Origin of the sequence: Pelagibius sp. (assembly GCF_965249265.1) — a bacterium.
In the GTDB taxonomy this organism is placed as follows: domain Bacteria; phylum Pseudomonadota; class Alphaproteobacteria; order Kiloniellales; family Kiloniellaceae; genus Pelagibius.
Genome location: NZ_OZ252224.1, coordinates 112871 through 556164 on the forward strand (window position 1 = coordinate 112871; position 443294 = coordinate 556164).

Below are 443294 nucleotides of genomic sequence, written 5' to 3' on the forward strand. Positions count from 1 at the left end.
AGCAGGGCCAGGCCGACCAGCAGAATGGCGATCAGGGCCGATCCCAGGGTGAGAAGGGTGTCGTAAAAAATAGCGATCGGAAAGTCCATGGCGAGCATCGCCACGAAATGCATGGACCAGATGCCGCCGCCCAGCACGAAGGCGGACATGACAACCAGAGTCTTGCGCGCATTGATCGGAAGCTGCGATATCCCCTTGGTCAGGGCCAGCCCGGTGAAGGCCGCCATGAAAGAGACGAAGACCGCAGCCACAACCAGCGAGAAGTCATAGGTATAGGCCACCATGCGGCAGTTTTACCGCTAATCACGGCACCTGCGCAATTGCCGGCCTTTCACGTGTTCGACAGCCCGGCCGGTCATCGCCTCCGGGCTGGTTCTGGTGCTTCCTCTTTTTGGGGAGATGGCCTGAACACCGGCCCCTGACCGGCCGCCCGCGCCAGGGCTGTTTGGGCGGCGCGGGCGGTGACCGGGTGAGGCTTATCCATCGGGTTGCCGGATCATCCGACGAAGAGAATGATGAAGGCGACGATCAACGCGAAGAGCGCGATCGCTTCGGTGAGGGCGAAGCCGAGCAGCCCCACCGGCTGGACCACTTCGCCGGCGCCCGGATTGCGGGCGACGGAAGAAATCCAGTCGGAGAAGATCTTGCCGAGAGCCAGGGCGACACCGAGCAGCGGGATCAGCGCGATGGCCGCCGCCAGGAGTCTGATGCCATCATCAGTCATGTCATGTTTTCCTTTTGTTACAGAAGAGATGCAGGGATGGGTTTGTCAGTGACCGTGTAAGGCGTCACGGATGTAGAGCGAGGTGATCAGCATGAAGATGTAGGCCTGGACCAGGAAGATCATGACCTCAAAGCCATAGAGGACGACCATCATGACGATCGGGAGGATGGAAACGCCGTACCCGGTTACTCCAAGCGCGTCGATCAGCATCACGCAGAAGTCGGCGAAGAGCTTGATCATGATGTGACCGGCCAGAATGTTGGCGAAGATCCGCACCCCCAGGGTGATGGGCCGGAACAGGTAGGAGATGAACTCGATAACGACCAGAAGCGGCGCCAGGTAAAGCGGCGTGCCGGCGGGTAAAAAGATCTGGAAGAAGCCGAGGCCGCTTTTGCGCAGCGCCAGGGTGTTGACGTAGGCGAACACCAGCAGGGCCAGGGCCAGCGTCACGATCAGATGGCTGGTCAGGGTGAATTTCACCGGCGTCAGGCCCAGGAGGCTGCCGAACAGAATGAAGATGAAGAGCGTGAAGACGAAAGGGATGGCGTCGCGCGCTTCCTGCCCCGCGGTCTTCACCACGGTGCGTGCGACGAAGGTATAAACCGTCTCCACAAAGGACTGCAGCCGGCCAGGCACCATTGCGCCCTTGCGCATGCCGAAGATCAGAATGAAGCTGACCAGGATGGTGGTGGTCAGCATCGCCTGCGCCGAGGTCGTGAAAGACACGTCGACGCCGAAGAGTTCGATCGGAATCAGAACGTCGAATTCAAACTGTCGTATTGCGTAAGGCGCTTGCGGCTCATAGGCCATGCTGTTCTCTCCCCCGCCGATGTCATCAGCCGCCGCGGTTGTTCGCGAGACATGTGTCGCCAGGGGAGGGTAAATACAACAAGCGCCGTGATCGGCTTTGCCTATATTAGCGGCCTGTCGTTATTGGCTCTGGATTCTGCGGCGGGATAACGATGCAGTCCGTTGGGACAACGCTTGGAAAGTTTCGGAGTCACAGCAAAGCACTGTCATAGGTTAGACCGGAGGTTGCTCCTTTTTTGACCGCCTTCACCGCTCTCGGTTGCCGGCTTGGCCAAAACGATTCTCCATCTCGTTCTCGCTGCAATGAAGCAATACAGACTTGGAGATGCCGGTGCGAGACAGTGCTCTTCCAACGCCTACGAATAAGCGCTTTCGGCCTCTGATGCCCGGTCTTTCCGGGGCAACGCTTTGATAGAAATGCGCAATCGTTTTCGGCAGTGTCCCAAACGCAGAGACAAGACTTGAAAAACTTTCCTGCCCGCGACGCCGATCTCGGCGCGCTATTGCATGACGGTGATTTCGGGCAGGCGGGTCTTGAGGATGCCGCGCACCATTTCCGCGAGGGCGACGAATTCATGCTGGCGCGCGGACTTTCGGCGCCAGATCATGCCGATCATGCGATAGGGTGCGCGGCTGCGCAGAGGGCGGGCCACGACCTGGTCGTCCTGCTGAACTTCGGAACGGATGTAGAGGGCCGGAAGAAGCGACAGCCCCATGCCCATGCCGACCATCAGGCGAAGTGTGTCGAGGCTGGTGCCTTCGTAGTCCAGCGACATATGGGCGCCGTACTGCTCGCAGATTTCGTGCACCTGATCATGCAGGCGATAGCCGCGTTCGAGGGTGAGAACCGTTTCATCCTTCAGGTCGTCGCGATCGATCTTTTCCTTCGAGGCCAGGCGATGATCACTCGGCACCACCACGCTGAGCGGTTCACGGAACAGCCGCGCGGTCTGCAGGTCGGCCCCTTTGACCGGCAAGGGAAAGAACAGCAGATCCAGGTTGCCTTCGTCGATGCCCGACAGCAGCGCCTGGGGCATCGCCTCACGGACATAGAGTTTCAGGGCCGGGAAGCTGCGGTGCAGTTCCGGCAGAATGTGGGGCAGCAGGTAAGGACCCAGGGTATGGAGCACGCCGACCCGGATGGTGCCGCCGAGCAGGCTCTGCCCTTGTTTGGCCAGTTCGATGATATCCTGCACGTCGCGCAGCACCGCCCGGGCCCGGGTGACGACCTCCTGCCCGATGGGGGTCAGGATGACCTTCGCGCGGCTGCGCTCGACAAGCTGAACGCCGAGTTTTTCCTCCAGCTCCCGCAGTTGTCCGCTCAAGGTGGGCTGGGTCACGTGCGTCATCTCCGCGGCGCGGCGGAAATGCAGGGTCTCGCCGACGGCGACGAGATAGCGAAGCTGTTGGAGGGTCGGCACGCGGTGGTCCCTTTCCTTGAAGGCTAGGTTTTCGAAAGGAAATAACTATCGAAGCGCTCTTTAACTTCGATTGGCCCTAACGGCTTTTCAAGGTCATTTTTGATCCAGGCCCACTGAATTGGCTGCTGCGACCGCTCTGCGAAGAGCGGCCTTTCTGCATGGGATGGGAGGACTGCCGGGATGCAGAGATTCAAGAACATCCTGCTGGTTTGTGACGAGGAGAGCCTGCATGAGTCGTTGATCGGAAGGGCGATCTGGCTTGCCAAGACCAATGCGGCCCGTATCACCCTTGTGGACGTCATCGAGGCGACGCCGGGCGAACTTGCCAGCCTCTATGGCGCTCTTCCCGGGGATTCCGCCGCCGGTGAGTCCGGTTCCAGTGATTCTGGTCCCAGTGGTTCCGGATACGACATAGAGCAGGAGGTTCTGGCGTTCCACAAAGCCCGCCTCGCGCAGATCGGCGGACCGATAAAATCCGAGGGTATCGAAACCAGCGAGGTGGTGCTGCAGGGCATTCCCTTCATCGAGATTGTCCGCAGGGTGCTGCGTCACGGTCATGATCTGGTGATGAAGGGCGTGACGGAGGAGAGCGGCGGCAAGGGTCTGTTCTTTGCCGGTGACGATCTGCACATACTGCGCAAGTGCCCCTGTCCGGTCTGGATGATGAAACAGGGTAGCCAACCCAAGTATGCGCGGGTCTTGGCGGCTGTCGATCCGGACCCCATGGATGAGCAGCGCTCCGCGCTCGACTCCCTTGTGATGGATCTCGCGACCTCCCTCTCAGCGGCTGAGGGCAGTGAGTTGCATGTCGTAAACGTCTGGCATTTGGACGGCGAGAACGCGCTGCGTCACAGCGCATTCACCCGGGTTTCCAAAGAGACCATCGAAAAGATGATCGAGGAGAAGAGAAGGCAGAGTCACCAAAAGCTGAAGAGCCTGCTGTTCGACTATCCTGAAATTGACGGCCCTGAAATTGACGGCCCGGAAACCGACGGCCCGGAAACCGGCGGCCGCGAGCGCCAGGTTCACCTGTTGAAAGGCGAGGCGCGCGATGTGATCCCGGCGTTTGCCAAAAGCAACAACGTCGATCTGATCGTGATGGGAACGGTGGGGCGCACCGGGATCCGCGGCTTCTTTGTCGGCAACACGGCGGAGTCGATCCTGAACCAGGTTGAGTGCTCGGTTCTGGCGGTAAAACCGCCGGGCTTCAAGACACCGGTGCAACTGGATGCGGATCCCGAAACCGTCGTCGAGAAACTGGAGCGCAGGCAGGCCGGGAACGGCTGACGCCAAACCCAAAACTCCCTGATAGATGAAAACTATCAAAAACGGTTGATTCGGCGATTGGGACAGAGCGTAATGCTCCCAATATCGAGGATCAGTCGCGTAGATCTGCGTGATCTTCAGCAGGGAGGGGACAGACGTGATTCGGCGCTTCTTCGGACAGTGCAAAGGACCAGATTCGGTGCTTGGCCTGGGCTCGGTGCGAAAAGACCGGCCTGAGCGCCGCCTTGGCGGAGCGCCGGATTTCCGTTAGGCCGAGACGCTTGAGATCAGTTATGGTCCAGCCGTCCCGCAGCGCTGGTTACCACGCCTTATTCCCCTTCACCTTTCCCGTCACCCGTTAAGTTCCGCGAGAAGCCGTAACCGGTATGAACAGCCCCAACCTGCACCCGGATCGGCGGGAATCCGCTCCTGGCGGGAAGCCACCGGCTTCTTCCGGCGTTCTGGGCTGGCTTTCGGTTCTGCCGCCGGCGGCGCTGACCATCGCTTTTCTGTTTTACCTGCCGGCGATCTCCGCTGGTGAGGTGCTGCGGGTGGCTTACGACTGGGTGCCCAGCCTCGACATCAGGCTTTCGTTCCTTCTGGATGGCCTGAGCCTGACCTTTGCCCTGCTGATCAGCGGTATCGGGGCCTTCATCGCTCTTTACTCCAGCGTCTATCTCGCCGGTCATGCGCACTTCGGCCGCTTCGTCTTCTATCTGCTGTTCTTCATGGTAGCGATGCTGGGGTTGGTGCTGGCCGACAACCTGATCACCTTGTTCGTGTTCTGGGAACTCACTACCGTCGCTTCCTATCTGCTGATCGGTTTCGACCATGCCGGCGCCAAGGCACGGCGGTCGGCACTGCAGGCGCTGTTGTTGACCGGTGCGGGCGGGCTCGCCTTGCTGGCCGGTCTCATCCTCTTGGGCTTCGCGGCCGGCAGCTTCGAATTGTCGGAGATCCTGACCCAGGGCGATGCGATCCGCGCCCATACGCTCTATCTGCCGATTCTTATCCTCATTCTGCTGGGGGCCTTCACCAAGTCGGCCCAGGTGCCCTTCCACTTCTGGCTGCCCAACGCTATGGCGGCGCCGACACCGGTCAGCGCCTACCTCCACTCGGCGACCATGGTGAAGGCGGGTATCTATCTGCTCGCCAGGATGCATCCGGCGCTGAGCGGGACCGAGGTCTGGATCTGGACCTTGACCATCTTCGGCGCTGTGACGGCGGTGACGGCTTCGGTGATCGCGCTGCGGCAAACCGATCTGAAACTGTCGCTGGCCTATACGACGGTGATGGCGCTGGGCACGCTCACCATGTTCCTGGGCGCCGAAGCGACCGTTGCCGTCGCCGCGGCGCTTACGTTCCTGGTCGTTCACTCGTTCTATAAAGCGTCCCTGTTCATGGTGATCGGGATCATCGACTATCGCACCGGTACCCGTGAGGCGGAGAAACTGGGCGGCCTTGCCAAAGCGATGCCGATAACCGCTGCCGCTGCGGCGGCGGCGGCCCTGTCGATGGCCGGGTTCCCGCCCTTCCTCGGCTTCATCGGCAAGGAACTGAAGTATGAGGGCGCACTCGCCATCGCTTCGGAACCGCTGTTCGTCGCCTCCGCCGCTGTGCTGGCCAATGCCCTGATGGTCGCCGTCGCCGGTATCGTCGCGTTGCGCCCCTTCTACGGCCGGCGGCTCGAGACGCCGAAAGCCCCCAGGGAAGCACCCTTGCGCATGTGGATCGGCCCGGTGACCCTCGCGGCCCTGGGGCTGACCTTCGGCCTGATGCCCGGGCTGATCGCCGACAGCCTCGTGCAGCCTGCGGTCACGGCGATCCTTGGGCGTCCGGAAGAAGTGAAACTGGCGCTCTGGCACGGCATCAACGTGCCGCTGATGCTCAGCCTGCTTACCTTTGCCCTGGGCGTGACGTTCTACTTCTTTCACCTGCGGCTTCGGGGCATGCTCTCCTGGGTCGAGGCGCGCCTGCCGACCACAGGCGACCGTTCCTGGGATGCCATTCTGGAGGGGCTGAAGTCCTTGGCCGCGGTCCAGACGCGGCTGCTGCAGGGCGGTGTTCTCAGGCGCTATCTCTTCGTCACCTTCGCCAGCATGGCCCTGGTCCTCGCCGCGACCTTCGTTGTCACCGATGCGCTTCGCCTGTCTTTCGATTGGTCGCAGCCTTTGTTGAAGCACTGGGCCGTCGTTGTGCTGATTGGTGCCGGGGCCTTAATGACGGCGGTGGTCACGTCACGCCTGGCGGCAATCTGCGCCCTCGGCGTGGTGGGCGTCGGGGTGGCCATGCTCTTCGTCATGTTCGGGGCGCCGGACGTCGCGATCACCCAGCTCCTGGTGGAGACCCTTGTGGTGGTTCTGGTGGCCGTGGTGATGCTGCGCCTGCCGAGTCTGCAGCAGGAGACGGGGCCGCGGTTCCGACGCCTGGATGCGGTGCTGGCGCTTGGCGTCGGTGGTGTCGTCTCCGCCATCCTGCTCTCCGTCGTCTCCGGACCGATGGACCGGCGCATTACGGGCTACTTCGAGGACACCAGCGTTCCCGAGGCCTTCGGCCGCAACATCGTGAACGTGATCCTGGTCGACTTCCGCGCGCTCGACACCTTCGGTGAAGTCGCGGTGGTGGTGGTGGCCGCGCTGGGCGCCTACGCCCTGATCCGCGGCACCAAGCGGTCCCGTCCGCAGCCGGAGGAGCGGTCATGAATTCCCTGATCCTCGGCGTGGCGACCCGGTTGCTGGTCGCCTTGATGCTGGTCTTCTCAGTCTACATGCTGCTGCGCGGGCACAACGAACCCGGCGGCGGCTTTATCGGCGGGCTGCTCGCGGGGGTCGGTTTCGTGCTCTACACCATTGCCCAGGGACCCACCGCAGCGCGCAAGGCCTTGCGGGTCGATCCCGGGACCATCGCCATGACCGGCCTTGGCATCGCCTTGCTGGCGGGTGTTCTGGCGGCGCTGGACGGCGACCCCTTTTTCACCGGTCAGTGGTTGTTCCTCGGCGCCAGCGAGGGGGACAAGGGCCTGCCGATCAGTACCGTCCTGCTGTTCGACATCGGGGTGTATCTCGTGGTCGTCGGTTCCGTTCTGACGCTGGTCCTGGCTTTGGAAGAGGAGGTCTGATCATGGAATCGGTTCTGGCCTTGCTCATCGGCCTGATGGTGGCCGCCAGCGTCTATCTGATGTTGGCCCGCAACGTCCTCAGATTCCTCTTCGGCCTGGTTCTCCTCAGCAACGCAGCAAACCTGACGATCTTCGTTTCCGGGCGCCTGACCGCGGCGATGCCGCCGCTGGTGCCCAAGGGCATGACAGAGCCCGTCGGCGTGGTGGCCAATGCCCTGCCGCAGGCCCTGGTGCTGACGGCGATCGTCATCGGCTTCGGGCTCTTTGCTTTTGCCCTGGTGCTGGTTTATCGCGGCTATCTCGCCCTCGGCACCCTGGACAGCGATGCCATGCGCCATGCGGAGCCCGCGCCTGAATCGGGCGGCCAAAAAGCACAGGCGAAAACCGAAGGGGAGGCGTCGTGAGCTGGCTGCTGGCCCTGCCGATCGTCCTGCCCTTCGCAACGGCGGTTCTGGCTTTCCTGCTGCGCGACCGCGGCGCCCTCGGCCGCCGGCTGAGCGTTGTCGGCTGTCTGCTGTTGCTGGCCGCTTCCGCCGCGCTGATGGCGGCGGTCCTCGACGAAGGCGTGGTCGCCGCGCAGATGGGCACCTGGCCGGCGCCCTTCGGCATCACCCTGGTCGCCGATCTCCTGTCCGCCGTGATGGTGGTCATCACCGCCATCACCGGTCTTGCCGTCGCTGTCTATGCCCTGGCCGACATCGATGCCCGGCGAGAAGCCCTGGGCTATCACGCCCTGTTCCAGGTTCTGCTCGCCGGTGTCTGCGGTGCCTTCCTCACCGGCGACATCTTCAATCTCTATGTTTGGTTCGAGGTGATGCTGATCGCCTCTTTCGGCCTTTTGGTCCTCGGCGGCGACAAGGCGCAGATCGACGGCGGCATCAAGTACGTCACCCTCAACCTGGTCTCCACCGTCATGTTCCTCACCGGCATCGGCCTGCTCTACGGCATGACCGGCACGCTGAACATGGCCGACCTCTTCTTTGCCGTGCGCGAGGTCGAGAATCAGAGCCTGCTGACCGTGGTCGCCATCCTTTTCATGGTCGCCTTCGGAGTGAAGGCGGCGGTCTTCCCGCTGTTCTTCTGGCTGCCGGCCTCCTACCACACGCCGCCGGTGGCGGTCTCCGCGGTCTTTGCCGGCCTGCTGACCAAGGTCGGTGTCTATGCGCTGATTCGCATGTTCACGCTGGTGTTCACAAACGACACCGACTACACCCACGGCCTGCTGCTGGTGGTGGCGGTGCTGACCATGGTCACGGGGGTGTTGGGGGCCGCCGCGCAGAGCGACTTCCGCAAGATCCTCTCATTTCACATCGTCAGCCAGATCGGCTACATGGTTCTGGGCTTGGCGCTCTATACACCGCTGGCCCTGGTCGGGGCGGTCTTCTATCTCGTCCACCACATCATCGTGAAAGCGAACCTCTTTCTCGTCAGCGGCGTCGCCCGCCGCCTCACCGGCTCCTTCGAACTTTCCGCCATCGGCGGCCTCTACAAGTCGAGCCCGCTGCTCGCCGTGCTGTTCCTGATACCGGCCTTTTCGCTCGCCGGCTTCCCGCCGCTCTCCGGCTTCTGGGCGAAGTACGTACTGGTGAAAGCGAGCCTGGAGGTCGAGGCTTACATCGTTGCGGCCGCCGCGCTGGTCGTCGGCCTGCTGACGATCTTTTCGATGACCAAGATCTGGGCCGAGGCTTTCTGGAAACCCCATCCCGACGGCACCACGCCGGCCCTGACGAATCTTGCGCGCTCGGAGCGGCGCATGCTGTTGCTGCCGGTCTTTGCCCTGGCCGGGCTGACGGTTGTCATCGGCCTGTTTCCGCAGCCTTTCGTCGACTTTGCCGAGCGATCGGCTGGACAGTTGCTTAACCCGACGGCTTACGTCGAGGCGGTCCTCGGGGTTGAAACCGTGATCGGGAGACTGCCGTGAACGTCTTCGCGCTGAACGTCTTTCTGGCCGTGAGCTGGGCGGCCCTGGTCGGCAGTTTTACCCTGGCCAATCTCCTGATCGGCTACGGCATCGGTTATGTCGCGCTCTGGATCGCCAGTCCCCTCTTCGGACGCAACGCCTACTTCGTCCGGGTCTGGCGCGTGCTGCGCCTGATTGTGCTGTTCATCTACGAACTGGTGGTTTCCAGCCTGCAGGTGGTCTGGGACGTGATCACGCCGACCCATCTCAGCCGCCCTGGGATCATCGCGCTGCCGCTGGATGCCGAAAAGGATCTGGAGATCCTGCTGGTCGCAAATCTGATCTCCCTGACCCCGGGCTCCCTCAGTCTGGATCTCTCGCCGGACCGCAAGACGCTCTATGTCCATGCCATGTTCGTCGACGATGCCGAGGTGCTGCGCAAGGCGCTTAAGTCCGGCATCGAACGCAGCGTTCTGGAGGCTTTGGAATGATCCCTGAAGACGGTTCGATTCTCGGCCTGGCGGTGGACATCAGCTTTATCCTGATTATGGCGGCCATGGTGCTTGCCTTTGTGCGGCTGGCCCGCGGGCCGAGCCTGCCGGATCGTGTGGTGGCGCTCGATCTCATCACCGTTCTGGCGGTTGCCTTCTGTGCGCTCTTTGCCATTGGCTCCGGGCAGGAAGCTTTCCTCGATGTTGCCATCGCTCTGGCCCTGGTCGCCTTTCTTGCCACCATCGCTTTTGCCCGCTTTGCCGAGCGCCGCAGGGCGCGCAGCCTTTCCCAGGACGATGGTGATCCGAGCAGTGACGGGGGCGCGCCGTGACCGAGATCGTCACCGCCTTCTTCGTGCTTGCCGGCGGGCTCTTCGCCCTCGCGGCGGCGCTCGGCGTTCTGCGCCTTCCGGATGTCCTGATCCGCATGCATGCCTCGACCAAAGCCGGCACTCTCGGCTGTGGTCTCATTCTGGTCGCGGTGGCGGTTCACTTCGGCGATGTCGGCACTATCGCCCGCGCCATCGCCGCCATCGTGTTCCTGCTGCTGACCGCTCCGGTCGCCGCCCACATGATCGGCCGCGCTGCCTATCGCACCGGCGTGCGTCTGTGGCAGGGAACGGTGATCGACGATCTGGCGGAGACGGGAAAACCCGGTAGTAGAGATCTGGGCAGCAGAGATCCAGACAGTAGAGATAATGCCGAGTAGACGGCTTCAGGCCGGTGTGACCAGGGCCGGGTTCACTTTGATGATCTTTGGTGCGGCTGAATCGGCGATCAGCGGCTCACTGGTCAGAAGCTGGAAAGCCTCGCGGATCAGTCCCTCGACGTCCTGGCGCACCATGACCACCGGGAACCGCAGATAGCGGACAAAGGGGTCGTAGTCGTAGCAGCCGACCACCAGGCTCTCGACTGTCTCGGGCGGCAGAGAGCCGAGAAAGCTGAGACCGCCTTCAAAGGCGATGGTGGAGTTCACCAGCAGCGCACGGGGCGCCGTCTCCGGATTCTGAAACAGCACCTGCGCCTGGCGGGCGACGGTTTCCGGATTGTACCCGGTGGCGACGATTTGTTCCTCGGCACAGTGACCGCTGCGCCGTGTCACCACTTCGCGGAAACCGGCGATGCGTTCGCTGGTGGCGAAGTCCTTCTCCCGCCCGCCAAGGAAATAGATCCGGCCTTTCAACCGCTCGTCCGCATGGTCCTGGCCTTTGGGCCTTGCGTCGAACATCGCCTCGGTCAGAGCCACCGCGCCGGCATGGTTGTCGGAGATCACCGAGGGCGCGAGGCTGCCGGGCAGATCGACATTCACATGGCGCAGGCCGGCGTCGCGGCAGAGACGGCTGATGGCGTCCGGGTCGGTGGCGCCGGCGACGAAGAGGGAGTCGACGGCATAGGAAATCAAGGTCTCCGCCGTGCGTTGCTCTTCTTCCGGGTCGCGGTGGGTGCTGACGGTGATCGGACAGAGTCCGCGGCGCCGTGCCTCCACCTCGAAAGACTGGGCGAGGGAGGCGAAGAAGCGGTTGTCGTACATCGGCATGATGAGGCCGGCGAGGCCGGAGCGCGACTGGCGCAGGCCGCGGGCCTGCAGATTGGTCCGGTAGCCCTGCTGCGCGGCGATGCTCTGAATCTGCCGGACCGTGCTTTCCTTGATCCGGCGCTGGCGCCAGGTGCCGTTCAGCGCAGCGCTGACCGTCGACGGTGAGGCGCCGGTCAACTGCGCCAGGTCGTAGATCGTCGTCTTTTTCACCGTATCCAAGGTTTGCTGTCCTGGTTTTGCCTGATTTGGCCACGTTCGGCCCAAACCTGCTCTATGAACGCTCTTGACTCAAAACGCCAGTCCAATAACCTTGCACTATCGATTGTGCAAAGCAACCTGCCCGGAGAGCGGGGGCACAGACGGTCACCGGTAGGAAAGACAGGGCCCAAGACAGGGCCGGAAAAACATAGGGAGGATAGGATGTTCGCGAAATTCATCAGGGCGGCGACCTTTGCGCTCGCCATGGCCGGATTTGCCGGTGGCGCCGTGGCGGCGGACCCGCCGAAGATGGGTGTCGTCGTCAAAATCGGCGGTATCCCCTGGTTCAACGCCATGGAAGTGGGCATCAAGCAGCGTGGCGAGGAACTGGGGATCGATGCCTTCATGATTGGTCCGACCAGCGCCGACCCCGCGCTTCAGGTGCGCGCCATCGAAGATCTCATCGCCCAGGGCGTGGATGCCATCGGCGTGGTGCCCAACGATGCCGAGGTTTTGGAGCCGGTGCTCGCCAAGGCGCGCGCCCAGGGCATCAAGGTCGTCACCCATGAAAGCCCCGATCAGAAAAACGTCGACTGGAACTTCGAGTTGGCCTCGGCCAACGGTTTCGGCGAGGCTCATGCGGACCTCCTGGCCGAGAAGATGGGCGGCCAGGGTGAGTATGCGGTTTTCGTCGGCTCCCTCACCGTGCCGCTGCACAACGCCTGGGCCGATGCCGCCATCGCCCATCTGGCGGCGAAGTATCCGGACATGAAGCTGATCGGCGAGCGCCACGGTGTCGCCGAGTCCGCAGACGACAGCCGCAAGACGGCGCTCGATCTCATTTCCGCCAATCCGGACCTGAAGGGTTTCCTCGCCTTCGGCAGCCAGGGTCCGATCGGCGCCGGCCGTGCCATCGAAGAACGCCGCAAGGTCGGCGACATTCATGTGCTCGGCCCCTTCTCCCCCGGCCAGGGGCAGAAGCTCATCAAGTCCGACGCGATTTCCGGCGGCTTCATGTGGAATCCCATGGAAGCCGGGCGCGTCTTCGTCACCATGGCCGATCTTCTGATCAAGGGTGAAGACATCAAACCGGGCATGGAAATCGAGGGGCTGGGTACGGTCAACCCGCAAGCGGGATCGACCAACATCATCGTCGACCAGTTGGTGACCATCAACAAGGACACGGTTGACGAACTGGCTGCAATGGGTCTCTGACTGCTGTGACCTGCGGGGCGGTACCTGATGGTGCCGCCCCGATTTTTTTGCGGCGGGCCGGCTTTTCTTGAGAGGTTCAAGGGCTATGGCGGAGCAGGCTGCGCCAGCGGCAGTGCTGGCGATGCGCGCAGTCAGCAAGACCTTCGGCGGCGTCCGGGCGCTGCGCGACGTGTCCTTTGCGGTGCGGGCGGGTGAGGTACATTGCCTTGCCGGTGAGAACGGCTCAGGCAAGTCCACGCTGATCAAGATTGCGACCGGCGTCTACAGCGCCGATGCCGGTGCGGAAATCGACATTGCAGGACGACCCGTCGCGGCGCCCACGCCGGGGCTGGCGCGGCGGCTCGGCGTCGCCGTGATCTGGCAGGACCTGGCCCTCTTCCCGGAAATGACGGTGGCCGAGAATATCGCTTTCGAGGCGCTTTTGGGCGCCCGCCCGCGCCTTGCCTCCCAAAGGCAACTGCGCGAGACCGCAGAGCGGGCTCTGGATCGGCTCGGCGTCACGCTTGATCTGAGCGCGCCGCTGCGATCCCTGCCCATCGCCAAGCGCCAGATCGTCGCCATCGCCCGCGCCCTGGTGGGCGAGACCAAACTGATTTTCATGGACGAGCCTACCGCCTCCCTGACCCGGAACGAGACCGACCATCTGCTGCAGATCGTGCGCAACCTTTCGGCCAGCGGCGTTGCCGTGGTTTTCGTCAGCCATCGCCTGGCTGAGGTTCTGGAGATTGCCGAGGCGGTGACGGTGCTGCGCGACGGCGGCCTTGTCGGCGTCTTTCCGGCCGAAGGTATGACCCAGTCGCGGCTGACCGAACTGATGACGGGGCAGACCTTCGACAGTGCCGTCTCGGCGCGGGATCGCGGAACGGCGCCGGCGGTTCTGGAACTCCGGGGCCTGACCCGGAGCGGCGAGTACCAGGATATCGACCTGACCATCCGTGCCGGCGAGACCGTCGGCATCACCGGGCTGATCGGTGCCGGACGCACCGAACTTGGCCACACGCTTTTCGGGATGAACCGGCCCGGGCGCGGCGAGATTCGTCTCCACGGCAAGCCGGTTTCCTTTCGCTCGAACAAGGACGCGATTCGTGCCGGCATCGCCTATGTTTCCGAGGACCGCCTGTCGCTGGGCCTGATCCAGCCGCAGTCGATTGCCGACAACCTGGCTTTGCCGGTGCTCGACCGCCTGCTGTCGCTCGGGCTCATTTCGCCGCGCCGCAAGACGGCGCTGGTTGACGGTTGGATCCGCGATCTGGCGGTAAAGATCGGCAAACCGGAGGATCCGGTCTCGACCCTTTCCGGCGGCAATCAGCAACGCATCGTGCTGGCGAAGTGGTTGGCCACGGAACCGCGCCTGCTGATTCTGGATGCCCCGACCGTCGGTGTCGACGTCGGGGCCCGGGCGGGAATCTTCGCGATTATCCGCCGGCTCGCGGAGCAGGGTTTGGCGATCCTGCTGATTTCCGACGAGGCGCCGGAGGTGCACTTCAATGCTGACCGGGTCCTGCACATGGCGGGTGGGCGGATCGTCGAGGAATTCGATCCGCGGGAGACCAGCCTCGCGGCGCTGGAGCTTGCTGTCTATGCGTAATCTCGTCCGCGCCAATGCAACGGAAACCTGGCTGATCCTGGTGACGCTGGTCCTCTGCCTGTTTCTCTCGCTGGCGACGGAGCAGTTCTTCAGCTTGGTGAACTTCACCGACCTGCTGAACACCTCCGCCGTGAACCTGATCTTCGCCATGGGCCTGGTGGTCGTGTTGATCGCCGGCGGGATCGACATCTCCTTCGCCGTGGCCGCCTCGGTGGTGCAGTACGTGACAGCCCTGGCCCTGATGTCTCTCGGCGGCGGCAACTGGGCGCTGGGCTTCATCGTCGCCGGCCTCTGCGGCATTGCCCTGGGGGCGGTGAATGCGGCGTTGATCCATCACTTCCGCATCATCTCCATCGTCGTGACCATTGCCACCTTCAATGCGTTCTTCGGCCTCTTGATGTTCTTCACCCGGGGTGTGTCGATCTACAACCTGCCGGACTGGTGGAGCGACCGCATCATTCTTTGGGAACATGAAACCGCCGGCGGCGCCTGGGCGGAACTGACCTTGCCGGTGCTGGTCATGTCCATCTGCGTGTTTCTGACCTGGCTCTTGATCGGGCACAGTTCGACTGGACGTCAGCTCTATGCCTATGGCGACAATCCGGAAGCGGCTCGGCGTGTCGGCATCAACGAGGCGGCCATGCAATACATCGCCTTCGGCTGGCTCGGCCTGATGCTGGGGATTGCCGGGCTGATGCAGGTGAACTATGCGCAGGAGGTTGTGCCCAACGCCCTTTTCGGCCGCGAGCTCGACGTGCTGGCCGCGGTGGTCCTGGGTGGCGCGCGGCTCGGTGGCGGGCGCGGGACGGTACTGGGCTGCGTGCTCGGGGTCCTGTTGATCGCCATCACGGAGAACGGCCTGAACCTGCTGGGGGTCTCGCCCTATGCCTTCAAGATGGTGGTCGGCGCGATCATCCTGGTGGCGATCACGCTTTCCAACATCTCTCTTGAAACCCTGGTCCGGCGGCGCGTGTGATGGGCCCTTTGCAATCCTTCCTGAAGGCAAGGCCCTTTCTAAAGGCACGGTTGGGCACAGAGGTCATCGGGCTGGGCCTGTTCCTGCTGCTGGTCGTCGTAGTCTTCTCGCTGCTCAGCGATCGTTTCCTTACCGCCGCCAACTTCGGCTCCGTCGCCGTGCAACTGCCGGAACTGGGACTCCTGACCCTGGCGATGCTGCTGCCGATCCTCTCCGGCGGTCTGAACCTGGCGGTCACCTACACCGCCAACATCTCAGCCCTGACCCTGGCCTGGGTGCTGCAGGCCAACGGCGGACCGGAAGCCGGCTTCGGTGCTTTCTTCCTCGGTTCTGTCCTGGCTTTGGCGGTCGGCGGGGCCTCAGGCTTTGTGATGGGTGCGGTGGTCGCCTATTCCCGTGCCCATCCGATCCTGGTCAGCCTGGCGATGATGATCTTCCTGCGCGGACTCGGCGAATATCTCACCCGCGGCGGCGACATCTCCGGCTTTCCCGACTTCGTCGCCGCCATCGGTCACGGCAGTGTCCTGGGTGTGCCGGCGCCGCTGATCGTTTTCCTGGTTTGCGTGCTGCTCTGGCAGATCCTGCTCGGCCGCAGCCGCCTGGGCTTCTTCACCTACATGGTCGGCTCCAACATCGAGGCGACACGCTATTCCGGGGTGAACACCAAACGGGCCCTGACCCTGATCTACACCCTCTCGGGCATCATGTGCGCGGTGGCGGGCATCGTTATGATGGCGCGCTTCAACTCGGTGCGTGTCGGCCACGGCGAGGCTTATCTGCTGATCACCGTGCTCGCCTGTTTCCTGGGCGGCGTCGATCCCTTCGGCGGTTTCGGGCGTGTAACCTCCGTGCTGCTGGCGCTGGTAATTCTGCAGCTGCTGTCCTCGGGGCTCAATCTTCTGGGGGCGAATCAACATCTCAGCACCGCGGTCTGGGGGCTCTTCCTCATTGCCGTCATGGTGCTGCGCTTTGCTTGGAAAAGATGGATTGAAATGAGGAGGAACGGGACATGAAGGGTTTGGGTGTGCACACCAGCCTCTGGGCGATGAACTGGACCCGCGAGGGGGCTGAGATTTCCGTGGCCGAGGCGCAGCGTTACGGCGTCGACTTCATCGAGATCGCGCTGCTCGATCCGCCCTCGGTGGATACCGCCCATACCCGCGGCCTGCTGGAGGAGGCGGAGATGAAGGCGGTCTGCTCGCTCGGCCTGCCGGCGGAATGCTATGCCTCGCGGGATCCGGAAAAGGCCGTTGAATTCCTCTCCCTTGCCATCGACAAGACGGTGGAGATCGGCGGTCTTGCTCTCTCCGGCGTGACCTATGGCGGTATCGGGGAGCGCACCGGTGTGCCGCCGACCCAGGACGAGATCGACAACGTCGCGCGGGCACTGGCAGGCGCTGCCAAGTACGCCAAGTCCAAGGGCATCGATCTGGGTATCGAGCCGGTGAATCGCTATGAGAATCATATCATCAACACCGGGCGGCAGGCGGCGGAGATGATCGACAAGGTGGGCGCCGACAACATGTTCATCCACCTCGACACCTATCACACCAATATCGAGGAACACGGCGTTGCCAACGGCATCCTGGCCGCGCGCGAACACCTGCGCTACATGCATATGTCGGAAAGCCATCGCGGCGTGCCCGGCAGCGGAACCTGCGACTGGAACGAGATTTACGGAACCCTCGCGGCCATCGGCTTCGATGGCGGTCTGGCGCTGGAAAGTTTCATCAACCTGCCGCCGCAGATTGCCTCGGCGCTCTCGGTCTGGCGTCCGGTCGCCGACAGTGCGGACCAGGTGATGCTGGAAGGCCTGCCCTTCCTCAGCAATATGGCGAAGCAGTACGGCTTGATTTGATGGGACCGGAGGTTCAGAGGCTCGACACGGCGTCTTTCATCGCTCGCCTACATTCCTTGGCGCAAGCTGCCGCCGAGGGCTCGCGCCAGATCGTCGCGCTGGCCGGCGCGCCCGCATCAGGCAAGTCGACCCTGGCCGAGACGGCCGAGCGCAGTCTGAACGATGCTATGCCGGGTATCTGTGCCGTTCTGCCCATGGACGGGTTTCACTACGACGATGCGGTGCTGGAGGCGCGCGGCTGGCGCGCCCGCAAAGGGGCGCCCCATACCTTCGATGTCGGCGGCCTGATTGCCATGCTGCAACGGCTGCGGGCCAATGCGGAGCCGGCTGTCGCCGTGCCGCGCTTCGACCGTGGCCTGGAAATTGCCCGGGCTGGTGCGGTGCTGATTGAACCCTCGGTGCGGCTGATCCTGGTGGAGGGAAACTATTTGCTCCTGAAGGAAGCGCCCTGGGACGGCCTGGCGCCGCTTTTCGATCTGACGGTCATGATCGAAAGCGATGAGGAAACCCGCGCCGTCCGCCTGCGGCAGCGCTGGCTGAATCACAATCTGAGCGCACCGGAAGTCGCCGCCAAACTGGAAGAGAACGACCTGCCCAACGGCCGCTACGTCTACGCCAACAGCCGCGAAGCCGAGCTTGTCGTAACCTGCTGACTTCGGACAAGATGCCTCCGCTGCATCGGCGGCCCGTTTCGACAGCCTCTCTTTGAGATCGGCGGAGGCAAACCCGCAAGAGAAAAGGCCACGACTTAAATGGATACTCGTTATGCCTTCGCCCAGGAACTGGCGCGCGAAGCGGGGCTTCTGGCCTATGACTACTACAAGCGGCGCAGCGCGCTGGCGGTCGAGAGCAAGGGTTTGCAGGATGTGGTGTCCATCGCCGACCGGGCCGTCGAGGACCTGATCCGCAAGCGCCTGGCCGAGCGCTTTCCCGAAGACGCCTTCCTGGGCGAGGAGAGCGGCGCCAGCGAGTCGCTTGAAGACGGGCGATCCATCTGGGTCGTCGATCCGATCGACGGCACCGCCTGCTTTCTCAACGGCATGCCGAGCTGGTGCGTTTCCATCGCCCTGGTGCACGAGGGTGCCATTGAACTCGGGGCGATCTACGACCCCAACGTCGACGAGCTTTATGCCGCCCGGCGCGGCGGGGGCACTTACCTGAATGGGGAGCGCCAGCCGGACCTCTCGGCGACCGCTTTTGCAGACGGCGCCTTTGGTATTGGGTTCTCCCAGCGCTCGACCTCCGGCGAGATTGTCCCTCTTATTCAAGGCCTGGTGGATGACGGCGGCATGTTTCTGCGCAACGGATCGGGCGCCTTGATGCTGGCCTATGTGTCAGTGGGCCGCCTGATCGGCTACTTCGAGCCGCACATCAATTCCTGGGACTGCCTGGCCGGCCTGCTGCTGGTGCGGGAATCGGGCGGCTGGACCAACGACTTCCTCGCCGACGGCGGCCTGCTGCGCGGCAACGTCTGCGCCGCCGCGGCAGCGGGTCTCGCCCCGAAACTGCAGGCCCTGATCGCCCGGACTGTGCCCAACCCGACGCGGCCCTGAGAGTCTAAATCGTTTTCGACTTATGTCCGATCGGTTCCGGCCCGCTCCCGCTCCCGGCCACCCACCAGGATAATCGCATTGGGTGGCCGGGAGGGGGAGTGGGCAGGCGCCGACTAAACATGAAAGACTCTAAAGCAGGGCTTCGGCCGTCGCCTCGTCGGTGATGAGGGCGGAGGCGAGGCGGCCCTTCAAGGCCGCCTTCAGCGCCGGTACTTTCTGCGGCCCGCCGCCGACAATGACGGTCAGCCGCTCCGGCGGGGATTCCAGCGGCAGGCTGGCGACCCTTTCGTTGACCGGACTCTCCAGCGGGCGCCCCTCGGCATCGAACGACCAGCCGGTGATTTCGCCGACGGCCTCCGCCTCGATCAGGGCTGAGATGTCGTTGTCGGTCATGAAGCCATCGCGGTGGAGCGGTGCCTGCCAGCCGATCTCGCTGATTCCGACGAAGCTGGCGCGCGCTTGGTCGCGCAGTTCGCGCAGCACCGCAAAGGCGCGTTGGCCCTGCAGTGCCTCGCGATCGGCCACCGTTTCCGTCAGCACCGGCGCGGGCATGGGATAGCGTTGGGCGCCAACCTTGTCGGCCAGGCGCATGACCACGTCGTAGGGGCTGGCCTGGCCGCCGGCGGACATGGCGCCGACCAGCGAGACCACCTTGTGCTGCGGCCGGTCGAGACTGTCCAGTTCCTCCACCGCCGCCCGCAGCGTTCGCCCGGTGCCGACACAGATGACCATGGGCGCTTTCGCTGCGAGCAGGCGCTGCAGGCGCACCGCAGCGGCGACGGCGATGCCGCCGGCCGAATCCGGTGCATCAGGATCGCTGGGGTGACGTCGCAGAACTCAAGCCCATAGCGCTCGGTCAGGCCGGCGGCCAGTTCGGTGCAGGAAGCGATGGGATGATCGAGCCGGAACTTGATCAATTTCTCGCTGACCGCCAGGGCGACGAGCCGCTGCACCGCCTGGCGTGAGAGGTCGAGCTGGGTCGCGATTTCGTCCTGGGTCCGCCCCCCGATGAAGTAGAGCCAGGCCGCCCGCGCCGCATCGTCGCGCCGTTTGTCGCTGGGTCTGTCTGAAGGGGAAGGCGAAGATCCGCGCATCGGGCCTCTGCAGCCGGGGTTATGGACAGGCAACGGGTGTCGCCGGGCAATTGTGCAGTGCGACAGAGAAAGCCCGCTGACGATCACGCCTTCGGGCAAAGCTCTTTAAGGCACTGAAAAGCTTCTAAACCAATTCACTTACCATGGGAAGCAAGCAGCCACCGCCGGGCGGCTTTGCACGGTCTCCGCGCAAGCCCCCTTGACTCTCGTGCGTATAAGGTCGATCATATGCTCAATAACAGAGCATATGCTCATAAACCTAGGGAGGAAGGCTAAAGATGGTCCTCACACGATTGGCGCTTACCGCAGGTGTTCTGCTTGCATCCACCGCGCTTGCCTCGGCGGAGACGTTGACGATCGCCACGGTCAACAACGGCGACATGATCCGCATGCAGGGGTATACCGACGACTTCACCGCCAAGACCGGCCATGAGGTCGAGTGGGTCACACTGGAAGAAAACGTTCTGCGTCAGCGCGTGACCACCGACATCTCCACCAAGGGCGGCGCTTTCGACCTCATGACCATCGGCATGTACGAAACCCCGATCTGGGGTTCGAACGGCTGGCTGATTCCGCTCGACGATCTGAGCGCGGAATACGATGTTGACGACATCCTGCCCGCGATGCGGGACGGGTTGAGCCACGACGGCACGCTCTTCGCTGCGCCGTTCTATGGTGAAAGCTCGATGGTGATGTACCGCACCGACCTCGTCGAAGCGGCCGGCATGACCATGCCCGACGCCCCGACCTGGGACCAGATTGCCGAGCTGGCCCGCGCGATGACCGATCGCGAGAAAGAAATCAACGGCATCTGCCTGCGCGGCAAGGCCGGTTGGGGTGAAGGCGGCGCCTTCATCACGGTTACCGCCAACTCCTTCGGCGCGCGCTGGTTCGATGAAAACTGGAAGGCCCAGTTCGATCAGCCCGAATGGGCCAATGCCCTCAACTTCTTCGTGAACCTGATGGCCGATGCGGGCCCTCCGGGCTACGCCACCAACGGCTTCAACGAGAACCTGTCGCTGTTCCAGCAGGGCAAGTGCGGCATGTGGATCGACGCGACCGTTGCGGCATCCTTCGTGACCAACCCCAACGACTCAACCGTCGCAGACAAGGTTGGCTTTGCCCTGGCGCCGGACACCGGCCTCGGCAAGCGTTCCAACTGGCTCTGGGCCTGGGCGCTGGCTATTCCCGCCGGAACCCAAAAGGCTGACGCCGCCAAGCAGTTCATCGAGTGGGCGACCTCGAAAGAGTACATCGAACTGGTTGCCGCGAACGAAGGCTGGGCCAACGTGCCGCCGGGTGCCCGCACCTCGCTCTACGAGAACCCCGAGTATCAGAAGGTGCCTTTCGCGCAGAAGACGCTCGATTCCATCAAGGCGGCCGACCCGACGAACCCGACCGTCAAGCCGGTGCCTTATGTCGGTATCCAGTTTGTCGCCATTCCGGAGTTCGCCGGTATCGCCACTGAGGTGAGCCAGGAGTTCTCGGCTGTCTATGCCGGCCAGCAAACTGTGGACGAGGCGCTTGCCAAGGCGCAGGCCCTGACCACCGACGCTATGGAAGCGGCAGGCTACTAGAGCTTCCTCCCGGCCGGGGGGCGGCTGCGCCCGCCCTCCGGTCCTCCACCTCTTGAGATCACAACCCCCGAGTCTCCGAGGCTTCGGGCGTTGACAGAGGAGGTCTGTCCAATGGCCACCCAGCATTCCCGCTCCGCAGCCCGCTTTATGTTGGCACCGGCAGTGATCCTGCTTCTGGGCTGGATGCTCGTGCCGCTGACGATGACGCTTTTCTTCTCCTTCAAGAAGTATCTGCCGATGCGCGGCGACTCGATGGCCGGTGGCCTGGATTGGGTCGGCTTCGCCAACTACACCCGCTTCGTGACCTCCAGCGCTTTCTGGCCCAGCGTGCAGACGACCCTGGTTATCGTCGGCGGTGTCCTGGCCATTACCGTAGTCCTGGGCGTGCTGTTGGCGATCCTGCTGGACCAACCGATGTGGGGCCAGGGCATGGTTCGCATCTTCGTCATCGCGCCCTTCTTTGTGATGCCCACGGTGTCGGCGCTGGTCTGGAAGAACATGTTCATGGATCCGGTGAACGGCCTTCTGGCACATCTTTGGAAGTTCTTTGGCGCTGCGCCCGTGGAATGGCTTAGCCAGGCGTCGATGCCCTCACTGATCATGATCGTCAGTTGGCAATGGCTGCCCTTCGCCACCCTGATCCTCTTGACGGCGATTCAGTCACTCGACAGCGAACAACTGGAGGCGGCCGAGATGGACGGCGCCCCGGTCCTGAAGCGGTTTTGGTTCATCGTGCTGCCGCATCTGAGTCGCGCGATCACCATCGTGGTCCTGATTCAGACGATCTTTCTCCTGGCGATCTTCGCGGAGATCTTTGTCACCACCGGCGGCGCGTTCGGCACCAAGACGCTCAGCTACCTGATCTTCCAGCGTGTGCTGGAAAGTCAGAACGTGGGCCTTGGTTCCGCCGGCGGCGTCTATGCCATCATCCTTGCCAACATCGTCGCGCTCTTCCTGATGCGCATCGTCGGCAAGAACCTGGACAGGTGAGGAGGAACGGATAATGGCCCGCGCTGTCACGACGCAACGCAAGACGATCAACACGGCCGCCGCCTGGGCGATCGGCCTTCTGATCTTTTTCCCGATCCTCTGGACGATCCTGACCAGCTTCAAGACCGAGGCCCAGGCGATCAGCGACCCGCCGATCTTCCTGTTCTTCGACTGGACGCTGGAAAACTACTCGATCGTACAGGAGCGCTCGGACTACATGCGCTTCCTCTGGAACTCGGTCATCCTGGCGGGCGGCTCGACCCTTCTGGGCATCATCATCGCCGTGCCCGCCGCCTGGTCCATGGCCTTTGTGCCCTCGCGCCGCACCAAGGACATCCTGCTTTGGATGCTCTCGACCAAGATGCTGCCGGCGGTGGGGGTGCTCTACCCGATCTACCTGCTGTTCATCCAGTTTCGGCTTCTCGACACGCAGCTGGGCCTGACTCTCGTCCTGATGTTGATCAACCTGCCGATCATCGTCTGGATGCTCTACACCTACTTCAAGGAAATCCCCGTTGAGATCCTTGAGGCCTCACGGATGGACGGTGCCGGCCTGCGTGAAGAGATCCTCTACGTCCTGACGCCGATGGCCTTGCCCGGCATCGCCTCGACCGTTCTGTTGAACTTCATCCTCGCCTGGAACGAGGCGTTCTGGACCCTCAACCTGACCGCCGCCAAGGCCGCACCGCTGACCGCGTTCATCGCCAGCTATTCCAGCCCCGAGGGCCTGTTTTTCGCCAAGCTCAGCGCGGCCTCGACCATGGCGATCGCGCCGATTCTCATCCTTGGCTGGTTCAGCCAGAAACAACTCGTCCGCGGCCTGACCTTCGGCGCGGTGAAATAGGGAAGACGGAGATGGGACAGATTACGCTCAACCAGGTAACCAAGACCTTCGGCGACGTGAATGTCATTCCGCCGCTGGACCTGGAAATCAACGACGGCGAGTTCGTGGTCTTCGTCGGGCCCTCGGGCTGCGGCAAATCCACGCTGCTCCGGCTGATTGCCGGGCTGGAGGATGTAACCAGCGGGATGATCCAGATCGACGGCAGCGACGCCACGGCTGTGCCCCCGGCCAAGCGCGGGCTGGCGATGGTGTTTCAGTCCTATGCGCTCTACCCGCATATGTCGGTGCGCAAGAACATCGCCTTCCCGCTTAAAATGGCCAAGATGGATCAGGCCGAGATCGACAAGCGCGTGAACAATGCCGCCAGCGTGCTGAACCTGGCCGACTATATCGACCGCCGCCCCGGGCAACTCTCCGGCGGCCAGCGCCAGCGGGTCGCCATCGGCCGCGCCATCGTGCGTGAACCGGCCGCTTTCCTGTTCGATGAGCCGCTCTCGAACCTCGACGCCGCGCTGCGCGTGGGTATGCGGCTGGAGATTTCCGAACTGCACAAGCGCCTCGATACCACGATGATCTACGTGACCCACGATCAGGTCGAGGCGATGACCATGGCCGACAAGATTGTCGTGCTGCAGTCCGGCGTGATCGAACAGGTGGGCAGCCCGCTTGAGCTTTACATGACACCGCGCAACAAGTTCGTCGCGGGTTTCATCGGCTCGCCCAAAATGAATTTCATCGAGGGTGCCGAGGCCCAGAAATATGGTGCGCACAGCATCGGTATCCGGCCTGAGCATATCGAGGTTTCCGACAGCGAAGGCCCCTGGACCGGCGTCGTCGGCGTCGCCGAGCACTTGGGCTCCGATACGTTTTTCCACATCCACGAAACCGGCCTGGCCGACCCCATAACCGTCCGCGCCAGCGGCGAGGTCAGCTTCAGTCATGGCGACAGGATCCATATGAAGCCTCGCGAAGATCAGATCCACAGGTTCGACGCGGAGGGACTGCGAATCGCATGAGCCGTTTGCAGGGAAAGGTTGCGCTCGTCACAGGCGGCGCGCGTGGAATCGGAGATGCCATTTGTCGCGCCTATGCAGCCGAGGGCGCGAAAGTCGCCGTTGCCGACCGTCTGATCGAAGACGCGCAGGAGACAGCGTCGGCGCTGGGCGAGAACGCGATGGCAGTGGCGATGGACGTCACAGACCTGGATGCGATTGCCGAGGGTGTCGCCGCGGTGGAGGAGAAATGGGGCGGTGTCGATGTCCTGGTGAACAATGCCGGCATCTTCAACATGGCCCCGATTGAGGAAGTGACTGTTGATGACTATCGCCGTCAGTACGACGTGAATGTCGCGGGCACGATCTTCGCCATACAGGCTGTGGTTCCGGGCATGAAGAAGCGCGGCGGCGGCGCCATCATCAATCTCTCCTCGCAGGCAGGCCGTCGCGGCGAGCCCAATATCACCCTCTACTGCTCGACCAAGGCGGCGGTGATCTCGATAACCCAGTCCCTGGCGCTGGAACTGGCCAAGGACAAGATCCGCGTCAACGCCATTGCCCCGGGCGTCATCGACACGCCGATGTGGGCCCATGTGGACGCGCTTTTTGCCAAGTATGAGAACAAGGCGGTTGGGCAGAAAAGGCGTGAGGTGGGCGAGGCCGTGCCGCTTGGCTATATGGGTGCTCCTGACGATGTCGCTGAGCCCGCAGTGTTCCTCGCTTCTGAGGGGGCGAGGTATATCACCGCACAGACGCTCAACGTCGACGGCGGCAACTGGATGAGTTGAAGGGCCTGGTGTCATGTATCTCGAAAAGCTGAAACTGGATGGAAGGGTTGCCGTGGTCACCGGTGGCGGCCAGGGGATCGGCGCCGCCTGCGCCCGTGCTCTGGCGGAAGCCGGCGCAAAGGTGGTGATTGCCGAACTGCAACCCGAACGTGCCGATGCCTGCGCCGCCGAACTGGCGAAACTCGGGCTCACGGTGGAGTCGGTGCCCTTGGATGTAACAAAATCCGAGGATGTCGACCGCGTAGCGGCGGAGGTTATCGCCAAGCATGGTCGCGTCGATATCCTGGTGAACAATGCCGGTGTCGCCAAGAGCGACGTGAAGGCCGAAGACACCAGCGACGAACACTGGCGCTTTCACATGGACGTCAATCTCGACGGGCTGTTCTGGTGCTGCCGCGCCTTTGGCCGGCAGATGCTGAAGCAGGGCAGCGGCTCCATCGTCAATATCGGTTCGATGTCCGGCTTCATTGTGAACAAGCCGCAGCCGCAGTCTTTCTACAATGCCTCCAAGGCCGCAGCCCACCACCTGACCAAGTCGCTGGCGGCAGAGTGGGGCGCCAAGGGCGTGCGGGTAAACGCCGTCGCGCCGACCTATATCGAAACGCCCCTCACGGCCTTCGGCATGAATGAAAGCCCGGACATGTACCGGACCTGGCTGGAGATGACGCCGATGGCGCGGGTCGGCCAGCCTGACGAGATCGCTTCGGTGGTGCATTTTCTTGCTTCCGACGCCGCCAGTCTGGTGACCGGGTCTGTGGTGCTTGCCGACGGTGGCTATACCTGCTGGTGAGGGGCGGTTATCCTGTATCCAACCTTTGGGGGTTGGTGTGGCGCCGCTTGGACTGATCATTTTCGACTGCGACGGCGTGCTGGTGGACAGCGAGCCGCTTTCCATGCGCGTCCTGCTGCAGACCATCGCCGAAGCCGGGGCGGAGATCGATGTTGCCGAGGGTTACGAGGCCTTTCTCGGCAAGTCGCTGGCCACGGTCTGCGATCAGCTGCGCCGGGACTATGGCATCGATCTGGATGCGGCCGTGCTTGAGCGCATGCGCCGTCACCTCTATCGCGCCATCCGCCGGGAACTGCAGCCGATCCCCGGCATTGCCGAAGCCCTGGCAGGGTTTTCGCAGCCGCTCTGCGTCGCTTCTTCCAGTCAGCTTGAGCGGATCGCCCTCTCCCTCGAGGTCACCGGTCTGGCGCCCTATTTCAAAGGCAACCTTTTCAGCGCTTCCATGGTGACGCGCGGCAAGCCGGCGCCGGACCTTTTCCTGCATGCCGCGGAGCGGATGTCGGTGGCGCCGTCGAACTGTATCGTGATCGAGGACAGCCCCGCCGGTATCACCGCCGCTCTGGAGGCGGGCATGGCTGTGTTCGGCTTTACCGGCGGCAGTCATGCCCGGACCGAGGCGCATCACGGGAAGCTGGCGGCCCTCGATCCCCTGGCTGTTTTCGATGACATGCGTGACCTGCCGGTCCTGATCCAGGACCTGCAGCACCGCCAAAGGGTGTCGTAGCGCATCGTTCCCGCCTCAGTCCGGGCTGGACTTCGGCAGCCGCCTCCAAGACTCTGCCTTCCGTGAACACGCCCACTCACCTCCTGATCGGTGCCGCGGTTCTGGCCCGGCCGGCGGAAGATGCCGCCGACCGTCACCGCAATGCGGCCATCCTGATCGGCGCCTTGCTGGCTGACTCGGCGATTTTCGTGCTCTTCGTCTGGGCCCGGCTCTACCAGGGCATTTCCGAGCAGGCCCTGTGGGGAGAGGTTTACTGGCAGGAACCCTGGCAGACCCTGGTCGCCATCGGCAACTCTCTGCCGCTCTATCTGGCGCTCCTCGTTTGCGGCCTGTTGGCTCGCAGTCAGGTCGCGGTGGCTTTTTCCGCGGCGGCGCTTCTGCATCTCGCCTTTGATTTACCGTTCCACCACGACGATGCACATCCGCATTTCTGGCCCTTCAGCGATTGGCGTTTTCGATCGCCCCTCTCGTACTGGGATGTCGCACACTACGGAAACCTGGTCGCCCTGGCCGAGGTCGGCCTGGCGGCCCTTCTGATCGCCTTGCTTTGGCGCCGCTTTCGCACCCCGGCGGTACGCGGGGTTCTGCTGCTGGCCTTCGCCAGCTACATCGCCGTGCCTGCGTACTTCACGCTGATGTTGGGATAACTATCGTCCCGGGGGCGGTCAGAAGCCGAAGGCGCCGGTTGTGGTGTTCAGGCGTTCGACCGTATCGCGGCGCCACTCGACCGCTTCGGTGACCTCGTCCAGGGTCAGGGTCTCGCCTGTTCCCTCATTGATCATGTGTTCGCCCGTAATTGCCGTGCCGGCTGTCGTGCGGAAGACAGGCTGCGAAGGGGCGGAACCGTTTGCAGCCGTCTCGGGCAGCAGCAGGGGCAGGGACGACGGCAAGGCCACCGGCATTGTGGGCTGTGGGATTGCCGGTTGCCGGGCGGCAGGCATGACCACAGTGCCGAGGACCGTCGGCTTCAGGGGACTGAGGCGCTGCGCCGGGGGCGCGACCGCGACGGGCCGGTCTGCCGGAATGACGACAGGTGCAACAGGCCGCGCCGCAGCGGGGCCGGCCTTCTTCGGGACTTCCAGCTTGTAGACGACGAGCGGACCATGCTCGCCCTGTTGAACCGAGAACACCATGGCCAAAGCCGTTACGGCACAGGCGGCAATGGATTTTCCTGCACGCAATGGATGTCCCCCCGACCGTTTGCGCTGCTGGACCCGCTCAAGACGAGTTCGCGATAAGCCTTTGATCAAAATAGAGGTATGGCGATTCGTCGCCTGAGTCTTTTTTGTGACCGGCGTAGGGGGAAGATGAATTCGGGAAGCGGATGAAGGGGAGTCAGGCAGCCGGCGAAGAGTGTTGGCTGCTTTTCAGAACCCTTTCGCCGGGCAGGCGCAGCACAGCGGTGGTGCCGTTGCCCTCTTCACTCTCCAGGTGCAGCGAGCCGCCGTGCATCTCCACAAATGAGCGGGCGATGGGCAGCCCCAGGCCGGTTCCCTCCCGCACACCGGCCTCGGTGGCGGACTGTTCGTAGGGATGGAAGACGAGGTCCAGTTTGCCCGCGGCTATTCCTCTGCCCTGATCGCTGATGTGAATTTCGAGGTCGCCGCCGGCCTCCCGGAAGGAGATCGCGATGACCCCCTGTTCCGGGCTGAACTTGGCAGCGTTGGTCAAGAGGTTGAGCAGCACTTGCTTCAGCAGGCGCGGATCGGCGATCAGGAGCAGCGACTCCTGCTCGCAGTCCACCAGGATTTCCTTGGAGCGGCCGTGGCTCGTCGCGCTGATCATCTGCGCTGCCGATTGCAGGAGCTGCAGCACGTCGATTTCGCTCTCCTGCAGGATCAGTTTGCCTGACTCGATTTTCGCCAGGTCGAGCAGGCCGTCGATCAGGCTCAGCAGATGACGCGCCGAGTGGTTGATGTCGTTTACGTAGTCCTGATAGCGGCTGTTGATCGGTCCGAAAACGCCCATATGGATGGTCTCGGAGAAGCCCAGGATGGCGTTCAGCGGTGTGCGCAGTTCATGGCTCATATTGGCCAGAAACTCGGACTTCGTGCGATTGGCCTGTTCGGCCTGATCGCGGGCGGCAACCGCCTCCGAAGAGATGCGCTCCAGATCCACCGTGCGTTCGCGGACACGTTTTTCCAGTTCGATGTTCAGGGTTGCCAGGCGCGCCTCCGCCTCGACCCGGTCGGTGATGTCGGTTTCCGTCATGACGATGACCCACTCGCCGCTTCGTGGGTCGCGGCCGCGTTGGCAATGCACCTGGTGCCAGCGCCGCCCCGCAATCGTCGGGACCGGCAGGTCCTTGTGAAAGGCGGCACCCGACAGCACCGTTGCGCGCAGCTTGGCAGCCAGCTTCGGGTCTTCGAAGTGCCGGTTGAGGTCGCGGTGCTCCTCGCCCGCGGATTTCGAACCGAAAGCCTCTACGGCGGCCGGATTGCGCGACAACAGCTGTCCTTCCGAGGAGAAGATGCTGACCATCAGCGAGGTGTAGCGTGTCGCCTCCAGAAGCCGCAGCGCTTCCTCGTTTCCCTGCACCTCCAGAGGACCGGAACTCTCGATCAGGAGCGCGTCATGACCGTCTTCAATGGCGATCGGCGTAAGCGCAAGCAAAACCGTGACCGGGTTGCTGTCGGGGTAGAGGGTCCAGGCCTCCAGCGCGACCTCACCGGGCGGTGTTTTCTCCACCACCTGGGCCAGGCGTTGGCGCACCGTCTCGCTGTCGGAGCTGTAGTCCCGAGCCAGCAGGGTGATCAAAGAATCCGCCTGCCAGAACGCCACGGCCCGCTTGTTGGCCCACCACATGCGGTGGTGATGGATATCAAAAATCCATATCGGAGTATGCAGAAGATTAAGGGGCGTTAACGCATCGCAGGACTTGAAATGCGGCTTGTCTCTCTGACCCATGGAAACGCTTTTCAATCTATTCGTCGCTCTACTTGCAGCTTCACTATCGAAGCCGATTGAGCTTGTGAAAACAACAGCCTATCAGCAGTTTGTTTACAAAATCTGTGCTGACAGCGATGAAAATAAACTGCAGGGAGAATTCCGTCCGGCTTCCCTAAATTCTCACGCGGCCTGTACGTTTTTCCGGAACTTATGACCAGGAAATCTGCCGCGGAGCTGGCAACCATAGGGCGATTCCCCAGCAGGTCAAGGAAATGCCATGGGCCTGCCACCCCGCTGTCATGAAACCGGTGTAAGAGGGGCCGGTTAGCATCATGACCTTCCTGGCTTCAGCATCTCACTTCACCTACGCCTCGCCCGAGGATGCGCCGTGGCGTCGCGCATTGATCCATGCGATCGAGCAGGTGACCGGCAAGCCGCGGCTCTGGCGTCTCTATGCCGACTACTGCCGGGGGCCGGCGGCGGAGAACTTTTTTACCGAAGCGGTAGACAGGCTGGCGCTCGACGTCGGCGTCGATGATCGCGACCTTGCCCGCATTCCGCGCGAGGGGCCGCTGGTGGTCGTGGCCAACCATCCCTTTGGTGTCGTTGACGGGATCGTTCTGGGTTATCTCGTCTCCCGCGTCCGGCGCGACTTCCGCATCCTGGTGAACTCCGTTCTCTATCGTTTGCCGGAGCTGCACCCCTACCTCTTGCCCATTGATTTTTCCGATACGCGCACCGCGCTGAAAACCAACATCAACACCCGGCGGCAGGCTCTTGGCGACCTTGCCGCCGGCAAATGCATCGCGATTTTCCCGGGCGGGACCGTGTCCACCGCCAAGACGCCGAACGGTGTCGCTGTCGATCCGGAATGGAAGCCCTTTGTCGGCCGTTTGATTCAGGAAAGCAGGGCCACGGTGGTGCCGTTGTTTTTTGAGGGCCAGAACAGCCGTCTGTTCCAGTGGGCCAGCCTGATTTCCATGACCCTGCGTCTGTCGCTGCTGTTCCGTGAGGTGGTGAACAAGATCGACAGCGAGGTCCCGGTACAGATCGCTGAGCCGATCGATTATGCCGCCCTCTCCAGCTTTGCGGACCGCCGGCAGCTCACCGACTATCTGCGGGCGTTGACCTATGCGCCCCAGGGTCAGTCATAGCGCGCCGGCGCAGAGGCGGGTTAAGCCGCCAGGCCCTTCAGGAAGTTCCGGATCAGCAACTCCGCCATGTCGGCGGCGCTGGAACCCTCGGGCTGGCCCAGGCGGCCGGTGACGTTCAGCAGCGAGATTCCATGCACGCCGGACCACAGGACGCGGCCGGCGGCGGCGCGCAGGTCGCTCTGATCTGCGGAAAAGAAGGGCGCGAGACAGTCGTCGACGGTGGCAAAGAGCAGAGCGACGGCCTGCTCGAAACCGGCCGGGGTGCCGCCGCCGGACGGCCGGAAATCGAAGACCGCCAGCCAGAGCTGCGGGTGCGTCTCGGCGAAATCGACGTAGGTCCGGCCCAGGGCTATGGCGCGTTCCAGCGGTTCCGGCTGCCGCTCCAGCGCCGTCATGGCTGTCATGGCCAGGTCGCGCAGCGTCGCGGCGTTCACCTGATAGACGATGGCATCGATGTTGTCGAAGAGGTTGTAGAGCGTGCCGGGTGAGTAGCCGATGCGCTTGGCGATCGCGCGGGCCGAGACCTGGGCGACGCCTTCTTCGATCATGATCGCCCGCGCCGCATCCACCGCCAACTCTGTCAGTTCTTCGCGCGAATGATCGGACCTGCGTCCCACGTCTGCTCCTGCTTCCATCAATGTCGTCGCCCTTCGTTAGCATGTTCCGTGAACGCTGTTCAAACAGGCTTTGACGGCCCTCGACCGCCCGGCGGACCATAACGATGAGTGTGAGTTTGGAACGACCCCGGTGTGCTTTCCTTGACTTCTGCGCCGCGAACGATCATAAACGGCGTCGGAATTCGCGGCCCGAATCACGCCGTTACAGAGACATTTCGAGCAACGACGAAACAGAAAACGATGAAACCGGTCCACACTACACAACAGTTTGCTGCGCAGAGCGCCCCGGCCTGGATGGCCTACGGCGATCGCGTCGTCATTCTGTGCCGCATGGGGGAGGGCCGTCCGGAGAGGCTGTGAGAGCAGCAACACCGGTCTAGAGAACAAAGACCCTCCCGCGGCAGCAGCCACGGGAGGGTTTTTCTTTGCGCTGACGGCGGCTCGGAAAGCCGCTCCGCAAAGAAGAGAGAATTAGGAGCAGAACAATGTCGGGTCATGAAGAGTTCCAGACCGGGCGGGCCCCGGTGAAGGCCTGGGTCAAAGGTGTCCCGGTGGAGGAGGCCGCGCGGCGTCAGCTTGAGAACATCGCACGGCTGCCGTTCATCCACTCCCACGTCGCCGCCATGGCCGCCCAGCGCGACCTGGTGGCGGTGGAACACACCCTGAAGCAGGTGGTCTGCGTGAAAGGGTGATACCCGGATCGGCGGCGAGGCGTCGGCCCGGAACGGGGCCGGCGGTTCTCTACCCGCCGCCGGTCTCTGGAACAGAATTGTGTTGGTAGCAGGAAGGTTTGAAAGAGGGGAAAGAAGTTATGACGGCCCTTGCCTGTGTCGCCCGCGAACCGCGGGCCCTGATCGCCGAACGGCTGGACGCGATCGAGCGCGAACACGACGTGCGCCTGCTCTTTGCCGTTGAGTCCGGCAGCCGTGCCTGGGGTTTCGCCTCGCCGGACAGCGACTATGATGTCCGCTTTGTCTATGCCCATCCGGCGGAGTGGTATCTCTCGGTGGACACCCAACGCGATGTGATCGAGTTGCCCATCGAGGATGAGATGGACATCAACGGCTGGGAGCTGCGCAAGGCGCTCAACCTGCTGATCAGGCCCAATCCGGTGCTGCTGGAGTGGCTGCGTTCGCCTATCGTCTACCGCGCAGACGGCGAAGCCATGGTGAAGCTGCTCGACCTGGCCGAGAAGACGGCGCACCAGCGCCCCTGCGGCCATCACTATCTGCAGCTCTGCCGCAACCAGTACCGGCGTTTCATCGACGGGCAGGAGAAGGTGAAGCTGAAGAAGTACTTCTATGCTTTGCGGCCGGCCCTGGCGCTCATGTGGTTGCGCAGCAATCCCGACCGCGCCTTGCCGATGAACCTGGCCGAGTTGCGGGCTGGGCTTGACCTGCCGTCCGGGCTATCGACCTTCCTGGATGAAATGGTCACCCGCAAGGCCATGACCCATGAACTGGGCGATGGCCCGCGCCTGGTGCTGCTCGATGCGCTGATCGAGGAGGAGATTGCCCGGGCCGAACAGGTTCTGCCGGAAGCAACAGCACCCTCTGCAGACCTGAGGCAGGAAGCCAACGGCCTGTTCCGCGATCTGGTCCTGGGGCGGTAGAGTCTTTCATATTTTGACGGCACCGGCCCGCTCCCCCTCCCGGCCACCCAATGCGATTATCCTATGGGTGGCCGGGAGGGGGAGCGGGCCGGAACCGCTTCGACATAAGTCGAAAACGCTCTAAGCCCCGGGACCTCCCGGTTGCGGTCGCTTCACCGGCGGGGCAGACTTGGCGGCGTGGTCGATCGCGGGAGCAGGGCAGGGTGACAATTGCCGGGGCGGAACTGGAGGCCTTGAAGGCGCGGGTGCGCGGGCTGCCGCTTTGGTCCGGCCTGGTCGACCCGCAGCCGCTTGAGGGCGGCATCACCAATGTAAATTTTCGTGTAACGGAGCCGTCCGGGGATGGCTACGTGGTGCGCCTGGGCGATGACATCCCGGTGCATCACGTCATGCGCTTCAACGAGGCCGCGGCGAGCCGCGCGGCGGCGGAAGCGGGCGTTTCGCCGGAGGTCGTCTATGCCGAGCGCGGCGTTCTGGTGGTGCGCTTTGTCGAGGGGCGCACCCTGGGCGAGGCGGACCTGCGCTCGCCCGCCATGATCGATCGCTTCCTGCCTTTGCTGAAAAAGGTTCACCGCGATGTCGCTGCCGCCTTTCGCGGCCCGGCGCTCACCTTCTGGCCCTTTCATGTGCTGCGCGACTACGGACGCAGCCTGGAGGAGGGCGGCAGCCGCCACCACGGCGATCTTCCGGCCCTGCTGGCCGTTGCCGCGGAACTGGAAGCGGCTGTCGGTGACATCACCCTGGTCTTCGGCCACAACGATCTGCTGCCCGGCAACATTCTGGACGACGGCAAGCGGCTCTGGCTGATCGATTGGGACTACGCCGGCTTCGGGTCGCCGCTTTTCGACCTGGCCAACCTGGCGACCAACTGTGGGCTCGACGAGACTCTGGAGCGCCATCTTTTGAGGGGTTATTTCGGCAGAGAGGCCGACGAGGCTTTGTACCGACGTTTCTCCGCCATGAAGTGCGCCTCGCTTCTGCGCGAGACGATGTGGTCGATGGTGTCGGAAATTCACTCGACGCTGGATTTCGACTATGCCGCTTATACCGCCGAGAACCGGGCGCGCTTCGATGCCGCCCACGACGCCTTTCTGAACCTTCAGGGATCCTGATGAGCGCACAACCCGCCTCCGCCAAGGTCGTCATCATCGGCGGCGGCATCATCGGCTGTTCCACCGCCTATCATCTGGGCCGGCTGGGCATTCCCGACTGCCTGCTGCTGGAACGCAAGAAGCTGACCTCCGGCACGACTTTTCACGCCGCCGGGCTGGTGGGACAACTGCGCAGCTCGGCCAACATCACCCAGCTGCTCGGCTACTCGGTGGAACTCTACGACCGCCTGGAGGCGGAGACCGGACAGGCAACGGGCTGGAAGCGCAACGGCGGCCTGCGGCTTGCCTGCAATCCCGAGCGCTGGGTCGAGGTGAAGCGCCAGGCCACCACGGCGCAGTCCTTCGGCCTGGAGATGGACCTGCTGACGCCGAAGGAGGCGCAGGATCTCTGGCCGCTGATGGCGGTGGACGACGTGGTCGGGGCGGCTTTCCTGCCCAGCGACGGGCAGGCTAACCCCTCCGACATCACCCTGGCTCTGGCCAAGGGCGCCAGACAGGCGGGCGTCACCTTGCTGGAGGATACGCCCGTCACCCGCATTCTGCTGGACGATCACGGCGGGCTGCGGGGCGTCGAAACGCCCGAGGGCATCATTGCCTGCGAGAAGGTTGTCTGCTGCGCCGGCCAGTGGTCCCGCGTCCTCGCCGCCTCGGTCGGGGTGACGGTGCCGCTGGTCTCCGTCCAGCATCAGTACATGGTGACCGAAGCCATCGAGGGCGTGGCCCGCGATCTGCCGACCCTGCGCGATCCCGACCGTCTGACCTATTATAAGGAGGAGGTCGGCGGCCTCGTTATGGGCGGCTACGAGCCCAACCCGCTGCCCTGGGCGCTGGATGGCATTCCGGCGGACTTTCACTACAGCCTGCTGGATTCGAACTTCGATCATTTCGAGCAGCTGATGGAACTGGCCCTGGGCCGGGTGCCGGCGCTGGAGACCGCCGGTGTGAAGCAACTGATCAACGGGCCGGAGTCCTTCACGCCCGACGGCAACTTCATTCTCGGCGAGGCGCCGGAACTGTCGAACTTCTACGTCGGGGCCGGTTTCAACGCCTTCGGCATCGCCTCCGGCGGCGGCGCCGGGATGGCTTTGGCCGAGTGGGTCGCCGAGGGCGAACAGCCCTTCGATCTCTGGCCCGTCGACATCAGGCGTTTCGGGCGTCCGCATGCCGATCCCGACTGGGTGCGCCGCCGCACCATGGAAGCCTACGGCAAGCACTACACCATGGCCTGGCCCCACGAAGAGCATGTCTCCGGCCGCCCCTGCCGCCGCTCGCCGCTCTACCGGGTTCTGAAAGACCGGGGCGCCTGCTTCGGTGAGAAGCTGGGCTGGGAGCGCCCGAACTGGTTCGCCGACCTCGCGGCGGGGGAAGCTCCCGAAGACGTCTACAGCTTCGGCCGGCAGAACTGGTTCGATGCCGTTGCCCGCGAACACCGGGCGGCGCGCGAGGCGGTCACGGTCTTCGATCAAAGCTCCTTCGCCAAGTTCCTGTTGCAGGGCCCGGATGCCGAGGCGGCGCTGACCTGGATCTGCGCCAACGACATCGCCCGGCCGGTCGGGACGGTGATCTACACGCAGATGCTGAACGACCGCGGCGGGATCGAGTGTGACCTCACGGTCACGCGGCTGGCCGCCGACCGTTATTACATCGTAACCGGCACCGGCTTTGCGACCCACGACTTCGACTGGATCCGGCGCAACACTCCGGCGGGTCTGCGTGCCGAACTGGTCGACATGACCTCGGCCTACGGCGTGCTGTCGCTGATGGGACCACGCGCAAGGGAGGTGTTGCAGGCCGTCACCGCTGCGGATGTCTCCAATGCGGCTTTTCCCTTTGCGACGGCGCAGGCGCTGCCGCTTGCCGGGGCGACGGTTCAGGCCCTGAGGCTCACCTACGTCGGGGAGTTGGGATGGGAGCTGCACGTTCCCACGGAATCGATGATCGCCGTCTATGAGGCGCTGATGGCGGCAGGGGCCGGCGCGGGCATTGCCGATGCCGGCTACCGCGCCATCGAATCCCTCAGACTGGAAAAGGGCTACCGCGCCTGGGGCAGCGACATCGGCCCGGACCATACGCCCTTGGAGGCAGGCCTCGGCTGGGCCGTGAAACTGGGCAAGGGGGTCGACTTCAAAGGCCGCGCCGCGCTGGAGGCCCAGGAGGACAGCGGCGTAAAGAAGCGCTTCGCCGGTTTCACCCTGGAAGACCCGGACATCGTGCTTCTGGGGCGCGAGACGATTTACCGCGATAACGAGCGGGTCGGCTGGCTCTCCAGCGGCGGGTTCGGTCATTCCCTCGGCAAGCCCGTCGGCTACGGCTACGTCCGCGCCGAGACGCCGATCGACCGCGCTTTTCTGGAGGCCGGAAACTACACCCTGGATGTGGCCGGCGAACGGTCGCCCTGCCGGCTGCATCTGGCGCCGTTGGTCGATCCGGGGATGAGCAGAGTCAAAAGCTAGAGGAGAGGAGATAATCGTTTCAATTAAAACTATAGATTGTTAATTAATAGATCTCTAATATATCTCGTTCAGGTTTCCGAGCTTGGCGGCCGGAAAAATGAATTGGGTGTAACAGAATGGCCGAGCAGCAAGCGCTCGATCTGGCGCGCTGGATCCTGGCGTTGTTTTTTCCAGGGGTGGCGCTCTTCTATATCGTCAGACTGACGATCCGTCGGCGCCGTCTGGGGTACTCAGCGGTCTCCCATGGCGGCAGGGGCAGTCTTCATTGGTGGCTTGCCAAGACCTTCGTCCTTTTTCGCAGCCTCATTACGCTGACCATGCTGGCCCGGGCTTTCTGGCCGGCGCTGGACGGTTATCTTCTGGCCATCGGCTTTCTGATGACCCCGGCGGTGGTTTTCACCGGACTGTCCCTATTGGCTGTCGGCTTTTCGCTTGTGATCGCCCTGCACTTCGTCATGGGGGCTGTCTGGCGTTCCGGCCTGCCGTCGCTTGGTGACGTCCCGCCGCTGATCACAAGCGGGCCCTTTGCCTGGACCCGGAACCCGATGTTTCTGGCCATTCACATGGCGCAGCTTGGGCTCTTCCTGGCTTTCCCGAGCGGGTTCACCGCTATCTGTCTTCTGGCCGGTGTGACGGTGCTGCAGCTTCAGGTCCGTCTGGAGGAGGTCCACCTTCTGGCGGCGCATGGCCGCGCCTATCGCGACTATTGCAAGGCTACGCCCCGCTGGTTTCGCCCGCTCGGATGGTTGCTGCCGCGCAAGGCCGCTGTCTCCTCAACGGCTGACACGGCGGTCCGCTAGACCGGCTGCCGGGTCGCGCAGACAGTCCCGCCCATTGTAAATCATGGTTAACCCGCAGATAAAAAGGGGTTTTCTGACTCTTTTTTGTCACGGAGCGGCTTGTGAGGGGCGCTATATTGGGGCGAATTGTTGGCGGTGCTAATAAATTGCCTCAGTAAAGCCAATCCGATAGGTTTTGTATAACATAGCGATTTCGATTATCCGATCGCCGGATTTGCTCAGGTAGGGGAGCAGCGCCGCCGCGGAGAAGGATCGCAGATCTAAAACAGGGGGAAAGCATGGCAGCAGTAGCAGGTGAACTTCAGGCCCTACCCTTCGGGTCGCTGATCGGCGGTCCCTTGGATGCCGCCATCGAGGCGCAGGCCAAGGCGGCTGTGTCCTCGGTGAAATTCATCAAGGCCATCGGTTTCAACGACGACGGCTCGGTGCAGAACGTCACCTTCACGGCCAAGAAAGGTGATCAGGAGACGGAGATCACCGTGCCTCTGCTGACCATCGTGCCGATCCCCTTCATCCGCATCGACGAGATGACCATCGATTTCAAGGCCAACATCTCTTCGAGCAACGAAAGCGAAGACAAGACGGCGCAGTCAACCGCGAAGAACGCAAAGGTCAGCGCCAGTGCGCGCTACCTCTTCTTCAAGGCGAACCTGGAAGCCTCGGTCTCCTCCAAGAAGGATTCCGAATCGACCAAGAAATCCAAGTACTCGGTCGAAACCACCATCGACGTACACGTCCATGCGGTGCAGGACGAACTGCCGGCCGGACTCTCGAAGATGCTGAACATCCTGGCCGATACCATCCAGGCGCCGCCGGCGGTTACCGAACAACCGGGCAGCGGCGGTGGTGGTGCCGGGGGTGGCGGCGGCAAAGCGGGAAACTGATCGGGCTGGGACCGCAGCAAGCCGTGGTGCTGCCCAGCCGTCCCGGCGCTCTCGCCCGCTTTCGGCAGGTTCAGACCCGTGTCTGGCGCGGCATCATGGATTGGCTGGTCGGACGACGTCAGCCGGCGTGAAAGGCTGGATTATAGGTCTGCAGAGTTAAGGTCGCCCGGTGAAGGGCGATGAGTGCCAAGGGGGAGGCAGAGTAAAGACGGATGGCCGATCTTCAACAGATCGTCGGGGCGATCCTGCGGGATCTGGCGAAAGCGCGTTTCAGCGCCGATCTCTACTCGCGCTCGATCGCGCGCTATTATGAAAACGACTACCTGCTGCGTAAGTTTCCGGTGCCGCGCGCCGATGTGGAGGAGGTCGAGATCGACCTCAAGTTCTCCATCGCCGGCGCACCGGAAAGCGAGGTGAACAACGAGAGCCAGGAGGCCAATGCTGCCGTGCTCTTCGAGCGCTCCGTCGAACGGCTGGTCGCTACCTTCCTCGATATCGCCAGGGCACGCAACGAAGCCGAAGACGATTTTCGCGAGACCTGGTGGAAGTACCTGACCAAGGGATTCAATTCCACGGCCCTGCGCATCGACATGCGCCAGAAGGTGCTGCGCTATTTCATCGAGTCCTACACCCACATGATCGATGACGCGGGCAACTTCGATGCGGCTTTGGCGCTGGCCGAGCTGGAACGGCCCTTCCGCTGGGCCATGGAGCAATACGCCAAGGAGATCTATAGCCAGAGCGAAGAGGCGGAGAGCGAGATGAAGCGCGCACTGCGCGACCTGATCCAGCCCATCGTTTCCGACGCGGCGATCAAGAAGGCCATGGAATCGATGGCCAAGCCGATCAAGACGATCTGGCACGGCAACAGTGACACCCGCCTGGAAATCCTGGTTGAAGGCAGTCAGCTGTCGCAGCTGAGCGAGGCGGCGATCTCCAGCGTGAAGGTGAAGGCGGTGGTCCGCAACATGATCTGGACCGAGGTCAAGGTGGGCGAGCGCACCACGCGCCATGTCCTCACCTCGGAATAGACAGAGAGAGAAGGAGGCGCGGCGATGTCGGATGACTCATCCGAAGATGGGGTTGCCGAAAATGCGGTTGCCGAGAATGGGATTGCGGGGGGCAACGGGGGTGACGGCAATGGCGGCGACGGAACCACGACCGCGCCGACACCGCGCGACCTGCCGGACCCGCAGGCTTCCGTGCTTTCCCTGGCGCAGTTGATCGGCGCGCCGATCCATGCCCTGGTCGATGCCGAGGCGCAGTCGGCCATGGCGACGGCCCGCTTTATCCGTTCCGTCGGTTTCACCGGCAACGGCGACGGTATGGGGGATCTGGGCGAACTGCAGATGGCGCGCTTCAAGCGGCGTCAACGCCATGCCGATGGCCGCGAGGACGATGTCGAAGTGCAGATCCCGCTGCTCTCCATGCTTCCGATCCCGGCCTTGCAGATCAAGGATGCGGAACTCGACTACACCGTAAAGATCGTTCAGACCGAGGCGTTGCCGCAGCGCCAAGCCGAGGTCAATCAGTTGATGGCCACGAAAGACCTGGGGGTTTTGGGGGGACCGACGGGCGAACCGCCGGCGACGCTGCGCGCCACCTTCGCCCGGGAGCAGGGCTCCAACGGCCGGCGCTCTGTCGACATGTTGGTGAAGATGAAGCTGCGTATCGAACAGGCCGACATGCCGGGCGGTCTGGCGCAGCTTCTGGCCCTGGCATCGGAGTCCAGCAGCCAGGACGTGTTGCCGGAAGGCGAAGAAGAGGCGCGCGACGGTTAGACCATGACAGCGACCCAGCCCGGCATGATTCCCTGCCCCTCCTGCAGCCTGCCGCTGGCCTTGCCGATCGAATCGGTGCTGACTGGCCGGGCGATCCTCTGCGCGGGTTGCGGTCTGGAACTGACGGCGCAGCGCGAAGCCTCCCGCGATGCCATGGATGCGCTCGGCAACTGGTACGAGGAAACCGCCCCGGCGCGGAAGGCGGCGGCCTCGGCCCAAGCACCTGATACGAACCCGCCTGTTGCGACCCCGCCTGCCCCGAAGCCGCGCCGCCGGCCGCGGCGCTGAGGATTTGACGCCGTTGGGAAACGGGTACTGAGAATGCCGCGCTACGAAAGCTGGTTCCGGCCCTGGCTTGACGACCCCGGCCCCTGGCCGGTCTGGCAGATGACCCCGGAGGAGGAAACCGCCGCCGCCGGCCTGTTGCGCGAGGCGGTGGAGCCGACCTGCGGCCAACTGAAAAAGACCTACGGCTGTGAAGCCGATACCTTCGGCGCGCGGGATCTGGTGCGACAGCTTGCCGACACGGCGGGCGCGACGGAGAGGCTTTTTCGGACCGCGCTGGCTATCGCTGCCGTCGATCATTATCGGGCAAGGGTCACACCGCGGCCTCCGGAGCCCGGCGGCGAGACCAACCCGGTGAACCGCGCCCGCTGGTCCAGGCTGCAGCCCTTCCTGATGACCCGCCTCACCGATTGCCTGCGGACCAATGCGGAGCCCGCCCTAGCCTGCTGCGCTATTTCCGGCCGGGTCGCGGAGCAATGGATATCGGAAGCACAACTGCGCCACCAGTTGAAACAACAACTGCTCGACAGCGACCTTTTTGATTCTGTCGAGGTATCCCTCGACCTGAAGCTGCCGGTGCCGGGCGGGGATGCCTGGCTGCATGGCGAGACGGCGAAGACTCTCGCAACGCTCAGAGAGTCTTTGGCCCGGCGCCAGCCTGGCGTGATCGAGGTTCTGCGCGACCCCGCGACAACACCGGCGGCCGTGCAGGTGCTGGTGGTCTATCGCCTGGAGGCGGCGGAAGACGGCTGGACGACCCTGGCCTGCTACGACCCCGCGGCGGAAGACGGCCGTTGCAGGCTGCGCCTGCGGCAACGGGGCAAACGCTTCGTGATTCGCACGCAGCCGGCCAGCGAAACGCTTTCGGCGGTATCGGGCCTGCGCCTGATGGATTTGACGCCGGCGCGTCCGCCGCTTTTCGGTCTCCGGCGCTGGCTGCGCTGGGTTCTGCCCTGGGGAGCCCTGTGGTACGTGAAACGCCGCTGCCTCATCTGGCTCCACCGCAAGCGAAGTGAAAAGCTTGTTCACGAGGCCAAATAGCGTGCTGCGACCGCTAGCCCATAGTTGGAGATTCTTTAATCTTCTTCCACTTTGATTTCATAAAATCAAGAGCATCTTGGAGTATTTGACTAGCCTCGACATCATACTCGTCAATCATCTGACGGAGATTGATTCTAGGAAAACTCGTGCTTTGTGTGCTCGAATCCCAGACTTCAAATTGAATCCTATCGTAGCTTCCAAACATCCGCCCAAGAAACGCTCGTTGTACTCCCGAGACACCATGCGATCGATTTGCAGGGTGTCCCGCACACTGGTTTCTTAGGTTTCGGAGTTCCTTCCAAGACTTGAGAGACGAGGTATCTGCCCGCCTTCCGGTTATAGAGAGATTGAGTTCCAAGATCGCATCTTGGTGGATTACACAGGCTTGCAATACTCCCCAAAACTCAATGTACGCTAGCATTGGGTCAGTCGAGAAGCCACGTCGCATGTGTGACCAAATAGCTTCCCCTGTATCTTGAACTAAGTACTTTGATGTGTAGTGCGCTGCATATGCATCGGCGTTCTCCGAGCGCCCAAAATGTGCGCCCAACGCATTTGAAGCGTCAAAATACTCATTGATCTGATCACGGATACTGCATGTACGCTCCATCTTTGGCTCATCAAAGCCGCGGTTCATTCATAATTACAGTGTCCCCTCAGCAGTTTGTAATCATGTGTAGAAACGATTATAAATATTGAATGTGATCGCCTCAAGGTGGTAGTCAACTTCGTTGAAGCGAACCAAGCCTGTTCATGGACTGTCTAATAAATCGCAGCTTAAGAGTTTGAGCTTTGCGGTCGTAACTCGTTGCCACTGAGAATCTTTAAATGACTGTTTGTTGGTGATGATCTCTTCTTGATTGCTAGCGTGGTTAGGGAAAATGGCAAGTTCAGCAGACACTGCTCGGGCGCGTGAGCTAGCGTACAAAATATCTAGAGCGTCTTCAGACGAAGAGCGCGTAACAGCAGTGAATGAATTCTTCGAGTCCCCCGACAGTATTCCAGATCACGTCAAAGATGAAATTAAGGAAGACTTAGTTGACGATATAAAGAGCGGATTCGAGTTTGATGCGTACGACGAAATTCGTGACGATTTGATCGAGGAAGTGAAGGCTGAGGTCTCAGAGACAATCGAACAGCAAGCTGCTTGGGTCTTCGTTCGTGACAAAGCTATTGAGCATGCAGTTCAGAGCACTATTGATGCGTTGAGTTTGCTGTTTGAGATTGTTCGAAAAGACAATTCGATTGCCTCTGTTGAAGGTGTTCTGACTCCAATTCAAAAGGAGCAGTTGCTGGCAATTCTTAGGGCGACTATTGCGGAGTTGGAAGCCCCTTATGTGGACAAAGGTCGGATTGCAAAGTTAACAGAGTGGATTGTTGATCTTGGAAAGAGAGCTGTCGAAAAGAAGATCTCAGGAGAGGTCGCGGAGGGGCTCGATAGCGCTCAAGGTCACCTTAATGATCTACTTGATAAAACAAGCGGGATCGATCCAAGCTCCCCATTTTAAGGTGATTTGGTGAAGGGCTGTCACCTCTGGTCTTTATTGTATTGCTCAATAAGCAATCGTTGTACGCGAGACAACAGGTGCGCAAGGAAGTGGTTACATCTTCTGGTATGAAACGACGGTTTTACCGATTGACCTTTGGGTGGCTCTCCCTGATCACCAGAATGCGGAAGCTGCCGCTTTCCTTTTCGATTTCGGCCAGCAGCGCCTGAAACTCCGGCGTCTCCTCCAAATCGGCATAGACGCAGATCGCGTTTTCGGCGCGGCGGATACCCAGACCGTGAACGCCGGCGCGCCCGAGAAACCGGCCCTTCAGGCGTTCCTTGGTCTCTTCCAGGCTGTCGCTCATCCGCGGGTTCCTAGATCGGTTCGATGTCGAGGGCGTCCATGACATCATTCATCTGGTTGGCGATGCCGTAAACCCCACTCTCGGGTCCGGCGAAGAACAGCCCTACAGCCCGCGGGGCTGCCAGGCTCACGATAAGCGAGCCGCTGTCGCCGCCGAGACCGATGGCGGCGAAGGGCGGCGTCACCTCGATGCGCAATTGGTCGTCGAACAGGGCAACGGCAGAAGGGTCGGCCGGGTCCATACCAACCAGCGCGTCATAGGCCTCGTCGGTGATCACCCCCTCCGTATAGCCGGTGGTACGGCCGTGCTTGCGCACCGCCATGCCTTCCACGCCGCGCTCCATGCCTTCCAGGGCGCCGATGGTGCAGATCTCGGGCCGGCTCTCGATCTCCGGCAGCAGCAGGCCGACGGCGGCATCCACCCGGTTCGGCGTCTGCCCGTCGGCGATGATTTCCTGAAAGCGCAGCAGGGTTGCGATGCGGTCGACAGGCGTGCCGCCGTCGGCGGGGCCGGGCTGGTAGAGGTCGTCGCCGAGCTGCGCCCTGTTGGTATCGGCAAGGACATGGTTGTTGCTGAGGGCGAGGACCTGATCCGGGTCGGCATCGGCCAGGGTCGAGCGGCAGAAGCAAGCGAGGGTGCCGGCCGTGACGTCTTCATGGGCGATGCTGATACCGGCCACGACCGGGCGCTGCGCGGCCTGGCGGTTGTCGCTGCAGGCTTCCTGCGCCGTGCCGATGTTCTTGCGGGCTGCTCTCTTGGTGGCTTTTGGCGGCGCTTTCTGGGTGACGGTCTGGCCCAGGGCGAAGGCCGGGGCGGACTCGATCACGTCGGTCGCAACGCCGTCGATGCGATCGGGCAGGCGGTCGCGCTCCGACAGCATGGCGGCGGGCAGTTTCTGCACCACATAGATCCTGACGCAGGTCTCTTTGGTTGCGACGCCGCCGGTGATCTTCTTGCCGATGCCGACCGCATGCACATTGCCGCCGGCACGGGCCATCGCCGTGGAAATGCGCAGGCAGCGTCTTGCCGCGACGGCGCCGCCGCGCAGGCCCGCGCGCAGCAGTCTCGTGCTGATCGTCTGTTTGGCTTGCAGAAGGTCGGTGGAAATCGGCATGGCGCGGCTCCTGGGGTTTGTTCATCCGGGTGGTCGGCGCTCTCTCCAAGCTGATAGGTGGGGATCGTTCGCTGCCGCCGAAAGGCCGGATTGTGTCAATCCTGTTGGATTGCAATCCCTTGGGATCGAATACCTTTTTGACGCCACGGATTTGACGCTATAGGGCGCTGCCGCTTGCATCGCCTTGCCGCTCTATGGCTATCTGTTGGGGCTATGCAAGACAGCCTCTTCCGACGCATCGAAGACAAACAGGACGATCTGGTCGCACTGACTTGCGACCTCATCCGCTTTCCCACCGTGAATCCGCCGGGCGAGGCCTACGGGCCCTGTGCCGAGTTCCTGGGGGAACGGCTGCGCAAACGCGGTTTCGAGGTTTCCTATCACCGCGCCGAGGGCGTGGTCGGCGACTCGGATAAATATCCGCGCACCAATGTGGTGGCGCGCATCGAAGGCGGGCGGCCCGGGCCCTGTATTCATTTCAACGGCCACATCGACGTGGTGGCGGCGGGGCTGGGCTGGACGGTCGATCCTTTCGATCCCCAGGTGCGCGACGGCAAGGTCTATGGCCGCGGCGCCTGCGATATGAAGGGCGGCATCGCCGCTTCGGTGATTGCCGTCGAGGCCTTGTTGGAAGAGGCGGAGGGTTTTGCCGGTGCTCTTGAAATTTCCGGCACGGTGGATGAGGAGTCCGGCGGCTACGGCGGGGTCGGCTATCTGGCGCAGAAGGGTTTCTTCTCCCGGCCCCGGGTTGATCATGTGATTATCCCCGAACCCCTGAATGTCGACCGGGTCTGCATCGGTCACCGCGGTGTCTGGTGGGCGGAGGTCGAAACCGCCGGACGCATCGCCCATGGCTCCATGCCCTTCCTGGGCGATTGCGCCGTGCGCCATATGGGCGCTTTCCTGCAGCGTCTGGAAAGCGAGCTTTTTCCGGCGCTGGCGGCCAAACGCACCACCATGCCGGTGGTGCCGGAGGGCGCGAAACAGTCGACCCTCAACATCAACGCCATCCATGGCGGCCTCAGCGAGGACTTCGAGGGTCTGCCCGCGCCCATGGTGCCCGATTCCTGCCGCATGGTGCTCGACCGGCGCTACCTGATCGAGGAAGATCCGGCGCAGGTGAAGAATGAGATCGTCTCGATCCTCGAAAGCCTGAAGCACGACCGGGAAGGTTTCGACTATGCCCTGCGCGAGGTGCTGGCCTTTCAACCGACCATGACCGATGCCGATGCGCCGGTGGTGCGGGCGGTTTCCGCGGCAATCCAGGAGGTGCTGGGGAAACCCGCCGAACAGGTGGTCTCGCCCGGGACCTACGACCAGAAGCATATCGTGCGGGTCGGCCATCTGGAGGACTGCATCGCCTACGGACCGGGTATCCTGGATCTCGCCCATCAACCGGATGAGTACGTCGGTATCGACGATATGATTGCTTCAGCCAAGGTCATGGCCTCGGCCACTTTGGCGCTTTTGGACGGCGCCCGGGCTGGCTAAACTCCCTCTCCCGGCCTCTCGGGGCCGGCGAAAAGAACCGCAGCGGAACGATTTCCAGCGTAACCGCCGTCAATTGGAGGCAGAGCAGAACCATGAAGAAGCTTGTCGCGTCCCCCCTGGCCAGCGTCGCTTTGGCGGCGGGACTGGCCTTCGGCCTCGCAACGCCCGCCCTGATCACCCCCGCTTTGGCGGCCAAGGACAGCCTCACCCTCGGTATGGTTCTGGAGCCGCCGCATCTTGACCCCACCGCCGGGGCTGCAGCGGCCATCGACGAGGTGGTCTACGCCAACATCTTTGAGGGCCTGACCCGTATCGACAGCAGCGGCGCGGTGAAACCTGCTCTGGCGGAAAGCTGGACGGTCTCCGACGACGGCCTGACTTACACTTTCACGTTGCGCTCGGGTGTCACCTTCCATGACGGCAGCAGCTTCGACTCTGCCGATGTGAAATTCTCTCTCGACCGCGCCATGGCCGAGGACAGTGTCAACGCGCAGAAAGCGCTTTTCGATTCCATCGCCGCTGTCGAGACGCCGGATGCGGGCACCGTCGTCATCGCCCTGAAGCAGCCGGCAGGGAACCTGCTGTTCAATCTCGGCTGGGGCGATGCGGTGATGGTGGCGCCGGAGACGGCGGCGGAGAACAAGAGCAATCCGGTCGGAACCGGTCCCTTCACTTTCGGGCGCTGGGTAAAGGGCGACCGGGTCGAACTGGTCCGCAATGAAAACTACTGGGGGACGCCGGCCAGGCTGGCCAAGGCGACGATCAAGATCATTCCCGATCCCGCCGCCGCAACCGCGGCGATGCTGGCCGGCGACGTCGATGCCTTCGCGAACTTTCCGGCCCCCGAGGCCATGGCGCAGTTCGAAGCCGATCCGCGTTTCAAGGTGGTGATCGGTAGCACCGAGGGTGAGACCATCCTGGCCATCAACAACACCCGCGGTCCCCTGAGCGATGTTCGCGTGCGCCGCGCGCTGGCCCATGCCGTTGACCGTCAGGCGGTGATCGACGGCGCCATGTTCGGCTACGGCACGCCGATCGGCACCCACTTCGCCCCGCACCATCCGGCCTACGTCGACCTGACGGCCAGCTATGCCTACGACCCGGAAAAGGCCAAAGCTCTGCTGGCCGAGGCCGGTTACGAGTCCGGCCTGAAGCTCAGCCTGAAACTGCCGCCGCCGAGCTATGCCCGCCGCGGCGGTGAGATCATCGCCGCCCAGCTTGCGGAGGTTGGTGTGGAGACCGAGATCAGCCAGGTCGAATGGGCCGGCTGGCTGGAACAGGTCTTCAAGGGCACCGACTACGACCTCACCATCGTCTCCCACACCGAACCGATGGATATCGGCATCTACGCGCGCGACACCTACTACTTCAATTACCAGGATGCCGACTTCAAGGGGCTGATGGCCAAGCTGAACGCCACCGTCGACGAGGAGGCGCGTTATGGTCTGCTCGCCGATGCACAGAAGAAGCTGTCCGCCGATTCCGTGAACGTCTTCCTGTTTCAGCTCGCCAAGCACGGCGTCTGGAACAAGGACGTCGTCGGTCTCTGGGAGAACAGCCCGGTACAGGCCAACGACCTGACCGCGGTCTATTGGAATTGACGGCATAGACAAAGGCGCGGCGGCCGGCTGTGTTGCAGCACTACCCTGCGTCCTTCGAGACGCGCGTCCGAGCTGATGCCCGGCCGCGCTCCTCAGGATGAGGGAGTCCGCGCATGGCACGAAGAATGACCCTCATGCTGAGGAGCCCGCCCCAGCGGGCGTCTCGAAGCACGCGCAACAGTAGTCCAGTGCCGCAGAACCCATTCGCCGGGTTTGCGGGCTAGGCCATGGCGCTCTTTCTCCTGCAGCGTCTCGGCACGCTTCTCATCACGCTTCTGGTAGCCAGCCTGCTGGTCTTCCTGGTGATGGAGGTGCTGCCCGGCGATCCGGCTTCGATCATTCTGGGGGTCAACGCCCGCGCCGACACACTGGCGGCGTTGCGGGCGGAGATGGGGCTCGACCGGCCGGCTTGGGAGCGCTACTTGCTTTGGCTTGGCGGGCTCGTCACCGGCGACCTTGGGCGGAGCTATACCTACGGCGTGACGGTTTGGGAACTGGTGGCCGAGCGTATCGGTCTCAGCCTGCCTCTGGCGCTGATGGCCATCGTGCTGTCCACGGTGCTGGCCATTCCGCTCGGCGTCCTGGCGGCGGCGCGGCGCAACAAGGCGGCGGATGTCGGCGTCATGGGATTCACCCAGTTGGGTATCGCGATCCCGAACTTCTGGTTTGCCATCCTTCTCATCCTGCTCTTCGCGGTGCACTGGCAGATCCTGCCCGCCGGTGGTTTTGCCGGTTGGGATGCCGGTTTCTGGCCGGCCTTGAAGACGCTGCTGCTGCCGGCGGTGGCGCTGGCCCTGCCGCAGGCGGCGATCCTCGCGCGGGTCACCCGATCCTCGGTGCTGGAAACCCTGGGCGAGGACTATGTGCGCACCGCCCGCGCCAAGGGCCTCAGCCGCCGGGCGGCGCTTTGGCGTCATGCGGTGCGCAACGCCCTCATTCCCGTGGTCACCATCATGGGGTTGCAGTTCTCCTTCCTGCTGGCCGGCACCATCATCATCGAGAATGTTTTCTACCTGCCGGGTCTGGGGCGCCTCATCTTCCAGGCCATTGCCCAGCGCGACCTTATCGTGGTGAAGGATCTGGTGATCCTGCTGGCCGCCAGCGTGGTGGTGGTGAACTTCCTGGTCGATCTGCTCTATGCGGTTCTCGACCCGCGTCTGCGCGGAGGTGGCCATGTCCTCTGAGACGCGGGTGGTCTCCCTGCGGGAATTCTGGCAGCGCGGGCGCGGCCAGGCGAACCTGATGATCGGTTTGCTGGTGACCTTGCTGCTCGTCGCCCTTGCGGCCGTTTCGCTTTTCTGGACGCCCTATCCGGTTAACGCCATAGACATCCCGGCGAAGCTGCAGCCGCCTTCGGCAGCGCACTGGCTGGGTACCGATCAGTTCGGCCGCGATGTGCTGTCGCGCATCATGGCGGGTGCGCGCAACTCTATCGCCGTTTCCCTGGTGGCCGTTGGCATCGGCGCCGGCATCGGCGTGCCGCTGGGCGCGCTTGCCGCCGCCCGGCGCGGCTGGGTGGAGGAGGTGGTGATGCGCTTCAACGACTTCACCTTCGCCTTTCCCGCCCTGCTGTCGGCAGTGATGATCACGGCGCTGCTGGGCCCCGGTGCCGTCAACTCCATCATCGCCATCGGCATCTTCAACATTCCGGTTTTCGCCCGCCTCACGCGTGGTGCGGCGCTGTCTCTGTGGCAGCGCGACTTCGTGTTGGCGGCGCGGGTTGCCGGGCGGGGGCGCACGCGGATCACCCTCGATCATATCCTGCCCAATATCGCCAGCCTGTTGATCGTGCAGATGACCATCCAGTTTGCTCTGGCGATCCTGGCGGAGGCGGGCCTGAGCTACCTTGGCCTCGGCACCCAGCCGCCGGACCCAAGCTGGGGCAAGATGCTGAACGAGGCTCAGACCCTGATGTTCCTGGCCCCGCAGCTGGCGATCTTCCCGGGCCTCGCCATCATGGTGACGGTCTTGGGTCTGAATCTGCTGGGTGACGGCCTGCGCGATCTGCTCGACCCGCGTCTGCGGCGACTGCGCTGAGGGGGATGTCATGAGCCTTCTCAGCCTGCAGGACCTGACCGTCACCCTCGATACGCCGGAGGGCCCGGCGACGGTGTTGGACCGGGTGAGTTTCGATCTCGCGCCGGGGGAGAGCCTGGGCATCGTCGGCGAGTCCGGCTGCGGCAAGTCGATGACCGCCCTTGCGGTGATGGGCCTGTTGCCGGCGGCGGCGCGCTGCCGCGGTCGCATCGACTTCGAGGGCCAGGATCTGCTGACCCTGGATGAACGGGCGCTCTGTGCCCTGCGCGGGCGGCGTATCGCCATGGTCTTTCAGGAGCCGATGACGGCGCTGAACCCTGTGAAGACCATCGGCTTTCAGGTGGTCGAGGGCCTGCGCTGGCACTTCGGCCTCGGGCGGGGTGAGGCCGAAGCGCGGGCGCTGAAGCTGCTCGACCGGGTCGGCCTGCCGCAACCGCGTTTCTCCCCCGATCTCTATCCGCACCAGCTCTCCGGCGGGCAGCGCCAGCGGGTGGTGATCGCCATGGCCTTGGCCTGCGATCCGGCGCTGCTGATTGCCGATGAACCGACGACGGCTCTGGACGTAACCAGCCAGGCGGAGATCCTGGCCCTCATTGCCGAAGTGACGGCGGGTTCGAAGATGGCGCTGATGCTGATCACCCACGATCTGGCGGTGGTCTGGCAGAACACGGCGGCCATGCTGGTCATGTATGCCGGCACGGTGGCCGAGCGCGGGGCGACGGCGGAGGTCTTCGCCCGCATGGCCCATCCCTACACCCGTGGTCTGCTCGCGGCTTCCCCCGGTGCTCTGGAAGACATTCTGCCGGCGGGGCGGCGCCTGGCGACCATTCCCGGTCAGGTGCCCGATGCCCATGACCGTCCTGAAGGCTGCGTCTTTGCCGGGCGCTGTCCGCGTGCTGCCGATGTCTGCCTGCCGTGCCCGCCGGGCGAAAGACTGCTGGTGCCGGGCCATGCCGTCGCCTGTCTTCATCCTCATGAAGGAGAGACTCCGTCGTGACCGGCAATCCGAAGGGGGTGGAGACTTTGCTGCGCGTCGAGGGTCTGGTTCTGGACTATCCTCTGCCGCGCCAACGCCTCCTCGCCCCGGCGCCGCGCCACCGCGCGCTGGATGGTGTCAACCTGCAGATTGCCCGTGGTGAGAGCCTCGCCGTGGTCGGCGAATCCGGCAGCGGCAAATCAAGCTTGGCCCGTGCTGTCCTGGCCCTGGAACGTCCCGCTGCCGGGCGGGTCGAACTGATGGAGCAGGATGTTTTTTCGCTGTCGCCCAAGGCACTGCGCAGCCTGCGCCGCCATGCCCAGATGGTGTTCCAGGATCCTTACGGCTCGCTCGATCCGCGCCGCAAGGTCGGTTGGATCGTGGCCGAGCCGCTGGACGCGCTGGAGAGCAGCGTCGATGCTGCGGCGCGCCGGGCGCGCATTGCCGAGGTGCTGGAATCGGTCGGCCTGAAGGCGCGTGATGCCGAGAAGTTTCCTCACGAGTTTTCCGGCGGCCAGCGCCAGCGCATCGCCATCGCCCGGGCGCTGATCACCCATCCGGCCTTGATCGTCGCCGACGAGCCGGTCTCCGCCTTGGATGTCTCTGTTCAGGCTCAGGTATTGAACCTCTTCATGGACCTGCGCGAGCGGCTCGGTTTGGGCTATCTCTTCATTTCCCACGACCTGGCGGTGGTGCGTCATGTCGCCGACCGGGTGGCCGTGATGCGTCTGGGCGAGATCGTCGAAGAAGGGCCGGTCGAACAGGTGTTCGGCGAACCCCGCCACCCCTACACGCAAAAACTGCTGGCGGCGGTGCCGCGGATCGGACATCCGCGGCACCGGCCCGAAACGAGCACCAGTTAAGCGGCTTTCTTCGGCCGTCCTTCGATAACGGCGACTGTATGACCGATGGTCTTGCCCTGGCGATGCAGCGTCAGGGCCGTTGCGGCATCGATCTGCTTCGGGCGAAGCTGTTTCTCCAGCACCTCGGCCCCAGCATTGCCGGTGATCTCCGGCTGTTTGGCAAAGAAGGCCGCGAGGTCCTCGGCCAGATAGAAATGGAAGGGACCGTGGCCCGCCTGCTGCGCTTCCGCGTAACCGGTGATTACCTCATCCGGTTCGCTCTGGATTTTCCAGCTATAGAGAATGATCTCGGCGTCGTAGCCGGCGGCGGCGAAGGTCTGAAGCATGGCCTGCAGCGGCAGCCTGCCGCCGATCGAACAGAGCACTGCGCCATCGGGATTGAGGAAACGATGGGCCTGGAGCAAAAAGGCGTAATGCAGATCCATGAGATAGCTTTGCGCCAGGGCTGGAACGCTTTCACCGCGGGCGGCGATGAAGCTGGAACTGGCCTGACCGTCATCGAGCGAGACACCGTCGGGCAGGGGAATGTTCGGCAGGTTCTCGTAAATCAGATCGAAACGGAGCTGGCTGTTTTGAAACGGTGCCAAAAGATCGCCGACGCCGCTGCGCAGGATCAGGCGTTCCGGCGTCTCGAGGTTGGCGAGGATGTTGCTCATGGCTTGGTCGACGACGTCGCGGTGCAGGTCGGTGACGGCGATCAATCCCGGCCGCAGAATCTCGGCGGCAACCAGGGCGTCGAGCCCGGCCCCGGTGCCGATGGTGCAGAAGCGCTCGAGGCGTTCTGCCGCCAGGGGGCGGCGGCGGCGATAGTTCTGAAAGGCCGGGCAGGCGACCCTTGCAATCCAGTCTTTTAGAGGATCACTGGCTTTGGGCAGATAGCACTGTTCGGTAAGTCTGAGCCGCAGCGTTTCCGCGAGCTGTGTCGGCGGCGCAATCTGAAAGAACGTCTGCGCGGGGATCTCGACGCTTGCCAGATCCAGGTCCGGCAAGCTGCCCGGCCTTCGATCTGCGGGACTTCGCTCTGTGGTGCTTCGGTCTATGACGTCTGACACGGTTCTACCTCCTTGGCTTGGACAATTGTGACAAGCGATCGATTACTGTTCGCAATTAGGAAGGGCGATGAAGCGGTTCTACTTCCAAGGCCTTTGGTCAGGCGGTTTCAGATGATTTGAAAAGGTTCTAGGCGCCGGCTGCCAGATCGGCGACGGCCAGGCGAATTCCCAAGACGATAAAGACGAGGCCGGCAGTGGCATCGATCCAATGCTGGGCCTTGCTATAGGCTTGCTGGATCTGCGGCCACGACAGGGTTGCGACCACCAGCGAGTACCAGGTGAAGGAAGTGACGCCCATGATGGCCACGGCGGCGAGGCCGACCCAGAGGGGGGTCGGCGCGGGCAGTGTTGCGACGAAGAGGCTGCCGACGAAGGCAACCGTCTTGGGATTGGAGAGATTGGTGAAGAGACCGCGCCGCCAGGCCGATGTCTCGCTCGGAATGTCCTCGTGCAGGGATGCGCCCATGCCCGAGGAGCCGAGCGACCCGTAGATAAGCCGCAGGCCGAGGTAGATCAGATAGGCGCCGCCGCCGATGCTGAGCAGGACAAAGGCGGCGGGTGCGGCTGCCATCACGGCGGAGAGCCCGAAATACCCGGCCAGTCCCCAGATCACCGTTCCGCAAACGATGCCCAGGACCGTCGCAAAGCCTTTGCGGCGGCCGAGCAAGAGGGTGGCCTGTGCCGAAATCAGAAAGTTCGGGCCCGGCGACATCGCGGCGAGGGCCCAAACCCCGGCAACGCTGAGCAGGCCGAAATGGATATCCATCAGGCGGCCGCTCCGGGTTTCAGGGCTATTTGAACCAGGCGCAGGGTGGAGAGGGTCTGGAACCCGTTGGCTCTGTTGATGGCTTGAGCCTGATAGGGCAACAGGGCTGCCGCTGCCGTGGGCCGGTAGATCAGTTGGCGCAACCCCTCTGTGGTGCGGCAGATCACCCGGGCCTCCGGCGCGGCGGTGGCGGCGAGCCTTGCGAAGATCGCCGCCTTGGGTTCCGCCAGCACGCCGACCAGGATCACGGAGTATGTCGAGAAGTCGATGGTGCTGCCGTCGGCATTGATCATGGTCAGCCGGTCGGCGAAGCCCAGGCGCTCGATGACCGCCTCGGCTGCTGCGGCCCGCTCGCCCAGGATCTCGATGCCGTCGACATGACAGCCTGTGGTGCGGATGTACTCCAGCGCCGTGATCGGCAGCGCACCGGCGCCGACAAAGGCCACCCGGTCCGCCGGTCCCACCCTGGCCAGGGCCACCTCTGCGGCGGCGAGGCCGCGGTAGCGGGCCAGGTAGTTGCGGGTGACGGAGTCGCAGTCGCTCAGATAGCGCTGTGGCACCTTGACGCGGGCGATGTCGGCGACAAAGGCATCCTCCAGCCGCGACTCGAAGGCTGCGAAGATCCGCTGGCTGGTCTTGATGGCCGATTGCATCTCCGGCCTGCTGACGAAGTCCGACGCCTCCTGTTCATTCAGGAGATCACTCAGCAGCACGGACTCAAGCGCCAGCAAGGCCGCAAACTGGCCTTCCGGATTTCCGTTCGCCGCTGCCCGATCAGCGGCCCCGATCAATGACTGTACTTGGTTGCTGAATCGCTCCAGCAGTTCTGAACTGGCGTAGAAACCGCCCAGTTCAAGCGGCCCCCCATCCTGGATCCGCTCTTCCATTGTTCCTGCCTTCCTGACGGCGCCTTGGACGACGCCTGGGCAATATGATTGTCTTATCCACAACCTGATGTCACATTCGGATTTCTGATACCTGCTATGGAGGTTTCCGATGGATGTATCCGCTACCGGGCACTATCCCCGACCCCAGTTAGACCTTGAATTGCTGAGGACTTTCGTGGCCGCCGTCGATACCGGAAGTCTCACAAATGCCGGGCATCTGATCGGCCGTTCCCAGTCGACGATCAGCGGTCAGATTTCGAAGCTGGAACTGCTCACCAAGGTCCGATTGCTGATGCGCTCGAAGCAGGGTGTCTCGGTGACGCCGGAGGGCGATGTGCTGCTGAACTATGCCCGTGACCTGCTGAAAATCGAAAGCGATGCCCTGGCGGCGCTGCGTCTGCCGGCGGGTTCCGGCAAGGTGCGCCTGGGCACTCAGGAAAGCTTTGCCGTGAAGCAACTGCCGCCGATCCTCAACCGCTTCATGAAGCAGCATCCGAGCTTCGAGATAGAGGTCGTGGCGGGCCTTGCCGTCGATCTCGCAAACCAGTTGCGCTCTGAACAACTCGATCTGGTGTTGATGCGCCAGATCCGCCGGGAGCCACGCCAGAGCGGTGTCTTGTGGCGGGAGCCGATCGTCTGGGTCGGGCGCGAGAAGCTGTTGGCGCGCCGGGACGAGCCCCTGCCTCTGGTGATCTATCCGCAGGGCTGCTTCTATCGGGACGCCATCCTGCAGGACCTAGCCGACAAGGGTCTCGACTACCGTCTGGTCTATACCAGTTCCTGTTCGGCAAGCCTGCAGTCTGCCGTCAAGGCGGGCTTGGGGATCTCGGCCTTTGCCGCCGGAACCATCGGTCCGGAGGTGCCGGTCCTGGATGCCGGCGCCGGTCTGCCGCGGCTGGGCGATGTCGTTGTCCGGCTGCACCGCAGCAGCAAGAAAAAGAATGCCGCCGCGGAAGCCCTGGGCGAATACCTGGAGCAACATCTACGGTCGACGGTGGCAGAGAACGCTTAGGTAAGCTGCCAAGAAAGAGACGATGAAGCCTTTGGCATCCTTCGAGACAGCCCCTGGCGGGGCTTCCTCAGGATAAGGTTGGTTTTGACTTCAGAGATACGACCTCATGCTGAGGAGGCGCCCTCCATTTTGGTGGGCGCCGTCTCGAAGCATGTTTGCGCTGAAAGCTCGGCTTTCCAGCAGCCCGCTAGAGCAGGGCGCTGACGATCTCGGCCCATTCCTCGTCCAGGCTGTTCCGCGCATGGGGTTTGCCGGCGCGGCGGTACCAGTAGCCCGCGTTGCTCTCGTCGCCTTCGACGCGATGCAGATAGGCGTGCACCCAGGCCCCTTCGGCGGAAGAGTCGCTTTGGGCTGTTTGGTGTGCGGTGTCCCAGTCGTCCTTGGCGGCCTGCCACAGCGCGGTCAGAGCGGGGCTCAACTCCGCCGGCGGCCTGTCCGTAGTCAGGCTGTTGCGAAAGCTATCGAGATCCATCTTGTGTTGTCTCAATCCTTGAAGATCCGCTCACCCTGTTCGTCGATGATCTGACGCCCCTTCATCAGGGCGAAGTCGTCGGCGTCTTTTTGCGATCCATGGGTGTCGGCGCGCAGGAAACTGTGCTCCTTCATTTCGCCGCCGATCTCCTTGCGGATGAATCCGGCGGTCAGCCATTGGCCGCCCTGGCGGCGTGCCGCCGGCTGAATCTGAAAGCCGTTGTATTCGACCGCTTCTGCCGAGGGGGCATCATTCTCGCCGCCACCGCCGAAAAGTTTGCTGAAGAATCCCATGGTCCGCTCTTTCTCCTGACTGCTCCGCCGCTCACGGATGGATAAGGATACTCCGGCAAAGGCTTTCTTCCTAGAGCGGGTTCTGGTCTATCTTGCGCAGGCAAAAGCGGAGACCAAACAAGCGCATGACCCGTCTCTACCACGATGCCCTCTATGACCGCGATGCGGCGGTCGGCAGCTATTGGGAGGCCTCGGCGCGGCCTCTCGGCCGGGCGACACCGCCTTTGACGGAAGACGCTGCTTGCGACATCGCGGTCATCGGCGCCGGTTTCACCGGGCTCACCGTCGCCCTGACCCTGGCGGAAGAAGAAGGCGCCGATGTAGCGGTGCTGGAAGCCGGAACACCCGGCTGGGGGGCTTCCGGGCGTAACGGCGGTTTCTGTTGCCTCGGCGGCGCGAAGCTCGACTATGCCGCCATGGCGAAGCGCTACGGTCTGGAGGAGACACGCCGCTTTTTCCAGATCCAGGTCGAGGCCGTGGATCTCGTCAGGTCCTTCTGCAAAGCGCGCGGGATCGATGCCGACCTGACCGGGGAGGGTGAGATCCTGCTGGCCCACAAGCCGGGCCGGCTTGCCGAACTGCGCGCCGAGCAGGCCCAGTTTCGCGACCTCTTTGGTCTCGACTGCCCGCTGCTGGAGCCTGCGGCCTTGGCTGAACGCGGCCTCGCGGCGGCGGACTTTCACGGCGGCCTGCTGGTGCCGCCCGGCGTCGGGCTGCACCCACTGAAGTACCTGCGGGGATTGGCGCGGGCGGCCATCGACGCCGGGGTGCGGGTCTACGGCAACTCGGCGGTCCTGGCACTGCAGCGCCAGGGCGGCGGTTTCAGTCTGACCACACCGCAGGGCCGCATGACGGCCCGCAAGGTGATTATCGCGACCAACGGCTACAGCGAGGAAGCGCGCTTGCCCGATCTTGCCGGGCGGTTGCTGCCGGTCATTTCGGACATCATCGTCACCCGGCCTTTGAGTCACAATGAGCAGGCCGCCCAGGGCTGGACCGACACCACCATGTGTGCCGACAGCCGCCACCTGCTGCACTACTTTCGCCTGCTGCCTGACGGACGGTTTCTTTTCGGCGGGCGGGGCGGCGTCTCCGGTTCGCCGGCGGCGGGCGAGCGGGGAAGGCGGCGCCTGCGCCGCGATTTCGAGCATCACTTTCCGGCTTGGCGGGACGTTGAAACCGAGTTTTCCTGGCGCGGACTGGTCTGTCTGTCCAAGCCGCTGGTGCCCTTCGTCGGCGCGCTGGAGGAGAAGGGGCTCTACGCTGCCTTGGCCTATCACGGCAACGGCGTTTCCTTTACCGCCTATGCCGGACGGGCCCTGGCGGCCCTGGTTGCCGGACGCCAGGGCGCAGCGGACCTGCCCGCCGTTCTGCGGGCGCCCTTGCCGCGCTTTCCCCTGCCGTTTCTGCGCCGGCTCTATCTGGCCGGCGCCTACGGTCTCTACGGTATCCGGGACGCTCTGGGTTGAGTGGCAGGCTTCAGTCCCTGACGATCTGCACCGAGCAGGCGGCATGGCGGGCCACCCGCGCCGTGTTGGGGCCGAGCAGATAGTCTTTCAGTGAAGGACGGTGCGCCGCCATCACGATGAGCTCGGCGCCGATCTCTTCGGCAGCTTCGACGATCTTCTCATAGATCGTGCCGTGGGCGGCGATGATGCCGCCGAAGTAGTCTTCGGGAATGTGCTCCTTGGCCAGTTCCCGCATCCGTTCTTCGGCCTGTTTGACGAAGTCCTTCACATCGTAGTCGATCGAGCCATGCTCTTCGCCGCGAATGGCATAACGCCAGTCAATGCCGGAGGGAATATGCGGGACCACCGTCATCAGCCAGACCTCGCCGTCCAGGATGCGGGCCTGGTTGACCCCGTTGGGCAGGGCCTTCAGCCAGGACGATTGATGTTCCAGATCGATGGGAACCAGAATCTTTTTGGACATTATTGTTTCCTTCTCGGCTACTGGCCCGGCTGCTGATCTGTTTCGCCGGCCGACTTGGCCGGAATGATGTGCATATCGCTGGGCTGGTCGGGGCGGCGCGGCTGTTTGGCGACCAGCAGGTAGACCATCCAGACGAGGAACAGGATCGCCACGATGTTGACCAGCGACGTCAAGGGATCGGCGATCAGGGGCTGCGGTCCCTCGTCGAGCGCCGGCCGCAGCGCGGCCGCTACCGGGGCCGCCGGATCGACGGCTTCGGCGGTACCCAGGGCCTTGGACAGTTCCAGGATGGTGGCGTCGGGGATCGGCTGGGTGGCGGCGGTACCCGTCGTGCCCGGTCCTTGTGCGCCGAAGGCCTCGCGTCCGCCCGAAGGACCGGCCAGCACCATCTGGACACCGAGCGACTCGACGGCGCCATCCTGGCCGGCATAGCTGCCGGCGGGGATCTGGGCCTGGCGCAGGAAGGAGAAACGCAGCGGCGCGGAGCCGTCGTTCCAGCCCTCGATCGCCAGCAACCGGTAGTCGCCGCCTTCAAGCAGTTCCAGAACCGTTGTATCGCCCAGCGGGGCCATGATGAAGACGGCGTCCACCAGGCCCTTGGCCATGGCTTCGAACTGGATGCCCAGTTCGCCGGCTTCGCCGGAGACCACCGCGACCCCGTCGAGACCGAGCCCGGCAAGCGCCATGCGGGCCACCCGGTCGGAGGAGGAACCGGCCTCGCCGACACCCAGTTTCGTCACCTCGGGCAAGCTGGCGGGACCGCTGCTGCGGGTGACGATATGGGCCACCTGGAAGCCGACGACGCCGAGGGCCTCGGCCTGGCTCGCGAGAACCGCGCCGTCGCCTTCGACCTCGTAGAAGGAATCGACCCCGGCCACCGCTAGGCGGGCCGCGCCGCTGGTCACCAGATCAAGCGGGTTGGCGGCCCGTTCAACGGCGACTGATCGTTTTGGAAAAACGCTGCGCGCCGCGCGCACCGCCTTGCCGGCGGGTCCGGCCAAGGAATCCAGTTCCCCCATGGCGACGATCAGCGGTTCGGCCCCGGAGGCGCCGCCGGTTTCCGACGTGGCTTCGAGCAGGCCCGCCGCCACCATGTAGTCCAGCACCACCGCGCCGACGCTGCGTCCCTCCAGTTCGACATCGGTGATCATTTCCCGCATGGCATCGGCGGTGACCTTGTTCTGCAGCTTGGCCAGGGCGGGGGCCAGATCGGGGAAGCGGGCCAGCGCCTCGCGGCGGACCAGAGGCGAGGGCTCGTAGACCGGAAAGAAGGAAAGGTCGTCTTCCAGCACCACCAGATCGAAACTGGCGATCTGCTGGTCGGTGCGGAACAGCTCGCCGACGATGGCTGTCCCGTCGAGCACGGCCTGGGCGATCTTGTCTTTGCCACTGTCGTCGAGATCGAAGGCCAGAACCTGCCCGGGCTTCAGGCCGTAGCGGCGCACCAGGGGATTGAGGCCGTCGAGGGGCCGTTCCACGAAGGTGTCGTCCGCGGCGATGTCGACGCTGTCCAGGCGTGCGAGATCGCTGATCTTGGTGATGTTCTGTCCCTGAGAGACTTCAGGGCGCACCACCAGAACGTAGTCGCTGGAAAAGCCGAGCCGCTCGCGCCAATCCAGCTCCAGCGCACCGTAAAGCTCGCGCACCCGCGCCAGGGCAGCATCGCCGTCGGTCATCGGCGGCTGGCCCAGATAGACCAGGCCGGTGCCGTTGTATTCCGGGTAGAGGTCGATCTTGTCCTGCTTCAGGGCCTCGAAAGTCTCCGCAGAGGAGCCGTAGGGAATGGCACGCTGTACCGTCAGGCCGTCTTCTTCTGCCATGCGCGCCATCATTTCGGCCAACAGCATGTTCTCGGTGAAGTTTTTGGACGCGACGCGCACGACCTTCGCCTCCTCCTCACCGCAGGCCGAAAGCATCAGGGAACCGCAAAGCAGCAACACAAGGGTGGCGGCTTTTCTGGATATCGTCATGCTTCTTCTCCCCCTCTACTCTGCCGGCGTCCGGCTGCCGCCGGCCTGGCCTGCTGACTGATCGGCGGCCTGGGCCCGCGCCATCCTGCGGGCCAGGCGGAGATCGCGAATCTCCGGAGACTCGTCCTCCCGCAACGCGCGGAAGAACCCGACGAGTTGGAAGAACACGATGAAGGTGAAGGGAATCGCCCCGGTGATGGCCATCGCCTTGGCCACGGTGACACTGCCCGAAACCAGAACGCCGAAGGTGATGGCGGACATGATGATGCCCCACAGCAACTTGGTCTTGGTGTCCGGATTGAGGTTGCCGTTGGTGGTCATCATCGAGACCACGAAGGTGCCGGAATCGGCGCTGGTCACCAGGAAGATGAAGATCAGGATGATCGCCAGGATGTTCAGGATGCCGGTGCCCGGCAGGTAGCTGAAGAAGGTGAAGAGCGCCTTGGTGACGTCTTCGAAGACCACCTCGGCCAGGCCGCCGCCGCCGTTCATCTCGATGTACATCGACGCACCGCCGAAGACGGCGAACCACAGCATCGAGAAGACCGTCGGGATCACCACGACGCCGATGCAGAACTCGCGGATGGTGCGGCCGCGGCTGATGCGGGCAATGAAGATGCCGACGAAGGGGCCCCAGGCGATCCACCAGATGAGGTAGGTCAGGGTCCAGCCGTGGGTCCAGCCGCGCAGGGAATCGTCATAGGAGAAAATCCTGAATGAGAGAAGAACGAATTGGCTCAGGTAGTCGCCGATGGAATTCACGAAGGCATCGAGGATAAAGGTCGTCGGTCCGGCAAAGAGCACCACCAGCATGATGACGATGGCGATGACCATGTTGACGTTGGAGAGGATTTTGATGCCCTTGTCGACGCCGGTGCAGGCGGAGAGCAGAAAACAGACGGTCATCACCACCAGAATGCCGATGGCGATGGTCAGGGAGCCGGGATCTGTCCCGAAGACTTCCGCCAGACCGGAGCGCACCAGCAGCGTCCCCATCCCGAGCGAACCGGCGAGGCCGAAGACCACGGCCATGACGGCCAGGACATCGGAGGCGACGGAGACGCCATGGGTCAGTTTGTCGCCGAGCAGGGGGCGCAGGGCGTATTCGATGGGCGTCGAGACCATCGAGGGGGCGTTCTTGCGAAACACGAAATAGGCGATCACCAGGGCGCAGACGCCGTAGATCGCCCAGGCGTGGAATCCCCAGTGCAGATTGGTGATGACGAAGGCCATGCGGGCAGCCTCGGCAGTCTGGCCCTCCATGCCCGGCGGCGAATAGAAGTGGTACATGGGCTCGGCCACGCCCCAGAACAGCAGGCCCGAACCCATACCGCCGGCAAACAGCATGGCGATCCAGGAAGCGGTGGAAAACTCCGGCTCCTCTTCGTCCCGGCCGAGCTTGATCTCGCCGTAGCGGCTCACCGCCAGAAAGACCACGAGGAAGACGAACATCGTGCAGGTCAGCATGAACAGCCAGTCGAGATACGCCAGCGCACCGGAGGTCAGCGCCACCGCAGCGCCGGTCACGTCGTCCGGAGAGACCACGCTCCAGATGCCGATGATGGCGCTGAGGCCGACTGAAATGATGAGAACGATGTTCTTGATGGGCATCCCCACGACTCCCTGTTTCGGTAACGCCCCGTTTCGGTGCTTTTTCATCACCGTGAAATTTTATGGCGTTTTTGTTCTTGTACTTAATCGAAAGTTACCACGGGTGGTATGAACTGTCATCCGGTTGAATGTCGGGGAAAAACTCGCCTGCAGATTCACGCTACTGATTGGCCACGGCAAAAGGCCGCTCGCGAAGGCTTTCGCGAACGGCCTAGTGGTTGTGCCGCGTTCGGCCGGCGGGAACTCAGGCCTGGGTCGGCGGGGCGAAGTTGCGGCGCAGATAGACCGGCTGGAATCCGGCCTTCAGAATGTTCTTGAAGGAATGCTGGGGGTCGCCCTCTACCTCTTCACCCGTGGCGGTCACCATTGTCCGGCAACCTGCCGCCAGCGCTTCCGCGATGCGGCGGCTGAGCAGGGCCGACTGTCCGCCGCGCTGGCGGTACTGCGGGTCGGTCGCGCCCCAGTCGAGCCAGGCCATGCCCTGGTCAATGAAAAGCGCGCCGGTGCCGGCCGGCGTCTGGCCGTCGAAGGTCATGTAGAGCTGCCAGCGTGGGCGGTGAACCAATCCGGCGAGCCAGGCGCAGCCTTCTTCGCTGAGGCCGAAATTGGTGCCGGCGATGCGGCCGAAGTCCTCGGCATGTTCGGGTCCGATCCTTCTGACCTCCAGATCGCTGCTTGCCTTTGGCGCCGGCTCGGCCCCGCGCCGGAACTTGATCCAGCCGCGCGCCTGGACCAGACCGCTTTGGTCCATGACATCGCCCAGGCTCGCCGGCTGCGCGTCAGGGTGCAGGTGAAAAAAGAAGCGCCGGACCCCGGCGTTCTCGTAGACGTCGCGCACCTGTTCGATGGTGGCGGGCTCGTCGGCGGCCTCGATACCCAGGCCGATGGTGCGGTTGACGACAATACTGGGGTCCTTGGCGGAGACCGAGGCCAGGGCGGTGCCGATGGTCTTCAGTTCCAGTCCCAGACGGTGACGCAGGTCCTCGGGCGCGGCGGCGTGAAGGTCTGACAAGGCGGCGCGTTCCAAACACTCGGCCTGCAGGGAAAAGTCTTCCACTGTTCTGCTCCAGATCGGAATGCGGCTGATGGATGGGCGGGTCGCAATTCCCGCTTACCTGAACAGATACGTGGGGAGGGATTTTCGGTTTCAAACAACGCCGATTATCCGGCTTGTGGGTTTTCCCACAGTGTCGGAAAGAAATCGCCGACCAGGGCGTCGCCTTCGTGGTGGCCGGCGGCCTCCATGATCGCCCGCTCCTGCTTCGCCCAGTCGCCGCGGTAGCGGATGTGACCGTCTTCCTTGGCCATGCGCAGCGTATAGCGGCGTACGGTGGCTTTCGGCGTGCTGGCGCCGAGGGCGCCGTGCAGGCAACGCATGTCGAAAAACACGCAATCCCCCGGACTGGTGTCGAAGGAGACGAGATCGTAATCGTCCGGCGCGGCATCGATGTCCGGCGGCATCTCGTAGCGCAGGCCGTTGATCACGCCGGGTGCCGCGGCGGCGCGGTGATCGGCAAAGAAAGTTCGCATGAACAGGCGATTCCACAGATGCGATCCCCGCACGAAGGCGATGCTGTCCTCTTTGGCGGTGGCATCCAGCGGCAGCCAGAGAACGCACATGCTGCCCTCAAAGTCGAAGTAGGAGATGTCGTGATGCCACGGCGGCCGGGCCGTGGCGCCGGCCTCGCGCAGAAACCAGTTGTCCATCACCAGATTGATGCGCCGGGCGTCCAGCAGTTGCGCGGCCAGGGCCGCAGCCGGCGATTGCCGCACGAAAGTTTCAAAAGCGGGAAACTCGGACCAGACCCAGAAGTCCTCGATGTAGCGGGGGCCGCTGCCGCCGTCGCCGTGGCGAATCTCCTGCTTCGGACTGGGCCGCTCCAGGTTTTCCGCGATTCCGCTGCCCAGCAGGTCGAGCCACTGCGGATCAAAGGCCTGGCGCAGGCAGACCACGCCGTCACGCCGAAAGGCGGCGCGCGTTTCCTCAGGGATAACGGCCAGATTCTGCTCTGCTTTGCCTGACTTCGGCATCTTTGCGGCCCCTCATGAGAACCAACTTTCTTTGCGATAGCGAAAGCATGCCATCACCGCCCCGGCTCCTGTCAACGCCATGCTGGACAGGGGGGGCTGTCGTTCCGCATACTTCTCGCAACGAAAAAATACAAAAGTTCAAACAGTGGAGGGCGCAGGTCATCGAGCGCCGGGACGACAGGTCCCAATGAACTCCACCTTGTCCTGGGGAGGTCAGACCCATGTGCCAGGTTTTTGCCGGGCAGGATCCCGCAACCTATCGTTTCGTCACCCGCTCCATTCGGATCAATGGCCACAGCACCTCGGTGCGCCTTGAGGCCCGGTTTTGGGACATCCTCGAAACCATGGCGGCGTCGCAGGAGATGTCGGTGCCGCAGTTCGTGTCCGAACTCTATGAAGAGGTTCTGGAACTGCAGGGCGAGATCAGCAACTTCGCCTCGCTGCTGCGCTGTGCCTGCCTCGTTTTCCTGACCGATGATCGCTTCCCGCCCTCGCTGCGCCCGCCGGTGAAGCTCGCGGTTGAGGAGCCGGTCGCGGTTTAGAGCGTTTTCGGCCTGCGTCGACACGGACTGGTGCCGTGAAACCCTGAAACGCGCAAGTGTTTCGGCGCGCCCACGGTTGGGCGGTGGCGCTGTAGTAGCGGCATAACACCACCCCCGCGCCGAGCGGCGCTAAACTTGCTCCGAAAAAGAAAGCCGTCGCGAACGGCAAAAAAAAGATCTGGGAGAGTCGCCGGGACTTCGCCTGCCGGCTTGCGCCGTTGCCGTCACCTTTGCCGTCCGTCGGTGGCGTGGCCGCCGGCGCCGAGCAAGTCGGCAAGGAACTCTTTCTCAAATCTGACCGGAACAACTGAACGGAGAGGTATGCCGTGGCCAAAGTCATCCACACCATGATCCGCGTGATGGACGAAAAAAGCTCTACAGCGTTCTACGAGAAAGCCTTCGGTCTGGGTGTGGCCGACCGCTTCGATTTCGACGACTTCACGCTGATCTATCTGCGCAATCCGGAAAACGATTTCGAGGTCGAACTGACCGTGAACAAAAGCCAGGAAGAGCCCTACACCCATGGCTCGGGATACGGGCATCTGGCCGTCGCCGTCGACGACCTGAAAGCCGAACACGCGCGCTTCGAGGAACTGGGTCTCAGCCCCCAGCCGATGAAGGAGTTTCATCGCGACGGCGCCTTGATGGCCGCCTTCTTCTTCGTGCAGGACCCTGACGGCTACAAGATCGAAGTGCTGCAGCAGCACGGCCGCTATCGCTGACGCGAAAACCCACAGCACAACGAAAGAGAAAAGACCAAGAAAAGGCCAAAAAAGAGGATTGAGGAGGAAAGCCATGAGGACCTTGGACAAGCGGACAAAAGTCACCCGGCGGGGGTTTTTGAAAACCGCCGGGGCCGGCACCGCCGGGATTATCGCCGTGGTCAACGGCGGCATCGTGATGGGTGCCGGCGGGGCCTGGGCTATGGAGGTGAAACATCTGCGGCCCGGCAGTATGGCGACCCTGGTGCAGATGGCGCGGGACATCTATCCGCACGATCACCTGGCCGACAAATACTACGCGCAGGCGATGATCGGCTATGACGCCTCGGCGGGCGACGATGCCGACCTGAAGGCCATGCTGGAGGCCGGTGTCGACTTTGTCGATGCGACGGCAAGCGCACGCCACGGCGGCGGTTATCTCTCCGTCGCCTGGGAGGAGGATCGCGTGGCGATCCTCAAGTCGATGGAGGACAGCCACTTCTTCCAGAAGATCCGCGGCGGCCTGGTGACCGGACTCTACAACCAGCCGGAGGTCTGGGCGAAGTTCGGCTATGAGGGCGCTTCGGCGGAGCAGGGCGGCTATATCAGCCGCGGTTTCGATGACATCGACTGGCTGGAAGCCTGAGGGAGGGAGACGAGACATGGCACAATCATTCGACATGAACGACGACAGCGTCGTTGTCGTCATCGGCTCCGGCGCCGGCGGCGGAACCCTCGGCACGCAGTTGGCCCTGAAGGGCATTCGCACCGTGATCCTGGAAGCCGGGGGGCGCCACGAGATCGACGATTTCGAAAACGACGAGTGGGGGATGTTCGGCAAGATCTCCTGGCTCGACGCGCGCACCACCTCCGGCGACTGGCGCGTGGCCAAGGACTTTCCCGGCCTGCCGGCCTGGATCGTCAAGGCGGTCGGCGGCTCGACGGTGCACTGGGCCGGCGCTTCCCTGCGCTTCCAGGAACATGAGTTCAAGGCGCAGAGCACTTACGGCAACGTTGCCGGCGCGAACCTGCTGGACTGGCCGATCACCCTGCAGGAGATGGAACCCTATTACGCCCAGGCCGAGGACCGCATGGGTGTCACTCGGACCAACGGCATCGACGGCCTGCCGGGCAACAACAACTTCAAGGTCATGAAGGCCGGTGCCGACAAGTTGGGCTACAAGAACTGTCACACCGGGCGCATGGCCATCAACTCTGCGGACCGGGACGGCCGCGGTGCCTGCCAGCAGATCGGCTTCTGTTTCCAGGGCTGCAAGACCGGCGCCAAGTGGTCGACCCTCTACGCCGAAATTCCCAAGGGCGAGGAAACGGGCAAACTGGAGGTGCGGCCCAAAGCCCAGGTGCTGCAGATCGAACACGACGCCTCGGGCAAGGTGACCGGCGTCATCTATGCCGATGCGGAGGGCAAGCAGCATCGCCAGAAGGCGCGGGCCGTCGCGGTTGCCGGCAACTCCATCGAGTCGCCGCGGCTGCTTTTGAACTCGGCCTCGTCGATGTTCCCGGACGGTCTCGCCAATTCATCCGGTCAGGTCGGGCGCAACTACATGCGTCACATGACCGGCAGCGTCTATGCCACCTTCGACCGGCCGGTGCACATGTACCGCGGCACCACCATGGCGGGGATCATCACCGATGAGTCGATCAACGATCCCTCGCGCGGTTTCGTCGGTGGCTATGAGATGGAAACCCTCTCGCTCGGCCTGCCCTTCATGGCCGCTTTCCTCAATCCCGGCGGCTGGGGGCGCAGCTTCACCTCGGCCATGGACATGTACGATCACATGGCCGGCATGTGGCTGGTTGGCGAGGACATGCCGCAGGAATCGAACCGCATCACCCTGCATGCCTCGATGAAGGATCAGCATGGTCTGCCGATCCCCGATGTCCACTTCGACGATCATCCCAACGACATCGCCATGCGCGACCACGCCTATCAGCAGGGTGCGGCGGTCTATGACGCGGTGGGCGCGGTGCGGACCTTCCCGACGCCGCCCTATCCCTCGACCCACAATCTCGGCACCAACCGGATGAGCGAAAAGGCGCGCGACGGCGTTGTGAACAAGTGGGGCCAGACCCACGACATCGCCAACCTCTTCGTTTCCGACGGCAGCCAGTTCACCACCGGCGCGTCGGAAAACCCGACCCTGACCATCGTCGCCCTCGCCTTGCGCCAGGCCGACTATATCGCCGAACAGATGGGCAAGAATGCGATCTGACCGCGCGTTTCCCGTCTGATCACCGGCCCGCCTGCCTGTCGCTTTTCAGCCGGGCGGCGCCCAACTTGCCACTTGCGGCGGTTCCTTTTCGGAGCCGCCGCTTTTTTTGTAGCGCGACGGCAGCGGCCGCGCCCATATCGTTGTTCATGGGCAGATCAAAAACACTGCGGCAAAAGCTTCTCGGCGGCCTGCTGGCCTTGCTGGGCGTTTTCCCGGTCTTGGAAAAGGCATCTGCCGCGCCGGCCGATCTGCCCGGCTGGGAAGCGGCGCGCTGGGGCATGACCGCGTCGGAGCTGACGGCTGCGCTGGGTGATGCCGTGGCGCCGCTGCCGGGGCGCTGGCTCTACGGCAACGCCTATGCGGAACTGGGATTGCCTGCCGTTGAGATCGGCGACCTCGTCTTCACCGGTTACCTGCAGATGGATGCGCAGACGCACCGCCTGCGTCAGGTTCTTTTGGAGCGCCGCCGGGTCGGTGCCACGCCGGCGGTTTTCGAGAGTCTGGTCGAAACCCTGGAGGCCACCTACGGCGAGCCAAGCCTCGTCTGTGCCCGGGCCAAACGCGGCGGCGTACCGCTGGACTATGAGATGATCTGGCGCTTTCCGACGACGACGCTGCACGCCAAGTTTCTCGACTTCTCCACCACGGCGGTTTTCAGCCGCGATCCCCAGGCCGGCATCGACCCGCTGACGCCGGAGCGCGAGGTCCGCCGCAACCTCCGCCGCACGATGCCCCGGCGCATCCTGCTGCGCTTCCACGACAGCCGTGAAGCGGCCCTCGACCGCGGCTGTCTTTAGGGCTTATCGGATATTTCTTCCTGAAGGGCTTCCGCCAGAAAGTCGAAGACCAGGCGGATGCGGCGGCTGGTGTGCAGCTCGCGATGGGTGACCAGCCAGACCGGGACCGGAATGGGATCGAGCTCCGGCACCACGCATTCGATGCCGGGTGTCAGCGCCGCGATCTCCCTGGTCATCACGCCGATGCCGAGCCCCTGCTTCACCATCTCCCAGACCACGACGCCGTTCGCCGAGACGATCTTGAAATTGCGCCTGGTCAGAGAGAGGCCGAGCGCGTTCAAAACCGGCAGCATGCGTTCGGGATCTTCGAAGCCGATGAAGTCGGCTTCCGAAAGCGCGCGTGCCGAAGCGGGCCGGCCGTGCTTTTCGATGTAGGCGGCCGAAGCATAGAACCGTGCCGAGGTTTCCTGCACGAGCTTTGCGATCAGGTCCGGTTGCTCCGGGCGCACATGGCGTATGGCGATATCGGCCTCGCGCCGCCGCAGGTCACGCACGGCATTGGAGGCAACCACCTCGACTTCGATGCCGGGGGCGACTTTGCGCAAGCGTTCGAGGATGGGTGGCAGCCGCAAAGCCGATGCCAGATCGCTGGCCGTGATGCAGACCTGCCCCTCGATCGTCTGGGACTGGCCGGAGGCGGCAAGGGAAAGCTGCCCGGCAGCATCGCCCATGGCGCGCACGTGGTCGAGCAGCTCCAGGCCTGGCTCGGTGAGAGACAGGGAGCGGCCGAGGCGTTCGAAAAGGACGACGCCGAGGTTTTCCTCCAGTGCCGCGACCTGACGGCCCAGCGTGGGCTGGGTCAGGCCGAGAGCCCGGGCGGCAGCGGAAAGCGAGCCCTCCTCTGCCGTGGCGAGGAAGGCCCGGGCCTGATTCCAATCGAAGGAGACAGCCTGCCAATTCATGCAAATTTGTATATCAGATCGACAAATTTCCGCAATTTATCTTTTTTATTTGCATGAGTAGACAACATCGAAAGGAGCCGGAAAATGATCGGCTGGATGGTTTAGGAAAAAACATGCAAAGCAGCGAGAAGTTTTGGGACACGAGGGCGGAAGACTACGCGCAGTCGCCGATCAAGAATCTCCCCGCCTACCACGAGGCCCTGGCGCGGACCAAGTCGTACCTCTCGGCCGAGGACAGGGTGCTGGAGGTCGGCTGCGGCACCGGCTCGACCGCCTTGTTGCTGGCCGGCTTGGTGAAACACATCACCGCGACGGACTTTTCATCGAACATGATCGCCATCGGCCGGCGCAAGGCGCAGGAGCAGGGGATCACCAACGTCACCTTTGAGCAGGCAACCCCCTTTGACGACATCGGGGCGCAAGAGCCCTTCGATGTCGTTATGGCCTACAATCTTCTTCATCTTCTGGAAGATATGCCGAAGGCCCTCGGCCATTTGCACGGCCTTTTGAAGCCCGGCGGTCTGTTCATTTCCAAGACTGTCTGCCTGGCGGAGGAAAGCCGCCTCTGGCGGGTGCTGATCTTCCTGATGCAAAGGATCGGCTTTGCGCCCTTCGTGAACAGCCTGAAGGTCTCGGAGCTTGAGGACGGTATCACTGCCCAAGGCTTCGAGATCATCGAAACCGGCAGCTATCCCTCCTATTCACGCGGCCGGTACATTGTCGCCCGGAAAACCTAGCCGGGATTTGCTCCCAAATGCGGACTTGCGCCGGTGATGCCTATGCGCGATGGCTAGGCCGATGCAAACTCAAGCAAAAGGATAGCGGCTCATGGCCTTGACGATTGTCGCGCATATTACGGCTGCCCCCGGCAAGGAAGTTCTCGTTCGCGAAGAGCTGAAAAAGCTCATCGACACCACGCGCGCCGAAGAGGGCTGCCTGCAGTACGACCTTCACGAGGACAACGCGGCGCCCGGCTACTTTGTGTTCTTTGAAAACTGGGAAACCCGCGAACTCTGGCGGCAGCACATGGAGGCGCCGCATCTCGCCGCCTATGGGAAGGCCACCGAGGGCGCGGTATCCAAATTCGTTCTCAATGAAATGACCAAGATCGCCTAGAGATTTTCGTGGCTTGACTTGAGAACTCGTTGCTACGGCGTTCTAGAGATAGGTTCCCGCCAGGGTGAAGACGTCGCCGCCGAGGCCGAGTTTGAAGCGGGCGATGCCGGGCTGGCTTTCGGTGTTTACCCCGCCGAGGTCGAGCCAGTCGATACCGCCCGCCTTCAGCATTGTGATGCCGTGCCAGAGCAGCAGGTTGTGGGCCTGGCCGACGCGCCCGGCATCGCTGGTCCAGGAGGCGAGGTAGGTGGCCGCCTTGCCGTGGCGGATCAGGATCACCCCGGCGACCAGGTCGTCGTTCTGGCGTGCGGTGAGGGCAACCACCGCCGCGCGGTCGTCGCGCGCCAGGGCGGCGATGAAGTCGCCGTTGGGCCCGACGAAACGTTTCTTTCGGCGGAAGCGGTCGTAGAGCAGCAGCGATTGGTTGAGGCGGCGCGGATGGGTGACCGCCTCGATTTCGAAGCCCGCTTTCTCCGCCTGCTGCAGGGCGTTGCGCCACTTGCCATGCAGCCCGGCCCGCAGCGCCTCCGGCGGCGGTCGCAGGTCGAGCCAGATCGAGCTGTAGCCCGTCACCACCGGGCGCAGCCCCTGGGCGCGCAGCATGGCGGTACTCTTCGGGCTCTCCGGCAGTTCCGGCAGCCAGAAAAGAAAGTCGCCGAAGCGGCGGCGACGGAACTGCCGCGCGATCGCTTCGCAAACCTGATGCGCGCGGGGGTCTTCAAGCGGGTCGATCAGCCAGACGGGGCCGCGCAGCACCCGGGCGATGCGGGTGAAGAGACGGTCCCGGCAAAAGGCCTGCGCCAGCGCCAGCGGCTCGCCACCCTGGCTGATCAGGCCGCGCTCGGCCCGCAGGCCGTGTGCGCTCTCGATCGCCGTGCCATAGGCCCAGGCCTGTTCCAGGCTGCTCTGCCCGGCCTGAAGGGTGAGGGCTTCCCAGGTCTCGCGGGGGCAGGGCTCCCAGGAGACCCCGGCTTTGGATTCCGGGTCGGGTTGGATGGCGGCGACCATGGCCGCATAGTCCCGGTTTTCACCGGGCCCGGCAATCTTTAGTCTGGCGCCCTATGACCCAGAAGGCGACCCAGTCGGCCGACAACGCGGCATCCCGGCCGGAGACCGTGGCGGCGATCCGGGGATACCGGATTCCCAAGCGGCGTTTCACGCGCTGGGCGCTCTATTACTTCCTGCTTTACGTCGTGCTGCCGGTGCTGGCCGTCAGTCTGTTGTTCGATGCCGTGCTCTACTTCGTTTTCACCCGCTTCACCGATCACTGCTGGGCCCTCTTCTGTCTGTTCGGCTGAGGCCGGGCTGCTTAACCGAAGCGTCATTTGACCGGGCCGGGGCGGCGGTCTAAGCCAACGGCTCGAAAGAATCTGGGTTCGAATATGGTTGGATTGACCCTTACATCGGTTTCGAAGCGCTTCGGCGAGACCTGCGCGGTGGAGGCGGTCGATCTGTCCGTGGCCGACGGCGAGTTCCTGGCCGTGCTGGGGCCTTCGGGCTGCGGCAAGACCACGCTGCTGCGGCTCATTGCCGGCTTCGAGCGCCTCGATCAGGGAACCATCCATCTGGGCGATCTCCTGGCCTCCGCGCCCGAACGGCATCTGCCGACCGAAGACCGCCGTATCGGCATCGTTTTTCAGTCCTACGCCCTCTGGCCTCATATGACCGTCGCCGGCAATGTCGGCTATCCCCTGCGGGTGCAGAAGGTCCGGGGCAGCGACTATGACCGGCGGGTGGCCGCCGCGCTCCAGACCGTCGGCCTGACCGGCCTGGAGGAACGGCGTCCGGCGGAGCTTTCCGGCGGGCAGCGCCAGCGCGTGGCCCTGGCGCGCTGCATGGTGATGGAGCCGCGCATCGTGCTGCTGGACGAACCGCTGGCCAATCTGGACGTCCATCTGCGCGCCGCCATGGAGGACGAGTTCGCCGAATTCCATGCCAAGACCGGTGCGACCATGGTCTACATCACCCACGATCAGGCCGAGGCCATGACCCTGGCCGACCGCATCGCGGTGATGGATGGCGGGCGTCTCGCCCAGGTGGCACAGCCCCGCGATCTCTACCGCAAGCCGGAGAACGACATGGTCGCCGGTTTCATCGGCCAGGGCGCCATCGTTCCCGGCCGTGTCTCCTCGCTGCTGCGCGACGGGCGCTGTGCAGCGACGGTGCTGGGCCGCGACTTCGTCCTGCGTTGTGCGCCCGGACAGCAACCCGGCGCCGTTCGGGTCTGCCTGCGGCCGGAAGATCTTTCCCTGGCGCCGGAGGGCAGCATTCCGGGCCGCGCCGTTCGCCTGACCTATAAAGGCGGCGTTACTGCCGTCGACATTGCCCCGGAAGCGGACCCCGAGGCCCGGCTGCAGCTCACCCTGCTCGACAAGCGTGCGCCGGCCAAGGGCGAGGCGGTGCGCCTGACATTGCAGGACGGCTGGGTTATCCCGGCGGCTTGATTGTTTTGGTTTTCGGCTGGAACCGCCGCTCGACGCAAGTTGAGAAACAACTAAGCTTCCCAGGGCAGCACACCGCGCGGCAGCCGTTTCGACAGGCCGCTGGCCAGCAGCATCAAGGCCATCACCACGGCAACCACCATCACTGCGACGGCGGAGGCCATGGAGGACGAGCCGCTCTCGTCGAGGAAAAAGATGATGACGCCGATGGTCTCCGCGCCCGACGAGGTCAGCAGGGCCGAAACCTGGATCTCGTTGAAGGCGGTGAGGAAGACCAGCAGCCCGCCGGCCGCGGCGACCGGTGCGGTGAGCGGCAGGATGATGGTGAGAAGACGGCGGAAGAAACCGGCGCCGGCCATCTGCGCGGCCTCTTCCAGACTGCGGTCGAGCTGATAGAAGCCGCTGATGACGGGACGCAAACCCAAGGTCAGGAAGCGCGCCAGATAGGCCGCGAAGATAATCCAGAGCGTGCCGTAGATCGAAAAGCCGAGCAGCGGCAGCGGTTTCAGGAAAACCAGGATGGCGGCGATGGCCAGCACCGCGCCGGGCAGGGCGTAGGGCAGCTCGGCCAGGGCGTTCAGGACGCGCAGCAGGGCGGTGCGGCGCCAGACCACGAAGTAGGCGAGGGGGACGGCGAGCGCGATGAGCAGAACAGCGGTGCCGCTTGCCAGCGCCAGGCTGTTGAAGAAGCCGCGGGCGGTCGCGTCATGGCGGAAGATGGCGTCGGTGTAGTGCTGCAGGGTGAAACTCTCGGCCGAGAGGGAGAGGCCGTAGGCCTTCACCAGGGAAGCTGCCGACAAGGCCGCCAGCGGCAGCACCAGGATGAACAGGATCACCAGCCAGCAGAACGCCTCGACCCAGCCGCGGCGCTTGCCGAGGTGATAGCTCAAGGCCTGGGAGGGGGCGCCGATGGTGCGGTAGTCGCGGCGCTTCAGCAGCCAGGCCTGCAGGGCGAAACCGCCGGCGGCTATCACGCTGACCAGCACCGAGAGCACGGCGACCTGGCTGATGATGTCCGGGCCGAAGTCGGAGAGGCGCTGATAGATCAGGGTCGGCAGAACCGTATAGCGCGCGGGAATGCCCAGCATCGCCGGGATGCCGAAATTGCCGATGGCGGAGACGAAGGCCAGGGCCGTGCCCGCCACCAGCGAGGGCACCATCAGCGGCAGCAGGATGGTTTGGAAGACCTGGACGCCGGAGGCGCCACTGGCTCGCGCGGCCTCGACCATTTCCTTGGGTAAAGCGCGCAGCCCGGCGCGCAGGGCGAGGAACACCAGCGGTGCGTGCTGGATGCCGAGCAGCAGGATGATTCCTTCGCGCGAATAGAGCGGATGGGGTGTACCCAGGGGCGGCGCCAGGCCTAGCAGGTTCAAGAGGCTGCCACTGGGGCCGAAGACCTGTATCCATGAGAGGGCTGTAACCTGGGGTGGGATCATCATCGGCAGCATGAAGCAAAAGACCAGGGCGGCCTTGGCACGGATGTCGGTAAGGGCGACGATGAAGGCGAAGAAACTGCCGAGCAGCAGGCTGATCACGGTGCCGCCGAGGGAGACTTCCAGGCTGTGCAGGGTTGCCCGCCAGGTGGAGCGACGGGTCAGGACTTCCTCTGCGGTGGCCAGCGACGGCTGGCCGCCGGGTGCCAGCGCTTCCCACAGCAGGCGCGCCAGCGGCAGGACGGCGACCAGGGCGACGAAGAGAACGAGAAAGGCGAACAGAGCCTGTTCGCCCGTCCCGCGCCAAAATTGGGAAGAGGCCGCTTCGTTCCGGTCCGGGCCCTTTCTGTCGGTCAGGGCGCCGGCGGCGGACTCCGTCACTTACTCGCCGAAGAGCTCGGTGAACTTCATGCGGGCCGCCTTGTCGCCGCTGATCGCCTGATCGGCATCGAAGCTCATCAGCTTGATGTCGGCTTGTTTGGGAAAGCCCGGCGGCGGCGCGACGGCCGGATGGGCGGGCAGGAAGCCCTGGGCCGCCGCCAGCTTCTGGCCTTCTTCGGAGAGGACGAAATCGACGAAGGCCTGTGACGCCGGCACGTTCTTCGACGTGGCGAGGATCGCCACCGGTTCGGTTACCGCGCTGACGCCCTCCTCAGGGAAGACGAACTCCACCGGCGAGCCTTCGAGCTTGTTGCGGATCGCCAGGAAGTCGATGACGATGCCATAGAGCTTCTCACCGCTGGCGACCGCCTTGAAGGTGCCGCCGTTGCCGCCCTTGGGCGTGATGCCGTTGCCGGCCAGACCTTCGTAATAACCCCAGCCGAGATCGGGCGCGTTCACCAGGCTGTGCATGTGGTTCAGCGCGGCGCCGGAATAGAGCGGGCTCGGCATGGCAACCAGCCCTTTTGCGTCGGCGGCCAGCAGGTCCTTCCAGGACGAGGGCTGCATCGGAGCGGCGGTGTTGTAGATGATCCCGGTGGTGATCAGCTTGCTGCCGAAATAGGTCATGTCGGCATCGTAGAGCGCCTTGTCATAGGCACCCACTGCCGCGTCCTCATAGGCCATCAACCGGCCTTCTTTCTTCAACTGTCCCATGTTGATGACATCGGCGATCAGCAGCACGTCGGGCTTGATCTGGCCGGCGGCGATTTCGGCGCGCAGGATGTTCATCAGCTTGCTGGTGCCGTTGCGGGTCCATTCGACCTCGACATCGGGATGCTTCGCCTTGAACGCATCGACGGTCTGCTGGGCGTCTTTCTCGAGCTGGGAGGTATAGATCACCAGCTTGCCGGAAGCGGCAGAGGCCGGTCCGGCGGGAGAAACGGCGGCGAGGGTTGTGATTGCCAGGGCGGCAACGGCGAGACGAAGCAACGGCATCGGAAGAGCCTCCGGAAGACTGGGGGAGAAAAGCACGCATAGTATGCCCCGGAATCGATCGGAACCGAAGTCTGGGGGGCATCCAAGGCTGAGGAAGGCCGGAGGTTAGTGGCTGAGGGTGATTGTCCGATGACGGTCCGGTGACCGATTTATGAAGCGCTGCAGCCCCTCGGTCCGTCTTGGTCGGTTGCCTCTACTGCTCTGAGACGGCCGCAATGGTGCGGCGGCCGAGCGCTGTCAGCATGACCGAGTGAACCCCGCTGCTCACCTGCGTCACGGTCAGCCAGCCCTTGGCCTCGCATTCGTTCAGAGTGCGCCAGAGGATCGTCTCGACAGGCTGCTCGGTGACGGCGATGTCGCCGGACATGCGCAGCAGTTCGAGCACAAGTTGTTGCTGGGGAAGAATTGAAGCCAAGAGTGGGACAGTCTTAGGGAAAAAGTGTTAGGTGAACGGCTCGGCGCCATGCACAGCGCAGCTTTTTGGAAGCCCAAGGTACCCGGAAATGCGCTGAACGCTCAACAGCGCGTCGTCGGGCAGAAGTTTCTATCTGACGCTGATCTGACGGCCTTTTCGGACCGGCATTCAGGCCGCAAGAAGTCTCCGGGCTGCCGCTGGTCTATACGATACGACAGCCGGAGCTTCTGCCCGACGGGCGGCTCTAGTGCGTGCGGCCGTCCGCCAGAACGCGGCAAAGCTGGCTGACAGCTTCCTGATGGCGGTCGTTTGAAATGCGCGTAAAGTTCCGGGCCAGATCGAGACACATTCTCTGACGCTCGTTCAAACGGCCGTCGTCGCTGTTCAGGCCTTCGTAGAAAAACCCGATGTCGACGCCGAGAACCTTGGCGATTTCAAACAAACGACCGGCTGACACCCTGTTGATGCCACGTTCGTATTTGTGGGCCTGCTGATAAGTAACGCCGATCATCTCCGCAAGCTGCTGCTGGGTCAGACCCAGCATGGTGCGGCGTTCGCGAATGCGCTGACCAACGAACTTTTCAACGCTCTGAATATTAGCAGATACAGTTTCCACTAGGTTCCACCATTCCAGTTACGATTCTTTCTCAACCACAAGTAAGAATCTAATCAATATGACCAGAAAATATAATCACTTCATCGGGTAAATATGGCAAGAGGTTTTTCGCGAAACGCGAACACGCCGGATTTCTGCGATTTTTGGACGATGGCTACGGTCAAACTGAGAGCATCGACCACCGGCAGGATAAACGGCTGTTATTTCAGCAGCCTATCCATTTCCTCGCACCCTTTCCCAGGAGGCTTCGCGACCCTCCAGGGTTTCATGGATCAATCAAGAGGCTGATCAATCCCTATCAAATCAACTTAAGGCAGCGAGCCGGAGCCGCAACCCCCTTCACTGGTATTTTACCAGAACCAAATGGGTTCTGATGCTGATTCCGGGGCCGGCGACTGTCTGTCTGGGTGCCTAACCTCCCGCTCAGGCTGAATCTATTGCCGTCTTATCCCCCTTCATGCCAGGGGCAAATAAGAGACGCGTCCGGTCGGGCGGATCGGGGATAAGGGCCCGGTTCGTCAGGACTTGTCTTCCCGCGGAGGTATGACGGATCCGCGTGACTTCTATTCCTGCTGTGGGGTTTTTTCGATCCGGTTGGCCGGCGGCGGAAGGGCGCCACGGCCCGCCTCTGCGGAACAGGATGACTATCTTTTCGACGCCGGGCGATGTTAGGGAGATGATGGGAGACACTACAGCGAGGAATCGAAGGGGGAGGAAGCAGGACGCCATGCAAGGCGATGGGAAAAGCGGCCGGCTTCACGGCGTGGAACAGCAAGGAGAACAAGAGGCGCAGCAGAGCTTTGCATTTCTACTGCTGCCGGACTTCGCCATGCTCTGTTTCAGCTCGGCGATCGAGCCTTTGCGTGTTGCCAACCGAATTGCCGGCCGGCGGCTCTATGACTGGCGCCTGGTCACGACCGACGGCGCGCCGGCATTGTCTTCGGGCGGCACCGGCATCCTGGCGGACGACTCTCTCGAGGCCTGCGGCCGCCCGGATTACTTCATCGTGGTTGCCGGGATGAACGCCCAGCGTTTCACCGATGCGCATCTCATCGGCGCCTTGCGCCGGCTTGACCGCAGCGGCTGCCGCGTCGGGGCGCTTTCGACAGGCAGCTATCTTCTGGCCAGGGCCGGGCTGTTGAGCGGCCATCGCTGCACCGTTCACTGGGAGAACCTGGATTCCTTTCGCGAAGACTTTCCCGACCTCGACGTCACCGGGGAGCTGTTTGAGATCGACGGATCGCGTCTGACCTCCTCCGGCGGTACTGCCTCTCTGGATATGATGCTGAGCCTGATCGGGGAACAGCACGGCCGCGATCTGGCGACGCAGGTTGCCGAACAATTCATCCACGAGCGCATTCGCGAGACCCACGACCATCAACGCATGAGCCTGCAATGGCGCCTCGGCATCAACCATCCCAAGCTGCTGCAGGTCATCGAGATGATGGAGGCCAATCTGGAAGAGCCGATGGCGCGATCGGAACTGGCCAGTCAGGCCGGCCTCTCCACCCGCCAGCTTGAACGCCTGTTCCGCAAGTACCTGGGGCGCTCGCCGACCCGCTACTACCTCGAACTCCGCCTGCATCGGGCCCGCGCCCTATTGCAGCAGACCACGATGTCGATCCTGAACGTCGCCCTGGCCTGCGGGTTCGTTTCGGCTTCGCACTTCTCGAAGTGCTATCGCGAATTCTTTGACATGATGCCGCGCGAGGAACGCCAGGGTAAGGGCCGTCAGACCGAAGAAGCCCTGGGCGCCGACGTCGGCGAGCGCAGTGCGAAAGCCGTGAAACGGCTGTAGGGGTTGAGGGGTGTAAAGCGCTCTAGGGTCGGTACTCAATTAGGGATTCCCCTACGTCTGCAGTTGTGATTCTTTGATCCAGGTTTCCCAAGGCAGGGAGGATTGGATGGCACGGCTTTACTGGCTTTCGGACGAGGAATGGGCTCGGATCGAGCCTTATCTGCCGCGCGGTCGGCGCGGGGCTCATCGGGTGGATGACCGTCGGGTGATTTCCGGTATCGTCCATATGCTCAAGGTCGGAGCGCGCTGGCGCGACTGTCCGTCGGAATACGGCCCCTACACGACGATCTACAACCGCTTCAATCGCTGGAGCAAGCAAGGGGTTTGGGAGGATATTTTCTACGCCCTGACGGGTAAAAGTGTTGTCGTATCGACCACAGCGGTCGATTCCACCCACATCAAGGCGCACCGCTCGGCGGCGGGGGCAAAAGGGGGGACTTCGAGCACGCAATCGGTCGATCGCGCGGCGGACGGACGACTAAAATTCATGCCATAACCGATGCACTGGGGCGCCCTATTGCCCTCTCGATCACGCCCGGACAGACCCATGATCTGGTCGGCGCGGCCATGCTTCTCGAGCGCATACCAACCCCTAAACGGCTCCTGGCCGATCGCGCCTATGACGCCGCAAAGCTGCGGGACTGGTTGATCGAACGAGGCTGCCAGCCGGTCATCCCTCCAAACCCAACCCGCAAGCATCCTCAATCGTACGACAAAGTCGCCTACCGAGACCGCAACCGCGTGGAGCGGATGTTCTGTCGGCTCAAGGATTTCAGAAGGATAGCAACCCGCTACGACAAGCGCGCCGATATCTTCCTCGCCGCCATCTGTCTGGCCGCATCTATCACTTGGTGGCTCAATTGAGTCTCGACCCTAGACCGCGAAGCGCACGAAGGTCGCGTCTTCCGGCAGCAGTTCCGGCTCGCCGCCGGCTTTGCGGTAAATCTCGCTGCCCATCAGGGCGCCGTCGCGATGCTGTGATAGCGAGGTGCTCTGGGGTGCCGGTTGCAGGCCTTTTGAGGCCAGCGCCTGCTGGCCGAGAACCTGGACCATGAAGGGCATGGAGGACAGGCGCGAAAAGCTGACCTGCCTTCCCTTGGCCGGGCCCTGAGCAGCATGATCCCGGGCGGCATCTTCCCGTGCTACCCGGCCGGGCCGCCGTTCGGCGGCTGCCGCTTCCTGATCTTCCCAGCGGCGCTGCAGGTTGCCCTGATCGTCCCTGGCCCGCAGGGGCGGGGTCTTGGCGACCGCCTCGACACCCTGCTTGGTCGCCGCCGCCGGGCTTGCAGCATCCGACGACGCCATCGGCTTGGTGCCGGGCGCGGGCAGAAGCGGCAATTTTTGAACACCGGTCACGGGTTCTGGGTCCAATCGCAGGGTTTCACGGTCTTATACAATAGATGCACCTTATGAAAAATTTATCAAGCATTGAATCTAATATGGTTTATAAATTAACCAATAAAATTAGCCGTAAGACTAAGTGTTATTGTTAATGCGATTTGATTAGTTCTGTATTTTCTGTAGTTAATGAAATTATTACAAGAGCTTTGAAGAAGTGCTTCACCTTTCTTTAAGGGGTGGCTGCCAAATTCGAGGATTATCTGGCGCCAGAGGGTGCCTTAATCAGCCGGGGGTCCTTACCCGCAAATTCTGTGGGGGATCAGCTTCAGGTAGGAGAGCGGCGGCGTGATCGATGCGATTGCAAAGGACGACTGTCTCTTGGAACTGGAGCGCCTGAACAGGGCGGTCGGGGCTTCCGGCGATGTCGCTTACGATTGGGATCTGGCGACCGATCAACTCACCTTTGTCGGCGGTGTGGCGCCGCTTTTCGAAGCCGGCGGACAGTCGGTTCCGAAAAGCGGCGAAGATCTGCAACTGCGCATCAGTCCGGAAGACCTGCCCCGTCGGCGCAGGATGCTGTCGGATCACTTTGCCGGATCCGCGACTTTCGACTGCGAGTATCGCATCCGTGCCGGGAACGGCGAGTTCCACTGGCTGCACGACCGCGGAAAGGTGGAGCTTTCACCGGCCGGCACGCCGGTTCGCATGACCGGCGTCATCCGTCTGGTGACCCAGCGCAAGAAGCAGGAAGAGCAGCTTCAGTATCTGGCCAATTTCGATGACCTGACGGGGCATTACAACAAGCTGCGCCTGCGCGAAGCCCTTGAGCACGCGCTCACCCAGTCGCAGCGCTTTGGCCAGCCCGGCGTCTATATGGTCATCGGCATTGATCACCTGGACCGCATCAACACCGGTTACGGCTATGAGGTCGGCGATGCCATCCTGGTCGAAATCGGCCAGCGGCTCGATCACTGGCTGCGCGCCGCCGATGTGATCGGCCGTCCGAACGGCGACTGCTTCGGCGCTCTGCTGTCGGTTTGCAGCGAGGAAAAGGCGCGGGTTGCCGCCGAACGCATTATTCAGTCGATGCGCGAACAGCCGATCGTCGTCGGCAAGGAAAAGATCCATGTGACGGTTTCGATCGGCGCCGTTGCCTTCTCCAGCCAGAGCAAGACCGCCGTCGACTCGATGACCAAGGCAGAGAGCGCCCTGCACCACGCCAAGACCGCCGGCCGCGACTGCCTGCGGTTTTTCACCCTGACCGAGGCCCAGCGCCAGGATTACCGCGCCTCCATGGACATCGGTGAAGAGGTGCAGCAGGCGCTGAAGGACAACCGCATTGTGCTGGCCTATCAGCCGGTGGTCGATGCGCGCAGTCACGACATCCGGTACTTCGAGTGCCTGGCGCGGATGTACGACAGAGAAGGCACGCTGATCCCGGCAGCGAAGTTCATTCCGGCGATCGAGCAGCTCGGCCTCATGCGGTCGATCGACAATCGGGTTCGCGATCTGGCGATCGGCGCTCTGGAGCAGTTCCCGGATGTCAGTCTTGCCATCAATATCTCAGGCCTGACGGCGACGGAACGCTCCTGGCAGCGGGGGCTGGTGGCCCGCCTGAAGGGCCGCCGCGACCTGGCATCGCGGCTGATCGTCGAAATCACCGAGACGACCGCGCTGATGGATATCGAGGAAACCTCGCGCTTCGTGTTCTCCCTGCGCGCGCTCGGCTGTGAAGTGGCACTGGACGACTTCGGCGCCGGCTTCACCACCTTCCATCATCTGCGCGCTCTGACCGTGGACGTGGTGAAGATCGACGGTTCTTTCATCCGCGACATCGCCGGCGACAAACAGAACCAGATCTTTATCCGCAACCTGCTTGCCCTGGCCGGCAGCCTCAACGTCGCCACGGTCGCCGAGTGTGTCGAAACCAAGGAAGACGCCGACTACCTGGCGACAGAGGGTGTCGATCTGCTGCAGGGATACTATTTCGGCCGGCCCGACGTCGACGATCACCTGCTGGGCTTTGGCCAGGGCGCGCGGCCGCCGATGAAATCCGCCGCCGGCGACTAGAGCAGATCCGCTCTCAGCCGGCGCTTACTTGTCGTCTTTGGTCCCTACTTGTCGTCTTTGGTCAGAGTATTGATCTGCTTTTGCAGCTGATCGATCTGCGCCTTCAACACTTCCAGAGACTCTGAGGAGGATGCAGGCTCGCTGCCTGCTTCTCCCTCTGCCTTGCCGCTGCCCTCGGCGCCGGGGGTCCCGGTTTTGGCGGCGCCCGTCTTGGTGGTCCCGGGCTTGTTGGCTTCGTCGCCCGGCTCAGGGGGAAAGGGCGAGAACATGCGCATGGCGCTTTCAAAGAGCGCCATGTTCTGTTTGCCGACTTCCTCCAGATTGCCGAAGGGGAACATGTTGCCGAAGGTTTCCTGCATGGACTGCCGCATGCGGTCCTGGTTCTGGGAGAAGCCCTCCATCATGTGTTCCAGGTAGCGCGGCACCATCCACTGCATCGAATCGCCGTAGAAGGAGATCAACTGCCTGAGGAAGTTGATCGGCAGCAGGTTCTGGCCTTTGGATTCTTCCTCGACGATGATCTGGGTGAGCACCGCCCGGGTGATGTCTTCCCCGCTTTTGGCGTCATAGACGACGAAGTCGACGTCTTCCTGAACCATCGTACAGAGATGGTCCAGGGTCACGTAGCTGCTGGTGGCCGTGTTGTAGAGGCGGCGGTTTGCGTATTTCTTGATTGTGATGGGGCCGTCGGACCCACCCTGTTTCTTCGCGTCTTTGCTGGTGCCAGCCAAGTTCCCTTGCCTTTCCGCCACTATGCCCCTGTTTTTGTTGCTTTTGGGGGTGGGCGTTCCTGTTTGTTCGCCGAATTGCAGCCTGTGGTCGCTCCGTCGAGGATTTCGTGAAGCCCCTCCACCTTATGCCTGCCCTTCCGCATCGGCTAATGGATATTGCTGCGCCGCATCACGGCCTGTCAACGTCCGTCTCCCGGCGCCGGATGCCGGTCCTGGGGGGCAGGCCGCCGCCGGGGGCCGTCTGGTCAGGCGCCCATGGCGGGGGCTATACTGGCGGGAGATGAGCCAGTCCGACGAACTTGACGAGCTGGCGCGGCGTTATGTGGACCTGTGGCAGGACCAGATGACCGCGCTGGCGGCAGATCCCGACTTTGCCGAGGCAATGCAGCGGGTCATGGCCTCGCTCGGGGTGACGGCGGCGGGCCTGCCGGCCGCCTGGTCGGCCTGGCCGGCCGCCATGGCGAGCATGATGGCCGCGGCGCAGCCGGATCGCGGCTCGGGAGTGCAGGGCTCTGCTGAAGGACGGGAAACAGATGTCGACAGGTCAGGGTCATCGCAGGGGCAGAGGCCCAACAAATCAGGCGGGCGGAGCAACGGTGCCGGGCCGCCTGGGGCCGCGTCCTCTGCCTCTGCATCTGATGGCGGCGGGTCTGACCTGGACATCCTCACGCAACGCCTTGCCGCTCTGGAACAACGGATCGCTGCCCTGGAAGGGGGATCTGGCCGAGCGCGCGGAAAATCTGCGGCAAAGCCTAAATCAAAACCTCGGGCAAAAGCCGCAAAAGCCGCAAAAGCCGCAAAAGCCAGGGACTGACGCTGAGCCGGCGTCCTCTGCTGCGGAAGACTTTGCGGCCGCAGTCGAAAAAGAAGTTGCGCGCCGCATGGGCGTTCTGCTTCAGGGGATAGAGGCCTATCGCCGGCATCCTTACCGGCGGAATCTTGTCGAGCCGCCGGTGATCTGGTCCGAAGGATCGACCCGCGTTCTCGACTACGGCGCCCTGGCCGGCGTTGCGGAAGACGCCGTGCCGCTGCTGGTGGTGCCTTCGCTCATCAACCGGGCCTACGTCCTGGACCTGACGGCCGAACGCTCTTTCCTGCGCTGGCTGGCGGACCAGGGGCTGCGCCCGCTGCTGGTCGACTGGGGTCGCCCGGCAGCGGCGGAACGTGCCTTCACCCTGACCGACTACATCGTCGGCCGGCTTGAGCGGGCGCTGGATTTCGTGCTGCAGGAACACCGCCCCCCGCCCCTGGCCATGGGCTACTGCATGGGCGGTCTGCTGGCCTTGGGGCTGGCGGCGCGGCGTCAGGCTGACCTCCAAGGTCTGGTGCTGCTGGCGACGCCCTGGGACTTCCATGCCGAAAACGCTCCGCACAGCCGGCTCGCCGCTTCGACCCTGCCGCTGGCCGCGCCGCTGCTGGAGGTGATGGGCGAGATGCCCGTCGACCTGCTGCAGGCGCTTTTCGCCAGCCTCGATCCGCATCTGGTGGTGCGAAAGTTCCTCGCTTTTGCGAAGCTCGATCCCGCGAGCAGCAAGGCCGACAACTTCGTGGCGCTGGAGGACTGGCTGAACGACGGGGTGCCGCTGGCGGCCCCGGTGGCCCGGGAATGCCTGGGCCGTTGGTATGGCGACAACGCGGCAGCCAAGGGCCAATGGCTGCTGGCCGGAACGCCTGTCGATCCGGGCAAGGTCACCCTGCCGTCGCTTTGCGTGATCCCGGCGCAGGATCGCATCGTGCCCCCGGCCTCGGCGCTTGCCCTGGCCGAGGCCCTGCCGAACGTGGAGACCGCCAGCCCCAGCGTCGGCCATATCGGCATGGTGGTCAGCGGTCAGGCGCGCGGCACCGTCTGGGAACCGATGCTGGGTTGGATCAACGCGCAAGCGGCCGGCAATCGCGCCGACAAAGCGTGACCATTCCTGCGCGCGGCTTGCACCGGGCGCTCGTCTGTCCTTATATCAAGGGAGAGGTTAACCAAGGAGGGCACCGCGACGGCAGCGGGAGCCCGGTTTGCGGATCGCAGCTTCGGCCACCGGAGACAGGCGCCGCCCAAAAAAGGGAGAATTCCGAACATGACCGAAGTCGTAATCGCCGGTGCCGCCCGCACCCCCGTCGGCAGCTTCAGTGGCGGCCTGTCTTCCGTCGCGGCCTCCACCCTCGGGGCGGTTGCCGTCAAAGAAGCCATGAAGCGGGCCAAGGTCGAGGCTGAAGAGGTCGACGAAGCCGTTCTCGGCCAGATCCTGACCGCCGGCGCCGGCCAGAACCCGGCCCGCCAGGCCGCCGTCGAAGCCGGTATTCCGGTCGAAAAGACGGCTTATCAGATCAATCAGCTCTGCGGTTCCGGTCTGCGGGCCGTGGCCATCGGCTCGCAGGCGATCCAGACCGGCGATTCCCGCATCGTCGTGGCCGGCGGTCAGGAAAGCATGAGCCAGGCACCCCATGTCGCCCACCTGCGCAACGGCCAGAAGATGGGTGACCTCAAGATGATCGACTCGATGATCAAGGACGGTCTCTGGGATGCCTTCAACGGCTACCACATGGGTAACACGGCGGAGAATGTCGCCAAGCAGTGGCAGATCACCCGCGAAGAACAGGACGCTTTCGCCGCCGCCTCGCAGAACAAGGCCGAAGCCGCACAGAAGGCCGGCCGCTTCAACGAGGAAATCGTGCCGGTCACCATCAAGACCCGCAAAGGCGAGACCATCGTCGAGGCCGACGAGTATCCGCGCCACGGTGTCACGGCGGAATCGCTTTCGGGTCTGCGTCCGGCCTTCGATAAGGAAGGCTCCGTGACCGCCGGCAATGCCAGCGGCATCAACGACGGCGCCGCCGCTGTGGTGCTGATGTCGGCGGAGGATGCTTCCGCCCGTGGCGTGGCGCCGCTGGCGCGCATCGTTTCCTGGGCGACCTGCGGCGTCGATCCGGCGATCATGGGCACCGGCCCGATCCCCTCCAGCCGCAAGGCGCTGGAGAAAGCCGGCTGGTCGGCCGGCGATCTCGATCTGGTCGAAGCCAACGAGGCTTTTGCCGCCCAGGCCCTGGCCGTGAACAAGGACATGGGCTGGGATACCGACAAGGTGAACGTGAACGGCGGCGCCATCGCCCTCGGCCACCCGATCGGTGCCTCCGGCGCCCGTGTGCTGGTGACTCTGCTGCACGAGATGGCCAAGCGCGATGCGAAGAAGGGCCTCGCCACGCTTTGCATCGGCGGCGGCATGGGCATCGCCATGTGCCTCGAACGGGACTGACCGCGCCGTAGCGCCTGACCAGTACGGAACCGGCCCGCCATCGCGCGCGGGCCGGTTTTTCGTTGCCTTTACTTGCCGGCGGGCAGCTACGCAGCACCGTCATCCTCGGACTTGTTCCGAGGATCCATGTTTCGGCAAATGTTGACCCTTTGCCGCGACGCTCTTGGTCTCGGTGCAATGGACCCTCGGAACAAGCCCGAGGGTGACAGTTGGGAGTCACGGCAGACGCCGTCCGATCTCCCGGAATTTCCACGGCTTCAGGCTGCGCAGCGGTTGGCGCTCCCGGCGATCCGTGGTTTGATGGGGACGACCGCAGGTTACGGGGCTCAAGCGAAGGTCCGGGCGACGGTCGGTGCGACGGCCTGAACGGCCGCAGGGAACTGTAAACGGGGAGGTTCGGTGATGGCGCGTGTGGCTTTGGTGACGGGGGGGACCCGTGGCATTGGTGCGGCGATTTCCATTGGCTTGAAAGAGGCTGGTTACACGGTGGCGGCGAGCTATGGCGGCAACGACGAGGCGGCCAACAAGTTCAAGGATGCCAACGGCATCGCCGTCTACAAGTGGGACGTCGGCGACTTCGAGGCCTGCAAGGCCGGCATCGCCCAGGTCGAAAGCGATCTCGGGCCGGTCGATGTGCTGGTGAACAACGCCGGTATCACCCGTGACGGCACCCTGCACCGCATGAGCCTGGAGAACTGGCGGGCCGTGATGTCCACCAATCTCGATTCCCTCTTCAACATGACCCGCAATGTCATCGAAGGCATGCGCAGCCGCGGCTACGGGCGGATCATTTCGATCTCCTCCATCAACGGGCAGAAGGGCCAGCTCGGTCAGGCCAACTACTCCGCCGCCAAGGCCGGCGTTTTCGGCTTCACCAAAGCGGTGGCCCAGGAGAATGCCTTCAAAGGCATCACCGTGAACGCAGTCGCGCCGGGCTACATCGGCACCGAGATGGTGCGCGCCGTACCCGAAGAGATCCTCAATACCAAGATCCTGCCGCTGATCCCCGCCGGCCGCCTCGGCGAACCGGAAGAGATTGCGCGCTGCGTGGTCTTCCTGGCGGCTGAGGAGTCCGGGTTCATCACCGGCGCGACGCTCAGCGCCAACGGCGGCCAGTACATGGCCTGACCGGCCCGGTTCGAGGGCGGGGCGGAGACGGGCATTGGCGGGGTTGGATGATGAAGCCCCGCTTACGCAAAACGCTCTGCCGTCCAAACTGATTCTCTTCGATGGAGTCTGTGTGCTTTGCAACGGCTCCATGCGTTTCGTGATGAAGCACGAGCGTGCAGCGGTTTTTCATTTCGCCGCCATTCAATCCGACGCCGGCCAAAAGGTTCTGGCCGATCATGGTCAGGAAACAGAGGACTGGGATTCCGTGGTGGTGATCGAAGAGGGCAGGGTCTACCGCAAGTCCGATGCCGCGGTGCGGATCGCCCGCTATCTGAGGGCGCCCTGGCGCTGGCTCGGCATCATCCGCATCCTGCCGCGCGGCCTGCGCGACTGGCTCTACGACCGGGTGGCGCGCAGCCGCTACCGCCTCTTCGGGCGCTATGAGGTCTGCATGGTGCCGACTCCGGAACAGCGCGGGCGTTTTCTGGCATGACCACGGCTGAAAGCGCCCTGCCGCTCTACCGCCGCGTATTGGGTGACGACTTCGAGCGGCTGCCCGGCGCGGTCAAGCGCCTGCATGATCACTCCGGGCAGCTTTGCGCCAACGGCCTTTGCCGGGTCAGCCGCGGCAGTGGGGTCGTCAGCCGGGTGATTGCCCGCCTCTTCGCCCTGCCGCCAAGCGGCGAGTCTCTGCCGGTTCGGGTCTGCTTCATTGCAGAGGGTGAGGCGGAGCTATGGGAGCGCGACTTCGCCGGCCACCGCCTGAAGACCCGGCAGGGCGGTCTGGCCGGGCGCCCCGGTCTGATCTATGAGACCTTCGGTCCCGGCCGCTTCATCGTCCGGCCCCGTGTGATGCCCCACGGTTTGGATCTTGAGCTTCTTGGCGTAAGGCTGCTGGGGCTGCCGCTGCCGAGGCTGTTCTGGCCGCGTATCCGCGGCCACGAAGGCGAGGATGCCGGGCGCTTCACTTTTGATGTTGCGATCATGCTGCCGCTGGTTGGCCTGCTGGTCGCCTACAGTGGATTCCTGGAACCGCAGGAAGAGACGCCCGCTTCAAGAGACGCGAGAGAATGGCCGTGAACGACTATCCCAATCGGCCGCTGATCGGTGTCGGCGTGGTGGTTTTCAAAGAGGATCGGGTTCTGTTGGTCCGCCGCGGCAAGCCGCCGCGGGAGGGCCAGTGGTCGCTGCCCGGCGGCCGCCAGCGCCTCGGCGAGCGCATCGAGGAAGCCGCCGCCCGCGAAGTGCGCGAGGAAGCGGGTCTGGAGATCGTCGTCGGCGGCTTGGTCGACGTGGTGGACTCGATCACCCGCGATGCCGGGGGAGCGGTCCAGTACCACTACACCCTCGTTGACCTGATGGCGGAGTGGCGAAGCGGCGAAGCTCGCGCCGGTCAAGATGCGGCTGATGTGATCTGGGCTGATCCGGCGGATCTTTCGGATTACGGGCTTTGGGATGAAACTCGGCGTATCATTGGATTGGCGGCGGCCAAACGGCAAGTTGCCGGCGGTTAGAACGATATCTTTACCCAGGGGTGGGCGCGGTTCTCCCAAACAGCCTTTTCGGGCCTTGGAAAGAAGGGGTCGGCGAAGGCGCCGACGGCAACCGCGATAGCATCCGGCCAGACTTCGGGTTCCCAGAATACGGTGCTGCCGCAGTCGGGACAGAAGTGGAAGGTGATCACGTGGCCGCTTTCTGCCGTGCGCCGAAAGGTGATGTCGCGCCCTTCGGGGTTCACTGCGCCGCGCGCGAAGAAGGCGGAGATGCCGAAAGCACTGCCCGTTCGCCGCTGGCAATCCAGACAGTGGCAGACTGCGACTTTCAGCGGGGCGCCTTCGCAGGTGATGCGAAGCTGCCCGCAGGCGCAGGCGGCTGTACGTTTGCTCATCGTTTCTGCTCCTGAGTTGTTTTTTGAAACACCGTTGAATCCTGTGGCAGCTTGCCAGCGCCAGCCCAGGCCGCTATCAGCCCTGTCATGATTGGTTCACTCCCTAATCCCGCTCCAGACAAGGGCCGCCGCCTGCGCGCCACCCTGGTCGGTGGCATCGCGGTGCTGCTCTGGTCGCTGCTGGCCCTTTTCACGACGGGCGCTGCGGGCATCCCGCCCTTTCAATTGCTGGCCATGACCTTCGCCGTGGCTTTTGCGGTCAGTCTCGTCATCATCGCGCTGCGCGGGGGCGGTGGTTTCGCGGCCTGGCGTCAGCGTCCGGCGGTCTGGCTGCTGGGGGTCTGCGGTCTCTTCGGCTATCACTTCTTTTACTTCGTGGCCCTCGGCAACGCGCCGGCGGTGGAGGCCAGCCTCATCGCCTATCTTTGGCCGTTGCTGATCGTCGTGTTCTCGGCTTTGCTACCGGGGGAACGGCTGCGCTGGTTTCATCTCAGCGGCGCGCTGCTGGGGCTGGCCGGGGCGGCCCTGCTGGTGACCAAGGGGGGGCAGGTCGCCTTTCGCGGCGAATTCGCGCTGGGCTATCTGGCCGCTGTCGCCTGCGCCCTGACCTGGTCGAGCTACTCCGTCTTGAACAGGCGCTTCGGCGCCGTGCCCACCGAAGTGGTGGGTGGTTTCTGCGGCGCCGTCGCCCTGCTGGGATCGCTCTGCCACCTGTTCCTGGAAACCACCGTGGTGCCGCAGGGCCTTCAGTGGCTGGCGATCCTTGGCCTCGGCCTGGGGCCGGTCGGCGCCGCCTTCTTCGTTTGGGATTATGGCACCAAGCACGGCAACATCCAGGTGCTCGGCGCGCTGTCCTATGGGGCGCCCTTGCTGTCGACGCTGGTGCTGATCGCCTTCGGTCAGGCGGAGGCGACCAAGGTCGTGGCCGTCGCCTGTCTGCTGATCGTCGCCGGTGCGGTGCTGGCCTCGAAAGATTTTCTGCGCAAGACCTGACCGGAGCCTAGACTCTTTCACATCTTGACGGCGCCGGGAGGGTGAGCGGGCTGGAACCGCTTCGACGGAAGTCGAAAACGCTCTAACCGTTGTTCCGGGGCAGGGGCCGCCAGTCCGGCGGGGCCATCTCGAATCCCTCGAAGTCGAAACCCGGCGCGACGGTGCAGCCGACCAGCGTCCAGGCACCGAGCGATTCGGCCGTCTGCCAGACCTTGGCCGGTACGACGATCTGCGGGCGCTGGCGGGCACCGAGATCGGTTCCCAGCACCTGGGCCTCGGCATCGTGCCCATTGGCCGAAAGGGTGAGCACCAGCGGCGACCCGGCATACCAATGCCAGACCTCTGCCGCGTCGACCCGGTGCCAGTGCGAGTGTTCGCCGGCCGCCAGCAGATAATAGATCGCGGTCGAGGCGGCGCGGCCGCCCTCTGGTGCGGGGTCGCGATAGGTTTCGCGGTAATGGCCGCCCTCGGGGTGCGGCTGCAGATCGAGCTGACGAATGATGTCGGCAGCGTTCATGGGCGGGGCCTTTCGCAGATTCGCCTGTTGCTGTCTTGGTTAACCATAGCAGACCGGGTGGTCGCAAGCGGCGCGGCTTTATGCTAGCTTGCCGCCGTCATGTGGCATGATGTCGTTGATTTGCGAGAGTTTTACGAGACCCGCCGGGGCCAGGTGGCGCGCCATATGGTGCGCCGCGCGGTGCGTTCCGTCTGGCCGGACCTGACCGGCCAGTCGCTTCTCGGCCTGGGCTTTGCCACCCCCTATCTACGCCAGTTCAAGGGCGAGGCCGAACGGACGCTCGCTTTCATGCCGGCCTCCCAGGGGGTCCTCCATTGGCCGCCGGAGGGGCCGGGCGTCGTTTCCCTGGTCGAGGAGACCGAGCTGCCGCTGCCCGACTATTCCATCGACCGGGTGATGCTGGTGCACGGGCTGGAAAACAGCGAGTCCCTGCGCGGCCTGCTGCGGGAGATCTGGCGGGTCCTGACCGGCGACGGGCGTCTGCTGGTGGTGGTGCCGAACCGGCGGGGAATCTGGGCGCGCTCCGACCGTACGCCGCTGGGCTGGGGCCATCCCTACACGGCGGCGCAGCTCTCTCGGGTGCTGCGCGACAACATGTTCATTCCGGCGCGCACCGAACGGGCTCTCTATGTGCCGCCGACCCGCTCCCACACGCTGTTGCGCTCGGCGCCGGCTTTCGAACGCATGGGTGCCCGTTTCTTCCCAACCTTTGCCGGTGTCGTGATGATCGAATCCGGCAAGCAGCTCTACGCCGGCACCATGCAGCGTGCTCCGCGCCGCCTCGGCCGTCCGGTCGTCGTGCAGTTGCCCCAGGCGGCGGGACGGGTGCAGCGCGAGAAGACGCCGAGCTGATCGATGTGAGGGGCCCTTGGCGCATGGACGCTTTGTTGCCGATGATACGGCGCGGCGCGTCGCTGCTGGTGGTCCCTCTTTGTGTTCTCCTGATACCCGGCAAGGCCGGCGCGACGAAGTGCTGGCAGCCGACCCCGGCCGAGCATGTCGACCATGCCGGCATGATATTCTATGGCAGAGTGAAAGCCGGGTACGACGGGGCGCAGGACGACCGGGACCGGGTTGTCGAGTTCGAAGTGCTGCGCGCCTACAAGGGCGTCCATGAGGACATCGTCCGCATCAGTTACTTCAACGACCACGGCAGCCTGACGGGTTGGGGTTTTCAGGGCGGTGAATCGACGCTGGTTTTCGCCGCCCTTTTGCCGCGTGTGGGCGCCGGGGGCGAAAGCGGACACGCCCACTACTGTTCGATGGTGCCCTACCACGCAAGGCCGGAACTGCACCCGGAATACTGGGACGCCTTGGCGGGGATGAAGTGATCCGCTGTTGGTTCCACACCCACTTGATCCGCTCTAGCGCAGGGCGAAGGCAAGCGATGCCGCCAAGACAGCGAGGCTGACGCCCCAGAAAGCCCACAAGAGAAGTCGATTGCGCATAGGAGATCCTGTTCAATCGTAGCTGAACTTTTCAGAGATGGTTTGGCGCATTGGCACGCCAAGCTTCTCGAGTGTTTCTTCGACGCTGTCGATCATCGCTGCCGGGCCGCAGACGATATGGAGCCAGCCGGCGGTCTCTTCGGTGTCGAGCAGTTGCGCCAGGACTGCTTCGTCCAGTTGGCCTTTTGGCCCCTCCCACAAGCCAGGCAGTTCCGAGAGGACCAGATGGACCTCAAGTCGCAGGCGCTCTGCCAGGCCGTCAAGCTCGGCGCGATAGAGGATCTGCTCGGCCAGACGGTTGCCGTAGATCAGTTTCACCGGCCGCGCGTCCCGCTCGGCATCCAGTTGGCGCAGAATGCTCATGATGGGCGCGATGCCGACACCGCCGGCAATAAGGATCAGCCCGTCCGCTGTCCTGCCGGAAAGGGTTAGATTGCCGTACGGTCCGTCGACATAGGCGCGGGCGCCCGGCCGCAGAGCGCCGATGGTATCGGTGAAATCGCCGGCCTCCTTGATCGTGAAGCCCAGTCTTGGCCGCTCGGCCGGGCAGGAACTGATCGAAAAGGGGTGCTCGGTGATCGCGAAGGACGGGCGGTCCAAGGTCAACCAGACGAACTGTCCGGCCTGGAAGTCGACGGCCTGACCGCGCAGCGGCTCAATCACGAGAGTCCAGGTTTTGAGGGCGGCTTTCTCCACCGAAGCGACCCGATAGGGATGGCGCAGTTGTTGAAGCGGCGTCACCAGGTAGACCACAAGCAGCGTCACCAGGGCGATGCCGACCATGACCAGCCAAAAGGCTTCCAGCGTCGGATGCCCGCTGTAGCGCCCGGCGTGGATGGCATGATGTGCGCCGGCAATGGCGATGGCGGCAGCCCCAAGACCATGCGAGAGGCGCCAGACTTCGTATCGGTACGGCAGTTTGTCGCGGCCTATCGCGAAGAGGATCAACAGGCCCAGCAATATCCAGGCGATGACTCCGGTGGTGACCGAAGCCGCATCGAGACCCAACGTGTACTGGCCGCTTGGGTCCCAAGGTAAGGCGTGTTTGAGGGGCGTTGCATAGAGAAAGGGGTGGATGAGCAAAAAGACAGCAAGGGAGCGCGCGATCAACTGATGGAAGCGCATGGTCAGATCGATTCCGATTCGGCCCGATACCGCCCGGAACCGGCCGGAGAGCACGAATTCCATCAGCAGCATGGCGAAGGCCACCATGGCGAGCGCCGAGGAAAGTTCATCCCGGAACCGCCGCGGCTCCAGGCCCTGGGCGTAGGCAAAAGCCAGGGGCGCCAGGGCGACGCCGATATAGCCGGCCAGCAGCCATATGGGGTGGAGGCGATAAAGGATCGGCAGTTTTCGGTCCTGGTGCACCCGTCAATCCCCTTCAAGTTCCGGCGTGGGTCGCGTTCGCCCTGCCCCCTTGCGCTCAGGAAAAGGAGGCAGCGGGCGGAAAAATTTTGAACCCTTCTCTAAGAGCTGACGACTAAAGAATGACACAACAATCGGTCTTGTGGGACCGCCGCCAGATCAGGAGAGCAATCATGTACCAGACATCCAAGGTCGCGCTTTCGGCGTTCGCTGCCGTGGCGCTGCTTGCGACCGCCTCTGTCGATGATGCCGTCGGCCAAACCCGGCAGAAGCAGATCGAAATGAAGCGGATGGATCCGCAACTGCAGAAAAAACCAGCCCGGCCGTCCGGCGGTCCGGTGAAGCCCAGCGGGCCCGGTGGCCTGAAAGCTAAGGACCCGGTGGCTTTGCCGGACTTTATCCTGCATGCCGGGCTTCCGGGCAACGTCAACTCGGGTCTGCCGAACAGCGGTTTCTGCAAGCGCAAGGGCGCTTTCGGCCCGGCGGATACCATCGCCTTCAAGGTTCAGTTCGCGACCCAGGGCACGACCGCCCCGGCAGGCGGCTGGGGGGCAAGCAGTGTTCGCGTGAAGTTTACGGGCGGCGGCAGCACCTCCGTACCCCTGGTCAGTCCAATGTGGGATGGGACTATGCCGGTCGAGGTCGACATTCCCGCGGGATGTTATGGGGCCGGTGGATGCCAGTTCTCAATCGTGATCGATCCGACCAACGTCGTGCCGGAGACCAGCAACGCCAACAACTCCACCACCAAGATCTGCGCCGCGCCGGCCGGCTGACGACCGCAGTTCCGAAGCGTTACGGTGTCACGAGGCGCCCCAGAGGAATGATCTCTGGGGCGCTCGGCCTTGAGGAGCCGCCTTCCCAGTCGCCGAACCACTCGTCCACCGTCAGGCCGGCCTCGGCCAGCAGCGGCGCCAGCATCTCGCGCGGCGTAAAGCGGATCCGTGACTCGGCGGAGAGGGTCTCGCCGCTGGCCATTACGCGGTAGTGCGTCTGATAGGTGACGATGCCGCTGGCGGCGTCGTGCGCCGCGTCGTTCCAGGCCTCCACCGCACCGAGCCGTGGATGCTGCAACCGTCGGCGTGAGCGTTCCGGGGTCCAGTCCCGCCAGGCCTCGGCGGCCGGGTTGCGCGTGTCGAAGATGAAGCGGCCTTCCGGATTCAGATGCAGGGCGATGGTGTTCAACACCGCGCGTTGATCTGCCTCGGTCAGGAAAACCTGAAAGGCATGGCCGGTGAGAACGATCAGGTCGAAACGCCGGTCGAGGCGGAGGCTCTGGGCATCCGAGAGATGCCAGGTGACCTTACTGCCGCCCGGCTGACCGCGGGCGACATCGAGCATAGCCGCGGCGGGCTCGACCCCGACGATGGTTCTGTCTTCGGCGGTTCTGTCTTCGGCGGTTCTGTCTTCGGCGGTTCTGTCTTCGGCCAGAGCAAGAGCCAGTTCTCCCGTACCGCAGCCGAGATCGAGAACCGAGCGGGCGTCCTTTGCCAAGGCCTGACAAAACGAGAAGTCTGCCGCCCAGCCGTTTTCCAGATCGTAGAACTGCGCCAGGGCCGGGTCCTGATAGAGCCTGTCGCTATCCGCCTTGGGATCGGACATTGCCCGCAGTGCGCTGCTAGTTCTGCTTCAGGCGGAAGATCGCCTTTTCGCCGAACAGGTTGGCGCGGCGTCCGGCGCCGAGACCGCTGCGCAGGCGGTCGCCGCCCATCACCAGGGTTTCCTCGATCTCCATGCCGCAGGTGCGGCAGAGGTCGGTGAAGTCGCTGATGGTGCAGAAGTGGATGTTGGGGGTCTCGTACCAGGGCTCCGGCAGGGACTCGGTCACTGGCATGCGGCCGCGGAACAGCAGATGGGCGCGGACCCGCCAGTGCCCGAAGTTGGGGAAGGAAACGATGGCATGGCGGCCGATGCGGACCATCTGCTCCAGCACCTTGCGCGGATCGCGGGTCGCCTGAAGAGTCAGGCTCAGGATCGCATAGTCGAAGGCATCGCTGGGGTATTCCACCAGATCCGTGTCGGCGTCGCCTTGGATGACCGAGAGACCGCGGGCGACGCAGGCGTTCACGTTGCGCTGGGAGAGTTCCATGCCGCGCCCCACGACCTGACGTTCGCGGGCCAGATGGTCCAGCAGGGCACCGTCGCTGCAGCCGATATCGAGCACCCGCGCGCCGGGTTCCACCATGCCGGCGATCAGCGCCAGGTCGCTGCGCAGCGGAGGCGCGTTGCGGACGGCGGGGTTGTCGAGCGGGCTCACGAGAAGTCCAGTCCGCGGTGTTCGGCGCAGCCGTTGAGGAAGCCGCAGAGGGTATCGCGGAACTCCGGCTCGTCCAGCAGAAAGGCGTCGTGGCCGGCGTCGCTTTCGATCTCGACGAAGCTGACGTCGGCGGCGACGGCATTCAGGGCGTGGACGATGTCGCGGTTCTCCGCCGTGGGAAACAGCCAGTCGCTGGAGAAGGAGATGACGCAGAAGCGCACCGGCGTATCGTGGAAGGCATTGGCCAGTTTGCCGCCGTGTTCCTCGGCCAGGTCGAAGTAGTCCATCGCCCGGGTGATGTAGAGGTAGGAGTTGGCGTCGAAGCGCTGGACGAAGCTGGCCCCCTGGTGGCGCAGGTAGCTTTCGACCTGAAAATCGGCGTCGAAGCCGAAGGTGAGGCTCTTGCGGTCCTGCAGGCGGCGGCCGAATTTGCGGTGCAGCGCCGGTTCGGAGAGATAGGTGATGTGCGCGGTCATGCGCGCCACCGCCAGGCCGCGGTCCGGGTTGCGGCCCTCGGCGAGGTAGCGCCCGCCGCACCAATCCAGATCGGCCATGATGGCCTGGCGGCCGACCTCGTGAAAGGCGATGTTCTGTGCCGTGTGGCGCGCTGCGGTGGCGATCGGGATGGCGGCGAAAACCTTTTCCGGGAACTTGGCCGCCCACTCCAGCACCTGCATGCCGCCCATGGAGCCGCCGGTCACGCAGAACAGCTTGTCGATGCCCAGATGATCGATCAGCAGCTTTTGCGCCCGCACCATATCGGCGAGGGTGATGACCGGCAGATCGAGCGCCCAGGGTTCGCCGCTGGTCGGGTTGATGGATTTCGGCCCCGTGGTGCCCATGCAGCCGCCCAGCACGTTGGTGCAGATGACGAAATAGCGGTTGGTATCGAGCGCCAGGCCCGGGCCGACCATCAGGCTCCACCAGCCCGGCTTGCCGGTAACCGGATGGGTGCCGGCGGCGAACTGGTCGCCGGTCAGGGCGTGGCAGACCAGAATGGCGTTGGACTTGTCGGCATTCAGCCGCCCGTAGGTCTGGTAGGCGAGGGTGAAAGGCCCCAGTTCGACCCCGCAATCCAGCATAAAGGGGGTGTCGTGGCCGAAGTCGGCCGTCAGCCCCGCTTGCGGTGCGTCAACCGGCCTCACAGGCTCCGCGATGTCCCCTCGGTCGCTCAAGGCCCATCCAATCCGTTTTCTCTGCCAATCCGTGTTCTCTAAAGGTCCCGCTGCGGCGGGCCTTCCGGGCCGCCGGGCGGACACACCCAAGGGTCCGATGTTACCCCGCCGGTTTCGGGACCCCATAGCTAGGGAGCCGGGGCGGCCCCTGTCAACCTTTCTCCGGTAAGGCTACGGAGCGGAAACCTGTAAGGTTTTCTTTGATTTTAGCCGATCCAGCGACTATCAGTAGCTCCGCCTTGGCTGCAGGTATCGGGCCCTTATGTCGGAAAAACCGCCTTCTTTGGACGATTTGCGTCGCAAGATCGACGAGATCGACGATTCAATCCACGACTCGCTCATGCGCCGCACCGAGCTTGCCCGCCAGATTGCCCTGGCCAAGGGCAGCAATGCGGTGATCATGCGGCCGGGCCGCGAGGCGCGGGTGCTGCGCCGGCTGGTCGGGCGCCACGAGGGGGCCTTTCCGAAGCCCATCGTCTGCCGCATCTGGCGCGAGGTCATCTCCGTCTTCACCCGCCTGCAGGGACCCTTCGCCGCTGCCGCCTTCGCCCCGGAGGACGGCAGCGATCTGTCTCTGCTGGCCCGCGACCACTTCGGCTCCCTCACACCGATCACCGGCTTCGGCTCGGAGATGGGGGTCTTGAGGGCGGTCAGCGACGGCAAGGCCAACATCGGCATTCTGCCGCTGCCGGAATCGGACCGGGGCACGCCCTGGTGGCCCAAGCTGGCCCGCAGCGGCAAGGCCTCGCCGAAGATCATCGCCCGCTTGCCCTTTGCTCCTCTGGACGGCGGCCGGCGGATCGGCCCGGAGGCGGTGGTTGTCTCCCTGGCCGAGCCCGAGGAAAGCGGCGACGACCGCGGGTACCTGATCGTCGAACTGGATCAGGCGGTATCGCGCGGCGCGCTGAAGGTCCTGCTGTCCGATGCGGGCTTCGAGGTGCGCAACACCCAGGCCTGGGTCGACGCGCCGGACCGCACCCTGCATCTGGTCGAGGTCGAGGGATTCCTGGCCAGCGACGACAGCCGGGTCGCCGCCCTGGTGACGGAAACCGAGCCGGTCAGCCATGCCTGGGCCGTGGGCAGCTTTGCCGTGCCCCTGTTGGCGGAGGAGCTGGCCAACAATCCCATCCTGAGCGCCGGATCCGAAGGCGGCGGCGACGGCGATGCGGCCAACGCTGGCGCGTCATGAGCCAGCCTTCCCCCCTGAAACCCCAGCCGCGCCCGGGTATTCTCGACGTCGCCCCCTATGTCGGCGGCGAGTCCAAGGCCGAAGGAGCCAACCGGGTCATCCGGCTGGCTTCCAACGAAAATCCCCTGGGCCCCAGCGCCAAGGCCATTGCCGCCTATGAGGCGGAAAAAGGCAATCTGCACCGCTATCCCGACGGCGGCGCGCTGGCGCTGCGCCGGGCCCTGGCCGAGGCTGAGGGCCTGGATGCGGAGCGCATCGTTTGCGGCGCCGGCTCCGACGAACTGATTGCCCTGCTGGTCCGGGCCTATGCCGGGCCCGGGGACGAGGTGCTTTACAGCGAGCACGGATTCCTGATGTACGGCATCTCGGCCAGGACCGCCGGTGCGACGGCGGTGAGCGCCCCCGAGGTGGCTTTGACCGCCGATGTCGACGGCCTGCTGTCCCGGGTGACCGACAAGACGCGGCTGCTGTTTTTGGCCAACCCGAACAATCCGACGGGCAGCTATATCTCTGAAGCAGCACTCAGGCGTCTGCATGCCGGACTGCCTTCCTCGGTGCTGCTGGTGATCGATGCGGCCTATGCCGAATACGTGACGGCGGCGGACTATCCGCGCCCGGCGGCTTTGGTGGAAGAGGCCGGGAACGTCGTCATGCTGCGCACTTTCTCCAAGATCTACGGGCTGGCGGCGCTGCGACTCGGTTGGGCCTATGCCCCGGCCGCGGTCGTCGATGTGCTGAACCGGGTGCGCGGCCCCTTCAACGTCAGCCAGGCGGCACAGGCCGCAGGCCTCGCCGCCATTGCCGACAAGGACCACGTGGCCCAGTCGGTCGCCCATAACGCCAAGTGGCGCAGCTGGTTCTCGGAGGTTGCGGCGAAAGCCGGCGTCGAACCGCTGCCTTCCGCCGGCAACTTCATTCTGCTGCGCTTTCCCGGCGGGCAGGCCGAAGCCGAGGGCGTGCTGGCCGATTTGAAAGCCCGGGGCATCCTGGTGCGCGGAGTGGGGGCCTATGGTCTCGCCAACTGTCTCAGGGTGACCATCGGCACGGAAGACGAGATGCGGGCGACGGCCGAGGCGCTGCAGGCGGTGCTCGGATGAATCTGCCCGCAGCCTCCGGCGGCGCGCCGCTGTTTCAGCGTGTCGCTTTGCTGGGCGCGGGACTGATCGGGTCGTCGCTGGCCTGGGCGATCCGCGCGCGGGGCCTGGCCGAGCACGTCTCTGCCTATTCGCGGCGCGAGGAAACCCGCCGCGTAATCGCCGAGCTGGGGTTTGCCGATTCCCTGCACGCCGAACCCGGCGATGCCGTGGATGGCGCGGACCTGGTGATCTTCTGCGTGCCCGTCGGCGCCAATGCCGCGGTTGCCGAGGCCATTACCGGGCAGCTTGCCCCCGGGGCCATCGTCACCGACGTCGGCTCGGTGAAGCAGGCGGTGATCCGCGACATCGGCCCCTTTCTGCCGGGCGGCGTTCACTTCGTGCCCGGGCATCCCATTGCCGGTACGGAGAATTCCGGGCCGGAAGCCGGCTTTGCCGATCTCTTCGAACAGCGCTGGTGCATTCTCACCCCGCCGCCGGGCACGCCCGAAGCAGCGACGGAGAAACTCGTCGCTTTCTGGCAGGGCCTCGGCTCGACCATCGAGATCATGGACGCTGCGCACCACGACAAGGTGCTGGCCATCACCTCCCACCTGCCGCACCTGATCGCCTACACCATCGTCGGCACGGCGACCGATCTGGAGGAAAGCGAAAGGGCCGAGGTGGTGAAGTTCTCCGCCGGCGGCTTTCGCGACTTCACCCGCATCGCCGGGTCCGATCCGGTCATGTGGCGCGATGTCTTCCTGCACAATCGCGAGTCGGTGCTGGAGATGCTGCAGCGCTTCTCCGAAGACCTGACGGCCCTGCAGCGGGCGATCCGCTGGGGCGAGGGGGAAACCCTGGAGGGGCTCTTCCGCCGCACCCGGGAAATCCGTGCCGGCGTCGTCGACGCCCATCAGGCCGGCTCCTTCGATCCTAGAGAACCGGAGCGATCGGGAACAGCGGGACCGGTCCAAGATAAAGCAGACCATCCCGCAGAGTAATCGGCGCTTCCAGCACCGTCGCATCGGAGGTCGCATCGCGGCGGCCCAGGGCGGCCACCGCCAGCCGCGCGGCAAAGGCGGCCTCCGGCTTTATGTCACCGCTTTCGATCAGTCTGTCGATGATCGCCTCGGCGCCTTTCAAGCGGGTGTCGAACTGGCCTGCCGGGCGCAGCACCCTGTCCAGAGCCAGGCGCCCCGTCGCCTGCAGGTCCAGCGGCCCCCAGTTTGCCGCCAGGCGGCGGAAGCGCCAGAGCCCGCCGGCGTCGCGCCACAGCGGCAGGGCGACCGCCGGCTTGCCGCGCGGAATGCCGCCGATCACGGTTGAATCGAAGGACAGTCTGGCAAGCGAGTTGCCCAAGGGGCCGCCATGGCCCGCCGGCAGTTGCAGCGCGAGCGCTTCGCCGACCAGCTCCAGGGTTTCCGGATCGTCGCCATTGGCTTCCTGCAGCGGCCCGAGGCGCGCCGTCAGGCGCTCGGCGGAGACGGGATCGAGACCGGGTCCTTCCATACGCAGGGCGCCGAGGTCGACCATGGCGCGGTCGACCTGGCCGTCAAAGGCCAGCACGACCCGTCCCTGGGCCTCCGCCGCGACGATTTCGGCTTCCTTGCGCTCGCCGCCTTCAGCCAGGCGCAGGCGGTGATTGCCGGAAACTGCAGATCGATGGTGAAGGGGTCCCAGAGTTTGGCCTTCCCCGAAATGGTCGGACCTTCCCAGGTCAGGTCCTGAGGGCTGGTTACCTTCGGCTGATCGAAGGTCACGGTCAGCGCGAAGGGGAAGCCGGACATCTGCGGGCCGTCGTAGGCAATGGCGTAGCCGCGCTCGATCTGCTGGCCGCGCCAGCGCTCGATACCCTCGGCCAGGGCCTCGGAAGCCCAGAACCAATATCCCGTCAGCCCCATGAAGAGCAGGCAGAGCGTCGCGGCGAGGGCTATGGAAAGGCGCTTTCGGCGGCGCATGGAGGCTCGTTACTCCCGGTCGTTGGGAATGCAAAGGCATGATAGAAGCTGCTGCCTGCGCCCGCAGCCCCAAATCGGAGTCGTCTTTGTGTTCCGGCTTGAGGGCGGGCCCCGGATTTGTTGGTATAGCGCTGCTGCATAGCATGACTGGGATCGGATGTGACGGAGAGCGAGTGGCCGGACCTTGAGGGGCCGGGCGATCTTACTGCAGAAGAACTGGCTGCCAGGCGTCTGGCCCTGCCTCCGAAACAGGACTTCTGGGTCTTCGGTTACGGCTCCCTGATGTGGCATCCGGGTTTCCCCCACGTGGAGGTCCGCCTTGCCAGGGTCAACGGGCTGCATCGCAGCTTCTGCGTCTTTTCACATCGCTACCGCGGCACCGCGCGGCGTCCCGGCCTCGTCCTCGGCCTCGACCGCGGCGGCTCCTGCCGCGGTCTGGCGTTCCGGGTTCCCTGGGGCGAGGGCGAGGAGGTGCTGGACTACCTCTATGCGCGGGAGATGATTACCGGTGTCTATCTGCCTTCCTGGCGCGAAGCCAAGACCGACCAGGGCGCCGTCTCGGCCATCACCTTCGTCGTCGACCGTGAACACCGGCAATACGCAGGCGGGCTGAACCACGACCGGATCGTCGAATTGATCCTGCAGGGCAAGGGCAGCCGAGGCCTCTGCATCGAATACCTGGAAAACACCGTGCATCATCTTCAGGCTCTCGGCCTGCGCGACCGCGGCCTGGAGCGGCTCTTGAGCGATACCCGGCGCCGGAGCGGCTGACGGCAGCGCCCTACAGCTTCACCATCAGATTGATCCACTCGTTCTTGTCGCTGCGCCCGAAAGGGGCGACCTTGGGAATGCGTTTGCCGGTGCGCTGATACCCGAAGAGCCTGAGGTACCACTCCACCACCCGCTCGTCGTCGGCGTTGGTGTAAAGCTCCTTGATGCCCTGGTTGCGCAGGTAGTCCTGGCGGGTGCGTTGCAGAGCGGCGCCGACGTTGTGCCCGCGGTAGTTGGAATCGACGGCCAGCAGCGTCGTCTTGGCCGTGGTCTCGTCCAGTATCCGATAGCCGCCGACGCCGACGATCAGGCCGTCCAGCTCGGCAACAAAGCAATCGCTGAGAGGAAACGCCGGCATTTCCGGACCGCCGATGCGATGGAAATTGGCGGTTTCCAGCACTTCCAGCATGCGGGGCCAGTCGGCCTCCTCTGGGCGGCGAATCGTAAGGGTTGATTCTGTCATTGGGTGATTCTCTGGCGGCGCGGCCTGATCGCATGGCCTTTCCCCTGATAGTATAGGCCGGGTGTTTCGACAATCTGAATCGCCGCCGATCTGCCGGCGGGCCTAGGAATTCCGCCGTTCGCCGGAGTTTCGGTCGGCTCGATCCCACCGTTTCCGGCGACGTCACATTTTAGTGACGGCTCGTGATTTGATCACCGGCCCAGGGGGCAAATATCACTATCTAGTCAGGCACCCGCCTGCTTTTTCCAACCTGGAGATGCGAGGTCCTCCCCATGATGCGCAAACTTCTTCTGGCATCGGCTTTTTCGATGCTGGCAACTGGTGCGGCCCAGGCCGGCGAGCAGTATGTCGATGAGTCCGGTTTCGCCATTAGCGGTTATGACGCGGTGGCTTACTTTGACCTAAAGCAGAACGCTGTCGGTACCCGCCAGCCGGAAGCGATTCCGGGCAAGGCTTTCATCACGGCGGAATACAACGGCGCCACCTGGGCGTTTTCCACCGAGGCCAACCGTGACAAGTTCGTGGCCGATCCCGCCAAGTATGCGCCGGCCTATGACGGGCACTGCGCCTATGGCCTGGCCCAGGGCGGAAAAGTTCCCGCCAACCCCAATCTTTGGCGTATCGTCGACGGCAAGCTCTATCTGAACATCACGCCGAACGTGGTGGGGTTCTGGGAGAGCGATATCCCCGGCAACCTGACGAAAGCCGATGAAAACTGGTCCAGCAAAGAAGCAACCCCGGCATCTTCGCGAAGCTGGAAGTCCATCGACGACAACAAGGGTACCTACAGCGTGACGGCGCCCATCGAGGGATAGCACGAGATTTCTCGCCACCGATCTTCCCGGCTTTGTTCCGGGAAAACAGTTACACAAGCAAAGCAGAGGAGATGAAAGAGAATGGCTGAAAAAACGAAGATCGCTTCCGCAGCGATGATTGCCGGGGCCGTGGCCCTCGCCGTGTCGGCGACGGCGCATGTAACCCCGGCCGCCGCGCAGGCGAAGGAAAAGTGCTACGGCATCTCACTGGCCGGGCAGAATGACTGCGCCGCCGGTCCCGGCACCACCTGTGCCGGCACCTCGACGATTGATTATCAGGGCAATGCCTGGACCTTGGTCCCGGCCGGCGATTGCGTGAAGTACGGCGTTGAAGAGGCAAATGCCGACTTCGAACTGCCGGGCGACCGCACCGGGTCGCTGGAAGCCCTCGACCGCGACCTGCCGGCTTAAGGCTTGGCAGGCCTGGATACAGATTGATTGAAAGGCCGGTCCGGTTTCGCAGAGCAGGAACCGGACCGGCCTTTCGTCCCTCTGATCGGGCGCTCAGCATCATGACAGAAAGTACCGCCATACCGAACCGTGCCGGGCTTGGCCTGAAGGCCGAGCACTACGAGGCGATCCTGGGCAGCAGGCCGGATGTCGGGTGGTTTGAGGTGCATGCCGAAAACTACATGGGGGCGGGCGGCCCGCCGCATCATTATCTGATGAAGATCCGCCGCGACTACCCGCTGTCGCTGCACGGCGTAGGGCTTTCCATCGGCGGCGCCGCGCCGCTCGACGAAGCACACCTCGCCCGTCTTAACGACCTTGCCGAGCGTTATGAGCCGGGGCTGGTCAGCGAGCATCTCGCCTGGTCGAGCCATGACGAGGTCTATCTGAACGACCTGCTGCCGCTGCCCTATACCGAAGAGACGGTGACGCGGGTCAGCGACCATCTGGAGCGGATGCAGGAGGTGTTGTGCCGCCAGGTGCTGTTGGAGAATCCCTCCACCTATGTCGCCTTTGAGAACAGCACCATGGATGAGATCGAGTTTCTCCGGGCCGTGGTGAAGCGCAGCGGTTGCGGCCTGCTGCTCGATGTGAACAACGTGCTTGTCTCAACCAACAACCAGGGCGTCTCGGCTGAAGCCTATATCGATGCCTTTCCCCTGGAGCATGTCGGCGAGATTCATTTGGGTGGTCATGCCAGCGAGGAAGAAGCCGGCGGCACGACCCTGCTCATCGATGCTCATGACCGTGCCGTGGACGACAGGGTCTGGGCACTCTATGCCCGGACTTTGGCGCGTGGCGGGACCAAGCCCAGCCTTATCGAGTGGGACAACAGCCTGCCGGCCTGGGAGGTTCTCTATAACGAGGCCCGCAGGGCGGAAACCGTTATCGCGGCCGAGGCAGGCGCAGCGCCGCAACCCGCAGCCTCTATGCAGCAGACCCGTCATGCCGCAGCACGCTGACACCCAGAACGACTTCGCGGCGGCGCTCTGCAATGCCGCTTTGCCGGTCCCCGATGCGGTGGTGACGCCGCCGGTTGCCGGACAGGACCGCCGCTTCGACGTCTACCGCAACAACCGGATGGTCAGTCTGATCGAGGCCTTGGAAGCCACCTTCCCGGCGGTTCTGCGTCTGGTCGGCGAAGCGTTCTTCAAGGCGGCGGCGCGGGCCTACATCGACCGGGAGCCGCCCCGGTCGCCGGTGCTCTTGCTCTATGGGCGCGGCTTCGGCGATTTCCTCGACGGCTTTGCGCCGGCGGCGAACGTGCCTTACCTGGGCGACGTCGCGCGTCTGGAATGGGCAAGGCTCAATGCCTTCCATGCCGCCGATGCCGAGCCGCTGGCAATCGACTGTCTGTCGGCCCTGCCGCCGGAGAACCTGGGCGATCTGCAGTTCGGTCTGCACCCGTCCCTGCAATTGCTGCGCTCGCGCTGGCCGGTCGTGTCGCTCTGGGCCGTCAGCAGCGGCAGCGATCCCGCGGCGGCGGTGGATATGAACTGCAACCAGGACGCCCTGGTGACCCGTCCGGCGCTGTCTGTGGACACGCGTGTGCTGCCGGGCGGCGGCTTTGACTTCATCGGCGCGCTTCTGTCCGGCGCGTCTCTGGCGGAGGCGGCGGAACAGGCGGCGTCGAACGATCCGGCTTTTGATCTTGCAGTCCATCTGCAAGGCATGTTCGAGGTCGGCGCCGTGACCGCCGTTATTCCCGGCAGTCCTGAACCCAAGCAAGAATAGGCTGAAGACAATGACCCGATTGATAGACCTCTACAGCCGGATTACCGGCACGATTGAGACAAAACTCGACGGCTGGTTCCTTGGGTTCCTTGCCCGCCTCGCTTTCGCTGCTGTCCTGGCGGTGTACTATCTCCACTCCGCCAGCCTGAAGGTCGGCGACGGCTTTACCGGCTTCTTCAGCATCGGCGACAACGCTTACTTCCAGATCCTGCCTTCGGTCGTCGAGGCCTACGGCTATGACGCCTCCCAGGTGCCGTTCTTTCCCTACGACATCATCGTCTTTGCCGGCACCTATGCGGAGTTCGTGCTGCCGCTGCTCATCATTTTTGGACTGTTCACCCGCCTCGCCGCGCTGGGCATGATCGGTTTCATCCTGGTGCAGAGCTATGTCGATATCGCCTTTCACGGCGTCGATGCGGCAACCATCGGCGCCTGGTTCGACCGCTTGCCGAACGCCGCCATTCTCGACCAGCGGGCCTTGTGGGTTTTCCTGCTGGTTACGCTGGCGGTGAAAGGGGCGGGGGCGCTGTCGCTGGATCACCTCCTCCGGCGCAGGCTGCTCCTCCAGGGAACTGCCCGGCCGGCCGCCGCCTGACGGATCTCACGCCAGACCGACCCGGCGGCGCCCTTCCTCGGTCTTGAGGGAGAAGTCGGTGCCGGCAAACTCGGCGGCCTCTGCCGTGCACAGCCAGGCGATGGCCTTGGCGGGCCAGTCGGCGGGAATATGGACCGAGGGGTCGAGCTGACTGACCGGGTTGATGCCCGAGGCCTTGATGGACACCTGCATGTCCGTTGCAACGGTGCCCGGGCTGAGACCCACCACGCGGATGCCCTTGTCGCCGTACTCCTTGTCGGCGCAGCGGGTCAGCGACAGCACGGCGGCTTTCGTCGAGCAGTAATGGCTCCAGCCTTCCAGGGCGCCGGTGGCGGCGCCGGAGCTGATGTTGACGATGACACCGCTGCCCTGGGCTTCCATGACCGGAAGGGCCGCGCGCAGGCCGTGGTAGACGCCCTTCAGGTTGATGTCGACCGCCAGGTCCCAGGCTGCCGGGTCGGACTCCGCCAGCCGCGCAATGGGGTCGATGACCCCGGCGTTGTTCACCAGGATATCCAGCCCGCCGAAGGTGGTCTGGCAGTGTGCGACGGCGGCGGCGACCTCATCGTAGCGGCTGACATCACAGGCAAGGGCACTCGCCTTGCCGCCGGCCGCGCCGATCTTTGCGGCCAGCGCCTCGATCTCGCCCAGGCTGCGCGCGGCCAGGACGACCGAGACTCCCAGCCGTGCCAGTTCCTCGGCGGCGGCGGCGCCGATTCCGCGGCTGGCCCCGGTAATGATGGCGGTCTTGCCTTTTAGCTCCTGCATCTTGTGTTCTCCCTGATACTAGAATTGCGGATGTCCCTGACCGGAAGGCGTTGCGGAAGCCTTGCCTTTTGGGAGCGGGTCCAGTCCCGCGCGTAGAGTTTGGTTTGGACGCTGCTATTCGCCCGATGGAAATTTGTCGTTCACCCGCACTTGGAGTAGCCGCAGGCGGTGCAGAGGTCGCAGCCTTCCTGACGGATCAGACTGGCGCTGCCGCACTTCGGGCATTGGGCGAAGCGGGTGTCGCCGGCGGGGTTGCCGAGGTTGACCACCGCCTTCTGCGTGCTGTTCTTGGCGACGCCTTCGGGCTGCAGAAAACCGATCTCGATCATATGCTCTTCGATCACTCCGCCGATGGCGGCCAGCAGCGAGGGCACGTAGCGCCCCTCCATCCAGGCGCCGCCGCGCGGATCGAAAACCGCCTTCAGTTCCTCGACGACAAAGGAGACATCGCCGCCGCGTCGGAAGACCGCTGAGATCATCCGGGTCAACGCCAGGGTCCAGGCGTAGTGCTCCATGTTCTTGGAGTTGATGAAAATCTCGAAGGGTCGCCGCCGCGGTTCTTTGGCGGTTCCCTCCTGCAGGATGTCGTTCAGGGTGATGTAGATCGCATGATCGCTGTCCGGCCAGCGCAGCTTGTAGGTGCAGCCGGGCAGCACCTCCGGCCTTGCCAGGGGGTCGGTCATGTAGACGACGGCGCCGTCCGGGGCCTCTTCCGGGGCATCACCGTTCGTCGGTGCTGGCGGAGCGGAGAGGGTTGCCGTCGGTGCCGCGCCGCTGTCCGGCGTCACTGTCAGTACCGCGCCGGTGATGTCGTTCGGCCGATAGGTGGTGCAGCCCTTGCAGCCGAGGTCATAGGCCTGGCTGTAGACATCCTTGAAGGCCTCGAAGGAGATATCGACGGGCAGATTGATGGTCTTGGAGACCGAGCTGTCGATATAGCGCTGTACTGCGGCCTGCATCACCACATGGGCGCCGGGCTCCAGGGTTTGCGCATCGACGAAGGCGGCGGTCAAGGGCGCGTCCTCTCCCTTCAATCGCCGGAACAGACGGTAAGCGTAGTCGCTCACCTCTTCTTCGCGGCGGCTGCCGTCGGGCTGCAGGATGCGCCGGACATAGTTGAAGCTGAACACCGGCTCCAGGCCGGAGGAGATGTTGCCGGCCAGCAGCGAGATGGTGCCGGTCGGCGCGACGGAGGTCACCAGGGCATTGCGGATGCCGTGGCGGGCGATGCCTTCGCGGATCTCCGCGTCCAGCTCGCGGATCGTCTCGCCGGCCAGATAGGCCTCGCGGTCGAAGAGCGGGAAGGGGCCTTTCTCCTCCGCCAGTCTGACGGAGGCAAGATAGGCGGCCCGGCGGAAGGCCGCCATCCAGCGCTCCGTGGTGCGCACCGCCTCCGCGGAGCCATAGCGCAGGCCGCAGCAGATCAGCGCATCGGCAAGGCCGGTAATGCCCAGACCGATACGCCGCTTGGCCCGGGCCTCCTGGCGTTGCGCCTCCAGCGGGAAACGGGAGACGTCGATGGCGTTGTCGAGCATGCGCACCGCCGTCGGCACCAGGGCCTCCAGCGCGTCGATGTCCAGGGCGGCATCGTCCTCGAAGGGCCGGACCACCAGGGCCGCAAGATTGATCGAGCCCAGCAGGCAGGCGCCATAGGGCGGCAGGGGCTGTTCGCCGCAGGGGTTGGTGGCGCTGATGGTCTCGCAGTAATGCAGGTTGTTGCGCTGGTTGATGCGGTCGATGAAGATCACGCCCGGCTCGGCGGCGGCGTGGGTGGCGCGCATGATGCCGTCCCAGAGGGCGCGGGCCTGAACCACCTTGTAGACCGTACCCTCGAAGCTCAGGGGCCAGGGCTGGTCTTCGCGAACCGCCTGCATGAAGGCATCGCTCACCAGCACCGAGAGATTGAACATCGAAAGCCGCCCGGGCTCCTGCTTGGCTTCGATGAAGGCTTCGATGTCCGGGTGGTCGCAGGCCAGGGTGGCCATCATGGCGCCGCGGCGCGAGCCGGCGCTCATGATGGTCCGGCACATGGCGTCCCAGACGTCCATGAAGGACAGCGGGCCGGAGGCATCGGCGCCGATGCCGTGGACCGGCGCCCCTTTGGGCCGCAAGGTGGAAAAGTCGTAGCCGATGCCGCCGCCCTGCTGCATCGTCAGGGCGGCTTCCTTCAGGTGTTCGAAGATGCCGGCCATGTCGTCTGGGATGCGGCCCATAACGAAGCAGTTGAAAAGGGTGACATTGCGCTCGCTGCCGGCGCCGGCCTGGATGCGCCCGGCCGGCAAAAACCGAAAATCGCGCAGAGCGTCATAGAATTCGGTTTCGACAGGCTTTTTGGTTGAATGTTTTCCTTCAGCGGCCGCTAAAGCACCGGCGATGCGCCGCCAGCTGTCGGCGATGGTTTTGTCCACAGGCTCGCCCGACGCCGACTTGAGCCGGTATTTCATGTCCCAGATTTCTTGCGACAAGGCCGAGAATTCAGACATGGCCAAACCTTTTTGGGATCCTAAGATCCTGCGTTTGTGCGATTTTCGGCGGAATTGCTCCTTCGACGATAGGTCCCGCCGCGGGGTGGGTCAAGCAACGGAGGGCCGGGACGGCGATGTCCGATTCGCGGCCCGCCGCGATCTTGGCAAGAGTATTGTTTTCCGTATTCGTCTCAGGGACTTCAGCTGTCCACAGTTTTGCACACATGCTAATCAGATCAATGAGGGAACCTTTTCAGTTGTGATGTTGAAGATTATTGCCCTTTTGATTGTGCAAGTGTCCGACTTCTTTCCTCGATTGCCGATTCCAGCCGCTGCAGAAAGACCTTTCGATTCAACCCGGGCTCGATTGGCGGCAGAAACTCTAGAATGATGGTGCCCGGTTGCTTGGCGAAACGGCGGCGGCCCCAGAACAGGCCGGAGTTCAGGGCGACCGGCACCACGCTGACGCCGAGCTGGCTGTAGAGGGCGGCGACCCCGGGCTGATAGGGCCGGTGCTGGCCCGGGGCGACCCGGGTGCCCTCGGGGAAGATCACGATGGGTCGGCCCTCGGCGACGGCTTCCTTGGCCCTGGCGACCATCTTGCGCAGCGCCTTGCTGCCGCCCTTGCGGTCCACCGGCACCAGCCCGGCGCGGATCAGGTAAAGCCCGAAAACCGGTATCCAGGTCAATTCCTGCTTCAGGACGAAGCTGTGATCCCAGAGCAGCAGGGAGAAAATCAGCGTGTCCCAGGCGGACTGGTGCTTGGCGGCGACCAGAAAGGCGCCCTGGGGCAGATGTTCGAGCCCGCGGATTTCGTAGCGCAGGCCGCAGAAAAGGCCGAGCGCGGCCATGATCCCGCGCACCCAGAAGCGGCCCAGATGGTAAAGCCAGCTGCGCGGCCCCAGCATCAGCGGCAGGCCGAACAGCAGGATCAGGGTGGTCCAGCCGTAGAAGAAGATGTTGAAGAGGAGGGATCGGATCAAAGCCATGGCATCTTCGCGAAGAGGTCGTCCAGCCAGCCGTGAACGACGGCGACCAGATACTTGCTGTATTCCGTCACCAGCAGCGAACTGCTGCCGGGCCAAAGCCACCAGTCCTCCCGCTTGAAGGGTTCGGGAAAGACCGGATGGGGCACGATGGTGACCTCCGGCATGCGCCGGTGGAACTCCAGCAACGAGCGCGGCATGTGGTAGGTCGCGGTGACGAGGCGGAGGGAGCGGACGTTCTGATCCGCGATCCAGTCTGCGGTTTCCAGCGCATTGCCGCGGGTGTTGTCGGCTTCGTAACCCAGAAAGACGCAGCAGGACAGCTCCTCGGGGGCCTGCTCGAACAAGGCCAGCAACTGGCGGACATCGACGCCCCGGTAGACCCCGGAGACGAAGAGCTTGTCCGCCTTTTCATTGGTCAGCAGATCCAGGGCGGTGTCCAGGCGGCTGCTGCCGCCGGTCAGCACGACGATGGCGTCGGTGCGGCTGTCGCTGTCCGCCACCTGGGTCGGTACCTGATTGGCAAACCACAGCAGGCCGGCGGCCCAGGCCAGGCCGCAGAGCAGCAGCAGCACGGCAAAGCCGCGCAAGCGGCGCAGATTGCGCCGCCTCAGGCTTGCACGGTCTGTTTTCAACGAGCGCGGCCGCATGCGCTAAGGCATTCTGGCCAGGGTGCGGAGCACCGTGACCCGCGCCGTGAACATGGTGACCAGGGCGGAGGCGACCGGCAGCAGGATCAGCAGCGACCATTCATGGGGCCTCAGGGCCAACTCCGGCAGCAACCCGGATTCGATCCGCTCCAGCAGGCTGCGGCCCAGATAAAGGGTCGGCAGGGCGCAGGCCAGACCGATCAGGCCGCCGCGCAGGCCCAGGCTGAGGGCGTGGCTCTGAAACTGTTTGGCGACATAGGAATCCTGCGCCCCGATCAGATGCAGCAACTCGATTGCCTGATCGTGGGCGGCCAGGCCCATGCGGGTGACGAAAGCAACCATGATCGCGGCCGCCAAGAGCACCATGGCGACCACCACGATGGCCATGATCTCCACCGCCCAGGCAAGGTCCAGGAGATGGGCGAGCCAGCGCTGATGGTCGTCGACGATGCTGCCCGGGGCGGCGGCAAGGACGGCCCGGCGCAAGACGGTCAGATCCGGCGGTTGGTCCGGGTCGATGGTGACGGCGATCAGCCGCGGCAGGGGCAGGTCGTCGATCAGCAGCGCTTCGCCCAGCCAGGGTTCCAGAAGGGCCGAGATTTCCCCGCTCTGCAGGACCTCCGTGGTGACGACCCCCGGGGTTTGTTCCAGGAGATCGACCACCGCCTGCAGCGCCGGGTCCTGTTGTCCCGCGGCTTCCGACTCCGCTCCGGGGGGCGCAGCCGGCAATTGCACGGTCAGCGAGCCCGCCAGGCCGCTGTCCCAGCGCGCGGCGAGCTTGTTGGCCGCCATGGCGCCGGCCAGCGCCAGGGCGGCCAGGTAGACCATGATCGCCACCAACAGCGGCAGATAGCGGCCCGAGGCATCGCGGTCCAGAGGGACCGCCTGACGCTTGCGCCGCCGGCTCACGCCGGGGCCTCGGCAGCGGCGCTGCCGCCCGGCGCCGCGATTTCGCCGCCGCTCAGACGCGTAATGGGATGTCGGAAACGCTGCACCAGCGATTCGTTGTGGGTTGCGATCACCACGGTCGTGCCGATCTTGTTCAGTTCCTCGAACAGGTAGAGCAAGCGTACGGCCATGCGGTCGTCCAGGTTGCCGGTCGGCTCGTCGGCCAGCAACAGGCTGGGCCGGCCGATCACGGCGCGGGCGATGGCGACGCGCTGCTGCTGTCCGCCCGATAGCGTCGGCGGCAGAGCATCCATATGGTCGGCCAGGCCGACCCAGGTGAGCAGTTCCTCGACATCCTTGTCGCTGCGCGCGCCGGCCTCGCCGCTGATCTGCAGCGGCAGGGCCACGTTTTCCCGCGCGGTCAGGTGTTCCAGCAGGCGGAAATCCTGAAAAACGACTCCGATTCGCCGCCGCAGTACCGCTGTTTCCTGGCGCGTCAGGCCGGCGACGTTACGCCCGAAGAGTGCGACCCGGCCGGCCGTGGGGTGCTGCGCCAAATACATCATGCGCAGCAGCGAGGATTTGCCCGCACCGCTGGCCCCGACGAGAAAGTGATAGGATCCCGGGTCGAACTGCAGCGAGACGTGCTTCAGGATCTCCGGACCCTGGCCATAGCGCAGCACGACGTCCTCGAAGCGAACCAAGCTGGAAAATCCCTTTTGCGGAAGCGGAAATCGAAAATGACATAGGCACCTCAGCCCCGTAAAGGTTTCTGCTCATGCCTTGCTTTGATTATACCCCGACCATATAAGGTTATCGGACCATCTGCTGCTTGGGGGGCGGTCAGCCCGAATGATTGTTACCTGTCCTGCTTGCGAAAGCCGGTTCGAAGTCGAGCGTGAACAGCTCGGCTACGACGGGCGAATCGTGCGCTGCGGCAAGTGCGGGAACTGCTGGCATCAGATGCCGGAAGACGAGGCCCCGGCCCCGCCAGAGCAGCCGGAGGCAGCGGAGGAGCAAGCCAAGCCTGTTCCGCCACGGCTTGCCGCCCGGCGTCAGGCGGCAGCAGCGAAGAACAAGAAACGCGGCGGCGGCGGCATGTTCGGTTGGCTGGCCCTGCTGTTTTTCCTGCTGGCTGTCGTCGCTGCGAGCTGGTTTGCCAGGGATGACATCGTCGCCCGTTTCCCGCAGACCGAGGTGGTTTACGCGGCGCTCGGGATCCCCGTCACACTGCCCGGACCGAAACTGGAACTGCGTGTCAACGATCCGCGATCGGTGGTTCGCGAAGGCGACCGGGTCATCCTGCTTGAGGGCACCGTCACCAACATCACCCGCCGCAAGCAACCGGTTCCGAAACTGAAGGCGCGCCTGACCGACAGCGAAGGAACCGTCCTGCTGGAGTGGATTTTCGAGGCGCCGAAGGCCGAACTGGACGCCGGTGCCGAGGTGGATTTCGTCACTGAGACGATTAACCCGCCGGATGAAGGTCAGAACCTCACAATCAACTTCGTGAAAGACGAAGAATAAGCTCTCTTTCAGCAGTCGTTCCCTTTTTCTCATTAAGCCTTGCTTAACCACGCGGTGGCAGTTTGGCCAAGAGGGTCGGACTGGGTCGCCCATGGAGTCGGAGAAGCCGAAGAGGCTTGAGACGTCCAGGAAAGATCGGGATCCGGGCCGCCAAACGACAGGCAGGAGAGGGTGACGAGATGGCGCATATCCTGGTCGCCGAAGACGATACCGCAGTACAGAGTTTCGTGAGCCGGGCCCTGGCCCACCGCGGCCACAAGGTGACCTCGGTCGAGGACGGCGTGCAAGCGCTGGAGGCGCTCGGCGGATCGGAGTTCGATCTGCTGATTACCGACATTGTCATGCCGAGCCTGGATGGCATCGGCCTGGCGCTGAAGGTGGCGAAGGATCATCCCAGCCTGCCGGTGCTCTTGATGACCGGCTACTCCGCCGAACGCCAGCGTGCGCACAACCTCGAAGAGCTGATTTGCGAGGTCATCACCAAGCCCTTCACCCTGCTGGAAATCTGCGAGGCTGCCGAAGCGGCGCTTACGGTCGAGCCCATGACCTGCCACTGACAGGCCCCGGGCCCGCCCAGGGAACTGCCGTGGGCCGAAAGGCCACCAGGGCAGGGCGCCGCCCGCCTTGCCCAAGAATCCAATACAGAATCTAGAACTGTTTGAGCAGCCGGTCGATGTAGTCCAGTTCCTGGGCCGGACGGTCGCGGTCGCCGCGCCGGCGCCGCAACTCGTCGACGATCTCGCGGCTGCGCTGAAGCTCCATCTGATCGGGAATATCGACCCCGTCGTTGACGTTGCTCGGTCCGCCGCCTTCGCGTCCCAAGGGATCGGGATTCGACTGGCCAAAGCGCCCCGGCGCGCTGCCTTCGCCGGTTTCGCCGGGCTGATTGGCGAACATTTCCATGAAGCGGTCCATGGTGGCCTGCATGCCCTGCTGCAACTGGTCGAGGGAACGGGTCTGGGGCGGTACGGCCTGTCCCGGCTGTTCGCCTGACAGCGCGTCACGGGCGTCGCGCATCTCCCGCTCCGCGCGGCCCAGCGGGCGCGGGATGTCGCCCATGGCATCGCCGAGCTGGCGCATCAACTCGCCCAGGCTGCGGCGTAATTCCTCCTGGCGCCGGGCATCCGACATGTTGTCGCTCCGGCCTTGCTGCTGGCTGCGGCCTTCGCCCTGTTGTCCCTGCTGATTCTGTTGCCCTTGCTGTCCCTGCTGGTTTTGCTGCTGTCCGCGTTGCGACCGCTCGAAACTGCGGTCCAGCAGCTCCTGCTGCTCGCGCATCATGTTTTCCAGGTTCTCCATCATGCGCGATGCGTCCTGCATGTCCTGGTTCATCTGCCCGGCATAGGGGTTCGCCGTCAGGTTCTCCAGCATGTCGCGCAGTTGGGAGAGCAGCTCCCTTGCGGCATCACGGGCGCCGGACTGCGCCAGTTCGCGGGCGCGGTCGATCATGTTCTGCAGATCCTGACGCTCCAGCATCTGCGAGCCCGGCGGCGGTGTGCCCTCCTGGGTCTCGCCGCGGGCCATCTGCTCGCGCATCTGTTCGGCCAACTCGTCCAGGAAGTTGTTGAGGGCCGACTGCAGCTCGTCCATCAGCCGCTCAATCTCCGCATCGTCGGCGCCGCGCTCCAGCGCCTCGATCAACGCCTGCTGCGCATCGCGGAGTTCCCGTTCGGCAATGGCCAATTCGCCCTCTTCGATGCGCAGCGCCGTGTCCCAAAGCAGTTGCTGAACCTCGGTGACGGCTTTGTCGCTGGAATCGTAGATCAGGCGGCGCTCGGCTGAGCGGATCGACAGGGCGACGACGATGTCGTGGAAAAAGTGCTCCGGCCGATCATAAAGACCGTTCAGGGCCTGCACGACCGGCAGGCGGCCTTTCGGATTGATGGTCAACTGCTTGCGCAGTTCGACCAGCGCCCGGGCGACGGGATGATTGAAAATGCGTTCCGGCAGAACGGTGCGCAGAACCTCGCTGCGCCCCTCCTGGCCGGGGTGGTCCCGGGCCACCAGTTGAACCTCCACCGCCAGGCCGGCCCAGGGATGCGGCGTCAGGTCGCGGTAGGTGCGCGCATTGCTGACCTTGGGTGCGGCGCCGGGGACGACGAGATCGATTTCCAAGGGAGTCTCGTCCGGTTGGTCGATGCGCTTGATGATCGCCTTGGCCCGGACCACGCCGTAGTCGTCCTCGGCCTGATAAGAGATCAGCAGGGCCGAGCGTTCGGTGCGCCCCGGCGCCGATTCGAAGACGATCTGCGGCGGCGTGTCGGGAACGATCTCCATCGCCCAGTCGGCCAGACTGCGGCCGCCCTGCCGGATGCCGAGGCTGTCGCCCTCGGTCAACGGACGCTCCAGGCGGTAGGCGTCCTGGGCAAAGGGCTCGAAGGGCTCAAGCGCCTCGCCGACTTTGAGGTTCGGCACGTCGCTGCCGCCGCCCTGGACCTGCGCCAGAAGGACGGAGCCGCTGGGCACCCGCAGCCTCTGGCCGGCTTCCTGCCCCGGGGCGGCGTTGGCATCGAGATAGAGCGGCGCCTGGCCGGTATAGGTCGGCGGATTGATCCAGGCATCCAGGCTTGGCGGCAGAGCGGTCTTGCCGCTGAACTCCGGCGCCACGGCGCTGGCCAGCCGCCCGGTGACGTTGCCGTCGGAACTGGCGAAGGCGACGATCAGCAGCAGCAGGACGAGGCCGCGCAGGGCCCAGGGGTCGAGCCGCGCCAGGCCCGGCCGCGGCGCACGGACTTTCAGGCGGCCGAGACCGCGGATGGTGCGGTGCTGATGCGCCCGCCATAGCGCTCTGGACTGGGGGTCTTGCTGACCGGTCATCATGCGGTCGTCGAGGGCGGTCAAGGGACGATGAGACAGCTCGCTGTCCTGCTCAAGCCGCCGTTTTCCGGCCTGCGGATCCGGCAGGGAGATCGCCCTCACCGCATGCCAGATTCCGTAGCCCAGGCCCCCGAGAAAGGCGATCAAGATGACGGCATGCAGCCAGGCGGGCAGCGCCGGCAGAACGCCGAAAAGCGCGAGAGCGAGGAAGACGCCGAGAACACCGAAGACCGGCCAGACCGCCGGCCAGATGGTTTCCCAGGCGAGGGCGCCGCGGGCCAGGGCCAGAAGCAAGCCAAATCGCCGCAGGGCGCGGTCGCCGGAGGCTTTTTCCCGCCGAAGCCGGTCGTGTTCAGAAGCAGGGCTGTGCGGCCGTTCCGAGGTCATGCGTCCTCCTGTCCCTCCGTCTCCCCTACTAAGGATCTGCTCTAGCGTCGATCACCCGGCGGCGGCTGTACAGCGTTATCTAGGGTGTTTTGCCGCCTTTACCATCAAACACCTGTGAGACAGCGCCGCCGCCCCGGGATGGGTCAGGCCGCCCCAAGCGCAGTTTTCTGCAGATTATCGCCGTCCGCCCTTTCGTTCTGCCAGTCCGGCAGGCGATCCTGGCCGATCATGGCGTCGTATTCCATCCGGGCGCGCACGATGGCGCTGCGGTCGCCGCGCACCAGGACCTCGGGCGCCAGCGGCCGCGAGTTGTAGGTCGAGGCCATGACGAAGCTGTAGGCGCCGGCGGAGCTGAAGACCAGAAGGTCGTCCTTCTTCAGCGGCGGCAGGGGACGCTGCTTGGCGAAGGTGTCGGTGGACTCGCAAACCGGGCCGACCACGTCGACCGGCCGCAGTTCCGCGTTCGCCGCAGCGGCGGAAACCGGCAGTATCTCGTGCCAGGCATCGTAGAGCGAGGGCCGCAGCAGGTCGTTCATGGCCGCGTCGACGATGACGAAGCGCCGATCGCGGTTGTCTTTCACGTAAAGCACGCGGGTGACCAGCAGGCCGGCATTGCCGACCAGCAGCCGCCCGGGCTCGAAAACCAGTTCCGCGTCCAGGCCGTCGGCCAGTCCGTGCACCACCTGGGCGTAGTCGCGTACCCGCTGCTCCGCCTCCTCGACCTGCTCCTGCAGGTGGTGCTTGTAGCTGATGCCGATGCCGCCGCCCAGATCGAGGCGGCGCAGCGGCAGCCCGGCCTCGCGCAGTTCGTGATAGAGGGCGATAAGGCGCTCGAAGGTGGTGCGATAGGGCGCGATATCGGTCAACTGGGAGCCGATATGAACCGCCAGGCCCTCGAAGCGGATGCCGGGCAGGCTTCCTGTCCCGGTCAGGAAGTCGCGGGCCTCGGTCGCGTCGATACCGAACTTACTGTCGGCGCGCCCGGTGGTGATCTGGTCCAGCGTGCCGGCATCGACGTTGGGGTTCACCCGCACGGCGACCGGTGCGGTGGTGCCGCGCTGCTGGGCAACCTGTGAAAGCAATTCCAGTTCTGCCAGGGATTCGACATTGAACTGCATGATGCCGGCATCCAGGCCGGCGATCATTTCCTGTCCGGTTTTGCCGACCCCGGCGAAGACGATCCGCTCTGCCGGCACGCCGGCGGCGAGGGCGCGGCGCAGCTCGCCCTCGGAGACCACGTCCGCCCCGGCGCCCAGATCGGCGAAGGTCTTGATCACCGCCTGATTGGAATTGGCCTTCAGGGCGTAGCAGATGGTCGCCGGCAGGCCGGAGAGGGCCGCCGCAAAGCTTCGGTAGCTGTTCTCCAGCGCATCGGCGGAGTAGCAGTAAAACGGGGTGCCGACCTCCTTCGCCAGGCGCGCGACCGGCACCTGCGATACATGCAGCTGTCCGTCGCGATAGGGAAAGTAGTTACTGCTCATGACTCTCAGGTCCTTCTCGGCAGCCTGCCCTCTTAAAGGCCGGGTTCTGGCCCGGCGTCAGAGAGGCGGCGCGTCTCAATACGTCGTGGTCTTGGTGCGCGGATCATGGAACAGGGAAGCCGGTCCCCGGGTCGCCTGCGGATCCTCGCCCTCCGGCGGCGGGCCGACGGTGCCCGGCGCCGGATAGGCCTGCGGATAGGTGTAGGCGCTTTCCTCGCCCTTCGGCGGTTTGGGCGATCCCTTTTTGCCGCAGGCGCCGAGGCCGACGATCACGGCGGTCATGACCGCCAGCAGAACGAAACTGCGTTTGCCTTGGGTTGCGGTCATAGAAAACGTTCCTTTGCTGCGGCGATTGCCTTGCGGACCTGGGCCGGTGCGGTGCCGCCGTAGCTGGCGCGGCTGGCAACGGCCTTGTCGACGCTGAGCACGTCGAAGATTTCCTCGGTGATGCCGGCTTCCACACCCTGCATCGCCGTCAGCGGCAGCTCGGCGAGGGCGCAGCCGCGCTCCTCGGCCAGGCGCACGATGCTGCCGGTGACGTGATGGGCCTGGCGGAACGGCAGGCCGAGGCGGCGCACCAGCCAGTCCGCCAGATCGGTGGCGGTGATGAAGCCCTGATCGGTTGCGGCCCGCAGGGTGTCGCGACGGGCGGTCATATCCTGGACCATGCCGGTCATGGCGGTGACGCAGAGCTGCAGGGTGTCGGCGGCGTCGAACAGCGGTTCCTTGTCTTCCTGCATGTCTTTGCCATAGGTCAGCGGCAGGCCCTTCATGACCACCAGCAGACTGTTCAGCGCACCGACCACACGCCCGGCCTTGCCGCGGATCAGTTCGGCCGCATCGGGGTTGCGCTTCTGCGGCATGATGGAGGAACCGGTGCTGAAGGCATCGGAAAGCTGCACGAACTGAAAGCCGGGAGAGCACCAGAGCACCAGTTCCTCGGCAAAGCGCGAGAGATGCACCGTCAGGATGGCCCCGGCGGCGAGGAATTCCAGCACATAGTCGCGGTCCGCCACGGCGTCCATGGAGTTGGCCATGGGCCGCTCGAAGCCCAGCGCTGCCGCCGTCGCCTGACGGTCGATGGGAAAGGAGGTGCCGGCCAGGGCGGCGGCGCCCAGCGGCGATTCGTTCAGACGGGCGCGGCAATCGGCGAGCCGGCTGCGGTCGCGGCCCAGCATTTCGACATAGGCCATCAGGTGATGGCCCAGGGTCACCGGCTGGGCGGTCTGCAGGTGGGTGTAGCCGGGCATGATGGTCTCGGCCTCGGCCTCGGCCTGGGCGATCAGGGCGGCCTGCAGGGCGCGCAGGCCGGCCTCCAGCCCGTCGATGGCATCGCGGGTCCAGAGGCGCACGTCGAGCGCCACCTGGTCGTTGCGTGAGCGCCCGGTATGCAGACGCCCGGCGGCCTCGCCGATCAGCTCCCGCAGCCGGGCCTCGACATTCATGTGGATGTCTTCCAGGCTCGCCTTGAAAGTGAAGCTGCCGTTTTCGATTTCTGACAGGATCGTGTCTAGACCCGAAAGGATCGAAGCCCCATCTTCTTTCGAGATGATCGCCTGTTCGACCAGCATGGCGCAGTGCGCCTTGGAGCCGGCGATGTCCTGGGCGTAGAGGCGCTGGTCGAAGGAGATGGAGGCATTGATCTGCTCCATCACCTCCGCCGGGCCCGCCGCGAAGCGGCCGCCCCACATGGTGTTGGCGCCGGCCTGTTCCGCGGCGCCGTCTTCGGGGCCATCGCTTGCGATGGTCAGGTTTTGAGTGTCAGCGGTCATCTGCCTTCGGGAGGCCTTTGTAAATGGTCAGTACCAACAACGGAGTTTCCTTCGCCGGCATGCTGGCCCGTGGCCTCAGGGGCTTCAAGCCCAAAGCCGGCCGGTTCATGCGAAGGGCCCTCGCAGCCGTGGTGCTCGCCGTTCTCGCCCTGGCCTTTGTCGTCTATCCGGAGCTGGTCAGAGCTGAAAGCGAGGCGCCGCCGGCCCTGAAGGGCCCCTTCACGGAGAACTTTACCTTTTCGGACCCGCCGGTGCCAGCGCCGAGCGTGGCCGTTGAAACCCTGGACGGCCTGACTGTCGACATCAGCGAATTCAGGGGCGAGGTGGTGCTGGTGAACTTCTGGGCGACCTGGTGCGCGCCCTGTGTGCGGGAGATGCCGGGGCTTGAGCGCCTGCACCAGGTCCTGAAGAATGAGGGCTTTCTGGTCATGGCCGTCTCGGAGGACCGCGGCGGGGTCGCCAAGGTCGAGCCCTTTCTGGACCGCCTCGGTCTCCACGACCTGCCGGTTTTCCTGGACCCCAAGGGCGCCCTGGCCCGGGGCTTTGCGGTGCGCGGCCTGCCGGCCACCTTCGTCATCGACCGCAACGGGGGCGTGGTTGCCGGCCTGACCGGCCCGGCGGAGTGGGATTCCCCCGAAGCCATTGCCTTGATCCGGCATTACCTCAATCAGGACTCTCGGGCGCAAGGCTCTCAGCAGTCGAAGGACAGGGTTTCAGAAACCTCAGGTTGAGATTTACGAGAATTTTCCCAAATTGCACGGAAAGCTTGTGGCCGAGAGCAAAGCCTGCCCACAATAGACCCTGCTGCCCCCGCCAAAGGGCGCCTTCTGCGGCCGTCTCCCCGGGGCCGCTCTGGACAGGAGGTGATCCATGCCCATCCAAGCTCAGCGGTCTGACGGAAACAGGGTCAATGCTTCTCGTGCTCACTGCGGTTTCGGCCTGACCGTTCCTCTTGTCCTGCATTTCGGATTGATCCTCGGCGGCGCGTTCGCTGCCATGCTGCTGCTGTCTGGTCCTGCCGCGGCCCAGCAGAATTTGGTCTTCGATGTCCTGCGCGACGGCGAGAAGATCGGCGAGCACCGGGTGGACTTCGAACATGAGGAGGACTGCCTGAAGGTCTCGGTGGAGACCGACATGGCGGTGCGCTTCGCCTTCGTGACCCTGTTCCGTTACGACCACAAGCGGGTCGAGCGCTGGCGCGGCGGTGCCCTGGATTCCCTGGCCGGTATGACCAACGACGACGGCCAGGAATACGAGGTTTCCATCGTCCAGCGCGAGGGCACCTACAGCCGCACGGTGAACGGTATCGACGAGGAGATCAGCGGCCCGGTGGCCGTCGACAGCCTGTGGAGCCAGGACCGGTTGACGGCGGGCAAGCTCTTTGCCACGACCAGCGACAAGGTCTACCGCGTGCGCAGTGATATGCTGGGCAAGGAGACCATCGACCTCGGCGGCAACCCGGTGGAGACGGTTCGCTACCGCTTGAGCGGCCAGCTCTCCCGCGATCTCTGGTACGGCCCCGACGGCATGCTCGCGCATCTGCGCTACGAAGACGACGGCTACGTCTTCGAATACGTCCGGCGTTGAAGCTAAAGTTGCTTCAATTAGGTAGTGCACTCATAAATCTATTTTCAAGATCAGCGGTTTGTGATTCTGTGATGGTCTGGTTTGGCGTTCGGAGGAGAGCATGTCACGCTATGATCTTACGGAGCTGGAATGGCGGTTCATCCAACCGATTCTGCCGAACAAGGTGAGGGGTGTGCAGCGGCGCGATGACCGGCAGGTTCTGAATGGCATCTTCTACGTGTTGCGCACCGGCTGTCCGTGGCGCGACCTGCCCGGGCGCTACGGCCCCTATACCACTGTGTACAACCGCTTCCGCCGCTGGACCCGGGCCGGCGTCTGGGACCGGGTCATGGACGCGGTGGTGGATGCTCACAACGGCGATGTGGTGATGATCGACGGCACGTCGGTGCGCGTGCATCACGCCGGGGCCACGCTCAAAAAAACGATCCCCGACGATGCATGGGTCGTTCACGTGGCGGTCTGACCACAAAAATCCACGTTCTGGTCAATGAATGGGGGCTACCGTTGAAGGTCCACCTGACGCCGGGACAGGCCCATGACGGGCCGGTGGCGCCGCTTCTGCTGGGGGACTTGCAACCCGGACAGGCTGTTCTGGCCGACAAGGCATACGACGCCAACCACATTCGAAACCTGATCTGGGAGAAGGGAGCGGAAGCGGTGATCCCCTCCAAATCCGACCGCAAGATACCGATCCCATTCGACCGGGAACTCTATCGTCAACGCAACAAGGTCGAGCGCTTCATCGGCCGTATCAAGAAATCCTTCCGGCGCATCGCAACCCGATACGACAAGACATCACATGCCTTCCTCGCCTTCATCAAAATCGCCGCTGTCAGAATCTGGTGCGAAGCTTATGAGTCCGCTACCTAGTTGATGTCGATCGGATTCACATTTTTTGGCGCAACCACGTAGTGGTTCCGTCAAAACATGATCCGATCTAGCGTGTCGGGACGGGTTCGTCGCCGGAGTAGTCGTAGAAGCCGCGCCCGGCCTTTTTGCCCAGCCAGCCGGCCTCGACGTACTTCACCAGCAGCGGGCAGGGCCGGTACTTGGTATCGGCCAGGCCGTCATAGAGCACATGCATGATTGCCAGGCAGGTATCGAGGCCGATGAAGTCGGCCAGCTCCAGCGGGCCCATGGGGTGGTTGGCGCCCAGGCGCATGGCGGTGTCGATGGACTTCACCGAGCCGACGCCCTCGTAGAGCGTATAGACCGCCTCGTTGATCATCGGCAGCAGAATGCGGTTCACGATGAAGGCCGGGAAGTCCTCGGCGGAGGCCGTGGTTTTGCCGAGCTTCTCGGCCATCACGCGGACGGTCTCGAAGGTCGCCTCGTCGGTGGCGATGCCGCGGATCAGTTCGACCAGCTTCATCAGCGGCACCGGGTTCATGAAGTGCATGCCCATGAAGCGTTCCGGGCGGTCGGTGACCGAGGCCAGACGGGTGATCGAGATGGAGGAGGTGTTGGAACAGACGATGGCCTGCGGCTTGATCAGCGGGCAGAGCGCCTTGAAGATATCGCGCTTGATCTCTTCGTTCTCGCTGGCCGCCTCGATGACGATATCGCTGTCGCCGAAGATCTCCAGGCTGCCGCCGGGCAGGATCCGCGCCAGGGCGGCGTCCTTGTCGGCGGCGTCGATCTTGCCGCGTTTCACCTGGCGTTCCATGTTGCGGGCAATCTGGTCGATGGCGGCTTTCGCCTGATCCTCGGAAACGTCCGACATCTTGACGTCGTAGCCCGCCAGGGCACAGACATGCGCAATGCCCGCGCCCATCTGGCCGGCACCGATCACGCCGACCGATTTCACGTCCAGGGGCCCTTCGACCGCCGTGTCTTGATCCGTCATCAGTTCCACTTACCTCGTCCTCATGCCTGCATTACGAGGCTGGCTTCCTGCCGGCCCCTCGGGTGAGCGGCCTCAGCCGCCCAGTTCTTTTTCCAGTTCCGGTACTGCCTGGAACAGGTCGGCGACCAGCCCGTAGTCGGCGACCTGGAAGATCGGCGCTTCCTCGTCCTTGTTGATCGCGACGATGACCTTGGAGTCCTTCATGCCCGCCAAATGCTGAATGGCGCCGGAAATGCCGATCGCCACGTAGAGGTCCGGCGCGACGACCTTGCCGGTCTGGCCGACCTGATAATCGTTGGGCACGAAGCCCGCATCGACCGCGGCGCGCGATGCGCCGACGGCGGCGCCCAGCTTGTCGGCGACCCGCTCCAGCATGGCAAAGTTCTCGCCGGACTGCATGCCGCGGCCGCCGGAGATGACGATGCCGGCGGTTGTCAGTTCCGGGCGTTCGGACTTGGTCAGTTCCTGGCCCTTGAAAGCGGAAAGCCCGGCATCGCCGCTGCCGTCCACCGCCTCTACCGCGGCGGAGCCGCCCTCGGCCGCCGCGGCGTCGAAGGCCGTGGCGCGGATGGTCAGCACCTTGGTGGCGTCGGAGGACTTCACCGTGGCCAGGGCATTGCCGGCATAGATCGGCCGGACGAAGGTATCTTCACCCTCGATGGCCGAGATGTCGGAGATCTGCTGCACGTCGAGCAGCGCCGCGGCGCGCGGCAAGATGTTCTTGCCGGAGGTGGTGGCCGCGGCGATGACGTGGCTGTAGCCCTCGGCCAGCTTGGCGACCAGGGGCGCGACGTTCTCGGCGAGGCCGTGGCCGTAGGCCGCGTCGTCGGCCTTCAGCACCTTGTCGACACCGGCGATCTTGCCCGCGGCTTCGGCAGCGGCATCGCAGCCGGTCCCGGCGACCAGCACGTGGGTTTCGCCCGGCAACTGTCCGGCGGCGGTGACCGCGTTCAGGGTGGCCGGCTTGATCTCGTTGTTGTCGTGTTCGGCGACGATCAGCGTGGACATCAGATCACCTTCGCTTCGTTACGCAGCTTCTCCACCAGCTCACCGACCGAGGCGACCTTCACGCCGGCCTGGCGGGCCGGCGGCTCGCTGACCGAAACCACCGTCAGGCGCGGGCTGACGTCGACGCCCAGGTCCGCCGGAGTCATGCTGTCGATCGGCTTTTTCTTCGCCTTCATGATGTTCGGCAAAGAGGCATAGCGCGGTTCGTTGAGGCGCAGGTCGGTGGTCACCACCGCCGGCAGCTTCAGGTCCAGCATCTCCAGGCCGCCGTCGACTTCGCGGGTGATGGCGAAGTTGCCGTCGCCCTTTTCGATCTTCGAGATGAAGGTGCCCTGGGGCCAGCCGAGCAGCGCCGCCAGCATCTGGCCGCACTGGTTGTTGTCGTTGTCGACCGCCTGCTTGCCGAGAATGACCAGCTCCGGGCCTTCCTTCTCGACCACCGCCTTCAGCAGCTTGGCCACGGCCAGCGGCTCCGGGTCGGCGTCGCATTCGATCAGAATGCCGCGGTCGGCGCCCATGGCCAGGCCGGTGCGCAGGGTTTCCTGGGCATTCGCCAGCCCGGCGGAGACCACGATCACCTCACTGGCGGTGCCGGCCTCTTTCAGGCGCACGGCCTCTTCCACCGCGATTTCACAAAACGGATTCATCGCCATCTTGACGTTGGCCGTTTCCACCCCGCTTTGGTCCGGCTTCACGCGGACCTTCACGTTCGCGTCAATGACGCGCTTGATCGGTACGAGAACTTTCATCGCAGCCCTGCGACCTACCCCTCAGTTAGATTCTGTCAACGAGCCCGGCCCCGGGGTTGCGCTGAGCGGCCTGAAAAGGCCCGGGCACCAGACGAACGAACGCTTGCGGTACTATTTCGCGGTCGCACAATAGGAGGCCGTTTCAGGAGTGTCAACGCGCGCGAACCCCCTGTAGCCAAGGGTTTCCTGGTGTTTTTGCGGCCTTCGCCGCAGCGGTTCCAGCCCGCTCCCCCTCCCGGCCACCCAATGAGATTATCCTAGTGGGTGGCCGGGAGGGGGAGCGGGCCGGCGCCGTAGAAACCGCGAGAGCGGCTAACGATTCGCGCCGGGGACCCAGAGCACGTCGCCGGCGCCCTTGTCGTTCACATAGCGGCTCATCACGAAGAACAGGTCGGAGAGGCGGTTGATATAGCGGATCGCCTCGGGATTGATGCTCTCGCTCTCCGCCAGGGCGGTGATCTCCCGCTCCGCCCGCCGCGAGACCGTGCGGGCGAGGTGGAGGTAGGCCGCCGTAGGTCTGCCGCCGGGCAGCACGAAGGAGTTCAGCGGCGCCAGGTCGGCGTTCAGCCGGTCGATTTCCTGCTCCAGGCGTTCGACCTGGGGCGTGGTGATCCTGAGCGGCGGGTATTCCGGGTTCTCGACCTCCGGCGTTGCCAGGTCGGCGCCCAGGTCGAAGAGGTCGTTCTGCACCCGGCTGAGGATCGCGTCGATGGACTTGTCGGCCAGCTCGGCGCTGTGCAGGCGGACAAGTCCGACAGCCGCGTTGGTTTCGTCGACGGTGCCGTAGGCCGCCACCCGGGGATGGTGCTTCACCACCCGCTGGCCGGAACTGAGCGCGGTTTTCCCCTTGTCGCCGCCCTTGGTGTAGATGCGGGTCAGTTTCACCATGGTTCAGTCTCTTGGAATTTCCGGCAGCAGCAGACAGCGCTTCGGCGCCGGTCAAAACGCTTCGGGGTGGTTTTAGTCCTGCAGGCCGACGAGCACGGCCAGGGCGAAGATGACCAGCGTGACACCCTGGGAAATCACCCGGGCGCGCATCAGTTTGTTGCCGTACTTGTCGTTGAAGTCCCCGCCCTTGGCCATGCCGATCATGCCAACGGCGAGCACGCCCAGGGTCACCAGCATGGCGATCAGCAGGGCCACGAAGAAGAATGTTTTCATGCCCAGAACATAGACCCGGAGCGGAGGGCGGCACCAGCGAAAACCCACCTGCGGCAGTTTGTCGCGCGGGGTGGTGGTGCGGGAAACAACCTTCGAGGCGGCCTTTCCGGCCCCCTCAGGGTGAGGAAGGGAAAGAAAACCTCATCCGGAGGAGCGGCCTCGGGGACTAGGTCTCGCAAGGTGAGATCGCCACTTCCCCCTCACCCTCCCGCCCATTCTTCTTATCGGGGCGCGGGGCCCTCCCTCTCCCACGAGGGGAGAGGGAAATAGAGTGGCGCACATTTGTTCCCCCTCTCCCTTGATGGGAGAGGGTCGGGGTGAGGGTGACAGCCTTTCCGCTGAAGGCAGCTCGCCGCGAAGCTCTCGTTCCCGTCTCGGCGTCTACCGTCTGGCCAGGGCCAGCCCGACACCGGTGCCGATCAGCAGGGTGCCGGTGATGCCATGGCGGACCCGGTTGGCCCGGGCCGAGACGAAGAGGCCGCGCGCCCGGCTGGCCAGCAGGGCGTAGAGGCCGTCGAGCGTGGTGGCGATGATCACGAAGGCGATGGACATGGCCAGCAACTGCGGGCCGATCGCCAGGGCCGGGTCGATGAACTGCGGGAAAAAGGCGGCATAGAAGAAAATCGTCTTGGGGTTGGTGATCGCCACCAGCACCCCCTGGCCGAAGACACCCTTGTGGGATTTCATCGGCGCCGCTTCCCCTTGCGCCCCGGCGGTGAAGACAGCGCGCCACTGCTTGATGCCGAGATAGAGCAGGTAGGCGACGCCGATCCAGCGCAGCACCTCGAAGAGGTCGGCGGCCAGCGCCAGCACCGTGGTCAGGCCCAGCGCCCCGGCGGCGACCAGAATGGCGTTGCCGCTGCTTGCCCCCGCCACCGTGGCAAGGCCGATGCGCTGCCCGTAAGCCAGGGAATTGGCGATCACCAGGGTGACGATCGGCCCCGGCATCAGAATCAGCACGGCGGTCGCGAAGAGATAAGCGGCGAAGAGTTCCGGATTGACGGCAAGCATGGGGATTCTGTCCTCGTATTCCAGCAGTCAGCGGCGATTATGAAGAGCAAAGACAGGAAGGGAACGGGATGTACAGGCCTAAAAGCGGATCGTTGATCTGCCCGCCGTGATCCTCCCCGCGTCATCCTCCCGCCCCAACCGTCACCCTCGGGCTTGTCCCGAGCGTCCATATTGCGCTGCCTTGCAGGATCTCGACGGTAAGGGTTCGAGACGGGCCGAGGCGTGGATACCCGGTACAAGCCCGAGTATGACGGCCGGGAGGGTGAGGGGCCATTCCACTTGGTGCGATCTGGCCGCGGCGTTTTCGCCCGCGAAGGTCACCCTCACCCCGACCCCCTCCCGTCAAGGGAGAGGGGGCAACAAAAGACGAGCCGCACCGAATGACCCTCGCCCCTCGTGGGAGAGGGAGGGGCCCGCGTCAGCGGGAGGGTGAGGGGGCAATCGGCGCCCCGCGTCAGCGGGAAGGTGACGGCCTTTCAGCCGCTAGCCCTCCGCCGCGTCGCGCTGCGCCTCCGTTTTGCGTGCCGCGTCCTGGCCGGGCACCAACTGGGGTACGTGGCAGAAGCCCTGGGGGGGCACGTCCAGCGCGGCGTTGAACTTGCTCGACATGTTCTGAAAGGCGATGAGGCCGGTCAGCTCGGCGCGGGCGTCCTCGTCGAAGCGCTCCTGCAGCGCGGTGCGGATCGCAGCGGTGACCTCGCCGCGGGTGTCGGTCACCGCCTCCGCGTAATCCAGCGCCGCCCGCTCCGCCGGGGTGAAGAGGTCGCTTTCCCGCCAGTGTTGCAGCGCCAGGATCTTGTCTTCGCCGACCCCGCGCTTTTCCAGGGTCGCGGCGTTCACGTCGACGCAGAAGGCGCAGTGATTGATCTGCGAAATCCGCACCGTGACGAGGGAGCGCAGGGCCGGGTCCAGCGGCGAGCCCCGGCGGTTCAGCGCCCCGTAGAGCAGCGCCAGCGCCGCAAACACCCAGGGTGAGCGCCCCCACAAAAGCCCGGGTTCCAGCACCTTCCCGTAAGTGCGTTTCTGCTTCCAGAAAAACAGCCGGATGAACCAGGGATAAGCGGCAAGGGGTTTGGGACGGACAAGCATCGGCGGCACCTCATCAACGCGGGCCGGCACAGCGACCGGCGGGCCATCAAGAGGTGGGCAGTGAAGCCTGCGGGATCAACGGTGGGGGTGGGTTTGCTGCCACCACTTCCTGAAGGGGCGGCGGTTGGGAAAGGTAGGGGCTGGAAAGTCGGCGGATGTACTGGCTCAATAGTGCGAGTGATCGCTACACACGCGCCATGGATGCAATGAGATGCATGATCCAACGGTTATAATTTTTAGATATTTTTGAACAGAATCTTGCAGTTACAAATAGGTATGGCACACTGTTGCGTCGTATGCTGATGGGGGTCGGCGATTTTGAGTGGTAAGAAAAGTCTCGCGGAAGCGGTGTCTGACTATGGCGCCGACACGAAGGCTAAACTATCCAACCCTGCTGTGACGGGGGCTCCCGAGGACCAGCTCCGCAGTCCGCTGGAGTCTCTGTTTAAGGAGATCGTCGAAATAGCCGGTTATCCACCGGCAACAGTCAGCCTCGTCGGTGAGGTCACACTGGCGGCGCTGTCCACCCGGCCGGACTTTGCCGTGACCCGGAGTAAAGCGCTGATCGGACACATCGAGGTCAAGGCGCCCGGCAAGGGCGCGGACCCACGGAAGTTCACCGATAAGCACGACAAAACCCAGTGGACCAAGCTTCGATGCTTACCGAACCTGTTGTATACCGATGGGAACGCGTTCTCGCTCTGGCGCAATGGTGAGCGGGAAGGCAAGGTCATCCGCCTGGATGGAGATGTCGAAACCAGCGGCAAGAGCCTAAAGGCTCCGCCAGAGCTGGTGGGGCTGTACCAGGACTTCCTGTCATGGAATCCGATTCCACCGCGCAACGCGAAGGAACTAGCAGCCGTCTCAGCGCGTCTGTGCCGCCTGCTCCGCGATGAGGTTGAGGAAGAACTCGGGCGTGGGCAAGCATCCCTAAGAGCACTCGCCCAGGATTGGCGAGATCTGTTGTTCCCCGAGGCCAACGACAAACAGTTCGCAGACGGCTACGCCCAGGCCGTGGCTTTCGGACTGCTGATGGCGAAGTCCCAAGGTCTCTCGCTGGAGGCCGGAATCGATCATGCCGCTATTGAACTCCGCAAGGCAAACTCGCTGATCGGGTCCGCGCTTCGATTGCTGACGGACAACGCCGACACCCGGAAGGCCCTCGAAACTTCCCTCGACACACTCATTCGCGTACTTGATGTAGTGGACTGGGCAACCCTGTCGAAGGGGCAGGCCGACGCGTGGCTGTACTTCTACGAAGACTTCCTAGCGGTCTACGACAACAAGCTGCGTAAGAGCACCGGCTCCTATTACACCCCGCCGGAGGTCGTCGAGGCGATGGTTCGTCTGGTGGACGAGGCACTTCGGGAGCCCACGCTGTTCGGCAAGGGCATGGGCCTCGCTGACGGCAATGTGAAAATCGCCGACCCGGCGGTCGGTACCGGTACCTACCTCTTGGGTGTTCTGCGGCGAATCGCCAAGACGGCCGAGGGCGACATGGGGGCGGGGGCAGTTCCGGGAGCAATCGACGCCGCTATCAAACGTCTAATCGGATTCGAGTTGCAATTCGGGCCATTCGCTGTGGCGCAGTTGCGGTTGATCGCGGAAATCATGGATCTTACCGGCAGGGCCACGGTCGAGGGAGCAACGATTCCGGAGCCTCGGCTGTTCATCACCGACACGCTGGGCGATCCCTTCCATGAGACACACTTTTCCGCGATGCTGGCACCTATCGGCAAGTCACGCCAAGACGCCAACAAGATCAAGCGCGAGGAAGAGATCACCGTCGTCATCGGCAATCCACCGTATAAGGAAAAGGCGAAGGGGCGCGGCGGATGGATCGAGGAAGGCACTAAAGGCAGAGAGGCCCCACTCGCGCGCTGGATACCCCCGTCGGCGTGGGGTGTGGGCGCCCACGCGAAACACCTACGCAATCTCTATATCTATTTCTGGCGCTGGGCGACGTGGAAGGTATTCGGCTCCGGCTACGGCGCATCGACCGGCGAGCCGGATGAAAACAGAGTGGGTGTCGTTTGCTTTATCACCGTGGCCGGGTTCTTGAACGGGCCAGGGTTTCAGAAAATGCGGGAAGACCTGCGGCGCGAGTGCTCGCATATCTGGGTGATCGACTGCTCGCCAGAGGGGTACCGACCGGAGGTCGCGACGCGGATGTTCCAGGGTGTGCAGCAGACGGTGTGCATCGTCCTCGCGGCGCGCCCGGCTGGGAAGGATGAGACGAAGCCAGCGGAGGTACTGTACCGTTCCCTCGCTTCGGGGCGGCGGGAGGACAAGTTCCATGAACTTGCAAAGATTTCTCTCAATGGCTCCGGGTGGGATAAGGGTTTTGATGGTTGGCGCGATCCGTTTCAGGCAAAATCGGCTGGGGCATGGGCTACGTTCCCATTTCTGGAGAATCTGTTCATCTACGACGGATCAGGTGTTATGCCCGGGCGCACTTGGGTGATCGCACCGGATCAGCAATCACTCGTCAGCAGGTGGGATGCGCTGATAAAGGAGCATGATCTGACCAAAAAGGAGGTTTTGTTTCACCCCCATCTGCGTGGAGGAAAGCCGGGTGACAAGCACATAAACAAAGTTGCCAGGACAGCTTTGCCGGGTGCCGCTTCCTCACTAAAGACAATTGCAACGGAAACTGGTCCGATCGCATCCCCTATCCGGTATCCGTTTCGATCTTTTGACCGGCAATGGGTCATTCCAGACGCGAGGTTGATCAATCAGCCGAATCCCACACTTTGGTCGATACACTCGACTAAGCAAGTCTACCTGACCGTTCTCCTAGCGCATTCGCCAACCTCTGGTCCTGCCTTGTCGTTTTGTGCCAGTGTTCCTGATCTCCACCACTACAAAGGGTCGTTCGGAGGCCGCGCTTTTCCGACCTGGCAGGACGCGGCTGGCGCGAAACCAAACATCAAGCCTGCATTGCTGAAGCACCTCGGGACCGTTTACGGCGCGGAGATGTCAGCGCAGGACATGATGGCCTATATTGCCGCGTTGCTTGCGCATCCGGCCTTTACCGCCCGGTTCACCGAGGACTTGCGGCAGCCAGGTATGCGAGTGCCAATCACTGAAGATTCCAGACTGTTCGCTGAGGCAGCAGCGCTGGGCAGAGAAGTCATCTGGCTCCATTGCTACGGCGAGCGTATGGTTGACCCGGTGAATGGCCGCCCCAAGGGCCCGCCGCGACTGCCCGCCGACCAACGACCGACAATACCCTCTGAAGGGACGATCCCCGGTGCTCCGGAGCCGTTGCCTGAAGAGATGGATTATGACCCCTCGAAGCGCCGGCTTCACGTCGGTAAAGGGTACATCGACAATGTGACGAACGCGATGTGGGAGTATGAGGTATCGGGAAAGAATGTGCTGCGACAATGGTTCAGCTACAGAAAGCGAGATCGTTCCCGCCCATTGATCGGTGACAAGCGCCCGCCCTCTCCACTCGACAGCATCCAGCCTGATCACTGGCTCCCGGAATACACAAAGGACCTGATCGACCTGCTCAACGTCCTTGGCTGGGTCGTCAAGTTGGAGCCGAAGCAGAAAGACCTATTGGACCGCATCCTCGCGGGTCCTTTGCTAGATCGCGACACGCTGGAAGCGGCCGGCGCGCTCACAGGTCCGCCGAAAGTAAAAGGTGCGAAGAAGAAGGCACTGAGCGACCAGCCTAGCTTGCTTTGATAACAATCCAGAATGTGTTTTCGGGTGCGTCGAGATCCTCTCCCTAATTCCGCATCCTCAGCCCAGGGCCTTTGGTTTTATTTCGGGAGGAGTTCTATGCTTGCCTTTTCCAGAGCTTCACGAAATCCTAAGACTGGAAAAAGTACATTCGTAGTATCCGAACAGCCTACGACCTTTTAATCGCCCAGGGGTTCTCTTTCATTACCCTGCGCAGCCGCGCCCGGACCGAGGCGGCTTCGTCTTCCTGTGCCGAGATCAGCAGCGGGGCGACGGTTTTGCGCAGCTCGGGGAACCGCGTCGCCAGAATCGCCAGGGCGTTGTAGGTCCAGGCGCGAACGAATTTGTTGGAGGCCTGCAGGTAGTCGCTGCCCGTCAGCAGGCGGTAGAGGGCGGCCTTGCGTTCTTCCGGCAGGGTGAGGGCGGGGAGGATCTGCAGCAGGTGCAGCCGCGCCTCCCAATGGCTCACCTCACCGAGCAGGGCCAGCAGGGCGCCGCTCTGTTGCGCGGAGAACGTTACGCCCTGTTCTTGCCCGGACTCCAGGAAGTGCTTCAGCAGCCAGGTCGCCCCGGCCTGCAGCTTGGCGTCGTCGCGCCGAGCCAGGGCGGTGAGATCGCGGACGGCGCCGCCGCCGGGCGGAAGCCTTGCCGCGATGGCTTCCAGCACATCCTTGTGCCTGCCGTCATAGGCAGCGATCTCCGTTTCAAGATCCAAGACGGTCAAATCCCCAGGCTTCAGTCTTCATCGACCGGCAGGATATCAGAAACGCCGTCGGCCGGTGTGGCGCGGAAAGGGTGTCACCCGCAAGCGTCTTCTCCCGCAATCGCGGGATGCCCCCTCACCCTCCCACTGCGTGGGCCCCTCCCTCTCCCACGAAGGCTATGGGATTCACACATTTTCGATGTTTGTTGCGAGTGCGAATCCGGTGAGTTGTGCTGCGAGGGTTTGCCAACCGGTTTTCATGGTCTTTGGTCCGGGCGGTTTGTAGTAGCAGTTCCATCCGCCGAGGCGGGCGCAGACCCAGGCGAGGAACGCGAGGCTGTCGGCTGGATGCGGATTTTTCTGGCGCTCGGTGTTGCCTTCGAGCGTCTTGGAGATCGCCTGGAATGCGGGCAGAAAGCCGGCGTCGAGGGCGTCCGTCGCCGGTCGGCGCGAGCCGTCGCGGGCATCGACCAGTTGCATGATGCGGGCCGCCGCGCCGAGCGCCATGGCGGCGAACTTCATCAGCCGCCCGGCATCGTGCATCTGGGTTTCGTCGAAGCGCAGGCCGTCGCTCTTGCAGGTTCGGAACAGCTGCTCGATGCGCCAGCGCAGGCGGTAGAGCTGAACCGCACGCTGCGGCGCGATGTCCGCCGACGACAGCAGACGCCAGTGCAGCGCCGCCTTGCCCGCCGGCGGATCGGGCTCGCGCGCTTCGACGACGGTCATCTCGACCATCTCTGCGGCATGCGCCTTCTTCAGCCTCGAGGGGCGGACGATCCGCACACGGCGTGCCCGCAGTTCCACCGTGGCCTCGCGGCCCTTGTCGCCCGGCCCACGCGGGCCGACCTTCACGACAGACCGGCCTTGCGCAGGTTCCGCCGCCAGTGCCTCGAACAGGCGGCGGCCATCCGCCCCGTCTGCTTCGTTCTCCCCGTCCGCCAAGCCACGGTCGTGGCGCGCCCGCACCACAAGCTCCACGCCCTCGGGCTTGCCGGCAAACAGCGTGTAGACGTCGCTTTCCCGGTCGGCCACCACGGTTACGCTGGCGGCGCCGGCCAAACCCTCGCCGGCGCAGCGCGCCCCGGACAGCCAGCGACCGCTCTCCTTGTCCGAAGGCGCACGCCGCCGACGATCGCCCGCCTTGACCGGCGGCCGGGTCCAGATCTCGGCCCCCACAAGGCCAAGCACCGCCTCGTCCTCGGCGTCCACCGCAAGCAGCGGGTGCAGGAAAAAGGCCGGGCTCGTGCCATCCGCCCCGCATCCAAAACCCCGGCGGTTGGCCGCGCGGTTCTTGAAGTTGATCTCGCTCGTATCCTGGATGCAGATCACATGCCGACCCGCGCACACCGCCGCCGTCCGGGCCGCAAGGCCGGACAGGATCGCCGCAACGCTGGAATGCGGCGAAGACAAAAACCGGTGGCACGCCATCTCACCAGCCCGGTCACCACCAACCTTGCGCAATACGCAACTGCCGCTCGACACCAACTGGTCCATCATCCATTCCGACCTACCCGCAACACGCACGTCTCCAAACCCAGCCATCCAGATCCCCCAAAAAAACCTGGATTGCTTGAATCACATCATCGCCTCAAAGAGAAGCAATTCCGTGAATGCCGTAGCCCACGAAGGGGAGAGGGTTTTCACTTCGACCCTTTTTGTTTCCCCCTCTCCCCCAACCATTGGAGCCTGGGTGGGAGAGGGTCGGGGTGAGGGGGCTTTCCCGCGTCACGGGACGAGATGGCCGATCAGCAATTTCACGAAGAGCACCGGCACAAACCACTCAAGCCCCGGCGTCGCGCCCAGTACGCCGAGCGCAAGACCGGTTGCGGCGAGGAAGAACGTCACCGCCACCGGCAGCTTCAGGCGGCGCGGCGTCGCCAGCACCGCGACCATCGCGGTGATGAGGAGGGCGGAGACCGCCGCCGCATAGGTCAGGTCGAACCCCTCGCCCCGGAACGCCCAGGCGACGATGCCGATGTGCAGCAGGTGCAGGCTGACGAAGGACGCAAGCTGGCCGGTGGTGACGCCGGGCCTGTGGTACCAGCGCTTCGTCGTTTGCGTTGCCATGCAGACCGCGCCGCCGATCACGTCGAGCGCCAGGACCGCACCCAGAACGACGAGAAAGAGGGGCGCACCCTGCGCGGCGAGGGCCCAGGCTGTGAGGACCGCGCCGAGGCTGCCCGCGCCGATCACCAGGGCGGTTTCCTGCCACCCCATGCCGGGGCCGACAAAACGATCCCATGATCCGGGCAGGCCGGGGCGGGGGGCGGGAACGGCGGCGGGGGGCTCCATGGTGATCCTTTCAGATGAAGGGGGTGTCGGGGGAGGGCAAGGCCCCGATGCGGAATTACCTGTTCTGCAGATGTGCAGCAAAGCGGCGGCTTCAAGGCAGGAGCCGCCGATGACCCGTCCGATGAGGCTGCCCGATGATCCTGGCGGGGAAGGAGGGGCGGGCGCGTGAGAAAGGGCGGCAAACAAAAGTCCCCCTCACCCCGGCCCTCTCCCACCCAGGCTCCAATGGTTGGGGGAGAGGGGGAACAAAAAAAGCGGATCGCAATGATTCCCTCTCCCCTTGTAGGAGAGGGAGGGGCCCACGCAGTGGGAGGGTGAGGGGGCATCCCGCGCAGCGGGAGGAAAAGCGGTCACGCCGCCTGAGCGGCAAGGTAGCGTGCCCTGATGTCGATGATGCAGCGTTGCCGCGATGCCTGGGCTACCTCATGGGGGGCGAAGGGTGACTCCACGTCGTCCAGGAAGTCGACCGTCCGCGCGAGCAGGGCCAGCCGATCATTTGACAGCCTGCCGGGCGGTGTCTCCGCCATCCGCTCGACGAACATGACGCCGATCTGTTTGAGGAAAACGGTTTCCGGCTGACCGTCACACGTGCAGACGCCGTAGACGCCTTTCAGAAAATGTGCCCAGGTGGCCGCCGCGTGGTCGCGGTCGAAACGCGCGGGAACATCCGGCGCCAGGGCGGCCAGTTCCGCACCCAGCCCGCCTGACAGGAAAGTCTCTTTCGCGGCATCGAACCGCTGTTCGAAGCAGGCCCGTGCTCTTTCCTCGCTGTCCAGGCCCAGGCGGTCGATCGTTTTCAGCCAGGCAAGATAGCCTTTGAGATGAAAGCGGTAGACGGTGTCGTCTTCGAAGCTGCTCACGAAAGAGGTGGAACGGGACCGGCCGTCGACGATGTAGGACGCCAGCGGCATCACCCGGCTGTTCTGCAGTTCCCTCAGGTCTGCAATCGAAATCCCGGCTGCTTCGGCAAAGTCGTTTTCCTCATGGAAGTGGCTGAAGAGGTAATTGAGAAGCATGCCGCGCCCCTTTATCCGGTTCGAGTCGGACAAGGCTAGAACACCAGGCTGTGCAATGGTTTCGGTAGAGATCGAACAATGGAATCCGGCGCGCGCGTGCCAACCCCAAGGGGGTAGCTCCGGAGAGGGACTAAACAAAATCGTCAGACAGGACTAGGCTTTGCGCTTCCGCCCGAACCGCCGGAGACTCGCCGGGAGCTGCGAATTCTCATGCGGTGCGTTCTGCGAGAGGCGGCGGCAGAGCCGAAGGGGAGGCGTCTGCGATGGAAGGGATACGCAAGACCGTTTTCGGCGGTGCGGTGTCACGCAAGGAAACGCTGCAGGGAGAGCCGTTGATGATTCTGATGGACGGTCCCCGATCATGACGGCGGGGCTGCTGATCTTCCTGACCATGCTGGTGGTGATGGGAAAATTCCTCGACTTTCTTTTCGGGGAAAAGGGCGATCAGGAAGTAAAGGCGCGGCTCGACCGTATCGCCGAAGACAGGCCCGCCGCGGCGGCGAACTTCGGCAGCTTTCCCTGCCGCGCCGCCGCCGCGGTGGAAACCTTCCTCGATGCCTATTTCGGGCCGATCCTGTCGTGGCGTGCGGTGCTGCACTGCCTCTACTTCAGCGGCACCGTGACCTCCCTCATCACGCTGGTGGTGATCCTGACCGATACCGCTCTGCCGAACTTCTTCGAGACCGCGGCCGGGGAGGGTGGACGCGGTCTCACCATCGCTTTCTTCCTGGTGCTGCTGGCCAACTTTCAGGTCGACTGTATTTCGCTCACCGTCACGCGGCTGCTGCTGCGCGCCACCCAGAACGCGACCGCCCCTTCGGTCTGGTATCTCGTCGTTCTGCAACTGGTGCTGTCGTACTTCTTTGTCGTCATGGCGATGAACCTCACTTTTTCGGGCATCATCTTTTCCGAGGGCATTGTCGAGGGCTACTTCGCCAACACCCTGGGGCGCGGCGACTTCCTGGGTTTCCTGAACGAGGCGCTCGCCGCCTGGCGGGTGCTTTTCGAAAGCTACACGCTGCAAAGCTATCTGGCGCCGGTCGCGACCGGGGAGCAACTGGCCATCGGCTCCACCAACCTGCTGGTCTTTTCCATGACCGCGGCGCTGCCGTCGTTGCTCTATGCCGTCACCATGGCGACCGCCGCCGTGCTGCAGAACCTCGAATTCCTGATCGGCCCCCTGCGCCGGCGTTTGCTCGACCGCCTCGCCGAACATGAACGGCCGGTGTTCTTGAACATCGCCCTCGGCACGGCGGTCCTGATTCCTCTGGTCAAGCTGATGGTCTGAGAGGAGCCCGCGATGCTGCGCACCCCCTTTGTCGTCCTCGTCGGCCTGCTCGGCGCATACGGTCTGTCGAAAGACCTGCCGAACCTGGAGGCCGTGCTGGCACTCTACGATGACGAGCCCAACGCTACTGCTTCCGGTGCGGAACTTTACCGCAAGTGCGCGATCTGCCATTCGCTCTCGCCCGGCGAACACCGCATCGGCCCTTCGCTGCATTGTGTCGTCGGGCGCCGCATCGCCGCCGAGCCGGGATTTCGCTATTCAAGCGGCATGCGTTCGGCGCAGATCGATTCGGCTTTCGGCATTTACGAGCCGCAGCACTGGACCCGCGAGACGCTGACCGCCTACATGCTCGACCCCCAGGTGACCTTCGGGAACACCCGCATGCCCTTTCCGGGTCTGATGGCGAGTGTGGCCGATGAGGATCTCTTCGACGTCACCGATACGCTCATCGCCTATCTTGAGGATCGTTGCGACGATCAGGTTCACGAGCTGGTCGCTTTGGAGACGACGGAGACGGGCGAAGGCCCCGGAGAAGGATTGGCCTGCATGACCATCGCGCGGGAGCAGTCGCTGCCCGCCTGTCAGGCCATGGCCGAGGGTCTGCGCGGCGGCAATGGTGAGGCGGGCGACGACCTGCCGACCCTGGCCTGCATCCGCCCGGGCAAGCTCGCTTGTGGGCCGGGCGGTAGCGGCGAGTGACTGGCTGACCCGCTTGCCCCGGACCTGTTGGCAGTGCTAAAGCGCCTTGCCGCTCATCGCCCAGGACACCCCCACCATGACCGACCCAAATGCACCGCCGTCCGGACTGACCTGGACCCATGCCGACGTGTTTTGCGCGGCACCGCTCACCGGCAACGGTCTTTGCGTTTTCCATGTTGCGGAAACTCTCTCCGACGAAATCATGCTGCGCCTGACCCAGGAGATGCGGCAGTTCGAATCGATCTTCCTTTTCGAGGAGGAGAGTGGCATCCGCGCGCGCATCTTCACGGTGGAGGAGGAACTGGGCTTCGCCGGGCACCCGCTGCTGGGCGCAGCGGCGGTGCTGCATCACAACGCCGGGGGAGACGAAAGCCGACGCTGGCGCTTACAGTTGAACGCGCGGGCGGTCGAGCTGACGACACGGCGGAGAGACGCCCGCTTTTTCGATGCTGAAATGGATCAGGGCGCGGCGACCTGGGGCGATCACGCCGAGGGTGCGGCACGCCAATCGGTTCTCGACGGCCTCGGCCTCGCCGACGGCGATCTGGTGCCGGGCCTGCCGCTGGCCATGGTCTCCACCGGCCTCGACTATCTCATCGTGCCGGTGACCGCCGAGGGCCTGACGCGGGTCAGGATCCGCGTCGATGATCTCGAAGCGCGTCTCGCCACCGTCGGTGCGAAGTTCGCCTATCTCCTCGACACGGAAAACCGCGAAGGCCGTACCTGGGATAACCTCGGCGCGGTGGAGGACGTCGCCACCGGCAGCGCCGCCGGCCCCGCCGCCGCCTATCTGCAGCGCCACTGCGCCGCGCCGGGTGCGATCACCCTGCGGCAGGGGCGCTTCACCGGGCGACCCAGCGAACTCAGGGTGTCCATCGATCCGGAGAGCGGCAGCATCACCGTCGGCGGCGGCGTCGCCGTGGTCGCCGAGGGACGGTTCCTTTAGCGCCTAGATCGTTTTCGACTTACGTCGAAGCGGTTCCGGCCCGCTCCCCCTCCCGGCCACCCCCAATACTCCAAGGGGAGATTATCCTAGTGGGTGGCCGGGAGGGGGAGCGGGCCGGTTCCGTCTAAACATGAAAGACTCTAACCGAACCTTACGGAGACTCCGCCGTCGACAAGCTGTGCGGTGCCGGTGATGAAGCTGGCGGCGTCGGAGGCGAGGTGCAGCACCGGCCGGGCAATCTCCTCCGGCTCGGCCATGCGTTTGAGGGCGTGGAGGGATTCGATGTAGGCCAGAGCCTCGGGATTGCCGGTCGGGGCCATCTCGGTGGCGGTGCCGCCGGGCAGGACCGCGTTTACCCGGATGCCCTTAGGACCGAGTTCCGCGGCCAGCGCCTGGGTCATGCCGATCAGCCCCGCCTTGCTGGCGGCATAGGCGGCCAGCCCCGGCAGGCCCGCGTTGCTGTAACCGACAAAGCTGGAGGTGAAGAGCAGCGAGCCGCCGCCGCGTTCCAGCATCGCCGGGATCTGATATTTGGCGCCGAGAAAGGCGGCGGTGAGGTTGGTGTCGAGCGTGGTGCGCCAGTCGTCCAAAGTCATCTCGGGAACCGGCCCCATGGCGCCGATGATGCCGGCGTTATTGAAGGCGATATCCAGACCACCGAAACGATCCACCGCCGTGTCGACCAGGGTCTTGGCCAGGGCTTCGTCCTTCACGTCGCCGGCCAAGGCCACGGCTTCACCGCCGGCCTGCGCGATCTCCGCGACGAGCTTGTCGAGTTCGGCCTGACGCCGCGCCGCCGCGACGATCTTTGCGCCTTCCGCTGCAAAGAGTTTTGCCGTCGCCCGCCCGATACCGGAACTGGCGCCGGTCACGATGGCAACCTTGCCGTTGAGTGTATTCACGAGGGATTCCTTCCATCCGTTGCCCAGCTGGCCGAAGGTTCGGCTCAGGCCGGGACAGATGACAGGATCGCCGTCGGCAATCTCTCCGGTTCTTGCGCTTGGAAGGTTCCTAGTTCCGCCCTGACAGCAGGCCTCTGGCGATCACCTGGGCCTGGATCTCGGCGGCGCCTTCGAAGATGTTGAGGATGCGGGCGTCGCAGAGCACGCGGGAGATCTTGTATTCCTCGGCATAGCCGTTGCCGCCGTGGACCTGCAGGGCGTTGTCGGCATTGGCCCAGGCGACGCGGGCGCCGAGCAGCTTGGCCATGCCGGCCTCGATGTCGCAGCGCCGGTCGGAGTCCTTTTCCCGTGCAGCGGCATAGGTGAGCTGGCGCGCCACCATGGTCTCCACCGCCATCCAGGCGAGCTTGCCGGCGACGCGGGGGAATTCCAGGATGGCTTTGCCGAATTGATTGCGTTCCTGCGCATAGCCGAGGCCCAGTTCCAGCGCCGACTGGGCGACGCCGACGGCGCGGGCGGCGGTCTGGATGCGGGCGGATTCGAAGGTCGCCATGAGCTGCTTGAAGCCCTGGCCCTCGACACCGCCGAGCAGGTTTTCGGCCTTCACTTCGAAACCGTCGAAGCCCAGTTCGTATTCCTTCATGCCGCGGTAGCCCAGCACCTTGATTTCGCCGCCGGTCATGCCAGCGGCGGGGAAGGGCTCGGCGTCGTCGCCGCGCGGTTTTTCGGCGAGGAACATGGAGAGGCCGCGGTAGCCGGCCTCGTCCGGATCGCTGCGCGCCAGCAGGGTCATCAGGTCGCTGCGCGCAGCGTGGGTGATCCAGGTCTTGTTGCCGGTGATCTTATAGCTGTCGCCGTCACGGACCGCGCGGGTGCGCAAGCTGCCGAGGTCGGAGCCGGTGTTCGGTTCGGTGAAAACCGCCGTCGGCAGGATCTCGCCGGAGGCCAGCAGCGGCAGCCACTTTTTCTGCTGCGCCGGAGTGCCGCCGAGACGGATCAGTTCGGCGGCGATTTCCGAACGGGTACCCAGCGACCCCAGGCCGATGTAGCCGCGCGAGAGTTCCTCGGTCACCACGCACATGGCGAGCTTGCCGAGGCCGGCGCCGCCGAAGTCTTCCGGCACGGTCAGGCCGAAGACACCGAGTTCTGCAAGCTGCTGCACCACCTCAAGCGGGATCAGCTCGTCCTTCAGATGCCAGTCGTGGGCGGCCTCGCTGTGGTCCTCGGCCACCTTGCGGAACTGGTCGCGGATCATCTCCAGCATCTCGTCTGCCAGCCCCGCCTCGCCGAAGCGGCCCTCCGCCAGATGGGCGGCGATGGCCATGCGCACCGCGTTGCTGTTGCCGCGCCCGGTCAGGGCCTGCACGGCGGGTGTGTAGAGCGCGTGGATGTCGTCGTCGCTCATGCCCAGATCGGCCGGGCGCAGCACCTCCACCTGGCTGAGGGCGAGGCCGCCCCAAAGCTGGTTCAGGTATTCGCCGTAAGCGGCCTGAAGCATCAGTTGTTCGAGCTCGCCGAACTGTCCGGCGGCTTCCAGGCGCTCGGCCCAGGCCAGGGTTTCGCGCAACGCAGCGGCATAGGTCGCCAGCCAGGCATAGCCGTGAGCGGCGAACTGCTCGCGCTCCAGCAGCGCGGCATCGACCTTGCCGCCCGGCGCGACCAAACCGGTCACCGCCCGCCGTGCCGCCTCGGCAAAGCTCTCGGCAGCACCGAGCGCCTCGGCGCAGGCCGGCAGCAGGTCGGGCAGGATCAGGCTCTCTGTCATCTCAGAAGCAAGGGCAACGGACATGGGTCAGTTCTTCTCTCTTATAGCATTCGAGCCCGGCGAAGGGGCGGCGCCATGCTTCGAGACGCGCCTTCGGCGCTCCTCAGCATGAGGGAAATCACGTCCTCATCCTGAGGAGCCTGCGAAAGCAAACGTGTCGAAGGATGCCCTGCGGGCGTCATCAATCCTCCGCTTCGGCATCTTCCAGGGTGCGCAGGCCGGGATGTTTGGCCTGGACCAGCACCGCCATGTTGCCGGGCTTGTGCTGGTTGTTCATCATCTTGGTGTGGGCGCGGGGGATGTCGCGCCAGGCGAAGACCTCCGACATGCAGGGATCGATCCGGCGCTCGACCATCAGGTTGTTGGCCTGGCTGGCCTGCATCAGGTTGGCGAAGTGGCTGCCCTGAATACGCTTCTGGCGCATCCAGACGAAGCGGGCGTCGAAGGTGATGTTGTAGCCGGTGGTGCCGGCGCAGAAGACGACCATGCCGCCGCGCTTTACCACGAAACAACTGACCGGGAAGGTCGCCTCGCCCGGGTGTTCGAAGACGAAGTCGACGTCGTTGCCCTTGCCGGTGTGTTCCCAGATCGCCTTGCCGAAGGCCTTGCACTTGCGCATGTAGTCGCCGAAGCCCTCGCCGTTCACCGGCGGCAACTGGCCCCAGCAGTCGAAGTCCTTGCGGTTGATCACGCCCTTGGCGCCCAGGGACATGACGAAGTCGCGCTTGTCCTCGTCGGAGATGACGCCGATGGCATTGGCGCCCGCCGTGGCGATCAACTGGATCGCCATGGAGCCGAGGCCGCCGGAGGCGCCCCAGACCAGCACGTTGTGGCCGGGCCGCAGAATATGCGGGCGGTGGCCGAACAGCATGCGGTAGGCGGTGGCCAGCGTCAGGGTGTAGCAGGCGCTCTCCTCCCAGGTCAGATGACGCGGGCGCTGCATGAGCTGGCGGTCCTGCACGCGGCAGAACTGGGCGAAGGAGCCGTCGGGGGTTTCGTAACCCCAGATGCGCTGCGAGGTGGAGAACATCGGATCGCCGCCGTTGCACTCCTCGTCGTCGCCGTCGTCCTGATTGCAATGCACCACGACTTCGTCGCCGATTTTCCAGCGCTTCACCTTGGAGCCGACGGCCCAGACGATGCCGGAAGCATCGGAGCCGGCGATATGGTAGGGCGCCTTGTGGACGTCGAAGGGCGAGATGGGCACGCCGAGGCCTGCCCAGACGCCGTTGTAGTTCACACCGGCGGCCATCACCATGACCAGCACGTCGTGGCTGTCGAGTTCCGGGGTGTCGACGACTTCGACCTGCATGGCCTCTTCCGGCTCGCCGTGGCGCTCGCGCCGGATCACCCAGGCCTGCATCTGCTTGGGCACATGGCCGAGCGGCGGGATCTCGCCGACCTCGTAGAGATCCTTCAGCGGAGCCGAAGGCTGCTGCGATCCGTCTTTCTCGGCTGTCTCGGCCGTTGCAAGTTTCTGCGCCATGCGCTCACCCTCCAAATTCTAAGTCTCTGCCGCCGCCGGCCGGGGCTTTGGCCTCTCACCGGCATTCATTATGTTGCGTTTGCCCAACAAAAACGTTGGAAACCCCCGAAAATTCCCCAGAGGGCCGCGCTTTGAGCCGATTGTAAGCGCCAAAAGTTTTGTTTTGCAATGCACAATCACATCATTTTTTGCTTTCAGAGGCAAAAAAATGAAACTATATGTCTTTCATGGATGGTAAACGAAATTTCCTAACACGAAATTCGCCCTTGCGATCCACTTATGTGCAGCGCAACCATAGCACAGAGACGTAGTCCGGCGGTGACAGTGCTGGGCGAAAAGGCGGGCAGGATATGGCTGGAGAAGACAAGACACCGGAGGCGGCCAAGCGGGACAGGCCCTGGCTGATCCGCACCTATGCCGGCCATTCCACGGCGGCGGCTTCCAACGCGCTTTACCGCAAGAACCTGGCGCGCGGTCAGACCGGCCTTTCGGTGGCTTTCGACCTGCCGACCCAGACCGGTTACGACTCCGACCATCCCCTGGCCAGGGGCGAGGTCGGCAAGGTCGGCGTGCCGGTCAGCCATCTCGGCGACATGGAGCGGCTCTTCGCGGAGATCCCGCTGGAGCGCATGAACACCTCCATGACCATCAACGCGACGGCGCCCTGGCTGCTGGCGCTCTATATCGCCTGCGCCGAGAAACAGGGCCTCAAGCGCGACCAGCTCAGCGGCACGGTGCAGAACGACATCATCAAGGAGTATCTTTCCCGCGGTACTTACATCTTTCCGCCGCAGCCCTCGCTGCGACTGATCACCGACATCATCGCCTTTGCCTACCGGGAAATTCCCAAGTGGAATCCGACCAACGTCTGCTCCTATCACCTGCAGGAAGCCGGCGCGACTCCGGTGCAGGAACTGGCCTATGCCCTGGCCATTGCCATCGCGGTACTGGATTCGATCCGCGATTCAGGTCAGGTGCCGGAAGAGGACTTCCCGCGCGTCGTCGGGCGGGTGTCGTTCTTCGTCAATGCCGGACTGCGCTTTGTCACCGAGCTGTGCAAGATGCGCGCCTTCACCCAGCTCTGGGATGAGATCTGCCTGGATCGTTACGGCATCGAGGAACCGAAGTTCCGGCGCTTCCGCTACGGCGTGCAGGTGAACTCCCTGGGGCTCACCGAACAGCAGCCGGAAAACAACGTCTACCGTATCCTGCTGGAAACCCTGGCCGTCACCCTGTCGAAGGACGCGCGGGCGCGCGCCGTGCAATTACCGGCCTGGAACGAGGCGCTGGGCCTGCCGCGCCCCTGGGACCAGCAGTGGTCATTGCGTCTGCAGCAGATTCTCGCCTTCGAGACCGACCTGCTGGAATACGAGGACATCTTCGAAGGCTCGACTGTGATCGCCGCCAAGGTCGAGGACCTGAAGGCCGAAGCGCGGGCCGAACTGGCGACCATCGAAGAGATGGGCGGCGCCATCGCCGCCGTCGAGAACGCCTATATGAAAGAACGTCTGGTCGAGAGCGCAGCCCGCCGACTGGAGGCTATTGAGGCCGGCGAGCAGATCGTGGTCGGCGTCAACGCCTATCAGGAAAGCGAGCCCTCGCCCCTGACCGAGGGCGGCGACGGCGGCTTCATGGCGCCGGACCCGGCGGCGGAAGCCGAGCAGATCGAGAACCTCGCCGCCTGGCGCAAGGCCCGGGACGCACAGGCGGTGGAGACGGCGCTGGCGGCACTGGAAGCCGCGGCGCGTGACGGCGGCAACATCATGGAGCCCTCCATCGCCTGCGCCCATGCCGGGGTCACCACCGGGGAGTGGGCGGAAGCCCTGCGCCGGATCTTCGGCGAGTACCGTGCGCCCACCGGGGTCGGCGCTTCGACCTCGCTGCCGCCGGACGAAGAGTCCGATGGACTGGCCGGGGTGCGCGAGCGGGTCGAGGCGGTGTCGCGGCGGCTTGGCCGGCGTCTGAAGATGCTGGTCGGCAAGCCCGGCCTGGACGGTCACTCCAACGGCGCCGAGCAGATCGCCGTGCGCGCCCGCGACGCCGGTTTCGAGGTGGTCTACGAGGGCATCCGCCTGACCCCGGCGCAGATTGTCGGCGCGGCGCTGGAGGAGGGGGTGCACGTCATCGGCCTCTCGATTCTGTCCGGCTCCCACGTTGCCCTGGTGTCAGAGGTGCAGCAACGCATGGATAAGGCCGGCCTCGGCCGGGTGCCGCTGGTTGCCGGCGGCATCATCCCGCCGGAAGACGAAGCCGCCCTGAAAGCCGCCGGCATCGCCGCCGTCTACACCCCCAAGGACTACGACCTCACCGCCATCCTCGCCGACATCGTCGAGATCGTCGACCGCGCGACCCAGGAAGCGGCTTAGGGGCGCTCGGGTTTTCCATATAGTCCCGCTGTGCGGGAAGCTGACCTCCCCCTCACCCCGACCCTCTCCCACGGAGGCTATGGGATTCACACATTTTCGATGTTTGTTGCGAGTGCGAATCCGGTGAGTTGTGCTGCGAGGGTTTGCCAACCGGTTTTCATGGTCTTTGGTCCGGGCGGTTTGTAGTAGCAGTTCCATCCGCCGAGGCGGGCGCAGACCCAGGCGAGGAACGCGAGGCTGTCGGCTGGATGCGGATTTTTCTGGCGCTCGGTGTTGCCTTCGAGCGTCTTGGAGATCGCCTGGAGTGCGGGCAGAAAGCCGGCGTCGAGGGCGTCCGTCGCCGGTCGGCGCGAGCCGTCGCGGGCATCGACCAGTTGCATGATGCGGGCCGCCGCGCCGAGCGCCATGGCGGCGAACTTCATCAGCCGCCCGGCATCGTGCATCTGGGTTTCGTCGAAGCGCAGGCCGTCGCTCTTGCAGGTTCGGAACAGCTGCTCGATGCGCCAGCGCAGGCGGTAGAGCTGAACCGCACGCTGCGGCGCGATGTCCGCCGACGACAGCAGACGCCAGTGCAGCGCCGCCTTGCCCGCCGGCGGATCGGGCTCGCGCGCTTCGACGACGGTCATCTCGACCATCTCTGCGGCATGCGCCTTCTTCAGCCTCGAGGGGCGGACGATCCGCACACGGCGTGCCCGCAGTTCCACCGTGGCCTCGCGGCCCTTGTCGCCCGGCCCACGCGGGCCGACCTTCACGACAGACCGGCCTTGCGCAGGTTCCGCCGCCAGTGCCTCGAACAGGCGGCGGCCATCCGCCCCGTCTGCTTCGTTCTCCCCGTCCGCCAAGCCACGGTCGTGGCGCGCCCGCACCACAAGCTCCACGCCCTCGGGCTTGCCGGCAAACAGCGTGTAGACGTCGCTTTCCCGGTCGGCCACCACGGTTACGCTGGCGGCGCCGGCCAAACCCTCGCCGGCGCAGCGCGCCCCGGACAGCCAGCGACCGCTCTCCTTGTCCGAAGGCGCACGCCGCCGACGATCGCCCGCCTTGACCGGCGGCCGGGTCCAGATCTCGGCCCCCACAAGGCCAAGCACCGCCTCGTCCTCGGCGTCCACCGCAAGCAGCGGGTGCAGGAAAAAGGCCGGGCTCGTGCCATCCGCCCCGCATCCAAAACCCCGGCGGTTGGCCGCGCGGTTCTTGAAGTTGATCTCGCTCGTATCCTGGATGCAGATCACATGCCGACCCGCGCACACCGCCGCCGTCCGGGCCGCAAGGCCGGACAGGATCGCCGCAACGCTGGAATGCGGCGAAGACAAAAACCGGTGGCACGCCATCTCACCAGCCCGGTCACCACCAACCTTGCGCAATACGCAACTGCCGCTCGACACCAACTGGTCCATCATCCATTCCGACCGACCCGCAACACGCACGTCTCCAAACCCAGCCATCCAGATCCCCCAAAAAAACCTGGATTGCTTGAATCACATCATCGCCTCAAAGAGAAGCAATTCCGTGAATGCCGTAGCCCACGGAGGGGAGAGGGGGAAGCAACATGACACAGCCACCTGTTGTTACCCTCTCCCCACCGTGGGAGAGGGAGGGCCCCGCGACAGCGGGAGGGTGAGGGGGCTTTCCCGCGTCGGCGGGGATATTGGGGGCGGTTCCCGCGCCTAACCCACGGCTAGAAATTCCCGGGGAAGGCCGCTAGGCTCGCGGCCAACGAGACTGCGGCGCTCTTGGGGGGCACGCAGAAGCAATCTTTGGGAGGAAACAGTTATGAAACGCCGGAGCTTTGTGAAGGGCGCGGGGATCGCCGCCGCTGCGGGAACGGCCGCCGCGACGGGGCTGGCCGCGCCGGCCATTGCCCAGGGCAAGATCGAATGGAACATGGTGATGCCCTGGCCCAAGGGTACGCCCGGCGTCGGCGTGAATGCGGAGCGCTTCGCCCAGCGTGTGATCGCCATGAGCGGTGGGCGCATCAACATCCGCACCTTCGGCGCCGGTGAACTGGTGCCGCCTTTCGAGAGTTTCGATGCGGTGCAGTCCGGCTCCGCCGACATCATGCACGGCACGCCTTATTTCTGGGTCGGCAAGTCCAAGGCCTTCAACTATTTCACCACCCTGCCTTTCGGCCTCAATGCGGTGGAGATGCCGGCCTGGCTGACCTACGGCGGCGGCCAGGAGCTTTGGGACGAGGTCTATGCCGACTTCGGGCTGAAGCCGTTTTATGCCGGCTCCAGCGGAGTCCAGGCCGGCGGCTGGTTCAAGACCGAGATCAATTCCCTCGACGACCTGCAGGGTCTGAAGATCCGCATTGCCGGCCTCGGTGGCGAGGTCATGCGGCGCATCGGTGCAGTGGTGGTGCTGCTGCCGCCGGGTGAGATCCTGCCCTCCATGCAGTCCGGCGCCATCGACGCGGCGGAGTGGATCGGCCCCTGGAACGATGTCGCCTTCGGTCTGCAGAAGGTCGCCAAGTACTACTATGTTCCGGCTTTCCATGAGCCGGGGCCGGGACTGGAGGTCGCCGTCAACAAGGCGAAGTTCGATGCCCTGCCCGCCGATCTGCAGGCCATCGTGCAGGCCGCGGCCGCGGCGACGGCGCAGGAGACCACCACCGACTTCACCTATCACAACATCCAGGCCTTCGGTCCGCTGCTGGCCGACTACGATGTCGAACTGCGGTCGTTCTCCGAAGAAATCATCGCCCGCCTGGGCGAAGTCACCCGCGAGGTCGCGGAGGAGATCGGCGCCACCGATGCGCTGACCCAGAAGATCCATGCCTCCTACATGGATTTCACCCGCAAGGCGGCGGCCTACCAGACGTCCTTCGAAGAAGCCATGCTGAGCCAGCGCGCCCAAGTCTGGTCATAGAGGGTTCTGGTCCTAAGGGGGCCGGTCTGAAACACATAGTCCCGAATTTGAGGCGGCCCGCTCGAGGCCGCCTCTTTTTTGCCCGACAGTACCCCGATTTTTCAACAGCCTGCGGGAACGATCCGGCGGTTCCTTCCGTACCTTGTCCGAGTGCGCGATTTTCAAGGCGGCGGTCGATCAAAGAAATTTGATTCAGCACCGTGGCGGTCGCGGCCCTAGGCTGAGAGCATGGGGTGTGAGGGTGGTGGCGTGACAGGCGTTGCCGGACTGGGGCTGAACTGGGGCCGGACTGGGATCGTTCGTATGCAGTTGATGAACTCGGCTGAGCGCTACGGCGTGGTGGCGCAGACGCTGCACTGGGTCACGCTGGCGCTTTTCGTCGCCATCTTCGCGCTTGCCTGGATTCAGGACGGTCTGCCGCTCTCACCCGAGAAGATCCGCCTCATCAATCTGCACAAGTCGGTCGGCGTCACCATTCTGGTTTTGGCGGTCCTGCGCCTCGCCTGGCGCTGGTTCTCGCCGCCGCCGGGTCTGCCGCCCGGCATGGCGGACTGGGAACGGCGTCTTGCCCACGCAAGCCACGTTGCGCTCTATGTCGTGCTTCTGGCCCAGCCGGTGATCGGCATTCTGCATTCCGCCGCCGCCAATTTCCCGGTGGTGGTTTTCGGGCTCTTCACCCTGCCGGCCCTTATCGGCCCCAGCCAAGAGGTGAAAGAGGTTCTGGAAAACGCCCATCACCTGCTGGCCCGTCTGATCCTTGCCCTGGTTGTGATCCATGTACTGGCGGCGCTGCGCCACCATTTCATTGTGAAGGATAGCGTGCTGACCCGCATGTTGCCGCTGATGGGGAAAGGAAGAGGTGAATGAAGGTTCTTCCGGTCGGGCTGGCGTTTCTGCTTTTCGCCCAGGCGGCTTCGCTCGCCGCCCAGGAGCCGTCTGCCTGGACCGTTGAGCAGGGCAGCCGCATCGGTTTCGTTGCCACCCAGTCCGGTGCGCCTGTGGAAGGCGCCTTTGAAGACTTCACTGCTGAGATTGCCTTCGATCCGGAAAACCTGGCGGCCAGCCGGGTCGCGGTGGTGATCCAGGTCGCCAGTGTGAACAGTCAGAGCAGCGACCGCGACGAGATGATTCGCTCGGCGCCGCTTTTCGATGCGGCGCAGTGGCCGGCCGCACGCTTTGAAGCCGAAGGATTTAACGATCTGGGCGGCGGCAGTTACGAGGCCGCGGGCAGCCTCACCCTGCGCGATGTCACCCTGCCGGTGGTGCTGCCATTCACGCTGGCCACGGAAGAACGCGACGGCAGCCTTCATGCCACGGCCAGCGGCGAACTGGCGGTGCAGCGTCTCGACTACGGCGTCGGTCAGGGTCTTTGGCAGGACACCTCCGTCGTCGGCAACGAGGTGACCATCAAGATCGATATCCAGGCCAGCCGCCCGGCCTCCTAGAGGCGGTCGATCTTCAAGCCCATCTTCAAGCCCATCTTCAAGCAACGCAGAAAAGAACGGGAGACAGCACATGAGAGTCTTGCAGAGCGTTAAGAACGGCGGCCTTGCCGCGGCCTTTACGGCGGGCCTGCTGGTATCGCCCTTGGCGATCGGCAGTGTCCAGGCGGCGGAGACCTATACCCTGGATTCCGGTCATGCCGACGTGATCTTCATGGTTAGCCATTTCGGCTATTCCGACACCATCGGCCGCATCGGCGATGTCGCGGGGACCATTACCTTCGACGAGGCGGCGGTTGAGAACTCGGCCGTCGACATCGTCATGCAGTCCGCGAGCCTGGACACCAATCACACCAAGCGCGACGAACATCTGAAGAGCGCCGACTTCTTCAATGTGGCGGAACACCCCACCATCACCTTCAAGAGCACCGGCATCGCCAAGACCGGCGACAACACCGGCACGCTCACCGGAGACCTTACCCTGCTGGGTGTGACTAAGCCGGTCACCTTGGATGTCACCTTTAACCTGAAGGCACCCCATCCCATCCTGACAGGAAAGGAGGCTGTGGGTTTCTCGGCAAAGGGCAGCATCAAGCGCACCGACTTCGGCATGGCCACCTATGCACCGGCCATCGGCGACGATGTCGAACTGATCATCGAGGTCGAGGCGCTGGAACCCTAGCAGGCTCCTGAAAAAGTCGAGCTTCGGGTCGGACATGCTTCGAGACGGCCTTGCAGGCCTCCTCAGCATGAGGGCGGTCGCTCCAAGGCCTCGCCTCACCCTGAGGAGGTCCGAAGGACCGTCTCGAAGGGTGGACGGCCACATCTCCGGTGGTTAACGCGCCCGGTTTGCCGGGCTTTCGGGCGTGAGGTTATGGCCTGGTTGACTTTCCCGGCCCGATCCGCTCTGATCCCGGGGTTATGGAAAGCGTTCGTCTGATCGGCATTGCCATTCGAATTACGGACCCGGCGCCCAGAGGGTAGCCGGGCATAGCCCATTATCATCTTGGGCGCCTTCGATTTTGGTGATGACCGTTTCAGGGGACAGACAGTGTCCGCTTCCATGCCTTCCCTATCTCAAGACAACACCGGACTTGCCGCGCCTGCCGTTGCGCCGGTCTACTGCTTTTCCATCCTGGCCGAGGCCGAACCCGGCGTCATGCCGCGGGTGCTGGAGCTTTTCGCCAAGCGCGGCCTGGTACCGACCCGCTGGCACAGCGACGTGACCGGCCCGACAGGCCGCGACCTTGCCATCGATATCCAGATCGACGGCTTGGACGTCCAGACCGGCGACTACATCGCCCGCTGTTTGCGGCAGGTCTATCAGGTGCTGACGGTACTGACCTCTCAAAAGCATGTGGGCCAGAAGCACACGGGTCAAAAGCACATGAGACCGAAACCCTCCGGCCGATGACACGCGCATCGCCGGTACTGCACCTGTTCTGCGGCAAGGTCGCGGCGGGGAAGTCGACGCTTGCCCGCCAACTGGCTTCTGCCTCGGGGGCGCTTCTTCTCAGCGAAGACGACTGGCTTTCGCGCCTCTACCCGGATGAGATCCACTCGCTCGCCGGCTACGCCCGCTGTTCGGGCCGTCTGCGATCCGCGCTGGGCGATCATCTGCAGGCGCTGCTCGGTGCCGGGCATTCGGTGGTGCTGGATTTCCCTGCCAATACGGTTCCGGTCCGGCGCTGGATGCGGGGTCTGTTCGAAGGCGCCGGCGCGGATCACAAGCTGCATCTTCTCGATGCGCCGGATGCGCTCTGCAAGGCGCGGCTGCGGGAACGCAACCGAGCTGGTTGCCATGTCTTCGCGCCCGGCGAGGCGGACTATGACCGGATCACACGCCACTTCGTGCCACCGGCGCCGGACGAAGGGTTCAAACTCCTGGTCCACCCGGTACCGTCGGGCTGAAACTCCCCAAAGCGGTTTCGATCCTGTATTCTGACGGTGAACAACCGCCGGATGTCACCATGCCGCTCAGCCGCCCGCCGAAAGACCTGTTGCGACCCTTCGTCCGGCAACTTTGGGTGTCGGACGGGGGCGGGGCGCGGTCGGGTGGTTCGGGCCGGGAGATGATGCTGCCCAGCGTTTCGCCGCATCTGGTGCTGCGGCTGGCGGAGAACCCGCTGCGGATTTTCTGGAATCGCGACGATGCCGAGGGTTTCACGGTCAGCGCGGCGGTGATCGGCGGCCCGCGCAGCGCGCCTTATGTGAAAGACACTTCGCAGCCGGTGGCGACTGTCGGCGCCGTGCTGACGCCGGGGGCCGCCGGTCTGCTGCTTGGGGCGCCTGCGAAGCAGTTCTCCGGCCGCCACACTGCGCTTGAGGACGTCTGGGGGGTGGCACCGGTGGCCGAACTGCGCCAGCGGATGTGGGCGGCCCGCTCGGCGTCCTGCCGGCTCGATCTCTTCGAAGCGGCCTTGGTGGCGCGCCTGCCGCGGCTGCGGGGCATCGATCCGATGATCGCCCGGGCCTTGGCCGGCTTTGAGGCCGGCGCATCGGTCGGCGCGGTCGTCGGACAGAGCGATTACAGTCACCGTCACTTCGTACGGCGTTTCACCGAGAGCGTCGGCCTGAAACCCAAGACCTATTGCCGCCTGCTGCGCTTCGGGCGGGTTCTCGACCGTTTGGCAGCCGGGCCGAGCGAAACTGCCGCCGATCTGGCGGCAGAAGCCGGTTACGCCGATCAGGCTCACCTTACGCGGGAATTTCGCCGTTTTGCCGACCTCTCGCCGGGGCGCTATCGCCGCATGGCACCGCGTTTCGCCCGCCACGTCGCGCTCTGAGATGGCAAGCCAAGGTCAGATTTCTTCAAGACAGCGACGCCGTCTTTGGGGAAGGATTGGCCAAGCCTTCCAACGCAAGGGGAACCGCCATGGCGATCCACGAACTCTTCGTTTACTTGACAGCCAGTCCGGCTGAGCAGGCTGCGGCCTATTACAAAGATATCTTCGGCGCGACGGAAAAGTTCCGCCTTGTCGAACCGGGCGGGCGCATCGGTCATCTGGAACTGCTGATCGGCGGTACGACGCTGATGCTCTCCGATGCTTTTCCCGAGTGTGATGTTCACGCGCCCAAGGTCGATGCCCCCCACACCTTCTCCATTCACCTCCACGTCGACGATGCGGACGCCCTGATCGATCGTGCGGTGGCTGCCGGCGCCGGTCTGCTGAGACCGCCAGAGGACCATTTCTACGGCGAACGCTCCGGCACCCTGCGCGATCCCTTTGGCTATGACTGGCTGATCGGTCATAGCATCGAAGCGGTCACGCCCGAAGAGATGCAGCGCCGCTACACGGAGATGCTGTCGGCAGGGCAATGAAGACGGCCGTTTGCCTCGAACAAAGCCCGGCCTACCGATCCGCAGCGCTAGCTGCTAGTCTTCTGTCTTGATGGGGTGGGATTGAAGCATCCCTCTGCAACACGCCGGATAGAAGCTCTACGAACAAACCGGCGAGACAGGAGGCGGATCATGAGAGTGTTTTTCGTTCTGTGCAGCGCGGTTTTGTGGGGCTTTGCTGGAACTGCTGCGGCTGATACCACGGATTCCAAATGGCAGACGCGGGTGGTCATCGAAAAGCAGGGCGACCACTGCGTTGACGACCCAAACTGTTTCAACCGCTATCACCCGGATATCCCGGCGGTTGTCCGCGCCAATCCCGGCGACATGATCATCTATCACACCCGCGATGCCTTGGATTCCGACCTGACGCTCGATTCCAATGCCGACGATCTGGCGGCGGTGGACCTGAACTTCGTTCACCCCATGACCGGGCCGGTTCACATCGAGGGTGCTGAGCGCGGCGACGTGATTGCCGTCACCCTGGTCGATATCGAACCGGACGAGTACGGCTACACCGTTATCGTGCCCGGCTTCGGTTTCCTGCGGGACATCTATACCGAACCCCATCTGGTGAACTGGAAACTGAGTCGCACCCATGCCGTCTCTGACCAGATGCCCGGCGTCAAGGTGCCCTACGAAGCTTTCATGGGCTCTGTCGGCGTCATGCCGGGCCAGAGCGAAGTCGAAAGCTGGCTGGAGCGGGAGAGGCTGTTGGGGGAGGCCGGCGGTATCGCTCTGCCGCCGCAGCCGATCGGCGGGCTGCCCTCGGCGATCTGCGGCCCCGAAGGCTCAGCTAAGGATCAGTGCCTGCGTACTATCCCGCCGCGCGAGAACGGCGGCAACATGGACGTGCAGCAAATGCAGATCGGCACCACCCTGCTGCTGCCGTGTTTCATCGACGGCTGTGGCCTCTTCGTCGGCGATGTGCACTTCGCCCAGGGTGACGGCGAGGTCTCCGGCACCGCCATTGAAACCGGTGCGGTGGTCACCGTAACCGTCGATATCCGCAAGGGAGAAGGCGCCGTCATCACGGGGCCGGAGGTCGAAGGCGGCACGCAGATCAAGGAGATCGAACCCTCCAAGTTCTATCAGACCATCGGCCTGCCCCTGAAAGCGGCGGGGGAGATTCCGCCGACCCATACCTATCTGGAAAGCGAGAAGATCGCCGACCTCACCAACCTTTCCGAGGATCTGGTGGTGGCCGCGCGCGATGCGCTGATCAAGATGATCGACTATATCCAGCGCAAGCACGGCCTCACCGCCGAGCAGGCCTACATCCTGGCGAGTGTCGCGGTGGACCTGCGCATCGGGCAGGTCGTCGACGTGCCGAACTACGTCGTCACCGCGGTGCTGAACGAAGACGTCTTCGAGGAGTGAGCAGCGGTCAAACCCGGCGCCGCTTACTCGGCCTGGCATTGCGCCTGGGCGCCGGCGCCGGCGCGGCCCTGCTGCTCAGCGGCCACACGCCCTATGGGCAATGGGTCGTCTATCGCAAGAAGCACCTACTGATCGGTTGCCATAAGACCGACCCCGGGGCTTACGAACTGGCCAAGCAGGTGGTGGCGGAGCTTGAAGCACACCTGCCGGCGGCCAAGTCGCGGGTTGCCCGTGCGCCCCATGCCGGGCGGCTCGCCAGCCTCTTGGCCACCGCGCAGATGGATGTTGCGACCCTGAGCAAAGCGGAAGCCGCTGCCATGCAAGAAGGCAGTGGCGACTTTGCGCCCTACGGTGCCGTCGCCCTGCGTTTGCTGCTGCCGCTGGGTGACCGGCTTCTGGTCGCCCGGTCGGACTTTCCCGAGCGCCATGCCTGGCTGGTGACGGCGGCCCTGGCCGGAACCGAACTGGCGCCTGACGTCGAAACTGCGGAAGTCAGTGCGGTGCCGTGGCATCCCGGCAGCCGCGCCTTCCTGGAAGGCCGCCCTGAACCGGCCAGCGACTGATCTCCGCAAAGGGGATGACGGTCAGTTGCTGCGGCGCTTTCGGCGGTAGTGATAGCGGTAAAGCTCCGTTGAGAAGCCGAGGGAGCGATAGAGCGCCAGGGCCGCAGGATTGTCGGCCACGACCTGCAGGCAAGCCGCCTCGGCGCCCTGCGTTGCGGCCCAGTCCAGAAGCTTGCCGACGGTCCGTCTGCCGTAGCCGCGCTGCCGTGCGTCGGGATCGGTGGCGACGGACTCAATGACCGCAAGGTTCCGGTGGACGACGCCATAGGCGATAGAGACGATCGCGTCGCCCTGACGTGTGGCGGCAAAGGCGCGTGGCAGCATGATGGAGTCCAGCATCGTTTCGTAGACCTGGGTTTCCTCTTCATCGGCCGCAGTCAGTCTGGCCCGGGTCGCCAGCCATTCCTTTGGCGGCTCGGCCGTCAACTCAACCGATTCCGTTGCCGGGCGCCGGTTCGCAGAGTCGTTGAACAGGGTCAATGTATTGCCTTCCGCCGCATAGCCGAGATCGGCAAGCGGTCTGTCCGTTTCCTCGGCAATGGAAAGAACCCTGAAAACAGTATCCCGGCCGAGACTGGTATAGGCCGCTTCGGCGGTGTCGAGGATTGCCGCCAGTTCGCGCCGGCCGCTTCTCAGCGGGTTGACCGAGTTGGTGCGGCGCGTCACGCCGCCGGATGCGCGCAGCAGCCAGCCATCGCATATCAGCTGCCTTGGCGACGGCCAGGCAGCCATGCAGGCCTCTTCGGCCCGCCAGTTCAATTCACCTTGTTCCATTTGCCGGCCCTTCCAGACTGCCTATCGCCGTTTGTCGAGGGTTCGCGTCTTTTCCCGCGGGCAAAGCTGTCCGGTCAAGCGGTCACTTCATCGCCTGCAGGCGGGCCATGGCGACGATGCCGAAGGCAGGGCCGAGGGCGAGGGCGAAGAGCACCGGCGGCCAGCCGAAGGCCGATGCCAGCGCCGGGGTCGCCTGCACGGTGAAGATGGTCAGTGTGAAGCCGAGGGCGGTCTGAAAGGTCATCAGGCTGCCGGCCTGTTCCGGCGGTGCCGCATCGGCAACCAGGGCGGAGAACTGTGCCGAATCCGGGATGATGCTGATGCCCCAGACCACCACCACCACAACCGTCAGCCAGACCGGTCCGCCGAAGGTAAGCCCGGCGGCGACGGCGGCGCTGCCGCTCACCGCCATGGCCAGCAGGGCGACCCGGGCCTTGCCGATTCTGTCCGCCGCCTTGCCGGCCACCACGCAGGCCAGGGCGCCGGCCCCGATGGCGGTGAAGGCGGTAATCTTGGACAGCCGCTCGGCTTCGGGCAGCGGCAGGCTGGCGCTGAAGGAGGCGGCGGTCATCGCCGCGACCCAGGCCCACATGGCATAAAGCTCCCACATATGGCCGAGGTAACCGGCGTAGGCGAGGCGCACCCGGCGGTTGGTCCAGGCCTTGACGATGACGCTGGGGTCGAAGCGGGCGGCCTTGCCGTGATAGGGCCCCAGGGCGATCCCCAGGCAGCCGAGTCCGGCAAAGACAGAGGCGAGAGAGGCGATGGCGACGGTGGCGCGCCAATCGGCACCGCCGCTGAGCGCGATCAGATAGGGCGAGGCCGAGCCGAGGGCGAGAGCGCCGACCAGGATGCCCACCAGAAAGCCGCGGTCGTCCTTGCCCCAGCCCACGGCGATCTTCATGCCGACCGGATAGACCCCGGCGAGCAGAGCACCGGTGACGAAGCGGGCGGTGATGGCGAGCAGGCTGCCCGGGCTGACGATCAGCAGCAGCGCGTTGACCGCGCCGGCGGTGATGGCGCAGAGGGCGAAGACGCGGCGTGGGTCGTAGCGGTCGGCGAGATTGAAAATCGCCGAGATCAGGGCCCCGGCGACGAAGCCGCCCTGCACGGCACTCGACAGGGCAGCCTGGCGGAAGGACGACACCTCGACCTCGCGCAGCATCTCCGGCAGCACCGCCGCCGAGACGAACCACAAGGCCATGGCCGCCAGCTCGGTGATCAGCAGCAGTGTGATGGAGCGAAGTTTCATGCCGCGACAGTGGTAAAGGACGCGGCCTGATTAGTCGACGTTGCTATTTTTTCCGAGGCGACTCCGCGGAAAACCGCTCACCAGGAGGAGCGATCTTCCGCGGCTGGTTGTCGAGACGGCTCAGCGCTTCAGCTTGCCGACGCCGGAGAAGCGGAAGGCCTCTTTCTCCAGGGCGTCGATTTCCTCCAGGCTCAACTGGTCGTGGGCGACGGTGATACGGCCAAGGAACACCAGGGGCAATTCTTCGGCGCGGCCTTCCATATGGGCCTTGATGGCCTCGGCGGTGGCGGCGCCGACGTCATCGCCCATGCGCATCGGCGTGGCGTTCAACTCGCCCCGGCGGATGGCGTCCAGCTCCAGGCCGGTGCCGCCCCAGCCGGTGGAGAAGATTTCCTTGTGCTTTTCGGCGGCGACCTGGGCTTCGACCGAGCCCATGGCCATGGCGGTGTTGGCGTTGTGGATCACCGTCGCCTCGGGATAGGCCTGCAGGATCAGATTTGTGCCGTCGAAGCCGCCCTCGCGCTGATACTCGCCATAGTGCTCGTAGGCGATGCTCCAGCCGCCTTTTTCCATCACGCAGTCCTTGAAGTCGCCGGAGCGCTGGTTGTCGGTGACGCCAGGAATGCCGCGGTTCATGGCAATGGTGATGTCCTTGCCGAGGCGGTCGAGCATGTAGTTGCAGATGACCTGGGCGCCGTAGGCCGAGGAGAAATCGAACCAGGCGGCGGGCTGGGTCTCGAACTGCTTCAGCGGCGTATGAAAAGCCCAGACGTAGGTCAGGAAGCCGTCGTTCTGCGACAGCTTCTCGATGTTGTCGGCCTGGGTCGCCAGTTCCGAGGGGCCGAAGATCACGTAGTCGTAGAGATCGGCATCCTGTTCGACCTGGGTGGCATAGGTCGCCTGCAGGGAGTGCTCGATCTGGCGCGAGGCAAACTCGGTGGTGTTGTAGTCGATGCCGAGTTGCTCCAGGCGCTTGGTGAGCGCGAGGTAGTTGCGTGCCCAGAAATCGGAAACATCGGCGGACGGATAGATCAGCGCAATCTCGATGGCGCGGTCCTGGGTACCGCTGAACTTCACGGCCTCGCCGCCGGTGGCGGCCTGAAGGGCCTCCAGCTTGCCGGGCGCGTTCACCTGTTCGGGCAGCCAGTGATCGCGCTCGGCATCGCCGGGCAGCGGCTTCAGCGGCAGGTCGGCGGCAAGGGCGGCGGTTGCCATGAAGGTCGAGGCAGCCAAAGCCAGACCAACGGCGGTCATCGTATGGTTTTTCATTTTCGTTCCTCCCAGGGGGTTGGGTTCTTGGTTTTTGTTATCGGTGTTCAGCCGCTCGGGACCGATCCGGTCGAGAGCGCAAAGCCGAGGGCTGACAGCAGCGCCAGCAGGGCGACCAGCGCGCCGCCCAGTTTCATGACCTTCATGTTGTCCGGCGTGGTGAGACTGCTCATCAGGCCCCGCGCGCCGTCGCGGTCTTTTTTCTGCAGCCAGGTGTAGAAGGCGACGGAGAGAATGATGACGACGCCGGAGGCGACCGACTGCCAGAAGAATTCGATGCGCAGGGTCACCAGGGCGTTGATCATCATCGACAGCAGCAACACCCCGGCGAGCGAACCCAGCATGTAAGCGCGGCCGCCGAAGAGGGAGGTGCCGCCGACCACCACCGCGGCGATGACATGCAGATTGAAGTAGGGGGCAGAGGTCGCCTGGATGGCGTTCAGCTTGCCGGTCAGCATGACGCCCGCGAGGCCGGCCATGGCGCCCATCAGCACGTAGGCGTAGACCTTGTAGCGGTCGATGGCGATGCCGGTCATCTCAGCGGATTCGGGGTTGGAGCCGATGGCGATGGAGTAACGCCCGAACCAGCTGCGGCGCAGCAGCAGGGCGCCGATGACGAAGGCGGCGAGGCCGATCAGTACCGGGACCGGCAGGAAGCCGGGGATACGCCCGCGGCCGATTTCGGTGATCAGGTCCGGGAAACGCGCCAGCACCAGGCCTTTGGCGAGCACCAGGGCAAAGCCGCGGTAGACCAGATCCATGGCCAGGGTGCCGATCAGGTCGGGCACCCGGAACTTGGTGATGACGAGGCCGTTGATCAGGCCGAAGGAGCCGCCGATGGCGAGCGCCAAAGGCACGGCGACCCAGGCGGGAAAGCCGTACTCCTTGATGGCGAAGGCCATGATGATGCCGGTCAGTGCGGCGACCGAGCCGATTGAAAGGTCGATGCCGCGCTGGGTGATGACAAAGGTCATGGCCATGGCCATGGGCATGTAGAGCGCGGCTTCGAGCAGGATGATGTTGAGGTTGGAAGCGCGGAAATAGCGCGCCGGTTCGACGAGGGCCATGAACAGCATGATCATGGCGATCATGGCCAGCGGGCCGATGATGGCGAGGTAGGGTTCCAGGCGTTCCTGAAGGCCGCGGGGCGCCGTGTCGGTCATTGTCGTCTCCCTGTCCCTAGGCCGCTTCCGCGGCGCCGACGATCAGCCCCAAGACTTCCTGCTTCGTCGACTCGGCCGTCTTGACGACGCCGGCGGAACGCCCGCGGCGCATCACCTGGATCCGGTCCGATACGGCAAAGACGTCGTCCAGGGAGTGGGAAATCAGGATGATCGCCAGGCCCTCCTCGCGCAGCACCTGGATCAGCTTCAGGGTACGGGCGGTTTCCTGCGGGCCCAGAGCCGCCGTCGGCTCGTCCATCACCAGGACGCGCAGGTCGGCGTGATAGACGGCGCGGGCGATGGCGACCGCTTGACGCTGGCCGCCGGAGAGCGACTCGGCCGGCGCGTCCATGCTTTTCAGACGCACCCCAAGCCGGTCGAGCAGTACCCGCTCCGCCTCCGAGCGCATCTTTTTGTTGTCGAGGAAAGGCAGGCCGAGAATGCGTTTTGTCAGCTCGGAGCCGAGAAACATGTTGGCCGCCGGGTCGAGATGGTCGGCCAGCGCAAGGGTCTGATAGACCGCGTCGATGCCCAGGGCGATGGCGTCGGAATGACTGCTCATGGCGAGCGTCTTGCCGTCCATCTGAATCGATCCCTGGGTCGGCTGGTAGACGCCGGTCAGGATCTTGATCAGGGTCGACTTGCCGGCGCCGTTGTCGCCGACGATGGCCAGCACCTCGCCCGGATAGGCGTCGAGATCGACATCCTGCAGCGCCGTCACCCCGCCAAAGCGCTTGGTGACGCTGCGCATCGCGATGATGGGCTTCCTGTCGGACATTCCAAACCCTCCCAGCCCGGTCCTTCTTTCTGTTGCGGCCCATGAGAGGAGGGCCGCGCCGGGTGGGACGGCGGACGCCGTCTTTCAAACCGGGAGAAGCTTACCGGTGATGTTATCGGCTTCAAGTGTTATCGATAACATTAGAAGAGTCAATGATGGTGAAACCGCGTTTGCCGGCTGTGTTAGCGGCTGTATCGGTTCCGGAAGGGAATGCTCAGGACGGCGCGTGCTCCCGCAGGGCGGCGGCCACCGCATCACGCAGATCGCGATCCTCATCGGCGCCCCCAGCGATCCCGAGCACGCGGTAGTCGACCCCGCTGTCCAGATGCGCGGCTCGCTCGGCGCGGGCGAGCATGCCGGGCTTGCCGATCAATTCGCCGACGCAGTGGCGGATCGCGGCACTGGGCGGCTCGCTCTCCTCGCCGAACAACTCCTGCCAGACCATGCGGACGTAAAGCGCGCAGTGGTGCGCGAGCAGCGCCTGTTCGCGGGTGGTGCAGGCCGAAGCGAGGTCTTCCAGGCCCCAGCCGCGCAGCCGATCCAGTTGAAAAGCCGCGGCGGTGCCCGGTTCGCCGATGTTGGGAAGGTCCTTATAATCCATCTTGCTCTCCTCCTCTTTCGTGTCCGCTCCAGAGTCTTTCACGTTTTGACGGCACCGGCCTACACTCCTTCCCGGACACCCAACGCCATTATCCTATGGGTGGCCGGGAGGGGGAGTGGGCTGGAACCGCTTCGGCGTCAGTCGAAAAAGCTCTAGGCCGCGTCGCTCTCCGCCAGAACCTGATGGAGGAACTGGACGGAGATCGATCCCTCGCCGACGGCCGAGGCCACGCGCTTCACCGAACCGGAGCGCGCATCGCCGACCGCGAAGACACCGGGCTGGCTGGTCTCCAGCACATAAGGCGCCCGCTCCAGCGGCCAGTCGCTGCCGGCTTGCGGTCCGGTGCAGACGAAGCCGCGCTCGTCCAGCTTCACGCAGTCGCCGAGCCACTCCGTGTTGGGGCTGGCCCCGATCATCAGAAAGAGGTTGGAGATTTCGCGTTTTTCTTTGGCCTCGCTTTCCCGGTTGCGCCAGTTCATAGCCTCCAGATAACGGGTGCCCTCAAGCGCGGTGATCTCGGTATTGCGGTGAAGGGTAATGCGTGGCGAGGCGTCGATGCGCCCGACGAGGTAGTCGGACATGCTGGCGGCCAGACTGTCGCTGCGGATCAGCATATGCACATGGGCGGCGTGGCGCGACAGGAAGACGGCGGCCTGTCCGGCCGAGTTGCCGCCGCCGACCACCACCACTTCCTCGTTACGGCAGAGATCGGCTTCCAGCGCCGTGGCGGCATAGTGGATGCCGCTGCCTTCATAGTTTTCCAGGTTGTCCAGATCGAGGCGGCGATAGGCGGCGCCGGAAGCGACCACGACGCTCCAGCAGCGAAAGGTGCCGCCGTCTTCGGTACGCAATGTGAAGGGCCGCTCGCTGCAGTCGAGCGACACCACCTTGCGCGGGATCGAAATCACGGCGCCGAACTTCTGCGCCTGTACCTGGGCCCGCCCTGCCAACGCCTGCCCGGAGATTCCGGTCGGGAAGCCGAGATAGTTCTCGATTTTGGAGCTGGTGGCCGCTTGCCCGCCCGGCGCCTCGCTTTCCAGGACCAGGGTGTTCAAGCCCTCCGAGGCGGCATAGACCGCGGCAGCAAGGCCCGAGGGTCCGCCGCCGACGACAATCACATCGCAGGGCGTCGAGCCTTCCGGTTCCTCGAACAGGCCGAGATGCTTGGCGAGGGCCAGGTTTGAGGGATTGTGTTGATTGTCTTCGCCGGCGTTGAAGACCACCGGCAGCTTTGACGGGTCGCAGCCGTGGGCCTTCAGCAGTTCGGCGGCCTCCGCATCTTCGCTGTCGACAACGCGGTGCGGATAGCCGTTGCGCCGCAGAAAGCGGGCGACCCGCAGCGTATCGCGATCACGGCGCTTGCCGACGACGATCACGCCGCCCTGGGTTTCCTGGATCAGGCCGACGCGGCGCAGGATCAGGGCGCGGGTGATGATCTCGCCGATGTCCGGCTCCGCCGTCAGCAGCCTGCGCAGTTGGGCGCGGTTCAGCCGCAGCACCTCGCCGTCGGCGCCCATGCGTCCGCCGACCAGGATCTTGCGGTCGTTGAACAGATCGAGCTCGCCGGTGAAACCGCAGGCCTCGTGTACGGTAATGACAGACTCGCCCTCGCGCGCCGGATCGGTGATCTCGATGTTGCCGTCCAGGATCAGGAAGCAGTCGACACTGCGGTCGCCGCGCGAGAACAGAACGGTATTCTTCTTCAGCTTCTCGCGCTTGCCGAAGCGCAGAGCGCGGTCGATCTGCTCAGCGGTCAGTTTCGGAAAGATCTGTGCCCTGCGTGAATAGGCATCGGTCGGTGTGCCGGCGTCTTCGACGGTTTTCGATTCGACCATTTCTCGGTTTTGCTCCTGTTCGGGGGATGTTTGTTTTTTTGGCGCGGCCCGGTTGGCGCATCTTGCTGCGTCACTTTAGCGAACGCTTAACGGCGTGCGGTTGCATCCGGCCCAGGGGATGTGGTGCGCCGGCCGCGCGCAGGCAAGGGTTTTGCCGTTCCGCTGCGGGTGTTGCCGGACGGCTTTACGAAAGACGTGGCGTTCTTTTGTGTCGGCGATTAGGGTCCGCGCCATGAGCTATTTGGATCGTATTCGCGCCTGCCATGTCTGGGCGCCGGAGGATGTCCGGCCCTTCGTGCTGGAGGGCGAAGCCGGGATACCGGCGGACCGGCCGCTCGGCTGGGTCGCCGCAGACTTTGCCCGCCGCCTGCGCGACTTTCCGAAGGTCTTCGATGTTTCGGACGATGCCGTTGTGCTGCCGGCACGCTATGGCGATTTCGAAACGCGCAGCGCCGTTCTACAAGAGGTGATGTGGGACCTGCATCAACAAGGCGAGATTCCGCGCTGGCGCAATGAGGACTACGGCGTCAGCCGACGCTGGGGCGAAAAGGTTCTGTTCAGGATGGAACGGGCGGCGGTGCCGCTGCTGGGGCTGCCGGCCTACGGCGTTCATGTGAACGGCTATGTCGAATCATCGCAAGGGCTGCAGCTTTGGGTCGGCCGGCGCTCCAAACACAAGACCCTGGCGCCGGGCAAGCTCGATCATCTGGTCGCCGGCGGCCAGCCCTTCGGCCTCAGCCTGCGAGAGAACGTGATCAAGGAAGCGGGCGAGGAAGCCAGTATCCCGCCGGAACTGGCCGGGCGCGCGAAGCCCGTGGGGGCCTTGCGCTACCTCTGTGCGATGCCGGAGGGCCGGCGCAACGATGTCCTGTTCTGCTACGATCTCGCCCTGCCGGCGGACTTCGTGCCGCGGCCCGGCGACGATGAGGTCGAGGCGTTTTTCCTCTGGCCGATGGACAAAGTACTTCGGCATCTGCGCGAGACCGAAGACTTCAAATTCAACGTCGCTCTGGTGATTATCGACTTTGCGCTGCGTCACGGCATTCTGACGCCCGACGACGAGCCGGCGTATCAGGCCATCGTCGAAAGTCTCTCAGACGGTTTCTAGGCGCGCGCGTCGGCCAGCACCAGGTCGCTGGCCTTCTCGCCGATCATGATGGCCGGGGCATTGGTGTTGCCGGAGACGATCTCCGGCATGATCGAGCAGTCGGCGACCCGAAGCCCCTGAACCCCATGCACCCGCAACCGGGCATCGACGACGGCTTGCGGGTCCGGGCCCATTTTGCAGGTGCCGGTCGGGTGATAGATCGTCGTCGCCGTGTCGCGCACCCATTTCAGCAGAGCCTCGTCGCCCTCGACCCCTGAAGCCGGACTGTGGCTGCTGGCGATCTTGCTGGATAGCGGCGCCTGCTTTGCGATGCGCCGTGCGACCTTGACGCCTTCGACAATGGTCTGCCGGTCCGTCTCCGTCGCCAGGTAATTCGGATGGATCGTCGGATAGGTCGCGGCCTGATTGTCTTTCAGCCGGATTTCCCCACGGCTTTCGGGCCGCAACTGGCAGACCGACATGGTGAAGGCGGAGAAGGGGTGCACGCCTTCGCCCGGGCTGTCGGCCGACCAGGGCTGGATATGAAACTGGATGTCCGGGGTCTCCAGTTCGGGCCGGGTCTTCAGGAAACCGGTGGCGAGGCTGGCGGCCATAGTCATCGGGCCGGCGCGGAACATCAGGTACTTCAGGCCGATGCGCATCTTGTTGTAAAGGCTGCGCACCTCATCGTTCAGTGTCGGCTCGTTGCACTTGTAGACAAGCCGCGCCTGCAGGTGGTCCTGCAGGTTCTTCCCCACTCCCGGCAACTCGGCCAGCACGTCGATGCCGTTGTCCTTCAACTGGCTTGCCTCGCCGATCCCGGAGAGCATGAGGATCTGCGGAGAGCCGATGGCGCCGGAGGACAGGATGATCTCGCCCTTCGCCCGCACCACCTGTTCGCTGCCCGCTTTGTTGCGATAGGCGACGCCGACCGCCCGCTTGCCTTCAAAGACGATCCGGGTGGTGTGGGCCCGGGTGATGATCTGCAGGTTCTCCCGCTTCTTCACCGGGTTGAGGTAGGCAACCGCCGCCGAACAGCGGCGGCCCTTGCGGGCGGTCAGTTGGAAGTAGCCGACGCCCTCCTGCTCGGCGCCGTTGTAGTCGGTGTTGAAGGGATAGCCTTCGTTCTGCGCTGCGGCGACCCAGGAATCGCAGATCGGCCGCTTCAGCCGCATGTTGGAAACCGTGAGCGGGCCGCCGGTGCCGTGATAGTCGTCGGCGCCGCGCTCCTGGTCTTCGGCGCGCTTGAACAGCGGCAGCACGTCGTCCCAGCTCCATCCCGGATTGCCCATCTGGCGCCAGCGGTCGTAGTCCTGCGCCTGGCCGCGCACATAGAGCAGACCGTTCAGCGAGGAGGAGCCGCCCAGCACCTTGCCGCGCGGCCAGTCGAGACGGCGGCCGTTCAGACCCGGGTCCGGCTCGGTCATATAGCACCAGTCGACGCTGGGGTTATGCATGGTCTTGAAGTAGCCGACCGGGATATGGATCCAGGGATTGATATCGCGGCCGCCGGCTTCCAGAAGGACGACGCGGTTCTTGGGATCGGCGCTCAGCCGGTTTGCAAGAACGCAACCCGCCGAGCCGGCCCCTACCACGATATAATCGGCTTCCAACGCAACCATTTAGTGTGCATTCTCCCAAGATACCGATTTTACTTTTTGATATATTCATCGTAGGATGCTTTTTTTGAGACTACAAGTCTCATTTTCTAATAAAACTAAATAGGGAGGAAAAAATGAAGGTTTCTGAGGCGCTTAGTCGCATATCGCGACGCGATCTGTTCAAGCTCACTGGCCAGTTCGGGCTTAGCTCAACTCTGTTTGCGGCCGGCACCCTCGGTGGCGCGGTCAGCGTCGCTTCTTTGGCCAAGGCCGCTGAATCGACCTACAACAAGCGCTTCGCCAAGGAAGCCAAACACACGCTGAAACTCGGCGCTGCTGGCTTCAACCCCCGCAATCTGCTGATCGAGCGCGCCGGCGTGTTGGAGTTCGCACGCGATCTGGAAGAACGCACCGAAGGCGAGATCCGCGTCGAGTTCATCGGCGACAACCAGATCTGCGGCCAGCTCAACTGTGTTGAAAAGGCGCAGCTTGGCATCGTCGACATGTATGCCGCCTCGACCCAGAATTCGGCCGGCGGTGCGCCCTACCTGAACGTCCTCGACTACGCCTACATGTTCCCGAGCCGGGCCTCGCAGTACTACTTCCTCTACAGCCCGGAGAGTCAGAGGATCCTGCGTGACCCCTTCGAGAAGCGTCACGGCCTGAAGTTCCTGTTCTCCCACGCCGAATTGCGCGGCATCCAGCTGGGCCTCCAGGCGCAGGAAAAGCCGACGGTCACCAAGCTGGAAGAGCTGTTCGGCACCAAGAATCGCGTCACGGGCACGCAGCTCGGCCGTATCGCGATGCAGCTTCTCAACCTCAACCCGGTTCCGGTTGCCTGGGAAGAGACGCTGGACGGATTGAAGCAGGGCCTCATTGACGGCGCCGAGACCTGGGCTTCGGCGGTTGCTTATGCCAACATGTCGCCGGTGGTTTCGCAGTCGGTCGACCTGAAGTTCTTCTGCGGCACCGAACATACCGCCATGTCGGCCAAGGTTTTCGATGGGCTGGAGCCGCACCTGCAGGACGCGGTGATGGAAGCGGCCTATCTGACACAGGTCCATGTGCAGGCGGCCAACGAGGCGGCCCTGGTCAACACGGTCGGTTACTCCGACCCGCAGCTTCCCGATACCATCTTCGCCCAGAACGATGTCCGCGTAGCCTTCCTGGCGGACGACCAGATCAAGATGGCCGAAGAGATGTGCTCGCCGGAGTACAATCCCGAGCCCTGGGCGCAGTGGCGCGAGCGTCTCAACAACTGGTCCGGTGGCATCGATACCTACACCGATATCTACAACGTTGCCCGCGAAATCCCCGCCGATATGAAGGCGGAGAATGTCGAGCCGCGACGCTGGTGGCGTTCTGCCTGATTATCGGCAAAGATAACGAGGCGACTCCGGGGGGAGTCGCCTCGTTATAACAAAGAGCAGGAAGCCGGCTCGAACCGGCTCCGCGGGAGGAAAGCCAGATGGGGACCCTTTTTGCCGAATCCGGCGAGATTATCAGCGCAGTTTTCTCGAATGATGCCTGGATGATCAGCCAGGCGATGCGCGGCAACGGCGTCTGGTTGCTGGGCTTCTTCGTGACCTTGATCGGCGGCGGCGCCGTTCTGGCCGTTTACCGCTACGTACCGCTCATCGATCGCCACCTGGAACGCAGCGTGATGGTCTGGACCTATCTGATTATCGGCGCGATCATCTTCGTCGAGGTGTTCCGGCGTTTCATCCTGAACGAACAGGTGCCCTGGTCGACCACACTGCCGCCTTTCCTCTTTCTGATCATGACCTGGTTCGGGTGTTCCTATAACGTGCGTCTGCGGACCCATCTGGCCTTCAACGAGTTCCGCATGAACCTGCCGCGCAGTGGCCAGATGTTCTGCCTCGCCCTCGATGCCTTGCTCTGGCTGGTGCTTTGCTGGATCGTTGTCGTCACCTCGACGAAGGTTGCCGCCAATTCGGCCGCCAACTTCCAGATCCTGCTCGGCACCGATGATGTGCTTCAATGGTGGTTCCTCATTACCGTTCCCATCAGTTTCATTCTGATGGCGGCGCGGGTGCTGGAAAACCTGCTGGAGGACATCGGCAACTATCGCTCCGGCGCGCCGCTGATCGAACAAGCCGTCATCGGCGGGGATTGAGGAGAGCAAGATGACTGACGGAACCTGGGTCACCCTCATCTCCATCGGCGTAACGCTGCTCTTCATGTTCGGGGTGCCGGTCTTCCTGGTGATCGCCTATTGGGTGATCGGCTGCAGCTTTGTGCTGGGCATGACGCTGGACAACATCGGCGCGGCTTTGTCCGACGTCTTTACCGACGGTTTCGCGCTGCTGGCGATGCCGCTTTTCATTCTCACCGGCGATCTGATCAACAAGTCCGGTATCGCCCGAAGACTGTCTGACTTCGCCTATTCCTGTCTCGGCTGGCTGCGCGGCGGTCTGGCCATGGCCAGCATCGGCGCCTGCGGCCTCTTTGCGGCGATCTCCGGCTCGAACTCCGCCACCACGGCGACCATCGGTTCGATGCTGCACCCCGAGATGGTCAAGGGCGGTTATGACGAGCGCTTCTCAGCGGCAACCGCTGCCGCCGGCGGCACGGTGGGTATCATCATCCCGCCGTCGATCATCTTCATCGTCTACGGCTTCCTGATGAACCTGCCGATTTCGGATCTCTTCGTGGCCGGCATCATTCCCGGTGCGATGATGGTTATCGGCATGCAGTTGGCCTGCTGGATCATCTGCCGGATCAACGGCTGGGGACACCTGATCCAACTGCAGGTGAGCCGTGTTCTGAAAACCGCTTTCGGCGCCTGGCTCGGGTTCTTTGCCATCGGACTGGTTCTCTGGGGCATCTACACCGGCAAGTTCTCACCGACCGAAGCGGCCGGCGTCACCGTCGGCTTCTGCATCATCGTCGGCGTGGTCTCGTTGCCGCTCTATCGGCTCATGGGCTCGATGGATCCGGACCGCCCGGTCGCGGAAAAAGGCTACAGCGAGATGCTTGTCGTCGAAGGGTTCAAGCTGACCGAGATCCCTTCGATCACCATGCGCTCGGCGCAGATCACCGGCATTCTCGCGCCCTTGATCGCCGTCTCCGTGGTGATGCAGCAGATTCTCTCATTGCTGGGTGCGCAGCAGGTCATCGGTGATTTCGTGACCGGCATGGGCGGCTATCACGCGGTGCTGTTCACGGCAATGGCGATCGTCTTCGTCTCCGGGATGATTCTCGAGAGTCTGCCGGTGACCATTATCCTGGCGCCGATTCTGGCGCCGATTGCCGCTTCGGTTGGCATCGACCCCATCCACTTCTCGGTGATCTTCCTGGTCGGCGCTTCGATCGGCTTTGTAACGCCGCCCTATGGATTGAATCTCTATGTTGCAAGCGGCGTGACCGGCGTTCCCTATTTCCGATTGTTGAAGTTCATTCTGCCCTACCTGGGTTCCTTGATCGCTGTCTGGATCGTCGTCGCACTGACGCCGGAGCTGGCAACGTTCTTGTTGCCGAACCGGGGGTGACGGGGAGGCGTCTCGGTGAAAGTCGTGGAGTTGAATACGAAGAACGATACGATCCCGACCAACCTTCGCCTGCTCTTGATTCTGGAGGAGATTTCCCGGGTTGGCATACCGATAACCCCGACTGAGCTGAACGCTCAGTTGGGCTTGCCGAAGCCGACAATTCACCGCCTTTTTGCCACGCTCGAAGCGGAGGGTTTTCTGCAGCGCGATGTCGACGGGCGTTCCTACACCCCCGGCAGCCGGCTGAGAAAGCTCTCGACCAACGTTCTCTCGTCGCTTCGTGTCCGCACCGCCCGCCTCTCCGTGCTCAATGCGCTGGCCGAGAAGATCGGCGAGACCTGTAACATCACCTTGCCCGATCGCGAAGGCATGCTTTATCTCGACCGCGTCGAGACCAAGTGGCCACTGCGTATTCAGCTGCCGGTCGGCACCATGGTGCCATTCCATTGCACCGCCAGCGGGAAGCTTTACCTGAGCAGCCTGCCCAAGACGGCGCGCAATACCTTGCTGACCAATCTCAGCCTGGCTGCCAGGACACCGAACACCATCACCGATGTCACGCTGTTGAATGGCGCTTTGGATCGCATACGAGCCGACAAGATCGGCACGGATGATGAGGAGTTCCTCGACGGCATGGTCGCGGTTGCGGTGCCGGTCAACGACTCCGAAGGCCGGCTTTTTGCCACGCTCGCGGTGCACGCGCCGCGTCTGCGCATGTCACTCGACGATGCGAAGGCCCATATCCCGGTGCTACGGGAGGCCGCTAACCAGCTTGCGGCCCTGACCGACGCCCGCCAGCAGGACTGAGCCCGGCAGACATTAGACCGAAAGGACTGGGAACTGAGTGCCTAAAGCCCCAGTGCCGGGCGCTCGCCGTGCAGGGTATCGATCAGCCTGTGGGGCAGGGTGAACTCGGCGGCAAGACGGCGGACGTCCTCTTCGGCGTGGTCCAGGGAGCGGTGCAGCCGCCCGATCTCGAAGAGATTGCGGTCCTGCGGAATGGCGATCAGGAAGCGTCCGTCCATGAAGGCGCAGTTGAGCGCTTTCCGGCCCACCATGTTGGTGATGGCCAGCAGCGAATCGAGAAACGCAGGCTGCAGCAGGACAAGGGCTTCATCCGGTTGATCGCTGTAGACCTGATAGCGCTCTTCGAAAGCCTCGTGATCCAGCGGTACCGGCGAGAGATTTGTCAGTTTGTCGCGCAGCAAATCGACCGCCCAGTTGCCCAGGCTGCCTTTGTCGGCGACCAGGAGCACACTGCAGGAGAATGCGCGCGGCACTGAGATCTCGCAGAGTAGGCCGCTGAAGACCTTGCGGCTCTTGCGCTTGCCGCTGCTGCGCCGGCTCTGTCTGAGCCGCGCCTCGACCATGCGAAAGTCCGTATCGCGGTAGCGGCCGACAATCAGGTCCTCGAGCTTTGCCCGGTTGAAGCCGGTGATCACGCCGCTGCTTGTGAAACGCGACAACTCGAAGCCTTTGCCCGGGTCGCGGTGATATTCGATGCCCCCAAGGAAACGGCGCAGCGGTTCCACCACCAGGTCCCGCAGAGCCGAGCGGTGTTTTCGGCCCGGCGCCCGCACGAAGTAGAATCCGGCCAGCAAACCGGTGACGGCGACCAGAACGGCCAAGAGGATCTGGCCGCTCCAGGCGACGGCGATGCCTGCAACAACGGCGATGACAAAAGCAAGGCCGGCGGCCCGTGTATAGCTTGCGCGCAGCCGTTCCTTACGGGCTTCTTCCAGTTCCGGCAGCCCCGGCGCGATCTCCTCGGCGAAGAAATCGGCAAAGCTGCGCCCGTCGTCCATCTTGCTCCCCGTGTCGTCTATCTTGCTCACAGAGTCGTCCATTGCTGTTGTTCCTCAAATCAACCGGCTGAACCGATCTCCTCCGGCAGGCCGGTCATGGCGATCACTGCTTCGGCGCTGTGGCCGGCGGCGCGCAGGCTGCGGATCGAAAGAGCGTCGTGGCGTTTGGCCAGGCGCTTGCCGTTTTCGTCGGTCAGCAGACGGTGATGATGATAGTCCGGCACCGGCAGGTCCAGCAGGTGCTGCAGCAGGCGGTGAACATGGCTGGCTTCGAAGAGGTCTTCGCCGCGGGTCACCAGGGTGATTCCCTGGGCCGCGTCGTCGACCACCACCGACAGATGATAGCTTGCCGCGACGTCCTTGCGGGTGATCACCACATCGCCCTGGGGCCGGGGGTCGCAGGTTTGGGTGCCGCGTGTCCGGTCGTGCCAGGTGAGGCGCGCGCCCTGTTCGGCTTCCGCCATGGCCAGCGCTTTCTCGGTATCGAGGCGAAGGGCATGGGCCTCGCCGGCGGCAATGCGCCGGGCGCGCGTGTCCGCGTCCAGTGCCCGGCAAGTGCCGGGGTAGACCGTCTCGCCGGGGCCGTGCGGGGCGGCGCCGGCGCGGGCGATTTCCGCAGCGATGTCCTTGCGGGTGCAGAAACAGGGATAGATTACGCCGCCTGCCTGCAGGCGTTCGACCGCCAGGGCATAGTCGCCTTGGCATTCGGACTGGCGGCGCAAGGGCTGTGCCCAACTGAGGCCGAGCCAGGCGAGGTCTTCGAAGATGGCGGCCTCGAACGCGGGTCGCGCGCGCTCGATGTCGATATCGTCGATGCGCAGCAGGAAGCGGCCGCCACGCGCCTCTGCGGCATGGGCGGTGAACAGCGCCGAGTAGGCATGGCCCAGATGCAGATAGCCGCTGGGCGAGGGCGCAAAGCGCGTGATTTCGGCCCGGGATGAGTTTTTGCCCGGAGATGCGCTTTCGGCCGGAGATACATTTTCAGCGGTCATGCGATTGGCCCTAAGGCTTTAGGGCGCTAAAGTCCAGCCATGATCCCAAAACAAGAAGCAACGCAAGCGCCCGAAGCAGAGCAGGGGCCGCCCCCCGACGAGCGGTTGCGCCCGGCCATGGAAGCACTGGCGCAGTGCGATGCAGACATGGCGGCGGCCTATGCACGCTGCGGCCTGCCGCCGGAGCGCAGCAGCGAACCGGGCTTTGCCGGCCTGATCCGCATGATTGCCGGCCAGCAGGTCTCGGTGCAGTCGGCCCGCGCCATCGTGACCCGCCTGGAGGAGAAAGCCGACCCGCTGACGGCCGAAGAGTTTCTGCGCCTTAACGAAGACGACCTGAAAGCGGTCGGCTTCAGCCGGCCCAAGATGCGCTACGGCCGTATCCTGGCTGAGGAGATCGTCGGCGGCGGTCTCGACATCGACGGCCTGGTGGCGCTGGACGATGCCGCGGCAATCGCCGCCCTGACCCGGATCAAGGGCATCGGGCCCTGGACCGCGGAGATCTATCTGCTCTTTGCCCTCGGCCGGCCGGATGTCTGGCCGGTCGACGATCTGGCGCTCTGTATCGCGGCCCAGCACCTGAAGGGCCTGGCGGAGCGCCCGGACCGCAAGGCGATGTTGACTTTGGGCGAGCCATGGCGTCCCTTCCGCAGCGCGGCGGCGCGCTTTCTCTGGCATCTCTACCGTCATCCCGGCGTTGCCCTGGGCCGCGGGGTCAAGCGCAGCGCCTGAATCCGTCTCCGGTCAGGAGACCTGCAGCAAACCATTGACCGGGATCAGACCGGCAAGAGGAGACAACAGCGCGATGCAATCCCCCGAAAGCGGCCTGGAACTCGACGGCCCGCGTCATGATCCCGAATCCGGCGAGCCGGCGGTTGGCCTGATTGTGTTGCTGCACGGGCTGGGGGCGGACGGCAACGATCTGATCTCGCTGGCGCCGATGCTGGCGCCGGTGCTGCCGGGCGTCGCTTTCGTGTCGCCCCATGCCCCCTTTCCCTGCGACATGGCACCCATGGGGCGGCAGTGGTTCAGTCTCCAGGACTATTCGGACGAGGCGATCCTGGTGGGCGTGCAGAAGGTTGCGCCGATCCTGAACGCCTTTCTCGATGCGGAACTGGCCAAGCGCGGCCTGCAGGAGAACCAGATGGCGCTGCTGGGATTTTCCCAGGGCACCATGACCGCGCTGCACGTGGCCCTGCGCCGGCCACGGCCCTGTGCTGCCGTAATCGGGTTTTCAGGCGCCCTGGTGAAACCGGCGTTGCTGGCTGATGAACTCGTCAGCCGGCCGCCGGTCACCCTGATCCATGGTGAAGCAGACCCCGTGGTGCCTTTCCCCGCCCTGCCCGCGGCGGAGGCGGCGCTCAAGGCCAAGGGCGTGCCGGTCAGCGTGCTCGCGCGGCCGGGCCTGCAGCATGGGATCGATCAGGAAGGACTGGAGTTCGCCGTCCTGGCGCTGCACCGCCACCTTGTCGCTGGGAACGGCGGCCCGGCCTGATCCGCTCCGGCCTGATCCGCTCCGGTCAGAGCGCCTGAAGTTCGGCGCCCCAAACCCCGTTTGCGCTTTGGACTCTCGTTCCTTCGCGCCTGAGATCGCCCCGATCCTGAGAGTGTTGCTGCGATGCCGGTTGTGCCTGGGGCGCCGGTTCCCGCTCATCCTGGGTTTGAGGCTCCCGTCTCAGGCTTGCGGGTTCGAAGACCTCGTAGAGCTTCGAGGCCGGGACCGAGATCGCCTTGCCGGCCGTCGCCGCTTCGATCTTTGAACACAGCAGGCGTCCGGCAATGACCGCTTCTTCCTCGCCCTCCCAGAGGCAGAGAACGGCGTATTCGCCGTAGCGCTTGTCGCAGAAGTAGGTGGCGGACTGATAGCCCGGCAGCTTCTCCATCTCCGACGACAGCAGGCCGGCGAAGTCTTCGGCACTGGTGTGATCGTCCGGTCTGATTGTCAGCATGATCAAGCGTGCATACATCATTCGTCACCCCTCTGACGCACTGAGCCTGTCGCCGCTGGCCCTTTTCGGGCCGGCGCCCGGTTTTCACCGCAGGCGTGCTTTTGCTTTGGTTGGTTTGTTGTGATGGCCGCCCCAGGATGGGCGGTTTCACCTCCGCGTACCGCCGCTCAGGCGGGCTTCCTTCTGTCCCGCCGCTCAGGCGGCTCGGTACTCCCCAGTCGCCGGTTCTTGCGCGCCGGCATTTCCGGCAACAGGCAGTGCAGCCTGCCAGGGCCCTATGGTCTGACGGTCTTCCACGCGCTGTTCGGTCTTCGCGGCGTCGACTTCCTCATAGCTTCTGAGGCGGCGTGTCAGGTAGGGGCTGGGCATCTGCCTTCTCCAATCTGGTGAATTGCCTCCCGTTCCCATAACAAAGGTATTTTCCAGCCGACTTGAAGCGTCGATTTACGTATAGTGTCTATGCAGAAACATATAGGCTTGTTAAGGATTGCAGGTGTTTGGAGGGGCGGCGTGCGGGATTGGGACGATTACCGCTATTTCCTGGCGGTTGCGGAGAGCGGCAGCCTCTCGGCTGCCGCCCGTCTGCTGGGGGTGGCCCAGCCGACGGTGGGCCGGCGCATTGCCCAGTTGGAAGAACGCATTCAGGCGCGGCTCTTCGACCGCTTGAACCAGGGGTATCAGCTGACGGCGACCGGCCGCCGCGCGGTCGAGGCTGCGGCCCGCATGCAGCGCGATGCCTTCAACATCGAACGGCTGGTCGAGGGGGCGGATACGGCGCTTGCTGGCCGTGTCGGCATCGCCACGGCCGAGGGTTTGGGGACGTTCTGGGTTTCACCGCGGCTGGCGGCGCTGCAGCGCGCCTATCCGGCGATCGAGGTGGAACTGCTGACCGGGGTTTCCGCCCATGACCTGCTGCGGCGGGAGGCGGACATCGCCCTGCGGATCGGCAATCCGCGATCCGATCAGTTGATCGGCCGGCGGATCGGCCAGGTCCACTGCGGGCTCTACGCTTCCATCGCCTACCTCTCGGCCCACGGCAAGCCGGAGACGCCGGGCGATCTGGCCGACCATCACATCATCGAATCGGTGCGGGAGACCGCCGATCTGCGCCAGGCAAGGCGGCTGAGAAGCCTGGCAAGAGACGCCAAGGTTGCCCTGCGCTGCAATTCGATCATCGTGCAACTTGCGGCGCTGCGTAATGGGGTCGGCATCATGGCTTTGCCGCACTATATGGCGCGTGAGGACAACCGGCTGGTCCAGTTGCTGCCGGAGAGCTTCGACGTGCCGATCGATCTCTGGCTGCTGTCGCACCGCGACCTGCGCCGGACCGCGCGGATCCGGGCGGTGCTGGATTTCATCATTGCCGAGGCGGCGGCCGACCCGGACTTGCGGATTGGCCGCCGCTAGAGTGGACCATGTCTCGTCGGAACCATTTCACGGTTTTGACTAGACATGTGATCTCACTTTGGGAGACTCAGTCGTCGGCAAAAAGGCCGGGCGAGCCCGGCCTTTTGTTGCAGCACCCTGCGGTCATGGATTTGCATCCATGCCGCTGCGTCTTCAGGCTGCACGCAGTCCTTCCAGGAAGCTGTTGACCTCGCCGCGCAGTTTTTCCGACTGCTGGGAAAGTTCGTCGGATGCCTCCAGGACATGGCTGGCCGCCTTGGTGGTTTCCTGGGTCGCCTCGGTCACTTCACCGATGTTGGACGTCACCTCCTGAATGCCGTTGGCGACCTGCTGGGTGTTGCGCGAAATCTCGGTGGTTGCCGCGTTCTGCTCCTCCACCGCAGAGGCGATGGCGGTGGCGTTCTGGCTGATCTCCCCGATGATCTTCTGGACACTGCCGATAACCGTGACGGTTTCGTTGGTGGCCGCCTGCATGCCGTTGATCTGGGCGGAAATCTCCTCGGTCGCCTTGGCGGTCTGGTTGGCGAGGGATTTCACCTCGTTGGCGACCACCGCGAAGCCCTTGCCGGATTCTCCGGCGCGGGCGGCCTCGATGGTGGCGTTGAGCGCCAGCAGGTTGGTCTGTTCGGCAATGTCCTGGATCAGGTTCACCACATCGCCGATCTTCTGTGCCGCGCCGGCCAGACTGCGTACGGTCTCGTCGGCCTTACCGGCTTCGTCGGTCGCCCGGCTGGCGACATCAGCGGAAAGACTGACTTGGGAAGAGATCTCGCTGATCGAGCTGGACAGTTCCTCGGCGGCCGAGGCAACGGTCTGCACGTTGGAGGCGGCGCTGTCGGCTGTCTGCGACACCAGTGTCGAACGCTCGTTGGTCCGTCCGGCGGTCGTGGACATTGATTCAGCCGTGCCGCGCATCTCCACCGTCGCCGAGGCCACGGAGTTCAGGACGACAGAAACGGTTTCGTCGAACTTCTGGCTCAGCGCTTCCACCTGCTGGGCCCGCTTGGCCTTCGCCTCTGCCTCATCAGCCTGCTGCTTGGCAAGACGCTCGGCTTCGATGGCGTTGTCTTTGAAGACCTCAACGGCCTTGGCCATCTCGCCGATCTCGTCGCTGCGATCGCGGGCCGGAATGTCGATGGTCTTGTTGCCTCCGGCCAGTTCCCTCATGGCTGTGGTCATGGCGGAGATCGGCGACACGATTCCGCGTGCGACGAAGAGCCCGGTGGCGGTGATGATCAGCAGGACAACACCACCCAGCATCAGCGAGTTGTTGCGCATCTGGGCAACGCCGGCGAAGACCTCTGCCTCTTCGGCGTCCGCGACCAGAGCCCAGCGGGCATCGAGGAAGTCTACAAAGCTATAGGCCGTGACCATGTCCTTACCCTCAGGGCTGGTTTCATAGGCGACGCCGTGCTGGCCGCTCAATGCCTGGGCCACCGCATCGCTGTCGACGCGCTTCTGCAGGATGGTCGATTCCTCGCTGAAGCGCGAATCGCTGCGCATCATCAGATCGCTGCCGACGATATAGGTCTCACCGGTTTTGCCGAGGCCGGCGGTGTTCTGCATCACAGCATTCATATTGTCGATCGGCATCTGAAAGACCAACACACCGGCGTGGTTCCCGGTATTGTCATGCAACGGGGTTGATATGAAGGCAGCCGGTGCACCGTGGCTGGGCGCATAAGGTGCAAAGTCGAAGAAGGCCTGGAAGTCCGCTTTCGTGCTGGCCATCGCTGCCCGATAGGCGTTGCCGAGATCGGTGTCACGATATTCGCCCTGGGTCAGATTGGTCGCGTAGTCCAGCTCCTTGTAAACCGTGTAGACGAGGTTCCCCTCGGCATCGAAAAGGAAGATGTCGTAGTAGCCGCGCTCCCGCAGGAACTGCCGGAACCAGGGATGGTGGCGGCCGTGAATCGCGCTGTAGCTCGAGTTGTCGGGGGCTCTGTCGAGCTCTTCCTTCTGACCGGTCGGGTGCGGATTGTCGGTGATGTAGAGCTGCTGAAGTGTGCGCTCCGGATCGTCGCCAAGCTGATGCCAAGCCGCGCTGAATTCCGCCAGGGCATGGTGCGTCGTTTCGCTGCCGGCCAGAATGCGCAGGTCCTGGCGTATCGTTGCCAGATAGCCGCTCAGAGCGGCCGCCCGCACCTCGGTCAGGGCGCTGAGCTTGCGTTCGGCTTCTGCGCTGATGGTGTCGGCCGCCTTGAAATAGCTGGCCAGACCGATTGCCAGAGCCGAGACCAAGGCGGCGGTGACGATCACCAGGGGAATTTTGCGCGACAGTCCCAGATGCCTAGCTGTTCCCGCAGTGATTGGCATTGATTTCCTGGTACCCAGTTTCATTGCTCTCATGATTCTGCACCCGAATTCTGTTGTGCACACATACGGCGGCGATCAGAGGCTGGACCCAGGCGTATATGCGGCGTCGAATACTTATTTATATAAGCAGTTAGTGAATTATAGTTTAATGATTATAGTAGTTAGGCAATAGGATTATGCTATTCAGGGTAGTACCTTGGCGGCCGCCCGGCAGTCTCCCGCGGTCGGTCCCGGGTTGCTTAAACTAAAAGTATCCAGAATTTTTTTGAGAGGGCATCGAGGGATTGGCGGACTTATGCATCTTTCGCTGAAGTCCCGTTTTCGGGGCCGCATTTGTGAATCTTCGGTGAAGCCTGCGGGAAGTGAATCCCCATATCTTGTATGTGGCTCCGGCATTTAGTATCTATTGGTGGTCTATTGGCTTGGCGACTCAGCCATGGAACGAAGCTGAAGGAGAAAGGACCGGATGATGACCGGTGCCGCTCAACCCCATCCGGCGCTCGTTCTCAACGCAGACTTCCGTCCGTTGAGCTATTTCCCTCTGTCGCTCTGGTCCTGGCAGGATTCGATCAAAGCCGTATTCCTGGAAAGAGTGAACATCGTGTCGGAATACGACACGGTCGTACGCTCGCCGACCTTCGAAATGAAGCTGCCCAGCGTCATCGCCCTGAAGCAGTACGTCAGCCTGGACCGGCGGCCGGCCTTCACCCGCTTCAACGTGTTTCTGCGCGATCACTTTCAGTGTCAGTACTGTGCCGATGCGCTGCCCGCGGAGGAACTGACCTTCGACCACATCGTGCCGCGCTCGCGCGGCGGGCGAACCTCCTGGGACAACGTGGTCACGGCCTGTCAGGACTGTAACCTCGTCAAGGCCAACAGGCTGCTGGAGGAGACGGGAATGGCCCTTATGAGACCGGTGAAGGAGCCGACGACCTATCAGCTCCAAGAAAACGGCCGTTCCTTCCCGCCAAATTTCCTTCATGAGAGTTGGCGGGATTTTCTTTACTGGGACAGCGAACTGGAAACCTGAGGCGGACTTTCCGCCGGCTGGCGCCGCTGGCAGTGACAGGATTTCAGATGCGGGTGGAAAGCCAGATGGCCAGACGCGACCCGGCTTTCACCACGCCGCTCAGCGCTTCGTAACCGGTTGCCTCTTCGGCGCCGTGATCCAGGCCGATGTCGCGGTGCTCCAGTTCCTCGGCGCGAAAGGTCTCGATGGTGTCCTTCAACTCGCCCTGCGTCTCGTCCAACTGTTCGGCCTGATCGGCATAGTGTTCGTCGATCACCTCTTCCACCGCCACGGTGCAGGCCATGGCCGCCTTCTCGCCCATCAGCGCCGTGGCGGCGCCGAGCGCGAAACCGGCGATGTGCCAGACCGGCTGCAGCACCGTCGGCCGGACCCGGTTTTCGACCAACAGACGCTCGAAAGTTTCCAGGTGCTTGGCTTCCTGCTCGTGCATGTGGCGGATCGTCGGCGCCACCGGTGAGCGGCCCAACACCGCAAGCTGGCCTTCATAGATCCGCCGGGCGCCGTATTCCCCGGCATGGTCGACCCGCAGCATGCGGGCAAGGCGCTCCGCATCATCGGGATCGCCGGGCAGATAGGTGCCGGGCGCCGGCCCGGCCCGGCCCGTGCCCTCTCGATCGCTGTCGTCTGTTGCAGTCATGCTTGGCCTCTTTCCGGTGTTTCTTCTGATTCTTACTTAGTCCGCGGCTCGGGCACTGAAACCGGCTCGTAGTGCCAGCGCCGCCAGCACCAGCGAGGCGATCAGATTGTAGCCGGCAATGGAAATGCCGAACAGGGACCAGGCCACGGCGTCGCAGGGCGCGAAAGGCTGGTTCAGCAACAGCTCACGCAGCTCATCGACCGTGGCATCCGGCGGCAGGCCCGGCGCGCTGCAGGAATCCAGGCCTTCCCACCACTGTTGCTCCACGCCGACGTGGAAGGCGGAAAGGCCGGCCCCGGCCAGAAAGGCTAGACCCGCAGCGGTCAGTGCGGCCCGGCGTGCGCCCTGGCGCCCGGCCAGCAACAGCGCCGCCAGCGCGGCGGCCAGCGCCACGCCATAGGCATAGCGTTGATAGACACAGAGAACGCAGGGGTGGAGCCCGCCCCAATACTGGGACGCGAAAGCGGTTCCGAGGGCACCCAGGCAGGCCAGGGCCAGCAGCGCCGGCCACAGTCGGGGGGAGGGATGTCGCGGCATCGAAAGCGTTGTCACTAAGCCAGGGTCCTTCGTTTTCTTCGCGGCGACCACTTGCGAAGGCGGGAGCTTACCGGCTCCCGCCCGACAGGCCAAGGCGGGGCGCCGTTATGCCCCAGCGCGCCGAGGTCCGTATCCGAGCCGCTAGAACAGATAACGCAGCGCGACAAAGCCGGCGAAGAGCAGCACGAAGAACAGGGTTGCGAGCCAGGGCAGGTAGCGCTCGATGAAGCCGCGGATCGGCGGCCCGAACTTCCACAGCAGCGCCGCCAGGATGAAGAAACGCAGGCCGCGCGACAGCACCGAAGCAATGGAGAAGACCACCAGGTCCAGACTCATCACGCCGGACATGATGGTGATCACCTTGTAGGGAAAGGGCGTGACGCCGGCGCCGGCGACGATCCAGGCGCCCCATTCCTCGTATTGCTGCTGGAACTCGGCGAAGCGGTCCAGGTAGCCGTAGAAGGCGACGATCGGCTGGCCGATGGTATCGAACAGCAGCGCGCCGATGGCGTAACCGGCAAGCCCGCCGGCGACGGAGGCCAGGGTGCAGACCGCGGCGATCAGCCAGGCGCGGTGCGGCGCGGCCAGGATCATCGGGATCATCAGGATGTCGGGCGGGATCGGAAAGAACGACGACTCCGTGAAGGAAACAGCCGCCAGAACCCAGAGCGCATGGCGGTGGCCCGCCTGTTCCATGGTCCAATCGTAGGTCCGCCTCAGCACCGATTGCCGCTCCGTTTGCCTGCTGGTGTCCGTTCCCTGGCGGGAACCGTCCTGGAGAGACGGGCCGCGGCGCCGGAGACCGCTCCCTTTACCAGGGTCACTTGCCACGGGCAACCGGCCGGGGAAAGTGTTAGCCTTGCTGCCGGCTTTGATGTCCGGATTTTGATTCATTACCGGCCGCCCGTGGGAAAGCATGCAGGAACACGCCGACGTTCTCTTTGCCAATGACACCTTCTACTTCGCCTTTCAGGTGCGGGATTTGGCGGCGATGGACCGGCTTTGGGCCGAGCGGGCGCCGGTGGCCTGTATCCATCCGGGCTGGCCGGTGATCACCGGACGGGAAGAGGTGATGCAGAGCTGGGCGGCGATCCTCGCCAATGATTCGGCGCCGGCCATCACTTGCCGCGGCGCCCGGGCCTACCGCTACGCCGACAGCGCTTTTGTGACCTGTTATGAGCTGATCGGCGCCAACCTGCTGGTCGCGACGAATGTTTTCCTGCGCGAAGCGGAAACCTGGCGCATGGTTCATCACCAGGCCGGACCCTGCAACGCGCCGCCGGGCGAACTGCCGGAAGAAGAGGAAAGCAGCCTGCAATAGCGGGCCCGCGAAGAAATCGGGAAAGCGGCTCAATCATGCTTCGAGACGGCCTTTCAAGCCTCCTCAGCATGAGGCTGACTTGAACGCGGTGATAAGCGCCTCATGCTGAGGCAGCCCCGTAAGGGGCTGTCTCGAAGGATGGCCGGAGGCTCCCCGGTCTCCCCGCTGCTTCTCCTTGCCGGGGCCCGCTTTGCGGCAGCCCGCTAGAGCAGTTCGACGTGCTCGGCCATGGGGCCTTTCTGGCCCATGCGGGTCTGCAGACGCACCCTTTGATTGGGCTCCAGCGCGGTCAGGCCGAAACGCTCCAGCGTACGTCCGGAAACGAAGACGTCTTTGCTGCCGTTATCCGGAATGACAAAGCCGAAACCCTTTTCCGCATTGAAGAACTTGACGGTGCCCTCAACGGTCTCGGTTTCGCCGCCACCGCCCTGGAAATCGCTGGGTGGTGCCGCCGGCGTTGATTCCACCCGGTGGATCTCCGCAACCTGCAGACCCTTGCGGCCCTGCATCAGGTCACAGACGATCGTCGTACCTTCCATGAACTCGCGGTTGCCGGAACGCTCCACCACCGAGATGTGCAAAAAAGCATCCGGCGCCCCGTCGTCCAATTGAACAAAACCAAAGCCTTTTGTCACATTGAACCACTTCACCACGGCGGTCACTTCGCGGTGGGTGATCTCCTGCGACTCGAAATCATGATCATTCATCACAACGGCTACTCCAACCCTTTCCGGGAGAGTTCCAGCCGCAACCAGCGGGCTTGGGTCCAGCAGGCCATGTGAGGAGATCTGCGTTGCACGGCGCTGTCTCGCGCTTCTTCATTCCTCAGCCAAGCGTTTCGCTTCACCGATCGTCCCCGGGGGTGGCGGGCGTTCCGCCGGATCGCGCAAAGGCGGGGGCGGCCGCTCATCCCATCAGCCACGATCTTGCGTGGTTGCGATGCCAGTATCTTCCCGTTACGACACCAGGGGTCAGCCAGCCTCCGGCCTGCCTAGTGTCCATCCCTCATCGAACTTCCCCACTCGTAACTCCCGCCCAAGCCCCGCTAAACTGCGGTCCTGAGCACCTCCGGGCACCCCCTACCTCGGGCGCCATAAGGCCGCACGGCTGCGCCGCTTCGATGACGGGCTTAGATGAAGCGACCGAAAATCAGCTAGTCGCTTGCCGCATGACTTGATCATTTAAGCCTGACTCCAGAACCAGTTCCATAGAAAAGCGTGCGGGTTTCAGGCCCCTGCAACCCTCGTAGACCGACGAACCACAAGATGTTGGGGGTCTTGCCGAGAGGACGACAATCCCGCCGCCGATGTCTGCTGAGGGTAAGACGATTGGGGCATGGCGCGCCGCAGAGAGCGGTTGCCAAGGCCGCGCCCCCGGCTATGATGCGCCGCGCCGGTCCCGGGAACCCGATTCCCCAGAATTTCGGTTCCCCGGGGCCCGCAGACGGCAGCGACGCTGGGCCCCTGTGGCGGAATTGGTAGACGCGACAGACTCAAAATCTGTTTCTCGCAAGGGAGTGCCTGTTCGAGTCAGGCCAGGGGCACCAACCGCAAAGGCCGTTCACCCTCCCCCTTAACGCAAGACCTGACCCCATTTCTTGACACGGGACGACCGGATCAGTTGGGTCCTTGGGCTTTTGCCGCGCTCTCGCCACTCCGCCCTTGCGCTTTCCGGCTCAGCTTGCTTGGAATCGCGGCGCGGCGGCCTATCTCATGGCTTGCGATGTGAGCGGAGGAATCGATGATGAGTAAGGTACAGGACGTGCGCCAGGCGCTGGCCGAGGAGCGCGAGGCCTCGGCGGCGCGGCGGCCGGACCGGGCCGAGGCGGAAGAGGCGGTGCGCACCCTGCTGCGCTGGGCCGGCGACGACCCGGCGCGCGAGGGCCTGCTCGGCACCCCGGACCGGGTGGTGCGGGCCTATGAGGAGTTTTTCGGCGGCTACCGGACCGACCCGGTGGAAATGCTGCAGCGGACCTTTGAGGAGACCGACGGCTACGACGAGATGGTGCTGCTGCGCGACATCCGTTTCGAAAGCCACTGCGAGCATCACATGGTGCCGATCATCGGCGTCGCCCATGTCGCCTATTTCCCGCGCACCCGCGTGGTCGGCATTTCCAAGCTGGCGCGGGTGGTGGAGGTCTATGCCCGCCGCCTGCAGATCCAGGAAAAGATGACGGCGCAGATCGCCAATACCATCGAGGCGGTGCTGCAGCCCCACGGCGTCGCCGTGGTGATCGAGGCGAGCCATCAGTGCATGACCACCCGCGGCGTGCACAAGCCCGGCACCGCCATGGTGACCAGCCGCATGCTGGGCGCTTTCCGCAACGACCCCAAGACCCGCCAGGAATTCCTCGGCATGATCGGCAAGTAACCCGTCTGCAGTTTGCAATTGTCACCCCATGACCAAATAGACGGTATGACAGAAGTGCAGGACAAGGCACCTGATCCCCGGTTGCCGCGCGCGGCGCTGGTGACCGGCGGGGCGCGGCGGATCGGCGCAGCCCTGGTGCGCGACCTGGCGCAGCAGGGGTGGAAGGTGGGCGTGCACTACCGCGCCTCCGGCGAAGAAGCGGCGGCCCTCTGCCGGGAGATCGCAGAGGCCGGCGGCGAGGCGGTGGCCCTGCAGGCCGATCTGCGCGACGAGACGGCAACATCCGGCCTCATCGCGGAGGCGAGCGCCGCGCTCGGTCCTCTCGGCCTGCTGGTCAACAATGCCTCGATCTTCGAATACGACGATGTCGAGACCGCCGACAGAGAGTCCTGGCAGTCCCATCTCGATATCAATCTGCGGGCGCCCTTTGTGCTGACCCAGGCCTTCGCGGCCGCCCTGCCGGAAGATGCGCAGGGGCTGGTGGTGAACCTGCTCGATGCGCGGGTCTGGAACCTCTCGCCGCGCTACATGAGTTACACCCTCTCGAAGTCGGGGCTCTGGACCCTGACCCAGACCCTGGCCCAGGCCCTTGCGCCGAAGGTCCGCGTGAACGGCATCGGGCTGGGTCCGACCCTGCCGTCAAACGGCCAGAGCGGCGAAGACTTTGCGGCGCGGCGCAGCCGCCTGCCGCTGCAAAACACCCCGGCCCTGGCGGAGGTCGCGGCAGCGCTGCGGTTCCTCATCGCCGCCGGCTCGATGACCGGCCAGATGGTCGGCCTGGACGGCGGCGATCATCTCACCCGCGCCGATGTCGGCAGCGACCCTGTTAACGGCCACAGCAACGGCTAAGGCCCTAAGCTCTGCCGTTTTCCGTCTCCCATCACCGTCTTGTGAAGCAAAGTTCGTCGCCGCGGCAGGGATGGGCCGCCACCTCATCTGCGTAGAACTCTGCAAGGTCGGACCAGTGAGAGACCAGGAGATGGCAATGAAAGCGACGAAACATAAGATAGTTTCCCTTTCCCTCGCGACGGCGCTGACCTTCGGCGTTTTTGGAAGTTTCTTTGCGGTGTCGGCGCCTGTGTCGGCGGCATCCCTGTCGTCCGGCTTGCAGTCGGCGGTGCCGCTAAACCATGCGGCGGTGGGTGAGGCCGGGGTGGTCAAGGTTCATCATTTCAAGCGCCACCATGCAAAGCGCCATCACTTCAAACGCCATCACGCGAAGCGCCACTTTAAGCGCCACCGTTTCAAGCGTCATAAGGGACATCACGCGAAGCGCCGCCATTTCCACCACCGCCATCTCAAGGGCAAGCTTCACAGTCATCACCGCGGCCATTCCCCGCGTCACGGTTATGCGGCACGCGGCGGCTGTCATGAGGTTACCAAGGTCGGCCATCGTCACGGTCAGAAAGCCTTGATCGGCGGGGTGATGTGTTACGACAGCCATGGCCGCGGGTATGTGGTCAAAGGCAGCCGCTACGTGATCCGCTATCTGCATCACTAGCGGTATTGACGGGCCTTGAAGCGTACCCGTGCCGCAAAACAGAGAACGCCTAGGCGCGGTCTCGAATTCAGGTGGCCGTAAAGACCGCTGCGCCCAGCACCGCGTCGTGCGGAGTGACACCCAGGCCGGGCTGCAGGCTGGCGGCCATGGCGCCGTCGCGGCGCTGCGGGGCGCCCTCGGCGATGCTGCGGGTTACGTAGCTGTTGAAGTCGGTGGCGGTGAAACGCAGCGCTTCCGGCGTGGAGTGGGCCAGTGCGGCGATGGCCGCGGTGGTGATGTCGCCGCCCCAGGAATCTTCGATGGTCATGGCGATCCCCAGCCTGACACAGAGATCGCGCAGTTGCCGCGCCCTGGTAAGACCGCCGAGCTTGCTGAGTTTGATGTTGATCGCGTCCATGGCGCCGTCGCGGTGGGCGCGCAGGAAGCTCTCGACATCGACGATCGACTCGTCGAGCACGAAGGGTTGGCGGCAGGCGCGGCGGACCGTCAGGCACTCCTCATAGCTGGCGCAGGGCTGCTCGATATAGATGTCGAGGTCGCGCACGGCGGCAACGACGCGGCGCGCCTGATGCGGCAGCCAGCCGGTGTTGGCATCGGCGATCAGAACGTCGCCGGAGGTGAGTTGCGCCGCGGCGGCGCGGATGCGCTCGATGTCCTCGTCGGCCTCGCCCCCGACCTTCAACTGGAAGCGGCGATAGCCTTCGCTGCGGTATTGGCCGACCCGCGCCGCCATCGCCGCCGGATCTTCCTGGGAGATCGCGCGGTAGAGTGCGACGGTTTCGCCGAAGCGCCCGCCCAGCAGTTGATGCACCGGCAGGTCGCAAGCCTTGCCGAGGATGTCCCAGCACGCCATATCCAAGGCTGACTTGGCGGCGGCCTGGCCTTTCAGATGACGGTCCATGCGGTCGTTGACCGCGTCGATCGAGCGTGGATCGGTTCCGATCAGCGCCGGGGCCAGCTCGGCCAGGGCGGCGCGCACGCCTGTGGCGAAGGCGGGCAGGTAAACCGGGCCCAGGGGGCAGACCTCGCCATGGCCGACCAGGCCGCTGTCGCAGACCAGACGCACGACGGTGGAATCGAAAACCGCGACGGACTTGCCGCCGGCCCAGTTGTAACGGCCTTCGTGCAGCGGCAGGTCGACCTGGAAAACATCGATCTGGGTAATCTTCATGGCCGGCGCTCGGTCCTATTAAGGTGCTTGGATGCTCTGGATGTCGTCAGCGATCATGGCCGGTTTCGGCCAGGGTCCGGGAAAGAGACTCCGGGGATCGGGGATCACGGGTTCGTGAAAGATTCAAACTGTCTGGAAATCAGTTTATCATGATGATTCGCGATAAGGGAGTAGCCGCGTTGGATCAAGCGAGAGTGGGACCAAGGCGCAGTTTGCTGTTGGGGGCGGAACATCAGCTCCGTCAGCCGCTCAATGCCGTCAGCCTTCTGATTGGTGAACTCAGTCAGGGGATTTCCGGCCGCGACCGTGATGCGGTGATCGACGATCTGCGCTATGCGCTGAAGCTGAGCAACCGCTGGCTCGACTCCCTGGTCGAACTGGAAAAGGCCGGTCAGGGCCTGGTGGTGCCGGAACTCGCCGATGTCCATCTGGACGAGGTTTTCCCACGGCTGCAGGAGGACTTCGCAGAGAACTTCGAGGGGCTCGGCCTCGACTTTCGCGTGGTCCAGAGCAAGCAGGTGGTCCGCGCCGATCCGCACCTGCTGCGCCGGATCTTGACCATCCTGCTGGACAACGCCGCAAAGTTCACCCGCGAAGGCAAGGTCCTGATGGGCTGCCGGTGCGTGGGGGACATGGTCCGGATCGAGGTTTGGGATTCCGGCCTCGGCATGGCCGCTGACGAATGGCTCAGGGTATTCGATCCCTACTTCCGCTTGGAAAACGAAGTCCGGCCGCGCGAACGCGGGCTGGGGGTCGGCCTCACTCTGGCCCGCAAGCTGGCGGCCTTGTCCGGCGACCAGTTGGAGGTGGCCTCGCGGCTTGGAAGCGGCTCCTGCTTTTCACTCACCTTGCGGGCCGTCGATGTTAGCCGGCCACGGGTTCCCGTAGCACAACAACACTCAGGCTTACCGCCCAACCCTTTGGACGGCGCCGACATTCTGTTGTTGGAGGGGGACGAAGCCGCTCTGCTGTCCAATCATTTGGAACTCTGGGGCGCCTCGGTTCACCTGACCGCCGCTTCCAGGGCCGCGCTGGCGCAGGGGGTCGAGCGTCAGCCGCTGCTGGTTCTGGCCGACCATGAAGCTTTTGAGAATTGCGGCGGATGGGAACTGCTTGCCAACCTGCGCCGCCTCGGCGAAGACGTGCCGCCGGTTATTCTGGTCAGTGCGGACGCGGCCGCGCCGCCGGATGCCGGAGTCCACATTCTGCAGCGGCCGGTCAGGCCGGCACGCCTGCGCGCGCTCTGCCTGTTTGCCTTGGCGCCGCCGTAGGGTGGCCGTAGCCCTGGGCCGGACCAAGGCTTGAGCCCGGCAGAATCGTTCCCACCACCGGGGTTATCCAAAGCCGATTAATCGTCCTAGGCAGTCCGTCCGGCCAATACGCCGGAGAGCAGGACCGGCAGGGGATCAGAAGTTGGCGGCCTCGGCCTCTTCGTCCATGGCCTGCGCCTGTGCGGCAGCGCTGATGGCTGCCTGGGTGCGGCTGTCCAGGTTCAGGCGCTTGACGATCGCCGAGACGTGGACCCGGACGGTATGTTCGGAAAGACCCAGCGCTTCGGCTACTTGGGCATTCGACATGCCTTGGCCCAAGAGCTTGTAAACCTGAAGCTGACGCTTGGTGAGAGCCCCGGAGACGTCTTCCAGCGACTTGTCGTTGCCGAAGGCATAGACCGCCTGCTTTTTCGACGGGCTGCGCTGCTCCAGCAGGCGGCGCGGAAAGGCGACACCGCCGGCCAACACCGTCTGCAGGGCCGACTCCACTTCGTCGCTCTGCGAGGACTTCGGGATATACCCCATGGCGCCGGCCTCGATGCAGCGCAGGATCTCGTCGCGATCCTCGATCGCCGACATCACCACCACCGGCACCTGGGGCAGGCACTCGCGCATCGCCCGCAGGCCTTCGAAACGCTTCATGCCCGGCATCAGCAGGTCCAGGAGAATCAGGTCGAGGTCTGGGTTTGCCGAAGCCAGATCAAGGGCCTGGCGGAAGTCTGCCGCCTCCAGAAGCTCGCTGCCGCTTTCCAAACGATCAATCAGATGCCGCGCCGCGCTGCGGGTGATCCAGTGGTCATCGGCGTAGAGAACTTTCATGATTTAGCAAATCCTAATTTAACCGTACGAAAGCCTGAGAACCTTGCCTAAACTCTTGTCGTTCAAGTGTCGCGGCGCTGCTTGCGGGATGCGATGCGGTGCAGCAATTCTCAGACGATACAATCCTGCGTAGCCGAATTCGCTTACCAGCTTGTCGACCCCGCAGGTTGGTTATTCTCCTAATTTTTACAGAGTTATCAACCAGAAAACGTAAGTTTTCTTTGGTTAACCCATGTTAAGCGTAAGGTGATTTAAATGTTTCGGACAGGTCCAGCGGCTGTTCCAGCAAAAGCTGTAGCTTGGGCTCAAACAACCTCAAATTGATAGCACCGTGTCTCGCAGATTGTATTAGATGGTTAAATTTAACGTTACGATTAGCCGTCTTCTTCAAGTACGGAGATAAAGCTATCAATGTTGATCGGTTTTCTAAGGAGGACAAAGCCTGCCTTTTTGACCGAGTCTGCGACCTCTGTGGAACTGTCGCCGGTGATCACCAGGCACCTCACCGCGCTGCCCAGCGCCTCGCGTACGGCGTTGGCCGCGGCAAGGCCGTTTTCTTGGCGCGAAAACCAATAGTCGGCGATGATCCAGGATGGCGCGGTGTCGGCATCGCGCAGCTTCCTGACGGCGTCACCGCTGCTGGCGCCTGTCATCACCTGGGCGCCGAGCCGCTGCAGCATCCGCTCGGTGGCCCGGCGGACCAGGTCGTCGTCCTCGAAAAGCAGGATCATTTTCCCTTCGAGCGGGGTTCGGCTTTTACGTTTGCTGGCGGGATCATTTGCGCTCATGACGATAGAGCTACCGTCCTCTCGCCAAGTGTCAACAGGATAAGGCGGATTTCAGGCGACAGCCCCGATTTTGACCGCCCTCAGGCTGCCGCCTCTGCCGGAAACGGTGTGCGACTCGGCGTCCGATACAGGCGTCCCACGCTTGGCAAGCGGCCCTCTCTGTGACATGGCAGAGCATCGGGCGCAGAGCATCGGGCGCAAAGCATCGGGAACCGAGAAAGGACAACAGCCTCATGACAACGCTCTATGGACTGAAGAATTGCGATAGCTGCCGCAAGGCGATCGCCTTCCTGAAGGCCGGAGGCTGGCCTTATCGGTTCCACGATCTGCGCGACGACGGACTTCCGGCCGATGTTCTGGCGGACTGGGTCGAGCAGGTCGGTTGGGAGCCGCTTCTGAATCGGCGCAGCACGACCTGGCGCGGTCTGTCCGAAGCGGAAAAGAAAGATCTCGACGAGGAAAAGGCTGTGCGCCTGATGCTGGCCGCGCCGACCCTGGTCAAACGGCCGGTGATCAGGCTGGCGGAGCGCACGGTGGTGGGCTTCGGCGCGCCGCAGCAGGCCGAGGTGGGGACGGCCCTCGGGGCGGCTGAATAGATCCCCGGCCAGATGAAACCTGAGCCGGGCCTGGGAACGCCGGATCACCGGACGGCGAATTCGTCTGTTCGCGTCCGCGGTCTGACGCAATCCCGCAAGCGCGGTATCGCGCCGGGGGGCATAAGCGCGTGAGGTAAGGGTAATGGCGGGTTCACCGATGTTTGCAGCAGTTCGCTCCGCCTGGCCGCTTTTTGTCGGGCTCGGCATGATCATGTTGGGGAATGGCCTGCAGGGCTCGCTTCTTGGCATCCGGGCAGCCGCTGAAGCCTTCTCCACAGAGACCACCGGCCTGATCATGTCTGGCTACTACGTGGGCTTTCTGGCCGGCGCCCTGGTGACCCCCAGGGTCGTGGGGCAGGTCGGCCATGTCCGGGTTTTTGCCGCCCTGGCCTCCACCGCCTCGACGGCTGCGCTGCTCCATGCCGTTTTCGTCGATCCGCTGATGTGGGGCGGCATGCGCTTCCTCACCGGGTTCTGTTATGCCGGCCTCTACATCGTTGCCGAATCCTGGCTGAACGACCGCTCCACCAACGAAACCCGCGGCTCCATGCTCTCGGTTTACATGGTGGTGGTGCTAGGCGGCATCGCCGGCGGACAGTTCCTGCTCAACCTCTCCGATCCGAACAGCTTCGTGCTCTTTGTCCTGGCTTCGGTGCTGGTTTCGCTCGCCCTGGTTCCGATCGCGATCACCGCGAGCGCGGCGCCGGACTTTTCAGCGCCCAGCCCGGTCGGCATCGTGGCGCTTTACCGCGCGTCGCCGCTCGGTGTGATCGGTTCCCTGGGGACCGGCATGGCCAACGGCGCGATCTTCGCCATGGGGGCGGTTTTCGCCGGGCTGGCCGGGCTCGAAGTCTCCGAGATCGCGATTTTCATGAGCATGCTGGTCTTCGGTGGCATGGCCTTTCAATGGCCGATCGGCCGTCTTTCGGACAAGCTCGACCGGCGGCGCGTTCTGGCCGGCGTGACCTTCGCGGCGGCGCTGTTCAGCTTTGCCGGTCCGCTTTTTGCCGGCGGCCCGGTCGTCGGGCTTTATGCCATGGCCTTTCTGCTGGGCGGGATGAGCTTTCCCATGTATTCGCTCTGTCTTGCCCATACCAATGACTATATGACGCCCAAACAGATGGTTGCGGCCAGCGGCAGCCTGATGCTGGTCAACGGCACTGGGGCGATCTTCGGGCCGCTTGTCGTCTCTCTGCTGATGGGCAGAACCGGTGCCGATGGGTTTTTCACCTTCGTCGGGGCGATCCATGCCGCCATCGGCGTCTTTGCGATCTATCGCATGACGCGCCGTCCCTCGGTGCCGCTGGAGGACCAGGGGCCCAGCGTGCCGGTGGCGACCTCGATGAATGCGGCGACGGCGACCCTTTCGCTGGATGCCTACCGCGATCATATGGACCGCGATCTGGCGGCGATGACGGTCAGCAAGCGGCGGCGGCGCTGAAGCGGGCTTCAAGGCTGCCGCCAATACCTGCCGGTAACAGCGCGATCGGATTGCTCATTTTATGAGCGCTGCGGAATTTTGCCCTTTCCTAAGGCAAGTTTTACCAAAGTCTGTAATGCTTTCGCTCTCTTCGCATCCGCGAATTCGCACTTGCGAAGCGATCGGCGATACACTAGAGTAGTAATAATAATATTGCCGATTCGCGCAAGACAAAGAAATATAGTTTCATTGGCTGAGGGTTGGATCAGATGCAGGAAAAGCACGGCTACTTCCTCGAAGACCTGTCTGTCGGAATGACGGCGGTATTCGCGAAGACGGTCAGCGAGGCGGACATTACGATGTTCGCCGGGATCTCCGGCGATACCAATCCCGTCCATCTGGACGAAAGCTTTGCCGAGCAGACCATGTTCTCCGGGCGCATTGCCCACGGCATGCTCTCGGCCAGCTTCATTTCCACGGTTTTCGGCACACGGCTGCCGGGTCCGGGCTGCATCTACCTGCGCCAGGATCTGCGCTTCAAGGCGCCGGTGAAGGTCGGCGACACGGTCCAGGCCAGGGTCACGGTGAAGGAAATCGTCGCGGAGAAGAAGCGGGTCGTTTTCGATACCGTCTGCTCCGTTGGCGAAAAAGTGGTGCTGGAGGGTGAAGCGACCCTGATGGTCAGCAGCCGTGCCGACATACCGGGGCTTTCCGGAGAACCGCAGGCCGCCGAATAGGCGTCTCTGCGAAAGCGGTCCTGTCACGGCCCGTTGCCGGGCCATCCCCCTACAACAGAGCTATCCAGACCTCGCCGGTCAGGCTATCTTCACGCCCGCAAAAAGCGGAATCGCTGGACCGATTCGGTCGCAAGACCGGCACTTGGCTTGGTTTCGTACCTGTTCTGATCAACGCTCCGATTTACGCAAGGCGCCGGCCCAGCCCAAAGAATGGCAATTTTCCGACACAGCGGTGAGGTTTCCGAGGACGCGAAAGGCTGCGTCGTCGTCATCGGCAACTTCGACGGGGTTCACAAGGGGCATCAGACCCTTCTGGCGGACGCCCGCAAGATGGCGAATCAACTGGACGCGCCCCTGGCGGTCCTGACCTTCGAGCCGCATCCGCGTTCGGTTTTCCAGCCCGATCAGCCGCCCTTTCGCCTGACTTCCTTGCGCGCCAAGGCGCACGCCCTGCAGGAGCTGGGGGTCGATCATCTTTTCGTGCTGCATTTCGACCGGACCTTTTCGCTGCGCCCGGCAGAGGCCTTCGTCGAGGAGATTCTGGTGGCCGACCTGGCCGCGCGCCACGTGGTGGTCGGCTGGGATTTCTGCTTCGGCCATAAGCGCCAGGGCAACGTCGCCCTGCTGAAATCAATGGGCGCCAAGCTCGGTTTCGGCCTGACGGCCGTCGATCCGGTCATGACCGGCACCGGCGCGGTTTACTCCTCCTCGATCATCCGCAAACAACTGCGCGACGCCCAGCCGCGCGAGGCTGCCGCCTTGCTCGGGCGCCCCTGGGAGATCGAGGGAAGAGTGGAAAAGGGTGACCAGCGGGGCCGCACCATCGGATTTCCGACGGCGAACATTGCGCTGGGGGACTATCTGGCGCCGGCGCCGGGCGTCTATGCCGTCTATGCCGGGCGCGATCCCGGGGTCGAACACGGCGAGGAGACCCTTTGGTCCCCGGCGGTGGCCAACCTGGGTCACCGCCCGACGGTGGCCGGTGAGGATCTGCGCCTGGAGGTCCATCTCTTCGATTTTACCGGCGATCTCTACGGCGAAACCCTGCGTGTCCGGCTGATCGACTATCTGCGCCCGGAAAAGAAGTTTGACGGACTTGACGCTTTGCAGGCACAAATCGCCGTCGATTGCGGCCAGGCCCGCGAAATCCTGGCCCGGATCGGCCCGCATTGATGCCAAAGGTTCGGGCGGTCCGGTCCTGAGCCGCCGGTCGCGATAGCCGGCTTCCGATTTGGCCGGCGTCCAGTTTGGCAAGCGTCCAGTTTGGCAAGCGTCCAGTTTGGCAAGCGTCCAGTTTGAACGAAAGCCCTGAGCAAGAAGAACCACGCGATGAGCGTCGATTACAAAGCCACCGTCTTCCTGCCGAAGACCGAATTCCCGATGCGCGCCGGTCTCGCCAAGCGAGAGCCGGAGACCCTGGCCCGTTGGGCCGAAATGGACCTCTTCGCGCAGCAGCGCGAAGCCTCCAAGGAGCGCGAGAAGTTCATCCTCCATGACGGGCCGCCCTACGCGAACGGCCATCTGCACATCGGCCATGCCCTCAACAAGATTCTGAAGGACGTCATCAACCGCGCCCATCAGATGCTCGGCAAGAACGCCCACTACGTGCCGGGCTGGGACTGCCACGGCCTGCCCATCGAGTGGAAGATCGAGGAGCAGTATCGCGCCGCCGGCAAGGACAAGGACACGGTCCCGGTGCTGGAGTTCCGCCGCGAGTGCCGCGACTTCGCCGCCGGCTGGGTCAAGGTCCAGACCGAGGAGTTCAAGCGCCTGGGCGTGTTGGGTGACTGGGAGCGACCCTACACCACCATGTCCTTTGACGCCGAAGCGCAGATCGTGCGGGAGATCGGCAAGTTCCTCGACAACGGCGGAATCTACAAGGGCTCCCGCCCGGTGCTCTGGTCAGTGGTCGAGCGCACCGCCCTGGCCGATGCCGAGGTCGAGTATCACGACCATGTCTCGCAGACCATCTGGGTGCGTTTCCCGGTGGTGAAGGCGGCCAATCCCCTGCTCGAAGGGGCCTCGGTGCTGATCTGGACCACCACCCCCTGGACCATCCCCGGCAACCGCGCCATCGGCTTCGGGGAGGAGATTGCCTATGGCGTCTGGCAGGTCGACACGCTGGGCGAGGACAGCCATGCCCGCGTCGGCGAGAAGCTGGTTCTGGCCAAGGACCTGGCCGAGACGGTGAAGGCCGATGCGAAGATCGAAACCTGGACGCACCTGGGCGATTTACCTCTGGCTGACGGCATGGCCGGGACGCTCTGCGCCCATCCCTGGCGCGGCTTTGCGCCGGCCGAGGGCGGTTACGCCTTCGATGTACCGGTGCTGCCCGGCGACTTCGTCACCACCGAACAGGGCACCGGCTTCGTCCATATCGCCCCGGGTCACGGCGCCGACGACTGGGCGCTGGGCCTGCAGCACGGCATCGAGATTCCCCAGACCGTCGACGGGACCGGCGCCTTTTACGATCATGTGCCGCTGCTGGCCGGGGCGCTGGTCTATGACGCCGACGGCAAGCCGGGCGATGCCAACGGGCGGGCCATCAAGGCCTTGGCCGAGGCCGGACAGCTGCTCCACAAGAGCCGCCTGAAGCACAGCTATCCCCATTCCTGGCGCTCCAAGGCGCCGCTGATCTTCCGCAATACGCCGCAGTGGTTCATCTCCATGGAGACCAATGATCTGCGCGACAAGGCGCTGAAGGCGATCGACGAGACGCGCTTCGTGCCGGGCACGGGCCGCAACCGCCTGCGCTCGATGATCGAACAGCGCCCGGATTGGTGCATCTCGCGCCAGCGTCTCTGGGGCGTGCCTCTGCCGATCTTCGTCGAGAAGAAAAGCGGCGAGCCGCTGCGCGATCCCGCGGTGATCGAGCGGGTCGCGACGGCTTTCGAGGAAGAGGGCGGCGATGCCTGGTTCTCCAGCGACCCCCAGCGCTTCCTCGGCAACGAATACAAGGCCGAGGACTACGAGCAGATCACCGATGTGGTAGAGGTCTGGTTCGATTCCGGTTCGACCCACAGCTTCGTGCTGGAGGCGCGGCCCGAGTTGAAGTGGCCCGCCGATCTCTATCTTGAAGGCTCCGACCAGCATCGCGGCTGGTTCCACACCTCGCTGCTGGAATCCGCCGGCACCCGGGGGCGGGCTCCCTACGACGCGGTGTTGACCCACGGCTTTATCCTGGAGGAGCAGGGTAAGGAGAAGATGTCGAAGTCGCGCGGCAACGCGCTCTCGCCGCAGGACGTGGTCGACAACCAGGGCGCCGACATCCTGCGCCTCTGGGTGGTCGCCTCGAACTACGAGGAAGATCTGCGCTTCGGACCGGAGATCCTGAAATATCAGGGCGATGCCTACCGCCGCCTGCGCAACACCCTGCGCTATCTGCTCGGCAACCTCGACGGATTTCACGAGAGCGAGCGGCTCGACGCGGCGGAGATGCCGGAGCTTGAACGCTGGGTGCTGCATCGCCTGGCGGAGATCGACCGCCAGGTCCGCCGGAATGTCGAGGACTTCGACTTTCACGCCCTCTATCAGGCGGTCTACACTTTCTGCGCGGTGGATCTCTCGGCCTTTTACTTCGACGTGCGCAAGGACGTGCTCTATTGCGACCGGCCTGATTCGCTGCGCCGCCGCGCCTGCCGTACGGTGCTTGATGAAGTGTTCTCCTGCCTTACGGCCTGGCTGGCGCCGATCCTTTGCTTTACGGCGGAAGAAGCCTGGTGGACCCGCGGTGCGGGCCCCGAGGAAAGCGTGCATCTGCGCACCTTCCCCGAGGTGCCGGCGGCCTGGCTGGATGAAGACCTCGCCCGCAAGTGGGCTGCGGTGCGCGAAGTGCGCCGGGTCATCACCGGCGCGCTGGAGCTGGAGCGCGCCGACAAGCGCCTGGGCTCAAGCCTGCAGGGCCACCCCGAAGTCTTTATCGAGCGGCCGGAGCTTTTGACGGCGGTGCAGGACGTCGAGCTGCAGGATATCGCCATCACCTCGGCCGTGACCCTGAACGAGGGGGCAGGACCCGCGGAAGCCTTCCGGCTGGAAGAGGTATCAGGTGTCGCGGTGGTGGTTCGCCTCGCCGAGGGCAACAAGTGTCAGCGCTGCTGGAAGGTCTTGCCGGAGGTCGGCGCCGTGGCGCAGGCGCCGGACACCTGCCAACGCTGCGCTGACGCAGTGCAGCATCTCGGCGCCGCGGCGCAGTAAAATTGGTAGCAGAGTAAAACCGGCAGCAGACAGTGGGCAGCATGCAGCGGATCCTCGGTATCGCGACCGTCGTCTTGATCCTGGATCAGATCAGCAAGTGGCTGATTCTGGCGGTGGTGATGCAGCCGCCGCGGCGCATTCCGGTGACTGATTTCTTCAATCTGGTGCTGACCTACAACACCGGCGTCAGTTTCGGCCTGTTTCAGGGCGATTCACCGCTGCGGCCCTATTTTCTCTCCGCGATCGCCCTGGTGATCGTCGTCGGGCTGCTGATCTGGGCGCGCCGCCAGCCGCCCGGGCTGCTGACTTATGGCGTGGGCGGTGTTGTCGGCGGTGCCATCGGCAATGTCATCGACCGCATGCATCAGCCCGGTGTGGTCGATTTCCTGGACTTTCACGTCGCCGGCTGGCACTGGCCCGCCTTCAACATCGCGGACTCCGCCATTGTCTGCGGCGTGGCGCTCATCCTTGTTGACGGCTTGTTTGAAGGCCGCAGGAAGGGTTATAAGGAGCCGGGGTAAGGGAGGTAGGCAACGATGGAAGCGAAAATGACTTTCCGTGTTTTTGTCGCCAGCGCTCTTGTGCTGGGTCTGTCCGCCTGTGGCGGCTTTCAGGAACAGCTTGGCCTGACCAAGCAATCGCCTGACGAATTTCGCGTGGTTTCCCGCGCGCCGCTGACGGTGCCGCCGGACTTTGCCCTGCGCCCGCCGGAGCCCGGTGCACCGCGCCCGCAGGAGGGCACGCCCGCCCAACAGGCCGAGCGCGCGGTCTTCAGTAATTCCACCGGACTGCCGGCCGTGGCGTCCCAGACTGCCATCAATCCCAATCGTTCTGTCGGCGAGCAGTCGCTGGTGAGCGCGGCGGGCGCCGGCAATACTGACCCCAATATACGGCTCATAGTTGATCGTGAGACGAAACAACTCAATTCTGAGTCTGAGCGTTTCGTCGATGCGCTGGTTTTCTGGAACGCTCAGAGCCCGGCGGGAACCGTTGTCGACCCGGCCGCGGAAATGAAGCGGCTGCAGGAAAATGCGGCTCTGGGCCTGCCCACCACGACCGGGGCGACACCGCAGATCGAGCGCCGCCGGAAGGCGCCGCTGGAAGGCATTTTCTAAGCCGGGGTCTTGGCCGGGACCGGGGCTTCGGTTTCCCGGCCCCGCTGGTCGCATCTTGGCCCCTCGCCTTTACGCGGGTGCCGGTATCCGGTCCCGCAGCCGGGTCAGATTACGGAAGTTTCATCTCTGGTGATGCTGCGGTCGCTTGCGGCCTTGCGGCTGCGTGCCATATAGACTCCTATGACCGGGCCTGATCGACTGCTATCGGGCCGCTGCTACTGGGAAGGCTGCAGATGAGAATTCCGCGCGATACGAAGGCTTTCTTGAGCCTTTGCCGTCTTTTGGCCTTCGGGCTTCCTGTCCTTCTCAGTATTGCGGTGCTGCGCCCTGATGGCGCTGAGGCCAAGGTTTTCGATCCGGTCAGCTTCACCCTCGACAATGGCCTGCAGGTCGTCGTGGTGGTGAACCGGCGGGCGCCGATCGTCTACCACTCGGTCTGGTACCGGGTCGGTGCCGCAGACGAGGCGGCCGGCGAGTCCGGGCTGGCGCATTTCCTGGAACACCTGATGTTCAAGGGGACCGAGTCATTGGCGCCGGGTGAGTTCTCGGAGATTATCGCCGCCAACGGGGGTCGCGAGAACGCTTTTACATCCTGGGACTACACCGCCTATTTCCAGACCGTCGCTGCCGATCGCCTTGAGACGATGATGAAGCACGAGGCCGACCGCATGGCCAATCTGGTGCTGAGCGATGCGGTAGTGGACCCGGAACGCGACGTGGTGCGGGAGGAGCGCCGCAGCCGTATCGACAACGAGCCCCGGGGCCAGTTGGGCGAGCTCATTCGCGCCACCCAGTTCCTCAACCATCCCTACCGCATCCCGATCATCGGTTGGGACCACGAAATCGAGGAATTGAGCACCGAAGCGGCGCTGCGCTTCTACAAGCGCTGGTACGCACCGAACAATGCCATTCTGATCGTCGCCGGCGATGTCGATCCGCAGGAAGTGCGCGAACTGGCGGAAACTTATTACGGACCCATTGCAGCCGGCGATTTCCCGCCGCGCGAACGGGTGGCGGAGCCGCCGCAGAATGCCGCACGGGAAGTCATCCTGCGCAGCCCGCGGGTGCGTGAGGCTTCGCTCTCCATCAGCTACCTGGCGCCCAGCTATCGCCAGGCCGAAGACGATGACGCCTACGCTCTTCAAGTTCTCTCGGAGATTCTGGGCGGCGGCGCGACCAGCCGTCTCTACAGCCGCTTGGTGGTGGATCAGGGTATCGCCGCTTCCGCGGGCGCCAGCTACCGGCCGATGGCCTATGACTATACGACCTTCGATTTCTATGGGGCGCCACGCCCGGGTGGCGATGTGGAAGCGGTCGAGGACGCGCTGCGCAAGCAGATCGCCCTGCTGCTCGAAGAGGGTGTATCGGCTGAAGAGGTTGAGGCGGCGAAGAAGCGCATGGTGGCCAGCGCGGTCTTCGCCAGGGACAACCTCAGCACTGCGCCGCGCATCATCGGTATGGCGCTGACCACCGGCGGCAGCCTTGAGGCGATCGAGGCTTGGCCGGAGCGGATCGGCGCGGTGACTGCCGAGGAAGTGAATGCGGCGCTTAAAAAGGTTCTGCGCGAAGAGCAGTCGGTGACCGCCTATCTGCTGCCGAAGCCGACGACCTGATCAACCGACTGATGAGGCGCCGCTTCTGAGCGTTGCTCCGGAGCGTCGACTGCCTCAACGAAGCCAAAGGAATTCAGACATGCGTGAGCGCAAGCATCAGACAGCAGCCTTGGCGGCTTTGCCGGCGCCGCGTCTTTTTCTGGCCGGACTGCTCGCCGTCCTGACCGTCTTGATCGCTTTCCAGGCCCGGGCGGTCGAGGTTCAGCGCGTTGTCAGCCCGGGGGGAATCGAAGCCTGGCTTGTCGAAGATCACAGCAATCCGATCATCTCCCTGGATCTGGCTTTTCAAGGCGGAGCCGCCCTGGATCCGGCCGGTAAGCCGGGGCTTGCCTATATGGTCTCGACCCTGATCGATGAAGGGGCGGGCCCGCTCGACTCCCAGAGCTTCCAGGGGACGCTGGACGATTTCTCCATCAGTCTGCGCTTCCGCGCGGGCCTCGATTCTTTCAGCGGCTCGCTTTCGACCCTGAGCGAGAACCGCGCCAAGGCTTTCGAGCTCTTGCGTCTGGCCTTGACCGCGCCGCGCTTCGACATGGAACCGGTGGAGCGCATCCGCAGCCAGATCCTGTCGCGTCTCTCCCGTGAGGCCGAAGATCCGGACACCGTGGCCAGCCGTACCCTGCGCCGCCTGATGTTTCAGGACCATCCCTATGCGCGGCCGACCCGGGGGACCGAGGCAAGCATCGTGGCGATGACCGTCGATGATCTGCGCGGCTTCGTGCGTGCGCGCTTTGCCCGCGACCAGTTGTTCATCGGCGTGGTCGGCGACATCACGCCGGCGGACTTGGAAACCTTGCTCGACGCGACCTTCCTGCCGCTGCCGGCCGAGGCGGAACCCTTTACGGTTCCCGAGGCCACGGTGGCGAACGCCGGCGACGTTGTGGTCATCGAAAAGAACATCCCGCAGTCGGTGGTCGCCATCGGTCAGGGCGGCATCAAACGCGACGATCCGGACTACTACGCCGCCTATGTAGTGAACTACATACTGGGCGGCGGCGGCTTCTCCTCGCGTCTTGTCGAAGAGGTGCGCGAGAAACGCGGCCTGGCTTACTCGGTCTATTCCTATCTGGGGCCTCTTGATTACGGCGCCCTGGTGGCGGCCGGTACGGCGACGCAAAACGAGCGGGTGGGCGAGTCGATCGACTTGATCCGCGCCGAGTGGGCCCGCATGGCCGAAGAGGGGCCCAGCGCGGAGGAACTGGAACAGGCAAAGCGCTTTCTCACCGGCTCCTTTCCTCTGCGCTTTTCCAGCTCCGGCAGCATCGCCGGCATGCTGGTGGGCATGCAGCTCGAAGGCCTCGGGATCGACTACCTCGACCAGCGCAACTCCTTCGTCGAAGCCGTCGACTTGGCCACGGCCAAGCGGGTCGCGAAAGAACTCTACCGTTCGGAGGACCTGACGATGGTGGTGGTGGGCACCCCCCAGGGCGTCACCCCGACCCGAGAGGCTCCTGCGGACGGCAGCTAACCAAGCGCCGTCTCGACGCTCGTCAAGCCAGCGCCGCCATCACCCGGTCCGGCGTGAAGGGCAGGTGACGCAGCCGCCTGCCGGTCAGGGCGTAAAAGGCGTTGGCGACCGCCGCGGCCACCATGGGGGTGCCGACCTCGCCGATGCCGGTCGGCGGCCCGTCGCTGACTTGCAGTTGGATGTCGATCTCGGGCACTTCGTCGGCGCGCAGGACCTCGTAGTCGTAGAAGTTGTTCTGTACGACCTCGCCATTCTGGATCGTAATCGACTCCTTCAGGCTGCTGCTGAGGCCGAAGACGATGCCGCCTTCGATCTGCGTCAGGGCGTTGTCGGGTGAGACGATCAGGCCGGCATCCACAGCCGCCCAGAATCTCTGCACCGTGATCCGCCCGCTGTCCCGCTCGACGGCGACCTCCGCGATACCCGCGGCCATGGAGTCACCGTAACCCGCGAAGGAAAGGCCGAGCGCCGTTTTGCCCGTCGGACCTCCCCAGCCGGCGCGCTCTGCTATCGTTTCCAGCAGCCGCCGGCCACGTGTGTTGTCGTTCATGAGATCCAGGCGGAAGGCCAGTGGGTCCTTACCGGCGGCTTCCGCCAGCTCGTCCATGAAGGCCTCCGCGGCGAAGCTGGTGTAGCTCGCCCCGATCCCGCGCCAGGGGGCCAGCCGGGCCCGCCGCTCGGTGATGACATGCTCGGCCAGCAGGTCGTCGATGGCATAGAACTTACTCTCCGACCCGCGCACCGAGATGATGTCCGTTGGCGCCACTTGGTCCCAACGCAGCGGGTTGAAATAGGCAATGACCGAAGGCGTCGCGATGCGGTGATGCCAGCCGCTGAGCCCGCCTTCGGCGGTCAGGCCGGCGCGCAGCTTTTGCGCCGCCGCCGGGCGAAAGGCACCGTGCTTCACGTCGTCCTCGCGAGTCCAAACCACCTTCACCGGCCGCCCGACCGCTTTTGAGGCCAGCAGCGCATCGCGCAGGTATTCCTGGGTCAGGGCGGTGCGGCGGCCGAAGCTGCCGCCCATGGTCATCATGTGCAGGCGGACCCGATCCGGCGTCGTCTGCAAAACCTCGGTGATGGTCCGCATGGTCCAGCTCTGGGTCTGGCTGCCGACCCAGACTTCGGCGCCGTGTCCGTCGGCTTCGACGGCGGCCACCGCGGCCATGGGCTCGATCTGTGCGTGGTAGGCGTAGTCGGAGAGATAGTCCGCGCTGACCACCCGGTCGGCGGCCTCGATGGCCGCCGCGGCATCGCCGACGCTGCGCCAGGCGACGCCCGCGCGCGCCGCGTCGTCTGCCGCCGCAGTATAGTCCGCGAGATCCGCCGTGCTGTCGAAGGCGCGGGCCGGCGCCGTCTCGGTCCAGGTCACGTCCAGACTGTCCTTGCCGGTAAGGGCCGCCTCCAGTTGTTCGGCAATCACCGCAACGCCATCGGGCAGCTCAACCGTCCGCAAGACACCTGGGACGGCGAGCGCCGCGCTGTCGTCGATCTCTAGAGGCGTTTCCCCCTCTACCGGGCTGCGCAGCACCGCCGCGTAGAGCATGTCGGGAACCCGCACATCGATGGCGTAGCTTTCGCGCCCGCTGCTCTTGGCCGGTACGTCGCGGCGCGGAACGTTCTGGCCGATGAGGCGGTAGTCGCCACGGGCTTTGAAGTCGGTCTCGGACACCTCGGGGATTGCCGGCAGGGGGCCGGGCAGGGCGGCCAGCGCGCCGTAGCTCAGGCGCCGCCCGCTCGCGGCGTGTACCACATGGCTCGGTTCCGTCGTCAGGCTGTCCGGCGGTACAGACCACTCCTCGGCGGCGCGCTGGATCAGCAGGCGCCGCGCCTGGGCGCCGGCCGTCCTCAGGCTGTCGAAATAGCCGTAGACGCCGGTGCTGCCGGCGGTATAGAGCACGCCGCCGAAGATCGGGTTGCCGAAAGTCCGGTCGTCGCGGTTGAGCTGTTCGATCCGCACAAGATCCCAGTCCGCATCCAGTTCTTCGGCGAGGATCAACGGCAGGGCCGAAGAACTGCCCTGGCCCATTTCGGTCGAGGGAAAGACGATGGTGATGGTGTCGTCGGGATCGATCCGCACCCAGGCATTGGCCGCCAGGCCCTGGGCTTCTCCGCCTTCCGCTGATGCGACCTGAAGGATACCGCCGCTGCCGACAGCGAAGGTCAGCGCCGCGCTGTTGGCCATGAAGGCGCGTCTTGTCAAAGCCATCTCAGGCCTCCGTCGCGGCGCGCTGCACCGCCTTTACGATTCGGTTGTAGGTACCGCAGCGGCAAAGGTTGCCGCTCATCGCCGCGACGATCTCCTGACGCTGTGGGTTCGGATTCCCCTCAAGCAGCGCCGCCGCCCGCATGATCTGACCGGACTGACAATAGCCGCACTGCGGCACCTGTTCGGCGACCCAGGCCCGCTTCAGGGGGTGGTCCTCCGCGCCGGGCAGGCCTTCGATGGTGGTCACCGCCGATCCGGCGACGGAATCAATCGGCGTCAGGCAGGCGAAGGCCGGTTGGCCGTCGACATGCACGGTGCAGGCGCCGCACATACCCGCCCCGCAGCCGAATTTCGTGCCGGTGAGGCCCAGGTGTTCGCGCAGCACCCAGAGCAGGGCGGTATCCGGGGCGGCGTCGACGGTGACGCTCTCTCCATTGACCACAAGATCTGTCATGTCACTCCATCTCCATTGTCGGGACCGCTGGCCGGCTCTATTCGCTGCTCAGGATCCTCAGGTAGGCGACCAGATCGGCGGCATCGTCCGGATCACGCAGGGCAACCCGCATGGTGGTGCCCGGCAGGAAACCGCGCGGGTCGGTCACATAGGCCGTCAGGTTTTCCTCGTTCCAGACGATGTCGGCTTCGCGCATCGCCTGCGAGTAGCGGAAGCCTTCCACGCTGCCGGCGTTCTGGCCGACAATGCCGAAAAGATGGGGGCCGGCCCGGTTCTGCCCCAGCTCGATGCTGTGGCAGGCGGCGCATTGGCGGTAGACCCGCTCTCCGGCTGCCGGGTCGCCGGCCGCTTCCTGCGCCTTTGCGGCGGTCGCCGCCATGGCAACTGAGAGACTAAGGCCCGCCAAAACCATGCGCTTATGCGCTCTCGACGGACGATGTTTGGTGCTCGAGTCTTTGGCAGGATCCAACAGCAAGTCCTCCAGGATCAGGGGCGTGCCGAATCGGCAGGTCGGCGGCACGGGCGCGGCTTGGGTGCAAACCCGCTCATCGCTTGAATCTAGGGCTGCACTTCCCATCTGCCTTTCGAGATCCGGTCAAATTCTTTGGACGATCAGCCATGTACGATCTGGCAGATCACCCGGCGGACCGTGCAGCGGCGCCCATCGTCGGCGAATACTGGGATCAGCCGGGTCCGAACAGCGTGTCGTGGCACAGCCACCGGCGCGGGCAGTTGATCTACGCCCAGCGCGGTTGCGTGCGTGTGCAAACCGACGATGCGCTTTTCGTGGTGCCGCCGCACCGTGCCGTCTGGGTGCCGCCGGAAACCGAGCATGCCGCCCACTATCCGCGAGAAGTCGCCTTTCGCGGGCTGTTCGTCATCGCGCGGCTCTGTAAGACCCTGCCGCAGCGTCCGACCGTGATGCAGGTGGATTCCCTGACGCGGGAACTGATCGATGCCGCCGTGCGTCTGCCCTGGGACTACCCCGACGAGGGCCGGGAGCAGCGCTTGATGGCGGTGCTGATGGACCGGCTGGTTGCGCTTCCCGCGACCCCGCTGCGGCTGCCGGAAGGCCATGACGATCAGGTCCGCCGCGTGATGCAGGCTTTGCGGGACGATCCCGCCGACAACCGTTCGCTGGGGCTCTGGGCGCGCTCCGTGAATCTGAGCGAACGCACCCTGACCCGCCGCTTCGTGGACGATACGGGAATGTCCTTCGGCGCCTGGCGTCAGCAGCTTCGCCTGACCCTGGCTTTGGAACGGCTGGCCGCAGGAGAAGCGGTGACCACCGTCGCCATCGATCTCGGCTACGGCACGCCCAGCAGCTTCACCACCATGTTCCGGAAGGCCCTGGGGATGCCGCCCAGCGCCTACTTCTCCTAAGCCGAAGCGCTATCCCTGGCGCACCTCGATTTTCTTGGATGCCGGTTTTTCCGGGGCCTGCTTGGCGATCTTCAGGCAGAGCACGCCGTCGCTGAAGGCGGCATCGATGTTGTCGCCGTCGGCATCGGGGGGCAGGCGGAAAGAGCGCTGGAAGAGGCCGTATTCGCGCTCGGAGAAAAAGAAGGTGCGGCCCTTTTCCTCGTGGCTGTGACGCTTCTCGCCGCGCACGATCAGATTGTTGTCGTGCACCGAGACATCGACGTTCTCGGCCTTCACGCCGGGCAGCTCGACATTGATCTCGTAAGCGCCTTCCGATGTAGAGGCATCGGAGCGCGGGGCGAACCAGTCGGCCACCTTCTGACCGATGTTCTGCAGGGGCTCGTAAAGCCGCGGCCACCAGCCGGCAATATGGGATTGTTCAACCATCTCTACCTCGCGTCGGGGGAACGAACTACCTGGGGATTTGACCTTGGCGGCTCCCGGGCCGCCTTGATCCGGGTCAATCGTCTCCCCGGCCGGGCCGCTGCCGGCTTCGCGCGACTCCGCCAAGTCTGCTAGACTCTTCCGGCAACACAGCCGTTTCACACGAGGAAGCCCCGTTTCCATGCCGATCCGCCGTCTGCCTGAAACCCTGGTGAACCAGATCGCCGCCGGCGAGGTGGTCGAGCGTCCGGCTGCCGCGGTGAAGGAACTGGTGGAAAATGCCCTGGATGCCGGGGCGCGCCACATCGACGTGGTGCTGCGCGACGGTGGGCGGGCGCTGATCGCCGTCACCGACGACGGCTGCGGCATGACGCCGGAGGAACTGTTGCTGGCGGTGGAGCGCCACGCCACCTCGAAACTGCCGGACGATGATCTCGTCCATATCGCTTCCCTGGGTTTCCGTGGGGAGGCCCTGCCTTCCATCGGCGCGGTGGCGCGCCTCACCGTCACCAGCCGTCCGGCAGAGGCGGAGGAGGCCTGGGCGCTGAGCGTCGAGGCAGGCCGCCTGGGTGAACCGCAGCCCGCCGCCCACCCGCGCGGCACCCGGGTCGAGGTGCGCGATCTTTTCTTCGCCACGCCGGCGCGCCTGAAGTTCCTGAAGACGGCGCGGACTGAGGTGTCCCATGCTCAGGACACCCTGAACCGCCTCGCCATGGCGCACCCTCATGTGGGCTTCACCCTGAGCGACGGCGAGCGCAAACTGATCGGCCTCGCCCCGGCGGAGGGTGAGCTCTTCGATGCCCGTCTGAAGCGGCTTTCGGCCGTGATGGGGCGCGACTTTGCCGACAACGCCCTGGCGATCTCGGCGGAGCGCGAAGGCATAAAGCTGACCGGCTACATCGGCCTGCCGACGCTCAACCGCGGCAACGCCCAGCAGCAGTACCTCTTCGTCAACGGGCGGCCGGTGCGCGACAAACTGCTCTACGGTGCGGTGCGCGGCGCCTATCAGGACTTTCTCGCCCGCGACCGCCACCCGCTGGTGGCCCTCTTCGTCGAACTGCCGCCGGAGCAGGTCGACGTGAACGTTCATCCCAGCAAGGCGGAGGTGCGCTTCCGCGATCCCGGCCTGGTGCGCGGCCTCATCGTTTCCGCCGCCAAGCATGCCCTGGCCGAAGCCGGGCACCGTGCTTCCACGACCGTCTCTGATCTTGCCCTAGGCGCGCTGCGCCCGGCCAACGGGCCCGCAGCCGGCACCTGGGGGGCGCCGCAGGGCACGCGCCTGTCGCGTGGCTTATCGGAAGCGACCGCCCATTACGCCGCGCCGTTGGGCGGCAACCACGGACATGGCGCCCTGCCGGGATTGTCTGGAGCACCGGCAGCGGCGCCGCCTTCCGATCAATCCGGTGTGCACCCCGCCAACTCAAATGAAGGTGTGGTGGAGGGCTTTCCGCTGGGCGCCGCCCGCGCCCAGGTCCACGGCACCTATGTCGTTGCCCAGACCGGCGACGGCATCGTCATCGTCGACCAGCACGCCGCCCACGAGCGTCTGGTCTACGAGCGCATGAAGGACCAGTTGGGCGAGAAGGGCGTGGCCCGCCAGATGCTGCTGCTGCCCGAGGTGGTGGAACTGGAAGAAACCGCTGCCGCAAGGGTCACCGCCCGTGCCGAGGAACTGGCCGAACTGGGCCTGGTGCTGGAGGCTTTCGGTCCCGGCGCCGTGGTGGTGCGCGAGGTGCCGGCCCTGCTCGGCGAAGTGGATGTCCAGGGCCTGATCCGCGATCTCGCCGACGAACTGGCGGAACTGGGCGAGGCCCTGGCGCTGCGCGAACGCCTGGAGCATGTCTGCGGCACGCTCGCCTGTCACGGCTCGGTGCGCGCCGGGCGCATCCTCAAGGTCGAGGAGATGAACGCCCTCTTGCGCCAGATGGAGGAAACCCCGCACTCCGGCCAGTGCAACCACGGCCGCCCGACCTACGTCGAATTGAAGCTCGCCGACATCGAAAAGCTCTTCGGGCGGCGGTAGCACTCTTCTGACGCCGGAACCGCTTAGATCCTTTCCTCTTTCCCGCTTCGCGGGAAGCCCCCCTCACCCCGACCCTCTCCCACCAGGGGAGAGGGAGAACCAAATGGATCGCGGAAATACCCTCTCCCCTCGTGGGAGAGGGAGGGCCCCGCGTAGCGGGAGGGTGAGGGGGCTTTCCCTCTGCCGCAGTCGCCTACGCCAGTTCGCGCCCCTCGGCGACCATCTTGGCGAAGCGTTCTTCGCCGATGGTGCTGCCGCAGAAGATGATGCCGACGCGCTTGCCTTTACAGGCTTGCTTCAAAGGGCCCATGACCGCCGCGGTGCTGGCGGCGCCCGCCGGCTCCAGGGCGAGCTTCAGGCCGTCGTAAACCCGGGCCATGGCGCGCAACATCTCCGCGTCGTCGATCTGCACCAGTTCGTCGACATGGTCGCGGGCGACGGCGAAGGAATAGGGTAGGGCCATGGGGGCGCCCAGGCTGTCGGCGATGGTGTCGACCTTCTCCAGGGTCTGCGGGCTGCCGGCGGCAAAGCTGCGGGCCAGGCTGTCGGCGCCGCTCGGTTCCACGCCGATGATGCGGCAGTTCGGCTGCAGCAGTTTCATGGCCCGCGCCATGCCGGCGATCAGCCCGCCGCCGCCGACCGGGATCACCATGACGTCCAGGTCGGGCATCTGCAGGGCCGCTTCCCTGCCGCAGGTGGCGGTGCCGAGGATCGTCAGCGGGTTTTCAAAGGGATGGACGAAGCGCCGTCCCTCTTTCTCGACGATGCGGTCGACCGCGTCGAAGGCGCCGTGAATGTCCTCGGCCAGCACCACCTCGGCGCCCAGTGCGCGGCAACCGGCGACCCGCACTGGATCGGCGCTCTTCATCATGACGACCTTGGCCGAGACACTGCGCTGCCGCGCCGCCCAGGAGACCGCCAGGGCGTGATTGCCGGCGGAGACCGCCGTGGCGCCGCGCGCCGCCTCTGCGTCGCTGAAATCGAGGATGTTGAGCAAAGCGCCGCGGGCCTTGAAGGAGCCGGCGTGCTGGAAGAGTTCCAGCTTGCCGGTCACCTCCGCGCCCTCGGGCAGGTGGGTTTTCAGCGCCTCGGCCACCAGCGGGACCACGGGTGTTTCGACGATGCGGCCTTTCAGTTTTTGCGCGGCCGCCTCGATCTCCGCCAAGCCGGGCGCTTCCAAATCCGTTTTGTCCTGGCAGACCATGTCCATTTCGGGCTCCTGTCGTCGGCGCGGCGTAGGTTCGGGGGCTTCAGGCCTCGTGGCGCAGAAAAATCAGTTTCGCTTTGCCGTAAGTGCGGGCGTCCAGTTCGCTGAAGCCCGCGGGTGTCTCGAAGTCTTCCGTCTTCATCATCTCGACCGCCACCAGGGCGTCTGGCGCTACCCATCCGGCTTTCTTCAGGCTCTCGACCGCCTTTTCGGCGAAACCCTGGTTATAGGGCGGGTCGAGGAAGACGAGGTCGCAGGGTGCCGGGGCCGGCCTGGGGTGCAGCACGTCGCAGGCCAGCAGTTCCGCGTTCTCTTCCTCGCCCAGGGCGGTGATGTTGGCGCGGCAGATCTCGATGGCCGGGGCATAGTTTTCCATGAAGGTTACCTGTTCCGCGCCCCGCGACAGCGCCTCCAAACCCAGGGCACCGGTACCGGCAAAGGCATCCAGCACCCGGGCGCCGGGCAGGCGCTTGGCCCCTTCCTCGCTGAGCTTGCCGCTGGTCAGGATGTTGAACAGCGCCTCGCGCGTGCGGTCGGCGGTGGGACGCACGGCAAGATCGGCGGGGGTCTTCAGGCTGCGGCCCCTATGACGGCCGGCGACGATTCGCATGGCTCTTGCGCGTATCCTTCTTTCCAACGGCTTTGCGGCCAGTCTTACTTGCAGTCTTGTTTGCGGGTTTGCCCGTTCGGGGCTTTGCCCGCACTGCCTTGCCGGATGTGGGTTTGGCTGCGGCTTTTTTCACGCCCGTCTTTTTCACGGCCGTCTTTTTCAGGCCCGTCTTCTTCGCGCCCGTCTTGTTCGTTGGGCCGCTCCCTGCCGGCTTTGCTTTCGCTGCCGCCCCGGATCGCGCCGGCTTTTGCGCCGCCTTGGCCGCGGCCTGACGCTTGCTGGTTTTGGTGCCTGCCGTACCCTCGGTTTTCTCCGGCTTTTTGAAGCCGCGGCGGGAGCCCGGCCGGTTGGGCTTCGGCTTTGCCTTGGCGAAACCCTTGCCGCGCGGTTTGCGCTTCTCGCTGCTCTCCAGGCCCAGGGCTTCGCGCAGCCGCTTGGGCGGTACCTCCTCCAGGTTCCGGTTCGCCAGTTTGCCGAGGGAGAAGGGGCCGTAGGAAATCCGGATCAGACGGTTTACCGAGAGTCCCAGATGGGCGCAGATCTTGCGCACCTCGCGGTTCTTGCCTTCGCGCAGCCCGATGGTGAGCCAGGCATTCGCGCCGGACTGGCGGTCGAGCTGGGCCTCCACCGGGCCGTAGTCGACACCCTCCACCGTGATGCCCTTGGCCAGGGCCGCCAGCCGTGCCGTGGTGACCCGCCCGTGGGCCCGGACGCGGTAGCGCCGCAGCCAGCCGCTGGCCGGCAGTTCGAGCTGCCGTTTCAGGGCACCGTCGTTGGTCATCAGCAACAGGCCCTCGGAATTGATGTCCAGGCGGCCCACCGCCTGCAGGCGCGGCAGCTCGGCCGGCAGGCGGTCGAAGACCGTGGCGCGCCCCTGAGGGTCCCGGGTGGTGGTCAGCTCGCCGCGCGGCTTGTGATAGCGAAACAGGCGCGGGGCCTCGGCCTCCGGCAGGGGCACGCCGTCGACCTCGATCACGCTCTCGGCGGTGACCACGGCGGCGGGGCTGTCCAACACCCTGCCGTCCAGGGAAACCCGTCCGGCGGCGATCCAGGCCTCGGCGTCGCGGCGCGAGCAGAGCCCGGCACGGGCGATGACCTTGGCGATACGCTCGCCCTTCTGAATTTCGACCATGGTCGTGTCCTAGGCGGCGGCGGAGACGAAGGCGCGGAAAATCGCCTGATCGGCTGGGGTGATGGCGAACTCCGGGTGCCATTGGACGCCGAGGCAGAAGCGGTAGCCCTGCGCCTCGATCCCCTCGATCACACCGTCCGGCGCCACGGCGTTCACCTGCACGCCCGGGCCGACCTCTTTCACCGCCTGATGGTGGGCGGAATTCACCGGCAGAACCTCGGCGCCGCAGATGGATTTCAGCAGGGTCTCGCCGTTCAGGGCCACGTCATGGCCCGCCTCATCGCGGGGATTGGGCTGCTCGTGGGCGAGGGCGGCCTCGACCTCATCGGGGATGTGCTGGATCAGGCTGCCGCCCAGGACCACGTTCAGCAACTGCTGGCCCCCGCAGATGCCGAAGACCGGCATGTCGCGTTCCAGGGCGCCGCGGACCAGGGCTGCCTCGAAGGCGGTGCGGCGGTCCTTGGTATGCACGGTTTCGTGGCGGCTGTTAGCGCCGAAGAGGGCCGGATCGACGTCGAAGGCCCCGCCGGTGATCATCACGGCGTCGACCCGCGCCAGATAGGCCTCGGCCTTCTCCGGTTCGTGGGGCAGCAGGATCGGCAGACCACCGGCGTCTTTCACCGCTTCGGCGTAGTTCTGCCGCACGGCATACCAGGGGAACTTCGACCAGCCGCCGGCGGCTTCCGAGTCCAGCGTGATGCCGACCAGAGGTTGTGATGAGAGCGTTTTTGCCATGGCCGCACTCTAGGCGCGGTTTGCCGCCCTCACAAGCCCCGCCGGATTGCCCTTTCGGGGCCGTTTCATGTCTGCCCTAGACGGCGTTTCCCTGGTCTTCGCAGCGGTGGCCGAGGGCGGTGAAGCCCTCTTCCAGCAGGTCGCCGAACAACGGCATGCCCAGCAGATAGGCCGAAGACGGCCCGGTGTGGCGCTCGTTGGCGGCCTCCGTCGCGGCGTCCCACTCGCTGCGGTCGAAATCGCCCCGGCCGACCCAGGTCATGGCCACCAGTTCCGCCTGCTGCTCCTCGTTCAGGTCCTCGATGACCTGGCGGATCTCCTGGGCCACCGGGTCGTCGCCGTAGTCGACAAGGACGTCATGCATGTCGTCTTCGCCGGGCTGGGAGACGTCGTCGCGTTCCGAGGGGGCGACCTTCACATCGAAGGCGCGGGCCTTGGCGATCAGAAAGCAGACCGTGCCCGGATCGATATCCAATTCCACGGCATCGACATCCATCGCCGCGCGTTGAGCCTCAGACATGACGTTTCTCCTTTCCCTCTTGGTCCCTCTTGGGGCCGCCGATTCCTTCCTTGGCGGCGCCATTGACCTCTGGCTTTAACCCAGTTTCCGACGTGGGGCCCCGCGCTGCATTGACCTACCGCAAAGGGCGGGGCAGGCTTCGCGCTCCCAGACGCAAAACCGGAAAGACAGCGGCGCCGATGACAAAACCCGACCCCATGGCCGAGGCCCTGAAACAGGCGGAGGCGGCGGCTGCGCTGGGCGAGGTGCCGGTGGGCGCGGTGCTGGTCGAGATGGCGAGCGGCGAGATTCTGGCGCGGGCGCACAACCTGGTGGAGCGCGACAGCGACCCCACCGCCCATGCGGAAATCCTGGCGATCCGCCGCGCCGCCGCCGACCTGGGTGCGCCGCGTCTGGAGGGCACCGCGCTTTATGTGACGCTGGAACCCTGCGCCATGTGCGCCGCGGCGATCTCCTTCGCCCGGATCGGCCGTCTGGTCTTCGGCGCCTACGACCCAAAGGGCGGCGGCGTCGATCACGGCGCCCGCTTCTTCGAGCAGCCGACCTGCCACCACAGACCGGAGGTCATCGGCGGGGTGCAGGAACAGGAATGCGGAGCGCTGCTGCAGGAGTTTTTCAAGGCGCGGCGTTAGGTGTTTCCTACAGATCACAAGACTGTGGATGGGGGTGACGCCGGCGGCGGCCGGCCCCATATTGAAGCGGAACTCTAGGGAACGCCGCCCATGCCGCTGCAGACGATCGACGCCATTACCGGCTATCACGCCCATGTCTACTACGACGCCGAGACCAAGGCGGCGGCGGCGGAACTACGCGAGGCCATCGAGTCGACCTTCCAGGGTCTGCGCATGGGGCGCTGGCATGACCGGCCGGTGGGGCCGCATCCCTGCTGGAGCTATCAGGTGGCCTTCGAGCCGGCGGACTTCGCCCGCTTCGTCCCCTGGCTGACCCTGAACCGGGGCGAGCTGGTGATCTTCATCCACCCGGAAACCGGCGACGACCTGCCCGACCACCGGGACCGCGCGCTCTGGCTGGGCGCCAAGCTGGAGCTCAATCTCGATGCGCTGCGCTAGGCTGATTTCGTTATTTGCCGCTTTGCTGCTGCTGTCGGCGCCGGCGGCGGCGGAGCCCCGCGGGCTCGACGCGGCGCGCGTGGAAGCGCTCTCCGGCCTGCCGGTGCTGAGCGGCGCGGCGGTGACGCCGGCGGCTTTGGCGGGCAAGGCGGTGGTGGTGGCTTTCTGGGCCTCCTGGTGCCCGCCGTGTCATCCGGAGTTCGACAACCTGAAGCAGGCGCAGCAGACCTACGGTGACGACGTGGCCATCGTCGCCGTGAACATCTTCGAGGAGTTCGGGCGCTTCAAGGGCACGGCGCGGCGTGACGGCTTTCTGGCCCGCAAGGACCCGCCCTTTCACGTGGTGGCCGAGGGCGAGCAGGTCGCTGGGCTGTTCGAGGATGTAGCCCGTATTCCCACGGTTTTCATCTTCGCCCCGGACGGCAGCGCGGTGCTGCATTTCGTTCATGCCGAGGGATCTTCGAAAACCCATGCCTCCTATGAAGAGATTGCCGCCGCCCTCGATGCGGCCCTGGGAAAGCCGCCGGGGGAGGGTTAACGCTGCGGAGCCCGTCTGTCGGCGTTAACCACTGTTACAACAAGGCAAAATTTCACTTGCATTGAATTGCAAAAACACCGAAAACCCGCCCCTCAGTTTTACGCCCTCTCAGTTTTACTGGGTCAATCTACTGGTTGCGTTGGAGGACCGATGTCTCAGGCACAAGCCCTCTTCCAACTGGGGATCGACTTGGACGAAAACCCAAGCGCCTCCAAAACGGAAGAAAACACCACCGCCCCTCAAGCCACGCCCCAAGATGTTGGAGCGGCCGAGGAGCGTAAGGACTTTTTTATCGAGCGCGACGGCGAGCGTTACGCCGGCACCCATCTGATCGTCGATCTCTGGGATGCCGAGGGTACGGACGATCTCGCCTTCGTCGAGGAGACGCTGCGCGACTGCGTGACTGCCGCCGAGGCGACGCTGCTGCACATCCACCTGCACCACTTCACGCCGAACGACGGGATCTCCGGCGTCGCGGTGCTGGCGGAATCGCACATCTCGATCCATTCCTGGCCTGAGTCGGGTTATGCGGCGCTGGACATCTTCATGTGCGGCGACGCCAAGCCGGAGAAGGCGGTGGACGTGCTGCGGGAGCGTTTCAAGCCGGCGCGTCTGGCTGTTGAAGAGCACCGCCGGGGCCGCGGCGTATGAGCCGTTGGCTCATCGAACAGCTGCACGACGATTTCCAACTGGGCCTGAAAGCCGACAAGGTTCACTACGACAGCGAGACCGATCACCAGCGGCTCGTGGTCTTTGAGAATCAGACCTTCGGCCGCGTGCTGACCCTCGACAACGTGGTGCAGACGACGGAGAAGGACGAGTTCATCTATCACGAGATGCTCGCCCATCTGCCGATCCTCGCCCATGGCGTGGCGAAGAAAGTGCTGATCATCGGCGGCGGCGACGGGGGCATGCTGGAAGAGGTGCTGAAGCACCGCGGCGTGGAGAAGGTCACCCAGGTGGAAATCGACGCCGGGGTGATCGATTTCTCCAAGCAGTATCTCGACTCGATCTGTAAGAACGCCTACGACGATCCCCGTCTCGATCTGGTGATCGCCGACGGCGTCGACTTCGTTGCTTCCTGCGAAGAGCGCTACGACGTCGCCATCGTCGATTCCACCGATCCCATCGGGCCGGGCGAAGTGCTGTTCACCGACACCTTCTACGGCAAGGCGAAGAACTGCCTGGCGCCCGGCGGCATCCTGGTGACCCAGAACGGCGTGCCTTTCCTGCAGAGCGACGAACTGGTCAATACCATGCGGGCTTTCCGCGCACTCTTTGCCGATGCCGCCTGCTATCTGGCGACGGTGCCGACCTATGCCGGCGGACCCATGGCCTTCGGTTGGGGCAGCGACGATGCGGCAAAGCGGCAGGTGAGTCTCGCGGCTTTGGAGAAGCGCTTTCAGGAAGCAGGCATCGCCACGCGCTATTACAATCCCGCCGTTCACCAGGCCGCCTTCGCCCTGCCCACCTACATCGCCGAGATGGCGGGTTAGGCAGCACCCAAAAACTGGCTTTTTTGTTCCCCGGTCCGGCAAGGGAGTTGCCGCCCGCTGAGCCTGTGTGTTGCGTGGCAAGCCGATATGGAACACGCTAGCCTGCCTGGATGAATCAGATGCCAGGATATCGATGAAGGTCAACGAAGGGGTTCAAAGCCGACATGGAAGCCGCTGCAGGACTTCTAAAGCTGAAGCCAGGTACTGAAGCGACAATTGAACACTGGAAAGCGACGCTGCAGGCGCGGTCAGATGAAGTGGTCAGCACTCTGCGAAATGAAGGCGTGCATATTGAGTCATGGTTCCAGATAGAGATAAACGGAGAGAAGTACCTTTTGTGGTATATGAAGGCAGAATCAATATCCAAGGCCATTGAGGTTGCCGTCAGTTCGGACCACGATATCGATCAATTTCATTTCACCATGATGAATGAAGTTGTGACGCCTGATGGCAACATCCAAGCGAAGCCCGCATTGGATTTTGCGGTTGAAGAGAACGGTGCAAAAAGTGAGGTAGAGACACCGCGCGACCCAAGCTAGCTCGAGACAACTGTATCCCGGCATTCACATTTCTCTTTACTGCTCGGCGGGGCTCGCGTTTCAGAGCTCGCCATAAAGCCTTCGTAGTAGGGGGCGACCCTGCTTCAGCCTTGACGCCGTCGTGCGGGCGACCGAAGCCGCATGAGAACAGGCGATGTTACTTCATGTAGAGATCGGCGATCAGCACAAAAAAAGCCGGATACTTCAATGGCCCTGGTCTGGACCGATTGCAGGTTCACTTGATGCCTTGAGAAGCTTCTGCAGTATCGTCAAGAACTGTGCCTGTTCCTCTGGTCCGACATCGACAAGCATAGCGTTCACGACTTCAGCCATTGCCCCGCGAAAAGCTGTTACCAGCGCCTCGCCCTCGGGCGTGAGCCGGATCAGTGAAACACGTCGATCCTCCGGGCATTCCATGCGAACAAGCAGGGCCTTGCGTTCAAGGCTTTGGATAAAGCGCGTCATCTGCCCCTTGTCGCGGGCGAGTTTCTTGGCGAGGTCTTGAACGGATATCGGCGCATTCTCCTCGATCGTCATGAGGACCATGCCACCCAGGGGACCCACGTTCGCATCGTCCAAACGCATCGCCTTCGGGTGCAGATCCGCATGGATCCTCCGCATAAGCCGGTCGAGATGAACAGCGAGGGTCAAGGTATCGGTCAGTTGTCTCTCCGTTTAGTTGACTTTATCAACTAATTGCGGGAAGGTCAGGGGCAGATCCCCGTCGCGTGTTGTCAGTTTCCAAGTCAGGCCGGAGCACAATCATGACCGCTATGCATCGCACTGCACTGAAGCTGTCCGCAATCCTTTGGATCACCTGGGGGCTCGTGCATATCTTGGCAGGCCTTATTGTCATTCCAGCCGACGCCTCCGGCGGGTTCCAGGCCATCGCCGACGCCGTTGATCCGGCGTTGCTCCAATATGACTATGCCCCCGCCGTTGGCGCCATACTGAACCAGCATGGTTGGAACCTGCTGTGGGGTGGTGCGGTGACGGTGATCGGAGCAGTCTTCATCTGGCAAGTCAATCTCACGGCGATATGGGTAACGGCAATGGTCGGCGGGCTGTTGGACCTTGGCTATCTTGTCTTCGTCGATCTGCCGGGCTTCGTGAAGTTCTTCCCGGGAACCCTGATGACCATCGTCTCCGCCTCGGCGATCGTGCTCAGCTTCTGGGTCTGGTGGTCGCTGCGTAGCCGTCCGACGACTGAAAACTGACCGATGAGCGGCGGGCCGGCGCCGCTTAGGCACCATGCGCCTAAGCGGCCTCACCGAGCAGGCGGCTGGTGGTCGCCGTATCGGGAAAGGGAATCGCCGCCGAGCCGTGCTCGTGGACGATCAGCCAGTCGCCGTCTTCCTGGCGTTCGAAGATCAGCGTGACCCGCGCTTCGGGAAGGTCGATGGGCGCGCCGTCCTGGGTTTCTCCCTCGCCGGAAAGCGACAGCGTGGTCCAGGCGATGTCGCCCTGCAGGTTGACCCGCAGATCACCGCCTGAGGTCAGGGCCCAGCGTTTCGGGATCGCCATGAAGCCTTCGTAGTAGGGGGCGGCCTTGTCCCAGCCCTCCACGCCGCTGTGCGGACGCCCGAAGTCGTAGGAAAACAGGCGGTGGTCCTTCACGTAGAGATCGGCGATCTGATCCAGGCTGAAGGGGGCCTCGGGGCTGCTGTGCCAGCCTTTTACCCAGGCCTCGGTCTTGGCCGCCAGGGCGGCGCGGTTTTCGTCTGCTTGCGTGTTTTCGTTGCTCATTGGCTTTCTCCTTTGGAGTCTATGTCGTTTCAGTTGCCGAGCCGGGCGTCGGCCCAGGCGATCAGCCGCGGCATCACCACGAAACTCATCAGGGGCACCAGGACCGCGGTCAGCACCAGGGTGCGCAGCGGCAGGGGCAGGGCGGCGAGCAGCGGTTCGCCGATCAGCAGCAGGGCGGTGATCAGCGGCCAGATCGCGATCCAGGTGAGGAACGCGCCGCGGATATGCTTTTGTCGGATCAGTTGGCTCATGGGTCAGTCCTCAAATTTCTCGGGGTTGTCGGTAATCGTCTCTTGGCTTCTTGAGGGGCCGGCTGGTCCCCGGCGCTGTCTTGGAAAGAAGATGACTCCCTGAAGGCTTTTACGGTAGACGGCGATTTAGAGTAATTGTTATACGGTGAACGTATGGGTAATGCCGTCGACACCATCCAGCTTCTTCAGACCTTCACCCGGATTGCCGATGCGGGGTCACTCTCCGCTGCGGCCCGCAGTCTGGGGGTCAGTCAGGCCAGCGTCAGCCGCCAGCTTTCAGCCCTGGAAAGGCGGCTCAACACGGCTCTGGCGCGCCGATCCACCCATGAACTCACCCTGACGGCGGAAGGCGGCGCGTTGCTGCCGCGGGCCATGGAACTGCTGGCGGCCTGGGAGGCGACGGAGGAAGCGCTGGCGGCGGGCAGCCTGGCGCCCAAAGGTCTGCTGCGTGTCGTCGCTCCCACGGCAATCGGCCCGACCATCGTCGCGCCAGCCGCCGCACGCTTTGTGCGGCGCTATCCCGAGGTCGATGTCGATCTGGTCTTTACCGATGCCTCGGTCGATTTGGTCGAGATGGGCGCGGACCTGCAGATCAAGGTCGGCCCGGTGGAACGGCAGGAACTCATCGTGCGGCGCATCGGGGCGGTGGAGCGCTGGTTGGTGGCCGCAGCGGATCTCGACCTTTCAGGGTTCTTCAGTTCTAAAGGCGGTGTTCATGACGGTCTGCCGATCGTTGCCCTGGCGCCCTTGTATGATGGAAGGATTGCGGCATCGCTCGGCCAGGGCCGGTCCGTCAAAATCAACGGACATGTGCGGCTGCGCTGTGAAGTGCTGCACGCCGCCTATCAGGCGGTCTTGGCCGGCGGCGGAGCGGGACTGTTGCCGCGCTGGCTGATCGGCGATGACGTTGCAGCCGGACGGCTGCAACGCCTGCTGCCGGATGCGGCCTTTGCCGCCATTGCGATCCATCTGGTCTTTCCGCCCGGACGCTACCGGCCGCAGCGCACGCGGCTGTTTGCCGAGACGGTCGAAGCCGCGGTCAAGGGGCTTCGCTAAGTCAGCCGTTTCAGGTCTTCGTCAGGCGCTCCATCAGCACCGCCTGGCTGCCCATGAAGTCGGTTTCGGTGAAGTAGGTGAAGCCGCATTTCTCGGCGACCTTCGCCGAGGCGTGGTTCTGCGGATCGAGAATGCAGACGGCGCGCTGCATGCCCAGGGCTTCTTCGCCCCAGGTGAGCACGGCCCGCACCGCTTCGGTGGCATAACCCTTGCCGTGCGCCGAGGGGGCGAGTACCCAGCCGGCCTCCGGTGCGCCCGCGAAACTGGGTTTGATGTCGCGCTTGAAGTCGGCCAGGCCGACCTCGCCGACGAAGCGCCCGCTCTCGCTTTCCTCGACCAGCCAATACCCGAAGCCGAGCAGCGCCCAGTGACCGGCATAGTTCAGCAGCCGCGCCCAGCTTTCCGCCGGGGTCGAGGCCCGGCCGGAGATATAGCGGGTCACGCGCAGATCGCCCCAGAGCGCTTGGGTGTGTTTGTAGTCCGCCGAGGTGTGGCCGCGCAGGGTCAGGCGTTCGGTCTTGAGAATCGGCGGTCTGGCGGCCCGGTCGTTTTCTTTTCCCGTCACGAGGCTGTCTTCTGCTCACGCGCGACGGCGCGCCAGCCGATGTCGCGGCGGCAGAAGCCCTGCGGCCAGTCAACCTTGTCGACGACGGTGTAGGCGCGGTCCTGGGCTTCGGCGATATCGGGCGCTATGGCGGTGACGCCGAGGACGCGCCCGCCGTTCGCCAACAGCTTGCCGTCCGCATCCCGCTTGGTGCCGGCGTGGAAAATCTTGATGTCGTCGGAATTGCCCTCGGCCGTTTCCAGGCCGCTGATTGCCGTGCCCTTTTGGTAGCTGCCCGGGTAGCCTTCGGCCGCCATGACGACGGTCAGCGCCGCCTCCTCGTACCAGCGCAGATCGAAGCTGGAGAGCACGCCGTCGCTGCAGGCGATCAGCGCCGGCAGCAGATCGGACATCAGGCGCATCAGGATCACCTGACACTCGGGATCGCCGAAACGCACGTTGTATTCGATGAGCTGCGGGCCTTCGGCGGTGATCATCAGCCCGGCGAAGAGCACGCCCTTGAAGGGGCGTCCCTCGGCCTTCATGCCGGCCACGGTCGGGCGGATGATGCGCGCCATGGTCTCCTCGATCAGCGCCGGGGTCATCACCGGCGCGGGGGAATAGGCGCCCATGCCGCCGGTGTTCGGCCCCTTGTCGCCGTCAAAGACCTGCTTGTGGTCCTGCGCCGCGGCCAGCGGCAGGGCGAAGTCGCCGTCGACCAGAGCAAAGAAGCTTGCCTCTTCGCCGTCGAGGTAGGCTTCGATGACCAGCTCGGCCCCGGCATCGCCGAAGGCGCCTTCGGCCATGGCGGCATCGATGACGGCGAGGGCCTCGTCCTCGGTCATGGCGACGGTCACGCCCTTGCCGGCGGCCAAGCCGTCGGCTTTCACCACAATGGGCGCGCCTTGCTCGCGCACGTAGTCTTTCGCCGCCTCGGCCTCGGTGAAGCGGGCGTAGGCGCCGGTCGGAATGCCGTACTTGGCACAGAGGTCCTTGGTGAAGCCCTTGGAGCCTTCCAGTTCGGCGGCGGCCTGGGTCGGGCCGAAGGATTTCACGCCCGCTGCCGTCAGCCGGTCCACCAGGCCCAGCACCAAAGGTGCTTCCGGGCCGACGACGACATAATCGATCGCTTCTTCGTTGACGAAGGCCAGCAGGCCGTCGATGTCCTCCGCCGCGATGGGAACGCATTCGGCGTCTTCGGCGATACCGGCGTTGCCCGGGGCGCAGAACAGCTTGTGACAGAGGGGGGAGGCGGCAAGGGTCCAGCAGAGCGCGTGCTCGCGTCCGCCACCGCCGACAACCAGGACTTTCATAACGCCGCCTTCATGTTTTTCGTCTCTCCGGCATGGTCTCTGCCGCGGCGCTCTTGTAGCATGACGACTCCAAGCGACGATCCGAAATTTCACCGAAGAGCCACGAAGAGAGCAGCCTTGCCCGCCGGTCCCAGCATCAGCAACGTTCCGGAGTTTTCCGTTTCCGAGGTCTCCCAGGCGGTCAAGCGAACCCTGGAGGGCACCTTCGAGCGGGTGCGGGTGCGCGGCGAGGTTTCCGGCTTCAAGCGTGCCGCTTCGGGCCATCTCTACATGGCGTTGAAGGACGAAAACGCGGTGCTGGACGGTGTCTGCTGGCGGGGCATGGCCGGCAAGTTGTCGATCCAGCCGGAAGACGGCATGGAGGTTATCGCCTCCGGCCGCATCACCAGTTATCCCGGGCGCTCCAAGTATCAGATCGTTATCGATTCCCTGGAACTGGCCGGCCAGGGCGCCCTGCTGAAGCTGCTGGAGGACCGCCGCCGCAAACTGGCCGAAGAAGGTCTCTTCGACGAGGCGCGCAAGCAGGCCCTGCCGTTCCTGCCGGAAGTCATCGGCGTCGTTACCTCGCCGACCGGGGCGGTAATCCGCGACATCCTGCACCGCCTGGAAGACCGCTTTCCGCGCCGCGTTCTGGTCTGGCCGGTGCTGGTCCAGGGCGAGGGGGCGGCGGAACAGGTGGCCGCCGCGATCCAGGGCTTCAACGCCTTGGCCGAGGACGGCCCTGTGCCGCGCCCCGACCTCTTGATCGTCGCGCGCGGCGGCGGTTCCCTGGAAGACCTCTGGGCCTTCAACGAAGAGGTGGTGGTGCGCGCCGCCGCCGCTTCAAACATCCCCCTGATCTCTGCCGTCGGCCACGAAACCGACACCACCCTGATCGACTTCGCCTCTGATCGGCGGGCCCCGACCCCGACGGCGGCGGCGGAGATGGCGGTGCCGGTGCGCCGCGAACTCCAATTGCAGAACGCCGATCTGGAACGCCGCCTGCTTGCCGCCGCCGGACGCCTGGTGGAAGAGCGCAGGACCCAGGTGGAAGGCCTGGGCCGTGGCCTCGTCGATCCGCGCCGCCTGCTGGAGGAGATGACCCAGCGCCTCGACGAGCGCGCCGAGCGTCTGAAGACGGCATGGGAGGGCCTGATGAAGGATTGCCGGGCCCGGCTCGGCAGGTTGGAAGCGGCGCTGCCCCATCCGCGCCAGCTTGTCGTGGTGAAGGGGGAGCAGCTTGCGGCGGCCGGCGGGCGGCTGGAGACGATCCGTCCGCGCCTGCTGAGCGAACGCCGGAACGCGCTGGAAGGCCTTGGCCGGGTGCTGGAAAGCATGTCCTACAAGAAGGTGCTGCAGCGCGGCTATGCGGTGGTGCGCGGGCCCGAGGGCGCGATCACAACGCCGCAGGGGGTGACGCCGGGCCTGGCGCTGGAGCTGGAGTTTGCCGCGGGCCGGGCAACCGCGACTGGGGGCGAAGTCTCGGGCACTGCGGCCCCTGTCGAAAAGGCGTCCACCAAGTCGCCCGCCAAAAAGAAGAAGACGCCCCCCTCCGATGATTCCCAGGGCTCCCTGCTATGAAATCTCGGTTTCTTTCCGGCCTTCTCTTCTTGTTGGCAATTGCCATAGCGGCCCCTGCTTCGGCGGAGCTGGAATTGAAAGGCGACATGACCCAGGGCGGCCTGATTTTCGGCAAGGTGGCGCCTGGCGCAGCGGTGGCGCTGAACGGCAAGCCGCTGCGCATGACAGAGGACGGCCTCTTCATCTTCGGGTTCGGCCGTGATGCCGCGCCGGCGGCGACCCTGACGGTGACGGGCGCCGACGGCAACGTCACCAGCCATCCTCTGGAGATTGCCCAGCGCGAATACCGGGTGCAGCGCATCGACGGTCTGCCGAAGAAATTCGTGACACCGCCCGACGACGTCCTGAAACGTATCCGCGCAGATGCCGCGGCAGCCGCCAAGGCCCGTGAAATCGACCGGCCCGAGACGGACTTCGGCAGCGGCTTTCGCTGGCCGGCGATCGGCATCGTTTCCGGTGTCTACGGATCGCAGCGCGTTCTGAACGGCGAGCCGCGGCGGCCGCATTTCGGCATCGACATCGCCGCACCCCAGGGCACGCAGGTGGTGGCGCCGGCGGACGGCACCGTCACCTTGGTGCATCCCGACATGTATTTCACCGGCGTGACCCTGTTCCTCGACCATGGCCACGGGCTGTCCTCGGCTTTTCTCCATCTGGAGAGCGTGACCGTCGAGGAAGGGCAGCGGGTGAAGCAAGGCGAACAGATCGCCACCGTGGGGTCCACCGGCCGTTCCACCGGGCCGCATCTGGACTGGCGCATCAACTGGTTTACCGAGCGGCTCGATCCCGCCTTGCTGGTGCCGCCGATGCCCAAGGATGCCACCGCCCAATAGCGCTGCTTTCCCCGCCGCTTCGAAGGCCGCCGCCTTTTTTGAGTCTGCCTGCACGCGCAGGCGGAGGGCGACTCGCTGCCCACCCGCAATCGGAGAGATGCCATAGCTTCGCCACAGAATGCGCCATTCCGGCCTTCTGCTGGTTTCAGCATTGCCGCAGCCGCGCCTTTGTAGGTCATTCTATAAAGGCCGCCGGGGCCGATACCCGCCGTCAGGCGCTCGGCGTCACAGGGAAGCTGCCGCGAAGCGGCAGCACAGCGTGAGCGTGGCCGGGACCTGAACCGGGCCGCACAGCAGTCAATCGGGAGAAGCCGCCGCGGCGCCATCGGTGCGCGCGGGAGGGGAAGGCTTGCCCCGCGCCTGGATTTTCCTGTCCGGGTGAGAGGAGCGTTTTTGAAAGGACCATCGTATGGCCAACCCCAGCAATGCAGAACAATACCAGCTTGAGCTCATCAACCGGGCCCGTCTCGATCCTGAGGGCGAGGCGGCGCGCCTTGGTCTTTCCCTGAATGCCGGCCTGCCCGCCGGCAGCATTTCGGCGCAGGCCAAGCAACCGCTGGCCTTCGATGCCGAACTGAACGACGCCGCCCGGGGCCACAGCCGCTGGATGCTCGACCAGGATGTTTTCAGTCACAGCGGGGCGGGCGGCAGCAGCCCGGGCGACCGCATGCGAGACGCCGGTTATGAGTTCCAGGGCAACTGGACCTGGGGCGAAAACATCGCCTGGAGCGGCACCACCGGCGAAGTGGATGTCCGGGCCCTGACCCTCGAAACCTACGAGGGGCTTTTTGAAAGCCCCGGCCACCGGGAGAACCTTCTCGGCGATGGCTTTCGCGAAGTGGGCCTGGGAATCCTCGAAGGCCAGTTCACCAGCGGGGCGACCTACAATGCCCTGATGGTCACCCAGAACTATGCCCGTTCGGGCGACGACTTCTTCCTGACCGGCGTTGCTTATGACGACACCGACGGCGACGGTTTCTACAGCCCCGGAGAGGGCAACGGGGGTGTTCGTCTGTCGATCCAGGAAGCCGGTGGTGACACCACGGCCGCGACCACAACGGCCAGCGGCGGCTATCAGGCGGCCCTGGACAGCGGGAGTTATGAGGTGACGATCTCCGGCGGCGGGGTTTCGGCGCCGCTGCAGCTCAGCCTCGACGTCGAAGCGGAAAACGTGAAGCTCGATCTGATCGGCAGCGACCGCGTGGCCTCCTCCGCCAATGTGGTAATGGGCCAGAACCTGGCCGCCGTGACCCTTCTGGGTATCGACGACCTGACGGTGGCCGGCAACGCCCTCGCCAACGACATTCTCGGCAACAAGGGTGACAATATGCTCTCCGGCGGTGCCGGGGCCGACAGCCTGATGGGCGGCCTCGGCAATGACACCCTGAATGGTGGCGCCGGTCAGGACACCGCTGTCTATGCCGGGCAAAGGGCCGACTATCAGGTCTCGGCAAGCGGCGACCAGGTGACGGCTTTGACCGGCGGCGAGGGTGTCGACCAGCTCAGCGGCATCGAGTTCATCCAGTTCAATGACGAGACCATTTCGCTGGACCCGGCGGCGACCCCGGTGGCCGAGCTGCCCGAACCCGAACCAATGCCTGCCCCTGAACCGGCGCCGGAACCCGCCCCCGAGCCGGAACCGGCCCCCGAACGGGAACCGGAGCCCAGACCCGAAGCGGCACCCGAACCCGAGCCGGAAGCCGCGCCCGAGCCTGAACCCGAGCCGGAGGTGGTTGCCGGCCCCGAGCCGCAGCCGGAAGCGGAGCCCGGCCCCGGGGCCGCGCCCAATGGCTGCCCGCCGATCGATCTGGTGGCGGAGGACGATGACGACCTCCTCCTGCCCGACGATACGCAGGCAGCGGACGGGGGTTTTCGCGGTTCGGACTTTGGCAATCGTCTGCGCGACCTGCTGGCGGACCTCGAAGACGGCTCGGCGACGGGACAGGAAGTCAGGCTCGCGCTCGATGACCTCTTGGATGAGGCTTTCGAATCCTTCGGCGGCCCCGCCGGGCCGTCACCGGCCGAACCGCAGGTCGGCGGCACCGAGGACAGCGGAATGGATGACGGCGGGGCGTCCTGGAACACCGTGCTCTGCAGCGGGCCTCCCGCTTGCGGCGATCCTCTGCAGCCCGATGCCAGCGCTCTCGAAAACCTCTAGCGTTTGAGGTAAGGCGGGGCCGGTGTTCGCAAGAACCCGGCCCCGATCTTATGGCCGGTCCCAGCGGCGGTGCAGCCAGAGCCAGTCTTCCGGGCGCTGGCGGATCCAGCGTTCCAGGACCTGGTTCACCTCGGTCATGATCGCCACCGACTCGGCCTGTTTGTCGCCCAGGTCAGGCCGCTTCAACTGATCTTCCACCGTCAGTCGAAAGCGGGCGCCGCCAAGGCGTTCCAGATGCGCCGGAAACAGCGGGGCATCGTAATCGATGGCCAGCTTGGCAATGCCGAGGTTGGTGCGCGCCGGCTGCCCGAAGAGCGGCAGGGCGACACCCTGGCTGTTGCGCTGGTCCACCAGGACACCCAGGTTCAGGCCCTGCTGCAGCAGCTTCATGGCATGGCGCGCGCCGTCCACGCCCTTGGGGATCTTGCCCCAGTCACCGGTCGGCCGTTCCCGGAAGAACAGCAGGATGCGCTGGATGTAGGGATTGTTCACCGGCCGCGAGACAACGGTCATGTTGTGACCGTGCTTGTTGGAGACGATGGGCATCAGCTCGAAGTTCGCCATATGGGCGGAGAACACGATGAAGGGCCTGCCCGCGTCGCGCACCTTGTCGGGCAGGTGGGCGTTCACCACCTCGACCCTGCCGGAGGCGGGGTCGGCGATGGTGCCGAGATGCGGATACTCCGCCACCATGCGCCCGAAGTTGTCCCACATGCCGACGGTGATCCGCCGTTTTTCCGCCTCCGTCATTTCCGGAAAGGCGATGGCCAGATGCTTCATGGCGCGGCGGTTGACGCTGAGCCGTGAACCGACGGTACGGGCCACCCAGCCGCCGAGGCCGGAGGCCCAGTCCACCGGCAGCAGCCAGCAGAAACCAAGCACCAGGAATTGCGCCAAGCCTTCGCCAAGCTGGCGCAGTTGGCGCAACGCGCCCTGCAGGGGGCTCCGTCGCCGGGTTCTCTTCTTGTCTTTGGACATCCCCGTCTTATGCCTTGTCCGAGGCGGGCTGCGCCAGTCCGGCAAGCAGCGCCGTGACCGCATCTTCATCGTCCCACGTCAGGATCACATGAAGCACCGTGACGTCGCGCGGCGCTTCGGGGCCCAGGCGGACGGCGTCCTTGGCGGTGGTGACGAGCTTCGCATCGGCGGTCTTTGCCGCGTGGCGCAGGCGCTCAAGGGCGGTGCTGTCATAGGGCTGGTGATCGGCAAAGGCTTCGCTGCCGACGACCTCCGCCCCGAGGTCGCGCAGGCTTTGAAAGAATTTCCCGGGCCGCCCGATCCCGGCAAAGGCGAAGACCCGCTGCCCGGCGAGGCTGTCGTCTCGCGGCAGGAGCCTCGCCCGCAGCACGGGCTTTCCGGCAAAGAGAGGCTCGTCTGCCGTCGTGCCGTCTTTGCTGCCGACCAGCACCACGGCATCGGCGCGGGCGAGGCCGCTTGTCGGCGTTTCGCGTAATGGACCCGCGGGAATGACCCGGCCGTTACCGAAACCATAGGTCCCGTCGACCACCAGCAGGGAGAGATCCTTCTTCAGGCCGGGGTTCTGAAAGCCGTCGTCCATGACGATGACCTCGGCGCCCTCGGCAACCGCGGCCTTGGCCCCGGCGACGCGGTCGCGGGCCAGCCAGGTCGGGGCGGCTGCCGCCAGCAGCAGGGCCTCGTCGCCGACCATGGCGGCATCGTGGCTGCCCGGCTGAACCCGCAGCGGCCCGGTCTCGCTGCCGCCGTATCCGCGGGTGAGCGCCGCCGGCTTCAGGCCGCTTTCCCGGAGCATGTCGATCAAGGCCAGAGCCACCGGCGTCTTACCCGCTCCGCCGGCAACCAGGTTGCCGATGCAGATGACCGGCACGTCCACCGATTGAGGCGAGACCAATCCGCGGCGCAAAACCCCTGCCAGATGATAGGCGGCACCCAGCGGCGCGAGCAGCCGTGCCGCCAGACCGCTTTCGGACCAGAATTCAGGGGCGCGCATGGCGGCGAGGCCCCTCGTCAGGAGAGGCGGCCTTGGTTTCTTCCTGTCCCAGGCTGCGTTCGGCCTCGTTGGTCAGATCGTTGAGATTTTGCTCGATGGCGAGGCGGCAGCGTTCCAGTTCGGCCTCGTCCGCATCGCGGGCGACGTAGATCGGCGGCCCCCAATAGACCGGCGCCCGCGACAACGGCAGCGGCAGGCAGAAGCGGTCCCAGGTCTGGAAAAGGCGTCGCGGGCGGGCGCTGCCGGTGAAAGCGACCAGGGGAACCCCGGTCATCTGCGCGGCCTTCACCGCGCCGGCTTTCACATGCATGCGCGGCCCCTTGGGGCCGTCGGGGGTGATCGCCAGGGGTATGCCGCCGCGCAGCAGACGGCTCATCTCGCGCAGCGCCATGGCGCCGCCGCGGCGGCTCGATCCCGATACCGAGGTGTAGCCGATGCGGATCAGCGCGTTGGCGATCATTTGACCGTCGCGATGGCCCGAATTCAGGAAACCGAGTTTCTTCGGCCGTTTGCGCCAGGCGCCGGCCAGAAAGAACATGCGGCCGTGCCAGTAACAGATGATGACCGGCTTGCCGGCTTCCAGCAGCTTTCGGGTTTCCGGATCGATGCGGCGCTGCCAGCGCACCGTCAGATAGAACAACCAGATAACACCCGCCAGGATCGTCGAAAGCATCGACTGGACGGTTCCGGACTTGAGCCAGGTCTTGAGGATTTTCACGGGCGCGCGGCTCTGGGAAACGGATCCCGGCTCAGGCCTGGACCCGCAGGTCCTTGCCGGAAGCCTCGTCCTGCGTTGCGGCCGGTTCCTGCTGGGCGAACTGCAGGGCATAGAGCCTTGCGTAGTGCCCGCCGCGGGCCAGCAGTTCGCTGTGGCTGCCCTGCTCGACGATGCGGCCCTTGTCCATCACATAGATGATGTCGGCATCAACCACAGTGGAAAGGCGGTGCGCGATGACGAAGGTGGTGCGCCCGGAGATGAGCTTGTTGAGGGCGGCCTGCACATGGCGTTCCGACTCGCTGTCCAGTGCCGAGGTCGCCTCGTCGAGCAACAGGATCGGCGCGTCCTTCAGGATCGCCCGGGCGATGGCGATGCGCTGCCGCTGGCCGCCGGAAAGGTTGCTGCCGCGCGGGCCGACCTGGGTCTCATAACCGCCGGTCAGTTCCTTGATGAAGCCGTGGGCACCGGCCATCTGGGCGGCCTTCTCAATCTCTTCCGCAGAGGCGCCGGGGCGCCCATAGGCGATGTTGGCCCGCACGGTGTCGTCGAACAGCAGAATTTCCTGACTCACCAGGGCAACGGAGTGGCGCAGCGAGTCCAGGCTCACCGAGCGGACGTCCTGATCGTCGATGACGACGCTGCCTTCCTCCGGATCGTAGAAGCGCGGGATCAGGTTGAGGATGGTCGACTTGCCGGCGCCCGAAGGCCCGACCAGGGCCACGGTCTTGCCGGCCGGTGCCTCCAGGTCGACGCCGTGCAGTGCCGCCTTGGCGCCGTCGTATGAAAAGTGCACGTCTTTGAAGACCACCCTGCCGCCGGCCATGGCGATCGGCTTGGCATCGGGCGCATCGCGGATCTCCGTTTCCTGATCGAGCACGTCGAAGACCCGCTGGGCGGCGGCCAGGCCGTTCTGCAGCATGCCGTTCAGTTTGCTGAGGCGTTTCAGCGGTTCGTAAGCGAGCAGCAGCGCGAAGATGAAAGCAAAGAGCGATCCGGGCTGGCGGTTGCCGGCAATCACTTCGCTGCCGCCGTAGAGGATGACCGCGGCGATGGCAAAGCCGCCCAGGGCCTCCATGATCGGATGGATGGTGTTGCTCACCCGCGCCGACTTCATGTTGAGTTCGAAGACTTCCTCGATGGCTTCCTGCGCGCGTTTGGACTCGTAGCCTTCCATGACATAGGACTTCACATGGCGGATGCCCTGGAAGGCTTCGTCCAGCAGCGTGGTCAGGCGCCCGACCTGAATCTGGTTCTTGCCGGAGACCTTGCGCATGGAACGTCCGACCCTGACCGAGGGCAGGATCGCCAGCGGCAGGATCACGGTGGTCACCATGGCCAGCAGCCAGTCTTCATAGAACATCACCCCAATCAGGGCGACGGCGGTCAGGCTGTCCTTGCCGATGGCGGTCAGGGTGTTGGAGGTGGTATTGCGCAGCAGGTTCACGTCGTTGATGAAGCGCGACACCAGGGCGCCGGGCGCGTTGTGGTGGAAAAACGCCAGGTCGGCGCCGATCAGCTTGTCGAAGAGCTGCTGCTGGATCTTGGCGACCACCCGATGCCCGACGATGCTCATCAGCACCGCCTGGCCGTAGGCGGCGAAGCCGCGCAGCGTGAACACGGCGATGGTGGTCAGGGCGACGGGGTAGAGCAGATCGGCGCGCTTCGCCCCGAAGATGTCGTTGACCACCGGCTTGATGAGCTGGGTGAAGCCCGCCGTGGTTCCCGCCACGATGGCCATGCCGACAAGGGCGAAGGCGATGCGCAGCTTGTGCTCGGCGACGTAGTCGCGCACCAATCGGCGCACCAGAACCTTGGTCGACTCGTCGCCAAGGTCGATTTTCTGCTTCTTTGTCTTGGTTTTCTCTGACAAATCGCTCTGCCGTGCCGCCGCGGGGGGACAGGCCGTCGGGCCGTTGATGGGATGCGCAGCTTACCATGCCCCCCAGCGGGAGGTCACGGCCTCAAGAGGCGCGGAACCCCTGGGTAAAGCCCCGGACCGCGAAGCGCAAGAAGAGAGGTTAGACAACTGGGGCGAAGGCCCTATGATCGCCGCCATCATGTCGGATTCGACCTCAAATCGCGGCGCGGCGCGACGGCTGCTGGTGATCTATAACCCGACGGCGGGCGGCAGCCGGCGGCGGCGCTTTGAAGCCGTTCTGGCCGAGTTGGCCGAACTGGGCTGTCCGATGGACGTGCGTCCGACGACCGGCCCCGGCGATGCCGGGCATTTTGCCGCCGAAGCCGATGCTACGGCACATGACCTGGTGGTCGCTGCCGGGGGCGATGGCACCATCAACGAGGTGGTCAACGGCCTGGTCGGCTTGCCGGCGCCCGGCAAACGCCCGCCCCTGGCGATTCTGCCGCTCGGTACCGCTAATGTGCTCGCCGCCGAGTTAGGCTTGCGGATCGTGCCCCGTGATATTGCCAGCGTCATTGCCCAGGGCGCGATCCGCCCGGTCAGTCTCGGCCAGGCCGAGGGCGCTGATGGACAAGCGCGTATCTTTTCGCTCATGGCCGGCGCGGGCTTTGATGCGCGGGTCGTGGAATCCCTCGATCTGCGCCTGAAGCGGCTGCTCGGCAAGGGCGCCTATGTGGTGGAAAGCCTTCATCAGATGTGCCGCCGCCAGCCGCCGCCGCTGCGCGTTACCGTCGACGGGCGCGAATACGAGTCGGCCTCGGTCGTCGTCAGCAACGCCCGTTTTTATGCCGGCCGCTATCTCCTGGCGCCGGAAGCGCGCCTCGACGAGCCGCTGCTCCATGTCTGCCTGTTCCGCTATGGCGACGCCTTCAACACCCTGCGCTATGCGTTGGCGCTGCAGCGCGACCGGCTGCCGGTCTCCCGCGGTTTCAAGATCGTCAGTGGCCGGAATATCCGCATCGAGGGCGAGAACACCGCGCCGCTGCAGGCCGACGGCGACATCGTCGCCCGCCTGCCGGTCAATATCCGGCCTCTGCCGGACGCGCTGCAGATGGTGACCGCCGTCAGTTAGGGGGTTCGCCTAACCGTCCTTTTGGGGAAAGGCGGTCGCCGTCATTTTGCGGCAGTGATCGCGGACATCCTGCGGCCAGTCCGAAATGAGGTCAGCGAAACGATCCCGGTCTCCGGCGAAGAGGGCCCTCGTCGCCTCCTCGAAGCCCGGCAGGTCGCCGGCCATCACCGACATGAAACCGTAGGCGGTTTCGCGTTCCTGCCTTGGCGAGGCCAGATCGCTGCGCCGGGCGGCCTCGACCAGTTTGCGCAGGCTCGCGGAGGCGCCGCCGGGCTGGCTGCGCAGCCAGTCCCAATGCCGCGGCAGTAAAGTGACTTCGCCGGCGACCACGCCGAGCTTGGGGCGTCCCCGCGGACGCCGGGACCCACCGCCAGCGGGTTTCTCCGCGGGTTTTTCTGGGGCCCCGGACGGGGTCGCGAGACGGGCGATGATATCCTCGGCGTCGCCCCGGGTGTCGACATCGACGACCCGGCCGCTGGCATTGTCGAACACCAGAAGCGGCGCTTCGACGCCCTGCTCCTCGGCGGCTTTCACTGCCAGGGTAACCTCGGCCAAAGATCCGGCGGCGAGGCGGGTGAAGCCCTCAAAAGCCGTGAAATGGCGGATTTCTGTTCCTGACATAACGGTTTCTCCCGGGAATCGCGAACGCTCCCGAGAATTTATACCCGGATAAAAATCCTTGTCAATTTTATCCGGGTATAAATAGAGCTTTTTCCGATCAGGCGCCGGCCAGGGTCATCCCCTCGATGCGCAGGGTCGGGGCGTTGGCGCCGTATTTGAAGACCAGATCGTCGGCCGGTGTCAGGTTCAGGAACATGTCTTTCAGGTTGCCGGCCACCGTGGCCTCGGAAATCGGCGCGCCGAGCTTGCCGTTTTCGATGCGGAAGCCCGAAGCGCCGCGCGAATAGTCGCCGGTTACCCCGTTGATTCCCATGCCCATCATGCTGGTCACGTAGAAGCCCTTGTCGATGTCGGCCATCAGGGCCTCGGGGCTTACCTTGCCCGGCGCCATGTAGAGGTTGGAGGTCGAGGGCGACGGCGGGGAGGAGGTGCCGCGCGCGGCGTGGCCGGTGCTCTTCAGGCCGAGCTGGCGGGCCGAGCTGAGATCGAGGATCCAGGTGGTGAGCTTCCCGCCCTCGACGATGTTGAGCTTGCGGTTGGCAAGCCCCTCGCCGTCGAAGGGCTTGGAACTGAGGCCGTGGGGCCGGTGGGGATCGTCGATGATGGTGATGCCCTCGGCGAAGATCTGTTCGCCCAGCTTGTCCTTCAGGAAGGAGGTGCCCCGCGCGATGGAGGGACCGGAGATCGCCCCGGCCAGATGGCGCAGCAGGCCCATGGAGACCCGGGGGTCATAGACGATGGGCAGTTTTTCGGTCTCCGGCTTGTGGGCGCCGAGGCGGCGTACGGCGCGCTCGCCGGCGGTGCGGCCGACCGCACCGGGGTCCTCCAGTTCGCTGCCGAAGACGGCGGAGGAGAATTCGTAGTCGCTTTCCATGCCCAGGCCCTCGCCCGCGACCACCGAGACCCCCACCGAGTGGCTGGAGCGGGCATAGCTGCCGGCAAAGCCGTTGGAGGTGACCAGCGCGATCTGCACCCGGCCCCAGCCGGCCTCGGCGCCTTCGGAGTTGGTCACGCCGCTTACCGCCCGGGCGGCTTCTTCACAGGCGCGGGCGCGCTCGATCAGCACCTCTGCGGCGGGTTCCTCGGGATCGAGGATATCCAGTTCGGGAATGGCGGCGGCCAGCTCGCCTTTATCGGCGAGGCCGCAGTAGGGGTCTTCCGGCACCACCCGGGCCATGGCCACAGCGCGCTCGACCAGTTCGTCCAGGCTCGCCTTGCCGAGATCGGTGGAGGAGACGATGGCCTGGCGCTTGCCGATCATGACCCTGAGGCCGACGTCCTGGCTCTCCTCGCGCTCCAGTCGTTCGGGGTTTCCGAGGCGCTGGGAGTGGGAGAGTCCGATGGATTCGAAGAGCACGGCATCGGCGGCTTCGGCCCCGGTCGCCTTGGCTTTGCCGATCAGGTCTTCGAGCAGGGAGAGAGGGTCAACGGACGCGGTCATGGGGCCTCGCAGGGAAGAGAACAGGTGTGACCTTCAATATAGGGGCTGACCGGCGAAGATGCATCCGGGTGGTTTTCGACTTGCGTCGAAGCGGTTCCGGCCCGCTCCCCCTCCCGGCCACCCACTAGGATAATCTCATGGGTGGCCGGGAGGGGGAGCGGGCCGGCGCCGACTGCACTGTGAAAGGCGACAGCCGTTCACAACTCATAATGCAACAAAGGCAGGAAGCGTTCGGCACCGCTGGTGGTTTTGATCGGCGAGCGGATCTTGCCCGCCAGCGTCGCCCCCATGGCGCGGTAGAAACCGAAGGCGAAGGGATCGCTTTCGATCTTCAGCCGCTGGTAGCCCTCGGCCTGGGCCTTGGCCACCAGATTCTGCCACATCGCCCGTCCGATTCCCTGGCCGATCGCCGCCGGCTCGATGAAGAACAGCGGAACGGCGGCTTCCTGTGGGCGCTCGCCGGGGATCAGGGCGTAGAGGCCCAGGATGGTTTCTTCTTCGATCAGGACCATCACCCGCCCGGCGGCAACGTCCGTGGGACGGACGGTAAGGCCGGCGCGGCAGGCCTGAAGGAAAGCGGGTTCGTAACCCCAATAGGCTTTGGAACGCAGGGCGAGGGCGGTCAGCACGCCACACTCGTGGGCTTCTGCAGGGCGGAGGAACCGCCCGGGCAGGCCGGGCAAACCGGACATGACGCATCACCTCGTGATGTCGGGCCGCCAGCAGCTACCCAGGCTGCTGAAAGCCCGCTCTCTCCCGCTGTGTGCATAGCCTGCTGCAGGCCGCAGCGCCAAAGACTTTTACGGGGTAAAGCGAAGGGGGCGGTAACTCAGGGGGGGAGGCGCGACCGGCTTTACTGCGCGTTGCTTGCAGTAAAGCCGGAAAGCCTGCCGTCAGGCGGCTCGGCCGGGCGCTTTGGGCTCGGCGGCGACCATCTGATTCACCGCCGAGAGCACGGCATCCAGAGAGGCAACCACGATGTTGGCGTGGCGCCCGACCCCCCAGTAGATGGTGCCGTCGGCCGCTTCGGCCTCCACATAGGCCACCGCCTTGGCATCGGCACCGGAACTGACGGCATGCTCGTGATAGTCGTGCACCTTTACCTCGACGCCGCAGTCCCGGCGCAGCGCGTCGACGAAAGCGGCGATCGGGCCGTTGCCGCTGCCGCGGATTTCGCGCTTGGTCCCGTCGACGGTGATCATCGCGGTCAGCACCCGCTTTTCCGAAGCATGGGTGTCGGGCACCGAGCGGTGCTCGACGAAGGCGTAGGGCTGGCGCGGCGTCAGATAGGTCTGCTCGAAGAGTGACCAGATCTTGTGCGGGGTGATCTCCTTGCCGCTGGTGTCGGCTTCTTCCTGCACCTTCTGGGTGAAGGCGGCCTGGAGCTTGCGCGGCAGGTCCAGGCCGTATTCGGTCTGCAGGATATAGGCGACGCCGCCCTTGCCGGACTGGCTGTTGATCCGCACCACGGCCTCGTAGGAACGCCCGACATCCTGCGGATCGATGGGCAGATAGGGCACCTCCCAGAGGCCGGAGTTGCTCTGCTTCATCGCCGCCATGCCCTTCTTGATGGCGTCCTGGTGGGAGCCGGAGAAGGCGGTATAGACCAGGTCGCCGGCATAGGGATGGCGCGGGTGGACCGGCAACTGGTTGCAGTACTCGGCGGTTTCGCGGAGCCGGTCGATGTCGGAGAAGTCGATGCCCGGATCGACGCCCTGGGTGAAGAGGTTCAGGCCCAGGTTCACCACGTCGACGTTGCCGGTGCGCTCGCCGTTGCCGAACAGCGTGCCTTCGATGCGGTCAGCGCCCGCCATGACGCCCAGTTCGGCCGCCGCCACGCCGGTGCCGCGGTCGTTATGCGGATGCAGCGACAGGACGATGGAATCGCGGTTCTTGATGTTGCGGTGGAACCACTCGATCTGGTCGGCGTAGATGTTGGGCGTCGACATCTCCACCGTGGCCGGCAGGTTGAAGATGGTCTTCTTCTGGGGCGTCGGCTGCCAGACGTCCATCACCGCCTCGCAGATCTCTTTGGCGAAGACCATCTCGGTGCCGGTGAAGCTCTCCGGCGAGTACTGGTGGATGATTTCCGTCCCGCTCATCCCCTTGGCCAGGTCGCGGATCTGCTCGGCGCCCTTCACGGCGATGTCGACGATGCCGGCCTGGTCGAGGCCGAAGACCACGCGGCGCTGCAGGGTGGAGGTCGAGTTGTAGAGATGGACGATGGCGCGCCTGGCGCCGGCAATGCTCTCGAAGGTGCGCTCGATCAAATGGTCGCGCGACTGGGTCAGCACCTGGATGGTGACGTCGTCGGGGATCAGGTCTTCCTCGATCAGCGCCCGTACGAAGTCGAAATCGGTCTGCGAGGCCGAGGGGAAACCGACCTCGATCTCCTTGAAGCCCATCTCCACCAGCAGGGCGAACATGCGCCGCTTGCGCGGACCGTCCATGGGCTCGATCAGGGCCTGGTTGCCGTCGCGCAGATCCACCGAACACCAGATCGGCGGCGCGGTGATGACCCGGCCCGGCCATTGGCGATCCGGCAGGTCGATGGGTTTGAAGGCCGTATACTTTTGGCTCGGGTCCACCCCGGCGGTGTTGTTGGGCGGCGTTTTGCGGTTCATTGTCTTGCTTCCTTCTCCCGGCGGGGCGAATTTTAAAGGGCGCGGTCTCTGCCTTTGTGGGGACCTGCGGCCCGCCGGCCTGATGTTCTGAATATCGTTGGTTATACGGTGGCCTCGTCTACAGCCGCTGCAGCGCCACGGATCAGGCGCAGCGGCCGCCGGTAAGTCGCAGGCAAAGAGCTTGGGTCAGCCCGCCGGGGCCTGCGGAAATCTTACGGAAACTGCTGTTTTTCTGGGGCTTCACGCTCATCGGAGCGAACCTCTTTCAGGGTCGGAACTGTCGGACGACGGCTTTATCCGGCGCGCTTCTAGGCGGCCGGGGCAATAAGTCGTAGCGACAGATATCCCTGAAATCCGGTCATAACGCTGGGAAATTAGGCGTCGGGCCGGTTCCCGTCAAGACCTTAAGGCCGCCGGGTCCCGGTCTGCCCGGACAGCCGGTTGCAAAGCAAGAATCGGATGGACGCGGCTTTGCGGAAGCGCCAGATAGCTGCGTAACCGCCGCCGCATCGGTTTTCCCGCCCTCTCTGCTCCCTGTCTTTTATGCTTAAGGAGACGAGTTCCAATGGCTTGGATCGAGCGTGGCCTCCTCAGTCGCCTGACCCGGCAAAACCCCGTCCAGTTCGCCTGGCTGCGCGATGCCGCCGCGGCCAGTCCCGGCATCTTCTGGAAGCTTCTGTTTTTCGGGCCGCTTGCCGGCCACCGGCGGGCGGCGCCCCGGGTCCTGATCAATATGGCGCGGATCGGCGCGCTCAGGGCGCAGGATTGCGGCGCCTGCCTGCAGATCGGGATCGACTACGCGCTGAAGGAAGGGACGCCGCGCGATGTCGTGCAGGCCGCTCTGCGGTCGCCCGAAGCCTTGCCGCCGCACGAGCGGATGGTGCTGGATTACGCTCAGGCGGTCGCCGGGAACCGGCAGGATCTTCCGTCTCTTGTTGAGGCGCTGCGCCGGGAACTCGGCGCGGCGGTGCTGGCCGAGCTTGCCTTTGCCGTGGCGACGGCGAGCCTGTTTCCGCTCGCCAAACGCGGTCTCGGCGTTGCCACTGCCTGCGATCCGGACGCGATCCGCCTCTAATGCACCCGGCTGCAATTTGCATGGAATAGAACCCGCTCGAGAGACGTGTTTCTGGGGGAGAACGCCGCGCCGCTCAGCCAGGATCAAACAGCGATGCACAACCTGACAATCGTTCTGCCGCCCGACCCGGTTCTTTTCGAGTTCGCGACGGCCTTCAGCATCTTTGCAATCGGCGCGAAGCATCACTATGCCGTGCGCGCCTGCCATCACGGCAGCGGTCCGGTCTCGGTCCACGGCGCCATGTCGCTTGCGGTGGAAGACGGCCTGGCCGCCGTCGAGACGGCGGACACGGTGATCGTTCCGGGTCTGATGGCGGACCTCGATCAGCCTTTGCCCGAGGTGCTGCTGCGAAGCCTGCGCCGGGCCCATGCGCGGGGCTGCCGCATGGCCTCGATCTGCACCGGTTCCTTCGTGCTGGCGGCGGCGGGTCTGCTCAACGGGCGCCGCGCCACCACCCATTGGAAAAACGTCGACAAGATGCGCGCGCTTTTCCCCAGGGTCCGCATCGATCCGGAGGTGCTCTATGTCGATGACGGCGAGATCCTGACCGCTGCCGGGGTGACGGCGGGGATCGACCTCTGCCTGCATATGGTGCGCAGCGACTTGGGCCAGGCGCTGGCCAACGACATCGCGCGCCACATGGTCTTCGGCCCGCATCGTGGCGGCGAGTACGCGCAGTACATTGAATGCCCGCTGGGCCCGGCGCGCTCGCGCAGCCTGGAGGCAACGCGCCGATGGGTGCTGGAGCGTCTCAACCAGCCGATCTCGGTGTCGCGGATGGCCGATCACGCCTGTCTCTCGGTGCGCGCCTTTGCGCGGCGCTTTCACGACGAAACCGGCAGCGCGCCGCACCGCTGGCTGGTGGCGCAGCGTTTGCGCCTTGCGCGGCAGTTGCTCGAAGAAAGCAACCTCCTGATCGACGAGGTCGCGCGGTGCTGCGGTTTCGGATCGACCCTCTCGTTTCGCGATCATTTCAAGCGTCAGCTACAGACCACGCCGAGCGACTATCGCCAGATGTTCCGCGCACACCGCGAGGCATCGCTTCTGCCCTCGGCAGCCTAGGGCGGTCCCCCTCAGGCATTGGAATCGGCATCTCTGCATCTGTTTTCGGTCACTTTCCGGCACCCCGTCTGGCGGTGTGCGGCTGCGGCGGCTACCTGATCTGCGGCACAGGCCCGGTCTTGTGCCGGCGCCGCGGAAACAGGAGTCGAGATGACGAAGACCTACGAGACCTTGGTGTTCTCCAAAACCGGCCCGCTGGGCAGGCTGGAGCTGCGGCGGCCCCATCGCCTGAATGCGGTCGATCTGCGCGCCGCCGACGAGCTTTTGGAACTTGCCAAAGCAATTGCCGCCGACCCGGCGCTTCGCATGGTCGCGATCACCGGCCAGGGGCGGGCCTTTTCCACCGGCATCGATCTGAAGGATCTGGAGGCGGGGCGGATCGAAGCGCGTTACTTCGAAGTCTGGGAGCGGGCGCTGCGCCTGTTTGAGACCATGGACAAGCTGGTGCTCTGCCTGATCCATGGCTATGCGCTGGGCGGCGGCCTTCAACTCGCGCTCGCCGCCGATGTCCGGATCTGCACGCCTTCGGCCCAGCTTGGTCTGCCGGCCGTCAAGGAGGGGTTGATCCCCGGTCTCGGGACCTGGCGGCTTGCCCGCTACGTCGGCCAGGGGCGGGCCAAGGCCATGATCCTGCGTGGCAACATGATCGACGGAATCGAGGCCCAGCGCATCGGCCTTGTCGATCATCTGGTCGAGGAGACCAATGTTGCAACGGCCTTCGAAGACCGGCTTGCCGACTATGCGAAATCCAATTCGGCCGGTTGCCGCTACGCCAAGGCCCTGGTGGCCGAGAGCTTCGAGAGCGGCTTCGAGGCTTTCTTTGCCCGTTATCTCGACCAGCAGGGGCGGGCGCTCACGGCACCGGATTTTGCCGAAGCCATGGCCGCCTATGGCGGCAATCGCGCACCGGACTGGGGTTGATCCGATGGCGATGCAACGTCAACACGGCTTTGATCCGATTGAGGCCGCCAGCCGCGACGAGATCACCGCCCTTCAGGTGAAGCGCCTGAAGTGGTCGCTCGGCCATGCCTATGAGAACGTCGCTCACTACCGCCGCAAGTTTAGGGCTGCCGGGGTGCGTCCCGACGATTTTCGCGAGCTGGCCGATCTGGCGAAGTTTCCGACGACAACCAAGGAGGATCTGCGCCAGACCTATCCCTTCGGCATGTTCGCGGTGCCGATGGAACGGGTGCTGCGCATCCACGCCTCCAGCGGCACCACCGGCAAGCCGACGGTGGTCGGCTACACCCGCGCGGATATCGATACCTGGGCCGGGCTGATGGCCCGCTCCATCCATGCCGCCGGCGGCCGGCCCGGCGACAAGGTTCATCTGGCCTATGGCTACGGCCTCTTCACCGGCGGCCTGGGCGCCCATTATGGGGCCGAGCGCCTGGGTTGCACGGTGGTGCCGGTCTCCGGCGGCCAGACCGCCCGCCAAGTTCAGCTCATCACCGATTTCGCGCCAGACATTGTCATGTGTACGCCGTCCTACATGCTGAACCTTGCCGAGGCGTTTCGCGCGGCAGGACGGGACCCCGCCGCGACCGCGCTCAGGATCGGGCTTTTCGGGGCGGAGCCCTGGTCGCCGGCGATGCGCCGCGAGATCGAGCGTTGCTGCGGCCTCGATGCCCTGGACCTCTATGGTCTGTCGGAGGTGATGGGCCCGGGCGTCGCCAACGAGTGCATCGAGGCGAAGGACGGCCCGGTGATCTGGGAAGATCATTTCTATCCCGAGGTGATGGATCCGCAGAGTGATCAGGTTTTGCAGGATGGCAGTTTCGGAGAGCTCGTTTTCACCACACTGACCAAAGAGGCTTTGCCGGTGATCCGCTACCGGACCCGCGACCTGACGCGGCTGCTGCCGCCGACGGCGCGCAGCATGCGGCGCTTCGAAAAGATCGCCGGCCGTTGCGACGACATGCTGATCCTGCGCGGGGTCAACATCTTTCCCGGTCAGTTCGAAGACCTGCTGTTGCGCGATGAAAGGCTGTCGCCGCACTACCTGCTGGAGCTTTCCCGCGAAGGGGCGCTGGACTCCCTGATCCTGAAGGTGGAGCCGCGTTGCGCCGTTGGCGGAGAGGCCGGCGCCGCTATCGCCCGTGATCTCGGCGCGAAGGTGAAAGACACCATCGACGTCACGGTCAGGATAGACTTGTTGGCGCCCGGCGGCATCGAACGCTCCGAAGGTAAGGCGGCGCGGGTGATTGACCAGCGACCAGCCTAAAGGCGGTCAAAGCGGCGTTTCGGCGTATGACGGCCCCCTTCGGGAGAGCCGTCATGCCGTCATTGACAAGCGGATTTGCGGGCCATAGCGTCGGAGCCATCCAAGTGGAGGATTTGTCGTGACCGCAGTCAGCATCGTATCGAAGCGAAGGCGCGGGAAGCCGTAACGGCTTCCGGTTCACGACGTGACGCGCCCCCGATAATGTCGGGGGTTTTTTGTTTCCGGAATTCAAAGGGATGCTGAAATGTCGGCTTTCCAACGGACGCCGCCCAAGATATTCACGCTGATCCTGCTGACGGGGGTTTCGATCCTCGCGCTGAACATGTTCGTGCCCTCGCTCGTCAACATCGCCGCCGATCTTGATGCCGATTACACCCTGGTCAGCCTGTCGATCGCGGGCTATCTGGCGGCGACGGCCGTCTTGCAGATCGTGATCGGGCCGATGTCGGACCGCTATGGTCGCCGGCCCGTACTGCTGATTGCCGTTGCGCTTTTCACGCTTGCCTCGCTGGGCTGCCTCTTGGCGCAGAACGTTTGGGTCTTCCTGTTCTTCAGGTTGCTGCAGGCCGCGATTGTTGCCGGTGGGGCGCTGTCGCGCGTGGTTGTGCGGGACATGGTGCCGCCGAAACAGGCCGTCAGTCTGTTGGGTTATATCGCCATGGCGATGGCAGTCGCACCGATGCTGGGCCCGATGGTCGGCGGCGCGCTCGACGAACTCTTCGGTTGGCGATCCAGCTTTCTCGCCTTTGCCCTGATGGGGGCCGCCCTCTTCGCCTTAGCGTGGTTTGATCTGGGGGAAACCAACCGGAACCCCTCGCAGACCTTCCGCGCCCAACTGCAGGCCTATCCGGTATTGCTGGGATCGGCGCGGTTCTGGGGTTATGCCGGCTGCATGGCATTTTCGACCGGGGCGTTTTTCGTCTTCATTGCCGGCGCGCCTTTGGTCGCAAGTACCCTGTTCGGGATTTCTCCGGGCATGCTGGGCCTCTACATCGGGTCGATTACCGGCGGGTTTGTTCTGGGAAGTTTCGCGGCGGCCCGCTGTGCCAAGCGGTTCGCGTTGGAAACGATGATGCTGGCGGGCCGGATCGTCGCCTGCTCGGGCCTTGCCGTCGGGCTGCTTTTGTTTGCCGCGGGTGTGATGCACGAACTTGCGCTCTTTGGGTCCACTATCTTCGTCGGCCTTGGCAACGGCATCACCATGCCCGGCAGCAACGTTGGTGCGATGTCGGTCCGTTCCGACTTGGCGGGCACGGCCTCGGGCCTCGCCGGCGCCCTTACGATGGGCGGTGGCGCTCTTCTGACTTGGACGGCGGGTATGGTGGTTACCGAAGACACGGGCGCGATGGCGCTCTTGGGGTTGATGTTCGTAACGTCGTTCCTGGGTCTGCTGAGCGCATGGTGGGTGCATGGACTCGCCAGGCAGCTGCCCGCCCGCGAAGAGTCGTGAACGAAAGACCCGCTCTAGACGAAGCCGACGGTCACGAAGAGCATGTTGACGTGTTCGCCGTCGTCGGAGAGCGGCATGATCAGATCCTCGGTGGTGAGGAATTCCTTGTTCTTGCCGACGTAGGGCGTGTCGCTGCTCAGCGGCGCGCGCTGTTCCGTGACGTGGCGGCAGGAAGCCCAGATTCGGCTCGGCGCTTTCTGATGGGCGATCTCACTCATCCAGAGGCCGGTGTAGCTGCCCATCATGTGTTCGTCCATCTTGGTGCCGATCAGCCGGTAGCGGAAGTCCAGCGGCTCGGCCCGCACGTCGAGCAGGAAGATGTGGGGCAGGATCTTATGAATTTCGGATGGTTCGATGTCACCGCGCGCGGGCATGCACCGCCCGCCGCGTTTGTCGTTCCAATACTTGAAGCCCTGCTGGTTTATCGGCGATTTCAGAGCCAGCAGCGGCTCGGGGGTATGGCCGGATAGCTTGCTAATCACGTCATACTGAAAACTGTTAGGAAATATGTCGGAACTATACGTGGACTTGGCTGTCCAGTTCCAGGTTATTTCCAGCCTGTTTGTTTCCAGCCGGGCTACTTCCAGCCAGCTTACTTCCAAATCGCCTTCCCGCTGCCGGGCAGGCCCAGATCCGGCCAGAGCCGGTCGATCCGGTCAATGGTCTCCTGATCCATGCGGATTTCCCGGCCCCATTCGCGTTTTGTTTCCGGCGGCAGCTTATCGGTGGCATCCAGGCCGATCTTGGAGCCGAGGCCGTCCTCGGGCGAGGCGAAATCGAGGTAGTCGATGGGGGTCTGCTCGAGCACCGTGATGTCGCGGGCCGGGTCCATCTTGGTGGAGATCGCCCACATCACGTCTTTCCAGTCGCGGGCATCGACGCCGTCGTCCACCACGATCACCCACTTGGTGTACATGAACTGGCGCAGGTAGGACCAGACGCCCATCATCACCCGCTTGGCGTGACCGGGATAGGCCTTCTTCATGGCGATCACCGCGATGCGGTAGCTGCAGCCCTCCGGCGGCAGCCAGAAGTCGGTGATCTCCGGGAACTGCTGCTGCAGCAGGGGGATGAAAACCTCGTTCAGGCCTTCGCCCAGGATCGAGGGTTCGTCCGGCGGCCGCCCGGTGAAGGTCGAGAGATAGATCGGGTCGCGCCGCATGGTCATGGCGGTGACGGTGAAGGTGGGGAAGGGCTCGACCGCGTTGTAATAGCCGGTGTGGTCGCCGTAGGGGCCCTCGTCCGCCATTTCGTCGAGGGAGACATAGCCTTCCAGCACGATCTCGGCCTGGGCGGGAACCTTCAGCGGCACGGTCTTGCAATCGACCAGATCGACCTTGCGGCCGCGCAGCAGCCCGGCGAAGTGATATTCCGAGAGGGTGTCCGGCACCGGGGTGACGGCGGCCAGGATGGTGCCGGGGTCGGCGCCGATCACCGCCGCGGCCGGTAAGGGATCGCGCTTCTGATCTTTCCAGCGCTGGTGATGCTGGGCGCCGCCGCGGTGTTTCAGCCAGCGCATGATGGTCTTGTTCCGCCCGGTCACCTGCATGCGGTAGATGCCGAGGTTGAAGGCGTCGGTCTTGTCGCCCCCGGGGTTGGGGCCTTGTGTTACCACCAGGGGCCAGGTGATCAGCGGCGCCGGCTCGCCCGGCCAGCAGGTCTGCACCGGCAGGCGGGTAAGGTCGATGTCGTCCCCGGTCAGCACCACGTCCTGGCAGGGGCCGTAGCCGACCGACTTGGGTTTCATCGCCATGACGGTTTTCAGCAGGGGCAGATGGCTCCAGGCTTCGCGCAGGTTGCCCGGCGGCTCCGGCTGGCGCAGGAAGGCCAGAGTCTCCCCGACCTCGCGAAGCTCCGCCGGTTCCCGGTCCATGCCCCAGGCAACCCTTTCGACCGTGCCGAAGAGGTTGGCCAGCACCGGCATCTCGGCCTTGCGGCCGTCGCTGTGGATCACGTTTTCGAACAGCACCGCCGGGCCGCCCTCGGCCAGCAGCCGGGTCTGGATCTCGGTGATCTCCAGTTCCGGCGCCACCGGCGCGGTCACCCGGACCAGCCGGCCGTCCCGCTCCAGCCGCTCGATAAAGTCGCGTAATGAAGAAAAAGGCATTCTGCTGATCTATTGATGATGTGTATTAATTGTTCTTCTGTGCCTTGATTTATTCTACCATAAGATGTTTTTCATCACTTTCCACAGCATCAATGACAAAGCTGCGTATTCTCACGTCGTACAAGGATGTCGCCCCATTCTTAGATAGCGTCCAGGCGTTGGCCGATTCTAATCGCCAGTCTTTAGGATTCTTTCCTGCAGTTGTTTATCACGACCTTGCCGCCAAGGGCAGCCTATGGGTGGCGCTTTCAGGTAAATCAGACCTAGCAGGCTTTCTGACTTTTGGCGGTAGCTCTTTGCAGTTGGGTGTAAAGCAACTCTTTGTCGACGAGAGGTTTCGTGGCCGAAAAGTCGGTACGTCTCTCGTAGATCAATTGATCAAGTACGCTGAGGCGAGAGACTACCTATCAATAAGGGCGCGAGTTGCGACTGATCTGAAAGAGAGTAATGCGTTCTGGGAGAGTGTGGGGTTCCAGCAGATCAAAAGAGAGGCGGGTGGCAAGTCGAGAAACCGAGAGATTTTTGTTCGTGTAAGGACCCTCCGGACTCGATCCTTGCTTAGTTGGATGGACGGAACAGAGAGTCAGCGTGAGACCGTCGTCAGCCTGCCGAGAATGCGCGTTGAGGTGACAAAGTCTAGAAAACATTTCGCGATTGATCTGAATGTCTTCTTCGACGTCACGAAAAACCGAAAGAAGTCATCAGATGCAGGATCACTGATCGGAGCCGCGATGGCCGGGTTGATTGATCTCTCGGTGACCAGCGAATTCCTATCTGAATTGAAGCGCTCGAAGCTAAATCGAAATGAAGATCCAATTCTTCAATTCGCTGAATCACTGCCAGTCCTTCCGCCGCTTAGCGCCAGCGCTGACGGTATCGTGAGCAGGCTAAGGGAGATCATCTTTCCCCATAGAGACTTGGAGAAGCGGCGGGCACCCCAGGAACAATCAGACCTCTTGCATATAGCCTCATCGATTCAGTATCGACTTGATGGCTTTATCACACGTGATGGTGACTTACTAAGGGCTGCAGAATCCGTCAAAGATGAGTTTGGAATCGAGATTGTTGCACCAGCGGACTTGGTTGATCCCAGTTTTGAGGACATTGCTCAAGTGCCGGTGATGAATGTCACATCCAAAGATCAGCGACAGATCATTGTTCAACAGCTGTCTACATCAGAGGAGAAAAGTGCAATTGAGTTCTTAGTGGCCTGCGGGCACGAAGAGCCAATTGCTCAGAGGATTCTTCGTCGGGGCACGTCTGCCAGCCCAAGAGAGGTACATGCTGCCTACCTTGATGGGCTAATCATTGCAGTTGCATCCTGGGATCACCCGACAACGTTCCACGAAGGGCTGGAGAGCTATCTAGTAGTCGATGAAACAGCGCCGCTTGCTCAGCAGGTGATCGATCATTTCATCGAATTGATTGTTCGAACCGCAACGCGTCCCTCGGTGTCAAAATGCCGAATAGAACTGCTCGCAGATCAGCCATTGACGATGAGCACAGCTCAATCACGCGGCTTTGGTGAGTTCCGTCGAGTTGGCGCTGGCCACTGGGCGGAGAAGCCTATGGCAGGTCGAATCGTCACAGAAGACGATTGGGTCCGGTTCCAAGCAAGATTGTCTTCCGCCACTGGGCTCAGGCTACCGAGTGAGATGCCCAGTTTTGAAGGCGTGAGAGAGTCCGGTATAGAAGTCTCTGACGAATCAGGACTTAAAGCGAAGCTGACCCTTTTTGATCTTGAAACTCTCCTGTCTCCCGTTCTATTTTTGTTCTCAAAACGTGGAGGTCTCATTCTGCCGATCAGGTCGCTATTCGCACGCGATTTGTTGGGAGATGTTGGGCGTCAATATGGCTTGTTGCCCAAAAAGGAAGCTGGCCTTCGATTGGAAAGGGCTTACTTCAGGACGCCTGCAAAGACAGCCATGTTCAAGGTTGGAACTCCGGTCATTTTCTACGAGTCTGGCTATGGCGGTGGTTCGAAAGCGGCTATCGGAGTTGCAAGAGTAACGTTCTCAAGTATCAGAGAAGTTGAGGATGCCGCGGTCGCATTTGAACGACAGGGCGTTCTCGATCAGAAAGAACTAGAAAGAGTATCGCGGAATGGCAGGGTCCACGTGATTACGTTTGACAACTTCAACAGTTTTGATCGAGCAATTTCATATGATCGGCTGGGAGATCTCATTGCGCTCCAGGCTAATTTGGTCGCGCCACAAGAAGTTGACAGTGATGCATTCGCTCAAATCTGCGAGGAGGGCTTCAGTTGAGCTTTCAGCAATCCGACTCCGAAGCCCTGATTTCTATCCGCCCGGAGTACGTGCAGGCGATGATTGAAGGTAGGAAGACCGTCGAGTTCCGAAGACGTAATCTGAAGCTTGCTCCCAATTCGAGACTTTGGATCTACAGCACCTTGCCTACCGCTGCTGTGACAGCAGTGGCTGTTGTTACAGGAGTGGACTCCGGGGCAGTAAACGCTATCTGGCGCCGTTATGGGAAACGTGGGAGCATTTGCAAAGCTGATTTTGATAGATACTTTCTTGGAGTTGATCAGGCATTTGCAATTGAGATCAAGTGCGTCTCAGTGCTTTCGAACGGTATTGATTTATCGTCTCTACGAACGGTAGTTGATGGATTTCAGCCACCGCAGACGTACGTAAGGGTGCCGCAAGGGCATCCGTTCCTGCCTTTGTTTGAAGGCGCTGTCGCCTAGGGCATTAAGCGCGTTCGACCTGCAATACCGTGCCTTCGATGCCGACGACTTTCACCTTGGTGCCGGCGGGCATGTCGTCGCCCTCCACCTTCCAGCGCGAGTCGTCGATGTGGAGCAGGCCGTTGCCGTCGGTGATCGGCTCTTTCAGCGTGAAGCTGCGGCCGACGTAGCTGGCGCCGCGCTTGTTCAGCATCGGCTGGTCGCTGACCGGCGCCGGGCGGTTGCGCAGCACGAAGCGCCAGGCGACGATCGACACCACAGAGACCACGGCGAAGAGCAGCAATTGCATCTGCCACATCATGTCCGGGGCGATCAGCAGCACCAGGCCGACGACGCCGGCGGCGATGCCCATCCAGAGGAAGACCGCGCCGGGGGCAAAGACCTCGATGCCGATCAGGAAGACGCCGATCACCCACCAGTTCCAGTATTCGATCTGTTCGAAGCTGATCATGAGGGCGTACTCCCGCCGCCGGCGCTGCTGCCGCCTGCCGTGCTGCCGCCGGCAGAACCGCCATTTGTGCCGCCGCCCGTGCCGCCGTTTCCGCCGCCGCGCGGCGCATCCCAGGGGCCTTTCGCGGCCTGGCGCTGCTCCATGGAATCGCGGGCGATCTCGGCGATGCCGCCGATTGCGCCGATGACCCCAGCGGCATCGACCGGCAGGAAGAAGGTTTTCTGATTGGCCGAGTCGGCGAACTTGCCGAGCGCATCGACATAGCGCTGGGCGACGAAGTAGTTCACGGCATTCACATCGCCGCGGGCGATGGCTTCGGAGACCATGGTGGTGGCCTTGGCTTCGGCCTCGGCTTCTCGCTCGCGCGCTTCGGCATCGCGGAAGGCGGCTTCGCGGCGCCCCTCTGCCGCCAGGATCTGGGCCTGCTTCTCGCCCTCCGCGCGCAGCACCTCGGCCTGGCGGTCGCCTTCGGCCACCAACACAGTGGCGCGTTTGTCGCGTTCGGCCTTCATCTGCCGCGCCATGGAGTCGACCAGATCGGCGGGCGGGGTGATGTCTTTGATTTCGATGCGGGTGACCTTCACGCCCCAGGGCTCGGTTGCATCGTCGACGACCTTCAGCAGGCGGTTGTTGATGTTGTCGCGGTTGGACAGCAGTTCGTCCAGATCCATGGAGCCCATCACCGTACGGATGTTGGTCATGGTCAGATTCAGAATGGCGCGTTCCAGGTTGCGCACCTCATAAGCCGCCTGGGCGGCGTTCAGGACCTGATAGAAGACCACGCCGTCGACCTGCACCAGGGCGTTGTCGCGGGTGATGACCTCCTGCGAGGGCACATCCAGCACCGTCTCCATCATGTTGAGCTGCGCGCCGATGCGGTCGATGATGGGGACCACCATGCCGAGGCCGGGGGGCAGGGTCTTGGTGTAGCGGCCGAAGCGCTCCACCGTGTAGCCGTAACCCTGGGGCACGGTCTTGACGCTCATGGTAACGATGATAATGGCCAACACGACGATGGCGATCACCAGGATGCCGAAGCCTGTAATTTCAAAGGGCATGGTCTTGGGGTCTCCGCTCCGTAGATCCGTCTCCGCCGCGGGATTGTTCTGCGACGCGCCGCCTGGCGCCGACGAAGCCGCCTCACATTCCGGTGAGGAAACTATCGGTCCGGTTCCAGCCTGCCGGGGCCAATCTATCCTGTGTTGAGTGCGCAGGGAAAGCTCGGGGGAAAGCTTGGGGGCAAGGACGGCGCGCGCCGTCACGAAAGCAGGCGGGAAAACCTGGAAAATTCTGGGGTTCAGCGGTGGCTCTCGGCCCCGAAAGAGGGCCGCCGCCGCTCCTGGCACCCCAATCTTGGTAGGCCACATTAACCAACTTGCAATGCCGTTTTGGGACTATACATTGCGCTTCACTTATCCTTATTGTTGACAGTGTCTTGGCAGGATTTGTGTGGAGTCGCACGAAGCCCAGCGCAGGATGCCTGAGGCATTTTTCAAGTTCAGAGGCTTGATCCGGATGTTGCAGTACTATGTGGTCGGCGGTGAATACAAGGACACGAGGTTCCGTGAAGCCGTCGGCGGAAATGAACAGTGGTTTGGCCCCTTTACCGACTATGAGGCGGCAAAGGAAGAATGGGCCAAGCACGCCTGGCAGACGGTCGATGATTGTACGACCCGTTATCGGATCGAATGCATCGACAATGACGGGCCGCCGCCCTGCACCGATTGACGGTGTACGGACTGACGGCACAGCGGCTGACGGCACAGCGGCTGACGGCGTCGCGCGCGACGCTGCATCGGGTGGCGTGACCGGGGCGGCGATCCCGCCGGTCCGGTTCGATGTGAAGATGGCTTGTGCGGGCCTTGGCTGCCGGCACGCGAACCAAACCGTTGTCCCCAACCAAGTTGATATCCCGGGTTCTGGACCCTATGCCCTGGCCCCTTCCCAGCAGTGACCAAGCCCGCCTGACCCTGGCAAAGGGCTACCCCTATGCGGCGCCGGCCGGTTCCTACCTTTACCGGGACGGCGAGACGCGGGCCCTGGACGGCGGGGCCGAGGCCGCCCTGCTGCGCGACCGGGTACCGGTGATCGCCCACGGCTCCAACCGGGCGCCCGAGCAACTGCACCGCAAGTTCTCCCATCTGAGCGGCGCGGCCTCGGAGATTCCCGTAACCCGCGCCCTGCTGGCCGATCACGACGTGGTCTACTCGGCCCATATGACCCGTTACGGTGCCGTCTCCGCCACCCTCCACGCGGCGCCCGGCACCCGGGTGACGGTCTTCGTCACCTGGCTGCACGAGGCGCAGCTGCCGCGGATGCACGAGACCGAATTGGGCCTTGGGAACTACGGCTACGGCCGCATGTCCGGCATCTCATTGACGCTGGAGGACGGGGCCGAGATTGCCGAGGCCTATGCCTATCTCTCGGTCCACGGCTGCCTGGCGGACCCCGAGGCGGAATCTGCGCCCCTGGCGCTGGCGGCGGTTCCGGCGCAGCGGCGGCGGCATCGCGCCGTCGATCAGGAATCCGCGCTGACGCTGCTGCGCGACCGCCATGAACCATCGGCCGAGCTGGACGGCATGATCCTCTCCAACATCGCCGATACCGCAAAGCGGCGCGGGCTCATCAAAGCCCTGCAGGAAGCCGCCGTCCCCTGGGAAGTTCCCGGCTTCGAACTGCTGCAGCGCTAAGCCGTCTCCGCCAGCTTGCCGGCACTGCGGAAGCGGGTGCGGTAGTGGTTGGGACTGACCCCCAGCTTGCGCAGGAAAGCGCGGCGCATGATCTCCGCCGAACTGAATCCGGCCGCGGCGGCGACGCGTTCCACGGGATCGCCGCTCTGTTCCAGCCGCCGCCGGGCGGCTTCCAGGCGCACCGATTCGACGAAGCGGGCCGGCGTCTCGCCGCTGTCGCGGGCGAAGGCGCGGGCAAAGTTGCGCGGGCTCATGCCGGCCCGGGCCGCAAGGCTGTCCACGGACAGATCCTCCGTCACGTTCTCGGCGATCCAGCGCTGGACCTCGTGGATGCGGCCACCGCTGCCGGTCTGGGGCTGCTGCGGGGTTGAGAACTGCGACTGGCCGCCGGGGCGCTTCAGGAACAGCACCAGTTCGCGCGCGACGGCCAGGGCCAGTTCCGGGCCGTGGTCCAGTTCGACCATGGCAAGGGCCATGTCCATGCCGGCGCTGACCCCGGCGGAGGACCAGAACTTGCCGTGGCGCATGAAGATCGCGTCGGGCTCCAGAGTGATGTCGGGGTAACGCTGCTGCAGGTCTTCGGCCCAGCGCCAATGGGTGGTGGTGATCCGCCCCTCCAGAGCGCCGATCTCGGCCAGCAGATAGGCCCCGGTGCAGACCGAGCCGACACGGCCGGCGGCCTCGATCGCGCGTTTCAGCCAGGCCAGGGTGTCCGGGTCGCGCAGCGCCTTGCGCCGCCCGGCGCCGCCGCAGACGATCAGGCTGTCCATCTCAGAGAAATCGCTGGCGAAGTCCTTCGTCGCCTGCAGGGTGAGGCCCTGGTCGGAGGGCAGGGGGCCTTTCGCCTTGGCCACCAGTTCGACCCGGTAGAGGTCCTCGATGCCGAACTCGGCAGCCAGGTGCTCAGCCGCGGAAAAAACCTGGAAGGGGCCGGACATGTCCAGCAGGTTGGCGTTTTCGTAGCCCAGTACCCAGACGGTCCGGCGCTTGCGGGGCGCCCGGATCATCTCCCGGGTCAGGCTGTGCGGCTTTCTGATTTCTTTCATCGGGCGTTCCCCGGTGCAGCGATTCAGCGATCAACTATTCCTGCCGCAGGCGCTGTCTTCAATGACAAATATCCCACGATTTCGGCCAAAGCGGTTTTCCCGCGGCCGAAGTCTGGCGCCGCCCTTGTGCTTCGCTATAGTGCGCGGATGTCTGGATTCATCCATCGCGCGGGACTGGCCGCGCTGTTCTGCGCCGCCCTGGCGGCCTGCGAGTTGCCGCCGCCGGAAACCGAGGGGCGCTTTGATCGCCGGGTGACGCTTTTCGATCCGGCTGAAGCCATTCAGCAGGGCTGGGTCGAGATGCCGCTGGTTGGCCTCACCGAGTATCGCGTCTCTTCGCTGAACGACCGCGTCTCGATCCGCGCCGTCGGCAAACGCTCGGCCTCCGGTCTCGTGCTGCCGGTGGAGTTCGACCCCAACGACTGCCCGGTGATCGAATGGTCCTGGCGGCTTGAGGCGATACAGGAATCGGCGAGCCTGGACGACAAGGACCGCGAGGACGTGGCGGCCTCGCTTTACGTCATGTTCGGCGATCCCGGTTCCCTCTCGGCGCCGCGCAAGGTGCCGACCCTGCGCTACGTTTGGACCAATTCGCGCCAGCAGATCGAGGATATCGTGGACTCGCCCTACCTGCCCGGCGTGGTGCGTTCCATCATCATCGAAACCGGTATCGTCAGCACGGCCACCTGGATCGACGAAAAGCGCGACCTCCTGGCGGACTATCAGGCGGCCTTCGGCGGCAAGCCCAGGGACCAAGTCTATGCCGTCGCCATCTTCACCGACAACGACCAGACCGGCGAGCCGGTGGAGGCGCACTACGGCGCCGCCAGTCTGCTGTGCCGGGAGACAGGGTAAAGCGTTTCACGCTTTGACGGCCGGAACCGCTTCGGCGTAAGTCGAAAAATGCTCTAGCCGTCTTCAGGCGACACCTGCCAGACAACGGCGTTGCGAACATCCGTGTCTTCCAGTTCGCGGCTGGTCTTTACGGCATAGCCGATGATTCGCTCCAGGCCCTCGCGCGGCAGATAGGTGCGGCCCGGATCGCCCATCAGCACCAGACAGTCCGGCGTTGAAAGGCGGCGCAGCCAGGCGGTGATGCGCTCGGCCGCCGGGCGCTCGTAGCAGACATCGCCGGCCAGCACGACATCCCAGCCGGGGTTGGCGCTGCCGACGATATCTTCCTGCCTTACCGCGATCTCGACGCCGTTGGCTTCGGCATTCAGACGGCAGGCGGCAGCGGCAAAGGCATCGATCTCCACCGCTTCCACGGTGGCGGCGGCGGCCAGTTTGGCGGCGATGCCCTGAAGGCCGGAGCCGGCGGCGAAATCCAGCACCCGCTTGCCCGCGACCACCTGCGGATGGTCCAGCAGGTAGCGTGCCAGGGCCTGGCCGCCGGCCCAGGCGAAGGCCCAGAACGGCGGCGGCAGACCTTCCCGGGCCAGCTTTTCCTCCGTTGCCTGCCACAGCGGCACGACCTCCGAGGCGAGATGGAGTTTGACCTCCGGTACCAGGGGGGTGTCCTGCAACAGGGTGTTGGCGCGGATGAAGTCTTCGGGGGCCGCTATGGCCGAAGGGCTCACGGCGTGAAGCCGAGCTCAAGGTGAACCCAGGGGCTGCCGGCGAGGATACCGGCGAGCAGCAGCCAGCCGACGAAGCGGTTCGACTTGAACTTGGCCAGGCAATCGCCGGGCACATCCATCTTGAGGTCCAGAACCTGCCAGAGGAAGTGCAGGGCGACGGTGGCAAGGCCGAGCCAGAACGGCCAGAGCAGACCGGCGGCCTGCCCGGCGAGACCGAACAACAGCAAGGTCAGACCATAGAAAGCCAGCAGCCAGCGCTTGGTCGTGCTGCCCAGCCGCAGGGCCGTCGACTTCACGCCGATCAAGGCATCGTCTTCCTTGTCCTGGTGCCCGTAGATGGTGTCGTAGCCCAAGGTCCAGGCGATGCCGCCGATGTAAAGCAGCAGGGAGGGCCAGCCAAAGCTGCCGGTCACCGCCGTCCAGCCGAGCAGCGCCCCCCAGTTGAAGGTGAGGCCGAGCCAGGCCTGGGGCCAGTAGGTGATGCGCTTCATCAAGGGGTAAGCGAAGACCAGCAGCAGCGAAGCGCAGCCCAGCAGGATGGTGAGCACGTTCATCTGCAGCAGAATGATGAGGGAGACCGAAAGCAGCGGTAGCAGAAAGAGGCCCGCCTGCAGCAGGCTGAGTTCACCGCTGGGGATCGGCCGTGTGGCGGTGCGGGCGACCTTGGCGTCGAAGTCGCGGTCCAGCATGTCGTTCACCACGCAGCCGGCGCTGCGCATCAAAAGGGCGCCACAGGCAAACAGCAGATAGAGTTGCCAAGAGGGCGCGAAGGCGTCACTCGCCGCCGCGTCGCCGAGGGCGATGGCCCACCAGCCGGGAAACAGCAGCAGCCAGATGCCGATCGGCCGGTCGAGCCGGGCGAGGCGCAGATAGGGGCGCAGGCCGCGCGGCGCCGCGCGCAGAACCCAGTGGTTGGCGCGGATGTCGCTGGCGGAGGTAGGCGTCGCGGCATTCATCGCCTAATGTTTAACGGCGAATCCCCGCGGGAGAAAGATGTGCAGCGGAACAAAGACCGTGTCTGAGTCTGGTTCTGGGCCCGGTGCGGCGAAAAGACCCGCCACCCGGCTCTATGTGGAAGACAACCTGGCCGAGGGGCAGACCCTGGGGCTCGACCGGGATCGCGCGCATTTCCTGCGCTCGGTGCTGCGTCTGGCCCCGGGCGCCAAACTGGCGGTCTTCAATCCGCGCGACGGCGAGTGGCTGGCTGAAATCGACGGCCTGGGCAAGGGTTGGTGCTCGCTGGTCATCGGCCGGCAGCTTCGGCAGCCGGCGCCGGAGCCGGACCTCTGGCTGGTCTTCGCACCGATCAAGCGGGCCAGGATCGACTTCATCGCCGAAAAGGCGACGGAACTGGGCTGTTCGCTGCTGCAGCCGGTGATGACCCGATTCACCGCCGTCAGCCGGGTCAACGAGGAACGTCTGGCCGCCAACGCCCGCGAAGCCGCCGAGCAGTGCGAGCGCCTGACCGTGCCGGACGTCCGCCCGACCCGCGGTCTGGATCAGGTATTGGACGACTGGCCGGCGGAGCGCCGGCTCATCGTCTGTGCCGAATGGGGCGAAGCCAGGCCGATTGCCGAGGCGCTGCAAGCGCTGCGCGCAGAAGCGGGCGGTGCGGCCACTTCCACGGCGACTCCCACGGCCACTCCCTGGGCGATCCTGACCGGGCCGGAGGGCGGCTTCGCGGAAAGCGAACTTGACGCCCTTCGCAAACTGCCTTTTGTTACGCCTGTCGGCCTGGGGCCGAGGATTTTGCGTGCCGATACCGCGGCTTTGGCGGCGTTGGCTTGCTGGCAGGCGGTGCTGGGTGACGGCGCGGAACGGCCGCCGGCGGCCCTGGCCGGTTTCCCCGCAGGGTGAGTATGGGGGGTGAGGATGGCCGGCAGGGTTTGGTGGCGCCGTGTTTGATGGGGTGCCGTGTTGGATGGGGTGAGGGCGACGCATAGAAAAATCTAATGCGATGCCGAAGAAATAGTCATTTGAAAAGCCTGATCGGCAGACAAAGGTCCGAAAAGCAGGTGCTTCAAAGCCAGAGGGTGAGACAGGTCTCGGAAGAAGGCCGCAAAAGCAGGATAGAGATCCAACAGCCGGGCGCGCCGGGGGGCGGCGCTGCAATCTTCTACTAGGGGAAATCTCCTCCGGAGCCAGGACGGTCCCGGCACAAGGTAATAACGTATGTCCGCTCCTCCGCAGAGTCAGGGTGAAACCCTGACCGATAAGGCACAGCTGGTCGCCTATCTCGAAGCCGGCTGCAAGCCGCCCGAAGACTGGCGCATCGGCACCGAGCACGAAAAATTCTGTTATACGCGCGACGATTTCCGGCCGCTGCCCTATGAGGGCGAGCGCGGTATCCGCGCCCTCTTGACCGGTCTCCAGACCTTCGGCTGGCAGCCGGTGATGGAGGGCGACAACGTGATCGCCCTTAGCCAGGAGGGCGCCAGCGTCTCGCTGGAGCCGGGCGGCCAGTTCGAGCTGTCGGGGGCGCCGCTTGAGACCATTCACGACACCTGCTCAGAGGTGCACATCCACCTCGATCAGATCGAGAAGGTGACGGAGCCGCTGGGCGTCGCCGCCATGGGTCTCGGCTTTCAGCCCAAGTGGTCGCGGGCCGACATCCCCTGGATGCCCAAGGGCCGCTACAAGATCATGGGCGCCTATATGCCGACCAAGGGCAACCTCGGCCTCGACATGATGCTGCGCACCTGCACCGTACAGGTGAACCTGGACTTCCAGTCAGAAGCCGACATGGTGAAAAAGTTCCGGGTCAGCCTGGCCCTGCAGCCCATCGCCACGGCGCTCTTCGCCAATTCGCCCTTTACCGAAGGCAAGCCCAACGGCTTCCTCAGCTACCGCAGCCACATCTGGACCGACACCGATCCGGACCGCACCGGCGTGCTGCCCTTCGTGTTCGAGGACGGCATGGGTTTCGAACGCTATGTCGATCACGTGCTCGACGTACCGATGTACTTCGTCTACCGCGACGGCAAGTACCTCGACGCCTCCGGCCAGTCGTTCCGCGATTTCCTGGACGGCAGGCTGCCGGCGCTGCCGGGCGAGAAGCCGAGGGTGGGCGATTGGGCCGATCATCTTTCGACCCTGTTTCCCGAGGTGCGTCTGAAACGCTTCCTGGAAATGCGCGGCGCCGACGGCGGGCCCTGGAAATCGCTCTGTGCCCTGCCGGCTTTCTGGGTCGGCCTGCTCTACGATCAGACGGCACTGGACGCGGCCTGGGATCTGGTGAAGGACTGGACTCTCGAAGACCACGAATACCTGCGCGCCGAGGTGCCGCGGCAGGCCCTCCACACGCCCTTCCACGGCAGGAAAGTGAACGCGGTGGCCGAGCAGGCGATCGAGATTGCCGCCGAGGGTCTGAAGGCGCGCAACCGCCTCGACGGCCAGGGCGATAACGAGAGCCACTTCCTGTCCCTGCTGCGCAGCCGCGTGGAGCGGGAGAAATGTCCGGCGGAGTACCTGCTGGACGATTTCCATGGCCGCTGGGGCGGCTCCATCGACCCGATCTTCACCGAGTGCGCGTACTAGCGCGTTTCGACTTGCTTCGAAGCGGTTCCGGCCCGCTCCCCCGCCCGGCCCCCCAATGAGATTATCCTGATGGATGGCCGGGCGGGGGAGCGGGCCGGTGCCGTCAAAACACTAACGACCTAGTCGGCCACGGCTTCTTTCTTTCGCGCGTCCTGGGCGAGCTTCAGGGCGCGGATCAGGGCTGGCGGCATCTCTGATTTGGCTTCTTCCTGGGCCGGGGTCAGCTTCAACTCCCGAAGCTGTGCCTCTGCCTCCAAAGCCAGGATTTCGGCGCGCAGGGCGGCGATCCGGGATTCAAAGGCCGGTACGTTGCCGAAGCGCTTGGAGGTTGCGACGCCGCGGAAGGTGCGCGGCTGGGCAAGGCCTCGTGTCGTCGCCCCGCGGATGACCGAGGTCCGCGGCGGTGAGCCGGTCACCGCGAAGTTGCCGAGGCGCTGGCCCGCCGGCCCGTTGTTGAAGATCAGCGTGTTGCCGACCGTGTTGTGCGACCCGCGGGTGCCGCAGAACACCGAGGAGCCGATGCTGGTGCAGGAGGCGACTGCCGTCTCGGCGCCCAGAGCCAGGGTCATGAGTGCAGTGGCAATCAGCGCCGGGACGCGAGTCTGCTTAAGGATACGCATAGCCTTCCTCCTTTGAACGCCGCCCAAAAGCCTTGGGGACACTGGAGTTACGGGCCGAGCCATCAATTTGGCTTCACCTGGTCATATGGCCCGGCCGGGCTTCAGGCCAAGATACCACACTGCTGCCGCGCCGAGCGGATTAAGGCGTGGTCTTTGCCGCGGCTTCGGCGCGGGCCGCCTTGGCAAGGGTGAGCGCGCGCACCAGCGCCGGCGGCATGTCGGGGGCCGCCGCCTGTGCCGGCGTGAGCCCAAGTTCTTTCAGGCGTGCAGCGGCGTCCAGCGCCAAAGCTTCGGCCCGCAGCGCGCGAATTCGCGAGTCGTCGAAGGCGCCCCGCCGGAAGCCGCGGGGGCTGGGTCCGAAGAGGGTGCTGCTGCTCAGCCGGCTGCCGCGCACCAGCGGCAGGGTCCGCCCGCGCAGCACCTGCGAGCCGCCGAAGGTCCGGTCGCGGCGCAACAGGCCGGAGGTGATCGAGGAGCCGACGCCGCGGGCCACGCCCGAACTGCCGAAGCGGCGGTCGCGTTGCAGGATGCCGGGACGGCCGGCGGAACCGAAACCGCGGGGTCCGACCGTGCTGCGGCGGCTTGTCGTGCTGCGGCGGCTCGTACTCGGGCGGTTGAAGCCGGCGAGGGTCAGGCGCGGCGGCCCATCACCCGGGGCCAGGGTCTGATGCTGCAATACCGGCAGGGTGAGGGTGCTGGCGGCGGTCATGGGGGAGGCCGTGGCGGCCTGGGTTGAAAACGCCGCAGCCGCCAGGGCAAGGGCCGGAAGGGCAAGTATAGGAAGGGTGGCCTTGCGGAGCAGGTGAGTCAGGGATTTCGTCATTATCGGCTTCCTTTTCTGTCTCCCCCTGTTCAGTTCGACGTGGGCAGGACCGGCCCTCCGGGCAAAGCACGATTTCGCGATGGCGGCGGGAGCGCCTGAAGCGCCAGCCCTGGGATAGCCCAGGATTTGCGCTTATGGGCTGTCTGAGACAGGATGGCGGCGATCCGCGACGGGCGGAGAGGGAGGAAACCATGGAATCCGGCGATCGGGGCTGGCTGAGGCACTGGGCTTTGCGGATTGGCGGCACAGCCTATCTGCTGTTCGTTTTTGCCTTCATGGCCAGCCATCCGCAGCCGGGCAGCATGGCCAGCCTCAGCCACGCCCTGGTGATGGCGATCGTGCCGGCCCTGATCGGCACCCTGGCCGCCCTGGGTATCATGCTCTACCTGAGGCGCCGCTAGAGCAGGTCCGATCTAGGGTCGGTACTCAATTAGGGATTCCCCTACGTCTGCAGTTGTGATTCTTTGATCCAGGTTTCCCAAGGCAGGGAGGATTGGATGGCACGGCTTTACTGGCTTTCGGACGAGGAATGGGCTCGGATCGAGCCTTATCTGCCGCGCGGTCGGCGCGGGGCTCATCGGGTGGATGACCGTCGGGTGATTTCCGGTATCGTCCATATGCTCAAGGTCGGAGCGCGCTGGCGCGACTGTCCGTCGGAATACGGCCCCTACACGACGATCTACAACCGCTTCAATCGCTGGAGCAAGCAAGGGGTTTGGGAGGATATTTTCTACGCCCTGACGGGTAAAAGTGTTGTCGTATCGACCACAGCGGTCGATTCCACCCACATCAAGGCGCACCGCTCGGCGGCGGGGGCAAAAGGGGGGACTTCGAGCACGCAATCGGTCGATCGCGCGGCGGACGGACGACTAAAATTCATGCCATAACCGATGCACTGGGGCGCCCTATTGCCCTCTCGATCACGCCCGGACAGACCCATGATCTGGTCGGCGCGGCCATGCTTCTCGAGCGCATACCAACCCCTAAACGGCTCCTGGCCGATCGCGCCTATGACGCCGCAAAGCTGCGGGACTGGTTGATCGAACGAGGCTGCCAGCCGGTCATCCCTCCAAACCCAACCCGCAAGCATCCTCAATCGTACGACAAAGTCGCCTACCGAGACCGCAACCGCGTGGAGCGGATGTTCTGTCGGCTCAAGGATTTCAGAAGGATAGCAACCCGCTACGACAAGCGCGCCGATATCTTCCTCGCCGCCATCTGTCTGGCCGCATCTATCACTTGGTGGCTCAATTGAGTCTCGACCCTAGAACGGCCCAAGGCACGGTAATGCGCCCCGGGCCGTCCTATCCCGTTTCGGTCAGGTCACCGCCAGGGGATTACCGGGGGACCCTGTGGCGCCTTTGATCGGGAGCGGTGCGAAGATATAGGCGAAGCGCCAGCTCTCCTCCGCCGACAGACTTTCCAGATTGAGGTTTTCGTGCAGGTAGATGCCGTGACGCACCAGCAGTTCCTGGTGCGCCGGGAACACCTGCGCAGAGTTCGGGTTGGGAAACACCTCGACGCCCCAGCAGTCGGCGCCGACCAGGGATACCTGTTTTTCCGCAAGGTAGCGGGCTGCCTCCAGCCCGATACCCGGCTCGCCGCCGTTATAACGTTCGTTGTCCTCTTTCCACAGCAGGCCCCAGCCGCTGCGGATCACCACCGCATCGCCGGGGCTGATGGCGTCGCCGGAAAGACCCTGGCGCTCCAGCGCCGCTTCCAGATCGGCCACGGTGATCTCGGTGCCGGCCTCCAGCATCGCGCCTTTCAGACCCATGACGTCGATCAGCAGTCCGGGGGTGAAGAACGGCTTCACGTTCTCGACGCCGAGTTTTTTCAGGCCGTAAGGCGAAGCCGCCTCTGCCATGGTGACGCCGTTATACATCCGTCTTTGGGTCTGGTCGCCGGGTCCGCCGGCCTCCACCCCGATGTGGCCCAGGCCGTCGAACTGGGTGCCGACCTGGCCGATCTCAGTGGAAAGAAACTCGTCGTTCCAGATGATCTTGTTGTCGCCGAAAGTGCCGCCGGTGGGCATGCCGGGGGTGCGCAGCGCAAAGACCCGCTCGCCGAACAGCGGCATGCCGGACTCATAGACATGGCCCAGGCTGTGGACCTTGCCGGTCTTGATCTGCTGGATCGCTTCCAGTGTTTTCTGCGGCCCCATATGGTTGGAGGCGCCGGCCTGGTCGTCGGCCCCCCATTTCGACGGCCACCACTTCTCGCCGATCGGGGTCTCCGCCGCCCCGGCTGTCGGCGGCGCCGAAAGCCCGGCCAGAGCCGCGCCGGCCAGGCCGAGGCCCGCCGACTTCAGAAAACCGCGGCGGGAGGCTGCGGCCTGCTCTGCTGTAACGTTGTCTTCGGGCCGCTGCCGGACCGGGGTGTCTTGTCCATCTCCCTCGAAACCCATCTTGGTCTGCCTCGCTTGTTGCCTATCGGTGGTAACGATAGCGTCAGGCTACCCCAAGTTCGGGTGGTTTGCGCGGTCAAGTTGTGGTTTGGAGGGCTCTGGGGGAGGACCGCAGGACAGATCTGATCTAGGCTGCCGTTCCGCCGACGGTGATCGCGTCGATCAGCATGGTCGGCTGGCCGACGCCGACGGGCACACCCTGGCCGTCCTTGCCGCAGGTGCCGACGCCGTCGTCGAGTTTCATGTCGTTGCCGATCATTTTCACCTTGGTCATCACGTCCGGGCCGTTGCCGATCAGGGTCGCGCCCTTCACCGGTGCGCCGAGTTTGCCGTTCTCGATCAGATAGGCCTCGGTGCAGGAAAAGACGAACTTGCCGGAGGTGATGTCGACCTGGCCGCCGCCGAAGTTGACGGCAAAGAGGCCGCGGTCGACGGAGGAAAGGATCTCCTCCGGGTCCTTGTCGCCGCCCAGCATGACGGTGTTGGTCATGCGCGGCATGGGGATGTGTGCATAGCTCTGGCGGCGCCCGTTGCCGGTCGGGGTCATGCCCATCAGGCGGGCGTTCTGGCGGTCCTGCATGTAGCCCTTCAGAATGCCGTCCTCGATCAGCACGGTCGCCTGGCTCGGCGTGCCTTCGTCGTCGATGGTGAGGGAGCCGCGGCGGTCCTGCATGGTGCCGTCGTCCATCACGGTGACGCCCGGCGAGGCCACGCGCTCACCCAGCAGGCCGGAGAAGGCCGAGGTTTTTTTGCGGTTGAAGTCGCCTTCCAGGCCGTGGCCGACGGCTTCGTGCAGCAGAATGCCGGGCCAGCCGGAGCCCAGCACCACCGGCATCTCACCGGCCGGGGTGTCGACGGATTCCAGGTTTACAAGGGCGCGCCGCAGGGCCTCGTCGACGCCGGCCTGCCAATAGGCAGGGTCCATCAGCATGTCATAGGCCAGGCGTCCGCCGCCGCCGTAGCCACCGGCCTCCATGCGGTCGCCTTCGCCGACCACGACGGAGATGTTGAGCCGCACCAGCGGGCGGATGTCGGCGGCGCGCTCGCCCCCGGCGCGCAGGATCTGGACGGCCTGCCATTCGCCGGCCAGGGAAGCGCTGACCTGCTTGATTCTGGGGTCCTTGGCCCGGGCGAAAGCATCGATTTCCGCCAGCAGCTTCACCTTCTCCTCGAAGGGCACGGCCGAGATCGGGTTGTCGTCGGCATAGAGAATGCGGTTGGTACGGGCGGGGCCGTCGGCCTGACTGCCGCTGTGGCCCGACTGCACGGCCCGCACCGTCTCGGCGGCGCGGGCGACGGCCTCCTCAGACAACTCGCTGGCATGGGCATAGCCCGCCGCCTCCCCGGCGATGGCCCGCAGACCAAAGCCCTGGGAAGTATCGAAGCTGGCCGACTTCAGCCGCCCGTCGTCGTAGGCAAGCGCTTCCGACTGGCGGTACTCCAGGAACAGCTCGCCGTCGTCGGCACCGTTCAGGGCTTCGTTCACCGCCGTTTCCAGGCGGTTGCGGTCGAGCCCGGCTTTTGCGAAGAAAAGCGAGTCGGTTTCGGCGAGATGTGACATTGGTGTCTCCGGGATCGGCTTCGGGTCTGGCAATCTGGGGCCGCCTTGCTTCACTATGGGCCCGAGAATTGAAACGGTTCTAAGTTGATATGGGTTCCTGTGCGCCAGGATACATCCCCTTGCCGGGGCGGTGCCAGCATCCTGCGGTCTCTTACTGCGAGACCAGGACATGAGGGGGAAGTCGGGGCGTGATCGACGGTTTGCGGGACCACCCGCTGCGCGGCGCCTTGAATGCAGAGGTGCATTCAAGGCCCTTTGCCAACCTGCAGGCGCCGGAGCGCATCAGCCACCTGGCCCTGCTTTCCGGTGAGCGCGGGGCGGAGCGCGACCGCCAGCACGTTGCCCTTCTCTGCGAGCGTTTCGCCGTTGCCGCCCCGGATGCCGGCGAAAACCACTTCATGGCCGATTTCGGTCCCTTTCGCCTGAAGTGGGAGCGTCATACCGAGTTCTCCACCTACACGTTTTTTCAAAACGGTGCGGTCGAAGCCGAGCCCTTTGCGGGCTTCTCCGTCGATCTGGTGCCACGGGACTGGCTCATTGCGCTGCCCGGCGATCTCTTGGTGGCTGTGCACCTGGACCTGCTCGACCGCAGCACGCCGCCGCCGGGCACGGCAAGGCTGACCCGGCTGTTCGGCCACGACAACATCGTCGGCAGCCAGGTTTCCGGCGGCTCGGCGGAGGTCTGGATGGATTTCACGGTTCAGGACGACCGGTTCTCGCGCATCCTGCTGCGCGATACCGGTCTGCGGTCGCGCCAGGCGGGCCGCCTCGTCCAGCGGTTCCTCGAAATTGAAACCTACCGGATGATGGCGCTGCTGGCTTTCCCCGCCGCAAAACGCCATGGCGGCGTGCTGGCCGCCGCCGGCGAGCGTCTGACCGCAATCACCGGGCGGATGACCGAAACCGACGGTATCGGGGCAGAGCAGGCCCTGCTCGACGAACTGATGGCTTTTTCCTCGGAGATTGAGGACGTGGCGGCGGCCACCAACTATCGCTTCGGCGCCGCCCGCGCCTACTACGCCCTCGTGCGCAGCCGGGTGGAGGAACTGCGCGAGCAGCGGGTCGAGGGCCTGCAGACGATCGAAGAGTTCATCGACCGCCGCCTGGCGCCGGCCATGCGCACCTGCGAAGCCGTGAGCGAGCGTTTGGAGACCCTGTCGCGCAGGGTGGCGCGGGCCAGCCAGTTGCTGCTGACCCGGGTCGACATCCAACTGGAAGGGCAGAATCGGGATCTGCTGAAGTCCATGGACCGCCGGGCGCACCTGCAACTGCGCCTCCAGCAGACCGTTGAGGGCCTCTCCGTCGCCGCCATCACCTATTATCTGGCCAGTCTCGTCGGTTATCTGGCCAAGGCTGGAAAGGCCGCCGGCCTGCCGGTCGACGCCGCGATCGCGACCGGGGTGTCGATCCCCGTTATCGCCCTGATGATCTGGCTCGGCGTCCGGCGTATGCGGCGGGTGCTGGCGCGTGAGGAGGGCGCCGACGGAAAGCACTGAGGCAAGTCTGGCGGAAATTGCGGCATTCGGTCGCACCCGCCGTCCTCAGACCCCGCTTTGCGCTATTCTGTCTTCCGTCTCCAGCCTGCCGATGGCAGCGCCGAAAGGGTCGTTTTCAGCGGATTCCGGTCCTTGTGGAGCCAACAGGCTTGGTATAGTTTGCGCGCGCAGCGGCGGCTTCGTGCGCGAACAGGGGGACAGGCAGGCGATTGATCGTCTGTTTGCTGATTTGGGCCAGCCGCCGGCCTTCGAGGGATAACTTGGGATTGCTTGCTATGACAGTGCTGAGCCGGTTGGGCCTGATTGCCGCCGCCTTCTTGTCGATGCTGGGTTCGGCTTATGCCGCGGAACCCGTGCCTTACCAGTTGGGCTTGCAGCCCGCCGTCACTCCGGTGATGGAGCGGATCACCAGCTTTCACAACATTCTCCTCTGGGTCATCACGCTGATCACCCTCTTCGTGCTGGCGCTGCTGCTCTGGGTGATGTGGCGCTATTCGGAGAAACGGAATCCGACCCCGTCGAAGACGACCCACAACACCCTGATCGAGGTGCTGTGGACGGTGGTACCGATCATCATTCTGGTGCTGATCGCGATCCCGTCGTTCCGGTTGCTCTATTTCGCCGAGACGGTGCAGGACTCCGATCTCACGGTGAAGGCGATCGGCCGGCAGTGGTACTGGTCCTTCGAATATCCCGACAACGGCAACTTCACCTTCGACGCCTATATGGTGCCCGACGAAGATCTGGAGCCAGGACAGCCGCGTCTGCTGACGACCGACAATGCCCTGGTGCTGCCGGTGGACACCAACATCCGCTTCATCATCACCGCCAGCGACGTGCTGCATAACTTCGCCATGCCGTCTTTCGGCCTGAAGACCGACGCGGTGCCGGGGCGCATCAACGAGACCTGGACCTATGTCCCGGCGGAGTTCGCCGGCCGGACGTTTTATGGCCAGTGCTCGGAGCTTTGCGGCACCGGCCATGCCTACATGCCGATCATGATCAAGATGGTGACCAAGGAAGAATACGCTGCCTGGACCGAACAGGCTCAGCAGGAATTCGGCCAGGTCGATGAGCCCGCGGCGGTCCGTCTGGCCGGGGCCTCCACCGTCACGCCCGTATCCGAGTAGAGGAACCCATCGTCATGGCTTACAGCAGCAGCGACGCACACGACCATCACGACCACAAGCCCGGGTTCTTCGTCCGGTGGTTCTGTTCCACGAACCACAAGGACATCGGCACCCTCTATCTGCTCTTCGCGATCATCGCGGGCCTCATTGGCGGCCTGTTCTCGCTGATCATGCGGATGGAGCTGCAGGACCCCGGCGTTCAGTACCTGCTGAACGACGGTCAGCCCGACGGACAGCTTTGGAACGTGATCATCACGGCCCACGGCCTCATCATGGTCTTCTTCGTGGTGATGCCGGCCTTGATCGGCGGTTTCGGCAACTGGTTCGTGCCTTTGATGATCGGCGCGCCGGATATGGCCTTCCCGCGGATGAACAACATCTCGTTCTGGCTGCTGGTGCCGGCTTTTCTGCTTCTGCTGGGCTCGGCCTTCGTCGATATCGGCGTCGGGACCGGCTGGACGATCTATCCGCCGCTCTCGGGGTCGCTGGGCCATGGCGGCATGTCGGTGGACATGGCGATCTTCGCGCTCCATCTGGCCGGTGCGTCTTCGATCTTGGGTGCGGTGAACTTCATCACCACGATCTTCAACATGCGCGCGCCGGGCATGACCCTGCACAAGATGCCGCTCTTTGTCTGGTCGATGCTGATCACGGCCTTCCTGCTGCTGTTGTCGCTGCCGGTGCTCGGTGGCGCCATCACCATGCTGCTGACCGACCGTAATTTCGGCACGTCTTTCTTCGACCCGGCCGGCGGCGGCGACCCGATCCTGTTCCAGCATCTGTTCTGGTTCTTCGGCCATCCCGAGGTCTACATCATGATCCTGCCGGCCTTCGGGATCATCAGCCACATCGTCTCGACTTTCTCGCGCAAGCCGGTCTTCGGTTACCTGGGCATGGCCTACGCGATGGTGTCGATCGGTTTCGTCGGCTTCATCGTCTGGGCTCACCACATGTACACCGTGGGTCTGGACGTCGACACGAAGGCTTACTTCACGGCGGCCACCATGGTGATCGCCGTGCCTACGGGGGTGAAAATCTTCTCCTGGGTGGCGACCATGTGGGGCGGCTCGATCCGCTTCACCACGCCTATGATCTGGGCTATCGGCTTTATCTTCCTCTTCACCCTCGGCGGGGTGACGGGCGTGGTGCTGGCCAACGCCGGCATGGATATCGCCATGCACGACACCTACTACGTGGTCGCACACTTCCACTATGTGCTCAGCCTGGGCGCCGTCTTCGGCATCTTCGCGGCCTTCTATTACTGGTTCTCCAAGATGTCCGGGCGCGAGTTCCCGGAATGGGCCGGCAAGCTGCATTTCTGGGTGACCTTCGTCGGCGTGAACATGACCTTCTTCCCGCAGCACTTCCTGGGTTTGGCCGGCATGCCGCGCCGCTACATCGACTATCCCGACGCCTTTGCGGGCTGGAATGCGGTCTCCTCCTACGGCTCCTACATCTCCATTGCGGCGACCGTCTTCTTCGTCGTGATGACGATCTATTCGCTGGTGGCCGGCCGTAAAGCGGAAGCCAACCCCTGGGGCGAGGGGGCGACGACGCTGGAGTGGACCGTGTCCTCGCCGCCGCCGTTCCATACCTTCAACGATCTGCCGCAGGTCCGCTAAGGCTTGGGCTGCATCGTGATTAGGGTGCAAAGGGAAACGACAGAGTGAGCGACGCCTCCCTCAGTCTCGACAGCCAGGTCGCCGGCTTTACGCCGGCGGCTTCGGCGACTCGTGCTTCGGCGACTCGTGCTTCCGGGGCGCAGATCTCCGACTACTTCGCCCTCTTGAAGCCGCGGGTCATGACGCTGGTGGTGTTCAGCGGCTTTGCCGGACTCTATGCCGCGCCCGGAGAGATCCATCCCTTCCTGGCCGCGGTGGCCGTGCTCTGCATCGCCGTGAACGCCGGCGCCGCCGGCGCCATCAACATGTGGTACGAGCGCGATATCGATGCGGTGATGGAGCGCACCCGCGGCCGTCCGCTGCCGCGCGGCAAGATGGCGCCGCAGGAAGCGCTGGCCTTCGGCATCATCCTGACCCTGCTGTCGGTGATGCTGATGGGGATCGCCCTTAACTGGGCCGCCGCCGGCCTCTTGGCCCTTGCGAATGCGTTCTACGTCTTCGTCTACACCATCTGGCTGAAGCGCCGGACGCCGCAGAACATCGTCATCGGCGGCGCCGCCGGCGCTTTTCCGCCGATGATCGGCTGGGCGGCGGTCACCGGCGGTGCCGAGCTGCAGTCGATTGTGCTCTTCGCCTTGATCTTCGTTTGGACGCCGCCGCATTTCTGGGCGCTCGCCCTCTACCGCCAGCTCGACTACACCAAGGCCAAGGTGCCGATGCTGCCGGTGGTCGCCGGACGTGAAGCCACCAAGCGGCAGATCGTTGCCTATAGCCTCATCCTGGCGCCGCTCGGCCTGGTGCCTGCCTTTCTGGGGACCGCCGGAATCGTCTACGGCGCCGTCGCGGCGGTCATGGGCCTCTGCTTCGTCCTCCTGGCCCTGCAGGTACAGCGGGAAACGGGAGACCGGGCGGCCAAGCGTCTTTTCGGGTTTTCGATCCTCTATCTTTTCGTGCTCTTCGGCCTCATCATCATCGACCGGGGCGCTGGTTTGCTTCCGGGCCTTCTGAACGAGGCCGCGCCGGTCTTCGCCGCCGCCTCGTGGATTGTGGGCTGATGGCGATGGCGGACGAAGAGGAAAAGGAGCGCATGCGTCAGCAGAAACGCAAGAACTGGGCGCTCTTCGGCGTGCTGATCACCTTCATCGTGGTGGTCTATTTCGTTTCCATCATTCGCATGGGCGGTGGCTGAATATGACCGAAAGACATCAGGACACAGCACAGCAGAACCGCGCCAACGGGCGCGTGGCCCTATCCCTGGCCGGCGTCGTCGTTGCCATGAGCGGCCTGGCTTATGCTTCGGTGCCACTCTACGAGCTGTTTTGCCGGGTGACCGGCTTCGGCGGCACGACACAGGTGGCCGAAAGCCTGCCCGAGACGATCAGCGAGCGGCGCATTGCCGTACGGTTCAATGCCGATGTGAACCCGAACCTGCCTTGGGCCTTTCAGCCCGTGGAACGGGAAGTCAGTCTTCAGGTTGGCGAGTCCGGCCTGGTCTTTTACCGGGCCACCAACCGCGCGGCGCGGCCGACGGCGGGTACCGCAACCTTCAACGTGACGCCGCTGAAGGCCGGCCAGTATTTCAACAAGGTGCAGTGTTTCTGTTTCACCGAGCAGACGCTGGCGCCGGGTGAGTCCATGGACATGGCGGTCAGCTTCTTCGTCGATCCGGCGATCGAAGAGGACCCTAACCTGGACGAAGTGAGAACCATCACGCTTTCCTATACCTTCTTCCCGGATCTGGACGCCGCCTTCGATGAGCCGGTCAGTCTTTCCGAGGCCGCGCCGGAGCGCGCTGCGGCGGGAACCGGGGTAGCGGAAAGCGCAGTGAATTGACGGCGAGAGCCAAAGGGTGCCGGTTGTTTCGCCGGCAGCAATGAGCGGGGAATAGCATGTCTGCAGGCCACGAACCAAATCACCCCTACCACTTGGTGGATCCCAGCCCCGTGCCGCTGCTCGGCGCCATTTCCGGCGGCGTTCTGGCGTTCGGCATGGTGCTGTTCATGCACGAGGTCACCCTCTGGGTCTTGCCGGTTGGCGTGATGATGGTCATCGCCACCATGTTCTTGTGGTGGCGTGATGTCATCAAAGAAGCAACCCATCAGGGGCATCACAACAAGGTGGTCCAGCTCGGCCTGCGCTACGGCATGGTGCTGTTCATCGCCTCCGAGGTGATGTTCTTCGCCGCTTTCTTCTGGGCTTTCTTCGATGCCAGCCTCTTCGCCGGCGAAGCTCAGCAGTTCGAGCGTGTGGAACACACCGGCGGCGTCTGGCCGCCGGCGGGCGTAGAGGTCTTCCCGGCTTTCCACCTGCCGTTCCTCAACACCATGATCCTGCTGCTCTCGGGCTGCACCGTCACCTGGGCGCACCACGCGCTGCTCCACGGCGACCGCCAGGGCCTGCTGCAGGGCCTGGCCATCACCATCGCGCTGGGTGTCATCTTCACCGGCGTTCAGGCCTACGAATACGGCCACGCCGCCTTCGGCTTCACCGACGGGATCTATTCCTCGACCTTCTACATGGCGACCGGCTTTCACGGCTTCCACGTGCTGGTCGGCACCATCTTCCTTATTGTCTGCTGGTTCCGTGCCTACTACGGCCACTTCAAGCCGGATCATCATTTCGGCTTCGAGGCGGCGGCCTGGTACTGGCACTTCGTCGACGTGGTATGGCTGTTCCTTTTCATCTGCGTGTACTGGTGGGGCGGCAACTGATCGACCCGAAACCGCGGCCTGACCTTGGTCCTGGACCTGATACGACGGCCGACCTGGAAACCGGCGGGGCGCTGCTGTGACGGCGCCCCCCCAATCCTCAGGGGATCATCCCCCCAAGCGCCCCGGTTCCGATACTGACTATCCGCCGCTCTCGCCGGTATCGACCGGCCTGGCCTGCCGCTGTCCGCGCTGCGGCAGGGGGCGGCTTTTCGCCGGCTTCCTGACGGTGGCGGAAAGCTGCGACGTCTGCGGACTCGATTTCAGCAAGCAGAACAGCGGCGACGGCCCGGCGGTCTTCGTCATTTTCATCCTCGGCGCCGTTGTCGTGCCGCTGGTGTTCTGGTTCGAATTCACCTATGAACCGCCGTTCTGGCTGCACGCGGTGATCTGGATTCCGGTCATCCTGGGGGGCGCCCTGGCCTTGCTGCGGCCGCTGAAGGGCCTGATGATCGCCCTGCAGTACCGCAACCAGGCCAGCGACAGCGGTACCGTTGACTACAGTGAAGATGAACGATGAGCGCGCCTGAATCCTTCGGCGGCAAGCGCCGCTTCCGCCCGACATTCTGGGCCACGGTCTGCGCCGTGCCGGCCCTGATCATCCTGCTCGGCCTCGGCACCTGGCAGGTCCAGCGCCTGCATTGGAAAGAGGGCGAGATTGCCAAGCGTCAGGAACGCTCCGAAGGACCGGCGATCGCCTTGCCGGCAGCCTTTCCCGACCCCGCTGCGGTCGAATTCACCCGTGTCGCCTTGTCCGGCAGCTTTCTCCACGATCAGGAATTCTATCTCGGCGCCCGCACCGAGAAGGGCCGGGTCGGCTACAACGTGGTGACGCCCTTCCAGCTGGACGACGGCCGCGTCCTGCTGGTGAACCGCGGCTGGGTGCCGGAGACCTTCCGCGATCCGGCGAGCCGCGCCGAGGGTCAACTGGTCGGCCCGCTCGAAATCGAGGCGCTGCTGCGCACCGACGGCTGGAAGGGTGTCGAGTTCGCCAAGCCGCCCAACAAGCCGGAGGAGCGCTTTTACTTCTGGCTCGACCTGCCGGTAATGGCAGAGGGTGTTTCGGCAGAGGGCGTCTCGGCTGGGCCGGTCATCACCGACATCTACGCCGATGCGGTGGTCTCCGACATCCCCGGCGACATGCCGCTCGGCGGCCAGACCCGCATCACCTTGAAGAACGACCACCTTGAATACGCCATCACCTGGTATTCCTTCGCGCTGATCCTGATGGTGATCTACTTCCTCTTCCACTACCGCCCGGAAGAAGAGGGGCCTGAAGAAGAGGGACCGGAAGAAGAAGGGCCGGGCAGGTCGGCCTGAAGGGGTGGCTTGATAGCCCGGGCCCGGTCAGCCATCTATATTGGCGATGATCAATTCGATGTCATGAGGGGATCGGCATGACCGCCTACGACCAGCTTTCCCGGAAATTCAAGCGCCTGCATGCCCTGCAGGAGGCGGCGGGCATCCTTTCCTGGGACATGTCGACGGTGATGCCCTCGGGCGGGGCGGAGGCGCGGACCGAGCAGTTGGCGACACTCAGTGTGGTCTGCCATGAAACCCTGACCGACCCGGTGATGGACGATCTCTTCGACCAGGCCTCGGCGGAGGCCTCGGGCCTCGGCGACTGGGCACAGGCCAACCTGACGGAGATGCGGCGGCGCTGGCTCCACGCCACGGCGCTGGACAGCGATCTTGTCGAAGCGCTGTCCAAGGCCTGCAAACGCTGCGAAATGGTCTGGCGCGAAGCGCGGCCGAAATCCGACTTCGCCGCCGTCCTGCCGGCCATGACCGAGGTGCTGAACCTGACGCGCCAAGCCGCTGCCGCGAAGGCCGAACGCCTCGACTGCTCGCTCTACGATGCCTTGCTCGACGAATACGAGCCCGGCGGCTCCTCGCAACGCATCGATGCCGTCTTCGCCGATCTGGCTGATTTTCTACCCGGCTTTCTCGACGCGGTGCTGACGCGCCAGTCGGCGCTGCCGCCGGCTCTGCCCTTGGAAGGGCCGTTTCCCTCGGCGCAGCAGGAGGCCTTGGGCCGCAAGATGATGGCCGCCGTCGGCTTCGACTTCGACCATGGCCGCCTCGATGTTTCGCTGCATCCCTTCTGCGGCGGGGTGCCCGACGACGTGCGCATCACCACGCGCTACGACGAGGACGATTTCATGACCGCCCTTATGGGCGTGCTGCACGAAACCGGCCATGCCATGTACGAGCGCGGCCTGCCGCAGGATTGGCGCCTGCAGCCGGTCGGGGAAGCGCGCGGCATGGCGATGCACGAGAGCCAGTCGCTGATGGTGGAGATGCAGGCCTGCCGCTCCGCTGAGTTCGTTGCCTTCCTGGCGCCGCTTGCCCGCGAAGCTTTTGGCGGCAGCGGTCCGGCCTGGGAGGCCGACAACCTGCTGCGCCACTACAATCTGGTGAAGCCCGATTTTATCCGCGTCGACGCGGACGAGGTGACCTACCCCGCCCACGTCATCCTGCGCTACCGCCTGGAAAAAGCGCTGATCGCCGGGGAGATGGAACTGGCGGCCCTGCCCGATGAGTGGAACAGGGGCCTCAAGGACCTTCTGGGCATCGCCCCGCCGGACGACCGCCGCGGCTGCCTGCAGGACATCCACTGGTACGACGGCGCCTGGGGCTATTTCCCGACCTACACCCTGGGGGCGATGACGGCGGCGCAGCTCTTCGCCGCCGCCAAGCGGGCGCGTCCGGAGATCCCCGAAGCCCTGGGCCGCGGCGACTTCGCGCCGCTGATGAGCTGGCTGCGTGAACACGTCCACGCCCAGGCATCCTCCGCCGGTTTCGAAGCGATTCTGGAGCGGGCGAGCGGCGAAGCTCTGAACCCTGAGATCTTCAAGGCCCATCTGAAGGCCCGCTATCTTCCCTAGAAGCAGAGTTCGGTCAGCTTCCCTTTTCCTCTTCCGCTTGGGCGGACGTCGCCCTCTCCCTCGCGGGAGAGGGAGGGGGCCGCGTTGGCGGGAGGGTGAGGGGGAACTCGGTTTCCCGCTCACCGAAACCCTGCGGCTCCCGTTGAACCTTGCGCCGTTAGCGGCCACATGAGCCTTGAGGTGTTTGGGTCACGCAAGGAGGCGGCGTATGGCAATCGGCGGACTTGGCGGCGGCATCGGCCGCATGGGCGCCAAAGCGGCGGAGAGCGCCGTCAGCCTGGTGCAGGATCTCACCGGCTCCGGCGTCTATCCCACAAACGATTATGCCCTGGCGGCCTACCTCTTCGAGCGCATCGCCCAGGCGGAAAAAGAAGCCGTCACCCAGGACCGTGAATACTATCTCACCCTCATGGCCCGCTGTCTGGAGACGGTGCGCGATAGCCATGGGACGGATGGGGCCGGGGCGCCAGAGGTGTGACCACAAGTCAGTCTGCCTTCAGTTCCGACAGCAACGTATGAAAGGGGCCAACGCGCCCAACAACACAAGGCAGTATTAGGGGCCTCAATAAGCAAACCAAACAGCGGAGCCCGTCATTAACCATGACGACAGGCTCTAACTATTTGGTTTTTAACAAGACTATCCTACTCAGAAAAACTATCTGGCATTTGAACTTTTACCAAGCTCTCCCCGACCAATGGTCATTCGAACAATTGGTGAAAAATGGAGAGAGCCCATGTTCAAGGAACAGATTACCAAGGGTCTGATGGTTTCAGCCATCGCCCTGGCGATTGGTTCTGGGGCGATTGGTTCCGGCGTCGCCGCCGCCCAGTCGAGCCCGTCCACCGACAACGGCCTGATCGGCGACGTCGCCGCCGTACTCGCCGCACGCAGTGATGTCTTCCAGGCCACCACGGCCAACCTCGATGTCGTATCGGTCAATATGGCCGGCTCCTGCCCGCAGGCCTTCGCCTTCAACATCAAGGTCGGCGCCCAGTCGCCGGGCAAGCTTTCTTATCAGATCGTGACGCAGGATGGTCGCGCGTCGCAGGTGTTTGAAGCACAGGCGTCCGCTACGGAAGACGGCCTTTTCGCCGCCAAGGCAAGTCACAAGCTGGCCTTTGGGCAGAGCGAGCAGACCGATGCGGATGCGTCGATCATCGTTTTCGACCAGCCCGAGGAAGCGAAGCCGATCCGCGAGCCGGACTTCTTCGAGCGGCTCTTCGGCACCGGGCCGGCCGCCGACGGCTATGACCCCCAGGGTTTGCGCAATCAGGCCTTCAAGGTGAAGGTGGTGGCGCCGAACGAAGTGGTTTCGGCCTTCGACAGCCACTCGGTAAGCTGTGAAGAACAGCGGACGACACCGATCATTCCGGTTGCTATGGAGGATCAGCGCGATCCCGGCGATCGTGACCGTGGTGGCCGCGATCCCGGCGACCGTGATCCGGGTGGCCGCGGCGGTCGCGGCGATCCCTCTGGCGGCACCGCCGGTGGTCCCAACTGACAGCGTGTTTGAGTTACCGCGAAGGTCCGCCGCCCAACCTTCCCCGGGCGCGGACCTTCCGTTTCTCTCGCATCATCACAGCAAAGGTGATTGTTGGCGCTGTTCAGAACCGGAACAGTAACCAAGCCAAAGCCCGCCTCTTAATCTTTGGTTAACCAAAGACGATGGGAGGCGGAAAAGAAATCAACCCAGCTTTGAACTCCCCGGCACCTGCTCACGACCCATGGTCAGTTGAACGAGTGCTGCAGAGGGAGAAAACCTGTGTTCAAGAAGCAGTTTTCCAGAGGGCTTATGGTTTCGGCTGTTGCGCTCGGTGTTGGTTCCGGTCTTGCCGCCGCGCAGCAGAGCGCGCCCGATGGTTTGCTGTCTCCCGATGGTTTGGTGTCCCCCGATGGTTTGCTGTCCGACGTGGCCGCCGTGCTTGCGGCGCGCAGCGATGTGTTTCGGGCGGTGACGGCGCGTTTGGATGTCGTTCCCATAAACATGGCCGGCGCCTGCCCCCGGGCTTTTGAGATCAATGTCCGGGTCGGCGCCCAGGCGCCGGGCACGCTGTCGTATCAGATCGTGACCCAGGACGGCCGCGAGTCCCAGGTTTTCAAGGCTCAGGCAATGACGGCCGAAAGCGGCCTCTTCACGGCCCAGGTGAGCCACAAACTGGCTTTGGCCAAGAGTGAAGAGACCGAAGCCGATGTCTCGATCGTGGTTTTCAACCATCCGGAAAACCTGTCGGACGAGCATGAACCGGATTTCTTCGAACGGTTGTTTGGCACTGGTCCATCCTTCGAGCCTTACGACCCCCAGGGCCTGCGTAACCAGGCCTTCAAGGTGCGGGTGGTGGCGCCGAACGAGGTGGTCTCGGCCTTCGACAGCCATGCCGTTACCTGTGACGACCGGACGGTGCGGATCGCTCCCGCCATGGAAGACCAGCGCGATGACGGTGGCCGCGACCGGGGCCGCGATGACTCCAGCGGTGACGACGATGGTGGCCGCGATCCCGGCGGTGGCGGTGGCATGGACGCCTCCGGCAACCCCATCTAGGCCGGAACACCTGGAGGTGAAAAAAGGCCCGCCGAGAGGCGGGCCTTCTGTTTGAGGAAACGTTTCTGGATCTCATGTTCGCGGTGCGGCTCCCCCAGGCCCCCTGAAAACCGCTGAAATGCTACGGATTCCCGTGAGACTTCGGGTTGCGGCGCGCTGTCCCTTGTGTCTAGATTGACGGGTTCCGCGGCGGGCTATCTCGGGCCGGGCGGTCACTTTCGGGGCCATTGCGATGCGTTATCTCTCCACCCGGGGCAAGGCCCCGACGCTCTCCTTTGACGAAGTCCTGCTGACCGGATTGGCGCGCGATGGCGGCCTCTATCTGCCGGAAAGCTGGCCCAGCTTCTCGCCGGCGGAGATCCGCGCCCTGGCCGGGAAACCCTACGCCGAGGTCGCCTTTGCGGTGATCAAGCCCTTCGTCGGCGACAGCATCGCCGAGGCCGATCTGCGCCGCATTCTCGAAGAGACCTACAGCAGCTTCGACCACCGGGCGGTAGCGCCGCTGAAGCAGCTCGACGAGCGCACCTGGCTGATGGAACTGTTTCACGGGCCGACCCTGGCCTTCAAGGACTATGCCCTGCAGCTTCTGGGGCACCTCTTCGACCATGTGTTGCGTCAGCGCGGCGAGCGGGTGACGGTGATCGGCGCCACATCGGGCGATACCGGTTCCGCCGCCATCGAGGCCTGCCGTGACCGCGACCAGATCGACATCTTCATGCTGCATCCCAAGGGCCGTACATCAGAGGTACAGCGCCGGCAGATGACCACGATCCTTTCCGCCAACGTCCATAACATCGCGCTGGAGGGCACCTTCGACGACTGCCAGGATCAGGTGAAGGCCATGTTCAATGACATGGACTTCCGCGATGCCATGAACCTCTCCGCCGTGAACTCGATCAACTGGGCGCGCATCATGGCCCAGATCGTCTATTACTTCGTCGCCGCCGTGGCACTGGGCGCGCCGGACCGGGCCATCGCCTTTGCCGTGCCGACCGGCAACTTCGGCAACATCTACGCAGCCTATGCCGCCGGGCGCATGGGCCTGCCGGTCAGTCAGTTGATCGTCGGCTCCAACAGCAACGACATCCTGACCCGCTTCTTCAACAGCGGCAGCATGGAGATGGCGCCGGTCAATCCGACGATCTCGCCCTCCATGGACATTCAGGTTTCCTCGAACTTCGAGCGTCTGCTGTTCGATGTGCTGGACCGCGACGGCGACAAGGTGAGCGCGACCCTGACGGGCTTCCGCGAAGCCGGGCGCTTCGAGGTGACGCCGGAACAGTTGCAGCGTCTGCGCCGCCTCTTCGACTGCCACCGCCTCAGCGATGAGGAGACCATGGCGGAGATCGCGGCGCGGTACCGGACCAGCGGCGAACTGCTGGACCCTCATTCCGCCATCGGCACCGCGGCGGCGGCGGCGGCCGTTCGCGACGACGTCGATGTGGTGGTGGCGCTGGCCTGCGCCCATCCGGCGAAGTTCCCGGCGGCGGTGGAGAAGGCCGCCGGCGTTCACCCGGATCTGCCGCCGCGCCTGGCCGACCTCTATGAACGCGAAGAGCGTTGCACCGTGCTGCCCAACGATCTCTCGGCTCTTCAAAATTACATCTCCGGCAACCGCCCGCCGGCCGACGCAAGAGGTGCTGCATGAGCGTGGAGGTCACCCGCCTGCCTTCGGGCCTGACCGTCGCCAGCGATGTCATGCCGGGCACGGCGACCGTCTCGCTGGGGGCCTGGGTCGGTGCCGGCACCCGCCATGAAACCCCGGAGGTGAACGGCATCGCCCACCTGCTGGAACACATGGCGTTCAAGGGGACGGAGCGGCGCTCGGCCCGGGATATCGCCGAGCAGATCGAAGCCGTCGGCGGGCATCTCAACGCTTACACCAGCCGCGAGAACACCGCCTTCTACGCCAAGGTTCTCTCCGAAGACGCCGACCTCGCCCTCGACATCGTCGCCGACATTCTCCAGCACCCGACCTTTCTGGAGGATGAGTTGGAGCGCGAACGCGCCGTGGTGCTGCAGGAAATCGGCCAGGCCAACGACACGCCCGACGATATCGTCTTCGACTATTTTCAGGAGACCGCCTATCCGGCCCAGGCCATCGGCCGTCCGGTTCTGGGCGAGTCGGCAACGGTGTCCTGTCTCAGCAGCGCGGTTCTGCGCGACTACATGCAAAGCCACTACGGTCCGGCCCAGATGGTGCTGGCGGCAGCCGGCGACGTGGACCATGCACGCTTCGTCGAGCAGGTGAGCGCGGCTTTTGGAGAGTCCTCTTTCATCACCAACGGCGCGACCGATCCAGCGGCCTACCGCGGCGGCGACCGGCGTGAGGAGCGCGATCTGGAGCAGGTTCACCTGCTTCTGGGCTTCGATGCGCCGGGTTATCTGGATGACGACTATTACGGCCTTTCGCTGCTGTCGATGCTGTTCGGCGGCGGCATGTCCTCGCGGCTGTTTCAGGAGGTGCGCGAAAAGCGCGGCCTGGTCTATTCGATCTATTCCTTTCACTCGGCCTTTCTTGACGGCGGCGTTTTCGGCATCTACGCCGGAACCGGCGAGCGGGAGGTGGCGGAACTGCTGCCCGTGGTCTGCGACGAACTGACAAAGCTGACCGGGGCAATGGGCGACGAGGAACTGGACCGCGCCCGGGCGCAGGTGCGCGCCTCCCTGCTGATGAGCCGGGAGAGCAGTTCGTCACGGGCCGAACAACTGGCCCAGCAGATGTTGATCTATGGCCGCGAGGTTCCGGTGCCGGAGGTCTTGGCAAAGATCGATGCGGTGACGATCGCCGACCTGAAGCGCATCGCCGCAAAGCTGCTGGCCTCGCCGCCGACGGTCACCGCGATCGGCCCCCTGTCGCATCTGGAGAGCGCGGAGCGGATCGCTGCGCGTCTTTCCTGAGGCTGCCGCGCGATGCTTTTTACGGTTTTCCGCGGCGACGGCCCCCTTTCGGTCCGGCTTGAGGGGCCGCGGGTCTACCTCTTCCCGCCGCGCATGGCGGACTGGAAGGCCTGGGCCGAGCTGCGCGAGGAAAGCCGCAGCTTTCTCGTGCCCTGGGAGCCGACCTGGCCGCACGATGCCCTGGCCCGGGGCGCCTTTCGCCGCCGGCTGAAGGCCTATAGCCAGGAATGGCGGCGCGGCACCGGCTTCAGCTTTCTGGTGTTCCGCCTGGAAGACAGCGCGCTGATGGGCGGCGTCACCCTTTCCAACGTGCGCCGCGGCGTCGCCCAGGCGGCGAGCATGGGCTACTGGATCGGTGAGCGCTTTGCCAAGCAGGGCTACATGACCGAGGCGGTGGCGGCGGTGGTGGAATTCGCCTTTGAGGAGTTGGGCCTGCACCGCATCGAAGCCGCCTGCCTGCCGCACAACGACGCCAGTCAGGCGCTCCTGGGAAAAGCCGGTTTCCGCCAGGAAGGCTATGCCCGCCAGTACCTGCGCATCAACGGCAAGTGGCAGGACCATCTGCTGTTCGAAATGCTGCGCGACGATCCGCGGCTCTAACCCATCTCTTTAAAAAGAGGGAAATGCTTTCAGGCGTGGCCGGCGTCGCCGGAGAGCATGGAGATATCGATCCCCAGCTTGCCGATTGCCCGTTCCCACTTGTTGTCGAGATCGGCGTCGAAGACCAGATCCTCGTCCGGCGCGACGTTCAGCCAGCCGTTTGCCTGGATTTCCGTGTCGAGCTGGCCGGGCCCCCAGCCGGCATAGCCCAGCGCCAGCAGCCGCCGCCGGGGGCCGGCCCCGCCGGCGATGTCGCGCAGGATGTCGGTGGTCGCGGTCAGGGCGACGGAATCGTTCACCTGAAGCGTCGAGTCCTGCTGGTATTCGCCGGAATGGAGGACGAAACCGCGGCCGGACTCCACCGGTCCGCCGAAGTGGACGCGAATCTCCTCATTCACCTTCACCGGCTCGATACCCAACTGCGCCAGCAGGTCCGGGAAGGTGATCGCGCCGACCAGCCGATTGATGACAAGGCCCATGGCGCCGTCGGGATGATGGGCGCAGATGTAGATGACGCTGCGGGCAAAACGGGCATCGCGCATGCCGGGCATGGCGATCAACAACTGACCGGTGAGGAATTCCTGCTTATCCATCTGTTACCAACGAACCATAAACAAAAGGGACGAAAGATCGCCAGGTGCCCGCCCAACTTTAACGCGCGATTGGAACCCCTGAGCGACGGAACACGGCGGGCCCTCCTTCGCCATCGAAAACTCGGTACCCTGTCGATCCTCTGCAGAATTTAAGCTGTTGCTGATCGGTCACAAGTCTTTTGTGCCGCCGCGTTACTATATTTGGCTCACAACCTGGCGGTGCGCTTGAGCCGGTCGGGGCACACGATATTGTGAGTGCGGCCTTGTGACCCCTGGATATTATGACGTTACCCGTCTATATGCCCAGGTCAATGTGGCGCTTTTTTGTCGGCCTGTTCGGGCCCGCTGCGCAGACACAAGGACAACGCCTGCCAATGCCGTCCAAGTATCGAGGAATAAGGCGATTTGCCTTCGCTCTTGCGGCCCTGGCCGGGCTTGCGCAGACGCCCGGCGATGCGCTGGCGGCGGCCAGCGACTGGGCGGTGGAGGAGCAGGTCAAGGTGCGCCTGCTGGCGGCCGGCAATGCCGCCGCGGCGGAGACGGTGAAGCTCGGCCTCGAATTCGATCTCCAGCCCGGCTGGAAGATCTACTGGCGCAGCCCGGGTGACGCGGGTTTCCCGCCGGCGATCGATTGGGCGGGGTCGCGCAACCTGGCCTCCGGCGAGATCGCCTGGCCGGTGCCGCATCGTTTTTCGCTTTTTGGTCTGGAGACCTTCGGCTACGGCGACCGGGTCGTGCTGCCCATAGAGGCGCGTGTTGAAAACCCCGGCGAGGCGTTGTCGCTGACCGCCGCTGTCGACTACCTGATCTGCGAAGAGATCTGCATTCCCTATCAGGCGAACCTCAGCCTCGACCTGCCGGCCGGCCCCGAAAGCCGCTCGCCGGAGGCCTTCCTGATCGAAAGCTTCAGCCGCCAGGTGCCGGGGCAGGGCGCAGAGCGTGGCCTCAGTATCGAGACGGCGGTTCTGACCGGCAGCCTGGAAGCGCCGGTACTCACGGTGACCGCACGCTCCGAGACGCCCTTTTCAGAACCCGACCTTCTGGTCGAGGGCCCGCCGGGCTTTTCCTTCGCCAAGCCGGAGGTGACCCTTTCAGAGGGCGGCTTGCTCGCCGAGATCCGTGTTGCGGCTTCGGGCGCTCAGGAAAACCAGGTGCTGGAAGGCAAGCAGCTCACCCTTACGGTCACCGACGGCCTGCGCGGCCTGGAACAGGCCAATATCGCACGATTTGCAGAGCTGCCGGAGCCGGAGGGCCTGGCCCCGCTCGCCTTGCTGGGCATTCTCGGTCTGGCGCTTTTGGGCGGCCTTATTCTCAATCTGATGCCTTGTGTGCTGCCGGTGCTCTCCATCAAGCTGCTGTCCATCGCCGAGCAGGGCGGGCGCGAACGCCGCCAGATCCGCGCCAGCTTCCTGGCTTCGGCGGCGGGTATCCTGTTTTCCTTCCTGGTGCTCGCCTCGGCGGCGGTGGCCTTGAAGTCTGCCGGCATGGCGGTCGGTTGGGGCATCCAGTTCCAGCAACCGATTTTCCTCAGCGCCATGGCCCTGGTGATGGCGCTATTTGCCTATAACCTCATGGGCTTCTTCGAGGTGCCGCTGCCTTCCTTCATCGGTAATCTCGGCGCTGGCGGGCCGGACAGAGGTCTGCTCGGCAACTTCGGCACCGGTGCCCTCGCGACCCTGCTGGCAACGCCCTGCTCGGCGCCTTTCCTCGGCACCTCCGTCGGCTTCGCCCTGTCGCGCGGCGCCTGGGAGATCTACCTCATTTTCACCGCCTTGGGGATCGGTCTCGCCTTGCCTTACCTGCTGGTCGCAGCGGCGCCCGGCCTGGCGTCCTGGCTGCCGCGGCCCGGGCAGTGGATGATCACCCTGCGGCGGGTTCTCGGTCTGCTGCTGGCGGGAACGGCGGTCTGGTTGCTGAGCGTTCTGGCGGTCCAGGTCGGCATGGTGGCGGCCTTGATTGCCGGCGGCCTGCTATTCGGCCTGGGTCTGGTGCTCTGGGCCGGGCCGAACCTGATGCCGAAGCAGCGTCTGGCGACCCCGGCGGCGGCGGTGGTTCTGGCGCTGGCGGCTCTGGCCTTGCCCGCCGGCCTGCGCACGGAGAGCGCGCTGCGCAGCGATGCTGCCCTTGAAAGTGCCTGGCGGGCCCTGGACACGGCGGCCATCGGCGCGTTGGTGCGGGACGGTCAGGTCGTCTTCGTCGATGTCACCGCCGACTGGTGCATCACCTGCCAGGTGAACAAGAAGCTTGTGCTCGAGACCGATACGGTCACGGAGCGGCTGGCGGGCGACGACATCGTCCAGATGCGCGGCGACTGGACCCTGCCGAGCGACGCGATTTCGGCCTATCTGGCAAGCTTCCAGCGCTACGGCATTCCCTTCAATGCGGTTTACGGGCCGGGCGCGCCTCAGGGCATTGCGCTGCCGGAGCTCCTGACAACCGATGCGGTGATGGCGGCCATCAGCGAGGCAGCGGCGCCGGCCATTGCCGAGACGGCAACGACAGAAGGCGGGTCCTGACGCCACGGCCCCCGGGAGACTAGGGGCGGGATACTAGGGCCGGGAGACTAGGGCCGGGAGACTAGGGCCGGGAGACTAGGGCCGGGAGACTAGGGCCGGGAGACTAGGGCCGGGGGCAGAAAACGCGCCACCCCTTGGAAAGCGGTCCTTCCCGGCCTATCTTCAGGGTCAGCGCCGGGCTCTCCGGCGCCGCACAGATTTGACACATCCAGCCCAGGCATTCCTGTCGCAAGCCGGGACCGGCGGGCATCAATTCAGGGGAAATCTCACGATGACGATCAAGGTTGGCGACAGCATTCCGAGCGGATCCTTCAAGCACATGACTGCGGACGGCATGCAGGAGCTTTCGACCGACGAGCTTTTCGGCGGCAAGAAAGTGGTTCTCTTCTCTCTTCCCGGCGCCTTCACGCCGACCTGCTCGGCCAAGCATCTGCCCGGCTTCGTGCAGCACGCCGGCGACCTGAAGGCCAAGGGCGTCGATACCATCGCCTGCATGTCGGTGAACGATGCCTTCGTCATGGATGCCTGGGGCAAGGATCAGTCGGTGGGCGATTCGGTGCTGATGCTGGCCGACGGCAACGGCGACGTTGCCAAGGCCCTGGGTCTGGACTTCGACGCCAGCGGCTTCGGCATGGGCACCCGCGCCCAGCGCTTCGCCATGATCGTCGACGACGGCAAGGTGACCACGCTGAACATCGAAGAGCCGGGGGCTTTCGAGGTTTCCAGCGCCGAAGCGATGCTCGCCGCGCTGTAAGGCGGCGCACAGCGAATGACGCGACGGCGGCCCCGAAAGCGGGCCGCCGTTTTGCGTTTTCCGGCTTGCAACGGCATTTCCGCAGAGATGTTGCTTGCCGTTAGCGATGGATGTTTGCTGTAGTTCCGGGTGAACCGGGGCCCTTGTGATGACAGCGCTGCAATCCATCGCCGGACATTGGCTTAAGGCGGGTCGCCATCGGCAGCGTGGCCTGGGTTCCCTGGTCTATGCGATCTTGATCGCCCTGGTGGCCTGGGTGGCGATGGCCGTCGGTGCCGCTGCCGAGGCGTTGGCGCCGGCAGACTACTTCCGCCTTAAGGAAAGAGCGGACAGTCTTTATCTTGCGGGGGATTTCGCCGCCGCTGCCCCGCTCTACGCACCGTTGACGCAAGCCCATCCCGGCAACGGCGAGCAGCTCCTGCGCTATGCGCGCTGTCTGGTCGAGACCGGAGACCAAGCGAAGGCCTTTGGGCTGGTGGTCCGGGCGCTGGAGATGGGCTTCGGTCCGGAGGCGCCGACCGCTTATCGGCTGGCCCAGGCCATGGCCCTGTCGGGGCAGGACGAAGGCGCTCTGGCCTGGCTGGAGCGGGCGCTGGGTGCGGATTTCGAGGACCAGGCGGCGATCAAGAGCGATCCTGCGTTTGCCGGCCTGGCCGAGAGCCCACGCTTTCAATCCCTCGCCGGGATCGCACAGCCGGCTACGACCCGCCAAGCGCGCTGGAATGCCGATCTCGATTTCTTCCTGGCGGAAGTACGCCGCCTGCACGCCGCGCCCGGCTCGACCTCCGGATCGTCGTCTTTCGCCGCAGCGGTCGATCAGCTGAAGGAAGCCGTGCCCACACTGAGCGACGTCGGCATCGCCTTCGAAATCCAGCGGCTTCTGGCCATGCTGGGGGATGGCCACTCTGTGCTTGCCCTGCCGCCCGGTGGGTCTGTGCGGCTCCGAACGCTGCCTCTTGAGTTTTACCAGTTCTCCGACGGCATCTTCGTAACCGACGCCGCCGATCATCTGCGCCCTCTGGTCGGTGCGAGACTGGATTCGCTCGCAGGCCAGCCGCCGATGAACCTGCTGGCCGCGCTGGCGCCCTATATCAGCCGCGACAACGACCAGGGCCTGCGTTGGATCGGGCCGAAAGCGCTCACACTGGCGGACCTCCTGGTCCATCTCGGTCGCGCCGACGATGCCGGGGAGATCGCCTTGACGGTGGCGGACCAAGAGGGTGGCCGGCGAAGCCTTTCGATTGCGCCGGGAGAATCGCGCTGGCGGAGGAGCCTGGGCGCACCGCCCGGTCCGGCAGAGGCGGTTCCGCTGTGGTTGCGCGATCCGGAGAAGCATTATTGGTTCGAGGCCCTGCCGGCGCTTGATGCGTTCTATGTCCAGGTGAACCGCGTTCGCGACGCGCCGGAGGAATCCCTTGCCGACTTTACCGGTCGGCTGAAGTCCGAACTGTCGCGGCAGGAACGACGGCACCTGATCATCGATCTGAGGCACAACGGCGGCGGAAACAACGGTCTGAACCTGCCCTTGGTTCGGCTTGCCATAGTTCACGAGGAAGCGTCGAGCGAGAACAGGGTCTTTGTGATTACCGGCCGGAACACCTTCTCGGCCGCCCAGAACCTTGTCAATCAGCTGGAGCGGATGACGGAGGCGGTTTTCGTTGGTGAGGAGACCAGTTCCAAGCCCAACTTCACCGGCGAGACGACCTCTGTCGAGCTGCCCCATTCCGGGCTGAGGTTCAGCGTCTCTTCCCTCTACTGGCAAGACTCCTCGCCGCTGGACCGCCGGCCCTATATTCCCGTCGACCTGCCCGTTGCGCTCTCTTCCGGCGACTACTTCGGGAACGTCGATCCGGTGATGGCGGTGCTGAGCGAAATACTTAGGCCGCGATGACTCCGGCATCATCGCCTGCGCCTGCTTTCGCTGCCGCTGACAGCACAGGCCGGAAGCCCTGGCCGCGATTGGTCGCCAAAGCCGGCGCGCTTTGTGATACACCCAACAAGGGTTATGGGGTTAGCAATGCGTATCGCTGGGAGTATGGGGTTTTGCATGATGGATTCGCCGATGGGGTCGGCAAGGGGCAGGAAAACGAAGGTCAGGACGACAACGGCGGGGTAAGGCCCGGGCAGGTCTTTGACTTTGATGAGGTTATCGACCGGCGCGGGACGGACTGCGCCAAGTGGGACCTGATAGAGCCGCTTTACGGGGTCGATCCGGCCGACGGCCTTTCCATGTGGGTCGCCGATATGGACTTCAGGGCGCCGCCCTCGGTCCAGCAGGCTCTGGCGGAGGCGCTGGAGCGTGGGATTTACGGCTATCACGGTCCCGCCACCGCCTATAAAGACGCCGCCATCGACTGGCTGCAGCAGCGCCACGGCTGGGCCGTGGATCCGGAGTGGATCACCGTCGCCCATGGTCTGGTTTCCGGGCTCGGGCTCTGTATCCAGGCTTTCTCGGAAAAAGGCGACGGGGTGATCGTTTTCTCACCCGTCTATCACGCCTTCGAACGTGTCATCTCCGCCAACGACAGGCGCCTGGTCGAGAGCGAACTGCAGGAGGTCGAGGGGCGCTACGTCATGGATCTGGAGGCGCTCGGCGCCGCCCTGGACGGTTCCGAGCGTATCGTCATCCTCTGTTCGCCGCACAACCCCGGCGGCCGGGTCTGGACGGCGGCGGAGCTGCGCGATCTCGCCGCCTTCTGCGCGCGCCACGATCTGATTCTGATATGCGACGAGGTCCATCACGATCTGGTCTACCCCGGCCACCAGCATGTGGTCACGCCGCTGGCGGCGCCGGACCACCGCAACCGCATGGTGATCTGCGCGGCGGCGTCCAAAACCTTCAACCTTGCCGGCGGCATGACCGGCAGTGTGATCATCGAAAACGAAGGACTGCGCAGCCGTTACCGCAAGGCCCAGGCCGGGGCCGGCCTCAGCCCCGTGCACATGGGCATGCTGATGACCACGGCAGCTTATCGCGGCGGCGCTGACTGGCTGGAGGCGCTGCTGGTCTATCTCGACGGCAACCGGCGTTTCTTCGATGACGCCATCGCACAGATTCCCGGCCTGCGCTCCATGGCGCTGCAGGCGACCTACCTCGCCTGGGTCGATGTTTCGGCGCTGGGATTGGAACAGGCGGAAATCGAACGGCGGATGTCAAAGGAGGCCCGCATCGCCGCGAACTACGGCCCGACCTTCGGCAAGGGCGGCGAAGGCTGGCTGCGCTTCAACCTGGCGACGCCCAGGTCGCGGGTGGAAGAAGCGGTGCGCCGGCTGGAGCGGACTTTCGCGGCGTGACGGTTTTCCGCCAAAAGCGGCCCTTCGTTGGATCTGTGGCGAAAGGCCGGTTTGAGTCCTTAGTTGCCGTTCAGAGCCTGTTGGGCTTTTTGCATAAGTCGACGACACGTTTCTTCGAAACTGGCTTCGTCCGTGCGGACAGTGAAATCATTGAAAGCTCGCTTGCCGTAGCCTTCTGCGATCATCTCGGCACTGCGGGCAATCTCTGCCGCGCTGAGCGCCGGCTTCCTTGCCGAGATCGCCGTGATATCGGCGATCAGGCCGATACAGCGGCACTTTATGTCCATTCGTTTGAATGTTTCGTGGAAAAAGAGCCAGTTCGTGCAACGCAGTGGATAGGCGACGATCACGGCTGGGTAGGCTCTCAAACATTCCTCGCTCGCGGAAACGATGCTCCGGCTGGTTTGCAGAATTGATCGCAGCCAGTGCCCCGGCGCCGAGTGATCGTCACCATCAACAAAGCCGAAGGCCAACTGAGATGCCGCTGCCTGTCCCAGGCTGGTTTTTCCCACCCCTATAGGGCCATCGAGCAGCAAGACGGATTTTCGCAAGTGTTTACCTTTCTAACCCTCCGCTCCGGCTACCTTAGCAGGCAGAGGCAGAATCGTCCGCCGTGCCGCTGTTCGTATCGTTCAATGCTATCGACCGCTTTCGACATGGCGAAGTGTCGGTTCGCTGAAATCATCCGAGCCCTGGCGCCAGAATCATCGCTCGGCGTAGGCGTCCATAAGGGCCTGCAGCTCTTCGAAAGACTCCGGATATCGCGTAAAACTGTGAACGGCGGGAACGCTTGCCCAGGGCATTTTTTCGTCTGTCATCAACTCAACGAAGGGCTCGAGCGATGCAGCCTCGTTGAGCACCGATGTGCGCAGATTGATCCGCTGACCGGCTCCGTCAATCTGAGAGAAGACGAAATTCAGGCATGATCTGCAAAAGTAATGGGTTCGCCCGCTTGAACCGAGACCACCCTTGATCAGTTCGCCTGTGCAGAAAAATGCGTCACTCGGGACCATGGTGGTCAGTGAATACGCGCTCGCGCAGAGTTTCTGGCAGTCACGGCAATGGCACGCCAAAGTCAGAAGCGGTGATGCAGTCACGGTGACCTGCACCGATCCACAAAGGCAGGCCCCCTTCAGAGGAGGTTCAGGAAGTACCATCGCAAGTCCCTCGTTTTTGATGGGCGCTGACGGATAGTGGACTTCTGGAGTTGGGACCGGTTGATTGCAACAGCCCAAATGCCATCGCATCGGTCCCGTGACGGACACCGAGAGATATCGAAGCAACCTCGCTTTGCGCCCAGGTGTCCGCCTTATGTTTGCGGAACACTGAAGCCAGACGAGTGCTCGACCTCTTCTCCGAGAACCTCCGTCCAGGCGTGTTTTCTGTTCTCATAGACGGAAAAGCGGGGTTTTGGAAAGTCCGGATCGGCGAAAGCGCCGACGGGTATGGCGGTCACACCCGGCCACCCCTCAATGACATAGGCAAGTGTGGATCCACAAACGGGACAAAACCGGTATGTCACGCGATGACCGCTGTCGGCAACCCGTTCCCATACCGCTGAGTCTCCGGAAATGGTCACCTGTTCATCCGGCCAGCGTGCCTGAGTGGCGAAAGCGCTGCCGCTGCGTTTCTGGCATTCAAGACAATGGCAAACCGACACCCGCACCGGTTCGCCCTCGCAGCATGCACTGAGTTGTCCGCACCTGCATGTCGCTTTCCATAGTGTCATGTCACTATCGCCCTATAGTTAGCGGCCCGCAGCCTGCCTGAAAGCAAAGAGGTCATCTAATGGTGCCTGCGGTTCTTTTCCGTAACGCCTCATGCACGCGCTTGCTGCATCAGGAAATCCTCCGGCTGACTTCGACGAGGTTGGCATCGGGATCGCGGAAGTAGACCGACATCAGCTTTCCGACCGCGCCTGCTTTCTCGGCAGGCCCTTCGACGATCTCCACGCCGTTAGACTGCAGCCGGGCGACCACGTCCTCAATCGGCAGCTCGGTCAGGACGCAGAAATTGCCGCTGCCCGGTACCGTTCTCTCGGCGAGTGCGGGCAGGGTGCCCGCATCCTGGATGCTGATCTTGCTCGATCCGAAATGAAGCGACCACTTACCGGCCCGTTCCTCGCGTGCCTCCAGACCCAGGACGCGCTGATAGAACTCAAGCGTCGCCTCGACGCTGCGGACGCAAAGCACGATGTGGTCGAGGCCATAAATGTTCATGCCTGGGTTATACCGGAGCGGTTTCGGTTCGGCAAAGCGCCGGGTTGTAAGAAGCGCGATGCTGCCTTGTCGAACTCGCCCCCGAAACGAGGACCCCCGAAACGAGGACCCCCGAAACGAGGACCCTTGAGACGAAGATCATCGAAACGAAGTCCGGGGGCGTTGGTGTGAGGCTTAAAGGATCGTTTGGTCCGGCGTGCCCAAAAATCCCCCGCCAGAATACTCATCAGCGCCTTGACTTCAAATGTAACGTTATATCATTATCGCCGCCCGGTTAACTCGGCGAATCAGGCATAATTGGGAGGCCCAGAATGATCCGACGTTTATGCGCGGCCATTTTCTTTTCCGCTTTGTTTCTTCCCCTGCCCAGCCTCGCCGAGGAAAAGTCGCGTGTCACCATTGCATCACCCTGGGAGGTTTCAAGCTTCGATACCGCCGTTTCCGGTTTCGCAATCCAGGCGCTCGAAATCATGGAAAACCTGGTGGATGCCGATGAAACCGGTGCCCTTCAACCCGGTCTCGCGACCTCCTGGTCCGCTTCGGATGATGGGCTGACCTGGACGTTTCAACTGCGCGACGGCGTGACCTTCCACGATGGCACCGCATTTGATTCTGCTGCCGCAGCGCAGTCCCTGACGCGGTCCTGGCAAAAGCCCGGTGTCTTGGCCAAGGCCCCGGTGACCGGGGTTTCGGCCAAGGGGGACGCTGTTGTCTTCACTCTGGAAAGGCCTTTTGCGGCCTTGCCTGCAATCCTGGCCCATGCGACGACCATCATCCAGGCGCCCAGCGCGCTCGATGCGGACGGCCAACCCAGCGCCTTGATCGGAACAGGGCCTTTCAAGGTCGAGCGTTTCACGCCACCGCAGAGCATCGATCTCCTTCGTAACGACTCCTATTGGGGCGCCGCGCCGAAGATCCCGGCAGCCAGCTACCTCGCGGCAGGGCGCGCCGAGACCCGGGCGTTGCTGGCCGAGAGCGGTGACGCGGACATGGTATTCACCCTCGATCCTTCGGGCTTTGCGCGCCTGGAGAACGTGGACAGCGTCAAGACCCTCGCGGTGCCGATCCCGCGTGTCGTGACCCTCAAGGTCAATGCCGCGCATCGGTTCTTCAGCGATCCCCGCGCGCGTCAGGCGTTGAGCCTTGCAATCAATCGCGATGGCATTGCGACCGCCATCACCCGCTTCCCGGAAGCGGCGGCCGGTCAACTCTTCCCGCCGGCGCTCAGTGGCTGGCATGCCCCCTCACTGCCGCGCCTTGGCTATGACGTGGAGGCGGCGAAGGGTCTGCTTGCCGAGCTTGGTTGGACGGCGGGCGACGACGGTATCCTGGTAAAGGATGGCGAGCGCTTTTCCATCCTGCTGCGCACTTTCCCCGACCGGCCCGAACTCCCGCTGATGGCGGCGGCGCTTCAGGACCAGTGGCGCGAGATCGGCGTGGAACTGCAGGTGAGTGTCGCCAGCTACTCCGAGATTCCGGCCGGCCATCAGGACGGTACGCTGCACGTCGCCCTCTATGCGCGTAACTACGCACTGACGCCGGACCCGATCGGCACGGTCTTGCAGGATTTCGGCCCCGGTGGCGGTGACTGGGGCGCCATGGGATGGGAAAACACAGAGGTGGCTGACGCCCTGACCGCCATTTCTGCAACAGGCGACCAGGCGCTCCGGTCCAAGGACATTGCCAAGGTGGCCCGCATCCTCCACGACGAACTGCCGGTGATCCCGATTGTCTGGTATCAGCACACGGTTGCCGTCGCCTCCGGATTGCAGGGGGTGGTCATCGATCCGCTGCAACGCAGTTATGGTCTGAGCAAGGTCTCCTGGTCGGAATGACGACTGCCCGGCCTTTTCTTACGATCCTTGCCCAGCGCGCGCTGCAGGCTTTCATCGTCGCCTTCATTGTGGGCATCGTGAGCTTCGCCATGATGCAGGCGCTGCCTGGCGATGCGGCTTACCGGATCGCGGCTGGCCGCTATGGCTACGATATGATGGATGCCGCTGCGGCAGAGGCGGTTCGGGTGGAACTGGGTCTTGACCGGCACTGGATTGTACAGCTTTTTGATTGGCTCGGCGCCTTGGCGCAGTTCGACCTCGGCCGGTCTCTTGTCTACGGTTCCCCGGTCATCGACGAGATCAGCGTGCAGCTTGGGTATTCGCTGCTTCTCGCCGCTGGCGCGGTCATTGCCTCGCTTCTTATCGCGGTGCCCGTCGGGATCGCGGCTGGCCTGAAGCCCGGCGGCTTGGTGGACAGGGTGACCCTGGCGATTTCGATTTTCGTGCGGGCGATCCCCGCCTTCGCGCTTGGCGTCGTTTTGGTTCTGGCCTTTGCCGTGCAACTGAAGCTCTTTCCCGTGGCCGGCTTTCGTGGACCTGAGCATCTGGTGCTGCCGTCCTTGACCCTCGGCCTGGGCCTTGCCGCCGTTTCGAACCGTGTGGTGCGCGATGCGGTGGCCGACGCAATGGCTGCGGAGTGGCAGCTGTTCGCCCGCACAAAGGGGCTTTCGGCGCGCCTCTCCGTTCTGCGCCACGTCCTGCGCAATGCCTCGCTGCCCGTCGTCACCTATGTCGGTGTGCAGATGGCCTACCTGATCGAAGGCGTCGTCATCGTCGAGACCGTCTTTGCCTGGCCCGGCATCGGTCACGCCCTTGTCCATGCAATCTTTGCCCGTGATGTCGCCATGGTTCAGGGGACCGCTCTCACACTCGGCCTGATCTATGTGGCGCTCAACCTTGTCATCGACCTCGCCTGCCGTGGCATCGATCCAAGGACACGCTCCGCATGACGGATCAAACGCAGACCGGCGCCATGCCCCGGCCCCGCCGCGCCTGGCCGCGGATCAGACCCGCTCGGGGACTTGGCTTCACGCTTCTCGCACTTCTGGCCTTGTGCGCCGTTGCCGGGCCGGACCTTGTGGGCCAGGACCCGGCCAAACAGTCGCTGCTGGACGCGCGGCAACCGCCAAGCGCCGCGAATCTTCTGGGCACCGACCATCTGGGCCGGGACATGGCAGCCCGCCTGCTGTCGGGTGCGCAGCTTTCGCTTTCGCTTGCCGTGCTGTCGGTGCTGACGGCCGGGCTGCCGGGAACCTTGCTGGGGATCGCTGCTGCCTGGTACGGAGGCTGGACCGACCGGCTGTTGACCAGTTTCGCCGACGCGGTCCTTGCCCTTCCCGGGCTCTTGTTGGTGTTGATGCTCGCGGCAATCTCTCCGGGGTCATGGTGGGCTCTCTATGCGGGCATCTCGCTGACCCTTTGGGTGGAGTACTTTCGCTACACCCGCCAGCGCGCGCGGATCGTGATGGCGGAGCCGGCTGTGGAAGCGTCGCGTCTCTTGGGTCTGACGCCGGCTCTTATCATTCGCCGCCACCTTCTGCCGGAAATCGGCCCCGGCCTGCTGACGATTGCAGCCTTCGGTGCCGCAACCGCGGTCACGGCCGTCGCCGCGCTTGGCTTCGTCAGTGTGGGCGTGCGCCCGCCCACCGCCGAGTGGGGCGTGATGATGACCGAGCTTCTGCCCTATTGGCGCGAAGCACCCTTCTTGATTCTGCAGCCCGTCGCCTGTCTTGTGATTACCGTCCTCGCGCTCCACCTCAGTGTTGGCGGAATGCGCCGGCCATGACTGTTAGTGACACGCCCAGTAGTGACACGCCAAGCATCGCTGTTGATGCGCTCTCGGTGTTTTTCGGCGCCACCAGACTTCTGGGCCCGGTGAGTTTCCGGGTTGCGGCGGGTGAAACGCTGGCCATCATGGGCGAAACCGGCGCGGGCAAGAGCCTCGCCGCGCAGGCAATCCTTGGCATACTGCCCAAAGGCCTGCGTGCGGAAGGCAGCATTACGATCAATGGCCGCCGGGTCGATACCCTCGGACCGGCCGAGCGCTCCGCGCTCTGGGGGCGCGAGATTGCGACGCTTCCTCAAGAGCCGTGGCGGGCGCTTGACCCCTTGATGCGGGCCGGGCCGCAGGTGACTGAGGCTCACCGTTATGTCGCCGGTTTGCCGCTAGAGGGCGCGCGGAAGGCATGTGCTCGTGATTTTGAGACTCTGGGCCTTCAGGGTGCAGAGCGGCGCCTGCCCGCTGCGCTGTCGGGCGGCATGGCTCAGCGTGTCGCCTTTGCCGCCGCAACGGCAGGCCAGGCTCCGATCCTGTTGGCCGACGAGCCGACGAAGGGATTGGATGCGGAACGCCATGCCCGCGTGGTTGGTTTGCTCGCCCAAGTGCCTGAGGATGGCGGAGCGCTCTTGGTGATCACGCACGAAGTTGCGGTGGCACGCGCGCTCGGCGGTGACATCACTGTGTTGCGCGATGGCCGCGTGATCGAGGAAGGCCAGACCCGTCACGTTTTGGCGAAACCGCAAGCGCCCTACACGCGCGATCTTTTGGCGGCAGATCCGGAAGCTTGGCCGAAATCCGAGAACCCAACCGACGGCGCTATCGTCCTCACCGCCAAGGATCTGGCCGTCACCCGGGGAGAGCGGGTGCTGATCGAGGGCTTCGATCTGTCTCTGCGCGCGGGGGAACGGGTCGCTGTCACGGGCCCCAGCGGCATCGGCAAGACCACGCTTCTCGACACGCTTGCAGGCTTGATTGCGCCAGCGCAGGGAAGCGTTCAGCGGGCCGCAGGCCTGGGGCGGCACGCGGTGCAAAAGCTTTACCAGGATCCGCCTGCCGCTTTTCCACCGCACGTGTCGTTGGAGCGAAGCCTGCGAGATATCGCCCGCCTGCATGGCGTCGCTTGGGATCGCGTCACGGAGTATTTGACTGCCTTGAACCTTTATCCCGACATGCTGAAGCGGCGCCCGGACGCGGTATCGGGCGGAGAGTTGCAACGGATTTCGGTTGCCCGCGCGCTTACCGTTGGGCCGGCGGTTCTGCTTGCCGATGAGCCGACCAGCCGACTGGACCCTATCACACAGCGTCAAACGCTCGAGCTGCTGTCGGAGATTACAAAAGATCAAGGCATCGCCATTGTGCTGGTCACGCATCATGCCGCCATCGCGGAAAACTGGGCGCACCAATCGATCACCCTTAGGGCACCTGCCTGAGCAGGTTTTATGGCCCCACCGATTCGCCGGAATATGAGGTCAAGCCCATCCGGCTGTAACGACCTCGGCAATTCGTAGGCTGTTCCACGGCGGTCCAAAAGAATCAAAAAGCAGTGTGAAGGGCTCCAGCAGTCGTTGATCTAGGTTAAGGCGCTGGCTGCCGTCAAGCCGCAGTGTCGGGGCGGGAGGTGGCTCCGCTATGGCTGCACAGAACAAAGACGAACTGCTCGCTGTTTCCAAGAAGGAATTCGGGAAACTCGAAAAGCTGACGAGTCAAGTTGACCCGCCCTCAGCCTTGATCAAGGACGATGAAGACACGTCCGTTAAGGACATCATTGCCCATCGCGCACACTGGATTGACTTGTTTCTCGGCTGGTACAGGGATGGGCTGGCTGGCAAACCTGTGCACTTTCCGGCTGAAGGCTACAAGTGGAATGAACTGAAGCGTTACAACGCGGACCTTAGGGCGCAGCAGGCGGACATCGATTGGGATGAAGCCCTGGCCATGTTGCGCAAGAACCATGGGAGGCTGCTGCGCCTGCTACAGCGTTGCTCGAACGAAGAACTCTATGGCGGGCCCATGAAGGGGGCGAACAACAACTGGACGCCGGGCCGCTGGGCCGAAGCCGCAGGCCCGAGCCACTTCCGGTCGGCCGCCAAGTACATCCGGTCGCGTTTGAAAGTCATGACCTGATGTTTGATCGCTGAGCCCCAATTCTGAGCCCCTCACGCGGCGACGTGAATGCCGATCTTGCCGATGTGGGATTTGGTCAAGAAGGCTTCCTGAGCTGCATGGAGGTCGCGCAGCGGATAGGTCTCCGCCACCACCGGCCGGATTTCCCCTGTTTCGATATAGCCTACAAGATCGGTGAATATGGTCGCCGGTTGATGGGTGCTGCCGAGCAGCGAGAGGTCGCGCAGGTAGAGGGTGCGCAGATCAAGCTCGACAATGGGGCCGGCAATCGCACCGGAAGTCACGTAGCGTGCGCCATTGCGCAGGGCGTCGACCAGTTCGGTCCAGCGCGGCCCGCCGACCAGGTCCAAAACGACATCGAAGGCGCGTTCGGGAAAAGGGTCATTGCGATCGAGCGTTTCATCGGCGCCGAGGCTCAGCAGATCCGCCGCCTTTGCCGCTGTGGTCACAGCGGTCACCCGGGCGCCGCGGCGTTTTGCCAGTTGGATTGCGGCGGAGCCGACGCCGCCGGAGGCGCCGGTGACAAGAACGCGCTCGGCGCCCAGACCGGCCCGCTGAATCATTCCCTCAGCCGTGGAAAAGGCGCAGGGAAAGGAGGCAAGTTCGATATCGGAGAGGTCTGAACGTATGGCGACAGCATCTTCCGATGCCGTGGTCGCGTACGCGGCAAAGGCGCCGTCGCTCTCCGATCCGAAGGTCGCCGTTGACGGCCCGGCGTCCGAGGAGGCCGGGGATTGCAGCGCGCGGACCAGCACGCGCTCGCCGATCCGGTCGCCGGGGACCCCCTTGCCCAGGGCGACGATTTCACCGCAGCAGTCCGCCCCCTGGATACGCGGGAAGCTCAAAGCGTTGCCGGCCCAGCCGCCATCCTTGTCCGCCGCCGCACCGTAGCCTGCCGATGCGCCGGAAGCCGTGCCGCCGCGCACGCTTTTGGAGTACCAGCCGCTGCGCGTGTTGATGTCGGTGTTGTTCACCGCCGAGGCCCCGACCCTGATCAGCACTTCGCCCGCGGCGGGGCAGGGGACGGGCAGGTCCTCTCGCCAAACCAGTTTCTCAAGGCCGCCATGTCCCGTCAGGATCATGCCCTGCATCGTTTTGGGGAGTGTCATGCCCGTTCCTCGGTAGAATGACTGCTCTACTTGTTGAGGTAGAGGGTTTACTCTACACGGTCAAGGATGACGGACACGATGACCAAGATCGCCGCCGGTCTCGAAAGGGCCTTCGCGCAGAAAGGCTTCGCGGCGCCGAGTGTGGAGACGCTCAGGGATGCGGCGGGCGTCAGCCTGCGCACGCTGTACAAGTACACGCCGTCGCGCGAGGAAATGGTTCATGCTGCGCTGGAACACCGGCACCGGCGCTATATCGAGCAGGTCTTTCACGATCTGCCCGAGGATGGCGACCTGGCGCTTTCGGCCGTTATCGACCGGGTCGCGACCTGGATGGCCCGGGAAGCCTCGCACGGCTGCCTGTTTCATGCCGCCGTCGCCGCGGCGCCGCAGGACCGGCGGCTGCGGGCCCTGCTTAAACGGCACAAGGCCGAGGTGGCCGAGCGCGCCGCGGCGGCCATCGGCAGACCCGATCACGACGTCGAGCTGACGATCATCCTTGAGGGGCTCACGCAGAGCTGGCCGCTCTGCGGTGACGCAGCGGTTGCCAGCGCGAAGAAGATGGCCAAGGCATTGATAGAGCCGGCCTAGCGCGCCTGTTCCAGGCCGGCGCGGGCCAGTTCGTCGGCGCGCTCGTTCTCCGGGTGGCCGGCGTGGCCTTTTACCCAGTGCCAGCGCACCTCGTGGGGGTCGAGGGCCTGCTCGAGGCGCTGCCAGAGATCGACGTTCTTCACCGGCTTCTTGGCGGCGGTCTTCCAGCCGTTGCGTTTCCAGCCGTGGATCCACTTGGTGATGCCGTCGCGCAGGTAGGTGCTGTCGGTGTGCAGGTCGACCAGGGAGGGGCGCTTCAGCGCCTCCAGCGCCATAATCGCCGCCAGCATCTCCATGCGGTTGTTGGTGGTGCCCGCCTCGCCGCCGCAGAGTTCTTTCTCGGTTCCCTTGAAGCGCAGCAGCGCCCCCCAGCCGCCGGGCCCCGGGTTGCCCGAGCAGGCGCCGTCGGTGAAAATCTCGATGCTGTCGGTCTGTTCGTTCATACAGGCTCGAAAATCATGTTTGTTTTACAGGTCCAGGCCGTAGGCGCCGGGCCCGCGGACGTCCTGGTGAAACTGCAGCTTGCGCCAGTATTCCAACGGATCTTTCGGCTTTACGAAGGCCCCCTCCGGGTGATGCAGCCAGTCGTAGAGACGGGTCAGCAGAAAGCGCAGGGCCGATCCGCGGGCGAAGAGCGGCAGGGCCTTCAGCTCCGCCTCTGAGAAGGCCCGCTCGCGGGAGTAGGCCTGCAGCAGCATCCGTGCCTTGGTCACGTTGAAGGCATTGTCCTGCTCGAAACACCAGGCGTTGAGGCAGACGGCCAGGTCGTAGGCGAAGAAGTCGTTGCAGGCGAAATAGAAATCGATGATGCCGGTCAGGTTTTCCTGGCGGAAAAAGACGTTGTCCGGGAACAGATCGGCATGAATGACCCCGGCGGGCAGATCCTCCGGCCAGCTCGATTCCAGATGCGCCAGTTCACGCTCCAGCGCTTCGGCCAGGCCCGGCCGCACTTCGTCGGCGCGCTCCGCGCAGGCCTCCAGCAGCGGGCGCCAGCCGGTGACCGACAGGGCGTTCTCGCGGCGCAGCGCGTAGTCCGCGCCGGCCAGATGCATACGGGCGAGGGCGGCGCCCAGGCCAGAGCAGTGGAAGGTCTGAACGCGCCGGGGGGAGAGGCCCTCCAGAAAGGAAATCAGGGCGGCAGGCCGCCCGCAGAGCCGGCGCAGGGCCTTGCCGTCGGCGGCGTGCAGGGGTACGGGGCAGCTGATGCCCCGCCCGGCCAGGTGCTCCATCAGGCCGAGGAAGAACGGCAGGTCCTCTTCCGCCACCCGCTTTTCATAGAGGGTCAGAATGAAACTGCCTTTTTCCGCCTGCAGCAGATAGTTGGAGTTCTCCACCCCCTCGGCGATGCCCTTGAAGGACAGCAACTCACCCAGGTCGTAGTCCGCCACGAAGCTGGCAAGGTCTTCGGCTGAAACTTCGGTATAGACGGCCATCGCGGTCGGTCGGTCTGAGTTCGGGGTGTGAGGCTTTGAGAGGCTCGAGGGTGGCCGGGGTCAGCTCGCGACCTTGTCTTCGCTCAGGGCCTTGGGGTCTTCGCTCAGGGCCTTGGGCAGTTTGAAGATGACGTCCTCGATGGCGCCGCTGACTTCCTGGATCTGGATGTCGAAATGGTTGCGGCAGGCCTCGAGAACCTCTTCCACCAGTACCTCGGGCGCCGAAGCTCCGGCGGTCAGGCCCAGGGTCGAGATATCCGTCAACTGCGACCAGTCGATATCGTCAGCCCGCTGCACCAGCAGCGCTGTTTCACAGCCCTCACGATGCGCGACCTCGACGAGGCGCTGCGAGTTCGATGAATTGGGCGCCCCCACGACCAGAAGGGCATCGCAGTTTTGCGCGATCGATTTCACCGCCTCCTGACGGTTGGTCGTTGCGTAGCAGATGTCTTCCTTCTTGGGGCCGTTGATCTGTGGAAACCGCCGCCGCAGAACGGCGATGATCTCGCTGGTATCATCCACGGAGAGGGTGGTCTGGGTGATGTAGGCCAGGTTTTCGGGGTCCTTCACGGTGATGCGTTCGGCCTCGGCGACGTCTTCGACCAGGACGATCGACCCTTCCGGCACCTGACCCATGGTGCCGACCACCTCGGGATGGCCGGCGTGGCCGATCAGGAGGATCTGATGGCCCATGCGGGCGTGGCGTTCAGCCTCCCGGTGCACCTTGCTGACCAGCGGGCAGGTGGCGTCGAGGTAGAAGAGTTCGCGGCGTTCGGCCTCCGCCGGCACCTCTTTGGGGACGCCGTGAGCGGAGAAAATCACCGGAACCCCCTCCGGCACCTCGTCGAGCTCCTCGACGAAGACCGCGCCTTTGGATTCCAGGGATTCGACCACGAAGCGGTTGTGAACGATCTCGTGGCGCACGTAAACCGGTGCGCCGTACTTCTGAAGCGCCCGGTCGACGATCTCGATGGCGCGCTCCACCCCTGCGCAAAAGCCGCGGGGGTTGGCCAGGAGAACGGTGAGGGGCTTTTTCTGCATGCTCGTGTTCCATCTTCGCTTCGATCGTGCCGTCTCCGGCGCTGCGGTCCCAGGGCGGCGGTCCCAGGGCGGTCCCAGGTGTCTCGGGCCCTGGTACCTCCGTCTCGGGGCCCGCCCTGGCAAACAGGGGCCCCAAGCCAGCCCTTGTCGCCGGGGCGGTGGTTCCCTAAAGTCCGGCAAGCAACAAAAAGCCGGTTTCTCAAGTCAGCTTCGCCCCCGGTCGCCCCGGGCTCGACCATGCGGACAGTAGTATAGCCGGCCAGCAGAAGGAAGGCTTCATGACAGACCCCGTCCCCGCCCAGAAAGAGCCCTACAAGGTCGCTGTAGAGGCGGGAAAGAAGTATTTCTGGTGTGCCTGCGGGCGCAGCCAGAAGCAGCCGTTCTGCGACGGATCCCACTCGGGCACCGGCATCACGCCGGTGATGTACGAGGCTTCGGCCGCCAAGGACGTGTTTTTCTGCGGCTGCAAGGCAACCGGCAACCAGCCTCTCTGCGACGGCAGCCACAACAAGCTCTAAAAGAGCACTTAACCCGAGCGTTTCAAGTTATTCCGGTTTTCTCTGCGAGTTTTCATGCAATCGATTCTTCCGCAACTTTTCTCCCTTCGGACCGTTGTTTCGCTGTCTTGCCTGGGGGCGGTTCTCCTGGTGGCGGCCTGTGCCTCAGATGAGACGCCGCCGCCCTGTCCGGAGGTGGTGCTGCTGACCGATGCTTCAAAGCAGACCAAGTTCAACGGCCAGGGCCGCGACCTGACGGATGTGCTGTTCGAGGCCGAGCTCGAAGCCGGGCGTCTGGTTTGCGACTACGACGACAACGAAGTGGACGTCGATCTGCAGGTTCGGGTGATCGCCTCGCGCGGTCCCGCCAACAGCGACCGCCTGGCCAACATCAACTATTTCGTTGCCGTCGCCCGGGCCGATCAGACCGTGCTGGCGCGCAAATCCTTTGATATTGCCATTCCCTTCCCCGGCAACAGAACCAGGGTTTCGGGTCTGGAGGAGATCGGTCAGGTGATCCCCTTGGCCCAGGGTGAGGACGGGACCGACTATCGAATCTATCTCGGTTTCGATCTGTCGCCGGAGGAACTGCGCTTCAATCGGGCCAATCGCTGAAGAAACCCTGATTTTTCAGAAGCTTTCAAAGGGTTGCCCCCCGTTCACGGGAGAATGAAGGCCAACCGGTTGAAATTGGCCCTTATAGAGGCTAGCTTCTGCCGAGCAGGAAAGTGGTGTCACCAATTCATCGCTTTCAAGCCAAAGACCCCTAGCGGGAGAGACCGGTCTGTTCTGCAGCCCGGCGCCGAAGGAGCAACCGCCCCGGAAACTCTCAGGCAAAAGGACCGCAAGGGGGAGGCAATTCTGGAAAGTGGTCGCAGACCCGTTTCTTGAACGGTTGCGCCTCACCGAAGGAGTAAACCGGTCCGCGCCCGGCGCAGGGCTCCGGTGAATCTCTCAGGTATCCATGACAGAAGGGGCCGGAGCCGCCTGAGAAGGAGGGTCCGGCAGAACTGACCTTTTGTCGAAGGAGCCGGGTGTGGTGCAGGAAAACGAACCAGAGCCGAAACGAACATCCCTCTATGCGCTGCATCAGGAACTGGGCGGCAAGATCGTGCCCTTCGCGGGTTACGCCCTGCCGGTCCAGTATGCCGACGGAATCATGGCCGAGCATAAGCTTGCGCGCGAAGCGGCGGCTCTGTTCGACGTTTCCCATATGGGGCAGGTCCGCCTTGACGGGGCCGACCGCGTCGCCGCCCTGGAGGCTCTGCTGCCGGCGGAGATCGCCAAACTGGGCGAGGGGCGTCAGCGCTACAGCTTCTTTACCAACGACCAGGGCGGCATCCTCGACGACCTGATGGTGTCCAACCAGGGCGACTGGCTGTTCCTGGTGGTGAATGCCGCCTGCAAGGATGCCGACATTGCCCATATGAGGGCGAATCTGAAGGGTGACGTCCAACTGACGGTGCTGGAAGACCGCGCCCTGATCGCGCTGCAGGGGCCCAAGGCCGCCGATGTCCTGGCGCGTCTCGCACCCGGCGTGGAGACTTTGCGCTTCATGGACTGCAAGCCGATGACGGTCGACGGGGTCGACTGTCTGGTCAGCCGGGCCGGCTATACCGGCGAGGACGGCTACGAGATTTCGGTCCCCGCCGAGAAGGCCGAGGCCCTGGCGCGCCGCCTGCTGGCGGAACCGGAGGCGGGCCCGGCGGGGCTGGGCGCGCGCGATTCCCTGCGTCTGGAGGCCGGGCTCTGCCTTTACGGCCACGACATCGACGAGACCACCGGGCCCATTGAGGCCGATCTCGCCTGGGCGATCCAGAAGCGCCGCCGCGAAGAGGGCGGCTTTCCTGGCGCCGCTGTGATCCAGAAGCATCTGGCCGAAGGCGCGCCGCGCCGCCGGGTCGGGTTGCTGCCGGAAGGCCGCGCGCCGATGCGCGAGGGCACGCCCTTGAAGGATGCATCGGGCCGGGATGTCGGCCATGTCACCTCGGGCGGTTTCGGGCCGAGCGTCGGCGGGCCGGTTGCCATGGGCTATGTCGCCGCCGAGCAGGCGGCAGAAGGTACGGCGCTTCAGGCCGAAGTGCGCGGCAAGCTGATGCCCTGCCGGGTCGCGGCGCTGCCCTTCGTAAAACACAACTATTTCAGAGGCTAATCAGGGGGGAACCTTTTGCCATGAGCGAACGTCGTTACACCGAAGACCACGAATGGCTGAGCATTGATGGCGACGTTGCCGTCGTCGGCATCAGCAACCATGCCCAGGAACAGCTGGGCGACATCGTCTTCGTCGAACTGCCGGATGCCGGCAAGGCGCTGGAGAAGGGCGGGGAGGCGGCGGTGATCGAGTCCGTCAAGGCCGCCAGTGAGGTCTATGCCCCCGCCGACGGCGAGGTGCTGGAGGCAAACGAGGCGCTGACCGACGAGCCCGGCAAGGTGAACAGCGACCCGGAAGGGGACGGCTGGTTTTTCAAGATGAAGCTGTCCGATCCCAGCCAGGTCACCGATCTGATGGATGAGGCCGCTTACAAATCGTTTGTCGAGGGCCAGGGCTGAGCGGCGCTGCTTGCCGCCTTCAGTGTCGAACAGGGAGAGAAGCATGAGCGAAACAGAGCGCAGTCTGGTGGAACTGGAAGCCAAGGACGATTTCGTCCGCCGGCACATCGGGCCGGGTGAGCCGCAGATCCAGGCGATGCTGGGCAGCCTGGGGCTGGATTCGCTGGACGCCCTGATCGACAAGACGGTGCCGGCGGCGATCCGCAGCGCCTCGGCCATGCCCTTGCCGCCGGTGCGCAGCGAAAAGGAAGCGCTGGAGACCATGCGGGCCATGGCCGACAAGAACCAGGTCATGGTTTCGATGATCGGCATGGGTTATTCCAACACCGTCGTGCCCGGAGTCATCGTGCGACGGGTGCTGGAAAATCCCGGCTGGTACACCGCCTATACGCCCTATCAGGCGGAGGTCAGTCAGGGCCGGCTGGAGGCGCTGCTGAACTACCAGCAGATGATCATCGACCTGACCGGCATGGAACTCGCCAACGCCTCCCTGCTCGACGAAGCCACGGCGGCGGCCGAGGCCATGGCCATGGCCCACCGGGTCGCCAAGTCCAAGTCCGACAGCTTCTTCGTCGCCGCCGACTGTCATCCCCAGACCCTGGCGGTGCTGCAGACCCGCGCCAAGCCCATGGGCATCGCGCTGATCGTCGGGGACCCGCAAACCGAGCTTGCCGGCAAAGAGGTCTTTGGCGCGCTGCTGCAGTATCCCGGCAGCTTCGGCCATGTCCGCGACCTGACGCCGGTCATCGAGAAATTGCATGAACAGAGTGCGCTGGCCGTGGTGGCCGCCGACCTGCTGGCGCTCACCATGATCACGCCGCCGGGCGAAATGGGCGCCGACGTCGTGGTCGGCACGGCCCAGCGCTTCGGCGTGCCGCTCGGCTACGGCGGCCCGCATGCGGCCTACTTCGCCACCCGCGAGGCCTACAAGCGCTCGGTCCCCGGCCGGCTCATCGGTGTCTCCGTGGATGCCGAGGGGCGTCCGGCGCTGCGCATGGCCCTGCAGACCCGGGAGCAGCACATTCGCCGGGAAAAGGCGACCAGCAACATCTGCACGGCGCAGGTCCTGCTGGCGATCATCGCCGGTCTCTACGCCACCTATCACGGCCCGGACGGCCTTAAGACCATCGCCGGGCGGGTGCACCGCCTGACCGGTATCCTGGCGGCCGGACTGGGCCGCCTCGGGTTTGCCGTGGAAAACGAGACCTTCTTCGACACCCTCTGCGTTTCGGCGCCGGGTAGGGCGGAGGCCCTGGTGGCCGCCGCCTGCGAGGCTGGTATCAACCTTCGGCCCATCGACGGCGACCGCGTCGGCATGTCCCTGGACGAGGTGACCACCCGCGAGCATGTGGAGCTGCTGCTGGGCGTCTTTGCCGGTGGACCTGCGGCATCAGCGGAATCGCTGGAAGGCGAGGCGGTGGCCGGCATCCCCGGCGGCCTGCAGCGCCAGAGTGACTTCCTCACCCATCCGGTGTTCCATCTCTACCATGCAGAAACCGAAATGATGCGCTACCTGCGCCGTCTCCAGGCCAAAGACATCGCCCTCGACCGCTCGATGATCGCGCTCGGCTCCTGCACCATGAAGCTGAATGCGACGACCGAGATGGAACCGGTCACCTGGTCGGAGTTCAGCGACCTGCATCCCTTCGCGCCGCGCGAACAGGCGGCAGGATATGCGCAGCTCTTCGACGAGCTGCAGAGCATGCTCTGCGCGGTGACCGGCTTCGACGCCGTTTCGCTGCAGCCCAACGCCGGTTCCCAGGGCGAATACGCCGGGCTGATGACCATCTGCAAGTATCATGAGAGCCGCGGCGAAGCGCATCGCGACGTCTGCCTGATCCCGTCATCCGCTCATGGCACCAACCCGGCTTCGGCCATCATGGCCGGACTGAAGGTCGTGGTGGTCGCCTGCGACGATCAGGGCAACGTCGATGTGGATGACCTGCGTGCCAAGGCCGAACAGCACCGGGAGAGCCTGGCCGCGCTGATGGTGACCTATCCCTCGACCCACGGCGTTTTCGAAGAAGCGATCCGTGATATCTGCGCGGTCATTCACGACAACGGCGGACAGGTTTACATGGACGGCGCCAATCTGAACGCCTTGCTGGGCGTCTGCAAACCGGGGGAGATCGGCGCTGACGTCTCCCACATGAACCTGCACAAGACCTTCTGCATTCCTCACGGCGGCGGCGGGCCCGGCATGGGCCCGATCGGCGTGATGGCTCATCTGGCGCCCTTCCTGCCGGACCATCCGGTGGTTCCCGGGGTAAACCCGGCGGCGGGCGCGGCGGGCACCATCGGTGCGGTCTCGGCGGCGCCCTGGGGGTCCTCGAGCATCCTGCCGATCTCCTGGGCCTACATCGCCATGATGGGCGCCGAGGGACTGACCCGGGCGACCCAGCTGGCGATTCTCAACGCCAACTACATCGCCGCGCGTCTGGCCCCGCATTATCCGGTTCTCTACACCGGGCAGAACGGCATGGTGGCGCATGAGTGCATCATCGACTTCCGGCCGATCAAGGAAGCCTGCGGGATTTCCGTCGAGGATGTCGCCAAGCGTCTGGTCGACTATGGCTTCCACGCCCCGACCATGTCTTTCCCGGTGGCCGACACCATGATGATCGAGCCGACCGAGAGCGAGGCGATGCGGGAGATCGACCGCTTCTGCGATGCCATGATCGCCATCCGCCAGGAAATCGCCGAGGTCGAAGGCGCCGCCGCCGATGCCAAGAACAACCTGCTGCGCAACGCCCCCCACACCCATCACCTGCTGATGGGTGAGACCTGGGACCGGCCCTACGACAAGCAGCGTGCTTTCTTCCCGTTGAAAGGCAGTCAGGACGACAAGTTCTGGCCCCCGGTCGCCCGCATCGACAACGTCGCCGGCGACCGCAATCTGGTCTGCACCTGTCCGCCCATGGAGGCCTACCAGGAGGCGGCGGAGTAGGGGGCTAAAACCCCCTCACCCCGACCCTCTCCCACGGAGGGGAGAGGGGGAACCAAAAAAAGGGTCGCTCCTGAAACCCTCTCCCCTCATGGGAGAGGGAGGGACCCGCGTCAGCGGGAGGGTGAGGGGGCTTTGTCTCAAACGGCTCGGTCAATGATCTTCACACTCGGTCGTTTCGGCCCAGCGCCGCCCCTCAGTACCGCTGCCTGACCGCGCTGAGGTTGGTGATGACGTAGTCGTAGTTGTTCAGGATCCACAGCAGCGACTCGACCTTGGTCTGATCGTCGAACGGGTTGCGGGTGAACTTGCCGTAGCTCTTGCCGTTTTTGTCGCGCACCTCCGGCCCCTCGAAGGAATGGGGATGCCAGGGGCTTAGTTCCTGATAGGGCGAACCGTAGATACCGGTCTTGCTCCAGATCGTCGCGTTGTCGAATTCCGATCCGTGGGGCCCGAGCTGATTCCAGATCGAACTGCTGTCGAAGCGCGAGCAGTTGAGGCAGCCCAGAAAGACGTTCTGGTCCTTGCCGCCGTAGAGCAGATATTTCGGCGCCTGCGCCTGCGCGGAGTCGGTTCCGCCGGTCAGCAGGAACGCCATCGCCCAAATGGCGTAGAGCCTTCGCAGGGTGCCAGGCAGCCTCATGAGATCGGTGAGCGTTGTCATACGGGTTTGTCGCCGGAAGCCGCTAAGAGGTTCAAGAGGATGCAGAGCGAAGGGCTTAACAAAGAGCCCCCTCACCCCGACCCTCTCCCACAAGGGGAGAGGGGGAACAAAGCTCGACGGGGTACTATTTCCCTCTCCCCTTGTGGGAGAGGGAGGGGCCCGCGCAGCGGGAGGGTGAGGGGGAAACCTCAGAACGCACAAAAAAACGCCCGACCCTCATTGGAGGACCGGGCGTTTGTCGATCTGGGACTGAACCGAAGTGCCTAGTGCAGCTTCTGGCCGAGGTCCCGGATGGCCTGATCGACCATGGCCTGGTCTCGGTTGGGGTCGACGTTTTCGGAGAGCAGCTTGGCGGTGGCGGCCATGGCCATGTCGACCGCCTGCGCCCGGACGTCCTGGATGGCCTGGGTTTCGGCCTGGGCGATCTTTTCCAGGGCGGCTCGCTCGCGCCGCGCCAGAACCGCCTTCAGATCTTCGCTGGCCTGGTTGCGCAGCAGTTCGGCCTCATGCTTGGCATTGGCCAACATCTCCTCGGCCTCCTTGGCGGCGTCGCGCTGCTTGCGCTTGTACTCCGCCAGAGCCTTCTGCGCTTCCTCGCGCAGGCGCTGGGCCTCGTCAAGCTCGCTCTTGATGCGGTCGGCGCGGGCGTCAAGCCCGTCCAGCACCGGCTTGCGGGCCTTCCAGTACATCAGGCCCATGAAGATGACGAAGGCAACGGCAACCCAGAATGTCGGATCGTTCAGCATCAGCGGCCTTCCCCTTTGACCTGGCTTCCCATCACATCACCAACCACCCGGGCGACTTCCTGGCCGCCGGCCTTGACGCCGATCAGCTTTTCCGTCGCTGCGACCACGACCTCGGAAACCGTGCCTTCCAGGCTGGCCAAGGCGGCGGACTTGGCGGCCGCGATGCGGGCCTCCGCCTCTTCGGTCTGGGCGGAGAGCTTGGCCGCCAAGGCCTCGGTCTCCCGCTCCGCCTCTTCCTTCAGGGCGTCGTGGGTGGCCTGCAGCTCCTGATGGGCGGAAGCCTGGGCGTCGGCACGCATTTTCTCGTACTCGGCCAGAATGGCTTCGGCTTCTTCCTTCAGGGCCGTCGCCTTTTTCAGGTCGTCGTCGAGCTTGCGTTGCCTTGCCTCCAAAACCTCAGAGATGCGCGGCAGGGCGACCCGCCAGACGATCAGGTAGAGGGCGACAAAAGTCAGCGTCAGCCAGAAAAGCTGCGTCGGCCAGACGGTAGGATCGAGTTGGGGCATGGCCCGCGTCCTCTCACTCTCTCAAGAATGTCTCTGGCGGTATGTAGTGTCCCGGCGGGCAAATTGAACCCGCCGGAGCGCTTTTCCCGTCAGTGACGCGCCACCGGAGCTGATTCCCAGAGGGGAAATGTCCGGCGGGCTGACTCCCGTGGGCTTCTAGCCGAAGAGAATCAGCAGCGCGATGACCAGCGCGAAGAGCGCGATGGCTTCAACCAGTGCGAAGCCCAGCATGGTCATCGTGAAGACTTCACCGCGAGCGGCCGGATTGCGGCCGACGGCAACGATGAAGGAGGAGAAAATGTTGCCGATACCGATACCCGAGCCGATGACGCCGATAACGGCAAGGCCCGCGCCGATGACTTTGGCGGCTTCAAGTTCCATTGTTAAAGCTCCCTTTGAGGTAAACCTGAGAAAAGATGGTTGTGGATGGATGCTGCGGGCCCTGCGGGTCCCCTTTTGCGTTTTACGGCAGTCTTAGTGCAGGTGCAGCGCGTCGTTGATGTAGAGACAGGTCAAAATCGCGAAGACATAGGCCTGCAGGAAGGCGATGAGGATCTCCAGACCCGTCAGCGCCACGACCAGCGCAAAGGGCAGGATGCCGAAGACACCGAGAAGGCCGATGAAACCGGCGATCACCTTCAACAGGGTGTGACCGGCCAGCATGTTGGCGAAGAGACGGACAGAGAGGCTGATCGGGCGCGAGAGGTAGGAAATCACCTCGATCGGGATCAGCAGCGGCCACATGGCGACCGGCGCCCCCGGCGGCACGAAGAAAGAGAAAAAGTGCATGCCGTGCTTGGCGACGGCCAGGATCGTCACGCCGGTGAAGACCAGCATCGCCAGGGCGAAGGTCACGATGATGTGGCTGGTGAAGGTGAAGCTGTAGGGCACCATACCCAGCAGGTTGCCGAAGAGCACGAACATGAAGAGCGTGAAGACGATCGGGAAGTAACGACGGCCTTCGGAGCCGACGGTGTCGGATATCAGTCCGGCGATGAACTCGTAGGAGAGTTCGGCCAGGCTCTGCATCCGCCCGGGCACCAGCGCACCGCGACGCATGCCGAGAATCAGAAAGGCGGAGATCAAAACCAACGTCGTGACCATCATCAGCGATGAATTGGTGAAATCCAGAGTACCGATCTCACCATGGTCGCGTGCCGGGAACAGGCCCTTGATCTCGAACTGTTCCAGGGGGCTATGTGCGCCGCCGCCTTCAGCCATCTTTTAACCCTTATCCGTCCTTGTCCTGCCTGTCGGCAGGCTTTTGCCCCTCATTGGACTCCGCGGACCCGGCCGTCTCGCTTTTTCCGCGATATCCGACCTGCCCGCCCAAACCACCGACAACCCTGAAAACGTTCATAAATCCCGCGGTAGAGCCGAGAACGAAAAACAGCAGCAGAAACCAGGGTTTGGTCCCAAGCCACCGATCGAGGAAGTATCCGATCGCAACACCGACGATAAGCGCCGCCACGATCTCGACCCCGATCCGCATCGCGAAAGCCAATCCTTTTCCCCGTTCGCCGGGGTCGGGCTTTGCGTTGCGCCGCTTGGCTTGCGCCGCGCGGAGATCTTCGTCCAGCTTTTCGAGAGATGGCGGGGGTGAGTCGTCTTGCATGCGCGCCTCCGTCCCACTCGCCGGGTGACCGTTCACTCCAAGGTTTGATGATGGTCCGAGCTGAATTCGCGCGCACAGTATGAAGACTCCTCCCCCCTGTCAAGGCGGAGAAAACCCGCTGATATCCTAGAGTCTCGGGACGAATCGTCTGCCCGGCTGCACCGTGGCGCGGCGCTGCCCGCTGCGGGTCTCGCAGGGCCGATTCGGCTGTTTCCGGATGACGGGTTGCGAAGCCCGGATCAGGCGCTTTCGCGCAGGGTCTCCTCGGCTCCCTGAAGGTCCACCGAAACCAGCTGGCTGATGCCGCGCTCGGCCATGGTGACGCCGAACAGGCGGTCGACCCGGGCCATGGTCATGCGGTGGTGGGTGATTACCAGGAAGCGTGTGTCCGTGGCCTTGGTGAGCTCGTCCACCAGGGCGCAGAAACGGTCGACATTGGCGTCGTCCAGCGGCGCGTCGACCTCGTCCAGCACACAGATCGGCGCCGGATTCGTCAAAAACACGCCGAACAGCAGGGCCAGGGCGGTCAGGGCCTGCTCGCCGCCCGAAAGCAGTGACATCACCTGCAGGCGCTTGCCCGGCGGGCTGGCCATGATCTCCAGGCCGGCGGCCAGCGGATCTTCGGATTCGGTAAGCTTCAGATGGGCCCGGCCGCCGCCGAAGAGGCGGACGAAAAGCTCGGAGAAATGGCTGTTCACCGCCTCGAAAGCCGCCAGCAGGCGTTCGCGCCCCTCGCGGTTGAGGCTGGCGATGCCCTGGCGCAGGCGGCTGATGGCGGCGATCAGGTCGCTGCGCTCCGACTGCATCCCGACGATCTGCTCGTCCAGTTCGGCGGCCTCGGCCTCGGCCCTCAGGTTCACCGCGCCCAGGTTTTCGCGCTCACGGATCAGGCGGGCCAGCTTGGTCTCCACGTCTTCGCGGGGCGGCAGTTCCTTGTCAGGATCTACCTCGCCGACCTGCAGGGCCTGCTCCAACTCGCAGGAGAGTTTCTCGCGGACCTTTTCGATCACAGTATCCAGGCTCTGGCGGCCCTGGGAGACGGCGCCCTCGCAGCGGATGCGGTTTTCCCGGGCGTTGGTCAGGCGGGTTTCCTCCGCCTTCAGCGCCTTGTCGGCCTCACCGAGGCGATTCTCCCCTTCGGCCAGGGCATCGGCGGCGTTGCGGCGGCGTCCGCTGGCCGCCTCGATGAGCTCCGCCAGGGCATCGCGGCGTTCGGCCAGGGCCAGGGGAACCGCTGCCAGGGTTTCGATTTCCTCCTGGGTGGCGCTGCGGCGCGCCTCAAGGTCGCTGAGATGCGCCTTAGCCTCTTCGGCGCGGCGCTGCCAGGACTGGAATTCGGTCGCAATGTCGCCCAGCCGGCGGCCGCGGGCCTCGGCCTCGCGCTTCAGCTGGTCGAGGCTGCCCTGGCGCTCCACCAGGTGGTCGCGTGCCGCGGCCAGGGTTTCGCGCAGTTCGTCGGCCTGCTGGTGCTGCAGATTGAGGTCGGGCAGGGCTTCCTGCTCGCTGTTGGCCTGGGCCAGCGTGCCTTCGGTTTCCCCGGCGTCGTTCTGGAGGCGCTCCAGGCTTTCGTCCAGCGCCGCCAGACGCGAGGCGACGGCGTTGGCTTTCTGAGCCAGGGCGCCGTGCTGCTGACGGGCCGTGCTTACGGCGTCGAAAGCGCCGGCTTCTTTCTCTCGGGCCGCTTTTTCGGCCTGTACGGCCTGCTCGACGGCGGTTTCCAGGGCGCTGTGGTCGGCCGCGGCCCTGGCGGCCTCGCGTTCGACGCCTTCCAGGTCTGCGCGCAGCTCGGCCAGGCGGTTGCGCTGGGCCATGCGCTGGGCGGCGGCGGTCGGCGCATCGGCCTTGGCGGTGAAACCGTCCCAGCGCCAGAGATCGCCCTGGCGGGTGACCAGACGCTGTCCCGGCCTGAGTTCGCCCTGCAGGCGCGCGCCAGCAGCCGCGTCCTCGACCACACCGATCTGCGACAGGCGGCGGTCCAGGGCCGCCGGGCCGCGCACCACGGCGGAGAGCGGCTCGGCCCCGGCGGGCAGGGGCGGGATCGCCGACAGCGGCGACAACTGTTCCCAATGGACCGGCGCCGCCTCGTCGGCGGGTACCGTCAGATCGTCGCCCAAAGCGGCACCCAAGGCGGCCTCGAACCCCGGATCGACGGAAACCGCGTCCACCACCGGCGGCCACATGTCGGCCTCCGCCGGCTCCAGGAGGGCGGTGAGGGCGGAAATCTCGGCTTCCAGCTTGGCCTGGGCGGCTTCGCGCTCACGCAGCAGGCCGCGTGATTCGGTTTCCCGGGCCCGGGCCGCCGCAGTTGCTTCCGAGGCCGCGGCGGAACCCGCCCGACTCTCGGTGAGGGCGGCCTCGGCCTGTTCCAACACCGCGTTGGCTGAGGCCAGCTCCGCTTCGGCGACGGTTTCGTTCTGCAGGGTCTCGCGCTGCCGGCGGGCCTCTTCGCGCTGGCTGCGCAGCCGCTGCAGCCGCTGGCTGAATTCGTCGATACGGCGCTGCAGGGCGGCGGCCCGTGCCTCGTCCTGGGCGATCTTGTTGGTGACCGCGGCGAGGGACTGTTCCAGTTCCTGGGTCTTGGCGGCGGCGCTGGCCCGCTCGGCCTCGGCAGCGGCCAGGCTTTCGCGTTCGCCCTCTGCGGCCTCGGTCAGGGTCTTGCGTTCGCCCTCCAGGCGCTCCTGCGCTGCCTGGGCGTCGCCGGCCAGGCTCTCGGCCCGGCTGCGGTCGCCCAGCAACTGGGCCAGGCGTTCCTCGGCCCGTGTCTTGGCTTCCTTCGCCTGAGCCTCTTCACGGTCCAGGGTGTCGCGGTCCACGTTCAGACGCTGCAGCGCGGCGGCGGCTTCCGCCTCGGCTTCGCGCAGGGCGGGCAGGGCGGAGGCCGCTTCGGCCTGTTCGCCGGAGCGGGCGGCGGCGGTCTGGGTTACCTCGGCGACGGCTTTTTCCGCCTCGGCATAGGCGGCTTCCGCCGATGCCAGCGCTTCTTTCGCCTCCTGGCCTTCCAGATGCAGGACAATGGCCTCGGAGCGGCGGATATGGTCGTTGACGTTGCGGTAGCGGGTTGCCTGGCGGGCCTGCTTCTTCAGGCCCTGAAGCTGGGTTTCCAGCGTGGCGATGACGTCGTCGAGCCGCTCCAGGTTGGTTTCCGCCGCGCGCAGGCGCAGTTCGGCCTCATGGCGGCGGGAATGCAGCCCGGTGATCCCGGCGGCCTCTTCCAGCAGGGAGCGGCGGTCGGCCGGCTTGGCGTTGATCAGGGCGCCGATCCGTCCCTGGCTGACCAGGGCGGTGGAGTGGGCGCCGGTGGCGGCGTCTGCAAACAGCAACTGGACGTCTCGCGCCCGGACTTCCTTGCCGTTCACCCGGTAGGTCGAACCGGACCCGCGGTCGATCTGGCGGGTGACCTCGATCTCGTCGAAGTCGTTGAACATCGCCGGCGCCTTGCGCTGGTCGTTGTTCAGGTAAAGCGTGACATCAGCCACATTGCGCGAAGGACGGTTGGCGCTGCCGGCAAAGATGACGTCGTCCATCTCCTTGCCGCGCATGCTCTTGGCCGAGGTTTCGCCCATGGCCCAGCGCAGGGCTTCGACAAGGTTGGACTTGCCGCAGCCGTTGGGGCCGACAACGCCGGTCATGCCCGGCTCGATGGACAACTCGGTCGCATCGACAAAAGACTTGAATCCGCTCAAGCGAAGCTTGGTGAACTGCACCACGCCCGGCTATTCCTCCCCTGCCGTCATACCTGCGACCATAAATCCCCCGCTGCTGGCCCCGGCGATCAATCGCCGGGCGTCAAGTCTCCGGCGCAAACTGCTCCAGGACGGTTTTGAACTCGTCGTAGCCGCGCGCGCCGACGACACGCTGGCCGTTGACCACAAAGCTTGGAGTCGAAGCAACCTCATAAGTGTCCCGGCCGTCGGTCTGGACCTCGAGAATCCGCGTGATCTCGGCCTCGTCGGTTATGCAGGCCTCAAAGGCCTCCGGGCTCAGACCGGCAAGGCCGGCCAGTTTCTGCAGGGCACCGATCGGGTCTTCGTTGCGGCTCCAGCTCTGCTGGTTCTGGAACAGCACCTCGATGAAGCCGAAGAAGCCGTCGCCCTCGATGCAGTTGGCCGCGGCTGCGGCCCGCAGCCCCAACTGGTCCAGCGGATAGTGGCGATAGACCAGGCGCGCCCTGCCGGTGTCGATCCACTCGGCTTTCACCTGAGGCAGAGTGCCGCGATGGAAGCTGGCGCAATGCGGGCAGGTCAGCGAGGAATACTCGATGATGGTAACCGGTGCGTCTTCGGCGCCGAGGATACGGTCGTCGGCGAACAGCGGCATATCGCCCGCCGCCGCCAGTTGCGGCGCTGCGGCGGTGTTTCCGGCGGTCCGGGCGCTCTGGGCAGGCTCGCGCATAAAGGCATAGGCGCCACCGACGCCGACACCCAGCGCAACAGCGCCCATTCCGATCAGTATGTTCCGTCTTTTCATGGCTCTACCTACCATATGTTGTGCATGCTAGTGGGACGTTTTCGATTCCACAAGCGCCCTTTTTCGCGGAAAACCGCGTTTAAACGGGCACTTATCGTTCAACCTCACGCGGCGGTATGTGGGCCCGAAAAGGCCGGTTTTTAAGGGTCGCCAGGCCTCTTCGCGTGTTTTTGTCGTAGTGATCGGCCGAGGCGTTCAAGCGCCTCTTTCAGCTCCGGATCGGTCACTGTGGATAGTTTTGCCGCCAGGGCGGCATCCGTCGGCGGCGACGGGTCGGCGGCGGCGCTGCGCTGCCGTTCGCCATGGATCTTCTTGCGGGCCGCCAGCGGCCCCTGCTGCAGGGTCAGCCGGGCGACGGCGCGGTAGCCGAAAAAGCTGTTGATCCGCTCCAGCAGCGCGGTCTCCAGATGTTGGATTTCGAGGGCCCAGGCCGGCGCCACCCGCAGGGTCAGATTGCCGTCGACGGTTTCGCCGGGCCGCGGAAATCTGAGCTTTCTCGGTTGGCATTGGCCGGCGAGCTCGGTGCCGACGATCACCGGCCACTGCCGGGCAAGTTCTCCGCTGCTGAGGCCGCGGCGCGCGAAAGCCCGCTTGGTGACCCCGGGCAGGGTGACCGAGAGGGCGCGCAGACTGCCGCGGCGCTTACGCTGCGCCGACTGGCCACCAGGGGCTCTGGAATAGGATGAAACACCAGGTTTAGACATTGTCGGGGTGACAAAAGCTCGCTTTGCTGTATGGCCCGGCCTCAGTATAGAGAAGGCCATGGCTTCTGTCGCATCATCCCACGCCCCCGGAGGGCTGTCTGCTGACATTCCGGTGAAGCTGCTGGCCTGGTACGACCGTCATGCCCGCAGGCTGCCTTGGCGGGTGCCGCCGGGGGAAGGGTTTCAGGATCCCTACCGTGTCTGGCTCAGCGAAATCATGCTGCAGCAGACCACGGTAGTCACCGTCGGGCCCTACTACGCCGATTTTCTGGAGCGCTGGCCGAGTGTCCATGACCTCGCCAGGGCGCCCCTCGATGCGGTGCTGACCGCCTGGGCCGGGCTCGGCTACTACGCCCGGGCCCGCAACCTGCACCGCTGTGCCCGGGTGGTGAGCGGTGAACTGGCAGGGGTCTTTCCGGATAATGAGGCCGACCTGCTGAAGCTGCCGGGCATCGGTGCTTACACGGCTGCGGCCATTGCCGCCATTGCCTTCGGACGCCGCGCGGTGGTGGTTGACGGCAATGTGGAGCGGGTGGCGGCCCGGTTGTTCGCCGTCGAAGCCCCTTTGCCGACCGCCAAGGCCGAGTTGAAGCGCCTCGCCGGCCAACTGACGTCGGATCGCCGCGCCGGCGATTTCGCCCAGGCGATGATGGATCTGGGGGCCACCGTCTGTTTGCCGCGCCAGCCCAAGTGCCTGCTCTGCCCGCTGGAGGCGGATTGCCGCGGCCAGGCTGCGGGCATCGCCGCCGAACTGCCGCGCAAGCTGCCCAAGGCAGCCAAACCGACCCGCCGGGCCGTCGCCTTCTGGCTCACCGGGCCGAACGGCGCCCTGCTGCTGCGTCGGCGTCCGGAGAAGGGGCTGCTCGGCGGCATGATGGAGGTGCCCTCCACCGGCTGGCGCGAGACGCCCTGGCCGGAGCGCGAAGCGGCGGAGGCCGCACCTTTTGAGACGGACTGGCAGGTCCTGCCCGGTCTGGTACGCCATACTTTTACGCATTTTCATTTTGAGGTGACGGTCTGGGCGGGGCGCAGCAAAAAGCGGCACCTTCCAGAGGCCACGGGGCGCTGGGTGGCGCTGGACGGTCTGGACGGCGAGGCACTGCCGACGGTGATGCGCAAGATCATCGACCACGGCCTGAAGCAAACAGCGATCCTTATTGAGGCCGAAAAGATGGCCGGCGATGGTTGATACCCCGCAGTCCGCAAAGCCGCTGCCTTCCGGTCAGGAAAACAAGGGAAACGAAACCAAAGGCCTGCTGCTTGGTTTCATCGGTGTGGCGATTTTCAGCCTGACCCTGCCGGCGACGCGCATCGCCGTGGTGGACTTCGACCCGGTCGTCGTCGGGCTCGGCCGCGCCATCCTGGCCGCCGCGGTGGCGCTGACCATCCTGCTGATGACCCGGCAGCGTCTGCCCCGTGGCCGTGAATGGCGCAGTCTGGTTGTTGTCGCCCTGGGGGTGGTGCTGGGCTTTCCCCTGCTCTCGGCCTGGGCGATGCAGTCGGTCCCCGCCGCCCACGGCGGCGTGGTCCTGGGTATTCTGCCCCTGGCGACGGTCATGGCCGCTGCGGCGATGCTGCGCGAGCGGCCATCGTTCGGCTTTTGGATGTTCTCCCTGCTCGGCGGCGGCGCGGTGGTTGTCTTTTCGCTGTTGCGCGGTGGCGGGACCATCGGACCGGGGCACCTGGCACTGCTGGCCTCGGTCGTCTGCGCCGCCATCGGTTATGCCGAGGGGGCGAGGCTGACCAAGACCCTGGGCGGCTGGCAGGTGATCTGCTGGGCGCTGGTCATCTCCGCCCCTGTTCTCGCGGTGCCGGTCGGTCTGTCGATTGCCGAACACGGCATGTCCGGCTCCCCCGCCACCTGGGGCGCCTTCCTTTACGTCGCGCTGTTCAGCCAGCTCATTGGTTTCTTTGCCTGGAACCGCGGTCTAGCCATGGGCGGCGTTTCCCGGGTCAGCCAGGTGCAGTTGCTGCAGACTTTCCTCACCATCTTCGCCTCGGCGCTGCTGCTGGGCGAGCACATCGACCTGATGACTCTGGGCTTCGCCGTTTTCGTCGTGGCAAGCGTCGCCATCGGCCGCCGGATGCCGGTTGGTTAGTTTCGGTGCGGGTCGGCGCCGCGTCGACGCAAGTCGGCAAAACACTAGAAAGACGCGCCGCGTGCCTCGATGGGCCAAAGGGCGACCAGGGCGTCGCCGCGCACACAGTGATAGTGGTCGAAGAGGTTGATGGTGGGATCGCAGTGCGGCACCTGCAGGATGACCAGATCGCCGACCTTTAGAATTTCCGCTTCGCCCGGCAGATCCAGTTGCCCGAACTCGTCGCCGGAAACCGAATAGCGGCTGCCCTTCGGCGCGCCGGACACGACTTCCGGGGCCGGGCCATCGGTGGCGATGCTTTTGGAGCCGGCGTCGATGGTGACGAAACCCGGATGGTTGGCGCTGATCACCCGTGAGTAGACGAAGAGTCCGGCGCGGAACGGGCTTGCGCCGTCGCCGGCCAGATCGACGGCATCGTACTCCACGTCGCAGACGGTGTAGGAGCCGACCTGCAATTCGTTCAGCACGCCGGCCTCGTGGTCGAAGGCATGGCTGCCGGTGCCGCCGCCGGTCATGATCGGGCAGGGGTGTCCGGCCGCTTCCAGGGCATCCCTTACGGCCGCCAGTTGCCCCAGTGCGGCATGAGAGGCTTGGCGTCTCTCGCCGTAGTCGGTGATGTGTTGCAGATGCCCGGCGTAACCCTGCAGGCCGTGGAAGTTCAGTCTTTCCTCGGCGGCGATGATCCCCGCCAGCGCCAGCGCCTGTTCGGTGCTTGCCACGCCGGTGCGGCGCTGGCCGACGTCGACATCGATCAGCAGGTCGAGACTCACGCCCTGCGCTTTGGCCGCTGCGCTCAGCTGCCGGAGGTTTTCCGCATCGTCAACCACCAGCATCAGATCGCGGCATCGTTGCTTCAGCGCGATCAGCCTTTCGATCCGCCTGCTGCCGGTGACCGGCGAGGTCAGCAGAAAGCGATCCAGGCCGCCCGCCGCCAGGGCTTCGGCTTCCGAAAGTTTGGCGCAGCAGAGACCCAGCGCACCGCTGTCCATCTGGCGCCGGCCGATGGCGGCCGACTTGTGGGTCTTGGCATGGGGGCGAAGGCCGATGCCCTGCGCCGCGGCCTTCGCGGCCATGGCGGCAATGTTGGCATCCAGGGCATCGAGGTCGAGAACCAGGGCCGGGGTGGTGATCTCAAGCCGGCTGCCGGGGCGGGCGATGAGGTTCTGATCGTGGTGATCTTTTGCGCTTGGCGCTTCGGTCTTCTCGGTCATGGGCCGGGAGCCTAACGCAGCAGACTGCGGCAGCACAGACCGGCGCGCATCGAAATGCAAAAAGAAAGGGGCGGTCCGGAAGGGACCGCCCCTTGGCAAGTATGGGGGCAAGACTTCAGGGAAGGCTGCTTAGTTGGTGGAGCGCCGCGGAAGCGCACGCTGCGGCTTCACCGGCTTGGCGGGAAGCGTCTTGATGATCCTCTGCCGCTGGGGCGGCGCCACCTTGGTGCCGGCCTTGCCCTGGGGCGCGAGGGTCATTACGCCGTCGCAGTCGAAGGGAACCTCGACGGTGGTCTTGTAGAGGTTGTTCTTCTCGTTCTCCTCGGCGATCTGGTTCTTCGGATCGATCCGGACTTCCACCTTGTTGGTGCCTTCGTTCAGGCGCAGGTCATAGTTGACCCACTTGTCTTCACCCTTCTTCAGGGACACCGTCTTGGTGGTGCGCAGCTTGCCGTCGTCATAAACGCTGACCTTGAAGCTGGTGGCGTCGGCATTGCCGATGTTCATCAGGCGCACCTTCGCGGGCACCCGGCACTCGTCGCCGTTGCGGCCGAGCTGGCTGCCGGTGATCTGGCCGGCACGCACGGTCTGAACCTGGTTCCACAGGCTGTGGTCGCCGCCGATGTAGCTGCCGAGCGAGGTCGACATGAGGTCCGGCTTGGGCAGGGTGGCGACGATCGCCTTGACCGGCGCTTTGCCGCGGGAGGGCCGGGTGCCGGGGTTGGCCTGCAGCGGCAGCGGCGGCGCCTCGGCGACACCGACAGAGGGGAGCTCGGTATAGTTGGTCTGGGTGGTGTTGTTGGCCTCGTTGGATTCGGCGATGACGTTGCCGGCATCGGCGGTGATGGCGAAGACATAGGTCCCCGCCGGCCAGACCATGTCGTCCCAGACCGTCAGGTCGTGATTGAAGATTTCGCCGGGCGCCAGTTCCGGCACATCGATGGTCGCATGCTGGGGATAGGCCGGATTTTCATAGACACCCAGGTCCGGTGCGTCGGGGCAACCGCCGCCGCCGGGCTGGCCGACCTTGGAGCAGTTGATGATCAGATGGCTGGCGGGGGCCGGGCTGTCGCCCAGGTTCTGAACGCCGACGCTGGCGGACATCGGGGCGGTCGCGATGGGCACAAGGTCGGCCTGGGCGGCGGCCTGGCCGGCGCCCGTGACGGTGAGCACGGCAGCCAGGCTGGCGGAAGCCAAGAGGCCGGAAACAAGGGATTGACGCATTTCTCTCTCCTGCGGAATTACGGCGATTTGGCCATTGGTCGCAGGAGAGGCCGGAAAAGTTCAGTTTGGCGCTAAAGGAGCACCACTATTCACAACCTGAAGGTTAAGGTGAGTCGCCCCTAACTACGCGAGGCGGCAAGGTGCACGCCGAGCGCCACCAGAACCGAGCCGCCGACGGCGCGGACGATCCGCTGCCCCACAGCATTCCTTCGGACCATACCGACCATGGTCGAGGTCAGGGCGACGGTGACGAAGTCCATGCTGGAGAAGGCGACGTTCACGAAGGTGCCGAGGATCAGCAATTGCAGCCACAAGGGCCAGCCGGCCCCCGGGTCGACGAACTGCGGCAGGAAAGCGATGAAGAACAGCGCCGCCTTGGGGTTCAGCACCTCGACGACGATGGACTGGAAAAAGGCCCCCAGGGGACTGTGCGCGTTCACCTGCGGCAGGGCTTCCTCGCGCGGCTTGCGAAAGAAGCAGATGCCCAGCCAGATCAGATACAGCGCACCGATGATCTTGACCGCCAGATAGGCTTCCGGCACGTAGCGGAACACGGCGGAGAGGCCGGTGGCCGCCGCCACGACATGAACATAGCCGCCGACATGGATGCCCAGTGCCGCGAGCATGCCGCCCTTGGGGCCGCGGGCCATGGTTTGGGCCGCGGTATAGAGGATGGCGGGGCCCGGCATGACGGCAAAAAGCAGCGTCGCGGCGAAGAAGGGAATCAGCAGGTCGAGAGCGGGCATGCTCCATCCTTTCGTTTCCCAAGCTATAGCAGCGGGGCGAGAAGTGTTCATCAGGTAAATGTCACTCGGCGAAAGCCGGCTGAACGAGGGTGTAGCGTGAACGCCGGTTAGGAAAAGGGAATCACCTCAATGGGACAACACGTCGGTCTGGTCGCGCTGTTGGTGCGGGACTACGACGAAGCAATCGATTTCTATACACAGAAGCTGGGATTCAACCTCGTCGAAGACAGCGATCAGGGTGGTGGCCGGCGCTGGGTGGTGATCGCGCCGCCGGGGGGCAATGAAACGCGGTTACTTCTGGCCAGGGCCGAGGGGGCGTCCCAGCAGGCGCGCGTCGGCGATCAGACCGGCGGCCGGGTGTTCCTCTTTCTGATGACCGACGACTTCGCCCGCGACCATGAACGTCTGTCCGCGGCCGGTGTTGTTTTTCTGGAGGCGCCGCGGCACGAGCGCTACGGCAGCGTCGCCGTGTTCGAAGACCTCTACGGCAATAAGTGGGATCTGTTGCAGCCGGCCTAGGACTCGCGCCGCTGCAGAGCCTTTTTCAGTTTCGTCATGCCGCCGCCCCAGCCCCAGGAAACCAGCTTGGCATATCCCGGCTGCAGGCCGTCCTGACGCAGGATGATCTCGGCTGTGTCGCCGTGATCGACAAAGTCCAGGGTTACCGGTGTCGGCGCCACCTGGGGCTCGACACCGGGCGGCAGGCCGGTGTTGCAGTTCTCGGTGATGATCAGGACAAGCCGTCTTGGCCGGTCGATCTCGCGATAGCTGGCCGACATATGGCTCACCGTGCCGTCCTCGAAAGTCATCTCGAAGACCACGGTTCCGCCCGGCCGCAGGTCGAACTCCACCACTCTACTGCGGACCCCCTCCGGTCCCCACCACGCGCCGAGGATGTCCGGATCGGTCCAGGCATCGAAGAGCTGATCGACCGTGGCATCGAAGCGGTAGCGCAGTTCGATGCTGTGGCCGGCTGTGGCGGTGGCTTCGCTCATGGTCTCTTCCTTTTCTTCAGCGCCCCGTCTTCTTCAGCGCCCCGTCTTCTTCAGCGCCCTGTCTTCTTCAGCGCCCTGTCTTCTTCAGCGCCCTGTCTTCTTCAGCGCCCTGTCCAGACGGCGCATCTTGCCGTCCCACATCAGGCGATAGCGTTCCATCCAGCGGTCCACCTCAACCAGGGCTTCGCTGCGCAACGCGCAGAGACGCCGCTGTCCCTCGCGCCGCCGCTCGATCAGGGTGGCCTGCTCCAGAACGTTCAGATGGCGGGAGACGGCGGACTGGGTGATCGGAAAGCGGTCGACCAGTTCGCCGACCGAATGCTCGCGCTCCGCCAGCAGAGCCAGGATGCCGCGTCTTGTGGGGTCCGACAGGGCGGCGAAAGTGTTGTCCAACATTTATCACCTATTGATCATATGTTGATATTAAGATAATGGAGAGCAGAGGTTCTGTAAAGCGGTGGAAGAGGGTTTCCGGTTATGAAGTTCTACAATGCGGCGGCGCCCAGCCCGCGGCGGGTGCGCATCTTTCTGGCGGAGAAGGGTATCGAGGTTTCAAGAATCGACCTCGACCTGCCCGGCGGGGAAACCCGCAGCGCTGCTTTCCGTCGCAAGACCCGGCTTTGCGAGGTGCCGCTGCTGGAGCTGGACGACGGTACCGTGATCACCGAGTCCCAGGCCATCTGCCGTTATCTCGAAGCCCTGCATCCGGCGCCCAGTCTCTTCGGACGCGATCCTTTGGAGCGCGCTGAAATCGAGATGTGGGATCGCCGTATGGAACTGGAGATCATGAATCCGCTCGGTCAGATCGCCCGGCACAGTTTTGCCTTCTTTGCCGACAAGCTGACCCAGGTGCCGGCCTTTGCCGAGGCCCAGCGCAGCGATCTTGCCGGCAAGTTCGCCTGGCTTGACGAGGAACTGAGCGACGGCCGGCCCTTCGTTGCCGGGGAGCGGTTTTCCGCCGCCGACATCACCGGCATGACCGCTGTCATGATTGCCGACTTCGTGGAAGTCGCCATACCGGCGGCGCTGCCCCATCTGTCGCGCTGGAACGCGGCGATCCGCGCCCGCCCTTCCTGGGCCGCGTGAGAGATAGCAGGCTGGTGAAAAAGTCGAGAGTTCGGCGCAAACATGCTTCGAGACGGCGCTTCACGCCTCCTCAGCATGAGGTCGACTTAGTGAAGTCCTCATCCTGAGGAAGCCCCGCAAGGGGCTGTCTCGAAGGATGGCCAAGGGCTTCATCGTCGCTTTTTTAGCTGCCTGCTAGCGCTGCGCCACGCTGGGGTGGTCCTTCAGCCGCTCGGCGAGAAAGTCGAAGACGGCGCGCACCCGGGCCGAGGTCTGGCCGGTTTCCTTGTGCACCACATGAACGGGCAGCAGGGGCGGGGCATAGTCCTGCAGCACGATCTCCAGTTCGCCCGCTTCAACTTGTCTTGCGACCATGTAGGACAGCACGCGGGTGATGCCGAAACCGGCTGACGCGGCGGCGATGGCCATGTCGGCGTTGTTCACCTGCAGGCGCGCGCGGGGGCGAAAGAGGCGGCGCTTGCCGTCACGATAAAAGGCCCATTCGCTGATCGGCGCGGCGGCGGTGAAGCCGATGGTATCGTGCGCCGCCAGGTCGTCGGGCGTTTTCGGGCGTCCGTGCTTGCGCAGATAGGCGGGGGAAGCACAGAGCACCCGGCCGATGGCCCCGACCCGCCGCGCGGAGAGCGCGGAATCGCGCAGCTCGGCGATGCGCACGGCGACGTCGATGTCCTCCTCCATCAAGTTCACCACCCAATCGATCTGCAGGGTCGAGATCGAAAGATGCGGATGGCGCTGCAGCAGCTCCAGGATGATCGGGGCCAGCACGATGCGGCCGAACAGGACCGAGGAGGTGACGGTCACCCGGCCCTGCAATCGTCCGTGAACCCCCGCCGCGGCAGAATCGGCGTCCTCTACCTCCTGCAGGATGCGGCGGCAGTCCAGAAGGTAGCGCTCTCCGGCGCTGGTCAGCTGCACGCTGCGGGTGGTGCGGTGAAAGAGCCGTGCGTTGAGCCGGTCTTCCAGTTCCGAGACGGCCCGGGTGACCGAGGGCGGAGAAAGGCCCAGACGGCGGGCGGCCGGGGCAAAACCGGACTCCTCGGCGACGGCCACGAAAACGCTCATGGTTTGCAGGCGGTCCATAATTATTCCTGAATCTGGAATAATGATTTGCTGATACTGCCTATTAACGTTCTTGGGCGAAAGGGTCATCTTGAGGGGCATCAAACAAAAGCCTCAGCCCGACAGCGGGATGTGGCCCGCCAGAGAGGCAGGTCCGAGGCTAAACCGCAGAGAAACACCTTGCAGAAAACGCCGTGCAGAGGAATCCCGCCATGACCACCGCTACCGAGAGTGCCGCTTCCCTTTCCGCCCCCGTGACCCGGGGCGCCCACCATATCGGCCTCACCGTCCCCGACCTGCAGCAGACCCTCGGTTTCTTCACCGAGACCCTGGGCTTCCAGGTCGTCGGCGACAAGCCCGACTATCCGGCCGCCTTCGTCAGCGACGGCAGCATCATGATCACGCTCTGGCAGGCGCAGGACCCCGGCACGGCCGTCGCCTTCGACCGCAAGAACGTGATCGGCCTGCATCATGTCGCCCTGGCCGTCGACGACGCCGCGGCGCTGGAAGCCCTGCAGGCGCGCCTGGAACAGGCCGAGGGCGTGGTCATCGAGTTCGCCGCCGAGCCGCTGGGCGCGGGGCCGGTCCGCCACATGATGTGCGCCATTCCCGGCGGCATCCGCATGGAGTTCATTGCCCCCACCGCATGATCGGGCGCGGGTTGGAGAAAAGGGAGTGAAAGACATGGATGGCGGCGGCAGCTTGGGTTCCTCGCCCTTTCATCCGGGTGAGCAGGCGGCGCAGGAGCGCCTCGGCCTGCGCGACAAGATGGCAGGCGTCGGCCGGCGCATTATCCGCGACCATCTGCCTGACCAGCACCGCGAGTTCTACGGCTTGCTGCCTTTCCTGCTCGTCGGCTCGGTCGACGATGCGGGACGGCCCTGGGCCTCCCTCCTGGCCGGGCCGCCGGGCTTTCTCTCGACGCCCGATGCCCGCAACCTGGATGTGGCGGCCTTGCCGCTGCCCGGCGACCCGCTTACAGATCATTTGAGGGAGGGCGCCGAACTCGGTGTCCTCGGTATCCAGCCGGCGACGCGGCGGCGTAACCGCCTGAGCGGCACGCTGCAGTCTGTGAGAGACGACGGCTTCCGCATCGCTGTGGCGCAGAGCTTCGGCAACTGCCCCCAGTACATCCAGGCCCGGGAGGTCGACTGGCAGGCTGCCGAGCCGGCGGCGGCCAGGGTCGAACGCCGCAGCCGCTTTTCCGCCGACGACCGCCGGCTCATCGCGCGGGCGGACACGCTGTTCATCGCCACCGCCAGCGGCGCGGTGGAGGGCGCGGCGCGCGGCGCTGATGTTTCACACCGCGGCGGCAAGCCTGGTTTCGTCCGTATCGAAGGTGACGACAGCTTTGTCTTGCCCGATTACAGCGGCAACTACCACTTCAACACGGTCGGCAACATCCTGGTCAATCCGAAGGCCGGTTTCCTCTTCCTCGATTTCGAAAGGGGCCGATTGCTCTATCTGACCGGTGCCGCCGAGATCGTCTGGGAAGGCGAGGCGGTTGAGGCCTTCGCCGGGGCCGAACGGCTGATCCGTTTCCGCCTGGAACAGGCTGTTGCCGTGCGAGGCAGCCTGCCGCTCAGTTTCCGCTTTCAGGGGTTTTCCCCGAAGCTCGCGCAGACGGGAGACTGGGATACGGCGGACCAGATCATGGCCGCCGAACGGGAACGTGACACCTATCTCGATTACGAGGTGGTGGATCTGGTGCCGGAGAGCGGGACCATCCGCTCCCTGGTGCTGCGCCGTGCCGACTGCAAGGCCCCGGCATCCTACCGGCCGGGCCAGTTCCTGCCGATCCGGCTGGAGATTCCCGGCCAGGAGGGGCCGGTGACGCGGACCTACACGCTCTCCGGCGCGCCAGACGGCGAATACTACCGGCTTTCGATCAAGCGCGACGGGCTGGTCTCGCGTTACCTTCACGATCATGCCGGCGTCGGTTTCCGCTTGCAGGCGATGGCGCCGCGCGGCCGCTTCGTCCTCGACGAGGAAAGCGAAAGACCGGTGGTGCTGCTTTCCGCCGGCGTCGGGATCACCCCGATGATGGCCATGGCCGGACACCTCCTCAAAGAAGGCGAACGCACCCGTCACTTCCGCCGGACCACCTTCATCCACTCGGCGCGCAACGGTGAAGAGCAGGCTTTCACCGGCACTCTCCGCGACTGGGCCCGGCGTTACGATTCCCTGACAGTCCATGTCCGTTACAGCCAACCGGGTCCGGCGGACCGGCTGGGCGAGACCCATGACAGCGAGGGCCGCATCGATATCGCGCTGCTGAAAAAGCTGCTGCCGCTCGACGACTACGATTTTTATCTCTGCGGTCCCGCCGGTTTCATGCAGGGCCTTTATGACGGTCTCATGGGAATCGGCGTGCAGGCGGAACGCATCCACTATGAAGCCTTCCGGCCGGCCACGGTCATAAAGTCCGTGCAGGCCTCAAGCGCGCGCCCGGCTGGCGCGGAGTCGACGGCGGAACCGGTAACCGTGCGCTTCGACGCCTCGGACCGCGAGGCGGTTTGGACGCCGGAGCAGGGCACGCTGCTGGACTTGGCGGAGGCGGCCGGTCTGTCGCCGGCCCATGCCTGCCGCTCAGGCATCTGCGGCAGCTGCGCGACGAAGATGAAAAGCGGCAGCGTCGGTTACACGGAAGAGCCGGTGGGGCCCCATGAGCCGGGCGAAGTGCTGATCTGTTCAGCGACGCCGCGGGCCCCCGATGCCGCAGCGGATGGCGATGGCAAGGCGGGCATCGTGCTGGATCTGTAACGGGTCCGCTGCCCGGCCCGGTGCCGGTCGCAATCTAGTTGATCGTCTTCGGTAGGTTGGCGCGGAGCTTCTGGCGCAGCACGTCGATTGAGACAGCTTTGCCGTCAGCAGACTTCATGGACCAGAACGACCAGCCGTTGCATGACGGCGCGCCCTGCAGATGGGCGCCGACCTGGTGGATCGATCCCTTGAAATCGCTGGTGATCAGCGTGCCGTCGGCGCGCACCTTGGCGCGCCAGCGCTTGTCGGGCCCGTGCAGGATGGTGCCGGGCTCCAAGAGGCCGTGTTCGATCAGCCAGCCGAAGGGAATGCGCGCTTCCTGGCGTTTGGCCGGGGTCTCGATCATCTCCATGTCGGTGATCGGCTGCACCTGGGCGATGCGCTTCTTGGCCACGGCGATGTAATCGCTGTCCCGCTCCAGGCCGATGTAGTGGCGGCCGAGCTTGCGGGCCACGGCGCCGCTGGTGCCGGAGCCGAAGAAGGGATCGAGCACGATGTCCCCCGGCTTGGTGGCGGCCATGATGACGCGGTGGAGCAGGGCTTCGGGCTTCTGGGTCGGATGCGCCTTTTCGCCCTTGTCGTTCTTCAGGCGCTCGCCGCCGCTGCAGATCGGGATCAGCCAGTCGCTGCGCATCTGCAGGTCGTCGTTCAGCCGCTTCATGGCGTCGTAGTTGAAGGTGTAGCGCGCGTCCTTGTCCTTGGCCGCCCAGATCATGGTCTCGTGGGCGTTGGTGAAGCGCCGGCCGCGGAAGTTCGGCATCGGGTTGGTCTTGCGCCAGACCACGTCGTTCAGGATCCAATAGTTCAGATCCTGCAAAGCGGTGCCGACGCGGAAGATGTTGTGATAGCTGCCGATCACCCAGAGCGAGCCGTTGTCCTTCAGCACGCGGCGCGCGGCGCGCAGCCAGCGGCGGGTGAAGTCGTCATAGGCGGCAAAGCTGTCGAACTGGTCCCAGGCGTCGTCGACGGCGTCGACCTTGCTGTTGTTCGGCCGCAGCAGATCGCCTTCGAGCTGGAGGTTATAGGGCGGGTCGGCAAAGACCATGTCCACCGAAGCTTCCGGCATGGCCTCCATCAACGCGATGCAGTCGCCCTGCTTGACCACATCTTTCTGCACGCTGGTTGTTCCCCCTCTTGAGCGCACGCCCCTTCGGCGCGAAACGGGCATCCTGATTCAAGCGGGGACTCGCGTCAAGAGTCTTGAGACTCAAGAAGTTACGGGGCATCGTTAAGGTTTACTGGCGAGAGCGTCGCGGATCGGCCGAAATGAGCGGCGATGTGCCGCCGTCACGCCCAGGCGATCGAGGCCGGCGCGGTGTTCGGCCGTGCCGTAACCCTGGTTACGCTCCCAACCGTAGCCCGGATGCTGGGCGGCGAGCAGGGCCATGGCGCGGTCGCGGCTGACCTTGGCGACGATCGAGGCGGCGGCGATGGAAAGCGAGCGGCTGTCGCCCTTCACCACCGGCCGCGCCGGGCAGGGCAGCGCCGGGGTCTGCCGGCCGTCGACCAGGGCGGCCCCGGCGGTAATCGAAATGGCCGCCGCGGCGCGCTGCATGGCGAGCAGCGACGCCTGCAGGATGTTCAGGGCATCGATTTCCTCGACAGCGGCCTCGCCCCGGCCAATGGCGGCCTGCTCCGGGGAGAGCGCCAGCAGCGCTTCGAAGAGGTTTTCGCGGGCTTTGGCGCTGAGTTTCTTGGAATCGTCCAGGCCGTCGCGCAGCGGCGACGGCAGAGTATCCGGGTTCAGCCAGACCGCTGCCGCCACCACCGGCCCGGCCCAGGGGCCGCGCCCGGCCTCGTCGAGACCGATCACTTTGGCGCCGGGGTTTCCGCCGAGGTCCCGTTGGAATTCCTGTTCAAGAGAGAAGTCTGGCACGTGTCGTCTGATCGAAGCTTGAGGCAACCGGCCACCCAGGGCCACGGCAAGGGGATCAGTCCGCTTCGGCGCCACCGGGTTCGGCCGTCAGGCGCGGCTTTCGGATCGGCTCTGCGGGCTCGGCGTCATCTTGGCTCTTGTCCGGCTTCGACGCCACCGGCTTTTGCCCGACCATGCCGCGGCCCAGCAGCAGCGCCCAGCCGCCGATACGTCCGCCGGAGCGGCCAAGGGCGGAAGCTTCCGGCCCCAGTGTGAGGCGCAGCGTTTCGCGGCCCGAGGTGATGCCCAGCAGGGCGATGCGGTGGAGGCGTCGGGCGGCCTCCAGCCAGAAGGGGCTGCCCATCAGCGACAGCACGGTGACCGCGACCAGCAGGCGGTGTTCGTCCGGCGAGATGACCCCGGCTGTGAGGCCGAGAGCGGCGAGGATGAAAGAGAACTCGCCGAGCTGCGCCAGCATGACACCGGAGAGGAAGGCACGGGGCCAGGTTTCCCCCATCGCCCGGATGACCACGATGTTCAGCGCCGTCTTCAGGACGGCGACGAAGGTGACGATCAGAACGACGATGCCGATGTTGTTCCAGATGTATTCGAGATCGATGAGCAGGCCGATGGTGAGGAAGAAGACCATCAGCAGCACGCCCTGGATCGGCGCCGTGTAGTGCATCATCGCGCGGCGGCTGGTGGAATTGCCGATCACCAGCCCGGCCAAAAAGGCGCCGTAGGAAGCCGAGAGATCGAGCAGGCCCGAGAGCGCGGCGGCGCCGAAGCAGAAGGCGAGACCGGCCAGCGGTGTCAATTCGGCATTGCGTCCGATGGCCTTGGCGAAAGGCAGGCGCAGGCGTTTGCCGCGGCCGAGGTAGACCAGCAGCAGGGCGAGGAAGGCGATGGACAGGCCGATCTTCAGCAGCGCTCCGATGCCGATTGCGGAGGCCTCGCCGTGAAAGGCGCTGACCACCAGCATCATCGGAATGACGGCCAGATCCTGGGCGATCAGGATGCCGATGGTGACGTTGCCCACGCGGGTACCTTTCTCGCCGATTTCCTCCAGCATTTTGATGGCGATGGCGGTGGAGGAGAGGGCGACGACGAAACCGAGCACCACGGTGAGCGCCAGCGGCCAGTCGAGATAGAAGCCGAGCAGCGACATGGCGATGACGCCGGCGGCGATCTGGAAAGCGGTGGTGAGAACCGCGATGCGCCAGACCGATTTCAGGCCGCGCAGTTGCAATTCCATGCCGATGAAAAAGAGCAGCATGAGAACGCCGAGTTCGGCCAGCAACTGGACCTGATCGCGGTTTTCAACGAGGCCGAAGCCGGAGGGGCCGAGGGCGGCGCCGGCCAGGATATACCCCAGCAGGATCGGTTGGCGGAAGGAGCGCACCACCAGGCCGCAGCAAAGCGCGGCGACCACGACGATCGCCAACTCGGTGATGCTGCTTGTATGGCCCTCCATGACCCGTCTCTAATCCATGGCCTTGCGCGCGGCGCCCGCCCGGGCGCTTGCCTAAGATTTAGCAGGCCTCAGCTTTCGAAAGAGTGAAGGACACAGGGTTTTCGGGTGTTTCGGGGTGCCTCCAAGTCTCCCGGGAGGGAATCTTCGGTTCAAAGGGGGTAGGGGTCAGAGCAGCGAGAGCTGCTTGTCTGGATGGTCGTCGATCTCCGGCGGCTCGAACTGGCTGCTGTCCAGAGGGGCGCCGCCCCGGTTCAGGCCGAGGCGCCGCTCCGCTGCCTTGAAGCGCTGGGCCAGCAGGTCGGCGTAGACCCCGGTGCCGCGCTGACGGCGGCCGAAGTCGGACTGATAAAGCCCGCCGTCGCGGGTATCCCTGATCAGTTTCAGGACCTTGGACTTGCGGTCCGGAAAATGCGCCTCCAGCCACTCGGTGAAGAGTTCCTTGATCTCCAGCGGCAGGCGCAGCAGCACATAACCCGAAGAAGCGGCCCCGGCGCGCGCGGCAGCCTCCATCAGCACTTCCAGTTCCTGGTCGTTGATCGCCGGGATCATCGGCGCGGTCAGCACCCCGGCCGGCACCCCGGCGGCGTTCAGGGTGCGCAGGGCCTCCAGCCGTCTTGCCGGCGTCGGCGCGCGCGGCTCCATGATCCGCGACAACTGGCGGTCCAGGGAGGTGACGGAAATCATCACCCGGACCAACCGCCTTCGCGCCATCGGCGCCAGGATATCCAGGTCGCGCAGGATCAGGTTGGACTTGGTGACGATGGTCAGCGGGTGACTGGTGTCGCGCAGCACTTCCAGGATGCGGCGGGTGATCTGCAGCTTCTTTTCGATCGGCTGGTAGGGGTCGGTGTTGGTGCCCAGGGCAATGGGCTGCGGGCGGTAGTTCTTGCGTGCCAGTTCGCGGCGCAGCAGGGCGGCAGCTTCCGGCTTGGCCAGCAGCTTGGTTTCGAAGTCGAGGCCCGGCGAGTAGCCGAGCCAGGCATGGCTGGGCCGCGCGAAGCAGTAGATGCAGCCGTGCTCGCAGCCCCGGTAGGGGTTGATCGAGCGGTCGAAGGGCACGTCGGGGGAGGTGTTGCGGGTGATGACGCTGCGCGTCGCGTCCCAGATCACCTCGGTCGGCTGGGGGCTGGGCCCGGACGGCCTGTCTTCACCGAAACCCTGTTCGCCGAAGCCGCTGTTGCCCGGGTCCTGCCCCCAGCCGTCGTCGATGGCGACGCGGGTGAAGGGTTCGTAGCGCCCGCTGGCATTGCTGACGGCGCCACGGCCCTTCCTAGGTTTATCGGGGATCAGATCAACCATGTCCCGAGGGTAGCGGGAATGTATGAACAAAACAAGAACATTTGACTCTTTTTTGAGCCGCGGGCTTGTCAGGAACGCTGCTGGGTCCGGCCGCCCGCTGCTTTCGAGGGGCGGCCGGATTTGCCGTCAGGCGGCGCGGTAGCGGTCCAGCCAGTGGGCGTAGGGCGCCGGCAGGGTCCAGGCCGGGTGGTCGACGCCCAGCGCGCGTGCGGCGTCATAGGGCCAGTGCGGATTGGCCAGCAGCGGCCGGCCGAGCATCACCAGATCCACCTGTCCGTCGCGGATCATCCGGTCGGCCTGTTCGGGGTCGCTGATGTACCAGGAGGTGGCGGTCGGTATCTTCACCTCGCGGCGCAGCCTTTCGGCAAAGGGCGCCATGAAGCCGGGGCCCCAGGGTATCTCGGCGCCCGGGGTCGAGAAGCCCAGGCTGACGTCGAGCAGGTCGAGGCCCAGGCCGGCGAGCCTGCGCACCAGTTCGCTCGCCTCGTCCAGGGTCTCTTCACGGCCGTCGAACTCGATGACGCCGAGCCGGACGGTCAGCGGCAGGCTCTGCGGCCAGACGTCCCTTACCGCCGCGAAGGTCTCTGTCAAAAAGCGGATGCGGTTTTCGAAGCTGCCGCCGTAGTCGTCGTCGCGCTGGTTGGAATGCGGCGACAAAAACGACTGGGCGAGATACCCGTGGGCGAAATGCAGTTCCAGCCATTCGAAACCGGCCTGCCGGGCGCGCTGCGCCGCCGCGACGTAGTCCCGCTGCACCCTTGCGATGTCGTCCCGGGTCATCGCCTGCGGGCGGCGCGGCAGGTTGGCGCCGAAGGGCAGGGCGGAGGGCGCCAGCGGCTGCCAGGCGCGGGGGTCGTCCTCGGCCATGTGGTCGTCACCCTCCCAGGGCCGGTTGGCGCTGGCCTTGCGCCCGGCATGGGCGATCTGGATTCCGGGCACCGCCCCGGCGGCTTTGATCGACTGCACGGCCGGCGCGAAGGCTTCTGCCTGACGGTCCGACCACAGGCCGGCGCAGCCCGGGGTGATGCGGCCTTCCGGCGAGACGGCAGTGGCCTCGACGATCACCAGGCCGGCGCCGCCGCGCGCCAGGGTGTCGAGATGGGTGTAGTGCCAGGCATTGATCATGCCGTCCTCGGCGGAGTACTGGCACATGGGCGAGACCGCGATGCGGTTGCGCAGGGTGACGTCTTTCAGGGTGAAGGAATCGAAGAGCGACGACATTCGGGGGTCCCCTGGTGTTGGGCTTGTCCTGCCGGAGGCTTGCGGAATCAGGCAGAAAGCCTATATCTTGAAGAGAAGTTCGGTAGTTCGAAATTAATCGAACTACCGAAATATAGGGACGCAATTCCGGGGTTCAAGGCATGAGGGCGATGCGGCATCCAAAGCCGGAGGATATTGAGCTGGCGCGCGTGCTCCATGCGCTCAGCGATCCTGTGCGCCTGGATGTGGTGCGCCAGCTGGATCGCGAGGGCCAGGCGACCTGCGCGGCCCTGGACGGCGGCCGCCCCAAGTCGAGCATGTCGCATCATTTCCGGGTGCTGCGCGATGCCGGGGTCTTGCGGACCCGCACCGATGGAACGGCCCACATGAACGAGCTGCGGCGCGCGGAACTCGACAATCTGTTTCCCGGTTTGCTGCAGGCCGTGCTGACGGCGCCGCCGCGAAGCGCCGGCTGAAGCTACCCGCGGTCCCCTGAAGCGGAGTCGTTCAGCGGCCCTATTCAGCGAAAGCTGGCGATTTCTTCCAGGGACTTTTTGACCTTGGCGTGCTTGGGCACGGTGGCGTTGTCCGCCGCCTGGCCGGTCACCAGGATCATGTAGGGCTTCTCGTTTTCCGGGCGGCCGCAGATCTCATTCAGGAAGCGCATCGGATTGGGCGTGTGGGTGAGGGTCGCCAGGCCGGCGCAGTGCAGGGCCGTGATCAGCATGCCGGTGGCAATGCCGACGGACTCGTTGATGTAGTAGTTCTTCACGATCTTGCGGTCGGCGGAGATGCCGTAGCGCTCGGCGAAGATCACGATCAGCCAGGGTGCGATTTCCAGAAAGGGCTTTGTATCGTCGGTGCCCAGGGGCGCCAAGGCGGAGAGCCAGTCGTCGCCCGCCTTGCCGTCATAGAAAGCTTTCTCTTCAGCCTCCGCCGCCTCGCGGATCTGTTTTTTGATGGCGGCATCGCCGACCGCGACGAAGTGCCAGGGCTGGCGGTTGGCGCCGCTCGGTGCGCGGCCGGCCGCCAGTATGCAGTTCTCGATCACCGCGCGCGGCACCGGCTCCGGCGCGAAGTCGCGGATCGAATGGCGGAGCTTCATTTCCTCGAAGAAGTTCCGTGCCCGCTCAAGCATCTCGGCATCGGCGAAGTGGCGCCGGTCCGGCAGCGGGATCGCTTCGTACTCGGGTGCGGCTTGGGGGGCGGCAAGACTGGTGTCACTCATCGGGGGGCTCCGGTTGCGGCGCGGCCTGGACCTGCTCCAGCGCAGTCGCCCCCAAGTAAAGCGATTCGCCCGTTGATTTCAAAGCGGAAACGCGAATGCGCCCGTCAAGTTTTTGCGTTGAGGCCCGATGATGGCGCGAACCGGGCGAAGCAACTCAGCTCGCCGCTTTCAGATGTTCTTTCAGGCGCGGCATCAGTTCCACGAGATTGCAGGGCCGGTGGCGCGAGTCGAGCTGGAACTTCAAAATTTCCTCCCAGCCGTCCTTGCAGGCGGAGGGGGAGCCGGGTAGGGCGAAGAGGTAGGTGCCGTCGGCGACGCCGCCGATGGCGCGGCTCTGCATGGTCGAGGTGCCGACCTTCTGGAAGCTGATCCAACGGAACAGCTCGCCGAAACCCTCGATCTCTTTTTCCATCACCTGTTTGAAGGCTTCCGGAGTCACGTCGCGGCCGGTGACCCCGGTGCCGCCGGTGGTGATCACGACGTCGACATTGGGATCGGCGATGTGGGCTTTCAGGGCGGCGATAATCTTGTCGCCGTCATCTGTGACGATCTGCCGCGCCGCCAGCTTGTGGCCGTCGGCCAAAAGCATCTCTTCGAGACGGCGGCCCGACTTGTCGTCCGCCAGCGTACGGCTGTCGGAGACGGTCAGGACGGCGATGTTTACAGGCAGGAAGGGCAGGCTTTCGTCAATTCTGGCCATTCAATGCAACCTCGGCACGGGTTCCGTCCAAGGCTTCGTAGCGCGGCCAGCCGCCGCCCGCAAGTTGTTCCAGCGAGGGGGCCGGCTGGCCGAGACGCTGGCGGTAGATCCAGAGATTGGTCAGCACCCGCTCGATGAAAAGGCGGGTTTCCTTTGACGGCAGGGCCTCGATGAAGAGCAGCGGATCATCGCCGGCCTTCATCCGGCGTTGCCATTTGCCGAGGTTGCCGGGGCCGCCGTTATAGGCGGTGGTCAGGCGGAAGAGGTCTCCCTGCACGCGCTGGTGGCGCAGCAGATAGGCGACGTAGCGCTGGCCCAGTTCCATGTTCAGGCTGGGCTCGAACAGCTCGTTGCGGCCCTTGCCGCGGTAGCGGCGGTCGCGGGCGATATAGCTGGCGGTGCGCGGCATCAACTGCATCAGGCCGCGGGCGCCGTCCGGGCTCTTGGCCTTGGTGTTGAAACCGGATTCCTGACGCATCAGCGCGAAGATCAGTGCCCGGTCGACCTGAAAGCCGTTTTGCGGCTGCCAGGGTGGGATCGGATAGAGCGCCGCGTCCAGGGCGCCGGGGGTTGCCCGGTCGCTGGCCTGGCGGGCCAGCTGGCTGCCCATGCGATAGGCGAGGGAGGGCATGCGGGCGTGCTGGGCGAGGGCGAGCAGGGCCTGTCCCATGCGCGGATCGCCCCAGGACCCGGCTTTCACCAGTTCGCGTTCGGCGGCTTCGCGCTGCCCGGTCTGCATCAACGCCAGGGCGCGGCTGCCGACCCGGTTGTTCTTCAGCAGGGCCGCCATCTGCGGTTCCATCCGGTGCGAGCCGAAATCGAATTCGATCGGCATGCCCAGGGCGCGGCGGGCCAGCAGGCCGTAGAAGGTATGGGGATAGAGCGCGGCACGCTGCAGCAGCGGGCTGATCCGTTCCGGGCGCTGCAGTTTCAGGTTGGCGCGCGCCGCCCAGTAGGCGCCGGCGGCGATGTTCCAGCCCGGTGCCCGTTCGGCGTTGCCCAGCCTCTCGAAGAAAGCGGCGGCGGATTCCAGGTCGCCGGCCCGCCAGGCCGACAGCCCGGCGATCCAGTTGATCATCGGTGCCGCCGCGCCGGAGCGCCTGGCCGCCGGTATCGCCAGAGCATAGGCACGCTGGTTCTTGCCGTAATAGAACCAGCCCGCGGCGACCGACACCCGGGCCTGATCCAGCTCCACCTGGTCCAACAGCTTCTGCGTCGATTTCTTGTTCAGCAGGTCTTCGGTAATGGAGAAACGCTGGCGCAGCACGTTGCGGCGCACCTGACGCAACAGCTTGCTGACCTTGCGCCGGGTTGCCTTGCTGCGCTTGCGCGGCGAGACGTATTCGGTGCTGGCCCGTTTGCCGCCGGAGACGATCCCGCTGCCGGGTTTGACCGGGGGCTGCGGGCGCCGGTAATTGGCCGGGCGGCGTTTCAATGCGAGTTTATAGATACGGCCGGCCTGGGGATGGTCGGCGTAGGCGTCCATCCAGTCTTTCAGTTCCTTGTACTTGGAACGGTAGGCCGTGGGGTGGAGATAACGCTGCGCCAGCACGTGGCCCATCAGGCGGCGGTCGCTAAGGCCGGCGATCAGGCGGTCCGCCTGTTTCCAGCGGCCCTTTTCCTGCAGCGCGAAGATCTGCCGATAGCGATCGGCATCGCCCGGCGCCAGGATTGCCGGCAGGCCGTCGGGGCCGGGCAGCATGCCCGCGGGCAGGGCCGCCGTGCCGGTTTGTGGGACCGTGCTGGTGGAGGCTTCCGGCTGCAGGTCGCTGGGCTTTAGAACCTGCGCCTCTGCTTTGACCGCGAAGGCAGCGGAAAAGCCGGTCAGGCAGACCGCCGCGAGAGCGCCCAACAGAAAACCCCGGCCCGCGGCTGCGCCGCGCGGTCCGATGCAAGGAAGGCTGCCAAAGTCAAAAGAGAACCCTGCCCCGGAAAAAGGGACATGGACCCGACTCCTGAATTGCACTCTAACCCCCGGTGTTTTCATAGCCCCGGTTTTCCGTTTTAGGTTAATGAAGCGCTAATGGAACTGCAACCACCGGCGCTTAACAGAAGGCCACGCGCGGAGTTAAATCGGTGTTAAGCCTGGGTTTTTAGGAAGATTCGGCGGGTGCCGGTTTCACCGGTTCCAGCCCCTCGCGTTCCATCGCCTCGGCGAAGGACAGCAGATCGCGCCAGGCCTCGCGTTTCTGGGCCGGCTGACGCAGCAGGTAGGCCGGGTGCAGGGTCGGCAGCGCCGGGATGGGCTGATCCCTGCGGGGGTGGCGATAGTCATCCCAACGCCCGCGCAGCCGCAGGATGCCTTCGCTGCGGTTCAGCAGGGTCTTGGCGGACATGCCGCCGGTCAGCAACAGCAGCCGCGGCGACAGCAATTCGATCTGCCGCTCCAGAAAAGGCAGGCAGGCGGCGATCTCCGCCGGGGTCGGGTTGCGGTTTCCCGGCGGGCGCCAGTACAGCAGGTTGGTGATGTAGACTTGGCTGCGGTCCAATCCGATGGCCGCCAGCATCCGGTCCAGCATCTGGCCGGCCGGCCCGACGAAGGGTTTGCCCTGGCGGTCCTCCTGGGCGCCGGGGGCCTCGCCGATGATCATCATCCTGGCTTCCGGATTGCCGTCATAGAGGCAGAGGTTGGTGGCCGTCGCCTTCAGGGGGCAGCCTTCGAACTCTTCCAGTGCTGCGCGGATGTCCTCGACCGAGCCGGCCGCCATGGCCAGGCGTTGGGCATCGGCCTGGGTCTCGCTGGCCGAGGCCAGATTGGCGGCCGCACGGCCCCTTGGAGAGGGGTTGGGCGAAGACGGACTGGCGGCTGCCGGGCTGCCCGGCGGCGCTGCCATTGCGGCGGACGGGTCTGCGGCTTGCTGTGATCCCGGGGCGGAGCGTTTTGCGGCCTTCTTTTCCGGCAGCGCCGTGCGGTCGCAGGGCAACGCGCCGATCGCCTCGTCGGCGCCTGCATCGATAAGCCACTGCAGGGCCGCAAGGGCGGCTGCGTTGTCCGGCTGTTCACTGACCATGGGCCGCAGTCTAGCAGAGGCCGGGCCGGCGCAGAAAGCCCGGGCCGAGGGGAATGCCTGAAGTGTTGTCTTTACTGATTGAAGAGCGGGGAGACGAAAAGCACCAGCAGGACGTTGGCCATCAAGACGCCGACGATCATGAAAACCAGCATCGTGTAGCGATGAATGTTGGCCTCGCGGGACGATTTTACAGCGCGGACCGACATGCTGTAGCTCGACAAATGTCCGCCGATCTCACGCAGCTTCTCGCGCTCCGTGTTTTGCCAAGCCTGATAGAGTGCCATGCAATAGATGCCGCCGGCACTGCAGAGAAAACTGATGGCGACGACAAGATTGACTAATTTGGCATTGTTATCGATGAAGCGCGAAAGCGCCATGAGGCCGCCGAAGATCAGCAGGATACCGCTCAGCGCGCGCCACTGCCGCGTCTTGGCATAGCGGATCGACTCGGTCGATTCGGCATAGAGCATGCGCATTTCCGCATGGGTCAGCTCGTCCAGTTCGCTGGGGACGTTTTCGACCTCGGACTCTTCGTCCGCTCTTGCAATCTCTTGTACGGCCATAGCAACTGATCCTTTCGCGGAGATCCGCCCCCCTTTCCCCCGGGGAGCATCTCCATCCAGCCGCAGCTTGGCCGGGAATGGTGAATTTTCGGTAAGCGTGGCCGCCGCAGCGGCGCAAAACGGCGGAAAATGGCGAATAGGCGGCGGCACTGCTTTGCTTGGCCCCGAACCTATTGCTGTATTATGAAGGATGCGCGCTGACCGGCGGGGTTGCCCCCGGCGGAATGGACTTGGCGTTTTGAGGAAACAGAAGGCAGGCAAACCGTTTTGCTAGCGGTTGCTGAAGCCCTTGGTTGGTTGCCCGGATGGCGATACCGGGCCTGAAGGAGAGAGATCTTGGAACGCGAGTTCATGGAGTATGATGTGGTCATCGTCGGGGCGGGCCCGGCCGGCCTCTCTGCGGCGATCCGCCTGCGCCAACTGTCCGAGGAAAGCGGCAAGGAGATCACCGTCTGCGTTCTCGAGAAGGGATCGGAGGTCGGTGCCCATATCCTCTCCGGCGCGGTGCTGGAACCGCGCGCCCTCAACGAACTGATTCCGGACTGGAAGGAAAAAGGGGCGCCCCTGAACGCCCCGGTCGGTGACGAGAAGTTCATGCTGCTGAGAGAGAAGGGCAGTATCTCGGTGCCGGTCTGGATGCTGCCGGGCCAGATGCACAACCACGGCAACTACGTGGTCTCTCTCGGCAATGTCTGCCGCTGGCTGGCCGAGCAGGCAGAGGGACTGGGCGTCGAGATCTATCCCGGCTTCGCGGCGGCGGAGGTGGTCTATCACGAGGACGGCCGCGTAAAGGGCGTGGCCACCGGCGACATGGGCGTCGGCAAGGACGGCAGCCAGAAGGCCGGCTACCAGCAGGGCATGGAACTGCACGGCCGCTATCTCTTCTTCGGCGAAGGCTGCCGCGGCTCCCTCACCAAACAGCTTGAGCAGCGTTTCGGTCTGCGGGCGGAAGCGGATCCGCAGACCTACGGCATCGGCATCAAGGAGCTCTGGCAGCTCGATCCCGCCAAGCACAAGACCGGCACGGTGATTCACACCGCCGGCTGGCCGATGAACACCACCACCTGGGGCGGCTCCTTCATCTACCACCTGGAGGACAACCAGGCCTATGTCGGCTATGTCGTCGGCCTCGACTACGACAACCCGCACCTCTCGCCCTTTGAAGAGATGCAGCGCTTCAAGACCCATCCGGCCATTCGTCCGATGCTGGAGGGCGGCAAGCGCATCGCCTATGGCGCCCGGGCGCTGAACGAGGGCGGCCTGCAATCCCTGCCCAAGTTGACCTTTCCCGGCGGCCTGCTGATGGGCTGCGCGGCGGGCTTCCTGAACGTGCCGAAGATCAAGGGCAGCCACAATGCCATGAAGACCGGCATGCTGGCGGCCGAAGCAGCCTTCGAAGCGCTGACGCAAGCTGGTGAACAGGGGGGCGAAGCGCCGGCGGAACTGACGGCCTTCGCCGAGAAGGTCGAGGGGTCCTGGGTGCATGAGGAGCTGCACAAGGCGCGTAACTTCCGCCCTTCCTTCAACAAGTGGGGCCTCTACGGATCGATGCTCTACGGCGCTTTGGACCTGAAGCTGTTCGGCGGCAAGGCGCCCTGGACCTTTCGCAACAAGCACGCCGATCATGAATGCCTGAAACCGGCGGCGGAGATGCCGAAGATCGATTATCCCAAGCCTGACGGCGTCATCACCTTCGATCGCCTCTCGTCGGTCTTCATTTCCAACACCAATCATGAAGAGGATCAGCCGGTCCACCTGACGCTGAAAGACGCCTCGGTGCCGGTCGAGCACAACCTGAAGCTCTATGATGAGCCGGCCCAGCGCTACTGCCCCGCGGGTGTCTACGAGATCGTCCGCGACGACGACGGCGCCAATCCGCGCCTGCAGATCAACGCCCAGAACTGCGTCCACTGCAAAACCTGCGACATCAAGGACCCGACCCAGAACATCGTCTGGGTTACTCCTGAGGGCGGCGGCGGGCCGAATTACCCGAATATGTAGCAGCGTAAGCCGGGAAGCTTGCCCATCAGGGGCTTCGCCTCACCCTTCGGCGCCCTTGTGATCTGCCGGATTCGGTCCATTTTTAGGAAGGCCGGTCGCGAGAGCGTGATGACCGGCGCGGCTCCGGGCCGAAGCCCGGCGTTGTGGGGGCTTGGCCCCCTCGGCTAGACTGAAGCAGATCCGGGCCGGACAGGACCCGCTCCGGGGCGGATCTGCCGGGGGGCCAACAAAGCCAGGAGAAGATTTTGTCGCATGTTCGACCGTTGAAGCGCCTTGGCCTCTGGCCCAAAACGGCGCTGGCCGCCCTGGTCGTGGCTCTGTTTCCCGCCGCTTGCGCAGCCGAACCGCCGGTTCAGCGGGCCGATCTCTCGGTGCAACTGGCCGCTGCGGAGTTACCGCAGCGAAGCAATCCGCCGACCATCGCTTCACCCTACGGCTCCTATCTGGCCGGGCTGGTGGCCAAGCGCGACGGCGATCTGGAATCCGCGGCGGACTATATGTCTCAGGCCCTGCGCTACGACCCCGACAATCCGGCCGTGTTGCTGCCGGCGTTGGAACTGGCGGCGGCCACCGGCCGGCAGGAAGAGTCTGCCGAGCTGGCCGGGCGCGTTCTGGCGATCCAGCCTGAAAACCCCGTTGCCAACCTGATCCTGATGGTCGAGGCGGCGCGCGGCGGCGACTTTCAGCGGGCCGAGGAAATTCTTGCGGCTCAGCCGCTGCGCGGCGTCAGCCAGGTTCTGGTGCCGATGATGCGCGCCTGGGTGAAAACCGCGGAAGGCGATGTCGAAGGCGGTCTGCAGCGTCTTTCGGTCTTGGAAGGGGAGCGCGGGTTTCTGGTTCTCCACGGGCTTCATGCCGCCCTGATCAACGAGGTTGGCGGTCGCGACGCGGTGGCGGCGGCTCAGTACGGCTCTCTGATTGACACATCGAGCCGCCCGACCCTGCGGCTCACCTGGCTGGCCGGCAGCTTCTTCGAGCGAAACGGCGAGCCCGAGCGGGCGCTGGAAATCTACCGCAGTTTCACGGCCAGCAATCCCGGGTCCGACATCCTGACGCCGATGCTGGAAAATGCTGAGAACGGCAGGACCAGCCCGGTGGAGGTGACCGAGGCAACGGATGGTATGGCCGAAGTGCTGTTCCACATCGCCAGCCTGCTCAGTCAGGAGTCGGCGCAGGATGCGGCCCTGGTCCATCTCTATCAGGCTCTGGCATTGCGGCCCGACTTCACGCTGGCGCGGGTGCTGTTGGGTGAAATCCTGCAAAGCCAGGGGCGGGGCCTCGACGCCATCGCCGCCTATCGCGCAATCCCGGAGGACTCGCCCTTCGGCTGGGTGGTGCGCCTGCGCGTGGCCGACGAACTGCAGGCTCTGGAAAAGGTGGACCTGGCGCTGGCGGAACTGGATAACCTGGCGGCGGAACGGCCGGAAAATTTCGAGCCGCTTTTCCGCAAAGGCAACCTTCTGCGCGCCGAAGAACGCTTCGAGGAAGCGGTTGTCGCTTATGACGGCGCGGTCGATCGCTTGTCGGAGATCTTGCCGCGTCATTGGTCGCTGCTTTATTTCCGCGGCATCGCCCTGGAACGCTCCGACCAGTGGGCGCGGGCGGAGGCCGACTTCCTGAATGCCCTCGGCCTGCAGCCGGAGCAGCCCTATGTCATGAACTATCTCGCCTATTCCTGGGTTGAGAAAAGGAAGAACCTAGACGAAGCCGAGGCGATGCTGCTGCGCGCCGTGAAGCTGCGTCCGCGCGACGGTTACATCGTCGACAGCCTCGGCTGGGTCTACTACCGCCTGGGCCGTTTTGAAGAGGCGGTCGAGCAACTTGAGAAGGCGGTTGAACTGCGCCCGCAGGACCCGGTGATCAACGATCACCTGGGTGACGCCTACTGGCGGGTCGACCGCAAGAACGAAGCGCGCTTCCAGTGGAACCGCTCTCTCAGCCTCGATCCGGAAGAAGACCAGATCCCGATCATCGAAAAGAAGATCAAGGAAGGCTTGGACGTTCTGCCGCAAGACATCTAGAAAGATCGCCGGTAGAAAGACCTCCGGAAGCGATTCATCCGGTTTGCCGCGCCGGCTTGCAGAGAACGACGTAAAGATGCCCGATCCGAAGGGAGCGGCCCTGGCGGAGGAAACCGCCTGGGCCAAGATCAACCTCACGCTCCAGATTACCGGCCGCCGCGCAGACGGCTACCACGAACTGATGAGTCTCGTGGTCTTTGCCGATCTCGGCGATACGCTGCAGTTCTCCGAGAGCGACGCTCTGGGGCTCACCATCGACGGCCCTTTCGCCGCCGGGCTGTCTTCAGAAAGAGACAATCTGGTCCTGAAGGCCGTCGAAGCCTTCTCAGCGCTCACCGCCACGCCGCTGACGCCTGCTATCCGGCTGACCAAGAACCTGCCGGTGGCCGCTGGGATCGGGGGCGGTTCGGCCGATGCCGCGGCGGTGCTGCGCGGGCTTTGCACTTTGCAGGGGCTTTCGCCCGGCGAAGGAGCCCTGCAGGATCTTGCCCTCGGTCTGGGCGCCGACGTACCGGTCTGCCTAGCGTCGCGGCCCGCCATCATGTCGGGCATCGGCGAAAGGCTGCAGCCTCTTGCCGGGTTCCCGGCGGGCGCCCTGGTGCTGATCAATCCCGGTCTGCCGCTCTCGACGGCGGCGGTCTTCAAGGCGCGCGCCGCGGCCTTCAGCAAGGCCGAGACCGCGCCGCCGCCGGCGGATTTCGACGGGCTGCTGGATTGGCTGCGGGCCCGGCCCAACGACCTGGAACAGGCGGCCTGCAGCCTAGTGCCGGCGGTACGCGATGTTCTGGCTTTCCTGGCAGCAACGGCGGGTTGCCGCCTGGCGCGGATGTCGGGCAGCGGCGCGACCTGTTTTGCGCTCTACCGGTCGCTCGCGGAGGCCGAAAAGGCTGCCGCGCAGCTTCAGGCCGCTCATGAAAGGTGGTGGGTCAGGGCCGCCGCTCTGCGGACCGCCGCGTAGCTTCAGCCGCCGTAAAGCGCGGCCACGGAGCGCAGCTCTTTCAACAGGGCCGGGCTCGCCTCGCCGTCGACCGGCAGGCCGGCCATTTCCTGATAACTGCGGATGGCGTCGCGGGTCGCCGCGGTCATCTGGCCGCTGCTGGCCCCGGGCCCGAGGTCGAGCTGACGCAGCAGGTCCTGGATCTCCCACAGCTCGGCCACCGTAACGCGGTTGTCGGAGGCGAGGGCGGCCGGAGGCGTATCCTGGATCGGGGCCGTATCCTGGGCCGGGGTGCTGTCGGCTGCGGCAGGGCTTTGGCTCTGTGGCGCCGCTGTGGCGTTTTCGCCGGTCCCTGCAACAGTGCTGGAATCGTTTGCGGCGATGCGCGGTTCTGGCGGCTGCTGGTTGCCGAGCCACCAGGCGAGGCCGGCCACGGCGCAGCCGAAGCCCAGCAGGGCCAGTGGCGGTCGTCGCGAAGGGGTTTTCTCGATCAGCGGGCCGCTGTTCTGCGGCGCGATGGCCGGCTTGGTGACGACCGGCTTGCCGATGGCGGGTTGCTTCTGCGGCGCTTTGTCCTTGGCCGTCTTCGGCTCTGTTGCCTTGCTGTCTTTCGCTTTGGCTGCTTCTGCGGTTTGTTGCCCCGACGCCGCTTTGGTCTTCTCCGGCGTCTTGGTGTCGGCAGCCTTTTTCGGCGTTGTCTTGGTGTCGGCGGCCTTTTCCGTCGGCGCTTTGGCGCCAGATGCTTTCGCCGGATCTTTGCCGCCGGCGGCTGTGGTCTGGGTGTCCGCGGCTGCGCTGGTGAAAGTCAGGCCGTCTGCTTTCGGCGACGTCGCCTGCGGTCCGCTGGCCTTCAAGACCCCGGCGGAGGGGCCGGAGAAGCGCAGGCCGGAGCTCACCGGTTTCGGCGGCGGCGCGGCCACGATCGGCTTGTTGCTGCCGAAGGTGACGGTGGCCGGATCGGGAGCCAAACCTTTGGGGTCCGATTTCGGCGAGCTGCTGACTTTGGGCGCAGGTTCGTTCTTTGCAGGAGAGCTTTTACTCAGGGTATCGCCGGCAAGCGGCTTGTCCTGCCCGGCTTTCCTCCTGGCGGCCGTTTTAGATCCTGACCCTGAGGCGCGCGTCTTCCTCGGCGACCGCTTGGCAGCGGGCGCCTTGCGCGGGCTCGGGTTGGTCTTTTCGGTCTGCTCGCTCATACGCTCTTGCGGACTGTTGATGACCGGCGCCTCTATCCTGTGGCGCCCGGAACCTGATTTCCCAGCCGCCAGGCAGGTCTCTCCAGGTTCCAATAGGACTTTATGAAGCAGCCGTGGTTAACGGAGCCCTAATTCGAAGTCCTTAAAAAACCTCAATTTTTACCGGCCACGGCGTTGTCAAAGGCGGCGGCGGCGGACTATAAGCTGAGAAAGCTTCTGGGGCGCGATGTAACCGAAACATGCCCGGTTCCTCTCAAGAATGGGTTTCCGCCTGGGTCGGCCTGGTTTGCCGGCGCCCCGGGCTTGTGGTTGCCCTGTCTATTCTATCTGCGATTGGGTTGCTCTGGTTCGCCGCTGCGACGCTCAGCATCAATACCTCGACTACGGACATGCTGTCCGAGGATCTGCCCTTTCGCCAGAATAACGTCGCGGTTGATAAGGCCTTTCCACAGCGCGACGACACCCTGATTTTGGTCATCGAAGGCCCGGACAGCCTGGCCAGCGAGGCGGCGGCCCTGCGCCTGGCCGAGGCGCTGCGGAACAAGCCGGAGCGCTTCGAGGATGTTTTTGCGCCGGAAGTGGAACCGTTTTTCCGCCGCAACGGGCTGCTTTTCCTTTCCCAGGACGCTTTGGAGGATCAGGCGGACCGCCTGGCCGCTGCCGCGCCGCTGCTGGCGGCGCTGCAGGAAGATCCCTCGCTGCGCGGATTGCAGGGGCTTCTCCAAGACGCGTTCACCGGGGATGCGTTCACCGGGGACGGGGCCTCTGCCGCCGATCTCGGGTTCCTGCTCGACCGCCTTGCAGCAGTGGCCGAGGCCTTGCCGGCCGAGCGGGGTGCGCGTCTTTCCTGGCCCACTCTGCTCCAGGAAGCCGAGGAGACGATTTCGGAACGCCGCCGCTTTCTGATCGTCAAACCGCGCGTCGACTTCGCCAGCCTGGCCCCCATGGCTGAGGCGGTCGTGGCAGTGGAGGCGGCGGCCGAGGCCCTGGGCCTCGACGAAGCCGCCGGCTACCGCCTGCGGATGACCGGTCAGGCTCTGATGCTGCAGGATGAGCTCTATTCGGTGCGCAGCGGCATCGGTCTGGTCGGCCTGCTTTCGGCTGTGCTGGTGGCCTGTGTGCTCTTCGTCGGCCTCAGGTCCTGGCGCCTGGTGCTGCCGATCCTGGTTACGCTGATCGCCGGGCTCTGCTGGACCGCCGGTTTCGCGGCTTTCGCGGTGGGCCAGTTGAATTTGATCTCGGTGGCCTTCGCGGTGCTTTTCATCGGCCTCAGTGTCGATTTCGGCATCCACTTTGCGCTGCGGTTCCGTGAGGTTCTCGGCAGCTTCGCAGCGGGTCCCGCATCGGCCCGCGAAGCCGCGCAGCAGGCGCTCGCGATGACCGGGCGGCTGATCGGGCGGCCCCTGCTGCTTTGCGGCCTCTCTTCGGCCATCGCTTTCTTCGCCTTCCTGCCGACCGCCTATCGCGGTCTGTCGGAACTTGGCCTGATTGCCGGCGGCGGCATGTTCATCGCCCTCTTTGCGAATCTGACCCTGCTGCCCGCGCTGCTCGCTCTGCTGCCCGGCAGACCCAGCGTTCTCAAACCTGGCCCCGTGGCGGCGCTGGGGGTCTGGATCCATCGCACGGCAGGCCTGCGGGCGCGCTGGCTGCTCGGCCTCGGCGGTCTGCTGGCGCTGGCCTCCTTGCTTGTCCTGCCGCAGGCAAGCTTCGATGACGACCCGCTGAACCTGCGCGATCCCAACTCCCCCTCGGTCGCCACGCTGCTTGACCTGCTGTCGGACGCGCGCCTCCAGCCCTATGAGGCGGAGGTGCTGGCGGATGATCTGGACGCGGCGGTTGCGCTGGCAAAGCGGCTGGAAGCCCTGCCGGAGGTTGCCGCTGCTGTGACCCTGGCCGACTTCGTGCCGCAAGAGCAGGACGGCAAGCTGGCGGTGATCGACGAAATGGTGCTGTTTCTCTCGCCCGTTCTCCTGCCCGCCGCGCCTAAAACCCCGCTGACATCAGCCGAACGGCGGCAGGCCCTGGAAGCTCTGCAAAACACCCTGACCGCCGCCCCGGCCCATCTGGCGGCGCCGGCCGGCAGACTGCTGGCGGCCTTGAGGGCGCTGGACATGAGCAGCGACACCGCGGCGCCGGAGAATCTGGAACGGGCCTGGCTGGCCGGCTTCCCGGCGCAGCTCGACCGCCTTGGTGTCGCACTGGAGGCGGCGCCGGTGGCGCTTGCGGACCTGCCTGCAAATCTGACCGCCCGCTATCTGGCCCCCCCTTACCTAGCTGGCGACGGGCGGGCGTTGATCGAGGTGCAGCCGCGCGACGACCTGCGCGACGCCGCGGCCCGCGCCCGCTTCGTCGATGCGGTTCAGGCCGTGGTGCCGACGGTGTCCGGTCCGCCGGTGACCATCGTCGCCGCCGGCCGGGCGGTGATCGACGCGTTTTTCAAGGCCAGCCTGATCGCCCTTGTCGCCATCGCTCTTCTGCTTCTGGCGGTTTTGCGCTCGCCGCGCGATTGCCTGATGGTTCTGGTGCCCTTGATGCTGGCGGCGGCGATGACGGTGGCCGCCGGTGTCCTGCTCGACCTGCCGTTCAACTTCGCCAATGTGATCGTGCTGCCGCTGCTGCTCGGTCTCGGGGTCGACAGCGGGATCCATACCGTGATGCGGGCCCGCGAACTGCGGAGGGATTCTCCCGGGGCTTCAGGGAAGCCGGAAGCGAACTCCACCCCGCGGGCGATCCTGCTGAGCGCCCTGACCACCCTGGCCTCCTTCGGCTCGTTGGGGCTTTCCAACCATCCCGGCACCGCCAGCATGGGCATGCTGCTGACCCTGGCCATCGTCATCACCCTGTTCTGCATCCTGCTGTTGCTGCCGGCCCTGCTGGCGGCCACCGAAAGGCGATAGCTTGGACTCTGTCGATCGGCGCCGGGAGGGGGAACGGGCCGGAACCGCCTGGCGCGAAGCGCAAACAGGGTAGAACCAAGGGCATTGCAGCCCGCGATCCTTGGCGTTAGATTGCGCCGCGTCCGGCGCCTGAATCTGGGGTGCCGTACGGCGCTGTTGGGGCGTAGCCAAGTGGTAAGGCACCGGTTTTTGGTATCGGCATTCGCAGGTTCGATCCCTGCCGCCCCAGCCAATCCTCTTCAGGGATGCTCATCGTCCGGCAAAGCCTTGACGACCCTCTCCTTGAACTCGATTTCAACGAAGGCAAAGTCGCCCGGGCTGGCGTTGATGACATCGTGCTCGACACCGGCCTCACGAAAATACGATACGCCTGCCGCCAGTTCCGAAAAACTCTCCCGCCCTTCCTTGTCGACGATCTTTAGCCTGCCGTCGGTGAGCGGCACCACGACGTAGTCGAATTCATGGCGGTGAAAGCCGGTCGCCGCGCCGGGTGTGAAACGCCACAAGGTTACCCGGGTACGGGCGTTGTCTTCCTGCTGTTCGCTGACCGCTTTGCTGACTATGTCGGGCCTCCGGGTTTCCGTCATCTAGAACCCAAGGATATCGCTTTGCCGGGCGACGACTAGGGCCAGAGCGGTCGGACTATGGGGCCATCAGGCGCGGGGAGACTTCCGCGGCGCGGGTTTTTCGGTGCGGGCTTTCTTGGTGCGGCGGGCACATCCAGCTTCTCGTGCAGAAACCGCAGCGTGCGGTTCCAGGCCAGGGTGGCGGCGCCGGGGTCGTAGGCCTCCGGCCGGTCGGTCTCGAAGAAGGAGTGGCCGACGTGGTCGTAGATCTCGAAGGAGACATCGCAGCCGATGTTCTTCAGCGCCGCCTCCAGGGCGCGGATCTCCTTCAGCGGCGTCAGCGGATCGGTCATGCCGAAGTGGCCGAGAAAGGCGGCGCGGCTGCGGCGGTATCGGCCGCGCTGCAGGCCGTAGAACACCACCGTCGCGGCGACGTCTTCGGGCATTGCCTCGGCGAGGGCCAGCGCCCAGCGGCAACCCAGCGAGACGCCGAGCGTCGCCATGGGCAGGTCGCCTGTCTCGGGATGGGCCTGCAGGTGTTTCGCCGCCGAAACCAGGAGGCGGCTGGTGGCGCGGTCGTCCAGGGCGTCGCGCAGCCTGCGTGCTTCGATGGCCGTCTGCGCGGTGGCGCCGTCGTAGAAGTCCGGCGCCATGGCGACGAAACCACGCGCCGCCAGGCGTTCGCAGAGCGCGCCGTAAAAGGGTGTCAGGCCCCACCAGGAGTGCAGCACCATCACGCCTGGCCCGCTGCCCGACTTCGGGATCGCGAGGTAGGCGCCCAGTGTCTCCTTCCCGATCATGATCTGGAAGGGGCCGTCGGAAGTCTTTTTCAACGACAGGTCCTCCAGCAGTGCCGGCGCCCGCGCTGATGCCGGGAGCTGTCGAGCTCCCGCTTCCCTCTCAACGCCGCGGCGACGGCGTGGCTCCCCAGACCTGAATCGTGGCCCCGGCGCATTAGGGAATGATGAACGGCTGACGATCCCCGGTTGCGCTGAAAAAACCCATTCTACCCCGCGTCTTCATGGCGGCGAGATTCACTCTTTGCCCTGCTATTGCCCCAAATTAGGCAGGTATTCTAGGCGGCGACGCCGAGGCCGAAGATCGTCGCCGCACCGGCGACGAAGGAGGCGATGCGCAACCATAGCGGGTCGCCGGCGCCGATCAGGGCGCGGCTGATCAGCCAGAGGCCGAGACCGATTTTCACCAGCGCCAGCAGCGCCGGAAAGAGCGCCGTGTCCGGTGCGATGAGCGCCGGGTTGGCGACAAAGGCCAGAGGGACGAGGTAGAGCCCGAGGCCGAGGCGCATGGCCTTGCCGGCGACCGGCACCCAGGGCGTCTGGGCCATGCCGGCGGCGATGAAGACGGTGCCGCAGACCGGCGGCGTGATGGTCGACAAGAGGGCGTACCAGAAGACGAAGAGATGGGCCTGCAGCGCCGGCAGCCCGAGTTCCTGCAGGGCCGGACCGGCGACCGAGATGCAGATCACATAGGCCGCGGTGGTCGGCACCTCCATGCCGAGGATGAGGCAGGCAAGCGCGGTGAGCAGCAGGGCGCCCCAGAGGTGGCCGCCGGAAAGCCCGACGATGACCGAGGTCACCTTCACGCCGAGACCGGTCATGTGCAGAACGCCGATGACGATACCGGCGCAGATGATGATGGCGGCAATGGTGGCGATCTGCCGGGCGGCACTGTTGCAGGCGCCTTCGAAGCGTCCGAGGAAGGCGAGGATGGAGAAGGTCCCGTTGCGGTCGGTGATCAGCAGCGTGGCGGCGGCGAAGATCGCCAGGCCGGCGGCGAACTGCGGGGTGTAGCCGCTGAGGAACAGCACGGCGAGCAGCAGGCCGAAGGGGATGAGGAAGAAGGGCACGGTGGTCAGCAGCGTCCGGCGGTCTGGCAGGTCTTCGCGGGCCATGCCCTTCAGGCCATACCCCCGGGCGAAGCGGTCGACGCCGCACCAGGCGGCCCAGAAGAACAGCAGCGCCGGCAGGATCGCCGCGGCCATGATCGCGGTGTAGGGCAGGCGCAGCAGTTCCACCATGATGAAGGCCCCGGCGCCCATCAGCGGCGGCATGATCTGGCCGCCGCTGGAGGCGACGGCTTCGACCGCGGCGGCGAAGGAGGGCGGATAGCCGAGGCGCTTCATGGTCGGCAGGGTGATGGCGCCGGTCGAGGCGACGTTGGCCGAAGCGGAACCGGAGATCGAGCCGAAGAAGGCGGAGGAGAGAATCGAGACCTTGGCGGCGCCCGCCCTGAACCGCCCGGCCAGGCGGGTCGCCAGGGCCATGAAGCCGGCGCCGCCTTCGCCCGCGCCGACGAAGGCGCCGAGGATGACGAAGACCGCCACCACGTTCACCGAGACCCCGGTCAGCGAGCCCCAGATGCCGCCCTCGGCGATCACCAGGGTGCCGAGGAAGGAATTGACCGGAATGCCGGGATGGCCGAACTCGCCCGGCAGGTGCTGGCCGAAGAGGCCATAGGCCAGGGCGGCGAGGGCGACCAGCGGCAGGGCCAGCTTGATGGCGCGGCGTGCCATTTCCAGCACCACGACGAGAAGAACGATGGCCAGGCCATACTGCAGCGGTCCGCGCAGGCTGCCGTACTGTTCGTCCAGGCTTTCCAGGTTGACGATGATGTAGCTGCAGGCCAGCAGTCCGCCGAGGCAGAGCAGGCGGCCGCTCCACCTGCGCAAAGGGCCGCTTCTCTCCGGGCCGCTTTTCGCCGCCAGGAAAACCCAGGGCAGGGCCAGCATCAGGTGCAGGGGACGGCTGACCAGATTGGGAATCAATCCGGCAAAGATCAGCCAGAGGTGAAAACCGACGGAGACGAGGGCGAGGAGGGAGAAGAAACCGCGCCGGACACCCGTGGCTTCGACACTGTCCGCCACGATCATGGCTCCCGTCCTCGCGCGCTCCCCTCTTGGGCGTTCTGCGCGCCCAATCTGAAGATCACGGCTCTTCGTCTACATCAAGTTGCCGGGTAACCGCAAGCCGCAGCAGCGATCACTGGGCAGGAGGATCATTGGGCGGACACTTTGCCGGTAAGCCCGGCCTCCTGGTAATACCGAATCGCACCGGGGTGCAGCTCTGCGCCCAGGGTGGCGAGCATGTCGCTGTTGACGCCGTTCCACCAGGCATTGGCTTCGCCCATCTGCGCCTTGCCTTCCCAGAAGGTCTTGGTCATCAGGTAGGCAGTGTCGTCATCCATCGCCGTGGTGGTGTAGGCGGCGACGGGCAGTGCGGTGGTGGTGACGTCGTAGTCGACGCCGGGGTAGGTGCCCGCCGGGATCACCAGCCTGGTCCGCTTGGTGGCGGCGAGCTGTTCCTCCGACATCGACAGCAGGCGGATCTCGGTACCCGCCGCGGCCTCCATTACGTTGGGCGCGGGGTAGGAACCGGCGGTGGCGAAGCCGTCGACCTGGCCGTTCTTCAGAGCCGGGACGGCGGAGCCCAGCTCCACGTTCACCAGCTTCACCTGGTCGGTCAGGCCGAAGAGTTCGAAGTTCTTGGCTGCCTCGCGGGCGCCGAAGCTGCCTTTGCCGATGATGAAGTCCTTGCCGGCCAGCCCGGCGAAGTCTTCCACCCCGGCATCGGCGCGCACGACGTAGTGCATGGTGAGGGAGGGGATCGGGAACAGGCTGCGGATTTCCTCGAAGGCTGCGTCCTTGGGCTCGAACATCTTCTGGCCGGCCAGGGCCAGCTTCACCAGGCTCGGCGGTGTGGTGAAGACGTAGTTGCCGCTGCGGTTGGCGGCCTCTTTCACATTCTGGACCGAGCCCTGGCTCTCCTCCACCGTCACGATGATTTCGCCCTGGCTTCCCGCCTTCATCGCCTCGGCGATCTGCACCGCCATCTGATAGTAAGACGAGGTGGACTTGGCGGACTTGTAGGTGACGCGGGTTTCCGCTTCGGCGGCGCCCCCGAAACCGACGGCGGAAAGAACGGTTGCGGCCGCCATTGCGGCGGCCAGGTGTTTGCGGCTCATCTGGGCTGCTCCCCAAGGTGTGTGCTCGACCGCCGTTGCGGCGGTTTTTTCTTGGCGCAGAGCCTGCCGCAAAGGCTCGGGCCGGGCAAGCGCGACAAGGCTGAATTCATATGAAAGAAAATTCTTTCATATGAAATATATTTATACTATGTTCCGGATATGAGACAGAGCGCACAAAGGATCACGGGTGACGATGTCTTGGCGAAGCTGTCGGCCCTGGCCAATCCACAGCGGTTGCGGATCATCGCAACGCTGCAGGCCGGCGGGCGGAACTACGTCAGCCAGTTGGCGCGGGATATCGGAATCAGCCGTCCGCTGCTGAACCTTCACCTGCAGAAGCTCGAAGCGGCCGGTTTGGTTGTCAGCGATTTCGAAGTGTCCGACGACGGCAAGGCGCTGAGGTATTTCTCGGTGGCGGAATTCAGTCTGGTCCTGGATGCCGCAAGGATTGCCGGGCTCGCGGAAACCCTCACGGTCCAATCGACAAAGTCGACATAGCGAAAGGAAGCCGACATGGCGGAGCATTCAGGCACGTTTTTTCTCCTCACCCTTCTGACTCTCGCGACCGTTCTTTCGGTGTTCGGGATGAAGTATTTCTCAGCCGCAAAGCGGGCCCGCCTGCGGGCGGCAGACGACGGCGCCTATCGGGCTCTGGCCGAAAAGACTTCCGCGGCGCAGACTGCCAGCGCCGCTTCCCTGGCCAGTCTCGAAGCCGACCTCTCGGACATGAAAACGCGGCTGGCGGCGGTCGAAAAAGTCCTGCGCGAGGTCGAATGACCAGCGCTGCCAGCCGCGGGTTCAGATGATGGCGTGGCGGACCTTGGCGGAGACCCATTCGCTGACCGCCACCGTCGCCAGGATGACCAGCAGGATCAGCGAGACCTGGGTCCAGGCGAGGCTGGAGATCGAGGAGTTGAGCTGCAGGCCGATGCCGCCGGCGCCGACCAGGCCGAGCACCGTGGACTCACGGATGTTGATGTCCCAGCGGAACACGGCGATCCCGGCGAAGGCGGGCAGGATCTGCGGCACGATGCCATAGGCGAGACGCTGCGGCCCCGTTGCACCGGTCGCGGTGATCGCTTCGACCTGGGTCTCGTCGATCTCCTCGATGGCTTCGTAGAGCAGCTTGGCGCAGAAGCCGATGGAGCGCAGACCGATGGCGATGACGCCGGCGAAGACGCCGGGGCCGATGATCGCCACCAGCATCAGCGCCCAGATCAGCGAATTGATCGAGCGCGAGGAAACGATGACGAAGAGCGCGACCGAGCGCACCACCGGGTGCGGGCTGGTGTTGCGCGCCGCGCAGAAGGCGATGGGAAAGGCCAGCACCAGGGCGATCAGGGTGCCCAGGGTGGCGATGTTGATGGTGTCCCAGACCGGCAGCCAGAGCTCCTCCATATAAGACCACTTGGGCGGAATCATCCGCTCGGCCATGTCGGCGGCCTGGGTGGGGGCGTCGGCGACGAAGAACCAGATCGTCTTTTCGGAAATCAGTTGCCAGGAATAGACGACGATGGCGACGCCGATCAGCCAGGCAAACCAGCGGCCCCACTGCTGGGCGGAGGTGCGGCGTTTCCAGACCGGGCGGCCGTCCTGTTCGATGACCGGCACGCTACTGCACCCAGCGCCGGAGGTAGCCGGAGAGATACTCCAGCACCATGACGATGCCGATGATCACCAGCAGGATCGCCGCCGCCGAATCGAACTCGTAGCGGTCGAAGGCGGTGAGCAGGGTGGCGCCGATGCCGCCGCCGCCGACGATGCCGACCACCGCGGACTCGCGGAAGTTGATGTCGAGGCGGTACATTGAGAGACCGATCATGCGCGGCATCACCTGGGGCTGGACGGCATAGTTGATCCACTGGAACCAGGAAGCGCCCGTCGCTCTGATCGCTTCGGCCTGTTTGGGGTCCATGTTCTCGATGTCCTCGGCCAGCAGCTTGGCGAAGAAGCCGACCGTGGCGATGGAGAGCGCCAGGAAACCGGCGAAGGGACCGAAACCGAAAAGCTTCACCGCGAAGATCGCCAGGATCACCTCGGGGAAGGTGCGCGACACCGCGACGATGGCGCGGCAGAACAGATAGACCGGCATGGGCGCCAGGTTCTTTGCGGCGCCGAGGCCGACGGGCACGGAAAGCGCGATGCCGGCGACGGTGGCGATGACCGTCATCCAGATCGATTCCAGGATGCCGTCGAGGATGGAGTCCCAGCGGGTCACGAAGTCGGGCGGGAAGAAGGCGCTGAGGAAGGCGGCGCCGCGTGGCAGCCCTTCCATAACCCGGCCCCAATTCACCTCCATGGTGCCCAGCGCCAGTGCCAGATAGATCGCCGCGCCCAGCCAGAGGCCGCGGCGCAGCCAGGCCGAGGCGATCAGCGGCGGCTTCTTCCAGCTGCGCGGATAGGTCTGGCTGAGGTCGCTCACCTGCCGGCCCCTGCTTCGGCGGCTTCCGCTTCGGCCGTTCCGCTTTCCTCTTCCTCCTCGACCTTCTCGATGGTGGCTTCCCAGTCCTCTTCGCCGTAGATCGTGGTCAGCACGTTGCTGGTCAGGCCGGTTGGGGCGCCGTCGTAGACGATCTCGCCCAACTGCAGGCCGACGATGCGCTGGCCGAACATCTGGGCCAGCATCACGTCGTGGATGTTGATGATGGCGGCAAGACCGCGTTCGGCGCAGAGTTCGCAGACCAGCCGCATGATCTGGCGCGAGGTCTTCGGGTCCAGGCTGGCGGTCGGTTCGTCGACCAGCAGCAGGTCGGGATTCTGAATGAGCGCGCGGGCGATGCCGACCCGCTGGCGCTGGCCGCCGGAAAGTTCGTCGGCGCGCTTGTCGGCCATGTGCATCAGGCCGACGCGGTCGAGCAGCCGGAAGGCCTCGGCCACGTCGTCGGGTGGAAACTTGCGGAACCAGCTGCGCCAGAAGCCGACGTAGCCGAGGCGGCCGGACAGCACGTTCTCCATCACCGTCAGGCGTTCGACCAGGGCGTATTCCTGAAAGATCATGCCCATGCGGCGGCGCAGGCGGCGCAGCTCCATCGCGCCGACGGCGGCGACGTTCACGTCGTTCAGATAGACGGCGCCAGAGGTCGGCTTCACCAAACGATTGATGCAGCGGATCAGGGTCGACTTGCCGGCCCCCGAAGGGCCGATCAGGGCCAGAACCTGGCCCTTGGGAATCTCGAGATTGACCCCCTTCAGTGCCTGGTCGCCGGTTTTGTAGCGCTTAACCAGATTTTCGAGACGCAGCATCTAACCCCCACCCTGATCTCATACGCGGCCTGATCTCGTTCGCGATATGCCGCGAAGAAGGGGAAGCGGACCCGGATGAGCCCGCTTCCCCATTCGTCATCGGATCACTTGCAGTCGTAGGAGACGCCGTTTGCGGAGTCGATCTTGCGGATCACGTCCCAGTCGGACTTGTGGTGAATCGAAACGAAGCGTGCTTCCTTCTGGAACTCGGCCTGCAGGTCCGAGCCTTCCCAGGGGAAGGAGAAGAAGGCTTCCTTGATCCTGGCGACCACGACTGGATGCAGGTTATGGGCGTGGCCGTAACCGGTGGTCGGGAAAGTCTGCGACTTGTAGACCGTGCGATAGGCATCGGTCTTTACCGCATCGCGGTCGACCATGCGCTTGAGCACCGAGTTTGCCACGGCAGCGGCTTCATAGTCCTTGTTGACGACACCCAGGATCGAGTTGTCGTGCTTGCCGGAGAAGGTGGTCTGGAAATCCTTGTCCGCTTCCATGCCGAACTCGCCCTTGAGGATGGCCGAGGGCGCCTTGAAGCCGGAGTTGGAAGTCGGCGAGGTGAAGGCCAGGGTCCGGCCCTTCAGGTCGCCCGGCGCCTGGATGTCGCTGTCGGCGGGGACGATGATTTCCATCTCGTAGCCGAAGGAGCCGTCGGCCGAAGCCATCATCGCAAAGGGCACAAAGCCGGCGCAGGAAACCGCGACCGGGTTGCCGCCGGTGTTCACGCCGGCGATGTGCAGGCGGCCGGAGCGCATGGCCTCGTACTGCGCGGCGTAGGACTGGACCGGGAAAAAGACGACCTCTTTGCCGGTGACTTCCGCCATGTGCTGGATGAAACCGTCCCAGACCTTGGCATAAACAGCCGGATCTTCGACCGGGGTGTAGGAGAAGATGATGGTATCGGGATCGACCCATTCGTCCGGATTGCTCGGCAGGTCCGCCGTCAGGTTGAAATCGCGGTCGCAATACCGATCATCAAGTGTGCCGCGGTGGCAGTCCTCGGCGGCCTGGACCTGGGGTGCGGCTGCCATCAGGCCCAGGGCCAGAGCGGGCGCCATGACCAAAGATGCTAGGAACCTCATACTTTATCCTCCCTTTGCGCAAACGATCGAAGCTTTGCCGCCCGACGGCGGACTTCGCATTTTTCGTTGTAGTTTTATGAGGGCTAAGCTCTCAGATCGGCGGCGCTCCGCCAAGCAGAAACTGACCTTGGACAGGCCTCTGCGAGGTTGTGTCGGCTTCTCAGTTCCGCCGGCAGTGTCAGCCGTCGACGACGGCCAAGTTGTCGATGAGGCGGACCTGGCCCAGCCAGGCGGCAGCGAAGAGCCGGGCCGGCCGCTCGGCGCGTTCCAGCGGCTGCAGGGTATCGGCGTCGCGCAGTTCCAGATAGTCGACCGGGTCGAAGCCGGCCTCGCCAAGCGCCGCCCGGCCCCAGGCGAGCGCCGGCGGTGCCGGGGTCCGCCCGTCCTTCAGGCGCGCCGCCAATTCGGTCAACACGCGATACATCGCCGTCGCCTGATCACGTTGCGCCGGGGTCAGCAGAAGGTTGCGCGACGACAGCGCCAGACCATCGGCCTCGCGCACCGTCGGCACCGCCTCCATGCGCACCGGGATGTCCAGATCGCGGGCCATGCGCTGCACCACCAGGAACTGCTGATAGTCCTTCTCGCCGAAATAGGCTGCATCAGGCAGGGACTGCAGCAGCAGCTTCGCAACCACCGTGGCCACCCCCTCCATGTGGCCGGGCCGTGCCGCGCCGCAGAGACAATCGGACAGCAGCGGCACCGATACGCGGGTCTGATAGCCCTTGGGATAGATCTCTTCGGCGGCTGGGGCGAAGAGCGCATCGACCCTGTTTTCGGCGAGCTTGGCTGTGTCGCCGGCCTCGTCGCGCGGATAGCTCGAAAGGTCGTCGGGCCGGTTGAACTGCATTGGGTTCACGAAGATCGTGGTGATCACCCGCTCGCAGTCGACCCGGGCCCGGCGCACCAGTTCCAGGTGCCCGTCGTGCAGGGCGCCCATGGTCGGGACAATGGCGATACTCTCCCCGGCGCGGCGCCAGGTGGCGACCTGACTGCGCAGCTCGGCGATCCGGCGCAGTCTGATCAGATCTTTTGCCTCTGCTGTGGTCCCAGGGGTGGTCCCAGGGGTGGTCTGGGGGACTGTCCCAGGGGAGCTCATGATCTCGTTCCTTCCGCTGCGGCATCTGCGAGGTGGGAATTCTGCGGGAATCCGGTGCTCAATCAATGATTTTTTTGCAATGCAGCATTGGAGCGACGACAGCAACCCGCCCGGCGGTGCGATGCCAATCTTGCCGCTTGCCCTCGGCGGCAAAGGCCCCGATATGAAGACCGGCAGGTGCCATTAGGCATTGGAAAGGGTGAATGACGGCATTGCACAGTCGCTCTGCGCGGGGGCGCCCGGCCATGGCGCGGCGGTCGATGTCCAAGGCACTGCTTTGGGCCTTCGGCCGTCACCGCAAGGTGGAGTCCGTGCGGCTGGGGCGGGTTTTGAAGGACCAGGGCCAGGGATCTTTCGGCTGGTCGATCCTGCTGTTTGCCGTGGTCAACCTGCTGCCGCTACCGCTTGGCTCCAACGTGGTGACCGCCATTCCCCTGTTGTTGCTGACCGGCCAGATGGCCCTGGGATTTCCCCACGTGCGCCTGCCCCGCTTCATCAACCGGCAGCGTGTGCCGCGGCGCGGCTTCCAGCGCGTCGTCATGCGTCTGCGGCCCCTGCTGCGCCCGGTCGAAAAAGTCATCCGTCCGCGCCACCCGCAGTTCTTCACGACCAAGGCGGAACGGGTGATCGGTACCCTTTTGTTCGTCGTCTCGGCGGCGCTTTTCCTGCCGATCCCTTTCAGCGGCCTGCTCTCGGCCTCCGCCCTGCTGGTCGCGGCCATGGGCCTCATCGAGCGCGACGGCGTGGTCACCCTGATCGGCCTCGCGATGGGGGCCTTCGCGATCACCGTGACCGCCATCGCGGCGACGGTCATCGTCATGGGCGCGCAGAGTTTCATCTGAGCGGACTGAAACAAAAAAGCCCCCTCACCCCGACCCTCTCCCACAAGGGGAGAGGGGAAACAGAAAAGAGCTGCGGGTGATGAAAGACAACCCTCTCCCCTTGTGGGAGAGGGAGGGGCCCGCGCAGCGGGAGGGTGAGGGGGCATTGTTTGGTTACGACCCGCTCACTCGACCGCTTCGATATCCAGGTACTTCACGCCTTCGGGGGTCTGGACCTCGACGCCGTCGCCGGCGGCCTTGCCCATCAGGGCGCGGGCCACGGGTGAGCCGATGGAGATTTCGCCGCGCGTCATGTCGGCTTCGTCATAGCCGACGATGCGCACCTTGTGGCTGCGGTCGTCTTCGTCGATGTAGGTGACGGTGGAACCGAAGCGCACCTTGCCGCTGGCGGCCTGCTGTTCGGGCCGTACGACCACCGCGTTTTCCAGGCGGCGGCCGAGCCAGGAGGAGCGTCGGTCGATCTGGCGCAGGCGCTGCTTGTTGTAGATGTAGTCGCCGTTCTCGCTGCGGTCGCCGTTACCGGCGGCCCAGGAGACGATCTCACAGACCTTGCGGCGTTCGGCCTGAAGCTCCTTCAGTTCCCCCTGGAAACGGCCGAGGCCTTCGGGGGTGATGAGATTGCGGATGTCTTCAGCCATACCGACCCGGCCAAGCCGTCTTCCCTCAGTTCGACGTCGACAATAGTCAAGTCGCCAGCGCTTTTCTTACCTTTCCTGTCCGCGGTCCGCAACGTTGCGAGGTTCAACGACAGCCGCCCAGGGGAATGCCCTCCAGTGGGCAGCATTGAATATCGGTCGGCGGAAAGACCGTTGCGATCAGGCCGCCTCCGCGCGGCCTTTCATAGCTTGTCGCCCCCAAAATCACCGATACATCCCCGTCGTCGGACCGCAGCGGCAGCATCAGACGCTCAACGCGCGAAGACTGTTGGCCGTCCGCCAACAGCACCACGCCTTCGGCGCGGATCAGTTGGTTGCGATCCAGGACCGCTTCCCAGCGCGGCCGGAACATGTCAAGCGACTCCGGGCTGAAGAGTGACGCAGTATCGCTACCGCGCCCTACGCCGCCGTGCATCTCGGCGATGCTCTGACCGGCCAGGCGATATCGGTAGTGACCGTCCGCGTGGCGTTCCATCAGCCAGACCATGTTCAGACTGTCCTGGAACTTGGTCGGATCAACGGAACTGCGATCGGGAACCGCATCTTTCTGCCGTAGCGCCAGCCAGTGCCGAACCATTTGTTCGAAGCGGGGATCGGCGAATGCAGCGATAAACTGATGGAGGTTCAGCTCGTTCCACAAGCCGTCGTCGCCCTGCATTGTGCCGCAGCTCCCAATTCAATCCACGATGGAAAACTAGGATTGCGGCTGTTAACAGCGCGTTAATCGCCGGCACATCGAAACTGCGAGCCCGTCGTTGTGGAAAGCGTTGCGCAGGAAAGCCGAGCGTCTACTCCGCGGCGGCGGGTGCGGCCAGGGGAACGCGTCCGACCAGCACTTCATCGCCGGGTTGCGGATGCTGCGGCACGTTCAGCGCGCAGAGCAGGGAGCAGGCGGCCAGGCCCGCACCGAAAAGGAAAACCGCGGCCGGAGAAATCAGCCAGAGGAAGCCGAAGGCCGCCGGCAGGAAGACCGCCGCGATGTGGTTGATGGTGAAGCTGACCCCGGCGGTGGAGGCGATGTCGGCGGGGTCGGCGATCTTCTGGAAATAGGTCTTGATGGCGATGGCCAGCGCGAAGAACAGGTGATCGACGATGTAGAGCCCGGCGGCGAGGGTGGCGTCCTCGACGAAAGCGTAGGCGGTGAAGACGCCGATCAGGCCGATGTATTCGAGGATCAGGGCCCGGCGCTCGCCGATGCGCCCGATCAGGCGGCCGATCTTCGGCGCCAGCCAGACGTTGATGGCCGCGTTCACCAGGAACAGCAGCGCGATGGCGCCGACGTCGTAGCCGAACTTCTCGACCATCAGGAAGCCGGCGAAGACGATGAAGATCTGCCGCCGCGCGCCGGACAGGAAGGTCAGGGTGTAGTACAGCCAATAGCGTTTGCGCAGAACCAGGTGCTTGTGCTGCTCGACCTTCTGCGGGAAGGCCGGGAAGCCCAGCCAGGCAACCAGGGCGAACAACGCCGTGGCCCCGCCGCCGATGGCGTAGATCCAGAAATAGTCCAGCGCCAGAATATCGCTGGTCAGCCAGATCAGGCCGTAGACCACGATGGCGGTGAAGGAGCCGACGGAGATGATGCGGCCCAGGGTCTCAGGCGCTTTCTTCTTGTCGATCCATTGCAGAGAGAGGGAGACCTGCAGCGTCTCGTAGTAGTGATAGCCGATCGACATGATGACGGTGGTGATGTAGAGCCCGATCACCGTGGGAAAGGCGCCGGTGATTGCCGTGCCGAGGCCGAGCAGCAGCAGCGAGACGTAGGCGAGGCGCTGTTCGCGGATCAGCAGCAGCAGGAAGACCACGCCGAAGGCGAGGAAGCCGGGCACTTCGCGCAGGGACTGTAGGATGCCGATCTCGGCGCCGGTAAAGGCGGCCCGCTCGATGGCGAAGTTGTTCAACAGCGCTTGCCAGGTGGCAAAGCTGAGCGGCACCGAGGCGGCCATCAGCAGCAGCAGGGTTTCGGGACGGCGCCAGCCTGCCAGGCGCGTTTTCAAGAATTCGGTCATGGGATTCATTTCTAGGCTGTGCGTTGATGCCTGTCTTGCTGTAGAATGACAGTCAATGACGCAAAACAGACAAATCGACAGCGAGGAAACCTGGGTCCGCCGCCCGACCGACCCGCCGATCAATCATCCCGGCGATCTGGAGGACCGGGCCCGGCCCATCGTTCCCCTGGCGCGGGACTACGCCGGTCCCAGCCGCCGCGACTGGCATCGTCACCGGCGTGGACAGTTGCTCTACGCCTCCGCCGGGGTCATGACCGTGGAGACGGCGATGGGCATCTGGGTGGTGGCGCCTGAGCAGGCGGTCTGGATACCGCCCGGCGTGGACCACCAGGTTTCCCACGCCCAGGCCATCGCCATGCGCACCCTCTACATCGACCCGGAGGTGGCCGAATCCCTTCCGCGCGACTGCTGCGTGGTGGCGGTGCCTGCCCTGCTGCGCGAACTGATCCTGCGTTCCGTCGAAGTCGGCCTGGACTATACGCCGGAAGGACCGGGCGCGCGGATCATGGCGGTTATCCTGGATGAGCTCTGCGCGCTTCGGCCCGAACCCCTCCATCTGCCCCAGCCGCGCGACCCGCGGCTGCTGAAAGTCACCCAGGCGATGATCGACGATCCCGCCGAAGGCCGGCCCCTGGCCGATTGGGCGCGTGACGCCGGGGCCAGCGAGCGCACCCTGGCGCGGCTTTTCGTGAAGCAGACCGGCCTCACCTTCGGGGAATGGCGCGAACGCCTGCGCCTGGTGACCGCCGTTGCCCGTCTCGCCGAAGGCGCCGCCGTCACTGCTGTCGCCCTGGACCTCGGCTACCAGAGCCCCTCCGCTTTCATCGCCATGTTCCGCCGCAGTCTCGGCGAAACACCCGGAAGGTATCTGCGCCGGCGCACGGAGGATGGGTAGGGACGGAGAACCAAAAAGGTCCCCTCACCCCGACCCTCTCCCACGGAGGGGAGAGGGGGACAACAAAAGAGGGTCGCGTTGTTTTCCCTCTCCCCTCCGTGGGAGAGGGAGGGGCCCGCGAAGCGGGAGGGTGAGGGGCTTTTTGGTTTTTCGTCCCTACTTTTTCGCGAAGAAGAAGTTGATCAGTTTCACCAGGACGAAGAGGAAGGCAGCAGTCAGGGCCAGTGCAAGGAGGCCGTAGAGGATCAGCTCCCAGGTCCCAAGATCCTCGAAGATCGTCGATTCCGGGTCGATGTAAGGGCGCGCCCAGGCCGGCCCGGCGACACCGAGCGCCAGCAGGGAGAGCAGGCCGGAGAGTAATCTGGCGTATTGCAAGGCAGCGGGTCCTTCGTCTCGGTCTTGGCGGCGTAGGGAGCCCTTCCGGGATCGCTGGCGGTTAGTCTGCGCAATCGTCGGCGCGGTTCAATCCGGTGACGATCTATGAATCTAGAGGCTGGTCGTAGCCCGCGAACTGCGGCAGGCCGTCGGTGAGTTCGTAGTAGTCGCCCTTTTCATCGACGAAGATGTGTTTGGTCACCGTGACGCCGCCGGTTTCCTCCAGGCTGCCGAGGTTGATGCTGACTGCGTCGCCGCCGTCGTCCCAGAAGAGCACCGAACCGCATTCACGGCAGAAGCCGCGCTTTGCAAAATCGGAGGAACGGTACCAGGCGAGGCCGCGATCCTCCGTCAGCACGAAGTCGGCACGCGGGGCATCGCTGGCCACGGCATAGTGTCCGCTCTGGCGGCGGCAGAGGCTGCAGTGGCAGGCATGGGCGTCGCTGAGGCGCCCCTTGATCTCGAAGCGCACGGCACCGCAAAGGCAGCCACCGGTCAGTGTCATCTTTGATCTCCTTGTCGCAGAGGGCTCGGGGCGAAGAACCGGGGGTACGGGCCTCTTGTTAGCACAGGCAGAATGGCATATGTGGTCGCGCAAACGGCACGGATCAACGGTCTGGCCGCTCCATCGTTTTGCCATAGTTCTCATGTTTAGTGGGGTTCGCGTAACCTCGACCGTGGGAGGCACAGGACGTGCGCAGCCGGGGTGGCATAGGGGTTTTTTCGGCGCCGGCCGTGGCCTGGGCTTTGGCCGTGCTCGCGCTTGCACTGACCAGGGAGCCCTTGGCCAGCGAGCCCCTGGCGCCCCCTGCGGATCAGACCGTCTGTTCCCCGAACGGCCTCTACTGCGCGGTGATGGATGCGGAAACGAAGCAGACCACGGTGCTGCGGGAAGGCCGGCCCCACTGGCAGCGGTCCGGGTGGTTTCGCGACGCTTTTCTGGCCGACGACGGCGAACACCTGGTTGTCGGCTATCGGGGCCTGGATCTTTTGAACTGGGACTATAGGCCGGGCACCGTGCTGCTCAGTTTCTGGCGGCGCGACCGCCTGATCCGCGCCGTGCCCTTCGCCGAGGTGATCGAGGAACCGGCGCGGCTGCGGCCCATGGCCGGCCACTTCCTCTGGGGCCGCACGCTCGGTTTCGACAAATCCGGGCGCTTCACCGTGGAAACGGTTGAAGACCGCCGCCTCACCTTCGACATAACAACAGGCGCCCTGGTCGCGGTGGAACCGCACCCCTTCCGGCGCTAAAGATATCGGTATCTACAGGAGAGGGCGGTAATGGCTTTTGCCATCAAGAACCTGGATCACGTGGTGGTCTGCGTCAGCGACCTGGAACGGGCGCTGAAGTTCTATACCGAGGTGCTGGGCTGCCGGGAGGAACGGCGGGTCGAGTCCATCGGCCTGGTGCAACTGCGTGCCGGGGCGTCGATGATCGACCTGATGCAGACCGCGACGGGGCCGGAGGAAGAGGAAACCATCGCCAGCGGCCGCAACATGGACCACTTCGCGGTACGCATCGAACCCTTCGATCCCCCGGCCATCCGCAGCCATCTGGAAAGCCACGGCGTCGATGTCGGCGAAGTGGTCGACCGCGTCGGCGCCGAAGGCAAAGGCCCCTCCCTCTACATCCAGGACCCCGACGGCAACACCGTGGAACTGAAGGGGCCGGCTGCCTGAGAGTCTTGCCGTTCTCCCGGTCGTCACCCTCGCAATAAGTGCGAGGGCGACAAGAGGAGGTGATGGCTAGCCCTCCTTCCGCCCCACCAGCACATAGCTCAGCGGAAGCTGATACGGCTGGTTTTCCATGTGGCCGCGGGTGCCGATGTTGTGGGGGAACTCCTCGAAGTCCTCGATGGCGAAGCCCGTGTTCACCAGGGCCATGATGACGTCGCTCATCTTGTGGAAGATCCAGTAGTTGGGCTTGGCGGCGTAATCCTTCTCGGCCCAGTAGTCGAGGCCGGTATCCGTGCGGTAGGGCTCCGAGCGGAAGTAGGACTCGTCAGGCTGCGGCGGGCCGCCGCTGTCGCGGTCGTCGTACATGTTGAGGATCGGATGGTCCTCGTAGATGAAAAGCCGCCCGCCGGGCTTCAGGATGCGCCGCGCCGTCGCGAAGAACTGGGCGAGGTCGGGCATCCAGCCGAAGACGCCGATGGTCACCACCGCCAGATCGAAACGGCCGTCGTAGTCGGTGGGGATCTGGTTGATGTCGCCCTGCACGAAGTCGGCCTCGATGCCGCCGGCGGCGGCCAGTTCGCGGCCCTGGTCGAGGAATTCCTGGGCGAAGTCGAAGCCGGTGACGCTGGCTGAGCCCAGGTTCTTGATGGAGAGCAATTCGCGGGCGTTGTTGCAGCAGAGCTGCGCCACCGCCTTGCCTGCCAGGCCGATGGCCTGCAGCCGCGCGGTCATGGTCGCGTCGAGCACCGAGAAGCCCGGTTCGGCGAAACCCTTCAGCAGCGACGCCCACTGATCGTGTTCGCGGTGATGGGCGGCGGCCTCGTTCCAGGACTCGCGGTTGGCGGCGACGATCTCGTCTTTAGTCAGGGACATGTCAGGACTCTTTCCTTCTGGAGCCCTTTTCTCTAGGCAGGCGCGGCGCTGCCGTCAATCATTGGGGCGGCGGAACAGGAGACCGGGGACGGGGCGATGGCATCCTTCAAACAGATCTATGCACGCGCAGCCAAGCGTAAGGGCGACGAGGCGGCACTGGAAAAGCTGATTGCCGGGTCGAAGCCCAAGAGCAAGGCGGCGCTGAGGAAAATCGGCGACGACCGCTATCTGTCAGAGATGACCAAGCGCATCTTCCAGGCCGGTTTCGTCTGGCGGGTGGTAGAGGCGAAGTGGCCGGACTTCGAAGAGGCTTTCCGGCACTTCGACGTCGGGCGCATGACGATGCTCTCCGATGAGAATCTCGACGAATTGGGGCGCGACACCCGCATCATCCGCCATGCCGCCAAGATCGCCGCGGTGCGCCACAATGCGATCTTCTTGAGCGACCTGGCGAAGGAGCACGGCAGCGCCGCGAAGTTCTTCGCCGACTGGCCGTCGGAAGACATCGTCAGCCTCTGGGCGGTGCTGAAAAAGCGCGGCGCGCGCCTCGGCGGCTACACGGGCCCCTACTTCCTGCGCTTCATGGGCAAGGATTCCTTCCTGCTGTCGCCCGACGTGACCGCGGCGCTGATCCGCGCCAAGGTGGTCGACAAGAACCCGACGGGCAAGGCCGACTTGGCCAAGGTGCAGGCGGCTTTCAACAAGTGGCAGGAAGAAACCGGCCGCTCCCTCACCCAGCTCAGCCGCATCCTCGCCAACTCCATCGACGCCCCGCGGGAGGGGTAGGTTTGGGTTTTCCGCTGCCGCGGAACGCTCTTTCACTTTCTCCCACTTCGTGGGAGTTCCCCCTCACCCCGACCCTCTCCCCTCGCGGGAGAGGGAGGGACCCGCGAAGCGGGAGGGTGAGGGGGGCTTCAGCGTCAGCGGCAATCAAATCTGCAGTAATCAAGTTTGCGGCAGCCGTCCCTCCAGCAGGTCGCGGTGGCCGAGGAAGGCGTCGGCCATGAAGTCGATGAAGGCGCGCACCCGGGCGGTGGCGCGCAGGTCCTCGTGGGTCAGGATCCAGATGTCCCAGGCCGGCTCCGGCCGTCCCGGCGGCACGCGCAGCAGGTCGGCCTCCGTATCGCCCATGAAACAGGGCAGCATGGCGAGGCCCATGCCCGCCTTGGCGGCGGCGAGCTGCACCATGGCGTTGTTCATGCGGCCGCGCACCGAGGCGTTGGGGAAGGAGCTTTCGCGCACCCAGCGCGGATGGCGGACGCGGTCGTCCCAGCCGATCCAGGTGACCGAGTCCGGCGCGTGTTCGGGATCATGGCGCGAGAGGTAATCGCGCGAGGCATAGGTCGCCCGGGCATAGGTGATGATCTTGCGGCCGACCAGCATCTCCGGCGGGTCGCGGGTGATGCGGATCGCCACGTCGGCCTCGCGGCGGCCGAGATCGAAAGGGGTATAGGAGATCGCCACCTCCAGATCGATGTCGGGATAGCTTTCGCCGAAAGCGACGAGGTCGGGCATCAAGAGCTTCGCCGCCAGCAGGTCCGGCATGGTGACGCGCAGGTCGCCGCGCAGCCGGGCATCCTGGCCCAGCACCCGCCGCTCCAGCCCGTTCACCGATTCCTCCAGACGGCGGGCGGTCTGCATCATGTCTTCGCCGAAAGGCGTCAGCACATAGCCGTCCGGCAGGCGCTCGAACAGCCGCACGCCGAGATCCTGTTCGAAGGCGTCGATGCGCCGCGACACGGTGGAATGGCTGACCCCCAGGCCCCCGGCGGCGGCGCGTACCGTCTTTTCCCGGGCGAGAGCCAGAAAGATGCGCAGATTGTCCCAATCCATGGAGATCACCCTGGTTCAAGAGGGACGCAAAAGGGCGGCCGCCGCGACGGTTCCGGCCCGGATTTGTTCCCGGTGCAAAAATGCACCAGAAGGACGCAGATGTCGATCTTTCATTCGCCAGGGAAAACCGCATATTCAAGGGGTTAGATGACCGGCGCGGGTAGGCGCGGGAGGCAAAGCTTGAGACAGGTAGGGCTGAGACAGGCAAGACAGACCGCCCAAGACCTGCGGCTCGGCCCGGCCAGATCGTTCCGGCTTCGGCCAGTCGGCTGTTCCGAGTCATCGAAGCTTCTCAAAATCGACACAAGGCGAGACCGCGTTGCGGCTCAGGATGCGGTGTTCCCGGCGCCGTCGATTCGTCGTTCGGCGCCGCGCTTTGGAATAGCCGGCGACCTGCAGTGTCTCACCAGGGAAAGGTAACAGGGGGACCATCACCATGCGGCAGGCAGCAAAGGCAGCACTGCAGGAAGACACCCTGAAAGATGACCGCGCGGGCCCACCGGCGGGTGTGGTCATGGCACATCAACGGTTTCAGGATCCGGCGAGCGCTGCCGAGCGTCAGCGCCTGGGGGCGGGCTTCGCCGAGGTGCGGGCGCGCAGCCTCGCCCTGGCGGCGCCGCTGTCGCCGGAGGACATGGCCGTCCAGTCGATGGAGGACGCCAGCCCCACGAAGTGGCATCTGGCGCATACGAGCTGGTTCTTCGAGACCTTCATCCTGCAGGACTATCAGCCGGGCTACCGCGTGTTCCACGATGGCTACTGCTATCTCTTCAATTCCTACTACGAAGCGGTGGGCGCCCGCCATGCGCGCCCGCGCCGTGGTCTGCTGACCCGCCCGCCGGTCTCGGAGGTGCTGGACTACCGCCGCCATGTCGATCAGGCGATGACGCAGCTTGTCGAAACGGCGCCGGAGGATGCCTGGCTGCAGATGGCGCCGCTTCTGGAACTGGGCCTGCATCACGAGATGCAGCATCAGGAACTGCTGCTCACCGATGTTCTGCATCTCTTGGCGCAAAGTCCTCTGGACCCTGCCTATCGCGACAGCGCGCCGGAAAGGGATCGGACGGCCCCGCCGCTCACCTGGTGCGATTATCCCGGCGGCGTTGTGACGACCGGCCATGACGGCGCGGGCTTTGCCTTCGACTGCGAGGGGCCGCGCCATGAAACGCTGCTGCAGCCCTTCGCCCTGGCCTCCCGCCTCGTGACCAACGGCGAGTGGCTCGCCTTCATGGCGGACGGCGGTTACCGCAAGCCGGGGCTCTGGCTCTCCGACGGCTGGGCGCGCTGTCAGGCCGAAGGCTGGCAGGCGCCGCTTTACTGGCTGCCCCCGGGAGAAGCCGCAGAAGCGGGCGGAGACAGCTGGTCGGCCATGAGCCTGCAGGGCCGGCACCCGGTCAACCCCGAGGCGCCGGTCTGTCATGTCAGCTACTACGAGGCAGAGGCCTTTGCCCGCTGGGCCGGTGCGCGGCTGCCGCTGGAGGCGGAGCTGGAAATCGCGCTCGGCGATGCCGCGCTGATGGGGAATCTCCTCAGCCGCGATGCTCTGCGTCCGTTGCCCGCCGCCGGCGGCGCCGATGCCGCAAGGCCGTCCCAATTGATCGGCGATGTCTGGGAATGGACCCAGTCCCCTTATGCGCCCTATCCCGGCTTCCGCACGCCGGAGGGCGCCGTCGGTGAATACAACGGTAAATTCATGTGCAGCCAGTTCGTGCTGCGCGGCGGTTCCTGCGTGACCCCCGACGCGCAGCTTAGGGCCAGTTACCGCAACTTCTTTTATCCCCATCAGCGCTGGCAGTTCACCGGGCTCAGATTGGCAAAGGACAGGCAATGACAACCACGGCAGACCCGGTGCTCGACGCCGAAACGGACCCTCAGACGCCGGACCCTCAGGCACCCGACCCCCAAGGACCGGATACAGACTTTCTCGCTTCCGTCGTCGGCTCGCTCTCGACGCCGCAGAAGTCCATCGAAAGCAAGTTCTTCTACGATGCCCAGGGCTCGCAGCTTTTCGACGCCATCACCGGCCTCGACGAGTACTACCTGACCCGGGCCGAGACGGCCCTGCTGCGCGCCCGTTCCGAAGAGATCGCCGCCCTGCTCGGCAGCGGCGTCAGTCTCGTGGAGTTCGGCAGCGGCTCTTCGGTGAAGACGCGCATCCTGCTGGAGGCTCTGCCGGCGCTGAAAGTCTACGTGCCCATCGACATCTCCGGCGCTCATCTGGATGCCGCAGCCAAGCGCATCGCCGCCGACTTCGGTCTGCCGGTGATCCCGCTGCATGCCGACTACAACAGCCGCGTTTCCCTGCCGCTGCAGGTTCCCCGCGACAAGCTGGTCGGCTTCTTTCCCGGCTCAACCATCGGCAACTTCGAACCCGAGGCGGCGGTGGCTTTCCTGAAGCGGGTGCACGGCCTGCTGGGGTCCGGCGCCCGCCTGCTGGTGGGGGCCGATCTGCAGAAGGAAGCCGCCCGTCTGGTGGCCGCCTACGACGATGCCCTGGGGGTAACCGCCGCCTTCAATCTCAATCTGCTGGTGCGCATCAACCGCGAGCTCGGCGGCGACTTCGACATCGACGCCTTCACTCACCGGGCACTCTACAACGCCGAAGAGGGGCGGATCGAGATGCACCTGGTGAGCCTGAAGGACCAGAGCGTCCGGCTCGGTGGCAAGAAAATCCATTTCGCCAGCGGCGAGACCATCCACACCGAGAATTCCTACAAATACAACCTCGACTCCTTCCGGGCGCTGGCCGAGCGCGGCGGCTGGCGCAGCGAAGCGGTCTGGACCGACCCGGAAGGGCTGTTCTCCTGCCACGCGCTCATTGCGGCGTGAATTCTCGTTCAGGCGTTAAAGTGCCAGTGGACCGGCGGTCGGCCCATCACCTCGGTGCGGAAGCAGGCGATCTGATCGCCCAGCAGGCAGCCGAGATAGGCGGTGCGCAGGTCGGGGCCGCCGAAAGCCAGGCTTGAGATGCTGCGCAGTTTTTGGCTGTTGATCTGGTCGAGATGCGGGCGGTCCATGACGCCGGCCTGAAAGGCTTTCTCCACCTCCGCCAGGTGCTCGGCGTCGCAATCCTCCAGGATCAGTTGCTGGCTGCCGTCCGGGGCAACGCGGATAACCCGGTTGCTGACGATGGAGGTCACCCAGAGATGGTCCTCCATATCGAAGGCGAGGCCGTCGGGGAAAGTGCCGGGGCCGAAGTCCGTCACGACCTCCTTGTCGCTCAGATTGCCGCGTCCGTCGATGCGGAAGCGGCTGAGGCGGCGGGCGAAGGTCTCGTTCACATAGAGCCAGTTACCGTGATTGTCGATCGCCACTTCGTTGGTGTAGCCCAGACCGTCGGCGACAATGCGGGCGCCGTTGGTGTCGATCAGCACGATGAAGCCATCGTCGACGTCCGACCGGTACCCGAGCGCGCGGGGGCTGCGCCGGGTGGAGACGGTGACCCAGACCCGGCTGCGGTCGTCGATCATGACGAAGTTCGTGGCCGGCAGGTCGGTGCCGTCGACCGCGCGCAATACCTCGCTCAGCTTGCCGTCTCGGTCGAGGCGGAAGACTCCGCCCGCATCGTCGATGTTGGCGATCAGGAAAGAGCCGTCGCGCTGCAGGGCGATCCCGTTGGGTTTGATGGCCTCGGCCCCGCCGGCTGCCTGATACAGCGCCTGAGGCCCCTTTGCGGGCGTGCGCGCCACGCCACCGCGCCAGTCGGCGCTGTAGATGTCGCCGCTTGCGGTACACAGCAGGCATTCCGGGCGTGTCAGTCCGGCCCCGATCATGGTCACGTCGTCAAGGGTCACGGCGTCAAGGGTCTGGGCCGCATGGCTGTCAGTCAAAGCTTCCTCCTACGAATCCGCCGCGAAGCTACTATAGTTTCGGCCAAGCCGACCAGAGCGGATCCTGGTCGCATGGGATTGGCCTGGAAGAGCGGCCGGGCCCGTTCATCGATCCGGTGAATCTGTTCTGATTTTTGAAATCGGGCGGGAAGAAAGGCATTGAAATGACGGATGCGGCGGAGGTTGTGGCGTTCTGGTTTGCGCCGGGGCGCGAGAAGCAGTGGTTCGGCGGCGGCGAGGCCTTCGATAAGGATGTCGAGGAGGCTCTATCGGCGGCGCATCACCGGGCCGTAGCCGGCGATCTCGATTCCTGGCAGACGACACCGCAGGGCTGTCTGGCGCTCTGCATCCTGCTGGATCAGGTGCCGCGCAACATCTTCCGTGGGACGCCGCGCGCCTTCGCCAGCGATGAGGCTGCCCTGGCCGTCACGCGCCACGCCCTTGCCGCGGGATTTGACGAGTCTCTCAACCAGGTCGAGCGCCTCTTTCTTTATCTGCCGCTGGAGCACAGCGAAGATCTGGCGGACCAGATAACCTGTATGCGTCTGGTCCGCAGCCTGGACGAAAACCCCGAATGGCTGCGCTATGCCGAGGCGCACCGCGACATCATCGCCCGCTTCGGGCGCTTTCCCCACCGCAATGCGACCCTCGGGCGCGAAAGCACGGATGAGGAGGTCGCTTTCCTGAAGGAACCGGGCTCCTCGTTCTGAGACATCACCGGAAGGTTCAGGGCACCAGCCAGGAGGTTTGAAGCCGCCCTTCGTCGTCCCAGGCGAAGACGGCGCGGCGGTGGCCATAGGGCGTCAGATAGAGCCAGTCCATCTGCTTTACCGTGCAGATCACCACCGCGAAGTTTAGCTTGCCGGCCAGGCTTTCCTCTTCGCTGGGTGCGCGGTTTTCCAAATCGCCCGGCAGCCCCGAGGTCGGCCAGGCCCAGGGCAGGCCGGGCGGCCCGGAGACCATGTAGTGCCGGCGCTGGGGCAGCGGTATGCCGGCCCAGGCTTCCTCCGCAACGGCATCGCCGCAGTGGATGCGCGCCTCGGCCTGAACCCGGATCTGGGTGTCGTCGGAATGGGAAAGGAACAACAGGCCGACGCGGGGGTCGGCCTGGATCTCACCGATCTTGCGGCTGCGCAGGTCTGTATAGAAGCCGAGCTGACGTGTCTCTCTATCGACATGGCGCAGAACCACCGTGCGCAGCATGGGGCCGTGGGTCGTGTCGCCCGTCGCCAGCGCCGGCGTATAGAGATCATGTTTCGGATCGTTGGCCCCGTCGACAAGCAGCGCCCAGCACTCGCTCAGCACCGCACTGAGCCGTGGCTCTTCGTCCGCGTTCCAGATATCGATCTTGTCTATGGCCAAATCGGCCTCTCGTTGCTCGTGTCGGGCTTTATGACCACCGGGGCCGCCCTCGCCATGGCTGATAATTCTAGTCCGCTGCTTTGGCGGGGCAAATGCTTTCCTGAAGCCCGGGGTCTGCGCTGCATCAAAAGTGCCGGGACCGAAGTCTGCTAATACTAAAGGCGCTGGTCATTCACTGGAATTTCAGATGCGCCTTGCCACCTTCAACCTGGAGTCTCTCGATCTGCCGCGCGGCGGCGAGGCGGCGCTGTCGCGGCGGATTGCGGTGCTCGCGCCCTTGCTCAATCGTTTGCGTGCGGATGTCCTCTGTCTGCAGGAGGTGAACGCCCGGAAAGGCGAGGGGAGACAGGCCGGCGGGCAACGCCGGCCGACGGCGCTGCAGCGGCTCCTGAATGCCAGCGACTATGCAGGCCACAGCCTGACCGTCAGCCGTTCCCTTTCCGGCGACGGGCCCGCCGACGTTCACAACCTCGCCCTGGTCAGCCGTTTTCCCGTGCTGGCGCTGCGCGAACTGCGCAATGACCTCGTGCCGCCGCGGCGCTACGCGGCGGTCACGGCGGTTCCGCCGGAGGCCGGCGATCTCACCCTGGCCTGGGACCGTCCGCTGCTGTATTGCCTCTTGGAACTGCCAGGGGGAGGGCGCCTGCATGTGATCAACCTCCACCTGCGTTCGCCCCTGGCGGCGCCGATCCCCGGCCAGAAGATGGGGGCGCAAAAAATCGGGGGTCAAAAAGGCGCGCCACCGGTCTGGTCGTCCGTCGCCGGTTGGGCAGAGGGTCTTTTGGCGGCGACGATCATGCGCAGCGGACAGGCGCTGGAAGCACGGCTTCTGGTGGAAGAGATATTCGATGCCGATCCCGCGGCGCTGGTCGCGGTCTGCGGCGACCTGAATGCCGGGGTCGAGGAAACCCCGGGACGCATTCTGCGCGCGGCCGTTGAAGACAGCGGCAATCCGGCGCTGGCGTCACGCGCGCTCTATGCCTTGGAGCAGACGCTCCCGATCGAACGCCGTCACACCGTGATCCATGCCGGGCGGCCGCTGATGCTCGATCATCTCCTCGTTTCACAGTCCTTGCGGCAGTGCTTCACCGGGATTGAGGCCTTGAACGACGCGCTGCCCGACGAGGAAGAGATGGCCGAAGACGATCCACGCTCCAACCACGCGCCCTTGGTTGCCGCGTTCGATCTTTAGAGTCTTGCGGGTGTCCCCCTCACCCCGCCCCTCTCCCCTTGCGGGCTATGGGATTCACACATTTTCGATGTTTGTTGCGAGTGCGAATCCGGTGAGTTGTGCTGCGAGGGTTTGCCAACCGGTTTTCATGGTCTTTGGTCCGGGCGGTTTGTAGTAGCAGTTCCATCCGCCGAGGCGGGCGCAGACCCAGGCGAGGAACGCGAGGCTGTCGGCTGGATGCGGATTTTTCTGGCGCTCGGTGTTGCCTTCGAGCGTCTTGGAGATCGCCTGGAGTGCGGGCAGAAAGCCGGCGTCGAGGGCGTCCGTCGCCGGTCGGCGCGAGCCGTCGCGGGCATCGACCAGTTGCATGATGCGGGCCGCCGCGCCGAGCGCCATGGCGGCGAACTTCATCAGCCGCCCGGCATCGTGCATCTGGGTTTCGTCGAAGCGCAGGCCGTCGCTCTTGCAGGTTCGGAACAGCTGCTCGATGCGCCAGCGCAGGCGGTAGAGCTGAACCGCACGCTGCGGCGCGATGTCCGCCGACGACAGCAGACGCCAGTGCAGCGCCGCCTTGCCCGCCGGCGGATCGGGCTCGCGCGCTTCGACGACGGTCATCTCGACCATCTCTGCGGCATGCGCCTTCTTCAGCCTCGAGGGGCGGACGATCCGCACACGGCGTGCCCGCAGTTCCACCGTGGCCTCGCGGCCCTTGTCGCCCGGCCCACGCGGGCCGACCTTCACGACAGACCGGCCTTGCGCAGGTTCCGCCGCCAGTGCCTCGAACAGGCGGCGGCCATCCGCCCCGTCTGCTTCGTTCTCCCCGTCCGCCAAGCCACGGTCGTGGCGCGCCCGCACCACAAGCTCCACGCCCTCGGGCTTGCCGGCAAACAGCGTGTAGACGTCGCTTTCCCGGTCGGCCACCACGGTTACGCTGGCGGCGCCGGCCAAACCCTCGCCGGCGCAGCGCGCCCCGGACAGCCAGCGACCGCTCTCCTTGTCCGAAGGCGCACGCCGCCGACGATCGCCCGCCTTGACCGGCGGCCGGGTCCAGATCTCGGCCCCCACAAGGCCAAGCACCGCCTCGTCCTCGGCGTCCACCGCAAGCAGCGGGTGCAGGAAAAAGGCCGGGCTCGTGCCATCCGCCCCGCATCCAAAACCCCGGCGGTTGGCCGCGCGGTTCTTGAAGTTGATCTCGCTCGTATCCTGGATGCAGATCACATGCCGACCCGCGCACACCGCCGCCGTCCGGGCCGCAAGGCCGGACAGGATCGCCGCAACGCTGGAATGCGGCGAAGACAAAAACCGGTGGCACGCCATCTCACCAGCCCGGTCACCACCAACCTTGCGCAATACGCAACTGCCGCTCGACACCAACTGGTCCATCATCCATTCCGACCGACCCGCAACACGCACGTCTCCAAACCCAGCCATCCAGATCCCCCAAAAAACCTGGATTGCTTGAATCACATCATCGCCTCAAAGAGAAGCAATTCCGTGAATGCCGTAGCCCCTTGTGGAAGAGGGCCGGGGTGAGGGGGACTCATCCCGCGTCAGCGGGAGGGTGAGGGGGCTCTTTGTGTTCCCGCGCCCTTAAGCCGCCTTCAGCCTTTCGCGGTTGTGGGGCAGCGCGAAGTCGATGTCCGGGCCTTTTGGGACGATGCCGGTCGGGTTCACGCTTTTGTGGCTGCCGTAGTAGTGCTGCTTGATGTGAAACAGGTCCACCGTCTCGGCGACACCCGGCACTTGGTAGAGCTCGCGGGTGTAGTTCCAGAGGTTGGGGTAGTCGGCGATGCGGCGGCGGTTACACTTGAAGTGGCCGTGGTAGACCGGGTCGAAACGAACCAGGGTGGTGAAGAGCCGCCAGTCGGCCTCCGTAATCACATCGCCGGCAAGGTAGCGCTGTCGGCCCAGCCGTGCTTCGACATCGTCCAGGGTGGCAAAGAGCGCATCGAAGGCCTCTTCATAGGCCTCCTGGCTGGTGGCGAAGCCGCACTTGTAGACACCGTTGTTCACATGGTCGTAGATCGGCGCATTCACGGCGTCGATCTCTGCGCGCAGCGCTTCCGGATAGAAATCCAGGGTCGACCCGGTGAGCCCGTCGAAGGCAGTGTTGAACATGCGGATGATCTCCGCCGACTCGTTGCTGACGATGGTCTGCTTTTGCTTGTCCCAGAGCACCGGCACGGTCACCCGGCCGCTGTAATGCGGATCGGCCGTGGTATAGATCTGGTGCATTAGCTTTGCACCGTTGACCGGATCGCCGGTGGCGCCGGGGCCTTCCTCGAAGGTCCAGCCGGCTGAGCCCATATGCCAGTGCACCACCGAGACCGGGATCAGATCCTCCAGGCCTTTCAGTTTGCGGAAGATCAGCGTGCGGTGCGCCCAGGGACAGGCGAGCGAGACATAGAGGTGGTAGCGGCCGGCTTCGGCCTTGAAGCCGGCCTCACCACTGGGCCCTGCGCTGCCGTCGGCGGTGACCCAGTTGCGGAAGGCGCTCTGCTTGCGCTGGAAGCGCCCGCCGCTCGACTTCGTGTCGTACCACTGGTCTTTCCAGACACCGTCGACCAAGAGGCCCATTGTCTTACTCCCTTTCTTGTACTGTCGGATCAGGCCCAGATCAGGCGACGTCGGCCAGAAGAACCTCGGACTCGGTTTCGGCCGTGATCTCGACCTTCTCGACATCCCTGATGGTGACGCCGTCACGCTCCCCGGCCTTCACGCCGTTGACCGTGATGCTGCCTTTCGCCGGCACCAGGTAGAGCTTGCGCTGCGGATCCAGGTGGTGACTCACCGTCTGGCCCGCCGCCAGGGTCGCCCCCAGAATGGCGGCGTCCTGGTGGATCGGCAGGGCATCCGGATGCTGCTTGCGCCCGGATGCCAGGGCGACCAGCTCGCCGGAGCGCTCGGCCTTGGGGAAGGCGCGGGCCTCCCAGCGCGGCTCGACGCCGTGAACCTCTGGTTCGATCCAGATCTGGAAAATCCGGGTGGCGTCGTCCTCGCGGTTGAACTCGGCATGCATGATGCCTGTGCCCGCGGACATCACCTGGACGTCACCCGCTTCGGTCCGGCCTTCGTTGCCGAGATGATCCTTATGGGTGATCGCGCCCTCGCGCACATAGGTGATGATCTCCATGTCGCGGTGGCCGTGCAGGTCGAAGCCGGTGCCCGGCTCAATCTTATCATCGTTCCAGACGCGCAACGGACCCAGGCCCATGCGCGAGGGGTCGTAGTAGTTGGCGAAGCTGAAGTGATAGCGGGCCGAGAGCCAGTCGTTCTGGAAACGGCCAAGATTGTCGAAGTGCTTGATCTCGATCATCGGTTTGCTCCTGAAAGACGCGGGGCGGATTCCCCGCGCCTGTTGTCTGCGGGTCAGGCGGCCAGCTTGGCGGCGATCTCCGCTACGTGGCGGCCCTGAAAGCGGGCCATGCCAAGTTCCTTTTCACTGACCTGGCGGCTGCCGTCGCCCGCGGCAATGGTGGTGGCGCCATAGGGCGACCCGCCGGCGATTTCGTCCAGCGTCATCTGGTCCTGGCAACTGTAGGGCAGGCCCACAATCACCATGCCCTGATGCAGCAGGGTCGTGTGAAAGGAGGTGATGGTGGTTTCCTGCCCGCCGTGCTGGGTCGCGGTGGAGGCAAAGACGCTGCCGACCTTGCCGATCAGCGCACCCTTCATCCACAGGCCGCCGGTCTGGTCGAGGAAGTTGCGCATCTGCGCGGCCATGTTGCCGAAGCGCGTCGGTGTCCCGAAGATGATGGCGTCGTAGTCGGCCAACTCGTTCGGATCGGCGAGGGGCGCCGCCTGATCCAGCTTCACCCCGGCGTTCCTGGCGACCTCTTCGGGCATCAACTCCGGCACCCGCTTGATGGTCACTTCGGTCCCCGCAACCTCGCGGGCGCCCTCGGCGATCGCGCCGGCCATGGTTTCGACGTGTCCGTAGCTGCTGTAGTAGAGCACGAGTACCTTGGTCATCTTGAACTCCCTTGTTCCGCTTCGCCGTGAGATTTCAGCATTGCGCTGTGGGGAATAGGTGGGCGTTCTCCCCAAGAAAATAATGTGGTATGCAAGAACATCATTGTTTCTCTGAGGAAACGACAATGTCACGCTTGGATGAGATGGCCGTTTTCGCTGAAGTTGTTGAAGCGGAAGGGTTTTCCGCTGCCGCCCGGGCGCTGGGCATCAGCAAGTCGGCTGTTTCCAAGCAGATCAGCCGCCTGGAGGACCGGCTGGGCGTGCGCCTGCTGAACCGCACCACCCGGCGGCTGTCCCTGACCGAGGCCGGGACCACTTTTTACGAGGCCAGCCGGCGGGTGCTGGACGAGGCCCTGGCGGCGGAAACGGCGGTGAGCAGCCTGGCGGAGGCCCCGCGTGGGCTGCTGAAGCTGAATGCGCCGATGTCCTTCGGCTTTCTCCATCTCGCCCGGGTGATCCCCGAGTTTCACGAGCGCCATCCGCAGATTGTCATCGATGCGGTCATGAACGACCGTTTCGTGGACCTGGTGGAGGAAGGCTATGACGTGGCAATCCGCATTATAGGCGGCATGACCGACTCCAGTTTGATCGCCCGCCGCCTGGCGCCCAGCCGGGCGATCCTCTGTGCCAGTCCGGGCTATCTGGCGCGTCATGGCGAGCCCCTGCAGCCGGAGGAACTCGGCGATCACGCCTGCCTGATCTATTCCAACCTCGACCGGCGCCACGAATGGCGCTTCAGCGGGCCGCAGGGCCCGGTCCGGGTGAAGGTGAAGGGTCCCTTTCAGGCCAACAACGGCGATGCCCTCTGCAGCGCTGCCCTTGCGGGCATGGGCATCGCGGCTCTGCCGAGCTTCATCGTCGGCGCCCATCTGCTCGCCGGGCGCTTGCGGCCGGTGCTCTGCGGCTTTCCGCTGGGGGCACAGGGCATCTACGCGGTCTATCCGCACAACCGCAATCTTTCCGCCAAGGTGCGGGCCTTCGTCGACTTCCTGGCCGACCGCTTCGGCCCCGAGCCCTACTGGGACGACGGACTGGACCGGATTCTGGTGCCGGTGCCGCCGCCGCAAGAGGGCTAGAATCCTTAAGACTTCTGTGATAAGCCGGATCTGTCAGGTGGTTGCGACCGCCTGTCTTGGTCAAGATCAGGAGGGACGATCCCTTGCCGAACCAGGAAAGACTGCGACGACGACGTTGAGCCCCCGCGCTTTTGCGCGCGCCACCGCCTGCAGTTCTCGACGCCGTTGCCGACGGCAAGCCTGGAAAACAGATCATGACCTTCTCTCTTATGCCCGAGCGGCCGGACGACGCCGCACTCAACACCCCCCTGCTTGACAGGACGTTCGGTTTCGACCGGACGCGGCGGACGGTGTATCGGCTACGCAGCGGCCTCGACCCCGTCGCCGAATTGTGTTTCTCGGCGGTGGCCGAGGACGGCAGCCTGCTGGGGTCTATCCGCTACTGGCCTGTGGTGGTCGAAGAGACGCCGGCGATCCTGCTGGGGCCTCTCGCGGTGGAACCGGCGCAGCAGGGGCGCGGCATCGGCAAGCGGCTGGTGGCGCATAGCCTGGTCACGGCTGCCGGGCTTGGTCATGGCATCTGTCTGGTGGTGGGTGACCCGGCTTATTACCGCGTCTTCGGTTTCGGCTCCGCGGCGGCGGCGGGCCTTTCTCTGCCCGGCCCGGTGGAGCCGGAGCGCTTTCAGGTCAAGGCGCTGATCCCCGGCGCCCTGGAGGGTGTGGAGGGTGTTGTCGAACGCTGCGAAGACGAAGCGCCGCAATCCGGCCAACGCCGGAGGGGACTTCGCCGCTCCGTCGCCTGACGGCGCCCAGCCCCATCTTCCCGATGATCTTTAAGCGGGCGGCCGGGCGCCTTCGTGAGCCCCGGTGAGACAGTTCAGGAACTCCTGCACCAGCCGTGAGGGTCGCGGCGAGTGGCGCACGATGGCGGCGTGGTCGCTCTTGTATTGATAGACGTCCGGGCGCAACCGCCACATCTGCCCCCGCTCGACGAAGGTCTGGGCATAGTGATCCGGCAGGAACCCCAGATAGCGCCCGGAGAGGATCAGCGCCGCCAGAGCTTCCTCGTCGTAGACATCGGCGTCGCGCGTAAGTTTCAGGCGATGGCTGACGATCATGTTCAGCGAGTGAAAGCCGATCCCGGCGTATTTGCAGCGCCGGATGTCGTGCTGCCGGGCGCGCTTGCCGGACTCGCCAGCCAAGACATGTTCCTTTCCGCAGTAGAGGTACATCTGTTCGGAATAAAGCGGGAAGTACTCCAGGCTGCTCGACTGGCGGTGGGTCGGGGTTATGGCCAGGTCCAGGCGCCCGTTCAGCAAACCGCTTTCGATGGTGTTGACCGGCTCCTTGTGAATCTCGAGGACCACATCGGGCGCCAGCTTGTCGAACATTGCGATGGTCTCTGACAGCCGCGCCTCGGGGTTCGAGACCATCTTGTCGAAGAGCGCGATGGCGAGGCGTCCGCTGAGCCGTTGATGAACCGCATCGACGTCGACCTGAAAGGCGTTGATGGCGGCCAGAAGCTGGGTCGAGGCCTCGAAGATCTGATTGCCCTCCGCCGTGAGCGCGAAGCCGGCGGGCCCGCGGTCGCAGAGTTTCACACCCAAACGCGTCTCGAGGTCGGTCAGATGGCGGCTGATGGTCGAGCGGCCGATATTCAGTTCCAGCTCCGCCGCAGAGACGCCGCTGCAGGCAACGACCGCGCGGAACACCCGCAACAGGCGGATATCGACGTCGCTGACGCGGCCGAGAATGGCTTTGCGGGCCATGGCGAATGTTTCATCTAAATGAAACTATTGTTCGAAACTCAACCTTACATGAAACATATTCGCCATCATAGCGTTAACGCTCTGGTCCGATAAACCGACCAGCGGAGCCGGAAAACCGGTCTGCGGTCAAAGAATCAACGGTAGGACCACGGGGAGCGCAGACATCAGTTCATCACAGGTCGCTCGTCCAGTGGGCCGACACAAGCAGTGGGTTTCTGCGACCGTTTGCGGTCGTCCGGGCCCCGGTATGAACTCAGGAGGTTCAAATGAAATTTGCGGGAAAATTGGTCGCGACGACCGGCCTTGCCGTGGCTCTACTGTTCTCTGCAGCAGGTGACGTCTCGGCGAAGAACTTCAAGATGGCGCTTGGCGATGCCGCCGGCGGCACCCAGGACGCGGCGGGCAAAAAGTTTGTCGAGGAATTCGAAGCACGCACGGGCGGCCAGCACAGCATCAAGATGTTCCACAACGGCCAGCTCGGCAGCGAGCAGGACACGGTGAACGATGCCGCCATCGGCACCCTGGATTTCTCGGTTCTGGCGATCAACAACATCACGCCGTTCTCGCCCACGGTCGGTGTGCTGACCCTGCCGTACATGATCCTCAGCCTGGAGGAAGCGGTACAGCTGACCCAGGGCGATGTCGGCAAGGAACTGACCGAGAACACCCTGCGCGATGCCGGTGTGCGGATCGTGGCTTGGTCCTATGCCGGCTACCGCGTGCTGTCGAACTCCAAGAAGCCGATCAAGACCATGGCCGACCTGGAGGACATCGTGGTCCGCGTTCCCAAGAACGAGATCATGATCGACACCTATAACTCCTGGGGCAACAACCCGACGCCGATGGCCTGGTCCGAGACCTTCACGGCGCTGCAGCAGGGCGTGGTCGACGGGCAGGACACCCCCTACATCACCATCCACGCGATGAAGTTCTACGAGGTGCAGAAGTACATCACCAATCTGCGTTACCTCTTCCTGTTGGAGCCGATCATCGTCAGCGAGTCGGTCTTCCAGGACCAGTCCGAGGACGTCCAGAGCGCGATTCTCGAGGCCGGTAAGGCGGCAACCGCTTTCTCCGCCCAGTATCTGGCGGATACCGAAGCCGCGCTGAAAGCCGATCTCATTGCCAAGGGCATGCAGATCGACGATCCGGCCAATGAGGAAAAGGAATGGATCGAGGCCGCCACGACAAACGTCTGGCCGAAGTTCTATGACAGCATCGGCGGCAAGGAAAAGGTAAACGCCATCCTGACGTCGCTTGGGCGCCCGGCTGTCGAATAGGGTGACGACTTAGGCCGTCTCCAAGTCAGCGTAGCAAGCAAAGTCAGTGTTCGGCGGGCAGGGCCGGTTCCGGGGGTCAAATTGGACCCGCCCTGTCCGCCAGAGCACGCAGCATCAAACGGGTAATTGGGGGAGGACGCAGAAAGATGGGCCGCAAGATCTATCTCTTTCTCGATAACATCGAAAGCTACATCTGCCGCACCTTGCTGGCGCTTTTCGTCCTGTTGCTTTTCGCCCAGATTCTGTCGCGGGAGCTTTTCAATTACTCGTTCTCCTGGAGCGAGGAGCTGGCGACCTACATGTTCGTCTGGTTCGTCTTCTTCGGCGCCAGCTATGCCGCCAAGCTCTACGCCCACAACCGCGTCACCTTCCAGTTCAACAAGTTGCCGAAGAAGGTGTCGATGACCATCGAAGCGGTCGCCGACCTCTTTTGGATCGCCTTCAACGTCTACTTCGTCTACCTGAGCTACGACTTCGTCTTCAACAAAATGAACCTGTTCTGGAAGTCGCAGACCCTCGGCATTCCGATGAAGTACATCTATATGATCCTGCCGATTGCCTTCTCCCTCATGACCATCCGCATCATCCAGGCGAACTACATGAAGCTCGTCAAGGGGATCGACGTGCGCGATCCGGAGAAGGCGGAAGTTGAAAAGATGATCAAAGAAGGCGGCGAGTAAGGCCGCGCCGAACAGCTCTGGGCCGATGCAGACAGGGGTCTGCGCGCAGGGTTTGCACAGAGAGCAGTCTGGGGAAGCCACGGACGTAACGTCCGCGATTAGGGGAATCGTTTCATGGAATCGACCATCGTCTTAATTCTGTTCGGAACCTTCCTGATCCTTCTGGTCATGGGGGCACCGATCACTGTGGCGCTTGGCGTCTCCGCCATGATTTCGTTCCTCTATCTGGACGAAAATCCGATCAAGTTCGTACAGATCGCCTTTACCTCGGTCGGCTCCTTCCCCTTGATGGCGCTGCCCGCCTTTATCCTGGCCGGCGCGCTGATGGAGGCGGCCGGTATTTCCAGACGGCTGGTGAATGTCGCCGAGAGTTTTGCGGGGCCCTTTACCGGCGGTATCTCGGCGGCGACGGTCTTCGCCTGCCTGTTTTTCGGTGCGATTTCCGGCTCCGGCCCGGCCACCACCGCGGCTGTCGGCATGCTGATGATCCCGGCGATGATCGACCGCGGTTACGACAGGGGCGTCGCCTCTGCCATCACCGCCTCCTCTGGCAGCCTCGGCATCATCATTCCGCCGTCGATCCCCATGGTGATCTTCGGTATCTCCGCGCTCGGCATGCAGCCGCCGCCGGAGGCGGTCGAGAAGTACGGCGTCTTCCAGTCGGTCTCCATTCCCAAACTGTTCATTGCCGGCGTGCTGCCCGGTCTGGTGATTTCCATCAGCCTGCTGATCATGAACTACATCATCTGCAAGAAGAAGGGTTACAGCGGTTCGGCGGAGGGCTTCTCGGCACGCAACACGCTTTGCACGATCTACAAGGGCTTTTGGGCGATCCTGGCGCCGGTGGTGATTCTGGGCGGCATCTATTCCGGCTTCTTTACCCCGACCGAGGCGGCCATCGTCGCCATCTTCTACACGCTGGCCATCGGGTTCTTCGTCTATCGCGAACTGGACATGAAGGCGTTGTTCCGCTCGCTGGAGACGACCACCTGGCTGACCGGCCGGGTGCTGCTGATCCTCTTCACGGCGACGGTTTTCGGCCGCCTGCTGGTGGAAAACCAAATTCCGGCGATCATCGCCGAGGCCATGCTGTCGGCGACCCAGAACATCTACTTGATCTGGGCGATGCTGATCTTCTTCCTGCTTTTCGTCGGCATGTTCATGGAAACCCTGGCGACGATCCTGATCCTGACGCCGGTGCTTCTGCCCATCGCTTACAGCCTGGGCATCGACCCCGTGCATTTCGGCGTGGTGATGGTCTGCGCCCTGGGCATCGGTTTCCAGACGCCGCCGCTGGGCGAGAATCTCTTCATCGCCTCGGGTATCTCCGGCATCTCGATCGAGGAGATATCGATCAAGGCGTTGCCTTTTGCCGCGGTCAACGCGATCGCGGTCTTCGTCATTGCCTTCTTCCCGGAGATCGTGCTCTGGCTGCCGCGCTTCTTCGGATACTGACCGTCGTCACAGCGTGGCGTTTTGAGGCCACCGACAGAGACGGAGTCCGACCAATGATTGTCGCCCGAACGCGATAAGGAACGAACAGATGCAACATCAAATGAAGAGCATTCTCTACAGCACCGACCTGTCGCAGAATTCGATCATCGCTTTCGGCTATGCGGCCTACCTGGCGAAGCTGACCGGTGCCGAGATTCATCTGCTGCATGTTCTCGAAAAGCTCTCCGACGATGCCGCCTTCACCCTCCAGGCCTATCTGCTGGATGAAAAGAAACGTCATGAGATCCTCGACATGCGGGTCGATAAGGCGCGCAGCTTGCTGGAGGCGAAGCAGGAGGATTTCTGGGGCCGGCAGAGCGCGGAGGATCAGAAATTTCGTTCACAGATCAAGTCCATGACGGTCTGCGAATCTTATCCCGCCGAGGAAATTTTGAAATCGGCAAAAAAACACAACTGCGATCTCATCATCATGGGCTCGCACGAGCGGGGCCTCAGCCACACCTTCCTGGGCTCTGTCGCGAAAAGCGTCCTGCGCCGCTCCCACGTCCCGACCCTGGTTGTTCCCCTGGTCGAATCCGACTGACTGCGCCCGGGGGCGCATCTCCGGGCGGCGGGCAACCCGAACCGCTGGAGACATAGAGATGAGAAAGACTTTCGCTTCGATCCTGGTCGCGGGTTCGGTCCTGATCGCGACTGCCGAGACCGTGGCGGCGGCCAGCCAAGAGAAGGTCACCGTCGCCTACTTCCGTGAGTGGCCGACCGCCAATCAGGTGGCCCAAGCGGAGAAATGGTACGACGAAGCGCTCGGCGTGACGGTTGAATGGCGCCCCTTCGACACCGGCGTCGAGATGGCCGAGGCCATGGTCGCCGGCGAGGTCGACATCGCTTACTCCATGGGCGTCGTCCCCTTTGCCCTGGCGGTGGCGGCCGGCGCGCCGATCAAGGTGGTCGGCGTCGCTGTGGACACCGGCGGAGCCGACAACTGCGTCATCTACAAGAAAGAGGCCATCGACCGCGCCAACGCCCATGAGTTGGAGGGCCGCAAGGTTGCCGTGCCGCTCAATACGGTGACCCATTACAAGATGCTGCGCAGCCTGGACTTCCTGGGTGTGGACGTCGCCAAGGTTGAGGTGACCGACATGTCTCCCCATGACATCGACGATGCCTTTCTGCGCGGCGAACTCGCGATGGGTTGTTCCTGGGGCGGGCCGCTGCGGCGCATGAAGGGTCAGGGCTGGGAACTGCTCTCCGCCAACGAACAGGACCGCCTTGGCATTCGCGCCTTCGATGTCATCGCGGTGACCGATGCCTTCGCCGCCGAGCATCCGGAAATGGTGACCGGGTTTCTGGCGGTCACCGACCGGGCGATCGATTATCTGGACGACGAGCCGGAAGCGGCCAAGCCGGTGATTGCCGAGGCGGCGGGCATGACCCCCCGGGAATCGGAAATCGTGCTTTCGCTCTTTGACTTCTACACCCGCGACGACCAGCTCACCGAACGCTGGATGGGCGGCGGTGTGCAGACTTTTCTGAAGGAAGTGGCCGATTTCTTCCAGCAGCAGGGTGAGATCGACGCCGCACTGGATGACTACAGCGCCAGCGTTGATGCCAGCTTCTACGAAAAGGCGGACTAGGGTAAATCTGCTCTAGGCGTTAAGGCGCCAGATGGCGACGTTCAGGGCCGTCGCGTAGCTCAGCCAGAGAATGTAGGGCAGGAAAAGCCAGCTCGCCGTCCGGGAGATCTTTGCAAAAGACAGGGTTGTGGCGACCACCGCACCGATCAGCGCCGCCATGGCGAAGAGGCCGAGCAAGGGGTCGCGCATACCGAAGAAGGCAACGGACCAGAGCACGTTGCAAACCAGTTGGAAAAAGAACAGCGCCAGAGGAACGCCGAGTTCTCCCCTTTCCGCCTGCCGCCATACCAGCCAGGCGGCGATGCCGATGGCCAGATAGATCAGTGACCAGGCGATGGGGAACACCACATTGGGCGGCGTCCAGGCCGGCTTTACGAGTCCGGGATACCAGTCGGCCAGCGCGGGTTCGGTGATCATTGCCCCCAGCCGGCCGGCGATCAGGCAGCAGATGACGAAGACGAGCAGCATGATAGGGCTCGTCAAAGGGCCGAGTCGCCGTGACGTATGCATGTGACCTTGCTAGCGCCCTTCGCGCTGCCATGCAAGGACGGCGGTGCCGAGGGCCAGCAAGAGAACCAGCAGGGCCGGCAGCAGGGGAATCTGCAAGACCCCGGTGACGATGAAGCCGTCGCCGCTCTTGACGCCGATCCAGTTGCGCCCGAAGCGGTCGCGGCTGCCGCTCACCTTGCGCAGTTCCGGCAGGTCCTGACCGGCCAGGCGGCGCAGGGCGCCACCGCTTTCCCGCAGCAGCGGATCGATCAGGGCGCCGCTGGAACGGGGATCGCGCAGCTCCAGCGGGTTCAGCGGGCCGGCGGCGGCCAGGGTCGTCAGGGTGCCGTCGGTGATCTGATAGAGACCGTTCTCGGCGATCGACAGCCTCGCGCTGGCGCGGCCTGGCCCTTCCGGCGTCAGCGGCAGGCTGCGCTCCTCGCCTGATGGCAGGGTCACGGTGACGTCCGGCAGCGCCTCGCCCAGGGAACGACGGACGATCTGAAGCTGCCCGGCGCGGACTTCGGCGTGCAGGTCGTCCTCTTCCAGGTCCGGCTCCTTCATCAGCCAGTGCGAAATGCGGCGTAGCAGTTCGGCCTGGGGGCCGCCGCCTTCGAAACCGCGCGACCAGAGCCACATGTGGTCGCTCATCAACTGGGCGACCCGTCCTTCGCCGACCCGGTCCAGGATCAGCAGCGGGCGTTGTTCGATGCCCTGCATGACGATGACGCCGCTGGTGGGATCGGCGTCGATCTGACGGAACCAGCGGCCCCAGGCCGGTGTGCTTTCTGCACCCTCTGAAGGGGCCGCCGCAGAGCCGTCCAGGCCGGCCGTCACCGGATGGCGCTGGCCGATATCGGTCACCTCGGGATGAAAGCCGTTCTCGAAGATCACCCCTGTCGGTTCGCCCGGTAAGACCCGGCCGAGCGGCGTGCGGTAAAGCGACAGCGGCGAGGCGAAGGTCGGTCCCACCGCTTCCAGCAGGGCGCCGCCCTGTTCGACATAGTTGGCGACGTTCTCCAGATAGATGCTGGGCAGCACCCCGCGGCGACGATAGCGGTCGAAGATGATGAGATCGAATTCGTCGAGCTTGATCTCAAAGAGTTCGCGGGTCGGAAAGGCGATCAGCGAAAGTTCGCGGATCGGCGTGCCGTCCTGTTTCTCCGGCGGGCGCAGGATGGTGAAGTGCACCAGATCAACCGAGGGGTCGGACTTCAGGATGTTGCGCCAGGCCCGTTCGCCGGCATGGGGCTCGCCGGAAACCAGCAGCACCCGCAGGCGGTCACGCACGCCGTTCACCACCACCGCCGCCCTGTTGTTGGCGAGGGTCAGTTCCTCCGGTCCCGGGGCCACCTCGATTTCCAGGACGCTGGGCCCGCGGTGATCCAGCTCGAAGGTGAGTTCCTCTTCACTGCCGATCGGCACATCAAGGCTCTGAAGCAGTTCGCCGTTGCGGCGCAGGGTTACCTGGCCGCTGCCGCCGGCGGGGCCGTCGACGAGGTCGTCGACCTGCAGGGTCAGGCTCAGTTGATCGCCGACGATCCCGAAGCTCGGGGCCTGGGTGACCATCAGCCGGCGGTCGCCCTCGTTCTCCTCGCCGGTCAGCAGCAGGTGCACCGGCGCCTCGATGCCCAGACTCTCCACCGTTTCCGGCAGATCGTGGATCTGTCCGTCGCTGAGCAGGATAACGCCGGCGACACGTTGGCGCGGCACCTTGGCCAGGGCCTGGCGCAGGGCGCCGAAGAGCGCCGTGCCCTCGTTGGTTTCGGTTCCCCGGCTGTCGCCGGCACGGATCACCCTTACCTCGGTTTCGCCCAGTACGCCCAGTTCTTCGAGCAGATGGGCCAGCGCCGTGTCGGTCTGGTTGCGCCGCTCGCCAATATCCTGGCTGGCGCTTTCATCGGCGACCACGAAGACCACGTCGCTCAGCGGGTCGCGCTGTTCTTCGATCAGCGAGGGATTGGCCAAGGCCAGCAGCAGAACCGCGAAGGCGGCGGCGCGCAGGATGACGCCCGACGCCCGGCGGAAGAGGGCCAGGGCGAGCAGCAGAAAGGCAACAACGGCAAGGACCGCCAGCAGTGCTTCGGGCAGCAGAGGGGCCCACTGGATCGACAGCGCCGTCATTGGCCGAGCCGTTCAAGGATGAAGGGAATGTGCACCTGGTCGGCCTTGTAGTTTCCGGTCAGGGCGTACATCACCAGGTTGACGCCGAAGCGGTAGGCCATCTCGCGCTGGCGCGGGCCGCCGGGCACGACGGCATTCAGCGGCCGGCCGAGCCGGTTCACCGCCCAGGCGCCGGCCCAGTCGTTGCTGCCGATCAGGATCGAAGCGACGCCGTCGTTGATGTTTTCGCTCTGGGCCTCGAGCCACAGGGTGCCGCCGGTAAAACGCCCCGGGAAATCTTCCATAAGGTAGAACGATTTGCGCAGCACATGCCCCGGCGGCACCGGTTCCAGCGGCGGCACTGAAAGGCCCCGGGTCAGACGTTGAAGATCGCGGCTGCCGCGGCTGGTGGCGCCGAACAACTGCATGCCGCTGCTCGCTTCGCGCAGATCGAAAAGGATGGTGCCGCCATTTTCCAGATAGCCGTTTACCTGTTCGATCGCGCCGGCATCGAGGTCCGGCTGTTCGCTGGTGATCGGCCAGTAGATCAGGGGGAAGAAAGCCAGCTCGTCGCGGCCCAGCACCACACCCAGAGGGGCGCCGGCCTCGACGGAGGTGCGCCGCTCGAGAACCCTTGTGAGTCCGCTGAGGCCGGCCCGGCTGACCTCGTCGACCGCAGAGATGCCGGTCTGGACGAAGGCAAGGCGGGTGATCAGCGTCGCTTCCATCGCCCGCCCTTCGTCGGTGACGGCTGCGCCCTCTTGTGCGCCGGCTTCCGGCAGGAAGGCCGGGAAGCTCATTGCAAGGCCGAACACGACCAGGGCCGCCGTCGCCCTGGGCCCGGCACCCGCCGGGACACGCAGGAGACCGCGCAGGAAGAGGGAGATCAGCAGGTCGGCAAAGCCGAGGATCAGGGCGGCGGCGAGCAGCCAGGGTTTCAGGTCCTGCTCCGGGCTCTCGTGATAACCGCCACTGGTCACCCCGGCGGGCAGGGCGCCCAGCGGTGTCAGGCCGGCGACGCTGCTGCCCATGTTGTGCGCCTGACGCAGGCTGTCGTTGCCGTAATAGCCCGGCGGATGTTGCGGCGTTACGCGCAGCGGGCTGGCGTCGTCCGGTTCCAGGGCAAGGACGGTCGCCGGCGCCGCGCCGAGACTGCCGAAGCCGTCCATCACCTCGATGGGCGGCAGAACCTCGCCGCTGCCGCCGCCGCCGACCCCCTGGCTCACCGCCATGACCCGGCGCAGCATATCCACGAAGAGGCCGGAGATCGGCAGGTTCGACCAGTCGGTGTTGGCGGTGGTGTGAAACAGCACCAGCCATCCGTCGCCGCGCTGCTCGGCGGTGACCAGCGGGGTGCCGTCCGCCAGCCTGGCCCAGGTTTTCTCGGCAAGATCGAGGGACGGCACCGCCAGAACCTGGCGGCGGATCAGTACATCGTTCGGCAGAGCGAGTTCGGCGAAGGGGCTGTCCACGGCGAAAGGCGCCAGTTGTGCCGGTGTGTCCCAGGTTAGGGCGCCGCCCAGAATGCGGTCGCCGCCGCGCAGTTGTACCGGCAGAAGATCGTCCGCCTGCGCACCGGCCACGGCTTCCGCGGAACCGGAGATGCCGGCCCCGGTGCCGCCGGATTGCGAAACCGTGCGCGGCCCGGCGAAGCGCAGCAGCAGGCCGCCGCGGTCGACCCAGCCGGCGATGGTCTGACGCTCCGCCGGGTTCAAGCCGACGGCATCGGGGACCACCAGTACGGCCAACTGGCGTTGCAGCAGTTCCTCGGTGTTGCCTTGGCGCAGCTCGGTGAAGGGCGCCAGTGCGCGTTCCAGATAGTAGGATTCGCTCAATAGGGGCTGACTGTCCTGCTGCGAGCCTGCGGTAACCAGGCCCACCGGCCGTCTGCGCCAGCGTTCATCCAGCAGAACCACCGCACCGGCGGTGTTCTGGCCCTCGATGGCGATACGCGCGATTCTGTTGCGCATCTCCGTCGGCAGGTCGAGCAGCGCCCGCGCTTCGCTTTCGCCCGGTTCATAAATCAGGGGCGCCTTGGCAAGGATGCGGCCGTCGGCCCCCAGGGCCAGGGCGTCGGAACGGCCGGCCGCGACGGTGTCGGCGCGCAGGGCCCGGGCGACGAGATCGACCCCTTCGGTATCCGGCGGCAGCGCCAGTTCCGGTAGCCCGCTGCCTTCTTCGCGCAGAACCTCGAGGCTGCCCAGTCTTTGCAGGGCGGTGGCAAAGGCCGCCGTATCGTCATCCGCCAGGCCGTCCGAAAGCCAGACGACATGGGCCGAGCCTTCGAATTCCAGATCGCCCAGCGCCTCCAGCGCCGCGGCGCGGTCGTTGGGCCAGGGTTTGGGACGCAGGCCCTGCAGGACCCGCTGGGCTTCGCCGGCCGGCAACAGGCCGGAAGCCGCCGCCGCTTCGCCCTGGGCGTTGCGCGCCGTGGTCAGGATCACCGCGGCGCGACCCTCTCGCTCGGCCTGGGCCAGCAGCTTGCCGCCGATGACCTGACGTGCCTGCCAGAAGCGGGCCGACGACCAGCCGTCGTCGACGGCCAGGATGACCGGTCCGCTGCCGGCGAGCCGCGCCGAGGGGTTGAGCAGCGGTTGGGCCAGGCCGAGGATGATCAGGGCTGCGATCAGCAGGCGCAGCAGCAACAGCCACCAGGGGGTGCGGGCCGGGGTTTCCTCCGGCACCTTCAGGCCGAACAGCAGGCGCACCGCCGGGAAGGCCACCTTGCGGGGGGCCGGCGGGGTCAGGCGCAGCAGCAGCCAGAGAACGGGGAGCCCGGCGAGGGCCAGCAGCAGCCAGGGCTGGGCGAAGGCGAGCAGGCCGAGATCGATCATGCCAGCACCTGCGACAGCGTGGTGTAGAGCCGCATCAATGCCGCCTGGGGCGGCTGGTCGCTGCGGTGAAAGTCGCAGCCCCAACCCAGGGCGCGGGTGATGTCACGCAGGCCGTCGCGTTGCTCCTGCAGGCGCTTGGCATAATCGGCGCGTACCGATTCGACCCGCGACACCAGCCAGGGCGCCTCCTGCTCCAGGCCCTCGAAGCTCACCCGGCCGTCATAGGGCAAGCTCTCCTCAGCCGGATCGAGCACCTGCAGCACCGTGCCGCGCACACCGCTTTCACCATAGTAGCGCAGTGTCCGGTCAATCTCTTCGAGGGGCGCCAGGAAGTCGCCGATCAGAACGATCTGCGCGCTGCGCGGCAGCGGCAGGCTCGGCGGCAGTTCCTCCGGTTCTTCCCGCGCGCCTTCCAGCATCACGGCGATGCGGGTCAGGGTTGCGCGGCTGTTGGAGGGGCGCGGGCCGGCGCCCAGCACGGCGACATGCTCGCCGCCCCGCATCAGCAGGACAGAGAGTGCCAGGGTCAACAGATCGGCCCGTTCGCGCTTTGACTGATGATTGCGGCTGGAAGACCAGGACATGGAAGGCGAGGTGTCGCGCCAGATCCAGACCGATTGGGCGGCTTCCCATTCCATCTCGCGGACAAAGACCATGTCCGACTTGGCCGACTGGCGCCAGTCGATGGCCTGGGGCTGATCGCCCATGTCGTAGTGGCGGAACTGCCAGAAGGTTTCACCCTGTCCGACGCGGCGCCGGCCGTGCACGCCCTGTGCGACGGTGGAGGCGACGCGCTCGGCCGCCACCAGCAGCGGCGGCAGGCTGGCCGCCAGCTGCTCGGCGCGGTGCCGCAGCGGAAGGGTTGTCGTCATCGGGCGCCACGAACCCCGCGCGCGGCCTCAAAAGAATTCTCTTCCTTACGATCTGCCGATCCCATGGTCTTACGACTCCGCTCAGGCGTAGGGGGCAACCAGATGAGAGATAATCTGGTCCAGGGTCACCCCGTCGGCGCGGGCGGCAAAGCTCAGAGCCATGCGGTGCTTCAGGACCGGATGGGCGAGCGTGACCACGTCGTCCACCGAGGGGGCGAGACGCCCGTCGATCAGCGCCCGGGCCCGCACCGCCAGCATCAGCGCCTGACTGGCGCGGGGGCCGGGCCCCCAGGCGACCTGGCTGCGGACATCTTCCAGGGCGCTGGATTCGGGACGCCCGTTGCGGACGATGGCGAGGATCGCCTCGACCACGCTTTCGCCGACCGGAATGCGGCGCACGAGACGCTGCAGGGTCATCAGTTCGGCGGCGTCCATTACCGCACGGGCCTGCGACTGTTCCGGTCCGGTGGTTTCGATCAGCATGCGCCGTTCGGCCTCCAGCTCCGGATAGCCGACGTCGATCTCCAGCAGGAAGCGGTCGAGCTGGGCTTCCGGCAGAGGATAGGTGCCTTCCTGCTCCAGCGGGTTCTGGGTCGCCAGCACATGGAAGGGCGAGGGCAGGTCGTGCGGGCTGCCGGCGACGGTCACCCGGTGCTCCTGCATCGCCTGCAGCAGCGCCGATTGGGTGCGCGGGCTGGCGCGGTTGATTTCGTCGGCCATCAGCAGTTGGGCGAAGACAGGGCCGGGAATGAAGCGGAAGGAGCGGCGGCCGGAGTCGCTTTCCTCCAGCACTTCCGAGCCGAGGATATCCGCCGGCATTAGGTCCGGCGTGCACTGCACGCGCTTGTCCTCCAGGCCGAACACCGTGCCCAGGGTTTCCACCAGCCGGGTCTTGGCCAGGCCGGGAACGCCGATCAGCAGTGCATGGCCACCGGCCAGCAACGTGATAAGGGTTTGATCCACGACCTCTTGTTGGCCGAAAATGACATGGCCGATGCTTTCGCGCACCGCGGCGAGCTTGCCGCCCAGTTCATCGATCTGTTCGGCCAGACCGGCCGTATCATCAGCTTGGTGGGTGGGGGTCGTGGTCACGTGGCAGCATCTCCCTGAGGTGAAGCGGGGTAGGCCCAGTGGTTTGGCACCAAAATATGGCCTTACGGTGTCGCCCTTCGATATCGCCCTCCAACGGGTCAAATGCGACCGTTCAAGACGCATTCAAGGAAGATAAGGCTTTAGATGTCCGCTGACCAGTCACGAGGCCCGACTAAAGAGATACCGGCGTTTCCCACGCTCGGCGATTTCGACATCCGGATTGCCCGGGACGGGACCTGGTTTCATGAAGGCCGGCCGATCCGCAGATTGCCGCTGGTGAAGCTCTTCGCCACCGTTCTGCGGCGCGACGACGAAGGCGTCTACTGGCTGCAGACGCCGGTCGAAAAAGGCAGGATTCTCGTGGAAGACGCGCCCTTCGTGGCGGTTGAACTTTCCGTGAAGGGGAGCGGCCGTGACCAGTCCCTTTGCTTTCGCACCAACCTGGGCGACTGGGTGGAGGCGGATGCCGAGCATCCCCTGCGGCTCGGCGATGATACGAAAAGCCCCGAATCTGCTGAAAGTGGCGGGCCGAACCCCTATATTTTGGTGAGAGAGGGGCTGGAAGCGCGTATCCTGCGTCCGGTCTATTATCATCTGGCCGATCTCGTCGTGGCCGCCCCCGTGAAGCTCCCCGGGTGTGCGCCGGCGGGCAGCCTGGGCGTTTGGAGCAAGGGTGTGTTCTTTCCATTAGGAAAAGCTGCGTGAGGGTCGACGACTTTCTCCAGCGTCTGGCCGAAATGCCGGAGCCCTCGCAGCGCGCCGCGCCGGAGTCCGAATCCGCCCTGACGGCGCCGCGGGGGGATCACGATCTCAATCCCGATCTCTATGACCCGGCCAGCCCGCTGCGCGATGCGGCGGTCCTGGTGCCGATTATCAATCACGGACGGCAGTTGACGGTGTTGCTGACGCGGCGCAGCGACGCGCTGCCCGACCATCCGGGGCAGATCAGCTTTCCCGGCGGCAGCATCGATCCCGGCGACAAAGACGCCGAGGACGCGGCCCTGCGGGAGGCCGAAGAAGAGGTCGGCCTGACCCGCGACCGGGTGCGCCTGATCGGCCGTCTCGACACCTATGTCATCCGAACCGGGTTCTGCGTGGTGCCGGTGATCGGTTTGGTCGCGCCGCCTTTCACCTTGCAGGCGGAAGCCGGTGAAGTGGAGGAGATTTTCGAGGTGCCCTTGAACTTTTTCCTGGATAGCGGCAACCGCCAGACCCACAGCCGGGTGTTCCATGGCAAGACGCGATACTTTTATGCCTATCCCTACGGCGATTACTTCATCTGGGGCGCCACGGCGGGCATGCTGTCGAACCTGGCCGAGGTGCTGCGGGCCGAGGGTCTTCGGGACAGCGGTCTGGTGACTCCGTGATGCGTGTATTTCTCTTCGCCATCCTGCCGCTGCTGACGCCCTTTCTGGTTTACGCCGCCTATGTCTTTCTGGTTCGCCGCCGGCAGGCTGTCTCCGCCGACGGTCAGCGGGTGCCGCCGGGCACGACCCCGACCTCCTGGATGGTGGTGCTGCTGATCGGTGTCTGTCTCAGCGGGGCCTCGCTGGTGTACATGAAGCTTGAACGCAGTCATTCGCCGGACACGAAACTCTTGCCGCCGGCGCTGGTTGATGGCGAAGTGGTGCCCAGCCGCCCGGCAGAATCGGTTCCGACTGACTGACCCTCCGTCGATCTAGGGGCACAATCGACGATGTCTGATCCACAGCGACTGGAAATCCAGGACTGGATGACCGCGCCCGAAACCCGTCAGGTCATGACGGCGCTGGCTGCCGGTGGGCGAGAGGCGCGCTTTGTCGGCGGTTGTGTACGCGATGCCCTGTTGGGGCGACCGGTGAAGGACGTCGACATCGCCACCCCAGACGATCCGGCCAAGGTCATGGCCCTGCTGCGCGACGCCGGGATCAAGGTGGTGCCGACCGGCCTTGACCACGGCACCGTCACCGCGGTGGCCGGCCACCGGCCCTTTGAAATCACCACCCTGCGCGAGGACAGGGAAACCGACGGCCGGCGCGCCAAGGTGGCCTTTACCGACGACTGGCAGGCAGATGCCTCGCGCCGCGACCTGACCTTCAACGCCATGTCCTGCAGCGCGGACGGGCGCCTCTTCGACCCCTTCGGCGGGCGCGCCGATCTGGCCGCCGGCCGGGTGCGCTTCGTCGGCGACCCGAAGACGCGGATCGAGGAAGACTATCTGCGTCTGCTGCGCTTCTTTCGTTTCCAGGCCCACTATGGCCGGGTGCCGCCGGAACCGTCGTTGCTTTCCGTCATGGCGGCGCTGGCGCCCAGACTGAGGACCCTTTCGGGGGAACGGCTGCGCGCCGAGTTCCTGAAGCTGCTGGCGGCCGAGGATCCGCTGCCGGTGCTGGCTGCCATGCAGGAGCACGGCATCCTCGCCGCCTTCCTGCCGGAGGCCGAGGGCCTGGCGGTGCTGGCCCGCCTTCTGGCCTTCCGGCAATCCGCGCCGGAAGACCCGATCCTCAGGCTTGCCGCCCTTCTGCCGCCCGACGCGAAGGCGGCTGCGGCCGTGGCCGAGCGTCTGCGCCTTTCCGGGGCTGAAAGCCTGGTCCTGGGCCGTCTGGCCGAGCCGCCGCCGGACCTTCGCCAGGCACGGCGGGTTCTCGACGGCCAGGAAGGGCCAAGTGGAGGACCGGATGCCTGTTTGGCGCTGCGCTTCGCGCTTTATCACCACGGTCCGAAGGCGGTGCGCGAAGACCTGCTGCTGGACGCCGCACGCTGTGCCGTGCCCGCCGGGCGCCTGGGGAAGCCGCTGGCGCAGATTGCCGGCTGGCGGCAGCGGACTTTTCCGCTGAACGGCAGCGACGTTCTGGCCCTCGGCGTCACCGCGGGCCCAGAGGTCGGGGAACTGCTGCGGCGCACCGTGGATTGGTGGATCGCCGAAGACTTCGCGCCCAAGCGCGCCGCCTGTCTGGCGGAACTGCAGCGGCTTTATCGCGACGGTGCTTAGATCGTTTTCGACTTACGTCGCATCGGTTCCAGCCCGCTCCCCCTCCCGGCCACCCCCAACCGTATTCCTGGGAGATTATCCTAGTGGGTGGCCGGGAGGGGGAGCGGGCTGGTGCCGTCCAAACATGAGAGATTCTAAGGCCAGGCGGCTTCCGGCGGCAGGCTCATGAGGATGGCTTCGACGTTGCCGCCGGTCTGCAGGCCGAACTTGGTGCCGCGGTCGTAAAGCAGATTGAATTCGGCATAGCGCCCGCGGCGGAACAGCTGATGCCGCCGCTGCTCATCGTTCCAGGGCTTTGCCATGCTGCGTTCCACCAGGGCCGGAAAGATTTCCAGAAAGGCGCGGCCGACATCCTGGGTGAAGGCGAAGTCGGCTTCCCAGTCGCCGCTGTCGACATAGTCGTAAAAAATGCCGCCGACGCCGCGGGCCTCGCCACGGTGGGGAATGAAAAAATACTCGTCGCACCAGTTCTTGAATTTCGGGAAGTACTCGGGATCATGGCGGTCGCAGGCCGCCTTGAAGGCGGCATGAAAGTCTGCAGTGTCCTGATCGTCCGGGTACATGGGGTTCAGGTCGCTGCCGCCGCCGAACCAGCTTTTGGTGGTGACGATGTGACGGGTGTTCATATGCACCGCCGGCACGAGGGGCGAGCGCATATGGGCGACCAGGGAGATGCCGCTGGCCCAGAAGCGCGGGTCTTCTTCGGCGCCGGGAATCTGCTTGGCGAAATCGGGCGAGAAGCTGCCGTGCACCGTCGAGATGTTCACCCCGACCTTTTCGAAGACCCGTCCGCGCATCAGCGACATCACACCGCCGCCGCCATCCGGCCGGTTCCAGGCCTTGCGCTCGAAGCGTCCGGGCGCGGTATCGGCGAAGCGCGCGGCGTTGTCGCCCTCAAGGGCGTCTTCGAGCGACTCGAAAGCCGCGCAGATGCTGTCGCGCAGATCGTGGAACCAGGCCTCTGCGCGCTGCTTCTGTTGCTCGATGACGTCGCTCATGGGCGTCGGTTCCCTTCTCGCCTCTTGGAGGCTTCTCTCTAGGTGTTCTGATTCGATGGAAAAGACATCGTCTGGCGCAGGGCTTCGCCCAGTACCATGGCAGCCGCCAGCGCCACGTTCAATGACCGGCAGGCGCTGCCCAGCGGGATCGTCAGCCGGGCGGTCGCGGCCGCATGGACTTCGTCCGGCACCCCGGCCGATTCGCGGCCCATTAGCAGTGTGTCATGCGGCTGAAAAGCGAAGTCCGTATAGGGTTTGTCCACTTTTGTGGTCAAGAGTAGCAGCCGTCCGTCGAGTTGCTCCCGGTAAGCCGGCCAGGAGCGATGGCGGTGAACCTGGGCCTGGGCGTGATAATCCAGGCCCGCACGACGTAAGCGTTTGTCATCAAACACGAATCCGCAAGGCTCAATGATATCGAGCGGTACTTCCAGGCAGGCGGCGAGTCGGATCAGGGCGCCGGTATTCTGGGGAATGTCAGGCTGGAAAAGGGCGAGGCGCATGTTCAGGTCGAATTGCAGCTTTGGGTGGTTCGAGGATTTGGCGAGAAGCCGGTGAGGGGGCCCTGTTCAGGGGCTTTGCGTTCCCACGGAAATTACTCTATATCGACCCCACAACGGAGCGATGGGGGTAATCGCTGCGGCAGCATGCCACATGGTCGATGGCCCCCCGCGGAATATGGTTTTATCGATGGCGGTCCCGCAAGGCTTCGGATCGCTTCATCAATATCCATGACCGTGAACGCTCCACCAGAGGGATCTTAGGGGAAATCGTATGGCAGAAACCGCCACAACCGCACAAGCCGGATCGGGCGAGACGCGGCGCGACTTCTTGTATTTGGCCGCCGGGGCGATGGGTGCCGTCGGCGCCGCTTCCGCAGTCTGGCCGCTCATCGCGTCGATGAACCCATCGGCCGAGGTGCTGGCTCTCGCCTCGACAGAGGTCGATCTGGCGCCGGTCGCCGAAGGCCAGCGCATCACGGTGACCTGGCGCGGCAATCCGGTGTTTATCGATCACCGTACGCCGGCACAGATCGAACAGGCCAACGCCGTTGCGCTCGACGAGTTGCCGGACCCAGAGGCTGACGAGGCCCGTGTGGTGAAACCGGAATGGCTGGTGATGATCGGGGTCTGCACCCATCTGGGCTGCGTGCCGCTGGGTCAGAAGACCGGTCAGAGCCGCGGCGAGTACGGCGGTTGGTTCTGCCCCTGTCACGGCTCTCACTACGATACCTCCGGACGTATCCGCAAAGGCCCGGCTCCCACGAACTTGCCGGTTCCGCCTTACGAGTTCACCGCCGATACGACCATCGTGATCGGCTAGGGGAGAACAGACCATGAGCGGATTTCAAAGCAACAACGGCGTGATCAGGTGGATCGAGCATCGCATGCCGATCTTCTCGTTCCTCGATCATTCCGTCGGGAGCGAGTATCCTTCTCCCAAGAACCTCAGCTATCTCTGGAACTTCGGTTCCCTGGCCGGGATCACCCTGGTGATCATGATCGCCACCGGCATCCTGCTGGCGATGCAGTACACGGCCCACGTCGATCACGCTTTCGAGTCTGTCGAGCGCATCATGCGCGACGTGAACTACGGCTGGCTGATTCGCTACATCCACATGAACGGCGCGTCGTTCTTCTTCATCGTGGTCTACATCCATATCTTCCGCGGTCTCTATTACGGCTCCTACAAGGCGCCGCGTGAGCTGCTGTGGATGCTGGGTGTCGTGATCCTGCTGCTGATGATGGCCACGGCCTTCATGGGCTATGTGCTGCCCTGGGGCCAGATGTCCTTCTGGGGCGCCAAGGTGATCACCAACCTGTTCTCGGCCATCCCCTTCTTCGGTGAGACCATTGTGGTCTGGCTGTGGGGCGGCTTCACGGTCGACAACCCGACCCTGAACCGGTTCTTTGCCCTGCATTATCTGCTGCCCTTCGTGATCGTCGGCGTGGTGATCCTGCATATCTGGGCCCTGCATCGCTTCGGCTCCAACAACCCGGTCGGCATCGACACCAAGGGGCCGCAGGACAAGATCCCCTTCCATCCTTATTACACCGTGAAGGACGCCTTCGGTCTGGGTGTTTTCCTGGTGTTCTTCGCCGCGGTGGTGTTCTACATCCCGAACTACATGGGGCATGCCGACAACTACATCCCGGCCAACCCGCTTTCGACCCCGGCGCATATCGTGCCTGAATGGTACTTCCTGCCGTTCTACGCGATCCTTCGGGCGATCACCTTCGACATCGGCATTCCCTTTACCGGCGTGGTGATCATCGAGGCCAAGCTGGGGGGCGTTATCGCCATGTTCGGGGCCATTGCCGTTCTCTTCATTCTGCCCTGGCTCGACCGCTCGCCGGTGCGCAGCGGGCGCTTCCGGCCGATTTTCAGGATCTTCTTTGTGCTCCTGTTCATCGACGCCATCGTGCTGGGTTATGCCGGATCGCAGCCTGCCGAGGGTCTGTGGCTGGCGATTGCCCAGGTTTCCACGGCCTACTATTTCGCCTACTTCCTGATCATTCTGCCGCTGCTTAGCGTCTTTGAGACGCCAAAGCCGCTGCCGACCTCAATCAGCGAACCGGTCCTCAGAGGCGGAGGCGGCACGCTCGCCGGTGCTCCCGCCAAGCCGATGGAGAAAGCCTGATGCGTAAGGGATTTCTGTTTGGTCTGGCGGCCCTGGCCGCTGTGTCCGGTGGATTGACGGCGGCTCCGCAAACGGTTCAGGCGGCCGGGGAGGGCGTGCCCGTTCCCAAGTTCGACTGGACCTTCAGCGGCATCTTCGGCACCTACGACCGGGCCGCCGCCCAGCGCGGGCTGCAGGTCTATCGCGAGGTCTGCGCCGGCTGTCACAGCCTCGACTACATCGCCTTCCGCAACTTGGCCGACCTCGGCTACAGCGAAGACGAGATCAAGGCGATGGCTGCGGAAGCCATTGTGGTGGACGGTCCCAATGACGAGGGCGAGATGTTCGAGCGCGAAGGCCTGCCCTTCGACTATTTCCCCGCGCCGTTCCCCAACGAAAAGGCCGCTGCCTTCGCCAACAACGGCGCCGCGCCGCCGGACCTTTCATTGATGACCAAAGCGCGCGGGGCCGGGCCGGATTACCTGAAGGCCTTGATGGGCCACGGCTATGAGGATCAGGTCTCTGAAGACGTGCTGCAGGAGATCTTCACCCTCGAAACCGACAAGCGGGTCCAGGCCTATGAACTCGCTCTCGAAGAGTACCAGCACAAGCTCGAAGTCTACGAGGACAAGGTCGCTGACGGCATCGAGGCCAACCGCCCGACGGAGCCGGAACAGCCGCTGCCCGTGGAAAGCATCGAAGATCTCGGCCTTTCCGATGGCCTGAGCTTCAATGCCTATTTCCCCGGCTATGGCATCGCCATGGCGATGCCGCTTTTCGAAGACGGGGTCGAATATGCCGACGGCACGCCGGCGACCGTCGAGCAGATGGCCTACGACGTCTCGAATTTCCTGATGTGGACGGCGGAGCCGACTCTGGAAGAGCGCAAGGGCATGGGCATCAAGGTGCTGATCTTCCTGATCGTCTTCACCGGGATACTCTATGCGGCCAAGCGCAAGGTCTGGGCCGACGTTCACTAACCTGAGACCAGAGACCGCAGACTGTCGAAAGGCCGCGCCGGGGACACCGGGGCGGCCTTTTGCTTTGCGCCTTCTTTGGCCTCCGCCTTGGCAAGTGCCGCCCGCTCCGGTACAGGGATTGGCGGAAAAACGACGCAGGGCGATCAGAGGGAAAGGGTAGGGACATGGCAGAAGCGGCACCGGCGCCGGTTATCGGCATTATCGGCGGCAGCGGCATCTACGAAATCGACGGCCTGAAGAACGCCGAGTGGCGGAAGATGGCCTCGCCTTTCGGGGAGGCTTCCGATGCGTTGCTGTTCGGCGAGCTGGACGGCCAGCAGCTGGTTTTCCTGCCGCGTCACGGCCGGGGGCACAAGCTGTCGCCCAGCGACCTGAACTTTCGCGCCAACATCGATGTCATGAAGCGTGCCGGGGTCACCGAGATTCTGTCGCTGAGCGCGGTCGGCTCGCTGCGCGAGGACCTGCCGCCGGGCCACTTCGTGCTGGTCGACCAGTTCATCGACCGCACCTTTGCCCGGCAGAAGAGCTTCTTCGGGCCAGGCATGGTCGCCCACGTCTCGGTCGCCGACCCGGTCTGCGGGCGTCTCGGCGATCACCTGCAGGCGGCGGCCAGCGAGCTGTCGCTGCCCTGCCGGCGGGGCGGCACCTACATGGTGATGGAGGGTCCGCAGTTCTCGACCCGCGCGGAATCGGAGCTTTACCGTTCCTGGGGCTGCGACGTCATCGGCATGACCAACATGCCCGAGGCCAAACTCGCCCGCGAGGCCGAAATTTGCTACGCGACGGTGGCCATGGTGACCGATTATGACTGCTGGCACGACAGCCATGACGACGTTACCGTGGATCAGGTCATCCAGACCCTGCTCGGCAATGCCGACAAGGCCCGGGCCCTGATCAAACAGGTGGCGCCGAAGCTGAGCGGCCGCCGCGAGATCTGCGAGCGCGGATGTCACCGGGCTCTGGACGCCGCGGTGATCACCCAGCAGCAGGCGCGCGATCCCGCCGCCATGGCCCGTCTGGATGCCGTCGCCGGTCGGGTGCTCGGCGGCTAGAGTGGATTGGCGCAGATTCACCGGGTTGATGGATCTGCTCTCAGGAGAAGGCCGGAAGGCCTGATGAAAGGGAGGGTGCGCAGCCGATGAAGCTGGTGGTCACCGATGCAGGTGTTGAGGCGGCTAGGCCGATCCGCGGCATCGATCACGTGCTGGTCGGCGTGCGCGGGCTCGAACAGGCCTACGACACCTATCAGCGCCTCGGTTTCACGCTCTCGCCGCGCGGACGCCACATCGGCTGGGGCACGGCCAACTACTGCGTCATGTTTCCCAACGACTATATCGAACTGCTGGGCATCATCGACCCCAACCAGTTCACCAACAACCTGAACCGCTTTCTGGAATCGCGCGAAGGGCTGCTCGGTCTCGCCTTTGCCAGCGATGATGTTTCCCTGGCCGCGCGGGCGCTGCACCACGCCGGTATCCAGCCGGGCGACATGCGCGACCTGAAGCGTATCCTGGAGGATCCGGAGGGCGAGGTCTGGCCGCGCTTCAAGCTGCTGCACCTGCCGCCGGAAGCGACGCCGGGGACTTCGGCCTTCGTCTGTCAGCACCTGACGCCGGAGCTGGTCTGGCAGCGGAACTGGACCGAACACGCCAACGGCGCCACCGGTCTCATCGCCATGACCTCGGTGGTGAAAGACCCCTCCGCCCTGGCGATTCCCTATGCCGAACTATTCGGTTTCGACCGCGTCCGGGCCGGTGACGGCGTGGTCGAGGTCGACTGCGGCGGTACTTGGCTGCGCTTTACGACGGCGGAGATGCTTGGGCAGTTGCACCCCGGCCTGGCGGGGGCCGCGCGCCTGCCGACCCCCTGGCTGGCCGCCCTCCGTCTGGCGGTGGAAGACCTGGCCCGTACCGCAACCCTGCTGGAGCATGCGGGTCTGCCGGTTCATTGGGACGGCAAGCAGGTGCTGCGGGTGCCGGCCGTCGCGGCCTGCGGCGTGCTGCTGGAATTCGCTGAGACGGCTTAGGCGCCTGCTTCACGCGTCACCCTCGGACTTGTTCCGAGGGTCCATTGCATCGCCGCTGGAATCCTGTTGGTGAAGGTTCGGGACGGGCCGAGGCATGGATGCCCGGGACAGGCCCGGGCATGACGGATTTGTTGGGAGCGGAGGTTACTTCACCGCCGCATCGGTGAAGTTGCCCAGCGCCCCGGTGATCTTTTTGAAGACTTCGGCGCGGTCGGCGATGGCGTGACGTTCGGAAAGATAGGCCGGGTCGTTGTAGGCGAGCCAGACGTCGCCCGCGGCGTCCTCGTAGGCCAGCGCCTTTTGCGGCAGGTCGATGGCGATGCTCTGGCCGCTCTGCATCAGCGGCGTCCCCAGCTTCGGGTTGCCGAAGATCAGCAGCACCGTGGGCCGCAGCTCAAGCCCGGCCTTCTGGGCGCCGGCGCTGTGGTCGACCTTGGCGAAAACCGTCAGGCCCTTTTCCTTCAGGATCGCTTCCAGCCGGTCGATGGTCTCGGCGGCGGAATGGTTGCTTTTCTTGACGATGACACCTTTCGCCATGGTCTCGGCGGCCTGGGTGGGCGAGGCAAGCGTCAAGGGCAGGGCGAGAAGACTTAAGGCAAGGCAAAGCGGCAGCAGTTTTTTCACGAGAAAGCTCCCTCATCGACTGAAACGACAGGTTTGGGGTGGGTGTCAGCGAGTTCGGGTCACCCTAGAGGAATAAACGCCTGAGGTCCGCTCAATCATCCGTGACAAATGGCATCCGTGACAAATGGCATCCGTGACAAATGCGGCGGGTTCGGGTCAGGGCGTTTCTTCGGCGGGCGGCCGGGCGATCTGCGGTTCGAGACGCCTGATGACGGCCCGGGCTTCGTGGCTTTGGAAACCTTCCTGGGGCGGTGCGCCGGAATAGGGTTCGATCGTCAGCTGAGCCAGGAAGGTGGTTGTTTCGCTTTCGTATACCGAGGTTGCGCGGTAGCTGTAGGGGCGCCGGTGATAGCGCCCAAAACCGCTGTAACCCCAGGGATAGGCGCGCTCCCGCGTGACCCTGGTCAGCCGCTCGGTCAGCTTGTCGTGGACGATGAAGGTCTCCGCGCCCTTTTCAAGGGTCAGCTCCGCGGCCCGGTAGAGGGCATAGTTTTCAGCCCTTTCGCGGGAAGTGACCCGGTTTCCCTGGAAAGTAACGCGGTAGAGGCCCTTGGGCAGGGATTCCTCGGCATAGCCGTCCCGGCTCTCCTTGGGCGCGTAGAGACTGGGCTTCGGCCCGGCACAGGCGGCCAGCAGAACGGCGAGCAACAGGATTCCGGCAATCTTCGCCATAGCAGCCAGATAAGCCCTTCGCCCGGCCCTGGCAACGGGCATTAGTTGTCCGGGACGGGCGCGGCGGGTGCGATGGCGGCCTCGATCAGGGTTTCGGCGGTCTGGCGGGCCTGTGCCGCTACGCCACTGTTGCCGCAGACCTGGGCCTGTACCGTCGCGCCGTCGAACAGCATCTGAAGCTGCAGGGCCAGATCCGCCGGGTTCCGGGCGCCGGCATCGCGGGCCAGGCCTTCCAGGAACTGACGGAGCATACGCTTGTGTTCCGCCGCCAGGGCGTGGATGGGATCGCGTGCGTCGGGATAGTCCGCCGCCGCCTTGATGAACAGGCAGCCGTTGAAGGCGGGGTCGGCGAACCAGCGTTCCAGATCCGCGAAAACAGCCATCAGCCGTTCGCGCGGGCCGGCGCCGCGGCGGCTGACCTCCTCGGCGAAGTGCCGCCGGGTGCGCTCGTCGCTGAGGCGCAGGGCGGCCAGCACCAACTCGTCCTTGGATTTGAAGTGATTGTAGAGCGTCATCTTGGCAACCCCGGCCTTGGTCAGGATGGTGTCGATCCCTGTCGCCCGGTATCCGCGTTCGGAAAACAGGCCGATCGCCGTGTCCAGTAGGTGCTCGCGACGGCTGGCGGGCATGCTGCGCTCTCTCAGTGGTTATACAGGTCTGTCTATATATTGCGCCTTTGTGCGACGGCATCAAGGCAGACCTCTTCACGCGGCTGCTTCTCGCGGAAATCCTGCCATTCCGCTGTTGTCCCAGGCTCACGCTTCTGTGATCACTCATTGTACTTGATATACAGACAAGTCTGTCTATTTAATTTGGAGTGTTGCGAGAGTAGCGACGCAAGAGGCCGAAAACAGGCGCTTCCGGCGCCCCCAAATCCCCCGCGCCGCTCGGCGGCGTATCAGAGCCCCGCGCCGATTGCCGGTGCCGGGCAACAAGGAGAACAGTGATGTCCCGATTGCAAGCCATCGATCCCGCCGCTGCCGAAGGCAAGACGAAGACTCTCTTCGATGGCGTTGAGAAGAAGCTCGGCTTGGTCCCCAATCTGCTGCGTACCCTCGGCGCTTCGCCGGCGGCGCTGGAAGCCTATCTGGCCTTCAGCCAGGCCCTGGGCGGCGCCGGGCTCGACGCCAAGGCCCGCGAAGCAATCGCCCTGACGGTGGCGGGGGAGAATGCCTGTGATTACTGCGCTTCGGCCCATACCGCGATCGGCGGTTCCCTGGGCATCGGCGGCGGCGAACTGGCGGACAACCTGCGCGGCCGCTCCGGCGATGCGAAACTCGCTGCGGCGCTCGACTTTGCCGCCGCGGTGACAAGCAAGCGCGGCCTTGTCAGCGATGCCGATCTGGCCGCCTTGCGAGAGGCCGGTTATGACGACGCGGCCGCCGTGGAGATTGTCACCACGGTCGCGCTGAATCTGCTGACCAATTACGTGAACCATGTGGCGCAGACCGAGATCGACTTTCCCAGGGTCGATGCGGCGGCCGCCAACGCGGCCGCCTGAACCGCGACGCCTTGCCGGCCGCGGCGCCCCGACGGGGTCGCGGCCGGGCGGGTCGATGCCTGTCTTTGCCCGTTTCTGGAAGGAACCGATCCCATGCGAGAAGCAAAAACCGACAGCTCTGCATCTCCCGAACTTGCAGCGCTTCTCTGCCTTCTGCAGGGGTATGAGCGCTACGGCAATCTGACGCCGCCGCCGCACTGCCTCGCCGAAGCCAATCTGAAACAGCCATGACAGCCCTGACAGGCCCTTAGGTTTCCTTCCGCTTGCGGGAAGGTGACCGATTGCTCTGGACCCGGGCCCACTTTTTGACCGCGCCGCCAACCCCTCTTCCGGGTTCTTTAGCAATTTGACTATGATATCCTGCGCAGAATGAGCGCTGGAGCTGGGTGGGAGAGCCCGCTGGGTGAGATCCGCCACAGGCGGTCTCTCACCCCGCCGCTCCATTTCTTGCTTCGCCCTCACCGCCCCCGGGCGGCACCCTCCCTGCCGCAATGCAGTATCGCCGGACGGTCGGCTTTTGAGCATCGCTCAAGCCCGGCGCACCGGCGAAGGCTTCACTTGGTAATCGCTAATTACTATTAATCAGGGGTCTTTTGATCTTCACCATCTATCCAATATCTGCCGGACCGGTGCTCGGATGAAGCATCGATTCCAGTCTTGAAGGAGAACCGAATGATGAAGATCCTGCCGGCAACGGCTGTTGTGTTACTCGTTTTCGGCCTTGCAGCGCCGGCGACCTTTGCGAAGGAAGTTACGAAGATCGGCGACATACAGCGCGGCGCAAGCGTTGTCTTGGCCGGCGAGGTGGTGCGAATTCTGGATGAAGACGAGTTCCGTTTGCGTGATGACACCGGCAGCGTGCGCATCTACATCGGCTGGCGCAACCGGGTGATGGTCGATGTCGGCGAACAGGTGTCGGTCACGGGCTTCGTCGACGATGACCTGGTCAACTATTTCCGGCCCGAGGTCTATGCCCGGGAAATCGTCCGCGGCGACGGCAGCACCATTACGCTCGACTGATCGGCGATAGCCGCCCGGTGCCGCAGGCGCTCTCTGCGCCGCGGGCCGGGCAAGCCGTCCGCCGTGTCAGGTGAGCAGAGGGTTCAGAAACGCGAGACTGCGGCTGCGGGCGAGGGCGGCGGCTTCGGCGTGGTAGGAACCGCGCAGGTCGCAGTTGAAGCCGTGCCCTGCGCCGGGATAGAGGTGGATCGTGACGTCGGCCCAGGCGGCCCGGGCAGCCCGGACGATCTCGACATTCTCCAGCGGAATACCCGCGTCTTCCTCGCCGAAATGCAGCATCACCGGGCAGGCGGGTTTTTCGGACGCGAATTCGTGGATGTGCCCGCCGTAGTAGCCGACGGCGGCGGCGGGCTTCAGGCGGGTCGCGGCCAGCCAGGCCACCGAGCCGCCCCAGCAGTAACCGACGACCCCGACCCTGCCGGCCTCCGCCGCCAGGGTCATGGCGGCCTCGACGTCCAGGACCGTGGCCTCCCAGGGGACCTGGGCGCGCAGGGCCCGGCCTTCGCTCACGCCGGCCTCGTCATAGGCCAACTCGATACCCGGGCGGATGCGGTCGAAGAGGGCAGGGGCCACCGCCACATACCCCTCGGCGGCGAAGCCGTCGGCAACGGCGCGGATATGCGGGTTGACCCCGAAAATCTCCTGCACCACCACGAGGCCGCCTTTTGCCGGTCCATCCGGCCGTGCGACGTAGGCATCCAGCTTGTGCCCGTCTGCGGCGGTCAAGGTGACGTGTTCGCCCATGTTCTCTCCGGTCCGGTTGAGCTCTAGACGTTGAAGCGGAAGTGAAAGACGTCGCCGTCTTTGACGACATAGTCCTTGCCTTCGGCGCGCATCTTGCCGGCGTCCTTGGCGCCCTGTTCGCCGTTCAGGGCGACGAAGTCGTCATAGGCGATGGTTTCGGCACGGATGAAGCCGCGTTCGAAATCGGTGTGGATAACGCCGGCGGCCTGAGGCGCGCGGCTGGCGCGGCGGACGGTCCAGGCCCGCGCCTCTTTCGGACCGACGGTGAAAAAGGTGATCAGGTCCAACAGGCCGTAACCGGCGCGGATGATGCGCGCCAGCCCGGTTTCTTCCAGGCCCAGGGATTCGAGGAATTCGCGTTTCTCGGCCGGATCTTCGAGCGCCGCGACCTCGGCCTCGATGGCTGCGGAGATGACCACACAGGCGCCCCCCTCGGCCTCGGCGCGCTCTGCCACCTTGGCGGAATAGGCATTGCCGGTTGCGGCGCTTTCCTCGTCGACATTGGCGGCGTAGAGCACCGGCTTGGCGGTCATCATCTGCAACTGGCGAAAGACCGGCAGTTGATCGTCGCTCAAGGTCACGCTGCGCGCCGGACGGCCGTCTTCCAGGGCCGCGATCACAGGCTCCAGCACCGCCAGCCGCTCCTTGGCTTCCTTGTCGTTGCCGCGGGCCCGCTTGACGGCGGCGTCGCGCTGCTTCTCCGCGGATTCCAGATCGGCCAGCAACAGCTCGGTCTCCACCGTCTCGGCATCGCGGATCGGATCGACCGCGCCGTCGACATGGGTCACCTCGCCGTCGAAGCAGCGCAGCACATGGACGATGGCGTCAACTTCGCGGATGTTGGCCAGGAACTGGTTGCCCAGGCCTTCGCCCTTGGAGGCGCCGCGCACCAGCCCGGCGATGTCGACGAACTCCAGGGCGGTGGGGATCACCTTGACGGACTTGCCGATCTCCGCCAGGCGGTCCAGGCGCGGGTCCGGCACCGCCACCCGGCCGACGTTGGGCTCGATGGTACAGAAGGGATAGTTGGCCGCCTCGGCGGCGGCGGTCTCGGTCAAGGCGTTGAACAGGGTCGACTTGCCGACGTTGGGCAGGCCGACGATGCCGCAGTTGAATCCCATGCTTCAGGTGCTTTCTTCAGGAGGCGACGCGTCGCCTTTTGTCTCTTGGTCGGTTTTCTCCGGCTTCGGAGGACGCGGCGGTTTCGGGCGGGGAGGGTTGATGGTCTCGGCGACCCGCGACATGAAGCGCGGGGCGTCGCCCTGGGCCAGGCTGGGGATCTCCACGGCCACAGCGTCCAGCAGCCTCTCGACCCAGGGCTGGTCGGCCTTGGCGAAATCGTTCAGCACGTGGCTGTGCACCAGATCTTTCTGGCCGGGATGGCCGACACCCAGGCGTACGCGCCAGAATTCCTTGCCGATATGGGCTTCGATGCTGCGGATGCCGTTGTGGCCGCCGGTGCCGCCGCCGCACTTCACCCGCAGTTTGTTCGGCGCCAGATCGATCTCGTCGTAGAGGACGATGACCTGCTCGGGTTCCAGCTTGAAGAACCGCAAAGCCTCTCCGACCGCGCGGCCTGACTCGTTCATGTAGGTCTGCGGTTTCATCGCCAGAGCTTTCTCGCCGCCCAGGCGACCCTCGGCAACCTCGGCCTGGAAGCGCTTGCGCCAGGGCGCAAAGGAATGGCGGCGGACGATCTCGTCCACCGCCATAAAGCCGATGTTGTGCCGGTTCTGCGCGTGGCGGGGGCCCGGATTGCCGAGCCCGACAAGCAACAGCATTCGGGCCTCCCGTAACGCCTTTCAGCGAAAGCGGACTTAGTCTTCGCTGCTCTCGCCTTCGGGCTTTGCCTCGCCCTCGGCAGCTTCGCCTTCGCCCTCGGCAGCGGCTTCGCCTTCGGCGGCCTCTTCGGTCTCGGTCGCTACGGTCGGCGCCGCGATGGTGGCGATGGTGAAGTCGCGGTCGGTGATGGTCGGCTCCACGCCGTCAGGCAGTTTCACCATGGAGATGTGGATGCCGTCGCCGACCTGCAGGCCGGTCAGATCGATGTCGATCTGCTGGGGAATGGCATCCGCCCGGCAGGAAAGCTCGATCTCGTAGCGCACGACGTTCAGAACGCCGCCCTCTTTCAGGCCCGGGCAGTCATCTTCGTTGAGGAAGTTGACGGCCACCTCGACGTTCACGCTGGTCGCCGCCGACACGCGCAGGAAGTCCACATGCACGGGCTGGTCGGTTACCGGATCGAACTGCACGTCACGGGGCAGCACGCGCTCGGCCTTGGCGCCGACCTTCAGATCGAACAGGGTCGAGAAGAAACCGCCGCTGTGCAGCAGCTTGTTGAGCTGCTTGTTTTCGACGGCAATCATGATCGGGTCCTTTTTGGCACCATAGATCACACCGGGCACTTGGCCGGCGCGACGTGCTGCCCGGGCTGGCCCCTTCCCGGCCCGTTCCCGCTCTTGCGCGGGGAGTTCAACAACGTCAGACATTTCTGTCTCTCCTTGCAGAAAAGCGTCCCGGGGGACGCACAATGGGCTTTGGCAAAATGCATCAGCCCGCTTGTCCGACCCGGCCTCCAGGGGTGCCGGCGTCGGGAAAGGCAAAAAACTCTCAGCGGCCCTGTTCGGACCGAAACCTTAAATCCCGCGCTACATCGCCGGGACGTTGAAGAGGCTCGATACCGAGCGCTCGTCGCTGATCCGCTTCATGGCATCGCCGATCAGCGGGGCGATGGAGATCTGGCGGATGTTCTGAGCCACCCGCACGGCCTCGGTCGCCTGAATGCTGTCCGTCATCACCAGCTCCTCCAAGGGGGAGGAACTGACCCGTGCCACGGCCCCGCCGGAGAGTACCCCGTGGGTGACGTAGGCCGAAACCGCCGTGGCGCCCGCATCCTTCAGGGCGACGGCGGCGTTGCAGAGCGTCCCGGCTGAATCGACGATGTCGTCCACCAGGATGCAGCGGCGGCCCTCGACGTCGCCGATGATATTCATCACCTCGGAGACCCCGGCACGTTCGCGGCGCTTATCGATGATCGCAAGGTCCGCGTCAAGCGGTTTGGCGATGGCCCGGGCCCGGACCACGCCGCCGACGTCGGGGGACACGATGGTCAGGTTGTCCTTGCCGTTGCGCGCCATGATGTCCTGGGTAAAGACAGGGGTACCGAAAAGGTTATCGGTCGGAATGTCGAAAAAGCCCTGGATCTGGCCGGCATGCAGCTCCAGCGTCAGGACCCGGTCGGCCCCGGCGGAGGTGATCAGGTTGGCCACCAGTTTGGCGGAGATCGGCGTCCGGGGGGCCGATTTACGGTCCTGGCGGGCATAGCCGAAATAGGGCAGAACCGCGGTAATGCGCCTGGCGGAGGCCCGCTTCAGGGCGTCCATGGCGACCAGCAGTTCCATCAGATTGTCGTTGGCCGGATAGGAGGTCGACTGAATGACGAAGACATCCTCGCCGCGCACGTTCTCGCCGATCTCGACGAAGACCTCCATGTCTGAAAAACGGCGCACGCTGGCTTTGGTTAATTCCAGATTGAGGAATGCGGAAATCGCTTCGGCCAGCGGCCGATTGCTGTTTCCGGTCATTATTTTCATCGCGTTATCCCCTGGCACGGCGCGGACGGGCGGGAGTGGAAGAGAGGGCCGCCGAGCCAGCGTTCCTCCCGGCCTCAACGGATTCTCCCCAGCCCGGGCGGCGGGACCATATCAACGCCTTTCGGCCCTGTAAACGTCCTTGGGTCGAGATTCCGCCGGCGCTTCGCCGGGCGGCGAAATCTGCGGGAATTCGGGCGTTTTCTTCGCTTCCCGGCTGTGCCGTGCAGACGCCTCAGAAGGCCGTCTACATGAAAAAGCAGCTGGCCAGCAGGCCGAGCAGCAGGAACATCACGAAGAAGGTCATATGGGGCATGTCTTCCTCTTTCCTCCGCTTCTTTTCCCGGCCTCTTTTCCCGGGCCTCTTTCCCCGGGCCTCTTTACTGGGGGCTGTTCCCGGCTAGCGGTTGAGCAGCTCCAGGCCGGCCGCTGAGAGCGGTTCGGCGGCCTTTTCGGTCACCACGCTGCTGCGGCCCAGGGTCATGGCCACGCCGGCCTCGGAGTTAAAGATAATCATATGGCAGAAGACGACCATCCCCGGCACGAAAACCACCGGGTTGCCGTGGTAGAGCATCGGCCAGTCCATCCAGTTCGGCGCGAAGGTGGTGCCCAGGGAATAGCCGCAGGCATTCAGCCGGTGGGCCTGATAACCGGCTGCGTCCATCACCCGGCCATGGGCGTCGAAGGCCTCGCCGTAGGTCTGGCCGGGCCGCAGGCTGTCTTCCACCGCCAGCAGGGCGTCCTGGGCGACGGCGTGCATTTCCCGATGCAGCGGCAGGGGATCGCCGATCGGCAGGGTGCGCATCATCGCCGCGTGGTAGTGGCGGTAGGTCCCCGCCCATTCCAGGGTCAACTGGTCCTGCGGATCGAGGTTGCGGCGCCCGGTGTAGTAGCGGCAGAGCAGGGCGCCGGGGCCTGAGCCGAGGATGAACTCGTTGCCCGGGTCGTCGCCGCCGCCGCGGAAGATGGCGCCGTGCATGGCGGCCATGATGTCGCCCTCGAAGGCGCCGGGGCCGGCGGTGTCCAGGGCGGCCTGCCAGGCGGCATCGGCCAACTCCCCGGCGCGGCGCACGTAGTCTAGCTCCGCCGGGCTTTTCACCACCCGCAGCTTGCTGACCAGGGCGGAGGCATCGGCCAGGCTGCAGAAACCCTCCAAGGCGGCGTCCAGGCGTTTGCCGTTGGCGGCGGTCAGGCCATAGGCCTCGTACTCGACCCCCAGCTTCTTCCCGGCGCAGCCGGCTTCCTCGAGGATCGCCCGCAATTCCCGCGCGGGCTCGGCGTCGGGCCCGTCGACCCAGATGCGGATGTCCGGGATCATGGATGTCTGCTGCGCCTGGCGCAGGTCCGGCGCCCGGGTCAGCAGAACCAGGCGGCCGTCGGCGCCGAGGTAAAGACACTGAAAGAAGACGTAGCCGAAGGTGTCATAGCCGGTCAGGTAGTACATCGATTCCTGACGGAACATCAGCAGGCCGTCCAGGCCCTCCTGTTCCATCAGCCGGCAGGCCGCAGCCCGCCGTTCGGCAAGCTCCGCCTCGAAGAAATGAAGAGGCAAGGGTTAAGGCTCCAGGTAAATGGCGGAGAGGCCGCGGCCGTAGTCCGGCTCCTGCCGGTGACAGGAGCGGCGGTAGCTGAAGAAGCGGGTGTCCTCTGCGCAGGTGTCGCAGGGCAGGGTCTGAATCGCATTGAGGCCGGCGCCGCCGAGGCGGCGCGCCACATAGCCCTTGATGTCGAAGTGGAAGTGTCCCTCGCGTTTGCCCGGACAAAAGAAGTCGTCGTTGCGTTGATCCTGCTGCAGGAAGGGGGCGGGGAACTCAGGCCCCACTTCATAGGAACGTTGCGAGATCGCCGGGCCGATCCCCGCCAGGATGCGCTCGGGCTGTGCGCCCAGTTCCGCCATGGCGGCGACCGTCGCCTCCATCACCCCGTTGAGAGCGCCCTTCCATCCGGCATGGGCGGCGCCGATCACGCCGGCTTCCGGGTCGGCCAGCAGGACCGGTACGCAGTCGGCGGTGAGGATGCCAAGAGCCAGGCCGCGCTGCCGCGTCACCATGGCATCGGCCTTGGGGGCGTCGTCGCGGGCCCAGGGCTCGCTCACCTCCACCACGTCGGGGGAGTGCACCTGATAGGCAGTGACGAGCCGCTCGCCTTCCAGGTCGATGTTCTCCATGGCGCGGCGGCGGTTCTCGGTCACATGGGCCTTGTCGTCGCCCGAGCCGTAACCGCAGTTCAGGGAGGTGAAGAGTCCCTCGCTTACCCCGCCGTTGCGCGAGAAGAAGGCATGGCGGACGAGAGGCGCGTCGTTCATTGCAGCGATGGTCAGCATGGGCGCGACTTTAACGCCGCTCTTGCCGGGGCGATAGGGGGATTGTCATTGGGCTCAGACGGCGGCGAAGCCGGCCGGCGGGTCCAGATTCGGCGCCAGGGCAGGCGGACTGGTGAGGCTCAGCACCTTGAACAGGCTGCCCATCTCGGCGGGGTCGACCAGCCGCTGCCTGGCCGCCTCTATCTCCTCGGCCTTTGCTGGGGCGGTGGCGCTGAGGTGTGCCGCCCGGGTGTCGATGCCGAGCGCCTGCAGGAACGCACCCTGCTCGACCGGGCCGTAGGCCTGCGCCCCGGCGGCCACCGCAGCGGCGGCGAGGCTTTGGAAGTCGATATGGGCGGTCAGGTCGGCCCGGCCGGGATCGCTGAGGACGTCGTGATAGCGATGCCGGCGCAGCGCCTGCAGCGTCGGTCCGCTGGCGGAGCGGGCCGGGCCGTAGTCGATGATCAAGGCCGCGCCCGGCTGCTGCGCCAGATGTTCGCCGAGATAGGCGGCCAGGGAAAGCCCGGCCGGGCAAAGCTCCACCAGGCTGCCGGGTTCGGCGTCGCGCAGACTTTCAGGGATCAGGGCGGCGTTCAGCGGGCTCGGCGGGGCGAGGCCGAAAGCCAGCGTGTCACCGCCTTGGGCCAGCACCACCACGCGCTCAGCCCAGCCCGCCGCCGTTTTTTCGAACTGGCGGATCGGCAGGGCGTCGAAAAACTCATTGGCGACCAGCAGCAGCGGCGCCTCGGGCAGCTCGGCCAGGGTGTCGATCCAGGTGACCCTCTGGTCGGCGAGGCTGCGGCGCTGGGCCTGCCGCAGGCTGGGACTGACCTCCACCAGATGGATGTCGACGGCTTTCAGGAAGTCCGGCACCGCCCGGCAGGCCCGCAAGGCGTCGGCCATCAGGGTGCCGCGGCCCGGGCCCAGTTCCACCAGCAGGCAGGGATCGGGGCTGCCCAGACGCAGCCAGCAGTCGGCGAGCCAGAGGCCGATCAACTCGCCGAACATCTGGCTGACCTCCGGCGCGGTGACGAAGTCGCCGCCCAAATCGTCCCCCAAATCGTCCGCCAAATCGTCTGAGCCCAGCTTGGGTGCGCCCAGCGGGTCGCCGGACATGTAGTAGCCCGCAGTCGGATGGGTCAGGCAAAGCCCCATATAGTCGGCGATGCTCATCGGTCCTTGCCGCTCGATCCGTTTCACCACCTCGTCGAGGAGGGACATGGGGGGGAGGGGCATGGAGCGGCGGTTCTCAGCGCGGTTTGCGCAGGGCCCAGACCGTAACGATCAGGCCGACCAGGAACATCGGGAAGGAAAGCACCTGACCCATGGTGATGCCCTGGACGATGAAGCCGAGGAAGTCGTCGGGCTCACGGTAAAGCTCGGCGACGCTGCGGGTCACGGCATAGCCCATCATGAAGACGCCGGAGACGAGACCGGTGCGCTGCAGAGCGCCGCGGCGCACCATGATGTAGAGCACGATGAACAGCAGCAGGCCTTCCAGCAAGGCCTCGTAGATCTGGCTGGGATGGCGGGCGATGGGCCCGGCGGCAGGGTGGGGGAAGACCATGGCCCAGGGCACCGTGGAGGCATCGGCGGCGCGGCCGTAGAGCTCCCCATTGATGAAGTTGGCGATGCGCCCGAGGAACAGCCCGATGGGCGTGGCGGCGCCGACGATGTCCGACAGCGTGAAATAGCTGACCCCGCGGCTGCGGGTGAACAGCAGGATCGCCGCCAGGACGCCCAGCATGCCGCCGTGAAAGCTCATCCCGCCCTGCCAGATCACCAGGATTTCCAGAGGGTTCTGGAGATAGTAGCCGGGCTTGTAGAACAGCACATAGCCGAGGCGCCCGCCGAGCACCACGCCGAGGGTCGCCCAGAGCAGGAAGTCGTCGAAGTCGACGGGCTTCAGGCGATGCGGCGGCAGCTTGGTCATCCAGCGGCAATAGGCCCAGGCCAGCAGCAGCCCGGCGATGTAGGCCAGGGCGTACCATCTGATATCGAAGATCCAGATGCTGAAGGCAACCTGATCGAAGTTCGGATGCTGCAGAACCAGAAAGCTGGGAAGCAGGGTTTCGATCATAAGGCCTCAGAGATAGGGATCGGGTTTGACGAGGAAGTCCTTTACGTAGCGCGCGACGCCGTCCTCCAGCTCTGTGAAGGGTTTGTCGTAGCCCGCCGCGCGCAGCCGTGCGGTGGTGGCTTCGGTGAAGTATTGATACTTGTCGCGGATCGCCTCGGGGGTCGGCACGTAGCTGATGTTCTCCGGCCGCTCCATTGCGGCAAAGACCGCACGGGCCAGGTCGGCGAAGCTGCGCGCCTTGCCGGTGCCGACATTGAAGAGGCCGTTGACGGAAGGGTTGTCGTAGAGCCAGAGCATCACGTCGACGCAGTCGCCGACCCAGATGAAGTCGCGCAGTTGCCCGCCGTCGGCATAGTCGGGATGGTGCGACTGAAAGAGCTTGGCCGGCTCGCCGCGGCTCAACTGGCCGAAGAGATGAAAGGCGACGCTGGCCTGGCCGCCCTTGTGATACTCGTTGGGGCCATAGACGTTGAAGAACTTCAGGCCGGCCCACTGTCTGGGCGCCGGTGCCTCCAGCGCCAGGCGGCGCATGACCCAGCGGTCGAAAAGATGCTTCGACCAGCCGTAGCCGTTGAGCGGACGCAGCCCGGCCAGATAGTCGCGGGAGGCATCGTCGTCGAAGCCCTCCGCGCCCGCGCCGTAGGTTGCCGCCGAAGAAGCGTAGATCAGCGGTATCTCTTCCTGGGTGCAATGATCCCAGAACACTTTGGAGAGACGGAAGTTGTTCGCCATCAAGGCGTCGCCGTCGCTCTCCGTCGTCGCCGAGATGGCGCCCAGGTGGAATACACCCTTCAGGCGGCCTTCCGCCCAACGCAGGAAATCGGGCAGTTCTTCCGGCGGGATCACGTCTTCCAGGTCGTGATGCGCCAGATTGCGCCACTTATCGCCTTGGCCCAGGCGGTCGCAGACGACCACCGCCTCGCCGCGTTCGGCCAGGGACGCGACCAGATTGGAGCCGATGAATCCGGCGCCGCCGGTAACAAGAAGCATCTTCGGGGCGTTCCTTTGCTGTGCGCCGCCTTTGCCGAAGCCGCGCTGCGCCCTCTTATAGGAGCGCGCCTCCGCGCTCCGCAAGTCCGCCATCGCAAGGGATGGAAGGCGGTTTCCTCAGTTGGGGGCCGGAAGCAGGCCCGCCGTGGCTTCGGCCCGCGCCGCGCGTTCGGCAGGCAAAAGCGGAATCAGGCCGCGCCGGGTCAGGTAGCCGCCGGTGCCGGAGGCCGCCTCGCCGGCAATTTCCGCCACATAGCCGCGCAGACCCGGGATGCTGTCGAGGTGCTGGCGCTTGACGTAGAGATAGAGCGCCCGCGAGGGGCCGTAGCGGCCGTCGGCAATGCTGGCGGCGGAGGGCGCCACACCGTCGACGGCGACGGCCTGCAGGCGCTCCGTGTTGTCCTGCTGAAAGTTGAAGGCGAAGATGCCGAGGGCGTCCGGGTTGCGGTCCAGCCGGTCCAGCACCTGCCTGTCCTCCGTTGCGACCTGAATGAAAACGCCGTCATCGCGCAGGGCCGTTGCCGCTTCGGGCGCCTTTGCGCTTCTTTTTGCCTTCGGCGTCATGATCAGATCCATGAAGACGCCGCGGTGGGGACTGGTGCGTGGGGGTCCCAGCACTTCAATGGGCTTCACCGGCAGGGCAAAGTCGATGTCGCTCCAGAGCTTGTAGGGGTTGTCGCCGCCCGCGCCCTCTGCGGCCAGCGCCAGCTGGATTTGTTGAGGCGTCAGGCTGAGCGCTGCGCCGCGCTGCGACTTTGCCAGGACCACCGCCTGATAGCCGATCTTCACCTCGACCGGGCTGATGCCCCTTTGCCGGCAGGCGGCAGCCTCATCGGCCGCGATGGCCCGTTCGGCGGTGACGATGTCCGGATGCTCCGCGCCGAGACCGGCACAGAAGAGGCGGAAGCCGGCGCCGCTGCCGTTGGCCTCCACCAGGGGCGTCTTGTGACCGGTTTTCACGTGGAAGGCTTCGGCGCTCGCAAGGGCCAGAGGAAAGACCGTGGCGGCGCCGACCACGTTGATGCGCTCGCGTTCTCCGGCCAGGGCGCCGGCGGTCACACCCAGGCCGGCAAGGCAGACGACAGCAAGAGCGCCGAGAACCCGGCCCTGCGTTCTGCGGTATCGTTTGTCGACCGGCTTCCCGGATCTTCGCTCGCGTCCCATCTTTCCCCTGTTGCCCCCTGCTGCACGGCTCTCCCCGGATTCGGGAGCGCCAAGTGAAACGCCTTCCCGTTGGGCGCGCAAGGCCACGGTTGAAGCGGCTCTCCCCCATGGTCATATTACCGGCTGGCCCCAAGAGCGTAGGAAGGACCTGGCCATGCAGAGCGAAAACAAGATCCTGGACGATATGGCCCGTGTGGCCAGCAGCGCCATGGGTGTGGCGGCGGGCATGCGCAGCGAGGTCGAGGCCCGGATCCGCGAACAGATGGAACGGCTTCTCGCGCAGATGGATCTTGTCTCCCGCGAGGAATTCGATGCGGTCAAGGCGGTGGCCGTCGCCGCCCGCGAAGAACAGGAAGCGCTGAGCGCCAAGCTGGCCGCGCTCGAGGCCCGTCTCGCGGCGATGGAAAAGGCCAAGCCCAAGGCTCAATCCAAGACCCCATCCAAGACCCCATCCAAGACCGGGACCGCGCCACAGGGCGACGGCTGAGCCCTTTCCGTCCGGCATCTCCTATCCACAGCTCTGGCGCAATTCCTTTGTTGCACAGCGGAATCGAATGAGGCACGCTACATGTGGTAGCGGCGGCGTCGCATAATTCCATATGTCGGGGCGAGTGAGGCGCTGGAGCCCTGCCACTGCCAACCGAAGAGGCCGTATCGACATGGTAGAACTCGTCCAAGACTCCCACCAGCCGATCAACCCCCTCGACCTTCTCGAAGAGCTCGGCAGCGCCAATGATTGGGCCTGCGACCGCCACAGTGAATCGGAACTGCTCATCGAAATGTCCGGTCACTGGTGCGAATATCATATGTATTCAGTCTGGCAGGAGCAGGTCAGCTCCATGTTCTTTTCCTGCCATTTCGACCTCAAGGTTCCCAAAGCGCAGCAGAAAGAAGTCTGCGAGCTTCTGGCCAAGGCCAACGAGCGGCTTTGGCTCGGCCACTTCGACCTGATGGCTGAAGAGGGCGCCCTGATGTATCGTCACACCATTCCCCTGCGCGGCCTGCCCGGCGCTTCGCTGGAGCAACTGGAGGATCTGGTGGAGGCCGCCCTGATGGAATGCGACCGCATCTATCCGGCCTTGCAGATGGTCATCTGGGGCGGTGCGACGGTGGAAGGGGCGCTCGACGCGGCCCTGATGGAAACCGTCGGCGAAGCTTAGGCGGCCCGCCGCGACGAACCCGGCGGAGGCCTTACGATGCGTTTTTCCGGACAATGAATCTCTCCGGCCCCCTGTTGCTGGTCGGCTGCGGCAAGATGGGCGGTGCCCTGCTGGAAGGCTGGCTGGGGCGCGGTCTCGATCCGGCCTCGGTCTGGATCGTCGAGCCGAGTGGCGATCATCTCCAGGCTTTCCTCGACCGGGGTGTGCACCAGGTCGCGGCTGCCGATGCACTGCCCCGCGATCTCAAACCGGCGCTGATCGTCCTTGCGGTGAAGCCCCAGATGCTGGAGGCGGCTCTGCCGCAATATCGCGGATTTGCCGAAGCGGGCGCGGCGGTACTGTCGATTGCGGCGGGCTGGCGCATCGCCGCTTTTGAAGAGGTCTTGGGCTCGCAGACGCCGGTGGTGCGGGCAATGCCCAACACGCCGGCAGCGGTCGGGCGCGGGATGACGGTCCTCTGCGCCAATGCACATTGTGACGGGGCGTTACGCGGCCTGGCCGGGGATCTGCTGGCGGCGGTGGGGGAGACCGCCTGGGTCGAGGATGAAGGGCTGATCGATCCGGTCACCGCCGTTTCCGGTGGCGGCCCGGCCTATGTCTTTCTGCTGATCGAATGCCTGGCCGAAGCCGGTGAGAAGGCGGGACTTCCGGCCGATCTTGCCATGCAGTTGGCCCGCGTGACGGTTTCCGGCGCCGGCGCCCTGGTGGATCAGTCCAGCGAGCCGGCGGCAACCCTGCGCAAGAACGTCACCTCTCCGGCGGGCACGACTTTGGAAGCGCTGAATGTCCTGATGGCGGAGGACGGCCTGCAGCCGCTGATGACCAAGGCCATCGCCGCGGCCACCGCGAGGAGCCGGGAACTGGGCTGAGCCGGCCCGTTCTGAGCCCGCCCGTTCTGAGCCGGCCCGTTCTGAGCCGGCCCGTTCTGAGCCCGGCAAGGGCCGGGAAATCCCAAGAAGCACCAAGACGAGCCCTCGCTGACGGATTCCACCGTCTTGTTCGGCGATCAATTCCAGCGGATCGGGCCGCTGCAGAATTGTTCTGCAAGAAAAGTTCTGGAACGACTGAGCGCTGAAACGTCTAAGGGTTGTGCCCGGTCACGGCAGGCCGCTGGACGGAAAATCCTATCGGAGTTCGCTGTTTACGCCGGATCGGTCAAATAATCCTACCGCAAGCTGAATAAATCAGTTAGTTTTTTTAGCGTTTGTGATCATTAACGAATCATTCAGACATTGAATTATTTACTATAGAAATACTCAATATGGTTGTAGCCGAAATGGCAAGCCAGCTTGGAGTGCAACTGAGGCGGGCAAGCGGGCCCTGAGAAAGAAGGTTTGGACCCGACTAAGACAATGGCGATGGATGTTTCAGTCCAGCCTCGACGGGGGGGTGATTTTCAACAGCGCGGCGGCATCCTTTGGGGGCCGCTCTTCGCTTCAGTCATCTTGCTCGCCATCCTGTCGATGCTGCTGGCCCTGGTCAGCATGCAGGTCACGCGGGAGCCGGGGGCGCTGGCGGTCCTGTGGTTGCCGAATGCCATCGCCATCGGCTGGTTTTGGGCCGACCGCCGGCGCCGCGCCTTGCCGGTGGCGGTTTCCGTTGCCGTCGGCACTGCCCTTGCAAAGCTGGTTTACGGTGACAGCCTGCTCGTGAGCTGCCTGCTTGGCGCGGTGAATGGTGTTGAAGTGCTGCTCGCCTGCAGCCTGATCGCCCGGCTTCTCCGCTTTGAGACCGCGCACAAGGACTCGTCCCGCTATCTGGTTTTCCTCGGGGCGATCTGCATGCTGCCGGCTGTCTTTGCCGGTCTGCTGGCAGCGTCGGTGGTGACCTATTTCTATGGCGCACTTTGGCACGACGTTTTTGTCGCCTGGGTGTTGGGCAATTTCACCTGCACGCTGGCGGTGTCCCCCTTTGTCTGCCTGGTTTTGAGATCGATAGGGGCGCGGCGTGCGCCCTCTTTCGAAGATGCCAGGCGATTCTTGATCTGCCTGGTTTGTCTGCTGTTCGCGGTTTCGGTTTTCACCAAGGTGGCGACCGGCGTATCCCCCGTGATCATCGCCGGCCCGCTGCTGGGCATCTTTGCCTTGTGGCTGCCGGTCAGCGCGATGGTGGTGATGACAGCCGGCCTGCTTTTTGCCGTTGCCTTCGTTGCATTCTCCGCGCCGGTTCTCTTTGGGACCACCTTCGGCCTAGCCCATTCGCCGAGCGCCTTTGTCTTGATCTTTGGTTGCCTGGTCATCCCCGGTAACCTGATCGCCGTCTCGGTCGCTGCCGTGCGGTCGGCGGAACGCCAGGCCCAGGAACTCAGCCGCCTGAAGTCGGAGTTCCTGGCCACGATGAGTCATGAGATCCGCACGCCCCTGAATGCCATTCTCGGTATGTTTCAACTGCTGCAACGCGGCGGCCTCCCGGACAAGCAGGCCGAATGGGCGCAAATCGGTCAGGTGGCCGGAGAACGTCTGTTGAAGCTTCTCACCGACGTCCTGGAGATGTCGCGTCTGGAAGCGAAAGCGGTGAAGCTTTCGCACAGCGAAAAGCGGGTCGACGATTTGGCTGCCGGCTGGCAATCCATGGCGGAGGCGGTGATTCTGCGGAGCCGCAAACCTCTGGGCCTCGCCGTTGAGCTGGATGAGGCCTTGCCGCAAAGCCTTTGGATCGACGAGGGCCGTCTCAATCAAGTCGTTCAGAACCTGATCGAAAATGCGATCCGTTTCACCGACAATGGCCGGATAACGATCGGCGTTTCGCTTGCGGCCTCCAACGGCAGGCCTGGGCGCCGGGGGCTGGGCGAGACAGTCGAGTTTTGGGTATCCGATACCGGCTGCGGCATTCCGCCGGAGCGGCTCTCCCAGATTTTCGAACGTTTCAGTCAGGTCGACGGCAGCATAACGCGCCGGGTCGGCGGCACCGGACTCGGTCTTGCCATCTCCAGCGATCTGGCGCGGCTGATGGGTGGTGGGATCGTCGTGGACAGTGTCGTCAACCGCGGAACGACGTTCCGGCTGAGAATCCCCCTGTCCGCCCTGCAGCTCTCATCGGCGACCGAGCCTCCGCTTGAGATGAAGAAGGATGCCGCGTAGTGGCTGCAAAGGTGTTGGTCGTTGAGGACGATGAACTCACCCGTTTCCTGATGGGAGAGATGTGCCGGGCCCTTGGTCTCGACTGCGAGATCGTGGCGGATGGGCAAAACTGCCTCGACCGCCTTCAGGCCGGGCCGGTCGACTTCGATCTCGTGCTCATGGACCTCCATATGCCCCGGGTTTCGGGCCTGGAGGCGACAAAGGCGATTCGCAACTCGGCCGACTACTTTGTGAAGGCGCTGCCGGTGGTCGCGGTAACCGCCGACACCCACTGGCATGAGCGCAGCCAATACGAACCCCACGGTTTCGATTCCGTGCTGCCGAAGCCAGTGGAGATGGATGCCTTGACCGCCATCGTCGCCCTCTATACCGGTCAGAACATCGGTATCGAAAGCCCTTCCCGGACTGTCTAGGCCCTTCCTGTCTAGAGTGGACCCCGCCCAGGACGGATCAGTACACAAACCCCTTGGCGGTGGTCCCGCTCACGTCCCTTTGACTTCCCGGTTTAATGGCGCATCTTCATTGTGAAGAAACAAACCTGCAGCCCAACGGGAGACGGGTGATGACGGAGCAGTCCTGGCGACCAACGCGCCGCGCGGTCCTGGGCGGCCTGGCGGCCCTGCCGTTCGCCGGACAAATGAGCCGGGCGGCGGCTTCCGGGCTGTTGACCCGTGCCGTTCCGGTGAGTGGGGAACGCCTGCCGGCAATCGGCATGGGAACCTGGATCACTTTCAACGTCGGCGATGACGCCGCGCTGCGGGCGCAGCGCAGCCAGGTGCTGCAGGCCTTTTTCGACGCCGGCGGCGGGATGATCGATTCCTCACCGATGTACGGCTCGGCCGAGGCGGTGATCGGCCATGGTCTCGCAAAGACCGGGCAGCCTGCCTCGCTCTTCTCCGCAACCAAGGTCTGGACCTGGTCGCAGGCCGGCGGCGTGGAGGAGATGGAGGAGTCGCGGCAGCTCTGGGGGGTGGATCGCTTCGACCTGCTGCAGGTGCATAACCTGCTGTCCTGGGAAAGCCATCTGGAAACCCTGCGCGGAATGAAGGGGGAGGGGCGGCTGCGCTACATCGGCATCACCACCTCCCACGGCCGCCGCCACGAGGACTTCGAAACGGTGATGCGCCAGCCGGATATCGACTTCGTTCAGTTCACCTACAACGTCCTCGACCGTGAAGCCGAAGATCGCCTGCTGCCGCTGGCCGCCGACCTCGGCAAGGCGGTGATCATCAACCGGCCGTTCCGCCGCGGTGCACTCTTTGACCGCGTCGCCGGGCAGCCGCTGCCCGCCTGGGCGTCGGAGATCGACTGCGCCAACTGGGCGCAGTTCTTCCTGAAGTTCATCGTCTCCCATCCCGCCGTGACCTGCGCCATTCCCGCCACCTCGCGGATCGATCACATGGCGGAAAACATGGGTGCCCTCCACGGCCGCCTGCCCGATACCGCCGAACGCCGCCGCATGGCAGCCGCCGTCGAAGCGCTTTAAACGTGCTTTCCTTTGATGCGGAGGTGCTGTCGCTGCTCTTCGCGCAGATGAACCGGGCGCTCTGGCCCGGCCAGTTGCTCTTCGGCGCAGCGGCGCTGGGGGCACTCTGGCTGGTGATGACCGGGCGCCCTCTCGCCACCCGCGGCGCTGGCGCGGTGCTGGTTGCTGCCTGGCTCTGCAGCGGCTTGGTGTTTCATCTGTATTACTTTGCGGGCCTCAGCTTTACCGCACCGGCCTATGGGGCGCTGTTTCTGCTGCAGGCTGCCTTGCTGACCTGGAGCCTGCTGATCCGCGGCCGAACGGTTCTTGGCTTTCAATCCGGTCTCACGGCCTGGGCCGGACTTCTCGCCATGGCCTATGCGGTGATCGTGGTACCGGAACTGGCCCTGCTGCGCGGCGAGCCGGCGACGGCCCGGGCTTTCGGCCTGGCGCCGGGCCCGACGGCGGTTTTCACCCTCGGCCTCTTGTTGATGGCGCCCCTGCGCTGTCCGCTTCATCTTCTTGTACTGCCGGCGATCTGGTGTTTCGTCGCCGGGGCGACCGCCTGGACGCTGTGGATTCCCGAAGATTTGGCGAGCCCAGTCATCGCGGTGCTGCTGTTGGCCGTCGCTGTTCGCCACAACAGACGGCCTGCCGTCCGCTTTTAGGGCCGGCCTTTAGGGAAAACCGCTTTCGATGATCCGTGACAGGTTTGCGCGGAGCTGTTTTATGCCGGCCTCGCCCAGGCTCTCGGTCATGCGGGCCTCGATGCGCCGCTTGATGCGGGTGCCGTCGCGCAGGGCGGCCTTGCCCTTGTCCGTGTAGCGAATGATCTTTGCCCGCTTGTCCCCGGGGTCGGGAACCCGCTGGACGATGCCCGCGGCTTCCAGATCGTCGACCAACTGCTGGACCGCCTGCTTGGTCAGACCGGAGCGTTCGACCAGGCGTTTCTGCGGGGTGCCGCCGCGCGGGTCCAGAAAGGCCGTAATATTGCTCTGTGCCTTGCTGTACCAGTCATGCCCGGCCTCCTGCATGGCGGCCATATAGGCATCCTTCCAGAGAAAGGCGGCCTGCCAGATCAGCCAGCCGATATGGTCGGGCGACAGCTCCGTCGTGTTGCCCGATGCCGCTTTGTCCGTCCCGCCCTTGTCTGCTCCGTCCTTGTCTGCCCCGTCCTTGCCGGTGCCGGCCTTTCCGGTGGTTGCGGAGGATGGGCGCTTCATTTTTTCGTCAATTGTCTTGACCAAATTTCACTCCTCGATATATAGTCAAGCAACTTGACTGATAAGGCAAGAGCTTGGTTATGCGATGTTGCAATCGACGGACTTTCTTTGTTTGCCTGACCGCTATCATGGCGCCTTTCGGCGTTTCGGCAGCGCACAGTTTACAGGCTGGAACGCCTTTGTCCCAAGCTGAGGCAGGGCCGTGGCGGGAAGCAGCCGCCGGGGGCATGGTCTTCCGTTGGCGCCATGAAGGGGCGGTGCTGCGGGGACAGCTCTCGGCGCCGACGCCTGGATGGCTGGCCGTTGGCTTCAACGATGCCGAGCGGTTGAGGGGCACCTGCTTTGTGATGGCTCAGGTTTCCGAGGCCCCGCCCCGCTTGGAGCTGCGCCGAGCCGCGGTGCCGGACCATGGTCCGGTTGTAGACGCGCAGGTCCAACGGGATCTGGTGTTGGTGTCCGGCAGTTTCGGCGGCGGTGCTTCGCGGTTGGATTTCGATCTGGCGCACCGCAGTGGCGACGCCCTGGGCGTGAACCTTCGCGCCGGTGCTGCGACCTACCTGATGTTGGCCTGGAGCCGCTCGACCGACTTCGGCCATCACTCGGCCTTCCGCGAACACCAAAGGGTGATTCTCTAGGCCGTTTGCCTTAACCCCAGCCGGCGTCGCGCCGCCTGCAATGCCTCTCTGTCGCCTTGCGGCAGGGCGTGAGGAGATCTGTGTCTTGAAGAGCCCCACTCATTTCCTGATCGGCTACGGCTGCGCGGCGGCTTTTGGATGGCGCGGCGGGCTGCGCCGGGCCTGTTTGCTCGGCGCCGTGGTGCCGGATGTTCCCGTGGCCGCGGTCTGGAGCGTCCTGGCCGCCTCCGTCGTCTGGCGCGAGGGCGGCTATGTGCAGGCACTAGTGCAGGCGGAGATGGACGCGCTCTACTTCTCGGACTCGGTGATGATCGCCTTGCACAACCTGCTGCATGGGCCGCTCAGCCTGGCGGGTCTGACGCTGCTCACGCTCCTGATCTTCTGCCGCAACAGAACCTGCCGGATGCGTTGCCTGGCCTTCCTCGCCGGCGCGGTCACCCATGCCGTGGTCGATATCGTCAGCCATGTGACGGACGGTCCGCTTGTGCTCTGGCCGCTCGACGACGAACTGCGTTTGGTGGGGCCTTTCAGCCATTGGGATCCGGCGTATGGCGGCCTCTGGGTTACCGGCATCGAACTGGCCGCGGCCCTTGTGTTCGGCGTTGCATCCTTCTTCGGTTGGCGCCGCCGCCGCGCTATGGCGGTTCCGGTGGCAGGTTGAGCGCCCTTGAATTGGCGGGCCAGGGATAGCACCCTCGATCTAGAGCGGATCATGTTTGGACGGAAACACATTCATGTTTGCGTCAAAACATGTGAATCCGCTCTACACTTGCTCCAGCCGCGATGACGAGGAGTGGATTCGATGACGAGGAGTGGATTCAGTGGCAGAGGGTTCTCTGAAAGACAGCGCGCGGCGGGTGCAACAGGCCATCGAGGCGGCGGGCTTCGACTTTGAGGTCCGCGAGTTTCCGGCCTCGACACGCAGTGCCGCCGAGGCGGCGGCCGCCATCGGCTGTACCGTCGAACAGATCGCCAAGTCGCTGATCTTCCGCGCCGAGACCAGCGGCGCGCCGGTGCTGGTGCTGGCCAGCGGTGCCAACCGGGTCGACGAGGCGGCGGTCGGGGCGGTCCTGGGGCAACCCATCGGTCGGGCCAGGCCCGATTTCGTCCGCGAGACGACGGGCTTTGCCATCGGCGGTGTGCCGCCGGTCGGCCATCTGAAACAGCCGCTGACCTTCATTGACCGCGATCTGATGGCGATGACCGAGATCTGGGCGGCGGCGGGGACCCCCAATGCGGTTTTCCCGCTCAGTCCCGAACAACTGGTCGCCCTCACCGGCGGTCAGGTGGCCGATATCCGGCAGGCCTGACCTCCTTGCTCCGCACAGGTGTCAGGGGCCGCGTCAGGAGGCCGCGGCCGGGTGATTCGAGCCGGACTTCACCAAAGCCGCCCGGCAGCCTAGAATAGCGGTTCCAGAATCTGGCAAGGACTGGCGAAATCGCCCAAGGAGCCAAGCAGATGGTGAAAAAAGCCGACATCCCCAAGCACGTCATCGACACCGCTTTTGACATGGCGGCGGAGCGCGGCTGGCGGGACCTTTCCCTGGCCGAGATCGCCGAGGCGGCGAAGGTGCCGCTTTCCACCCTTTATCCCCTGTTCCCCTCCAAACAGGCCATTATCGAGGGCTTTGCCGATCAGGTGGATGCGGCGGTGATGGCGGATGAGGATCGGGAAGGCAGCGAAGCGCCGGCCCACGACCGCCTTTTCGAGGTGCTGATGCACCGTTTCGAGACGATGCAGCCCAAGCGCGAGGCCATTGGCGCCATTCTTCAGGACCAGCTGCGCGATCCGCTGATGATCTGCTGCGGCCTGGGACGGCTGGGGCGGTCCATGGCGGCGACGCTGGAGGCGGCCGGGTTCTCCACCAGCGGGCTGCGCGGCCTGGTGAGGATCAAGGGCATCTCGGCTGTCTATCTTTCCACGCTGCGGGTCTGGCTGCGGGACGAAAGCGATGACATGGCCAAAACCATGGCCTTCCTCGACAAGCAGCTGCGGCGGGTGGATTCCCTGGCCAGCCGGATGTCCGGTTCCGGCATGAAACGTGCCGCCGGCTGACCGCCGGATCGCCGATTGAGCAAATAGTCCTATTTCGGCCCGGAGCCCGCTGCCGGTCCCGGGGGCCGGAAGGTCGCTCAAACCCTGGCTTTCAGGGCTTCTTCCCCGATTTATTGTGCAGTGCAAAAAATTTCCTTGACGCTCCTCTGTAGCCCGCTTATATCAGCGTCAACACAGGTATTGTGCGGTGCAACATTAAAGCGGGCGAGGCCCGCACAGATCGAGGAGTTTGACCCATGGCCGTAACCGGCAATCCCTTTCTGAACGGTGAGTTCGCCAAGTTCGATTTCGTTTCCCTGATGGACCCGAGCAAGTTCGTCGAGCAGTGGGAAAAGATCGATTTCACCGCCGTTCCCGAGCAGTTCAAGGTTCCCGGCGTTGACGCCCAGGCGCTGATGGCTGCGCAGAAGCGCAACATCGAAGCCGTTGCTTCCGCCAACAAGGTTGCTCTCGAAGGTGCCCAGGCTGTGATCCGCCGTCAGGCCGAGATCCTGCGCCAGGGCGTCGAGGAAGCTTCCAAGGCGATCACCGAGCTGAACGCCGCCGGTACGCCGCAGGACAAGCTGGCCAAGCAGGCCGAGCTTCTGAAGGCGGCCTACGAGGCCTCCCTCGGCAACCTGCGCGAGCTGACCGAGATGGCGACCAAGTCCAACGGCGAAGCCGCAGAGCTGCTGACCACCCGCGTCAGCGAGAGCTTCAGCGAATTCTCCGGTGAAGTGAAGAAGACCGCGAAGAAGAAGTAAGCTTCGCGTCCGGAGCCTGAAAACAGGGCTCCTCCGAAAAGCCTCCAAGAAGGGCCGTCTCCGGACGGCCCTTTCTTTTTTTGTGCTCAGAAACCTGCGGTCGGACCGGGCTCCAAAGCAGCCCCCAAGCGCCGGCCATGAGCGCCAATGGCCCGGGCCCGGGTGAGGCGCTCCGGTTCCCAGGCGGCAAGGGCGGACGCGACGCGATCGCCGGTATTCCCCGCGTCATCCAGGGCCTGGGCCAGAAAGAAGGCATCGCCGGCGGCTTTGTCGATTCCCATCGCCGTGTGGGGGCGCACTACGCTCGCCGCGTCGCCGACCAGGGCGACCCTGCCATAGGCCATGCGAGGGGCTTCGAGATCCTGGATCGCCTGGACAAAGGGCGCGTCTGTCGCCAGGACGGCGTCGAGAAACGATGGCGGCAGATGCTCCACGGCTGCGCTTTGCATCTCTTTTTTGGCGGCGGGGTTCAGGCCCTGGGCCGGCATCGAGATGTCATGGCGCCGGCCATCGCGGTCGGTCAGCAGACTCTCGATGGCGTTGCCGGCCGGGGCGGGGCGGTACCAGACCCAGTTGTAACGTCGGTTTCCCGCTTCGGTCTCCCCTTTCGGCCCCGGGATCAGATAGCCGAGAATGTGAGATCCGGGATAGCGGAAGAAGGCGAAGCGCCCCGCCAGATCCGTAGCGGCCAAGGCGGTGAGTTCGTTCTCCGGGATCACGCCGCGCCAGGCGACGTAGCCGGCGTAGGTCGGCAGGCTCGCCGGCGCCAACAGGTGGCGCACCGTCGAAAGTGTGCCGTCTGCGGCGATCAGAAGATCGCCGCTGAACTGCCGGCCATCAGCCAGGGTTACCGACACCGAGGCATCATCCTGATCGACGGCGGTTACCGATGCCCCCAGATGGTACCGGGCTTCGGGAAGCTGCTGTCGCAGCACCCGGTAGAGACTGTCCCAGGCATGCTGAGTCTGGTGGGTCCGGTCCCGGTCGAGGAAGTTGCCGTTGCGGTCCAGGATGACCCGTTCAAAGGCGGTAACGCCCAGCTGGCCGATGTTGGCCACACCCAGGGCACGCAGGGCCCGTACCAGATCGGCCTGTTGCACGAGTCCGGCGCCCTGGCTTTCCAGGCTCCGCGGCGAGCGCTCCAGCACGTCAACTTCCCAGCCTTGCCGATGCAGCAGCGCGGCGGTGAAAAGACCGGCAATCGAACCACCGGCGATCAAGGCACGGGGGGCGGCTCCGGGTGTCATTGGGGTGGGTTTTGGTTGGCCGGGCATGGCGATCCTCCGGATTCAGGAAACGAAGATCCTGGATATCGGTCACCATCAAAGTAAGTATAATATTGCAAATATAGTTAGCATCTTTGCGTTTTATGCAAAGATGAGGCGATGGACAGATTCGCTTCCCTCAGAGCCTTCGTTGCAGTGGTCGAGGCCGGCGGTTTCGCCCCGGCGGCCCGTCGTCTCGGGCTGGCCACCTCGTCGGTGACCCGTCAGGTCGATGCCCTGGAGGACGGCTTGGCGGCAAAGCTGCTGAACCGCTCCACCCGCAGTGTGACCTTGACCGATCCGGGCCGGGGCTATTTTGAAAGGGCGGTGCGGCTTCTGAGCGATCTGGAGGAGGCGGATCTTTCGGTCGCGGGTGCGGGCGCCCTGCGCGGGCTTTTGCGTATCTCGGCGCCCCTGGCCTTTGGGCGCCTTCACCTTGCCCCCATCCTCGCGGACTACCTTCGTCTGGCGCCGGAGGTTCAACTGGATCTTCTGTTCACAGATGGGCTGACCAATCTGGCCGAAGAAAATGTCGACATTGCCATCCGTATCGGTGCCCTGGAGCCGTCGTCGCTGGTTGCCCGCAAGCTGGCTGGCCATCGCCGCGTGGTCTGCGCCAGTTCCGCCTACCTGGCGCGCGCCGGGGCGCCCCAGGTGCCTCAGGAACTGGCCGATCACGCCTGTCTGACCTTTGCCTACGCCCCAGGCCGCAGTCCTTGGCGTTTCGCCGGAACCGACGGCGCCGGCGATGTTGCCGAGGTCGCCGTTACGGGGCCGTTACGCGCCAACAGTTCCGAGAGCCTTGTCGAACTGGCGCTTGCTGGTTGCGGCGTGGTGTTGATGCCGACCTGGCTGGTCGGGGATCATCTGAAGGCCGGCCGCCTCCAACCCCTGTTGACGGCTTGGCAGGCCAACCCGGGCGCTGGGGAAGCCGGTATCCATGCTGTTTTCCTGGCAAACCGCCGCGGCGCGCCCAAGGTACGCAGTTTCGTCGACTTTCTCGCCGCGCGCTGGCGCCCCAATCCGCCCTGGGAGATATGAGACCGGTTGGCTGCTTGCTGATGCCACGCTGCCGGTGATAGCGTCGCGCCGCCGTATTGAACTTGGGCAAATTCAACCTGGCGGGTCTCAACAAGCCAGCGGAGCGAATGATGAACGACAGTCCTGAAATCTCTTTCGACGACTTCCTGAAGGTCGATGTGCGGATCGGCACCATTGTCGATGCGCAGCCGTTTCCCGAGGCGCGGCGCCCGGCGATCAAACTCTGGGTGGATTTCGGCGACGATCTGGGGGTGAAGAAGTCTTCGGCCCAGATCACCGTCCACTATGCCGTCGATGAACTGGTCGGCAAGCAGGTGGCGGCGGTGGTGAACTTTCCACCCCGGCAGATCGGCAAGTTCATGTCCGAGATTCTGGTGCTGGGTTTTCCCGACGAAAGCGGCGAGGTGGTGCTGGTCACCGCCGACAAGCCGGTGCCCAAAGGCGGACGGCTTTACTGAAGTCGTTTCGGCAAAAAGAGAAGCGGCGGCCCCCGGGTCGGAAGCCGCCGCCTTGTTTCGGGTTTGCGCTGAACGTCAGGTGATGTTGAAGCGTTGCAGCACGTCGGCGAGGTCGTCGCCGAACTGCGCGCCGCGGCGGATCAGGCCGACGTTCATCGGCAGCGCTTTCAGGTCCGGATGATCGGGGTCCAGGCTCGTCAGAAGGGCGATGGGAATGCTCTTTGTCGCCGGCATGGCTGAAAGCGCGCAGGCCAGATCGACGCCGCTGAGACGCGGCATGATCTGAGAGGTAATGACGAAGTCCGGTTTGGTTTCCAGGATCAGTTCGAGTGCTTCGATCGGGTTGGTGACGTTGGAGACACGATAGCCGCAGGCGGCCAGCTCGCGGCCGACGACCTTGGCGGCGGTGCGCTGCGGGATGATCACGGTCACCGACTTGTCGGTTACCACCACGTCTTCGACGTTGAAGGAGCTCTGCTGCGGCAACTCGCGCAGGACGGCGGAAACCTCTTCGACGCTCACCGACTCGCCGTCGAGCAGGCTGCTGATCTTGTCGGCGAAGGTAACCAGGTCGGCGATATGGCGTTCTTCAACCGCTTCGATCTCGCTCAGGTATTCGTCAAGGGAGTGGGTCAGCGGCCCGAAGCCGGTCAGGTTTACGGACCGGGCTTTCAGACGCAGGTTCGCGGAATCCATCGCCAGACTTTTTGCCGCTTCCTTGGCATCAAGCACGCCGGTCTTCACCTGCTGAACCCGCAGTTCCAGGCTGGACACCAACTCCCGCGCTTCATCCAGGGCTTCGCTCTCAATTTGCGAGTCGACTTCTTCCTCAGAAATCAGCGCGTTCGAACCAGCCATTACAACTCTCCGTCGGAAACCGTTTATTCGGGGCCGGAGCATAGAGAAATAACCGTTAAAGCAGTCTAAACGGCACTTGTCGCTAAGGTTGTATGGCTTCGTCCGAAGTGACGGATCGGCGCTCAGGATGCCTTAAGCGGGCAGCCAGACCCTGGCTCTGAGGCCACCGCCGGGCGCCGCCTCCAGCACCAGATCGCCGCCGTGGCTGCGGGCCACGTCGCGGGCGATGGTCAGCCCCAGGCCGACCCCGCCGGTGGCCGGATTGCGCGACTGCTCCAGCCGGAAGAACGGTTTGAAGACGTCTTCGTAGCGTTCCGGCGGAATGCCGGGGCCGTCGTCGTCAACGGTAACTTCGATCAGGTTCTTGCGGCGGCCGGCGCGGACCGCGACCTGTTGGCCGTAGCGCTGGGCATTGCCGATCAGGTTGGTCAGGCAGCGGCGCATGGCCTCGCGCCGCAGCGGCAGGGAGATGTCCTGCTCCAGATGCAGGTCGACGCTGCCGCCGTCCCGGGTCATCTGGCTGACCACCTCCCGCAGCAGATCGCAGAGGTTGGTCGCCACCGGCGTCTCTTTGCCCTCGCCGCGGGCGAAGGCCAGATAACCCTCGACCATATGCTCCATCTCGACCACGTCGGACTGCAGGTATTCGACCTCCGGCGTGTCCTTCAGCATTTCGAGCTGCAGCTTCATGCGGGTCAGCGGCGTGCGCAGGTCATGGCTCACCCCGGCCAGCATTTCGGTCCGCTGCTGGACCTGGCGGTTCAGGCGGTTGCGCATGTTGATGAAGGCGACGGCCGCTTGGCGCACTTCGGTGGCGCCCTCCGGTTTGAAAGAGGCGACCTCGCGCCCCTTGCCGAAGCCCTCTGCGGCTGTGGCCAGACGGCGGATCGGCTTTACCTGATTGCGCATGAAGATGACGGCGACACCGAACAACACGATGGAGCTGCCGATGGTCCAGACGATGAAGATGTAGGTGGTGGAGGAAAACAGCCGCTCATCCGTTACCAGCACCCGCAGCACGCCCTGATTCAACTGCACCAGGATCTCGACACGCTCGTCCAGACTGCGGGTATCGACGGCGAAGGGAGCCGGCAGTTTTTCCTCCAGCGCCGCCCGCAGGCGGCTGTCGACCAGACCGCGCAGCGGAATCTGGTCTGGCACGAGGAGCTCCGCACCCTCGCTGATCGACAGCTCAAGCTGCATGGTGCTCTTGGCCAGGCTGAAGATGCGGATCAGTTCGGCGTCGTCCTGGCTGCGGCCGATCAGGGTGACCACCGCGGCGACATCGCCGGCCAGACCCTGGGCCAGACGCTTGGTGATGGTGTCGTAGTGCCGGTCGAAGAAGATCCAGGTCGAGATGACCTGCAGCAGGATCAGCGGCGTGATGATGATCAGTACCGCGCGCCCGAGCAGGGAACGCGGCAGGAAGCGGCGGATCGGGCCCGGGCCGCCCTGGGGGTAGAGCGGATTGACCGCCGGCCGTTCGCTGGTCGCGCTCTTCATCAATCCGTCATCAGCACGTAGCCGGTGCCCCGCACGGTCTGCAGATAGCGGGGAAACTTCGGATCGGCCTCGATCTTGCGCCTGAGGCGGGTGACTTGAACGTCGATGGTCCGCGTGTTGCCGCTGACCTGGCTTTCCTCCGAGAGGTCCTGCCGGGCGATGGGCTCGCCGGCCCGCCGGGCGAGGGATTTCAGCAACAGCGTCTCCGCCGAGGTCAGGCGGATAAAGACGCCGGCGCGGGTCAGTTCCTCGCGGTCGAGGTCGAAGGAAAAGTCGCCGAAGCTGACGCAGTTGCCGGCCTTGGCCTCCGCCACGGGGATGCGCCGCAGCACCGCGTTGATGCGCAGCACCAGTTCGCGCGGCTCAAAGGGCTTGGGCAGGTAGTCGTCGGCGCCGCTCTCGAAGCCGGCGATGCGGTCTTCGGTTTCATTCATGGCCGTCAGCAGCAGGATCGGCACTGCGCTTTCGCGCCGCAGGGTCTGGGTCAGCTCCAGGCCGCTTTCGCCGGGCATCATGATGTCGAGCACCAGGAGATCGAAGGCGAGCGAAGCGAGCTTGGCCCGGGCATCGGCGGCGTCGACTGCTGTCGTGACCCGAAACCCCTGGTCGCTGAGGTAGCGCTGCAGCAGGTCGCGCAGCCGCGTGTCGTCATCGACGACAAGAATATGGGACGGCTCTTCCAGCACAGCGGGGTCGCTCATGGGCGGGAGTATAAACCGCGGCTCTCCGCCCGACTAGCGCCGGGCCAGGGACTTGGCGGGCGGCGTTTTGGCCTCCGGCTTGCCGCTTGAGGGGCCGGAGGAGGAAGGGTTCAGGGCTTCCGGGCGTTCGAAGCGGCCGCGGTCCGGTTCGTCGATGATGTTGGTCAGCACGGTGCGGAACCCCTCCACCGCCTCGGCGCCGGCCTTGCGGTAAGCCTTGGCGATGCGCACGCGCTGGCGCTCGCTCAGCTTGGCTTCCAGTTCGCGGCCCTTGTCGGTCAGCTCCAGCAGCCTTTGCCGCCGGTCGCGCAGGCCCGGCCGCTGGGTGATGAAACCCTCGCGCACCAACTGGCCCAGCACCCGCGACAGCGACTGTTTGGTAATGCGCAGGATGCCCAGCAGATCCGAGACCGTGATCGCCGGATGGCGCCCGACGAAGTAGATCACCCGGTGGTGGGCGCGCCCGAAGCCGTAGTCCGCCAGGATCTGATCCGGCTCTCTGGTGAAATCCCGGTAGCCGAAAAACAGCAGCTCCATCGCCTGGCGCAGCTCCTCCTCGCGCAGGAAGAGGGGGTTGGGTCCGCCTTTTACGTCAGCCATGTTGACATATCTGCCTAATCTTGTTACATCTGATTCACTGGATTTGATAAAAAGTATCAAATTGAGACTATTTGTTGAATAAAAACTCTAAACGGTTAGCATTGCTGACTGATTTTTTCGAGGCGGATCGGTAACAGCGCCCGGACCATAGCAACGTTTGGGGTTTTGGGGATACACGCCGGGTGGCGCGGCGCCGGATCGTTTTTGATCCTGCCGCCGCACTTGCCCGGGAACGGAAACTAACAAGGTTTTAGGGACGAAACGAGCGATGTCCATACTTCCCTTCGACGACCGTGACGGCGTCATCTGGTACAACGGCGAACTGCTGCCTTGGCGGGACGCGAAACTGCATGTCCTCAGCCACGGCCTGCACTACGGAAGCTGCGTCTTCGAGGGCGAGCGCTCCTACGCCGGGCAGGTCTTCAAGATGGAAGAGCACCATCAGCGCCTGCTGGATTCCGGCAAGCTGCTGGGCTTCGACATTCCTTACAGCCGTGAAGAGATCGACGCAGCCGCCGTGGCGGTGCTGGAAGCCAACGGCATCATGGACGGCTATCTGCGCCCGGTCGCCTGGCGCGGCAGCGAGATGATGGCGGTCTCCGCCCAGCATACAAAGATCCACGTCGCCGTCGCCGCCTGGCAGTGGCCGGCCTACTTCACGCCGGAGGCAAGGCTGAAGGGCATCCGCATGGCCTGGGCCGACTGGCGCCGGCCCTCGCCGGAGACCGCGCCCTGCAAGTCCAAGGCCGCCGGCCTCTACATGATCTGCACCATGTCCAAGCACGCTGCCGAGGCCAAGGGCTATGCCGATGCGTTGATGCTGGACTACCGCGGGCAGATCGCCGAGGCGACCGGCGCCAACGTCTTCCTGGTGCAGGACGGCAAGATCCATACGCCGATCCCCGACTGCTTCCTGGACGGCATCACCCGGCGCACCGTCATCGACCTCGCCAAGCGGCGCGGCTACGAGGTGATCGAGCGGGTATTGATGCCCGAGGAACTGGACCGCACCCAGGAGGTCTTCATCACCGGCACCGCGGTGGAGGTGACCCCGGTCTCCGAGATCGAAGGCAAGCACTTCACCCCGGGCGAGATCACCCGTAACCTGATGACCGATTACGACGCCCTGGTGCGCGAGCACGCGGTGGCCAAGGTGGCGTAGTATGCTTTTTCGCGACTGACGTCGCGGCGGTTCCAGCCCGCTCCCCCTCCCGGCCACCCATAGGATACTGGTGCTGGGTGGCCGGGAGGGGGAGCGGGCCGGTGCCGAACGACAACAAAACAACCGGGCGGCACCGAGAAGGGGCCGCCCGGTTTTCTTTTTTTGGAAAGGAGAATGCAGATGTCCCGCGCCTTTGTGAAAGAGGACGACGCCGGTGCGCCGGAGGAACGGGTCGACCTGCCGGTCTCCGAACACCCAAATCTGGTAACGCCTGCCGGCCTTCAGATGCTGCGCGACAAGCTGGGTGTCTACGAGGCCGAGCGCGCGAAACTGAAAGAGCATGACACCGAGCTTGCCGCCCAGTCCCACCTGCCGCGGGTCGAACAGGAAGTGCGCTATTGGGAGGAACGCCTGCGCAGCGCTATCCCGGTCGATCTTTCCGAACAGCCGCGCGACAGTGTTGCCTTCGGCGCCGTGGTCACGGTGGAGGACGCGGAAGGCGCACGCCACGACTACCAGATCGTCGGCGAGGACGAAGCCGACCCCCAGCACGGCAAGGTCTCCTACGTCTCTCCGCTCGCCCGCGCCCTCGACGGCGCCGCCGTCGGCGACCTCATCACCTGGAAACGTCCGGCCGGCGATCAGGAACTGGAGGTGGTGGCGATTGAGTATGGGGGATAGAGCCTTTGAACGTGCCGTCTGTTCCACAAGACATCTCTCCGCCCTTCTGTTGAGGCAAGATAGAATCAAGACCTCACCCTGAGGAGCTTGCAGAGCAAGCGTCTTGAAGGGTGGGAAGTTGCCTGAACTCGTTGGGATCAGAATGGCTGCCTTCGTCTACATCTTGCGCTGTGCTGACGCCAGTTGCTATGTGGGCTCAACCCGCAAGTTTCTTGAGGACCGGATCGCAGAACACAATAGCGGGCTGCTTGGCGGCTACACGCGGTCGCGCCGCCCCGTTGTTCTGATGTGGTCGCAGAACTTCGACCGGATCACTGATGCGATCGCCATGGAACGGCGAGTCAAGGGCTGGCGGCGGGAAAAGAAGGAGGCGCTGATCCGAGGAGAACTCGACGTTCTTCCGGCGCTCGCCGAGCGAAAGAAACACTAGGTTCCTGCGCGCCGCCCATCCTTCGAGACGCCCCTTCGAGGCTCCTCAGGATGAGGATTCTGTCTGAAACACACCATGACGGCTGATCCCGCAAGCGCGTCATAGGTGAGGTGCCAGTCGCCCTAAACCCCCGGCCCTCGTTCTAAATAAGTGTTGAGCACGATGTAGGACTGGGTGCGGATCATGCCGGGTACTTGGTAGAGGCGGTGGAGGATGTCCTCCAGCGCCTTGGTGCTCTCGCAGCGGACTTTCAGGATCACGCAGGTGTCGCCGGCGACGGCGTGGATCTCCTCGATGCGGGAGTCCTCCTGGATCGACAGCAGCTCCGGCGACTTGCCCCAGCCCTCGGTATCCATGTGGATGAAGGCGCAAAGGGGGCGGCCCACCGCCGCGCCGTCGAGCCGCGCGACGGTGCCGGTGATGGCTCCGGCCTTTTTCAGCTTCTTCACCCGCTCATGCACGGCGGGGGCGGAGAGGTGTAGTTGCTCGCCCAGTTCCTTGTAGGAAAGGGTCGCGTCCTCGGCCAGCAGGCCTAACAGTTTTCGGTCCATCGGGTCCATGACGCCACCGTATCAGGTTCGGCGATTAACGCCATTCGTATTTTTCGAATGCGGCCCGATTCCGCTTTGAGCTGAACGATGTTCGGCTATCTATGGGTCATCTTCCACAGAAAGACGGCGGAGCGAGGCATGGCGGAAGCGGCGGCGGGCGGCACAGCACCACGCTTTACGGGCGCGCAGAGCCGCCACCTGGGCTGCCTGATGCTCGGCATCGCCGTGGTCGGGGTGCAGGCCCTGATGGTGGCGCCGCTGTTGACCGACATGGCCCGCGACCTGGGGGTCGGCCCGGAAGTCATCGGCCGCGCCCACGGCGTCTACGGCGCCGGGGTGGCGCTGGCCGCGCTGGCTGCGGCGCCGCGCCTCGATCTCTGGCCGCGGCGGCTGACGGCGCTGCTGGCTATGCTGGTGCTGGCCGCCGCGCTCGTCGCCGCCTCCTTCGCCGCGGACTGGTGGATGCTGGCGGCCGCCCTCGGGGTCTGCGGCCTCGCCGCCGGTGTCATTCTGCCCTCGGTCTATGCCCTGGCCGCCGACCTCTCGCCGCCGAGCCTGCGCGCCCGCGCCGTCGGCCGGGTCATCACCGGCTGGTCTATCGCCCTGGTGCTGGGGGTGCCCTTGGCGGCCTTCCTTTCAGAATCCTTCGGCTGGCGCGGCGTCTTCGCCATCATGGCCGGGCTGGCGGCGCTTTCCGCCTTCACCTTTCTCACGCTGCCGGGACGCAGCGACAGGCAACCCGCCGCCGTGGTGTCCTATCGGGAAGCCCTGACCCAGCCCGGCGTGATCCGCCTGTTGCTCGTGACTCTCGCTTACATGATCGCCTTCTACGGCACCTATACCTTCCTCAGCGATCATCTGCGCGGGCTGCACGACGCGGGCGCCGGTCTCGGCGGGTTCATCGCTCTCGGCTACGGTCTCGGCTTCGGCGCGGCGGTGGTCTTCGACGGTCTGCTCGATCGTCTCGGCCCCCGGCGTCTCGCCGCCCCGGTGTTCCTGCTGATCGGGGGAATCTATCTGGCCATGCCATGGGCCGCTGGTGCCGGACCGCTCGCCATCGTGCTGTTGTCGCTGCCCTGGGGCGTCCTCAACCACCTCGGCCTCAACGTCATCGTCTCGCTGCTGTCCGGCGGGCCCGAAGCGACCCGCGGCGCCGTCATGGGCCTCTACAGCAGCGTCACCTACATCGCCCACTTCCTCGCCGGCGCCGCCATGGGCCTGGTCTACGCCGACTTCGGCTTCACCGTGCTGGCGGTGGTGGCCGGTGCTTGGCTGGTGCTGGCGGCGGGGTTGATGATGGGACGAGGTCGCGGTTAGCGGCTTCATGCTTTGAGACGGCCGCTGCGCGGCCTCCTCAGCATGAGGTGGGAAGATGACCCTTCGGCTTCTCGCTGGTTCAGAATAAAGTAACCACCTCACCCTGAGGAGCTTGCGAAGCAAGCGTCTCGAAGGGTGGGACGCCGTTTACGCCCTTTGAGGTTCGCGTGACCGTCTTCGTCTATATGCTGCGCTGTGCCGACAGCAGTTACTACGTCGGTTCGACGCGCAAGTCGTTGGAGGAGCGGGTCGCCGAACACAACAGCGGATTGCTGGGCGGTTACACGCGATCTCGCGGGCCCGTTGTTCTTGTGTGGTCGCAAGACTTCGAGCAGATCACCGATGCCATCGCCATGGAACGCCGCGTCAAGGGTTGGCGGCGGGAAAAGAAAGAGGCGTTGATCCGGGGAGATCTTAGTGCGTTGGCGGACCTCGCGTCGCGTCGGCAGCGCTAAAGGTTCGCGCGGTTGCATCATCCTTCGAGACGGGCCTTCGGCCCTCCTCAGGATGAGGAAAGAATGTAGGCCTCAACCTGAGTAGTTGTGCATTACCCCGATCGTTGCGGTTACTCCGCCGCGTCCGGGTCCTGCTTCACCCATCGCGCCGCTGCGGCGTCGTCGCTTGAACGGGCATCGACCCACTGGGCGCCCTGATCGGTTTCTTCCAGTTTCCAGAAGGGGGCCTTGGTTTTCAACCAGTCCATGAGGAACTGACAGGCCTCGAAGGCGGCCTCGCGGTGGGCCGAGGCGGCAGCGACCAGGACGATCTGGTCGCCGGGTTCGAGCCGTCCGTAGCGGTGGATGATGAGGCTCGCTTCCAGCGGCCAGCGCGTCTGTGCTTCGGCCTCGATTTCGGCCAGCATCTTCTCGGTCATGGCCGGGTAGTGTTCCAGGGTCATGGCGCTGATCCCCGAGCCCCCGGCCATATCGCGGACCAGCCCGACGAAGACGGCGAGCCCGCCGATGGCGGTGTTGCCGCTGGTCAAAGCAGCCAGTTCTGCGCCAACGTTAAAGTCTTCCGCCTGGACTTTGATCATGATTCTTTCTCCCTTGCGGGGAAGGCGGTTCCAGCCCGCTCCCCCTCCCGGCCACCCGCCCAAGTTTTCTGGGCCAGTATCCTATGGGTGGTCGGGAGGGGGAGCGGGCCGGTGCCGAACATCGAGCGAAGCGAGAGCAAGATCTATCCCCCCGTTACCGGCGGGAAGAGGGCGACCTCGTCGTTGGGGCCGACGGGGTCGCTGTTCTTGGCGAAGGACTGGTTCACCGCAACGCGGATGGCCTTGCGGTCGGAAAGCGCGTCGGCGAACTCCGGCCCACGGCCTTCCAGCCAGGTCAGCAGTTCGCCCACCGTCGCGACGTCCGCCGGCGGACTCACGTCTTCCTCCGAGAGGCCGGTCTTGGTCTTCAACCAGGCGAAATACAGCAGCTTCACGTCGGTCTTCTTCCTCTGGCGTCACCCTTCGAGACGGGCCTGCGGCCCTCCTCAGGGTGAGGTCTTTTCCCTATGCTCCGACCTCATGCTGAGGAGCGAAGCGTCTCGAAGCATGGGACGCCCCACTACATATAGGTCGACCTAATAATAGGTCACTGGGTCACTTCGCTGAAGGGCAGGAAATCCACCATCGCGCCGGCCTCCAGGCGGGTCAAGTCCTCGGGCAGTTCGACCAGGCCGTCGGCGGCGACCAGGGACGACAGGATGCCGGCGCCGTCGCGGGCGAATTTCTCCGCCGTCAGGCCCGAGGCACCCTCCACCAGCCGGGCGCGGACCCACTCGCGGCGGTCGATCTTTTTCTTGTGGTCGAAACCGGCCCTGACCCGGAAGGTATGGGGCGGCGTGTCGTCGCCGCCCATCATGCGCAGGATCACCGGGCGCACGACGTTGAGAAAGGTGACCACCACCGCGACCGGGTTGCCGGGCAGGCCGACGAAGGGCACCCGCCCGACCTGGCCCAGGGCGATGGGACGGCCCGGCTTCACCGCCAGCCGCCAGAGGTGCAGCTTGCCCAGCGCTTCAACCGCCGTCTTTACGTGGTCTTCTTCCCCGACGGAGACGCCGCCGGAGGTGACGATGAGATCGTGTTTGCCTTCGGCCGCGCCCAGTGCTGCCCGCACGGCGTCCAGCCGGTCGGGCAGGATGCCCAGATCGTCGACCCGGCAGCCGAGGCCGCTCAGCAGCGCGTGGATGGTGTAGCGGTTGGAATCGTAGATCGCGCCGGCCTCCAGCGCGGCGCCGGGTTCGCGCAGCTCGTCGCCGGTGGAAAAGAGCGCGACCCGCAGGCGCTGCGAGACCTTGACTTCCTGCCGTCCGACGGCGGCGGCCTGGCCGACGTCCTGGGCGCGCAATCGCTGCCCCTCGTGCAGCACGACGCTGCCCTGTTCGACATCCTCCCCGGCCTTGCGCGCGTTGGACCCCTTCTTGATGCCCGGACGGATCACAACCGTATTGCCCTCGACGGTGCAGTCTTCCTGCATCATCACCGTGTCCGGGCCCCCATTTTCTCCGGCCGGCAGTCTTGCGCCGGTGAAGATACGGATGGCGCTGCCGCGCGGCGCATCGGGCAAGTCCCGCTGCCCGGCGGTGATTCGTCCGGTGATGGGCAGGCGCGTCTCCTGCGCCGGGTCCAGGTCGGCGTGATGGACCGCATAGCCGTCGACGGCGGAGTTCGGCGCCGGGGGAACGTTGACGGGGGAGGTGACGTCCTCGGCCAGGATGCGCCCCAGAGCCTCGGTCAGCGGCACCGTTTCGCGCTCTGTCACGGCGGTGATGCTTTCGGCCAGCAGCCTGCGCGCTTCTTCGACCCGCATCAGCGGGCCGCCCTGGGCGAAGCAGTCGTCGGTGAGCTGCGCCATATTACTCTGCGCTTTCCCGGGCTGCCTCGGTCCCGCTCAGCCCACAGTGGGCGACGACGAAGTCGGCAACGGCCTCGATATCGTTGAGGTCGAGACGCGGCACCGGCAGGCCCGGCAGGTCTTCGTCGCTGGCCACGGCGACCACCTTGGGATCGTCGGGCTGGATCAGCGGCTTGCCGTGGGCCGGGCGGTGGATCTCGATCTTCTCGTGGCCTTCCTTCTTCCAGCCCTCGATGATCAGCAGGTCGACCGGGGTCATGTGCCGCATCAGGCTGAGGCTGTCGGGCTCGGCCTCCTCGCGCAGTTCGTGCATCAGGGCCCAGCGCTTGCCGGAACCGATCATCACCTCGGTCGCTCCCGCGGCGCGGTGCTGATAGGAATCCTTACCCGGCTTGTCGACGTCGAAGGCGTGGTGGGCGTGCTTCATGGTGGAGACCCTGAGGCCGCGGCGCACCAGGGCCGGGATCAACTGGGTCACCAGAGTTGTCTTGCCGCTGCCGCTCCAGCCCGCCAATCCTATTACCTTCACTGGATCATCTCTTTCATGAACTGCCGCTCTCGCCGACCATGTGCTTCAGGCCGCGGGAGAGATAGTCGTAGCCGGTGATGGCGGTCAGGGCGCCGGCGACCCAGAGCCCGGCCTCGCCGATCCACTGTACCGGAATGATCGCCGGGCCGGCCTCGCCGACGATGAGGAAGCCCAGGGCGATCATCTGGATCGCCGTCTTCCATTTCGCCAGGGCGGTCACCGGCACCGAGATCTTGATCTCCGCCAGATACTCGCGCAGGCCGGAGACCAGGATCTCCCGCGCCAGGATGATGATTGCCGGTACGATGAGCAGACCGGAGATCTGCTGGGTCGCGACCAGCATGACGATCAGCGAGGCGACCAGCAGCTTGTCGGCGATGGGGTCGAGGAAGCGGCCCAGGGGCGAGACCTCGTTCATGTGGCGCGCCAGATAGCCGTCGAAATAGTCGGTCACGCAGGCCAGCACATAACCGCCCAGGGCCAGCCAGCGGAACAGCGGCGTGTCGAGATAAAGCAGCACCAGCAGCAGGGGTATCGCCGCGATCCGTGAAAGGGTCAAGATATTGGGCAGGCTGGTCAGCATGACCCCTGGGATTCCTTCCTAAACCGGCGCCTCGCCCGGCCGAAAAGGGGGAGGCTCCTGAATTCCTGCAACGACGTGTCAATCTAGCACAGCCGTATTGCCCTACTCACTGCCCAAGATCAATTGCCGCAAATGATCAGCTCTCCCGGCGGAAATGGTCATAAATCTTCTGCGCAACGGTCTTGCTGATCCCCTCCACCGCTTCGAGGTCGGCGAGGCCGGCCCGGGCCACTGCCTTGGCCGCGCCGAAGTGGAGCAGCAGCGCCTTTTTGCGCTTGGCGCCGATGCCCGGCACATCGTCCAATGCCGAGCGCAGCCGCGCCTTGGAGCGCCCGGCCCGGTGGCTGCCGATAGCGAAGCGGTGCGCCTCGTCGCGCAGGCGCTGGATGAAGTAGAGCAGCGGGTCGCGGGGCTGCAGCATGAAGGACGGCTTGCCCGGGACGAAGATGCGCTCGCGCCCGGCGTCGCGGTCCGGCCCCTTGGCGATGGCGGCGATCGGCAGGTCGCCGAGGCCGAGGTCCGCCAGGACTTCCAGGCCCGCATTGAGCTGGCCCTGGCCACCGTCCAGCAGCACCAGATCGGGCCAGGTGCCGCCGCTGCGCTCCGGGTCTTCCTTCAGGGCGCGCTTGAAGCGCCGGGTCAGCACCTCGCGCATCATCCCATAGTCGTCGCCGCCGACGATGGCCGGGTCCTTGATGCGGAACTTGCGGTAGGCGTTCTTGGTGAAGCCTTCCGGGCCGGCGACCACCATACCGCCGTAGGGCTCGCTGCCCTGAATGTGACTGTTGTCGTAGATCTCGATGCGCGCGGGCACCGCCTCCAGCCCGAAAACCTCGCCGAGTTTTTCCAGCAGGCGGCGCTGGCTGCTGCTTTCCGCCAGACGCCGGGCCAGGGCCTCGCGGGCGTTGTGCAGGGCATTGTCGATCAGTTTACGTTTAGCACCGCGCTGCGGCTGCAGGATCTGCACCTTGCGTTCGGCCTTGATCGACAGCGCCTCGGCAAGCAGGTTCTCCTCCTCCAGCGGATGGCTGACCAGGATGGCGGCGGGAACCGGCTTGTTCTCATAGAACTGCGCAACGAAGGCGGCGAGCACTTCGCCCACCGCCAAGGTCTTGTCGTGGCTCGGGAAATAGGCCCGGTTGCCATAGTTGCGCCCGGCCCGGAAGAAGAACACCTGAATGCAGATCTGCCCGCCTTCCTCATGCGCGGCGATGACATCGGCGTTGTCGACGCCCTCGATGTTGATGTCCTGGTGCGACTGGATGTGGGCCAGGGCGCGGATGCGGTCGCGGTAGACGGCGGCGGTTTCGAAGTCGAGCTTCTCCGATGCGGCCTCCATGGCCGAGGCAAGCTGTTGCTGTACCTGTTGGGACTGGCCGGTAAGGAACCTGCGTGCCTGCTGCACCAGGTCCTGATAGTCGGCGGCGGAAATGCGTTCGACACAGGGGCCCGAGCAGCGCTTGATCTGATACATCAGGCAGGGCCTTGTGCGGCTTGCGTAGACCGCATCGGAACAGGAGCGCAGCAGGAAGGCGCGCTCCAGCGCCGTGATGGTCCGGTTCACCGCGCCGGCCGAGGCGAAGGGACCGAAGTAGTCGCCTTCGCGGGTATGGGCGCCGCGGTGTTTTGTGATCTGCGGCACCGCGTGATCGTCGGCCAGGAGGATGTAAGGGAAAGACTTGTCGTCGCGCAACAGCACGTTGAAGCGCGGCATGAAGCGTTTGATCAGGTTGCTTTCCAGCAACAGCGCCTCGACCTCGGTGTTGGTCTCCACCACCTCCATGGCGACGGTCTCGGCTACCATGCGCTGCAGGCGGTGCGGCATCTTGGACAGCAGCGTGTAGGAGGTGACGCGGCGTTTCAGGTTGCGCGCCTTGCCGACATAAAGCGCATCGCCCTTGCGGTTCAACATGCGATAGACGCCGGGGCTGGCCGACAAGGTCTTCACCGTCTCGGCGATGACGGCCAGGCCCTTTGCGAGGCTCTGTCCGACGTCGCCGTCTGAGATATCCGCGCCCGCATCGGCACCCGCATCAGCATGGGCCCCTGCAGAGGACTCGACCCCATAAGGTTCTGCAGGATCCTCCTCCATTCCCATGGCGGAACGCTTGCCGCCGGCCGAGGGATCGGCGGCCCGGCGCTTGGGGGCCCGGCGCTTGGGGGCAACGCGTCGCTTAGGGGCTCTCGTCATTACGAATCAGTCGCTTATGGAGGAGTCTCTCGCCAAAAGGAAAACAACTGCCAACCGGCGGGTCAATGCTTCCGGCGGCCGCTGGATTCTATCCACCAATGCTGTGGATAAAACTGTGATTATCTTGCCCGCCCGGATGCCACGTCTTAGGGAATTCTACATTTTTGTTAAGCTGCATATTTTTTAGGCAAACATAGTTATGCTATTGATTTATAAACATGAAAGACAAGTCAAGAATAAAGTAAACGGCGGGACCCTAATTTTGTCATAGCCTGTTAGGGGGTTTGGAGGGGGGCTGAGGGGCCTGTGTAAAACTGGCGCCCCGCGGCGCCGGATTGGCTTCTAGTGCAAGGACTTAGCGGAAGGCCGTCATCGACGCGCAGGGGCTGACGCAGAACCAGGGGTTGTCGGCGCGGAGGAAAACTTCCTATTCGGTGTCGCGCCGGCGCTCCAGTTCAATGCCGATGCCACCGATATCGGCGTAGCGGTCCAGCTTTTCGATCCTGATCTTGGTTTCGCGCACCCGGCTGAAGCCGAAGCAGACCACGGCCAATTCCTCGGCCAGGGTTTCAAGAAGGCGGAAGCTGGTGGCAAGGCAGTGCGCCCGGACAGCGTCCGCAAGGACGCCATAGTCGAGCACTTCGTTGATGTTGTCTTCCAGCGGCGGAACCGGATCGACCAGCAGTTCGATGTTGAGACGCAGGCGTTGCGCGCGCGCCCGTTCCTCGTCGCTGACTCCGATGCTGCAGGAAAGTGTCAGATCGCGGATGACGGTACGCTGCACCAGGAGGGTGGATCTGTTTGCGGCGTCGTTTTTTTCAGAGGGGGCTTTGCTCATGTCACGCTAAACCCTGTCGTTGGGGTGGACCTTGTCTGCTGTCGCCCGGTTTGCCCTTTGGTCTGTTCACTTGGCCGCCATCAGTTGCGTGGCGGTGATCGAGGAAGCGGTCGGCGCGGCCACGACCTGTTTGTGCGGATCGAACTGGAACCAGATGAAGGCCACGTAGAGAAGCACGAAGGCCGCTCCCGAAACCCGTCCGATACGCTTGCCGATCAACATGATCGGCACGGCAATGATTGTGGCGCCGGCCAGGATCCAGATATCGAAACTCAGCACTTCCGGTGCGACGGTGACCGGCGTAATGACGAAAAGTGCGCCTAGAATCAACAGGATATTGAAGATGTTCGAGCCGAGGACGTTGCCCAGGGCAACCTCGGTATGCCCGCGTAACGCGGCGACGATTGCCGTGGCCAGTTCCGGCAACGAGGTGCCGAAAGCCACCAGGGTCAGGCCGATGACCGTCTCCGACACGCCGGCGGCGCGGGCGATCACCAGCGCGCCGCGCACCAGAAGTTCGGAGCCGGCAGCCAGGCCGACGATGCCGCCGACAACCAGCAACAAGGCGATCCAGGCAGAGCGCGGCGCGGCACCGGCTTCCTCGATCGCCTCCATGCCGGTGTCTGTATCGTTGCCGCTCTTCAGCTCGGCACGGTAGCTGGCGACGAGGTAGGCGATCAGCAGGGCAATCATGATGACGCCCTGGGGGAAGCCCATGCGTTCCGTGAAGGCCAGCGCGACGAACACGGCGGTCGCCGCGACCATGGCGACAACATCGCGCCGGATCCGCTTGGGCTCCTTGGCGATCGGGCAGAGCAGGGCGGCGAGGCCGAGGATCAACAGGATGTTGGCGATGTTGGAGCCGACCACGTTGCCGACACCGATATCGGTCGCACCCTGAAGGCCGGCGGTCAGGGTCACCACCAGTTCCGGCATCGAGGTCGCGAAGGCGACCACCGTCAGGCCGATGAGCAGAGGGGAGAGGCCGAACCGCAGCGACAGGCCGACGGCACCGCGCAGCAACACCTCGCCGCCGATGAACAGCAGCACCAAACCACCCCCGGCCTGCAAAAACGCTATCGCTGTCATATCCGGACGTGGAACTCGGGCTGGTTGATCAAGGTCAGGCGTGCGGCAACGGCCGGGAAAGGCAGGGAATCCGCCGCGTCGGTCCGCACAATGGCTGAGCTACCGTTAAATGTCGATTGTTCTCGGCTATTTCAATCAGTTCTTCGGCAAGGCGAGTCCTATCAGCCATGCGGCCGTCTCTGCCCGCCGCCGGAGGCTCAAGAATCTTTGTTTCCCGCGGTTTTCAGCAAAAGGGCCGCCGAGTTCATGCAGTAGCGCTGCCCGCCGGGCGGCGGACCGTCGTCGAAGACATGACCGAGGTGGGCGTCGCAGCGCGCGCAAAGCACCTCGGTCCGCCGCATCCAGAGGCTGCGGTCCTCCCTGGTTTCCACGGCTTCGGCCCTGACCGGCGCGGTGAAGGAGGGCCAGCCGGTGCCGGAATCGAACTTGGCGTCGGCGTCGAACAGGGCCTGGCCGCAGCAAACGCAGAGATAGGTGCCGGGGGTTTTGCAGTCGTGATAGCGGCCACTGAAGGCGCGTTCGGTCCCGGCCGCGCGGGTGACGTAGTACTGCTCGCGGCTCAACAGGGCCCGCCATTCCCGGTCGGTCTTCTCTACTTTGCCCGTTTTTTCCAGCTTTTCGGTCATCGGGAACCTTCCTCGCAGGCTTGTCGAAGAATGTGAGGCGTCCCGACCCGGCCGGCAAGGGCGGTTCTCGCGACCGTGATCGGCGGGTCGGGGGTGCCTTGACGTTATGAACGAGCCCGGCGGCCGGGCCGCCAGATGGCCAGCATGCCGGCGCCGGCAATCACCGCCATGCCGATCAGGGTCGTGGTCTGGGGGACTTCGCTCAGGATCAGGTACCCCCAGACGGCGGCGAAGATGAGATAGCTGTAATCGAAGGTGGCGATGACCGGCGGCGGCGCCGACTGATAGGCTTTTGCCAGGGCGACGTGGATGGCGACGTTGGCCACGGCGAGCAGCGCCAGCACGGCGCCGGTCTTCAGGTCGATGGTCACCCAGTCGCCGAGCAGGAAGGGATTGGCCTGCTGTTGTTCGGTGCCGGGCTGCCAGATCCAGAGCACCAGGCTGACCCCGAATCCGCAGAGGATGAAACAGACGTTCAGCATCAGCGACAGCGAGATCGCGCTTTCGGCGGCGCACTTGCTGCGGGTCAGGATCGCGGCCAGGGCGTAGAAGACCGCGGAGGCGATGGGGATGATCATGGCCCAGGAGAAGGACTCGGTTCCCGGCTTCAGGATCACCAGAACGCCGGCGAAACCCAGGGCGATGGCAAGGATACGCCTTGGGCCGACGCCTTCGCCCAGCAGGGTCGCAGCGAAGAGGGTGATGAACAGCGGGCCCGTGTAGTAGGCGGCCGCCACCAGCGAAAGATCGAGCAGCGGCAGGGCGGCATAAAAGGCGATGTACATGGCCACCAGCAGGGCGCCGCGCAGCAGGCCCCAGCCGAGCGCCCGGGGGCGCAGGCCGCCGGTTTCGCGGGCCAGACGGTGGAGCACCAGCAGCAGCGGGATAGCGATCAGGGAGCGCAGGGCAAAGAGCTGCCAGAGCGGCAGGTCCGTGCTCACCAGCTTCACCACCGCATCCTGAAGGGCCATGGTGAGGGTGGCAAAGACGATCATGGTAACGCCGAGCGGGAGCCGGTCCGGCCCGGGCGCGGCGGTTCCGGCCATCAGCCCTTGCGGGTGATCTGCACGATGGTCTCGTGCAGGGCGGAGAGGAAGGCGGAGCGGTCGCGCTGGGAGAAGGGCCGGGGGCCGCCGGCCACCTGGCCGGCTTCGCGCAGTTCGGCCATCAGGTTGCGGCTGGCCAGTGCCATGCCGATGGACTTGTCGGAAAAGCCCTTGCCGTTGTGGGCCAGCACGGCGGCGCCCGCCGTCACGCAGCGGCTCGCCAGGGGCACATCGGCGGTGATGACGACGTCGCCCGGCCCGGCCCGTTCGGCGATCCAGTCGTCGGCGGCATCGAAGCCGGCGCCCACCACCACCCGCTTGATCAGCGGATGCACCGGCAGGGAAATGATATCGTTGGCCACCACCTGCACCGTCCAGCCGTGACGCTCGGCGACTTTATAGATCTCCTGCTTCACCGGGCAGGCATCGGCATCGACGTAAATGGAGTGGTTCCGGGCGGTTGCTTGGGTGTTATCTGTCATTTGGTCAGATTTATCAGCGTGATAATGAGAGATTAGATGAAATCAATCACCACTATCATGTGTCCTAAGGACACATGATAGTGGTGATTTCCTGTGTTGTCAACCCGTTTTACGAAGCAAAAATCTATTGACGCATTGGCTGCTGGCATGTATATACGTCCTAAGGACGTATATACATGCCAGCACCAACTGTTCAAAAAGCGGCTGCCCTCGAAATTGGCAAGCTAAACCAGCCTGTTGTGACTCTCTATCAGGTCGCACTCATTATCTTTGAGCTTTACCAAGCTGGTTCATACAGAGGTGAGAAGCTCGCCTCACTGAAAAAATCACACGCCAATCGTTCAGACTGCACAAGAAACATAAACGCTCTCATCGAGAATGGTGTTCTTGAGGAGAGCAATGCTGTACGCCACAAAGAAGTTTTCAGCGTGCTCGGTAGAGAGTCATCGTCGATCAATGAGATTGCGTGTTCTGTGGATCCATTTGCTTACATCTCTCATTTGAGTGCAATGGAATGGCATGGCCTCACTGATCGCATTGGCCGGGTTTTGACCTACTCATCACCTCCGCCAAAACGATGGCGCGAACATGCTTGGCAGAAAATGCAAAAGGATCTCGGTCAACAAAACATTCAAGAATTTTTTCGCCAAAATCTTCCTCAACTCAAGCGGCTAAACGTAAAAAAAATTAGCCGCGTTTCAGTCCATCGCTATCTAAGCGACCACCTCGGCGCTTTTGTTTCGATCAAAGGGCGGTGTTTAAGGGTATCAACAATTGGCCGAACATTCTTGGATATGATTCGAGAACCGAACCTGTGTGGTGGCATCAGACACGTGATCGATGCTTACACCGAACATGCGCCACGATATCAGAAGCAGATAATAGATGAGATTGATAGGCACGGAACAAAGATCGACAAAGTCCGTGCAGGATATGTTCTTGAGGAACATGCGAACATCACTAGTCCCGCAATTAATACCTGGACTGAATTTGCGCAGCGTGGAGGATCACGTAAACTGGATGCGAATAGTCCCTACAGCCCAGACTATTCGGAACGTTGGTGTCTTTCACTAAATCTTGAAGCATGACGTCATGTCAGCATCTTCAATCGAAATCTGGGTAAATGAGATTGCCGATCAACGCGAATTCCGGCAGGCAGTTCACACCATCCTATACGCAATCTCTCAACATCGCGAACTGCAAGACCTTATGATTCTGAAAGGTGGCATTCTACTTGGTCTGGCCTACGCGAGCACAAGATTCACCAGAGACATTGATTTCTCGACAGATCAAACTCTGCAACAAATAGAGCCCAATGAACTGATAGATGAACTTGACACAGCTCTCGTTGAAGCTGTTGAAGCACTCGGCTACGGCATCGATTGCAGAGTCCAAGGCTGGAAGCAAAAACCTCCGGGGGAAGACAAAGAATTCGCATCTTTGAAAATAAGCGTTGGCTACGCTGACCAAAACAATCTAGGTGCGCACCGCAGGTTACAAAATGGCAAATCCCCCCACGCTGTGAAGATCGACTTTAGTCTCAATGAACCTCGTGGCGAACCTGTCGCAATGGAACTCGACCACAACCAAACGATTCAGACATACAGCTTCCATGATCTTGTCGCAGAGAAGTTCAGGGCTCTACTACAACAGCAGCAGAGAAAGCGCTTCCGAAGGCAAGATACCTACGATTTGTATGGGTTGCTAAGCGAAGAGAAAGTCAGCACCGATATACTTATTAAGGCTCAAATCTTGCTAAGCTTAAAAGAGAAGGCGAACGCAAGGAATCTTGAGGTAGAGAAAGAGTCGATGCGCAACCCCGAAATCGCCCGGCGTTCCAAGGCTCAATACAACCTCTTGGAGCAAGAGATCCAGGGGGAATTGCCCAAATTTGATGAAGCTTATGGCTACATCATGAACTACTACGAAAGCCTTCCTTGGGAGGCGGAAGAGAACCCAACTGACTGACTTTGGTTAGTGGTAGCACTTAAACTGACTTCTGAATCTCAAAAATTCTTGTTCGCTATCTAACGCCGCCTGCCGCGATATCTGCCTTTGCCCTTACGCGACTTGCTGGCGGCGCCGGCCTGGGCGATGCGGTCGGCGAAGCCGCCCCCGCTGCCGTCGCCGCTGGCCGAACCGGGCCGGTCGAGACCCAGTTCCTGGTCGCGCAGGCGCTTCACCTCGTCGCGCAGGCGCGCGGCCTCTTCGAATTCCAGGTCGGCGGCGGCGTCCTGCATGCGCTTTTCCAGATCGGCGATATAGGCCTGCAGGTTATGGCCGATGAGGTGCTTGGTCTTCTCGTCGCCGGTCTTCACCGTGACGTGGTCGCTCTCGTAGACGCTCTCCAGGATATCGGCGATCTGCTTCTTCACCGATTCCGGGGTGATGCCGTTGGCGTCGTTGTAGGCCTGCTGTTTTTCGCGGCGGCGGTTGGTTTCCTCCAGCGCCGCGGTCAGGCTGTCGGTCATCTTGTCGGCGTAGAGCACCACCCGGCCGTCGACGTTGCGAGCCGCCCGGCCGATGGTCTGGATCAGCGAGGTGGTGGAGCGCAGGTAGCCCTCCTTGTCGGCATCCAGGATGCAGACAAGGGCGCATTCGGGAATGTCCAGGCCCTCGCGCAGCAGGTTGATGCCGACCAGTACGTCGAAGACACCGAGGCGCAGGTCGCGGATGATCTCGATGCGCTCCAGGGTATCCACGTCGGAGTGGATGTAGCGCACCTTCAGGCCCGCCTCGTGGAGATACTCGGTCAGATCCTCGGCCATGCGCTTGGTGAGCGTCGTCACCAGCACCCGGTTGCCGGCCGCGGCCATGTCCTTGCACTCGCCGATCAGGTCGTCGACCTGGCTTTCCGTGGGCCGGATGATGCAGACCGGGTCGATCAACCCGGTCGGTCGGATCACCTGTTCAACGAAGACGCCGCCGGTCTGCTTCAGCTCCCAGGGGCCGGGGGTGGCCGAGACGTAGACCGTCTGCGGGCGCATCTGTTCCCATTCCTCGAACTTCAGCGGCCGGTTGTCGATGGCCGAGGGCAGGCGGAAACCGTATTCCGCCAGGGTCGACTTGCGCGAATAGTCGCCGCGGTACATGCCGTTCAACTGACCCACGGTCACGTGGCTCTCGTCGACGAAGAGCAGCGCATCCTCCGGCAGGTATTCAAAGAGCGTCGGCGGCGGCTCGCCCGCATTGCGTCCGGTCAGGTAGCGCGAATAGTTCTCGATCCCGGCGCAGGAGCCGGTGGCCTCGATCATTTCCAGATCGAACATGGTGCGCTGCTCCAGGCGCTGGGCCTCCAGCAGCTTGCCCTGCTGGTTGAAGAGATCGAGCTGGATCTTCAGGTCTTCTTTGATCTGCTTTGCGGCCTGCTGCAGGGTCGGGCGCGGCGTCACATAGTGGCTGTTGGCGTAGACCTTCATGGCCTCAAGGCTGTCGGTCTTGTCGCCGGTCAGCGGGTCGAACTCATGGATCGTCTCCACTTCATCGCCGAAGAGGGTGAGGCGCCAGGCGCGGTCTTCATAGTGGGCCGGGAAGACGTCGATGGTATCGCCGCGCACGCGAAAGGTGCCGCGGTGGAAGTTGCCGTCGTTGCGCTTGTATTGCAGCTCCACCAGCTTCTTCAGCAGATCGGCGCGGCGGATCTCCTGCCCGGCCTTCACCTCCACCGTCATGGTGGCATAGGTCTCCGGCGAGCCGATGCCGTAGATGCAGGAGACCGAGGCGACGATCACCACGTCGCGGCGCTCGAACAGCGCGCGGGTGG

At 64.4% G+C, this 443294-nt stretch carries 451 protein-coding genes, 2 tRNA genes, 2 pseudogenes and 2 riboswitches (2 of these 457 running past the window's edge); of the genes and pseudogenes, 241 read left to right on the forward strand and 214 right to left on the reverse strand.

Annotated elements, in window-relative coordinates:
- The 4 genes from ACP146_RS00535 to ACP146_RS00550 form a co-directional block, all read right to left on the reverse strand.
- Positions 1 to 284, reverse strand: partial view of an MHYT domain-containing protein gene (locus ACP146_RS00535; protein WP_422364808.1) — the 5' portion only. 889 nt of this gene lie to the left of the window's left edge; the window shows 284 of its 1173 coding nt (coding positions 1-284); its start codon is at positions 282 to 284; the stop codon falls past the left edge of the window.
- Between the two features lie 212 nt (positions 285 to 496).
- Positions 497 to 724, reverse strand: coding sequence for an ATP synthase subunit C family protein (locus ACP146_RS00540; protein ID WP_422364809.1), 228 nt, complete (start codon positions 722 to 724; stop codon positions 497 to 499).
- A 45-nt stretch (positions 725 to 769) separates the two neighbouring features.
- Positions 770 to 1534 carry a F0F1 ATP synthase subunit A gene (locus ACP146_RS00545; protein ID WP_422364810.1) on the reverse strand — a complete coding sequence of 255 codons (765 nt, stop codon included), beginning with the start codon at positions 1532 to 1534 and terminating at the stop codon, positions 770 to 772.
- Between the two features lie 500 nt (positions 1535 to 2034).
- On the reverse strand, positions 2035 to 2955 hold the full coding sequence (locus ACP146_RS00550; RefSeq protein ID WP_422364811.1) for a LysR substrate-binding domain-containing protein: 921 nt from the start codon (positions 2953 to 2955) through the stop codon (positions 2035 to 2037).
- A 180-nt stretch (positions 2956 to 3135) separates the two neighbouring features.
- On the opposite strand from ACP146_RS00550, the gene ACP146_RS00555 reads away from it, so the two are divergent.
- The 8 genes from ACP146_RS00555 (at position 3136) to mnhG (ending at position 10439) form a co-directional block, all read left to right on the forward strand.
- On the forward strand, positions 3136 to 4242 hold the full coding sequence (locus ACP146_RS00555; RefSeq protein WP_422364812.1) for a universal stress protein: 1107 nt from the start codon (positions 3136 to 3138) through the stop codon (positions 4240 to 4242).
- A gap of 365 nt (positions 4243 to 4607) precedes the next feature.
- Positions 4608 to 6923, forward strand: a complete 2316-nt coding sequence (locus ACP146_RS00560; RefSeq protein ID WP_422364813.1) for a putative monovalent cation/H+ antiporter subunit A — start codon at positions 4608 to 4610, stop codon at positions 6921 to 6923.
- Positions 6920 to 7339, forward strand: a complete 420-nt coding sequence (locus ACP146_RS00565; protein ID WP_422364814.1) for a Na+/H+ antiporter subunit B — start codon at positions 6920 to 6922, stop codon at positions 7337 to 7339. The genes ACP146_RS00560 and ACP146_RS00565 overlap by 4 nt, the downstream gene beginning before the upstream one ends.
- 2 nt (positions 7340 to 7341) lie before the next feature.
- Positions 7342 to 7743, forward strand: coding sequence for a Na+/H+ antiporter subunit C (locus ACP146_RS00570; RefSeq protein WP_422364815.1), 402 nt, complete (start codon positions 7342 to 7344; stop codon positions 7741 to 7743).
- Positions 7740 to 9260 carry a Na+/H+ antiporter subunit D gene (locus ACP146_RS00575; RefSeq protein WP_422364816.1) on the forward strand — a complete coding sequence of 507 codons (1521 nt, stop codon included), beginning with the start codon at positions 7740 to 7742 and terminating at the stop codon, positions 9258 to 9260. Before ACP146_RS00570 ends, ACP146_RS00575 begins: the two co-directional genes overlap by 4 nt.
- Positions 9257 to 9730 (forward strand): Na+/H+ antiporter subunit E, encoded by a 474-nt coding sequence (locus ACP146_RS00580; protein WP_422364817.1) that lies wholly within the window; start codon positions 9257 to 9259, stop codon positions 9728 to 9730. Before ACP146_RS00575 ends, ACP146_RS00580 begins: the two co-directional genes overlap by 4 nt.
- Entirely contained in the window at positions 9727 to 10062 is a 336-nt protein-coding gene (locus ACP146_RS00585; protein WP_422364818.1) for a monovalent cation/H+ antiporter complex subunit F, read from the forward strand. The genes ACP146_RS00580 and ACP146_RS00585 overlap by 4 nt, the downstream gene beginning before the upstream one ends.
- The gene (mnhG, locus tag ACP146_RS00590; protein WP_422364819.1) at positions 10059 to 10439 is read left to right on the forward strand and encodes a monovalent cation/H(+) antiporter subunit G; all 381 of its coding nucleotides are present in this window, start codon (positions 10059 to 10061) and stop codon (positions 10437 to 10439) included. The genes ACP146_RS00585 and mnhG overlap by 4 nt, the downstream gene beginning before the upstream one ends.
- A gap of 6 nt (positions 10440 to 10445) precedes the next feature.
- Here the strand turns inward: mnhG and ACP146_RS00595 are convergent, their stop codons facing one another.
- Positions 10446 to 11477 (reverse strand): LacI family DNA-binding transcriptional regulator, encoded by a 1032-nt coding sequence (locus ACP146_RS00595; RefSeq protein WP_422369605.1) that lies wholly within the window; start codon positions 11475 to 11477, stop codon positions 10446 to 10448.
- A gap of 210 nt (positions 11478 to 11687) precedes the next feature.
- On the opposite strand from ACP146_RS00595, the gene ACP146_RS00600 reads away from it, so the two are divergent.
- From ACP146_RS00600 to ACP146_RS00630, 7 genes are all read left to right on the forward strand, one after another.
- Positions 11688 to 12680, forward strand: coding sequence for a substrate-binding domain-containing protein (locus ACP146_RS00600; protein WP_422364820.1), 993 nt, complete (start codon positions 11688 to 11690; stop codon positions 12678 to 12680).
- An 85-nt stretch (positions 12681 to 12765) separates the two neighbouring features.
- Positions 12766 to 14268 (forward strand): sugar ABC transporter ATP-binding protein, encoded by a 1503-nt coding sequence (locus ACP146_RS00605; RefSeq protein WP_422364821.1) that lies wholly within the window; start codon positions 12766 to 12768, stop codon positions 14266 to 14268.
- Complete coding sequence (locus ACP146_RS00610; RefSeq protein WP_422364822.1) at positions 14261 to 15244, forward strand: ABC transporter permease; 984 nt, start codon at positions 14261 to 14263, stop codon at positions 15242 to 15244. Before ACP146_RS00605 ends, ACP146_RS00610 begins: the two co-directional genes overlap by 8 nt.
- Positions 15244 to 16257 carry an ABC transporter permease gene (locus ACP146_RS00615; RefSeq protein WP_422364823.1) on the forward strand — a complete coding sequence of 338 codons (1014 nt, stop codon included), beginning with the start codon at positions 15244 to 15246 and terminating at the stop codon, positions 16255 to 16257. Before ACP146_RS00610 ends, ACP146_RS00615 begins: the two co-directional genes overlap by 1 nt.
- Positions 16254 to 17102 carry a sugar phosphate isomerase/epimerase family protein gene (locus tag ACP146_RS00620; protein ID WP_422364824.1) on the forward strand — a complete coding sequence of 283 codons (849 nt, stop codon included), beginning with the start codon at positions 16254 to 16256 and terminating at the stop codon, positions 17100 to 17102. Before ACP146_RS00615 ends, ACP146_RS00620 begins: the two co-directional genes overlap by 4 nt.
- A 56-nt stretch (positions 17103 to 17158) precedes the next feature.
- The gene (locus tag ACP146_RS00625) at positions 17159 to 17755 is read left to right on the forward strand and encodes a nucleoside/nucleotide kinase family protein (RefSeq protein WP_422364825.1); all 597 of its coding nucleotides are present in this window, start codon (positions 17159 to 17161) and stop codon (positions 17753 to 17755) included.
- A 99-nt stretch (positions 17756 to 17854) separates the two neighbouring features.
- On the forward strand, positions 17855 to 18655 hold the full coding sequence (locus tag ACP146_RS00630) for an inositol monophosphatase family protein (RefSeq protein WP_422364826.1): 801 nt from the start codon (positions 17855 to 17857) through the stop codon (positions 18653 to 18655).
- 129 nt (positions 18656 to 18784) lie between these two features.
- Here the strand turns inward: ACP146_RS00630 and ACP146_RS00635 are convergent, their stop codons facing one another.
- Positions 18785 to 19423 carry a sugar-binding transcriptional regulator gene (locus ACP146_RS00635; protein WP_425032141.1) on the reverse strand — a complete coding sequence of 213 codons (639 nt, stop codon included), beginning with the start codon at positions 19421 to 19423 and terminating at the stop codon, positions 18785 to 18787.
- Positions 19424 to 19458: 35 nt separating this feature from the next.
- Here ACP146_RS00635 and ACP146_RS00640 point away from each other — a divergent pair, with 35 nt between their 5' ends.
- From ACP146_RS00640 to ACP146_RS00680, 9 genes are all read left to right on the forward strand, one after another.
- Entirely contained in the window at positions 19459 to 19620 is a 162-nt protein-coding gene (locus ACP146_RS00640) for a hypothetical protein (RefSeq protein WP_425032142.1), read from the forward strand.
- Positions 19621 to 20027: 407 nt separating this feature from the next.
- Positions 20028 to 21326, forward strand: a complete 1299-nt coding sequence (locus ACP146_RS00645) for an ABC transporter substrate-binding protein (protein WP_422364828.1) — start codon at positions 20028 to 20030, stop codon at positions 21324 to 21326.
- 111 nt (positions 21327 to 21437) lie between these two features.
- The gene (locus ACP146_RS00650) at positions 21438 to 22316 is read left to right on the forward strand and encodes a carbohydrate ABC transporter permease (protein WP_422364829.1); all 879 of its coding nucleotides are present in this window, start codon (positions 21438 to 21440) and stop codon (positions 22314 to 22316) included.
- Positions 22317 to 22329: 13 nt separating this feature from the next.
- Positions 22330 to 23160 carry a carbohydrate ABC transporter permease gene (locus tag ACP146_RS00655; protein WP_422364830.1) on the forward strand — a complete coding sequence of 277 codons (831 nt, stop codon included), beginning with the start codon at positions 22330 to 22332 and terminating at the stop codon, positions 23158 to 23160.
- 11 nt (positions 23161 to 23171) lie between these two features.
- Positions 23172 to 24176, forward strand: coding sequence for an ABC transporter ATP-binding protein (locus ACP146_RS00660; RefSeq protein WP_422364831.1), 1005 nt, complete (start codon positions 23172 to 23174; stop codon positions 24174 to 24176).
- A complete protein-coding gene (locus ACP146_RS00665; protein WP_422364832.1) occupies positions 24173 to 24943 on the forward strand; it encodes an L-iditol 2-dehydrogenase in 771 nt (256 codons plus the stop codon). The genes ACP146_RS00660 and ACP146_RS00665 overlap by 4 nt, the downstream gene beginning before the upstream one ends.
- Before the next feature lie 13 nt (positions 24944 to 24956).
- Positions 24957 to 25733 (forward strand): SDR family NAD(P)-dependent oxidoreductase, encoded by a 777-nt coding sequence (locus tag ACP146_RS00670; RefSeq protein WP_422364833.1) that lies wholly within the window; start codon positions 24957 to 24959, stop codon positions 25731 to 25733.
- Between the two features lie 37 nt (positions 25734 to 25770).
- Positions 25771 to 26457 carry an HAD family hydrolase gene (locus tag ACP146_RS00675; RefSeq protein WP_422364834.1) on the forward strand — a complete coding sequence of 229 codons (687 nt, stop codon included), beginning with the start codon at positions 25771 to 25773 and terminating at the stop codon, positions 26455 to 26457.
- 62 nt (positions 26458 to 26519) lie between these two features.
- Positions 26520 to 27104, forward strand: coding sequence for a hypothetical protein (locus ACP146_RS00680; RefSeq protein WP_422364835.1), 585 nt, complete (start codon positions 26520 to 26522; stop codon positions 27102 to 27104).
- 18 nt (positions 27105 to 27122) lie between these two features.
- Here the strand turns inward: ACP146_RS00680 and ACP146_RS00685 are convergent, their stop codons facing one another.
- A complete protein-coding gene (locus ACP146_RS00685; protein WP_422364836.1) occupies positions 27123 to 27638 on the reverse strand; it encodes a hypothetical protein in 516 nt (171 codons plus the stop codon).
- Positions 27639 to 27792: 154 nt separating this feature from the next.
- Complete coding sequence (locus tag ACP146_RS00690; RefSeq protein WP_422364837.1) at positions 27793 to 29364, reverse strand: ATP-binding protein; 1572 nt, start codon at positions 29362 to 29364, stop codon at positions 27793 to 27795.
- Positions 29365 to 29678: 314 nt separating this feature from the next.
- Between ACP146_RS00690 and ACP146_RS00695 the strand changes: the two genes are divergently transcribed.
- Positions 29679 to 30500, forward strand: coding sequence for a lysophospholipid acyltransferase family protein (locus ACP146_RS00695; protein WP_422364838.1), 822 nt, complete (start codon positions 29679 to 29681; stop codon positions 30498 to 30500).
- 20 nt (positions 30501 to 30520) lie between these two features.
- Here ACP146_RS00695 and ACP146_RS00700 read toward each other — a convergent pair whose 3' ends face one another.
- Positions 30521 to 31135 (reverse strand): TetR/AcrR family transcriptional regulator, encoded by a 615-nt coding sequence (locus ACP146_RS00700; RefSeq protein WP_422364839.1) that lies wholly within the window; start codon positions 31133 to 31135, stop codon positions 30521 to 30523.
- A gap of 467 nt (positions 31136 to 31602) precedes the next feature.
- On the opposite strand from ACP146_RS00700, the gene ACP146_RS00705 reads away from it, so the two are divergent.
- The 10 genes from ACP146_RS00705 (at position 31603) to ACP146_RS00750 (ending at position 41085) form a co-directional block, all read left to right on the forward strand.
- Entirely contained in the window at positions 31603 to 31809 is a 207-nt protein-coding gene (locus ACP146_RS00705) for a hypothetical protein (RefSeq protein WP_422364840.1), read from the forward strand.
- A 119-nt stretch (positions 31810 to 31928) separates the two neighbouring features.
- On the forward strand, positions 31929 to 32729 hold the full coding sequence (locus tag ACP146_RS00710) for a nucleotidyltransferase domain-containing protein (RefSeq protein WP_422364841.1): 801 nt from the start codon (positions 31929 to 31931) through the stop codon (positions 32727 to 32729).
- Between the two features lie 203 nt (positions 32730 to 32932).
- Positions 32933 to 33841: a choline kinase family protein gene (locus ACP146_RS00715; RefSeq protein WP_422364842.1), complete on the forward strand. Its 909-nt coding sequence runs from the start codon at positions 32933 to 32935 to the stop codon at positions 33839 to 33841.
- The gene (locus tag ACP146_RS00720) at positions 33841 to 36294 is read left to right on the forward strand and encodes a GcvT family protein (RefSeq protein ID WP_422364843.1); all 2454 of its coding nucleotides are present in this window, start codon (positions 33841 to 33843) and stop codon (positions 36292 to 36294) included. Before ACP146_RS00715 ends, ACP146_RS00720 begins: the two co-directional genes overlap by 1 nt.
- Positions 36295 to 36410: 116 nt before the next feature.
- Entirely contained in the window at positions 36411 to 37094 is a 684-nt protein-coding gene (locus ACP146_RS00725; RefSeq protein ID WP_422364844.1) for a methyltransferase family protein, read from the forward strand.
- Between the two features lie 278 nt (positions 37095 to 37372).
- Positions 37373 to 37978 carry a DUF2589 domain-containing protein gene (locus ACP146_RS00730; protein ID WP_422364845.1) on the forward strand — a complete coding sequence of 202 codons (606 nt, stop codon included), beginning with the start codon at positions 37373 to 37375 and terminating at the stop codon, positions 37976 to 37978.
- Positions 37979 to 38190: 212 nt separating this feature from the next.
- Entirely contained in the window at positions 38191 to 39009 is an 819-nt protein-coding gene (locus ACP146_RS00735) for a hypothetical protein (protein WP_422364846.1), read from the forward strand.
- A 24-nt stretch (positions 39010 to 39033) separates the two neighbouring features.
- Positions 39034 to 39759 carry a DUF2589 domain-containing protein gene (locus ACP146_RS00740; protein ID WP_422364847.1) on the forward strand — a complete coding sequence of 242 codons (726 nt, stop codon included), beginning with the start codon at positions 39034 to 39036 and terminating at the stop codon, positions 39757 to 39759.
- 3 nt (positions 39760 to 39762) lie between these two features.
- The gene (locus ACP146_RS00745) at positions 39763 to 40047 is read left to right on the forward strand and encodes a hypothetical protein (protein ID WP_422364848.1); all 285 of its coding nucleotides are present in this window, start codon (positions 39763 to 39765) and stop codon (positions 40045 to 40047) included.
- A 33-nt stretch (positions 40048 to 40080) separates the two neighbouring features.
- Positions 40081 to 41085 carry a hypothetical protein gene (locus ACP146_RS00750; protein ID WP_422364849.1) on the forward strand — a complete coding sequence of 335 codons (1005 nt, stop codon included), beginning with the start codon at positions 40081 to 40083 and terminating at the stop codon, positions 41083 to 41085.
- Between the two features lie 13 nt (positions 41086 to 41098).
- Here ACP146_RS00750 and ACP146_RS00755 read toward each other — a convergent pair whose 3' ends face one another.
- Positions 41099 to 41722, reverse strand: coding sequence for a hypothetical protein (locus tag ACP146_RS00755; RefSeq protein ID WP_422364850.1), 624 nt, complete (start codon positions 41720 to 41722; stop codon positions 41099 to 41101).
- Between the two features lie 244 nt (positions 41723 to 41966).
- Between ACP146_RS00755 and ACP146_RS00760 the strand changes: the two genes are divergently transcribed.
- Complete coding sequence (locus ACP146_RS00760) at positions 41967 to 42593, forward strand: hypothetical protein (protein ID WP_422364851.1); 627 nt, start codon at positions 41967 to 41969, stop codon at positions 42591 to 42593.
- A 121-nt stretch (positions 42594 to 42714) separates the two neighbouring features.
- Here the strand turns inward: ACP146_RS00760 and ACP146_RS00765 are convergent, their stop codons facing one another.
- A complete protein-coding gene (locus tag ACP146_RS00765; protein ID WP_422364852.1) occupies positions 42715 to 42939 on the reverse strand; it encodes a hypothetical protein in 225 nt (74 codons plus the stop codon).
- 10 nt (positions 42940 to 42949) lie between these two features.
- A complete protein-coding gene (locus ACP146_RS00770; RefSeq protein ID WP_422364853.1) occupies positions 42950 to 44053 on the reverse strand; it encodes a hypothetical protein in 1104 nt (367 codons plus the stop codon).
- 213 nt (positions 44054 to 44266) lie between these two features.
- On the opposite strand from ACP146_RS00770, the gene ACP146_RS00775 reads away from it, so the two are divergent.
- From ACP146_RS00775 to ACP146_RS00800, 6 genes are all read left to right on the forward strand, one after another.
- The gene (locus ACP146_RS00775) at positions 44267 to 45544 is read left to right on the forward strand and encodes an acetylornithine deacetylase/succinyl-diaminopimelate desuccinylase family protein (protein WP_422364854.1); all 1278 of its coding nucleotides are present in this window, start codon (positions 44267 to 44269) and stop codon (positions 45542 to 45544) included.
- 92 nt (positions 45545 to 45636) lie between these two features.
- Entirely contained in the window at positions 45637 to 47145 is a 1509-nt protein-coding gene (locus tag ACP146_RS00780; protein ID WP_422364855.1) for an ABC transporter substrate-binding protein, read from the forward strand.
- 227 nt (positions 47146 to 47372) lie between these two features.
- The gene (locus ACP146_RS00785; RefSeq protein ID WP_422364856.1) at positions 47373 to 48329 is read left to right on the forward strand and encodes an ABC transporter permease; all 957 of its coding nucleotides are present in this window, start codon (positions 47373 to 47375) and stop codon (positions 48327 to 48329) included.
- The gene (locus tag ACP146_RS00790) at positions 48319 to 49182 is read left to right on the forward strand and encodes an ABC transporter permease (RefSeq protein WP_422364857.1); all 864 of its coding nucleotides are present in this window, start codon (positions 48319 to 48321) and stop codon (positions 49180 to 49182) included. Before ACP146_RS00785 ends, ACP146_RS00790 begins: the two co-directional genes overlap by 11 nt.
- A gap of 10 nt (positions 49183 to 49192) precedes the next feature.
- A complete protein-coding gene (locus tag ACP146_RS00795) occupies positions 49193 to 50179 on the forward strand; it encodes an ABC transporter ATP-binding protein (RefSeq protein WP_422364858.1) in 987 nt (328 codons plus the stop codon).
- Entirely contained in the window at positions 50176 to 51021 is an 846-nt protein-coding gene (locus ACP146_RS00800; RefSeq protein ID WP_422364859.1) for an ATP-binding cassette domain-containing protein, read from the forward strand. Before ACP146_RS00795 ends, ACP146_RS00800 begins: the two co-directional genes overlap by 4 nt.
- Here ACP146_RS00800 and ACP146_RS00805 read toward each other — a convergent pair.
- The 3 genes from ACP146_RS00805 to ACP146_RS00815 all read right to left on the reverse strand — a co-directional run bounded on the left by ACP146_RS00805 (position 51018) and on the right by ACP146_RS00815 (position 53726).
- A complete protein-coding gene (locus ACP146_RS00805) occupies positions 51018 to 52010 on the reverse strand; it encodes a hypothetical protein (protein WP_425032143.1) in 993 nt (330 codons plus the stop codon). The two genes, ACP146_RS00800 and ACP146_RS00805, sit on opposite strands and share 4 nt — an antisense overlap.
- A 190-nt stretch (positions 52011 to 52200) precedes the next feature.
- The gene (locus ACP146_RS00810) at positions 52201 to 52839 is read right to left on the reverse strand and encodes a LysE family transporter (RefSeq protein ID WP_422364861.1); all 639 of its coding nucleotides are present in this window, start codon (positions 52837 to 52839) and stop codon (positions 52201 to 52203) included.
- Positions 52839 to 53726, reverse strand: coding sequence for a nicotianamine synthase family protein (locus tag ACP146_RS00815; protein ID WP_422364862.1), 888 nt, complete (start codon positions 53724 to 53726; stop codon positions 52839 to 52841). The genes ACP146_RS00810 and ACP146_RS00815 overlap by 1 nt, the downstream gene beginning before the upstream one ends.
- Before the next feature lie 109 nt (positions 53727 to 53835).
- On the opposite strand from ACP146_RS00815, the gene ACP146_RS00820 reads away from it, so the two are divergent.
- Positions 53836 to 54738: a LysR substrate-binding domain-containing protein gene (locus ACP146_RS00820; RefSeq protein ID WP_422364863.1), complete on the forward strand. Its 903-nt coding sequence runs from the start codon at positions 53836 to 53838 to the stop codon at positions 54736 to 54738.
- 187 nt (positions 54739 to 54925) lie between these two features.
- Here the strand turns inward: ACP146_RS00820 and ACP146_RS00825 are convergent, their stop codons facing one another.
- Complete coding sequence (locus tag ACP146_RS00825; RefSeq protein ID WP_422364864.1) at positions 54926 to 55210, reverse strand: hypothetical protein; 285 nt, start codon at positions 55208 to 55210, stop codon at positions 54926 to 54928.
- An 11-nt stretch (positions 55211 to 55221) separates the two neighbouring features.
- Complete coding sequence (locus ACP146_RS00830) at positions 55222 to 55503, reverse strand: HlyU family transcriptional regulator (protein ID WP_422364865.1); 282 nt, start codon at positions 55501 to 55503, stop codon at positions 55222 to 55224.
- Positions 55504 to 55628: 125 nt separating this feature from the next.
- Here ACP146_RS00830 and ACP146_RS00835 point away from each other — a divergent pair, with 125 nt between their 5' ends.
- A complete protein-coding gene (locus tag ACP146_RS00835; RefSeq protein ID WP_422364866.1) occupies positions 55629 to 56972 on the forward strand; it encodes an NAD(P)/FAD-dependent oxidoreductase in 1344 nt (447 codons plus the stop codon).
- Between the two features lie 10 nt (positions 56973 to 56982).
- On the opposite strand, the gene ACP146_RS00840 is transcribed toward ACP146_RS00835, so the two are convergent.
- From ACP146_RS00840 to ACP146_RS00860, 5 genes are all read right to left on the reverse strand, one after another.
- A complete protein-coding gene (locus tag ACP146_RS00840) occupies positions 56983 to 57435 on the reverse strand; it encodes a universal stress protein (protein WP_422364867.1) in 453 nt (150 codons plus the stop codon).
- Between the two features lie 17 nt (positions 57436 to 57452).
- Positions 57453 to 59405, reverse strand: a complete 1953-nt coding sequence (locus tag ACP146_RS00845; protein WP_422364868.1) for a glycine betaine ABC transporter substrate-binding protein — start codon at positions 59403 to 59405, stop codon at positions 57453 to 57455.
- A gap of 15 nt (positions 59406 to 59420) precedes the next feature.
- Positions 59421 to 61016, reverse strand: coding sequence for a BCCT family transporter (locus ACP146_RS00850; RefSeq protein WP_422364869.1), 1596 nt, complete (start codon positions 61014 to 61016; stop codon positions 59421 to 59423).
- A 244-nt stretch (positions 61017 to 61260) separates the two neighbouring features.
- Entirely contained in the window at positions 61261 to 62073 is an 813-nt protein-coding gene (locus tag ACP146_RS00855; RefSeq protein WP_422364870.1) for a hypothetical protein, read from the reverse strand.
- Positions 62074 to 62177: 104 nt separating this feature from the next.
- Positions 62178 to 63047, reverse strand: coding sequence for a phytanoyl-CoA dioxygenase family protein (locus ACP146_RS00860; protein WP_422364871.1), 870 nt, complete (start codon positions 63045 to 63047; stop codon positions 62178 to 62180).
- A gap of 221 nt (positions 63048 to 63268) precedes the next feature.
- On the opposite strand from ACP146_RS00860, the gene ACP146_RS00865 reads away from it, so the two are divergent.
- The 5 genes from ACP146_RS00865 to ACP146_RS00885 all read left to right on the forward strand — a co-directional run bounded on the left by ACP146_RS00865 (position 63269) and on the right by ACP146_RS00885 (position 67321).
- Positions 63269 to 63589, forward strand: a complete 321-nt coding sequence (locus ACP146_RS00865) for a ribbon-helix-helix domain-containing protein (RefSeq protein WP_422364872.1) — start codon at positions 63269 to 63271, stop codon at positions 63587 to 63589.
- A gap of 326 nt (positions 63590 to 63915) precedes the next feature.
- Positions 63916 to 64311: a VOC family protein gene (locus ACP146_RS00870; RefSeq protein WP_422364873.1), complete on the forward strand. Its 396-nt coding sequence runs from the start codon at positions 63916 to 63918 to the stop codon at positions 64309 to 64311.
- A 73-nt stretch (positions 64312 to 64384) separates the two neighbouring features.
- Positions 64385 to 64936, forward strand: a complete 552-nt coding sequence (locus ACP146_RS00875) for a gluconate 2-dehydrogenase subunit 3 family protein (RefSeq protein WP_422364874.1) — start codon at positions 64385 to 64387, stop codon at positions 64934 to 64936.
- 16 nt (positions 64937 to 64952) lie between these two features.
- Positions 64953 to 66524 carry a GMC family oxidoreductase gene (locus tag ACP146_RS00880; protein WP_422364875.1) on the forward strand — a complete coding sequence of 524 codons (1572 nt, stop codon included), beginning with the start codon at positions 64953 to 64955 and terminating at the stop codon, positions 66522 to 66524.
- Positions 66525 to 66670: 146 nt separating this feature from the next.
- Positions 66671 to 67321 carry a hypothetical protein gene (locus tag ACP146_RS00885; protein ID WP_422364876.1) on the forward strand — a complete coding sequence of 217 codons (651 nt, stop codon included), beginning with the start codon at positions 66671 to 66673 and terminating at the stop codon, positions 67319 to 67321.
- Here the strand turns inward: ACP146_RS00885 and ACP146_RS00890 are convergent.
- The gene (locus tag ACP146_RS00890; RefSeq protein ID WP_422364877.1) at positions 67318 to 68223 is read right to left on the reverse strand and encodes a LysR family transcriptional regulator; all 906 of its coding nucleotides are present in this window, start codon (positions 68221 to 68223) and stop codon (positions 67318 to 67320) included. The genes ACP146_RS00885 and ACP146_RS00890 overlap by 4 nt on opposite strands.
- 113 nt (positions 68224 to 68336) lie before the next feature.
- On the opposite strand from ACP146_RS00890, the gene ACP146_RS00895 reads away from it, so the two are divergent.
- Both ACP146_RS00895 and ACP146_RS00900 read left to right on the forward strand, forming a co-directional pair.
- Positions 68337 to 68960, forward strand: coding sequence for a class I SAM-dependent methyltransferase (locus tag ACP146_RS00895; RefSeq protein ID WP_422364878.1), 624 nt, complete (start codon positions 68337 to 68339; stop codon positions 68958 to 68960).
- A 91-nt stretch (positions 68961 to 69051) separates the two neighbouring features.
- Positions 69052 to 69339 carry a putative quinol monooxygenase gene (locus ACP146_RS00900; protein WP_422364879.1) on the forward strand — a complete coding sequence of 96 codons (288 nt, stop codon included), beginning with the start codon at positions 69052 to 69054 and terminating at the stop codon, positions 69337 to 69339.
- Positions 69340 to 69381: 42 nt separating this feature from the next.
- Here ACP146_RS00900 and ACP146_RS00905 read toward each other — a convergent pair whose 3' ends face one another.
- Entirely contained in the window at positions 69382 to 70347 is a 966-nt protein-coding gene (locus ACP146_RS00905) for a lipid II:glycine glycyltransferase FemX (protein WP_422364880.1), read from the reverse strand.
- A 53-nt stretch (positions 70348 to 70400) separates the two neighbouring features.
- Between ACP146_RS00905 and ACP146_RS00910 the strand changes: the two genes are divergently transcribed.
- Positions 70401 to 70637 carry a hypothetical protein gene (locus ACP146_RS00910; RefSeq protein WP_422364881.1) on the forward strand — a complete coding sequence of 79 codons (237 nt, stop codon included), beginning with the start codon at positions 70401 to 70403 and terminating at the stop codon, positions 70635 to 70637.
- Between the two features lie 84 nt (positions 70638 to 70721).
- Positions 70722 to 71783 (forward strand): ABC transporter ATP-binding protein, encoded by a 1062-nt coding sequence (locus ACP146_RS00915; protein WP_422364882.1) that lies wholly within the window; start codon positions 70722 to 70724, stop codon positions 71781 to 71783.
- A 50-nt stretch (positions 71784 to 71833) separates the two neighbouring features.
- On the opposite strand, the gene ACP146_RS00920 is transcribed toward ACP146_RS00915, so the two are convergent.
- The 4 genes from ACP146_RS00920 to ACP146_RS00935 all read right to left on the reverse strand — a co-directional run bounded on the left by ACP146_RS00920 (position 71834) and on the right by ACP146_RS00935 (position 75639).
- Entirely contained in the window at positions 71834 to 73594 is a 1761-nt protein-coding gene (locus ACP146_RS00920) for an ABC transporter permease (protein WP_422364883.1), read from the reverse strand.
- The gene (locus ACP146_RS00925) at positions 73595 to 74590 is read right to left on the reverse strand and encodes an ABC transporter substrate-binding protein (RefSeq protein WP_422364884.1); all 996 of its coding nucleotides are present in this window, start codon (positions 74588 to 74590) and stop codon (positions 73595 to 73597) included.
- A 193-nt stretch (positions 74591 to 74783) separates the two neighbouring features.
- Positions 74784 to 75005, reverse strand: a complete 222-nt coding sequence (locus ACP146_RS00930; protein ID WP_422364885.1) for a hypothetical protein — start codon at positions 75003 to 75005, stop codon at positions 74784 to 74786.
- Positions 75006 to 75249: 244 nt separating this feature from the next.
- Positions 75250 to 75639 (reverse strand): helix-turn-helix domain-containing protein, encoded by a 390-nt coding sequence (locus ACP146_RS00935; protein WP_425032980.1) that lies wholly within the window; start codon positions 75637 to 75639, stop codon positions 75250 to 75252.
- Positions 75640 to 76348: 709 nt separating this feature from the next.
- Between ACP146_RS00935 and ACP146_RS00940 the strand changes: the two genes are divergently transcribed.
- Both ACP146_RS00940 and ACP146_RS00945 read left to right on the forward strand, forming a co-directional pair.
- A complete protein-coding gene (locus tag ACP146_RS00940) occupies positions 76349 to 77419 on the forward strand; it encodes a GlxA family transcriptional regulator (RefSeq protein ID WP_422364887.1) in 1071 nt (356 codons plus the stop codon).
- Between the two features lie 106 nt (positions 77420 to 77525).
- A protein-coding gene (locus tag ACP146_RS00945) for an IS5 family transposase (RefSeq protein ID WP_422364888.1) occupies positions 77526 to 78283 on the forward strand; the annotation gives its coding sequence in 2 pieces (ribosomal slippage) (positions 77526 to 77849 and positions 77852 to 78283; 756 coding nt in all).
- 9 nt (positions 78284 to 78292) lie between these two features.
- Here the strand turns inward: ACP146_RS00945 and ACP146_RS00950 are convergent.
- Positions 78293 to 78775, reverse strand: a complete 483-nt coding sequence (locus ACP146_RS00950) for a hypothetical protein (protein ID WP_422364889.1) — start codon at positions 78773 to 78775, stop codon at positions 78293 to 78295.
- Between the two features lie 330 nt (positions 78776 to 79105).
- On the opposite strand from ACP146_RS00950, the gene ACP146_RS00955 reads away from it, so the two are divergent.
- Positions 79106 to 80830, forward strand: coding sequence for a putative bifunctional diguanylate cyclase/phosphodiesterase (locus ACP146_RS00955; RefSeq protein WP_422364890.1), 1725 nt, complete (start codon positions 79106 to 79108; stop codon positions 80828 to 80830).
- A 44-nt stretch (positions 80831 to 80874) separates the two neighbouring features.
- Here the strand turns inward: ACP146_RS00955 and phaR are convergent, their stop codons facing one another.
- Positions 80875 to 81561, reverse strand: coding sequence for a polyhydroxyalkanoate synthesis repressor PhaR (gene phaR, locus ACP146_RS00960; RefSeq protein ID WP_422364891.1), 687 nt, complete (start codon positions 81559 to 81561; stop codon positions 80875 to 80877).
- An 881-nt stretch (positions 81562 to 82442) separates the two neighbouring features.
- Between phaR and ACP146_RS00965 the strand changes: the two genes are divergently transcribed.
- The 6 genes from ACP146_RS00965 to ACP146_RS00990 all read left to right on the forward strand — a co-directional run bounded on the left by ACP146_RS00965 (position 82443) and on the right by ACP146_RS00990 (position 87430).
- The gene (locus ACP146_RS00965; protein WP_422364893.1) at positions 82443 to 83471 is read left to right on the forward strand and encodes an alpha/beta fold hydrolase; all 1029 of its coding nucleotides are present in this window, start codon (positions 82443 to 82445) and stop codon (positions 83469 to 83471) included.
- 159 nt (positions 83472 to 83630) lie between these two features.
- Positions 83631 to 84806 carry an acetyl-CoA C-acetyltransferase gene (locus tag ACP146_RS00970; RefSeq protein ID WP_422364894.1) on the forward strand — a complete coding sequence of 392 codons (1176 nt, stop codon included), beginning with the start codon at positions 83631 to 83633 and terminating at the stop codon, positions 84804 to 84806.
- 402 nt (positions 84807 to 85208) lie between these two features.
- Positions 85209 to 85934, forward strand: coding sequence for an acetoacetyl-CoA reductase (phbB, locus tag ACP146_RS00975; protein ID WP_422364895.1), 726 nt, complete (start codon positions 85209 to 85211; stop codon positions 85932 to 85934).
- Between the two features lie 34 nt (positions 85935 to 85968).
- Complete coding sequence (locus ACP146_RS00980; protein WP_422364896.1) at positions 85969 to 86409, forward strand: thiol-disulfide oxidoreductase DCC family protein; 441 nt, start codon at positions 85969 to 85971, stop codon at positions 86407 to 86409.
- Positions 86406 to 86996 carry a DUF4166 domain-containing protein gene (locus ACP146_RS00985; RefSeq protein WP_422364897.1) on the forward strand — a complete coding sequence of 197 codons (591 nt, stop codon included), beginning with the start codon at positions 86406 to 86408 and terminating at the stop codon, positions 86994 to 86996. The genes ACP146_RS00980 and ACP146_RS00985 overlap by 4 nt, the downstream gene beginning before the upstream one ends.
- Positions 86993 to 87430, forward strand: coding sequence for an NUDIX hydrolase (locus ACP146_RS00990; RefSeq protein ID WP_422364898.1), 438 nt, complete (start codon positions 86993 to 86995; stop codon positions 87428 to 87430). The genes ACP146_RS00985 and ACP146_RS00990 overlap by 4 nt, the downstream gene beginning before the upstream one ends.
- Here ACP146_RS00990 and ACP146_RS00995 read toward each other — a convergent pair.
- Positions 87427 to 87804 carry a GFA family protein gene (locus ACP146_RS00995; protein ID WP_422364899.1) on the reverse strand — a complete coding sequence of 126 codons (378 nt, stop codon included), beginning with the start codon at positions 87802 to 87804 and terminating at the stop codon, positions 87427 to 87429. The two genes, ACP146_RS00990 and ACP146_RS00995, sit on opposite strands and share 4 nt — an antisense overlap.
- An 87-nt stretch (positions 87805 to 87891) precedes the next feature.
- Here ACP146_RS00995 and ACP146_RS01000 point away from each other — a divergent pair, with 87 nt between their 5' ends.
- Positions 87892 to 88797 (forward strand): DMT family transporter, encoded by a 906-nt coding sequence (locus ACP146_RS01000; protein ID WP_422364900.1) that lies wholly within the window; start codon positions 87892 to 87894, stop codon positions 88795 to 88797.
- A gap of 82 nt (positions 88798 to 88879) precedes the next feature.
- On the opposite strand, the gene ACP146_RS01005 is transcribed toward ACP146_RS01000, so the two are convergent.
- A complete protein-coding gene (locus ACP146_RS01005; RefSeq protein WP_422364901.1) occupies positions 88880 to 89314 on the reverse strand; it encodes a cupin domain-containing protein in 435 nt (144 codons plus the stop codon).
- Positions 89315 to 89434: 120 nt separating this feature from the next.
- On the opposite strand from ACP146_RS01005, the gene ACP146_RS01010 reads away from it, so the two are divergent.
- Entirely contained in the window at positions 89435 to 90166 is a 732-nt protein-coding gene (locus ACP146_RS01010; RefSeq protein WP_422364902.1) for a class I SAM-dependent methyltransferase, read from the forward strand.
- A 23-nt stretch (positions 90167 to 90189) separates the two neighbouring features.
- On the forward strand, positions 90190 to 90645 hold the full coding sequence (locus ACP146_RS01015; RefSeq protein WP_422364903.1) for a hypothetical protein: 456 nt from the start codon (positions 90190 to 90192) through the stop codon (positions 90643 to 90645).
- 129 nt (positions 90646 to 90774) lie between these two features.
- Here ACP146_RS01015 and ACP146_RS01020 read toward each other — a convergent pair whose 3' ends face one another.
- Positions 90775 to 92130 (reverse strand): ferric reductase-like transmembrane domain-containing protein, encoded by a 1356-nt coding sequence (locus ACP146_RS01020; RefSeq protein WP_422364904.1) that lies wholly within the window; start codon positions 92128 to 92130, stop codon positions 90775 to 90777.
- Positions 92131 to 92300: 170 nt separating this feature from the next.
- On the opposite strand from ACP146_RS01020, the gene ACP146_RS01025 reads away from it, so the two are divergent.
- Positions 92301 to 92903: a hypothetical protein gene (locus ACP146_RS01025; protein WP_422364905.1), complete on the forward strand. Its 603-nt coding sequence runs from the start codon at positions 92301 to 92303 to the stop codon at positions 92901 to 92903.
- A 19-nt stretch (positions 92904 to 92922) separates the two neighbouring features.
- On the opposite strand, the gene ACP146_RS01030 is transcribed toward ACP146_RS01025, so the two are convergent.
- From ACP146_RS01030 to metX, 3 genes are all read right to left on the reverse strand, one after another.
- Complete coding sequence (locus tag ACP146_RS01030) at positions 92923 to 93729, reverse strand: class I SAM-dependent methyltransferase (RefSeq protein ID WP_422364906.1); 807 nt, start codon at positions 93727 to 93729, stop codon at positions 92923 to 92925.
- A 16-nt stretch (positions 93730 to 93745) separates the two neighbouring features.
- Positions 93746 to 94312: a methionine biosynthesis protein MetW gene (gene metW, locus ACP146_RS01035; protein ID WP_422369606.1), complete on the reverse strand. Its 567-nt coding sequence runs from the start codon at positions 94310 to 94312 to the stop codon at positions 93746 to 93748.
- Between the two features lie 68 nt (positions 94313 to 94380).
- The gene (gene metX / locus ACP146_RS01040; RefSeq protein WP_422364907.1) at positions 94381 to 95529 is read right to left on the reverse strand and encodes a homoserine O-acetyltransferase MetX; all 1149 of its coding nucleotides are present in this window, start codon (positions 95527 to 95529) and stop codon (positions 94381 to 94383) included.
- Positions 95530 to 95842: 313 nt separating this feature from the next.
- Here metX and ACP146_RS01045 point away from each other — a divergent pair, with 313 nt between their 5' ends.
- From ACP146_RS01045 to ACP146_RS01055, 3 genes are read left to right on the forward strand one after another with little or no spacing between them, the layout of a single operon-like run.
- Positions 95843 to 96748, forward strand: a complete 906-nt coding sequence (locus ACP146_RS01045) for a chorismate mutase (RefSeq protein ID WP_422364908.1) — start codon at positions 95843 to 95845, stop codon at positions 96746 to 96748.
- A complete protein-coding gene (gene hisC / locus ACP146_RS01050) occupies positions 96745 to 97845 on the forward strand; it encodes a histidinol-phosphate transaminase (RefSeq protein ID WP_422364909.1) in 1101 nt (366 codons plus the stop codon). Before ACP146_RS01045 ends, hisC begins: the two co-directional genes overlap by 4 nt.
- Complete coding sequence (locus tag ACP146_RS01055; RefSeq protein WP_422364910.1) at positions 97842 to 98825, forward strand: prephenate/arogenate dehydrogenase family protein; 984 nt, start codon at positions 97842 to 97844, stop codon at positions 98823 to 98825. Before hisC ends, ACP146_RS01055 begins: the two co-directional genes overlap by 4 nt.
- On the opposite strand, the pseudogene ACP146_RS01060 reads toward ACP146_RS01055, so the two are convergent.
- Positions 98758 to 99782: pseudogene (locus ACP146_RS01060) on the reverse strand (DUF2125 domain-containing protein). The gene ACP146_RS01055 and the pseudogene ACP146_RS01060 overlap by 68 nt on opposite strands.
- A gap of 159 nt (positions 99783 to 99941) precedes the next feature.
- On the opposite strand from ACP146_RS01060, the gene ACP146_RS01065 reads away from it, so the two are divergent.
- Positions 99942 to 100553, forward strand: coding sequence for a gamma-glutamylcyclotransferase (locus ACP146_RS01065; RefSeq protein WP_422364912.1), 612 nt, complete (start codon positions 99942 to 99944; stop codon positions 100551 to 100553).
- 10 nt (positions 100554 to 100563) lie between these two features.
- On the opposite strand, the gene ACP146_RS01070 is transcribed toward ACP146_RS01065, so the two are convergent.
- A complete protein-coding gene (locus ACP146_RS01070) occupies positions 100564 to 101016 on the reverse strand; it encodes a GNAT family N-acetyltransferase (RefSeq protein ID WP_422364913.1) in 453 nt (150 codons plus the stop codon).
- 272 nt (positions 101017 to 101288) lie between these two features.
- Here ACP146_RS01070 and ACP146_RS01075 point away from each other — a divergent pair, with 272 nt between their 5' ends.
- The 5 genes from ACP146_RS01075 (at position 101289) to ACP146_RS01095 (ending at position 104610) form a co-directional block, all read left to right on the forward strand.
- Positions 101289 to 101831 carry a YHS domain-containing (seleno)protein gene (locus tag ACP146_RS01075; protein WP_422364914.1) on the forward strand — a complete coding sequence of 181 codons (543 nt, stop codon included), beginning with the start codon at positions 101289 to 101291 and terminating at the stop codon, positions 101829 to 101831.
- 81 nt (positions 101832 to 101912) lie between these two features.
- Positions 101913 to 102242 carry a DUF2282 domain-containing protein gene (locus ACP146_RS01080; RefSeq protein ID WP_422364915.1) on the forward strand — a complete coding sequence of 110 codons (330 nt, stop codon included), beginning with the start codon at positions 101913 to 101915 and terminating at the stop codon, positions 102240 to 102242.
- A 101-nt stretch (positions 102243 to 102343) separates the two neighbouring features.
- On the forward strand, positions 102344 to 103243 hold the full coding sequence (locus ACP146_RS01085) for a DUF692 domain-containing protein (protein ID WP_422364916.1): 900 nt from the start codon (positions 102344 to 102346) through the stop codon (positions 103241 to 103243).
- The gene (locus ACP146_RS01090; protein WP_422364917.1) at positions 103227 to 104015 is read left to right on the forward strand and encodes a DNA-binding domain-containing protein; all 789 of its coding nucleotides are present in this window, start codon (positions 103227 to 103229) and stop codon (positions 104013 to 104015) included. The genes ACP146_RS01085 and ACP146_RS01090 overlap by 17 nt, the downstream gene beginning before the upstream one ends.
- A gap of 10 nt (positions 104016 to 104025) precedes the next feature.
- Entirely contained in the window at positions 104026 to 104610 is a 585-nt protein-coding gene (locus ACP146_RS01095) for a DoxX family membrane protein (RefSeq protein WP_422364918.1), read from the forward strand.
- A gap of 6 nt (positions 104611 to 104616) precedes the next feature.
- Here ACP146_RS01095 and ACP146_RS01100 read toward each other — a convergent pair whose 3' ends face one another.
- The 6 genes from ACP146_RS01100 to ftsE all read right to left on the reverse strand — a co-directional run bounded on the left by ACP146_RS01100 (position 104617) and on the right by ftsE (position 111071).
- Complete coding sequence (locus ACP146_RS01100) at positions 104617 to 105378, reverse strand: SDR family oxidoreductase (RefSeq protein ID WP_422364919.1); 762 nt, start codon at positions 105376 to 105378, stop codon at positions 104617 to 104619.
- 140 nt (positions 105379 to 105518) lie between these two features.
- Positions 105519 to 107861: an adenosylcobalamin-dependent ribonucleoside-diphosphate reductase gene (locus tag ACP146_RS01105; protein ID WP_422364920.1), complete on the reverse strand. Its 2343-nt coding sequence runs from the start codon at positions 107859 to 107861 to the stop codon at positions 105519 to 105521.
- 254 nt (positions 107862 to 108115) lie between these two features.
- A complete protein-coding gene (locus tag ACP146_RS01110) occupies positions 108116 to 108832 on the reverse strand; it encodes a lysophospholipid acyltransferase family protein (RefSeq protein WP_422364921.1) in 717 nt (238 codons plus the stop codon).
- Complete coding sequence (locus ACP146_RS01115; RefSeq protein WP_425032144.1) at positions 108823 to 109479, reverse strand: YdcF family protein; 657 nt, start codon at positions 109477 to 109479, stop codon at positions 108823 to 108825. The genes ACP146_RS01110 and ACP146_RS01115 overlap by 10 nt, the downstream gene beginning before the upstream one ends.
- Positions 109480 to 109482: 3 nt before the next feature.
- On the reverse strand, positions 109483 to 110388 hold the full coding sequence (locus ACP146_RS01120) for a cell division protein FtsX (RefSeq protein WP_422364923.1): 906 nt from the start codon (positions 110386 to 110388) through the stop codon (positions 109483 to 109485).
- On the reverse strand, positions 110385 to 111071 hold the full coding sequence (gene ftsE, locus ACP146_RS01125; protein ID WP_422364924.1) for a cell division ATP-binding protein FtsE: 687 nt from the start codon (positions 111069 to 111071) through the stop codon (positions 110385 to 110387). Before ftsE ends, ACP146_RS01120 begins: the two co-directional genes overlap by 4 nt.
- Before the next feature lie 148 nt (positions 111072 to 111219).
- Between ftsE and ACP146_RS01130 the strand changes: the two genes are divergently transcribed.
- Positions 111220 to 111894, forward strand: coding sequence for a DUF3426 domain-containing protein (locus ACP146_RS01130; RefSeq protein WP_422364925.1), 675 nt, complete (start codon positions 111220 to 111222; stop codon positions 111892 to 111894).
- A 179-nt stretch (positions 111895 to 112073) separates the two neighbouring features.
- A complete protein-coding gene (locus ACP146_RS01135; RefSeq protein ID WP_422364926.1) occupies positions 112074 to 112451 on the forward strand; it encodes a response regulator in 378 nt (125 codons plus the stop codon).
- Between the two features lie 91 nt (positions 112452 to 112542).
- On the opposite strand, the gene ACP146_RS01140 is transcribed toward ACP146_RS01135, so the two are convergent.
- The 4 genes from ACP146_RS01140 to argH all read right to left on the reverse strand — a co-directional run bounded on the left by ACP146_RS01140 (position 112543) and on the right by argH (position 118324).
- Entirely contained in the window at positions 112543 to 115098 is a 2556-nt protein-coding gene (locus ACP146_RS01140) for a TIGR02302 family protein (protein ID WP_422364927.1), read from the reverse strand.
- A gap of 143 nt (positions 115099 to 115241) precedes the next feature.
- Entirely contained in the window at positions 115242 to 116579 is a 1338-nt protein-coding gene (gene lysA, locus ACP146_RS01145; protein WP_422364928.1) for a diaminopimelate decarboxylase, read from the reverse strand.
- A 75-nt stretch (positions 116580 to 116654) separates the two neighbouring features.
- Positions 116655 to 116906: a hypothetical protein gene (locus tag ACP146_RS01150; protein ID WP_422364929.1), complete on the reverse strand. Its 252-nt coding sequence runs from the start codon at positions 116904 to 116906 to the stop codon at positions 116655 to 116657.
- Positions 116903 to 118324: an argininosuccinate lyase gene (gene argH, locus ACP146_RS01155; protein ID WP_422369607.1), complete on the reverse strand. Its 1422-nt coding sequence runs from the start codon at positions 118322 to 118324 to the stop codon at positions 116903 to 116905. The genes ACP146_RS01150 and argH overlap by 4 nt, the downstream gene beginning before the upstream one ends.
- Before the next feature lie 50 nt (positions 118325 to 118374).
- Between argH and ACP146_RS01160 the strand changes: the two genes are divergently transcribed.
- The 3 genes and pseudogenes from ACP146_RS01160 to ACP146_RS01170 all read left to right on the forward strand — a co-directional run bounded on the left by ACP146_RS01160 (position 118375) and on the right by ACP146_RS01170 (position 120808).
- On the forward strand, positions 118375 to 119082 hold the full coding sequence (locus tag ACP146_RS01160; protein ID WP_422364930.1) for a TlpA disulfide reductase family protein: 708 nt from the start codon (positions 118375 to 118377) through the stop codon (positions 119080 to 119082).
- Positions 119083 to 119221: 139 nt separating this feature from the next.
- Positions 119222 to 119938, forward strand: a complete 717-nt coding sequence (locus ACP146_RS01165) for a DUF6134 family protein (protein WP_422364931.1) — start codon at positions 119222 to 119224, stop codon at positions 119936 to 119938.
- A 100-nt stretch (positions 119939 to 120038) separates the two neighbouring features.
- Positions 120039 to 120808 (forward strand): annotated as a pseudogene (locus tag ACP146_RS01170) (IS5 family transposase).
- A 67-nt stretch (positions 120809 to 120875) separates the two neighbouring features.
- Here the strand turns inward: ACP146_RS01170 and ACP146_RS01175 are convergent.
- From ACP146_RS01175 to ACP146_RS01205, 7 genes are all read right to left on the reverse strand, one after another.
- A complete protein-coding gene (locus ACP146_RS01175; protein WP_422364932.1) occupies positions 120876 to 121784 on the reverse strand; it encodes a 3-hydroxybutyryl-CoA dehydrogenase in 909 nt (302 codons plus the stop codon).
- A 72-nt stretch (positions 121785 to 121856) separates the two neighbouring features.
- On the reverse strand, positions 121857 to 122792 hold the full coding sequence (locus ACP146_RS01180) for an FAD-binding protein (protein WP_422364933.1): 936 nt from the start codon (positions 122790 to 122792) through the stop codon (positions 121857 to 121859).
- Positions 122792 to 123541: an electron transfer flavoprotein subunit beta/FixA family protein gene (locus ACP146_RS01185; RefSeq protein ID WP_422364934.1), complete on the reverse strand. Its 750-nt coding sequence runs from the start codon at positions 123539 to 123541 to the stop codon at positions 122792 to 122794. Before ACP146_RS01185 ends, ACP146_RS01180 begins: the two co-directional genes overlap by 1 nt.
- Before the next feature lie 312 nt (positions 123542 to 123853).
- The gene (locus tag ACP146_RS01190; protein ID WP_422364935.1) at positions 123854 to 124429 is read right to left on the reverse strand and encodes a cob(I)yrinic acid a,c-diamide adenosyltransferase; all 576 of its coding nucleotides are present in this window, start codon (positions 124427 to 124429) and stop codon (positions 123854 to 123856) included.
- A gap of 72 nt (positions 124430 to 124501) precedes the next feature.
- Positions 124502 to 124702: a twin transmembrane helix small protein gene (locus tag ACP146_RS01195; protein WP_422364936.1), complete on the reverse strand. Its 201-nt coding sequence runs from the start codon at positions 124700 to 124702 to the stop codon at positions 124502 to 124504.
- A 381-nt stretch (positions 124703 to 125083) separates the two neighbouring features.
- Positions 125084 to 125713 carry a LysE family translocator gene (locus ACP146_RS01200; protein WP_422364937.1) on the reverse strand — a complete coding sequence of 210 codons (630 nt, stop codon included), beginning with the start codon at positions 125711 to 125713 and terminating at the stop codon, positions 125084 to 125086.
- A 483-nt stretch (positions 125714 to 126196) separates the two neighbouring features.
- Positions 126197 to 126802, reverse strand: coding sequence for a carboxymuconolactone decarboxylase family protein (locus ACP146_RS01205; RefSeq protein WP_422364938.1), 606 nt, complete (start codon positions 126800 to 126802; stop codon positions 126197 to 126199).
- A gap of 318 nt (positions 126803 to 127120) precedes the next feature.
- Between ACP146_RS01205 and ACP146_RS01210 the strand changes: the two genes are divergently transcribed.
- Positions 127121 to 130498 carry a type ISP restriction/modification enzyme gene (locus ACP146_RS01210; protein ID WP_422364939.1) on the forward strand — a complete coding sequence of 1126 codons (3378 nt, stop codon included), beginning with the start codon at positions 127121 to 127123 and terminating at the stop codon, positions 130496 to 130498.
- Between the two features lie 166 nt (positions 130499 to 130664).
- Here the strand turns inward: ACP146_RS01210 and ACP146_RS01215 are convergent, their stop codons facing one another.
- The 4 genes from ACP146_RS01215 to ACP146_RS01230 all read right to left on the reverse strand — a co-directional run bounded on the left by ACP146_RS01215 (position 130665) and on the right by ACP146_RS01230 (position 134506).
- On the reverse strand, positions 130665 to 131210 hold the full coding sequence (locus tag ACP146_RS01215; RefSeq protein WP_422364940.1) for a hypothetical protein: 546 nt from the start codon (positions 131208 to 131210) through the stop codon (positions 130665 to 130667).
- Between the two features lie 174 nt (positions 131211 to 131384).
- Positions 131385 to 132740, reverse strand: a complete 1356-nt coding sequence (locus ACP146_RS01220; protein WP_422364941.1) for an IS4 family transposase — start codon at positions 132738 to 132740, stop codon at positions 131385 to 131387.
- Positions 132741 to 132923: 183 nt separating this feature from the next.
- Positions 132924 to 133490 carry a hypothetical protein gene (locus ACP146_RS01225; RefSeq protein WP_422364942.1) on the reverse strand — a complete coding sequence of 189 codons (567 nt, stop codon included), beginning with the start codon at positions 133488 to 133490 and terminating at the stop codon, positions 132924 to 132926.
- A 350-nt stretch (positions 133491 to 133840) separates the two neighbouring features.
- Positions 133841 to 134506 carry a DUF6058 family natural product biosynthesis protein gene (locus ACP146_RS01230; protein WP_422364943.1) on the reverse strand — a complete coding sequence of 222 codons (666 nt, stop codon included), beginning with the start codon at positions 134504 to 134506 and terminating at the stop codon, positions 133841 to 133843.
- A 361-nt stretch (positions 134507 to 134867) separates the two neighbouring features.
- On the opposite strand from ACP146_RS01230, the gene ACP146_RS01235 reads away from it, so the two are divergent.
- From ACP146_RS01235 to ACP146_RS01245, 3 genes are all read left to right on the forward strand, one after another.
- The gene (locus tag ACP146_RS01235; RefSeq protein ID WP_422364944.1) at positions 134868 to 135794 is read left to right on the forward strand and encodes a hypothetical protein; all 927 of its coding nucleotides are present in this window, start codon (positions 134868 to 134870) and stop codon (positions 135792 to 135794) included.
- 12 nt (positions 135795 to 135806) lie between these two features.
- The gene (locus ACP146_RS01240; RefSeq protein ID WP_422364945.1) at positions 135807 to 136493 is read left to right on the forward strand and encodes a c-type cytochrome; all 687 of its coding nucleotides are present in this window, start codon (positions 135807 to 135809) and stop codon (positions 136491 to 136493) included.
- A 76-nt stretch (positions 136494 to 136569) separates the two neighbouring features.
- Positions 136570 to 137439, forward strand: a complete 870-nt coding sequence (locus tag ACP146_RS01245; RefSeq protein WP_422364946.1) for a PhzF family phenazine biosynthesis protein — start codon at positions 136570 to 136572, stop codon at positions 137437 to 137439.
- Positions 137440 to 137579: 140 nt separating this feature from the next.
- Here the strand turns inward: ACP146_RS01245 and ACP146_RS01250 are convergent, their stop codons facing one another.
- The 3 genes from ACP146_RS01250 to ccrA all read right to left on the reverse strand — a co-directional run bounded on the left by ACP146_RS01250 (position 137580) and on the right by ccrA (position 141592).
- Positions 137580 to 138341 carry an SDR family oxidoreductase gene (locus ACP146_RS01250; RefSeq protein ID WP_422364947.1) on the reverse strand — a complete coding sequence of 254 codons (762 nt, stop codon included), beginning with the start codon at positions 138339 to 138341 and terminating at the stop codon, positions 137580 to 137582.
- A 109-nt stretch (positions 138342 to 138450) separates the two neighbouring features.
- On the reverse strand, positions 138451 to 140130 hold the full coding sequence (locus ACP146_RS01255; protein ID WP_422364948.1) for an acyl-CoA dehydrogenase family protein: 1680 nt from the start codon (positions 140128 to 140130) through the stop codon (positions 138451 to 138453).
- 157 nt (positions 140131 to 140287) lie between these two features.
- Positions 140288 to 141592, reverse strand: a complete 1305-nt coding sequence (gene ccrA, locus ACP146_RS01260) for a crotonyl-CoA carboxylase/reductase (protein ID WP_422364949.1) — start codon at positions 141590 to 141592, stop codon at positions 140288 to 140290.
- A 350-nt stretch (positions 141593 to 141942) separates the two neighbouring features.
- On the opposite strand from ccrA, the gene ACP146_RS01265 reads away from it, so the two are divergent.
- The gene (locus ACP146_RS01265; RefSeq protein ID WP_422364950.1) at positions 141943 to 143958 is read left to right on the forward strand and encodes a protein meaA; all 2016 of its coding nucleotides are present in this window, start codon (positions 141943 to 141945) and stop codon (positions 143956 to 143958) included.
- An 86-nt stretch (positions 143959 to 144044) separates the two neighbouring features.
- Here the strand turns inward: ACP146_RS01265 and ACP146_RS01270 are convergent, their stop codons facing one another.
- Positions 144045 to 145400: an IS4 family transposase gene (locus ACP146_RS01270; RefSeq protein ID WP_422364713.1), complete on the reverse strand. Its 1356-nt coding sequence runs from the start codon at positions 145398 to 145400 to the stop codon at positions 144045 to 144047.
- Positions 145401 to 145728: 328 nt separating this feature from the next.
- On the opposite strand from ACP146_RS01270, the gene ACP146_RS01275 reads away from it, so the two are divergent.
- From ACP146_RS01275 to ACP146_RS01320, 10 genes are all read left to right on the forward strand, one after another.
- Positions 145729 to 146823 carry a TRAP transporter substrate-binding protein gene (locus ACP146_RS01275; RefSeq protein ID WP_422364951.1) on the forward strand — a complete coding sequence of 365 codons (1095 nt, stop codon included), beginning with the start codon at positions 145729 to 145731 and terminating at the stop codon, positions 146821 to 146823.
- Between the two features lie 303 nt (positions 146824 to 147126).
- Entirely contained in the window at positions 147127 to 147690 is a 564-nt protein-coding gene (locus ACP146_RS01280; protein ID WP_422364952.1) for a cytochrome b, read from the forward strand.
- On the forward strand, positions 147687 to 148268 hold the full coding sequence (locus ACP146_RS01285) for a YceI family protein (protein WP_422364953.1): 582 nt from the start codon (positions 147687 to 147689) through the stop codon (positions 148266 to 148268). Before ACP146_RS01280 ends, ACP146_RS01285 begins: the two co-directional genes overlap by 4 nt.
- A gap of 70 nt (positions 148269 to 148338) precedes the next feature.
- Entirely contained in the window at positions 148339 to 148947 is a 609-nt protein-coding gene (locus ACP146_RS01290) for a YceI family protein (protein WP_422364954.1), read from the forward strand.
- A 369-nt stretch (positions 148948 to 149316) separates the two neighbouring features.
- Positions 149317 to 149679, forward strand: coding sequence for a hypothetical protein (locus ACP146_RS01295; protein WP_422364955.1), 363 nt, complete (start codon positions 149317 to 149319; stop codon positions 149677 to 149679).
- Positions 149676 to 150176 (forward strand): AAA family ATPase, encoded by a 501-nt coding sequence (locus ACP146_RS01300; protein WP_422364956.1) that lies wholly within the window; start codon positions 149676 to 149678, stop codon positions 150174 to 150176. The genes ACP146_RS01295 and ACP146_RS01300 overlap by 4 nt, the downstream gene beginning before the upstream one ends.
- A 59-nt stretch (positions 150177 to 150235) precedes the next feature.
- On the forward strand, positions 150236 to 151051 hold the full coding sequence (locus ACP146_RS01305; RefSeq protein WP_422364957.1) for a helix-turn-helix domain-containing protein: 816 nt from the start codon (positions 150236 to 150238) through the stop codon (positions 151049 to 151051).
- Positions 151052 to 151140: 89 nt separating this feature from the next.
- Positions 151141 to 151587: a VOC family protein gene (locus ACP146_RS01310; protein ID WP_422364958.1), complete on the forward strand. Its 447-nt coding sequence runs from the start codon at positions 151141 to 151143 to the stop codon at positions 151585 to 151587.
- A gap of 150 nt (positions 151588 to 151737) precedes the next feature.
- Positions 151738 to 152985, forward strand: a complete 1248-nt coding sequence (locus ACP146_RS01315; protein WP_422364959.1) for an acetamidase/formamidase family protein — start codon at positions 151738 to 151740, stop codon at positions 152983 to 152985.
- Positions 152982 to 153548 (forward strand): hypothetical protein, encoded by a 567-nt coding sequence (locus tag ACP146_RS01320; RefSeq protein WP_422364960.1) that lies wholly within the window; start codon positions 152982 to 152984, stop codon positions 153546 to 153548. Before ACP146_RS01315 ends, ACP146_RS01320 begins: the two co-directional genes overlap by 4 nt.
- 21 nt (positions 153549 to 153569) lie before the next feature.
- On the opposite strand, the gene ACP146_RS01325 is transcribed toward ACP146_RS01320, so the two are convergent.
- The 7 genes from ACP146_RS01325 to ACP146_RS01355 form a co-directional block, all read right to left on the reverse strand.
- A complete protein-coding gene (locus ACP146_RS01325; RefSeq protein WP_422364961.1) occupies positions 153570 to 154322 on the reverse strand; it encodes a GNAT family N-acetyltransferase in 753 nt (250 codons plus the stop codon).
- Positions 154323 to 154404: 82 nt separating this feature from the next.
- Complete coding sequence (locus ACP146_RS01330; RefSeq protein ID WP_422364962.1) at positions 154405 to 155574, reverse strand: MFS transporter; 1170 nt, start codon at positions 155572 to 155574, stop codon at positions 154405 to 154407.
- 120 nt (positions 155575 to 155694) lie between these two features.
- Complete coding sequence (locus ACP146_RS01335) at positions 155695 to 156843, reverse strand: substrate-binding domain-containing protein (protein WP_422364963.1); 1149 nt, start codon at positions 156841 to 156843, stop codon at positions 155695 to 155697.
- Between the two features lie 47 nt (positions 156844 to 156890).
- Complete coding sequence (locus ACP146_RS01340; RefSeq protein ID WP_422364964.1) at positions 156891 to 158006, reverse strand: ABC transporter permease; 1116 nt, start codon at positions 158004 to 158006, stop codon at positions 156891 to 156893.
- A 16-nt stretch (positions 158007 to 158022) separates the two neighbouring features.
- Positions 158023 to 158784 carry an ATP-binding cassette domain-containing protein gene (locus ACP146_RS01345; RefSeq protein WP_422364965.1) on the reverse strand — a complete coding sequence of 254 codons (762 nt, stop codon included), beginning with the start codon at positions 158782 to 158784 and terminating at the stop codon, positions 158023 to 158025.
- Between the two features lie 214 nt (positions 158785 to 158998).
- Complete coding sequence (locus tag ACP146_RS01350; RefSeq protein WP_422364966.1) at positions 158999 to 159385, reverse strand: hypothetical protein; 387 nt, start codon at positions 159383 to 159385, stop codon at positions 158999 to 159001.
- A 152-nt stretch (positions 159386 to 159537) separates the two neighbouring features.
- On the reverse strand, positions 159538 to 161220 hold the full coding sequence (locus ACP146_RS01355) for an FAD-dependent oxidoreductase (protein WP_422364967.1): 1683 nt from the start codon (positions 161218 to 161220) through the stop codon (positions 159538 to 159540).
- A gap of 232 nt (positions 161221 to 161452) precedes the next feature.
- Between ACP146_RS01355 and ACP146_RS01360 the strand changes: the two genes are divergently transcribed.
- Positions 161453 to 162328, forward strand: coding sequence for a DUF4743 domain-containing protein (locus tag ACP146_RS01360; RefSeq protein ID WP_422364968.1), 876 nt, complete (start codon positions 161453 to 161455; stop codon positions 162326 to 162328).
- Here the strand turns inward: ACP146_RS01360 and ACP146_RS01365 are convergent.
- Positions 162325 to 163929, reverse strand: coding sequence for a GMC family oxidoreductase (locus tag ACP146_RS01365; RefSeq protein ID WP_422364969.1), 1605 nt, complete (start codon positions 163927 to 163929; stop codon positions 162325 to 162327). The two genes, ACP146_RS01360 and ACP146_RS01365, sit on opposite strands and share 4 nt — an antisense overlap.
- A gap of 113 nt (positions 163930 to 164042) precedes the next feature.
- Between ACP146_RS01365 and ACP146_RS01370 the strand changes: the two genes are divergently transcribed.
- The 4 genes from ACP146_RS01370 to ACP146_RS01385 all read left to right on the forward strand — a co-directional run bounded on the left by ACP146_RS01370 (position 164043) and on the right by ACP146_RS01385 (position 168227).
- The gene (locus tag ACP146_RS01370) at positions 164043 to 165278 is read left to right on the forward strand and encodes a TRAP transporter substrate-binding protein (RefSeq protein WP_422364970.1); all 1236 of its coding nucleotides are present in this window, start codon (positions 164043 to 164045) and stop codon (positions 165276 to 165278) included.
- Positions 165279 to 165376: 98 nt separating this feature from the next.
- On the forward strand, positions 165377 to 166045 hold the full coding sequence (locus ACP146_RS01375; RefSeq protein ID WP_422364971.1) for a TRAP transporter small permease: 669 nt from the start codon (positions 165377 to 165379) through the stop codon (positions 166043 to 166045).
- Positions 166046 to 166055: 10 nt separating this feature from the next.
- Positions 166056 to 167420 carry a TRAP transporter large permease gene (locus ACP146_RS01380; RefSeq protein WP_422364972.1) on the forward strand — a complete coding sequence of 455 codons (1365 nt, stop codon included), beginning with the start codon at positions 166056 to 166058 and terminating at the stop codon, positions 167418 to 167420.
- A 15-nt stretch (positions 167421 to 167435) separates the two neighbouring features.
- A complete protein-coding gene (locus tag ACP146_RS01385) occupies positions 167436 to 168227 on the forward strand; it encodes an IclR family transcriptional regulator (RefSeq protein WP_422364973.1) in 792 nt (263 codons plus the stop codon).
- 41 nt (positions 168228 to 168268) lie between these two features.
- On the opposite strand, the gene ACP146_RS01390 is transcribed toward ACP146_RS01385, so the two are convergent.
- Together ACP146_RS01390 and gluQRS are read right to left on the reverse strand one after the other, a co-directional pair.
- Complete coding sequence (locus ACP146_RS01390) at positions 168269 to 169267, reverse strand: DUF3137 domain-containing protein (RefSeq protein ID WP_422364974.1); 999 nt, start codon at positions 169265 to 169267, stop codon at positions 168269 to 168271.
- A gap of 17 nt (positions 169268 to 169284) precedes the next feature.
- Positions 169285 to 170217, reverse strand: a complete 933-nt coding sequence (gene gluQRS, locus ACP146_RS01395; protein WP_422364975.1) for a tRNA glutamyl-Q(34) synthetase GluQRS — start codon at positions 170215 to 170217, stop codon at positions 169285 to 169287.
- Positions 170218 to 170256: 39 nt separating this feature from the next.
- On the opposite strand from gluQRS, the gene ACP146_RS01400 reads away from it, so the two are divergent.
- The gene (locus tag ACP146_RS01400) at positions 170257 to 170949 is read left to right on the forward strand and encodes a DNA-3-methyladenine glycosylase family protein (RefSeq protein ID WP_422364976.1); all 693 of its coding nucleotides are present in this window, start codon (positions 170257 to 170259) and stop codon (positions 170947 to 170949) included.
- Between the two features lie 73 nt (positions 170950 to 171022).
- Positions 171023 to 171712 (forward strand): alpha/beta hydrolase, encoded by a 690-nt coding sequence (locus tag ACP146_RS01405; RefSeq protein ID WP_422364977.1) that lies wholly within the window; start codon positions 171023 to 171025, stop codon positions 171710 to 171712.
- Between the two features lie 25 nt (positions 171713 to 171737).
- On the opposite strand, the gene ACP146_RS01410 is transcribed toward ACP146_RS01405, so the two are convergent.
- A complete protein-coding gene (locus ACP146_RS01410; RefSeq protein WP_422364978.1) occupies positions 171738 to 172187 on the reverse strand; it encodes a hypothetical protein in 450 nt (149 codons plus the stop codon).
- A 174-nt stretch (positions 172188 to 172361) separates the two neighbouring features.
- On the reverse strand, positions 172362 to 172535 hold the full coding sequence (locus tag ACP146_RS01415) for a hypothetical protein (protein ID WP_422364979.1): 174 nt from the start codon (positions 172533 to 172535) through the stop codon (positions 172362 to 172364).
- A gap of 141 nt (positions 172536 to 172676) precedes the next feature.
- On the opposite strand from ACP146_RS01415, the gene ACP146_RS01420 reads away from it, so the two are divergent.
- Entirely contained in the window at positions 172677 to 173573 is an 897-nt protein-coding gene (locus ACP146_RS01420) for a LysR family transcriptional regulator (protein ID WP_422364980.1), read from the forward strand.
- A 153-nt stretch (positions 173574 to 173726) separates the two neighbouring features.
- Here the strand turns inward: ACP146_RS01420 and ACP146_RS01425 are convergent, their stop codons facing one another.
- On the reverse strand, positions 173727 to 175889 hold the full coding sequence (locus tag ACP146_RS01425) for a methyl-accepting chemotaxis protein (RefSeq protein WP_422364981.1): 2163 nt from the start codon (positions 175887 to 175889) through the stop codon (positions 173727 to 173729).
- Between the two features lie 469 nt (positions 175890 to 176358).
- On the opposite strand from ACP146_RS01425, the gene ACP146_RS01430 reads away from it, so the two are divergent.
- Positions 176359 to 176919: an HNH endonuclease gene (locus ACP146_RS01430; RefSeq protein ID WP_422364982.1), complete on the forward strand. Its 561-nt coding sequence runs from the start codon at positions 176359 to 176361 to the stop codon at positions 176917 to 176919.
- Between the two features lie 43 nt (positions 176920 to 176962).
- Here ACP146_RS01430 and ACP146_RS01435 read toward each other — a convergent pair whose 3' ends face one another.
- The 3 genes from ACP146_RS01435 to ACP146_RS01445 all read right to left on the reverse strand — a co-directional run bounded on the left by ACP146_RS01435 (position 176963) and on the right by ACP146_RS01445 (position 178816).
- Positions 176963 to 177556 carry a demethoxyubiquinone hydroxylase family protein gene (locus ACP146_RS01435; RefSeq protein ID WP_422364983.1) on the reverse strand — a complete coding sequence of 198 codons (594 nt, stop codon included), beginning with the start codon at positions 177554 to 177556 and terminating at the stop codon, positions 176963 to 176965.
- Between the two features lie 36 nt (positions 177557 to 177592).
- Positions 177593 to 178108 carry a disulfide bond formation protein B gene (locus ACP146_RS01440; RefSeq protein ID WP_422364984.1) on the reverse strand — a complete coding sequence of 172 codons (516 nt, stop codon included), beginning with the start codon at positions 178106 to 178108 and terminating at the stop codon, positions 177593 to 177595.
- Positions 178109 to 178234: 126 nt separating this feature from the next.
- Entirely contained in the window at positions 178235 to 178816 is a 582-nt protein-coding gene (locus tag ACP146_RS01445; RefSeq protein WP_422364985.1) for a YqaA family protein, read from the reverse strand.
- A 193-nt stretch (positions 178817 to 179009) separates the two neighbouring features.
- Here ACP146_RS01445 and ACP146_RS01450 point away from each other — a divergent pair, with 193 nt between their 5' ends.
- On the forward strand, positions 179010 to 179414 hold the full coding sequence (locus tag ACP146_RS01450) for a nuclear transport factor 2 family protein (protein ID WP_422364986.1): 405 nt from the start codon (positions 179010 to 179012) through the stop codon (positions 179412 to 179414).
- A gap of 203 nt (positions 179415 to 179617) precedes the next feature.
- On the opposite strand, the gene ACP146_RS01455 is transcribed toward ACP146_RS01450, so the two are convergent.
- Positions 179618 to 180121 carry a cold-shock protein gene (locus ACP146_RS01455; protein WP_422364987.1) on the reverse strand — a complete coding sequence of 168 codons (504 nt, stop codon included), beginning with the start codon at positions 180119 to 180121 and terminating at the stop codon, positions 179618 to 179620.
- Between the two features lie 752 nt (positions 180122 to 180873).
- On the opposite strand from ACP146_RS01455, the gene ACP146_RS01460 reads away from it, so the two are divergent.
- The 4 genes from ACP146_RS01460 to ACP146_RS01475 all read left to right on the forward strand — a co-directional run bounded on the left by ACP146_RS01460 (position 180874) and on the right by ACP146_RS01475 (position 183285).
- Positions 180874 to 180960: transfer RNA gene (locus ACP146_RS01460), tRNA-Leu, on the forward strand.
- 194 nt (positions 180961 to 181154) lie between these two features.
- Positions 181155 to 181784: a GTP cyclohydrolase I FolE gene (gene folE / locus ACP146_RS01465; RefSeq protein WP_425032145.1), complete on the forward strand. Its 630-nt coding sequence runs from the start codon at positions 181155 to 181157 to the stop codon at positions 181782 to 181784.
- A 45-nt stretch (positions 181785 to 181829) separates the two neighbouring features.
- A complete protein-coding gene (locus ACP146_RS01470; protein ID WP_422364989.1) occupies positions 181830 to 182633 on the forward strand; it encodes an SDR family oxidoreductase in 804 nt (267 codons plus the stop codon).
- 136 nt (positions 182634 to 182769) lie between these two features.
- Positions 182770 to 183285 carry a hypothetical protein gene (locus ACP146_RS01475; RefSeq protein WP_422364990.1) on the forward strand — a complete coding sequence of 172 codons (516 nt, stop codon included), beginning with the start codon at positions 182770 to 182772 and terminating at the stop codon, positions 183283 to 183285.
- 67 nt (positions 183286 to 183352) lie between these two features.
- Here the strand turns inward: ACP146_RS01475 and ACP146_RS01480 are convergent, their stop codons facing one another.
- The gene (locus ACP146_RS01480) at positions 183353 to 184456 is read right to left on the reverse strand and encodes a cis-3-hydroxy-L-proline dehydratase (protein WP_422364991.1); all 1104 of its coding nucleotides are present in this window, start codon (positions 184454 to 184456) and stop codon (positions 183353 to 183355) included.
- A gap of 179 nt (positions 184457 to 184635) precedes the next feature.
- Between ACP146_RS01480 and ACP146_RS01485 the strand changes: the two genes are divergently transcribed.
- Positions 184636 to 185727 carry an ATP-binding protein gene (locus tag ACP146_RS01485; RefSeq protein WP_422364992.1) on the forward strand — a complete coding sequence of 364 codons (1092 nt, stop codon included), beginning with the start codon at positions 184636 to 184638 and terminating at the stop codon, positions 185725 to 185727.
- Between the two features lie 135 nt (positions 185728 to 185862).
- On the opposite strand, the gene ACP146_RS01490 is transcribed toward ACP146_RS01485, so the two are convergent.
- Both ACP146_RS01490 and ACP146_RS01495 read right to left on the reverse strand, forming a co-directional pair.
- Positions 185863 to 186546 carry a response regulator gene (locus ACP146_RS01490; protein ID WP_422364993.1) on the reverse strand — a complete coding sequence of 228 codons (684 nt, stop codon included), beginning with the start codon at positions 186544 to 186546 and terminating at the stop codon, positions 185863 to 185865.
- Positions 186547 to 186920: 374 nt separating this feature from the next.
- Positions 186921 to 187277: a response regulator gene (locus tag ACP146_RS01495; RefSeq protein ID WP_422364994.1), complete on the reverse strand. Its 357-nt coding sequence runs from the start codon at positions 187275 to 187277 to the stop codon at positions 186921 to 186923.
- Between the two features lie 290 nt (positions 187278 to 187567).
- Between ACP146_RS01495 and ACP146_RS01500 the strand changes: the two genes are divergently transcribed.
- The 9 genes from ACP146_RS01500 to ACP146_RS01540 all read left to right on the forward strand — a co-directional run bounded on the left by ACP146_RS01500 (position 187568) and on the right by ACP146_RS01540 (position 198477).
- Positions 187568 to 187930 carry an arsenate reductase gene (locus ACP146_RS01500; RefSeq protein WP_422364995.1) on the forward strand — a complete coding sequence of 121 codons (363 nt, stop codon included), beginning with the start codon at positions 187568 to 187570 and terminating at the stop codon, positions 187928 to 187930.
- Between the two features lie 157 nt (positions 187931 to 188087).
- Positions 188088 to 189371, forward strand: a complete 1284-nt coding sequence (locus tag ACP146_RS01505) for an MFS transporter (protein WP_422364996.1) — start codon at positions 188088 to 188090, stop codon at positions 189369 to 189371.
- A gap of 248 nt (positions 189372 to 189619) precedes the next feature.
- On the forward strand, positions 189620 to 190087 hold the full coding sequence (locus ACP146_RS01510; RefSeq protein ID WP_422364997.1) for a MaoC family dehydratase: 468 nt from the start codon (positions 189620 to 189622) through the stop codon (positions 190085 to 190087).
- Between the two features lie 210 nt (positions 190088 to 190297).
- Positions 190298 to 191260, forward strand: coding sequence for a bifunctional riboflavin kinase/FAD synthetase (locus tag ACP146_RS01515; RefSeq protein WP_422364998.1), 963 nt, complete (start codon positions 190298 to 190300; stop codon positions 191258 to 191260).
- Positions 191261 to 191416: 156 nt separating this feature from the next.
- Positions 191417 to 194281 carry an isoleucine--tRNA ligase gene (ileS, locus tag ACP146_RS01520; RefSeq protein WP_422364999.1) on the forward strand — a complete coding sequence of 955 codons (2865 nt, stop codon included), beginning with the start codon at positions 191417 to 191419 and terminating at the stop codon, positions 194279 to 194281.
- 41 nt (positions 194282 to 194322) lie between these two features.
- Positions 194323 to 194802, forward strand: a complete 480-nt coding sequence (gene lspA, locus ACP146_RS01525; RefSeq protein WP_422365000.1) for a signal peptidase II — start codon at positions 194323 to 194325, stop codon at positions 194800 to 194802.
- 27 nt (positions 194803 to 194829) lie between these two features.
- On the forward strand, positions 194830 to 195396 hold the full coding sequence (locus ACP146_RS01530) for a DUF3035 domain-containing protein (protein ID WP_425032146.1): 567 nt from the start codon (positions 194830 to 194832) through the stop codon (positions 195394 to 195396).
- 233 nt (positions 195397 to 195629) lie between these two features.
- Positions 195630 to 197009: a M16 family metallopeptidase gene (locus ACP146_RS01535; RefSeq protein ID WP_422365002.1), complete on the forward strand. Its 1380-nt coding sequence runs from the start codon at positions 195630 to 195632 to the stop codon at positions 197007 to 197009.
- 79 nt (positions 197010 to 197088) lie between these two features.
- On the forward strand, positions 197089 to 198477 hold the full coding sequence (locus ACP146_RS01540; protein WP_422365003.1) for a M16 family metallopeptidase: 1389 nt from the start codon (positions 197089 to 197091) through the stop codon (positions 198475 to 198477).
- A gap of 22 nt (positions 198478 to 198499) precedes the next feature.
- On the opposite strand, the gene ACP146_RS01545 is transcribed toward ACP146_RS01540, so the two are convergent.
- From ACP146_RS01545 to ACP146_RS01555, 3 genes are read right to left on the reverse strand one after another with little or no spacing between them, the layout of a single operon-like run.
- Positions 198500 to 200683, reverse strand: coding sequence for a molybdopterin cofactor-binding domain-containing protein (locus tag ACP146_RS01545; RefSeq protein WP_422365004.1), 2184 nt, complete (start codon positions 200681 to 200683; stop codon positions 198500 to 198502).
- 1 nt (position 200684) lies between these two features.
- Positions 200685 to 201137, reverse strand: coding sequence for a (2Fe-2S)-binding protein (locus tag ACP146_RS01550; protein ID WP_422365005.1), 453 nt, complete (start codon positions 201135 to 201137; stop codon positions 200685 to 200687).
- A 37-nt stretch (positions 201138 to 201174) separates the two neighbouring features.
- On the reverse strand, positions 201175 to 201549 hold the full coding sequence (locus ACP146_RS01555) for a c-type cytochrome (RefSeq protein ID WP_422365006.1): 375 nt from the start codon (positions 201547 to 201549) through the stop codon (positions 201175 to 201177).
- A 206-nt stretch (positions 201550 to 201755) separates the two neighbouring features.
- On the opposite strand from ACP146_RS01555, the gene ACP146_RS01560 reads away from it, so the two are divergent.
- Positions 201756 to 202520 (forward strand): AraC family transcriptional regulator, encoded by a 765-nt coding sequence (locus tag ACP146_RS01560; protein WP_422365007.1) that lies wholly within the window; start codon positions 201756 to 201758, stop codon positions 202518 to 202520.
- Between the two features lie 9 nt (positions 202521 to 202529).
- Here the strand turns inward: ACP146_RS01560 and ACP146_RS01565 are convergent, their stop codons facing one another.
- The gene (locus ACP146_RS01565; protein WP_422365008.1) at positions 202530 to 202946 is read right to left on the reverse strand and encodes an Hsp20/alpha crystallin family protein; all 417 of its coding nucleotides are present in this window, start codon (positions 202944 to 202946) and stop codon (positions 202530 to 202532) included.
- 178 nt (positions 202947 to 203124) lie between these two features.
- On the opposite strand from ACP146_RS01565, the gene mutL reads away from it, so the two are divergent.
- Positions 203125 to 204966: a DNA mismatch repair endonuclease MutL gene (mutL, locus tag ACP146_RS01570; protein ID WP_422365009.1), complete on the forward strand. Its 1842-nt coding sequence runs from the start codon at positions 203125 to 203127 to the stop codon at positions 204964 to 204966.
- 193 nt (positions 204967 to 205159) lie between these two features.
- On the opposite strand, the gene ACP146_RS01575 is transcribed toward mutL, so the two are convergent.
- From ACP146_RS01575 to ACP146_RS01595, 5 genes are all read right to left on the reverse strand, one after another.
- Positions 205160 to 206176, reverse strand: coding sequence for a threonine ammonia-lyase (locus ACP146_RS01575; RefSeq protein WP_422365010.1), 1017 nt, complete (start codon positions 206174 to 206176; stop codon positions 205160 to 205162).
- Positions 206177 to 206216: 40 nt separating this feature from the next.
- A complete protein-coding gene (rsmD, locus tag ACP146_RS01580) occupies positions 206217 to 206783 on the reverse strand; it encodes a 16S rRNA (guanine(966)-N(2))-methyltransferase RsmD (RefSeq protein ID WP_422365011.1) in 567 nt (188 codons plus the stop codon).
- On the reverse strand, positions 206758 to 207915 hold the full coding sequence (locus tag ACP146_RS01585) for a pseudouridine synthase (protein WP_422365012.1): 1158 nt from the start codon (positions 207913 to 207915) through the stop codon (positions 206758 to 206760). The genes rsmD and ACP146_RS01585 overlap by 26 nt, the downstream gene beginning before the upstream one ends.
- Positions 207916 to 207924: 9 nt before the next feature.
- Positions 207925 to 208650: a gamma-glutamyl-gamma-aminobutyrate hydrolase family protein gene (locus ACP146_RS01590; RefSeq protein WP_422365013.1), complete on the reverse strand. Its 726-nt coding sequence runs from the start codon at positions 208648 to 208650 to the stop codon at positions 207925 to 207927.
- A gap of 76 nt (positions 208651 to 208726) precedes the next feature.
- Entirely contained in the window at positions 208727 to 209170 is a 444-nt protein-coding gene (locus ACP146_RS01595; RefSeq protein ID WP_422365014.1) for a DUF3775 domain-containing protein, read from the reverse strand.
- A gap of 179 nt (positions 209171 to 209349) precedes the next feature.
- On the opposite strand from ACP146_RS01595, the gene ACP146_RS01600 reads away from it, so the two are divergent.
- The 6 genes from ACP146_RS01600 (at position 209350) to ACP146_RS01625 (ending at position 212813) form a co-directional block, all read left to right on the forward strand.
- On the forward strand, positions 209350 to 209802 hold the full coding sequence (locus ACP146_RS01600) for a nucleoside deaminase (RefSeq protein WP_422365015.1): 453 nt from the start codon (positions 209350 to 209352) through the stop codon (positions 209800 to 209802).
- A gap of 90 nt (positions 209803 to 209892) precedes the next feature.
- Positions 209893 to 210240, forward strand: a complete 348-nt coding sequence (locus ACP146_RS01605) for a DOPA 4,5-dioxygenase family protein (protein ID WP_422365016.1) — start codon at positions 209893 to 209895, stop codon at positions 210238 to 210240.
- The gene (locus ACP146_RS01610; RefSeq protein ID WP_422365017.1) at positions 210227 to 210778 is read left to right on the forward strand and encodes a TlpA family protein disulfide reductase; all 552 of its coding nucleotides are present in this window, start codon (positions 210227 to 210229) and stop codon (positions 210776 to 210778) included. The genes ACP146_RS01605 and ACP146_RS01610 overlap by 14 nt, the downstream gene beginning before the upstream one ends.
- A 150-nt stretch (positions 210779 to 210928) precedes the next feature.
- Positions 210929 to 211429, forward strand: a complete 501-nt coding sequence (gene speD / locus ACP146_RS01615) for an adenosylmethionine decarboxylase (RefSeq protein WP_422365018.1) — start codon at positions 210929 to 210931, stop codon at positions 211427 to 211429.
- Entirely contained in the window at positions 211426 to 212274 is an 849-nt protein-coding gene (gene speE / locus ACP146_RS01620) for a polyamine aminopropyltransferase (protein ID WP_422365019.1), read from the forward strand. The genes speD and speE overlap by 4 nt, the downstream gene beginning before the upstream one ends.
- A 164-nt stretch (positions 212275 to 212438) precedes the next feature.
- Positions 212439 to 212813, forward strand: coding sequence for a DUF6176 family protein (locus ACP146_RS01625; protein WP_422365020.1), 375 nt, complete (start codon positions 212439 to 212441; stop codon positions 212811 to 212813).
- A gap of 204 nt (positions 212814 to 213017) precedes the next feature.
- On the opposite strand, the gene ACP146_RS01630 is transcribed toward ACP146_RS01625, so the two are convergent.
- Positions 213018 to 213392, reverse strand: a complete 375-nt coding sequence (locus tag ACP146_RS01630; RefSeq protein WP_422365021.1) for a MarR family winged helix-turn-helix transcriptional regulator — start codon at positions 213390 to 213392, stop codon at positions 213018 to 213020.
- A 185-nt stretch (positions 213393 to 213577) separates the two neighbouring features.
- Here ACP146_RS01630 and ACP146_RS01635 point away from each other — a divergent pair, with 185 nt between their 5' ends.
- Positions 213578 to 214030 carry a hypothetical protein gene (locus ACP146_RS01635; protein ID WP_422365022.1) on the forward strand — a complete coding sequence of 151 codons (453 nt, stop codon included), beginning with the start codon at positions 213578 to 213580 and terminating at the stop codon, positions 214028 to 214030.
- Positions 214031 to 214070: 40 nt separating this feature from the next.
- On the opposite strand, the gene ACP146_RS01640 is transcribed toward ACP146_RS01635, so the two are convergent.
- Both ACP146_RS01640 and ACP146_RS01645 read right to left on the reverse strand, forming a co-directional pair.
- Complete coding sequence (locus ACP146_RS01640; protein WP_422365023.1) at positions 214071 to 214559, reverse strand: YybH family protein; 489 nt, start codon at positions 214557 to 214559, stop codon at positions 214071 to 214073.
- A gap of 29 nt (positions 214560 to 214588) precedes the next feature.
- Entirely contained in the window at positions 214589 to 214810 is a 222-nt protein-coding gene (locus ACP146_RS01645) for a hypothetical protein (protein WP_422365024.1), read from the reverse strand.
- 153 nt (positions 214811 to 214963) lie between these two features.
- On the opposite strand from ACP146_RS01645, the gene ACP146_RS01650 reads away from it, so the two are divergent.
- The gene (locus tag ACP146_RS01650) at positions 214964 to 215866 is read left to right on the forward strand and encodes a LysR family transcriptional regulator (protein ID WP_422365025.1); all 903 of its coding nucleotides are present in this window, start codon (positions 214964 to 214966) and stop codon (positions 215864 to 215866) included.
- Positions 215867 to 215876: 10 nt separating this feature from the next.
- On the opposite strand, the gene ACP146_RS01655 is transcribed toward ACP146_RS01650, so the two are convergent.
- Positions 215877 to 216431: a GNAT family N-acetyltransferase gene (locus ACP146_RS01655; RefSeq protein ID WP_422365026.1), complete on the reverse strand. Its 555-nt coding sequence runs from the start codon at positions 216429 to 216431 to the stop codon at positions 215877 to 215879.
- On the reverse strand, positions 216428 to 217723 hold the full coding sequence (gene purD / locus ACP146_RS01660) for a phosphoribosylamine--glycine ligase (protein ID WP_422365027.1): 1296 nt from the start codon (positions 217721 to 217723) through the stop codon (positions 216428 to 216430). The genes ACP146_RS01655 and purD overlap by 4 nt, the downstream gene beginning before the upstream one ends.
- A gap of 117 nt (positions 217724 to 217840) precedes the next feature.
- Between purD and xseA the strand changes: the two genes are divergently transcribed.
- The 3 genes from xseA (at position 217841) to ACP146_RS01675 (ending at position 222274) form a co-directional block, all read left to right on the forward strand.
- Positions 217841 to 219283 carry an exodeoxyribonuclease VII large subunit gene (gene xseA, locus ACP146_RS01665; RefSeq protein ID WP_422365028.1) on the forward strand — a complete coding sequence of 481 codons (1443 nt, stop codon included), beginning with the start codon at positions 217841 to 217843 and terminating at the stop codon, positions 219281 to 219283.
- Positions 219280 to 220116 (forward strand): M23 family metallopeptidase, encoded by an 837-nt coding sequence (locus ACP146_RS01670; RefSeq protein ID WP_422365029.1) that lies wholly within the window; start codon positions 219280 to 219282, stop codon positions 220114 to 220116. The genes xseA and ACP146_RS01670 overlap by 4 nt, the downstream gene beginning before the upstream one ends.
- A 409-nt stretch (positions 220117 to 220525) precedes the next feature.
- Positions 220526 to 222274 (forward strand): CAP domain-containing protein, encoded by a 1749-nt coding sequence (locus ACP146_RS01675; RefSeq protein WP_422365030.1) that lies wholly within the window; start codon positions 220526 to 220528, stop codon positions 222272 to 222274.
- 48 nt (positions 222275 to 222322) lie between these two features.
- Here ACP146_RS01675 and ACP146_RS01680 read toward each other — a convergent pair whose 3' ends face one another.
- Genes ACP146_RS01680 through ACP146_RS01695 form a run of 4 tightly spaced genes read right to left on the reverse strand, consistent with a single transcriptional unit; the run spans position 222323 to position 226831 of the window.
- A complete protein-coding gene (locus ACP146_RS01680) occupies positions 222323 to 223252 on the reverse strand; it encodes a lauroyl acyltransferase (protein ID WP_422365031.1) in 930 nt (309 codons plus the stop codon).
- Between the two features lie 7 nt (positions 223253 to 223259).
- On the reverse strand, positions 223260 to 224243 hold the full coding sequence (gene lpxK / locus ACP146_RS01685) for a tetraacyldisaccharide 4'-kinase (RefSeq protein WP_422365032.1): 984 nt from the start codon (positions 224241 to 224243) through the stop codon (positions 223260 to 223262).
- Positions 224230 to 224961: a lysophospholipid acyltransferase family protein gene (locus ACP146_RS01690; protein WP_422365033.1), complete on the reverse strand. Its 732-nt coding sequence runs from the start codon at positions 224959 to 224961 to the stop codon at positions 224230 to 224232. The genes lpxK and ACP146_RS01690 overlap by 14 nt, the downstream gene beginning before the upstream one ends.
- A 31-nt stretch (positions 224962 to 224992) precedes the next feature.
- A complete protein-coding gene (locus tag ACP146_RS01695; protein ID WP_422365034.1) occupies positions 224993 to 226831 on the reverse strand; it encodes an ABC transporter ATP-binding protein in 1839 nt (612 codons plus the stop codon).
- A 172-nt stretch (positions 226832 to 227003) separates the two neighbouring features.
- Here ACP146_RS01695 and ACP146_RS01700 point away from each other — a divergent pair, with 172 nt between their 5' ends.
- Positions 227004 to 227951, forward strand: coding sequence for a diacylglycerol/lipid kinase family protein (locus ACP146_RS01700; protein WP_422365035.1), 948 nt, complete (start codon positions 227004 to 227006; stop codon positions 227949 to 227951).
- Between the two features lie 9 nt (positions 227952 to 227960).
- Here the strand turns inward: ACP146_RS01700 and ACP146_RS01705 are convergent, their stop codons facing one another.
- The 4 genes from ACP146_RS01705 to leuA form a co-directional block, all read right to left on the reverse strand.
- Complete coding sequence (locus tag ACP146_RS01705) at positions 227961 to 228572, reverse strand: DUF2239 family protein (RefSeq protein WP_422365036.1); 612 nt, start codon at positions 228570 to 228572, stop codon at positions 227961 to 227963.
- A gap of 97 nt (positions 228573 to 228669) precedes the next feature.
- Positions 228670 to 230013 (reverse strand): TldD/PmbA family protein, encoded by a 1344-nt coding sequence (locus ACP146_RS01710; protein WP_422365037.1) that lies wholly within the window; start codon positions 230011 to 230013, stop codon positions 228670 to 228672.
- A 197-nt stretch (positions 230014 to 230210) separates the two neighbouring features.
- Positions 230211 to 230705 (reverse strand): GNAT family N-acetyltransferase, encoded by a 495-nt coding sequence (locus ACP146_RS01715; RefSeq protein ID WP_422365038.1) that lies wholly within the window; start codon positions 230703 to 230705, stop codon positions 230211 to 230213.
- A 201-nt stretch (positions 230706 to 230906) separates the two neighbouring features.
- A complete protein-coding gene (leuA, locus tag ACP146_RS01720) occupies positions 230907 to 232637 on the reverse strand; it encodes a 2-isopropylmalate synthase (RefSeq protein ID WP_422365039.1) in 1731 nt (576 codons plus the stop codon).
- A 565-nt stretch (positions 232638 to 233202) separates the two neighbouring features.
- Here leuA and ACP146_RS01725 point away from each other — a divergent pair.
- The 5 genes from ACP146_RS01725 (at position 233203) to ACP146_RS01745 (ending at position 238448) form a co-directional block, all read left to right on the forward strand.
- The gene (locus ACP146_RS01725; RefSeq protein ID WP_422365040.1) at positions 233203 to 233712 is read left to right on the forward strand and encodes a hypothetical protein; all 510 of its coding nucleotides are present in this window, start codon (positions 233203 to 233205) and stop codon (positions 233710 to 233712) included.
- Between the two features lie 93 nt (positions 233713 to 233805).
- Positions 233806 to 234774 (forward strand): GlxA family transcriptional regulator, encoded by a 969-nt coding sequence (locus ACP146_RS01730; protein ID WP_422365041.1) that lies wholly within the window; start codon positions 233806 to 233808, stop codon positions 234772 to 234774.
- 150 nt (positions 234775 to 234924) lie between these two features.
- Positions 234925 to 235695, forward strand: coding sequence for an enoyl-CoA hydratase/isomerase family protein (locus ACP146_RS01735; RefSeq protein WP_422365042.1), 771 nt, complete (start codon positions 234925 to 234927; stop codon positions 235693 to 235695).
- 4 nt (positions 235696 to 235699) lie between these two features.
- The gene (gene paaK, locus ACP146_RS01740; protein WP_422365043.1) at positions 235700 to 236998 is read left to right on the forward strand and encodes a phenylacetate--CoA ligase PaaK; all 1299 of its coding nucleotides are present in this window, start codon (positions 235700 to 235702) and stop codon (positions 236996 to 236998) included.
- 244 nt (positions 236999 to 237242) lie between these two features.
- A complete protein-coding gene (locus ACP146_RS01745) occupies positions 237243 to 238448 on the forward strand; it encodes a multidrug effflux MFS transporter (RefSeq protein ID WP_422365044.1) in 1206 nt (401 codons plus the stop codon).
- A gap of 14 nt (positions 238449 to 238462) precedes the next feature.
- Here the strand turns inward: ACP146_RS01745 and ACP146_RS01750 are convergent, their stop codons facing one another.
- Positions 238463 to 238930, reverse strand: coding sequence for a PAS domain-containing protein (locus ACP146_RS01750; RefSeq protein WP_422365045.1), 468 nt, complete (start codon positions 238928 to 238930; stop codon positions 238463 to 238465).
- A 110-nt stretch (positions 238931 to 239040) separates the two neighbouring features.
- Entirely contained in the window at positions 239041 to 240555 is a 1515-nt protein-coding gene (locus ACP146_RS01755) for a UbiD family decarboxylase (RefSeq protein WP_422365046.1), read from the reverse strand.
- Between the two features lie 92 nt (positions 240556 to 240647).
- Between ACP146_RS01755 and ACP146_RS01760 the strand changes: the two genes are divergently transcribed.
- Positions 240648 to 242822, forward strand: coding sequence for a GNAT family N-acetyltransferase (locus tag ACP146_RS01760; RefSeq protein WP_422365047.1), 2175 nt, complete (start codon positions 240648 to 240650; stop codon positions 242820 to 242822).
- Positions 242819 to 243265, forward strand: coding sequence for an ASCH domain-containing protein (locus ACP146_RS01765; protein ID WP_422365048.1), 447 nt, complete (start codon positions 242819 to 242821; stop codon positions 243263 to 243265). The genes ACP146_RS01760 and ACP146_RS01765 overlap by 4 nt, the downstream gene beginning before the upstream one ends.
- Before the next feature lie 4 nt (positions 243266 to 243269).
- On the opposite strand, the gene ACP146_RS01770 is transcribed toward ACP146_RS01765, so the two are convergent.
- Both ACP146_RS01770 and ACP146_RS01775 read right to left on the reverse strand, forming a co-directional pair.
- Complete coding sequence (locus ACP146_RS01770) at positions 243270 to 243716, reverse strand: NfeD family protein (protein ID WP_422365049.1); 447 nt, start codon at positions 243714 to 243716, stop codon at positions 243270 to 243272.
- On the reverse strand, positions 243713 to 244774 hold the full coding sequence (locus ACP146_RS01775) for an SPFH domain-containing protein (protein WP_422365050.1): 1062 nt from the start codon (positions 244772 to 244774) through the stop codon (positions 243713 to 243715). The genes ACP146_RS01770 and ACP146_RS01775 overlap by 4 nt, the downstream gene beginning before the upstream one ends.
- Positions 244775 to 245192: 418 nt before the next feature.
- Here ACP146_RS01775 and ACP146_RS01780 point away from each other — a divergent pair, with 418 nt between their 5' ends.
- On the forward strand, positions 245193 to 245444 hold the full coding sequence (locus ACP146_RS01780; protein WP_422365051.1) for a DUF4170 domain-containing protein: 252 nt from the start codon (positions 245193 to 245195) through the stop codon (positions 245442 to 245444).
- Positions 245445 to 245644: 200 nt separating this feature from the next.
- The gene (locus ACP146_RS01785) at positions 245645 to 246406 is read left to right on the forward strand and encodes a hypothetical protein (protein WP_422365052.1); all 762 of its coding nucleotides are present in this window, start codon (positions 245645 to 245647) and stop codon (positions 246404 to 246406) included.
- On the opposite strand, the gene ACP146_RS01790 is transcribed toward ACP146_RS01785, so the two are convergent.
- Entirely contained in the window at positions 246403 to 247452 is a 1050-nt protein-coding gene (locus tag ACP146_RS01790; protein ID WP_422365053.1) for a GlxA family transcriptional regulator, read from the reverse strand. The genes ACP146_RS01785 and ACP146_RS01790 overlap by 4 nt on opposite strands.
- A gap of 147 nt (positions 247453 to 247599) precedes the next feature.
- Here ACP146_RS01790 and ACP146_RS01795 point away from each other — a divergent pair, with 147 nt between their 5' ends.
- Positions 247600 to 248307 (forward strand): DUF3047 domain-containing protein, encoded by a 708-nt coding sequence (locus tag ACP146_RS01795; protein ID WP_422365054.1) that lies wholly within the window; start codon positions 247600 to 247602, stop codon positions 248305 to 248307.
- Positions 248308 to 248360: 53 nt separating this feature from the next.
- Here ACP146_RS01795 and ACP146_RS01800 read toward each other — a convergent pair whose 3' ends face one another.
- Together ACP146_RS01800 and ubiA are read right to left on the reverse strand one after the other, a co-directional pair.
- A complete protein-coding gene (locus ACP146_RS01800) occupies positions 248361 to 249032 on the reverse strand; it encodes a class I SAM-dependent methyltransferase (RefSeq protein WP_422365055.1) in 672 nt (223 codons plus the stop codon).
- Positions 249029 to 249988: a 4-hydroxybenzoate octaprenyltransferase gene (gene ubiA / locus ACP146_RS01805; RefSeq protein WP_422365056.1), complete on the reverse strand. Its 960-nt coding sequence runs from the start codon at positions 249986 to 249988 to the stop codon at positions 249029 to 249031. The genes ACP146_RS01800 and ubiA overlap by 4 nt, the downstream gene beginning before the upstream one ends.
- Before the next feature lie 58 nt (positions 249989 to 250046).
- On the opposite strand from ubiA, the gene ACP146_RS01810 reads away from it, so the two are divergent.
- Both ACP146_RS01810 and ACP146_RS01815 read left to right on the forward strand, forming a co-directional pair.
- Positions 250047 to 250889, forward strand: coding sequence for a 16S rRNA (uracil(1498)-N(3))-methyltransferase (locus ACP146_RS01810; RefSeq protein WP_422365057.1), 843 nt, complete (start codon positions 250047 to 250049; stop codon positions 250887 to 250889).
- A gap of 315 nt (positions 250890 to 251204) precedes the next feature.
- Entirely contained in the window at positions 251205 to 252569 is a 1365-nt protein-coding gene (locus ACP146_RS01815) for a glutamate--cysteine ligase (RefSeq protein WP_422365058.1), read from the forward strand.
- A 119-nt stretch (positions 252570 to 252688) separates the two neighbouring features.
- Here the strand turns inward: ACP146_RS01815 and ACP146_RS01820 are convergent, their stop codons facing one another.
- Positions 252689 to 253189: a hypothetical protein gene (locus ACP146_RS01820; protein ID WP_422365059.1), complete on the reverse strand. Its 501-nt coding sequence runs from the start codon at positions 253187 to 253189 to the stop codon at positions 252689 to 252691.
- 139 nt (positions 253190 to 253328) lie between these two features.
- The gene (locus tag ACP146_RS01825) at positions 253329 to 254012 is read right to left on the reverse strand and encodes a hypothetical protein (RefSeq protein ID WP_422365060.1); all 684 of its coding nucleotides are present in this window, start codon (positions 254010 to 254012) and stop codon (positions 253329 to 253331) included.
- A 191-nt stretch (positions 254013 to 254203) separates the two neighbouring features.
- Between ACP146_RS01825 and ACP146_RS01830 the strand changes: the two genes are divergently transcribed.
- Together ACP146_RS01830 and ACP146_RS01835 are read left to right on the forward strand one after the other, a co-directional pair.
- On the forward strand, positions 254204 to 254413 hold the full coding sequence (locus ACP146_RS01830) for a hypothetical protein (protein WP_422365061.1): 210 nt from the start codon (positions 254204 to 254206) through the stop codon (positions 254411 to 254413).
- A 96-nt stretch (positions 254414 to 254509) separates the two neighbouring features.
- A protein-coding gene (locus ACP146_RS01835; RefSeq protein ID WP_422364888.1) for an IS5 family transposase occupies positions 254510 to 255267 on the forward strand; the annotation gives its coding sequence in 2 pieces (ribosomal slippage) (positions 254510 to 254833 and positions 254836 to 255267; 756 coding nt in all).
- A gap of 63 nt (positions 255268 to 255330) precedes the next feature.
- On the opposite strand, the gene ACP146_RS01840 is transcribed toward ACP146_RS01835, so the two are convergent.
- Together ACP146_RS01840 and tldD are read right to left on the reverse strand one after the other, a co-directional pair.
- Positions 255331 to 256419: a cyclase family protein gene (locus tag ACP146_RS01840; RefSeq protein WP_422365062.1), complete on the reverse strand. Its 1089-nt coding sequence runs from the start codon at positions 256417 to 256419 to the stop codon at positions 255331 to 255333.
- 127 nt (positions 256420 to 256546) lie between these two features.
- Entirely contained in the window at positions 256547 to 257980 is a 1434-nt protein-coding gene (gene tldD, locus ACP146_RS01845; RefSeq protein WP_422365063.1) for a metalloprotease TldD, read from the reverse strand.
- A gap of 188 nt (positions 257981 to 258168) precedes the next feature.
- On the opposite strand from tldD, the gene ACP146_RS01850 reads away from it, so the two are divergent.
- The 16 genes from ACP146_RS01850 (at position 258169) to ACP146_RS01925 (ending at position 273865) form a co-directional block, all read left to right on the forward strand.
- Positions 258169 to 259476, forward strand: a complete 1308-nt coding sequence (locus tag ACP146_RS01850) for a DUF3422 family protein (protein ID WP_422365064.1) — start codon at positions 258169 to 258171, stop codon at positions 259474 to 259476.
- Between the two features lie 275 nt (positions 259477 to 259751).
- On the forward strand, positions 259752 to 260606 hold the full coding sequence (gene coxB, locus ACP146_RS01855; RefSeq protein ID WP_422365065.1) for a cytochrome c oxidase subunit II: 855 nt from the start codon (positions 259752 to 259754) through the stop codon (positions 260604 to 260606).
- A gap of 14 nt (positions 260607 to 260620) precedes the next feature.
- Complete coding sequence (gene ctaD, locus ACP146_RS01860; protein WP_422365066.1) at positions 260621 to 262228, forward strand: cytochrome c oxidase subunit I; 1608 nt, start codon at positions 260621 to 260623, stop codon at positions 262226 to 262228.
- Between the two features lie 44 nt (positions 262229 to 262272).
- A complete protein-coding gene (locus tag ACP146_RS01865; protein ID WP_422365067.1) occupies positions 262273 to 263283 on the forward strand; it encodes a heme o synthase in 1011 nt (336 codons plus the stop codon).
- A complete protein-coding gene (locus ACP146_RS01870; RefSeq protein ID WP_422365068.1) occupies positions 263283 to 263417 on the forward strand; it encodes a hypothetical protein in 135 nt (44 codons plus the stop codon). Before ACP146_RS01865 ends, ACP146_RS01870 begins: the two co-directional genes overlap by 1 nt.
- A gap of 2 nt (positions 263418 to 263419) precedes the next feature.
- Positions 263420 to 264061 carry a cytochrome c oxidase assembly protein gene (locus tag ACP146_RS01875; RefSeq protein ID WP_422365069.1) on the forward strand — a complete coding sequence of 214 codons (642 nt, stop codon included), beginning with the start codon at positions 263420 to 263422 and terminating at the stop codon, positions 264059 to 264061.
- A 56-nt stretch (positions 264062 to 264117) separates the two neighbouring features.
- On the forward strand, positions 264118 to 264939 hold the full coding sequence (locus ACP146_RS01880; RefSeq protein ID WP_422365070.1) for a cytochrome c oxidase subunit 3: 822 nt from the start codon (positions 264118 to 264120) through the stop codon (positions 264937 to 264939).
- 76 nt (positions 264940 to 265015) lie between these two features.
- Complete coding sequence (locus tag ACP146_RS01885) at positions 265016 to 265456, forward strand: DUF983 domain-containing protein (RefSeq protein WP_422365071.1); 441 nt, start codon at positions 265016 to 265018, stop codon at positions 265454 to 265456.
- A complete protein-coding gene (locus ACP146_RS01890) occupies positions 265453 to 266256 on the forward strand; it encodes an SURF1 family protein (RefSeq protein ID WP_422365072.1) in 804 nt (267 codons plus the stop codon). Before ACP146_RS01885 ends, ACP146_RS01890 begins: the two co-directional genes overlap by 4 nt.
- 77 nt (positions 266257 to 266333) lie before the next feature.
- Positions 266334 to 267824, forward strand: a complete 1491-nt coding sequence (locus tag ACP146_RS01895; RefSeq protein WP_422365073.1) for a carboxypeptidase M32 — start codon at positions 266334 to 266336, stop codon at positions 267822 to 267824.
- 208 nt (positions 267825 to 268032) lie between these two features.
- The gene (locus tag ACP146_RS01900; RefSeq protein ID WP_422365074.1) at positions 268033 to 268302 is read left to right on the forward strand and encodes a hypothetical protein; all 270 of its coding nucleotides are present in this window, start codon (positions 268033 to 268035) and stop codon (positions 268300 to 268302) included.
- Between the two features lie 256 nt (positions 268303 to 268558).
- Entirely contained in the window at positions 268559 to 269326 is a 768-nt protein-coding gene (locus tag ACP146_RS01905; RefSeq protein ID WP_422365075.1) for a hypothetical protein, read from the forward strand.
- Between the two features lie 291 nt (positions 269327 to 269617).
- Positions 269618 to 270364 (forward strand): hypothetical protein, encoded by a 747-nt coding sequence (locus tag ACP146_RS01910; protein WP_422365076.1) that lies wholly within the window; start codon positions 269618 to 269620, stop codon positions 270362 to 270364.
- Positions 270365 to 270596: 232 nt separating this feature from the next.
- Positions 270597 to 272012: a threonine synthase gene (gene thrC, locus ACP146_RS01915; RefSeq protein WP_422365077.1), complete on the forward strand. Its 1416-nt coding sequence runs from the start codon at positions 270597 to 270599 to the stop codon at positions 272010 to 272012.
- The gene (locus ACP146_RS01920; protein ID WP_422365078.1) at positions 272009 to 273265 is read left to right on the forward strand and encodes a M16 family metallopeptidase; all 1257 of its coding nucleotides are present in this window, start codon (positions 272009 to 272011) and stop codon (positions 273263 to 273265) included. The genes thrC and ACP146_RS01920 overlap by 4 nt, the downstream gene beginning before the upstream one ends.
- 12 nt (positions 273266 to 273277) lie before the next feature.
- Positions 273278 to 273865, forward strand: coding sequence for a GNAT family N-acetyltransferase (locus ACP146_RS01925; protein ID WP_422365079.1), 588 nt, complete (start codon positions 273278 to 273280; stop codon positions 273863 to 273865).
- Between the two features lie 29 nt (positions 273866 to 273894).
- Here the strand turns inward: ACP146_RS01925 and ACP146_RS01930 are convergent, their stop codons facing one another.
- The gene (locus ACP146_RS01930; RefSeq protein WP_422365080.1) at positions 273895 to 274458 is read right to left on the reverse strand and encodes a YqgE/AlgH family protein; all 564 of its coding nucleotides are present in this window, start codon (positions 274456 to 274458) and stop codon (positions 273895 to 273897) included.
- Positions 274459 to 274832: 374 nt separating this feature from the next.
- Here ACP146_RS01930 and ACP146_RS01935 point away from each other — a divergent pair, with 374 nt between their 5' ends.
- The 4 genes from ACP146_RS01935 to ACP146_RS01950 all read left to right on the forward strand — a co-directional run bounded on the left by ACP146_RS01935 (position 274833) and on the right by ACP146_RS01950 (position 281022).
- Positions 274833 to 276974, forward strand: a complete 2142-nt coding sequence (locus ACP146_RS01935) for a protein-disulfide reductase DsbD family protein (RefSeq protein ID WP_422365081.1) — start codon at positions 274833 to 274835, stop codon at positions 276972 to 276974.
- A 271-nt stretch (positions 276975 to 277245) separates the two neighbouring features.
- Positions 277246 to 277728 carry a peroxiredoxin gene (locus tag ACP146_RS01940; protein WP_422365082.1) on the forward strand — a complete coding sequence of 161 codons (483 nt, stop codon included), beginning with the start codon at positions 277246 to 277248 and terminating at the stop codon, positions 277726 to 277728.
- A 148-nt stretch (positions 277729 to 277876) separates the two neighbouring features.
- Entirely contained in the window at positions 277877 to 279619 is a 1743-nt protein-coding gene (locus ACP146_RS01945) for a tetratricopeptide repeat protein (RefSeq protein ID WP_422365083.1), read from the forward strand.
- A 152-nt stretch (positions 279620 to 279771) separates the two neighbouring features.
- Positions 279772 to 281022, forward strand: a complete 1251-nt coding sequence (locus tag ACP146_RS01950) for a MalY/PatB family protein (RefSeq protein WP_422365084.1) — start codon at positions 279772 to 279774, stop codon at positions 281020 to 281022.
- Between the two features lie 59 nt (positions 281023 to 281081).
- Here the strand turns inward: ACP146_RS01950 and ACP146_RS01955 are convergent, their stop codons facing one another.
- From ACP146_RS01955 to ACP146_RS01970, 4 genes are all read right to left on the reverse strand, one after another.
- Complete coding sequence (locus ACP146_RS01955) at positions 281082 to 281558, reverse strand: hypothetical protein (RefSeq protein ID WP_422365085.1); 477 nt, start codon at positions 281556 to 281558, stop codon at positions 281082 to 281084.
- 168 nt (positions 281559 to 281726) lie between these two features.
- Positions 281727 to 282179, reverse strand: coding sequence for a GFA family protein (locus ACP146_RS01960; RefSeq protein WP_422365086.1), 453 nt, complete (start codon positions 282177 to 282179; stop codon positions 281727 to 281729).
- Between the two features lie 152 nt (positions 282180 to 282331).
- A complete protein-coding gene (locus tag ACP146_RS01965) occupies positions 282332 to 282751 on the reverse strand; it encodes a GFA family protein (protein WP_422365087.1) in 420 nt (139 codons plus the stop codon).
- Positions 282752 to 282860: 109 nt separating this feature from the next.
- Positions 282861 to 283241 (reverse strand): VOC family protein, encoded by a 381-nt coding sequence (locus ACP146_RS01970; RefSeq protein ID WP_422365088.1) that lies wholly within the window; start codon positions 283239 to 283241, stop codon positions 282861 to 282863.
- 311 nt (positions 283242 to 283552) lie between these two features.
- Between ACP146_RS01970 and ACP146_RS01975 the strand changes: the two genes are divergently transcribed.
- The 5 genes from ACP146_RS01975 to ACP146_RS01995 all read left to right on the forward strand — a co-directional run bounded on the left by ACP146_RS01975 (position 283553) and on the right by ACP146_RS01995 (position 288980).
- Entirely contained in the window at positions 283553 to 285076 is a 1524-nt protein-coding gene (locus ACP146_RS01975) for an ABC transporter substrate-binding protein (protein WP_422365089.1), read from the forward strand.
- On the forward strand, positions 285073 to 286026 hold the full coding sequence (locus tag ACP146_RS01980) for an ABC transporter permease (protein ID WP_422365090.1): 954 nt from the start codon (positions 285073 to 285075) through the stop codon (positions 286024 to 286026). Before ACP146_RS01975 ends, ACP146_RS01980 begins: the two co-directional genes overlap by 4 nt.
- A complete protein-coding gene (locus tag ACP146_RS01985; RefSeq protein ID WP_422365091.1) occupies positions 286023 to 286862 on the forward strand; it encodes an ABC transporter permease in 840 nt (279 codons plus the stop codon). The genes ACP146_RS01980 and ACP146_RS01985 overlap by 4 nt, the downstream gene beginning before the upstream one ends.
- A 56-nt stretch (positions 286863 to 286918) precedes the next feature.
- Positions 286919 to 288286 carry an ABC transporter ATP-binding protein gene (locus ACP146_RS01990; RefSeq protein WP_422365092.1) on the forward strand — a complete coding sequence of 456 codons (1368 nt, stop codon included), beginning with the start codon at positions 286919 to 286921 and terminating at the stop codon, positions 288284 to 288286.
- 199 nt (positions 288287 to 288485) lie between these two features.
- Positions 288486 to 288980, forward strand: coding sequence for a ClbS/DfsB family four-helix bundle protein (locus ACP146_RS01995; RefSeq protein WP_422365093.1), 495 nt, complete (start codon positions 288486 to 288488; stop codon positions 288978 to 288980).
- 32 nt (positions 288981 to 289012) lie between these two features.
- Here ACP146_RS01995 and ACP146_RS02000 read toward each other — a convergent pair whose 3' ends face one another.
- Positions 289013 to 290089, reverse strand: a complete 1077-nt coding sequence (locus tag ACP146_RS02000) for an alcohol dehydrogenase family protein (protein WP_422365094.1) — start codon at positions 290087 to 290089, stop codon at positions 289013 to 289015.
- A gap of 78 nt (positions 290090 to 290167) precedes the next feature.
- On the opposite strand from ACP146_RS02000, the gene ACP146_RS02005 reads away from it, so the two are divergent.
- Positions 290168 to 290677: a TetR/AcrR family transcriptional regulator gene (locus tag ACP146_RS02005; RefSeq protein ID WP_422365095.1), complete on the forward strand. Its 510-nt coding sequence runs from the start codon at positions 290168 to 290170 to the stop codon at positions 290675 to 290677.
- On the opposite strand, the gene rnhA is transcribed toward ACP146_RS02005, so the two are convergent.
- The 3 genes from rnhA to ispH are packed head-to-tail and all read right to left on the reverse strand — an operon-like array spanning position 290674 to position 293151.
- A complete protein-coding gene (gene rnhA / locus ACP146_RS02010; protein WP_422365096.1) occupies positions 290674 to 291120 on the reverse strand; it encodes a ribonuclease HI in 447 nt (148 codons plus the stop codon). The two genes, ACP146_RS02005 and rnhA, sit on opposite strands and share 4 nt — an antisense overlap.
- 24 nt (positions 291121 to 291144) lie before the next feature.
- The gene (locus ACP146_RS02015) at positions 291145 to 292110 is read right to left on the reverse strand and encodes a homoserine kinase (RefSeq protein WP_422365097.1); all 966 of its coding nucleotides are present in this window, start codon (positions 292108 to 292110) and stop codon (positions 291145 to 291147) included.
- Positions 292111 to 292170: 60 nt separating this feature from the next.
- Positions 292171 to 293151: a 4-hydroxy-3-methylbut-2-enyl diphosphate reductase gene (gene ispH, locus ACP146_RS02020; protein WP_422365098.1), complete on the reverse strand. Its 981-nt coding sequence runs from the start codon at positions 293149 to 293151 to the stop codon at positions 292171 to 292173.
- Between the two features lie 278 nt (positions 293152 to 293429).
- Between ispH and ACP146_RS02025 the strand changes: the two genes are divergently transcribed.
- From ACP146_RS02025 to gcvP, 5 genes are all read left to right on the forward strand, one after another.
- Complete coding sequence (locus tag ACP146_RS02025; protein WP_422365099.1) at positions 293430 to 293669, forward strand: CDGSH iron-sulfur domain-containing protein; 240 nt, start codon at positions 293430 to 293432, stop codon at positions 293667 to 293669.
- 54 nt (positions 293670 to 293723) lie between these two features.
- Positions 293724 to 294263, forward strand: coding sequence for a hypothetical protein (locus ACP146_RS02030; RefSeq protein ID WP_422365100.1), 540 nt, complete (start codon positions 293724 to 293726; stop codon positions 294261 to 294263).
- A 145-nt stretch (positions 294264 to 294408) separates the two neighbouring features.
- A riboswitch (glycine riboswitch) is annotated at positions 294409 to 294503 on the forward strand.
- A riboswitch (glycine riboswitch) is annotated at positions 294504 to 294629 on the forward strand.
- A 58-nt stretch (positions 294630 to 294687) separates the two neighbouring features.
- Positions 294688 to 295800: a glycine cleavage system aminomethyltransferase GcvT gene (gcvT, locus tag ACP146_RS02035; protein WP_422365101.1), complete on the forward strand. Its 1113-nt coding sequence runs from the start codon at positions 294688 to 294690 to the stop codon at positions 295798 to 295800.
- Positions 295801 to 295820: 20 nt separating this feature from the next.
- Positions 295821 to 296198, forward strand: a complete 378-nt coding sequence (gcvH, locus tag ACP146_RS02040) for a glycine cleavage system protein GcvH (RefSeq protein ID WP_422365102.1) — start codon at positions 295821 to 295823, stop codon at positions 296196 to 296198.
- 43 nt (positions 296199 to 296241) lie between these two features.
- Entirely contained in the window at positions 296242 to 299145 is a 2904-nt protein-coding gene (gene gcvP / locus ACP146_RS02045) for an aminomethyl-transferring glycine dehydrogenase (RefSeq protein WP_422365103.1), read from the forward strand.
- 193 nt (positions 299146 to 299338) lie between these two features.
- Here gcvP and ACP146_RS02050 read toward each other — a convergent pair whose 3' ends face one another.
- The 9 genes from ACP146_RS02050 to ACP146_RS02090 all read right to left on the reverse strand — a co-directional run bounded on the left by ACP146_RS02050 (position 299339) and on the right by ACP146_RS02090 (position 307844).
- Positions 299339 to 299806 (reverse strand): hypothetical protein, encoded by a 468-nt coding sequence (locus ACP146_RS02050; RefSeq protein ID WP_422365104.1) that lies wholly within the window; start codon positions 299804 to 299806, stop codon positions 299339 to 299341.
- Between the two features lie 263 nt (positions 299807 to 300069).
- On the reverse strand, positions 300070 to 300552 hold the full coding sequence (locus ACP146_RS02055; RefSeq protein ID WP_422365105.1) for a F0F1 ATP synthase subunit B: 483 nt from the start codon (positions 300550 to 300552) through the stop codon (positions 300070 to 300072).
- Positions 300552 to 301058 carry a F0F1 ATP synthase subunit B' gene (locus ACP146_RS02060; protein WP_422365106.1) on the reverse strand — a complete coding sequence of 169 codons (507 nt, stop codon included), beginning with the start codon at positions 301056 to 301058 and terminating at the stop codon, positions 300552 to 300554. The genes ACP146_RS02055 and ACP146_RS02060 overlap by 1 nt, the downstream gene beginning before the upstream one ends.
- 156 nt (positions 301059 to 301214) lie before the next feature.
- Positions 301215 to 301439, reverse strand: coding sequence for a F0F1 ATP synthase subunit C (locus tag ACP146_RS02065; protein ID WP_167229365.1), 225 nt, complete (start codon positions 301437 to 301439; stop codon positions 301215 to 301217).
- 93 nt (positions 301440 to 301532) lie between these two features.
- Positions 301533 to 302279 carry a F0F1 ATP synthase subunit A gene (locus ACP146_RS02070; RefSeq protein ID WP_422365107.1) on the reverse strand — a complete coding sequence of 249 codons (747 nt, stop codon included), beginning with the start codon at positions 302277 to 302279 and terminating at the stop codon, positions 301533 to 301535.
- Between the two features lie 10 nt (positions 302280 to 302289).
- Positions 302290 to 302673, reverse strand: coding sequence for an AtpZ/AtpI family protein (locus ACP146_RS02075; RefSeq protein ID WP_422365108.1), 384 nt, complete (start codon positions 302671 to 302673; stop codon positions 302290 to 302292).
- A 239-nt stretch (positions 302674 to 302912) separates the two neighbouring features.
- Positions 302913 to 306380: a chromosome segregation protein SMC gene (gene smc, locus ACP146_RS02080; RefSeq protein ID WP_422365109.1), complete on the reverse strand. Its 3468-nt coding sequence runs from the start codon at positions 306378 to 306380 to the stop codon at positions 302913 to 302915.
- Between the two features lie 79 nt (positions 306381 to 306459).
- Entirely contained in the window at positions 306460 to 307140 is a 681-nt protein-coding gene (locus tag ACP146_RS02085; RefSeq protein WP_422365110.1) for a DsbA family protein, read from the reverse strand.
- Positions 307141 to 307280: 140 nt separating this feature from the next.
- Positions 307281 to 307844 (reverse strand): DUF721 domain-containing protein, encoded by a 564-nt coding sequence (locus tag ACP146_RS02090; protein ID WP_422365111.1) that lies wholly within the window; start codon positions 307842 to 307844, stop codon positions 307281 to 307283.
- A 58-nt stretch (positions 307845 to 307902) separates the two neighbouring features.
- Here ACP146_RS02090 and mutY point away from each other — a divergent pair, with 58 nt between their 5' ends.
- On the forward strand, positions 307903 to 309033 hold the full coding sequence (mutY, locus tag ACP146_RS02095) for an A/G-specific adenine glycosylase (RefSeq protein ID WP_422365112.1): 1131 nt from the start codon (positions 307903 to 307905) through the stop codon (positions 309031 to 309033).
- The gene (locus tag ACP146_RS02100) at positions 309026 to 309943 is read left to right on the forward strand and encodes a DMT family transporter (RefSeq protein WP_422365113.1); all 918 of its coding nucleotides are present in this window, start codon (positions 309026 to 309028) and stop codon (positions 309941 to 309943) included. The genes mutY and ACP146_RS02100 overlap by 8 nt, the downstream gene beginning before the upstream one ends.
- Positions 309944 to 309987: 44 nt before the next feature.
- On the opposite strand, the gene ACP146_RS02105 is transcribed toward ACP146_RS02100, so the two are convergent.
- The 3 genes from ACP146_RS02105 to ACP146_RS02115 form a co-directional block, all read right to left on the reverse strand.
- A complete protein-coding gene (locus tag ACP146_RS02105) occupies positions 309988 to 311154 on the reverse strand; it encodes a DSD1 family PLP-dependent enzyme (protein ID WP_422365114.1) in 1167 nt (388 codons plus the stop codon).
- 129 nt (positions 311155 to 311283) lie between these two features.
- On the reverse strand, positions 311284 to 312378 hold the full coding sequence (locus tag ACP146_RS02110; protein WP_422365115.1) for a CARDB domain-containing protein: 1095 nt from the start codon (positions 312376 to 312378) through the stop codon (positions 311284 to 311286).
- 119 nt (positions 312379 to 312497) lie between these two features.
- Positions 312498 to 313124 carry a LysE family translocator gene (locus tag ACP146_RS02115; RefSeq protein WP_422365116.1) on the reverse strand — a complete coding sequence of 209 codons (627 nt, stop codon included), beginning with the start codon at positions 313122 to 313124 and terminating at the stop codon, positions 312498 to 312500.
- A 129-nt stretch (positions 313125 to 313253) separates the two neighbouring features.
- Here ACP146_RS02115 and ACP146_RS02120 point away from each other — a divergent pair, with 129 nt between their 5' ends.
- The gene (locus ACP146_RS02120; protein ID WP_422365117.1) at positions 313254 to 313643 is read left to right on the forward strand and encodes a VOC family protein; all 390 of its coding nucleotides are present in this window, start codon (positions 313254 to 313256) and stop codon (positions 313641 to 313643) included.
- Here ACP146_RS02120 and ACP146_RS02125 read toward each other — a convergent pair.
- A complete protein-coding gene (locus ACP146_RS02125) occupies positions 313640 to 314119 on the reverse strand; it encodes an SRPBCC family protein (protein WP_422365118.1) in 480 nt (159 codons plus the stop codon). The genes ACP146_RS02120 and ACP146_RS02125 overlap by 4 nt on opposite strands.
- An 84-nt stretch (positions 314120 to 314203) precedes the next feature.
- Positions 314204 to 314515, reverse strand: coding sequence for an ArsR/SmtB family transcription factor (locus ACP146_RS02130; protein ID WP_422365119.1), 312 nt, complete (start codon positions 314513 to 314515; stop codon positions 314204 to 314206).
- An 81-nt stretch (positions 314516 to 314596) separates the two neighbouring features.
- Between ACP146_RS02130 and ACP146_RS02135 the strand changes: the two genes are divergently transcribed.
- Positions 314597 to 315205, forward strand: coding sequence for a glutathione S-transferase family protein (locus ACP146_RS02135; protein WP_422365120.1), 609 nt, complete (start codon positions 314597 to 314599; stop codon positions 315203 to 315205).
- A gap of 174 nt (positions 315206 to 315379) precedes the next feature.
- On the opposite strand, the gene ACP146_RS02140 is transcribed toward ACP146_RS02135, so the two are convergent.
- The gene (locus ACP146_RS02140) at positions 315380 to 316285 is read right to left on the reverse strand and encodes a LysR family transcriptional regulator (protein ID WP_422365121.1); all 906 of its coding nucleotides are present in this window, start codon (positions 316283 to 316285) and stop codon (positions 315380 to 315382) included.
- A gap of 191 nt (positions 316286 to 316476) precedes the next feature.
- Between ACP146_RS02140 and ACP146_RS02145 the strand changes: the two genes are divergently transcribed.
- Together ACP146_RS02145 and ACP146_RS02150 are read left to right on the forward strand one after the other, a co-directional pair.
- Complete coding sequence (locus ACP146_RS02145) at positions 316477 to 316914, forward strand: VOC family protein (protein ID WP_422365122.1); 438 nt, start codon at positions 316477 to 316479, stop codon at positions 316912 to 316914.
- Positions 316915 to 316948: 34 nt separating this feature from the next.
- Complete coding sequence (locus ACP146_RS02150; protein WP_422369608.1) at positions 316949 to 319027, forward strand: pyridoxamine 5'-phosphate oxidase family protein; 2079 nt, start codon at positions 316949 to 316951, stop codon at positions 319025 to 319027.
- Positions 319028 to 319061: 34 nt separating this feature from the next.
- Here ACP146_RS02150 and ACP146_RS02155 read toward each other — a convergent pair whose 3' ends face one another.
- From ACP146_RS02155 to ACP146_RS02175, 5 genes are all read right to left on the reverse strand, one after another.
- Positions 319062 to 320102, reverse strand: a complete 1041-nt coding sequence (locus tag ACP146_RS02155) for a site-specific DNA-methyltransferase (protein WP_422369609.1) — start codon at positions 320100 to 320102, stop codon at positions 319062 to 319064.
- Positions 320103 to 320255: 153 nt separating this feature from the next.
- On the reverse strand, positions 320256 to 320903 hold the full coding sequence (locus ACP146_RS02160; RefSeq protein WP_422365123.1) for a ribonuclease HII: 648 nt from the start codon (positions 320901 to 320903) through the stop codon (positions 320256 to 320258).
- A 55-nt stretch (positions 320904 to 320958) separates the two neighbouring features.
- Complete coding sequence (locus tag ACP146_RS02165) at positions 320959 to 322356, reverse strand: cation:proton antiporter (RefSeq protein WP_422365124.1); 1398 nt, start codon at positions 322354 to 322356, stop codon at positions 320959 to 320961.
- Positions 322357 to 322521: 165 nt separating this feature from the next.
- The gene (locus tag ACP146_RS02170) at positions 322522 to 323655 is read right to left on the reverse strand and encodes a PA0069 family radical SAM protein (RefSeq protein ID WP_422365125.1); all 1134 of its coding nucleotides are present in this window, start codon (positions 323653 to 323655) and stop codon (positions 322522 to 322524) included.
- Between the two features lie 126 nt (positions 323656 to 323781).
- The gene (locus ACP146_RS02175) at positions 323782 to 324876 is read right to left on the reverse strand and encodes an NADH:flavin oxidoreductase/NADH oxidase (protein ID WP_422365126.1); all 1095 of its coding nucleotides are present in this window, start codon (positions 324874 to 324876) and stop codon (positions 323782 to 323784) included.
- 149 nt (positions 324877 to 325025) lie between these two features.
- On the opposite strand from ACP146_RS02175, the gene ACP146_RS02180 reads away from it, so the two are divergent.
- A complete protein-coding gene (locus tag ACP146_RS02180; RefSeq protein WP_422365127.1) occupies positions 325026 to 325331 on the forward strand; it encodes an ArsR/SmtB family transcription factor in 306 nt (101 codons plus the stop codon).
- A 44-nt stretch (positions 325332 to 325375) separates the two neighbouring features.
- Here ACP146_RS02180 and ACP146_RS02185 read toward each other — a convergent pair whose 3' ends face one another.
- The 5 genes from ACP146_RS02185 to ACP146_RS02205 form a co-directional block, all read right to left on the reverse strand.
- Complete coding sequence (locus ACP146_RS02185) at positions 325376 to 326083, reverse strand: nitroreductase family protein (protein WP_422365128.1); 708 nt, start codon at positions 326081 to 326083, stop codon at positions 325376 to 325378.
- A gap of 154 nt (positions 326084 to 326237) precedes the next feature.
- Positions 326238 to 326783 carry a molybdenum cofactor biosynthesis protein B gene (moaB, locus tag ACP146_RS02190; RefSeq protein WP_422365129.1) on the reverse strand — a complete coding sequence of 182 codons (546 nt, stop codon included), beginning with the start codon at positions 326781 to 326783 and terminating at the stop codon, positions 326238 to 326240.
- Positions 326770 to 328635: a lytic transglycosylase domain-containing protein gene (locus ACP146_RS02195; RefSeq protein WP_422365130.1), complete on the reverse strand. Its 1866-nt coding sequence runs from the start codon at positions 328633 to 328635 to the stop codon at positions 326770 to 326772. Before ACP146_RS02195 ends, moaB begins: the two co-directional genes overlap by 14 nt.
- A gap of 241 nt (positions 328636 to 328876) precedes the next feature.
- A complete protein-coding gene (locus ACP146_RS02200; RefSeq protein ID WP_422365131.1) occupies positions 328877 to 329794 on the reverse strand; it encodes a uracil-DNA glycosylase in 918 nt (305 codons plus the stop codon).
- Positions 329795 to 329865: 71 nt separating this feature from the next.
- Positions 329866 to 330357: a hypothetical protein gene (locus ACP146_RS02205; protein ID WP_422365132.1), complete on the reverse strand. Its 492-nt coding sequence runs from the start codon at positions 330355 to 330357 to the stop codon at positions 329866 to 329868.
- 336 nt (positions 330358 to 330693) lie between these two features.
- On the opposite strand from ACP146_RS02205, the gene ACP146_RS02210 reads away from it, so the two are divergent.
- The 3 genes from ACP146_RS02210 (at position 330694) to ACP146_RS02220 (ending at position 335337) form a co-directional block, all read left to right on the forward strand.
- Positions 330694 to 332358 (forward strand): electron transfer flavoprotein-ubiquinone oxidoreductase, encoded by a 1665-nt coding sequence (locus ACP146_RS02210; protein ID WP_422365133.1) that lies wholly within the window; start codon positions 330694 to 330696, stop codon positions 332356 to 332358.
- Positions 332359 to 332603: 245 nt separating this feature from the next.
- Positions 332604 to 334379 (forward strand): tetratricopeptide repeat protein, encoded by a 1776-nt coding sequence (locus ACP146_RS02215; protein WP_422365134.1) that lies wholly within the window; start codon positions 332604 to 332606, stop codon positions 334377 to 334379.
- Between the two features lie 76 nt (positions 334380 to 334455).
- Entirely contained in the window at positions 334456 to 335337 is an 882-nt protein-coding gene (locus ACP146_RS02220; RefSeq protein ID WP_422365135.1) for a 4-(cytidine 5'-diphospho)-2-C-methyl-D-erythritol kinase, read from the forward strand.
- A 2-nt stretch (positions 335338 to 335339) separates the two neighbouring features.
- Here ACP146_RS02220 and ACP146_RS02225 read toward each other — a convergent pair whose 3' ends face one another.
- Positions 335340 to 336284 carry a peptidoglycan-binding protein gene (locus ACP146_RS02225; protein WP_422365136.1) on the reverse strand — a complete coding sequence of 315 codons (945 nt, stop codon included), beginning with the start codon at positions 336282 to 336284 and terminating at the stop codon, positions 335340 to 335342.
- Between the two features lie 464 nt (positions 336285 to 336748).
- On the opposite strand from ACP146_RS02225, the gene ACP146_RS02230 reads away from it, so the two are divergent.
- Together ACP146_RS02230 and ACP146_RS02235 are read left to right on the forward strand one after the other, a co-directional pair.
- Complete coding sequence (locus ACP146_RS02230) at positions 336749 to 339406, forward strand: MMPL family transporter (protein WP_422365137.1); 2658 nt, start codon at positions 336749 to 336751, stop codon at positions 339404 to 339406.
- Between the two features lie 157 nt (positions 339407 to 339563).
- A tRNA-Gln gene (locus tag ACP146_RS02235) sits at positions 339564 to 339638 on the forward strand.
- Between the two features lie 7 nt (positions 339639 to 339645).
- On the opposite strand, the gene ACP146_RS02240 is transcribed toward ACP146_RS02235, so the two are convergent.
- From ACP146_RS02240 to ACP146_RS02255, 4 genes are all read right to left on the reverse strand, one after another.
- Entirely contained in the window at positions 339646 to 339993 is a 348-nt protein-coding gene (locus ACP146_RS02240; protein WP_422365138.1) for a cupin domain-containing protein, read from the reverse strand.
- Positions 339994 to 340028: 35 nt separating this feature from the next.
- Entirely contained in the window at positions 340029 to 340805 is a 777-nt protein-coding gene (locus ACP146_RS02245; RefSeq protein WP_422365139.1) for a dienelactone hydrolase family protein, read from the reverse strand.
- Positions 340806 to 341047: 242 nt separating this feature from the next.
- The gene (locus ACP146_RS02250) at positions 341048 to 342856 is read right to left on the reverse strand and encodes a TRAP transporter permease (RefSeq protein WP_422365140.1); all 1809 of its coding nucleotides are present in this window, start codon (positions 342854 to 342856) and stop codon (positions 341048 to 341050) included.
- A gap of 131 nt (positions 342857 to 342987) precedes the next feature.
- On the reverse strand, positions 342988 to 343953 hold the full coding sequence (locus tag ACP146_RS02255) for a TAXI family TRAP transporter solute-binding subunit (RefSeq protein WP_422365141.1): 966 nt from the start codon (positions 343951 to 343953) through the stop codon (positions 342988 to 342990).
- A 159-nt stretch (positions 343954 to 344112) separates the two neighbouring features.
- Here ACP146_RS02255 and ACP146_RS02260 point away from each other — a divergent pair, with 159 nt between their 5' ends.
- Together ACP146_RS02260 and ACP146_RS02265 are read left to right on the forward strand one after the other, a co-directional pair.
- The gene (locus tag ACP146_RS02260) at positions 344113 to 344451 is read left to right on the forward strand and encodes an ArsR/SmtB family transcription factor (RefSeq protein ID WP_422365142.1); all 339 of its coding nucleotides are present in this window, start codon (positions 344113 to 344115) and stop codon (positions 344449 to 344451) included.
- A gap of 15 nt (positions 344452 to 344466) precedes the next feature.
- Positions 344467 to 344730 carry a hypothetical protein gene (locus tag ACP146_RS02265; protein ID WP_422365143.1) on the forward strand — a complete coding sequence of 88 codons (264 nt, stop codon included), beginning with the start codon at positions 344467 to 344469 and terminating at the stop codon, positions 344728 to 344730.
- Positions 344731 to 344751: 21 nt separating this feature from the next.
- Here ACP146_RS02265 and phnE (ACP146_RS02270) read toward each other — a convergent pair whose 3' ends face one another.
- The 5 genes from phnE (ACP146_RS02270) to panC form a co-directional block, all read right to left on the reverse strand.
- Entirely contained in the window at positions 344752 to 345564 is an 813-nt protein-coding gene (gene phnE / locus ACP146_RS02270; RefSeq protein ID WP_422365144.1) for a phosphonate ABC transporter, permease protein PhnE, read from the reverse strand.
- A 1-nt stretch (position 345565) separates the two neighbouring features.
- Complete coding sequence (gene phnE / locus ACP146_RS02275; protein WP_422365145.1) at positions 345566 to 346375, reverse strand: phosphonate ABC transporter, permease protein PhnE; 810 nt, start codon at positions 346373 to 346375, stop codon at positions 345566 to 345568.
- Positions 346372 to 347196: a phosphonate ABC transporter ATP-binding protein gene (gene phnC, locus ACP146_RS02280; RefSeq protein WP_422365146.1), complete on the reverse strand. Its 825-nt coding sequence runs from the start codon at positions 347194 to 347196 to the stop codon at positions 346372 to 346374. The genes phnE (ACP146_RS02275) and phnC overlap by 4 nt, the downstream gene beginning before the upstream one ends.
- Positions 347197 to 347300: 104 nt before the next feature.
- Positions 347301 to 348275, reverse strand: coding sequence for a phosphate/phosphite/phosphonate ABC transporter substrate-binding protein (phnD, locus tag ACP146_RS02285; RefSeq protein WP_422365147.1), 975 nt, complete (start codon positions 348273 to 348275; stop codon positions 347301 to 347303).
- A gap of 178 nt (positions 348276 to 348453) precedes the next feature.
- A complete protein-coding gene (gene panC / locus ACP146_RS02290) occupies positions 348454 to 349374 on the reverse strand; it encodes a pantoate--beta-alanine ligase (RefSeq protein WP_422365148.1) in 921 nt (306 codons plus the stop codon).
- A 203-nt stretch (positions 349375 to 349577) separates the two neighbouring features.
- On the opposite strand from panC, the gene ACP146_RS02295 reads away from it, so the two are divergent.
- Positions 349578 to 350216, forward strand: coding sequence for an exopolysaccharide biosynthesis protein (locus tag ACP146_RS02295; RefSeq protein WP_422365149.1), 639 nt, complete (start codon positions 349578 to 349580; stop codon positions 350214 to 350216).
- Positions 350217 to 350380: 164 nt separating this feature from the next.
- Here ACP146_RS02295 and greB read toward each other — a convergent pair whose 3' ends face one another.
- The 3 genes from greB to ACP146_RS02310 form a co-directional block, all read right to left on the reverse strand.
- Complete coding sequence (greB, locus tag ACP146_RS02300; RefSeq protein WP_422365150.1) at positions 350381 to 350854, reverse strand: transcription elongation factor GreB; 474 nt, start codon at positions 350852 to 350854, stop codon at positions 350381 to 350383.
- A gap of 103 nt (positions 350855 to 350957) precedes the next feature.
- Positions 350958 to 351530, reverse strand: a complete 573-nt coding sequence (locus tag ACP146_RS02305; RefSeq protein WP_422365151.1) for a PAS domain-containing protein — start codon at positions 351528 to 351530, stop codon at positions 350958 to 350960.
- A 130-nt stretch (positions 351531 to 351660) separates the two neighbouring features.
- Positions 351661 to 352878, reverse strand: a complete 1218-nt coding sequence (locus ACP146_RS02310; protein WP_422365152.1) for an MFS transporter — start codon at positions 352876 to 352878, stop codon at positions 351661 to 351663.
- Positions 352879 to 352933: 55 nt separating this feature from the next.
- Here ACP146_RS02310 and ACP146_RS02315 point away from each other — a divergent pair, with 55 nt between their 5' ends.
- Positions 352934 to 353773, forward strand: coding sequence for an AraC family transcriptional regulator (locus ACP146_RS02315; protein ID WP_422365153.1), 840 nt, complete (start codon positions 352934 to 352936; stop codon positions 353771 to 353773).
- 156 nt (positions 353774 to 353929) lie between these two features.
- Here ACP146_RS02315 and ACP146_RS02320 read toward each other — a convergent pair whose 3' ends face one another.
- On the reverse strand, positions 353930 to 354148 hold the full coding sequence (locus ACP146_RS02320) for a hypothetical protein (RefSeq protein ID WP_422365154.1): 219 nt from the start codon (positions 354146 to 354148) through the stop codon (positions 353930 to 353932).
- Positions 354149 to 354251: 103 nt separating this feature from the next.
- A complete protein-coding gene (locus ACP146_RS02325) occupies positions 354252 to 354653 on the reverse strand; it encodes a GFA family protein (protein ID WP_422365155.1) in 402 nt (133 codons plus the stop codon).
- A 188-nt stretch (positions 354654 to 354841) separates the two neighbouring features.
- Between ACP146_RS02325 and ACP146_RS02330 the strand changes: the two genes are divergently transcribed.
- Entirely contained in the window at positions 354842 to 355399 is a 558-nt protein-coding gene (locus ACP146_RS02330) for a hypothetical protein (RefSeq protein ID WP_422365156.1), read from the forward strand.
- Between the two features lie 30 nt (positions 355400 to 355429).
- Positions 355430 to 355828 (forward strand): VOC family protein, encoded by a 399-nt coding sequence (locus ACP146_RS02335; RefSeq protein ID WP_422365157.1) that lies wholly within the window; start codon positions 355430 to 355432, stop codon positions 355826 to 355828.
- Between the two features lie 66 nt (positions 355829 to 355894).
- Here the strand turns inward: ACP146_RS02335 and ACP146_RS02340 are convergent, their stop codons facing one another.
- Positions 355895 to 356698, reverse strand: a complete 804-nt coding sequence (locus ACP146_RS02340; protein WP_422365158.1) for a class I SAM-dependent methyltransferase — start codon at positions 356696 to 356698, stop codon at positions 355895 to 355897.
- Between the two features lie 96 nt (positions 356699 to 356794).
- Here ACP146_RS02340 and ACP146_RS02345 point away from each other — a divergent pair, with 96 nt between their 5' ends.
- On the forward strand, positions 356795 to 357484 hold the full coding sequence (locus ACP146_RS02345; RefSeq protein ID WP_422365159.1) for a DNA-3-methyladenine glycosylase I: 690 nt from the start codon (positions 356795 to 356797) through the stop codon (positions 357482 to 357484).
- A 159-nt stretch (positions 357485 to 357643) separates the two neighbouring features.
- Here ACP146_RS02345 and ACP146_RS02350 read toward each other — a convergent pair whose 3' ends face one another.
- On the reverse strand, positions 357644 to 358531 hold the full coding sequence (locus tag ACP146_RS02350; protein ID WP_422365160.1) for a LysR family transcriptional regulator: 888 nt from the start codon (positions 358529 to 358531) through the stop codon (positions 357644 to 357646).
- Between the two features lie 436 nt (positions 358532 to 358967).
- Here ACP146_RS02350 and egtB point away from each other — a divergent pair, with 436 nt between their 5' ends.
- Both egtB and egtD read left to right on the forward strand, forming a co-directional pair.
- A complete protein-coding gene (egtB, locus tag ACP146_RS02355) occupies positions 358968 to 360362 on the forward strand; it encodes an ergothioneine biosynthesis protein EgtB (protein WP_422365161.1) in 1395 nt (464 codons plus the stop codon).
- A complete protein-coding gene (gene egtD, locus ACP146_RS02360; protein WP_422365162.1) occupies positions 360359 to 361360 on the forward strand; it encodes an L-histidine N(alpha)-methyltransferase in 1002 nt (333 codons plus the stop codon). Before egtB ends, egtD begins: the two co-directional genes overlap by 4 nt.
- Positions 361361 to 361368: 8 nt before the next feature.
- On the opposite strand, the gene ACP146_RS02365 is transcribed toward egtD, so the two are convergent.
- Positions 361369 to 362361, reverse strand: coding sequence for an SMP-30/gluconolactonase/LRE family protein (locus tag ACP146_RS02365; RefSeq protein ID WP_422365163.1), 993 nt, complete (start codon positions 362359 to 362361; stop codon positions 361369 to 361371).
- Between the two features lie 164 nt (positions 362362 to 362525).
- Here ACP146_RS02365 and ACP146_RS02370 point away from each other — a divergent pair, with 164 nt between their 5' ends.
- Positions 362526 to 363071 (forward strand): DUF924 family protein, encoded by a 546-nt coding sequence (locus tag ACP146_RS02370; protein ID WP_422365164.1) that lies wholly within the window; start codon positions 362526 to 362528, stop codon positions 363069 to 363071.
- Between the two features lie 16 nt (positions 363072 to 363087).
- Here ACP146_RS02370 and ACP146_RS02375 read toward each other — a convergent pair whose 3' ends face one another.
- Positions 363088 to 363723, reverse strand: coding sequence for a pyridoxamine 5'-phosphate oxidase family protein (locus tag ACP146_RS02375; protein ID WP_422365165.1), 636 nt, complete (start codon positions 363721 to 363723; stop codon positions 363088 to 363090).
- A gap of 187 nt (positions 363724 to 363910) precedes the next feature.
- Between ACP146_RS02375 and ACP146_RS02380 the strand changes: the two genes are divergently transcribed.
- A complete protein-coding gene (locus ACP146_RS02380; RefSeq protein ID WP_422365166.1) occupies positions 363911 to 364915 on the forward strand; it encodes an endonuclease/exonuclease/phosphatase family protein in 1005 nt (334 codons plus the stop codon).
- A gap of 54 nt (positions 364916 to 364969) precedes the next feature.
- On the opposite strand, the gene ACP146_RS02385 is transcribed toward ACP146_RS02380, so the two are convergent.
- From ACP146_RS02385 to wrbA, 4 genes are all read right to left on the reverse strand, one after another.
- On the reverse strand, positions 364970 to 366325 hold the full coding sequence (locus tag ACP146_RS02385) for an IS4 family transposase (RefSeq protein WP_422364713.1): 1356 nt from the start codon (positions 366323 to 366325) through the stop codon (positions 364970 to 364972).
- A gap of 159 nt (positions 366326 to 366484) precedes the next feature.
- Positions 366485 to 367471, reverse strand: a complete 987-nt coding sequence (locus tag ACP146_RS02390) for a glutathione S-transferase family protein (protein WP_422365167.1) — start codon at positions 367469 to 367471, stop codon at positions 366485 to 366487.
- 40 nt (positions 367472 to 367511) lie between these two features.
- Positions 367512 to 368210, reverse strand: coding sequence for a pirin family protein (locus tag ACP146_RS02395; RefSeq protein ID WP_422365168.1), 699 nt, complete (start codon positions 368208 to 368210; stop codon positions 367512 to 367514).
- A gap of 53 nt (positions 368211 to 368263) precedes the next feature.
- Positions 368264 to 368866, reverse strand: a complete 603-nt coding sequence (gene wrbA, locus ACP146_RS02400) for an NAD(P)H:quinone oxidoreductase (RefSeq protein WP_422365169.1) — start codon at positions 368864 to 368866, stop codon at positions 368264 to 368266.
- Between the two features lie 125 nt (positions 368867 to 368991).
- On the opposite strand from wrbA, the gene ACP146_RS02405 reads away from it, so the two are divergent.
- A complete protein-coding gene (locus ACP146_RS02405; protein WP_422365170.1) occupies positions 368992 to 369942 on the forward strand; it encodes a LysR family transcriptional regulator in 951 nt (316 codons plus the stop codon).
- Between the two features lie 194 nt (positions 369943 to 370136).
- The gene (locus ACP146_RS02410) at positions 370137 to 370685 is read left to right on the forward strand and encodes a GNAT family N-acetyltransferase (protein WP_422365171.1); all 549 of its coding nucleotides are present in this window, start codon (positions 370137 to 370139) and stop codon (positions 370683 to 370685) included.
- Between the two features lie 30 nt (positions 370686 to 370715).
- On the opposite strand, the gene ACP146_RS02415 is transcribed toward ACP146_RS02410, so the two are convergent.
- Positions 370716 to 371651, reverse strand: coding sequence for a LysR family transcriptional regulator (locus tag ACP146_RS02415; RefSeq protein WP_422365172.1), 936 nt, complete (start codon positions 371649 to 371651; stop codon positions 370716 to 370718).
- A 266-nt stretch (positions 371652 to 371917) separates the two neighbouring features.
- Between ACP146_RS02415 and ACP146_RS02420 the strand changes: the two genes are divergently transcribed.
- The 5 genes from ACP146_RS02420 to ACP146_RS02440 all read left to right on the forward strand — a co-directional run bounded on the left by ACP146_RS02420 (position 371918) and on the right by ACP146_RS02440 (position 376700).
- Positions 371918 to 372931: a TRAP transporter substrate-binding protein gene (locus tag ACP146_RS02420; protein WP_422365173.1), complete on the forward strand. Its 1014-nt coding sequence runs from the start codon at positions 371918 to 371920 to the stop codon at positions 372929 to 372931.
- A 146-nt stretch (positions 372932 to 373077) separates the two neighbouring features.
- On the forward strand, positions 373078 to 373611 hold the full coding sequence (locus tag ACP146_RS02425; protein ID WP_422365174.1) for a TRAP transporter small permease: 534 nt from the start codon (positions 373078 to 373080) through the stop codon (positions 373609 to 373611).
- A 114-nt stretch (positions 373612 to 373725) separates the two neighbouring features.
- Positions 373726 to 375066, forward strand: coding sequence for a TRAP transporter large permease (locus ACP146_RS02430; protein WP_422365175.1), 1341 nt, complete (start codon positions 373726 to 373728; stop codon positions 375064 to 375066).
- Positions 375067 to 375154: 88 nt separating this feature from the next.
- Positions 375155 to 375649, forward strand: a complete 495-nt coding sequence (locus ACP146_RS02435; RefSeq protein WP_422365176.1) for a universal stress protein — start codon at positions 375155 to 375157, stop codon at positions 375647 to 375649.
- Positions 375650 to 375707: 58 nt separating this feature from the next.
- A complete protein-coding gene (locus tag ACP146_RS02440) occupies positions 375708 to 376700 on the forward strand; it encodes an ABC transporter substrate-binding protein (RefSeq protein ID WP_422365177.1) in 993 nt (330 codons plus the stop codon).
- A gap of 12 nt (positions 376701 to 376712) precedes the next feature.
- Here the strand turns inward: ACP146_RS02440 and ACP146_RS02445 are convergent, their stop codons facing one another.
- The 5 genes from ACP146_RS02445 to ACP146_RS02465 all read right to left on the reverse strand — a co-directional run bounded on the left by ACP146_RS02445 (position 376713) and on the right by ACP146_RS02465 (position 384036).
- On the reverse strand, positions 376713 to 377168 hold the full coding sequence (locus tag ACP146_RS02445) for a TspO/MBR family protein (RefSeq protein WP_422365178.1): 456 nt from the start codon (positions 377166 to 377168) through the stop codon (positions 376713 to 376715).
- A gap of 51 nt (positions 377169 to 377219) precedes the next feature.
- Positions 377220 to 379313 carry a hypothetical protein gene (locus ACP146_RS02450; protein WP_422365179.1) on the reverse strand — a complete coding sequence of 698 codons (2094 nt, stop codon included), beginning with the start codon at positions 379311 to 379313 and terminating at the stop codon, positions 377220 to 377222.
- Entirely contained in the window at positions 379310 to 382126 is a 2817-nt protein-coding gene (locus ACP146_RS02455) for a DUF4159 domain-containing protein (protein ID WP_422365180.1), read from the reverse strand. Before ACP146_RS02455 ends, ACP146_RS02450 begins: the two co-directional genes overlap by 4 nt.
- Entirely contained in the window at positions 382123 to 382998 is an 876-nt protein-coding gene (locus ACP146_RS02460; protein WP_422365181.1) for a DUF58 domain-containing protein, read from the reverse strand. The genes ACP146_RS02455 and ACP146_RS02460 overlap by 4 nt, the downstream gene beginning before the upstream one ends.
- Before the next feature lie 81 nt (positions 382999 to 383079).
- On the reverse strand, positions 383080 to 384036 hold the full coding sequence (locus ACP146_RS02465) for an AAA family ATPase (protein WP_422369610.1): 957 nt from the start codon (positions 384034 to 384036) through the stop codon (positions 383080 to 383082).
- Positions 384037 to 384234: 198 nt separating this feature from the next.
- On the opposite strand from ACP146_RS02465, the gene ACP146_RS02470 reads away from it, so the two are divergent.
- Genes ACP146_RS02470 through ACP146_RS02485 form a run of 4 tightly spaced genes read left to right on the forward strand, consistent with a single transcriptional unit; the run spans position 384235 to position 387061 of the window.
- The gene (locus ACP146_RS02470; RefSeq protein WP_422365182.1) at positions 384235 to 384795 is read left to right on the forward strand and encodes a DUF1285 domain-containing protein; all 561 of its coding nucleotides are present in this window, start codon (positions 384235 to 384237) and stop codon (positions 384793 to 384795) included.
- Positions 384792 to 385457 carry a CoA pyrophosphatase gene (locus tag ACP146_RS02475; RefSeq protein WP_422365183.1) on the forward strand — a complete coding sequence of 222 codons (666 nt, stop codon included), beginning with the start codon at positions 384792 to 384794 and terminating at the stop codon, positions 385455 to 385457. The genes ACP146_RS02470 and ACP146_RS02475 overlap by 4 nt, the downstream gene beginning before the upstream one ends.
- Positions 385457 to 385756 carry a hypothetical protein gene (locus ACP146_RS02480; protein ID WP_422365184.1) on the forward strand — a complete coding sequence of 100 codons (300 nt, stop codon included), beginning with the start codon at positions 385457 to 385459 and terminating at the stop codon, positions 385754 to 385756. The genes ACP146_RS02475 and ACP146_RS02480 overlap by 1 nt, the downstream gene beginning before the upstream one ends.
- A 30-nt stretch (positions 385757 to 385786) precedes the next feature.
- A complete protein-coding gene (locus tag ACP146_RS02485) occupies positions 385787 to 387061 on the forward strand; it encodes a CCA tRNA nucleotidyltransferase (RefSeq protein WP_422365185.1) in 1275 nt (424 codons plus the stop codon).
- A 134-nt stretch (positions 387062 to 387195) separates the two neighbouring features.
- Here the strand turns inward: ACP146_RS02485 and hemF are convergent, their stop codons facing one another.
- Both hemF and ACP146_RS02495 read right to left on the reverse strand, forming a co-directional pair.
- Positions 387196 to 388059, reverse strand: a complete 864-nt coding sequence (gene hemF / locus ACP146_RS02490) for an oxygen-dependent coproporphyrinogen oxidase (RefSeq protein ID WP_422365186.1) — start codon at positions 388057 to 388059, stop codon at positions 387196 to 387198.
- A gap of 38 nt (positions 388060 to 388097) precedes the next feature.
- Positions 388098 to 388559: a tRNA (cytidine(34)-2'-O)-methyltransferase gene (locus ACP146_RS02495; protein ID WP_422365187.1), complete on the reverse strand. Its 462-nt coding sequence runs from the start codon at positions 388557 to 388559 to the stop codon at positions 388098 to 388100.
- Between the two features lie 271 nt (positions 388560 to 388830).
- On the opposite strand from ACP146_RS02495, the gene petA reads away from it, so the two are divergent.
- The 5 genes from petA (at position 388831) to ACP146_RS02520 (ending at position 393682) form a co-directional block, all read left to right on the forward strand.
- Positions 388831 to 389379 (forward strand): ubiquinol-cytochrome c reductase iron-sulfur subunit, encoded by a 549-nt coding sequence (petA, locus tag ACP146_RS02500; RefSeq protein ID WP_422365188.1) that lies wholly within the window; start codon positions 388831 to 388833, stop codon positions 389377 to 389379.
- Positions 389380 to 389392: 13 nt separating this feature from the next.
- On the forward strand, positions 389393 to 390697 hold the full coding sequence (locus ACP146_RS02505; RefSeq protein WP_422365189.1) for a cytochrome b: 1305 nt from the start codon (positions 389393 to 389395) through the stop codon (positions 390695 to 390697).
- Positions 390697 to 391656, forward strand: coding sequence for a cytochrome c1 (locus ACP146_RS02510; protein WP_422365190.1), 960 nt, complete (start codon positions 390697 to 390699; stop codon positions 391654 to 391656). Before ACP146_RS02505 ends, ACP146_RS02510 begins: the two co-directional genes overlap by 1 nt.
- A 164-nt stretch (positions 391657 to 391820) precedes the next feature.
- Positions 391821 to 392708 (forward strand): S-methyl-5'-thioadenosine phosphorylase, encoded by an 888-nt coding sequence (locus ACP146_RS02515; RefSeq protein WP_422365191.1) that lies wholly within the window; start codon positions 391821 to 391823, stop codon positions 392706 to 392708.
- Positions 392709 to 392794: 86 nt separating this feature from the next.
- Complete coding sequence (locus ACP146_RS02520) at positions 392795 to 393682, forward strand: VOC family protein (RefSeq protein ID WP_422365192.1); 888 nt, start codon at positions 392795 to 392797, stop codon at positions 393680 to 393682.
- 144 nt (positions 393683 to 393826) lie between these two features.
- On the opposite strand, the gene ACP146_RS02525 is transcribed toward ACP146_RS02520, so the two are convergent.
- From ACP146_RS02525 to ACP146_RS02535, 3 genes are all read right to left on the reverse strand, one after another.
- Positions 393827 to 394306, reverse strand: a complete 480-nt coding sequence (locus ACP146_RS02525) for a DUF302 domain-containing protein (RefSeq protein WP_422365193.1) — start codon at positions 394304 to 394306, stop codon at positions 393827 to 393829.
- A 156-nt stretch (positions 394307 to 394462) separates the two neighbouring features.
- On the reverse strand, positions 394463 to 394978 hold the full coding sequence (locus ACP146_RS02530) for a CC0125/CC1285 family lipoprotein (protein ID WP_422365194.1): 516 nt from the start codon (positions 394976 to 394978) through the stop codon (positions 394463 to 394465).
- Between the two features lie 41 nt (positions 394979 to 395019).
- Complete coding sequence (locus ACP146_RS02535) at positions 395020 to 395607, reverse strand: TetR/AcrR family transcriptional regulator (protein ID WP_422365195.1); 588 nt, start codon at positions 395605 to 395607, stop codon at positions 395020 to 395022.
- 317 nt (positions 395608 to 395924) lie between these two features.
- Between ACP146_RS02535 and ACP146_RS02540 the strand changes: the two genes are divergently transcribed.
- The 3 genes from ACP146_RS02540 (at position 395925) to ACP146_RS02550 (ending at position 397499) form a co-directional block, all read left to right on the forward strand.
- Positions 395925 to 396479 (forward strand): carboxymuconolactone decarboxylase family protein, encoded by a 555-nt coding sequence (locus ACP146_RS02540; RefSeq protein WP_422365196.1) that lies wholly within the window; start codon positions 395925 to 395927, stop codon positions 396477 to 396479.
- Positions 396480 to 396572: 93 nt separating this feature from the next.
- On the forward strand, positions 396573 to 396710 hold the full coding sequence (locus tag ACP146_RS02545; protein WP_422365197.1) for a hypothetical protein: 138 nt from the start codon (positions 396573 to 396575) through the stop codon (positions 396708 to 396710).
- A 441-nt stretch (positions 396711 to 397151) separates the two neighbouring features.
- Positions 397152 to 397499: a NirD/YgiW/YdeI family stress tolerance protein gene (locus ACP146_RS02550; RefSeq protein WP_422365198.1), complete on the forward strand. Its 348-nt coding sequence runs from the start codon at positions 397152 to 397154 to the stop codon at positions 397497 to 397499.
- A gap of 66 nt (positions 397500 to 397565) precedes the next feature.
- Here the strand turns inward: ACP146_RS02550 and ACP146_RS02555 are convergent, their stop codons facing one another.
- The 11 genes from ACP146_RS02555 to ACP146_RS02605 all read right to left on the reverse strand — a co-directional run bounded on the left by ACP146_RS02555 (position 397566) and on the right by ACP146_RS02605 (position 408369).
- A complete protein-coding gene (locus ACP146_RS02555; RefSeq protein WP_422365199.1) occupies positions 397566 to 398243 on the reverse strand; it encodes a dienelactone hydrolase family protein in 678 nt (225 codons plus the stop codon).
- Positions 398244 to 398266: 23 nt separating this feature from the next.
- Positions 398267 to 399364 (reverse strand): redox-regulated ATPase YchF, encoded by a 1098-nt coding sequence (gene ychF, locus ACP146_RS02560; protein WP_422365200.1) that lies wholly within the window; start codon positions 399362 to 399364, stop codon positions 398267 to 398269.
- Positions 399365 to 399367: 3 nt separating this feature from the next.
- Positions 399368 to 400024 carry an aminoacyl-tRNA hydrolase gene (gene pth / locus ACP146_RS02565; RefSeq protein WP_422365201.1) on the reverse strand — a complete coding sequence of 219 codons (657 nt, stop codon included), beginning with the start codon at positions 400022 to 400024 and terminating at the stop codon, positions 399368 to 399370.
- Between the two features lie 36 nt (positions 400025 to 400060).
- A complete protein-coding gene (locus ACP146_RS02570) occupies positions 400061 to 400732 on the reverse strand; it encodes a 50S ribosomal protein L25/general stress protein Ctc (protein ID WP_422365202.1) in 672 nt (223 codons plus the stop codon).
- 159 nt (positions 400733 to 400891) lie between these two features.
- Positions 400892 to 401836: a ribose-phosphate pyrophosphokinase gene (locus tag ACP146_RS02575; protein ID WP_422365203.1), complete on the reverse strand. Its 945-nt coding sequence runs from the start codon at positions 401834 to 401836 to the stop codon at positions 400892 to 400894.
- Between the two features lie 397 nt (positions 401837 to 402233).
- Positions 402234 to 403385, reverse strand: a complete 1152-nt coding sequence (locus ACP146_RS02580) for a M24 family metallopeptidase (RefSeq protein WP_422365204.1) — start codon at positions 403383 to 403385, stop codon at positions 402234 to 402236.
- Between the two features lie 3 nt (positions 403386 to 403388).
- Positions 403389 to 404156 carry a peptidoglycan editing factor PgeF gene (gene pgeF / locus ACP146_RS02585; protein ID WP_422365205.1) on the reverse strand — a complete coding sequence of 256 codons (768 nt, stop codon included), beginning with the start codon at positions 404154 to 404156 and terminating at the stop codon, positions 403389 to 403391.
- Positions 404157 to 404210: 54 nt separating this feature from the next.
- The gene (locus ACP146_RS02590; RefSeq protein WP_422365206.1) at positions 404211 to 405371 is read right to left on the reverse strand and encodes a class I SAM-dependent methyltransferase; all 1161 of its coding nucleotides are present in this window, start codon (positions 405369 to 405371) and stop codon (positions 404211 to 404213) included.
- A gap of 13 nt (positions 405372 to 405384) precedes the next feature.
- Positions 405385 to 406215 (reverse strand): prolipoprotein diacylglyceryl transferase, encoded by an 831-nt coding sequence (gene lgt / locus ACP146_RS02595; RefSeq protein WP_422365207.1) that lies wholly within the window; start codon positions 406213 to 406215, stop codon positions 405385 to 405387.
- Between the two features lie 6 nt (positions 406216 to 406221).
- Complete coding sequence (rfaD, locus tag ACP146_RS02600) at positions 406222 to 407205, reverse strand: ADP-glyceromanno-heptose 6-epimerase (protein WP_422365208.1); 984 nt, start codon at positions 407203 to 407205, stop codon at positions 406222 to 406224.
- A gap of 117 nt (positions 407206 to 407322) precedes the next feature.
- Positions 407323 to 408369: a substrate-binding domain-containing protein gene (locus ACP146_RS02605; RefSeq protein ID WP_422365209.1), complete on the reverse strand. Its 1047-nt coding sequence runs from the start codon at positions 408367 to 408369 to the stop codon at positions 407323 to 407325.
- 154 nt (positions 408370 to 408523) lie between these two features.
- On the opposite strand from ACP146_RS02605, the gene ACP146_RS02610 reads away from it, so the two are divergent.
- The 7 genes from ACP146_RS02610 to ACP146_RS02640 all read left to right on the forward strand — a co-directional run bounded on the left by ACP146_RS02610 (position 408524) and on the right by ACP146_RS02640 (position 414742).
- Positions 408524 to 408856 (forward strand): accessory factor UbiK family protein, encoded by a 333-nt coding sequence (locus tag ACP146_RS02610; protein ID WP_422365210.1) that lies wholly within the window; start codon positions 408524 to 408526, stop codon positions 408854 to 408856.
- 172 nt (positions 408857 to 409028) lie between these two features.
- Positions 409029 to 409529 (forward strand): YbjN domain-containing protein, encoded by a 501-nt coding sequence (locus ACP146_RS02615; RefSeq protein ID WP_422365211.1) that lies wholly within the window; start codon positions 409029 to 409031, stop codon positions 409527 to 409529.
- A 53-nt stretch (positions 409530 to 409582) separates the two neighbouring features.
- Positions 409583 to 410398 carry a pyrroline-5-carboxylate reductase gene (gene proC, locus ACP146_RS02620; protein WP_422365212.1) on the forward strand — a complete coding sequence of 272 codons (816 nt, stop codon included), beginning with the start codon at positions 409583 to 409585 and terminating at the stop codon, positions 410396 to 410398.
- 489 nt (positions 410399 to 410887) lie between these two features.
- The gene (locus ACP146_RS02625) at positions 410888 to 412609 is read left to right on the forward strand and encodes an ATP-binding protein (protein ID WP_422365213.1); all 1722 of its coding nucleotides are present in this window, start codon (positions 410888 to 410890) and stop codon (positions 412607 to 412609) included.
- Positions 412609 to 413022, forward strand: coding sequence for a response regulator (locus ACP146_RS02630; protein ID WP_422365214.1), 414 nt, complete (start codon positions 412609 to 412611; stop codon positions 413020 to 413022). The genes ACP146_RS02625 and ACP146_RS02630 overlap by 1 nt, the downstream gene beginning before the upstream one ends.
- Positions 413023 to 413171: 149 nt before the next feature.
- Positions 413172 to 414095: an aldo/keto reductase gene (locus ACP146_RS02635; protein ID WP_422365215.1), complete on the forward strand. Its 924-nt coding sequence runs from the start codon at positions 413172 to 413174 to the stop codon at positions 414093 to 414095.
- Between the two features lie 2 nt (positions 414096 to 414097).
- Positions 414098 to 414742, forward strand: a complete 645-nt coding sequence (locus ACP146_RS02640; RefSeq protein WP_422365216.1) for a DUF6064 family protein — start codon at positions 414098 to 414100, stop codon at positions 414740 to 414742.
- Positions 414743 to 414751: 9 nt separating this feature from the next.
- Here the strand turns inward: ACP146_RS02640 and ACP146_RS02645 are convergent, their stop codons facing one another.
- On the reverse strand, positions 414752 to 415297 hold the full coding sequence (locus ACP146_RS02645; RefSeq protein ID WP_425032147.1) for a MarR family winged helix-turn-helix transcriptional regulator: 546 nt from the start codon (positions 415295 to 415297) through the stop codon (positions 414752 to 414754).
- A 227-nt stretch (positions 415298 to 415524) separates the two neighbouring features.
- Between ACP146_RS02645 and ACP146_RS02650 the strand changes: the two genes are divergently transcribed.
- From ACP146_RS02650 to ACP146_RS02670, 5 genes are all read left to right on the forward strand, one after another.
- Positions 415525 to 415932, forward strand: a complete 408-nt coding sequence (locus tag ACP146_RS02650) for a DOMON domain-containing protein (protein ID WP_422365218.1) — start codon at positions 415525 to 415527, stop codon at positions 415930 to 415932.
- Positions 415933 to 416017: 85 nt separating this feature from the next.
- Complete coding sequence (locus ACP146_RS02655) at positions 416018 to 416593, forward strand: metal-dependent hydrolase (protein WP_422365219.1); 576 nt, start codon at positions 416018 to 416020, stop codon at positions 416591 to 416593.
- Positions 416594 to 416753: 160 nt separating this feature from the next.
- The gene (locus ACP146_RS02660; RefSeq protein ID WP_422365220.1) at positions 416754 to 417242 is read left to right on the forward strand and encodes a YbaK/EbsC family protein; all 489 of its coding nucleotides are present in this window, start codon (positions 416754 to 416756) and stop codon (positions 417240 to 417242) included.
- Between the two features lie 149 nt (positions 417243 to 417391).
- Entirely contained in the window at positions 417392 to 417988 is a 597-nt protein-coding gene (locus tag ACP146_RS02665; protein ID WP_422365221.1) for a TetR family transcriptional regulator, read from the forward strand.
- Positions 417989 to 418224: 236 nt separating this feature from the next.
- A complete protein-coding gene (locus tag ACP146_RS02670) occupies positions 418225 to 418731 on the forward strand; it encodes a phasin family protein (protein ID WP_422365222.1) in 507 nt (168 codons plus the stop codon).
- Positions 418732 to 418817: 86 nt separating this feature from the next.
- Here ACP146_RS02670 and ACP146_RS02675 read toward each other — a convergent pair whose 3' ends face one another.
- Positions 418818 to 419978, reverse strand: coding sequence for an FAD binding domain-containing protein (locus ACP146_RS02675; RefSeq protein WP_422365223.1), 1161 nt, complete (start codon positions 419976 to 419978; stop codon positions 418818 to 418820).
- Between the two features lie 138 nt (positions 419979 to 420116).
- Here ACP146_RS02675 and ACP146_RS02680 point away from each other — a divergent pair, with 138 nt between their 5' ends.
- Both ACP146_RS02680 and ACP146_RS02685 read left to right on the forward strand, forming a co-directional pair.
- On the forward strand, positions 420117 to 421037 hold the full coding sequence (locus tag ACP146_RS02680; protein ID WP_422365224.1) for a LysR family transcriptional regulator: 921 nt from the start codon (positions 420117 to 420119) through the stop codon (positions 421035 to 421037).
- Between the two features lie 107 nt (positions 421038 to 421144).
- On the forward strand, positions 421145 to 421495 hold the full coding sequence (locus ACP146_RS02685) for a tRNA-binding protein (protein WP_422365225.1): 351 nt from the start codon (positions 421145 to 421147) through the stop codon (positions 421493 to 421495).
- Between the two features lie 75 nt (positions 421496 to 421570).
- Here the strand turns inward: ACP146_RS02685 and ACP146_RS02690 are convergent, their stop codons facing one another.
- From ACP146_RS02690 to ACP146_RS02705, 4 genes are all read right to left on the reverse strand, one after another.
- Positions 421571 to 422353 carry a response regulator gene (locus ACP146_RS02690; RefSeq protein WP_422365226.1) on the reverse strand — a complete coding sequence of 261 codons (783 nt, stop codon included), beginning with the start codon at positions 422351 to 422353 and terminating at the stop codon, positions 421571 to 421573.
- Between the two features lie 132 nt (positions 422354 to 422485).
- Positions 422486 to 423856 carry an ATP-binding protein gene (locus ACP146_RS02695; protein WP_422365227.1) on the reverse strand — a complete coding sequence of 457 codons (1371 nt, stop codon included), beginning with the start codon at positions 423854 to 423856 and terminating at the stop codon, positions 422486 to 422488.
- Positions 423856 to 424557 (reverse strand): response regulator, encoded by a 702-nt coding sequence (locus tag ACP146_RS02700; RefSeq protein ID WP_422365228.1) that lies wholly within the window; start codon positions 424555 to 424557, stop codon positions 423856 to 423858. Before ACP146_RS02700 ends, ACP146_RS02695 begins: the two co-directional genes overlap by 1 nt.
- 33 nt (positions 424558 to 424590) lie before the next feature.
- Positions 424591 to 425157 carry a MarR family winged helix-turn-helix transcriptional regulator gene (locus ACP146_RS02705; RefSeq protein ID WP_422365229.1) on the reverse strand — a complete coding sequence of 189 codons (567 nt, stop codon included), beginning with the start codon at positions 425155 to 425157 and terminating at the stop codon, positions 424591 to 424593.
- A 268-nt stretch (positions 425158 to 425425) separates the two neighbouring features.
- On the opposite strand from ACP146_RS02705, the gene ACP146_RS02710 reads away from it, so the two are divergent.
- From ACP146_RS02710 to ACP146_RS02720, 3 genes are all read left to right on the forward strand, one after another.
- The gene (locus ACP146_RS02710; RefSeq protein ID WP_422365230.1) at positions 425426 to 426319 is read left to right on the forward strand and encodes a branched-chain amino acid aminotransferase; all 894 of its coding nucleotides are present in this window, start codon (positions 425426 to 425428) and stop codon (positions 426317 to 426319) included.
- 180 nt (positions 426320 to 426499) lie between these two features.
- Positions 426500 to 427000 carry a GreA/GreB family elongation factor gene (locus tag ACP146_RS02715; protein ID WP_422365231.1) on the forward strand — a complete coding sequence of 167 codons (501 nt, stop codon included), beginning with the start codon at positions 426500 to 426502 and terminating at the stop codon, positions 426998 to 427000.
- 142 nt (positions 427001 to 427142) lie between these two features.
- Entirely contained in the window at positions 427143 to 427430 is a 288-nt protein-coding gene (locus tag ACP146_RS02720; protein ID WP_422365232.1) for a GIY-YIG nuclease family protein, read from the forward strand.
- A gap of 122 nt (positions 427431 to 427552) precedes the next feature.
- On the opposite strand, the gene ACP146_RS02725 is transcribed toward ACP146_RS02720, so the two are convergent.
- On the reverse strand, positions 427553 to 427981 hold the full coding sequence (locus ACP146_RS02725) for an Lrp/AsnC family transcriptional regulator (protein ID WP_422365233.1): 429 nt from the start codon (positions 427979 to 427981) through the stop codon (positions 427553 to 427555).
- Positions 427982 to 428068: 87 nt separating this feature from the next.
- Between ACP146_RS02725 and ACP146_RS02730 the strand changes: the two genes are divergently transcribed.
- Positions 428069 to 429298 carry an MFS transporter gene (locus ACP146_RS02730; RefSeq protein ID WP_422365234.1) on the forward strand — a complete coding sequence of 410 codons (1230 nt, stop codon included), beginning with the start codon at positions 428069 to 428071 and terminating at the stop codon, positions 429296 to 429298.
- 167 nt (positions 429299 to 429465) lie between these two features.
- The gene (locus ACP146_RS02735) at positions 429466 to 429753 is read left to right on the forward strand and encodes a GIY-YIG nuclease family protein (RefSeq protein WP_422365235.1); all 288 of its coding nucleotides are present in this window, start codon (positions 429466 to 429468) and stop codon (positions 429751 to 429753) included.
- A 110-nt stretch (positions 429754 to 429863) separates the two neighbouring features.
- Here ACP146_RS02735 and ACP146_RS02740 read toward each other — a convergent pair whose 3' ends face one another.
- The 11 genes from ACP146_RS02740 to ACP146_RS02790 form a co-directional block, all read right to left on the reverse strand.
- A complete protein-coding gene (locus tag ACP146_RS02740; RefSeq protein WP_422369611.1) occupies positions 429864 to 430337 on the reverse strand; it encodes a molybdenum cofactor biosynthesis protein MoaE in 474 nt (157 codons plus the stop codon).
- A gap of 140 nt (positions 430338 to 430477) precedes the next feature.
- On the reverse strand, positions 430478 to 430729 hold the full coding sequence (moaD, locus tag ACP146_RS02745; RefSeq protein WP_422365236.1) for a molybdopterin converting factor subunit 1: 252 nt from the start codon (positions 430727 to 430729) through the stop codon (positions 430478 to 430480).
- 152 nt (positions 430730 to 430881) lie between these two features.
- The gene (gene glp, locus ACP146_RS02750) at positions 430882 to 432147 is read right to left on the reverse strand and encodes a gephyrin-like molybdotransferase Glp (protein WP_422365237.1); all 1266 of its coding nucleotides are present in this window, start codon (positions 432145 to 432147) and stop codon (positions 430882 to 430884) included.
- Between the two features lies 1 nt (position 432148).
- Positions 432149 to 432676 (reverse strand): molybdopterin-guanine dinucleotide biosynthesis protein B, encoded by a 528-nt coding sequence (gene mobB, locus ACP146_RS02755; protein ID WP_422365238.1) that lies wholly within the window; start codon positions 432674 to 432676, stop codon positions 432149 to 432151.
- Positions 432677 to 432689: 13 nt separating this feature from the next.
- Complete coding sequence (gene pgsA / locus ACP146_RS02760; protein ID WP_422365239.1) at positions 432690 to 433259, reverse strand: CDP-diacylglycerol--glycerol-3-phosphate 3-phosphatidyltransferase; 570 nt, start codon at positions 433257 to 433259, stop codon at positions 432690 to 432692.
- A gap of 136 nt (positions 433260 to 433395) precedes the next feature.
- Positions 433396 to 435450, reverse strand: coding sequence for an excinuclease ABC subunit UvrC (uvrC, locus tag ACP146_RS02765; protein ID WP_422365240.1), 2055 nt, complete (start codon positions 435448 to 435450; stop codon positions 433396 to 433398).
- A gap of 427 nt (positions 435451 to 435877) precedes the next feature.
- Positions 435878 to 436288, reverse strand: coding sequence for a dihydroneopterin aldolase (locus ACP146_RS02770; protein ID WP_422365241.1), 411 nt, complete (start codon positions 436286 to 436288; stop codon positions 435878 to 435880).
- A 66-nt stretch (positions 436289 to 436354) separates the two neighbouring features.
- Positions 436355 to 437377, reverse strand: coding sequence for a calcium/sodium antiporter (locus ACP146_RS02775; protein WP_422365242.1), 1023 nt, complete (start codon positions 437375 to 437377; stop codon positions 436355 to 436357).
- A 197-nt stretch (positions 437378 to 437574) separates the two neighbouring features.
- A complete protein-coding gene (gene msrB / locus ACP146_RS02780; RefSeq protein WP_422365243.1) occupies positions 437575 to 438003 on the reverse strand; it encodes a peptide-methionine (R)-S-oxide reductase MsrB in 429 nt (142 codons plus the stop codon).
- Between the two features lie 104 nt (positions 438004 to 438107).
- Positions 438108 to 439049 (reverse strand): DMT family transporter, encoded by a 942-nt coding sequence (locus tag ACP146_RS02785; protein WP_422365244.1) that lies wholly within the window; start codon positions 439047 to 439049, stop codon positions 438108 to 438110.
- A complete protein-coding gene (locus ACP146_RS02790; RefSeq protein ID WP_422365245.1) occupies positions 439049 to 439531 on the reverse strand; it encodes a YaiI/YqxD family protein in 483 nt (160 codons plus the stop codon). Before ACP146_RS02790 ends, ACP146_RS02785 begins: the two co-directional genes overlap by 1 nt.
- Positions 439532 to 439707: 176 nt before the next feature.
- Between ACP146_RS02790 and ACP146_RS02795 the strand changes: the two genes are divergently transcribed.
- Both ACP146_RS02795 and ACP146_RS02800 read left to right on the forward strand, forming a co-directional pair.
- Positions 439708 to 440619 carry a type IV toxin-antitoxin system AbiEi family antitoxin domain-containing protein gene (locus ACP146_RS02795; protein ID WP_422365246.1) on the forward strand — a complete coding sequence of 304 codons (912 nt, stop codon included), beginning with the start codon at positions 439708 to 439710 and terminating at the stop codon, positions 440617 to 440619.
- Between the two features lie 4 nt (positions 440620 to 440623).
- Positions 440624 to 441499 (forward strand): nucleotidyl transferase AbiEii/AbiGii toxin family protein, encoded by an 876-nt coding sequence (locus ACP146_RS02800; protein WP_422365247.1) that lies wholly within the window; start codon positions 440624 to 440626, stop codon positions 441497 to 441499.
- A gap of 59 nt (positions 441500 to 441558) precedes the next feature.
- Here ACP146_RS02800 and uvrB read toward each other — a convergent pair whose 3' ends face one another.
- On the reverse strand, positions 441559 to 443294 hold the 3' portion of the coding sequence (uvrB, locus tag ACP146_RS02805) for an excinuclease ABC subunit UvrB (RefSeq protein ID WP_422365248.1). 439 nt of this gene lie beyond the right edge of the window; only the last 1736 of its 2175 coding nucleotides appear in the window; the start codon falls outside the window, past its right edge; its stop codon occupies positions 441559 to 441561.

What these genes read in the sequence shown, in the direction of transcription:
- pgsA (WP_422365239.1), bottom strand. Translation starts at nt 433,259, where the DNA reads ATGCTGACCAGCCTGCCCAATATCTTGACCCTTTCACGGATCGCGGCG.
- rsmD (WP_422365011.1), bottom strand. Translation starts at nt 206,783, where the DNA reads ATGCGAATCGTCGCCGGCCGTCATAGGGGCCGCAGCCTGAAGACCCCC.
- ACP146_RS02770 (WP_422365241.1), bottom strand. Translation starts at nt 436,288, where the DNA reads ATGAGCAAAGCCCCCTCTGAAAAAAACGACGCCGCAAACAGATCCACC.
- ACP146_RS01875 (WP_422365069.1), top strand. Translation starts at nt 263,420, where the DNA reads ATGACCGAAAGACATCAGGACACAGCACAGCAGAACCGCGCCAACGGG.
- ACP146_RS00630 (WP_422364826.1), top strand. Translation starts at nt 17,855, where the DNA reads ATGGATACTCGTTATGCCTTCGCCCAGGAACTGGCGCGCGAAGCGGGG.
- ACP146_RS02105 (WP_422365114.1), bottom strand. Translation starts at nt 311,154, where the DNA reads ATGACCGAGAAGACCGAAGCGCCAAGCGCAAAAGATCACCACGATCAG.
- ACP146_RS02535 (WP_422365195.1), bottom strand. Translation starts at nt 395,607, where the DNA reads ATGCCCGCCAGCCGTCGCGAGCACCTACTGGACACGGCGATCGGCCTG.
- ACP146_RS02370 (WP_422365164.1), top strand. Translation starts at nt 362,526, where the DNA reads ATGACGGATGCGGCGGAGGTTGTGGCGTTCTGGTTTGCGCCGGGGCGC.
- ACP146_RS00735 (WP_422364846.1), top strand. Translation starts at nt 38,191, where the DNA reads ATGGCCGATCTTCAACAGATCGTCGGGGCGATCCTGCGGGATCTGGCG.
- ACP146_RS02135 (WP_422365120.1), top strand. Translation starts at nt 314,597, where the DNA reads ATGAAGTTCTACAATGCGGCGGCGCCCAGCCCGCGGCGGGTGCGCATC.
- thrC (WP_422365077.1), top strand. Translation starts at nt 270,597, where the DNA reads ATGCGTTATCTCTCCACCCGGGGCAAGGCCCCGACGCTCTCCTTTGAC.
- ACP146_RS00795 (WP_422364858.1), top strand. Translation starts at nt 49,193, where the DNA reads ATGAGCCTTCTCAGCCTGCAGGACCTGACCGTCACCCTCGATACGCCG.
- ACP146_RS02690 (WP_422365226.1), bottom strand. Translation starts at nt 422,353, where the DNA reads ATGGCTGGTTCGAACGCGCTGATTTCTGAGGAAGAAGTCGACTCGCAA.
- petA (WP_422365188.1), top strand. Translation starts at nt 388,831, where the DNA reads ATGGCAGAAACCGCCACAACCGCACAAGCCGGATCGGGCGAGACGCGG.
- ACP146_RS00650 (WP_422364829.1), top strand. Translation starts at nt 21,438, where the DNA reads ATGGCCACCCAGCATTCCCGCTCCGCAGCCCGCTTTATGTTGGCACCG.
- ACP146_RS01625 (WP_422365020.1), top strand. Translation starts at nt 212,439, where the DNA reads ATGGAAGCCGCTGCAGGACTTCTAAAGCTGAAGCCAGGTACTGAAGCG.
- ACP146_RS00610 (WP_422364822.1), top strand. Translation starts at nt 14,261, where the DNA reads ATGCGTAATCTCGTCCGCGCCAATGCAACGGAAACCTGGCTGATCCTG.
- ACP146_RS00815 (WP_422364862.1), bottom strand. Translation starts at nt 53,726, where the DNA reads ATGGAAGAGCGGATCCAGGATGGGGGGCCGCTTGAACTGGGCGGTTTC.
- ACP146_RS01410 (WP_422364978.1), bottom strand. Translation starts at nt 172,187, where the DNA reads ATGATGTATGCACGCTTGATCATGCTGACAATCAGACCGGACGATCAC.
- ACP146_RS01455 (WP_422364987.1), bottom strand. Translation starts at nt 180,121, where the DNA reads ATGAATGATCATGATTTCGAGTCGCAGGAGATCACCCACCGCGAAGTG.
- ACP146_RS01595 (WP_422365014.1), bottom strand. Translation starts at nt 209,170, where the DNA reads ATGTCTGAGGCTCAACGCGCGGCGATGGATGTCGATGCCGTGGAATTG.
- ACP146_RS01830 (WP_422365061.1), top strand. Translation starts at nt 254,204, where the DNA reads ATGGAATCCGGCGATCGGGGCTGGCTGAGGCACTGGGCTTTGCGGATT.
- ACP146_RS02240 (WP_422365138.1), bottom strand. Translation starts at nt 339,993, where the DNA reads ATGACGGAAACCCGGAGGCCCGACATAGTCAGCAAAGCGGTCAGCGAA.
- ACP146_RS01940 (WP_422365082.1), top strand. Translation starts at nt 277,246, where the DNA reads ATGACGATCAAGGTTGGCGACAGCATTCCGAGCGGATCCTTCAAGCAC.
- ACP146_RS02470 (WP_422365182.1), top strand. Translation starts at nt 384,235, where the DNA reads ATGTCCGCTGACCAGTCACGAGGCCCGACTAAAGAGATACCGGCGTTT.
- ACP146_RS02590 (WP_422365206.1), bottom strand. Translation starts at nt 405,371, where the DNA reads ATGCCCCTCCCCCCCATGTCCCTCCTCGACGAGGTGGTGAAACGGATC.
- ACP146_RS01610 (WP_422365017.1), top strand. Translation starts at nt 210,227, where the DNA reads ATGCGCTGCGCTAGGCTGATTTCGTTATTTGCCGCTTTGCTGCTGCTG.
- ACP146_RS01360 (WP_422364968.1), top strand. Translation starts at nt 161,453, where the DNA reads ATGAGCTATTTGGATCGTATTCGCGCCTGCCATGTCTGGGCGCCGGAG.
- ACP146_RS01790 (WP_422365053.1), bottom strand. Translation starts at nt 247,452, where the DNA reads ATGAAAGAAATCAGAAAGCCGCACAGCCTGACCCGGGAGATGATCCGG.
- ACP146_RS02205 (WP_422365132.1), bottom strand. Translation starts at nt 330,357, where the DNA reads ATGGCCGTACAAGAGATTGCAAGAGCGGACGAAGAGTCCGAGGTCGAA.
- ACP146_RS02705 (WP_422365229.1), bottom strand. Translation starts at nt 425,157, where the DNA reads ATGGCTGACGTAAAAGGCGGACCCAACCCCCTCTTCCTGCGCGAGGAG.
- ACP146_RS02550 (WP_422365198.1), top strand. Translation starts at nt 397,152, where the DNA reads ATGATGAAGATCCTGCCGGCAACGGCTGTTGTGTTACTCGTTTTCGGC.
- ubiA (WP_422365056.1), bottom strand. Translation starts at nt 249,988, where the DNA reads ATGAATGCCGCGACGCCTACCTCCGCCAGCGACATCCGCGCCAACCAC.
- ACP146_RS01575 (WP_422365010.1), bottom strand. Translation starts at nt 206,176, where the DNA reads ATGGACATGGTCTGCCAGGACAAAACGGATTTGGAAGCGCCCGGCTTG.
- ACP146_RS01290 (WP_422364954.1), top strand. Translation starts at nt 148,339, where the DNA reads ATGAGAGTCTTGCAGAGCGTTAAGAACGGCGGCCTTGCCGCGGCCTTT.
- ACP146_RS00985 (WP_422364897.1), top strand. Translation starts at nt 86,406, where the DNA reads ATGACCACGGCTGAAAGCGCCCTGCCGCTCTACCGCCGCGTATTGGGT.
- ACP146_RS01530 (WP_425032146.1), top strand. Translation starts at nt 194,830, where the DNA reads ATGACTTTCCGTGTTTTTGTCGCCAGCGCTCTTGTGCTGGGTCTGTCC.
- ACP146_RS02140 (WP_422365121.1), bottom strand. Translation starts at nt 316,285, where the DNA reads ATGGACCGCCTGCAAACCATGAGCGTTTTCGTGGCCGTCGCCGAGGAG.
- ACP146_RS00810 (WP_422364861.1), bottom strand. Translation starts at nt 52,839, where the DNA reads ATGGATATCCATTTCGGCCTGCTCAGCGTTGCCGGGGTTTGGGCCCTC.
- ACP146_RS01745 (WP_422365044.1), top strand. Translation starts at nt 237,243, where the DNA reads ATGTCGGCTTTCCAACGGACGCCGCCCAAGATATTCACGCTGATCCTG.
- lpxK (WP_422365032.1), bottom strand. Translation starts at nt 224,243, where the DNA reads ATGCGCGCCCCTGAATTCTGGTCCGAAAGCGGTCTGGCGGCACGGCTG.
- ACP146_RS01770 (WP_422365049.1), bottom strand. Translation starts at nt 243,716, where the DNA reads ATGATCAGCTTCGAACAGATCGAATACTGGAACTGGTGGGTGATCGGC.
- ACP146_RS01495 (WP_422364994.1), bottom strand. Translation starts at nt 187,277, where the DNA reads ATGATCCTGCTTTTCGAGGACGACGACCTGGTCCGCCGGGCCACCGAG.
- ACP146_RS01490 (WP_422364993.1), bottom strand. Translation starts at nt 186,546, where the DNA reads ATGAAAGTTCTCTACGCCGATGACCACTGGATCACCCGCAGCGCGGCG.
- ACP146_RS02625 (WP_422365213.1), top strand. Translation starts at nt 410,888, where the DNA reads ATGGATGTTTCAGTCCAGCCTCGACGGGGGGGTGATTTTCAACAGCGC.
- ACP146_RS02615 (WP_422365211.1), top strand. Translation starts at nt 409,029, where the DNA reads ATGGTAGAACTCGTCCAAGACTCCCACCAGCCGATCAACCCCCTCGAC.
- ACP146_RS02390 (WP_422365167.1), bottom strand. Translation starts at nt 367,471, where the DNA reads ATGGGCCTCTTGGTCGACGGTGTCTGGAAAGACCAGTGGTACGACACG.
- ACP146_RS02515 (WP_422365191.1), top strand. Translation starts at nt 391,821, where the DNA reads ATGGCAGAAGCGGCACCGGCGCCGGTTATCGGCATTATCGGCGGCAGC.
- ACP146_RS02085 (WP_422365110.1), bottom strand. Translation starts at nt 307,140, where the DNA reads ATGAAAAGACGGAACATACTGATCGGAATGGGCGCTGTTGCGCTGGGT.
- ACP146_RS01475 (WP_422364990.1), top strand. Translation starts at nt 182,770, where the DNA reads ATGAAAGCGACGAAACATAAGATAGTTTCCCTTTCCCTCGCGACGGCG.
- ACP146_RS01110 (WP_422364921.1), bottom strand. Translation starts at nt 108,832, where the DNA reads ATGGCTTTGATCCGATCCCTCCTCTTCAACATCTTCTTCTACGGCTGG.
- speE (WP_422365019.1), top strand. Translation starts at nt 211,426, where the DNA reads ATGAGCCGTTGGCTCATCGAACAGCTGCACGACGATTTCCAACTGGGC.
- wrbA (WP_422365169.1), bottom strand. Translation starts at nt 368,866, where the DNA reads ATGACCAAGGTACTCGTGCTCTACTACAGCAGCTACGGACACGTCGAA.
- glp (WP_422365237.1), bottom strand. Translation starts at nt 432,147, where the DNA reads ATGGCGCAGCTCACCGACGACTGCTTCGCCCAGGGCGGCCCGCTGATG.
- ACP146_RS00740 (WP_422364847.1), top strand. Translation starts at nt 39,034, where the DNA reads ATGTCGGATGACTCATCCGAAGATGGGGTTGCCGAAAATGCGGTTGCC.
- ACP146_RS01275 (WP_422364951.1), top strand. Translation starts at nt 145,729, where the DNA reads ATGAAACGCCGGAGCTTTGTGAAGGGCGCGGGGATCGCCGCCGCTGCG.
- ACP146_RS00720 (WP_422364843.1), top strand. Translation starts at nt 33,841, where the DNA reads ATGAGCGCACAACCCGCCTCCGCCAAGGTCGTCATCATCGGCGGCGGC.
- ACP146_RS02485 (WP_422365185.1), top strand. Translation starts at nt 385,787, where the DNA reads ATGTCTGATCCACAGCGACTGGAAATCCAGGACTGGATGACCGCGCCC.
- ACP146_RS01870 (WP_422365068.1), top strand. Translation starts at nt 263,283, where the DNA reads ATGGCGATGGCGGACGAAGAGGAAAAGGAGCGCATGCGTCAGCAGAAA.
- ACP146_RS01380 (WP_422364972.1), top strand. Translation starts at nt 166,056, where the DNA reads ATGACTGACGGAACCTGGGTCACCCTCATCTCCATCGGCGTAACGCTG.
- ACP146_RS02015 (WP_422365097.1), bottom strand. Translation starts at nt 292,110, where the DNA reads ATGGCCGTCTATACCGAAGTTTCAGCCGAAGACCTTGCCAGCTTCGTG.
- ACP146_RS01325 (WP_422364961.1), bottom strand. Translation starts at nt 154,322, where the DNA reads ATGGAACAAGGTGAATTGAACTGGCGGGCCGAAGAGGCCTGCATGGCT.
- ACP146_RS01825 (WP_422365060.1), bottom strand. Translation starts at nt 254,012, where the DNA reads ATGACGAAATCCCTGACTCACCTGCTCCGCAAGGCCACCCTTCCTATA.
- ACP146_RS02440 (WP_422365177.1), top strand. Translation starts at nt 375,708, where the DNA reads ATGAGAAAGACTTTCGCTTCGATCCTGGTCGCGGGTTCGGTCCTGATC.
- ACP146_RS01405 (WP_422364977.1), top strand. Translation starts at nt 171,023, where the DNA reads ATGCAATCCCCCGAAAGCGGCCTGGAACTCGACGGCCCGCGTCATGAT.
- ACP146_RS02685 (WP_422365225.1), top strand. Translation starts at nt 421,145, where the DNA reads ATGATGAACGACAGTCCTGAAATCTCTTTCGACGACTTCCTGAAGGTC.
- ACP146_RS00750 (WP_422364849.1), top strand. Translation starts at nt 40,081, where the DNA reads ATGCCGCGCTACGAAAGCTGGTTCCGGCCCTGGCTTGACGACCCCGGC.
- ACP146_RS01600 (WP_422365015.1), top strand. Translation starts at nt 209,350, where the DNA reads ATGACAAAACCCGACCCCATGGCCGAGGCCCTGAAACAGGCGGAGGCG.
- ACP146_RS01700 (WP_422365035.1), top strand. Translation starts at nt 227,004, where the DNA reads ATGATCGCCGCCATCATGTCGGATTCGACCTCAAATCGCGGCGCGGCG.
- ACP146_RS02530 (WP_422365194.1), bottom strand. Translation starts at nt 394,978, where the DNA reads ATGGCGAAGATTGCCGGAATCCTGTTGCTCGCCGTTCTGCTGGCCGCC.
- ACP146_RS02700 (WP_422365228.1), bottom strand. Translation starts at nt 424,557, where the DNA reads ATGAGCGACCCCGCTGTGCTGGAAGAGCCGTCCCATATTCTTGTCGTC.
- ACP146_RS02185 (WP_422365128.1), bottom strand. Translation starts at nt 326,083, where the DNA reads ATGAGTGACACCAGTCTTGCCGCCCCCCAAGCCGCACCCGAGTACGAA.
- ACP146_RS01345 (WP_422364965.1), bottom strand. Translation starts at nt 158,784, where the DNA reads ATGTCCGACAGGAAGCCCATCATCGCGATGCGCAGCGTCACCAAGCGC.
- ACP146_RS01795 (WP_422365054.1), top strand. Translation starts at nt 247,600, where the DNA reads ATGTCTGGATTCATCCATCGCGCGGGACTGGCCGCGCTGTTCTGCGCC.
- ACP146_RS02715 (WP_422365231.1), top strand. Translation starts at nt 426,500, where the DNA reads ATGTCCCGCGCCTTTGTGAAAGAGGACGACGCCGGTGCGCCGGAGGAA.
- lysA (WP_422364928.1), bottom strand. Translation starts at nt 116,579, where the DNA reads ATGAGCAGTAACTACTTTCCCTATCGCGACGGACAGCTGCATGTATCG.
- ACP146_RS02315 (WP_422365153.1), top strand. Translation starts at nt 352,934, where the DNA reads ATGACGCAAAACAGACAAATCGACAGCGAGGAAACCTGGGTCCGCCGC.
- ACP146_RS01375 (WP_422364971.1), top strand. Translation starts at nt 165,377, where the DNA reads ATGGGGACCCTTTTTGCCGAATCCGGCGAGATTATCAGCGCAGTTTTC.
- ACP146_RS01370 (WP_422364970.1), top strand. Translation starts at nt 164,043, where the DNA reads ATGAAGGTTTCTGAGGCGCTTAGTCGCATATCGCGACGCGATCTGTTC.
- ACP146_RS01220 (WP_422364941.1), bottom strand. Translation starts at nt 132,740, where the DNA reads ATGGCTGGGTTTGGAGACGTGCGTGTTGCGGGTAGGTCGGAATGGATG.
- ACP146_RS01135 (WP_422364926.1), top strand. Translation starts at nt 112,074, where the DNA reads ATGGCGCATATCCTGGTCGCCGAAGACGATACCGCAGTACAGAGTTTC.
- ACP146_RS02345 (WP_422365159.1), top strand. Translation starts at nt 356,795, where the DNA reads ATGGCATCCTTCAAACAGATCTATGCACGCGCAGCCAAGCGTAAGGGC.
- ACP146_RS00780 (WP_422364855.1), top strand. Translation starts at nt 45,637, where the DNA reads ATGAAGAAGCTTGTCGCGTCCCCCCTGGCCAGCGTCGCTTTGGCGGCG.
- hisC (WP_422364909.1), top strand. Translation starts at nt 96,745, where the DNA reads ATGAGCCAGCCTTCCCCCCTGAAACCCCAGCCGCGCCCGGGTATTCTC.
- ACP146_RS00830 (WP_422364865.1), bottom strand. Translation starts at nt 55,503, where the DNA reads ATGGGATTCTTCAGCAAACTTTTCGGCGGTGGCGGCGAGAATGATGCC.
- ACP146_RS01645 (WP_422365024.1), bottom strand. Translation starts at nt 214,810, where the DNA reads ATGAGCCAACTGATCCGACAAAAGCATATCCGCGGCGCGTTCCTCACC.
- ACP146_RS01670 (WP_422365029.1), top strand. Translation starts at nt 219,280, where the DNA reads ATGAAATCTCGGTTTCTTTCCGGCCTTCTCTTCTTGTTGGCAATTGCC.
- hemF (WP_422365186.1), bottom strand. Translation starts at nt 388,059, where the DNA reads ATGAGCGACGTCATCGAGCAACAGAAGCAGCGCGCAGAGGCCTGGTTC.
- ACP146_RS01330 (WP_422364962.1), bottom strand. Translation starts at nt 155,574, where the DNA reads ATGAAACTTCGCTCCATCACACTGCTGCTGATCACCGAGCTGGCGGCC.
- ACP146_RS02100 (WP_422365113.1), top strand. Translation starts at nt 309,026, where the DNA reads ATGGTTGATACCCCGCAGTCCGCAAAGCCGCTGCCTTCCGGTCAGGAA.
- ACP146_RS01140 (WP_422364927.1), bottom strand. Translation starts at nt 115,098, where the DNA reads ATGACCTCGGAACGGCCGCACAGCCCTGCTTCTGAACACGACCGGCTT.
- ACP146_RS00880 (WP_422364875.1), top strand. Translation starts at nt 64,953, where the DNA reads ATGGCACAATCATTCGACATGAACGACGACAGCGTCGTTGTCGTCATC.
- ACP146_RS01980 (WP_422365090.1), top strand. Translation starts at nt 285,073, where the DNA reads ATGACGACTGCCCGGCCTTTTCTTACGATCCTTGCCCAGCGCGCGCTG.
- ACP146_RS01175 (WP_422364932.1), bottom strand. Translation starts at nt 121,784, where the DNA reads ATGACGGATCAAGACACGGCGGTCGAAGGGCCCCTGGACGTGAAATCG.
- ACP146_RS01985 (WP_422365091.1), top strand. Translation starts at nt 286,023, where the DNA reads ATGACGGATCAAACGCAGACCGGCGCCATGCCCCGGCCCCGCCGCGCC.
- ACP146_RS00570 (WP_422364815.1), top strand. Translation starts at nt 7,342, where the DNA reads ATGGAATCGGTTCTGGCCTTGCTCATCGGCCTGATGGTGGCCGCCAGC.
- ACP146_RS01300 (WP_422364956.1), top strand. Translation starts at nt 149,676, where the DNA reads ATGACACGCGCATCGCCGGTACTGCACCTGTTCTGCGGCAAGGTCGCG.
- ACP146_RS01115 (WP_425032144.1), bottom strand. Translation starts at nt 109,479, where the DNA reads ATGCGGCCGCGCTCGTTGAAAACAGACCGTGCAAGCCTGAGGCGGCGC.
- ACP146_RS01340 (WP_422364964.1), bottom strand. Translation starts at nt 158,006, where the DNA reads ATGACCGACACGGCGCCCCGCGGCCTTCAGGAACGCCTGGAACCCTAC.
- ACP146_RS02070 (WP_422365107.1), bottom strand. Translation starts at nt 302,279, where the DNA reads ATGGCTGAAGGCGGCGGCGCACATAGCCCCCTGGAACAGTTCGAGATC.
- ACP146_RS02670 (WP_422365222.1), top strand. Translation starts at nt 418,225, where the DNA reads ATGGCCGTAACCGGCAATCCCTTTCTGAACGGTGAGTTCGCCAAGTTC.
- ACP146_RS02025 (WP_422365099.1), top strand. Translation starts at nt 293,430, where the DNA reads ATGACAGACCCCGTCCCCGCCCAGAAAGAGCCCTACAAGGTCGCTGTA.
- mutY (WP_422365112.1), top strand. Translation starts at nt 307,903, where the DNA reads ATGGCTTCTGTCGCATCATCCCACGCCCCCGGAGGGCTGTCTGCTGAC.
- ACP146_RS00965 (WP_422364893.1), top strand. Translation starts at nt 82,443, where the DNA reads ATGGGCGTTCTGCTTCAGGGGATAGAGGCCTATCGCCGGCATCCTTAC.
- gcvH (WP_422365102.1), top strand. Translation starts at nt 295,821, where the DNA reads ATGAGCGAACGTCGTTACACCGAAGACCACGAATGGCTGAGCATTGAT.
- ACP146_RS01390 (WP_422364974.1), bottom strand. Translation starts at nt 169,267, where the DNA reads ATGGACGACTCTGTGAGCAAGATAGACGACACGGGGAGCAAGATGGAC.
- lgt (WP_422365207.1), bottom strand. Translation starts at nt 406,215, where the DNA reads ATGATCGAAACCCTGCTTCCCAGCTTTCTGGTTCTGCAGCATCCGAAC.
- ACP146_RS02730 (WP_422365234.1), top strand. Translation starts at nt 428,069, where the DNA reads ATGTTCGGCTATCTATGGGTCATCTTCCACAGAAAGACGGCGGAGCGA.
- phbB (WP_422364895.1), top strand. Translation starts at nt 85,209, where the DNA reads ATGGCGCGTGTGGCTTTGGTGACGGGGGGGACCCGTGGCATTGGTGCG.
- ACP146_RS00670 (WP_422364833.1), top strand. Translation starts at nt 24,957, where the DNA reads ATGTATCTCGAAAAGCTGAAACTGGATGGAAGGGTTGCCGTGGTCACC.
- ACP146_RS01900 (WP_422365074.1), top strand. Translation starts at nt 268,033, where the DNA reads ATGGCAATCGGCGGACTTGGCGGCGGCATCGGCCGCATGGGCGCCAAA.
- ACP146_RS01515 (WP_422364998.1), top strand. Translation starts at nt 190,298, where the DNA reads ATGGCAATTTTCCGACACAGCGGTGAGGTTTCCGAGGACGCGAAAGGC.
- ACP146_RS01605 (WP_422365016.1), top strand. Translation starts at nt 209,893, where the DNA reads ATGCCGCTGCAGACGATCGACGCCATTACCGGCTATCACGCCCATGTC.
- ACP146_RS02605 (WP_422365209.1), bottom strand. Translation starts at nt 408,369, where the DNA reads ATGGGACGCGAGCGAAGATCCGGGAAGCCGGTCGACAAACGATACCGC.
- ACP146_RS02800 (WP_422365247.1), top strand. Translation starts at nt 440,624, where the DNA reads ATGTCAGCATCTTCAATCGAAATCTGGGTAAATGAGATTGCCGATCAA.
- ACP146_RS02230 (WP_422365137.1), top strand. Translation starts at nt 336,749, where the DNA reads ATGCCCGGTTCCTCTCAAGAATGGGTTTCCGCCTGGGTCGGCCTGGTT.
- ACP146_RS02155 (WP_422369609.1), bottom strand. Translation starts at nt 320,102, where the DNA reads ATGGAGGCCATGCCGGAAGCTTCGGTGGACATGGTCTTTGCCGACCCG.
- ACP146_RS01265 (WP_422364950.1), top strand. Translation starts at nt 141,943, where the DNA reads ATGGCTGGAGAAGACAAGACACCGGAGGCGGCCAAGCGGGACAGGCCC.
- ACP146_RS01560 (WP_422365007.1), top strand. Translation starts at nt 201,756, where the DNA reads ATGTACGATCTGGCAGATCACCCGGCGGACCGTGCAGCGGCGCCCATC.
- ACP146_RS01230 (WP_422364943.1), bottom strand. Translation starts at nt 134,506, where the DNA reads ATGCTTCTCAATTACCTCTTCAGCCACTTCCATGAGGAAAACGACTTT.
- ACP146_RS02410 (WP_422365171.1), top strand. Translation starts at nt 370,137, where the DNA reads ATGACCTTCTCTCTTATGCCCGAGCGGCCGGACGACGCCGCACTCAAC.
- paaK (WP_422365043.1), top strand. Translation starts at nt 235,700, where the DNA reads ATGGCGATGCAACGTCAACACGGCTTTGATCCGATTGAGGCCGCCAGC.
- ACP146_RS00540 (WP_422364809.1), bottom strand. Translation starts at nt 724, where the DNA reads ATGACTGATGATGGCATCAGACTCCTGGCGGCGGCCATCGCGCTGATC.
- gcvP (WP_422365103.1), top strand. Translation starts at nt 296,242, where the DNA reads ATGAGCGAAACAGAGCGCAGTCTGGTGGAACTGGAAGCCAAGGACGAT.
- ACP146_RS01315 (WP_422364959.1), top strand. Translation starts at nt 151,738, where the DNA reads ATGAGAGTGTTTTTCGTTCTGTGCAGCGCGGTTTTGTGGGGCTTTGCT.
- ACP146_RS01100 (WP_422364919.1), bottom strand. Translation starts at nt 105,378, where the DNA reads ATGCAGGAGCTAAAAGGCAAGACCGCCATCATTACCGGGGCCAGCCGC.
- ACP146_RS01780 (WP_422365051.1), top strand. Translation starts at nt 245,193, where the DNA reads ATGCCTGAGGCATTTTTCAAGTTCAGAGGCTTGATCCGGATGTTGCAG.
- ACP146_RS01545 (WP_422365004.1), bottom strand. Translation starts at nt 200,683, where the DNA reads ATGGCTTTGACAAGACGCGCCTTCATGGCCAACAGCGCGGCGCTGACC.
- ACP146_RS01355 (WP_422364967.1), bottom strand. Translation starts at nt 161,220, where the DNA reads ATGGTCGAATCGAAAACCGTCGAAGACGCCGGCACACCGACCGATGCC.
- ACP146_RS01680 (WP_422365031.1), bottom strand. Translation starts at nt 223,252, where the DNA reads ATGTCCAAAGACAAGAAGAGAACCCGGCGACGGAGCCCCCTGCAGGGC.
- ACP146_RS01480 (WP_422364991.1), bottom strand. Translation starts at nt 184,456, where the DNA reads ATGAAGATTACCCAGATCGATGTTTTCCAGGTCGACCTGCCGCTGCAC.
- ACP146_RS01105 (WP_422364920.1), bottom strand. Translation starts at nt 107,861, where the DNA reads ATGTCTGAATTCTCGGCCTTGTCGCAAGAAATCTGGGACATGAAATAC.
- ACP146_RS01735 (WP_422365042.1), top strand. Translation starts at nt 234,925, where the DNA reads ATGACGAAGACCTACGAGACCTTGGTGTTCTCCAAAACCGGCCCGCTG.
- ACP146_RS02555 (WP_422365199.1), bottom strand. Translation starts at nt 398,243, where the DNA reads ATGGGCGAACACGTCACCTTGACCGCCGCAGACGGGCACAAGCTGGAT.
- ACP146_RS02650 (WP_422365218.1), top strand. Translation starts at nt 415,525, where the DNA reads ATGGTCTTCCGTTGGCGCCATGAAGGGGCGGTGCTGCGGGGACAGCTC.
- ACP146_RS00845 (WP_422364868.1), bottom strand. Translation starts at nt 59,405, where the DNA reads ATGACGATATCCAGAAAAGCCGCCACCCTTGTGTTGCTGCTTTGCGGT.
- ACP146_RS00770 (WP_422364853.1), bottom strand. Translation starts at nt 44,053, where the DNA reads ATGCCGATTTCCACCGACCTTCTGCAAGCCAAACAGACGATCAGCACG.
- ACP146_RS02795 (WP_422365246.1), top strand. Translation starts at nt 439,708, where the DNA reads ATGCCAGCACCAACTGTTCAAAAAGCGGCTGCCCTCGAAATTGGCAAG.
- ACP146_RS01840 (WP_422365062.1), bottom strand. Translation starts at nt 256,419, where the DNA reads ATGGGTTTCGAGGGAGATGGACAAGACACCCCGGTCCGGCAGCGGCCC.
- ACP146_RS02110 (WP_422365115.1), bottom strand. Translation starts at nt 312,378, where the DNA reads ATGCGTCAATCCCTTGTTTCCGGCCTCTTGGCTTCCGCCAGCCTGGCT.
- ACP146_RS00760 (WP_422364851.1), top strand. Translation starts at nt 41,967, where the DNA reads ATGGCAAGTTCAGCAGACACTGCTCGGGCGCGTGAGCTAGCGTACAAA.
- ACP146_RS00850 (WP_422364869.1), bottom strand. Translation starts at nt 61,016, where the DNA reads ATGCCCATCAAGAACATCGTTCTCATCATTTCAGTCGGCCTCAGCGCC.
- speD (WP_422365018.1), top strand. Translation starts at nt 210,929, where the DNA reads ATGTCTCAGGCACAAGCCCTCTTCCAACTGGGGATCGACTTGGACGAA.
- rfaD (WP_422365208.1), bottom strand. Translation starts at nt 407,205, where the DNA reads ATGCTTCTTGTTACCGGCGGCGCCGGATTCATCGGCTCCAATCTGGTC.
- ACP146_RS01075 (WP_422364914.1), top strand. Translation starts at nt 101,289, where the DNA reads ATGATGCGCAAACTTCTTCTGGCATCGGCTTTTTCGATGCTGGCAACT.
- ACP146_RS01055 (WP_422364910.1), top strand. Translation starts at nt 97,842, where the DNA reads ATGAATCTGCCCGCAGCCTCCGGCGGCGCGCCGCTGTTTCAGCGTGTC.
- ychF (WP_422365200.1), bottom strand. Translation starts at nt 399,364, where the DNA reads ATGGGATTCAACTGCGGCATCGTCGGCCTGCCCAACGTCGGCAAGTCG.
- ACP146_RS00825 (WP_422364864.1), bottom strand. Translation starts at nt 55,210, where the DNA reads ATGGATCTCGATAGCTTTCGCAACAGCCTGACTACGGACAGGCCGCCG.
- ACP146_RS02115 (WP_422365116.1), bottom strand. Translation starts at nt 313,124, where the DNA reads ATGCCCGCTCTCGACCTGCTGATTCCCTTCTTCGCCGCGACGCTGCTT.
- ACP146_RS00995 (WP_422364899.1), bottom strand. Translation starts at nt 87,804, where the DNA reads ATGAGCAAACGTACAGCCGCCTGCGCCTGCGGGCAGCTTCGCATCACC.
- greB (WP_422365150.1), bottom strand. Translation starts at nt 350,854, where the DNA reads ATGGCTGAAGACATCCGCAATCTCATCACCCCCGAAGGCCTCGGCCGT.
- ACP146_RS02075 (WP_422365108.1), bottom strand. Translation starts at nt 302,673, where the DNA reads ATGCAAGACGACTCACCCCCGCCATCTCTCGAAAAGCTGGACGAAGAT.
- lspA (WP_422365000.1), top strand. Translation starts at nt 194,323, where the DNA reads ATGCAGCGGATCCTCGGTATCGCGACCGTCGTCTTGATCCTGGATCAG.
- purD (WP_422365027.1), bottom strand. Translation starts at nt 217,723, where the DNA reads ATGAAAGTCCTGGTTGTCGGCGGTGGCGGACGCGAGCACGCGCTCTGC.
- ACP146_RS01820 (WP_422365059.1), bottom strand. Translation starts at nt 253,189, where the DNA reads ATGCGTATCCTTAAGCAGACTCGCGTCCCGGCGCTGATTGCCACTGCA.
- ACP146_RS01030 (WP_422364906.1), bottom strand. Translation starts at nt 93,729, where the DNA reads ATGTCCGATCCCAAGGCGGATAGCGACAGGCTCTATCAGGACCCGGCC.
- ACP146_RS01255 (WP_422364948.1), bottom strand. Translation starts at nt 140,130, where the DNA reads ATGTCCGTTGCCCTTGCTTCTGAGATGACAGAGAGCCTGATCCTGCCC.
- ACP146_RS01200 (WP_422364937.1), bottom strand. Translation starts at nt 125,713, where the DNA reads ATGCTTGCCGTCAATCCGGAACTCTTCGCCGCTTATCTCTTCGCGACC.
- ACP146_RS02785 (WP_422365244.1), bottom strand. Translation starts at nt 439,049, where the DNA reads ATGGCCGGAACCGCCGCGCCCGGGCCGGACCGGCTCCCGCTCGGCGTT.
- ACP146_RS01935 (WP_422365081.1), top strand. Translation starts at nt 274,833, where the DNA reads ATGCCGTCCAAGTATCGAGGAATAAGGCGATTTGCCTTCGCTCTTGCG.
- ACP146_RS00890 (WP_422364877.1), bottom strand. Translation starts at nt 68,223, where the DNA reads ATGAATTGGCAGGCTGTCTCCTTCGATTGGAATCAGGCCCGGGCCTTC.
- ACP146_RS00910 (WP_422364881.1), top strand. Translation starts at nt 70,401, where the DNA reads ATGACCCAGAAGGCGACCCAGTCGGCCGACAACGCGGCATCCCGGCCG.
- ACP146_RS01310 (WP_422364958.1), top strand. Translation starts at nt 151,141, where the DNA reads ATGGCGATCCACGAACTCTTCGTTTACTTGACAGCCAGTCCGGCTGAG.
- ACP146_RS02220 (WP_422365135.1), top strand. Translation starts at nt 334,456, where the DNA reads ATGCCCGATCCGAAGGGAGCGGCCCTGGCGGAGGAAACCGCCTGGGCC.
- ACP146_RS02420 (WP_422365173.1), top strand. Translation starts at nt 371,918, where the DNA reads ATGAAATTTGCGGGAAAATTGGTCGCGACGACCGGCCTTGCCGTGGCT.
- ACP146_RS01550 (WP_422365005.1), bottom strand. Translation starts at nt 201,137, where the DNA reads ATGACAGATCTTGTGGTCAATGGAGAGAGCGTCACCGTCGACGCCGCC.
- ACP146_RS02380 (WP_422365166.1), top strand. Translation starts at nt 363,911, where the DNA reads ATGCGCCTTGCCACCTTCAACCTGGAGTCTCTCGATCTGCCGCGCGGC.
- ACP146_RS00695 (WP_422364838.1), top strand. Translation starts at nt 29,679, where the DNA reads ATGACCTTCCTGGCTTCAGCATCTCACTTCACCTACGCCTCGCCCGAG.
- ACP146_RS01280 (WP_422364952.1), top strand. Translation starts at nt 147,127, where the DNA reads ATGCAGTTGATGAACTCGGCTGAGCGCTACGGCGTGGTGGCGCAGACG.
- ACP146_RS01715 (WP_422365038.1), bottom strand. Translation starts at nt 230,705, where the DNA reads ATGTCCGGTTTGCCCGGCCTGCCCGGGCGGTTCCTCCGCCCTGCAGAA.
- ACP146_RS00560 (WP_422364813.1), top strand. Translation starts at nt 4,608, where the DNA reads ATGAACAGCCCCAACCTGCACCCGGATCGGCGGGAATCCGCTCCTGGC.
- ACP146_RS01730 (WP_422365041.1), top strand. Translation starts at nt 233,806, where the DNA reads ATGCACAACCTGACAATCGTTCTGCCGCCCGACCCGGTTCTTTTCGAG.
- ACP146_RS01400 (WP_422364976.1), top strand. Translation starts at nt 170,257, where the DNA reads ATGATCCCAAAACAAGAAGCAACGCAAGCGCCCGAAGCAGAGCAGGGG.
- ACP146_RS01815 (WP_422365058.1), top strand. Translation starts at nt 251,205, where the DNA reads ATGTCCGCTCCTCCGCAGAGTCAGGGTGAAACCCTGACCGATAAGGCA.
- ACP146_RS02725 (WP_422365233.1), bottom strand. Translation starts at nt 427,981, where the DNA reads ATGGACCGAAAACTGTTAGGCCTGCTGGCCGAGGACGCGACCCTTTCC.
- ACP146_RS01540 (WP_422365003.1), top strand. Translation starts at nt 197,089, where the DNA reads ATGCGTGAGCGCAAGCATCAGACAGCAGCCTTGGCGGCTTTGCCGGCG.
- ACP146_RS00605 (WP_422364821.1), top strand. Translation starts at nt 12,766, where the DNA reads ATGGCGGAGCAGGCTGCGCCAGCGGCAGTGCTGGCGATGCGCGCAGTC.
- ACP146_RS02050 (WP_422365104.1), bottom strand. Translation starts at nt 299,806, where the DNA reads ATGACAACGCTCACCGATCTCATGAGGCTGCCTGGCACCCTGCGAAGG.
- ACP146_RS02175 (WP_422365126.1), bottom strand. Translation starts at nt 324,876, where the DNA reads ATGTCGTCGCTCTTCGATTCCTTCACCCTGAAAGACGTCACCCTGCGC.
- ACP146_RS01415 (WP_422364979.1), bottom strand. Translation starts at nt 172,535, where the DNA reads ATGCCCAGCCCCTACCTGACACGCCGCCTCAGAAGCTATGAGGAAGTC.
- ACP146_RS01150 (WP_422364929.1), bottom strand. Translation starts at nt 116,906, where the DNA reads ATGACCGCAACCCAAGGCAAACGCAGTTTCGTTCTGCTGGCGGTCATG.
- ACP146_RS01925 (WP_422365079.1), top strand. Translation starts at nt 273,278, where the DNA reads ATGCTTTTTACGGTTTTCCGCGGCGACGGCCCCCTTTCGGTCCGGCTT.
- ACP146_RS02635 (WP_422365215.1), top strand. Translation starts at nt 413,172, where the DNA reads ATGACGGAGCAGTCCTGGCGACCAACGCGCCGCGCGGTCCTGGGCGGC.
- ACP146_RS00700 (WP_422364839.1), bottom strand. Translation starts at nt 31,135, where the DNA reads ATGGAAGCAGGAGCAGACGTGGGACGCAGGTCCGATCATTCGCGCGAA.
- ACP146_RS02425 (WP_422365174.1), top strand. Translation starts at nt 373,078, where the DNA reads ATGGGCCGCAAGATCTATCTCTTTCTCGATAACATCGAAAGCTACATC.
- ACP146_RS01015 (WP_422364903.1), top strand. Translation starts at nt 90,190, where the DNA reads ATGGACGCTTTGTTGCCGATGATACGGCGCGGCGCGTCGCTGCTGGTG.
- ACP146_RS02450 (WP_422365179.1), bottom strand. Translation starts at nt 379,313, where the DNA reads ATGACGGCGCTGTCGATCCAGTGGGCCCCTCTGCTGCCCGAAGCACTG.
- ACP146_RS01195 (WP_422364936.1), bottom strand. Translation starts at nt 124,702, where the DNA reads ATGAAAACATTCTTCTTCGTGGCCCTGCTGATCGCCATGCTGGTGACC.
- ACP146_RS01510 (WP_422364997.1), top strand. Translation starts at nt 189,620, where the DNA reads ATGCAGGAAAAGCACGGCTACTTCCTCGAAGACCTGTCTGTCGGAATG.
- ACP146_RS02520 (WP_422365192.1), top strand. Translation starts at nt 392,795, where the DNA reads ATGAAGCTGGTGGTCACCGATGCAGGTGTTGAGGCGGCTAGGCCGATC.
- ACP146_RS01070 (WP_422364913.1), bottom strand. Translation starts at nt 101,016, where the DNA reads ATGACAGAATCAACCCTTACGATTCGCCGCCCAGAGGAGGCCGACTGG.
- proC (WP_422365212.1), top strand. Translation starts at nt 409,583, where the DNA reads ATGAATCTCTCCGGCCCCCTGTTGCTGGTCGGCTGCGGCAAGATGGGC.
- ACP146_RS00585 (WP_422364818.1), top strand. Translation starts at nt 9,727, where the DNA reads ATGATCCCTGAAGACGGTTCGATTCTCGGCCTGGCGGTGGACATCAGC.
- ACP146_RS02680 (WP_422365224.1), top strand. Translation starts at nt 420,117, where the DNA reads ATGGACAGATTCGCTTCCCTCAGAGCCTTCGTTGCAGTGGTCGAGGCC.
- ACP146_RS02305 (WP_422365151.1), bottom strand. Translation starts at nt 351,530, where the DNA reads ATGCAGGGCGACGACGGCTTGTGGAACGAGCTGAACCTCCATCAGTTT.
- ACP146_RS00820 (WP_422364863.1), top strand. Translation starts at nt 53,836, where the DNA reads ATGGATGTATCCGCTACCGGGCACTATCCCCGACCCCAGTTAGACCTT.
- phnD (WP_422365147.1), bottom strand. Translation starts at nt 348,275, where the DNA reads ATGAGGTTCCTAGCATCTTTGGTCATGGCGCCCGCTCTGGCCCTGGGC.
- ACP146_RS01710 (WP_422365037.1), bottom strand. Translation starts at nt 230,013, where the DNA reads ATGACCGCGTCCGTTGACCCTCTCTCCCTGCTCGAAGACCTGATCGGC.
- ACP146_RS02710 (WP_422365230.1), top strand. Translation starts at nt 425,426, where the DNA reads ATGTCCATACTTCCCTTCGACGACCGTGACGGCGTCATCTGGTACAAC.
- ACP146_RS02335 (WP_422365157.1), top strand. Translation starts at nt 355,430, where the DNA reads ATGGCTTTTGCCATCAAGAACCTGGATCACGTGGTGGTCTGCGTCAGC.
- ACP146_RS00905 (WP_422364880.1), bottom strand. Translation starts at nt 70,347, where the DNA reads ATGGTCGCCGCCATCCAACCCGACCCGGAATCCAAAGCCGGGGTCTCC.
- ACP146_RS02165 (WP_422365124.1), bottom strand. Translation starts at nt 322,356, where the DNA reads ATGGAGGGCCATACAAGCAGCATCACCGAGTTGGCGATCGTCGTGGTC.
- ACP146_RS01285 (WP_422364953.1), top strand. Translation starts at nt 147,687, where the DNA reads ATGAAGGTTCTTCCGGTCGGGCTGGCGTTTCTGCTTTTCGCCCAGGCG.
- ACP146_RS01205 (WP_422364938.1), bottom strand. Translation starts at nt 126,802, where the DNA reads ATGCTTGTCCGTCCCAAACCCCTTGCCGCTTATCCCTGGTTCATCCGG.
- phnC (WP_422365146.1), bottom strand. Translation starts at nt 347,196, where the DNA reads ATGCTGCGTCTCGAAAATCTGGTTAAGCGCTACAAAACCGGCGACCAG.
- ACP146_RS00615 (WP_422364823.1), top strand. Translation starts at nt 15,244, where the DNA reads ATGGGCCCTTTGCAATCCTTCCTGAAGGCAAGGCCCTTTCTAAAGGCA.
- ACP146_RS02610 (WP_422365210.1), top strand. Translation starts at nt 408,524, where the DNA reads ATGCAGAGCGAAAACAAGATCCTGGACGATATGGCCCGTGTGGCCAGC.
- ACP146_RS01590 (WP_422365013.1), bottom strand. Translation starts at nt 208,650, where the DNA reads ATGGCAAAAACGCTCTCATCACAACCTCTGGTCGGCATCACGCTGGAC.
- pth (WP_422365201.1), bottom strand. Translation starts at nt 400,024, where the DNA reads ATGCTGTTGCTTGTCGGGCTCGGCAATCCGGGCCCCCGCCACGCGCAG.
- ACP146_RS00765 (WP_422364852.1), bottom strand. Translation starts at nt 42,939, where the DNA reads ATGAGCGACAGCCTGGAAGAGACCAAGGAACGCCTGAAGGGCCGGTTT.
- ileS (WP_422364999.1), top strand. Translation starts at nt 191,417, where the DNA reads ATGAGCGTCGATTACAAAGCCACCGTCTTCCTGCCGAAGACCGAATTC.
- ACP146_RS00835 (WP_422364866.1), top strand. Translation starts at nt 55,629, where the DNA reads ATGACCCGTCTCTACCACGATGCCCTCTATGACCGCGATGCGGCGGTC.
- ACP146_RS01905 (WP_422365075.1), top strand. Translation starts at nt 268,559, where the DNA reads ATGTTCAAGGAACAGATTACCAAGGGTCTGATGGTTTCAGCCATCGCC.
- ACP146_RS01555 (WP_422365006.1), bottom strand. Translation starts at nt 201,549, where the DNA reads ATGGTTTTGGCGGGCCTTAGTCTCTCAGTTGCCATGGCGGCGACCGCC.
- ACP146_RS02340 (WP_422365158.1), bottom strand. Translation starts at nt 356,698, where the DNA reads ATGTCCCTGACTAAAGACGAGATCGTCGCCGCCAACCGCGAGTCCTGG.
- ACP146_RS01890 (WP_422365072.1), top strand. Translation starts at nt 265,453, where the DNA reads ATGAGCGCGCCTGAATCCTTCGGCGGCAAGCGCCGCTTCCGCCCGACA.
- ACP146_RS01755 (WP_422365046.1), bottom strand. Translation starts at nt 240,555, where the DNA reads ATGCCTTTTTCTTCATTACGCGACTTTATCGAGCGGCTGGAGCGGGAC.
- ACP146_RS02435 (WP_422365176.1), top strand. Translation starts at nt 375,155, where the DNA reads ATGCAACATCAAATGAAGAGCATTCTCTACAGCACCGACCTGTCGCAG.
- ACP146_RS00620 (WP_422364824.1), top strand. Translation starts at nt 16,254, where the DNA reads ATGAAGGGTTTGGGTGTGCACACCAGCCTCTGGGCGATGAACTGGACC.
- egtB (WP_422365161.1), top strand. Translation starts at nt 358,968, where the DNA reads ATGCGGCAGGCAGCAAAGGCAGCACTGCAGGAAGACACCCTGAAAGAT.
- ACP146_RS00645 (WP_422364828.1), top strand. Translation starts at nt 20,028, where the DNA reads ATGGTCCTCACACGATTGGCGCTTACCGCAGGTGTTCTGCTTGCATCC.
- ACP146_RS00860 (WP_422364871.1), bottom strand. Translation starts at nt 63,047, where the DNA reads ATGCCGAAGTCAGGCAAAGCAGAGCAGAATCTGGCCGTTATCCCTGAG.
- ACP146_RS02255 (WP_422365141.1), bottom strand. Translation starts at nt 343,953, where the DNA reads ATGAGCCGCAAACACCTGGCCGCCGCAATGGCGGCCGCAACCGTTCTT.
- ACP146_RS00885 (WP_422364876.1), top strand. Translation starts at nt 66,671, where the DNA reads ATGGGCAGATCAAAAACACTGCGGCAAAAGCTTCTCGGCGGCCTGCTG.
- ACP146_RS02000 (WP_422365094.1), bottom strand. Translation starts at nt 290,089, where the DNA reads ATGACACTCCCCAAAACGATGCAGGGCATGATCCTGACGGGACATGGC.
- ACP146_RS02675 (WP_422365223.1), bottom strand. Translation starts at nt 419,978, where the DNA reads ATGACACCCGGAGCCGCCCCCCGTGCCTTGATCGCCGGTGGTTCGATT.
- ACP146_RS00565 (WP_422364814.1), top strand. Translation starts at nt 6,920, where the DNA reads ATGAATTCCCTGATCCTCGGCGTGGCGACCCGGTTGCTGGTCGCCTTG.
- ACP146_RS02460 (WP_422365181.1), bottom strand. Translation starts at nt 382,998, where the DNA reads ATGACGACAACCCTTCCGCTGCGGCACCGCGCCGAGCAGCTGGCGGCC.
- ACP146_RS00775 (WP_422364854.1), top strand. Translation starts at nt 44,267, where the DNA reads ATGCAAGACAGCCTCTTCCGACGCATCGAAGACAAACAGGACGATCTG.
- tldD (WP_422365063.1), bottom strand. Translation starts at nt 257,980, where the DNA reads ATGTCACATCTCGCCGAAACCGACTCGCTTTTCTTCGCAAAAGCCGGG.
- ACP146_RS00970 (WP_422364894.1), top strand. Translation starts at nt 83,631, where the DNA reads ATGACCGAAGTCGTAATCGCCGGTGCCGCCCGCACCCCCGTCGGCAGC.
- ispH (WP_422365098.1), bottom strand. Translation starts at nt 293,151, where the DNA reads ATGCAGAAAAAGCCCCTCACCGTTCTCCTGGCCAACCCCCGCGGCTTT.
- ACP146_RS02570 (WP_422365202.1), bottom strand. Translation starts at nt 400,732, where the DNA reads ATGTCTGACGTTGTTGAACTCCCCGCGCAAGAGCGGGAACGGGCCGGG.
- ACP146_RS01640 (WP_422365023.1), bottom strand. Translation starts at nt 214,559, where the DNA reads ATGAGCAACGAAAACACGCAAGCAGACGAAAACCGCGCCGCCCTGGCG.
- ACP146_RS01775 (WP_422365050.1), bottom strand. Translation starts at nt 244,774, where the DNA reads ATGCCCTTTGAAATTACAGGCTTCGGCATCCTGGTGATCGCCATCGTC.
- ACP146_RS01920 (WP_422365078.1), top strand. Translation starts at nt 272,009, where the DNA reads ATGAGCGTGGAGGTCACCCGCCTGCCTTCGGGCCTGACCGTCGCCAGC.
- ACP146_RS02150 (WP_422369608.1), top strand. Translation starts at nt 316,949, where the DNA reads ATGGATGGCGGCGGCAGCTTGGGTTCCTCGCCCTTTCATCCGGGTGAG.
- ACP146_RS00725 (WP_422364844.1), top strand. Translation starts at nt 36,411, where the DNA reads ATGGCCGAGCAGCAAGCGCTCGATCTGGCGCGCTGGATCCTGGCGTTG.
- ccrA (WP_422364949.1), bottom strand. Translation starts at nt 141,592, where the DNA reads ATGGCGCAGAAACTTGCAACGGCCGAGACAGCCGAGAAAGACGGATCG.
- ACP146_RS01450 (WP_422364986.1), top strand. Translation starts at nt 179,010, where the DNA reads ATGCAGGAACACGCCGACGTTCTCTTTGCCAATGACACCTTCTACTTC.
- ACP146_RS01245 (WP_422364946.1), top strand. Translation starts at nt 136,570, where the DNA reads ATGACCGACCCAAATGCACCGCCGTCCGGACTGACCTGGACCCATGCC.
- ACP146_RS02145 (WP_422365122.1), top strand. Translation starts at nt 316,477, where the DNA reads ATGACCACCGCTACCGAGAGTGCCGCTTCCCTTTCCGCCCCCGTGACC.
- ACP146_RS02645 (WP_425032147.1), bottom strand. Translation starts at nt 415,297, where the DNA reads ATGAAGCGCCCATCCTCCGCAACCACCGGAAAGGCCGGCACCGGCAAG.
- ACP146_RS02385 (WP_422364713.1), bottom strand. Translation starts at nt 366,325, where the DNA reads ATGGCTGGGTTTGGAGACGTGCGTGTTGCGGGTCGGTCGGAATGGATG.
- coxB (WP_422365065.1), top strand. Translation starts at nt 259,752, where the DNA reads ATGACAGTGCTGAGCCGGTTGGGCCTGATTGCCGCCGCCTTCTTGTCG.
- ACP146_RS01270 (WP_422364713.1), bottom strand. Translation starts at nt 145,400, where the DNA reads ATGGCTGGGTTTGGAGACGTGCGTGTTGCGGGTCGGTCGGAATGGATG.
- ACP146_RS01965 (WP_422365087.1), bottom strand. Translation starts at nt 282,751, where the DNA reads ATGACACTATGGAAAGCGACATGCAGGTGCGGACAACTCAGTGCATGC.
- ACP146_RS01425 (WP_422364981.1), bottom strand. Translation starts at nt 175,889, where the DNA reads ATGCCAATCACTGCGGGAACAGCTAGGCATCTGGGACTGTCGCGCAAA.
- ACP146_RS01430 (WP_422364982.1), top strand. Translation starts at nt 176,359, where the DNA reads ATGACCGGTGCCGCTCAACCCCATCCGGCGCTCGTTCTCAACGCAGAC.
- ACP146_RS01565 (WP_422365008.1), bottom strand. Translation starts at nt 202,946, where the DNA reads ATGGTTGAACAATCCCATATTGCCGGCTGGTGGCCGCGGCTTTACGAG.
- ACP146_RS00940 (WP_422364887.1), top strand. Translation starts at nt 76,349, where the DNA reads ATGCAAGGCGATGGGAAAAGCGGCCGGCTTCACGGCGTGGAACAGCAA.
- ACP146_RS02055 (WP_422365105.1), bottom strand. Translation starts at nt 300,552, where the DNA reads ATGCTGAACGATCCGACATTCTGGGTTGCCGTTGCCTTCGTCATCTTC.
- ACP146_RS00895 (WP_422364878.1), top strand. Translation starts at nt 68,337, where the DNA reads ATGCAAAGCAGCGAGAAGTTTTGGGACACGAGGGCGGAAGACTACGCG.
- ACP146_RS01970 (WP_422365088.1), bottom strand. Translation starts at nt 283,241, where the DNA reads ATGAACATTTATGGCCTCGACCACATCGTGCTTTGCGTCCGCAGCGTC.
- ACP146_RS01535 (WP_422365002.1), top strand. Translation starts at nt 195,630, where the DNA reads ATGAGAATTCCGCGCGATACGAAGGCTTTCTTGAGCCTTTGCCGTCTT.
- ACP146_RS01910 (WP_422365076.1), top strand. Translation starts at nt 269,618, where the DNA reads ATGGTTTCGGCTGTTGCGCTCGGTGTTGGTTCCGGTCTTGCCGCCGCG.
- ACP146_RS02120 (WP_422365117.1), top strand. Translation starts at nt 313,254, where the DNA reads ATGGGACAACACGTCGGTCTGGTCGCGCTGTTGGTGCGGGACTACGAC.
- ACP146_RS01000 (WP_422364900.1), top strand. Translation starts at nt 87,892, where the DNA reads ATGATTGGTTCACTCCCTAATCCCGCTCCAGACAAGGGCCGCCGCCTG.
- panC (WP_422365148.1), bottom strand. Translation starts at nt 349,374, where the DNA reads ATGAGCTCCCCTGGGACAGTCCCCCAGACCACCCCTGGGACCACCCCT.
- ACP146_RS00690 (WP_422364837.1), bottom strand. Translation starts at nt 29,364, where the DNA reads ATGGGTCAGAGAGACAAGCCGCATTTCAAGTCCTGCGATGCGTTAACG.
- ACP146_RS00555 (WP_422364812.1), top strand. Translation starts at nt 3,136, where the DNA reads ATGCAGAGATTCAAGAACATCCTGCTGGTTTGTGACGAGGAGAGCCTG.
- ACP146_RS00710 (WP_422364841.1), top strand. Translation starts at nt 31,929, where the DNA reads ATGACGGCCCTTGCCTGTGTCGCCCGCGAACCGCGGGCCCTGATCGCC.
- ACP146_RS01350 (WP_422364966.1), bottom strand. Translation starts at nt 159,385, where the DNA reads ATGGATTATAAGGACCTTCCCAACATCGGCGAACCGGGCACCGCCGCG.
- ACP146_RS02540 (WP_422365196.1), top strand. Translation starts at nt 395,925, where the DNA reads ATGTCCCGATTGCAAGCCATCGATCCCGCCGCTGCCGAAGGCAAGACG.
- ACP146_RS01585 (WP_422365012.1), bottom strand. Translation starts at nt 207,915, where the DNA reads ATGGTCGAAATTCAGAAGGGCGAGCGTATCGCCAAGGTCATCGCCCGT.
- ACP146_RS01225 (WP_422364942.1), bottom strand. Translation starts at nt 133,490, where the DNA reads ATGGAGCCCCCCGCCGCCGTTCCCGCCCCCCGCCCCGGCCTGCCCGGA.
- ACP146_RS02665 (WP_422365221.1), top strand. Translation starts at nt 417,392, where the DNA reads ATGGTGAAAAAAGCCGACATCCCCAAGCACGTCATCGACACCGCTTTT.
- ACP146_RS01095 (WP_422364918.1), top strand. Translation starts at nt 104,026, where the DNA reads ATGACCCGATTGATAGACCTCTACAGCCGGATTACCGGCACGATTGAG.
- ACP146_RS00915 (WP_422364882.1), top strand. Translation starts at nt 70,722, where the DNA reads ATGGTTGGATTGACCCTTACATCGGTTTCGAAGCGCTTCGGCGAGACC.
- rnhA (WP_422365096.1), bottom strand. Translation starts at nt 291,120, where the DNA reads ATGAACGAACAGACCGACAGCATCGAGATTTTCACCGACGGCGCCTGC.
- ACP146_RS01235 (WP_422364944.1), top strand. Translation starts at nt 134,868, where the DNA reads ATGACGGCGGGGCTGCTGATCTTCCTGACCATGCTGGTGGTGATGGGA.
- ACP146_RS00600 (WP_422364820.1), top strand. Translation starts at nt 11,688, where the DNA reads ATGTTCGCGAAATTCATCAGGGCGGCGACCTTTGCGCTCGCCATGGCC.
- ACP146_RS02480 (WP_422365184.1), top strand. Translation starts at nt 385,457, where the DNA reads ATGCGTGTATTTCTCTTCGCCATCCTGCCGCTGCTGACGCCCTTTCTG.
- pgeF (WP_422365205.1), bottom strand. Translation starts at nt 404,156, where the DNA reads ATGCTGACCATCGCTGCAATGAACGACGCGCCTCTCGTCCGCCATGCC.
- ACP146_RS01435 (WP_422364983.1), bottom strand. Translation starts at nt 177,556, where the DNA reads ATGACTGCAACAGACGACAGCGATCGAGAGGGCACGGGCCGGGCCGGG.
- ACP146_RS01365 (WP_422364969.1), bottom strand. Translation starts at nt 163,929, where the DNA reads ATGGTTGCGTTGGAAGCCGATTATATCGTGGTAGGGGCCGGCTCGGCG.
- ACP146_RS02445 (WP_422365178.1), bottom strand. Translation starts at nt 377,168, where the DNA reads ATGCTGCTCGTCTTCGTCATCTGCTGCCTGATCGCCGGCCGGCTGGGG.
- ACP146_RS01675 (WP_422365030.1), top strand. Translation starts at nt 220,526, where the DNA reads ATGGCCAACCCCAGCAATGCAGAACAATACCAGCTTGAGCTCATCAAC.
- ACP146_RS02005 (WP_422365095.1), top strand. Translation starts at nt 290,168, where the DNA reads ATGACCAAGATCGCCGCCGGTCTCGAAAGGGCCTTCGCGCAGAAAGGC.
- ACP146_RS02060 (WP_422365106.1), bottom strand. Translation starts at nt 301,058, where the DNA reads ATGCCCCAACTCGATCCTACCGTCTGGCCGACGCAGCTTTTCTGGCTG.
- ACP146_RS02130 (WP_422365119.1), bottom strand. Translation starts at nt 314,515, where the DNA reads ATGTTGGACAACACTTTCGCCGCCCTGTCGGACCCCACAAGACGCGGC.
- ACP146_RS02310 (WP_422365152.1), bottom strand. Translation starts at nt 352,878, where the DNA reads ATGACCGAATTCTTGAAAACGCGCCTGGCAGGCTGGCGCCGTCCCGAA.
- ACP146_RS01500 (WP_422364995.1), top strand. Translation starts at nt 187,568, where the DNA reads ATGACAACGCTCTATGGACTGAAGAATTGCGATAGCTGCCGCAAGGCG.
- ACP146_RS02495 (WP_422365187.1), bottom strand. Translation starts at nt 388,559, where the DNA reads ATGCGCCTCGCCCTTTTCCAGCCTGACATTCCCCAGAATACCGGCGCC.
- moaB (WP_422365129.1), bottom strand. Translation starts at nt 326,783, where the DNA reads ATGGCCAGAATTGACGAAAGCCTGCCCTTCCTGCCTGTAAACATCGCC.
- ACP146_RS02695 (WP_422365227.1), bottom strand. Translation starts at nt 423,856, where the DNA reads ATGAAGAGCGCGACCAGCGAACGGCCGGCGGTCAATCCGCTCTACCCC.
- ACP146_RS02415 (WP_422365172.1), bottom strand. Translation starts at nt 371,651, where the DNA reads ATGGCCCGCAAAGCCATTCTCGGCCGCGTCAGCGACGTCGATATCCGC.
- ACP146_RS01995 (WP_422365093.1), top strand. Translation starts at nt 288,486, where the DNA reads ATGGCTGCACAGAACAAAGACGAACTGCTCGCTGTTTCCAAGAAGGAA.
- ACP146_RS01470 (WP_422364989.1), top strand. Translation starts at nt 181,830, where the DNA reads ATGACAGAAGTGCAGGACAAGGCACCTGATCCCCGGTTGCCGCGCGCG.
- ACP146_RS02180 (WP_422365127.1), top strand. Translation starts at nt 325,026, where the DNA reads ATGCGGCATCCAAAGCCGGAGGATATTGAGCTGGCGCGCGTGCTCCAT.
- ACP146_RS02510 (WP_422365190.1), top strand. Translation starts at nt 390,697, where the DNA reads ATGCGTAAGGGATTTCTGTTTGGTCTGGCGGCCCTGGCCGCTGTGTCC.
- ACP146_RS02350 (WP_422365160.1), bottom strand. Translation starts at nt 358,531, where the DNA reads ATGGATTGGGACAATCTGCGCATCTTTCTGGCTCTCGCCCGGGAAAAG.
- ACP146_RS00790 (WP_422364857.1), top strand. Translation starts at nt 48,319, where the DNA reads ATGTCCTCTGAGACGCGGGTGGTCTCCCTGCGGGAATTCTGGCAGCGC.
- ACP146_RS01085 (WP_422364916.1), top strand. Translation starts at nt 102,344, where the DNA reads ATGACAGAAAGTACCGCCATACCGAACCGTGCCGGGCTTGGCCTGAAG.
- ACP146_RS02170 (WP_422365125.1), bottom strand. Translation starts at nt 323,655, where the DNA reads ATGGTTGATCTGATCCCCGATAAACCTAGGAAGGGCCGTGGCGCCGTC.
- ACP146_RS01305 (WP_422364957.1), top strand. Translation starts at nt 150,236, where the DNA reads ATGCCGCTCAGCCGCCCGCCGAAAGACCTGTTGCGACCCTTCGTCCGG.
- ACP146_RS02030 (WP_422365100.1), top strand. Translation starts at nt 293,724, where the DNA reads ATGCAATCGATTCTTCCGCAACTTTTCTCCCTTCGGACCGTTGTTTCG.
- ACP146_RS01895 (WP_422365073.1), top strand. Translation starts at nt 266,334, where the DNA reads ATGACCGCCTACGACCAGCTTTCCCGGAAATTCAAGCGCCTGCATGCC.
- ACP146_RS02200 (WP_422365131.1), bottom strand. Translation starts at nt 329,794, where the DNA reads ATGGTCAGTGAACAGCCGGACAACGCAGCCGCCCTTGCGGCCCTGCAG.
- ACP146_RS02455 (WP_422365180.1), bottom strand. Translation starts at nt 382,126, where the DNA reads ATGATCGATCTCGGCCTGCTCGCCTTCGCCCAGCCCTGGCTGCTGCTG.
- ACP146_RS02090 (WP_422365111.1), bottom strand. Translation starts at nt 307,844, where the DNA reads ATGTCTAAACCTGGTGTTTCATCCTATTCCAGAGCCCCTGGTGGCCAG.
- ACP146_RS02790 (WP_422365245.1), bottom strand. Translation starts at nt 439,531, where the DNA reads ATGACAGATAACACCCAAGCAACCGCCCGGAACCACTCCATTTACGTC.
- ACP146_RS01160 (WP_422364930.1), top strand. Translation starts at nt 118,375, where the DNA reads ATGGTCAGTACCAACAACGGAGTTTCCTTCGCCGGCATGCTGGCCCGT.
- msrB (WP_422365243.1), bottom strand. Translation starts at nt 438,003, where the DNA reads ATGACCGAAAAGCTGGAAAAAACGGGCAAAGTAGAGAAGACCGACCGG.
- ACP146_RS01785 (WP_422365052.1), top strand. Translation starts at nt 245,645, where the DNA reads ATGCCCTGGCCCCTTCCCAGCAGTGACCAAGCCCGCCTGACCCTGGCA.
- ACP146_RS00655 (WP_422364830.1), top strand. Translation starts at nt 22,330, where the DNA reads ATGGCCCGCGCTGTCACGACGCAACGCAAGACGATCAACACGGCCGCC.
- ACP146_RS02430 (WP_422365175.1), top strand. Translation starts at nt 373,726, where the DNA reads ATGGAATCGACCATCGTCTTAATTCTGTTCGGAACCTTCCTGATCCTT.
- ACP146_RS01635 (WP_422365022.1), top strand. Translation starts at nt 213,578, where the DNA reads ATGACCGCTATGCATCGCACTGCACTGAAGCTGTCCGCAATCCTTTGG.
- ACP146_RS01165 (WP_422364931.1), top strand. Translation starts at nt 119,222, where the DNA reads ATGCCCATCCAAGCTCAGCGGTCTGACGGAAACAGGGTCAATGCTTCT.
- ACP146_RS01880 (WP_422365070.1), top strand. Translation starts at nt 264,118, where the DNA reads ATGTCTGCAGGCCACGAACCAAATCACCCCTACCACTTGGTGGATCCC.
- ACP146_RS00730 (WP_422364845.1), top strand. Translation starts at nt 37,373, where the DNA reads ATGGCAGCAGTAGCAGGTGAACTTCAGGCCCTACCCTTCGGGTCGCTG.
- ACP146_RS02575 (WP_422365203.1), bottom strand. Translation starts at nt 401,836, where the DNA reads ATGAAAATAATGACCGGAAACAGCAATCGGCCGCTGGCCGAAGCGATT.
- ACP146_RS01975 (WP_422365089.1), top strand. Translation starts at nt 283,553, where the DNA reads ATGATCCGACGTTTATGCGCGGCCATTTTCTTTTCCGCTTTGTTTCTT.
- ACP146_RS00875 (WP_422364874.1), top strand. Translation starts at nt 64,385, where the DNA reads ATGAGGACCTTGGACAAGCGGACAAAAGTCACCCGGCGGGGGTTTTTG.
- ACP146_RS01080 (WP_422364915.1), top strand. Translation starts at nt 101,913, where the DNA reads ATGGCTGAAAAAACGAAGATCGCTTCCGCAGCGATGATTGCCGGGGCC.
- ACP146_RS00785 (WP_422364856.1), top strand. Translation starts at nt 47,373, where the DNA reads ATGGCGCTCTTTCTCCTGCAGCGTCTCGGCACGCTTCTCATCACGCTT.
- ACP146_RS00840 (WP_422364867.1), bottom strand. Translation starts at nt 57,435, where the DNA reads ATGTCCAAAAAGATTCTGGTTCCCATCGATCTGGAACATCAATCGTCC.
- ACP146_RS01185 (WP_422364934.1), bottom strand. Translation starts at nt 123,541, where the DNA reads ATGAAAGTTCTCGTACCGATCAAGCGCGTCATTGACGCGAACGTGAAG.
- ACP146_RS02260 (WP_422365142.1), top strand. Translation starts at nt 344,113, where the DNA reads ATGAGACAGAGCGCACAAAGGATCACGGGTGACGATGTCTTGGCGAAG.
- ACP146_RS00900 (WP_422364879.1), top strand. Translation starts at nt 69,052, where the DNA reads ATGGCCTTGACGATTGTCGCGCATATTACGGCTGCCCCCGGCAAGGAA.
- ACP146_RS02065 (WP_167229365.1), bottom strand. Translation starts at nt 301,439, where the DNA reads ATGGAACTTGAAGCCGCCAAAGTCATCGGCGCGGGCCTTGCCGTTATC.
- ACP146_RS00705 (WP_422364840.1), top strand. Translation starts at nt 31,603, where the DNA reads ATGTCGGGTCATGAAGAGTTCCAGACCGGGCGGGCCCCGGTGAAGGCC.
- ACP146_RS01705 (WP_422365036.1), bottom strand. Translation starts at nt 228,572, where the DNA reads ATGTCAGGAACAGAAATCCGCCATTTCACGGCTTTTGAGGGCTTCACC.
- ctaD (WP_422365066.1), top strand. Translation starts at nt 260,621, where the DNA reads ATGGCTTACAGCAGCAGCGACGCACACGACCATCACGACCACAAGCCC.
- gluQRS (WP_422364975.1), bottom strand. Translation starts at nt 170,217, where the DNA reads ATGACCGCTGAAAATGTATCTCCGGCCGAAAGCGCATCTCCGGGCAAA.
- ACP146_RS02720 (WP_422365232.1), top strand. Translation starts at nt 427,143, where the DNA reads ATGGCTGCCTTCGTCTACATCTTGCGCTGTGCTGACGCCAGTTGCTAT.
- ACP146_RS00665 (WP_422364832.1), top strand. Translation starts at nt 24,173, where the DNA reads ATGAGCCGTTTGCAGGGAAAGGTTGCGCTCGTCACAGGCGGCGCGCGT.
- folE (WP_425032145.1), top strand. Translation starts at nt 181,155, where the DNA reads ATGATGAGTAAGGTACAGGACGTGCGCCAGGCGCTGGCCGAGGAGCGC.
- ACP146_RS00545 (WP_422364810.1), bottom strand. Translation starts at nt 1,534, where the DNA reads ATGGCCTATGAGCCGCAAGCGCCTTACGCAATACGACAGTTTGAATTC.
- ACP146_RS01240 (WP_422364945.1), top strand. Translation starts at nt 135,807, where the DNA reads ATGCTGCGCACCCCCTTTGTCGTCCTCGTCGGCCTGCTCGGCGCATAC.
- ACP146_RS01335 (WP_422364963.1), bottom strand. Translation starts at nt 156,843, where the DNA reads ATGAAAAACCATACGATGACCGCCGTTGGTCTGGCTTTGGCTGCCTCG.
- ACP146_RS00925 (WP_422364884.1), bottom strand. Translation starts at nt 74,590, where the DNA reads ATGCCGTTGCTTCGTCTCGCCGTTGCCGCCCTGGCAATCACAACCCTC.
- uvrC (WP_422365240.1), bottom strand. Translation starts at nt 435,450, where the DNA reads ATGACGAGAGCCCCTAAGCGACGCGTTGCCCCCAAGCGCCGGGCCCCC.
- ACP146_RS01650 (WP_422365025.1), top strand. Translation starts at nt 214,964, where the DNA reads ATGGGTAATGCCGTCGACACCATCCAGCTTCTTCAGACCTTCACCCGG.
- ACP146_RS02125 (WP_422365118.1), bottom strand. Translation starts at nt 314,119, where the DNA reads ATGAGCGAAGCCACCGCCACAGCCGGCCACAGCATCGAACTGCGCTAC.
- ACP146_RS01760 (WP_422365047.1), top strand. Translation starts at nt 240,648, where the DNA reads ATGACAAAGCTGCGTATTCTCACGTCGTACAAGGATGTCGCCCCATTC.
- ACP146_RS01930 (WP_422365080.1), bottom strand. Translation starts at nt 274,458, where the DNA reads ATGGATAAGCAGGAATTCCTCACCGGTCAGTTGTTGATCGCCATGCCC.
- leuA (WP_422365039.1), bottom strand. Translation starts at nt 232,637, where the DNA reads ATGAACCGCAAAACGCCGCCCAACAACACCGCCGGGGTGGACCCGAGC.
- ACP146_RS00755 (WP_422364850.1), bottom strand. Translation starts at nt 41,722, where the DNA reads ATGAACCGCGGCTTTGATGAGCCAAAGATGGAGCGTACATGCAGTATC.
- ACP146_RS01945 (WP_422365083.1), top strand. Translation starts at nt 277,877, where the DNA reads ATGACAGCGCTGCAATCCATCGCCGGACATTGGCTTAAGGCGGGTCGC.
- metW (WP_422369606.1), bottom strand. Translation starts at nt 94,312, where the DNA reads ATGGTGGAACCCGGCGCGCGGGTGCTCGATATCGGCTGCAGCGACGGT.
- ACP146_RS01090 (WP_422364917.1), top strand. Translation starts at nt 103,227, where the DNA reads ATGCCGCAGCACGCTGACACCCAGAACGACTTCGCGGCGGCGCTCTGC.
- ACP146_RS01725 (WP_422365040.1), top strand. Translation starts at nt 233,203, where the DNA reads ATGGCTTGGATCGAGCGTGGCCTCCTCAGTCGCCTGACCCGGCAAAAC.
- ACP146_RS02265 (WP_422365143.1), top strand. Translation starts at nt 344,467, where the DNA reads ATGGCGGAGCATTCAGGCACGTTTTTTCTCCTCACCCTTCTGACTCTC.
- ACP146_RS01505 (WP_422364996.1), top strand. Translation starts at nt 188,088, where the DNA reads ATGTTTGCAGCAGTTCGCTCCGCCTGGCCGCTTTTTGTCGGGCTCGGC.
- ACP146_RS02405 (WP_422365170.1), top strand. Translation starts at nt 368,992, where the DNA reads ATGTCACGCTTGGATGAGATGGCCGTTTTCGCTGAAGTTGTTGAAGCG.
- ACP146_RS01960 (WP_422365086.1), bottom strand. Translation starts at nt 282,179, where the DNA reads ATGGTACTTCCTGAACCTCCTCTGAAGGGGGCCTGCCTTTGTGGATCG.
- ACP146_RS00660 (WP_422364831.1), top strand. Translation starts at nt 23,172, where the DNA reads ATGGGACAGATTACGCTCAACCAGGTAACCAAGACCTTCGGCGACGTG.
- ACP146_RS02295 (WP_422365149.1), top strand. Translation starts at nt 349,578, where the DNA reads ATGACGGCATTGCACAGTCGCTCTGCGCGGGGGCGCCCGGCCATGGCG.
- ACP146_RS01180 (WP_422364933.1), bottom strand. Translation starts at nt 122,792, where the DNA reads ATGTCCACGCTGATCGTCGCCGAACACGACAACAACGAGATCAAGCCG.
- mutL (WP_422365009.1), top strand. Translation starts at nt 203,125, where the DNA reads ATGCCGATCCGCCGTCTGCCTGAAACCCTGGTGAACCAGATCGCCGCC.
- ACP146_RS02325 (WP_422365155.1), bottom strand. Translation starts at nt 354,653, where the DNA reads ATGACACTGACCGGTGGCTGCCTTTGCGGTGCCGTGCGCTTCGAGATC.
- ACP146_RS00745 (WP_422364848.1), top strand. Translation starts at nt 39,763, where the DNA reads ATGACAGCGACCCAGCCCGGCATGATTCCCTGCCCCTCCTGCAGCCTG.
- egtD (WP_422365162.1), top strand. Translation starts at nt 360,359, where the DNA reads ATGACAACCACGGCAGACCCGGTGCTCGACGCCGAAACGGACCCTCAG.
- ACP146_RS01130 (WP_422364925.1), top strand. Translation starts at nt 111,220, where the DNA reads ATGATTGTTACCTGTCCTGCTTGCGAAAGCCGGTTCGAAGTCGAGCGT.
- ACP146_RS01005 (WP_422364901.1), bottom strand. Translation starts at nt 89,314, where the DNA reads ATGAACGCTGCCGACATCATTCGTCAGCTCGATCTGCAGCCGCACCCC.
- ACP146_RS02775 (WP_422365242.1), bottom strand. Translation starts at nt 437,377, where the DNA reads ATGACAGCGATAGCGTTTTTGCAGGCCGGGGGTGGTTTGGTGCTGCTG.
- ACP146_RS02505 (WP_422365189.1), top strand. Translation starts at nt 389,393, where the DNA reads ATGAGCGGATTTCAAAGCAACAACGGCGTGATCAGGTGGATCGAGCAT.
- ACP146_RS02395 (WP_422365168.1), bottom strand. Translation starts at nt 368,210, where the DNA reads ATGATCGAGATCAAGCACTTCGACAATCTTGGCCGTTTCCAGAACGAC.
- ACP146_RS01025 (WP_422364905.1), top strand. Translation starts at nt 92,301, where the DNA reads ATGTACCAGACATCCAAGGTCGCGCTTTCGGCGTTCGCTGCCGTGGCG.
- ACP146_RS00865 (WP_422364872.1), top strand. Translation starts at nt 63,269, where the DNA reads ATGTGCCAGGTTTTTGCCGGGCAGGATCCCGCAACCTATCGTTTCGTC.
- ACP146_RS01190 (WP_422364935.1), bottom strand. Translation starts at nt 124,429, where the DNA reads ATGGTGAAACTGACCCGCATCTACACCAAGGGCGGCGACAAGGGGAAA.
- ACP146_RS02545 (WP_422365197.1), top strand. Translation starts at nt 396,573, where the DNA reads ATGCGAGAAGCAAAAACCGACAGCTCTGCATCTCCCGAACTTGCAGCG.